Annotated in this window: 390 protein-coding genes, 5 pseudogenes and 1 riboswitch (1 of these 396 cut by a window edge); of the genes and pseudogenes, 220 read left to right on the plus strand and 175 right to left on the minus strand. The window is 67.6% G+C overall.

Translation table 11 applies throughout. The annotated features are described in order from the left end of the window. Window positions 1-107 precede the first annotated feature (107 nt). Complete coding sequence (locus WI26_RS20190; protein ID WP_069226956.1) at window positions 108-1487, plus strand: MFS transporter; 1380 nt, start codon at window positions 108-110, stop codon at window positions 1485-1487. 222 nt (window positions 1488-1709) lie between these two features. On the opposite strand, the gene WI26_RS20195 is transcribed toward WI26_RS20190, so the two are convergent. After that, a complete protein-coding gene (locus WI26_RS20195) occupies window positions 1710-2510 on the minus strand; it encodes an SDR family NAD(P)-dependent oxidoreductase (protein WP_069226957.1) in 801 nt (266 codons plus the stop codon). A gap of 139 nt (window positions 2511-2649) precedes the next feature. On the opposite strand from WI26_RS20195, the gene WI26_RS20200 reads away from it, so the two are divergent. Then, entirely contained in the window at window positions 2650-3609 is a 960-nt protein-coding gene (locus WI26_RS20200; protein WP_069226958.1) for a GlxA family transcriptional regulator, read from the plus strand. Window positions 3610-3685: 76 nt separating this feature from the next. After that, window positions 3686-4834 carry an epoxide hydrolase family protein gene (locus WI26_RS20205; protein WP_069226959.1) on the plus strand — a complete coding sequence of 383 codons (1149 nt, stop codon included), beginning with the start codon at window positions 3686-3688 and terminating at the stop codon, window positions 4832-4834. Between the two features lie 123 nt (window positions 4835-4957). Here WI26_RS20205 and WI26_RS20210 read toward each other — a convergent pair whose 3' ends face one another. Next, entirely contained in the window at window positions 4958-5449 is a 492-nt protein-coding gene (locus WI26_RS20210; RefSeq protein WP_059539400.1) for a 2,4'-dihydroxyacetophenone dioxygenase family protein, read from the minus strand. 102 nt (window positions 5450-5551) lie between these two features. Continuing rightward, complete coding sequence (locus WI26_RS20215; RefSeq protein ID WP_069226960.1) at window positions 5552-6526, minus strand: LysR family transcriptional regulator; 975 nt, start codon at window positions 6524-6526, stop codon at window positions 5552-5554. 105 nt (window positions 6527-6631) lie between these two features. Between WI26_RS20215 and WI26_RS20220 the strand changes: the two genes are divergently transcribed. Together WI26_RS20220 and WI26_RS20225 are read left to right on the plus strand one after the other, a co-directional pair. Next, window positions 6632-7990 carry an aspartate aminotransferase family protein gene (locus WI26_RS20220; RefSeq protein WP_059467903.1) on the plus strand — a complete coding sequence of 453 codons (1359 nt, stop codon included), beginning with the start codon at window positions 6632-6634 and terminating at the stop codon, window positions 7988-7990. Between the two features lie 49 nt (window positions 7991-8039). Next, entirely contained in the window at window positions 8040-9557 is a 1518-nt protein-coding gene (locus tag WI26_RS20225) for a CoA-acylating methylmalonate-semialdehyde dehydrogenase (protein WP_059467904.1), read from the plus strand. A 153-nt stretch (window positions 9558-9710) separates the two neighbouring features. Here WI26_RS20225 and WI26_RS20230 read toward each other — a convergent pair whose 3' ends face one another. The 3 genes from WI26_RS20230 to WI26_RS20240 all read right to left on the minus strand — a co-directional run bounded on the left by WI26_RS20230 (window position 9711) and on the right by WI26_RS20240 (window position 12410). Next, window positions 9711-10085, minus strand: a complete 375-nt coding sequence (locus WI26_RS20230) for a hypothetical protein (protein WP_059468071.1) — start codon at window positions 10083-10085, stop codon at window positions 9711-9713. A gap of 343 nt (window positions 10086-10428) precedes the next feature. Next, window positions 10429-11361, minus strand: a complete 933-nt coding sequence (locus WI26_RS20235; RefSeq protein WP_069227805.1) for an AEC family transporter — start codon at window positions 11359-11361, stop codon at window positions 10429-10431. A 164-nt stretch (window positions 11362-11525) separates the two neighbouring features. Beyond that, on the minus strand, window positions 11526-12410 hold the full coding sequence (locus WI26_RS20240) for a LysR family transcriptional regulator (protein WP_069227806.1): 885 nt from the start codon (window positions 12408-12410) through the stop codon (window positions 11526-11528). Window positions 12411-12807: 397 nt separating this feature from the next. Between WI26_RS20240 and WI26_RS20245 the strand changes: the two genes are divergently transcribed. Further along, window positions 12808-13185, plus strand: a complete 378-nt coding sequence (locus WI26_RS20245) for a nuclear transport factor 2 family protein (protein WP_059539620.1) — start codon at window positions 12808-12810, stop codon at window positions 13183-13185. A gap of 21 nt (window positions 13186-13206) precedes the next feature. Here the strand turns inward: WI26_RS20245 and WI26_RS20250 are convergent, their stop codons facing one another. Continuing rightward, window positions 13207-14145, minus strand: a complete 939-nt coding sequence (locus tag WI26_RS20250; RefSeq protein ID WP_069226961.1) for an AraC family transcriptional regulator — start codon at window positions 14143-14145, stop codon at window positions 13207-13209. Window positions 14146-14232: 87 nt separating this feature from the next. Here WI26_RS20250 and WI26_RS20255 point away from each other — a divergent pair, with 87 nt between their 5' ends. Continuing rightward, entirely contained in the window at window positions 14233-15672 is a 1440-nt protein-coding gene (locus tag WI26_RS20255; protein ID WP_069227807.1) for a cytochrome P450, read from the plus strand. Between the two features lie 16 nt (window positions 15673-15688). Here WI26_RS20255 and WI26_RS20260 read toward each other — a convergent pair whose 3' ends face one another. Further along, the gene (locus WI26_RS20260; RefSeq protein WP_059467907.1) at window positions 15689-16489 is read right to left on the minus strand and encodes a helix-turn-helix transcriptional regulator; all 801 of its coding nucleotides are present in this window, start codon (window positions 16487-16489) and stop codon (window positions 15689-15691) included. A 132-nt stretch (window positions 16490-16621) separates the two neighbouring features. On the opposite strand from WI26_RS20260, the gene WI26_RS20265 reads away from it, so the two are divergent. Together WI26_RS20265 and WI26_RS20270 are read left to right on the plus strand one after the other, a co-directional pair. Further along, window positions 16622-18028, plus strand: coding sequence for an APC family permease (locus WI26_RS20265; protein WP_059467908.1), 1407 nt, complete (start codon window positions 16622-16624; stop codon window positions 18026-18028). Window positions 18029-18073: 45 nt separating this feature from the next. Then, entirely contained in the window at window positions 18074-19183 is a 1110-nt protein-coding gene (locus WI26_RS20270; RefSeq protein WP_069226962.1) for a P1 family peptidase, read from the plus strand. 138 nt (window positions 19184-19321) lie between these two features. Here WI26_RS20270 and WI26_RS20275 read toward each other — a convergent pair whose 3' ends face one another. After that, window positions 19322-19534 (minus strand): hypothetical protein, encoded by a 213-nt coding sequence (locus tag WI26_RS20275; protein ID WP_059467910.1) that lies wholly within the window; start codon window positions 19532-19534, stop codon window positions 19322-19324. Window positions 19535-19690: 156 nt separating this feature from the next. Beyond that, window positions 19691-21874: an FUSC family protein gene (locus tag WI26_RS20280; RefSeq protein ID WP_059595485.1), complete on the minus strand. Its 2184-nt coding sequence runs from the start codon at window positions 21872-21874 to the stop codon at window positions 19691-19693. A 191-nt stretch (window positions 21875-22065) separates the two neighbouring features. Here WI26_RS20280 and WI26_RS20285 point away from each other — a divergent pair, with 191 nt between their 5' ends. Next, the gene (locus WI26_RS20285) at window positions 22066-23013 is read left to right on the plus strand and encodes a LysR family transcriptional regulator (RefSeq protein ID WP_059510329.1); all 948 of its coding nucleotides are present in this window, start codon (window positions 22066-22068) and stop codon (window positions 23011-23013) included. 163 nt (window positions 23014-23176) lie between these two features. On the opposite strand, the gene WI26_RS20290 is transcribed toward WI26_RS20285, so the two are convergent. From WI26_RS20290 to WI26_RS32330, 3 genes are all read right to left on the minus strand, one after another. Beyond that, window positions 23177-23479 carry a DUF4148 domain-containing protein gene (locus WI26_RS20290; RefSeq protein WP_069227808.1) on the minus strand — a complete coding sequence of 101 codons (303 nt, stop codon included), beginning with the start codon at window positions 23477-23479 and terminating at the stop codon, window positions 23177-23179. A gap of 226 nt (window positions 23480-23705) precedes the next feature. Next, the gene (locus WI26_RS20295) at window positions 23706-24848 is read right to left on the minus strand and encodes a porin (protein ID WP_069226963.1); all 1143 of its coding nucleotides are present in this window, start codon (window positions 24846-24848) and stop codon (window positions 23706-23708) included. A gap of 117 nt (window positions 24849-24965) precedes the next feature. Next, window positions 24966-25136 carry a hypothetical protein gene (locus WI26_RS32330; RefSeq protein ID WP_155768798.1) on the minus strand — a complete coding sequence of 57 codons (171 nt, stop codon included), beginning with the start codon at window positions 25134-25136 and terminating at the stop codon, window positions 24966-24968. Between the two features lie 21 nt (window positions 25137-25157). Here WI26_RS32330 and WI26_RS20300 point away from each other — a divergent pair, with 21 nt between their 5' ends. The 3 genes from WI26_RS20300 (at window position 25158) to WI26_RS20310 (ending at window position 28448) form a co-directional block, all read left to right on the plus strand. Next, window positions 25158-25622: a VOC family protein gene (locus WI26_RS20300; RefSeq protein WP_069226964.1), complete on the plus strand. Its 465-nt coding sequence runs from the start codon at window positions 25158-25160 to the stop codon at window positions 25620-25622. A 72-nt stretch (window positions 25623-25694) separates the two neighbouring features. Beyond that, window positions 25695-26936: a cytosine deaminase gene (gene codA / locus WI26_RS20305; RefSeq protein ID WP_059510331.1), complete on the plus strand. Its 1242-nt coding sequence runs from the start codon at window positions 25695-25697 to the stop codon at window positions 26934-26936. 177 nt (window positions 26937-27113) lie between these two features. Then, on the plus strand, window positions 27114-28448 hold the full coding sequence (locus tag WI26_RS20310) for a chloride channel protein (RefSeq protein ID WP_069226965.1): 1335 nt from the start codon (window positions 27114-27116) through the stop codon (window positions 28446-28448). Window positions 28449-28616: 168 nt separating this feature from the next. On the opposite strand, the gene WI26_RS20315 is transcribed toward WI26_RS20310, so the two are convergent. After that, complete coding sequence (locus WI26_RS20315; RefSeq protein ID WP_069226966.1) at window positions 28617-30035, minus strand: cytochrome-c peroxidase; 1419 nt, start codon at window positions 30033-30035, stop codon at window positions 28617-28619. Between the two features lie 101 nt (window positions 30036-30136). Next, a complete protein-coding gene (locus WI26_RS20320; RefSeq protein WP_059595488.1) occupies window positions 30137-31810 on the minus strand; it encodes a phospholipase C in 1674 nt (557 codons plus the stop codon). A gap of 347 nt (window positions 31811-32157) precedes the next feature. Between WI26_RS20320 and WI26_RS20325 the strand changes: the two genes are divergently transcribed. Beyond that, window positions 32158-33069, plus strand: a complete 912-nt coding sequence (locus tag WI26_RS20325) for an EamA family transporter (protein WP_069226967.1) — start codon at window positions 32158-32160, stop codon at window positions 33067-33069. 48 nt (window positions 33070-33117) lie between these two features. Here the strand turns inward: WI26_RS20325 and WI26_RS20330 are convergent, their stop codons facing one another. Beyond that, window positions 33118-33591 carry an Lrp/AsnC family transcriptional regulator gene (locus WI26_RS20330; protein WP_006479071.1) on the minus strand — a complete coding sequence of 158 codons (474 nt, stop codon included), beginning with the start codon at window positions 33589-33591 and terminating at the stop codon, window positions 33118-33120. Window positions 33592-33911: 320 nt separating this feature from the next. On the opposite strand from WI26_RS20330, the gene WI26_RS20335 reads away from it, so the two are divergent. From WI26_RS20335 to WI26_RS20360, 6 genes are all read left to right on the plus strand, one after another. Beyond that, window positions 33912-35297 (plus strand): amino acid permease, encoded by a 1386-nt coding sequence (locus WI26_RS20335; protein ID WP_059467920.1) that lies wholly within the window; start codon window positions 33912-33914, stop codon window positions 35295-35297. 43 nt (window positions 35298-35340) lie between these two features. Next, window positions 35341-36543, plus strand: a complete 1203-nt coding sequence (locus tag WI26_RS20340; RefSeq protein ID WP_059467921.1) for an amino acid aminotransferase — start codon at window positions 35341-35343, stop codon at window positions 36541-36543. A gap of 131 nt (window positions 36544-36674) precedes the next feature. Continuing rightward, on the plus strand, window positions 36675-37067 hold the full coding sequence (locus WI26_RS20345) for a DUF488 domain-containing protein (RefSeq protein WP_069226968.1): 393 nt from the start codon (window positions 36675-36677) through the stop codon (window positions 37065-37067). 132 nt (window positions 37068-37199) lie between these two features. Next, complete coding sequence (locus WI26_RS20350) at window positions 37200-37475, plus strand: DUF1488 domain-containing protein (protein ID WP_059467923.1); 276 nt, start codon at window positions 37200-37202, stop codon at window positions 37473-37475. A 16-nt stretch (window positions 37476-37491) separates the two neighbouring features. Beyond that, window positions 37492-37731, plus strand: coding sequence for a hypothetical protein (locus WI26_RS20355; protein WP_059467924.1), 240 nt, complete (start codon window positions 37492-37494; stop codon window positions 37729-37731). Window positions 37732-37899: 168 nt separating this feature from the next. Beyond that, window positions 37900-38253: a metal ABC transporter ATPase gene (locus tag WI26_RS20360; RefSeq protein ID WP_069226969.1), complete on the plus strand. Its 354-nt coding sequence runs from the start codon at window positions 37900-37902 to the stop codon at window positions 38251-38253. Window positions 38254-38271: 18 nt separating this feature from the next. On the opposite strand, the gene WI26_RS20365 is transcribed toward WI26_RS20360, so the two are convergent. The 3 genes from WI26_RS20365 to lhpI all read right to left on the minus strand — a co-directional run bounded on the left by WI26_RS20365 (window position 38272) and on the right by lhpI (window position 40595). Further along, window positions 38272-39051, minus strand: coding sequence for a helix-turn-helix domain-containing protein (locus tag WI26_RS20365; protein WP_069226970.1), 780 nt, complete (start codon window positions 39049-39051; stop codon window positions 38272-38274). A 17-nt stretch (window positions 39052-39068) separates the two neighbouring features. Next, the gene (locus tag WI26_RS20370) at window positions 39069-39476 is read right to left on the minus strand and encodes a response regulator transcription factor (RefSeq protein ID WP_069226971.1); all 408 of its coding nucleotides are present in this window, start codon (window positions 39474-39476) and stop codon (window positions 39069-39071) included. A 183-nt stretch (window positions 39477-39659) separates the two neighbouring features. Further along, on the minus strand, window positions 39660-40595 hold the full coding sequence (gene lhpI / locus WI26_RS20375) for a bifunctional Delta(1)-pyrroline-2-carboxylate/Delta(1)-piperideine-2-carboxylate reductase (RefSeq protein WP_069227809.1): 936 nt from the start codon (window positions 40593-40595) through the stop codon (window positions 39660-39662). Window positions 40596-40839: 244 nt separating this feature from the next. On the opposite strand from lhpI, the gene WI26_RS20380 reads away from it, so the two are divergent. From WI26_RS20380 to WI26_RS20410, 7 genes are all read left to right on the plus strand, one after another. Beyond that, complete coding sequence (locus tag WI26_RS20380; RefSeq protein WP_059467928.1) at window positions 40840-41577, plus strand: FadR/GntR family transcriptional regulator; 738 nt, start codon at window positions 40840-40842, stop codon at window positions 41575-41577. 122 nt (window positions 41578-41699) lie between these two features. Continuing rightward, complete coding sequence (locus tag WI26_RS20385) at window positions 41700-42821, plus strand: branched-chain amino acid ABC transporter substrate-binding protein (RefSeq protein WP_059450263.1); 1122 nt, start codon at window positions 41700-41702, stop codon at window positions 42819-42821. A 55-nt stretch (window positions 42822-42876) separates the two neighbouring features. Beyond that, window positions 42877-43884 carry a trans-3-hydroxy-L-proline dehydratase gene (gene lhpH / locus WI26_RS20390; RefSeq protein WP_059510339.1) on the plus strand — a complete coding sequence of 336 codons (1008 nt, stop codon included), beginning with the start codon at window positions 42877-42879 and terminating at the stop codon, window positions 43882-43884. 186 nt (window positions 43885-44070) lie between these two features. After that, on the plus strand, window positions 44071-46629 hold the full coding sequence (locus WI26_RS20395; protein WP_167359254.1) for a penicillin-binding protein 1A: 2559 nt from the start codon (window positions 44071-44073) through the stop codon (window positions 46627-46629). 78 nt (window positions 46630-46707) lie between these two features. Next, the gene (locus WI26_RS20400; RefSeq protein WP_069226973.1) at window positions 46708-47583 is read left to right on the plus strand and encodes a PilZ domain-containing protein; all 876 of its coding nucleotides are present in this window, start codon (window positions 46708-46710) and stop codon (window positions 47581-47583) included. A gap of 276 nt (window positions 47584-47859) precedes the next feature. Then, a complete protein-coding gene (locus WI26_RS20405; protein WP_059539387.1) occupies window positions 47860-48189 on the plus strand; it encodes a DUF4148 domain-containing protein in 330 nt (109 codons plus the stop codon). Window positions 48190-48455: 266 nt separating this feature from the next. After that, window positions 48456-48860 carry a lysozyme inhibitor LprI family protein gene (locus WI26_RS20410; RefSeq protein WP_059467934.1) on the plus strand — a complete coding sequence of 135 codons (405 nt, stop codon included), beginning with the start codon at window positions 48456-48458 and terminating at the stop codon, window positions 48858-48860. A 51-nt stretch (window positions 48861-48911) separates the two neighbouring features. Here WI26_RS20410 and WI26_RS20415 read toward each other — a convergent pair whose 3' ends face one another. Both WI26_RS20415 and WI26_RS20420 read right to left on the minus strand, forming a co-directional pair. Beyond that, on the minus strand, window positions 48912-49559 hold the full coding sequence (locus WI26_RS20415) for a response regulator transcription factor (RefSeq protein WP_059539386.1): 648 nt from the start codon (window positions 49557-49559) through the stop codon (window positions 48912-48914). After that, window positions 49556-51667, minus strand: coding sequence for a PAS domain S-box protein (locus WI26_RS20420; protein ID WP_069226974.1), 2112 nt, complete (start codon window positions 51665-51667; stop codon window positions 49556-49558). Before WI26_RS20420 ends, WI26_RS20415 begins: the two co-directional genes overlap by 4 nt. Before the next feature lie 320 nt (window positions 51668-51987). Between WI26_RS20420 and WI26_RS20425 the strand changes: the two genes are divergently transcribed. From WI26_RS20425 to WI26_RS20450, 5 genes are all read left to right on the plus strand, one after another. Beyond that, complete coding sequence (locus WI26_RS20425; RefSeq protein WP_059595496.1) at window positions 51988-52458, plus strand: universal stress protein; 471 nt, start codon at window positions 51988-51990, stop codon at window positions 52456-52458. A 351-nt stretch (window positions 52459-52809) separates the two neighbouring features. Further along, window positions 52810-53316, plus strand: a complete 507-nt coding sequence (locus WI26_RS20435) for a cupin domain-containing protein (RefSeq protein WP_060321513.1) — start codon at window positions 52810-52812, stop codon at window positions 53314-53316. 167 nt (window positions 53317-53483) lie between these two features. Next, entirely contained in the window at window positions 53484-54509 is a 1026-nt protein-coding gene (locus WI26_RS20440) for a DedA family protein/thiosulfate sulfurtransferase GlpE (protein ID WP_059467939.1), read from the plus strand. Between the two features lie 442 nt (window positions 54510-54951). Beyond that, complete coding sequence (locus tag WI26_RS20445) at window positions 54952-56334, plus strand: amino acid permease (protein WP_069226976.1); 1383 nt, start codon at window positions 54952-54954, stop codon at window positions 56332-56334. Window positions 56335-56586: 252 nt separating this feature from the next. Then, a complete protein-coding gene (locus WI26_RS20450) occupies window positions 56587-57522 on the plus strand; it encodes a universal stress protein (RefSeq protein ID WP_069226977.1) in 936 nt (311 codons plus the stop codon). 434 nt (window positions 57523-57956) lie between these two features. On the opposite strand, the gene WI26_RS20455 is transcribed toward WI26_RS20450, so the two are convergent. Then, window positions 57957-58367 (minus strand): hypothetical protein, encoded by a 411-nt coding sequence (locus WI26_RS20455; RefSeq protein ID WP_069226978.1) that lies wholly within the window; start codon window positions 58365-58367, stop codon window positions 57957-57959. A gap of 584 nt (window positions 58368-58951) precedes the next feature. Here WI26_RS20455 and WI26_RS20465 point away from each other — a divergent pair. Next, a complete protein-coding gene (locus WI26_RS20465) occupies window positions 58952-59206 on the plus strand; it encodes a DUF3562 domain-containing protein (RefSeq protein ID WP_059467943.1) in 255 nt (84 codons plus the stop codon). 250 nt (window positions 59207-59456) lie between these two features. Further along, a complete protein-coding gene (locus WI26_RS20470) occupies window positions 59457-61256 on the plus strand; it encodes a methyl-accepting chemotaxis protein (protein ID WP_059510345.1) in 1800 nt (599 codons plus the stop codon). 53 nt (window positions 61257-61309) lie between these two features. On the opposite strand, the gene WI26_RS20475 is transcribed toward WI26_RS20470, so the two are convergent. After that, window positions 61310-62347, minus strand: a complete 1038-nt coding sequence (locus WI26_RS20475) for a sigma-54 interaction domain-containing protein (protein ID WP_059539378.1) — start codon at window positions 62345-62347, stop codon at window positions 61310-61312. 353 nt (window positions 62348-62700) lie between these two features. Here WI26_RS20475 and WI26_RS20480 point away from each other — a divergent pair, with 353 nt between their 5' ends. Then, window positions 62701-64668: a hybrid sensor histidine kinase/response regulator gene (locus WI26_RS20480; protein WP_069226980.1), complete on the plus strand. Its 1968-nt coding sequence runs from the start codon at window positions 62701-62703 to the stop codon at window positions 64666-64668. A 100-nt stretch (window positions 64669-64768) separates the two neighbouring features. Then, on the plus strand, window positions 64769-65395 hold the full coding sequence (locus WI26_RS20485; protein ID WP_069227810.1) for a DUF4142 domain-containing protein: 627 nt from the start codon (window positions 64769-64771) through the stop codon (window positions 65393-65395). Window positions 65396-65429: 34 nt separating this feature from the next. On the opposite strand, the gene WI26_RS20490 is transcribed toward WI26_RS20485, so the two are convergent. The 3 genes from WI26_RS20490 to WI26_RS20500 form a co-directional block, all read right to left on the minus strand. Next, window positions 65430-65930, minus strand: a complete 501-nt coding sequence (locus WI26_RS20490) for a PRC-barrel domain-containing protein (protein WP_069226981.1) — start codon at window positions 65928-65930, stop codon at window positions 65430-65432. 66 nt (window positions 65931-65996) lie between these two features. Next, on the minus strand, window positions 65997-66428 hold the full coding sequence (locus WI26_RS20495; protein ID WP_059467947.1) for a CBS domain-containing protein: 432 nt from the start codon (window positions 66426-66428) through the stop codon (window positions 65997-65999). 339 nt (window positions 66429-66767) lie between these two features. Further along, on the minus strand, window positions 66768-67016 hold the full coding sequence (locus WI26_RS20500) for a hypothetical protein (RefSeq protein ID WP_059510348.1): 249 nt from the start codon (window positions 67014-67016) through the stop codon (window positions 66768-66770). Window positions 67017-67157: 141 nt separating this feature from the next. On the opposite strand from WI26_RS20500, the gene WI26_RS20505 reads away from it, so the two are divergent. The 5 genes from WI26_RS20505 (at window position 67158) to WI26_RS20525 (ending at window position 73242) form a co-directional block, all read left to right on the plus strand. Next, complete coding sequence (locus WI26_RS20505) at window positions 67158-67466, plus strand: hypothetical protein (RefSeq protein ID WP_059595502.1); 309 nt, start codon at window positions 67158-67160, stop codon at window positions 67464-67466. 299 nt (window positions 67467-67765) lie between these two features. Continuing rightward, on the plus strand, window positions 67766-68077 hold the full coding sequence (locus tag WI26_RS20510) for a hypothetical protein (protein WP_059467949.1): 312 nt from the start codon (window positions 67766-67768) through the stop codon (window positions 68075-68077). Window positions 68078-68283: 206 nt separating this feature from the next. Further along, complete coding sequence (locus tag WI26_RS20515; protein WP_059539374.1) at window positions 68284-69162, plus strand: MipA/OmpV family protein; 879 nt, start codon at window positions 68284-68286, stop codon at window positions 69160-69162. An 88-nt stretch (window positions 69163-69250) separates the two neighbouring features. Continuing rightward, entirely contained in the window at window positions 69251-70945 is a 1695-nt protein-coding gene (locus WI26_RS20520) for a VRR-NUC domain-containing protein (RefSeq protein WP_069226982.1), read from the plus strand. Then, window positions 70942-73242 (plus strand): ATP-dependent DNA helicase, encoded by a 2301-nt coding sequence (locus WI26_RS20525; RefSeq protein ID WP_069226983.1) that lies wholly within the window; start codon window positions 70942-70944, stop codon window positions 73240-73242. The genes WI26_RS20520 and WI26_RS20525 overlap by 4 nt, the downstream gene beginning before the upstream one ends. A gap of 39 nt (window positions 73243-73281) precedes the next feature. Here the strand turns inward: WI26_RS20525 and WI26_RS20530 are convergent, their stop codons facing one another. The 3 genes from WI26_RS20530 to shiA all read right to left on the minus strand — a co-directional run bounded on the left by WI26_RS20530 (window position 73282) and on the right by shiA (window position 77137). After that, window positions 73282-74052: an IclR family transcriptional regulator domain-containing protein gene (locus tag WI26_RS20530; protein WP_059467953.1), complete on the minus strand. Its 771-nt coding sequence runs from the start codon at window positions 74050-74052 to the stop codon at window positions 73282-73284. A gap of 266 nt (window positions 74053-74318) precedes the next feature. Next, window positions 74319-75620 (minus strand): UDP-N-acetylglucosamine 1-carboxyvinyltransferase, encoded by a 1302-nt coding sequence (locus WI26_RS20535; RefSeq protein WP_059467954.1) that lies wholly within the window; start codon window positions 75618-75620, stop codon window positions 74319-74321. 209 nt (window positions 75621-75829) lie between these two features. Beyond that, window positions 75830-77137 (minus strand): shikimate transporter, encoded by a 1308-nt coding sequence (gene shiA, locus WI26_RS20540; protein ID WP_069226984.1) that lies wholly within the window; start codon window positions 77135-77137, stop codon window positions 75830-75832. 357 nt (window positions 77138-77494) lie between these two features. Between shiA and WI26_RS20545 the strand changes: the two genes are divergently transcribed. Then, complete coding sequence (locus WI26_RS20545; RefSeq protein WP_059525434.1) at window positions 77495-78622, plus strand: 4-hydroxyphenylpyruvate dioxygenase family protein; 1128 nt, start codon at window positions 77495-77497, stop codon at window positions 78620-78622. A gap of 45 nt (window positions 78623-78667) precedes the next feature. On the opposite strand, the gene WI26_RS20550 is transcribed toward WI26_RS20545, so the two are convergent. The 5 genes from WI26_RS20550 to WI26_RS20570 form a co-directional block, all read right to left on the minus strand. Beyond that, the gene (locus tag WI26_RS20550) at window positions 78668-79903 is read right to left on the minus strand and encodes an NADH:flavin oxidoreductase (RefSeq protein WP_069226985.1); all 1236 of its coding nucleotides are present in this window, start codon (window positions 79901-79903) and stop codon (window positions 78668-78670) included. Window positions 79904-80007: 104 nt separating this feature from the next. Continuing rightward, window positions 80008-81342, minus strand: a complete 1335-nt coding sequence (locus WI26_RS20555; protein WP_069226986.1) for a type II toxin-antitoxin system HipA family toxin — start codon at window positions 81340-81342, stop codon at window positions 80008-80010. A 2-nt stretch (window positions 81343-81344) separates the two neighbouring features. Continuing rightward, window positions 81345-81770: a helix-turn-helix domain-containing protein gene (locus tag WI26_RS20560; RefSeq protein ID WP_069226987.1), complete on the minus strand. Its 426-nt coding sequence runs from the start codon at window positions 81768-81770 to the stop codon at window positions 81345-81347. Window positions 81771-81942: 172 nt separating this feature from the next. Next, a complete protein-coding gene (ribBA, locus tag WI26_RS20565) occupies window positions 81943-83067 on the minus strand; it encodes a bifunctional 3,4-dihydroxy-2-butanone-4-phosphate synthase/GTP cyclohydrolase II (RefSeq protein ID WP_069226988.1) in 1125 nt (374 codons plus the stop codon). After that, window positions 83064-84002, minus strand: coding sequence for an alpha/beta hydrolase (locus tag WI26_RS20570; RefSeq protein WP_069226989.1), 939 nt, complete (start codon window positions 84000-84002; stop codon window positions 83064-83066). Before WI26_RS20570 ends, ribBA begins: the two co-directional genes overlap by 4 nt. A 281-nt stretch (window positions 84003-84283) precedes the next feature. Between WI26_RS20570 and WI26_RS20575 the strand changes: the two genes are divergently transcribed. From WI26_RS20575 to WI26_RS20615, 9 genes are all read left to right on the plus strand, one after another. Then, on the plus strand, window positions 84284-85474 hold the full coding sequence (locus tag WI26_RS20575) for a helix-turn-helix transcriptional regulator (RefSeq protein ID WP_059468078.1): 1191 nt from the start codon (window positions 84284-84286) through the stop codon (window positions 85472-85474). Window positions 85475-85830: 356 nt separating this feature from the next. Beyond that, window positions 85831-86841, plus strand: coding sequence for a DNA-binding protein (locus WI26_RS20580; RefSeq protein WP_069226990.1), 1011 nt, complete (start codon window positions 85831-85833; stop codon window positions 86839-86841). A gap of 123 nt (window positions 86842-86964) precedes the next feature. Next, the gene (locus WI26_RS20585) at window positions 86965-87585 is read left to right on the plus strand and encodes a TetR/AcrR family transcriptional regulator (RefSeq protein ID WP_069226991.1); all 621 of its coding nucleotides are present in this window, start codon (window positions 86965-86967) and stop codon (window positions 87583-87585) included. 204 nt (window positions 87586-87789) lie between these two features. Continuing rightward, window positions 87790-88848, plus strand: coding sequence for an NADP-dependent oxidoreductase (locus WI26_RS20590; RefSeq protein ID WP_069226992.1), 1059 nt, complete (start codon window positions 87790-87792; stop codon window positions 88846-88848). A 93-nt stretch (window positions 88849-88941) separates the two neighbouring features. Then, window positions 88942-89241 carry a putative quinol monooxygenase gene (locus tag WI26_RS20595; protein ID WP_059467965.1) on the plus strand — a complete coding sequence of 100 codons (300 nt, stop codon included), beginning with the start codon at window positions 88942-88944 and terminating at the stop codon, window positions 89239-89241. A gap of 142 nt (window positions 89242-89383) precedes the next feature. After that, a complete protein-coding gene (locus WI26_RS20600) occupies window positions 89384-89839 on the plus strand; it encodes a (2Fe-2S)-binding protein (RefSeq protein WP_059467966.1) in 456 nt (151 codons plus the stop codon). A gap of 1 nt (window position 89840) precedes the next feature. Beyond that, window positions 89841-92075: a xanthine dehydrogenase family protein molybdopterin-binding subunit gene (locus WI26_RS20605; RefSeq protein WP_069226993.1), complete on the plus strand. Its 2235-nt coding sequence runs from the start codon at window positions 89841-89843 to the stop codon at window positions 92073-92075. Window positions 92076-92090: 15 nt separating this feature from the next. Next, window positions 92091-93422 carry a c-type cytochrome gene (locus WI26_RS20610; protein WP_069226994.1) on the plus strand — a complete coding sequence of 444 codons (1332 nt, stop codon included), beginning with the start codon at window positions 92091-92093 and terminating at the stop codon, window positions 93420-93422. 162 nt (window positions 93423-93584) lie between these two features. Continuing rightward, window positions 93585-95030: an NAD-dependent succinate-semialdehyde dehydrogenase gene (locus tag WI26_RS20615; RefSeq protein WP_059467969.1), complete on the plus strand. Its 1446-nt coding sequence runs from the start codon at window positions 93585-93587 to the stop codon at window positions 95028-95030. Window positions 95031-95168: 138 nt separating this feature from the next. On the opposite strand, the gene tagH is transcribed toward WI26_RS20615, so the two are convergent. Next, window positions 95169-96578: a type VI secretion system-associated FHA domain protein TagH gene (tagH, locus tag WI26_RS20620; RefSeq protein WP_069226995.1), complete on the minus strand. Its 1410-nt coding sequence runs from the start codon at window positions 96576-96578 to the stop codon at window positions 95169-95171. Between the two features lie 47 nt (window positions 96579-96625). Beyond that, window positions 96626-97012 carry a TssQ family T6SS-associated lipoprotein gene (locus WI26_RS20625; RefSeq protein ID WP_069226996.1) on the minus strand — a complete coding sequence of 129 codons (387 nt, stop codon included), beginning with the start codon at window positions 97010-97012 and terminating at the stop codon, window positions 96626-96628. Between the two features lie 630 nt (window positions 97013-97642). Between WI26_RS20625 and tssJ the strand changes: the two genes are divergently transcribed. From tssJ to WI26_RS20790, 34 genes and pseudogenes are all read left to right on the plus strand, one after another. Further along, a complete protein-coding gene (gene tssJ, locus WI26_RS20630) occupies window positions 97643-98158 on the plus strand; it encodes a type VI secretion system lipoprotein TssJ (protein WP_069226997.1) in 516 nt (171 codons plus the stop codon). Further along, window positions 98155-99537, plus strand: coding sequence for a type VI secretion system baseplate subunit TssK (tssK, locus tag WI26_RS20635; protein ID WP_059595515.1), 1383 nt, complete (start codon window positions 98155-98157; stop codon window positions 99535-99537). The genes tssJ and tssK overlap by 4 nt, the downstream gene beginning before the upstream one ends. A 15-nt stretch (window positions 99538-99552) precedes the next feature. After that, window positions 99553-100872, plus strand: coding sequence for a DotU family type VI secretion system protein (locus tag WI26_RS20640; protein ID WP_069226998.1), 1320 nt, complete (start codon window positions 99553-99555; stop codon window positions 100870-100872). Window position 100873: 1 nt separating this feature from the next. After that, complete coding sequence (tssM, locus tag WI26_RS20645; protein ID WP_069226999.1) at window positions 100874-104503, plus strand: type VI secretion system membrane subunit TssM; 3630 nt, start codon at window positions 100874-100876, stop codon at window positions 104501-104503. Continuing rightward, entirely contained in the window at window positions 104485-105180 is a 696-nt protein-coding gene (gene tagF / locus WI26_RS20650) for a type VI secretion system-associated protein TagF (RefSeq protein WP_081334305.1), read from the plus strand. Before tssM ends, tagF begins: the two co-directional genes overlap by 19 nt. Before the next feature lie 65 nt (window positions 105181-105245). Then, window positions 105246-107660, plus strand: coding sequence for a serine/threonine-protein kinase (locus WI26_RS20655; RefSeq protein ID WP_069227001.1), 2415 nt, complete (start codon window positions 105246-105248; stop codon window positions 107658-107660). Then, on the plus strand, window positions 107647-108756 hold the full coding sequence (gene tssA / locus WI26_RS20660) for a type VI secretion system protein TssA (protein ID WP_081334306.1): 1110 nt from the start codon (window positions 107647-107649) through the stop codon (window positions 108754-108756). The genes WI26_RS20655 and tssA overlap by 14 nt, the downstream gene beginning before the upstream one ends. A gap of 59 nt (window positions 108757-108815) precedes the next feature. Continuing rightward, window positions 108816-109370, plus strand: coding sequence for a type VI secretion system contractile sheath small subunit (tssB, locus tag WI26_RS20665; protein WP_059468079.1), 555 nt, complete (start codon window positions 108816-108818; stop codon window positions 109368-109370). Beyond that, window positions 109363-110880 carry a type VI secretion system contractile sheath large subunit gene (gene tssC / locus WI26_RS20670; RefSeq protein WP_069227002.1) on the plus strand — a complete coding sequence of 506 codons (1518 nt, stop codon included), beginning with the start codon at window positions 109363-109365 and terminating at the stop codon, window positions 110878-110880. The genes tssB and tssC overlap by 8 nt, the downstream gene beginning before the upstream one ends. Window positions 110881-110939: 59 nt before the next feature. Then, window positions 110940-111431: an Hcp family type VI secretion system effector gene (locus WI26_RS20675; protein ID WP_059467979.1), complete on the plus strand. Its 492-nt coding sequence runs from the start codon at window positions 110940-110942 to the stop codon at window positions 111429-111431. A 16-nt stretch (window positions 111432-111447) separates the two neighbouring features. Continuing rightward, complete coding sequence (tssE, locus tag WI26_RS20680) at window positions 111448-111996, plus strand: type VI secretion system baseplate subunit TssE (protein ID WP_069227812.1); 549 nt, start codon at window positions 111448-111450, stop codon at window positions 111994-111996. A 4-nt stretch (window positions 111997-112000) separates the two neighbouring features. Then, a complete protein-coding gene (gene tssF, locus WI26_RS20685) occupies window positions 112001-113872 on the plus strand; it encodes a type VI secretion system baseplate subunit TssF (protein WP_069227003.1) in 1872 nt (623 codons plus the stop codon). Beyond that, window positions 113869-114993 carry a type VI secretion system baseplate subunit TssG gene (gene tssG / locus WI26_RS20690; RefSeq protein WP_069227004.1) on the plus strand — a complete coding sequence of 375 codons (1125 nt, stop codon included), beginning with the start codon at window positions 113869-113871 and terminating at the stop codon, window positions 114991-114993. The genes tssF and tssG overlap by 4 nt, the downstream gene beginning before the upstream one ends. A gap of 12 nt (window positions 114994-115005) precedes the next feature. Continuing rightward, a complete protein-coding gene (tssH, locus tag WI26_RS20695) occupies window positions 115006-117678 on the plus strand; it encodes a type VI secretion system ATPase TssH (RefSeq protein ID WP_069227005.1) in 2673 nt (890 codons plus the stop codon). Then, window positions 117675-119879 carry a type VI secretion system tip protein VgrG gene (gene tssI, locus WI26_RS20700; RefSeq protein ID WP_069227006.1) on the plus strand — a complete coding sequence of 735 codons (2205 nt, stop codon included), beginning with the start codon at window positions 117675-117677 and terminating at the stop codon, window positions 119877-119879. Before tssH ends, tssI begins: the two co-directional genes overlap by 4 nt. A 15-nt stretch (window positions 119880-119894) precedes the next feature. After that, a complete protein-coding gene (locus tag WI26_RS20705) occupies window positions 119895-121160 on the plus strand; it encodes a hypothetical protein (protein WP_069227007.1) in 1266 nt (421 codons plus the stop codon). Window positions 121161-121178: 18 nt separating this feature from the next. Next, a complete protein-coding gene (locus WI26_RS20710; protein WP_081334307.1) occupies window positions 121179-125909 on the plus strand; it encodes an RHS repeat-associated core domain-containing protein in 4731 nt (1576 codons plus the stop codon). 217 nt (window positions 125910-126126) lie between these two features. After that, window positions 126127-126567 (plus strand): annotated as a pseudogene (locus WI26_RS20715) (helix-turn-helix domain-containing protein); the annotation flags it as partial. Between the two features lie 185 nt (window positions 126568-126752). Further along, window positions 126753-127364 carry a sigma-70 family RNA polymerase sigma factor gene (locus WI26_RS20720; RefSeq protein ID WP_069227009.1) on the plus strand — a complete coding sequence of 204 codons (612 nt, stop codon included), beginning with the start codon at window positions 126753-126755 and terminating at the stop codon, window positions 127362-127364. Further along, window positions 127361-128095 carry an anti-sigma factor gene (locus WI26_RS20725; protein WP_069227010.1) on the plus strand — a complete coding sequence of 245 codons (735 nt, stop codon included), beginning with the start codon at window positions 127361-127363 and terminating at the stop codon, window positions 128093-128095. The genes WI26_RS20720 and WI26_RS20725 overlap by 4 nt, the downstream gene beginning before the upstream one ends. A 148-nt stretch (window positions 128096-128243) precedes the next feature. Continuing rightward, a complete protein-coding gene (locus tag WI26_RS20730; protein ID WP_069227011.1) occupies window positions 128244-129077 on the plus strand; it encodes a DUF1295 domain-containing protein in 834 nt (277 codons plus the stop codon). Continuing rightward, entirely contained in the window at window positions 129074-130174 is a 1101-nt protein-coding gene (locus WI26_RS20735; RefSeq protein ID WP_069227012.1) for an SAM-dependent methyltransferase, read from the plus strand. The genes WI26_RS20730 and WI26_RS20735 overlap by 4 nt, the downstream gene beginning before the upstream one ends. Continuing rightward, window positions 130171-130791, plus strand: coding sequence for a lipocalin family protein (locus WI26_RS20740; protein WP_069227013.1), 621 nt, complete (start codon window positions 130171-130173; stop codon window positions 130789-130791). The genes WI26_RS20735 and WI26_RS20740 overlap by 4 nt, the downstream gene beginning before the upstream one ends. Before the next feature lie 91 nt (window positions 130792-130882). Continuing rightward, a complete protein-coding gene (locus WI26_RS20745) occupies window positions 130883-132187 on the plus strand; it encodes an NAD(P)/FAD-dependent oxidoreductase (RefSeq protein WP_069227014.1) in 1305 nt (434 codons plus the stop codon). Beyond that, a complete protein-coding gene (locus WI26_RS20750; RefSeq protein WP_069227015.1) occupies window positions 132184-133038 on the plus strand; it encodes a DUF1365 domain-containing protein in 855 nt (284 codons plus the stop codon). The genes WI26_RS20745 and WI26_RS20750 overlap by 4 nt, the downstream gene beginning before the upstream one ends. Beyond that, window positions 133035-134252: an SAM-dependent methyltransferase gene (locus WI26_RS20755; RefSeq protein ID WP_069227016.1), complete on the plus strand. Its 1218-nt coding sequence runs from the start codon at window positions 133035-133037 to the stop codon at window positions 134250-134252. Before WI26_RS20750 ends, WI26_RS20755 begins: the two co-directional genes overlap by 4 nt. 1 nt (window position 134253) lies before the next feature. Beyond that, window positions 134254-134781, plus strand: coding sequence for a chalcone isomerase family protein (locus WI26_RS20760; protein WP_069227017.1), 528 nt, complete (start codon window positions 134254-134256; stop codon window positions 134779-134781). 88 nt (window positions 134782-134869) lie between these two features. Further along, entirely contained in the window at window positions 134870-135040 is a 171-nt protein-coding gene (locus WI26_RS31525) for a DUF2256 domain-containing protein (protein WP_081334369.1), read from the plus strand. Between the two features lie 504 nt (window positions 135041-135544). Beyond that, on the plus strand, window positions 135545-136441 hold the full coding sequence (locus WI26_RS20765; protein WP_208604148.1) for a hypothetical protein: 897 nt from the start codon (window positions 135545-135547) through the stop codon (window positions 136439-136441). A 19-nt stretch (window positions 136442-136460) separates the two neighbouring features. After that, on the plus strand, window positions 136461-137192 hold the full coding sequence (folE, locus tag WI26_RS20770) for a GTP cyclohydrolase I (RefSeq protein WP_069227019.1): 732 nt from the start codon (window positions 136461-136463) through the stop codon (window positions 137190-137192). Window positions 137193-137307: 115 nt separating this feature from the next. After that, entirely contained in the window at window positions 137308-138012 is a 705-nt protein-coding gene (locus tag WI26_RS20775; protein ID WP_069227020.1) for a sigma-70 family RNA polymerase sigma factor, read from the plus strand. Window positions 138013-138334: 322 nt separating this feature from the next. After that, entirely contained in the window at window positions 138335-138904 is a 570-nt protein-coding gene (locus tag WI26_RS20780) for a group I truncated hemoglobin (RefSeq protein WP_069227021.1), read from the plus strand. Then, a complete protein-coding gene (locus WI26_RS20785) occupies window positions 138901-139587 on the plus strand; it encodes a hypothetical protein (protein WP_236849359.1) in 687 nt (228 codons plus the stop codon). Before WI26_RS20780 ends, WI26_RS20785 begins: the two co-directional genes overlap by 4 nt. A 407-nt stretch (window positions 139588-139994) precedes the next feature. Continuing rightward, window positions 139995-140966 carry a MerR family transcriptional regulator gene (locus tag WI26_RS20790; protein ID WP_069227022.1) on the plus strand — a complete coding sequence of 324 codons (972 nt, stop codon included), beginning with the start codon at window positions 139995-139997 and terminating at the stop codon, window positions 140964-140966. Window positions 140967-141177: 211 nt separating this feature from the next. Here the strand turns inward: WI26_RS20790 and WI26_RS20795 are convergent, their stop codons facing one another. Continuing rightward, complete coding sequence (locus WI26_RS20795; protein WP_069227023.1) at window positions 141178-142137, minus strand: alpha/beta hydrolase; 960 nt, start codon at window positions 142135-142137, stop codon at window positions 141178-141180. Between the two features lie 604 nt (window positions 142138-142741). Here WI26_RS20795 and WI26_RS20800 point away from each other — a divergent pair. The 3 genes from WI26_RS20800 to WI26_RS20810 all read left to right on the plus strand — a co-directional run bounded on the left by WI26_RS20800 (window position 142742) and on the right by WI26_RS20810 (window position 146325). Next, window positions 142742-143302: a DUF2878 domain-containing protein gene (locus tag WI26_RS20800; RefSeq protein ID WP_069227024.1), complete on the plus strand. Its 561-nt coding sequence runs from the start codon at window positions 142742-142744 to the stop codon at window positions 143300-143302. A 90-nt stretch (window positions 143303-143392) separates the two neighbouring features. Beyond that, window positions 143393-144910, plus strand: coding sequence for a cryptochrome/photolyase family protein (locus tag WI26_RS20805; RefSeq protein ID WP_069227025.1), 1518 nt, complete (start codon window positions 143393-143395; stop codon window positions 144908-144910). Between the two features lie 572 nt (window positions 144911-145482). Continuing rightward, on the plus strand, window positions 145483-146325 hold the full coding sequence (locus tag WI26_RS20810; protein ID WP_069227026.1) for a formate/nitrite transporter family protein: 843 nt from the start codon (window positions 145483-145485) through the stop codon (window positions 146323-146325). A 75-nt stretch (window positions 146326-146400) separates the two neighbouring features. Here WI26_RS20810 and WI26_RS20815 read toward each other — a convergent pair whose 3' ends face one another. Continuing rightward, entirely contained in the window at window positions 146401-158751 is a 12351-nt protein-coding gene (locus WI26_RS20815) for an LWXIA domain-containing protein (RefSeq protein WP_069227027.1), read from the minus strand. Window positions 158752-159326: 575 nt separating this feature from the next. Here WI26_RS20815 and WI26_RS20820 point away from each other — a divergent pair. The 3 genes from WI26_RS20820 to WI26_RS32765 all read left to right on the plus strand — a co-directional run bounded on the left by WI26_RS20820 (window position 159327) and on the right by WI26_RS32765 (window position 161815). After that, window positions 159327-160580, plus strand: coding sequence for a porin (locus WI26_RS20820; RefSeq protein WP_069227028.1), 1254 nt, complete (start codon window positions 159327-159329; stop codon window positions 160578-160580). A 328-nt stretch (window positions 160581-160908) separates the two neighbouring features. After that, window positions 160909-161400 (plus strand): peptidoglycan-associated lipoprotein Pal, encoded by a 492-nt coding sequence (gene pal / locus WI26_RS20825; protein WP_059468012.1) that lies wholly within the window; start codon window positions 160909-160911, stop codon window positions 161398-161400. Window positions 161401-161644: 244 nt separating this feature from the next. After that, the gene (locus WI26_RS32765; RefSeq protein ID WP_167359255.1) at window positions 161645-161815 is read left to right on the plus strand and encodes a hypothetical protein; all 171 of its coding nucleotides are present in this window, start codon (window positions 161645-161647) and stop codon (window positions 161813-161815) included. A gap of 92 nt (window positions 161816-161907) precedes the next feature. Here the strand turns inward: WI26_RS32765 and WI26_RS20830 are convergent, their stop codons facing one another. Genes WI26_RS20830 through WI26_RS20840 form a run of 3 tightly spaced genes read right to left on the minus strand, consistent with a single transcriptional unit; the run spans window position 161908 to window position 166735 of the window. Continuing rightward, window positions 161908-163170 (minus strand): cytochrome c, encoded by a 1263-nt coding sequence (locus tag WI26_RS20830; protein WP_069227029.1) that lies wholly within the window; start codon window positions 163168-163170, stop codon window positions 161908-161910. Next, window positions 163167-163862, minus strand: a complete 696-nt coding sequence (locus tag WI26_RS20835) for a (2Fe-2S)-binding protein (RefSeq protein ID WP_059596080.1) — start codon at window positions 163860-163862, stop codon at window positions 163167-163169. The genes WI26_RS20830 and WI26_RS20835 overlap by 4 nt, the downstream gene beginning before the upstream one ends. Next, on the minus strand, window positions 163859-166735 hold the full coding sequence (locus WI26_RS20840) for a xanthine dehydrogenase family protein molybdopterin-binding subunit (protein ID WP_069227030.1): 2877 nt from the start codon (window positions 166733-166735) through the stop codon (window positions 163859-163861). The genes WI26_RS20835 and WI26_RS20840 overlap by 4 nt, the downstream gene beginning before the upstream one ends. Before the next feature lie 486 nt (window positions 166736-167221). Here WI26_RS20840 and WI26_RS20845 point away from each other — a divergent pair, with 486 nt between their 5' ends. The 11 genes and pseudogenes from WI26_RS20845 (at window position 167222) to WI26_RS20900 (ending at window position 178568) form a co-directional block, all read left to right on the plus strand. Continuing rightward, the gene (locus WI26_RS20845; protein ID WP_069227031.1) at window positions 167222-168772 is read left to right on the plus strand and encodes a sensor domain-containing diguanylate cyclase; all 1551 of its coding nucleotides are present in this window, start codon (window positions 167222-167224) and stop codon (window positions 168770-168772) included. Between the two features lie 299 nt (window positions 168773-169071). Next, complete coding sequence (locus WI26_RS20850) at window positions 169072-169347, plus strand: hypothetical protein (protein ID WP_059468017.1); 276 nt, start codon at window positions 169072-169074, stop codon at window positions 169345-169347. 240 nt (window positions 169348-169587) lie between these two features. Continuing rightward, a complete protein-coding gene (locus tag WI26_RS20855; RefSeq protein ID WP_059540494.1) occupies window positions 169588-170622 on the plus strand; it encodes a succinylglutamate desuccinylase/aspartoacylase family protein in 1035 nt (344 codons plus the stop codon). 109 nt (window positions 170623-170731) lie between these two features. Then, window positions 170732-171028: pseudogene (locus WI26_RS20860) on the plus strand (type II toxin-antitoxin system MqsR family toxin). Window positions 171029-171030: 2 nt separating this feature from the next. After that, a complete protein-coding gene (locus WI26_RS20865) occupies window positions 171031-171432 on the plus strand; it encodes a type II toxin-antitoxin system MqsA family antitoxin (protein WP_059468082.1) in 402 nt (133 codons plus the stop codon). A gap of 303 nt (window positions 171433-171735) precedes the next feature. Then, entirely contained in the window at window positions 171736-172296 is a 561-nt protein-coding gene (locus WI26_RS20870; protein WP_059468019.1) for a GNAT family N-acetyltransferase, read from the plus strand. Window positions 172297-172360: 64 nt separating this feature from the next. Next, on the plus strand, window positions 172361-173302 hold the full coding sequence (locus WI26_RS20875) for an ABC transporter substrate-binding protein (protein WP_069227032.1): 942 nt from the start codon (window positions 172361-172363) through the stop codon (window positions 173300-173302). 38 nt (window positions 173303-173340) lie between these two features. After that, window positions 173341-174390: an LLM class flavin-dependent oxidoreductase gene (locus WI26_RS20880; protein WP_069227033.1), complete on the plus strand. Its 1050-nt coding sequence runs from the start codon at window positions 173341-173343 to the stop codon at window positions 174388-174390. A 7-nt stretch (window positions 174391-174397) separates the two neighbouring features. Then, window positions 174398-175756, plus strand: coding sequence for an LLM class flavin-dependent oxidoreductase (locus WI26_RS20885; RefSeq protein WP_069227034.1), 1359 nt, complete (start codon window positions 174398-174400; stop codon window positions 175754-175756). 60 nt (window positions 175757-175816) lie between these two features. Beyond that, entirely contained in the window at window positions 175817-177601 is a 1785-nt protein-coding gene (locus WI26_RS33295; protein ID WP_081334308.1) for an amino acid ABC transporter permease/ATP-binding protein, read from the plus strand. Window positions 177602-177635: 34 nt separating this feature from the next. After that, a complete protein-coding gene (locus WI26_RS20900; protein WP_069227035.1) occupies window positions 177636-178568 on the plus strand; it encodes an ABC transporter substrate-binding protein in 933 nt (310 codons plus the stop codon). On the opposite strand, the pseudogene WI26_RS20905 reads toward WI26_RS20900, so the two are convergent. Both WI26_RS20905 and WI26_RS20910 read right to left on the minus strand, forming a co-directional pair. Continuing rightward, window positions 178550-178933: pseudogene (locus WI26_RS20905) on the minus strand (LLM class flavin-dependent oxidoreductase); the annotation flags it as partial. The gene WI26_RS20900 and the pseudogene WI26_RS20905 sit on opposite strands and share 19 nt — an antisense overlap. A 3-nt stretch (window positions 178934-178936) precedes the next feature. Continuing rightward, window positions 178937-179902, minus strand: a complete 966-nt coding sequence (locus WI26_RS20910; protein ID WP_069227037.1) for an ABC transporter substrate-binding protein — start codon at window positions 179900-179902, stop codon at window positions 178937-178939. Between the two features lie 296 nt (window positions 179903-180198). Between WI26_RS20910 and WI26_RS20915 the strand changes: the two genes are divergently transcribed. The 3 genes from WI26_RS20915 (at window position 180199) to WI26_RS20925 (ending at window position 183473) form a co-directional block, all read left to right on the plus strand. Further along, window positions 180199-181116 carry a serine aminopeptidase domain-containing protein gene (locus tag WI26_RS20915; RefSeq protein WP_069227814.1) on the plus strand — a complete coding sequence of 306 codons (918 nt, stop codon included), beginning with the start codon at window positions 180199-180201 and terminating at the stop codon, window positions 181114-181116. Then, window positions 181113-181544 carry a MarR family winged helix-turn-helix transcriptional regulator gene (locus WI26_RS20920; RefSeq protein ID WP_069227038.1) on the plus strand — a complete coding sequence of 144 codons (432 nt, stop codon included), beginning with the start codon at window positions 181113-181115 and terminating at the stop codon, window positions 181542-181544. Before WI26_RS20915 ends, WI26_RS20920 begins: the two co-directional genes overlap by 4 nt. A 468-nt stretch (window positions 181545-182012) precedes the next feature. Then, a complete protein-coding gene (locus WI26_RS20925; protein WP_069227815.1) occupies window positions 182013-183473 on the plus strand; it encodes a sialidase family protein in 1461 nt (486 codons plus the stop codon). Between the two features lie 64 nt (window positions 183474-183537). Here WI26_RS20925 and adhP read toward each other — a convergent pair whose 3' ends face one another. Next, on the minus strand, window positions 183538-184566 hold the full coding sequence (gene adhP, locus WI26_RS20930) for an alcohol dehydrogenase AdhP (protein ID WP_069227039.1): 1029 nt from the start codon (window positions 184564-184566) through the stop codon (window positions 183538-183540). Between the two features lie 403 nt (window positions 184567-184969). On the opposite strand from adhP, the gene WI26_RS20935 reads away from it, so the two are divergent. The 3 genes from WI26_RS20935 (at window position 184970) to otsA (ending at window position 191014) form a co-directional block, all read left to right on the plus strand. Then, a complete protein-coding gene (locus tag WI26_RS20935) occupies window positions 184970-187048 on the plus strand; it encodes a TonB-dependent receptor (protein ID WP_420480794.1) in 2079 nt (692 codons plus the stop codon). Window positions 187049-187461: 413 nt separating this feature from the next. After that, window positions 187462-189099 (plus strand): methyl-accepting chemotaxis protein, encoded by a 1638-nt coding sequence (locus WI26_RS20940; protein WP_069227041.1) that lies wholly within the window; start codon window positions 187462-187464, stop codon window positions 189097-189099. Between the two features lie 508 nt (window positions 189100-189607). Beyond that, a complete protein-coding gene (gene otsA / locus WI26_RS20945; protein WP_069227042.1) occupies window positions 189608-191014 on the plus strand; it encodes an alpha,alpha-trehalose-phosphate synthase (UDP-forming) in 1407 nt (468 codons plus the stop codon). 22 nt (window positions 191015-191036) lie between these two features. Here the strand turns inward: otsA and WI26_RS20950 are convergent, their stop codons facing one another. Both WI26_RS20950 and ftsH read right to left on the minus strand, forming a co-directional pair. Further along, a complete protein-coding gene (locus WI26_RS20950) occupies window positions 191037-191504 on the minus strand; it encodes an OsmC family protein (RefSeq protein ID WP_069227043.1) in 468 nt (155 codons plus the stop codon). Window positions 191505-191628: 124 nt separating this feature from the next. Next, window positions 191629-193596 (minus strand): ATP-dependent zinc metalloprotease FtsH, encoded by a 1968-nt coding sequence (gene ftsH / locus WI26_RS20955; protein WP_069227044.1) that lies wholly within the window; start codon window positions 193594-193596, stop codon window positions 191629-191631. Window positions 193597-194008: 412 nt separating this feature from the next. On the opposite strand from ftsH, the gene WI26_RS20965 reads away from it, so the two are divergent. Next, complete coding sequence (locus WI26_RS20965) at window positions 194009-195673, plus strand: acid phosphatase (RefSeq protein WP_069227046.1); 1665 nt, start codon at window positions 194009-194011, stop codon at window positions 195671-195673. Window positions 195674-195758: 85 nt separating this feature from the next. On the opposite strand, the gene WI26_RS20970 is transcribed toward WI26_RS20965, so the two are convergent. After that, a complete protein-coding gene (locus tag WI26_RS20970) occupies window positions 195759-197255 on the minus strand; it encodes an FAD-dependent oxidoreductase (protein WP_069227047.1) in 1497 nt (498 codons plus the stop codon). Window positions 197256-197548: 293 nt separating this feature from the next. Further along, window positions 197549-197758 (minus strand): hypothetical protein, encoded by a 210-nt coding sequence (locus tag WI26_RS20975; RefSeq protein ID WP_069227816.1) that lies wholly within the window; start codon window positions 197756-197758, stop codon window positions 197549-197551. A gap of 452 nt (window positions 197759-198210) precedes the next feature. Here WI26_RS20975 and WI26_RS20980 point away from each other — a divergent pair, with 452 nt between their 5' ends. The 5 genes from WI26_RS20980 (at window position 198211) to WI26_RS21000 (ending at window position 202148) form a co-directional block, all read left to right on the plus strand. After that, window positions 198211-198627 (plus strand): nuclear transport factor 2 family protein, encoded by a 417-nt coding sequence (locus WI26_RS20980; RefSeq protein ID WP_069227048.1) that lies wholly within the window; start codon window positions 198211-198213, stop codon window positions 198625-198627. A 3-nt stretch (window positions 198628-198630) separates the two neighbouring features. After that, window positions 198631-199488, plus strand: coding sequence for an SDR family NAD(P)-dependent oxidoreductase (locus tag WI26_RS20985; RefSeq protein WP_069227049.1), 858 nt, complete (start codon window positions 198631-198633; stop codon window positions 199486-199488). A gap of 43 nt (window positions 199489-199531) precedes the next feature. Beyond that, a complete protein-coding gene (locus WI26_RS20990) occupies window positions 199532-200290 on the plus strand; it encodes an SDR family oxidoreductase (RefSeq protein WP_069227050.1) in 759 nt (252 codons plus the stop codon). Window positions 200291-200327: 37 nt separating this feature from the next. Then, the gene (locus tag WI26_RS20995) at window positions 200328-201164 is read left to right on the plus strand and encodes an SDR family NAD(P)-dependent oxidoreductase (protein ID WP_069227051.1); all 837 of its coding nucleotides are present in this window, start codon (window positions 200328-200330) and stop codon (window positions 201162-201164) included. Window positions 201165-201242: 78 nt separating this feature from the next. Beyond that, window positions 201243-202148, plus strand: a complete 906-nt coding sequence (locus WI26_RS21000; RefSeq protein WP_069227052.1) for an NAD-dependent epimerase/dehydratase family protein — start codon at window positions 201243-201245, stop codon at window positions 202146-202148. A 155-nt stretch (window positions 202149-202303) separates the two neighbouring features. Here WI26_RS21000 and WI26_RS21005 read toward each other — a convergent pair whose 3' ends face one another. From WI26_RS21005 to WI26_RS21025, 5 genes are all read right to left on the minus strand, one after another. After that, window positions 202304-204169 (minus strand): phosphoenolpyruvate carboxykinase (GTP), encoded by a 1866-nt coding sequence (locus tag WI26_RS21005; RefSeq protein ID WP_069227053.1) that lies wholly within the window; start codon window positions 204167-204169, stop codon window positions 202304-202306. A gap of 524 nt (window positions 204170-204693) precedes the next feature. Then, entirely contained in the window at window positions 204694-205470 is a 777-nt protein-coding gene (locus WI26_RS21010) for a glucose 1-dehydrogenase (protein ID WP_069227054.1), read from the minus strand. A gap of 97 nt (window positions 205471-205567) precedes the next feature. After that, window positions 205568-206323: an SDR family NAD(P)-dependent oxidoreductase gene (locus WI26_RS21015; protein WP_069227055.1), complete on the minus strand. Its 756-nt coding sequence runs from the start codon at window positions 206321-206323 to the stop codon at window positions 205568-205570. 9 nt (window positions 206324-206332) lie between these two features. Then, on the minus strand, window positions 206333-207199 hold the full coding sequence (locus WI26_RS21020; RefSeq protein WP_069227056.1) for an SDR family NAD(P)-dependent oxidoreductase: 867 nt from the start codon (window positions 207197-207199) through the stop codon (window positions 206333-206335). Between the two features lie 52 nt (window positions 207200-207251). Then, window positions 207252-207752 (minus strand): nuclear transport factor 2 family protein, encoded by a 501-nt coding sequence (locus WI26_RS21025; RefSeq protein ID WP_069227057.1) that lies wholly within the window; start codon window positions 207750-207752, stop codon window positions 207252-207254. A 209-nt stretch (window positions 207753-207961) separates the two neighbouring features. On the opposite strand from WI26_RS21025, the gene WI26_RS21030 reads away from it, so the two are divergent. Next, window positions 207962-208483, plus strand: coding sequence for a nuclear transport factor 2 family protein (locus tag WI26_RS21030; RefSeq protein ID WP_069227058.1), 522 nt, complete (start codon window positions 207962-207964; stop codon window positions 208481-208483). Between the two features lie 50 nt (window positions 208484-208533). Then, on the plus strand, window positions 208534-209250 hold the full coding sequence (locus tag WI26_RS21035; RefSeq protein WP_069227059.1) for an EthD domain-containing protein: 717 nt from the start codon (window positions 208534-208536) through the stop codon (window positions 209248-209250). Window positions 209251-209303: 53 nt separating this feature from the next. On the opposite strand, the gene WI26_RS21040 is transcribed toward WI26_RS21035, so the two are convergent. Further along, a complete protein-coding gene (locus WI26_RS21040) occupies window positions 209304-210890 on the minus strand; it encodes an isocitrate lyase (protein WP_059468048.1) in 1587 nt (528 codons plus the stop codon). Between the two features lie 412 nt (window positions 210891-211302). On the opposite strand from WI26_RS21040, the gene WI26_RS21045 reads away from it, so the two are divergent. From WI26_RS21045 to WI26_RS21060, 4 genes are all read left to right on the plus strand, one after another. Beyond that, window positions 211303-211824, plus strand: a complete 522-nt coding sequence (locus WI26_RS21045; protein ID WP_069227060.1) for a YbaK/prolyl-tRNA synthetase associated domain-containing protein — start codon at window positions 211303-211305, stop codon at window positions 211822-211824. Continuing rightward, window positions 211821-212459, plus strand: a complete 639-nt coding sequence (locus WI26_RS21050; RefSeq protein ID WP_069227061.1) for a helix-turn-helix transcriptional regulator — start codon at window positions 211821-211823, stop codon at window positions 212457-212459. Before WI26_RS21045 ends, WI26_RS21050 begins: the two co-directional genes overlap by 4 nt. Before the next feature lie 68 nt (window positions 212460-212527). After that, complete coding sequence (locus tag WI26_RS21055; protein ID WP_059468051.1) at window positions 212528-213502, plus strand: threo-3-hydroxy-L-aspartate ammonia-lyase; 975 nt, start codon at window positions 212528-212530, stop codon at window positions 213500-213502. Window positions 213503-213633: 131 nt separating this feature from the next. Beyond that, window positions 213634-213882, plus strand: coding sequence for a hypothetical protein (locus WI26_RS21060; RefSeq protein WP_069227062.1), 249 nt, complete (start codon window positions 213634-213636; stop codon window positions 213880-213882). A 46-nt stretch (window positions 213883-213928) separates the two neighbouring features. Here WI26_RS21060 and WI26_RS21065 read toward each other — a convergent pair whose 3' ends face one another. Beyond that, window positions 213929-214753, minus strand: coding sequence for an SDR family NAD(P)-dependent oxidoreductase (locus WI26_RS21065; protein ID WP_069227063.1), 825 nt, complete (start codon window positions 214751-214753; stop codon window positions 213929-213931). A 149-nt stretch (window positions 214754-214902) separates the two neighbouring features. Here WI26_RS21065 and WI26_RS32335 point away from each other — a divergent pair, with 149 nt between their 5' ends. Together WI26_RS32335 and WI26_RS21075 are read left to right on the plus strand one after the other, a co-directional pair. After that, window positions 214903-215058: a hypothetical protein gene (locus WI26_RS32335; protein WP_155626434.1), complete on the plus strand. Its 156-nt coding sequence runs from the start codon at window positions 214903-214905 to the stop codon at window positions 215056-215058. A gap of 108 nt (window positions 215059-215166) precedes the next feature. Then, window positions 215167-215360, plus strand: a riboswitch (cobalamin riboswitch). A 318-nt stretch (window positions 215361-215678) separates the two neighbouring features. After that, window positions 215679-217607 (plus strand): TonB-dependent receptor domain-containing protein, encoded by a 1929-nt coding sequence (locus WI26_RS21075; RefSeq protein WP_069227065.1) that lies wholly within the window; start codon window positions 215679-215681, stop codon window positions 217605-217607. 37 nt (window positions 217608-217644) lie between these two features. Here the strand turns inward: WI26_RS21075 and WI26_RS21080 are convergent, their stop codons facing one another. Then, the gene (locus WI26_RS21080; RefSeq protein WP_069227066.1) at window positions 217645-218283 is read right to left on the minus strand and encodes a LysE family translocator; all 639 of its coding nucleotides are present in this window, start codon (window positions 218281-218283) and stop codon (window positions 217645-217647) included. A gap of 114 nt (window positions 218284-218397) precedes the next feature. Here WI26_RS21080 and WI26_RS21085 point away from each other — a divergent pair, with 114 nt between their 5' ends. Next, window positions 218398-218859: an Lrp/AsnC family transcriptional regulator gene (locus tag WI26_RS21085; protein ID WP_069227067.1), complete on the plus strand. Its 462-nt coding sequence runs from the start codon at window positions 218398-218400 to the stop codon at window positions 218857-218859. 63 nt (window positions 218860-218922) lie between these two features. After that, window positions 218923-219333, plus strand: coding sequence for a VOC family protein (locus WI26_RS21090; protein WP_069227068.1), 411 nt, complete (start codon window positions 218923-218925; stop codon window positions 219331-219333). A 53-nt stretch (window positions 219334-219386) separates the two neighbouring features. On the opposite strand, the gene WI26_RS21095 is transcribed toward WI26_RS21090, so the two are convergent. The 9 genes from WI26_RS21095 to WI26_RS21135 form a co-directional block, all read right to left on the minus strand. Beyond that, window positions 219387-219734 (minus strand): copper-binding protein, encoded by a 348-nt coding sequence (locus tag WI26_RS21095; RefSeq protein WP_069227069.1) that lies wholly within the window; start codon window positions 219732-219734, stop codon window positions 219387-219389. A 39-nt stretch (window positions 219735-219773) separates the two neighbouring features. Continuing rightward, window positions 219774-220565 carry a DUF2182 domain-containing protein gene (locus tag WI26_RS21100; RefSeq protein WP_069227070.1) on the minus strand — a complete coding sequence of 264 codons (792 nt, stop codon included), beginning with the start codon at window positions 220563-220565 and terminating at the stop codon, window positions 219774-219776. After that, window positions 220562-221206 carry a DUF1326 domain-containing protein gene (locus tag WI26_RS21105; RefSeq protein ID WP_059540551.1) on the minus strand — a complete coding sequence of 215 codons (645 nt, stop codon included), beginning with the start codon at window positions 221204-221206 and terminating at the stop codon, window positions 220562-220564. The genes WI26_RS21100 and WI26_RS21105 overlap by 4 nt, the downstream gene beginning before the upstream one ends. 482 nt (window positions 221207-221688) lie before the next feature. Then, window positions 221689-221937 (minus strand): hypothetical protein, encoded by a 249-nt coding sequence (locus WI26_RS21110; RefSeq protein ID WP_059540553.1) that lies wholly within the window; start codon window positions 221935-221937, stop codon window positions 221689-221691. Window positions 221938-222202: 265 nt separating this feature from the next. Beyond that, window positions 222203-222733 (minus strand): transferase hexapeptide repeat family protein, encoded by a 531-nt coding sequence (locus WI26_RS21115; protein WP_059468067.1) that lies wholly within the window; start codon window positions 222731-222733, stop codon window positions 222203-222205. 3 nt (window positions 222734-222736) lie between these two features. Beyond that, on the minus strand, window positions 222737-223687 hold the full coding sequence (locus WI26_RS21120) for an electron transfer flavoprotein subunit alpha/FixB family protein (RefSeq protein WP_059915693.1): 951 nt from the start codon (window positions 223685-223687) through the stop codon (window positions 222737-222739). Window positions 223688-223703: 16 nt separating this feature from the next. Continuing rightward, entirely contained in the window at window positions 223704-224453 is a 750-nt protein-coding gene (locus WI26_RS21125; protein WP_069227071.1) for an electron transfer flavoprotein subunit beta/FixA family protein, read from the minus strand. Window positions 224454-224491: 38 nt separating this feature from the next. Then, the gene (locus tag WI26_RS21130) at window positions 224492-225280 is read right to left on the minus strand and encodes an SDR family NAD(P)-dependent oxidoreductase (protein WP_069227072.1); all 789 of its coding nucleotides are present in this window, start codon (window positions 225278-225280) and stop codon (window positions 224492-224494) included. 62 nt (window positions 225281-225342) lie between these two features. Further along, window positions 225343-226188, minus strand: a complete 846-nt coding sequence (locus tag WI26_RS21135) for an alpha/beta fold hydrolase (RefSeq protein WP_069227073.1) — start codon at window positions 226186-226188, stop codon at window positions 225343-225345. A gap of 137 nt (window positions 226189-226325) precedes the next feature. Here WI26_RS21135 and WI26_RS21140 point away from each other — a divergent pair, with 137 nt between their 5' ends. The 6 genes from WI26_RS21140 to dmpG all read left to right on the plus strand — a co-directional run bounded on the left by WI26_RS21140 (window position 226326) and on the right by dmpG (window position 233088). After that, the gene (locus tag WI26_RS21140; RefSeq protein WP_069227074.1) at window positions 226326-227105 is read left to right on the plus strand and encodes an SDR family oxidoreductase; all 780 of its coding nucleotides are present in this window, start codon (window positions 226326-226328) and stop codon (window positions 227103-227105) included. A 151-nt stretch (window positions 227106-227256) separates the two neighbouring features. Beyond that, a complete protein-coding gene (locus WI26_RS21145) occupies window positions 227257-228822 on the plus strand; it encodes a DUF1302 domain-containing protein (protein ID WP_059464795.1) in 1566 nt (521 codons plus the stop codon). A gap of 41 nt (window positions 228823-228863) precedes the next feature. Next, window positions 228864-230246: a DUF1329 domain-containing protein gene (locus tag WI26_RS21150; RefSeq protein WP_059464794.1), complete on the plus strand. Its 1383-nt coding sequence runs from the start codon at window positions 228864-228866 to the stop codon at window positions 230244-230246. Window positions 230247-230344: 98 nt separating this feature from the next. After that, on the plus strand, window positions 230345-231127 hold the full coding sequence (gene dmpE, locus WI26_RS21155) for a 2-oxopent-4-enoate hydratase (protein WP_069227075.1): 783 nt from the start codon (window positions 230345-230347) through the stop codon (window positions 231125-231127). Between the two features lie 13 nt (window positions 231128-231140). Further along, a complete protein-coding gene (locus tag WI26_RS21160; protein WP_069227076.1) occupies window positions 231141-232040 on the plus strand; it encodes an acetaldehyde dehydrogenase (acetylating) in 900 nt (299 codons plus the stop codon). Between the two features lie 16 nt (window positions 232041-232056). Beyond that, window positions 232057-233088: a 4-hydroxy-2-oxovalerate aldolase gene (gene dmpG, locus WI26_RS21165; RefSeq protein ID WP_069227077.1), complete on the plus strand. Its 1032-nt coding sequence runs from the start codon at window positions 232057-232059 to the stop codon at window positions 233086-233088. Window positions 233089-233190: 102 nt separating this feature from the next. Here dmpG and WI26_RS21170 read toward each other — a convergent pair whose 3' ends face one another. From WI26_RS21170 to WI26_RS21200, 7 genes are read right to left on the minus strand one after another with little or no spacing between them, the layout of a single operon-like run. Then, the gene (locus WI26_RS21170) at window positions 233191-233997 is read right to left on the minus strand and encodes an SDR family NAD(P)-dependent oxidoreductase (protein WP_069227078.1); all 807 of its coding nucleotides are present in this window, start codon (window positions 233995-233997) and stop codon (window positions 233191-233193) included. Between the two features lie 43 nt (window positions 233998-234040). Next, window positions 234041-235615, minus strand: a complete 1575-nt coding sequence (locus tag WI26_RS21175; protein WP_167359268.1) for a FadD3 family acyl-CoA ligase — start codon at window positions 235613-235615, stop codon at window positions 234041-234043. 5 nt (window positions 235616-235620) lie between these two features. Beyond that, entirely contained in the window at window positions 235621-236727 is a 1107-nt protein-coding gene (locus WI26_RS21180) for an alkene reductase (protein WP_069227080.1), read from the minus strand. Window positions 236728-236749: 22 nt separating this feature from the next. Next, complete coding sequence (locus WI26_RS21185; RefSeq protein WP_069227081.1) at window positions 236750-237373, minus strand: nuclear transport factor 2 family protein; 624 nt, start codon at window positions 237371-237373, stop codon at window positions 236750-236752. After that, complete coding sequence (locus WI26_RS21190) at window positions 237370-238221, minus strand: SDR family NAD(P)-dependent oxidoreductase (protein ID WP_069227082.1); 852 nt, start codon at window positions 238219-238221, stop codon at window positions 237370-237372. The genes WI26_RS21185 and WI26_RS21190 overlap by 4 nt, the downstream gene beginning before the upstream one ends. Window positions 238222-238230: 9 nt before the next feature. After that, window positions 238231-239058 carry an SDR family NAD(P)-dependent oxidoreductase gene (locus WI26_RS21195; protein ID WP_069227083.1) on the minus strand — a complete coding sequence of 276 codons (828 nt, stop codon included), beginning with the start codon at window positions 239056-239058 and terminating at the stop codon, window positions 238231-238233. A 12-nt stretch (window positions 239059-239070) separates the two neighbouring features. Beyond that, on the minus strand, window positions 239071-240153 hold the full coding sequence (locus WI26_RS21200; protein WP_069227084.1) for a Rieske 2Fe-2S domain-containing protein: 1083 nt from the start codon (window positions 240151-240153) through the stop codon (window positions 239071-239073). A gap of 341 nt (window positions 240154-240494) precedes the next feature. On the opposite strand from WI26_RS21200, the gene WI26_RS21205 reads away from it, so the two are divergent. After that, a complete protein-coding gene (locus WI26_RS21205) occupies window positions 240495-241655 on the plus strand; it encodes a helix-turn-helix transcriptional regulator (RefSeq protein ID WP_059539668.1) in 1161 nt (386 codons plus the stop codon). 257 nt (window positions 241656-241912) lie between these two features. Then, window positions 241913-243301, plus strand: coding sequence for an MFS transporter (locus tag WI26_RS21215; RefSeq protein ID WP_069227086.1), 1389 nt, complete (start codon window positions 241913-241915; stop codon window positions 243299-243301). A 214-nt stretch (window positions 243302-243515) separates the two neighbouring features. Here the strand turns inward: WI26_RS21215 and WI26_RS21225 are convergent, their stop codons facing one another. From WI26_RS21225 to WI26_RS21330, 22 genes are all read right to left on the minus strand, one after another. Next, window positions 243516-243764, minus strand: coding sequence for a hypothetical protein (locus tag WI26_RS21225; protein ID WP_059464789.1), 249 nt, complete (start codon window positions 243762-243764; stop codon window positions 243516-243518). Then, window positions 243761-245026 carry an alkaline phosphatase family protein gene (locus tag WI26_RS21230; RefSeq protein WP_069227087.1) on the minus strand — a complete coding sequence of 422 codons (1266 nt, stop codon included), beginning with the start codon at window positions 245024-245026 and terminating at the stop codon, window positions 243761-243763. Before WI26_RS21230 ends, WI26_RS21225 begins: the two co-directional genes overlap by 4 nt. Window positions 245027-245438: 412 nt before the next feature. Beyond that, the gene (gene infA, locus WI26_RS21235; RefSeq protein ID WP_059451274.1) at window positions 245439-245702 is read right to left on the minus strand and encodes a translation initiation factor IF-1; all 264 of its coding nucleotides are present in this window, start codon (window positions 245700-245702) and stop codon (window positions 245439-245441) included. A 458-nt stretch (window positions 245703-246160) separates the two neighbouring features. Next, entirely contained in the window at window positions 246161-246364 is a 204-nt protein-coding gene (locus WI26_RS21240) for a cold-shock protein (RefSeq protein WP_006751843.1), read from the minus strand. Window positions 246365-246661: 297 nt separating this feature from the next. Further along, window positions 246662-247741 (minus strand): Rieske 2Fe-2S domain-containing protein, encoded by a 1080-nt coding sequence (locus WI26_RS21245; RefSeq protein ID WP_059464787.1) that lies wholly within the window; start codon window positions 247739-247741, stop codon window positions 246662-246664. A gap of 69 nt (window positions 247742-247810) precedes the next feature. Continuing rightward, window positions 247811-250282 carry an efflux RND transporter permease subunit gene (locus WI26_RS21250; protein ID WP_069227088.1) on the minus strand — a complete coding sequence of 824 codons (2472 nt, stop codon included), beginning with the start codon at window positions 250280-250282 and terminating at the stop codon, window positions 247811-247813. 102 nt (window positions 250283-250384) lie between these two features. Continuing rightward, on the minus strand, window positions 250385-251344 hold the full coding sequence (locus WI26_RS21255) for a WD40/YVTN/BNR-like repeat-containing protein (protein WP_059464785.1): 960 nt from the start codon (window positions 251342-251344) through the stop codon (window positions 250385-250387). Window positions 251345-251512: 168 nt separating this feature from the next. Then, complete coding sequence (locus tag WI26_RS21260; RefSeq protein ID WP_059464784.1) at window positions 251513-252718, minus strand: acetyl-CoA C-acyltransferase; 1206 nt, start codon at window positions 252716-252718, stop codon at window positions 251513-251515. Between the two features lie 23 nt (window positions 252719-252741). Further along, entirely contained in the window at window positions 252742-253227 is a 486-nt protein-coding gene (locus tag WI26_RS21265; RefSeq protein ID WP_059508910.1) for a MaoC family dehydratase, read from the minus strand. Continuing rightward, a complete protein-coding gene (locus tag WI26_RS21270; RefSeq protein WP_069227089.1) occupies window positions 253227-254027 on the minus strand; it encodes an SDR family oxidoreductase in 801 nt (266 codons plus the stop codon). Before WI26_RS21270 ends, WI26_RS21265 begins: the two co-directional genes overlap by 1 nt. After that, window positions 254024-255226, minus strand: coding sequence for an acyl-CoA dehydrogenase family protein (locus WI26_RS21275; RefSeq protein ID WP_069227090.1), 1203 nt, complete (start codon window positions 255224-255226; stop codon window positions 254024-254026). Before WI26_RS21275 ends, WI26_RS21270 begins: the two co-directional genes overlap by 4 nt. Beyond that, window positions 255223-256464 (minus strand): acyl-CoA dehydrogenase family protein, encoded by a 1242-nt coding sequence (locus tag WI26_RS21280; protein WP_069227091.1) that lies wholly within the window; start codon window positions 256462-256464, stop codon window positions 255223-255225. The genes WI26_RS21275 and WI26_RS21280 overlap by 4 nt, the downstream gene beginning before the upstream one ends. A gap of 3 nt (window positions 256465-256467) precedes the next feature. Beyond that, on the minus strand, window positions 256468-257346 hold the full coding sequence (locus tag WI26_RS21285) for an SDR family oxidoreductase (RefSeq protein WP_069227092.1): 879 nt from the start codon (window positions 257344-257346) through the stop codon (window positions 256468-256470). 41 nt (window positions 257347-257387) lie between these two features. Beyond that, window positions 257388-258539 (minus strand): acetyl-CoA C-acetyltransferase, encoded by a 1152-nt coding sequence (locus WI26_RS21290; RefSeq protein WP_059464779.1) that lies wholly within the window; start codon window positions 258537-258539, stop codon window positions 257388-257390. Next, window positions 258539-259606, minus strand: coding sequence for an acyl-CoA dehydrogenase family protein (locus WI26_RS21295; RefSeq protein WP_069227093.1), 1068 nt, complete (start codon window positions 259604-259606; stop codon window positions 258539-258541). Before WI26_RS21295 ends, WI26_RS21290 begins: the two co-directional genes overlap by 1 nt. Window positions 259607-259641: 35 nt before the next feature. Next, window positions 259642-260811, minus strand: coding sequence for an acyl-CoA dehydrogenase family protein (locus WI26_RS21300; RefSeq protein ID WP_069227094.1), 1170 nt, complete (start codon window positions 260809-260811; stop codon window positions 259642-259644). After that, on the minus strand, window positions 260808-261611 hold the full coding sequence (locus WI26_RS21305) for an enoyl-CoA hydratase family protein (protein ID WP_059539680.1): 804 nt from the start codon (window positions 261609-261611) through the stop codon (window positions 260808-260810). The genes WI26_RS21300 and WI26_RS21305 overlap by 4 nt, the downstream gene beginning before the upstream one ends. A 25-nt stretch (window positions 261612-261636) precedes the next feature. Then, window positions 261637-262725, minus strand: a complete 1089-nt coding sequence (locus tag WI26_RS21310) for an NAD(P)H-dependent flavin oxidoreductase (protein WP_069227095.1) — start codon at window positions 262723-262725, stop codon at window positions 261637-261639. Beyond that, window positions 262722-263648: an enoyl-CoA hydratase gene (locus tag WI26_RS21315; RefSeq protein ID WP_069227096.1), complete on the minus strand. Its 927-nt coding sequence runs from the start codon at window positions 263646-263648 to the stop codon at window positions 262722-262724. Before WI26_RS21315 ends, WI26_RS21310 begins: the two co-directional genes overlap by 4 nt. Window positions 263649-263656: 8 nt before the next feature. After that, window positions 263657-264454, minus strand: coding sequence for a CoA-transferase subunit beta (locus tag WI26_RS21320; RefSeq protein ID WP_069227097.1), 798 nt, complete (start codon window positions 264452-264454; stop codon window positions 263657-263659). Between the two features lie 10 nt (window positions 264455-264464). After that, window positions 264465-265358 (minus strand): CoA transferase subunit A, encoded by an 894-nt coding sequence (locus tag WI26_RS21325; protein WP_069227098.1) that lies wholly within the window; start codon window positions 265356-265358, stop codon window positions 264465-264467. Window positions 265359-265367: 9 nt separating this feature from the next. Further along, a complete protein-coding gene (locus WI26_RS21330; protein ID WP_069227099.1) occupies window positions 265368-266264 on the minus strand; it encodes a VOC family protein in 897 nt (298 codons plus the stop codon). A 562-nt stretch (window positions 266265-266826) separates the two neighbouring features. Here WI26_RS21330 and WI26_RS21335 point away from each other — a divergent pair. Then, on the plus strand, window positions 266827-268413 hold the full coding sequence (locus WI26_RS21335) for a hypothetical protein (protein WP_069227100.1): 1587 nt from the start codon (window positions 266827-266829) through the stop codon (window positions 268411-268413). 92 nt (window positions 268414-268505) lie between these two features. On the opposite strand, the gene WI26_RS21340 is transcribed toward WI26_RS21335, so the two are convergent. Together WI26_RS21340 and WI26_RS21345 are read right to left on the minus strand one after the other, a co-directional pair. After that, window positions 268506-269702, minus strand: a complete 1197-nt coding sequence (locus WI26_RS21340; RefSeq protein WP_069227101.1) for a glycosyltransferase family 87 protein — start codon at window positions 269700-269702, stop codon at window positions 268506-268508. 107 nt (window positions 269703-269809) lie between these two features. Then, window positions 269810-270463, minus strand: a complete 654-nt coding sequence (locus WI26_RS21345; protein WP_081054991.1) for a hypothetical protein — start codon at window positions 270461-270463, stop codon at window positions 269810-269812. 1132 nt (window positions 270464-271595) lie between these two features. Here WI26_RS21345 and WI26_RS21350 point away from each other — a divergent pair. Next, window positions 271596-272321: a lysozyme inhibitor LprI family protein gene (locus tag WI26_RS21350; protein WP_069227102.1), complete on the plus strand. Its 726-nt coding sequence runs from the start codon at window positions 271596-271598 to the stop codon at window positions 272319-272321. A gap of 48 nt (window positions 272322-272369) precedes the next feature. Here WI26_RS21350 and WI26_RS21355 read toward each other — a convergent pair whose 3' ends face one another. The 8 genes from WI26_RS21355 to WI26_RS21385 form a co-directional block, all read right to left on the minus strand. Beyond that, window positions 272370-273143, minus strand: coding sequence for an SDR family NAD(P)-dependent oxidoreductase (locus WI26_RS21355; protein ID WP_069227103.1), 774 nt, complete (start codon window positions 273141-273143; stop codon window positions 272370-272372). A gap of 37 nt (window positions 273144-273180) precedes the next feature. Further along, complete coding sequence (locus WI26_RS21360) at window positions 273181-274767, minus strand: FadD3 family acyl-CoA ligase (protein WP_069227104.1); 1587 nt, start codon at window positions 274765-274767, stop codon at window positions 273181-273183. 46 nt (window positions 274768-274813) lie between these two features. Then, entirely contained in the window at window positions 274814-275863 is a 1050-nt protein-coding gene (locus tag WI26_RS21365) for a ferredoxin--NADP reductase (RefSeq protein WP_069227105.1), read from the minus strand. 10 nt (window positions 275864-275873) lie between these two features. Then, a complete protein-coding gene (locus WI26_RS32340) occupies window positions 275874-276044 on the minus strand; it encodes a hypothetical protein (protein WP_155768799.1) in 171 nt (56 codons plus the stop codon). Window positions 276045-276083: 39 nt separating this feature from the next. Then, window positions 276084-276602, minus strand: coding sequence for a flavin reductase family protein (locus WI26_RS21370; protein WP_081334371.1), 519 nt, complete (start codon window positions 276600-276602; stop codon window positions 276084-276086). Continuing rightward, entirely contained in the window at window positions 276602-278359 is a 1758-nt protein-coding gene (locus tag WI26_RS21375) for an FAD-dependent oxidoreductase (protein ID WP_069227107.1), read from the minus strand. The genes WI26_RS21370 and WI26_RS21375 overlap by 1 nt, the downstream gene beginning before the upstream one ends. Window positions 278360-278369: 10 nt before the next feature. After that, complete coding sequence (locus WI26_RS21380; protein WP_069227108.1) at window positions 278370-279563, minus strand: acyl-CoA dehydrogenase family protein; 1194 nt, start codon at window positions 279561-279563, stop codon at window positions 278370-278372. Between the two features lie 170 nt (window positions 279564-279733). Beyond that, window positions 279734-280873 carry an LLM class flavin-dependent oxidoreductase gene (locus WI26_RS21385; protein WP_059509088.1) on the minus strand — a complete coding sequence of 380 codons (1140 nt, stop codon included), beginning with the start codon at window positions 280871-280873 and terminating at the stop codon, window positions 279734-279736. 259 nt (window positions 280874-281132) lie between these two features. Between WI26_RS21385 and WI26_RS21390 the strand changes: the two genes are divergently transcribed. Next, window positions 281133-281483: a VOC family protein gene (locus WI26_RS21390; RefSeq protein ID WP_069227109.1), complete on the plus strand. Its 351-nt coding sequence runs from the start codon at window positions 281133-281135 to the stop codon at window positions 281481-281483. A 280-nt stretch (window positions 281484-281763) separates the two neighbouring features. Beyond that, window positions 281764-283152 (plus strand): DHA2 family efflux MFS transporter permease subunit, encoded by a 1389-nt coding sequence (locus WI26_RS21395; protein WP_059594925.1) that lies wholly within the window; start codon window positions 281764-281766, stop codon window positions 283150-283152. A 24-nt stretch (window positions 283153-283176) separates the two neighbouring features. On the opposite strand, the gene WI26_RS21400 is transcribed toward WI26_RS21395, so the two are convergent. Further along, complete coding sequence (locus WI26_RS21400; RefSeq protein WP_069227817.1) at window positions 283177-283575, minus strand: DUF4377 domain-containing protein; 399 nt, start codon at window positions 283573-283575, stop codon at window positions 283177-283179. A 234-nt stretch (window positions 283576-283809) separates the two neighbouring features. Here WI26_RS21400 and WI26_RS21405 point away from each other — a divergent pair, with 234 nt between their 5' ends. Both WI26_RS21405 and WI26_RS21410 read left to right on the plus strand, forming a co-directional pair. Next, on the plus strand, window positions 283810-284985 hold the full coding sequence (locus tag WI26_RS21405) for a helix-turn-helix transcriptional regulator (RefSeq protein ID WP_069227110.1): 1176 nt from the start codon (window positions 283810-283812) through the stop codon (window positions 284983-284985). Window positions 284986-285114: 129 nt separating this feature from the next. Next, window positions 285115-286308, plus strand: a complete 1194-nt coding sequence (locus WI26_RS21410; protein WP_069227111.1) for a tyrosine-type recombinase/integrase — start codon at window positions 285115-285117, stop codon at window positions 286306-286308. 27 nt (window positions 286309-286335) lie between these two features. On the opposite strand, the gene WI26_RS21415 is transcribed toward WI26_RS21410, so the two are convergent. From WI26_RS21415 to WI26_RS21425, 3 genes are read right to left on the minus strand one after another with little or no spacing between them, the layout of a single operon-like run. Continuing rightward, on the minus strand, window positions 286336-286554 hold the full coding sequence (locus WI26_RS21415) for a YXWGXW repeat-containing protein (RefSeq protein WP_059464756.1): 219 nt from the start codon (window positions 286552-286554) through the stop codon (window positions 286336-286338). 20 nt (window positions 286555-286574) lie between these two features. After that, window positions 286575-287783, minus strand: coding sequence for a DUF1501 domain-containing protein (locus tag WI26_RS21420; protein ID WP_069227112.1), 1209 nt, complete (start codon window positions 287781-287783; stop codon window positions 286575-286577). 2 nt (window positions 287784-287785) lie between these two features. Then, window positions 287786-289180, minus strand: coding sequence for a DUF1800 domain-containing protein (locus tag WI26_RS21425; RefSeq protein ID WP_069227113.1), 1395 nt, complete (start codon window positions 289178-289180; stop codon window positions 287786-287788). Window positions 289181-289510: 330 nt separating this feature from the next. Here WI26_RS21425 and WI26_RS21430 point away from each other — a divergent pair, with 330 nt between their 5' ends. Then, entirely contained in the window at window positions 289511-290107 is a 597-nt protein-coding gene (locus WI26_RS21430; RefSeq protein WP_167359257.1) for a dirigent protein, read from the plus strand. A gap of 81 nt (window positions 290108-290188) precedes the next feature. Here WI26_RS21430 and WI26_RS21435 read toward each other — a convergent pair whose 3' ends face one another. The 5 genes from WI26_RS21435 to WI26_RS21455 form a co-directional block, all read right to left on the minus strand. Continuing rightward, complete coding sequence (locus tag WI26_RS21435; protein WP_069227115.1) at window positions 290189-291034, minus strand: GNAT family N-acetyltransferase; 846 nt, start codon at window positions 291032-291034, stop codon at window positions 290189-290191. Between the two features lie 119 nt (window positions 291035-291153). Continuing rightward, the gene (locus WI26_RS21440) at window positions 291154-291657 is read right to left on the minus strand and encodes a periplasmic heavy metal sensor (RefSeq protein WP_069227116.1); all 504 of its coding nucleotides are present in this window, start codon (window positions 291655-291657) and stop codon (window positions 291154-291156) included. Beyond that, a complete protein-coding gene (locus tag WI26_RS21445; RefSeq protein WP_069227117.1) occupies window positions 291654-292073 on the minus strand; it encodes a hypothetical protein in 420 nt (139 codons plus the stop codon). Before WI26_RS21445 ends, WI26_RS21440 begins: the two co-directional genes overlap by 4 nt. After that, the gene (locus WI26_RS21450; protein WP_081065896.1) at window positions 292070-292813 is read right to left on the minus strand and encodes an RNA polymerase sigma factor; all 744 of its coding nucleotides are present in this window, start codon (window positions 292811-292813) and stop codon (window positions 292070-292072) included. The genes WI26_RS21445 and WI26_RS21450 overlap by 4 nt, the downstream gene beginning before the upstream one ends. 217 nt (window positions 292814-293030) lie before the next feature. Then, window positions 293031-293330, minus strand: a complete 300-nt coding sequence (locus WI26_RS21455) for a YXWGXW repeat-containing protein (RefSeq protein WP_059464750.1) — start codon at window positions 293328-293330, stop codon at window positions 293031-293033. A 293-nt stretch (window positions 293331-293623) separates the two neighbouring features. On the opposite strand from WI26_RS21455, the gene WI26_RS21460 reads away from it, so the two are divergent. Then, window positions 293624-295309, plus strand: a complete 1686-nt coding sequence (locus tag WI26_RS21460) for a purple acid phosphatase family protein (RefSeq protein ID WP_059508934.1) — start codon at window positions 293624-293626, stop codon at window positions 295307-295309. Between the two features lie 204 nt (window positions 295310-295513). On the opposite strand, the gene WI26_RS21465 is transcribed toward WI26_RS21460, so the two are convergent. Beyond that, the gene (locus WI26_RS21465) at window positions 295514-296146 is read right to left on the minus strand and encodes a LysE family translocator (RefSeq protein WP_069227118.1); all 633 of its coding nucleotides are present in this window, start codon (window positions 296144-296146) and stop codon (window positions 295514-295516) included. A 131-nt stretch (window positions 296147-296277) separates the two neighbouring features. Then, window positions 296278-297174, minus strand: a complete 897-nt coding sequence (locus tag WI26_RS21470; RefSeq protein ID WP_069227119.1) for a LysR family transcriptional regulator — start codon at window positions 297172-297174, stop codon at window positions 296278-296280. Window positions 297175-297513: 339 nt separating this feature from the next. On the opposite strand from WI26_RS21470, the gene WI26_RS21475 reads away from it, so the two are divergent. The 3 genes from WI26_RS21475 to WI26_RS21485 all read left to right on the plus strand — a co-directional run bounded on the left by WI26_RS21475 (window position 297514) and on the right by WI26_RS21485 (window position 299665). Then, on the plus strand, window positions 297514-298362 hold the full coding sequence (locus WI26_RS21475; protein WP_069227120.1) for a sulfite exporter TauE/SafE family protein: 849 nt from the start codon (window positions 297514-297516) through the stop codon (window positions 298360-298362). 486 nt (window positions 298363-298848) lie between these two features. Then, window positions 298849-299109, plus strand: coding sequence for a hypothetical protein (locus WI26_RS21480; RefSeq protein ID WP_069227121.1), 261 nt, complete (start codon window positions 298849-298851; stop codon window positions 299107-299109). A gap of 256 nt (window positions 299110-299365) precedes the next feature. Then, window positions 299366-299665: a DUF4148 domain-containing protein gene (locus WI26_RS21485; RefSeq protein ID WP_059464745.1), complete on the plus strand. Its 300-nt coding sequence runs from the start codon at window positions 299366-299368 to the stop codon at window positions 299663-299665. Between the two features lie 100 nt (window positions 299666-299765). Here WI26_RS21485 and WI26_RS21490 read toward each other — a convergent pair whose 3' ends face one another. After that, on the minus strand, window positions 299766-301541 hold the full coding sequence (locus tag WI26_RS21490; RefSeq protein ID WP_069227122.1) for a GGDEF domain-containing protein: 1776 nt from the start codon (window positions 301539-301541) through the stop codon (window positions 299766-299768). After that, window positions 301538-302662 carry an extracellular solute-binding protein gene (locus WI26_RS21495; protein WP_069227123.1) on the minus strand — a complete coding sequence of 375 codons (1125 nt, stop codon included), beginning with the start codon at window positions 302660-302662 and terminating at the stop codon, window positions 301538-301540. The genes WI26_RS21490 and WI26_RS21495 overlap by 4 nt, the downstream gene beginning before the upstream one ends. Before the next feature lie 471 nt (window positions 302663-303133). Between WI26_RS21495 and WI26_RS21505 the strand changes: the two genes are divergently transcribed. From WI26_RS21505 to WI26_RS21520, 4 genes are all read left to right on the plus strand, one after another. Then, complete coding sequence (locus WI26_RS21505) at window positions 303134-304567, plus strand: PLP-dependent aminotransferase family protein (RefSeq protein ID WP_069227125.1); 1434 nt, start codon at window positions 303134-303136, stop codon at window positions 304565-304567. Between the two features lie 90 nt (window positions 304568-304657). Continuing rightward, window positions 304658-305053, plus strand: coding sequence for a hypothetical protein (locus tag WI26_RS21510; RefSeq protein WP_069227126.1), 396 nt, complete (start codon window positions 304658-304660; stop codon window positions 305051-305053). Between the two features lie 199 nt (window positions 305054-305252). Next, on the plus strand, window positions 305253-307037 hold the full coding sequence (locus tag WI26_RS21515) for a nitrite/sulfite reductase (protein ID WP_069227127.1): 1785 nt from the start codon (window positions 305253-305255) through the stop codon (window positions 307035-307037). Beyond that, on the plus strand, window positions 307034-307492 hold the full coding sequence (locus WI26_RS21520; protein ID WP_069227128.1) for a DUF934 domain-containing protein: 459 nt from the start codon (window positions 307034-307036) through the stop codon (window positions 307490-307492). The genes WI26_RS21515 and WI26_RS21520 overlap by 4 nt, the downstream gene beginning before the upstream one ends. 65 nt (window positions 307493-307557) lie before the next feature. Here WI26_RS21520 and WI26_RS21525 read toward each other — a convergent pair whose 3' ends face one another. The 9 genes and pseudogenes from WI26_RS21525 to WI26_RS33080 form a co-directional block, all read right to left on the minus strand. Next, window positions 307558-308835, minus strand: coding sequence for a virulence factor family protein (locus tag WI26_RS21525; protein WP_069227129.1), 1278 nt, complete (start codon window positions 308833-308835; stop codon window positions 307558-307560). Then, window positions 308832-311426, minus strand: a complete 2595-nt coding sequence (gene mprF / locus WI26_RS21530) for a bifunctional lysylphosphatidylglycerol flippase/synthetase MprF (protein WP_069227130.1) — start codon at window positions 311424-311426, stop codon at window positions 308832-308834. Before mprF ends, WI26_RS21525 begins: the two co-directional genes overlap by 4 nt. Before the next feature lie 393 nt (window positions 311427-311819). After that, a complete protein-coding gene (locus WI26_RS21535; protein ID WP_069227131.1) occupies window positions 311820-312254 on the minus strand; it encodes a hypothetical protein in 435 nt (144 codons plus the stop codon). Window positions 312255-312289: 35 nt separating this feature from the next. Then, window positions 312290-312509, minus strand: a pseudogene (locus WI26_RS31550) (hypothetical protein); the annotation flags it as partial. Between the two features lie 42 nt (window positions 312510-312551). After that, a complete protein-coding gene (locus tag WI26_RS21540) occupies window positions 312552-316736 on the minus strand; it encodes a bifunctional nitrate reductase/sulfite reductase flavoprotein subunit alpha (protein ID WP_069227132.1) in 4185 nt (1394 codons plus the stop codon). Between the two features lie 16 nt (window positions 316737-316752). Beyond that, window positions 316753-317100, minus strand: a complete 348-nt coding sequence (gene nirD, locus WI26_RS21545) for a nitrite reductase small subunit NirD (protein WP_069227133.1) — start codon at window positions 317098-317100, stop codon at window positions 316753-316755. 38 nt (window positions 317101-317138) lie between these two features. Then, on the minus strand, window positions 317139-319724 hold the full coding sequence (gene nirB / locus WI26_RS21550) for a nitrite reductase large subunit NirB (RefSeq protein WP_069227134.1): 2586 nt from the start codon (window positions 319722-319724) through the stop codon (window positions 317139-317141). Window positions 319725-319745: 21 nt separating this feature from the next. After that, on the minus strand, window positions 319746-321071 hold the full coding sequence (locus WI26_RS21555) for an MFS transporter (protein ID WP_069227135.1): 1326 nt from the start codon (window positions 321069-321071) through the stop codon (window positions 319746-319748). A 97-nt stretch (window positions 321072-321168) separates the two neighbouring features. Then, entirely contained in the window at window positions 321169-321648 is a 480-nt protein-coding gene (locus WI26_RS33080) for a hypothetical protein (RefSeq protein ID WP_236849310.1), read from the minus strand. A 115-nt stretch (window positions 321649-321763) separates the two neighbouring features. Between WI26_RS33080 and cobA the strand changes: the two genes are divergently transcribed. The 7 genes from cobA to WI26_RS21595 all read left to right on the plus strand — a co-directional run bounded on the left by cobA (window position 321764) and on the right by WI26_RS21595 (window position 327797). After that, entirely contained in the window at window positions 321764-322525 is a 762-nt protein-coding gene (gene cobA / locus WI26_RS21565; RefSeq protein WP_059539795.1) for a uroporphyrinogen-III C-methyltransferase, read from the plus strand. Between the two features lie 156 nt (window positions 322526-322681). Continuing rightward, a complete protein-coding gene (locus WI26_RS21570; protein WP_069227136.1) occupies window positions 322682-323278 on the plus strand; it encodes an ANTAR domain-containing response regulator in 597 nt (198 codons plus the stop codon). A gap of 5 nt (window positions 323279-323283) precedes the next feature. After that, window positions 323284-324327, plus strand: coding sequence for a CmpA/NrtA family ABC transporter substrate-binding protein (locus WI26_RS21575; protein WP_069227819.1), 1044 nt, complete (start codon window positions 323284-323286; stop codon window positions 324325-324327). Window positions 324328-324483: 156 nt separating this feature from the next. Continuing rightward, on the plus strand, window positions 324484-325083 hold the full coding sequence (locus WI26_RS21580) for a uracil-DNA glycosylase family protein (RefSeq protein ID WP_069227137.1): 600 nt from the start codon (window positions 324484-324486) through the stop codon (window positions 325081-325083). A gap of 33 nt (window positions 325084-325116) precedes the next feature. Beyond that, window positions 325117-325902, plus strand: a complete 786-nt coding sequence (locus WI26_RS21585) for a YkgJ family cysteine cluster protein (protein WP_069227138.1) — start codon at window positions 325117-325119, stop codon at window positions 325900-325902. Window positions 325903-326027: 125 nt separating this feature from the next. Further along, a complete protein-coding gene (locus WI26_RS21590) occupies window positions 326028-326969 on the plus strand; it encodes a helix-turn-helix transcriptional regulator (RefSeq protein WP_069227139.1) in 942 nt (313 codons plus the stop codon). A gap of 129 nt (window positions 326970-327098) precedes the next feature. After that, complete coding sequence (locus WI26_RS21595; RefSeq protein ID WP_069227820.1) at window positions 327099-327797, plus strand: fumarylacetoacetate hydrolase family protein; 699 nt, start codon at window positions 327099-327101, stop codon at window positions 327795-327797. Between the two features lie 117 nt (window positions 327798-327914). Here WI26_RS21595 and WI26_RS21600 read toward each other — a convergent pair whose 3' ends face one another. Next, a complete protein-coding gene (locus tag WI26_RS21600) occupies window positions 327915-329144 on the minus strand; it encodes an MFS transporter (protein WP_069227140.1) in 1230 nt (409 codons plus the stop codon). Here WI26_RS21600 and WI26_RS21605 point away from each other — a divergent pair. Beyond that, a complete protein-coding gene (locus WI26_RS21605) occupies window positions 329089-330015 on the plus strand; it encodes an AbiV family abortive infection protein (protein WP_236849311.1) in 927 nt (308 codons plus the stop codon). The genes WI26_RS21600 and WI26_RS21605 overlap by 56 nt on opposite strands. Before the next feature lie 69 nt (window positions 330016-330084). Here WI26_RS21605 and WI26_RS32345 read toward each other — a convergent pair whose 3' ends face one another. From WI26_RS32345 to WI26_RS21620, 5 genes are all read right to left on the minus strand, one after another. Beyond that, the gene (locus WI26_RS32345; RefSeq protein WP_155639339.1) at window positions 330085-330900 is read right to left on the minus strand and encodes a hypothetical protein; all 816 of its coding nucleotides are present in this window, start codon (window positions 330898-330900) and stop codon (window positions 330085-330087) included. Between the two features lie 190 nt (window positions 330901-331090). Next, on the minus strand, window positions 331091-331357 hold the full coding sequence (locus tag WI26_RS21610; RefSeq protein ID WP_047904346.1) for a hypothetical protein: 267 nt from the start codon (window positions 331355-331357) through the stop codon (window positions 331091-331093). A gap of 163 nt (window positions 331358-331520) precedes the next feature. Then, entirely contained in the window at window positions 331521-332051 is a 531-nt protein-coding gene (locus tag WI26_RS31555) for an adenylate kinase (RefSeq protein WP_236849312.1), read from the minus strand. A 285-nt stretch (window positions 332052-332336) separates the two neighbouring features. Beyond that, on the minus strand, window positions 332337-333893 hold the full coding sequence (locus WI26_RS21615) for a trypsin-like peptidase domain-containing protein (RefSeq protein WP_069227141.1): 1557 nt from the start codon (window positions 333891-333893) through the stop codon (window positions 332337-332339). Window positions 333894-334139: 246 nt separating this feature from the next. Continuing rightward, entirely contained in the window at window positions 334140-335012 is an 873-nt protein-coding gene (locus tag WI26_RS21620; RefSeq protein WP_059508957.1) for a LysR family transcriptional regulator, read from the minus strand. 131 nt (window positions 335013-335143) lie between these two features. On the opposite strand from WI26_RS21620, the gene WI26_RS21625 reads away from it, so the two are divergent. Next, window positions 335144-336397, plus strand: coding sequence for an MFS transporter (locus WI26_RS21625; protein ID WP_069227142.1), 1254 nt, complete (start codon window positions 335144-335146; stop codon window positions 336395-336397). Window positions 336398-336460: 63 nt separating this feature from the next. Here the strand turns inward: WI26_RS21625 and WI26_RS21630 are convergent, their stop codons facing one another. After that, window positions 336461-337933, minus strand: coding sequence for a PLP-dependent aminotransferase family protein (locus tag WI26_RS21630; protein WP_069227143.1), 1473 nt, complete (start codon window positions 337931-337933; stop codon window positions 336461-336463). 161 nt (window positions 337934-338094) lie between these two features. On the opposite strand from WI26_RS21630, the gene WI26_RS21635 reads away from it, so the two are divergent. Continuing rightward, the gene (locus tag WI26_RS21635) at window positions 338095-339294 is read left to right on the plus strand and encodes a GNAT family N-acetyltransferase (protein ID WP_069227144.1); all 1200 of its coding nucleotides are present in this window, start codon (window positions 338095-338097) and stop codon (window positions 339292-339294) included. Between the two features lie 31 nt (window positions 339295-339325). Here the strand turns inward: WI26_RS21635 and WI26_RS21640 are convergent, their stop codons facing one another. Next, window positions 339326-339808, minus strand: coding sequence for a DUF3331 domain-containing protein (locus tag WI26_RS21640; RefSeq protein WP_069227145.1), 483 nt, complete (start codon window positions 339806-339808; stop codon window positions 339326-339328). Between the two features lie 15 nt (window positions 339809-339823). On the opposite strand from WI26_RS21640, the gene WI26_RS32350 reads away from it, so the two are divergent. From WI26_RS32350 to WI26_RS21655, 4 genes are all read left to right on the plus strand, one after another. Next, a complete protein-coding gene (locus WI26_RS32350; RefSeq protein ID WP_155768800.1) occupies window positions 339824-339973 on the plus strand; it encodes a hypothetical protein in 150 nt (49 codons plus the stop codon). Window positions 339974-340372: 399 nt separating this feature from the next. Beyond that, entirely contained in the window at window positions 340373-341437 is a 1065-nt protein-coding gene (locus WI26_RS21645; protein WP_069227146.1) for a 2,3-butanediol dehydrogenase, read from the plus strand. A 215-nt stretch (window positions 341438-341652) separates the two neighbouring features. Continuing rightward, on the plus strand, window positions 341653-342309 hold the full coding sequence (locus WI26_RS21650) for a VC0807 family protein (protein ID WP_069227147.1): 657 nt from the start codon (window positions 341653-341655) through the stop codon (window positions 342307-342309). A 71-nt stretch (window positions 342310-342380) separates the two neighbouring features. Then, window positions 342381-343247 (plus strand): CPBP family intramembrane glutamic endopeptidase, encoded by an 867-nt coding sequence (locus tag WI26_RS21655; protein ID WP_069227148.1) that lies wholly within the window; start codon window positions 342381-342383, stop codon window positions 343245-343247. Window positions 343248-343332: 85 nt separating this feature from the next. On the opposite strand, the gene WI26_RS21660 is transcribed toward WI26_RS21655, so the two are convergent. From WI26_RS21660 to WI26_RS21675, 4 genes are all read right to left on the minus strand, one after another. After that, a complete protein-coding gene (locus WI26_RS21660; protein ID WP_059451194.1) occupies window positions 343333-344007 on the minus strand; it encodes a MarC family protein in 675 nt (224 codons plus the stop codon). Window positions 344008-344127: 120 nt separating this feature from the next. Further along, the gene (locus WI26_RS21665; RefSeq protein WP_069227149.1) at window positions 344128-344928 is read right to left on the minus strand and encodes an enoyl-CoA hydratase-related protein; all 801 of its coding nucleotides are present in this window, start codon (window positions 344926-344928) and stop codon (window positions 344128-344130) included. 40 nt (window positions 344929-344968) lie between these two features. After that, on the minus strand, window positions 344969-346291 hold the full coding sequence (gene paaK, locus WI26_RS21670) for a phenylacetate--CoA ligase PaaK (RefSeq protein WP_059464719.1): 1323 nt from the start codon (window positions 346289-346291) through the stop codon (window positions 344969-344971). Between the two features lie 59 nt (window positions 346292-346350). Continuing rightward, window positions 346351-347904, minus strand: a complete 1554-nt coding sequence (locus WI26_RS21675) for a 3-hydroxyacyl-CoA dehydrogenase (protein ID WP_069227150.1) — start codon at window positions 347902-347904, stop codon at window positions 346351-346353. A 545-nt stretch (window positions 347905-348449) separates the two neighbouring features. Here WI26_RS21675 and WI26_RS21680 point away from each other — a divergent pair. Further along, complete coding sequence (locus tag WI26_RS21680) at window positions 348450-349538, plus strand: calcium:proton antiporter (RefSeq protein ID WP_059464717.1); 1089 nt, start codon at window positions 348450-348452, stop codon at window positions 349536-349538. A gap of 107 nt (window positions 349539-349645) precedes the next feature. Here WI26_RS21680 and WI26_RS21685 read toward each other — a convergent pair whose 3' ends face one another. The 8 genes from WI26_RS21685 to WI26_RS21720 all read right to left on the minus strand — a co-directional run bounded on the left by WI26_RS21685 (window position 349646) and on the right by WI26_RS21720 (window position 359210). Beyond that, window positions 349646-350779, minus strand: coding sequence for a LysM peptidoglycan-binding domain-containing protein (locus WI26_RS21685; RefSeq protein ID WP_069227151.1), 1134 nt, complete (start codon window positions 350777-350779; stop codon window positions 349646-349648). A 20-nt stretch (window positions 350780-350799) separates the two neighbouring features. Continuing rightward, window positions 350800-351570 carry a hypothetical protein gene (locus tag WI26_RS21690; RefSeq protein WP_069227152.1) on the minus strand — a complete coding sequence of 257 codons (771 nt, stop codon included), beginning with the start codon at window positions 351568-351570 and terminating at the stop codon, window positions 350800-350802. Window positions 351571-352207: 637 nt separating this feature from the next. Next, on the minus strand, window positions 352208-353044 hold the full coding sequence (locus WI26_RS21695; RefSeq protein WP_069227153.1) for an amidohydrolase family protein: 837 nt from the start codon (window positions 353042-353044) through the stop codon (window positions 352208-352210). Continuing rightward, the gene (locus tag WI26_RS21700) at window positions 353041-354063 is read right to left on the minus strand and encodes an NAD(P)-dependent oxidoreductase (RefSeq protein WP_069227154.1); all 1023 of its coding nucleotides are present in this window, start codon (window positions 354061-354063) and stop codon (window positions 353041-353043) included. Before WI26_RS21700 ends, WI26_RS21695 begins: the two co-directional genes overlap by 4 nt. Continuing rightward, window positions 354060-355136, minus strand: coding sequence for a LacI family DNA-binding transcriptional regulator (locus WI26_RS21705; RefSeq protein WP_059464711.1), 1077 nt, complete (start codon window positions 355134-355136; stop codon window positions 354060-354062). The genes WI26_RS21700 and WI26_RS21705 overlap by 4 nt, the downstream gene beginning before the upstream one ends. An 8-nt stretch (window positions 355137-355144) precedes the next feature. After that, entirely contained in the window at window positions 355145-357031 is a 1887-nt protein-coding gene (locus tag WI26_RS21710) for a TRAP transporter large permease subunit (RefSeq protein WP_069227155.1), read from the minus strand. Between the two features lie 3 nt (window positions 357032-357034). Continuing rightward, complete coding sequence (locus tag WI26_RS21715) at window positions 357035-358063, minus strand: TRAP transporter substrate-binding protein (protein WP_069227156.1); 1029 nt, start codon at window positions 358061-358063, stop codon at window positions 357035-357037. A gap of 235 nt (window positions 358064-358298) precedes the next feature. Next, on the minus strand, window positions 358299-359210 hold the full coding sequence (locus tag WI26_RS21720; RefSeq protein WP_069227157.1) for a LysR substrate-binding domain-containing protein: 912 nt from the start codon (window positions 359208-359210) through the stop codon (window positions 358299-358301). A gap of 114 nt (window positions 359211-359324) precedes the next feature. On the opposite strand from WI26_RS21720, the gene WI26_RS21725 reads away from it, so the two are divergent. Together WI26_RS21725 and WI26_RS21730 are read left to right on the plus strand one after the other, a co-directional pair. Further along, complete coding sequence (locus tag WI26_RS21725; RefSeq protein WP_069227158.1) at window positions 359325-360263, plus strand: 2-hydroxyacid dehydrogenase; 939 nt, start codon at window positions 359325-359327, stop codon at window positions 360261-360263. Window positions 360264-360328: 65 nt separating this feature from the next. Further along, entirely contained in the window at window positions 360329-361714 is a 1386-nt protein-coding gene (locus tag WI26_RS21730; RefSeq protein ID WP_069227159.1) for an MFS transporter, read from the plus strand. A 33-nt stretch (window positions 361715-361747) separates the two neighbouring features. Here the strand turns inward: WI26_RS21730 and WI26_RS21735 are convergent, their stop codons facing one another. Continuing rightward, on the minus strand, window positions 361748-362716 hold the full coding sequence (locus WI26_RS21735; RefSeq protein WP_069227160.1) for a LysR family transcriptional regulator: 969 nt from the start codon (window positions 362714-362716) through the stop codon (window positions 361748-361750). Between the two features lie 365 nt (window positions 362717-363081). On the opposite strand from WI26_RS21735, the gene WI26_RS21740 reads away from it, so the two are divergent. From WI26_RS21740 to WI26_RS21755, 4 genes are all read left to right on the plus strand, one after another. Further along, window positions 363082-364257: an HPP family protein gene (locus WI26_RS21740; RefSeq protein WP_059464705.1), complete on the plus strand. Its 1176-nt coding sequence runs from the start codon at window positions 363082-363084 to the stop codon at window positions 364255-364257. Between the two features lie 103 nt (window positions 364258-364360). Beyond that, on the plus strand, window positions 364361-364774 hold the full coding sequence (locus WI26_RS21745; RefSeq protein WP_059464704.1) for a MarR family winged helix-turn-helix transcriptional regulator: 414 nt from the start codon (window positions 364361-364363) through the stop codon (window positions 364772-364774). A gap of 30 nt (window positions 364775-364804) precedes the next feature. After that, window positions 364805-366592 carry a chloride channel protein gene (locus WI26_RS21750; protein ID WP_069227161.1) on the plus strand — a complete coding sequence of 596 codons (1788 nt, stop codon included), beginning with the start codon at window positions 364805-364807 and terminating at the stop codon, window positions 366590-366592. A 508-nt stretch (window positions 366593-367100) separates the two neighbouring features. After that, a complete protein-coding gene (locus WI26_RS21755; RefSeq protein WP_196480753.1) occupies window positions 367101-367433 on the plus strand; it encodes a hypothetical protein in 333 nt (110 codons plus the stop codon). 111 nt (window positions 367434-367544) lie between these two features. On the opposite strand, the gene WI26_RS21760 is transcribed toward WI26_RS21755, so the two are convergent. Further along, window positions 367545-367865: a pyrimidine/purine nucleoside phosphorylase gene (locus tag WI26_RS21760; RefSeq protein ID WP_006478890.1), complete on the minus strand. Its 321-nt coding sequence runs from the start codon at window positions 367863-367865 to the stop codon at window positions 367545-367547. Window positions 367866-368042: 177 nt separating this feature from the next. After that, on the minus strand, window positions 368043-368945 hold the full coding sequence (locus WI26_RS21765) for a LysR substrate-binding domain-containing protein (protein ID WP_059464702.1): 903 nt from the start codon (window positions 368943-368945) through the stop codon (window positions 368043-368045). A gap of 180 nt (window positions 368946-369125) precedes the next feature. Here WI26_RS21765 and WI26_RS21770 point away from each other — a divergent pair, with 180 nt between their 5' ends. Next, window positions 369126-370310 (plus strand): M20 aminoacylase family protein, encoded by a 1185-nt coding sequence (locus tag WI26_RS21770; protein ID WP_059539734.1) that lies wholly within the window; start codon window positions 369126-369128, stop codon window positions 370308-370310. Window positions 370311-370353: 43 nt separating this feature from the next. Next, window positions 370354-371673 (plus strand): MFS transporter, encoded by a 1320-nt coding sequence (locus WI26_RS21775; protein WP_069227162.1) that lies wholly within the window; start codon window positions 370354-370356, stop codon window positions 371671-371673. A gap of 194 nt (window positions 371674-371867) precedes the next feature. Here WI26_RS21775 and WI26_RS21780 read toward each other — a convergent pair whose 3' ends face one another. The 5 genes from WI26_RS21780 to WI26_RS21800 all read right to left on the minus strand — a co-directional run bounded on the left by WI26_RS21780 (window position 371868) and on the right by WI26_RS21800 (window position 377034). Beyond that, on the minus strand, window positions 371868-372971 hold the full coding sequence (locus WI26_RS21780; RefSeq protein WP_059507570.1) for a porin: 1104 nt from the start codon (window positions 372969-372971) through the stop codon (window positions 371868-371870). Window positions 372972-373034: 63 nt separating this feature from the next. Further along, complete coding sequence (locus WI26_RS21785; RefSeq protein ID WP_069227163.1) at window positions 373035-373454, minus strand: DoxX family protein; 420 nt, start codon at window positions 373452-373454, stop codon at window positions 373035-373037. Window positions 373455-373628: 174 nt separating this feature from the next. Continuing rightward, window positions 373629-374906 carry a cytochrome c gene (locus tag WI26_RS21790; RefSeq protein WP_069227164.1) on the minus strand — a complete coding sequence of 426 codons (1278 nt, stop codon included), beginning with the start codon at window positions 374904-374906 and terminating at the stop codon, window positions 373629-373631. 2 nt (window positions 374907-374908) lie between these two features. Then, window positions 374909-376528, minus strand: coding sequence for a GMC family oxidoreductase (locus WI26_RS21795; protein WP_069227165.1), 1620 nt, complete (start codon window positions 376526-376528; stop codon window positions 374909-374911). After that, window positions 376528-377034 (minus strand): sugar dehydrogenase complex small subunit, encoded by a 507-nt coding sequence (locus WI26_RS21800; protein ID WP_059464695.1) that lies wholly within the window; start codon window positions 377032-377034, stop codon window positions 376528-376530. The genes WI26_RS21795 and WI26_RS21800 overlap by 1 nt, the downstream gene beginning before the upstream one ends. 294 nt (window positions 377035-377328) lie before the next feature. Here WI26_RS21800 and WI26_RS21805 point away from each other — a divergent pair, with 294 nt between their 5' ends. The 3 genes from WI26_RS21805 (at window position 377329) to WI26_RS21815 (ending at window position 386445) form a co-directional block, all read left to right on the plus strand. After that, window positions 377329-383358, plus strand: a complete 6030-nt coding sequence (locus WI26_RS21805) for an alpha-2-macroglobulin family protein (RefSeq protein WP_069227166.1) — start codon at window positions 377329-377331, stop codon at window positions 383356-383358. A 10-nt stretch (window positions 383359-383368) separates the two neighbouring features. Continuing rightward, window positions 383369-385606, plus strand: coding sequence for a penicillin-binding protein 1C (gene pbpC, locus WI26_RS21810; RefSeq protein WP_069227167.1), 2238 nt, complete (start codon window positions 383369-383371; stop codon window positions 385604-385606). Window positions 385607-385752: 146 nt separating this feature from the next. Further along, a complete protein-coding gene (locus tag WI26_RS21815) occupies window positions 385753-386445 on the plus strand; it encodes a hypothetical protein (protein ID WP_069227168.1) in 693 nt (230 codons plus the stop codon). A gap of 45 nt (window positions 386446-386490) precedes the next feature. Here the strand turns inward: WI26_RS21815 and WI26_RS21820 are convergent, their stop codons facing one another. Next, complete coding sequence (locus WI26_RS21820) at window positions 386491-387738, minus strand: multidrug effflux MFS transporter (protein ID WP_059539742.1); 1248 nt, start codon at window positions 387736-387738, stop codon at window positions 386491-386493. Window positions 387739-388090: 352 nt separating this feature from the next. Between WI26_RS21820 and WI26_RS21825 the strand changes: the two genes are divergently transcribed. After that, window positions 388091-388630, plus strand: a complete 540-nt coding sequence (locus tag WI26_RS21825) for a hypothetical protein (RefSeq protein WP_069227169.1) — start codon at window positions 388091-388093, stop codon at window positions 388628-388630. 100 nt (window positions 388631-388730) lie between these two features. Here the strand turns inward: WI26_RS21825 and WI26_RS21830 are convergent, their stop codons facing one another. Beyond that, window positions 388731-389627: a glutamate/aspartate ABC transporter substrate-binding protein gene (locus tag WI26_RS21830; protein WP_069227170.1), complete on the minus strand. Its 897-nt coding sequence runs from the start codon at window positions 389625-389627 to the stop codon at window positions 388731-388733. A gap of 424 nt (window positions 389628-390051) precedes the next feature. Here WI26_RS21830 and WI26_RS21835 point away from each other — a divergent pair, with 424 nt between their 5' ends. From WI26_RS21835 to WI26_RS21850, 4 genes and pseudogenes are all read left to right on the plus strand, one after another. Then, window positions 390052-391698, plus strand: coding sequence for a S8 family peptidase (locus tag WI26_RS21835; protein ID WP_069227171.1), 1647 nt, complete (start codon window positions 390052-390054; stop codon window positions 391696-391698). Window positions 391699-392210: 512 nt separating this feature from the next. Then, complete coding sequence (locus WI26_RS32860; RefSeq protein WP_196491496.1) at window positions 392211-392369, plus strand: hypothetical protein; 159 nt, start codon at window positions 392211-392213, stop codon at window positions 392367-392369. Window positions 392370-392416: 47 nt separating this feature from the next. After that, complete coding sequence (mgtA, locus tag WI26_RS21845) at window positions 392417-395188, plus strand: magnesium-translocating P-type ATPase (RefSeq protein ID WP_081334373.1); 2772 nt, start codon at window positions 392417-392419, stop codon at window positions 395186-395188. Between the two features lie 88 nt (window positions 395189-395276). Continuing rightward, window positions 395277-395594, plus strand: a pseudogene (locus tag WI26_RS21850) (transporter); the annotation flags it as partial. A 72-nt stretch (window positions 395595-395666) separates the two neighbouring features. On the opposite strand, the gene WI26_RS21855 reads toward WI26_RS21850, so the two are convergent. Next, complete coding sequence (locus WI26_RS21855; protein WP_059464817.1) at window positions 395667-395951, minus strand: hypothetical protein; 285 nt, start codon at window positions 395949-395951, stop codon at window positions 395667-395669. A 71-nt stretch (window positions 395952-396022) separates the two neighbouring features. Next, the gene (locus WI26_RS21860; protein WP_069227172.1) at window positions 396023-396898 is read right to left on the minus strand and encodes a LysR family transcriptional regulator; all 876 of its coding nucleotides are present in this window, start codon (window positions 396896-396898) and stop codon (window positions 396023-396025) included. 93 nt (window positions 396899-396991) lie between these two features. On the opposite strand from WI26_RS21860, the gene WI26_RS31570 reads away from it, so the two are divergent. From WI26_RS31570 to WI26_RS21895, 7 genes are all read left to right on the plus strand, one after another. Next, window positions 396992-397225: a hypothetical protein gene (locus tag WI26_RS31570; RefSeq protein WP_081065911.1), complete on the plus strand. Its 234-nt coding sequence runs from the start codon at window positions 396992-396994 to the stop codon at window positions 397223-397225. Window positions 397226-397421: 196 nt separating this feature from the next. Further along, window positions 397422-398489 (plus strand): serine hydrolase, encoded by a 1068-nt coding sequence (locus tag WI26_RS21870; protein ID WP_069227174.1) that lies wholly within the window; start codon window positions 397422-397424, stop codon window positions 398487-398489. Window positions 398490-398535: 46 nt separating this feature from the next. Continuing rightward, window positions 398536-398772 (plus strand): DUF7661 family protein, encoded by a 237-nt coding sequence (locus tag WI26_RS21875; RefSeq protein ID WP_069227175.1) that lies wholly within the window; start codon window positions 398536-398538, stop codon window positions 398770-398772. A gap of 135 nt (window positions 398773-398907) precedes the next feature. Then, window positions 398908-399363, plus strand: a complete 456-nt coding sequence (locus WI26_RS21880; RefSeq protein WP_069227176.1) for a MarR family winged helix-turn-helix transcriptional regulator — start codon at window positions 398908-398910, stop codon at window positions 399361-399363. A 69-nt stretch (window positions 399364-399432) separates the two neighbouring features. Further along, complete coding sequence (locus tag WI26_RS21885) at window positions 399433-399996, plus strand: isochorismatase family protein (RefSeq protein ID WP_059464680.1); 564 nt, start codon at window positions 399433-399435, stop codon at window positions 399994-399996. After that, window positions 399993-401450, plus strand: coding sequence for a DHA2 family efflux MFS transporter permease subunit (locus tag WI26_RS21890; protein ID WP_069227177.1), 1458 nt, complete (start codon window positions 399993-399995; stop codon window positions 401448-401450). Before WI26_RS21885 ends, WI26_RS21890 begins: the two co-directional genes overlap by 4 nt. A 421-nt stretch (window positions 401451-401871) precedes the next feature. Next, the gene (locus WI26_RS21895) at window positions 401872-403113 is read left to right on the plus strand and encodes a mechanosensitive ion channel family protein (RefSeq protein WP_059464678.1); all 1242 of its coding nucleotides are present in this window, start codon (window positions 401872-401874) and stop codon (window positions 403111-403113) included. A gap of 67 nt (window positions 403114-403180) precedes the next feature. On the opposite strand, the gene WI26_RS21900 is transcribed toward WI26_RS21895, so the two are convergent. Beyond that, window positions 403181-404602: a PLP-dependent aminotransferase family protein gene (locus WI26_RS21900; protein ID WP_069227178.1), complete on the minus strand. Its 1422-nt coding sequence runs from the start codon at window positions 404600-404602 to the stop codon at window positions 403181-403183. A 152-nt stretch (window positions 404603-404754) separates the two neighbouring features. Here WI26_RS21900 and WI26_RS21905 point away from each other — a divergent pair, with 152 nt between their 5' ends. From WI26_RS21905 to WI26_RS21925, 5 genes are all read left to right on the plus strand, one after another. Beyond that, on the plus strand, window positions 404755-407079 hold the full coding sequence (locus WI26_RS21905) for an FdhF/YdeP family oxidoreductase (protein WP_069227179.1): 2325 nt from the start codon (window positions 404755-404757) through the stop codon (window positions 407077-407079). Between the two features lie 12 nt (window positions 407080-407091). Beyond that, a complete protein-coding gene (locus tag WI26_RS21910; protein WP_069227180.1) occupies window positions 407092-408012 on the plus strand; it encodes a bestrophin family protein in 921 nt (306 codons plus the stop codon). A gap of 160 nt (window positions 408013-408172) precedes the next feature. After that, on the plus strand, window positions 408173-408502 hold the full coding sequence (locus WI26_RS21915; RefSeq protein ID WP_069227181.1) for a hypothetical protein: 330 nt from the start codon (window positions 408173-408175) through the stop codon (window positions 408500-408502). Between the two features lie 247 nt (window positions 408503-408749). Then, window positions 408750-409082 carry a hypothetical protein gene (locus WI26_RS21920; RefSeq protein WP_059464673.1) on the plus strand — a complete coding sequence of 111 codons (333 nt, stop codon included), beginning with the start codon at window positions 408750-408752 and terminating at the stop codon, window positions 409080-409082. Between the two features lie 138 nt (window positions 409083-409220). Next, window positions 409221-410810: an ABC transporter substrate-binding protein gene (locus tag WI26_RS21925; RefSeq protein WP_069227182.1), complete on the plus strand. Its 1590-nt coding sequence runs from the start codon at window positions 409221-409223 to the stop codon at window positions 410808-410810. A gap of 74 nt (window positions 410811-410884) precedes the next feature. Here the strand turns inward: WI26_RS21925 and WI26_RS21930 are convergent, their stop codons facing one another. Next, entirely contained in the window at window positions 410885-412192 is a 1308-nt protein-coding gene (locus WI26_RS21930; protein ID WP_069227183.1) for an Nramp family divalent metal transporter, read from the minus strand. 75 nt (window positions 412193-412267) lie between these two features. After that, complete coding sequence (locus WI26_RS21935) at window positions 412268-413524, minus strand: oxalate decarboxylase family bicupin (RefSeq protein WP_069227184.1); 1257 nt, start codon at window positions 413522-413524, stop codon at window positions 412268-412270. Window positions 413525-413910: 386 nt separating this feature from the next. Between WI26_RS21935 and sapR the strand changes: the two genes are divergently transcribed. From sapR to WI26_RS21980, 9 genes are all read left to right on the plus strand, one after another. After that, complete coding sequence (gene sapR, locus WI26_RS21940; protein ID WP_069227185.1) at window positions 413911-414798, plus strand: sap1 transcriptional regulator SapR; 888 nt, start codon at window positions 413911-413913, stop codon at window positions 414796-414798. A gap of 16 nt (window positions 414799-414814) precedes the next feature. Next, window positions 414815-415378, plus strand: coding sequence for a D-alanyl-D-alanine dipeptidase (ddpX, locus tag WI26_RS21945; protein ID WP_069227186.1), 564 nt, complete (start codon window positions 414815-414817; stop codon window positions 415376-415378). A 68-nt stretch (window positions 415379-415446) separates the two neighbouring features. Continuing rightward, window positions 415447-417048 carry an ABC transporter substrate-binding protein gene (locus WI26_RS21950; protein WP_059539757.1) on the plus strand — a complete coding sequence of 534 codons (1602 nt, stop codon included), beginning with the start codon at window positions 415447-415449 and terminating at the stop codon, window positions 417046-417048. 10 nt (window positions 417049-417058) lie between these two features. Continuing rightward, window positions 417059-418129 carry an ABC transporter permease gene (locus tag WI26_RS21955; protein WP_069227187.1) on the plus strand — a complete coding sequence of 357 codons (1071 nt, stop codon included), beginning with the start codon at window positions 417059-417061 and terminating at the stop codon, window positions 418127-418129. A gap of 66 nt (window positions 418130-418195) precedes the next feature. Beyond that, window positions 418196-419110, plus strand: coding sequence for a nickel transporter permease (nikC, locus tag WI26_RS21960; RefSeq protein WP_059464663.1), 915 nt, complete (start codon window positions 418196-418198; stop codon window positions 419108-419110). Continuing rightward, on the plus strand, window positions 419100-420026 hold the full coding sequence (locus WI26_RS21965; RefSeq protein ID WP_420480785.1) for an ABC transporter ATP-binding protein: 927 nt from the start codon (window positions 419100-419102) through the stop codon (window positions 420024-420026). The genes nikC and WI26_RS21965 overlap by 11 nt, the downstream gene beginning before the upstream one ends. Next, on the plus strand, window positions 420023-420784 hold the full coding sequence (locus WI26_RS21970; RefSeq protein ID WP_059464661.1) for an ABC transporter ATP-binding protein: 762 nt from the start codon (window positions 420023-420025) through the stop codon (window positions 420782-420784). Before WI26_RS21965 ends, WI26_RS21970 begins: the two co-directional genes overlap by 4 nt. 145 nt (window positions 420785-420929) lie before the next feature. After that, on the plus strand, window positions 420930-421184 hold the full coding sequence (locus tag WI26_RS21975; RefSeq protein ID WP_057924918.1) for a GlsB/YeaQ/YmgE family stress response membrane protein: 255 nt from the start codon (window positions 420930-420932) through the stop codon (window positions 421182-421184). A gap of 362 nt (window positions 421185-421546) precedes the next feature. Beyond that, entirely contained in the window at window positions 421547-421882 is a 336-nt protein-coding gene (locus WI26_RS21980) for a hypothetical protein (protein WP_059464659.1), read from the plus strand. A 25-nt stretch (window positions 421883-421907) separates the two neighbouring features. Here WI26_RS21980 and WI26_RS21985 read toward each other — a convergent pair whose 3' ends face one another. From WI26_RS21985 to WI26_RS21995, 3 genes are all read right to left on the minus strand, one after another. Then, on the minus strand, window positions 421908-422780 hold the full coding sequence (locus tag WI26_RS21985; protein WP_059464658.1) for a LysR substrate-binding domain-containing protein: 873 nt from the start codon (window positions 422778-422780) through the stop codon (window positions 421908-421910). A gap of 123 nt (window positions 422781-422903) precedes the next feature. Then, window positions 422904-423803, minus strand: a complete 900-nt coding sequence (gene bla / locus WI26_RS21990; protein ID WP_069227189.1) for a class A beta-lactamase — start codon at window positions 423801-423803, stop codon at window positions 422904-422906. A gap of 187 nt (window positions 423804-423990) precedes the next feature. Beyond that, the gene (locus tag WI26_RS21995; RefSeq protein ID WP_069227190.1) at window positions 423991-424839 is read right to left on the minus strand and encodes a peptidoglycan DD-metalloendopeptidase family protein; all 849 of its coding nucleotides are present in this window, start codon (window positions 424837-424839) and stop codon (window positions 423991-423993) included. A gap of 534 nt (window positions 424840-425373) precedes the next feature. Here WI26_RS21995 and WI26_RS22000 point away from each other — a divergent pair. From WI26_RS22000 to WI26_RS22010, 3 genes are all read left to right on the plus strand, one after another. After that, entirely contained in the window at window positions 425374-426270 is an 897-nt protein-coding gene (locus WI26_RS22000) for a LysR family transcriptional regulator (RefSeq protein ID WP_069227191.1), read from the plus strand. Between the two features lie 53 nt (window positions 426271-426323). Next, window positions 426324-426710: an ester cyclase gene (locus tag WI26_RS22005; protein ID WP_059464816.1), complete on the plus strand. Its 387-nt coding sequence runs from the start codon at window positions 426324-426326 to the stop codon at window positions 426708-426710. 482 nt (window positions 426711-427192) lie between these two features. After that, the gene (locus tag WI26_RS22010; RefSeq protein ID WP_069227192.1) at window positions 427193-429355 is read left to right on the plus strand and encodes a hypothetical protein; all 2163 of its coding nucleotides are present in this window, start codon (window positions 427193-427195) and stop codon (window positions 429353-429355) included. A gap of 99 nt (window positions 429356-429454) precedes the next feature. Here the strand turns inward: WI26_RS22010 and WI26_RS22015 are convergent, their stop codons facing one another. Next, on the minus strand, window positions 429455-430195 hold the full coding sequence (locus WI26_RS22015; protein WP_069227193.1) for a sulfite exporter TauE/SafE family protein: 741 nt from the start codon (window positions 430193-430195) through the stop codon (window positions 429455-429457). A 135-nt stretch (window positions 430196-430330) separates the two neighbouring features. Next, a complete protein-coding gene (locus WI26_RS22020) occupies window positions 430331-431347 on the minus strand; it encodes an aldo/keto reductase (RefSeq protein ID WP_069227194.1) in 1017 nt (338 codons plus the stop codon). A 140-nt stretch (window positions 431348-431487) separates the two neighbouring features. Between WI26_RS22020 and WI26_RS22025 the strand changes: the two genes are divergently transcribed. Then, on the plus strand, window positions 431488-432399 hold the full coding sequence (locus WI26_RS22025; RefSeq protein WP_069227195.1) for a LysR family transcriptional regulator: 912 nt from the start codon (window positions 431488-431490) through the stop codon (window positions 432397-432399). A gap of 48 nt (window positions 432400-432447) precedes the next feature. On the opposite strand, the gene WI26_RS22030 is transcribed toward WI26_RS22025, so the two are convergent. Further along, window positions 432448-433602 carry a porin gene (locus tag WI26_RS22030; RefSeq protein WP_059509004.1) on the minus strand — a complete coding sequence of 385 codons (1155 nt, stop codon included), beginning with the start codon at window positions 433600-433602 and terminating at the stop codon, window positions 432448-432450. A 381-nt stretch (window positions 433603-433983) separates the two neighbouring features. On the opposite strand from WI26_RS22030, the gene WI26_RS22035 reads away from it, so the two are divergent. From WI26_RS22035 to WI26_RS22045, 3 genes are all read left to right on the plus strand, one after another. Beyond that, a complete protein-coding gene (locus tag WI26_RS22035; RefSeq protein ID WP_059509005.1) occupies window positions 433984-435084 on the plus strand; it encodes an OpgC domain-containing protein in 1101 nt (366 codons plus the stop codon). A gap of 63 nt (window positions 435085-435147) precedes the next feature. Beyond that, window positions 435148-436092, plus strand: coding sequence for an alpha/beta hydrolase (locus WI26_RS22040; protein ID WP_069227196.1), 945 nt, complete (start codon window positions 435148-435150; stop codon window positions 436090-436092). A gap of 81 nt (window positions 436093-436173) precedes the next feature. Then, window positions 436174-436932, plus strand: a complete 759-nt coding sequence (locus tag WI26_RS22045) for an SDR family oxidoreductase (RefSeq protein WP_059464647.1) — start codon at window positions 436174-436176, stop codon at window positions 436930-436932. A gap of 21 nt (window positions 436933-436953) precedes the next feature. Here WI26_RS22045 and WI26_RS22050 read toward each other — a convergent pair whose 3' ends face one another. From WI26_RS22050 to WI26_RS22065, 4 genes are all read right to left on the minus strand, one after another. Then, window positions 436954-437286, minus strand: coding sequence for a cupin domain-containing protein (locus WI26_RS22050; protein ID WP_059464646.1), 333 nt, complete (start codon window positions 437284-437286; stop codon window positions 436954-436956). A 124-nt stretch (window positions 437287-437410) separates the two neighbouring features. Continuing rightward, window positions 437411-438889: a sensor domain-containing diguanylate cyclase gene (locus tag WI26_RS22055; RefSeq protein ID WP_069227197.1), complete on the minus strand. Its 1479-nt coding sequence runs from the start codon at window positions 438887-438889 to the stop codon at window positions 437411-437413. A gap of 142 nt (window positions 438890-439031) precedes the next feature. Further along, window positions 439032-440126, minus strand: a complete 1095-nt coding sequence (locus WI26_RS22060) for a potassium channel family protein (protein ID WP_059464644.1) — start codon at window positions 440124-440126, stop codon at window positions 439032-439034. A gap of 57 nt (window positions 440127-440183) precedes the next feature. Further along, window positions 440184-441518, minus strand: coding sequence for an NAD(P)/FAD-dependent oxidoreductase (locus WI26_RS22065; protein WP_069227198.1), 1335 nt, complete (start codon window positions 441516-441518; stop codon window positions 440184-440186). Between the two features lie 239 nt (window positions 441519-441757). Here WI26_RS22065 and WI26_RS22070 point away from each other — a divergent pair, with 239 nt between their 5' ends. After that, window positions 441758-442405, plus strand: a complete 648-nt coding sequence (locus WI26_RS22070) for a hypothetical protein (protein WP_069227199.1) — start codon at window positions 441758-441760, stop codon at window positions 442403-442405. Between the two features lie 289 nt (window positions 442406-442694). Here the strand turns inward: WI26_RS22070 and WI26_RS22075 are convergent, their stop codons facing one another. Next, window positions 442695-442904 (minus strand): hypothetical protein, encoded by a 210-nt coding sequence (locus tag WI26_RS22075; protein ID WP_059464641.1) that lies wholly within the window; start codon window positions 442902-442904, stop codon window positions 442695-442697. Window positions 442905-443437: 533 nt separating this feature from the next. On the opposite strand from WI26_RS22075, the gene WI26_RS22080 reads away from it, so the two are divergent. Further along, on the plus strand, window positions 443438-444292 hold the full coding sequence (locus WI26_RS22080; RefSeq protein WP_059464640.1) for a helix-turn-helix domain-containing protein: 855 nt from the start codon (window positions 443438-443440) through the stop codon (window positions 444290-444292). A gap of 119 nt (window positions 444293-444411) precedes the next feature. Further along, window positions 444412-446079, plus strand: coding sequence for an ATP-binding domain-containing protein (locus tag WI26_RS22085; RefSeq protein ID WP_059509010.1), 1668 nt, complete (start codon window positions 444412-444414; stop codon window positions 446077-446079). Between the two features lie 49 nt (window positions 446080-446128). Here the strand turns inward: WI26_RS22085 and WI26_RS22090 are convergent, their stop codons facing one another. Further along, window positions 446129-447688, minus strand: coding sequence for a methyl-accepting chemotaxis protein (locus WI26_RS22090; protein ID WP_059509011.1), 1560 nt, complete (start codon window positions 447686-447688; stop codon window positions 446129-446131). Window positions 447689-447916: 228 nt separating this feature from the next. Here WI26_RS22090 and WI26_RS22095 point away from each other — a divergent pair, with 228 nt between their 5' ends. Beyond that, window positions 447917-449431: an MDR family MFS transporter gene (locus tag WI26_RS22095; protein WP_069227823.1), complete on the plus strand. Its 1515-nt coding sequence runs from the start codon at window positions 447917-447919 to the stop codon at window positions 449429-449431. A gap of 83 nt (window positions 449432-449514) precedes the next feature. Here WI26_RS22095 and WI26_RS22100 read toward each other — a convergent pair whose 3' ends face one another. Further along, a complete protein-coding gene (locus WI26_RS22100; RefSeq protein WP_069227824.1) occupies window positions 449515-450513 on the minus strand; it encodes a quinone oxidoreductase family protein in 999 nt (332 codons plus the stop codon). A gap of 125 nt (window positions 450514-450638) precedes the next feature. Between WI26_RS22100 and WI26_RS22105 the strand changes: the two genes are divergently transcribed. The 9 genes from WI26_RS22105 (at window position 450639) to WI26_RS22145 (ending at window position 459754) form a co-directional block, all read left to right on the plus strand. Continuing rightward, complete coding sequence (locus WI26_RS22105) at window positions 450639-451565, plus strand: LysR family transcriptional regulator (protein ID WP_069227200.1); 927 nt, start codon at window positions 450639-450641, stop codon at window positions 451563-451565. A gap of 95 nt (window positions 451566-451660) precedes the next feature. Continuing rightward, window positions 451661-452224: a GNAT family N-acetyltransferase gene (locus tag WI26_RS22110; protein WP_059464636.1), complete on the plus strand. Its 564-nt coding sequence runs from the start codon at window positions 451661-451663 to the stop codon at window positions 452222-452224. A gap of 9 nt (window positions 452225-452233) precedes the next feature. Then, on the plus strand, window positions 452234-453073 hold the full coding sequence (locus WI26_RS22115) for a MerR family transcriptional regulator (protein ID WP_059464635.1): 840 nt from the start codon (window positions 452234-452236) through the stop codon (window positions 453071-453073). A 123-nt stretch (window positions 453074-453196) separates the two neighbouring features. After that, the gene (locus tag WI26_RS22120) at window positions 453197-454177 is read left to right on the plus strand and encodes a sulfonate ABC transporter substrate-binding protein (protein ID WP_059594864.1); all 981 of its coding nucleotides are present in this window, start codon (window positions 453197-453199) and stop codon (window positions 454175-454177) included. Between the two features lie 278 nt (window positions 454178-454455). Beyond that, window positions 454456-455130 carry a lysoplasmalogenase gene (locus WI26_RS22125; protein WP_069227825.1) on the plus strand — a complete coding sequence of 225 codons (675 nt, stop codon included), beginning with the start codon at window positions 454456-454458 and terminating at the stop codon, window positions 455128-455130. Window positions 455131-455374: 244 nt separating this feature from the next. Further along, complete coding sequence (locus WI26_RS22130; protein ID WP_059539768.1) at window positions 455375-456958, plus strand: flavin-containing monooxygenase; 1584 nt, start codon at window positions 455375-455377, stop codon at window positions 456956-456958. Between the two features lie 21 nt (window positions 456959-456979). Next, window positions 456980-457918: an SDR family NAD(P)-dependent oxidoreductase gene (locus tag WI26_RS22135; RefSeq protein WP_059464632.1), complete on the plus strand. Its 939-nt coding sequence runs from the start codon at window positions 456980-456982 to the stop codon at window positions 457916-457918. Continuing rightward, window positions 457915-458820 carry a metal-dependent hydrolase gene (locus WI26_RS22140; RefSeq protein ID WP_069227201.1) on the plus strand — a complete coding sequence of 302 codons (906 nt, stop codon included), beginning with the start codon at window positions 457915-457917 and terminating at the stop codon, window positions 458818-458820. The genes WI26_RS22135 and WI26_RS22140 overlap by 4 nt, the downstream gene beginning before the upstream one ends. 4 nt (window positions 458821-458824) lie before the next feature. Then, window positions 458825-459754, plus strand: a complete 930-nt coding sequence (locus WI26_RS22145) for an alpha/beta fold hydrolase (protein WP_069227202.1) — start codon at window positions 458825-458827, stop codon at window positions 459752-459754. Here the strand turns inward: WI26_RS22145 and WI26_RS22150 are convergent. Beyond that, a complete protein-coding gene (locus WI26_RS22150) occupies window positions 459715-460269 on the minus strand; it encodes a putative glycolipid-binding domain-containing protein (RefSeq protein WP_059594962.1) in 555 nt (184 codons plus the stop codon). The genes WI26_RS22145 and WI26_RS22150 overlap by 40 nt on opposite strands. Window positions 460270-460547: 278 nt before the next feature. Here WI26_RS22150 and WI26_RS22155 point away from each other — a divergent pair, with 278 nt between their 5' ends. Then, window positions 460548-461373, plus strand: the 5' portion of a protein-coding gene (locus WI26_RS22155; protein WP_069227203.1) for an urea transporter. It continues 68 nt past the right edge of the window; 826 of the gene's 894 nt are visible here — the first part of the coding sequence; the start codon lies at window positions 460548-460550; its stop codon lies beyond the right edge, outside the window.

The raw sequence follows: 461373 nt of genomic DNA on the forward strand, positions 1-461373 counted from the left end.
GGCCGCGGTTCAGGACGCCGGTTTCCGGTCTCACAAGAAAGCAGGGCGCACGTACGCCCTCGGAGACTGCTGCGCGCTCGAATCGCGCGGCCCGTTTGGAGAGAGACATGCCCCAATCGCTTCCCGCCGAAGCGACGATCGCGCACGCGAGTGTCGCGGCGTCGGCTTCCGTCCATGATTCCGCCCTGGCGTCGGACGCCGGCGACGCGCTGCTGTTCCGCAAGATCGCGTGGCGGATCGTGCCGTTCCTGTTCCTCTGCTACGTCGTGTCGTTCCTCGACCGCATCAACATCGGCTTCGCGCAGTTGCAGATGAAGCACGACCTCGGTTTCAGCGATGCGATGTACGGCCTCGGCGCCGCGGTGTTCTACATCGGCTACGTGTTCTGCGAGGTGCCGAGCAACATGCTGCTCGCGCGTTTCGGCGCGCGCCGCACGTTCACACGGATCATGCTGCTGTGGGGCGTCGCGTCGACCGCGATGATGTTCGTGTCGCAGCCGTCGCATTTCTACGTGCTGCGCTTTCTGCTCGGCGTGTTCGAGGCCGGCTTCTTTCCCGGCATCGTGCTGTACCTGACCTACTGGTTCCCCGCGAACCGCCGCGCGGCGGCGATCTCGGTGTTCTTCGCGGGCGTCGCGGTGGCCGGCGTGCTCGGCGGCCTGATGTCGGGCTGGATCATGCGCGACATGAGCGGCGTGCTCGGGCTGCACGGCTGGCAGTGGATGTTCGCGATCGAAGGCGCGCCGGCGATCGTGCTCGCGTGCTTCGCGTTCACGTATCTGGTCGACCGGCCGCACGACGCCGCGTGGCTCACGTCCGACGAAAAGGCGCGCGTCGCCGCGCTGTGCGGCGACGGCCGGGCGCACGGGGCCGCGCATGGCGCGCACGACGCACGCAGCCTGGTGGCCGCGCTCGCGAACCCGCGCGTCTACCTGTTCGCGTTCATCTACTTCTCGCTGACCTGCGCGTCGCTGACGCTCAATTTCTGGATGCCGCTGATGATCCGCGACTTCGGCGTGACGGACGTCGTGGCCGTGAGCCTCTACACGGTGGTGCCGAACGCGGTCGGCGCGGTGGGGCTGATCCTCATCGCGCGCCGCTCGGACCGCACCGGCGAGCGCCGCAAGCACTTCGCGTGCTGCACGATCGGCGGCGGCCTCGCCCTCGCGGCGCTGACGCTGCACCTGCACAGCTTCGCGGCGATGCTCGCGTGTCTGTCGATCGCGGCGACGCTGATCTTCGCCGCGCTGCCGATCTTCTGGGCCGTGCCGACCCGCTATCTGTCGGGCAATGCGGCCGCCGCCGGGATCGCGCTGATCAGCAGCATCGGGATCACGAGCGGCATCGTCAGCCCGTGGGTGATCGGGCTGATCCGCACGCGCACCGGCAGCATGGATCTAGCCGTCTACCTGCTGGCCGCGCTGCTCGCGTTGAGCGGCGTCGCGCTGATGCTCGGCGTGAAGGGCGAACCCGCGCGGCGGCCCTGAACCCCGGCCGGGCATTGCCGGCGGGCGGCGGCGACCGGCGTTGCGTGTCCTGTCGGCCCCGTATTCGCATCCATCGACGAGACGATCGATGCCAGCCCATCTTCAAGCGGACGCCGCGCGTCCGGGCGCGTCCGCGTCGCGCTGATCGGCCGGCGATCCGGCGCGTCCAGTGCGATCCGCCAGCGCGCGGCCGATCCCGGACGTGCCGCCGGTCGACGCTCGTCAGCGAGCGGCCGCGTAGCGCGGCGCGGGTGAATCCGTCGACAGATGCGGCGCCATCGTGCGGCGCGCGGTTTCGTATGCATCCCATTCTTCCGCTGCATGCAGCGACGGAATCGTCACGAGTTCGCCGCGATCGAAGCCGACCAGCGCCGCGTCGACCAGGTCGGTGGCCGACATCACGATCTCCTTCGGCAGGTGTTCGAGCGGCAGGCCGCCCGTCTGCCAGAAGTCGGTGGCCGTCGCGCCGGGCAGCACGGCCTGCACCTGCACGCCATGGTCCGCGAGCTCATGGTGCAGCGACTGGCTGAACGCGAGCACGAATGCCTTGCTGCCGCCATAGACGCCGTTGAGCGTTTCCGGCGACAGCGCGACGATCGACGAAATGTTGATCACGGCGCCTCGGCCGCGCGCGACGAAGCCGGGCACGGCGGCATAGGCGAGGCGCGTGAGCGCGGTCACGTTCAGGTCGATCATCCGCGTCATCGCGTCGACGTCGCTGTCGAGCAGCGGCGCGTGTGTGCCGATGCCCGCGTTGTTGACGAGCAACGTGATGCTGGCGTCCTGCTTCAGCTTCGCCTCGACCACGGCGAGCGCCGCACGGTCGTTGAGGTCCGCGCCGAGGATCTCGACGCTGCGCTGCGTGTCGTTCGTGATGCGCTCGGCGAGCGTGGCCAGCCGGTCGCGGTTGCGCGCGACCAGGATCAGGTCGTAGCCGCGGCGCGCGAGCCGGTCCGCGTAGATCGCGCCGATGCCGGACGATGCGCCGGTGATGACGGCGGTACCGCGATGTGCTTCAGTCATGATGTCGCTCCATGTCGAGGAAGAGGTGAGTGCGTGAAGCCATTCTGGCCGCGAATCGCCGCGACACAAATGACGTAGATAGGTATGATTTCGGACATCGGGCGGGTCGCGACGATCATGCCCCGGCACGGAGACGCGCATGCACCGAATCGGCTTTCTGATCAGCGATGGCTTCCAGATCATGGCGCTGGCCGCGCAGTCGGTGTTCGAGTACGCGAACATGGGCGCGGACGAGCCGTTTTACGTGATGGGCAACTACTCCGTCGAAGGCGGCGACGTGCGTTCGTCGCTCGGGTTACCGGTCGCGACGCGCGCGTTGCGTGGGCGAATCGACGTCGATACGTGGATCGTCGCGGGCGTCAACGATCCGCTCGCGTCGCCGCCGCCGGCCGGCGTCGTCGCGTTCCTGCGGCGCGCCAATGCGCGCGCGCGGCGGATCGCCGGCATCTGCACGGGCGCATTCGTGCTCGCCGAGGCCGGGCTGCTCGCGCAGCGCCGCGCGACGACGCACTGGGCGTACGGCCGCCACATGCAGACGCATTTTCCGGACATTCGTGTCGAGGACGACCGTATCTACATCGTCGACGGCCCGATCTGGACGTCCGCCGGGATGACGGCCGGCCTCGATCTCGCCCTCGCGATGGTGGAGAAGGATCTCGGCGCGGACGCCGCCCGCTCGGTCGCGCACAAGCTCGTGATGCACCAGCGCCGCTCGGGCGGGCAGTCGCAGCATTCGGAAATGCTGGACCTCGCGCCGAAATCGGACCGGATCCAGAACGCGCTGAACTATGCGCGGCGAAATCTCTCCCGCGCGCTGACCGTCGAGGAACTGGCCGATGCGGTCCATCTGAGTCCGCGCCAGTTCAGCCGGGTGTTCACGCTCGAAACCGGGCAGTCGCCGGCGAAGGCGATCGAGCGGCTGCGGCTCGAAGCGGCTCGGTTGATGATCGAGCAGAGCCGGCATTCGCTCGACGTGATCGCGAAAGAGAACGGCTTCCGCGACCGGCGCCACCTGCGCGACGCGTTCGTGCGCGGCTTCGGCGTGCCGCCGCAGGCCGTGCGGCGCGACGCGCGCGCGGACGAGCGCGAAACGGGCTGACGCTCGCGGGCGCGCGCCGCCAGCGCGGGCGTGAAAAATCGCGCAGAATCTCCGGCATTCCTCGCGAGGAGACACCATGCACGCCGCCCCGTTCAACATTGCGATTCCCGATCACGCGCTTGATGTCCTGCATCGGCGCCTGCGCGACATGCGCGCGCCGGCGCTGACGCCTGCCGCGCCGTGGCAGCAGGGCGTGGATGGGGCGTGGCTGCGCGACCTGGTTGTGTACTGGGCCGAGCGCTACGACTGGCGAGCGGCGGAGCGCGCGCTGAACCGGCAGCCGCAGTTCGTCGCGGACGCAGGCGGGCAACGCGTGCATTTCATTCATCGTCGTGGGGCGGGGCCGAGGCCGTATCCGCTCGTCATCACGCACGGCTGGCCGGGCTCGATATTCGAATTCGACGCGCTGATCGATCGCCTGTGCGATCCGGCCGCGTTCGGCGGCAATCCGCACGACGCGTTCGACGTTGTCGCGCCGTCGCTTCCCGGCTTCGCGTTTTCGCCCGCGCCTGCGGCACCCGGCATGTCGGCATTTCAGGTCGCCGACTGCTGGGCGGCGTTGATGTCCGGGCTCGGATATCGCCGCTTCGGCGCGCAAGGCGGCGATCTCGGTGCAGGCGTGTCGATTGCGCTCGGCGCGCGGCATCCCGGCGTGGTGGACGGCATCCATCTGAACTACCTGCCCGGCAGCTACGAGCCGCCGACCGACGCGGCTTCGCCGTTGACTGACGACGAACGGGCTTTCGTGGCGCAGCGTGGAGAGTGGGTTGCGCTGGAGGGCGGATACGCGCATGTGCACATGACGAAGCCGCAGACGCTGGCCGTCGCGCTCAACGATTCGCCGGCCGGGCTGGCCGCGTGGATCGCCGAGAAATTTCGCGCGTGGAGCGATTGCGATGGCGACGTCGCGCGGCGGTTTTCGCACGACACGCTGCTGACCGGAATCGCGCTCTACTGGTTTACCGGCTGCATCGGCTCTTCAATGCAGATGTATTGGGAAAACCGGCTGCAGCCGATGCGATTCGCGGCCGGGCAGCGCGTCGCGGCGCCCGTCGCGTTTGCGCGCTTTCCGAAGGAAATCAGTCGTCCGCCGCGCAGCTGGCTCGAACGGGTGTTCGACGTCGTGCAATGGACCGACATGCCGAGCGGCGGCCATTTTGCCGCGATGGAAGAGCCGGACCTGCTGGCCGACGATATTCGCCGATTTTTCCGGCGTTTTCGGTAATGCCCCGAGGGGCGGCCTGGCGGGCGAAGTGTGCGGGCGCCCATGCGTGCGCCGGCGAGTGCCGGCGCCGTGCGGATCGCGACGCGACGATGGCGCCTGTCTTGCCGCGTGATGACCGGGTAATCAGCGGGTGACGAACGGCGCCGCATCGTGCGGCGCGGTGCGCGCGTGCTTGCGCTGGCGCAGCAGCGCGACGCGGCAATTCTCGCGCGCGGTCTCGCGGCCGTCGTCGTCGAGCAGCACCAGATCGCCGCGCATCACGTTGAGGGTGATCACGTCGTCGCCGGGCGCGCCGAGCGTTTCCGGCGTATGCACCGACCCGGCCGGTTCGAGCACCGTCGAGCCGGCCTGCGCGATCCATTCGTACTCGCGGTAGCGCCACGCACCCTGCAGCGTATGCACGAACACCTCGCCGTCGTGGCGATGGCGCGGCAGCGTGCCGCCGGCCGGCATCTTCAGCAGTGCGGTCAGCGTGTCTTCCGCCGCATTGATATGCAGATACTTGATCGCGAGCCCCGGCAGGTCGGCGCTCATCGGCAGCCACGGCAGCGCATCGCCGGGCAGGCACGAAATCGGCGGCAGGTCGGTGGAAAGCGGGGCGGTCGGCTGCGTCATGGCGGGAGGCGGAGCGGAAACGGGAAGTGCGCATTATCGCAGAGGCGGATCGGGCCGCAGCCTCCCTCGTCGGACAGCCGCGCCAGCGAAGCCTGAGCCCGGCTACACGTCGCGGCCGTCTTCGTCACGTCCGCCCGTCCGCGCCGCCGCATGCGCGGCTTCGAGGCACGACTGGAACAGCAGCGCCGCCCGCGTTGGCCGCGGCGAGCGCCGCAGCAGGCTCACGAACCGGCATCGGTAGTTGAAGCGGTGCGGCGCGATCGGTTGCATCAGCCCCTTGTTTTCGAAGCTTTCCGCGTAATGGTCGGGCAGAAAGCCGAGGTAGCGGCCGGACAGGATCAGCGTCGCGATCGATTCCTGGTCCGATGCCGTCGCGCTGCGCGTGAGTTTCGCGCGATGGCTCAGCTCCATGTTCGGCGAATGGAAGCCGAGCCCGGCGAACGCGTGCGCGCGGATCGTCGTCCACGTGAGCTTGCCGTGCGGCGCGTCGAAGAGCGGGTGCTGGCGGCCGCAGTACAGCAGCATCCGCTCGTCGAACAGTTCCGAATACACGAGGCTGCCCGAGCTGCGGTGCGCGGGGATGATCCCGACCTGATAGCTGCCGTCGATGATCCCGCGCTCGACCTCGTTGATCGACGCGACATGCAGGTTAAGTGCGACATCGGGCGCTTCGTCCGTGAATTGACGGATGGCGTCGCCGAGCCTCGCGTGCGGATTGGTGGCCGTCTTGTCGAATACGGCGACGTGCAGTTCTCCGCCCATCTTGTCGTGAATGCCGTCGATTCTGCTGCGAAATGCCTCCATCGATGCGAGCAGTCGCAGGGTTTCCTCGTACACCGTCTGCCCCTCGGCGGTCAGCGTGAAACCCGCGCGGCCGCGCCGGCACAGCACGAGACCGAGGCGCGTTTCCAGATCCTTCACGTGTCGACTGATCGTCGAGATGCCGATATTCAGCTCGAGCTCGGCCGCCGCCATCCCGCCGCACTGCACGACGCCCTTGAAGACCCGCAGCAATCGCAGATCCATGTCGCTGAGCTGCCCGAGCAGCGCGCGGCTCTTCGGTTTCTTTGCTTGCATAGTTGCGCAAGTGAACATTGATATTGCGATATTGAAGAGACTAATTGGCCTGCCGACAATGCGCAACATCATCACAAGAAGGAGGGGCGCGCCGCGCCGACCGACATGACCGACACGATCACCGCCAGCCAGCACGACGAAACCGGCATCCGCACCGACGCCGCGTGGCTCGACGCCCACTGGATGCCGTTCACGGCGAACCGTCAGTTCAAGTCCGATCCGCGCATGATCGTGTCGGCGAAGGACGCGTATTTCACGGATGGCGAAGGCCGCAAGATCTTCGACGGTCTGTCGGGCCTGTGGTGCACGGGCCTCGGCCACGGCCGCGCGGAAATCACGGAAGCCGTGAGCCGCCAGGTCGCGCAGCTCGACTACGCGCCGGCGTTCCAGTTCGGCCATCCGAAATCGTTCGAGCTCGCGAACAAGATCAAGGACCTGACGCCGGCCGGCCTCGACTACGTATTCTTCACGGGCTCGGGCTCGGAAGCGGCCGACACGTCGCTGAAGATGGCCCGTGCATACTGGCGCGCCAAGGGCAAGGGCACGAAGACGCGCCTGATCGGCCGCGAGAAGGGGTATCACGGCGTGAACTTCGGCGGCATCTCGGTCGGCGGGATCGGGCCGAACCGCAAGCTGTTCGGCCAGGGAATCGACGCCGACTTCCTGCCGCACACGCAACTTGCGGAAAACCGATTCTCGCGCGGGATGCCGGAGCACGGCGCCGACCTGGCCGACCGCCTGCTCGATCTGATCGCGCTGCACGACGCATCGAACATCGCGGCCGTGATCGTCGAGCCGTTCTCCGGTTCGGCGGGTGTGGTCGTGCCGCCGAAGGGCTATCTGAAGCGCCTGCGCGACATCTGTACCGCGCACGACATCCTGCTGATCTTCGACGAAGTCATCACGGGCTTCGGCCGTGCCGGCGCGATGACCGGCGCCGACGCGTTCGGCGTGGTGCCGGACATCATGAACTTCGCGAAGCAGGTGACGAACGGCGTGCAACCGCTCGGCGGCGTGATCGCAACAAAGGAAATCTACGACACGTTCATGGCCGCGGGCGGCCCCGAGTACATGCTCGAGTTCCCGCACGGCTACACGTACTCGGCGCACCCGGTCGCGTGCGCGGCCGGCGTCGCTGCGCTCGACCTGCTGGTGAAGGAAGACGCGGTGGCCCGCGTGCGCGATCTCGCACCGCATTTCGAGGCGGCCGTGCACGGGCTGAAGGGGCAGCGCCATATCGCGGACATCCGCAACTACGGGCTGGCGGCCGGCCTGACGATCGCGGCGCTGCCGGGCGAGCCGGCACGGCGCCCGTACGAGATCGCGATGCGCTGCTGGGCGAAGGGCTTCTACGTACGCTACGGCGGCGACACGATCCAGCTCGCGCCGCCGTTCATTTCGGAGAAGCGCGAAATCGACAACCTCGTGAACGCGCTGTCCGACGCGCTGAACGAAGTGGACTGAGCCGCGGCCCGTTCTCCGCGACAACCGAATTCACGACAGAGCCAGGAACATGAAACACGACAGCAATGTGACCTCCACCGTCGGCCACCTGATCGACGGCAAGCGCGTCGACGGCGGCAGCCGCGTCCAGCCGGTGTTCGACCCGGCCACCGGCGAATCGCACAAGAGCGTCGCGCTCGCCGACAAGCTGACCGTCGAAGCCGCGATCGCATCCGCGCAGGCCGCGTTTCCCGCGTGGCGCAACACGCCGCCGCTGAAGCGCGCGCGCGTGATGAGCCGCTTCAAGACGCTGCTCGAGGAGCATGCGGACGAGCTGTGCGCGCTGATCACCGCCGAACACGGCAAGGTGCTCGCCGACGCGATGGGCGAGCTGCAGCGCGGGATCGAGAACGTCGAATACGCGACCTACGTGCCCGAGCTGCTGAAAGGCGAGCACAGCAAGAACGTCGGCCCCGCGATCGATTCGTGGAGCGAATTCCAGGCGCTCGGCGTCGCGGCCGGCATCACGCCGTTCAACTTCCCGGTGATGGTGCCGCTGTGGATGTGGCCGATGGCCGTCGCATGCGGCAACACGTTCGTGCTGAAGCCGTCGGAGCGCACGCCGTCGTCGACGCTGCGCATGGCCGAGCTGGCGCTCGAGGCCGGCCTGCCGCCGGGCGTGCTGAACGTCGTGAACGGCGACAAGGAAGCGGTCGACACGCTGTTGACCGACCCGCGCGTGAAGGCGGTGAGCTTCGTCGGCTCGACACCGATCGCCGAGTACATCTATTCGACCGGCTGCGCGCACGGCAAGCGCGTGCAGGCGCTCGGCGGCGCGAAGAACTTCGCGGTCGTGATGCCCGATGCCGACATCGGCAATGCGGTGAACGCGCTGATGGGCGCCGCGTACGGCTCGTGCGGCGAGCGCTGCATGGCGATTCCGCTGGTCGTCGCGATCGGCGATGAAACGGGCGACAAGGTGGTCGAAGGCCTGAAGGCCGAGATCGCGAAGATGAAGGTCGGCCCGGGCAACGGTGCCGGCGTCGACATGGGACCGCTCGTCACGAAGCAGCATTTCGAGAAGGTGACCGGCTTCGTCGATGCGGGCGTGGAAGCGGGCGCGACGCTCGTCGTCGACGGGCGCGGCGTGAAGGTCGACGGCCACGACGGCGGCTACTACCTCGGCCCGTGCCTGTTCGACAACGTGAAGCCCGGCATGCCGGTCTACCAGCACGAGATCTTCGGGCCGGTGCTCGGCGTGATCCGCCTGAAGTCGCTCGACGAGGCGATGGCGCTGATCGACGCGCACGAATACGGCAACGGCACGTGCCTGTTCACGCGCGACGGCGAAGCGGCGCGCTACTTCAGCGACAACATCCAGATCGGCATGGTCGGCATCAACGTGCCGCTGCCGGTGCCCGTCGCGTATCACTCGTTCGGCGGCTGGAAGCGCTCGCTGTTCGGCGACCTGCACGCGTACGGCCCGGATGCGGTGCGCTTCTACACGAAGCGCAAGACGATCACGCAGCGCTGGCCGTCGGCCGGCGTGCGCGAAGGGACGGTGTTCAGCTTCCCGTCGAACCGCTGACGCGCGATCCGGCGGCAACGTGACGCGCGTCGGCCGGCGGCGTGACGCCACGCGGCCGGCGTAAAAAGCACAGGCCCGCCCCGGTCGATGACCGGCGCGGGCCTTTTCATACGTGCGGCGGCCGTGCCGGCACGGAAGACCGGGAAGGAACGCTTACGGCGCGACCACGTGCCACATGTTCTTGAAGTTGTCGCCGTTGCGGTCGCCCTGTTTCATGTCCTTCGCGAAGAAGTACAGCGGCTTGCCCTTGTAGGCCCATTGCGGGCTGCCGTCGTCGCGCTTGACGATCGTGTAGGGGCCGACCGGGACATCGGTTGCGCTGGCCTTGTACGGCGGCCAGATCGATTCGCATTGGCCCGTGCATGCGCTTGTGCCGGCGTTGGGCTTGTCCTTGTCGAATGCGTAGACGGTCATTCCGTTCGCGGCGACGAGCGCGCCGTTTTCGACCTTGGTGATCGAGCCTTGAGCCGAGGCCGAAACGGACGCCATGGCGAGCACGGCGGAGCTGACGAGCAGCACGGCTTTCATGATTACCTCCTTGTAGTCCGGTGGGCGGCGCAGCCGCACGCATGGCCGGGCGTGCGCGTGACTGCGGGGAATGGTGCCGGAACGCGGCGCCGTGGCCGCCGGTGCGAGCGACGTGAAGTCGAATGGCGGAGGCACGGACCCGCTTCATTCACCATAGGCGCTTTTTGGCGGGGCTGCGAGAAGAACCGGGGGCGTATCGGCGATGCGTGCGTCCCGCGCAACGGGCGGGGCGGTTGCGCGCGTGCGGCGGGATTCGGTATCCGTCCCCGAACCTGCGTGAGTCCGGCTGGCTCGTGCGATTGCGCTTCCGCGACGGACGGCGGCACGTCGCGGCGCCGGGCCGTCAGCGAAATGCCGGCGCCGACGCGAGCGCCGTCAGCACGGCCGGCATCGCGAGCGCGGCGGCGATCGTCTGGAACGCGGTGATGCCGGCCATCAGCGGTGCGTCGCCGCCGAGCTGGCGCGCCATGATGTACGACGAGGACGAGGTCGGCAGTGCCTGGAACAGCAGCGCGATGGTCAGCGCGGCATCGCCGAGCCCGAACAGGCGGCCGGCCGCGAGCGTGGCGAGCGGCATCGCCATGAACTTGAACGCCGACGCGATGCACATCGGCTGCACCCATTGCCGCGCGGCGTCGAACTTCAGCGCCGCGCCCACGCACAGCAGGCCGAGCGGCATCGAGGCAGCGCCGAGCGCGCGCACGGCCGGTTCGACGGCGGCCGGAAACGCGATGCCGGCGGCCTGCATCGCGATCCCCAGCGCGCACCCGACGACGAGCGGATTCGACAGGATCTGGCGCACGAGCGCCCACGCGCCGAGCCGCGTGTCGCCGTAGCGCGCGAACACCAGCACGCACATCAGGTTCACGGTCGGCACGATCGCCGCGACGCACACGGCCGCGAGCGCGATTCCGTGCGCGCCGAAGAGTCCTGCGGCGAGCGCGGTGCCGACATAATTGTTGAAGCGCACCGCACCCTGGAACACCGACGTGAACCCGGCGCCGTCGACCGCAACGAAGCGGCGGACCAGCAGCAGAAGCGCCGCGACGAGCACGGTCGAACCGACCAGCGCCGCCGCGAGCGGCAAGACGGGCAGCGCCTGCAGCCGCGCATTCGCGAGGCCGTTCGCGAACAGCGCGGGCAGCAGCACGAAGTAACACAGCCGCTCGGCATGCGGCCAGAACGCATCGGCGATGAAGCCCGTGCGCCGCAGGCCGTGGCCGAGCGCCACCAGCAGCGCGACTGGCGCGAGCGCGAGCACAATGGGGCCGATCATCGACGCGCCTTCAGGCGAGACGGGCGGGACAACAGGCAGGCGCAGCAGCGGAACGAAGCGGGAATCCATCCGGCGGGCAACATGGCGGCATGCAATCGAAAGGGTGACGATGCCGCCAAGCTAACACGCGGATGCAGCAGGAATAATGGTTAATTATCGGGTGTTCAATGAGAAATTCTCATCGATGACGCAGTGACTTCTGCGGCCAGCGCACGCGCGAAACGCTCCGCCGGCCGCGACCGGTGTTCGAGCAGCACGACCGCGCGGCCCATCTGCGGCTCGCCGAACGGCAAGCGCGTGACGGGCGGCAGCCGCGCAAGCGTCGAGTCGGGGAGCGCGACGATCGCCGCGCCGAGCCCGCGGGCGACCATTCGCGCGATAGTCTCCGCGCTGTCGAGCACCATCTCCTCGCGTACACGCACGCCGATGCGGCGTAACTCGGCGGCGATCATCCGGCCGGCCCATGCCTGCGCGTCGAAGCGGATGAACGGCAACGCCTCGAGCAGCGTGCCCGCGTCGCGCTCCGCATACTGCGGCGGCGCGATCAGCCAGAAGCGGTCTTCGTACAGCGTGGTCCACGTCAGTTCTGCCGGATGCGGGCGCACCGGGCGCGTCGTGATCGCGGCGTCGAGTTCGCCGGCCGCGACGCGGTTCGCCAGTTCGGCCGACATGCCGGCCGATACGTGCACGCGCAACGACGGATGCGTGGCACGCAGCGCGAGCAGCGCATCGGGCAGCGGGCCGGACAGCGCGGTCTGGATCGCGCCGATCCGCAGGCGGCCGACGAGCTTCTTTTCGTCGCTGAGCGCATCGGGAATCCGGTCGACCATCGCGAGCACCTGCTCGGCTTGCGCGACAAGGATGTTGCCGGCTTCGGTGAGCACCGGATGGCGGCGCGAACGGTCGAACAGCCGGACGTTGTATTCGCTTTCGAGCGTCTTGATCTGCAGGCTCACGGCCGATTGCGTGAGTCCGATCGCTTCGCCGGCGCGTGCGAAGGTCCGGTATCGGGCGATCGCGACCAGCGTTCTGAATGCGCGTAGTGACATGGAGTCGGTGAGGTAGGCGGCCGGTGCCGGCACGCGGATTGCTCGATGATGCCGAAGGCGGCGCACGGACGGCGTGCCGATCTCGGCGCCGACGCCCGCCGAAGCGGGCGGCCCGGCCGGCACGCTGGCGGACATCATGCCCGCGCGTGTGGAAACGGGCAACCGCGCCGTCGGTGCCCGCTGCGGAACGCGCGGCGCGCAGCGCGTCGCGTGCAGGTGGTCAAGTCGATCGTCCGGTGCGGGCTTTCGTGAATGGCATCGAGCCGGGCGTGCACGCTTGGCTGCTTGCGGTGGGCGGTCGTGGCCGTTCGGGCTGCCCGCATGCGTTCGATCGATGCGTCGGGCCGACGCGACGCGCGTTGTCGTGTCGGCCCCGTGCTTCGCGGAGGTAACGACCATGACAGACGATCCCGGTGACGTCGCGCGCGCCAGCTATCGTGCGTATGTCGACAAGGACCGCGACGCGATCGAAGCGCTGATCGCGCCGGACTTCCATTTCACGAGCCCACTCGACAACCGGCTCGACCGCGACGCTTATCTGGCGCGCTGCTGGCCGAACAGCGCGTTGCTCGCCGGTTTCGCGTTCGTCGACGTCGCCGTGCACGGCGAATACGTGTTCGTCGTGTACGAAGCCGACACGAGCGCCGGCAGGCGGTTCCGGAATGCGGAGCGGTTGCGCGTGCGCGATGGCCGGATCGTCGAGGCCGAGGTGTATTTCGGCTGGTATGTGCCGCACCAGGCGCCCGAGGGCGGGTTCATCGAATCGGCCGGCTGATGGGTGACGGCCAGCGGCCCGTCACACCCAGAGCCGGTACATCCAGAACGATTCGTCCTCGGCGAAGCGTCGCACGAACTCGGTCGGCGAGAAGCCCGTGATGCGCCGCGTCGCGCGGCTCAGGTGTGCCTGGTCGGCGAATCCCTCGTCCAGCGCGAGCGCGGCCCAGTCGACCGGCTGCCCGGCCTCCTGCCGGTCGCGCGCGGCGAAGAACACGCCTTCGGTGCGCACCAGCGTTTGCCAGTCGCGCAACGAGCGACCGCTGTACGACTTGATGCGCCGTTCGACCTGGCGCGGGCTGTGGGTGTAGCGCCATTCGCGCGCTTTCGACGCGAGACGCCCGAGCCAGCTGCGTCCGGCATCGCGCAGCGACGACAGCGGCGACACGCTGCCGCGCAGCGCGTGCCAGCGCGGTGCGAGGTAACGGTCGAGCGCGGCCAGTGCAGCGTCGTCGTGTTCGGCATCGGCGAGCGCTTCGAGCAGCGGCCGCCAGCTGCCGTCGAGGCATGCATGCGCGTCGACGACGCTATCGTGGATCGCCGGCAGCGCGACGCCGAACAGCGCGCGTGCGGCGTCGGCATGCAGGCAGACGATGCCGCCTTGTCCGCTCGTCGGCGCCCAGCTCGCGACCGGCATCGACTGGCTGCCCGACAGCGTCGCCGATGCGCCGAACGGCCGCCATACGGGGCCGTCGCCCGTGCGCCGGACGAGCCCGACGTCGAACCCGCGATACCACGACAGGCAGACGATCGGCGACGCCGGGAAATGCGTGAGCCGCTGTGCGTCGCTCAGCGCGAAGCCGCGCGTGTCGCGGCTGACGATCGCGACGACCGCGCCGTGCAGCGCGGCCGGCGGCGGATACAGCCGGGTGGGCGGCGAGCGGCCGTCGCACAGCACGCGCGGCGCACGCGCGAGCGGATCGGGGCACGGCGGCAAAGTGGGCGACGGACCGGAGGGCATGACGCCGGAGTATAGGGACCGGCGCCGCGCGTGTCGATGTCGTTTGCGTTCAAGACCGGCCGCGCGTCGATCCGGACAATCCGGCGCATGAACACACGATCCTCTTCCCGATGCCCGTTTCATGCGGACGCCGCCGGTGCGGCGCCCGCGCTTCACCCGCCCGGCGTATGGCCGCCGGGGCCGCGTGCCGGCCTGACGGGGTGGCGGCTGCTGCGCGCGATGTCGCGCGACCTGACCGGCACGCTCGCGGGCTGGCAGCGTGCGCATGGCGACGTGGTGCACCTGCGCATGTGGCCCGAACATGCGGTGGTCGTGACCGATCCGGCGCTCGTGCGCGAGCTCCTGGTCACACATCACGATGCGCTCGTGCGCTGGGAGCGCGGCATCCGCGTGTTCTCGCAGGTTCACGGGCGCAGTGTGCTGGTTGCCGAGGGCGACGCATGGCGCGACAAGCGCCACGCGCTGCAGCCGAACTTCATGCCGAAACCGGTGCAGGCATTCGTGCCGTCGATCGCCGCGACGGCCGGTCATGCGCTCGCGCAGTGGCCCGCGCACGACGCGCACTGGCCGATCGAAAGCGCGCTGACGTCGCTTGCGATGGACGTGATCATGCGCACGATGTTCTCGGACGCGATCGGCGCGAATGCACGCGTGGCCGAGGAGGCCGTGCGCACGATCAGCGCGGCCGCGAACGCCGAGTTCTACCAGCCCGTCAGCGCGCCGGACTGGATGCCGTGGAAGCGTGGCAAGGCGAGGGCGCTGGCGGTGCTGAACGGATTGATCGACCGGCAACTGCACGCGCGTCTGGACACGCCGGAGCACCGCTGGCCGGACGACCTGCTGTCGCGCCTGTTGCGGCTGCATCGCGCCGACGCGCGCACATGGCCGCTGCAAGCCGTGCACGACGAGTGCATGACGGCATTCCTCGCCGGTCACGAGACGGTTGCAGCCACGCTGACCTGGTGGGCGTGGAACATGGCCGCGAATCCGGCCGCGCAGGCCGCCGCGCGCGACGAAGTCGTGCGCGTGCTCGGCGGCCGTGCGCCGACCGCCGACACGCGCGCGGCATTGCGCTACCTGACGCAGACCCTCGAGGAAACGATGCGCGTCTATCCGGCCGCGCCGATCCTGATCAGCCGTCGCGCATTGCGGCCGGTCGCGTTGGGCGCATGGCAATTTCCGGCGCGAACGTTGTTCATGCTGCCGATTCAGCTGATGCATCGCGACGCGCGCTGGTTTCCGGCGCCGACGGCATTCCGGCCCGAGCGCTTTGCCGACGACGCGCCGGCGATTCCGCGCGGCGCCTACATGCCGTTCGGCACGGGGCCGCGCGTCTGCCTCGGCCAGCATCTGGCGATGACGGAGATGGCGGTGGTGGCGGCAATGATCCTGCAGCGCCATGAACTGTCGGTGCCGCCCGGCATGGCGCCGCCGCGCGCGACGCTGAACGTGACGCTGCGGCCCGAACGCCCGCTGCACCTGGCGATCGCGCCTACGCGGCCGGCGGCGGAGGCCGGACCGTCGTGACGTGACGGAGCCGCGTTCAGCCCGCCGCATCCTCCCCCAACGCCTGAATGAACCGCGAAAACAGCTCCGGCTGAGACGAGATCCCGAGCTTCGCGTAAAGGTGCCGCCGATGCACCTTCACCGTCTCCGGCGAAATCGCCAGCCGTTCCGCGATCGCCTTCGACGAATTGCCGCGCAGCACCATTCTCGCGATCGACATCTCGCGATCGGTCAGCACGCCCGCGCCGAATCGCGCGAGCGCCTGCTCGACGCGCGCGCCGAGATCGTCGTCGGGCGTCGCGCGCGCGGCATCGCCCACCAGCCGCCAGTGCTGCCGGATCGTCGCGAGCACCCACGGCATCGCCGCCGTCAGCTTGCCGAGCGGTTCGACGTCGAAGCGCGCCGACGCGCCGAGCGACAACGACAGCAGCAGATCGGGGTTCGGCCGCAGCAGAATCTGGATTTCATCGTCGCCGACCGCGTCACGAAAGTAGCTCAGGAAATATTCGCTCTGCCGGAACAGGTCGGGCGCGACTTCCTCGAGCCGGTAGCAGCCGTCGGCGAGCCCGTCGTGCGCGGCCTGCAGGAACGGATCGAGCAGATATAACCCATTGAGGTAAAGCGGCACCGGCGACGCGCTGTCCGAGCCGCCCGTGTCGTATTCGTCGAGCACGAGCGGCACGCCGTCACGGCCGATCGCGGTCGCGAGCGCGTTGTCGAACGGCACCATTTCGTTGAGCAGCAGCACCAGGAAGCGCCAGAAGCGCGGCTGGCCCAGATGATCGATCGCGCGGCCCAGCGCCTGGTGCATCGCGATTTCGGAGAAGAGTCGATCCATACCACCACCGAAGGGTGTAACACGAAGGGGGAATAGCGGTCCTGAATTTGGCTTCCTAGACTGCCACGCAATCAATCGGGCCCGAGTATGGGTGTTCAAAAAAGAGCAGGGTAGGAGCAACAGGAGAACGAAATGGCGATGATGTCGGAATCGACGGGCACGCTGCAAGCGACGCCTGCCACGGAAGACGCACCGCGCGCGCTGTCGCAGACGCTCAGCGTGCGTGACGCGGTGATGATCACCGTGTCGGGCGTGACGCCCGCAAGTTCGATCTTCGTGATCGCGCCGTTTGCGATCCAGCAGGCCGGCAGCGGCGCGGTGCTGTCGTTCGTGCTCGGCGGCGTGCTCGCGCTCGCGTTCGCGCTCTGCTACGCGGAGCTCAGCGCCGCGCACCGCAGCGCAGGCGGCGAATACGTGATGGCCAAGCGCGTGTTCGGTACGCTGCCCGGCTACCTGACGTTCATCACGGTGCTGTCCGTCAGCGTGTTCATCCCGGCCGTGCTCGCGAGCGGCGCCGCGCCGTATCTGAACAACGCGCTGGGCACGCACTTCGGCAACCAGTCGGTCGCGCTCGCGATCGTGCTGCTCAGCTATCTGCTCGGAATGCTGAACATCAAGACGAACGCGTGGATCACGGGCGCGTTTCTCGTCGTCGAGATCGGCGTGCTGATGCTGATCGCGGCGCTGGGCTTCGGCTCGCCGCATCGCGGCGCGGACGCGCTGGTCGCACCGGTCGTCGCGAGCGGCAATGCGCTGGTGCCGGCCACGCTCGCGGCGATCGTGCCCGCGATCGGCACTGCGATCTTCTGCTACAACGGCTTCGGCTCCGCCGCCTATCTCGCGGAAGACCTGCGCGGCGGCAACCGCAACGTCGCGAAGGCGGTGATCTATTCGCTGCTGGTGATTCTCGTCGTCGAACTGGTTCCGCTCGCCGCGATCGTGCTCGGTGCGCCGTCGCTGACGGAACTGACGAAGAGCGCGGACCCGATCGGCTATGTCGTACGTTCGCTGAGCAGCCCGACGGTGTCGCGCGTGGTCAGCGGCGGGATCTTCCTGTCGGTGTTCAACGCGATCATCGCGATCGTCATCACGATGGGGCGCCTGCTGTACAGCAGCGGCCGGCATGCGCTCTGGTCGCGCAGTTGCAACCGCGCGTTCTCGACGATCCATCCGCGTTTCCAATCGCCGTGGCTCGCGACGCTCGCGCTGGCGGTGCCGTCATCCGGGCTCGTGTTCGTGTCGAGTCTCGACGAGCTGACCGCGTTCACGGTCGACCTGCTGCTGCTGATCTACCTCGTCGTCGGGCTGGCCGCGCTGGCGAGCCGTCTCGTGCGTCGCGACGTCGAGCACCATTACCGAATGCCGCTGTGGCCCGTGACGCCGCTCGTCGCGGTCGCGGGCGCCACGTACACGCTCTACACGACACTGGCGACGGCGACCAAGCCGACCGACCTGATCATCATCGGCGGGCTGCTGATGGCCGCGCTCGTGACGTATGCGGTCTGGGCGCGCCACAGCGAAGCGTTCCGCTCGCTCTGACCATATCGACACACCGAATCACTGAAACACGGGAGGAATTGCATCATGCGCACGAGGGATCTCGGCATCCGCATCGGACTCGGCACGCCGGGCCGCTTCAACGCGATCACGGACGTGCCGGGCGTGCGGGTCGGACATTGCACGCTGAACGTGGAGAACGGCGACGCGTCGATCCGCACCGGCGTCACCGTCATCGAGCCGCGCGCGGGCGCCGCGCACGATTCGCCGTGCTTCGCGGGCGTTCACGTGCTGAACGGCAACGGCGACGCGACCGGGCTCGAATGGATCCGCGAAGCCGGCCTGTTGACGACACCCGTCGCCTACACGAACACGCACAGCGTCGGCGCGGTGCGCGATGCGCTGGTCGCGAACGAACGCGAAGCGGCGGCGGGCCGCGTGTACTGGTGCATGCCGGTCGTGATGGAAACCTACGACGGCCTGCTCAACGACATCTGGGGGCAGCACGTGAGCGCCGCGCACGTGCTGCGCGCGCTGGCCGCCGCGGAGTCGGGGCCCGTGGCCGAAGGCGGCGTGGGCGGCGGCACCGGGATGATCTGCCACGAGTTCAAGGGCGGGATCGGCACCGCGTCGCGCGTGGTCGCGGCCGACGCGGGCGGCTGGACCGTCGGCGCGCTCGTACAGGCGAACTACGGTGTGCGCGAGATGCTGCGCGTGGCCGGCTATCCGGTCGGCGAGGTGTTGCGGCACGTGCATTCGCCGTTTCGCACGCCCGATGTACAAGGCGAGGCCGGGATGGGTTCGATCGTCGTCACGATCGCGACCGACGCGCCGCTGCTGCCGCATCAGTGCACGCGCCTCGCGCAGCGGGCGAGCGTCGGGCTGGCCCGCGTCGGCGGCGGGACCGAGGATTCGAGCGGCGACATCTTCCTCGCGTTCGCGACGGGAAACGACGGGCTGCCGGCCGCGAACTACGGCAACAAGGGCGCGCCGACGACGGCCGTGAAGATGGTGAACAACGACCACATCTCCGCGCTGTTCGTCGCGGCGGCGGAGGCGGTGGAGGAGGCGATCGTGAATGCGCTGGTCGCGGGGAGCGACGTCGAATCGCGCGGCGCGCGGGTCGAAGGGCTGGGGCACGCGCGTTTGCTGGATGCGTTGCGCGAAGTGGGATGGCGGCCGGGGCGCGGCGCCTGAAACGACAAGCGCCGCTTCAATCGAAGCGGCGTGGCGGACAGTATCGTTGCGGCGATCGGCCGGCGCGTCGTGCGCGCACGCATGTGATGCGTGCGATGCGTGCGCGACGCGCGTGGCCGTTGCGACGCGGCGTCATGCTCAGCTGCCGAAGTAGACGTTGCAGAAGCTGACGGGGCCGACGCATGCGTTCGGGTCTTCCTGTTTCGATTGCGCACGATCGACGCGGCCGGCGGCCTGGACGGCTTCGGCGCGGTTCGCCGGTTGCTGCGCGACGTCGGCCGGCGCGGTCTGGGCGTGCGCGACAGCGGCGGTGAACGACAGGGCAACGAGGGCGAGGTGCAGCGGCTTCATTTGGGTTTCTCCTGGGTCAGTGCCAGTCTTGCTGGCAGTGAGGAAACTATAGGCTCGCACTGCTTATAAATTAATCACCGTGGGTGCAGAGCTTATTTCCATTCGGAACAAGGATCACGTTGCGCGCGCATCGATCGCCGCCGACGCCGTCGACGGTCAATGACGATGGCGATTGAACGGTGCATCCTTGTCCAGCAGCGCGCTGCGGATGAAGTGCAGGCAGCCGACGATGCGCTGCATGCGACGGCGTTCGTCCGGCACCGCGTACCACGCGTGCAGCGTGTGCTGGGCGGCGCGTATCGCCAGATTCACCGATTTCAGCGTGCGCGCATGGTGGCCCGGTGACGGATCGTCGAAGAAGCGCGGCAGCGCGTGCAGCACCGCGTCGATCGATGCAGTCCAGCGCTGCGTCTGCGGCGGTTTCGATTCGCAGAACCCGTGCAGCTCGTCGCGCAGGTCGATCACGGCATGACCGACTTCGAGCGTCGACAGCATCCAGCGCAGCGCGTCGCGATGCTGCCGCGTGCGCTTGACGAGCAGCGTGCGCAACTGCGCCATCAGGTCGTGCGTGCTCGACTGGAAGCGTGCCGCGAGGCCGTCGCGCGCGCCTTCGCACGCGAGCGTGACCTGGCGGCGCAGGTCGTGCGCGATACGCGACGTGAGCCACGGCATGTGGGTCGGAAACACCACGGCGAACACGATCGAGCAGGCGAGCATCGCGACGACGATGGCGAAGCCGTTGTTGATCAGCACCTCGGGCGTATACGCGATCGCGTTGTCGGGGCCGGCGAGCAGGCAGAAGAACACCGCGAAGCCGATCCCGTAGCCCGACAGGCCCGGGCGCATCGCGAGAAAGGCGCCGAGGCCGAGCACCGGCGCGAGCGCCGCGCACAGCAGCGGAAAGCCGTCGATGTTCGGGTAGACGTAGCACAGGAACACATAGCCGACGGCCGTCGCGAACGCCGCGCCGACGCCCATCTGCGCGACGAACTTCGGTGCGCGCGGCGATGTCGAGCTCAGCGCGCACGCGATCGCGGTGGCGATGACGGCGAGCGGGCCGCTCGGCCATTCGGACGCGATCCAGAACGCGCTCATTGCGCCGACCGCCACGAGCGTGCGCAGGAACGTGAAGCCGACGAAGAACGAATTGGTCTTCACCGCGTAGTGCGTGACCGAGCGTTCGAACGCGTGATCGTCGCGGTCGAGCGACGCGTTGGTGTCGGCATAGCCGAGATACTCGCCGATGAAGCGATACATCAGCTCGATCGCGGTGTCGAAGTCGAGCAGGCCGCCGGCCGCGTGATCCTCGATCTCGCGGCGCGATGCGCGCGCGGCCTTCGGCAGCGCGCCGTGAAAGCGGCGCAGTTCGAGCAGCGCGCCCGTGGTCGACGTGATCCCGCGCTGCCGCTCGTCGCGCAACGCGGTCACCCGCTGCGCGAGCGCGTCGATGTGCGGCGCGAGCGCGTCGAGCACCGCGTCGGACCGGTTCGTGCGCAAGCGTTTGACGAGCTGGTGCAGCGCATGCAGGCGCGTGCATGCATTCATGAATTCGCTGTTCAGGCGCGCGAGCCGGCGGCTGCGCGCGCGAATGTGCGGATCCTCGAACGACGCGAACGCGCGGTTGGCCTCGAAGCCGACGATCTCGTCGACGAAATCGGCGAAGCGCCGCTCGAAATCGCCGCGTGCGAGGTCGCCCGACAGCGCGCCGGCCGCGAAGGCCGCGAACTTCACGTGACGGGCGGTCAGCGAGCGCATCAGCGCCTTTGCGGAACTGAGCGGAAGAATCAGCGCGCTGACCGCGCCGGAGCATGCGATACCGAGCGCGACTTCCGCGGCGCGCGTGAGTGCGGACTGGAACAGCGTCTGCGGCGTCATCACCGCGGGCAGGCCGATCAGCGCGGCCGTATAACCGGCGAGCACGAACCCGTACCAGCGGAAATGGCGGTTGCGGACCGCGAGCGCGATGCAGCCGCCGACCCACAGCGTCATGCCGGCCATGTACAGCTCCGGCTGCTGCGCGAACAGCCCGCCGAGCGCGAGCGCGGCGACGAGGCCGGCCGCGGTGCCGAGCACGCGGTAGAAACTCTTCGCGAACACCATCCCCGAGAGCGGCTGCATCAGCACGAACACGGTCGTCATCGCCGTGCGCGGCTGCGACATCTCCAGCCGCATCGCGATGCCCATCGCGAGCAGCGCGGCGAGCACGGTTTTGGCGAGGTGCAGCCAGATCAGCCCGTCGCTCGCGGCCCAGTCGCGCGCGGCGCCGCCGAGCGGACCGAGCCAGCTTCTCCATCGTGCCGGTTCGATGGAAGGTCGCTCGATCGCAGGTTGTGGCTTCATGAAGAAAGAGGGGGCGCGTGCGGTGTCGCGGCGCGTCCGGACGGGTCCGTTCGACTGATGAGGCGCCGATTGTAGGAGTGCGGCGCGCGAGCATTAACGCAGCTGCGGGGAAACGATAGTTGCAGCGCGCGCAACAATTTGTCGCATCCGCTGGAGGAAAATAGCGGCTCCGCTACAGGTGGCTCACAGGAATGGATACCCTACAAAACATGCGGGTGTTTACGCGCGTCGTCGAGACGGGCAGTTTCACCGCGGCCGCGCAATCGCTGAACTCGACGACGGGCGCGATGTCGCGCGCGGTGTCGGAGCTCGAGGCGCGCCTGCGCACCCGTCTGATGAATCGCTCGACGCGCCGTCTCGCGCTGACGTCGGCCGGCGAAAATTATCTGCGGCGCTGTCGCCAGATCCTCGCCGACGTCGATCGCGCCGAGGAAGAGGCGAGCTGCGCGCACGAGCGGCCGGCCGGCGTCTTGCGCATGCACAGTTTCGCGAGCGTCGGCCATCACTACGTGATGCCCGCGCTCACGCGCTACCACACGCAATATCCGGACGTATCGATCGAGCTGTCGCTGTCGCAGCGCATGCCCGACCTGTTCGACGGCACGAGCGACATGGCCGTCGTGACCGCGTCGTCGCTGCCCGATTCGGAGCTCGTGTCGCACCTGCTCGGCTCGACGTTCAGCATCCTGTGTGCGTCGCCGGAGTATGTGAAGCGCCACGGCGCACCGGCGCGCCCGCAGGATCTCGGCGCACATGCGTGCCTGACGCTCTGCACGCCGGCGTTTCCGACTCACGAATGGGTGCTCGAAGGTGCCGAGGGCGTCGAGCAGATCCATGTCGCGGGGCCGGTGCAGACCAACACGGCCGAGTCGCTCGCGCTCGCGATTCGCGATGGCATCGGGATCGGCATGCTGCCGCTGTACGCGGCGATCGATGCGCTCCAGGACGGCACGCTCGTGCGTGTGCTGCCCGATCACATCCTGCAGAAGATGAATGTGTATGCGCTGTATCCGTCGCGCCGCTTCGTCGACGCGAAGGTGCGCACCTGGGTCGAGATGCTGCGTGCGCAGGTGCCGGGGATGATCGCGCACGACGTCGAGATGCTGAACGCGATCGAGCGGGAACCGCAGGCCGCCTGACGGCGAATACGTCGAATATGGCAAATACTGCAAATAGCGAAAAGGATGGCCGCGTCCCGGATGGCACGCGGCCCGGTCGCATCGATCGTCACGAACCGATGCGCGCGAGGTTCGCCGCGCCCGCACCGCACGTGTCATGCGGGCGCGGCATGGCGCGCCGCATTCACAGCGCGGGTTTGGCGGCCACGCCCGATTCGGTTGCGCCCGCACCGGCCGGGCCATACGCGGCATGCGCGGCCTTGTGCTCGGCGAGCCGTTTTGTCGCCAGGCGTTCCTGCGCGGCCATGATGTCGTCCGGATAGTTGCCGGCGTCGCCGAGCGACGGGTTGTAGCCGACCGATTCGAGATCGTAGAGCTCCTGCAGCACCTGCGCGCGCGTGACGGGCGACTTGGCGGACTGAGCGAACGACAGCGCCGGTGCGGCAAGCAGGACGGCAGCAGCGGCGGTAACGACGAGCGATTTCACGATGTTCTCCTGTAGACGGGGTGTGAGGCCGGTCCGGCGATCGATCTGCGATCCGAACCATCGATGCCAGTCTATGCAGCGCACGCGGGCACAAAAACCCCGATTCCGGGCAGGCAGCTTTCCAGATGGAACAACACTGACGCACGTCGCCCGCGTTGCGTGAACCCGCCCGTCAAGACAGGTTCACGCCCGGCGGGCGACGTGCGGTCCTGCGACGACGCCGAACTCAGAAGCGCGTGCGCATGCCGATCGTGCCGACGATCTGGTTCGCGGTGCTCGATGCGCCGCCCGACGTGTTGATGAACGCCTGGTAGCCGCGGCCCGACGCGTGCTGATACATCGCTTCCGCGTACAGGTCGGTGCGGCGCGACAGCTTGTACACCGCCTGCAGGTCGACCTGGTGCCACTTCGGATCGGTGCCGTGCTTGCTGTCCGGGTTCGACACGCTGGCGTCGGTGTAGACGTACGCCGCGCCAAGGCTGACGGCCGGCGTCACCGCATAGCGCACGTTCACGTCGTAGTTGTTGAACGCGACCTGGCCGGTGGAGCCGAACGAGCCCGAGTTGTCGTACTGCGAACGCGTGTAGACGAAGCCGACCGTCGCCGGACCGAACACGTAGCTGACGCCGCCGCCGTAGCTGCGCATGCGGTCCGCGCCCACCGACCAGCCGCCCTGGCTCACGCTCTTGGCTTCGGCCACGTCGGTCGCACCCGGGCTCGCGCTCGTCGAGCCCTTCGTGCCGTTCATCTGCAGGTAAGCGCCAGCCAGCTTCAGCGGGCCGTTCGTGTAGCTCGCCGCGACGCTGTATGCACGGTTGCCGGCGAAGTTCGTCGAGTTCGAGAAGCCGTACAACGCACCGACCTTGAAACCGGCGATCGTGTCGCTCGTGTACTTCACCGCATTGTTGATGCGCACCGAGTGGTTCAGGTTGTCGTTGTCGAACGGGTGCGCGAAGCCCGTATCGCCGAAGTCGCCGGCCGTCGCGGACAGCGGCGCGACGAAGTCGACCATCGTGTCGTACTGGCGCCCGAGCGTCAGCGTGCCGTAGCCGCTGCTGGTCAGGCCAACGTACGCGTGGCGGCCGAACAGCTTGCCGTCCTGGCCGAGCGCGCCGTTGTTCGCGTTGAAGCCGTTCTCGAGGACGAACAGCGCCTTCAGGCCGCCGCCGAGATCTTCCGTGCCGCGCAAGCCGAAGCGGCTGCCGTTGATGGTGCCGCTGGTCATGCGCCACAGAGACGCGCCGCCCGCGTTGTTGGTGTACGCGATGCCGGCGTCGATCAGGCCATACAGCGTGACCGAGCTCTGTGCTTGCGCGAGCGGGGCGAACAGTGCGGTGGCGGCTGCGGCGGCAATCAGGGTTTTGTTCATGTAACTGCTCCTGCGTGTGGGACGAGTGACTGAAGTTCGGCGCAAGTGTAGGGGCGGGGTCGCGCGAATCCGGTCGCCGGCGCGCGAGCGCACCGTTGCGCGTTATGCAAGAGTGCGTCACATGGTTTTCACAAATCGATGCGGAGGCCGAATGGCGTGCGTTTTCGCCGACGGCGCGACATGAGATGCAGGGTCGCCGCGCGCACCGTGTCGCGCATTGGCAACACGCGTGCCGCCGGCGCGGGAGTTGATTGCCGTGCCGCGCGCGTGGAGAATGAGCAGAACCATGTCGAGATCGGGAGACATCCGATGACCACGCGTCGCCGTCCGTCGTTCAGTTCCGCGCTGTGCTACCGCAACCCGAAAGCCGCGCTGGCATGGCTCGAACGCGCATTCGGCTTCGAGCGCGCGATCGTCGTCACCACGCCGGAAGGCGACATCGCGCATGCCGAAATGAAGTTCGGCGACGGCCTCGTCATGATCGGCGGCGCGTGGGCCGAGTTCATCGCGTCACCGGAAGACACCGGCGATCGCAACACGCAGCACGTCCACGTGCAGCTTCCCGACGATGCGGACATCGACGCGCACTGCGAGCGCGCGCGTGCGGCCGGCGCGGAGATCCTGCAGGCGCCGGCCGACCAGTTCTACGGCGATCGCGTGTATCGCGCGCGCGATCCCGGCCGGCATGTGTGGACCTTCGGCAAGCACGTGCGCGGCGTGACGAACGACGAGATGAGCGCGGCCACCGGTCTGACGATCGAGGATTTCGAATAAGCACGGCACGCATCGCCGGAGCCGGTTTTTCCACCACGCGGCGCGCTGTCGCCGCATGACGCCTGGATCCCCATGAATCTCTTCAATGCACGCCTGCGCGGTCGCGACGGGTTGTTCACGATCGGCATCGACGGCGACAGGATCGCGCGGATCGACGCGCAAGCCGCGCCGGTCGCCTCGGTCGGCGGCGGCGATATCGATGCCGGCGGCCGTCTGGCGATTGCGCCGCTTGTCGAACCGCACATCCATCTTGACGCGGTGCTCACGGCCGGCGAGCCGGCCTGGAACATGAGCGGCACGCTGTTCGAGGGAATCGAGCGCTGGTCCGAGCGCAAGGCGACGATCACGCACGCGGATACGAAGACGCGCGCGCATGCGGCGATCGGCATGCTGCGCGATCACGGCATCCAGCACGTGCGCACCCATGTCGACGTCACCGATCCGACGCTGGCCGCACTGAAGGCGATGCTCGAAGTGAAGGACGAAGCACGCGGGCTGATCGACCTGCAGATCGTCGCGTTTCCGCAGGAAGGCATCGAGTCGTTCGACGGCGGCCGCGTGCTGATGGAGCAGGCGATCGAACTCGGCGCGGACGTCGTAGGCGGGATTCCGCATTTCGAGAACACGCGCGAGCAGGGCGTCAGCTCGATCCGCTTCCTGATGGAACTGGCCGAGCGCACCGGCTGCCTCGTCGACGTGCACTGCGACGAGACCGACGATCCGCATTCGCGCTTCCTGGAAGTGCTCGCGGAAGAAGCGCGCGTGCGCGGAATGGGCGCGCGCGTGACGGCGAGCCATACGACCGCGATGGGTTCATACGACAACGCGTACTGCTCGAAGCTGTTCCGGCTGCTCAAGCGCGCGGGCCTGAACTTCGTATCGTGCCCGACCGAGAGCATCCACTTGCAGGGGCGCTTCGACACGTTTCCGAAGCGGCGAGGCGTCACGCGCGTCGCGGAACTCGATCGCGCGGGGCTGAACGTGTGCTTCGGACAGGATTCGATCAAGGATCCGTGGTATCCGCTCGGCAACGGCAACATCCTGCGCGTGCTCGATGCCGGCCTGCACATCTGCCACATGATGGGCTACCAGGACCTGCAGCGCTGCCTCGACTTCGTGACCGACCACGCGGCGACGACGATGCATCTCGGCGATGGCTACGGGATCGTGGTCGGCCGGCCGGCGAACCTGGTCGTGCTCGACGCGGACAGCGACTACGAAGCCGTGCGCCGGCAGGCGAAGGCCACGCTGTCGGTTCGCCACGGGAAGGTCATCATGCGGCGGGAGCCGGAGCGCGTTACGTATCCGGCGTAGTGCGGTCGCGCGGGGCGCGGCACACGTCACCATGGAGCGGCGCAACTCGTCTATTCAGATAATGCATGAGTTGATCAGAAAAATACGTTTGTCTCATGCAAGGGCGAAGCCTACGATGCGGTCCTGACGGCGGCGTGCATGGTGCGCGCCGTCGTATGATCCACGTTCGCCGATCTCATGCGCCCTGATCTCCCGTCCGCCCCCGCTTCTTCTTCGCCATTGGCCAGCCCGTTCGCGCGGATCGCTGCCGTCACGGTCCTGACTGGCGTCGGCGCGGGCGTCGGCGGGATGCTGCTCGCGCTGCTGCTTCACGCGATTCAGCATGTGGCCTACGGTTACAGCCTCGCGCACGTGGTCGGAACCGAGAGCTTTCTCGCGGGCGTGACCGGCGCCGAGCCGCTGCGCCGGTTCGCGGTGCTCGTCGTCTGCGGCCTCGTCGCGGGCGGCGGCTGGTGGGCGCTTTACCGCTTCGGCGCACCGCTCGTCAGCATCCGCCGGGCCGTTCGCGCAGCCGATCCGCGGATGCCGTTCGTCAGCACGACGGTGCACGCGCTGCTCCAGATCGTCACCGTCGCGCTCGGTTCGCCGCTCGGCCGCGAAGTCGCGCCGCGCGAGATCGGTGCGCTGCTGGCCGGCCGGCTCGCGCATCGCGCGGGGCTCACGCCCGCCGATTGCCGGCTGATGGTCGCGTGCGGCGCGGGCGCCGGCCTCGCGGCGGTCTACAACGTGCCGCTCGGCGGCGCCGTATTCGTGCTCGAAGTGCTGCTCGGCACGTTCGAGCTGCGCGCGCTGGTGGTGGCCGTCGTCACGTCGGCGATCGCGGCGGCCGTCGCATGGATCGGGCTTGGCAACGAACATCAGTACACGGTGCCGTCGTTTGCGCTGAGTGCGCCGCTGGTTGCGTGGTCGATCGTCTGCGGGCCGCTGTTCGGTCTTGCCGCCTACGCGTTCGTGCGGCTCACGACCCGCGCGGGGGCGGAGGCGCCGAAGGGCCGCCCGCTCTCGGTGCTCGCGCTGGTCAATTTCGCGATCATCGGCGTGCTCGCGATGTGGTTTCCGCAACTGCTCGGCAATGGCAAGGGGCCGGCTTCGCTGGGTTTCGACGGCGCGCTGACAATCGGTCTCGCGGCGACGCTGCTCGTGCTGAAGGTGCTGATCGAGGCGGGCAGCCTGCGCGCGGGGGCGGAGGGCGGGCTCCTGACGCCGGGTCTTGCGAACGGCGCGCTGCTGGGCGTCGTGCTCGGCGGGCTGTGGGGCCTCGTGTGGCCGGGCGCGTCGATCGGCGGGTGCGCGCTGGTTGGCGCGACCGCGTTCCTTGCCGCGTCGATGCAGATGCCGATCACGGCCGTCGTGCTGTTGCTCGAGTTCACGCGCGTGGATCACGACAGCCTGGTGCCGATGCTGCTGGCCGTGGCCGGCTCGCTGGTTGCGTACCGGTTGGCGCAGCAACTGGCGGCGCGGCGGATGGATGCAGCCGCAACCGTCGGCACGCCGGCTGCGGCGGCGCGGTAGCGAGCCCGTCGTCGCAATCCTTCCTGTCTTCCTGCGTCCGCGCCGGCGCTCGGCACCGATCCGGGCCGATGCCGCGCCGGTCGCGTGCCGATATCCTGAACGCGCTCGCCCCGGTCTTCATCTGCATCCGCGTGCGCCGCTGACGACGCGCGGCGGACCGCACGATACTCAGCGTGCCGGCTCGTCGGTGAGCGTGCCGAGGAACGCTTCGATATCCTTGATGTCCTGCGCGGTCATCGCGGGCTTGTCGCCGGGTTTGCGGTCAAACGGCGCATCGGTCACGTCGACGTTTGCACGGTACTTCGGCGGAATGTCGTCATATTCGTCGACCTTGCCATCCGCGCCGCGCGAATAGAACTTCTGCGGCGCGATGCTGCGCTCGTTGTAGAACGCCATCACCTCGTCGAGCGTGTGGAACACGCCGTTGTGGAAGAACACGTGGCGCGTCGCCGCGTTGCGCAGCGTCGGCGTGAGGAACATCGCGCAGTACTGCGTCTGGTCCTTCAGATCCTCGCGAAACGGCCCGCACACGCCGAGATCGTAGAACGCCGGGTTGCGGTTCTGCGCGAGCGCCGTGTTGCGCGGTGCGCCGAGCGCCTCGTACTGGTAGTCGGTAAACATCGGCGGCAAGCCGTCCTTGCCGAGCTTTGACAGGTGGCAGCCCGCGCAATTCGCCCTGGCCGGATCGTTGAAGAGCCGCAGCCCGCGCAATTCGGCCTGCGACAAACGCGCGCGGCCTTCGAGCCAGCGGTCGTACTTGCTGTTGTACGGATGGAACGACGGATCCTCGACCTGATAGCGCGCGATCGCGAACATCGCCTCCGACACCAGAAGCTGCGGGCTGGAGAACACGCGTGGGCCGAACAGCTGCTCGAACTGCGTGCGATGCGACGAGCCCGCGAGTTTCCGCGCGACGTCGTCGATGCTCGCATTCGCCATCTCGACCGGATTCAGCAGCGGCCCGAACGCCTGCTGCTGCAGCGTATCGGCGCGGCCGTCCCAGAACATCCCGCCCTGCGGCACGAGTTGCGGCGCGGCCGACGTGCCGGCCACCTTCTGCGCCTTGACGACGCCGGCCGCCGATGCAGCCTGCTGCGCGACGCTCGGCGCGGCGTCGTTCTCGCCCGCATCGGGGCCGATGCTGAAGGCGGGCTGACGATACAGGTACATCAGCGACGGCGGCGGGCGGTAGCCCTGCTGCGTCATCGCGAGGCCGCCCGGCTGCACGTCGAGTCCGTTCGGCGGCCCGTACGCATGATCGGGGCTGTGGCACGACGCGCACGACTGCTTGCCGGATGCCGACAGCGACGGATCGGCGAACAGGGCGCGCCCGAGCTGCGCGACCGCCGACAGCGGCTGCACGGCCGGGCGCTGCAGCACGACCGGATGCGGATTCGCGCCCGTCCAGTCGGCGACGACATCGCCGATCGCCGCCGGCGTGCGGGCCGGAAACGCGATCGCGAACGCGCCATAGCCGAGCGCGGCCGCGCCGAGCACGAACGCCGCGCGGCGCACCACGCGGGCAGGGGAACGCGGCGCGGCGGCGCCGGATGCGTCGGGAGACGGGAACGCGGGACGAGCGGTCATGCTGTCGGTCGAAAGTCGGGCGCCGCGTGAAAGCGGCGCATCAAATGGAAACGGCCGGCGCACGACGCGCCGGCCTGCTGCTGCCGGTTACGCGATGCCGGTCAGATCGACGGCGCCGCGCTCAGCACGGTGCCTTGCGTCGGATCGAGATACAGCGGCGCCGTATTCGGCTTCGACGAGAAGTCGAACAGCCCGCGCAGGTCGCCTGCCGCCGCATCGAAGGAACCGCCGCCGATGCGCTGGCCGCCGAGCCAGTTGTCCTCGATGAAGCGCACGACGGACGCCTGGTCGATCATCGTGTGGTCGACGTAGTTCTGCTTCGCATACGGCGAGATCACGACCAGCGGAATGCGCACACCCGGACCGCAGCGGCCGTTCACGGTGCCGCCGTTCACGCCGGTGGTGCCGCCCGAGCCGCACTGGCCGTTGCCGTTCACCTGGTCGACCGCGTCGGACGACGAATGCGTCGGCGCCGTGTACGCGTGGTCGTACCAGCCGTCCGAGTCGTCATAGGTGACGATCACGGCCGTGTTCTGCCAGTCCGGCTGCTGTTGCAGGAAGTTGACGACCTTCGTGACGAACGCCTGCTCGTCGAGCGGATCCGAATAGCCCGCGTGCGCGTCCTGCGCGGCCGGTGCCTTCAGGAAGCTGACCGACGGGAAGTTGCCCGCCTTCACGGCCGCGAAGAAATCGTCGCTGTCGTACTGGTGGTTCGCCGGTTCAGCCGTCTTGCCGTCGGCCTGGAAGCTCGAGCCGATTGCCGCGACCGAGCTCGGGCGCGTGTGCTGCGGGTTCGCGGTCGACGCGTAGTACTGGAACCAGTTGTGGTGCGGAATGTAATCGGCTGTCGCGGCGTTCACGGCGGTGGCGACCGTGCTGCGCGCACAACCCGTCGTGCCGTTGCTGTTGGTCGTCGACAGGTTGAAGCCGCCCATGAAGCCGCCCCACGTGATCTTTGCGGCGTTCAGCAGGTCGCCGATGTTCTTGCCGCTCATCATCGCCTGGTCGGTCGTGCTCGAGCACACGTCATAACCCGGGTCGACGTCGTTGATCATCGTGAAGCCGCCCTGGCCGTCGTTGATGTAGTACGACGTGGCGGCGAGCGTCGACGGCTGCTTCGACGTCTTGACGATCTGCATCCCGTTGGTCTGGCCCGACACGACGTTCAGCGCGCCCGGCGTCGACGGGCCGTAGACCGTCGTATAGGCGTTGTCGCTCATCGCGAAGCGCTGCGCGTAGTTCCACAGCGCGGTCACGGTGTTGCCGTCGAAGTAGCCCATCACCTGGCCCTTGGTGCCGAACGCGCCGGCGCCGCCGGACGAGCCCTTGCCGGTGTATTTCGGGAACAGGTCGGCGAGGCCGTTGTCCTCGGCCTGTTGCTCGGCCGTGTACGCGTGGTTCTGGTCGGCGGTCGCGGCTTGCGTGCGGTCGAGGCGGAACGGATTCGCGGCGTCGGTGCCGTTGGCCGTGTTCGTGAAGTTCGGGTTCGCGGTGAGCAGCGTGCCCGTCAGCCCGTTGATCGTCGGCGTGCCGGGCTTCGCGGTGAACGCCGGTTCGCCGGCCGGGTTCGACGCATTCGGGTAGGTGCCGAAGTAGTGGTCGAACGATACGTTCTCGCCGTAGATCACGACGACGTGCTTGATCGGCGTGGCGGTCTGCAGCGCATCCTGCGACGACACGGCGGGCGTCGACGTGGGATCGTCGCTGCCGCCGCAGGCGAACAGCGCAAGCGCCGCGCCGGCGCACGCGGTGACGAGCAAGGCTTGACGGAACATCGGGAAACTCCAGGTAGGTTTTCGATGGTGGAGAGCGGCCCCGTTGCCGTGTCGGTTCGGCGCGGAGCTCGCGATGGGGCATCGGCATTGAAACAGTCCGGTATGAACATATGGGGGCGGAGCGGTTTCGCGGCGGTTGCGCGTCGGTATCGATTTCATTACGGCGCGAAGCGGCACGAAAGAAAGCGGAAAGGAACGGAGTGGATGCCATCCCGTCGACACATTCGGCGGTGCGCACGGTCACGGCCACGCACGCCGCGCGGGGCGGACGACAGCGCACGTCGGGCCGATTCGTTGGGGGTGCCGGGGCGCGGTCTTTTTTGACAATTGGATGACGCATTCATACGATGGTTGGCCCGTGGCGACGATTTCGCGTTGCCAGCCGTCAGCGAGTATTCAACGTGCCGATCCCCGTTCTGTTTGCCGTCCTGTGCGCCGCCTTCCTGCATGCGTCATGGAATGCGCTCGTGCGCAGCAGCGGCGACCGGCTGCGCTCGGCCACGGTGCTGCAGATCGCGATCGGGCTGTTCGCGCTGCTGTTCCTGCCGTCCGCCGCGCCGATCACGCTCGCGAGCTGGACCTGCGTCGTTGCGTCGGCGGTGATCCACGTCGTCTACACGCTGCTGCTGGTGCGGGCGTACGAGCACGGCGATCTGAGCGTCGCATACCCGGTCGCGCGCGGCACCGCGCCGCTGCTCGTCACGCTGGGGGCGGCGGCGTTCGCGGGCGAGCGCCTGAACGCGGGCGCGCAATGCGGGCTCGTGCTGATCTGCGCGGGCATCATGACGATCGGGCTGGAACGAGGCCGCGGCGCGCGGCACCGGATGACGCAGGTGTTGCCGACCGCGTTCGCCACCGGCGTATCGATCGCCGCGTACAGCGTGATCGACGGAATCGGCGTGCGGGACAGCGGCAGCACGGTCGGCTATACGGTGTGGATGTTCGTGCTGACCGGGTTGCTGATGGCCGCGTACTACCGGCTGCGAGCGGGGCCGTTGCGGCTCGCGCAGGATGTCGGCGAAACGGCGAAGGCCGCCTGCGGCGGCGTGTTCGCGGCGCTTGCGTACGCGATCGTGATCTGGGCGATGGATCGCGCGCCGATGGGTCCGGTGTCGGCGCTGCGCGAAACGAGCGTGGTGTTCGCGGCGTTGATTGCCCGCGTGTATCTCGGCGAGCGGCTGACGCCGCGTCGCGCGGCGGGATGCGGCGTGATTGCGGGCGGCGCGCTGCTGATCAGCGCGTTCGAGGCGCTGCGCTGAGCGCGGCAATCGGGCGTTGCGTCGCCCGTGCGATCGCGCGGTGCGGTGTCAGCTTTCCACCGGCATCGCACTCGTGCACTTGATCTCGTCGAGGCACACGCTGGAATGCACGCCGCTCACGCCGGGAATCCGCATCAGCGTTTCGAGCAGGAACGTGGACAGCCCCTTCAGGTCGTGCGCGACGACTTTCAGCACGTAGTCGATATCGCCCGTCACCGAGAAACACTCCTGGATCTGCGCGAGATCCGACACGAGCTTCTGGAACTTCGACAGGTCGCGGATATGCCCGCGCTCCATCGTCACGTGCACGAACGCGGTGACGCCGAACCCGAGCGTGTCGGGGCACAGACGGGTTTCGTAACGGCGGATCGCGCCGATTTCCTCCAGCCGCCGGTGGCGCCGCAGCGTCTGCGCGGGCGACAGCCCCACGGCCTTCGCCAGGTCGAGGTTCGACGCGCGGCCGTTCTCCTGCAGCACCGACAACAAGTGGCGATCGATGCGATCGAGAACCGGTTCAGGCATTTTTGTTTCCTCATCTGTCTCCGGGGTGCAATCTTATCTCATAATGTAGGGTTTGCATGAGCGGGTTACGCAACCCGATTTCGCTGCCGCGACGCTAAACTGACGCCGGATTTTCGTGTGCGCCCGCAGCAATGCGGGTGAGGGCGATGGTCGGCGGCCGGTCTGGCGGGGTCTGCTGACAGGAATCGGGCGTCGTCGCGCGAAGATTGCAGTCCCCAACCCGGCGGCTCCACGAACGGTCGCCGGCACAGCAAAACAGCGCCCGGCACACCGAGGCGCGCCGCACCGCTTCCGGCGGAGGCGGGCAGAATGGAGAAGACATGGTTTCTGGAAACGAGAAGGACGGCCTCAAGCGGGGGCTGAAGAACCGGCACATCCAGCTGATCGCGCTCGGCGGCGCGCTCGGCACGGGGCTGTTCCTCGGCATCGCGCAGACGATCAAGATGGCCGGCCCGTCCGTGCTGCTCGGCTATGCGGTGGCCGGCGTCGTCGCGTTCTTCATCATGCGCCAGCTCGGCGAGATGGTCGTCGACGAGCCCGTCGCCGGCTCGTTCAGCTACTTCGCCGACAAGTACGTCGGTCACTTCACCGGTTTCCTGTCCGGCTGGAACTACTGGGTGCTGTACATCCTCGTCAGCATGGCCGAGCTGTCGGCCGTCGGGATCTACGTGCAATACTGGTGGCCCGGCGTGCCGACCTGGGTGTCGGCGCTGGTGTTCTTCGTCGCGATCAACCTGCTGAACCTGGCGAGCGTGAAATCGTACGGCGAGACGGAGTTCTGGTTCTCGATCATCAAGGTCGCCGCGATCGTCGGGATGATCGGCTTCGGCGGCTGGTTGCTCGCGAGCGGCCATGCGGGGCCGGAAGCGAGCATCGCGAACCTGTGGCAGCACGGCGGTTTCTTTCCGAACGGCGTGTCGGGGCTTGTGATGTCGATGGCGGCGATCATGTTCTCGTTCGGCGGGCTGGAGCTGATCGGCATCACCGCGGCCGAGGCCGACGATCCGAAGCACAGCATTCCGCGCGCGACCAACCAGGTCATCTACCGGATCCTGATTTTCTACATCGGCGCGCTCGCCGTGCTGCTGTCGCTGTATCCGTGGGAAAAGGTCGTCACCGGCGGCAGCCCGTTCGTGCTGATCTTCCACGCGCTGAGCAGCAACGTGGTCGCCAACGTGCTGAACGTGGTCGTGCTGACGGCCGCGCTGTCGGTCTACAACAGCGGCGTGTACAGCAACAGCCGGATGCTGTTCGGCCTCGCGAAGCAGGGCAATGCGCCGAAGGTGCTGTGCTCGGTGAACAAGCGCGGCATTCCGCTCGCCGCGCTCGGCGCGTCGGCGCTCGCGACCGGCGTGTGCGTGCTGGTCAACTACTTCATGCCCGGCAAGGCGTTCGAGGTGCTGATGGGGCTCGTCGTGTCGGCGCTGATCATCAACTGGGCGATGATCACGCTGATCCACCTGAAGTTCCGCCAGGCCAAGCGCATCGCCGGAGAGCAGACTTTCTTCCGCAGTCTGGGCTATCCTTTCACGAATTACCTGTGCCTGGCGTTCATGGCCGGCATTCTCGTCGTGATGTACCTGACGCCGGATCTCCGCCTGTCGGTGTACCTGATCCCCGTATGGCTCGCGGTGCTCGCGGTCGGGTATCGCTTCCGTCAGAAGAATGCGGGCTACGCGATCCGCGACGGCGCGTCCGCCGGCTGACACAGGCACCACGATCATTCTTCCAAACGAGACCGACATAGCCATGTTCGAACACATCGACGCGTACCCGGGCGATCCGATCCTGACGCTCAACGAGAACTTCCAGAAAGATCCGCGCGAGCAGAAGGTCAACCTGAGCATCGGCATCTATTTCGATGCCGAAGGCCGGATTCCCGTGATGGGTGCCGTGCGCGAAGCCGAAACCGCGCTGCAGCGCGACCTCGGCCCGAAACCCTACCTGCCGATGGTCGGCCTCGCCGCGTATCGCGATGCCGTGCAGGCGCTCGTGTTCGGCGCCGATCACCCGGCGCGCGCGGCCGGCCGCATCGCGACCGTGCAGACGCTCGGCGGCTCGGGCGCGCTGAAGGTGGGCGCCGATTTCCTGAAGCGCTACTTCCCGGACGCGCAGGTGTGGCTGAGCGACCCGAGCTGGGAAAACCACCGCTTCATCTTCGAGCGTGCGGGCTTCACGGTGAACACGTATCCGTACTACGACGAAGCGACCGGCGGCTTGAAGTTCGACGCGATGCTCGCGGCGATCGACGCGCTGCCCGCGCGCAGCATCGTGCTGCTGCACGCGTGCTGCCATAACCCGACCGGTGTCGATCTCGACGAAGGCCAGTGGGAGAAGCTGATCGACGTGATCGAGGCGCGCGGGCTGCTGCCGTTCGTCGACATGGCGTACCAGGGCTTCGGCGCGGGCCTCGACGCGGACGCGTTCGCGGTGCGCGAACTGGCCCGCCGCGGCGTGCCGGCGCTCGTCGCGAACTCGTTCTCGAAGAATTTCTCGCTGTACGGCGAGCGTGTCGGCGGCCTGAGCGTCGTCTGCGAGGATGCGGCCGCGGCCGAGCGCGTGCTGGGCCAGCTGGCCGGCGCGGTGCGCTCGAACTACAGCAACCCGCAGACCTACGGCGCGAAGGTCGTGGCGACCGTGCTGAACACGCCCGCGCTGCGCAAGCAGTGGGAAGAAGAGCTCGCCGCGATGTGCCGCCGCATCGCGCGGATGCGCCAGGCGATCCACGACGGCCTGCGCGACCACGTCAGCGGCGAAGCGCTGACGCGCTACGTGAAGCAGCGCGGCATGTTCACGTACACGGGCCTGACCGAATCGCAGGTCGAGGCGCTGCGCGAAGTGCACGGCGTGTACATCCTGCGTTCGGGGCGCATGTGCGTCGCGGGGCTGAACGATTCGAACGTCGGCATCGTTGCGGATGCGATCGGCAAGGTGCTGAAGAGCGGCGTCTGACGGCGCGCCCGCGGGCGCGCGATCGCATCGCCGAAACCGGCTGTCTCCCGTCGTGGAGGCAGCCGGTTTTTTCTTGCGCGACGGCGGCGCGGCGGTACGATGTCGGATCGAACGCATGATGAAGGAGCGGCATGGCTATTCGAATCGTACGGCTCGGCACGCCGCGCACGGCCGGCGAGGGCCTGAGGATCGGCACGGTGCGGCGACCGCCGCGCGGCGTACCCAAGGCGGAATTCGCATCGCGCGACTACTATGATGTATGGCTGCCGACGCTGTCGCCGAGCCCTGAGCTGGTCGCGCAGGCACAGGCCGCCGAAACCGACGCCGAATGGCGCGCGTTCACGCGCCACTTCCGCGCGGAAATGGCGCACGGCGACGCGCCGAAGGTGCTGGACCTGCTTGCCGCGCTATCGGCGACGAGCGCGTTTTCGATCGGCTGCTATTGCCAGGACGAACGCCGCTGCCATCGCAGCGTGCTGCGCGAACTGCTCGCGGAGCGCGGTGCGGCGCTCGACGCGGACTGAACACCTGTCGGGCGGCGCGACGGTGCGCCGCTTGGTGCGGTGCGGCGGAACCGGTTGACGTGAGTCAAGCGTGCGGCGGCGCGGGCCGTTATGCTCACGTCATGAATCGTCCCGACCATGACAGGCGAATAGATGCAGATAGCCTTTCCACCGGAACCGCCCGAATATTGCGCACGCGATCTGGTCGTCGCGTTTTCGGCGCTGGTCGACGGCCACTGCGTGCAGTGCGCGATCACGGCCGAAGCGCTGGAAGATCATTTCGGCGCGCCGTCGCTGCTCGAACGGGATTTGCTGGATGCGTTCGAAGCGCACCGGTCGGCGATCGAGGCGATGGCGCGACGGATGCTCGACGAAATCGGCGGCCGGCCGGTGTTGCTGCACAGCGGTCACTTCCGGATGGATGACTGATACCGCAGGAGGACGCATGACACTGCAAGGCACGATTCATGAACGCGACTGGTCGGTCGAGATCGAGACGAGGCAGTGCGAATCCGGCGAGTTCCGCTGCCGCGTGATGGTCGAGCACGGCACCGGGCCAGCGCGCTTTCACCACACGTTCGAGCACAGCCATGCGTACCCGACCGAGCACGAGGCGGCGATCGAAGGGTTGCGGGCCGGGATGACGTGGATCGAAATGAAGGCGTCGCAGACATTCAGCGTATGAACCGCATCGCGCAGATGGTTGCGCGGATGCAAGGCTGCCAAGGCAGTAATCGCCGCGACGGTCATCGCGCAGCGTCGAGCAGGATCGCGCCGCGCGGGACACCGGGGCACGGAGACACAGAAACAGGCAACGCCGCCGACGAGCGGCGACCCTGTCGGGAGGAGCGCCATGGGCGTGGGCATGCAGATCGTCTGCGTCGGATTCGCGGGTTCCGCCGCGCTGGAAGCCGAAGCGGGGGTGCAGCTGGTGCGGCTGGAACGATTCCGCGCACGGCTGGAGGATTGCCGTCTGGTGATCGAATCGCGCCCGCGTGCGGACGGCGGCCGGACCTACGACGTGTGGCTCGAACTGGCCAAGCGCGGCTGCTCACCGGTATCGCTGCCGTGCAGCACCGGCGACGACGTGATCGAGGTGCTCGGACGCGTGTTCGCGCTGGCCGACCAGGCGCTGTCCGCATGGCACGCGGGCGAACCCGAAGCGGTCGCGCCGCCTGCGGTCCCGCCGGGCGCCACCACGCAATGACGCGCGCCGCGCCGCGCGTCACACCTGCGCGAGCGCCTCTGCATCGATGATGCGCACGCGCTTGCCGCGCGTTTCGACGAGCGCATCCCGATGGAACCGCGAGAACATCCGGCTGACTGTCTCGAGCTTCATCCCGAGATAGCAGCCGATCTCCTCGCGCGTCATCCGCAGGTTGAATTCCGATGCCGAATAGCCGCGCGCCTCGAAGCGCGACGACAGGTTCAGCAGGAAATGCGCGACGCGCTGCTCGGCCGACATCGTGCCGAGCAGCAGCATCTGGCTCGACTCGCGGACGATCTCGCTGCTCAGCATCTGGTAGATGAAATGCTGCATCGACTTCATTTCGCGGCACGCCGCCTCGAGTGCGCCGAACGGGATCACGCATACGACGCTGTCCTCGAGCGCGATCGCTTCGCAGCAGTGCTGGCCGCTGCCGATGCCGTCCATGCCGAGCGTTTCGCCGGCGATCTGAAAGCCGGTCACGTGCTCACGGCCGTCCCGATGCATCATCACCGTCTTGAACGAGCCCGCGCGCACGGCGTAGATGCTGTGGAACGGATCGTCGTTGCGGAACAGCGTGTCGCCCTGGCGAACCTGGCGCGTCGAACAGATGATCGCGTCCAGTCGGCCGTATTCGGCGGCGGTCAGGTGTGGCGGCAGGCACAGCGAGCGCATCAGGCAAGCCGAGCAGCGCGCGGCGGGATGTTTCGCGCCGTCGTTGCGCGCGATCGAAGGAAGCGGAATCGATGGCCGAGGCGCGACGGATGGGTCGGCGGCGCAGGCGGTGGCTGTGGACATGAGTCACTCCGGCTCGGTCAGGGGCGATGCGCACGAGCGCGCACCAGGGATTCGATGACGTGGCATGCGGCGTCGAATTCCGCCGTCTTGTCGAAGAAGTAGTCGGCTCCCGCCGTCGCGCATGCCTCCCTGAATGCCGGCGCCGAATGGTTCGTCAGCACGATCGTGACGATCCGCGGCGCGGCTTTCGACAACATCGCGATCAGGTCGAGACCGCTGCCGTCGGCGAGCCGCAGGTCGACGATCACGACGTCCGCGTGGCTGCCGCGGATATGCGCCAATGCGTCCTGGCCGTCTTCCGCCTCGCCGACGACCAGGACGCCGCGGATCGCGCCGACGAGCAGCGCGATCCGTTGCCGGACGGCAATGGCGTGATCGACGAGAAACACCCGGAGTGCGGCGGCGGGTAACAGGCTGGCATTCATGCCGGCAGTATCGTGTTGCGCCGCCGAAAATGAAATCGGCCGAATTGGAAGTTTGTGTAGGCCGCGGCGACGCGTTGTAGGGCGTTTCCTACAACGCGTACGGGAAATAGGCGAGGCCGCGTGCGCGGCGATACGGGGTGGGGTCCGCGCAGGGGGGCGGCGAAACGGGTTCGCGCCGTGGAATCAGCCGGCCGCGCGCGCGTCCAGCGCGTCGCGCGCCGTGCGGCACGCGGCCAGATCCCACGCGGCGCAGCCGACCGTCTTGAACAGCAGCGGCCCGCGGCGCTCGAAGGCGCCGCCCAGCACGTCGGCGAGCGACGCGACCTGCTGCCAGTCGACCTGTGCGACGATCAGGTCGCCGGCCTCGTGGCGCGCGCCGGCCGGGTCGTCGACGACGAGCCGGCTGTGGCGCACGGTGTCGGCGTCGATCTCGGCGGCGTCCGCGGTGAATGCGCCGACGCCGACCACGAGGCGGCCTTCACGCGCGGCTTCGCGATAGACGGGCGTGCGGCTCGTCGTCAGCGTGACGACGACGTCGATCGCATCGGGAATCGCGTCGCCGTCGAGCGGCACGAGCTGCGGCGCCTGCGCGCGGTGCGCGGCGCAGAATGCGGCCGCGCTGCCGGCGCGCGAGCCTCGCACGTGCAGGCGCGCGTCCGGAAAGATTGCCGCGAGCGCTTCCGCGTGATTGGCCGCCTGCTTGCCGGTGCCGATCAGCAGGATGTCGCGCGGCGCGACGCCGTGCAGCGCCTGAATGCCGAGCGCGGTAATGGCTGCCGTGCGGCGCCCGGTGACCGTCGGGCCGTCGAGCACGAAGCGCAGCGCGCCCGTCGTCGCGTCGTACGCGCTCACCTGGCCGAGGATCGTCGGCAATCCGCGCGCGCCGTTGCCGGGGCACACGTTCACGAGCTTGTGGCTCGCGAGGTCGCGTGCGCTCGATGGCATCGACAGCATCACGCCGCCGGCCTGCAGCGGCACGACCAGGCGTTCGGGGCTGACGATCTCGCCCGCAGCGTATTCGGCGACGGTGTGCGCGAGCGTGGCGAGCAGTGCGGGGTAGTCGAGCAGCGCTGCCGTTTCGGCGGCATCGAAAGCGGGGATTCGGGAGAGGGCGGTCATCGTATCGGTCGGTTCTGTGTCGTTGGGCGTGGACGACGGGCGCGGCACGCGCTCGCACGGAGGCTGCCGAATATCGAGGCTGCAGTCGTTCTGGATCAAATCTATACCAGTCACGTGTCGGCAGGCAAGCCGGAAAAGCAAGCAGACGGTCGATTTTGGTTCTAATATGCGTCCAGATGGGCGTCGCTCCGGTACAGTGCGAACCCGTTTCCCCGTCCACCACCCGACCGGGCAGGAGCCCCAGATGATGTCCGCACGTCCTGAATCGCTCGAAGCCGGCTTCCGGCCGTTGCAGATCTACGAACAGGTCGCCGAGAAGATCCGCGACGAGATCCGCTCGGGGCGCTATGCGGCCGATTCGAGGCTGCCGTCGGAGCGCGAACTCGCGGCACTGTTCCAGGTCGGCCGGCCGGCCGTGCGCGAGGCGCTCGGCGCGTTGCAGAACGAAGGGCTGGTGTTCACGAAGCGCAATTCGGGCACTTACGTCGTGCCGGCGCCGCTCGACGTGCTCGCGCAGCGCGGCGACACGCGCGGCGTGCCCGACGCCGACTTCAGTCCGACGTCGACGCTCGACGTGCGGCTCATCCTCGAGCCGGCGATCGCGCGCCTCGCCGCCGCGCACGGGCGCGCCGATCCCGTCGCCGAAGGCTATCTCGCGCAGATGGAAACCATCGCCGACATCGACGATCCGCAGCAGCGCGCGTTGTGGAACGAGAGCGACCGACTGTTCCACCGGCAGCTCGCGTTGATGACCGGCGACGCGCTGATCGTGAAGATCGCGGAGGAAGTCGCGAAGACGATGGACCAGCCACTGTGGAAGCGGCTGAAGGACGACGGCATCTACGACGCGGGCCGCATCCGGCTCTACGTGTCCGAGCACCGGCTGATCTATGAGGCAATCGTGTCGGGCGACGCCGATGCGGCCGCCTTTTACGTCGAGCAGCATATTCTTCGCGTGCGGCGCGACATCACGCCGAAATGAAAGTGCGCCACGCTAGTCTGGTCTTCAAATCGACCAGAAGCACGAGAGCCATTTTGAAATTGCTTGCTTCCTGACCACGTGTGTCCTACATTGGTTTCACACAAAACCAATCAGGAGACACCATGCGACACTTCGTTACCGCGCTCTCGGTGGCCGTTGCCGCCGGCGCGCTGACTTCCGCGCACGCGCAGGAAGTCGTGATGATCGGCCATTCGGCGCCGCTGACCGGCCCGCAGGCCGCGAACGGCAAGGACAACGAAAACGGCGCGCGTCTCGCCGTCGAAGAGCTCAACAAGGCCGGCGTGAAGGTGGCGGGCAAGACGGTCACGTTCAAGCTGGTGTCCGAGGACGACCAGGCCGACCCGAAGGCGGGCGTGCAGGTCGCGCAGAACCTGGTCGACAAGGGTGTCGTCGCGGTGCTCGGGCCGTACAACTCGGGTGTCGCGATTCCGGCGTCGCGCGTGTACAGCAACGCGGGCGTGCCGATCCTGCCGGTCGCTTCGAACCCGGCGCTCACGCGCCAGGGCTTCAAGAACATCTTCCGGATCGGCGCGAGCGACGAACAGCTCGGTGGCACGATGGCGACCTTCGCCGCGAAGACGCTGAACGCGAAAACCGCCGCGGTCATCGACGATCGCACCGCGTACGGGCAGGGCGTCGCGGAGCAGTTCATGAACGTCGCGAAAGCGAACGGGATCAAGATCGTCGACCAGGAGTACACGAACTCGTCGGCGACCGATTTCCTCGGCATTCTCACCAAGATCAAGGCCAGCAATCCCGACGTGATCTTCCTCGGCGGTTATGCGGCGCAAGGCGCGCCGATGGCGAAGCAGATGAAGCAGCGCGGGTTGCGCGCGAAGCTGCTCGGCGGCGACGGCATCTGCTCTGCCGACATGGGCAAGGTCGCGGGCGAGGCCGCGTCGATCGTCTACTGCGCGCAGGGCGGCGTCGCGCTCGAGAAGACGCCGGCCGGCCGCGAATTCCTGAAGAAGTACCACGATACCTATCACACGGACACGCAGGTCTACGGCGTCAATTACTACGACGGCATGAAGCTGCTGGCCGATGCGATGGTCAAGGCCGGCACGACCACGGACAAGGCGAAGCTGATCGCGCAACTGGCGAAGTCGAACTATGCGGGCGTGGCCGGCACCTATTCGTTCGACGAACGCGGCGACCTGAAGGGCGCGCCGACCACCGTCTACGTGATCCGCAACGGCCTGCCCGAGCCGTACGCCAAGTAACCATCACCGGACGGCGCCGCCGCGCCGTCCTTCGTCTTCAAGCCTTCGATCCTCCATGAAAATTTCCCGATCCCTTTCCACCGTCGAAGTCCATACCGGCGGCGAAGCGTTCCGCATCGTCACGAGCGGGCTGCCGCGCCTGCCCGGCGATACGATCGTCCAGCGTCGCGCGTGGCTCAAGGAGAACGCCGACGAGATCCGCACGGCGCTGATGTTCGAACCGCGCGGCCACGCCGACATGTACGGCGGCTACCTTACCGAGCCGGTGTCGGCGAACGCGGATTTCGGCGTGATATTCGTGCACAACGAAGGCTACAGTGACCATTGCGGGCATGGCGTCATCGCGCTGTCGACCGCCGCGGTCGAGCTCGGCTGGGTGCAGCGCACGGTGCCGGAGACGCGCGTGGGCATCGATGCGCCGTGCGGCTTCATCGAGGCGTTCGTGAAATGGGACGGCGAGCATGCCGGGCCGGTGCGCTTCGTCAACGTGCCATCGTTCATCTGGCAGCGCGACGTGTCGGTCGACACGCCGTCGTTCGGCACCGTGACCGGCGACATCGCGTACGGCGGCGCGTTCTATTTCTACGTCGACGGCGCGCCGTTCGACTTGCCGGTGCGCGAAGCGGCGGTGGAAAGACTGATCCGCTTCGGCGCCGAAGTGAAGGCCGCTGCGAACGCGAAATATCCGGTCGTGCATCCGGAGATCCCCGAAATCAACCATATCTACGGCACGATCATCGCGAACGCGCCGCGTCATCCAGGTTCGACGCAGGCGAACTGCTGCGTGTTCGCGGATCGCGAGGTCGACCGCTCGCCGACCGGCTCCGGCACCGGCGGGCGCGTCGCGCAGTTATACCAGCGCGGCCTGCTCGCGGCCGGCGACACGCTCGTCAACGAGTCGATCGTCGGCACGGTGTTCAAGGGGCGCGTGCTGCGCGAGACGACGGTCGGCGATATCCCGGCCGTGATTCCGGAAGTGGAGGGCAGCGCGCACATCTGCGGGTTCTCGAACTGGATCGTCGACGAGCGCGATCCGCTGACCTACGGTTTTCTCGTGCGCTGAGTGTTGGCGCACGGCCCTCGGCCAGGCGCGCGTTCCCGCTGCGGGGCGCGCGCCTTTTTGTTGTAAAAATGCGCGAACCGGCGCCGTTCGCACGGGCCCCGGACGGCCGCCGGCCGGTGGGCCGCGGGAGTTTTGGTACGATGCAGCCTTTCCAGCAGATCCCCCACCCGCGTGAATCGCCGAAACGTGTCGTCAGTGCGTGACCTCTGTGCCAAATGGGTCGCGCGCGCCCAACCCGTCGCGGCCGCTGCCGCCGTGTTCGTCAAGCGTGTCCTGGCCAGCGCCTGGCACCACCTCCGTCATCCGACGCGCCGCGGCGCGCTGCGCGCGGCCGCCGCCGTGCCGGTGCTGTTCCTGCTGTACGTGCTGGTGCTGATTCCGTTCACGCCCGGCATCGGCGACATCCGCAAGGCGCGCGTCGACCAGCCCGCGCAGGTGCTGTCCGCCGACGGCAAGCTGCTCGCCGAATTCAAGCCGTCGAACCGCGAATGGGTGTCGCTCAAGCAGATCTCGCCGCACATGGTCGACGCGCTGATCGCGACCGAGGACCATCGCTTCTACGAGCACCACGGCCTCGACTGGAAACGCACGGCGTCGGCCGCGCTCCATACGTTCTCGGGCAGCCGCCAGGGCGGCTCGACGATCACGCAGCAGCTCGCACGCAACCTGTATCCGGACGAGATCGGCCGCGCGCCGACGCTCACGCGCAAGGTGAAGGAGGCGATCACCGCGCTGAAGATCGAGGCCGTCTACAGCAAGGACCAGATCCTCGAGACCTACCTGAACACGGTGCCGTTCCTGTACAACGCGTACGGCGTCGAGATGGCCGCGCGCACCTATTTCGACAAGTCGGCCGACGAGCTCGACGTGCTGGACAGCGCGACGCTCGTCGGGATGCTGAAGGGCAACAGCTACTACAACCCGGTGCTGAACCCTGAGCGCGCGCTGCAGCGGCGCAATACCGTCCTCGGCCAGATGGTGAAGTACGGCAAGCTGTCGCCGGCGCAGTTCGCGCAATTGCAGCGCCGGCCGCTGCGCATCGATTTCGAGCGCCAGAAGGAGCCGCCCGGGCCCGCGCCGCACTTCGCGCAGCAACTGCGCAAATGGCTGATCGGCTGGGCCGACCGCAACGACTACAACATTTATTCGGACGGGCTGATCGTGCGCACCACGATCGATTCGCGGCTGCAGCAGATGGCGACGCAGGCGCTGACGCTGCAGGCGAACCAGTTGCAGGGCATCGCGAACAACGCATGGAGCGGCCGCGACGGCTGCGGCACCGACAACGAGGTGTTCCGCACCTTCATGCGCGAGTCGCCCGAGTACAAGGCCGCGCAGGATGCCGGCAAGAACGACGCCGCCGCGATGAAGCAGCTCGCCGCCGACCGCGGTTTCATGCGCGCGCTCTGCAAGGCGAAGACCGACGTGCAGGCCGGCTTCGTCGCGATCGATCCGCGTGACGGGCAGATCCGCGCGTGGGTCGGCAGCCGCGACTTCACGAGCGAGCCGTTCGATCACGTCGCGCAGGCGCGGCGCCAGCCGGGCTCCACGTTCAAGCCGTTCGTCTATGGCGTCGCGTTCGCGAACGGGATGAAGCCGGACGACACCTTCATCGACCAGGCGGTCGAGATTCCGCTGAAGGGCGGCGAGATCTGGCGGCCGAACGACGACGTGCCGCCGTCGGGCAAGCCGATGACGCTGCGCGACGCGGTCGCGCTGTCGCGCAACCGGATCACCGCGCAGGTGATGGAGAAGGTCGGGCCGGCGGCGGTGGCGCGGCTTGCGCGCGACATGGGCGTGCGCGAAAGCCCGCTCGAGCGCGTGCCGTCGCTCGCGCTCGGCACGAGCCCGGTGACGCTGAAGGAGATGGTCGCGTCGTACGCGACGATCGCGAACGGAGGGTTGTACGTCGAGCCGCAGATGGTGACGCGCATCGAGAACCGCCAGGGCGACGTGCTCGCAGAATACGCGCCGGCGCCGCCCGAGCGCGCGCTCGACGCGGAGACCGACAAGACGCTGCTCGGCGTGATGCGCGACGTGGTGACACGCGGCACCGGCAGCAGCATCCGCGCGCGCTTCGGCATTCGCGGCGACGTGGCCGGCAAGACCGGGACCACGCAGGACAACGCGGACGGCTGGTTCATCCTGATGCAGCCCGGGCTGGTGGCCGGCGCGTGGGTCGGCTTCGACGACGGGCGCGTGACGCTGCGCAGCGACTATTGGGGGCAAGGCGCGCACAGCGCGCTGCCGATCGTCGGCGACTTCTTCCAGCGCGCGCAGCGCGCCCGAATCGTCGATACGAAGCTGAAATTCGATACCGAGCCGTCGCCCGGCTGGTTCGCGTCGGTGCGCGAACGCGTGACGGATCTGTTCGACGGGTGGTTCGGGCCCGAGCCGAAGCAGGCGCCTGCGCCCGTCAGGACGCAGCGTATCGAGCGGCAGCCGGAGACGGACGCTGCCGCGGCATCGGCTGCGTCGGCTGCGTCGGCACCCGAGGCGGCGTCCGGCGGCATCGTCGAGGAGTGGGTTCCGGCGTCCGAGGTTGCGGCATCGGCCGCCGCGCTGTCGGCCGGTGCGTCGCAACCGCAGGCCGCGCAACCACCGGCGGCCGGAGGCAGCGCGACGCCTTCGGGCAACACGGGCGGCGGGGGCCTCGGCTCCGCCCCGGCCGCGCCTTCGGCCGTACCGGCTCCGTCGACGGCTCCGGCTTCGGTTTCACCCGGCGCGACCAGCGGTTCGGAGTAACGAGATGTTCAGATTTCGCGCGATGCTGCCGTAATAACGTTGTCACGACAGCTCGCGCGGTCGCTCCGCGCTTTTCCGATGCGGCTCATCACCGATCACGTCGCGCTCGCGCGCGATGACGTCTCCGCCGGCGTTCCGCTCGGCTTCGATCTCTACGATGCGGGCGGCGCCGCGCTGCTGCCCGCCGGCACGACGCTGCACGATCCCGCGCAGCATGCTTTCCTGTTCGATCACTTCCGGCCCGTCCGCCGGCGCGATGACGTCGAGCCTGCCGCGCCGGCGCCCGACACCGTGCCGGCGGCCACGCGTATGGGGCTGTCGGCCGGCGCCGCGATCGGTATTCGCCGGCGGGTTGGCGCGACCCGCGTGCTGCAGCGCTGCCGGTTGATCGGGATCGGCGCATCGGGGGCGCTGTTCGTCGAGCCGCAACCGACGGTCGTGCTCGACTTTGCCCGCGGCGACGACGTCGAGGCGATCGCGATCGGCCGGTCGGCGGTGTCGCGTTTCGGTGCGACGGTCGAAGCGGTGCAGGCAGCGGGCGCCGCGCCGTTCATGGTGCTTTCGCCGCCGGGCTTCGTCGACCGGCTGCGCACGCGCGCGGAGCCGCGCGTCCAGGTGCGGATCGCGGCCCGCTGCACGGGCGGCCCGGTGCAGGCGGAGGGTATCGGGATCGTTCGCGATCTCAGCCTGAACGGGCTGTCGATCGCAGTCGATCGGCCGCTCGCGGCGGCCGGCGAGCCGTTGCGCGTGCAGTTGCCGTATACAGATGGCGACCGTGTCGCGCTGCTCATACTCGACGGCACGGTGCGCGCGGCGCATGCCGACCCGGCAGTGCCGGGCTGGACGCTTCACCACGCGGCCTTCGACGAAACGGCTGCCGACGACCGGATTCGCCTCAAGGCGTTGCTGTTCGACCTGTCGGTGGGCGCCGCGGATGCGGATCCGGCTCGCTGATGCGTTGAACGGGTGAAACGGGGCAGCCGCGGTGCGGTTGTCCACCTCCCGGCGAGTCGATCCTCCGGGCGAAAGCGCACTGCCGCCTATTGGGTTCGGCTATGCCCATAATCCTCTGAAGATTCGATGGAATCAGCGGCAATTGTACGGATTCCGTCAACAGTGAATTTGCGATTTAAGTATTTACCCTGATAGCCGAGCCTCCTAGACTTCCATTCATGCGCAACGACTACCGAGTCCGAAGCGCCTGACAAAACAATCTGGAGGTAACGCATCATGAAATCGCTGATCAAGGCAGTTGCACTGGCCGCCCTGGTGGTCGCACCGGTCGTGTCGTTCGCCCAATCGAACCAGCAGCCGCTGACGCGCGCGCAAGTGCGTGCCGAGCTGGTCCAGCTCGAGAAGGCCGGCTACAACCCGAACGACTGGATGAACTATCCGGAAAACATCCAGGCCGCACAGGCAAAGATCGCCGCGGCACAGAACACCGGTGCGCAGGCTGACACAACGGGCTACGGCTCGAACCCGGTCGCGACGTCGCAGTCGGGCCAGCGCGTGACCGTGCCGGCGGCAGCCGATCGTTCGTCGGTGTACTTCGGTCACTAAGCAAGCTGTTTGCCGCGCAGCCGCTAGGCCGCGCGCAAAGCCGCATCGAAAAGCCCGCACTCGAGTGCGGGCTTTTTTGCGTGCGCGGCAAGCGGGGCGCCGGCTGACAATCGATCGCGCGTGCGCTAGCATCGCGGTCGGCATTGCCACGCTGCGGCGGTCGCGATGGAAGTCGCGCCCGTCGGCCGGCGAGGTCGCGCGCCGAGGCGCGGCGGCAAGCCCGGCATCACGTTCCACGACTTCAACGAAAACAAACAGGAGCATCCATGCGTGTCTTGACCGGTCTGCTGTGCGCGCTGGCGCTGGCGGCAAACGTTGCCCATGCGCAGGCGAATTGCGCGGACGCGACGGATCAGGCGGCGCTGACGGCGTGTGCCGATCGCGCGTACAAGAAATCCGACGCGGACCTGAACCGTACTTACCAGGCCGTCACCGCACGGCTGCGCGATGCGAAGCCGCTCGCGGAGAAACTCGTGAACGCGCAGCGCGCATGGATCGCCTACCGCGACGCGGAATGCAACTTCTCCAGCGCGAACGCCGAAGGCGGCAGCGTGTATCCGATGGTCGTGTCGACCTGCCTCGACGATCTGACCAAGACGCGCAACGAGACGCTGAAGGGTTATCTGTCCTGCGAGGAAGGTGACCTCGCCTGTCCAGTGCCGGGGAAGTAAGGTTGCGCAACGTCCAGCCGGCGCGCACGTCGCGCGGCCGGCACGGTGCGTCTAGACGTCGTCCGTTTCGTCGAGCAGCTTGTGCCGCATCGCGTAGCGGACCAGCGCCGCTTCGTGCGGCATCTGCATCTTTTCCAGAATCCGGGTCTTGTAGGTGCTGACCGTCTTCGCGCTCACGCACAGCGCCTGCGCGATCTCGGTCAGGGTCTGTCCGGCGGCAATCCGGCGGAACACGTCGAACTCGCGATCGGACAGCCGCTGGTGCGGCAGCGTCTCGGCCGGTTCGTTCAGGCTCTGCGCGAATTGCTCGGCCATCGCGAGACTCACGTAGACGCCGCCCGATGCAACCTTGGTGACCGCGCCGACCAGTTCCGCGCTCGCGCTTTCCTTGGTCAGGTAGCCCGACGCGCCGGCGCGGAATGCACGCACCGCGTACTGCTGTTCCGCATGCATGGTCAGCACGAGCACGCGCAGCGCGGGCTTCTCGTCCTTGATCTGCTTGATCAGCTCGACACCGTTGCGGCCCGGCATCGACAGGTCGAGCACCAGCACCTGCGCGGGCGTCGAGCGCACCAGCGCGATCGTCGACGGCCCGTCGCACGCTTCGCCGGCCACTTCGAATGCGGTAGCGTTCTGGAGAATGTGCCGCAGACCATCGCGCACGAGCGTATGGTCGTCGGCGATGAGCACCTTGATCATGTGAGGGTGGTTTCCTGTTGAACGGTGCCGAGCGGGAACGCAACGGTGATCGAGAAGCCGCGCGCGAGCGCCGTATCGATCGTCACGCTGCCGCCCAGCATGTGTGCGCGTTCGCGAATGCCGATCAGGCCGAACGACTTGTCCTCGTGGGCGGTGCCGCCTGGCGCCGCGCCGCGGCCGTTGTCCGCGACGCGCAGCACGCAGAAGCCTTCCTCGATGTCGAGCCGCAATGCAACGCGCGTCGCATCCGCATGGCGCGCGACGTTCGTGAGCGCTTCCTGGACGATCCGGAACAGCGTGGTCGCCCCGGTGCTGGTGAACGTGAGCCCGCCCGTTTCGATCTGGCGTTCGACGTCGATGCCGTAGCGGTTCGTGAAGTCGTTCGCCAGCCACTCGATCGCGGGCACGAGGCCGAGATCGTCGAGCATCACGGGGCGCAGGTCGGCTGCGATGCGCCGCACCGACGCGACCGTCGCGTCGATCAGCCGGCGCATGCCCTGCAGTTGCGACAACACGTCGTCGTCGGGCTGCGCACGGTTGGGCGCGCGCAGTTGCTGCTCGATGACCGACAGGTCCATCTTCAGCGCGGTGAGTTGCTGGCCGAGGTCGTCGTGCAGTTCGCGCGCGATGCGGGTCTTTTCCTCCTCGCGCACGTTCTGCAGGTTCGCCGACAGTTCGCGCAGCTCCTCGCGCGACTGCTTCAGCGCATTCTCGGCGCGCTGCCGCTCGGTGATGTCGCGCAGCATGACCGTATAGAGCTTGCCCGACGCGTCGCGGATCTGCGAGATCGACGCCTCGATCGGGAATTCCTCGCCGTTGCCGCGCAGCCCGAACAGCACGCGCTGGCGGCCCATCTGCCGCTCGGACACGCCCGTCACGCCGAACTGGTCGACGTGCTTCGCATGCGCGGCACGAAACCGCTCGGGGATGAAGCGTGACAGCGGCGCGCCGATCGCCTCCATCGCCGACACGCCGAATACCTGTTCGGCCATCGGGTTGAAGATCACGACCGTCTGCTTCTCGTCGATCGTGATGATCGCTTCCATCGACGAACGGATGATGCCCATCATCCGCGCCTCGTTCAGGATGCCGCGGCTGCTGGCGCCCGCATCGGCGGTGCCGGCGCGGCCGCGCAGCAGCGCATGGACGAGCGCCGCGAACGCGAACGATGCAATCAGCCCCGCGGCGAGCACCGTGCCCGCCGCGCGCTGCGCGCCGGTCGCGCTCGGGCGGCCGTCCGCGGAATAGGCGAGCGTCAGCACGGTCCCGCCGAAATTCAGCTGGTCGGTGCGCCGCATCAGGTCCGGCGACGCGGAGGCTTCGTCGGTCGTCGTCTCGGCGCTCGCGATCGGCCGAGGATCGTCGCCGGCGCTCATCCGCAGGTCCAGCCCGCGTTCCGCGTCGAGCGCGCGCTCGATCAGCCGACTCGGGCTCACTTGCGCGAACAGCACGCCATCGGCGTCCGTTTCATGGACGCCGGCCGGTGTGGCGGTCGTGCGCGATGAAGCCGTCGCGGGCAGGAACAGCGTGAGGGTGCGCGCATCGCGGGACGTGTCGTCGTCGGCCGAATGGATGCCGAGTGCGACATCGCCCGTCCGCAGCGCGCGCGCGAGGGGGGCCTGATCCGGCGCACCGAAGCGCACGCCGGCCGAGCTCGACGCGGGCGCGCCGAGCGTCGCCACCGCGAGCGGGCCGGCCGGCATCGGCGCGCGGCCGGTGAGGGCGTTGCGCGCCGCGGGCGACAGCGGCGCATAGCCGAACTGCCGGATCGTCGAACGCCCGCTGTCGAGTTCGAGCGTGTCGGCATACCGGCGCCATTGCTCGGGCGTCATCTGCGGCGCGAGCGCGAACGCGCCGCGCGTGCTTTCGAGCACGGCTACGCCGGCTTGCAGTTCGTGGCGCAGCATCGCCGTCACGTGCGTCGTGCGTCGCTCGAAGCGCGTATGAACGGCGCCTTGCCACTGCTCGCGAACGAGCAGCGCGACGCAGAGCGACAGCGCCGCGCCGGCGAACAGCGTAACGACGCCAGCCGCGAGCGGCTGGCGTAACATGGTCTGGAAGCGCGTGGGCCCTCGGGCGTCACGCGGCGGGGTTCCACTGGCAGTCATTCGATGGCCATTCTGGTGTCGGGGCCGCCCGTGGCACTCGGGCGGCGCGGCGTAACCGGGAAAAAATCGCACCGGTCGCGTACGGCGTCTATTTTGAAGATGAAATTGTGCGCGTTTTACATGTTTTTTGTAATAGGGTCAGCTAAAAATGAGATAGCCGGGCGGTGCAGCCGGCGTCCCGGCCGCGATTGACGCGCGTCAACCGGCGTGTCGGCACGTGGGGCAGACTGTTCGGCAAGCGAGCCGGCATCGGGCCGGCTTGCGGTGACGAGGGCATCGTTCGTGCGGTGCGCGGCGGGTGCCCGGTCGGAGGGCGGACCATGTACAAGCGGATTTTCGTCGGGCTCGATGGCAGCCCGAGTGCGCGTCTCGCGCTGAACGAGGCGATCCGGATCGCGGCGGCATCCGGCGGCGAGGTCACGTGTGCGTATGTCGTCGAGCACCGGCCGCAGCTCGTCGACGTCGATGCGGGCTTCGCGGCCGCACATGACGGCGACGTGGCGGCGGTCGATGCGGTGACGCCCGTGCTCGACGATGCGAAGGCGGCGCTCGCGCAGCGGCACGTGCCGGGCACCGTGCGCGCGCTCGACGCGTATGGCGAGGACATCGCCGCGGTGCTGATGCGCACGGCGGCCGAGGCCGGCGCCGATCTGATCGTGATGGGCACGAGCGGGCGGCATGGCCTGCGCCGGCTGCTGCTCGGCAGTGTCGCGGAATCGCTGCTGCGCGCGGCCGACCGGCCCGTACTGCTGGTGCGCCACGACGAGCCGGCCGCGGCGGCAACCGCGTGACGGGGCGGTGCGGCGTCAAGCCGTGAGCGACGGGCGGGCGGCTGCCGCGCGGATGCCGGTGCGATGGATGGCGCGACGCTGCGTCCGCTGCATCGATCGGCGCGCCGACGCCGTGCGCCGCTGCGTCGCGACGGCGCGACCGCATAGCGTCAGTTGCATCGCGGCCCGCAGTTCTGGCAGCATCGACCGGTGTTCGCTTCATCGTCGCGCGCCCCGTTGCGCGCGATCCAGTCGCCGCGTGCATGGCCGCGGCGATCGACGCAGCGGCACGCGACGTCGGCCGACGGGATTCCCGCACGGCCGGACCGTGCGTCGCGTGCCCGGTTCAATCCTTCACCGACGTCATCCGCCATGCCGATCTCCGCCGCCGACCTGATTCACCAGTTCGATCTGCAACCGCACCCCGAGGGCGGCTATTTCCGGGAAACCTACCGCGCGGCCGATACGGTCGTACGTCCTTCCGACGGCGCACCGCGCGCTGCGTCGACCGCGATCTACTACCTGTTGTGCGACGGCGCGTATTCGTCGTGGCACCGCATCCGTTCCGACGAAGTCTGGCATTTCTACGCAGGCGATCCGCTTGAAGTTTGGGTGCTCGACGAGCACGACGGCCTGACGATCCACCGGCTCGGCAACCCGCTCACGCATCCCGGCACCGTATTCCAGGCGGTCGTACCTGCCGGGCGCTGGTTCGGCGCGCGCTGCGCGTCGCCCGAGCATGTTGCGCTCGTCGGCTGCACGGTCGCGCCCGGGTTCGAGTTCGCGGAATTCGAACTCGCGGACGCGACCGCGCTGGCCGCCACGTTCCCCGAGTACGCGGAGTACGTCGCGAGGCTCGCGCCGCGCCCCGACGCGTGAGCGCGGCGGGCCGCCTTCAACGGCAGCCGTTCCGCGCGATCCCGGCCAAACCCGTTTAGAATGCACGATGGTGCAGGATCGGTCGCGGACGTGCCGCGGCGATCGCTGCCAGCCGTATCGACGGCCGCCCCCGTCGCACGGTCAGCCTGTCTTCCAGGAGCGCCGCCGTGTGGCACTTTCCCATTGCGATTCCCTCGTCGCTCGGTCCGTGGGCCGTGTTCGCGAGCGTACTGATCACGCAGCTCGGCGTGCCGGTGCCGGCCGTGCCGATGCTGATTCTCGGCGGTACGATGGCGGCGATGGGGCAGGCGTCCTGGGCGAGCATGTTCGCGGCGGCGATCGGTGCGACGATGCTTGCCGATTCGCTGTGGTTCTTCATGGGCCGCACGCGCGGCCGGCGGTTGCTGAACGGCCTCGTGCGGTTCTCGCTGTCGCTCGACACGACGCTGCGCTTCGCACGTAACGTATTCGAAAGATACGGCGCGCCGCTGCTCGTCCTCTCCAAATTCCTGCCGGGCCTCGGCCTCGTGTCGGCGCCGCTGCTCGGCACGACGGCGATCGGCATCGGCGTGTTCCTGTTCTGGGATCTGGCCGGCGCGTCGCTGTGGGCTGCGTTCTGGCTCGTCGGCGGCGCGGCCGTGCACGACCAGATCGTCCAGTTCGTGCTGTGGGTGCGCGCGAGCGGCGGCACGATCCTCGACGCGTTCCTCGCGATCTTCATCACGTTCCTGCTGTACCGCTGGGTGCGCCGCGTGCAATTCCGCCGCTACCTCGCGCAGGTGCGCATCTCGCCGCCGCAGCTCGTCGAGATGATGACGTCGAACGAGCCGCCGCTGATCTTCGATGCGCGGCCGCGCGCGATTCGCGAACGCGAGCCGTACCGTATCGCCGGTGCGGTGCCGGTCGATCTCGATTCGCCGGACCTGCTGGATCCGGAGCTGCTGAAGCGGCCGATCGTCGTGTATTGCGTGTGCCCGAACGAGGCGACCGCGAAGCGGCTGATCGCGAAGATGCAGCGCAAGAAGATGCTCCACAACATCAAGGCGCTGAAGGGCGGGCTCGACGCGTGGGAGAAGCACGGTTATCCGGTCGAGCCGCTGCCGGCCGATCTCGACGCGTCGCGATATTTCGTGCGGCCTGACCATGCGGCGCTCGCAGGCGAATATACGGTGCGCGCGACGTTGTCGAAATAAATCGTGAGCGGGATTCCGCCCGCGTCGCTATTTCACGTCCGATTCCACACTTCTCGCCGTCACCGAAAATCGGCCGACACGAAACATCCGATTATTTCTATAATCCCGCCTGCATATTGCGTGCGCTTGATTGCGCACATTCGACGCGCGTTCGTTTGCGCCGAAAGCGATTGATCCCGTTGCTGCCCGTCACGCGCACAGCCGTGTCGCGCGGGCCGCACGGGCGTATTCCGTGAAAGACCCGATCCATTTTCCGGATTGTTCCGGAAAATGCCGATAATCAACGGCGATTCCAATCGGAGTGACGCTGTATCCGCACCGTTTTTCATCCGAAAAACGGTGGCGGGGATTTCTCGTTTTCGGTTTGCCGGTATCGGCATGAACGGCCGCGCATTGACATCGACAATGACGGCGGCCCGTTCACGGCTGCCAGGAGACGGACTTGAAACAACCGGAAGACCAACTGCACCGCGGGCTGGAAGAGCGGCACATCAACCTGATGGCGCTCGGCGCGACGATCGGCGTCGGCCTGTTCCTGGGCTCGGCAACCGCGATCCGCACGGCCGGCCCGGCCATCCTGCTGACCTACCTGCTGGGCGGCATCGCGATTTTCCTGATCATGCGCGCGCTCGGCGAAATGGCGATCACCAATCCGGTCGCCGGCGCGTTCAGCCGCTATGCGCGCGACTACCTCGGCCCGCTCGCGGGCTACCTGACCGGCTGGACCTACTGGTTCGTGTGGATCGTCACCTGCATGGCGGAAATCACTGCGGTCGGCGTCTACATGCACATGTGGTTTCCAGGCGTGCCGAACTGGATCTGGGCGCTCGCGGCACTCTCGGCGATGGGGGCGGTGAACTTCATCGCGGTCAAGCTGTACGGCGAATTCGAGTTCTGGTTCGCGCTGATCAAGATCGTCACGATCGTGCTGATGATCGTGGGCGGCGGTCTCATGATCGCGTTCGGCATCGGTAACGGCGGCGTCGCGACGGGCATCTCGAACCTGTGGTCCCATGGCGGTTTCATGCCGAACGGCATCGACGGCGTCATCGGCGTGCTGCCGATCGTGATGTTCGCGTATCTCGGCGTCGAGATGCTCGGCCTCACGGCCGGCGAGGCGCGCAATCCGGAGAAGTCGCTGACGAAGGCGGTGAACTCGGTATTCTGGCGCGTGCTGATCTTCTACATCGGCGCGCTGTTCGTGATCATGTCGCTCTATCCGTGGAACCAGATCGGCACGCAGGGCAGCCCGTTCGTGATGACGTTCTCGCGGCTCGGCATCCCGGCCGCGGCCGGCATCATCAACTTCGTCGTGTTGACCGCGGCGCTGTCGTCGTGCAACAGCGGCCTGTTCAGCACCGCGCGGATGCTCTACAACCTCGCGCAGCAGGGCCAGGCGCCGGCCCGTCTCGGCCGCGTGAACCGCAACGGCGTGCCCGTGTACGGCGTCGCCGTGTCGGTCGCGCTGCTGTTGATCGGCGTGCTGCTCAACTATCTGGCGCCGCAGCAGGTGTTCACGTGGCTGACGTCGGTGTCGACGTTCGGCGCGATCTGGACGTGGTGCGTGATCCTGATCGCGCAGATGCGCTTTCGCCGCACGCTGTCGGCCGACAGGATCGCGCGCCTGCCGATCCGCGTGCCGTTCTATCCGCTCGGCTCGTTCGTCGCGCTCGCGTTTCTCGCGCTGGTCGTCGTGCTGATGGCATTCACGCCGGACACGCGTGTCGCACTCGTAATCGGCCCGGCGTGGATCGTGCTGCTCGGCATCGCATACGCGCTGTTCCACGCGGAACGCGCAGGCGCGCCCGCGTCCACGAAGTCGTAGGCAAATCGCGCAAAAGTCGCCGCGCCGCGCACCGCACACGTGCGCGCGGCGCATCGCGGCCCGCACGGCCATTGATCGCGATCATGCACGGGCGGGCGGGACGACATATGCTGTTTGAATCGCTTGTCCGCGCTTCGCGTGGCCGTTCGCCGATCCCAGCGACCGCGTCGGCCCTCCGTCCGCCGCGCGCCGCCGTCCGCGCGAAGCTCCGGTCGTCGTCCGCGACGACGCGTCCGCCAGGAGACCTTCGCCATGCAATCCAGCCCGACCATCCCGCCGCTCGCCCGAATTTCGCTGGCCGTCGACCTGACGCCGGAGTCGCTGGCCGCCGCACGGTACATGCGCACGCTGCTGCGTCCCGGCATGCAGGTGCGCATCGTCTGCGCGATCGACAATCCGCGTCTCGTGTTGCCCGACATTCCGCGCGTCGATGCACTGCTGAGCTCGGCGCGCGAGGAGATGACGCGAGAAGCGCAGGCGACGCTCGAGCGCATCGCGGCACTGTTCGCCGGCAGCGGCGCGGAGATCGAACAGGTGATCATCGATACGTCGGTCACGGGCGGCACGGTGGCCGATGCACTCGCGAACGACACGTCGGCATCGCGCGCCGACGTGCTCGTGGTCGGCGCCAATCCGCACCATGGGCTGCTGCGCCTGGTCGAGGGTGCGGTATCCGACACGCTCGCGTCGCGCGCACGCTGCGCGCTGCTGATCGTGCCCGCCGACTATGCGCGGCCGTCGGACGGTCCGCTGCAGCGTCTGATGTTCGCTGTCGACGGCAGCGAGCCGTCGCTGCATGCGGTGCGCGTCGGGCTCGGCTTCGCGGCGCCGACGACGCTGCTGTACGCGGCCTATGTCGTCGATCGCGCGATTCGTCTGACGGATCTCGTGCCCGTGCGCGCGCTCGAGGACGCGTATCGCGCGGAGGGCGAGGATGCGCTGGCGCGGATCGGCCCGCTGTTTCATGCGACGGGCAACCCGACCAAGCGCGGCATCATCGAAACCCGTCCGACCAGCGACGACGTCGCCCATGCATTGATGCGCGACGCGGTGCACTGGCATGCGGAACTGCTGGTGGTCGGCACGCACGGCCGGCGAGGCATCGCGGCCTGGCTGATCGGCAGCGTGGCGCGCCGGATCGCGCATCTTGCGCAGGTGCCGGTGCTGCTCGTGCGCGGCGTGGAGTGAAGGTCGCGCCGCGATGGCGGCGAAGCGGACTTTCGTTGACCTGCATCAGAAACGTCGTGCGCGTCGCATGAGAGAGTGACAGAACGTCGGTGATGGGTTGTCCGTCGTCCGTGCGCGACGCGTCGATTCGATACGCCATATCCAGTACCTCGCGAACGGGCGCATATCCGATGCTGTTGCCCGCGCTTGCGCCGATTTCCGGCGCCGTGCCACAAGCACGCGGCGCGTGGCGCATCAGCCAGTCACGAACTCTCTGGCACGAGGGTAGGCAGCCTGCGGCTGCCTTGGAACGACGGACGGGGTGATTTTTGCCCCGTCCGCTTCCTGGCCCCGTGCACATTACTTTCCTCGCAGATAGGGTCTTGGTCGAAGTCGCCGTGCGGGCCTTCGCAACCATCGCGCGGCCCCGTGCCGCGTCGGCGGCGTTCAGGCTGTTACGCGGCGCGGGGCATTCGCAGGTCGTGCCGACGGCGGGTGGCGCGGCATACGCGTGCGCGCCGACGCACGCCATGCAGCCGTCCTCGTCCGCCCGGCATGCGATTGCGCAGCCGCGGCCAGCCGGGGCGCGGCTTGCGGCGCGGCCTCACGACGACCGGTGTGTCGGCGCCGGTCCGCGCGCAGAGCGCGGCGGCGAAGCGCTGCAGCGCGAGCACGGATCCCGCGACGCTCTGGTATTTCTCACGGCCGATCTGCCCGTCGAGCGTGACGAGCAAGCCCGATTCGCGCGCGAGCGCGAGCAGCGCGTCGAGATCGTCGGGCGGGCGGATTGCGACCGGCATGGCGGGCGCGGACAGCATGCGCGTGCGCCGCTGTCCGTCCCGCGCCGGGAAGTTGCGATGGGCCATGATGGTCTCCTGCGCCCGACCCCGCGTGCCGGCTCGATGGCCGGCTGAGCGATGACCGGGTATGAACGCATCGTTCATGGCGTCAGTATCCGCCGGGTCGACCGCGTTGCCAATCGGCGCGCGCTGAAGTCGCTGTCAGACATTGCGGGCGAGGTATCGGAATCCACTGACACGCACGGCTGATGACCGGTCGCGGCGGCGCGAGGCGGGCGCGCGCGCGATGTGCGGCGCGCCGATCCGGTGCATTCGAACAGACAAATCGAGGCGGGCGCGCATCGCTTGACGCGGGATTTCTGCCGGTCTAAGTTCCCATTGCATCGGCGTCGCGCGAGGGTTTGTCGTCCGCGATCGACGGTGCCGCGCCTCGGGGGGCGTGGGTCATCTTCCAGTTGTTCGCGGACCACGCGCGCCGCGAATCCTGCGCGCGGGCCGATCCAGCGACGGATCGGCGCGGCGGCACGCAATGTGCCGTTGATCGCGCGCAAACACGCTTCGGCGCATCGTACGCCGGGCGGCTGTCCAGTCTCTAATCTTCCAGTAACGTCATCATTTCCTTTCGTTCCTCGACCGTCAGGAGCCCGTCGATGTCACAGGACAATTTGCTTGATGCCTTGAAGGCCGTCGCCGAACAGCGCTCGATCGGCGACGACCAGTTGCGCGCGATGCTGGACGACGAAATGCGTGCGTTGTCGTCCGATGCCCGCGTGCACGACTACATCCATGTGTTCGCGATTCGCCATCTGCGCGAACGGATGCGCAGACAGGACGAACTCGAGCGCGACACGCCGGCCGGTACGCCGCACCGGGAGCCGGATACGAGTACCAGTCGCCGTCTGTGAAGGACGCCCCGCCGCGGCCAGCGCCACCGGCGCCCCGACCGCGGCCGGTTGCCGGCCGACGCCGACGCGCGTGCATGCCGCACCGGCAATCGTTGTGCGCAAGCGGGGCGATCACGCACCTGCGGCCGCCCGCAGCTTTCGTCATACGTTTCATCGAATCGACACAACGGCCTCAAGTAAGCGGCGCGAATGCCGTTTACCCGGTGAATTCGTCCACCGGGCGTTCGCGCTCCCTTACCGAGTCGTTGCCATGTTCTCGTCCATCCGCACCCGCATTCTCGCCGCGTGCGTCGCCATTGTCGTATTCGCGCTCGTCGCCACCACGCTGATCAATTACTTCATCGCGCGCTCGTACAACGACGATGCGATCGATCGCAACCTGAGATCCGTCGCCAGCGGCCATGTGGTCGGTATCGGCGACTGGGTCGCGACCCGGAGCCGGATGATCGCGTCGCTGCAGGACGCCGCGCTGTCGCCCGATCCGCTGCCGGTGTTCAAGCAGATGGCCGCGGCCGGCGGCTTCACGAACGTCTACGCGGGCTACGCGGACAAGATGTTCCGTTTCTCCGACCCCACCGGCATTCCGCCCGACTACGATCCGACCGGCCGCCCGTGGTACAAGCAGGCCGCACAGGCCGGCAAGCCGGTCGTCACGCCGCCGTACGTCGATGCAGGCACCGGCAACCTGGTCGTCACGTTCGCGGTGCCGATCTTGCGCGACGGCGCGCTGAAGGGAGTCGTCGCGGCCGACGTTGCGATGGACAGCGTGATCGCGAACGTGAAGTCGATCCACCCGACGCCCGCGAGCTTCGGGATGTTGATCGACAGCAGCGGCCACGTCGTCGCGCATCCGGACGCGAAGCTCACGCTGAAGCCGGTCGCCGACGTGTCGACCGACCTCGGCGGCATGAGCGCCGCGTCGCTGGCCGCGGCCGTCGCGCCGGTCGAAGTGCACGTGGGCGGCGACGCGAAGCTGGTGCGCGCGCAGGCCGTGCCGGGCACCGACTGGTACGCGCTGGTCCTGCTCGACAAATCGGAAGCGACGGCCGGGATGCGCTCGCTGCTGACCGCATCGCTCATCACGCTGGTGGTGATCGTCGGCGTCGCGTCGCTGATCGTCGGCGCGATCACTGCAACGGCGTTCCGCCGGCTGTCGCAGGTGCGCCAGGCGATGGCGTCGATCGGCTCGGGCACCGGCGACCTGACGCAGCGCCTGCCGGCCGAAGGCCGCGACGAGGTGGCCGACATCGCGCGCTCGTTCAACAGCTTCGTCGACAAGCTGAACGACGTGATGCGGCAGATCCGCGACGCGAGCGAGTCGGTTCGCACGGCCGCGAACGAGATCGCCGCGGGCAACCAGGACCTGTCGTCGCGGACCGAATCGGCGGCGGCGAGCCTCGAGGAAACGGCCGCATCGATGGAAGAGATCACCGCGACGGTCGGCCAGTCGGCGGCCGCTGCGGGCCAGGCCGACGAACGCGCGGCCGCGGCGTCGCGGATCGCGTCGCACGGCGGCGTGGTCGTATCGGAGGTCGTGTCGACGATGGGGAAGATCGAGGAAGCGTCGGGCAGGATCGGCGACATCATCGGCGTGATCGACGGGATCGCGTTCCAGACCAACATCCTCGCGCTGAACGCCGCCGTGGAAGCCGCGCGTGCCGGCGAGCAAGGGCGCGGTTTCGCGGTCGTCGCGCAGGAAGTGCGCAGTCTCGCGCAACGCAGCGCGCAGGCCGCGCGCGAGGTGAAGGTGCTGGTCGAGTCGACGGTGGCGAGCGTGTCGGCCGGGTCGGGGCAGGTGCGCCAGGCCGGCGACACGATGCGCGAGATCGTGTCGAACGTCGCCAACGTGACGACGATCATCTCCGAGATCACGCACGCGGCGAACGAGCAGACGCGCGGCATTCAGGAAGTGAACCGCGCGGTCACGCAGCTCGACGAAATGGTGCAGCAGAACGCGGCGCTCGTCGAACAGTCGACCGCCGCGGCGACCGCGCTGCAGACGCAGGCGAACGCGCTTGCGACGACGGTCGGGCAGTTCAAGGTCGCGTGACCCGCAACGGGTGACGCGGGCCGGATCGCCGCGCGCCACGCGCGCGGCGACGCTCAACCCTGGCCGCCGTCGCGCATCAGCGCCAGCCGGTTGTAGAGCGTCTTCAGACTGATACCGAGCGCCTTCGCCGCTTGCGGCTTGTTGCCGTCGAAGTGCTCCAGGGTCGCCGCGATGAAGCGCTGCTGCGCGTGGTGCAGCGTCGCGCCGAGCGGCAGCGCCATCGCGTCGTCCGACGTGTGGTCGGGCAGCATCGTCGGCTTCGGCAGCGCGACGTCGATGCCGTCGTCCGCGAGGATGTACGCGCGCTCGATCGTGTTGTGCAGCTCGCGTACGTTGCCGGGCCATGAATACGCGCGCAGCGCGGCGATCGCCGCGTCGGTCAGACGCTTGTGCGAGCGGTGCCGTACGTTGAGCGCATCGACGAACTCGTGCGCGATCGCCTCGACGTCGCCGTTGCGCTGGCGCAGCGGCGGCACGTACAGCGCGAACGCGGCGAGACGGTAGAACAGATCCTCGCGCAGCCGGCCGTCGCGCACGGCCTCGGCGGGATTGTGGCGGGTCGCCGACAGGATACGTACGTCGAGTGGAATCGCCTCGGTGCCGCCGACCCGCACGATCGTGTTCGATTCGAGCGCGCGCAGCAGCTTCACCTGCAGCGCCGCGGGCATCTCCGCGATCTCGTCGAGCAGCAGCGTGCCGCCGAACGCGGCTTCGAAGAACCCTTCGCGTTGCGCGATCGCGCCGGTGAAGCTGCCTTTCTCGTGACCGAACAATTGCGCTTCGGCGATGTCCGCCGGAATCGCGCCGCAGTTGACGGGGACGAACGGCCCGTCGCGTCGCGCGCTCAGGTCGTGCAGGCGCCGCGCGACGATATCCTTGCCGACCCCGCTTTCGCCGGCAATCAATACGCTGGCGCGGGTCGGAGCGATTTTCTCGATACGGCCGAGCAACGTGCGCATCGCCGCGGAGCGGCCGGACAGCCGGCGCGCGTCGGCGCGTTGCTTCGGACGGTTTGCGGATTCGGCCATGGCGTCAGCGCGGCCGTTTTGAAAATCGGCACCGCGCATTCCCTTCCTTGCAATATCTATCATCGACAGCGAAAACGCGCGGAAGGTGCCGCGATTTAGAAATTTCCAATGCCCGGTGCGATGACCGAAGAAATATGCGATCGACAGGGCAAGTGCCGATACGCGGCAGCCGATATCGTCCGCCGGTGCTTTTTTACAGTCGGTTAATGAAAAATCGCAACGGACCTGTCATCGCATTCCCAGCAAATGCGGCAGACGGTCGAGCGTTGCGACACGGCGGCACGCGCGACGCGCACTGCGCCGCGCAGTCGCGGGCCGCGATACGGCGGGTACGCGTGTTGCTGAGCGCGTAGGCTCGCCCGGTCCGCTCGATGGCATGCCGCCGAGCGGCGGTCGCAGGGCGATGCAGGGAAACGATGAGAACTTTTACCCGTGAGCTGTTTCGGCAGGGCGCATGGGTCGTGCTGGCCGTCGGCCTGGCGTCCGCGCTGCAGGTGTGGGCGATTCACGTCGTCGGCATGCGTGAGCCGTTTGCGCCGCTGCCTCTCTACGCCGGTGTCGCGGCGGCGGCCTGGCTGACGTCGTTCGGCGGCGGCCTCGCCGCGACCGCCGCGAGCGCGGCCGTGATCGGCGCGTGGTGGTGGCGTGATGTGCCGCTGCCCGTGCTGCTCTCGCGGGTCGGCGTGTTCGTTGCGATCGGTTTCGTCGAATGCATGCTCGTGCTGGCCGTCAAGCCGCTGCTCGCGAGCGACAGGCTGCGCGGGGCCGACGATGCCGAAGAAGATGACGCGCGCACGCCGGGCCGCGAACCGGCGCGTGCGGCGCCCGCGCTGGACGACGTTCTGCTGCGCCGCGTGGTCGACGCATCGCCCGACGCGATCGTCGGTGTCGACGCCGCACGTCGGATCACGAGCTGGAATCCGGCGGCGCGACGCCTCTTCGGCATCGACGTCGCGGCGGTGATCGGACACGACGTCACGACGCTGATCGCGCCTCGGTGGCTGCGACTGCATCCCGTTCCCGCGTCATTCGCCAATGCGCGCGCGCCCACCGGCCCGCTCGACATCCTGTGCGTGCGCCGCGACGGTGGCCACTTTCGCGCGACCTTCGTGGCAGCGCCGATCGTCGACGCGCAAGGCAACTGCACCGGCCTGTCGATGACGCTGCGCGAGGCGAACCAACGCCGCCGCGACGAGCGGCGCGACTTGCGCTCGCTGCGCGGCGCGCGCGACGCGCGCGTGCAGGCCGACGAATCGAACCGGCTGAAGGACGAACTGCTGGCGACCGTGTCGCATGAGTTGCGCACGCCGCTGAACGTGATCTACGGCTGGGTCGAGGTGCTGCGCAGCGCCGACGGACAAGGCTTCGCGCAGCAGGCGATCGACGCGATCGATCGCAGCGCGCGGTCGCTGTCGCGGATGGTTGGCGACCTGCTCGACGCCTCGTCGCTCGCGACGGGCCGGATGCGGCTCGAACGCACGCCGGTCGACCTCGTGCGCATCGTGCACGAGGCCGTGCGCGCGCTCGGCGCGACCGCCGACGCGAACGGGCTCGAACTGTCGACGGCGTGCGCGATGTCCAGCTGCGTGATCAACGCGGACGGCGAGCGCATTCGTCAGGTGCTGTCGAACCTGCTGTCGAACGCGATCAAGTTCACGCCGCCCGGCGGCCACATCAAGGTGTCGCTGACCCGGGCGGGCGCGCGCGTGCGGCTGTCGGTCGCCGATACGGGGCAGGGCATTTCCGCGGATCGCCTGCCGCATCTGTTCGATACGTTCAACCGGTCGGAGGGCGCGTCGGCGTCGCCGAAACGCGGCCTCGGGCTCGGTCTGTCGATCGTGCGCAACATCGCGCGGCTGCACGGCGGCGAGGTGGCGGCCGCGAGCGACGGCGCCGGGCGCGGCACGACCGTGACCGTCATGCTGCCGGTGGACTGGAGCGCCGACGATCTGACCGGCCAGCCGTTGCGGCCGAGCGGCGCGTCGGCGGCGGTGGCGCTCGACGGCCAGCACGTGCTGGTGGTCGACGACGATGCGACGTCGCGCGCGAGTCTCGCGGCGGCGCTCGAAACGCTGGGCGCCCAGGTGTCGACCGCCCGATCGGGGCGCGACGCGCTCGACATGGTCGCGCGGCAGGACCCGAGCGTCGTGCTGTCGGATCTCGCGATGCCGGACGGCGACGGCTACTGGCTGCTCGACCACATCCGCCATTTGCCGGACGGCGGCGGGCGCCTGCCCGTCGTCGCGGTGACGGCACACGCTGGCGCGGCAGACCGGAACCGCGTGATGGCAGCCGGCTTCGATGCGTATCTGTGCAAGCCGGTCGACATGCCGACGCTGGCCAGCGTGATCGTCGACGTGGCGGGCGCCGGATCGCGCCGCTGACGCGCGGCTGCCTCCGCAATGCCCACCAGGAGGCGCGATGAAGGGATCGAACAATACGCCATGCGACGACGTTCGCGGCAAGCCGGTGCGCTCCGGACGCATGCCGCTGATCGTGCGGATCTCGTTCGCCGGTAATGCCTGCTTGCTGGGATCAGGCATGCTCACGTTCTGCGCGTCGGCATTCACGGCGGCGCATGCGCAGGCGCCGCCTGCATCGTCCGTACATGTCGCGCCCGGCGTCGTCCGCCCCGGCGAGACGGCCGACGAGGCGGGCATCACGCGGCGGCCGCACGGCACCGACGCGGAGTTCGTCGACAAGGCAGGCATCGTCGGCAAGACGGAGCTCCAGGCGAGCCAGCTCGCGCTCGATCGGTCGTCGAATCCGGACGTGAAGGCCTTCGCGCGACGGATGGTCGACGATCATGCTCGCATGGCCGCGGAATTGCGCCGGCTCGGCGCTCAAAAGGGCCTGCCCGTGCAGACGCGCATGCAGGTCGATCCGGCGCTCACGGCCCTGCGATCGATGAGTGGCGATGCATTCGACAAGGGTTACGTCGCGCTGGCGGGGCCGAACGCGCATGAGGCGGCGATCAGGCTCTACGAAGCTGAAGCGCGCAATGGCCGCGACCCGCAGCTTCGCGCGTTCGCGGCCGACATGCTGTCGACGCTGAAGGCCCACCTGAGCGCCGCGCGTGCGCTCGAGCGTTCGATCGCGGCCGCGCATTGATCCGCACGGCGGCCGCGCGCGTCCGTCGCGTTGGTCAGTGGCGTCGCGTGTCGCTCTCCGGGCCGCCGGGCGATGCCTCGTACGGCGGCGAGTCGAGCGCCGTTTCGCCTTCCTCGATCAGCCAGTACGGCGACGCGCCGTAGTGCGCGTGCAGCGCCTCGGCCCACGCGGGGTCGGCCATCGTCGGCCAGCGGTCCTTCTCGAAACCCGGCGCGTCGCGCACCTGTTCGGTCGGAACGGGCAGCACGAAGCAGCGACGCTCCACGTCAAGCGTCAATACGTTCCATGGCACCGCGAGCAGTTTGTCGCCGATCCCGGCAAATCCGCCCGACGACACCACCGCGTACGCGATCCGGCCCGAGCGGACATCGAGCATGATGTTCGTGACCTTGCCGATGTCGTCGCCGTCCATCGTCAGCACGCGATCGTTTTCCAGCGTGCCGGCGGCCATCACGTCCGGCCCGGGCCCGCCGGCCGAACGGGCGTGCTTGCCGACGATGCGCGCCTGCGTGCGCGATGGTCTATCCGTTGTCATCGCTTTTCTCCTGGTCGAAGCGGCGCGGCGCATACGGCGCACGAGCAGCACGGGTGGGGCGGCCGCTCAGCGGCGGCGCGGCAGGGACACGTCCTCGAGCGTATTCGCGAGCTCGTCGCGCGCCGGGCCGCCCGCGCGCGTCGCGATGTCGCCGAGCGACACCATGCCGACGATCCGGTGGTTCGCGTCGAGCACCGGCATCCTGTGCAGCTGTATGTCGGCCATCCGCTGCTGCACGTCGCCGACGCCGTCGTCTTCGACGCACCACTGCACCGGCGCCGATGCGACCACTTTCACGGGGGTATCGGGCGGATGCCCGTGCGACAGCGCGCGCACCGCGAGATCGCGGTCCGTCACGATCGCGACGAGCCCGGTGTCGTCGCACACCGGCAGCACGCCGATGTCGAAGCGCTGCATCAATTCGGCCGCATGGCGAATCGTGTCGGTGGGCGCGACGCACACCACGTCGCGCGACATAATTTCGTTGACGCGATACATGAACGCCTCCTTCGTGAGCGAGACGATGCGGGAGCAGAACGCGTGCCACGTTCGATCGGTACGCGCCGGACCTGCGCGGCGGTGCCACGGAGAAATTTGCCAGCCGGCTTGTACATCTTCCACGGCGGCAGCCGTGGCCGGGCCGTGAGCGATGCTCAGTGGCCGACGCCCGTCATCACGACGATGGCGAGTACCAGCGCGCTTTCGATCGCGGCCAGCGCCGCGACGCCCGCGGCGCCGCTGACTTCGTGCCATGCACGTTCGATGCGTTTCATCAGATCACTCCGGTTGTGCCGGCCCGTTGCCACGCTGCCGCGCGTCGCGGGCCGGGTGCCGCCGTCAGCCGTGATCGCGGGGCGGTGGTGGGGTGTCGGGCGCGCGACGGTCGCGTTCGCCGGACGGTCTGGCGGGGTCGATGCGGGTCGCGCCGCCGACAGCGGGCGGATCGCTGGCCGGGAACGTCTCCTCGAGCCCTTCGTCGATGCGCTTCTCCGTCTTGTCTTCGGACGGCTTGCGCGACGTGGCCAGAGGGCGTGGGCCGGCAGCCGGTGACACGGCGTTGCGGCTGCCGGGGGCGGATGCGGTCATGATCGAACCTCCTTACGGGTACGAGGGCCGCAAGCGCCGTGCCCGCACGATGCGGGCGGCATGGCGCTTGCAGTTGCCGGGACGGCCGGGCAGGCGGACATGCGGGCCGCCTGCCGCCGGTGCGGACGAGAGGACATCGTGATGATTGAACCCAGTGAACCCAGGAAAAGGATACGTTACGACGCGAACGTGTGCGGCGGCGATTTCCGTGATGTGCGCGAACGGTTCGACACATGGAAGCGCGAATCGCGGGTCCATCGGCCCGAGCGGCGCGTGTTCGACGGCAAGGATGAAGTCCGCGAGCTGAACCATACCGTCTATGCGGGGCCGGAAAGCGCGCAGCGGGCGCTGGTCGCGCGATGCGCGCCGGCCGATCCGTTCGCGCTCGCGGTGCGGCTCGCTGCCGAAGGGCGCACCTTGTGGCTGGTGATGGCGGCATACGACGCGTGAGCGCGAGCGCGCTGCCCCCGTCGAGCAGGCACATCGGTTGCGCGCGCTCGCCGCGCCAATCGACACGCGCGGCCGCCGCGCAGGAGTGACATGAGCACACGATCCATGCTGCACCGTCCCGAGCCGACGCCCGACGTCGATCCCGATCCGGCACTGCCCGAGCACGACGATCCGTTCGATCCGCCCGTGCCCCCGGGGCTGCCGCAAGGCGATCCGCCGTCGCAGCCGCCGCCAATGCGAATGCCGGGCGGGCGCAGCCAACCACGGCCGGCCGCGCGACCACTGAAAGGAGGACCATCATGGACATTCACGTGCAATCGCCCGACAAGCGCGCGATCGCCCAGGTGCTGGGCCGCTATTTCGAGTCGCGTTCGTTGCGCTATCACATCGAGGAATTGCCGGGCGGCGTGCTGCATATCGGCTTTCGCGCGGGCGGGCGCCCGGTGGCCGTCACCGTGTCGTTCGACGACACCGCCTACGACACCTATACACACTGGGATGCGAGCCAGAAGCAGCTCGCGCTCGGGCGTCTCGCCGACGGCTTCTCGCGCATGATGGCGAAGCGCAGTCCGGCCGCGCTGGCCGGCGACTATCACGTCGAGCGTTTCTGATTCCGCAATTCTGCGCCAATTCGTGCCAAAAACCGGCAAAGTGCCCATGCTCAACGGGCGCTTTGCGGCTTCGCGCGCGTCGCGTAGGATGTTCACAATTCAGCGCACGCTACGTTCGCGCCGTCGGCTGCATGCCGTTGCAGCCGATCCGGTTGCGGCGCGCTTTCCCTCAGGTTCGTTTCAAGCAACCGACGGAGACCACCTTGATGATCGTTGCCCGCCCGTTGTTGTCGCCCCGCAGCCGCCGGTTCGTGTCCGGCCTGTCGGCCTTCGCCGCGCTGGCAGCCGCCGGCGCTCGCGACGCGTCGGCGCAGACGCCTTCGCCGCTCGGCGAATGGCAATACTCGGCGGGCGTCCCGCTGCAGAAGCTGTTCAGTCCGACGATCCCGACGTGGCAGGTCAGCGTCGGCGCGGCGATGACGCTCCAGCCGCGCTACGCGGGTTCCGATCGCTACCGCCTGATGGGCGGCCCGAATCTCGACGTGCGCTATCGCGACCTGTTCTTCCTGTCGACGGGCGAAGGGCTCGGCGCTAACGTGCTGCGCGGGCCCAACTGGCGCGTGAGCGTGTCGGTCGGCTATGACCTGGGGCGCCGCTCGGCCGACGATCTCGACCACCTGAACGGGCTCGACAACATCAACGCGGCGCCGGTGATGAAGCTCGCGGCCGATTATGTGATCTCGAAGGACTTTCCGCTCGTGCTGCGCGCGGATGTCCGACGCAGCATCGGCGGCTCGAACGGCTGGGTCGGCGATTTCTCCGCGTACATGCCGATGCCGGGCAGTAACGAACACTTCTTCTGGTTCGCTGGGCCGACCGTGTCATTCGCCGATTCGCGCTACATGAACAGCTGGTTCGGCGTGAGCCAGGGTGCGTCCGCCCGTTCCGGGCTGCCGACCTACTCGTCGGGCGCGGGGATGAAGTCGTTCGGCGCCGGCGTGACGATGGTCTGGTTCATCAACAAGAACTGGTTCGTGACGATGGACGGCGCGATCGAACAGCTCGTCGGCCGCGCAAGGCGCAGCCCGATCACGCAGCAGTCGACGAACGGCGTGTTCGACATGTCGGTGAACTACCAGTTCTGACGGGCAGCCGTGCGGTGCGCGGCATGCGGTATTTTTCGTCACATTTGATATGATTCCGACCTGTACAAACGTACAGTGATCGATCCCCGTGACGCCTGCATCGCCGACGCCCCCGGCGTTTTACTACCTGACCAATTTCGAACGCGCGCTGGCCTGGCTGCGCGAGCGTTACGACGACCTGCTCGACGCGCGCGAACACGCGTTTCTGCGGGATTTCGCGCAGTTGCCGAAAGTGTCGCGCGCGTTGCTCGTGCGGATGCTGATGCGCAGCGGGTCCGACTTCCGCGCGAGCAAGCTCGTGTACGACGAGATCGGCGGCACGCTCGACGCGGCCGCGCCGCTCGTCGAACTCGGCTGGGTCGATCCGGCGCCCGCGCTCACGCTCGACGAGCTGTTCGCACTGTCGACCAAGGCCGATCTCCTGAAGGTGTTCCCGTCGCTCGCCGCGCACGCGGGCGAGCGCAAATCCGACTGGCTCGAACGCCTGCGGCCCGCGCACGACGCGGCGCAGCCGCTCGACGCGTGGTGTGCGCAGGCCGGTGATCGCGTGCTGCGCGTGACGGTCGGCGCGCTGTGCGACCGGCTGCGGTTGATGTTCTTCGGCAATCTTCACCAGGACTGGAGCGAATTCGTGCTCGCCGATCTCGGCGTGTTCCAGTACGAAAGCGTGCCGTTCGCGCCGTCGTCGCGCGCGTTCCAGCAGCGCGACGACGTCGACGCGTATCTCGCGCTGCAGGCCTGCCGCGAAGCACTCGATGCGTGGCCCGACGACCTGCCGTTTGACGATCTGCTGCGCGCGATCGACGCGGTCGGCTGCGCGCAGCCGTGGCTCGCGACGCGCCGCGCGAAGCTGCTGTTCACGCTCGGGCAGACCTGCGAGCGGCGTGCCGACTGGACCGCCGCGCTCGACGCGTATGCGCGCAGCGCGTGGCCGGGCAGCCGTCACCGCCGCATTCGCGTGCTCGAACGCTGCGGGCGCGACGACGATGCGCTCGCGCTGGCGCTCGAGGCGCGCGACGGCTTCGAAAGCGACGAGGAGCGCCAGCGCGTCGAGCGGATGCTGCCGCGCCTGCAGCGCCGCCTCGGGCAGCCGGTCCAACGCGCGGGCAGCGCGGCCGACGTGCCGCGCGAGACGCTCGTGCTCGCGCGTCCGGACGCGTTCGTCAGCGTCGAATATACGGTGCGTGACCACCTTGCACGGCCCGACGCGCCGGTTCACTACGTCGAGAACACGCTGATCAATTCGCTGTTCGGGTTGCTGTGCTGGGAGGCCGTGTTCGCGGCCGTGCCCGGCGCGTTCTTTCACCCGTTCCAGCGCGGCCCGGCCGACCTGCACGCACCCGATTTCGCGCTGCGCCGCACCGAGGCCTTCGCCGCCTGTTTCGCGCAACTCGACTCGGGCGTGTATCGCGACACGATCCGCCGGCATTACGCGGCGAAGATGGGGCTGCAGTCGCCGTTCGTGTTTTGGGGCGTGTTGAGCGACGCACTGCTCGACGAGGCGCTGGCTTGCCTGCCGCCCGCGCATCTGCGGCTCTGGTTCACGCGCCTGCTCGCGGATATCCGCGGCAACCGCTCCGGGCTGCCCGATCTCGTCCGCTTCTGGCCCGGTGAGCGGCGCTATGAACTGATCGAGGTGAAGGGCCCCGGCGACCGGCTGCAGGACAATCAGACGCGCTGGCTCGCGTACTGCATCGCGCACGGCATGCCGGTGCGCGTCGTCGATGTCGAATGGGCGGGCGCGGGCGTGTCGCAGCACGAAGCGGCGGGGTTGTCCGCATGAGCTATGTCGTCGCGGTGCGGGCGATGTGCGAGTTCACCGCGCGGCGCGGCGATCTCGACTTGCGCTTCACGCCCGCGCCGACCGCGCTCGAGGGGATCGCCGGCCACGGCGCGGTGACGTCGAAGCGGGGCGCGCGTTACGAAACCGAGGTCGCGCTGACCGGCACGTGGGGCACGCTCACCGTGCGCGGGCGCGCGGACGGCTACGATCCCGTCGCGAACCGGCTCGAGGAGATCAAGACCTATCGCGGCAGCCTCGACGCAATGCCGGCCAACCATCGCGCGCTGCACTGGGCACAGGCGAAGGTCTATGCGCACTTGATGTGCGATGCGCGCGGCCTCGCGGAAATCGACGTCGCGCTCGTGTATTTCGACATCGTGTCGGAACGCGAGACCGTGCTGACGGAGACGCTCGGCGCAAGCGCGCTCGCCGAGTTCTTCGCCGAGCAGTGCGCGTGCTTCGTCGGCTGGGCAGAGCGCGAGACCGCGCATCGCGCGGCCCGCGATGCGGCGCTGCGTGCGCTGACGTTTCCGCACGGGCAATTCCGCAGCGGTCAGCGCGAGCTCGCCGTGTCCGTCTATCGCGCGGCGCGCGACGAACGGTGCCTGATGGCTCAGGCGCCGACCGGCATCGGCAAGACGCTCGGCACTGTGTTTCCGCTGCTGAAGGCATGTGGTGAGGGCGAGCTCGATCACGTATTCTTCCTGACCGCGAAGACGCCCGGCCGGGCGCTCGCGCTCGAAGCGGCGACCACGCTCGGCGCCGGCACGCCGGCGTTGCCGCTGCGCGTGCTGGAGCTCGTCGCGCGCGACAAGGCATGCGAGCATCCGGACCGCGCGTGTCACGGCGAATCGTGCCCGCTCGCGCAAGGCTTCTACGATCGGCTGCCGACGGCGCGCGACGCGGCGATCGGCGCTGGGCTGCTCGATCGCGACACCGTGCGCGAGGCGGCGCTCGCGCATGACGTTTGTCCGTACTACCTCGCGCAGGAGCTTGCGCGCTGGTCGGACATGGTGATCGGCGATTACAACTACTACTACGACGGCAGCGCGATGCTGCATACGCTCGCGCAGCAGAACCAATGGCGCGTCGGCGTGCTCGTCGACGAGGCGCACAACCTGCTCGATCGCGCCCGCAAGATGTACAGCGCATCGCTCGATCCGTTCGCGTTCGCGGCCGCGCGTGAGGCGGCGCCCAACGCACTGCGCAAGGCGTTCGACCGGCTCGCGCGCGCGTGGGGCGCGCTCAATCGCGCACAGACCGAACGCTATGCGGCGTACCCGGAGATTCCCGGTCCGATCGTGACGGCCGTGCAGAACCTCGTCGCGGCGACCGGCGAATACCTGACCGATGCGCCGCGTGCGAACGGCGACGCGCTGCTGCGCTTTCATTTCGAAGCGATACAGTTCGGGGTGCTCGCCGACGCATTCGACGGCGCATCGATCTTCGATGCGACGCTGTACGGCGAGCCGCTGCCGCGCCAGTCCGGGCTCGACGGCGTCGCGCCGGCCGCGCGCCGGCGCCGCATCCAGTCGACGCTGTGCGTGCGCAACGTGATTCCGGCCGGCTTTCTCGCGTCGCGTTACGAAGCCGCGCGCGCGACCGTGCTGTTTTCCGGCACGCTGAGCCCGTTTCACTTCTATCGCGACACGCTCGGGCTGCCGGCCGATACGGGCTGGCTCGACGTCGACGGGCCGTTCCGCGCCGAGCAACTGACCGTGCGCGTCGCGAGCCACGTGTCGACCCGCTGGCGCGACCGCGACCGTTCGCTCGAACCGATCGTCGACCTGATCGCCGCGCAATATGCGACACGGCCCGGCAACTACCTCGGTTTTCTCAGCAGCTTCGACTATCTCGGCCGCGTCGTCGCGCTGATGCAGACGCGCCACCCGGATGTGCCCGTATGGGCCCAGGCGCCCGGCATGGCCGAAAGCGAGCGCGACGCGTTTCTCGCGCGCTTCGACGCGGGCGGGCGCGGGGTCGGCTTCGCGGTGCTGGGCGGGGCGTTTTCGGAGGGCGTGGATCTGGTCGGCGAGCGGCTGATCGGCGCATTCATCGCGACGCTCGGGCTGCCGCAGGTCAACGACGTCAACGAACAGATGCGGCGTGCGATGGATGCGCGTTTCGGCAACGGGTACGACTACATGTATCTGTACCCGGGCTTGCAGAAGGTCGTGCAGGCGGCCGGGCGCGTGATCCGTACCGAACGCGACGAGGGCGTCGTGCATCTGATCGACGATCGTTACCGGCGGCGCGAGGTGCGCGATCTGTTGCCGCGGTGGTGGCGGATCGGGTGACCCACCGGACGGGCGTCGTGCACCGGCTCACGTGCATCCCTAAAGCACGTTCAGCATCGCGAGCGCGGCTTCCTGCAAGTGCGGCAGCACGCGTCGCACGGCCGCGTCGGTCGACTCCGCGCCGATCGGCATGTTCGTGCTCAGCGCGGCGACGACTTCGCCGTGACGGTTCTTCAATGGCACCGCGATGCCGCGCACGCCGACCTGCAATTGCTGTTCGATCACCGCGAAGCCTGCGTCGCGCGCATGATCGACCTGTTCGAGCAGACGCGCCTTGTTGGTGATCGTGTGCGGCGTGAACGGCGCGAGTTCGGTATCGTCGAGCCATGTGCGGACGGCCTCGCGATCCGGATGATGCGCGAGCAGCACGACGCCCGGCGACGTCAGCGGGGCGGGCACCCGCGCGCCGAGCACGAAGCCGGTCGTCATCACGCGCGACACGCCATTGCGGGCGATGAACACGAGTTCCCAGCCATCGAGCACGCTCACGTATGCCGATTCATTCAGCGATGCGCTCAGTTGCTGCAGATAGGGCTGTACCGTGCGCGGCAAGCGCGCGGAATCGAAGTAGGACCAGCCGACCCGCAGCACGCGCGGCGTGAGGCCGTACAGCTTGCCGTCGGTGTACACGTAGCCGAGCGATTCGAGCGTCAGCAGGTAGCGTCGCGCGGCCGTGCGCGTGAGACCGGTGCGGGCGGCGGCCTGGGTGGGCGTCATCCGCGCGTGCTGGCTGTCGAACGCTTCGAGGATCATTAGGCCTTTTTCGAGGCCGGCAATCCAGTCGCGTCGGTCGAGGTCGGGCTTTTTCATCGTCGGTGCGCACGGGTCGGCGCGCGGTGTTCGCGCGGGAATGGGCGATTATCGCGCAGATCCGGAATCGTGCGAAAGCGATGGACGGACGTGCGATGGGTGACGAGGAGGGGGCGCGTGCCGGGCGGCGACGGTACGGTGGTTCGAACCGGAGGCCGCTGCCCTTGTTCGGCGGGAGGGCCGGCGGCTTGGCTGGCCATCCGGTGAATGCTGGGGGAGGCAGGATACGCGGCGCGGACATCGTCCACGCCGCGCCCGGATCGACGTTACTCGCTGCTCGTCCACTCGACGTTCGCACCGACCGAACGCAGGTTTTCGACGAAATGCGGGTGCGCGCGGCGGATCGGCAGCGCGTTCATGATTTCGGAGCGTCCTTCGATGCTGGCGGCCACCATCAGCAGCGCGATCGCGACGCGGATGATGTACGGGCTCTCGACGCGCGCCGGCGTCAATTGCAGCCCGCCGAACGTAATCAGCCGGTGCGGGTCGGACAGCAGCACATGCGCGCCGAACTTTGACAGTTCGCCGGACCAGCCGAGCGCACCGTCGTAGACCTTGTTCCAGAACATCGCGCTGCCTTCCGCGCGCACGCCGAGCGCGATGAAGATCGGCAGCAGGTCGACCGGCAGGTACGGCCAGGGCGCGGCTTCGACCTTGGTCAGGATGTTCTGCGTGAAAGGCCGCCGCACGCGCAGCGGGCCGTCGCGTTCCGCGCGCGACCAGCCATCGCGGTGCGTAACGTTTACGCCGAACTTCGCGAACGTGCGGTCGATCAGCGGAAAATGCTCCGGCGACGAGTTTCGCACCGTGATGTCGCCGCCCGTGATCGCGCCGAGCGCGAGAAACGTCGCGATTTCGTGGAAATCCTCGGCGAAGCGGAATTCGCCGCCGCCGAGCTTGGCGCCGCCCGTCACGCACAGGCGCGATGTGCCGATGCCTTCGATCGCGACGCCGATCATCGCGAGGAACTGGCAGAACTCCTGCACGTGCGGCTCGGACGCCGCATTCATCAGCGTGGACGTGCCGCTCGCCGCCGTCGCGCACAGCGCGAAGTTCTCGGTGGTCGTCACCGATGCGTAGTCGAGCCAGTGATCATTGGCCGTCAGCGGGCCGTCGGCACGGACGATCAGCGAATCGGGCGTGCGCTGGATGTGCGCGCCGAAGCGCTCGAACACTTCGACGTGCGGATCGATTTCGCGCACGCCGAGCGTGCAGCCCTTCACGTCGTTCTCGAGGCGCGCGACGCCGAAGCGCGCGAGCAGCGGCGGAATCAGCATGATCGACGAGCGCATCGCCTCGGGCAGGCGGTGGACGGCCGGGTCGAACGTCGTGTTGCGATGGTGGAGATCGAGAATGCCGGTCGTGAAGTCGACCGACACGTCGCTGCCGAGCGTGCGGAAGATGTCGAGGATCTTGCGCACGTCGGTGATGTCAGGCACGCCGACGAGGCGCAGCGGCTGATCGGTCAACAGGGTGGCGCACAGAATCGGCAGGACGGCGTTCTTGTTCGCGGACGGCTTGATGTCCCCGCGCAGCGGAGTGCCGCCGTGGACGATGAGATTCGACATGATATGGGGGCGTATCGGTGACTGACGTAGGCCCATATGATGCCATTGGTCGGCGCGCGGCGTGGAATGTTCAGAAGGGAAAAAGGGCTTCTGCCCGCGGGATTGACCGTGTTTGACGTTGGGCGGGCGGGGGCCGCCTGCCCGGCCGCGGATGGCCGACAGTGCGGAAATGGCCGGCGCATGTCGCGGCCGGCCATCCGCTCATGGCCTCACTGCGCCGCCCGCATCCGCGCGGCGACCACCAGCGAGATCAGGCAGCCCACCGCGAGATAGCCGGCGACGAGGTGCCAGGAACCGCCTGCCACGCTGACCAGCGCCACCGCGATGAACGGCGTGAACCCGCCGCCGACCACGCTCGCGAACTGATAGCCGACGCCCGCGCCGCTGTAGCGGTATTCGGCCCCGAACAGCTCGGTGAACAGCGGCTGCTGGACGCTCACGACCATGTCGTGTGCGGCATTCGCCAGCAGGATCGAGAAGACCACGATCCATGCGATCGAGCGCGACTCCAGCGCGACGAAGAACGGCACCGCTGACGCGAGACCGATCAGTGCGCCGATCAGGTAGATGCGACGCAGGCCGAAGCGGTCGACGAGCCATGCGAAGCACGGGATCGTCACGCAGCTCACCGCGCCGACCAGCAGGCCGATGTTCAGGAACAGGTCGCGCGACATGCCGAGATTCGACGTCGAATAGCTGAGCGCGAACGCGGTGACGATATACATCGTGAACAGCTCGGCGAGCCGCAGCGCGACGATCAGCAGGAACGCCTTCGGATGGCGCGTCAGCGCCTCCAGCACCGGCAGGCGCAGCTTTCGGTTGCCGTGCTCGACCTTCTCGACGAACTCCTGCGACTCGTCCATGCTCTTGCGGACCCACAACCCGATCAGCACCAGCACGATGCTGAACACGAACGGCAGGCGCCAGCCCCACGACTTGAACGCGGCTTCGCCCAGCGTATGGCTCAGGATCGACACGATGCCCGTCGCCAGCACGAGGCCGACGCCGTAGCCGACCTGCACGCCGCTGCTGTAGAACGCCTTCTTCTGCTTCGGCGCGCTCTCGACGGCCATCAGCGCCGCGCCGCCCCATTCGCCGCCCACCGCGAAGCCCTGGATCGCACGCATCAGCACCAGCAGCACGGGCGCCCACCAGCCGATCGTCGCGAAGCTCGGCAGCAGGCCGATCGCGACGGTCGACAGCCCCATCAGCATGACGGTCAGCACGAGCATCCGCTTGCGGCCGAGCCGGTCGCCGTAATGGCCGAACACGACGCCGCCGAGCGGGCGGAACAGGAAGCCGACGCCGAAGGTCGCGAACGCCGCAAGGGTGCCCATCGTCGGGCTGACTTTCGGAAAGAATTCGGAATTGAAGACGAGTGCGGCAACGATCCCGTACAGCAGGAAGTCGTACCAGTCGACGACGGCGCCGACAAAGCTGCCGATCGCGGCCTTGCGGGCCTGGCTGCGCGCGCGGGCGCCGGCGGCGGCGTCGAGGGTGTCGAAGGTTGGGGTCATGGCGATGTCTCCTGGCACGGCGCATCGTGGAATCGTGGCGGCGCCGCGTCCGATGCTGCATTGAAGTCGATGGGTGAACGGAGAATAGGGCGCACGCGGCACGGCGGCAATTGGCCGATTGGTCAAAGCGCGCGATTATCGTTCAATTGCGTGCGATTATCGAACGATTCACGGGTTTGCACTAGGCGCGCCCCTCATATCCCGTTCGGCCAGGGTGTGCCGCCGTGAACGATCTGGTTAAAATCGGGACCATCAAAACCTCGCCCGAATCGGGCGGATGTCCGGCGGTCGCATCGGCCGGGCGTGCCGCACGCGCCGGGCGTCATCCCCATCGACCGCATGCCCCCGGAGACTGGAATGCCCGGCAATTCCCACCCCTTGTCCAGCGATACGCCGCCCGTTGCCGATCCGGCCGCCAATCCGCTCGGGATGGCCGGGCTCGAATTCGTCGAGTTCGCGGCGCCGGTGCCGGACGCGCTCGCGCAACGCTTCGAGCAACTCGGGTTCAAGGCGATCGCGCGCCATGTCAGCAAGAACGTCACGCTGTATCGGCAAGGACAGATGCAGTTCCTGATCAATGCCGAGCCCGATTCGTTCGCCGCGCGTTATGCGGAGGAATACGGGATGGGCGTCTGCGCGATCGGATTGCGCGTGGCCAGCGCGCGCCGTGCGTTCGAGCGTGCGATCGAGCTCGGCGCGTGGGCGTTCGAGGGCGAGCGAATCGGGGTCGGCGAGCTGAAGATTCCGGCGATTCAGGGGATCGGCGATTCGCACCTCTATTTCGTCGACCGCTGGCGCGGACGGGACGGCCAGCGCGGCGGCGTCGGCGACATTTCGATCTTCGACATCGATTTCCGGCCGATCGATATCGCGACCGCGCATACCGATGTCGAGTGCGTCGGCACGGGCCTGCAGCAGGTCGACCACTTCACGCAGACGGTGGGCGCGGGGCGCATGCGGGAATGGCTCGACTTCTATCACGACCTGCTGCACTTCCGCGAAATCCACGAAATCGACGCGCACTGGCATGTGTCGGAAGAATCGCGCGTGATGGTGTCGCCGTGCGGCGCGGTGCGGATTCCGGTCTACGAGGAAGGCACGCGGCGCACCGAACTGATGCACGCGTATCTGCCAGACCACCCGGGCGAAGGCGTCCAGCACGTTGCGCTGGCGACCGACGACATCCTGGCGAGCGTCGATGCGCTGCGCGCGAACGGCGTCGAATTCATCGAGCCGCCGGCGCGCTATTACGACGAAGTCGATGCGCGGCTGCCGGGGCACGGCGTCGATCTCGATGCGCTGCGCCGCCGCGCGGTGTTGGTCGACGGCGAGATCGGCAGCGACGGCGTGCCGCGCCTGTTCTTTCAGACCTTCGTCAAGCGCCGGCCCGGCGAGATCTTCTTCGAGATCGTGCAGCGGCAGGGGCACCACGGATTCGGGGAAGGGAACCTCGCGGCGCTCGCCCGCGCCCGCGACGCCGGTTGAGCGGCAGATGCACGAGCGCGACAGCGGAGTTCGCCCCGCGTAACCTCACGCGCCCGCAGCCGGCACGCGGTTTGGCGCCGGGTCGTTTGGCGTTTTGAGCACGCAGGCGGTACCGCCCGGCGTATACATCGACACGACGCAGCGATTGCATGACGTGCAGCCCGACTGCGCAAGCCGGCCGTCGCGCAGCCCGTTCACGAAATCCGGCTCGAACACGAGCGCGCGGGCGAGCGCCACCGCGTCGAATCCTTCGCGCATCGCCAACGCGACGTTTTCACGGGAGCGCACGCCGCCGAGATACGCGAGCGGTATCCGGACGGCCGCTCGCACCTGCTTCGAATGCTCGAGGAAATACATTTCCCGAAACGCACCCATCTTCGGCTCGGTGAGCTTCTGCAGCGCCATCGCGGCGCGCACGATCGCGTTGTCGGCGTTCGCGCGCGCATCGCCGGGCAGCGGGCTGCCAAACAGCTGCCACACCGACTCGACGTTCATCCCGCCACTCAGCACCAGCAGGTGCGCGCCCTCGGCTTCGAGCCGCCGCGCGATTTCGCACGCGTCGTCGGCGGTTCCGCCGCCGCGCACGCCTTCGGTCACGCCGATCTTGCAGATCACGGCGAGATCGCGGCCGACCGCGTCGAGCACGCGGCCCAGCACCTCGGCGGGAAATGTCGCGCGGCGCGCCGCATCGCCGCCGTACGCGTCGCGACGGCGGTTGTACAGCGGCGACAGGAACTGGCTCAGCAGATAACCGTGCCCCATGTGGATCTCGACCGCGTCGAAGCCCGCGTCGCGCGCATGCCGCGCCGCCCGTGCGAATTCGTCGGCGATCACGGTCATCTGGTTGCGCGTCATCGCCTGCTTCAGGAAACGGCCGCTCATCACGCCGACCTTGTTGAAGCCGCCCGACGCGCTCAACGGCCGTTTCGTCGACAGCGACGGCAGGAACGTGAAGCAGCCGCCATGCGTGATCTGCGCGGACGCCGCCGCACCGTGGCGATGGACCGCGTCGGTCAGCGCGCGGAATTGACGGACCGTCTGCGCATCGAGACGCGCCTGGTCGACGAACGTGCGGCCGTCGTCGCTGACCGCGCAGTACGCGACGGTCGTCAGCGCGGCGCCGCCCGCGGCGATGCGCTCATGAAACCCGACGAGCGCGCGCGACGGCACGCCGTTCGGCGTCATCCCTTCGTTGGTCGCGGATTTGATCAGGCGGTTGCGCAGCGTCAGCGGACCGATCTGCAGCGGGCTGAATGCGGTATCGAGCGTAGCGGGTTCCATGTCGGGCGGGCGTCGGGAATGGGCACGGCGACCATTGTGCTGAGTCGGTGCGGGGCTGCATCGTCCACGTGGATGACCCGCCGCCGGGGCCGCGCCCGCACCGCCTACTCGGCCGTACCGAGCTTGCGCGCCTGACGACGCATTCCGCCGAAGATCGCATCGGCCACGTCCGCCGGGAAATCCGCCGGAATCCGCGACGCGACGGCGGCAATCACCGGTTCGGTGCGCGCGGCCACATCGGCCATGGCCGCGCGCACGTCGTGTTCGGTCAGACCGACGCGCGCGCCTTGCGCGATCCAGTGACGCGGCTGGATGTCGCCGATCACGTAATGGCGATTCTTTCCGCACACGGCCATCGCGAGTCGTGCGCGTCGCGGCGGCAGTTGGTTGCGCCGCGTGCCGATGATCGGATGCGCGGACAGCACGTCGTACAGCGGCGTGCTGCGATACGTATTGCGCGGCAGGTGCGCGATGCTGAAATTCTTCGCGTGGCCGTCGATGGCCGCGAGCACCCAGAACACGAGCTGCGTGACGAAGAAATTTCTCCTGTCCTGCGCGGCATCGGCGGAATTCGCGAGGATGCCCATGATGGTCGCGATGCCCGGGCCGCCGTCGGATTCGTATTTGGCGCCCGATGGCGTGCCGGTCGCCTGGCACATGTCCTCCTGCGGCAGCCGCAGGATCCACGTGCCGTCGCGGGATGGGCGGCGGTCGAAGCGCTCGACGATCAGCGCCTTCTGGTCGTCGAACCGGCCGATGTCGCACGCGGCGACGGGCAGGCCGTACGCGGCGACGATCTTCGAGCACAGCCATTCGTTTTCGACCGACGTGCGCATGTCGGCCTGCATGTTTCCGACACGCCCCAGCGGCAGCTTGAAGATATGCGTGGTCGGCGTGCTGCCCGCCGGCAGCAGCCAGCGCTTGCCGTCGCGCAGCAGCGCGGTCTTTTCCTGCGCGCCGGCGATCGACAGGCGCAGCTCGCCGTCCGGCTCCGGGTGACCGGGCAGCGGCGCGGCGGTCGCGTTGCGCAGCACGTCGGCCACGGCCGCTTCGTCGAGCACGGTGCCGTCGATCGATTCGAGGCCGACCGGGGTTTCGTCCGGCGGCAGCAACTGCAGCGCCCCGACGCAATCGCGGCCGATCGACGCGAGCAGTTCGAATGGCGCCGTCGATCCGAGCCGGTAGCGCTGCGCGATGCGGCGGCGGATCGGCTGGCTGTCCGGCAGCAGGTTGTCGAAGTAATCGGCGACGATCGCGCCCTGGTGCGGCTGGTTGCCCGGCGTGAACGGCAACGACAGCGACAGCGGACGCCCTTGCGGATCGTCGACCCACGCCGGCAGATAGACGAGGCGCTCGACGCCGCGCCGGACTTCCCAGTATCCGACCGGGATGCCGTTCATCCACAGGTCGAGGCGGTCGTGGCGGGGACGGCGGCCCATCGTCACCAGTCCTCCCGCGTGCGGTTTCGAGACTTGGCAGCAGGCGCCGCCGCAGGCCGTTTCCGCGCGGTGGTGGATGGGGGAGCCTTCGCGGCGGCTGGCGGGCGGGCCGGCGCATCCGGTGAGCCGGACGGGGCGGGCAACCGACCGCGCGCGGCCGACGTGCGCTCGGGTGGTGGCGCGGTGTCGACGGGTGCCGCTATGTCGTCCGGGGTGCCTGGCACGAGCGTCAGGCGAACGCCGAGCACGTTCAGGACCTTGAAAAGCCGTTCGATGCTGACCGCGGACGGATTGGCTTCGAGCTGCGCGTACGACTGTTGCGTCACGCCGAGGCGGGCGGCGAGCTGCGCCTGTGTGAACCCCGCCGACTTCCGGAAGCCGACGAGGATCGGGCGCAACTGGCTCAAGGTCTGGACAGGGAATGCCATGGGCTCTCCGCGAAATGACAGTCGATCGTTTGTAATCGAAAAATACAGTCTATGGTATGTATCGTCAAAATACAAACCTGAGGCTGTAATTTATAAAAACAAACGATAACCTGTCGGACGGAAATCCGTGGGCCGGTGAAAGGGCGGGCGGCGCGTGCTCGTCACCCTGGCATCATGCGGCCCGCAGCGAGTTCGCGTGGGCAGCGCGGGCGCTTTCCGGATCGTCGTCGCCGAGCGGGATGAACGCCATGATTTCCAGGTCGTGCCCCGACAGCGCCGGCAGCCGGAATGGGCTCGACAGCACGTTCAGCCGCCGCACGCCAAGGTCGCGCAGCATTTGCGACCCGATCCCCGTCACGCGGCCGTCGCGGCGTGCGTGGCTCGTGGGCGTTCGCATCGCGTCGCCGCGCATATCGCAGTCGAGCAGCACCGCGACGCCGCAGCCGGCCGCATCGATCCGCTGTAGCGCCGCGTGCAGCGGCCACGAATGCGCGGACGGTTCCGCGTCGAGCAGGTCAAGCAGCGAATGGCATTCGTGCACGCGCGTCAGCACGGGCGTCGACGAATCGGGCTCGCCTCTCACGAGCGCGAGATGCGGCGCGCCGTGCACGGTGTCGCGATACTCGATCGCGCGGAATCGGCCCCACGGCGTATGCAGCGGCCGTTCGCCGACGCGTTCGACGAGCGATTCGTGCTCGCGGCGGTAATGGATCAGATCCGCGATCGTGCCGATCTTCAGCCCGTGATGCGCGGCGAACGCCTTCAGCTCGGGCAGCCGCGCCATCGTGCCGTCGTCGTTCATCACCTCGCAGATCACCGATGCGGGCGTGAGCCCGGCAAGCGACGCGAGATCGCAGCCGGCCTCGGTGTGCCCCGCGCGCACCAGCACGCCGCCCGGGCGTGCGGCGATCGGAAACACGTGGCCCGGCTGCACGAGATCATCGGGGCGCGCGCCCGCACGGACCGCCGCGTGGATCGTCCGCGCCCGATCAGCTGCGGAAATGCCGGTCGTCACGCCTTCGGCAGCCTCGATGCTGACGGTGAACGCGGTGCCGAACGGCGTGCCGTTGCGATCGGCCATCGGCGGCAGACGCAGCTGCTCGCAGCGCTCGGCGGTCAGCGTCAGGCAGATCAGCCCGCGCCCGAAACGCGCCATGAAGTTGATCGCGTCGGGCGTCACGTGATCGGCGGCGATTACGAGATCGCCTTCGTTTTCGCGATCCTCTTCGTCGACGAGCAGGACCATCCGTCCCGCGCGCAGCTCGTCGACGATGTCGAGCGTCGTGGCGAGCGTCATTGCGCCTCCGTCGCATCGAACGCGCGGCGCAGCGCATCGGCGCCAAAGGTCAGCACGCGATCGGCCGCATCGACCGCGCCGAGCATGCTCGCGAAGCCGTGCAATTGCCCCGGCCAGCGCACGAGCGAGACCGGCGTGCCGGCCTGCGCGAGACGCAGTGCGTACGCTTCGGCCTCGTCGCGCAACGGATCGAATTCCGCGCTCACGATTGTGGCCGGCGCCGCGCCCGACAGGTCCGCCACTGCCAGCGGGCTCGCGAGTGGCGAGGCGCGGTCGGCGCCGTCGTCGAAATACTGGCGCTTGAACCAGCGCATCGCGTCCGCCGTCAGGAAATAACCGTCGCCGAGGGATTCATACGACGGATGCTCGGTCGCGCAATCGACGACCGGATACAGCAGCAACTGGTGCGCGATGGCGATGCGCGACCCGCGCAATTGCAGTGCGGCAACCGTCGCCAGGTTGCCGCCGGCGCTGTCGCCGGCCACGGCGATCGCGCCGGCGCGCGCGCCGAGATCGCCTGCACTGGCCGCGGCCCAGCGCACGGCATCGCATGCGTCCTGAGCAGCCGCCGGGAAGCGTGCTTCCGGCGCGAGCCGGTAATCGACCGACAGCACGAGCGTACGTGCCCGCGCGGCAAGGCTGCGGCACAGGTTCGCGTGGGAATCGATACCGCACGCGACGAAGCCGCCGCCGTGGAAAAACACGGTCAGCGGCAATGGCCCGCCGGCATCGGGTCGATACAGTCGTGCGGACAACTGACGACCTGGTGCGGGGATCTGCCAGTCCTCTTCGGCGGCAATCGCGTCGCCGGGCGCGAACGCGCTGCCTGCGGCGAGGCTCGCGCGGTACGCAGGCACGGTCAGTTGATCGAAATCGATCGCGGGCGCTTGGGCGAGCGCGGCGAGCAGCGCGTGCGCCTGAGGGTCGAGCGGCATTGGAACTCCTGTCTGAATCGGATGCGGTCTGAATCAGGTAAACCCGCATCGCGGTTTTCCCTGAGCCCGCGCCGGACGCTTGCCGGCACGGCCTGACGGGCATTCCAGCGCAGCGGGCAGGGCGCCACATCATCCGATCGGACGATGGTTCGCGCGTCCGATTGGCCAAAGCTCACCATTCAGTGAATGTCCCGATGACGCCGGAATTAAGACCGGTCCTAATCATGGCGGCGCGGATGAAGCGCACCGGATACAAGTTGCATGGAGGATGGAGCGTGCTGATGGAGACGAGATGGGCTCCGCAAGAGAGCCAGTCAACAAGCGAGGAGGCCGGCATCGGCGTCGCGGATTTCAGCGAACTGATGGCGCGCATCTACCAGGGACCGTTGGAAACGCCGCCATGGGCGGGGGCGCTCGAGCTGGTTCGCCGGTTGCTACAGGCCAACTACGTGACGTTGATCCTGCGCGCGGCCGCGAGCGACCGTCGCGCGCCGCTGTCCGTGCATGCTTCGGAGTACGGCCCGGTCGTGCCGGGTGACGGCGAGGCGTCGTACAACAACTACTACTATTCGCTCGACCCGTTCGTCGGCCTGCCGGCCGATCGCGTGGTCACGGTCGACGACGTGTTCGGCGACACGGGCTGGCTGTCGAGCGAGCTGTACAAGCAGTTCCTGAAGCCGCAGGACGTGCGCTACATCCTCGGCGCGGACCTGCGCACGCCGTCGGGCGTCGAGTGCCGGTTCCGCGTGTGCCGCAATCATGCGTCGAAGCAGTTCTCCGCGCGCGACAAGGCGATCTGCGCGCTGCTGCTGCCGCATCTGAAGCGTGCGGTCGAGTTGCATTCGCGGCTCGACACGGCCGAGGTCGAGCGGTCGATCTACGCGAACGCGATCAACCGGATGCAGATCGGCACGATCACGCTCGACGAGAACGGCACGATCATCGACATGAACAGCGTCGCCGACGAGATCCTGAAGCAGAACAACGGTCTGACGATTGCGCGCGGCACGATCGAGGCGACCGATGCGCAGGAGAACCGCACGCTCAAGCGGCTGATCCGCCACGCGGTGATGGGCCATCACGGCACGGCGGCGGCGACCGTCGAGGCGATGCCGATCACGCGCAGTTTCGACAAGCCACGCCTTGGGCTGCTGGTGCGCACCGTGTTGCTGTCCGACTGGTCTGAGGACAACAAGCGCCGGCCGGCCGTCACGCTGTTCCTGCGCGACCCGGATCGCAAGCCGCAGGGCGCGCAGGAAATCATCCGCAAGCTGTTCGACCTGACGCCGGCCGAGACGTCGCTCGCGCTGCTGCTGACGAATGGGCTGACGCTCGAGGAGGCGGCGGAGGAGTCGGGGATCAGCAAGAACACAGCACGCACGCACCTGCGCGCGATCTTCTCGAAGACGGGCGTGACGCGCCAGGCGACGCTCGTGCGGATCCTGCTCGGGAGCGTGGTGCCGCTCGGCTGAGCGGGTGGCACGTCGTGTGCCGGCGCGTCGATATCGTGCGGATTCGTCTGCCGATACCTCGGCGCGCTGCGGCGATCACGGCATCATGAACAAGAGGCTCGCGCGGTGCGGGCCTCTTTCGTTTCATGCGCAATCACTGACGGGCATCGAGCGTTGCAAGTCATCACGCATCGCGATGACTCGCGCAGCAACTTGATATTCCAGAAGAGGTGACGCTGCGAGCGTCGTTCGGAAATTACGAAGTGCAACCTCAAAATCTCAACATTATAGAAATAATGTCAAATCAATGGCCGTCGATGATTGGATACTTAACGGTTTACGTTATATTATTTACCAAATTATCGCCGCTATTCCCCATGTCCGATCTCACCGCCGACGAATCCCGCCTGACCGCCGAAATCGAACGCCTGAAGGCCGATTTCCCGAAAACCCGCGAGCTATATCGCGAGGTCTGCGCATTGATGTTCTTCCGTTTCGGCATCACACCCACCGCGAACCGCCTGTACCAGCTCGTGCGCAAGGGCAGCATGAGCACGCCGACGGCGGTTCTCGGCGAGTTCTGGGCCGAGTTGCGGGAAAAGAGCCGGGTGCGCATCGAGCATCCCGACTTGCCGGCCGACCTGCAGGCGGCGGCGGGGGACCTCGTCGCCGCGCTGTGGCGCCGCTCGACCACCGATGCCGCCGCGGCGCTCGATGCACTGCGCGCCGAAGTCGAAGCCGAGCGGGCGGCAGCGAAGGCGGAAGTCGCGGCATTGCAGGCCGACCTGTCCCGCACCGAAACCGCGCTGGAGCACCGCACGAGCGCGCTGCTGGCCGCCCAGGTGCGCATTCAGGAACTCGAGCAGGCAAGGGCGGCCGACGAAGCATCGCGCCGCGCGTTGCAGGCGGACGTCGACCGGTTGAAGTCCGACAACGCGGACGCCGATCGTGCGTTGGCGCAAGCACGCGCCGATTTCACGTCGCAGCTCGACCGGTTGCGCGACGATGCGGGCCGGGCCGAGGAACGCTTGCGCGCATCGGAGAAACGGGCGCTTCAGGAGATCGACCGCGAACGGCTCGCGGCCGCGCGCCTTCAAAAGGAACTGGATGCAGCCGCGACGCGCGCCGAACAGCGCGAGACGCAGCACCGCAAGGATCTCGCGGCGCTGCAAGGGCAATTGGCCGACACACAGCGCCGCTGCGGGGTGCTCGAAGGCCAGCTCGATGGTGCGCGCGCGGCCAATGTCGCGTATGTCGGCGAGCTCGATGCATTGCGTGCCGAACGCGCATCACGCTCCCCGGTGCGCAGGGCGCCCGGTCGGCCGGCAGGCGGTAGCCTGCGCGCGGCGAAACCGGTCGCCAGGAAGCGCGTTCCCAGACCCGCGTGACATGGGCGCCACGGTGTGGCGACAACGCATCCGCGACGTGGCGCGATTCGGGTAAAGTGCCGCTCAACTTGCCGGTTTGACCTTACTAGACGACCGGTCTAATCGTTGCTAAGATACGCCATCATGAATGCATCTTCAGGCGCGGAAGTCCGCCAGCACATCCTGAATATCGCGAAGCCGATCATGCTCCACAAGGGGTTCTCGGCGGTCGGTCTGAACGAGATTCTCGCCGCGGCGGGTATCCCGAAGGGCTCGTTCTACCATTATTTCGGCTCGAAAGAGGCGTTCGGCGAGGCGCTGCTCGAATCGTATTTCGAAGGCTACCTCGAGCATCTCGACAACCTGCTCCGCGATCAGGCCGGCACGGGCGCGCAGCGCCTGATGACGTACTGGGGCAACTGGCTGCACACGCAGTGCGCGGACGATCCGGAAGGCAAGTGCCTCGCGGTGAAGCTCGGCGCGGAAGTATCCGATCTGTCGGAGGCGATGCGCGCGGTCTTGCGGCGCGGCACCGGGCAGATCATCGAGCGGCTCGCGGGCGGGATCGAGGCCGGGCTGGCAGACGGCTCGCTGAGCGGCGTCGACGATCCGGCGCACACGGCCGCGATTCTCTACCAGCTGTGGCTCGGTGCCACGCTGCTGGAGAAGATTCACCGGAACCGCAAACCGCTCGAACGCGCGATGCTCGAAACGCGGCGGATGCTGAATCTGCCGTCCTTCGAGCCAGGCGGAGCGCAGTCGTAACGTGGGCGCGCGCAGGCGCGCCTTGTTTTTTGGATGAGCGCTAGACGACTGGTCTACTTACGCTCAAATCCTGTTGCCTGACCCGCGAATGCGCGGCTCCGTCGGCCGATTTTGCCGATACGGCCAGCAGCCGCGCGCATCACGGTTGTCCAAGTTGATCCGATCGTGCCCGGTGCACGTCCCTTCCTGTTGACGGAGGTTCCCATGCCGCAAAGCAAGGCAGCAAACCGCAGAATCATCCTGAACGCGCGCCCGGTTGGCGCGCCCACCCCGAACGACTTTCGTACCGAGACCGCCGACGTGCCGGTGCCCGATGCCGGCCAGGTGCTGTTGCGCACGGTCTGGCTGTCGCTCGACCCGTACATGCGCGGCCGGATGAGCGACGCACCGTCGTATGCACCACCGGTCGCGCTCGGCGACGTGATGGTCGGCGGTACGGTCAGCCGTGTCGTGGCATCGAACCTGCCCGCGTATCGCGAAGGCGACTTGGTCGTCGCGGGCGGCGGCTGGCAGGACTATTCGCTGTCGGACGGCAGCGACCTCATCGCGCTCGGCCGCGACTTCGCGCATCCGTCGCATGCGCTCGGCGTGCTCGGCATGCCGGGGTTCACGGCTTATACCGGGCTGCTGAAGATCGGCGAGCCGAAGGCCGGCGAAACCGTCGTCGTGGCCGCTGCGAGCGGGGCCGTCGGCGCGGTGGTCGGCCAGATCGCGAAGCTGAAGGGCTGCCGCGTGGTCGGCGTCGCGGGCGGCGCCGAGAAGGTCGCGTACGTGAAGGACACGCTCGGCTTCCACGAGTGCGTCGATCACCGCGATCCGCAATTTGCCGCCAGGCTGAAGGATGCCTGCCCGAACGGTATCGACGTCTATTTCGAGAACGTCGGCGGTGCCGTGTTCGACGCGGTATGGCCGCTGCTCAACGATCATGCGCGCGTGCCGGTGTGCGGAATCATCGCGCATTACAACGACGCGGCGTACGACGACACCGCGGTATCGGACGGCCACGACCGCGTGCCGGCGCTGATGGGCACGATCCTGCGCAAGCGCATCCGGATGCAGGGATTCATCATTCTGGATCACTATGCGACCGGCTACGCGTCTTTCCTGAAGGAGATGAGCGAGTGGGTCGCTCAGGGCAAGGTGAAGACGCTCGAAGACGTGGTCCCCGACCTGGCTGACGCACCGCAAGCACTGATCGGCTTGCTCGCCGGCAAGAACTTCGGCAAGGTCGTCGTGCGCGTGGGCCCGGACGAACTGGCCTGACACCGGCGCAAGACGACACACGACGATTGCACGCTGGCGTCGCGAGACGCCGGCTTGTGGCATGCTCGATTCCGTTTCGAAAGGAGTGACAAGATGGCGCTTCACGTGATTGCTTCCCTGTTCGTGAAACCCGAACACGCGCAGGCCGCCGAGGCCGAATTGCGCAGCATGGTCGCCAAGACGCGCGTCGAACCGGGCAACCGGCGCTACGACCTGTTCCGCGAGCAGGACGGTTCGCCGAACCTGCATCTGTACGAGATCTACGACGACCAGGCCGCGTTCGACGCGCACCTCGCCAGCCCGCATTTCACGGAATTTCGCGTGAAGTCGGCCGACTGGTTCTCGGCACCGCCCGTCATCAAGGTGCTGTCGGGCATCGACGTGGCCGAGTGACGCTGCGGCAGCGCCGCCGCGGCTCGATCCCGCCCGCGCCGCGCGGCAGCCGTCCAGGCATGATGCGACGGCAACGAAAACGACAACGCGGCGCAGCGTATCGTTCGCGCCGCTTCCCCAATACACAGGCTCCGGAGTCTGAATGGTCACCCTCAATATCAATGGCGAGAACCGCACGGTCGACGCCCCCGACGACATGCCCCTGCTGTGGGTCCTGCGCGACGTCGTGGGCCTGACCGGCACGAAATTCGGCTGCGGGATCGCGCAATGCGGCGCGTGCACCGTGCATCTCGACGGCGTCGCCGCGCGCTCGTGCGTGCTGCCGGTCGCGGCCGTCGCGGGCCGCCGGATCACGACGATCGAAGCCGTCGGCGCGACGCCGGCCGGGCAGAAGGTTCAGCAAGCGTGGCGCGAGATCGACGTCGTCCAGTGCGGCTACTGCCAGTCCGGGCAGGTGATGGCGGCCACGGCGCTGATCGCGTCGAACCCGAACCCGAGCGACGCCGACATCGACGCGGCAATGGCCGGCAATATCTGCCGCTGCGGCACGTACAACCGGATTCGCGCGGCCGTCAAGCAAGCGGCGAAGGGAGCGTGACATGTCGCGAGGACTCATCGAAGCAGGGAAGGCCGCCGGGAAAGCGGCTGGCGCGGGCGTGTCGCGCCGTTCGTTCCTGAAGGCGGGCATGTCGCTCGGCGCGGCGGCGGGCGGCGGCTTGCTGCTGGGTTTCAGCATGCCGGCAGCGGGCGATGACGCACGGCGCTCGGTGATCGGCGGCGATGCGGACGAAAGTGCGCGCGCCGGCGTTTTCGCGCCGAATGCGTTCGTGCAGATCGACCGCAGCGGCAAGGTCACGCTGGTCATGCCGAAGGTCGAGATGGGGCAAGGCGTCTACACGGCGCTGCCGATGCTGATCGCCGAGGAACTCGAAGTGCCGCTGTCGAACGTCACGCTCGACCATGCGCCGCCCAACGAGAAGCTGTTCCTCGATCCGCTGCTCGGCGGACAGTTGACGGGCGGCTCGACGTCGGTGCGCTACGCGTGGGAACCGCTGCGCCGCGCGGGCGCGACCGCGCGCACGCTGCTGGTTTCCGCGGCGGCGAAGCAATGGAGCGTCGATCCGGCGACCTGCAGGGCGGAAAACGGCGAAGTGCAGCATCCTGCGAGCGGTCGGCGCGCATCGTACGGCCAGCTCGCGGACGCCGCGTCGAAGCTGCCGGTGCCGAAGGACGTCGCGCTGAAGCAGCCGGCCGACTTCAAGCTGATCGGCAAGCCGGTGAAGCGGCTCGATTCGCCGGAGAAGGTCGACGGCACCGCGCAGTTCGGGCTCGACGTGCGTCTGCCCGGCATGTTGTACGCGGTGATCGTGAACAGCCCGGTGTTTGGCGGCACGGTCGCGAGCGTCGACGAGACGGCCGCGAGGAAGATTCCGGGCGTGCGCCAGGTCGTGCGTGCGGACAACGCGGTCGCGGTGGTCGGCGATCACACGTGGGCCGCGAAGCGCGGCGCGTCGGCGCTCGTCGTGAAGTGGAACGAAGGCGCGGGCGCGAAGGTATCGACGAAGGACATCGTCGCCGATCTCGCGCAGGCCGCCGCGAACGGAAAGGGCGCCGTCGCGCGCAAGGACGGCGACGTCGGCCGCGCGTTCGCGAATGCGAAGACGCGCATCGACGCCGTCTACGAACAGCCGCTCCTTGCACATGCAACGATGGAACCGGTGAACTGCACGGTGCACGTGCGCGGCGACGGCTGCGAGATCTGGGTCGGCACGCAGGTGCCGACGCGGGCGCGCGACACGGTGCAGCAGCTCACGGGCCTCGCGCCCGACAGGATCGTCGTGCACAACCACCTGCTCGGCGGCGGCTTTGGCCGGCGGCTCGAAACGGACATGATCGGCCAGGCGGTGAAGATCGCCAAGCAGGTCAACGGGCCGGTCAAGGTGATCTGGACGCGCGAGGAAGACATCCAGCACGACATGTATCGGCCGTATTACTACGACCGGATTTCCGCCGGCCTCGATGCGAACGGCAAGCCGATCGCATGGCAGCACCGGATCGTCGGCTCGTCGATTCTCGCGCGCTTCGCACCGCCCGCGTTCAAGGACGGTGTCGATCCCGACGCGGTCGAAGTCGCGACCGACCTGCCGTACGACCTGCCGAACCAGTTGATCGATTACGTGCGGCAGGAGCCGCGTCACGTGCCGACCGCATTCTGGCGCGGCGTCGGACCGACGCGCAGCACCTTCGTCGTCGAGAGCTTCATCGACGAGCTGGCCGCGCAGACCAAGACCGATCCCGTGCAGTATCGCCGCGCGCTGCTCGGCAAGACGCCGCGCGCGCTGAACGTGCTCGACGTCGCGACGAAGGCGGCCGGCTGGGGCACGCCGCTGCCGAAGGGGCAAGGGCGCGGCGTATCGGTGATGCACGCGTTCGGCAGCTTCTTCTCGATCGTCATCGACGTCGCCGTGGAGGGCGGCGAAGTGCAGGTCAAGCGTGCCGTGTGCGCGGTCGACTGCGGAATGGCCGTGAATCCGGGCACGATCGAGGCGCAGGTGCAGGGCGGCATCATCTTCGGGATCACGGGCGCGCTGTATGGCGAGATCACGATCGAGGACGGCCGCGTCGTGCAGAGCAACTTCACCGACTACCGGATGATGCGCATCAACGAGACGCCGCCGATCGACGTGCATCTCGTGAAGAGCGCCGAGGCGCCCGGCGGAATTGGCGAACCGGGCACGGCGGCGACCGCGGCGGCGCTGTCGAACGCGATCTTCGCGGCGACCGGCACGCGGCTGCGCAAGCTCCCGGTCGGCAACCAGCTGAAGACGGCCTGAGGGAAGACGCACATTATGAGAAACCTCACCTCGAACAGCCTGAATCGCGCCGTTCGCACGTTCGGCACTTCGTTGCTCGCGCTGTCCGCGCTGACGGCCGGTACGGCGGCGCATGCCGCGCAAACGGCGCCCGCCGACAGCGCGCTGGTCGCACGCGGCGCATATCTCGCGAAAGCCGGCGACTGCGTGGCGTGCCACACCGCGCCGCGCGGCGCGCCGTTCGCCGGCGGCCTGAAGATGGTCACGCCGATGGGCGCGATCTACACGACCAACATCACGCCCGACCCGGACACGGGCATCGGCGGCTATACGGAGGCCGAGTTCGCGGGGGCGCTGCGCTCGGGCGTCGCGAAGGACGGTCATCACCTGTATCCGGCGATGCCGTATCCATCGTACGCAAAGCTGCGCGACGACGACGTGAAGGCGCTTTACGCGTACTTCATGCACGGCGTCGAACCGGTGAAGCAGGCGAACCGTGCGTCGGACATTCCGTGGCCGCTGAACATGCGCTGGCCACTGGCGCTGTGGAACGCGGTGTTCCTCGACACGACGCCTTACATCGACAAACCGGCGAAGGATGCAATGTGGAACCGCGGTGCATACCTCGTGCAGGGGCTCGGGCATTGCGGGTCGTGCCATACGCCGCGCGGCGTCGGCTTCCAGGAGAAGGCGCGGGACGAAAGCGGTTCGGCGTTCCTGTCGGGCGCGCCGATCGACAACTGGTTCGCGTCGAACCTGACCGGCGAGCATAATACCGGGCTCGGCCGCTGGACCGATGCGGATGTCGCGCAATTCCTGAAGACCGGCGCCAACCGGCATGCGACCGCGTTCGGCTCGATGGTCAGCGTGATCAATCACAGCACGCAGGAGCTGACCGACGACGATCTCGCGGCGATGTCCCGCTATTTGAAATCGCTGCCGGCGGCGGGCGGCACGGGCGCGCCGCCTTACCGTTATGATCCGAAGCCGACGCAAGTCGCGCTGGGCCGGCCGGCGAACGATCCGGGCGCAAAGGTGTATAACGCTTTCTGCGTGAATTGCCATGGCGCGGACGGCCGCGGCTACGCGCCGCTGCTCGCACCGCTCGCCGGCAATCCGAACGTGCTCGAGGCCGATGCATCGTCGCTGATCAACGTGGCGTTGAACGGCAGCGAATCGCTCGTGATCGGCGGCGTGCCGTCCGCGTATCCGATGCCGGCGTTCGCGAACCAGCTGAACGACCAGCAGATCGCCGACGTGCTGACGTTCATGCGCGCCGGCTGGAACAACGGAGCGCCGGCCGTGCAGGCGGCGGACGTCGCGAAACTCCGCAAGGCGACGGCGACGGCGACGGCGGCTGCGCGCTGAGCGCGGCCGAACGTGGCGGATGACGACGCGCATGCGTGCCGTGTGCGCGTCGCCGAACGATGCCGGGTGCGGGGCGCCCCGGCAACGCAGTGCTTTCTGTCAACCGGCGCGCGGCCGTTCGCGGCAGCGCGCGTTTTATCGACGCAAAACTGGGGTGTCTGGATGGCTAACGTGACTTATACGGATACACAACTGCTGATCGACGGCGAGTGGGTCGACGCCGCGAGCGGCAAGACGATCGACGTCGTGAACCCGGCGACGGGCAAGACGATCGGCAAGGTGGCCCACGCGGGCATCGCCGATCTCGACCGCGCGCTGGCTGCAGCGCAGCGCGGTTTCGAAGCATGGCGCAAGGTGCCCGCGCATGAGCGCGCGGCGACGATGCGCAAGGCGGCCGCGCTGGTGCGCGAGCGCGCCGACGCGATCGCGCAGCTGATGACGCAGGAGCAGGGCAAGCCGCTGACGGAAGCGCGTGTCGAAGTGCTGTCGGCAGCCGACATCATCGAATGGTTCGCGGACGAAGGCCGCCGCGTGTACGGCCGGATCGTCCCGCCGCGCAATCTGGGCGCGCAGCAGATCGTCGTGAAGGAGCCGGTCGGTCCGGTCGCGGCGTTCACGCCGTGGAATTTCCCGGTCAACCAGGTCGTGCGCAAGCTGAGCGCCGCGCTCGCGACCGGCTGCTCGTTCCTCGTGAAGGCGCCGGAAGAAACCCCGGCGTCGCCGGCCGCGCTGCTGCGCGCGTTCGTCGACGCGGGCGTGCCGGCCGGGGTCATCGGTCTCGTGTACGGCGATCCGGCGGAAATCTCGTCGTACCTGATTCCGCACCCGGTGATCCGCAAGGTGACGTTCACGGGTTCGACGCCGGTCGGCAAGCAACTCGCGGCGCTCGCGGGCCAGCACATGAAGCGCGCGACGATGGAACTGGGCGGCCACGCGCCGGTGATCGTCGCCGAGGACGCGGATGTCGCGCTGGCGGTGAAGGCCGCCGGTGGCGCGAAGTTCCGCAACGCCGGCCAGGTATGCATTTCGCCGACGCGTTTCCTCGTGCACAACAGCATTCGCGACGAATTCACGCGCGCGCTGGTCCAGCATGCGCAGGGGCTGAAGGTCGGCAACGGCCTCGAGGAAGGCACCACGCTCGGCGCACTGGCGAACCCGCGCCGGCTGACCGCGATGGCGTCGGTCGTCGAGAACGCACGCAAGGTCGGCGCGAGCATCGAGACCGGCGGTGAGCGGATCGGCTCGGAAGGCAACTTCTTCGCGCCGACGGTGATCGCGAACGTGCCGCTCGAGGCAGACGTGTTCAACAACGAGCCGTTCGGCCCGGTCGCGGCGATCCGCGGCTTCGACAAGCTCGAGGACGCGATCGCCGAAGCGAACCGGCTGCCGTTCGGGCTGGCCGGCTACGCGTTCACGCGTTCGTTCGCGAACGTGCACCTGCTGACGCAGCGCCTCGAAGTCGGGATGCTGTGGATCAACCAGCCCGCGACGCCGTGGCCGGAAATGCCGTTCGGCGGCGTGAAGGATTCGGGCTACGGGTCGGAAGGCGGACCGGAAGCGCTGGAGCCGTACCTCGTCACGAAGTCGGTGACGGTGATGGCGGTCTGACGACCATTCGGCCACGTGCATGCCGCGGTCGCGCGGTGCGCACGCGGCGCAGCGTTTGCGAAGGCCGGGCGTTCTGCCCGGCCTTGTCGTTTCTGCGTCGTTGGCAGTCGGCTTTGCCCGGGAACGACCGTCCGCCGCTCAATGCCGGTTGCTGCCGCGATAGCTTTCCACTTCCGCGTCGTACGCCGCGAGAAACGCCTTGCCGAATACCGACGCGAAATCGTCTTCGATCGCGAACACCGTGTCGCGATGCGTCGCCGCGTAGCGGTCCCACATCCTTGCCTTGTACAGCGCGGGCACGCGCCTCTCGTACCAGCGCATCGCATCGTCGCGCTCGCGCAGCCGTTGCGGCGAAAAGCGCGTCAGCAGATCCATCAGCGCGGCGCGCATGCCGGCGACCATGCCGATCTGGTGCGCGTGCAGATCCTGGAACGCGTCGCTGACCGCGCTTTGCGGCGACATGAAGCCCGGCAGCGGCAGCCCGAACATCTGGCGCAACACGGCTCCGCCGTCCGGCAGCAGCTTCAGCGGATTGTTCTCGCGATCGAGCAGCATCGTCATGTGCGCCTTCACTTCCCGCTTCAGGATGCTGCGCGACGACAGCAGCTCGACCGTGCCGTTCGCGAACAGCGCGAGCAACTGCCCCGCGATGTACAGCTGTTCGGCCGACCACTGATGCGATTCGGCGGCGGTATCGAGGCCGGCGCCTTCGAAGAACGCGTTCAGCAATTCATCGGGCGTCGGCGGGCGGTTCGCCTGCGGTGCCGGCTCGTCGGCGGGACGTGGCTCGGCATGCGCCGTCGCCGGTTGCACACGCACGTGCTGCGTCCATTCGGGCGCATGGTCGGCTTGCGTCGCGGGCGCCGCGCCGCGATCCGCATTGCCGCGTTCGGACGGCAACGCCGAGCCCGATCCACCGATATCGGGCGACGACTGTGCAAACAAGTCGAGCGGGTCGGTCGACAACTGATTCAGGTCGCGTTGCGATGGCGCCGCCGACGTGGCGCGGCTCGCGGGCTGCGCCGCCTCGTCGCGCACCGCCGCGCCGGATCGCGTGCCGGCATCCGCTGCCTTGCCGCGCGGAGCGAGGCGATCCTGCAACAGGCCCCACAACCGGTTGCCGGTCGTCTTCGCGACGACGCGCGCGTGTGCGGCCGTTTCCGGCGCACCCTGCAAGTCGGCGCTCGCGCTGGGAGCGGCGGGCATGTCGACGACCCGTGCGTCATGGTCGTCGTCACGCTCGGCACGCAGCACGTACGGCCCGATGCGGATGATGTCGCCGGTATTGAGCGGGCGCTCCTGTGCATAGCCGACGGGCTCGCGGTTCACCTCGATCGTCGACACGCTGCTCAGGTTCTTCAGCAGGCACGCATCGTCACCGACCTGCAGCAGGGCCTGCAGTCGGGAAATCTGCCGCGTGTCGTCGCGCAGCACGAGATGGTTGTCGGTCGCCCGGCCGATCGTGCCGCCGGGCGGGTGGAACACGACGGCGTCGTAGGAGTCGCTTTCGACCGGCTCGCCGGCATGTTCGATCACGATCAGTTGCATGTCATACGTCGCTCGGTAAGGAAGCGCTCGCGGCGAATCCGGTTCGTTCAGGATGACGACGCATGTCTGCGGCGCGCGAACTCGAACGCGGGCCCCCAGACCGGATGCCCCTTCTCGGCGGGGGACAAGTCGAAGCGCGGGTTGAGGTCGAGAATCTTCGAGAATTCGGCGCGGCACTGCGCGACCCGGTTCGTCACGCAATAGCTGAACGCGAGCAGCTTGTGCGCGGCGACCTGCGTGTCGGTATCGGCCCCGTCGATCTCCTTCGCTCGGTTCAGGATCGCGATCGTGCGTCCGTAGTCGCCTGCACCGTACGCCGCGCGCGCGCTATCGACCGCTGCGCGCGCCGCCGACTGCGTGGGGGACGTGCTGCACCCGGCGATTCCCAGCAACAAGGCACCGAGGAAAATCCCGATCGATGAACGGCCTTTCATTTTGAAATGAAATATTTGCGTTATTGGAAGGTCGCGCACAAGCGCTGTTGGATTCTAGTGCCAATCATGCCGGTTGATGTTGCCGTTACGTTTTGTTTCATTTGGCAAATTGCGTTCGAGTTATCGCTCAAATCGATTGCCGGTTTTCGACTTGTTAATCCATAAAATCGATTCTATAGTTCGCTGTGCTTTTGGGATTCGTCAGTTGTTTGCCCGGCGCCGATCAATGATCGGAAAAGCCGGCGCTGCGTTCGGACAGCGCAAACAGCGCGACACGACCCCCAGGGCGTGGCCACCCACCGCCGACGGCCGTCCGGCTTGGGTTCAGCGTCCATACAGCAAGTTTCCATGCAATAGAACCGGGCCGCCGCGGCGAACCGGTCGGATTAACTCGCCTTTTCAAAATGACAGAGATCAATTCAATCCATCGCCATCCCCCCAATTTCGATCCCGTCCCGTAATTGGCGATTTGACCCGTCTTTTTACAAGAATAAATTGCCGAATCAAATTTGAGCGGAAGGATATGCAAGCCACATAATTACCGGTCAATTAATTGTCCCCTTTTTAATTCGAGCGTCGATTTCACGTGCGGAAATCGATGGGGGAATTATTGCGCTGCGAGGATGAAATATGCGCTGGCGGTCGAGCGGGTTCATCGTATTGGGATGTGCATTGCTGTTGCCCGGATGCGGCGCCACCGAGCGCGCCGCCGCGGTGCCGTATGCGATCACGGTCGACGTGGCGCCCGACGTCAATCCGGACCTCAACCGCAGGCCTTCGCCGATCGTGCTGAAGGTGTTCCAGCTGCGCGCGGCGTCCGCGTTCGACGGCGCTGATTTCTTCTCGCTCCAGGACAAGCCCGAGAACATTCTCGGCGCGGACCTGCTCGGCGCCGATCGCGTGATCCTGCGCCCGGGGGAGTCGCGCACGCTGCATTACCGCGGCAACGTCGAGGCCGGCGCGATCGGCTTGATCGCCGAATACCGGATGCTCGACAAGAACCGCTGGCGCCTGACGGTGCCGTTGCCACGCGCGAAACAGCTCAACATCTACAAGTTCTGGCAGACGTCGCCCGGCGAGCTGAAGCTGTCGATCGCGGTCAGGAACGGCGGTCTCGCGCTGAACGATACGCGGGGGCGCCCATGACTGAACCGACGATGTCCGCGACGCCCGTCGCCGCACTGCGCCAGCGCGTGGTGTGGACCGAGGGAATGTTCCTGCGCCCGCAGCATTTCCAGCAGCTCGAACGGCACTGGGAGCGCTACGTCGCGCTGCGCTGCCTGCCGCTGCAGGGGTTCTACTGGGGCTTCGACACGCTCGAGATCGACCGGGAGCAACTCGCGCTCGGCAAGGTCGCGCTGCGCGCGGCCGCGGGCGTGATGCGCGATGGCACGCCGTTCGACCTGTCGCATCCCGACGATCTGCCCGCGCCGCTCGATGTGCCGCCCGATGCGAAAGACCAGCTCGTCGTGCTCGCGCTGCCGCTGTGGCGCGGGGGCGGCGAGGAGGTGTCGTTCGGCGCGGACGCGGACAGCAACGGCAATGCGGACGTCGCGCGCTATGTCGTTCGCGAATACGAAGTGGCCGATGCGAACGCGGTCGCGCTCGGCCCCGCACTGCTGCAAACGGGGCGCCTGAACGTCCGGCTGATGCTCGACGCCGAGCTCACCGGCGACTGGCATGCGCTCGGTGTCGTGCGGATCGTCGAGCGGCGCACCGACGCACGGCTGATCGTCGACGACGGCTACATTCCGCCGCGCCTGGTCGCGCAGCGCGACGCGGCGTTGCTCGCGTACACGCGCGAACTGCACGGACTGCTGACGCAGCGCAGCGACGCGCTGGCCGAGCGCCTGTCGGAACCGGGGCGCGGCGGCGTATCGGAAGTCGCCGATTTCCTGCTGCTGCAACTCGTGAACCGCTATCTGGCGCTGACCTGGCACGCGCAGCAGGACGTCGCGACGCATCCGGAGGCGCTGTTCCGCGACTGGCTGAAGCTCGCATGCGACCTGAGCACGTTCACGGCCGCTGGCCGGCGCCCGCAATCGCTCGCCGTGTACGTGCACGACGACCTGCGCACGAGTTTCGCCGAATTGATGACGGAGTTGCGCCGGTCGCTGTCGACGGTGCTGGAGCAAAACGCGATCCAGATCGAGCTGCGCGATGCGGGCAACGGCATCCGGGTCGCGACGCTCGCCGATCCCGCGCTGCGCGACACGGCCGGCTTCGTGCTGGCGGTGCGCGCGGACGTGCCGGCCGACAGCCTGCGCGCGCGGTTTCCCGCACAGGCGAAGCTCGGCCCGGTCGAGCGGATCCGCGACCTGGTGCAGTTGCAGCTGCCGGGCATCACGATGCGCCAGCTGCCGGTCGCGCCGCGCCAGATCCCGTATCACGCGGGGCATACGTACTTCGAGATCGACAAGGGCAGCGAACTGTGGAAGCAGCTGGCGCGCTCCGGCGGTCTCGCATTTCATTTCGCCGGCGAATTCCCGGGGCTCTCGATGGAATTCTGGGCGATTCGCGGGTGAGGGCGGGGCAGCGCGATGAATTCTTCCTCCGATTCGATTTCCGCCGGCGCAGGCGGATTCGTGCCGCCGAATCCGGGCGGCATGCATCCGCCTGCCGCGTCCGGCGCGGCCGGGCCGATGGCCCAGCAGCCGCGCCCCGGCCGCTGGGCCGCGAGCGGCACGAACCCGCTCGTCGCGGCCGCGAACCCGCTGCTCAATCTCGTGCCGCAGATCCGCTCGACCGTCCATCATCCGAATCCGGCGTGGCTGCGCGAGCATCTCGTCGTCGAGATCCGCCAGTTCGAGGCGCGCGCGCAGGAAGCCGGCGTGCCGTCGGAGGCGATCATCGGCGCGCGCTACTGCCTGTGCACGGCGCTCGACGAAGCAGCCGCGCTGACGCCTTGGGGCGGCAGCGTGTGGTCGTCGCACAGCCTGCTCGTGTCGTTCCACAACGAAACCTGGGGCGGCGAGAAGTTCTTCCACCTGCTCGAACGCCTGTCCCAGCAGCCGCGCCAGCACCTCGACCTGCTGGAGCTGCTGTATTTCTGTCTCGCGCTCGGTTTCGAGGGCCGCTATCGGGTGCTGGACAACGGTCATGCGGAGCTCGACGCGTTGCGCTGGCAACTGGCTCATACGATCCGCTCGGTGCGCGGCGAATTCGAGCCCGCGCTGTCGCCGCACTGGCGCGACGTCGTCACGCGCGACGTGTCGCGTCGCTTCGTCGTGCCGCTATGGGTCTGCGTGGCGCTCGCGCTGCTGATCGGCTTCGGCGTGTTCGTCGGGCTGCGCATCGCGCTGGCCGGACATTCGGACCGGCTGTTCGCATCGATCGACGCGCTGCACGTGCCGAAGCTGCAGCCTGCTCAGGCGCCGCCGCGCCCGGCGCCGGTGCCGCGCGTCGCGAAGTTCCTGGCGCCCGAGATCGCGGCCGGCCTCGTGTCGGTGCGCGACGACGCCGATCGCAGCGTGATCGTGCTGCGCGGCGACGGGCTGTTCAAGTCCGGTTCGACGTCGGTGATCGACCGTTACGCGCCGGTGCTCGCGCGCGTCGCGGATGCGCTGAACCAGGTGCCCGGCAACGTGCGCGTGACCGGCTACACCGACGACACGCCCGTGCACACGGCACGCTTCGCGTCGAACTGGGATTTGTCGCGCGAGCGCGCCGAGGCCGTGCGCGGGATGATCGCCGCGCGCCTCGACCATCCGGAGCGGCTCACGGCCGAGGGGCGCGGCACGCTCGACCCTGTCGCGCCGAACGATACGCCAGCGAACCGCGCGCTGAACCGGCGCGTCGAGATCACGCTGCTGCCGGCGCCCGGCAGTGCCGCCGCCGGCGCGACACAGGGAGCGCACTGACATGAACCAGGCTGTCGCGCGTTTCGTCCGGCCGTTGCCGTCGCGGGAGATCTGGACCTTCGCCGGTCTTGTCGTGCTCGCATGCTTCGTGTGGCTCGCCGGGCCGCTGTTCGCATTCGCCGAGGTCCGGCCGCTGGAGAGCGGCTGGGCGCGCGCGGTGACGATCGCGGTGCTGTTCGCCGCGTGGGGCGCCCGCGTGGCGTGGCGAAGCTGGCACGCGAGCCGTCTGAACGCGCAGTTGCTGAACCAGTTGCGCGAGGCCGCACCCGGGCCGGCCAATGTCGACGATTCGGCCAAGGCGCAGCTCGACGAACTGCGCAGCCGCTTCGACGAGGCGGCGGCGCTGTTGAAGAAGGTCCGCTTCGGGCAGGCGGACGCCGCGCGCAAGGGGCTGGCGCGCTGGTTCGACCGGATGTCGCGCCAGTATCTGTATCAGCTCCCGTGGTATGTGTTCATCGGCGCGCCGGGCTCGGGCAAGACGACCGCGCTCGTCAATTCCGGGCTCAGTTTTCCGCTCGCCGAGCAATTCGGCCGTGCCGCGATTCGCGGCGTGGGCGGCACGCGGCACTGCGACTGGTGGTTCACGAACGATGCGGTGCTGATCGACACGGCCGGCCGCTACACGACCCACGAGGGCAACCGCGCACTCGACGAAGCCGAGTGGAAAGGCTTCGTCGAGCTGCTGAAGAAGTACCGCACGCGCCAGCCGCTGAACGGCGCGATGTTGACGATCAGCGTGGCCGATCTGGTCGGCGCGTCGGAAGCCGAGCGCACACAGCACGCGATGGTGCTGCGCAAGCGGCTGCTCGAGCTGCGCGCCCAGCTCGGCATCCGGTTTCCCGTCTACCTGCTCGTGACCAAAGCCGACTTGCTGGCAGGCTTCGCCGAGTATTTCGGCGGCTTCGGCCGCGCGGAATGCGCGCAGGTGTGGGGTTTCACGTTCCCGCTCGCGCAGAGCGAGGCGCCGGGCTTCGACCTGCGCGCCGCGTTCGACCGCGAGTATCGGCTGCTGCACCAGCGGCTGAACGACGGGCTGCCCGAGTTGCTCGCGACGCAGACCGATGCGCGCCAGCGCGAGATGGCGTACCTGCTGCCGCAGCAGGTTGCCGACTTGCAGGACATGCTCGGCCAGTTCGTCGCCGAAGTGTTTTCCGTGTCGAGCTTCGAGCCGATGCCGATGCTGCGCGGCGTGTATCTGACGAGCGGCACGCAGGAGGGCACCGCGTTCGACCGCGTGATGAGCGGCATCAAGCGCTTCCTGAAGATCGAAGGCGTGCCGCCGGTAGCCCAGGTCGGCTCGACCGGGCGCAGCTTCTTTCTGAAGTCGCTGTTGCAGGAGCACATCTTCCGCGAAGCCGCGCTCGCCGGCAGCGACCTGCGCTGGCACCAGCAGCGGCGCGTGCTGCAGATCGCCGGCTATGCGCTGCTCGCGGTCGTGTGCGTGGTCGTGCTGGCTGCGTGGCTGCGCAGCTATGCGAACAATCGCGCGTATCTCGACCGGATCGCGCAGCAGGTGCCCGCCGTCGATGCGCAGATCGCCGGCGCGAAGTTCTCGGATGCGGCCGACATCGCGCGGCTGCTGCCTGTGCTCGATGCGCTCGGCGGGCTCGCGAATGCGGGCGGCGTCGACCGCTCGCATCCGCCGCTCGCGTACCGCTGGGGACTCTTCCAGGGCGAGAAGATCGACGAGGCCGTCGACGCCGTGTACCGACGCGCGCTCGACGACGTGCTGCTGCCGATCGCCGCGCGCCGGATGGAGGTCGCGCTGAGCGATGCCCGGCCGGACGAAACCGACTACGCGTATGCGGCGCTGAAAGCCTACCTGATGCTGTACGACAGCGCGCACTACGACCCCGCGTTCGTGCAGGCCGTCGTCGACCTGGAAATGGAGCGCTCGCTGCCGCCCGATTTCTCGCCGGCCGAGCGCTCGGCGCTGCGCGCGCATCTTGCCGCGCTGTTCGGCAACCGGGTGGCCGTATCGCCGTATCCGATGAACGAGCGGCTCGTGGCCGACGTACGCGACCGGTTGCGGCAGGTGCCGTTCTCGCAGCGGCTGTATCGCCAGCTCACCCGCACGCTGCGACCGGCGACGTCCGCGTTCGATTTCAGCGTCGCACGCGCGGTGGGGCCCGACGCGTCGCTCGTGTTCCGCCGCCAGGGTGGAAAGCCGCTGTCGGAAGGCGTGCCGGGCCTGTATACGCGCAACGGCTATCGGAACGTGTTCGCGCCGCGCCTCGCAGGCGAGGTCGACGCATACGGACGCGAGGAGGTGTGGGTGCTGAATCTCGGGCTGTCCGAGATCCCGGGGCCGAACGACGCCGCCGCATGGGCGCGCGACATCCGCCAGCTGTACCTGAACGACTATCTGAAGATATGGGACGACTATCTCGCCGACATCAAGCTGCAGCGCACCGCGACGCTCGCGCAAAGCATCCAGGTCGCGCGCGCGCTGTCGTCCGCGGATTCGCCGCTCACCCGGCTGATGATCGCGCTCGCGCGTGACACGGCGCTTGGCGACGCGCCCGGCGGCGCGCGCAATCTGGCGTCACGCGCGCAGGACAAGGTCGACGAGGCGCGCAGTTCACTGTCGCAGATTTTCGCGGGGCAACGCGCGAGCGACGCGAATCCGTCAGTCGCGGCGCCCGCGAGCCCCGAGCAGGTGGTCGACAGCCACTTCGCCGGGCTGCGCGCGTTCGCGCCGGGCACCGGCGACCAGGCGCAGGCGTTCGACGCGGTGCTGAAGTCGATCGACGCACTCTATACGTACCTGACGGCCACCGACGATGCGCTGCGCAGCGGCGCTCAGCCGCCGCCGTCCGACGCGCCCGCGCGGCTGCGCGCGCAGGCCGGCCGGCTCCCCACGCCGTTCCGCGAAGTGCTTGACGACCTGTCGAACGTCGCGAACGGCAGCGTCGCGACCGTCGAGCAGCGCAGCGTCGCGCAGCGGGCCGGCGCGAACGTCGGCGATTTCTGCCGGCAGGCGATCGCGGGACGCTATCCGTTCGCGCAAGGATCGTCGCGCGACGTCGCACCGGCGGATTTCGCGCAGATGTTCGCGCCGGGCGGCCTGATGGACGATTTCTTCCAGAAGAACCTGCAGTCGATCGTCGATACGACGTCGCACCCGTGGCGTTTCGCGAACCGCAATGCGGACGCCGATCCGGCGGCGGCCGCGATGCTTGCGTCGTTCGAGAAGGCCGCGGTGATCCGCGACGTCTATTTCGGCGGCGGCGCACGCACCGCGCAACTGAAGGTGCAGATCCAGCCGCTCGAAATGGATCCGTCGCTCACGGAGATGGTGCTCGACGTCGACGGCCAGATCGTCCGTTATGCGCACGGCCCGCTCGTGCAGAGCGCGGTGGACTGGCCGGGCACGCGCGGCAGCAACCAGGTGCGCCTGCAGGTGTCGGGGCAGGCCGGCGCGACCGATGGCTTCACGACCGACGGGCCGTGGGCGCTGCACCGGTTGTTCGACCGCGCGGCCGTGTCGGCCGGACGCGGTTCGGACCAGATGATCGCGCGCTTCACCGTCGACGGCAAACCGCTCGTGCTGCAGGTGAATGCGGGTAGCGTCCGCAATCCGTTCAGGTTGCCCCAGATGGAGTCCTTTACATGCCCTCCGAAGCAATGAGCCGCCTCCCGCCGCTCGCGCGTGCCGATGGCGATGCCCCGGCCTGGTACGGAAAGATTCCCGGCGCCGGCGACTTCGTGAACAGCCGGCTGCCGCATGCGCTTGCGCAGTGGTGGGAACGCTGGCTTCAGCAGGGGATGGCCGCGATGCGCCAGCGCGGCCCGGACGAGATCGCGCGGCACTACACGATCGCGCCGGTCTGGAATTTCCTGGTGCCGACCGGCGCCGGTGCGTCGTGCGTGCAGGCAGGCTGTCTCGCGCCGAGCTGCGACCGCGTCGGGCGTTACTACCCGGTGATCGTCACGCTGCCGATGCCGGCGGCCGATTACTGGAACGGGCTGCCGGACGCCGCGGACGCCTTCTACTGGCAGATCGGCCATGCGCTGCTCGACGCGATCCGGCATGCGCGCGCGCCGATCGACCTCGAGGAGGCGCTCGACCGCGTGCGGCTCGCACCGCGCGAAGGGCTGACGGCGGACGTCGTCGACGGGAACCCGGCGACGCTGCCGGAGCGGCCGGCGCTCGCCGCATGGCCCGGGCTGTCCGGCTATTTCGATCCGCACGGCGGGACGAGCTTCTGGTGGACCAATCGCGCCGACGGTTCGCCGCTGCGCACGCATGCGCATACGGGCGCGCCCGACAACGCGCTGTTCCTGACGCTGTTCGGCGGCAGCTGACGGTGCGGGCGGGCGGCCGGAAGCAGGCAATGCAGGCAATACGGATGCAGTATCGCGAGGTAGACATGAAGGACCCTTCATCGAGAGACAACGAGCACGACACGGCGACCCGCGGCGACGCGCCCGAATTCACGGTGCGGCCGCTGCCGCTTGGTCATCGCCTGGGCGAGCTGCAGCTCGACGAGGTGCTGGGCATCGGCGGTTTCGGCATCGTCTATCGCGCGTTCGACCGCACGTTGCGGCGTGCGGTCGCGATCAAGGAATACATGCCGTCCATGCTCGCGACGCGCGGCGGCGACTACACGGTGTCGCTGCGATCCGAGCGGTTCGCGCAGGCGTTCGACGCGGGACGCGGCGCGTTCCTCAACGAGGCGCGCCTGCTCGCGCAATTCGATCATCCGGGGCTCGTGAAGGTGCTGCACTTCTGGGAGAGCCACGGCACCGCGTACATGGTGATGCCGTTCTACGAGGGGCGCACGCTCAAGCAACTGCTCGACAGCGGTGTGCGGATGAGCGAGACGCAGTTGCGCAACATCGTCGGCGCGCTGCTCGGCGCGCTCGATACGCTGCATCGCGCGCAGTGCTTCCATCGCGACGTCGCGCTCGACAACGTGCTGATCCGCCCGAACGGCAGCGCGATCCTGCTCGACTTCGGCGCGGCCCGCAAGCGGATCGGCGATCTCGTCGACGACGGCGCGATGATGATCAAGCCCGGCTACGCACCGATCGAGCAGTACACCGACGACCCCGCGTTCAGCCAGGGGCCGTGGACGGATCTCTACGCGCTCGGCGCGGTGATGCACGCGTTGATCACGGGTGAACTGCCGCCCGCGGCCGTCGTGCGCAGCATCAAGGACACGTACCGGCCGCTCGCGTCGCGCGAGTTGCCGGCCGGCGAGGTCTACAGCCCGGCGTTCCTCGCGGCGATCGATCATGCGTTGCAGTTGCGGATCCCGGATCGGCCGGAGTCGGTCGCGGCGTTCGCGGCGGAACTCGGGTTGCGGGATTTCGACCGGCCGGGCGGCGGGTATGGCGCGGCTGTCGTGCTGCCGGCGGCCGATGCCGGGGGCGGCGGAGCAGGGAAGGCGGCTTCCGATGTTGCGGGGGCGTCAGCGGCGACGGGAAAGACGTCGGCCGGAGTTGGCGCTGCAGCGTCGGCGGGCGAGCGCGGGACGGCATCCGACGACGCAAGCACGGATGTGCGGTCGTCGCAGCCCGAGCGGATGGCTGGCCAGCCCGGGACTTCCGATACGCTATCTACCGCGTCCTTCGGGGCTGGCCACAAGCTGGAAGACGGCGAATCCGTGGCGTTGATGGCGGCCGCGGGAGCGCCGGAGTCATCGCCGTCGTCCGCTTCTTCAACTGCTTCGTCATCCGTATCGAATACATTGTCGCCCTCCGCTGAAACGGCGCGGTCCGATGGGCATGACGTTGATGAGGAACGTGCGAAGGAAGCGTCGCACGACGACCGCGCGGCTTCGAAGACCGAAGCGCATGACGATGCCGGCATGCGATCGGCAAGCGCCGGGGTGGACAGCGGGCAGGGCCGCACCACGGATATCGGGAACCTGAACGGAACGGCAGTGCCGATTGCTGGTGCTGGTGCTGGTGCTGGTGCTGGTGCTGGTGCTGGTGCTGGTGCTGGTGCTGCTGGTGCTTCCACATCCACGCCCTCGCCGGGTGCGTCACCGCCGCCCCGCCCATCGTTCATCGCAACTGGCAACCGGCGCACGAATATCTACGTGGGTGGCGCGCTGGCAGCCCTGATCGTCGTTGGCATCGCCGCAACCTATCTGTCGCGTCCCGTGAAAGTCGCGGGCGAACCGGAAGCAGGCGCGAGCCAGCCCCTGGCCGGCGCGGCATCGTCGGTCGGCGCGTCGGACACGACGCTCGCGCAACGCGGCCCGACGCCGATCGTCGTGCCGCCATCAAGTCTACCGGCCGGATCGTCCGCGCAGGTGCCGCCACCATCGCTGGGCGCCGCACCGGCCAGCACGCCCGCCGCCGTGGCCGCCGTTCCCGCGCCGCAAGTCGCGACGACCGCCACGGACATCGCGGGCGCCACGTCGTCGCAAGCCGGCTCGAGTGCGACCATCGCACCGGCCGGCAGCCTCGACGCATCGGAGCGCGTCGTCAACGTGCCGCCGTCGGAGGCCGCTGCGGCGCCGGCGACCGCACCGGCGCCCGCGCCGGCGTCGCCATCGGAAGCGGCGACAGCCGTCGCCGCGATCAACGCGCCGGCCGCCGAGCAGCACCCGCCGAAACAGGAGACCGTCCAGGTGCGCTTCAACGTGCGTCCGTGGGGCGACGTGTACGTGAACGGCGCACGTCGCGGCGCGAGCCCGCCGCTGCGCTCGGTGTCGCTGACACCGGGCGTCTACCAGATCGAGATTCGCAACGGCTCGCTGCCGCCGTTGCACCGAACCGTGGCGATCGACTTCGGCAGCAAACCGGTCAACATCGACTATGCATTCGAATGACGTGAGCCAGGCGGCGCTGGCCGCCGCATTGTCCTCGCCGGCCTCCGCCCTGGCGGCAGCGACACCGCGCGCCGAGTTGATCGGCCGGCTGCTGGCGGACGTTTCGCGCGAAACGCCGTGCGGCCCGAACCTCGAATACGACGCCGACTTCCTGCAGCTTCAGGAGCGGGCGACACCGCGCGCCGAACAGCAGTACGGCGACACCGTGATTCCGGCCGAGACGCCCGACTGGCGCGCGGTCGAGCGCCTTGCGCTCGCGCTGAGCGAGCGGACGAAGGATTTGCGTGTCGCCGCGTATCTCGCGCGCAGCTGGACCGAGCAGCACGGCATTGCCGGCTACGCGGACGGGCTCGCGCTCGTCGCCGGCCTGATCGAGCGCTGGTGGGACGACTTGCATCCGCGACTCGATGCCGATGGCGAACCGGATCCGACACCGCGAATGAACGCGCTCGCCGATGTCGCCGGCGCGCACGAATGTGCGCGCGCGGCACGGCGCCAGCCGCTGTTCGACGGCGGCCCGAGCGTGCGCGACGCCGAACGCGTGCTCGACGGCCGCGACGACGCAGCCGGCCCGGCGGCAGGCAGCCGCGAGGGGCTGGTCGCCGCGCTGTCGACCGCGCGCGACGACGGCCGCGTGCCGATCGACGCGGTACGCGCGGTGCTGAGCGCGCTGGACGCGATCCGCGCGCACGTCACGGACCGGCTCGGCAGTGAATGGTCGCCGGATGCGAGCGACACGGAAAAGGCGTTGCAACGCATCGTGCGCGAAATGCCGGAGCCGGCGGCACGGCCGGCGGACGGTTCGATTCCGGCAACGCCGCGCGCGTCGGGCGCCGCGCACGGCGCGTCCGCGCCGGCCGCCGTGCCGAACGGGCAGGCCTGGCGCGATGCCCAGATCGCGAGCCGCGACGACGTGCGGCTCGGCCTCGACAAGATGTGCCGCTATTTCGAACTGCACGAGCCGAGCCACCCGGCGCCGCTGCTGCTGCGGCGCGCGCAGCGGCTGCTCGCGCTCGACTTCTACGAAATCATCCGGGACCTCGCTCCGGAGAGTCTGCCGAAGCTGGACCTGCTGAGCGGCGAGCGGAGCGAATGAGGCAAGCCGCCCGGCGGCGGCGACGTACACGCAATCTGATCGATGTGAAGGAGCGGACGATGACGGACAGAACCAAGGCGGCAGGCAGCGGACAGAAGTTCATCGCGCGCAATCGGGCGCCGCGCGTGCAGATCGAATACGACGTCGAGACCTACGGCGCCGAGCGCAAGGTGCAACTGCCGTTCGTGATGGGCGTCATCGCGGACCTGGCGGGCAAGCGCGCCGAGCCGCTGCCGGATTTGCCGGAGCGCAAGTTCCTCGAGATCGACGTCGACAATTTCGACGAGCGGATGAAATCGATCGCGCCGCGCGTCGCGTTCCAGGTGCCGAACACGCTGACCGGCGAGGGGATGCTCAACGTCGACATGACGTTCGAACAGATCGACGATTTCTCGCCGGCGGCGATCGCGCGCAACGTCGACGCGCTGCGCCGGTTGCTGGATGCGCGCACCGAGCTGTCGAACCTGCTGTCGTACATGGACGGCAAGCACGGCGCCGAGCAGCTGATCGAGCGCGCGATCAACGATCCCGACCTGCTGAAGACGCTCGTGCGCGAACCGCGCGTCGACGCACAGGCCGTCGACGCGACCCAACCGGAGGCCCGCGATGAATGACCCCGTCCAGTCCCGCGCAGATACGCGCGACGCCCGCGACGCCGCGCAGCCGGCCGTCGCACACGGCGAATTCGCCGCGCTGCTGCAGAAGGAGTTCAAGCCGAAGACCGCCGAGGCGCGCGAGTCGGTCGAGCGCGCGGTGCGCACGCTCGCGCAGCAGGCGCTCGAACATACGGTCGGCATGACGACCGACGCATACGGCAGCGTGAAGCAGATCATCGTGGAGATCGACCGGAAGCTGTCCGAGCAGATCAACCAGATCCTGCATCACGACGAATTCCAGACGCTCGAAGGGGCGTGGCGCGGCCTGCATTACCTCGTCACGCACACCGAGACCGACGAGCTGCTGAAGATCAAGGCGTTGCCGGCGTCGCGCAACGAGGTCGCGCGGATGCTCAAGCGCTACAAGGGCGTCGCGTGGGACCAGAGCCCGCTGTTCCGCAAGATTTACGAGGAGGAATATGGGCAGTTCGGCGGCGAGCCCTTCGGCTGCCTCGTCGGCGACTTCTATTTCAATCACAGCCCGCCGGACGTCGAGATGCTCGGCGAGCTGTCGAAGATCGCGGCGGCCGCGCATGCGCCGTTCATCGCGGGCGCTTCGCCGGAACTGATGCAGATGGATTCGTGGCAGGAGCTGTCGAACCCGCGCGATCTCACCAAGATCTTCCAGAACACCGAATACGCGGCCTGGCGCAGCCTGCGGCAGTCGGAGGATTCGCGCTACGTCGGGCTCGCGATGCCGCGCTTTCTCGCGCGGCTCCCATACGGCGCGCGCACCAATCCGGTCGACGAATTCGACTTCGAGGAAGACACCGACGCCGCGAATCACGATCGCTACACGTGGGCGAACTCGGCTTACGCGATGGCCGCGAACATCAACCGCTCGTTCAAGCTGTACGGCTGGTGCTCGTCGATCCGCGGCGTCGAGTCGGGCGGGGCGGTCGAAGGGCTGCCGAGCCACACGTTCCCGACCGACGACGGCGGCGTCGACCAGAAATGCCCGACCGAGATCGCGATCAGCGACCGCCGCGAGGCCGAGCTCGCGAAGAACGGCTTCATGCCGTTCGTACACCGGAAGAACTCGGATTTCGCGGCGTTCATCGGCGCGCAGTCGCTGTACCAGCCGGCGGAGTACCACGACCCCGACGCGACCGCGAACGCGCGGCTGTCCGGCCGCCTGCCTTACCTGTTCGCGTGTTGCCGCTTCGCGCACTACCTGAAATGCATCGTGCGCGACAAGATCGGTTCGTTCCGCGAGCGCGACGACATGGAGCGCTGGCTCAACGACTGGATCATGAACTACGTCGACGGCGACCCCGTGAACTCGTCGCAGGAAACCAAGGCGCGCAAACCGCTGGCGGCCGCACAGGTGGTCGTCGACGAGGTCGAGGACAACCCCGGCTACTACACGTCGAAATTTTTCCTGAGACCGCACTACCAGCTCGAAGGGCTCACCGTGTCGCTGCGGCTCATTTCGCGGCTGCCATCGGCGAAGGCGGCGAACGAGTGAGCGGCACGCGGCATTCAATACGGCGTTCAACGTGATTTCGCACCGAAACGGAGACGGCAATGGGCGTGGCAATGTTTATGAAGGTGGACGGCGTGACCGGCGAATCGGCCGACGCGCAGCACAAGGGCTGGACCGACATCGAATCGTTCACGTGGGGTGCGAGCCAGCCGGGCGCGATGGCGAGCGGCAGCGGCGGCAACGCGGGCAAGGCGAGCTTCAACGATCTCGTCGTGGCGGCATACATGGACAAGGGCGCGCCCGCGATCATCAAGAACTGCGCGAGCGGCAAGCATTTGCCGAAGGTCGAGATTTCCGCGTGCAAGACCGGCGGCACGCAGGTCGAGTTCATGCGCGTGACGCTGCAGGAAGTGCTCGTCACGTCCGCGCAGGTCGCGGGCATCGACCCGGGCGATGCGGCCGACCGGCTGATGATGCACTACGGCTTTCAGGCCGCGAAGGTGAGAAAGCAGTACTGGCAGCAGAACGACAACGGCGGCAAGGGCGCCGAGGTGTCGGTCGGCTGGAACATCAAGGAAAACGCCGAGATGTGACGGCGGAGCGATGACGATGGACGACCCGAACGCCCGCGCCGGCCGGCACGGCGGCATGCGCGACCGGCTGCAGCCCGAGCTGCTCGACCGGCTGACCGACGATGCGCCGCAGCGCACGGCCGATCCGCCCGGCACGCAAGGGATCGGAGCCGAGCGCCTGCGCGCGGCCGTGCTGCGCGATCTCGCATGGCTGCTCAATACGCGCAACGCCGAGGACGGTTTCGTCGACTGGACCGCGTTCGCGCATGCGCAGGCGTCGGTGCTCAACTACGGGATGCGCCCGCTCGTCGGCAAGCCGATGTCGGGCGTCGAGCGCATGTCGGTCGAGGCGTCGATCCGCGACGCGATCGTGCGCTTCGAGCCGCGCATCGCGCCCGATAGCGTCGAGGTCCGCAGTCTCGCCGATGCATCGGACCGGCGCGCCGGCGAACGGCGCCACAACGTGCTGATGTTCGAGATTCGCGGCACGCTATGGTCGATCCCGCATCCGGTCGAATTCGTGCTGCGCTCCGATCTGGATCTCGAGACGGGCGCGATGTCGCTGCAATCGGCGGCGGGAAACTGACACGATGGATACGCGCCTGCTCGACTACTACAACCGCGAACTCGCGTACCTGCGCGAGCTCGGCGACGAATTCGCGCAGCAGTTCCCGAAGGTCGCCGCGCGGCTGCGGCTCACCGAATCAGGGCCGCCCGATCCGTACGTCGAACGACTGCTCGAAGGCTTCAGTTTCCTCACCGCGCGCGTGCAGCTGAAGATGGACGCCGAGTTTCCGCGCTTCACGCAGGCGCTGCTGGATGCCGTGTACCCGGGCTATCTTGCCCCGTTGCCGTCCATGGCGATCGTGCGGTTCGCGCCGATGCTGAACGAAGGCAGCCTCGCGCAGGGCTGGCGATTGCCTGCCGGCACCGCACTGCGCGCGCGGCCCGCCGCGTCCGAACAGACCGCGTGCGAATTCCGTACCGCGCACGACCTGACGCTGTGGCCGCTCGAGCTGACCGATGCGGCCGTCACCGGCGCGCCGTCGTGGCTGCCGCGCGGCGCCGTGCCGGCGCGCCAGGACGTGCGCGGTGCGCTGCGCATCCGGCTCAAGGCGCGCGGCGGCGTCCGGTTGTCGCAACTGCCGCTCGAGCGGCTGACCTTTCATCTCGCGGGCCCCGAACGCCACGCGCTGCACCTGCTCGAACTGATCGCCGCGCATGCGCTCGGCGCAGTCTGTCACGACCCGGGGCAGCCGCCACGCTGGCTGCATACGCTCGATGCCGATGCGATCGTCCACGAGGGTTTCGATCCGGCGCAGGCGATTCTGCCCGACGACGGGCGCAGCTTCCACGGCTATCGGCTGATGCGAGAGTATTTCGCGTTTCCGGCGCGCTTTCTGTTCTTCAGCATCGGCGGGCTGCGCGCCGCGCTTGCGCGCGCCACCGGCGACGAATGCGAATTGACCGTGCTGTTCGATCGCCACGACGCCGCGCTCGAGGCGGCCGTCGATGCAGGACATCTGGCGCTGAACTGCACACCGGCCGTGAACCTGTTCGCCCGTCGCGGCGACCGCATCCGTTTGCAGCCGGGCGCGCGCGAGCATCATGTCGTCGTCGACCGCAGCAGGCCGCTCGATCATGAAGTCTATGCCGTGCAGCGGCTCGCGAGCGAGCAGCGAGACGATGGTCAGTCGCGCGAATTCCGGCCGTTTCATGCATCGTTCGCGAGCGACGACGGCAACTACGGCGCTTACTACACGATGCGGCGCGAGCCTCGGCTCGTATCCGCGCAGGCGCGCGCGAACGGCACGCGCACTGGCTACATCGGCAGCGAAACCTACGTGTCGCTCGTCGACAGCCAGTGCGCGCCGTATGACGAGACGATGCGCTACCTGTCCGTCGATACGCTGTGCACGAACCGCGATCTCGCACTGCTGCTGCCGCCGGGCGATGCGAACGCGTTCACGCTGCGCATCTCGGCGCCCGTCGAGCGCATCGTCGCGATTCGCGGCCCATCGCGGCCGCGCCCGCCGATCGCCGATGCGCAGACGGCGTGGCGGCTCGTCCGCCATCTCGGGCTCGCGCGCCAGACGCTGACCGATCTCGACGACGACGAGGGCGCGCATGCGCTGCGCGAGCTGCTCGGCCTGCACGCCGACCCGGCCGATGCCGCGATGCGCCGGCAGATCGACGGCGTGAGGCGTGTCGCGTTCTCGCCCGTGTTCCGGCGGCTGCCGGAGCTTGGCCCGCTGATGTTCGGGCGCGGCGTGCAGATCGACGTGACCGTCGACGATCACGCGTTCTCCGGCGACAGCCCGTTTCTCCTCGGTGCGGTGCTCGAACAGTTCTTCGCGCGGCATGTATCGATCAATGCGTTCGCCGAATGCGTGCTGACAAGCGTGCAGAGCGGCATTCTCGCGCACTGGCCCGCGCGCATCGGCAGGCGGCCTGCGATATGAAACACGACACGCCACCCGGCGCTCGACCGGCCGCCGAATCCGCCCGACGCGAAGCGTGGTGGGCGCGGCTGCGCGCCGCACCGCATGGTTACGATCTGTTCCAGGCGTTGCGCTGGCTCGATGCGCTGTCGTCCGGCCGCGCGCCGCTCGGTCATGCCGCGCGGCCGCGCGACGAACCGGTGCGGCTCGGGCAGCAGCCGTCGCTCGCGTTCGCGGCGTCGATGGTGGCCGGCGCATACGATGGGGACGGCGGCGCAACGCGGCCGCGCATCGCGATCCACGGTTTCGGGTTGTTTGGTCCGAACGGCCCACTGCCGACCCACCTCACCGAATACGCGCACGAGCGCGCGGCCCAGCACGACGATCCAACCTTCGCCGCATTCGCGGACCTGTTTCATCACCGGCTGATCCTGCTGTTCTACCGTGCATGGGCCGACGCGCAACCGACAGTGAGCCTGGATCGCCCCGGCCGCGCGCGGTTCGACGCATATGTCGCGAGCCTCATCGGGCGCGCGACGCATGGCGACAGGCCCACCGCGCAGGCAGATGCGGAACGCCTGCCCGCCGACGTACTCGCGCCGCATGCGCTTTATTTTCATGCGGGCCATCTCGTGCGGCACACGCGCAACCCGGAAGGGCTCGTGCAGATCCTGCGACGCCATTTTGGCGTCGATGCGCGCATCGTCGAACACGTGCCGCGCTGGGTCGCGATCGAGCGCTCGCAGCGCTGCGTGATCCGTGCAACGCGGCCGACCCTGCGCGTCGGCGGCGTTGCGCTCGGCATCGCGGTGCGCGACGCGCAGTCCCATTTCCGGATCGTGCTCGGGCCGCTGTCGCTCGACGCGTACCGGCGCTTCCTGCCGGGCGGCCCGCACGCGCGGCAGCTCGCGCACTGGGTGCGCGAATACGTCGGTATCGAGTTCGACTGGGACGTCCAGCTGGAACTGGCGGCCGACGCGGTGCCGCCGATCGCGCTTGGCGCGCCGCAGGGCCTCGGCCGTACCGCGTGGCTCGGTCAACGGCTCGACGCGGGGCCCGCGCGCGATCTCGTCGTCTGTTACGACGCACGCCGGGGCGACCCGCCGCGCACCGGCGCCGTCACTCATCGCGAAACCGCCTAAACGGGAACCGTCATGTCCGATATCGGCCGCGTCAACCTGTTCGGAAAGCTCGATCCGCTCCTTTACGACACGCTCGAGCAGGCGACCGGATTCTGCCGGCTGCGAGGCAATCCGTACGTGGAACTCGCGCACTGGTTCAAGCAGATCCTGCAGCGGCCCGACGGCGACCTGCAGCGCGTGCTGCGCCGGTTCGAGATCGACGAGGCTGCGATCGAGCGCGGGCTCGTCGCGTCGCTCGAGCGGCTGCCGCGTGGCGCGGGATCGGTGTCGGACCTGTCCGTGCACATCGACGACGCGGTCGAGCGCGCGTGGGTCTATGCGACCTTGAAATACGACGCGACGCGGATTCGCGGCGCCGTCCTGTTGCTCGCGATCCTGAAGACACCGCAATTGCGCAACGTGCTGTACGCGATCGCACGCGAGTTCGAGCGCATCGTGCCCGACGTGCTCGCCGACGAACTCGCATCGATCGTCGACGGTTCGCCCGAAGCGCAACCGGCGGCGCATGCCGATCCCGGCTCAGGCACCGGCTCCGGCGACGCCGCGACGCGCGGTATGTCAGCCGCGGAAGATTCGGCCCTTGCGCGTTTCGCCTTGGACCTGACCGCCCGTGCGAGGGCAGGCGAGATCGACCCCGTCGTCGGGCGCGACGCGGAAATCCGCCAGATCGTCGACATCCTGCTGCGGCGCCGGCAGAACAACCCGCTGCTGGTCGGCGAGGCCGGCGTCGGCAAGACCGCCGTCGCGGAAGGCTTCGCGCTGCGGATCGCCGCCGGCGACGTGCCGCCGTCGCTGCGAGACGTCGCGCTGTACCTGCTCGACATCGGGCTGCTGCAGGCCGGCGCGAGCGTGAAGGGCGAATTCGAGAGCCGCCTGCGCGGCGTGATCGATGAAGCGATGTCGTCCGAGCGGCCGGTGATCCTGTTCGTCGACGAAGTCCATACGCTCGTCGGCGCGGGCGGGGCCGTCGGCACCGGCGACGCCGCGAATCTGCTGAAGCCGGCGCTCGCGCGCGGCCTGCTGCGCACCATCGGCGCGACCACCTGGTCCGAGTACAAGCAGTACATCGAGAAGGATCCCGCGTTGACCCGGCGCTTCCAGCTCGTGCACGTGCTCGAACCCGAGGAGGCCGCCGCCGTGACGATGCTGCGCGGCCTCGCCGCGAAACTCGAAGCGCACCATCGCGTGCTCGTACTCGACGACGCGCTGCAGGCTGCCGTGACGTTGTCGCACCGTTATATTCCCGCTCGGCAGTTGCCGGACAAGGCGATCAGCCTGCTCGACACGGCCTGCGCACGCGTGGCCGTCAGCCAGCACGCGGTGCCCGCGCCGATCGAGGACGCGCGCCGGCGCATCGACGGCCTGCGCGTGGAGCGGGAACGGATCGCGCGCGAGTGCGCGATCGGCAGCGGCGACACCGCACGGCTCGATGCGATCGATGGCGAGCTGGCCGACGTGCAGACGGAGCTCGATCGGCTCGATACGCGTTGGCAAGCCGAGCGCGTCGCATTGACCTCGATCGTCGAATCGCGCGCCGCGCTGCTCGACGACGCGCCGTCAGACGAGCTCACCAGCGATGCACGCGCCGATGTTCTGTCGCGGCTGACTGCCGCACAGCAGGCGCTGGCCGAGATGCAGGGCGACGCGCCGCTCGTGCTGCCCGCTGTGGATACGCATGCGGTCGCCGCCGTCGTTGCCGACTGGACCGGCATTCCGCTCGGCCGCATGGTGCGCGACGAGACGCAAGCCGTGCTCAAGCTCGCCGACACGCTCGGCGAACGTGTCGTCGGCCAGCGTCATGCGGTCGAACTGATCGCCCAGCGGATCCAGACCGCACGTGCGAAGCTCGACGACCCGACCAAACCGCACGGCGTGTTCCTGCTGTGCGGGCCGTCCGGCGTCGGCAAGACCGAGACCGCGCTCGCGCTGGCCGACACGCTGTACGGCGGTGAGCGCAACGCGATCACGATCAACATGAGCGAGTTCCAGGAGGCGCACACGGTATCGACGTTGAAGGGGGCGCCGCCCGGCTACGTTGGCTACGGGCAAGGCGGGGTGCTCACCGAGGCCGTGCGGCGCCGGCCGTACAGCGTCGTTCTGCTCGACGAGATCGAGAAGGCGCATCGCGACGTGCACGAGATTTTCTTCCAGGTATTCGACAAGGGCTGGATGGAGGACGGCGAGGGGCGCGACATCGACTTCCGACATACCGTGATCCTCCTGACGTCGAACGTCGGCGCCGATCGCGTGATGCAGCTGTGCCGCGACCCCGAACGCCTGCCCGACATGCAGACGCTTGCCGATGCGCTGCGCGCGCCGCTGCTCGACGTGTTCCCCGCCGCGTTGCTCGGCCGGCTGACCGTCGTGCCGTACTACCCGCTGACCGATGCGACGCTCGCGCGCATCGTCGCGTTGCAGTTGCGGCGCTTCGAGAAGCGGATCGACCAACATCACGGGATCCGGCTGCACTGCACGGATGCGGCGACTGCGCTGATCGTCGAACGGTGCCGGACGATCGAATCCGGCGGCCGGATGGTCGACGCGATCCTCACCCATACCGTGATGCCGCGGATCGGCCGCGCGATCCTCGAGGCCACGCTCGAAGGCCGCGCACTGGCGTCGATCGAGGTGAGCGCCGCCGGCGGCGAATTCGCTTACCGGTTCGACGAGGAGGAAACGACGTGAATCGCGTATTCACACTCGACAGCCCGCATGGCGACGACCTGAAGGTCCACACGCTCGACGGCAGCGACGAACTCGGCCGCCTGTTCGAATTCCGGATCGAGGCGCTGGCGGACAGCCACAGCCTGTCGCTGAAGGATCTGCTCGGCAAGCCCGTCACCGTGCGGATCGAGCAGCAGGACCTGTCGACACGCTACCTGAACGGGATCGTCGCGCGCGCGACGCTGGCCGGCCGGCGCGCCGAGCGGCACTACGGTTACGAACTCGTCGTGCGGCCATGGCTTTGGCTCGCGACGCGGCGCTCCGATTGCCGGATCTTCCAGAACCGCACCGTGCCGGACATCGTGCAGGAGGTGCTGGCGCCGTATGGCTTTCCGATCGAGAACAAGCTGACCGAATCCTATGTGCCGCGCGAATACTGCGTGCAGTACAACGAGACCGATACCGCGTTCGTGTTGCGGCTTATGGAGTTCGAGGGCATTTATTTTTATTTCCGACACGCGGCCGACAGTCACACGCTCGTGCTGTGCGATGCGATGTCGTCGCACGTCGCGTTGCCCGGCTACGAAACGATCCCGTACATCGCGCAGGATCGCACCGCGATCGCCGACGAGGAGCACATCGAAGGCTGGCTGCCCGCGCAGGAGGTGAGCGTCGGCAAGCACCAGACCAGCGACTACGACTATACGAAGCCGCGTGCCGATCTTTCGGCGCAGAAGGTCGATCCGCGCGGCCACGATCACGACAGCTTGGCGTCGTTCGAATGGCCGGGCGGGTATCGCGACGATGCGCCTGGTGCGCACTACAGCCGCGTGCGGCTCGAGGAACAGCAAGCCGAACATGAGCGGGCGAGCGCCGATACCGATGTGCGCGGCGCCGCGCCCGGCTATCTGTTCACGCTCGCGCATTGTCCGCGCGCTGACCAGAACCGCGAATACCTGATCGTGCGGTGTCGGTACCGTTTCCAGGAGAACGCTTATGCGAGCGATCAGGGGGCCGAAGCCGTCGTGCATCGGACGATGATGCTCGTGCAGCCGTCGAGCCTGCCTTATCGATCGCCGCGTGAAACGCCGCGGCCGCGCACGAACGGACCGCAGACGGCGACCGTCGTCGGGCCGCCGGGGGAGGAAATCTGGACCGACCAGTATGGGCGCGTGAAGCTGCAGTTCCGCTGGGATCGATATGGGCAGAGCAACCAGGATTCGTCGTGCTGGGTGCGGGTGTCGAGCCCTTGGGCCGGGGGTGGCTTCGGGGGCGTACAGATTCCGCGTGTCGGCGACGAGGTGGTCGTCGATTTTCTCAACGGCGATCCGGATGAGCCGATCGTGACGGGGCGCGTTTACAACGGCGAGAAGATGCCGCCGTGGGGGCTGCCGGGCAGTGCGACGCAGAGCGGACTGCTGTCGCGGTCGTCACCGGGCGGGACGACCGAGCATGCGAATGCGTTCCGGTTCGAGGACAAGAAGGGCGCCGAGCAGCTGTGGATGCATGCGGAACGGAATTTCGACGCGGAGACGGAGGCCGATCACACGCTTTCTATCGGGAACAACCATACGCATACCGTCGGGAACGACGAGACGATGCAGGTGAAGAACAACCGGCAAAGGAGCGTGGGGCGGGACGAGACGGTGAATATCGGGCAGAACCGGGTCGCGCAGATCGGGGTGGACGAGACGCATGGAGTGGGTGGGAATCGGACGCGGACCGTCGGGAAAAACGAAACCGTGACGATTGCCGCCAATCGCGACGCGACCATCGGTGGCATTCACAACGAGACGGTTGCGAAAGCCAAGACGGAAACGATCGGCGAAGGCAAGACGTTGAATGTCGGGCAGCTTTATCAAACGACTTCGCAAGACATGAAGACGCTGGTTGCGTCGTCGCATACCGAGGAAATCGGTGCGCGTACGTCGACGATTGCGAACGCGCACACGCACACGGTCGGCGGTGAACACATCGTCAACGTCGGCGCGAACCATACGACGAACGTGCAGCATCAGGTCCTCGTCAACGCCGGAGACCAGCTTGCGCTTGTCTGCGGGATGTCGAGCATCGTGATGAAGCGCGACGGCACGATCACGATCCAGGGTGTCAACGTCGCATCGACCGGCACGAACACCCACAGCGTGAACGGCAAGACGGTGACGTCGTCGGCGACCGGCGAACACACGGTCGAAGGCGCGATCCTGAAACTGAATCCATAACGGAGGCTCGCACGAATGCAGAACTGGCAGCCGACCAATCCGATAGAACGCAGGTTCATGGATGCGCATACGGACTGGATGAGTTTCGCAAAAGAGCAGGATGCGCGATTGATGATCTGGCAGGCCGACGAGACGGATGCGGAGCTCGTGCGGCTCTATTTTCAGGTTCAGGACGAGACGTCGTGTGCGGTCAGGACGATGCGGGCATCGTTCATTAATGAAGCGAGTTATGCGAAGGCACTGACGGACGAACTCATTGCGTTCTATGAAAGCCGGCGTGAAGGATCCGATGCGCATGGGGTGCGGGCCGATTGGCAAGCGCTGTACGACGATGGCAAGAATCCCTTGCTGTATCTGTTCGCGATTGCCGACAGCCTGATGCAGCACCATCCGGACGTTTTTCCGGCGATGGTATTCGTGCTGGAACCGGCCAAAGTGCGGGATGACGCGGCATGGGTGCGATGGATGGACGATTTGCTGTCGATCATTGCGGTCGCGCCGCAGCTTGCCGAGCGCGTGCGTTTTGTCGTGCCGCGTACTGATATCGCGCCGTTTGCTGCGTTGGTGCAACGGCATCGGACTGCCGTGCGTGTCGTGCAGGGGAAATATTCGATGGCGAGCGTGCCACGCGAATTGCTGGCGGAATCGGGCGAGCGCGGACCGAGCGGTGAATTTCGACGGCATTTCGTGTTGCTGACCGAGATGATTGAAGGCGGTAATCCTGCTCGGCTGGAGGAATTGCGCGCGGCTGCGCTGAAGGTTGCTGAGCGCGAGCAGTGGTTCGATCAATGCGTTGTCGTGCATCTGATTGTGGGGGCGGCGTATCTGAAGTGGCGGGATCGGGAGCGGGCGATCGATGCGTATCGGAGCGCGGCCAGCAGCGGGACGCGCGCAGTTGAGGCTGGGCATCCAGCCGGACACAAGCTCGTCGCTAACGGGTTGTTCGGCGAGGCAAGCGTGCATTTGACGCATAAGGACTATGCGCACTCAGCTTATTGCTACGAGCGTGCGGTCGCGTCGACCACGGCGGCGAAGGATGGACTGATGACGGTCGAGGCGTGGCGAATGAGCGCCGTGTGCTGGGAGCGGGCAGGCGAGCGCGAACATGCGCTGGAGGCCGGATTCAATGCACTCGATGCGGGATTGATGATCGACGAGCCGATGCGGGCGAACAGCAATCTGCCGATGGTCGTCGAGTGGATGGTGTCGCAGTTGGGGGCTCATGACCGGCGACGTAACGCGTTGAGCGAGAAGGTCGCCGCGTTGCGCGGCGGCCGTTGAGCGGGGAGGGCAGAAATCGTGGCGCTGCTCGCCGTCAAGCATCTCGATCCGGTCGTCGGTGTCGACGTTCATTCGGTACTGGTCACGCCCGGTACGCCACCGGTGTTCCTGCCGCACCCTCATGTCGGGTTCATGCTCGATCTGCGTGAGTACGTTCAAGCGGCAAAAGCCGTGGTCGGATGCATTGCAATGATGATCGTGCAGGAGAAGGTGACCGAATACATCGAAGACCATCCCGAAGATGTGGAGAAACTGGCGCATCTGGCCGATGAGGCGAACCAGCAGGTCAATGACTTGATGGGTGGCGGCAAGCTGCCGGACTTAAAGGACGACCCCAACGTCGCTGAGGGGATGCGGCTGGCGAAGGAGGCCAACAAGATCAAGAACCGCATAAGCGATGATCTTGGCTCGAACGTGGGGTCAGGGGGAAGCAGCGGCAGGCCGATTTTTGTGAACGGGATGATGCGGGCCACGGCCGGGACGCATGCGTATCACGTACCGGGGTTGCATTTCCCGCTTGGAGAATCGTTTGCTCCGCCACCTGAGGAGGTTGAACCGTCGAACGACGGCGAATCATTCATGGGCAGCAAGACAGTGCTCGCCAACAACGATCCGATGTCGTACATGGCGCTTGAAGCGTTGAGTTGCTGGTCGGTCGGGATGGAGCCGCCACCGCATAACAGCGCGCATACCGATCGGACTTATCCGTCAATGCCCAGTTCGGTGATGTTGCCGATTCCGGCAGGGCGGCCGGTTTTTGTGGGCGGGCCGCCGATCATGAATATGGCCGCTGCGGCGAAGGGGTTGTTCAAGGCGTTTCGGGGATCGAAGTGGGCGAAGGCGCTGGCGGACAAGTTGAAATTGAAACCGGGGTTTTTGCGGTGCAATGTGTTGAAGGCGGAGCCGGTCGACGCAATCACGGGCGAAGTCGTGATTCAGCAACATGACTTCACTGTACCCGGCCGATTGCCACTCACGTGGGATCGGTACTATGCCAGCCACAATAGCTATGCGAGCTCGATCGGTATGGGCTGGCAAACGCCCGCCGATATGCGGCTGACGTTAGTGCGGCATGAGAATGGAGTGGGCGTTGCAGCGTATTTCCTGAATTATGTGACTGCGTTCGACACGATACCGGCCGAAGGCGGCTGGTCGGGCCGCGTCTATGACTGGCAGCATGGCCACGCTCTGTACCTGCGTGATGATCGATTGGTGCTGCGCACGCGCACTGGCATCGAATACGAGTTCACCCTACCGGCGCCATGGATACGCACCATCGACACCCGTTTAGACACCGCCACGCTGCCACTGCTTGTCGATCGGATGGCCGACCTGAACGGCAACGCATGGTCGTTTGAACGCCAGGCAGGTCGCAACCCAGTGCGTCTTGTCGAATGGCAAGGCGATGCGATGGCGGGGCGCGTGATCGAATGCACGTGCGGCAACGACACACGGTCAGGGCTGCTTGCTACGTTGAAGCTGATCGATAGAAGCGGTCGAGCACATCTACTTGTCGGCTATGAGCAAGACAACGAACTGAACCTGGTTGCTGCGGTCGATGCGATGGCGCAACCTCATCATTACGAATATGCCGACAATCATCGAATGGTGCGTCATACCAGTGCCCGTGGAGTGTCGTTTTACTACAGCTACCAACGGCATGACGATGGCATCTGGCGCGTCGACCATGCGTGGGGGGATAACCGTCTATTCGATTACCGCTTTATCTACAATCCGGCGCGTCAGGAAACCCGCATTACAGATTCCATGGGGTACACGACGTTTCTGCAATCCAACGATCGTGGCATGCCGGTGGCCGAGATCGATCCGTTGGGCGGTATGACAAGTTACCGATACGACGAGCAGGGACGCACTAACGCAGGAACCGATCTCGCAGGACGCACTACCTCCTGGAAGTATGATTCCTACGGCCATCTGCTCACGCAGACCTTGGCAGATGGCAGTGCACTGCACACTGAATACAACGCCGACCACAAGCTGGTGTGCGGGACGGATCCCGCAGGCGGGCAATGGCGTTATGCGTGGGACGAACGGGGTAATCTCCTGATGCAGACTACGCCATCGCACGCCTGCGTCCATTACGAATACGATCAATACGGTCAACTCATCGCGCATACCGGGCCGCAAGGCGAAGTGACGCGGTTCGATTACGACCAGGATGGCAATCTTGCAGTGCTGACGAATGCACTCGGCCATCGCACGCAGTATAAGTACAACGCTCTTGGAAACCTGGTACAGGTTATCAACGCGCTCGGTCAGGCGAGCCATTTCGAATACGACCGCAACAGCAATCTGACGCGCGCCATCGAACCGGGTGCGCGCGAGGTCCAATGCACCTACGATGCAGATGGCAATATGGTGCGCTACCGCGATGCGACGGGAAAGGTGACGCAACTGACTTATTCACAGTCGGGGCAGATCAGTAAGAAGCAGACGCCTGACGGAAATGTCGTCGAATACCGCTACGACTCTGAGGAGCGATTGGTCGGTGTGGTAAATGGGCGCGGCGAACTCTACGAACTCAAGCGCGACGGGCTGGGGCGGATTGTCGAGGAAGTCGATTATTGGGGACAAACTCGCCGCTACGAATACGGCTCGTTCGGTGAACTACGGCGTAGCGTCGACCCGATGGGGCAGAGGATTGACTACCAGACGGACAAGCTAGGGCGGATCGTGCAAAAGCGGGTGCCGGACCGAAGGCAGGGTGATGGGCATCGCATCGAATCATTCGAATATGACCGCAGCGGCAAATTGATCGTTGCGGCAAATCCGGACTGCCGCGTCGAACTCAGCTATGACAACGCGGGTCGTCTCGTTGAAGAACGACAAGGCGACACGTTCGCGATCATGTACCGCTACAACGCTGTTGGCCAGCGAGTAGAACGTCGCACGACGCTCAAGATAGTCGGCGAAATGATCTCACACACCGTGCGCTACGGCTATGACGTACTCGGCGCAGTCGTCTCGATCCAGATCGGAGACGCATTACCGATCACGTTTGAACGCGACGCGCTCGGCCGGGTTTGCGTCGAACATTTAGGTGAGGCATTGCGGCGCGAGCTAGCCTATACATCGGATAGGCAGTTGGCCCGGCAAACGCTGCTGGTCAACACAGGTCCGGCGTTTGTCACCGAATATACCTACGACGCCAACGGTGAGATGACCGAGAAGCGTGACTCCCGACTTGGCATCGAGCAATTCGACTACGATCCGGTGGGCAGGCTGATTGGTCACCTCGATCCGACCGGCAAACTGCACCGTTTCCTGTATAACCCGGCGGGCGACCTGTTGACCACGCGGGTTCATCAAGGTAATCGGACCGACGTATCCTACCCGGAACGACAAACCGACACATGGCTACGCAAAGGCGAACGCGATGGTTATTGCTACACGTTTGATCGTATTGGCAATCTATTGCGCAAGCAGGGCGCACAACAGGATCTGCTGTTGCGCTGGGATGGTGATGGGTTGCTGATCGAGACGCTAGCGATACGCCCCATGGTCGGATCGACAACCGGTACATTGCGTATCCACACTTGCTACGAGTATGACGTGTTCCACCGGCGCACCCGGAAGGTCACTCAGATTCAGCATGAGTCTGGTGCATGGAACGACATAGCCTCAGGCCGGACCAATGGATCGTGTACCTGCTGTTTTTTTTGGGAAGGCGATGTGCTGGTAGGAGAAATCGAGCACGGCGATGTGAACGTTCGCCGGTGGTTGGCAAACGCGAGCATCGACGTGCGCCCTGACCGTTCAGAGACTTCAGCAGACGGATACAGCGACGCGCGCGAGTGGGTCTATTATCCAGGAACGTTTCGGCCGCTGGCAGGAATGCGATGCATGTATCAGCTACAAACGCTACACGCAGACGGCACCGATCAACAGCAAGAGGGGGCGATGCCATTAGCCCCGGCACTGATCGCCGGGACGCAGTATGTCTTCTGCGACACAGACCCCAATGGGGCTCAAACCCGGCTTATCGATCAATCAGGTTCGGTTGTTTGGGAAGGCCGTTACGCGGCGTGGGGTAGTGTAAGCCAAGTCGGGACGCAGCCTGAGCACGACCAGAACCTGCGACTGCAGGGGCAATATTATGATGGGGAGACAGCACTTCATTACAACAGGTTCCGCTATTACGACCCCGGTTTAGGGCAGTTCATCAGCCAGGATCCGGTCGGTCTATCTGCCGGCGCTAATCTATACCAGTTTGCCACCAATGCTCTTTCATGGACTGATCCTCTCGGCTTGGACGCAAAATCTGCGTTCAGACGATTTTCCCTGAAAACGATCTTAAATAATCCTTCTCATCCACTTCGCTTTCTTCTCGCGCGGGATTCAGCAGGAAACGTGACGAAGCATTTCTCTCCAACCAAAGGATGCTCGCATCCCGAACTCATCAATTGGGGGGACGTCGAAGACAACGCTTGGGAAGCGGATATGACTAAAAACCCACAAACCTTTCGAACTGGGCAGCCCCTTGTTCAGATGGGCCATCTAACGAGCAAATTTTCACTGGATAAGGAACGAATGGCGTTGCAGGACGCGTGGGAAAATCAGAGAGACTCCAAAGATGAGGCCGCGGGGGTAATTATGGAGCGAACGGCAATCGACATCGGCGGCGTACCGGTCTTCAAGGAAACGGCACAAGAATGGGAGCGGTATGGTTTTCTCGACAAGGGAACAGTTGCCAAGGCAGCGCCTAGTCGCGGCTGGACGAGGCCGTAAATGCATTCACATCGCGAGACCTCTCAAGAATTTCCCGCGAAGCACATACAGATGACTCTAACGATCAGAGCATTGATTTAATTTTACATAACGTGAATTATCGACAGTTTTCGTTGTAGCAGCCATATCCTAATGTCGTGTTGTGGCTATTTACAGATGTCGTGTTTTTGACTGCTGGCATGCTGGACGGCTCGTTGAGTAAGCCCGGGAGCCGACCATGCAGCCAGCCGGATTGGTGACACTGACGATGCGAGAGCTTGATCGACTCAAGGTAATCCAGGCCGTGGTGGACACGGGCTTGAAGCCTGGGCGTGCGGCTGAACGGCTGGGCCTGAGCGTGCGCCAGGTGGAACGGCTGATCATCCGATATCGAGAGCAAGGAGCCAGCGGCGTAGCTTCGGGCCGTCGCGGCCGGCCGGGCAACCGCAAGCTCGACGACGGGCTGGCGTTACGTGCCCTGACCGTTATTCGCGAGCGCTACGCCGATTTCGGGCCGACGCTGGCGTGCGAGAAGCTCTGGGAGTGCCACGGCATTCGGCTGGCCAAGGAGACGGTCAGGAAGCTGATGATGGACGCTGGGCTTTGGATTCCGCGTCGACAGCGGCCGCCGAAGGTGTATCAGCCACGAGCCCGACGCGCGTGCCTGGGCGAACTGATCCCACCTGCATCCCCACGGACGCGTCGCTCGTATCTGACTGAGGATCTTGCAACGAGCGTCGCCCTACACGTCGTGCGGCCGTGCGGCCGTGCGGCGAGCATCATCGATCGTTCAATCGGATGCATCCGACAGTGCTATATTTCGCACGACACTCACACCATGGCGATCCGCGCCATCCATTTCGCATGAGCGACACGCCGAGCGGTGCCAGCGGCTTCGATCAGTCAGCCCCTTCGCGCGATGCCGATGCGGATGTCGCGCGCCGCGAACATCTGAATCGGCTGATGGCTCGGGCAGCAGGCGGCGATCAGGTGGCTTTCGCGGAGTTGTACCGGCTGAGCGCATCGCGCGTGTTCGGGACGATCGTCCGCATGCTTCACGATCACGGGGAGGCCGAGGATCTCCTCCAGGAGGTCTACACGACGGCCTGGCGACGCATCGAAACGTTCGATCCGGCACGCGGCGGCGCGATGACGTGGCTGATCACACTGGCGCGCAACAGGACGATCGACCGTTTGCGGCAGCATCGCGACGCGCAGCTCGACGACGAACAGGTGCTGGAGCTTCCCGACGAGGATCCGACGCCCGCCGCGCTGGCGGAGGCAACGCAGGAGCGCCAGCGCCTCGAGCACTGCCTGTCCCAACTCGATCCGCAGCAGGGTCGCGCGGTGCGCGAGGCTTTTTTCAGCGGTGCGACCTACAGTGAGCTGGCAGCGCGGCTGCGCGTGCCGCTCGGAACCATGAAGAGCTGGATCCGGCGCAGCCTGATGCAGCTGAAGGTATGCCTGGAGCAATGAATACGCCGGCCGATCACGATCCCGAATTGCGCTGCGCAGAATACGCCCTCGGCGTGCTCGACGCAGACGCACGCCGCGAGCTGGAGCAGTCCGCCGCTCGCGATCCGGCGTTGCAAGCCACGCTCGAGCGCTGGCAGCGCCGCTTCGCCCCGCTCGCGGACGACATCACGCCCGTCGCCCCGCCCGCGCGAATCTGGACGCGGATCCAGCACGACCTCGGCTTCGTCACGCCGCCGCGCGCTCGCGGCGCCGCGCCGGCCGGCGGATGGTGGAACAGCCTGCGACTGTGGCGCTGGGTCGGCATCGGCGCGAGCGCGGCTGCGCTGGGGCTGCTTGCGGTCAACGTGATCCGGGTGGACGAAGCGCCGCCGCGCCCGGCCGCTGACGGTGGCCACTACATGGCGGCGACGCTGGCACGTTCGGATGGCATTGCACAGTGGACCGCCACGGTCGACCTGAAGCGTGCCCGAATGGTCGTGGTGCCGGCGAACACGCCGCCGATCGCCGCGGATCGCTCGACGGAGCTGTGGCTGATTCCGCCGAATGCGAAGCCGATCTCGCTCGGCGTATTCGCGTCTAATGCGCCCGCGTCAATGACGCTGCCGCCAGCGATCCTCTCGCAACTCGGCGCACGCACGGTGCTCGCCGTGTCGCTAGAGCCTCACGGCGGCTCCCCGAGCGGCCAACCCACCGGGCCAGTCCTCGCCACCGGCGCGATGCACATCGCTTGACGCCTGCGACGCGCGCCGCGCGTCAAGCGCGGCGGCGTGCGTCCGTTGCCTTGTCGGTCGACGGGGGCGCGCCTCGTCTCGTCGCATCCGGTTGCATCCGTTCGGTCGCCGGCTCCGTATAAGGGAATATCGCGTTCCCGGAGCCCGTATGCCCGCCGTTGCCGTCGCCCTCCTCGCCCTGGTAGAACTGGTTGCGTCCTTCACGGCGGTGTGGATCACCCAATTGCATTCCCGGAACGCCGGGATGATCGATCCGGTCTGGGCCGCGACGCTCGGTGGCGTAGCGATGTTCATCGCGGTGCTGGCTACCGGCGCGGAACTGAATCGTGCGCTGGTGGCCGCGGGCGGCGGCATCTGGGGGCTGCGACTCGCGTGGCACCTGTGGCGGCGCAATCGCGGCCAGCCGGAGGATCCGCGCTATCGGCAATTCCGTCTCCAGTGGGGCGACGCCGCGTCGCGCAACATGTTCTGGCTGTTCCAGTTGCAAGCGCTGATCTCGATGTTCCTGTCGGTCGCATTCTTCATCCCCGCATATAGCGCGCAACCCCCTTCCCGGTTCGCGATTGCGGCGGCGATCGCGATCTGGATCGTCGCCGTCGCCGGAGAGGCTGCCGCCGACCGCCAACTCAAGCGATTTCTTGCGGATCCCGCGCATCGCGGCCAGGTCTGCCGCGCTGGCTGGTGGCGCTATTCGCGGCACCCCAACTATTTCTTCGAGTGCGTGCACTGGCTCGCGTACGCGGCACTGGCGATCGGAATGCCGTGGGGATGGCTGACGCTGATGCCGCCCTTCCTGATGGCATGGCTGCTGATCAAGGTTTCCGGCCTGCCGTTGCTCGAAGCGCGTCTGCTGCAGACCCGTCCGGGCTACCGCGAATACATGCGCACGACCAGCGCCCTCGTTCCGTGGCCACCGAGGCCGGCGGACAACACTTCCCCCACTCGACCCGATCACCCTCAGGACCGGAGTACGCGCTCATGACCGCCACCGCCTCGCAACCTTCCCCGGCCTCGACGTCCGCCCCCAACGACGCCTGGCTGATTCGCTGCTGCGAGCGCGGCTGGCTGCCCGATACGCTGATTCGGGCCGGGATGCGTGCACTGATGCGGCAACGTCTGCGCGCCGAGCACGCATACGACGGAGAACGGCGCAGCGCGGCGCACGATGCGCTGGTGCACGAGCTGCACGCAAGCCCGATCGCAATCGAGACGCAGGCGGCCAATACGCAGCATTACGAGGTGCCTGGCAGCTTCTTCGAGGCGCATCTCGGCCCGAGGCTCAAATATTCGTGCGGCTATTACCCGCGCGGCAACGAAACGCTGTCGCAGGCCGAAGAGGCAATGCTCGCGTTGTATGCGCAGCGCGCCGAGCTCGCGGACGGCCAGCGCATTCTCGACCTGGGCTGCGGCTGGGGTTCGTTGTCGCTGTGGCTCGCCGAGCGGTATCCGGCGGCGCAGATCGTCGCTCTGTCGAATTCGTATGGTCAGCGTCACTTCATCGAACGATGCGCGGCGCTGCGAAGGCTGACGAATTTGCGGATCGTGACCGGCAACGTGGCGGAGTTCGACTTCGATCCCGCGGAGGCCGGGTTCGACCGCGTGCTGTCGATCGAGATGTTCGAGCATATGAAGAACTACGGGCAACTGCTCGCAAAAATCTCGCGCTGGACGCGCGACGACGGCAAGCTTTTCGTGCACATCTTCGCGCACAAGCTGCTCGCCTATCACTTCGCGGTGCGCGACGACACCGACTGGATGTCGCGCCATTTCTTCACGGGCGGGACGATGCCGTCCGCCGATCTGCTGCTGCGGTTCCAGGACGACGTGCGCATCGCTCGCCAATGGTGGCTCGACGGCACTCACTACGCCCGCACGGCCAATCATTGGCTCGCGTCGCTCGACGCGGCGCGCCACCGGATCATGCCGATTCTCGAAACGGTGTACGGCGCCGACGCCCGCATCTGGTTCCAGCGCTGGCGGATGTTCTACATGGCTGTCGCCGAGCTGTTCGGCTATGCCGGCGGGCAGGAATGGGGCGTCGCGCACTATCTGTTCGACAAGCGCCGGGGACGCGCGTGAGCCCCGCCAGGTCGTGCCGGACGTTCCACCTCGTCGCCATCACGGTCGTGACGGCGCTCGCGCTCGGCGCTGCGGGCTGCTCGGAAAGCTCGCCGAACCCGAATCCGCGCGCCGGTATTCCGCTATCGACCGTGCCCGTCGATTTGCCGCGCTACATGGGCCGCTGGTACGTGATCGCGAATATCCCGTATTTCGCCGAGCGCGATTTCGTCGGCAGCCGGGCCGAGTGGAGCCTGCGCGAAGACGGCAGGATCGACGACGCATTCGTCGGCCGCAAAGGCGGCTTCGCCCAGCCCGAAAAGCGCTATCGGTTCGTGGACGCCGTCAAGCCCGGCAGCGGCGGCGGCGAATGGCGCGTGCGGCTGTTCTGGCCGGTGTATGTCACGCAACTGACGCTTTACGTGGATCCCGGCTATCGGTACACGATCCTCGGCTACCCGGGCAAAACGCTCGGCTGGATCTTCTCGCGCGAGCCGGCGATGGACGACGCCACCTATCGCGCGCTGCTCGCCCGGCTCGATGCGATGGGCTACGACACGTCGCGCTTCAGGCGGGTGCCGCAAACCCCGGATCAGATCGGCAAGCCGGGCTTCGCGTCGCCCGGCGATCGCGAATGACGGCAGTACGTGCATCCGCGGCGTGCCCTGCTCCGTATATCCGCACATGTCGTTCCCAACCTGCTCTCGTGATTGACGGAGACCATTCGCGATGTACCCGGATCTTTCAGTGTCGCTGCCCGGCCGACGGATCGCCGTCGTCGGCGCCGGCATCGCCGGTCTTGCCAGCGCGTATCTGCTGGCCCGCCGTCACCGCGTGACGCTGTTCGAGGCCGCCGACTATCTGGGCGGTCACACGCATACGGTCGACGTCGAGCTCGACGGCGCACGCCATCCCGTCGACACGGGATTTCTCGTGTTCAACGAACGGACCTATCCGAACCTGATCGCACTGTTCGACGAACTGGGCGTGCCCACGCATTCGACCGACATGTCGTTTTCGGTTTCGGTCGACGGCGGCCGGCTCGAATGGGCCGGCAGCAATCTGAACACGGTATTCGCGCAACGCCGGAACCTTTTCTCGCCGACCTTTCTCGGGATGTTGCGCGACATCCTGCGCTTCAACGCTTGCGCACACGATCACCTCGAATCGGCGAGCCGCGATCGCCTGTCCGTCGGAGAGCTGTTGACCGCAGGCGGCTACGGCGCGCCGTTTCAGCATCACTACCTGTTGCCGATGGCGGCGGCGATCTGGTCGAGTGCGTCCAACGACATCCTGCGGTTCCCGGCGGCGACGTTCCTGCGCTTCTGCCTGAATCATGCGCTGTTGCAGGTCAACAACCGGCCGCCGTGGCGAACGGTCCTGGGCGGCGCGCGGCAGTATGTCGAGCGCATCGCCGCGACGCTCGACGACGTGCGCGTGAATACGCCGGTCCACACGATACGGCGTGACGACGCGGGCGTGACGGTGACCACCGACGCGTCCGGTCGCGAGCATTTCGACGCAGTCGTGCTCGCCTGCCATGCGCCGACGAGCCTCCGGCTGCTCGCGGATGCGAGCAACGCCGAGCGCGACGTACTCGGCGCCGTGCGCTACCAGCACAACGTCGCCGTGCTTCATACCGATACGGCATTGCTGCCGCGTCGGCGACGCGTTTGGTCGGCATGGAACTATCTGAGCGGGCGGGCGGCGCACGGCGGCGGCGAATCGCCGGTCTGTGTGAGCTACCTGCTCAACCAGTTGCAGCCGATGCCGTTCAGCTCGCCGGTCGTCGTCACGTTGAATCCGGTCGACGAGCCTGCGCCCGGCATGCAGCTCGGCCGCTACGATTACGAGCACCCGCTGCTCGACCTTGCGGCCGTGGATGCGCAGCATCGTCTTCCGATGCTGCAAGGGCGGCGCAATACGTGGTTCGCTGGTGCGTGGACGGGCTACGGGTTCCACGAGGATGGACTGAAGTCGGCGTTGCGCGTCGCCCACGACTTCGGCATCGCGCCGGCCTGGGCCCGCCCATGAACGCGCCCTTTGTCCGCGACGGCGTGGCCGCCTTGCTGCTCGTCGGCACCGTGATGCATGAACGGCTGCGGCCGGTACGCCATGCGTTCACGTACCCGATCTTCCAGGTCTGCTGCGACATCGAACGGCTGGGCGAGATCGATTCCAGCTGGTTCGGCATCGATCGCTGGGCGCCGCTCGCGCTCGCTTCCCGCGACTACGGCCCGCGCGACGGCCGGGCGCTGGGCCCGTGGATGCGCGATGTCCTCGCACAGGCCGGCATTCCTGCCGACGGCCCGATCTGGCTGCAGACGATCCCGCGGATCTTCGGTTACGCATTCAACCCGGTGAGCTTCTGGTATTGCTACGACCACGCGGGCCGGCTGCGCGCGCTGTACGCCGACGTACGCAACACGTTCGGTGCGCGCCACGGCTACCTGCTGAGTGCGATGCGCCACGCGCCGATCGAAGCGGACACCGTGCTCGTGTGCCGCAAGACGTTTCATGTCTCGCCGTTTTGCGACGTCGTCGGGGATTACACGTTTCGCGTGCATCAGCGCGGCGATCGTCTGAGCGTGGCGATCGACTATCGCGACGACGACGGCCCGATGCTGCGCACGGCGATCGGCATGCGGTCCGCGCCGCTGACCGCGGCACGCGCATGGCGTGCGTTGGCCCGGCAGCCGCTGAACGCGATCAACGTGATCGTCCGCATCCACTGGCAGGCATTGCGGTTGTGGCTCGCGCGCGTGCCGTTTTACGGCAAGACGCCCCCCGGCCGTTCCGCCGCTGCCGATTCGTTCTTGTCCCGTTCGCCGGCCCCGCCGTCTCCCGGCCGCTCGGCGACGCCCGATCACGAGGCTCGTCCATGACCTTGCTGCGCCTTCTGTCTTCCGCATCGCAACCGGCGATGCCGCTCTCGGCTCGTTTGTTCATTGCCCTGCTACGGCGGATCCATGACGGTCACCTGACGCTCGTGACGCCTGAAGGCGCGCAGCATGTGTTCGGCGATCCGCACTGCCAGCCGGCCGCGACGCTGCAGATCCGCGATTGGCGGGCGTGCCGTGCGATCCTGCGCGCGGGGGACATCGGCTTCGCGGAAGCCTATCGCGCCGGCTGGATCGACACGCCCGACGTCGTCGCCCTGCTGCGCCTGGCGATCCGCAACCAGCCGGTGATCGCGAAGACAGTGACCGGCGGCCGACTGGCGCGCGTCTGGTACGCGCTGCGCCATCGGCTGAGGATGAATACGCGGGCCGGCAGCCGCCGCAACATCCACGCGCACTACGACCTCGGCAACGAATTCTACGGGTTGTGGCTCGACGACACCTGGACGTATTCGAGCGCCTGCTTCGACGGCGATGCGCAACGTTCGCTTGCCGACGCGCAAACGGCAAAGTATCAGCGCATCGTCGATTCGCTCGGCCTGCGCGCCGGCATGCGCGTGCTCGAGATTGGCTGCGGCTGGGGCGGGTTTGCCGTGCACGCCGCACGGCAGGGCATCCGCGTGCATGGCGTCACCATCTCGCAGGCGCAGTACGCGCTGGCCCGCGAGCGCATTGCGCGCGACGGGCTGTCCGATCTGGTGACGCTCGAATTGCGCGACTATCGCGACCTCGACGGCCGATACGACGCGATCGTATCGATCGAGATGTTCGAGGCCGTGGGTGAAGCGTTCTGGTCGGCGTACTTCGACACGCTCAGGCAGCGCCTGAAGCCCGGTGCTCGCGCACTGATTCAATCGATCACGATCGTCGAGTCGCTGTTCGAGGCGTACCGCACGTCGAGCGACTTCATTCGCGAGTTCATCTTTCCCGGCGGGATGCTGCCGAGCCCGGAACGCTTCGTCGCCGCAGCGCGACGGGCCGGCCTCGCCGCCGAACCGGTGCTCGCGTTCGGTGACGACTACGCGCGCACGCTGCGCGCCTGGCGGGCCACGTTCGAGGCTCACGTCGATTCGGTGCGCGCGCAACGGTTCGACGAGACGTTCATCCGCACCTGGCGCCTGTATCTCGCCTATTGCGAAGCGGGATTCGTCGAGCGTCGAACCGACGTGATGCATTTCATCGTGTCGTCGGGCAGCTGACATGTGGCGGCGGCTAACGATGCTCGCCGCGGCCGTGGCGCTGGCTGCACCGCGGTATGCCGGCGCGAACTGCGTCGACGATATCGCATCGGCGCGACTGATCGGATCGGGCCGGTTCTGCCTGCTGGGCATCTGTCTGTACGACGCTCAGCTCTGGGCGCCCCGCCCTCCCGGCGCGTTCGACACGCCGTTTGCGTTGTCGCTGGCCTACCGCCACGACGTGAAAGGCGAACGGCTCGTGTCGACCGGCATGGACGAAATCGAGCGCCTCGCACCCGCGCCGCTGCCGGCTGCGACGCTCGACGCATGGCGCCATGACATCGAACGTGCGTTTTCCGACGTGTCACGTGGCGACGTGCTTTGCGGCGTGTATTTTCCCGAGCGCGGTGCACGCTTCTACACCAACGACCGCCTCACGGCCGACGTGACCGACGCGGCATTCGCGCGCGCGTTCTTCGCGATCTGGCTCGACCCGCGCACGCGGGCAAAATCGTTGCGCCGTCAGTTGCTGGGCGACGATGGACGGTGAGGGATGGCGGCCGGCCCGTCGTATCGATGCGGGCAGCGTCGATCGACGGGACAGCTCGACACGGATCCTTCTCGACACGAGATTTGCCATGGTCAACAACACGCACTTGCCTGAAAAGATATGCGAGACCTGTGGCTTGCCTTTCAGCTGGAGAAAGAAGTGGAAGACGGTTTGGGAGGAAGTCCGATATTGCTCGGAACGTTGCCGCCGGAATCGGCGGTCGCCGTCGAATGCGAAGACGATCGCGTCACGTCGCTGAATTCGCGTTGACGAGTGGATCGCGCAGACGCGCTCGCCAGCCGTCACTCCCCTTCCCCGCAGCAGCCTGGATTCATGCATGCGGCCGCTTCCAGGCGATTCGATCCGCTCCGTTCCAGTTCGCATGACGCCCCGGGAAACCGCCGTGATGTCCACTTGCGCGGACTGCGATGCATCGAGTCTCGGCGAAATGACTCGTAAAGTCGTGACAATGATTATTCATGCATCGATTCGGCTACTCGCCAGGCCCAGTTCATGGTGTCATGGGCTCGCCCGACCTGCTCATTCGTTGACGTCGCAAACCGTTTCGCATCCGCGATCGGCACACGATTTCCTCGAAAAATCGGATATGCACCCGCTTTTCTCGCTGTTTTTCGCCTCTCCGCACAAGATGTGACGCAAATGTTTCCGATGCAATTCTGACTATGAATCATGTTTCCGCTTCACTTTCCAAAAAAATTGCATACAATCCACCTGTGACGAACAAATCGACGGAGAGATCCCCGTGCCAACACGCAACCACGACATCAAGCCGCGCCCGCTTCCGGCCTGTCGCGCTTCGTCGATGGCGCGCGCGACCGTCGTCGTGGCACGCGGCCCGTCGCACCGAGCCGGGGTGGGGCGCGGTCGGCGAATTGCGTCGCGCTTGCGCGTCGCCGCGCAGCAGCGCGACCAACGCGGTGAGCGGTGCTCGACGCAGGTGATCGGCCGGTGTGCAAGCGCCCCGACGAACGCCGCGCTGGCCGCACCGCGATCGAATACCGCGGCTCGCACGGTCCCCACGCTGCTCGTCACGGGCGGCCTGACTGTGCCCGACGAAACGTTCGAGCGAGCCGGCCTGCAAGTGAGCCAGCGCGTCGAATCCGTGTCGCGGGCACTGCGGCAGCGAGGCCTTGCCGTCGACGCCCTGATCGCCGAGGTCACGTCGTTGCACATGGATCTGGCGACCCGGTTCGCGTCGCTGGCATGGGCGCGCCGGGTGCGCGCGGCCGCGATCGTCTATGAGTACGGCACCGTGCAAGCCCTCGCGCTGATCCGACTTGCAGGCTTCCACGCGTTTCGCTCGGTCGGTGGCCAGATCGACCGGGCGTTCGTTCTGACGAAGTTGCAAGAGTCCGTCGCCGACACACGCGCGGCGAAGCCGACGGCAACCGAGCCGGTACTGCCGTTGCACCGGCAGGCCGACGGTTGGGCCACGGCATCGCCGAACGACCCGTCGTGCGCGATCAGCGCCGGATCCCCGGTGACGCCGGCGGCGCGCCATGCATGCACGCGCGCGCGTGAACGCCACCTGGTGGACGCATCGCCGAAATGGCGGCGGCGCCGTTCGCCCGGCTTTTATCCATGGAATGCGACCCGATCGCGCATCGCCTCGGTCGTGATCCATTGCATCACCACCTAACCTCGAGAAACGAACCGAAATGGGAAATCTGATCGACGCTCCCGAGCACACCTTGACTGCTATCGACGAGGGCATTCCTCTGTCGCACATCATTCGTCGTCGACTCGAGAACGCGGGCGCGCGCTTCCACGCCAACGACAACATTGCCGCGCACCTGCGCGACGGCGAGCTGGATGCGTTGCAAAACGAAGTCGCTCAGGGAATGGAAGCCGTGCTGCGCTCACTCGTGATCGACGTCGACAATGACCACAACACGCGCGAAACCGCGCGGCGCGTCGCGAAGATGTTCATCCGCGAAGTGTTCGCAGGCCGCTACGACGCAGCGCCGCCGGTCACCGAATTCCCGAACGTGGAGCGGCTGGACGAGTTGCTGATCGTCGGGCCGCTGCGCGTGCGCAGCGCCTGCTCGCATCATCTTTGTCCGATCATGGGCCGCATCTGGATCGGGGTGCTGCCCAGCGCCGAGTCGAATCTGATCGGCCTGTCGAAGTATGGAAGGCTGGTGAACTGGGTCATGACGCGCCCGCAAATCCAGGAGGAAGCAGTCAAGCAGATCGCCGACCTCCTCGAATCGCGCATCTCGCCAGACGGGCTTGCCGTCGTCCTCGAGGCCGAACACTTCTGCATGCATTGGCGCGGCACCAAGGACGACCAGGCAAAAATGACCAACAGCGTGATGCGCGGAAAATTTCTCGCGGACGCGTCGCTGCGCCGAGAGTTTCTCGCTTTGCTGTCCGCAAAGAATTCGTAAGGCGCCCGGCACGCATTCGCGACGATTGCACAGGAGCAATGCCCGGTCATGACCCGCGTCCGCTCGTCACTGCGGCGCGCAACAGCAGGAAGCTCAAAGCCATGCGGAGTTCTCGATGAACTGTTCGCACGATTCACTCCGCGAGCCCTCGGACGAAGGGCGATCGACAATGCTGCATTCGGGCAGGCAGCAGCACCGGGGCGCGTGCCGTGGCGGATCACGCCAGGGCGGCCGAACCGAATCCACCGCCGATGCGGTCATGCAGCCCGACGCGGTACTCGAGCCGCATGCAGAAATCGACCAATTGCTGTCGCGCGTCGCCACGGGGGACGAGCATGCGTTCGCCCAGTTATATCAATTGACGGCGTCGCGACTGTACGGCGCGATCCTCCGGATGATTCGCGATCGCCACGAAGCGGAAGATCTGCTTCAGGACGTCTTCACGACTGCGTGGCGCCGCGCCGATTCATTCGACGCAAGACGCGGCACGGCGACGACGTGGCTGATGACGCTCGCACGCAATCGAACCATCGACCGGATCAGGCAGCATCGCGAGATCCCGCTCGACGACGAGCTGGCACTGTCGATCCCGGACGAGAGCCCGACGCCCGATGTCGGCGCGCAGGCGAGCGAGGAGCGCCTTCGTCTGGAGCGCGGGCTCGCGCATCTCGGCGAGCGCCAGGCGTATGTGCTGCGAGAGGCGTTTCACGGCGGTGCTTCGTATGCGGAGCTGGCCGAACGCATGCAGGTGCCGCTCGGCACGATGAAGAGCTGGATTCGTCGCAGCCTGATGCGACTCAAGATCTATCTCGAGCAATGAGCGCGCGCTGCGCGGCATCTTTCCGCGCAGCGTGCGGCTACCGCCGGCACGGCAACCGCCCATTGTCGGCGCCCTGCCGAGTCGGCCCCGTTTGTTTGTCGCGGCACCTGCAACTGACTGATCGATTTGCCGTTGTGGACGCGCCATCGCGCGTGGTTCGCGTTGGCACGAACGCCCGTCCTGGCTCGGATTTCGATTCAGGAATTTCCTTGCGCCGATGCATCCGGTAACGCCCCGCCAGCGTATTTGCGAGTGAAAGCAACATGCACGCGTCGGCGCTTTTCGACGCGTGACACCACCGCAGTTCCATGGAGGCGACAAAATGAAGCGCAGCTTTTTCATTGCATGCATCGCGGGAGTGACCTTGCTGTCGGGTTGCGGTGGCGGCGATTCGTCCATTTCCTCCGTCACGTCGGCGCAATATCCGCAGAACGCCGACATGTGGGCCGGCCTTGGTGGCGACGCAGGCGCCCCGGCCGCCATTTCCAAGGTTGTCGACGACGCCGTTGCAGGCTTGCTGGCCGACCCGAAGGAGGCGCCGTATTTCGCCAATATCGGCAAGCCCGGCCACGACTCGGTGAACCGACTCAAGGCATGCTTGAATCTGCAATTCAAGGCGTTCTTCGGAGGTCCGTTCAGTTATCCAGGCGCGGTTTCCGCCGACGGTCAGATGCCAACCTGCGAGGACATGGCAACGGCACATGCCGACATCGGCATCCCGAGTTGCGTCTTCGATCAGTTCATCGCCGATGCTGCCGCCGTCATGAAGGCCGATGGCGTTCCGGATGCGTACATTTCGCGCGTCGCGCCCGTGCTGATTTCGACCAAATCGCAGATCGTATCGGCTGCACCGCAGTATCTCGGCCCCAACACCGCGGAGAACTGTCGATGAATCTCGCGATAGCGCGCCCGATCGCGACCCCGATCGCGATCGCAGCAGCGTTTGGCGTTGCAGCGATCGGAGCCATGCATCTACGTGCGGCACGCCCATTACTCGAGGCACTGGGCGTTCCGTGTCCCGTTGCCAATGCAACTGCCGATCAAGTGACGTCGTTGCGCGAGCAAGGTTGGTCGACCTTCCGCGGAAGTCTGCAGGCGCCCCGCAAGCCGGCTCCGGATGGCCTCGTGCTCGACGCGACAGATGAAAGCGACGCGATGCGATGGGCTTCCAGCCGGCAGATCGAATGCGCGGAGTTGGTTCGAGGATATCGCTACCTCAGATGCCGAGGATTCGATGCCGCAAGAATTGCTCTCGCCGGCCCACCAGTGAGCGAGATGTGGCTCAGCTTCGGCAAGAGCGGCAAGCTTGTGGGCGTGGACGTCTACCGGCGAGGCATGAACGCCGAGCAGACCCGGCTGGCGTGGTACGGGGCGATCTCGACACTGCATCGCGCTCTCGGTTCGCCGGCGACGATTATCGGCGATGCCAATCCTGCGGTCCTGCTTGCGTCACCGGTCCAAAGCGCCCGGGTTCTGTATCGCTACGCGGACTATGCCGCGATCGTCACGGCAAGTCACTTGCCCGGATTGGGGCTTGCCGTACGAGAACAATACATGGTGGCCAACGCCCCGTAGCATGCAGACACGAGCCGGCGGCCTCATGGTGCCGTCGGCTCGACTTCCTTCGCTACGCTAACGATGAGCGAAAAAACGACGTCGCGATTCAAAGCGAGTCGAATCGGAGAACCAATGATGGCTCGGGTCCGGCTGGTCACCGGGCACGAGCCTTAAAGTCTTCATGGGACGCTGCGTCATTGATGATCGTTACCGGTAGGGCGCGCGATGCCCTGCCCTGCACCGCGCGGCATCAAGCACCTTACGGCACCGGCGCGGCCGCGTTCGGAACATTCTAGTCGCACCCCGCTTCGCGAACCATATTTCCGGACCCAAATTCCGCAAATTGAATCACTTTCCTGCTTCATATTTCGTGCAGACTGCGTACAATTCCGAGACAAACACTCGTCGACTTTAGGAGAGCCACGATGCCCCCTCGCAAGGATCGCGACACACCTCACCGCTATCGCAGCGGCGAGGCCGCGCGCCTGGCGCGCATGCCGGCAGCAACGCTGAGGATCTGGGAGAGACGTTATGGCGTGGTTGCTCCGCCGAAGACGCCGTCCGGACAACGGATGTATTCGGACGACGACGTACAGCGCATCCGCTTGCTGAAGGCACTCGTCAATCAAGGACACGCGATCGGTACGATCGCCAGCCTGAGCCGCGAGGAACTCGAAGCGTTGTCGCTGACGGATACGCGTGGCCCGGCACTGTCCGAGACGGGGGTGAGCCTCGCGGTCGTCGGCGCGCTTCCGATTTCGGAATCCGCTCTGGAGCGAATGGGAATCCGGATCGCCGCGCATATCGACTCGATCGACGACGCGACCGAACCTGCGAATACATCGGCGGATGCACTCATCGCGACCACCACGTCGCTCCATGAGGATGTCGTTTCGCAGCTCGCCGCCGTCGCGCAAAAGCTCAAATCGCAGGCGGTGGCCGTCGTATATGCGTTCGGCACCGCGGAGGCAATCGAACTGGCGCGGCTGTCCGGGTTCGAGCTGTTCCGGTCGACGGAAGGTCAGACTAATCCCGCATCCATCATTTCGAAACTGGCGCAAGCGGTCGTCAAGGCACGCCGGTCGGACGAGACCGATCGCGGGCTCTGGCTGCGCACGCGGCGACGCTTCGATGAAGCAACGCTCGCGTCGCTCACCGGGCTGTCCACCACCGTCAAGTGCGAGTGCCCGCGTCACCTTTCCGAATTGATCATGCAGCTCAGTGCATTCGAGCGATACAGTGACGAATGCGTGTCGCGCTCGCCGGCCGACGCACTGCTGCACCGCCACCTCGGAGACGCGGCGAACCGGGCGGCCGAATTGCTCGAGACGGCGCTCGCCGTCATCCTTCGCGAAGAGGGCCTGGGCGGAACGACACCGGATCTGAAGGCGCTGTAGCGCCGCAAGTGCCGCCGACCGTGCCGATCGGTTCGCGACGAAAGTTGGTATGACCGCGCCGGGCGCCCCAGGCATTTCGCCGCGCGACAGGCGAGCGAGTGTCGCCCTGTCACGACTCGTTTGCCGATGCTTGCTTGCCTGACAGGACGGTGCGCCGACACGCCGACTCCCGACGCGAACGTATGCGCGTGCAATGCAGCGTCGTACTCGATCACTGCGCAGACACGGCCGAGTGCGCCGCCGTGCCCGATGCCGTCGCCTTTCCGCTGGTGGGCCCGGCGGGCGTCGTCTGCGCAGTGCGAGTGACGAACGCCGAGAGATCGTCGAGCACCGGCGCCCTTCCCCTCAGCGGCGCGCCCAGCACACCTGCGATCGTCGCGTGGCTGACGTTGTCGTAACGCACGACCGCGACCTTGCCGCCCGCATTCTGCAACGCCCGTGCGAAGCGGCGTGTATTGCCGGCGTCGACTACCGTGTCGTTTTCCGCAATGGCCAGCCACATCGGCGGCTCGGTGCCCTGGATGAATCGAATCGGCTGGCTCGCGGCGCGCGCGTCCTGCGGAAATATCCGGTCGAGTGTTGCATCACGCAGCGGCAGGAAGTCATAAGCGCCGGCTAGCCCGATCACGCCGGCAATATCGCTCTTGTGCATCTGCCGCGCCGCCAGATAGCGGCCGTCGGTTGCGAGCAATGCGGCAATCTGTGCGCCCGCGGAGTGCCCCATCAGAAACAGGCGACGGGGATCGCCGCCGAACGCAACCGCGTGCTCGCGCGCCCACGCCACCGCCTGCGCGGCATCGTCCACGAAGCCGGGAAAGGTGGTCGCCGGATACGTCCTGTAGTCGGGCAACACGGCAACAAAGCCCCTCGACGCCAATGCCTCGCCCACGAACAGGTAATCCTCGCGCTCGCCGGACTGCCAGCTTCCGCCGTAGAAGAACACGACGACGGGTACGCCGGCTGCCGCATCGGCCGGCCAGTCGTCCACGACGCGTGCGGGCACGTACACGTCGAGCACATGACGCTCGCCGGGGCCGTACGGAATATCCGAAAACAGACTGAATGTATATCGCGGCGTCAGCGCGTTCAGGAGCCGCACCGGATTGCACGCGGCGAGCAGGCCCACCGCGAGCAGCATCGTCAGCACGGCCAGTCCCACCTTGATGTTCATCCAAATCTCCGTATCCGACGCTTCCAGGTAAATACGCCACCTGATACGAAGCTCTACGAAACGTGCGTGAAAGCGGATGCATGCGTCGCACGGCAGCGGACCGCTGCCCGCTCTGGGGCCGCGATCCGATGTTCGTCGTGCAGTTGCCGATGCCAGCGGCAATGGCGCAGCGTCGTTCGAACGCGGTGCGCGAACGCTGTACGGCTGGCTGCGGCCCGTCGCTCCCGTCCGGATTGCTCCTTTGCAAGCTGCATCCGCCCGCAACGCAGCGCCGTATAGAGAACTGGAAACGAGGACGAACCTGAATGCCGACCATCACGCACCGCAAAGTCATCGTCCGCGAATGGACGCACTCTTTCGACGATACAGGGCCGCCTGCGACGGATGTATTGCATGCCGCTTTTCCCGTGCCGCGACGCGGGCCACGCGGCAGGACCAACTTCGCGCGCCATCGCGCGGGCCGCAGCGTTTCGCCTGTGCAGGCTCGTGTGCCCCCGACACACGCATGCATGGCGAGCACGCCGATACCGGTGTCGCGCGAACCATCATGGCCCGTGTGACGAATCGAGGACCGTCGAGCGTGCCCCGCCCGGAGGCAGCACGCATGTGCGCCTATCTCGCCACGACACAGATCGGATGGCTGGTTTGCGTGACGACGGCCGCATCGCACCGCGCAGCGTGGGGCGTCGGCTATGCGGTGATCGCGACGGCGGGCCATCTGCTGTACGCGCATCGACCGTCATGCGAGGCGCGACTCGTGAGCGCGATCGTGGTGTGTGGATGGTTATGGGACAGCGCCGTTGCCCATTCCGGCCTGGTCGAATACCCGAACGGCGTGCTGCTCTCCGGTACGGCGCCGTACTGGCTCGCCGGGCTATGGGCGCTGTTCGCGATCCAGCTCAATACGCTGCTGTGCTGGCTCAGGCGCCGACCACTCGTGTCGGTTCTCGTCGGCGCACTCGCCGGCCCGGCGTCGTTCCGCGCGGGTGGGGCGCTGGGCGCCGTTCATTTCAACGAGCCAGCTGCAGCGCTCGTCGTCATCGCAACCGGTTGGGCGTTGATCTTGCCCGCCTCGCTCGCGCTGGCAACGCGTTGGGACGGAATGACCCGGGACGCTGCGCCGGCGAGCAGTCGAGACCGCATGTACGACACCCGCACGGGCTAGAGACGGAGAACGTTCGAACCGAACCCGCGACACGTCCGCTTCGTCTCCGAGCCCGCTCCCATCACCCATGCAACTTCTCACGCAACGCACATGACATCCACCGAATTGCCGTATCAGCGCCGCCCCGTCGTCGTATGGTTTCGCGACGACCAACGGCTCGGCGACAATCCCGCCTTGTCTCACGCGGTCGACAGCGGCCACCCCGTCGTCTGCGTTTACCTGCACGACCCTGCCCCGAAATCCGGGCGCTCCATGGGCGGAGCGCAACGATGGTGGCTGCATGAATCCCTCACCAGGCTCGACGATGCGCTTTCCGCGCTTGGCGGCTCGCTGATCGTGCTGCGCGGCAACGCGCAGGACGCCATCACGAACTTCGCCATCGCGATCCAGGCCGCGATGGTGGTCTGGAATCGTCGTTACGCGAAAGCGCATACCGAAATCGACGCGTCGATCAAGAAAGACTTGAACGGCCGCGGAATCGACGTGTCGACATTCAATGGCCATCTGTTGCGCGAACCCTGGACGGTGACGACTCGCGAAGGCTTGCCGTTCCAGGTCTTCGGTGCGTACTGGCGAGCCGCCTGTCGCGACGATTTTTGTCCGTTGCCTCCGCTGGCGGCACCGTCGCGCATCCCGTTTTTCCGGGTTCCCGAACGCGTCACGCCACATGTCAGCACACTTCGGGCACTCGCACTCCAGCCGGCGGTACCCGACTGGGCAGGCGGACTGCGATTGAGCTGGCGTTGCGGCGAGGAAGCCGCTAGACAACGCCTCGACGCCTTCCTGGACGATTCGCTTCGCGACTATGCCGGCATGCGCGATTTCCCGGCCGCTCACGCGACGAGCCGGCTCTCGCCCTATCTGCGCTTCGGCAACATATCGGTTCGGCAGGTGTGGTATGCGGCGTTGTCGGCAGCAAACGCGATGCGCAGCACGGGCGCGGCGCGTATCGATGCTTCGAAAGGCGGGGCGTTGAACAAATTCCTCGGCGAAATCGGATGGAGAGAATTCTCGTATCACCTGCTCTATCACTTTCCGCCACTGCACCAGGTCAATTTCCGGCGTCAGTTCGATTCGATGCCGTGGCGCGACGACGCGGAGGCACTCCGCAAATGGCAGACCGGGCACACCGGCTACCCGCTCGTCGATGCCGGCATGCGCGAGCTTTGGCATACCGGCTGGATGCACAACCGCGTGCGCATGGTCGTCGCGTCGTTCCTGTCGAAGCATCTGCTGATCGACTGGCGCGCGGGCGAAACATGGTTCTGGGATACGCTGGTCGACGCGGATGAAGCCAGTAACCCGGCAGGCTGGCAGTGGGTCTCTGGTAGCGGCGCCGACGCAGCGCCGTATTTCCGCATCTTCAACCCGGTTTTGCAGGGACAGAAATTCGATCCGCAAGGCGAATACACACGACACTGGGTGCCCGAACTGTCGAAGATGTCCGCCGAAAAAATCCATGCGCCTTGGACGGCGTCACCAGAACAACTGCACGACGCGGCCGTGAGTCTCGGCAGGAGCTATCCGTTTCCGATCGTGGATCACCAGCTCGCGCGCGTGCGGGCCCTGGACTCCTTCCAGCAGCTCGCTTCGGACAACGATGCGTAGCAGTATGGTCGCCGCCGGCAGGTCGACGTGTGGACGTCGCCAGCGCGAGCCGGGGCCATGCGCGGAACGCGATGCTGACCGCAACGGCTTTCGGCATCCATCCGGCGTTGCGTAGCAGGCGGTTTGTCGCCGAACACGCCGCATCGCGCGACGAATCCGCGCCGTTCGCCACTCTGCCCAGGTCAAGCTCCGACGTCCGCGAATCGCCGGATGTCAGCCGGGAAGACGCGTGGGCGCACGGCGCCGGCACGACCTGTACGCGCCGTGCGCACTGCGGCAGCGCGCGCGGCGCGTACAGGAGGTGCCGATTGCACCGCGCGAGTGCGATTCGCCGCAATCGGCCGTGCCTGGCGCCCGCGGCATTTCGCGTGCGGGAGGCCTGCAACGCGGTTCCGCCTCACTGGTATGAAAATTGCAATCATCGCGCTCATCAGGCTAATCGCGGCCTGACGGTCGCGCCGTGTCGAGCACGCGCCCGATCATGTGGATAACAGTGTCCGCGCCAGCCATTCGCGTGTCTTGCGAGTGCCGGGTGCGTTCCTTTCGCACATCCAACTTTACGAGCGCACACCATGGCCTATCTTATGCCCAACGAATTCGTCACCAGAATGGTCGACGCCGGTGAGTCGAAACTGTCGATGTCGACCCGCGATACGCTGATTCGCGCGTACATGGCGGGCGCGATCCTCGCGCTCGCGGCCGCATTCGCTGTCAGCATCACGATCAACACCGGCAACGCCCTCGCCGGCTCGCTGCTGTTTCCGGTCGGGTTCTGCATGCTGTATCTGCTTGGCTTCGACTTGCTCACCGGCGTCTTCACGCTCGCGCCGCTCGCGGTGATCGACCACCGGCCCGGCGCGACCTGGGGCGGCGTGTTCCGCAACTGGACGCTGGTGTTTTTCGGCAATTTCGCGGGCGCGCTGACTGTCGCACTGTTCATGGCGATCATCTTCACGTTCGGCTTTTCGGAAGCGCCGAATGCGATCGGACAGAAGATCGGCGGCATCGGCGAAGCACGCACGCTGGGCTATGCCGCGCACGGCGCCGCCGGCATGCTCACGCTGTTCGTGCGCGGGGTGATGTGCAACTGGATGGTGTCGACCGGCGTGGTCGCCGCGATGATGTCGACGTCCGTGCCCGGCAAGGTGATCGCGATGTGGATGCCGATCCTCGTGTTCTTCTACATGGGCTTCGAGCATTCGGTCGTGAACATGTTCCTGTTCCCGTCCGGGCTGATGCTCGGCGCGCACTTCACCATCGTGGACTACCTGCTGTGGAACGAGATCCCGACGGTAGCCGGCAACCTGGTCGGCGGATTGCTGTTCGTCGGCGCGGCGCTGTACAGCACGCACTACAAGACCGCGCCGAAACGCGTGCCGGTCTCGCCGACGCGCGTGGTCGCGCGCAAGGCCTGATCGTGCCGCGGCATGCTGCAACTGCCGCCCCGGTACCGTCGTTGGGTACCGGGGCCGCTCACACGCCGACACCCGTCATCCGACGATGACCTGCTGCCCCGGATCGATCTCGCCCGGGTGGCTCGCGAGGTTCCGGTTGAGTTGCAGGATCTCGTTGAGCGCGACGTTGATCCGCTGACCGTCCGACATCCGCTGCTGTTCGGCGACCGGCACGTGTGCCGCCGCAAGCAACGTTCCCTCGTGACGTTCGGCGATCGTCCACAACGAATCGCCGGCCGCCACGTTCACCGTTAGCGGTGTCGGGCTTGGCGAATTCGGCGGAGGAGCCGGTTGAGACGGCGTGCCCGACGGCTGCGCCCCCGGCGTCGCCGATGCAGACGGGGCCGCGGACGCATTCGTCTGGGTCGGCGCCGGAGTCGTGCCCGGCGACGGCGCGAACGATGCGCCCGGCGCCGGCGTGCCGGCATTCGAACCCGACGGTTTCGGCGACGAACCAGGCGGCTTGTGTTGATCGTCCGACGCGGTCGCCGACGTGTACAGGCTGATCCCCTGCATGATCCCGAAGATTGCCACCGGCGCCAGCGCGACGCCGGTCGGCAAGCGCTCCATCCACGGCGTCGCATTCGGAAAATGAGAATGCAGCCGCCCGGCGCCGAGCAGCGCGCCGGACATCGCGGTCAGCGTGCCGGTCACCGGATCCACCGTGAGCGCGGTATGAACGCCGGTTGCGATGCCGACCGCCGATGTCAGGTAATCGCCGGTCGCGCTCGCGATGCGTGCCAGTTGACTGCGATTCTCGGCGTTCACGCCGCGCAGGCTGCCCTTGTAGACGATGCCGGTGTAGACGGCGCTGAGCGCGCCGCCGATCGCCTGTCCGCCGGCCAGCAAGTCGCCGTGCATGACCGCCCTGAACGCATTCATCGTAATCGAACCGCCGTAGCCGCCCAGCGCCAGCACGCGACCGACGCGGCCGATCGAATGGCGCGGGCTGCCGTGGTGCAGCAGCTTCAGCGAGGTCCCGCCGACCACGCCCTGCATCTGCGCGAGCATGTCGGCGGCGATTGCCTTCGTGTGCGCGACGGTATCGTCGAACGACAGCATCCCGTCGTCATTCAGCGCGCGAAGCTGTGCGGCCATCGCCTTGCCTTCGTGCGCGATCTGCTCCAGCTGCGTGCCGCGTGCGGTCACGTCGAAACCATTGGCCTTCAGTTGGGCCTGCAGCCCGCGCACGAGCCGGTCGACGACACGGTCGAACACGCGCGGGTCGCCGTTCTTCAGGCTCGCGACCGCGCCGTGATGCAGCGCCTGGAACACGCGCCCGACCCGCAGTCCCGCATACAGCGAGTTCGTCGCGGTGCGCACCGACTCCCGGCCGACCGCGACGAGCACGCCCGCCCCTGCACCGCCGGTCACGGTGGCCGCCGCGATGTCGCCGGCGATCCGCCTGGACGACGGCGGCGGCGTGTTGTCGCCGATCGGTTCGTCGTGCACCCGCAGCGCATGCAGTTCCGCCTGCGCGCGCTTCGCGGCGGGAATGTCGACCTGCGCGAGCTGCGCGGCTTCCCGGCGGCTCGCGCCGATCGGCTTGGTGCCGTCGTTGATCAGCGCCGGGTCGCGCACGACCGCGCGCCAGTGATCGAGCGGATCGGCGGCGGACGGCCGTTTGCCGGTTGTCACCCGGGCCGGCACGCTGCCGCCGTGGTCGGCCAGCCAGCGTGCGCCGAACGTGCGGGCGCCCTTGTCCGTCGTGGTGCGCGGCTTGTTGCCGTCGGCCTCCCACAGCGTGGTCGCATGCTCGATCGTCGCCTTGCGCGCCTGATTCAGCCAGACGGTCGTGTTGCCTTCGTGGATCTTCTGGCGCAGCGCCGCCAGTTCGGCAGGCGTCATTCCTTCCGCGGCGCCGATCCGCTCGACTTCCGCGAACAGCAGCTGATGCTGGTTCGCGAGCGTCTGCCGGTCGACGCGCTCGAACACGCGCGTCAGCGCATCGGCTCCATGCAGACGATCGATGATCTCCGGCCGGTTGCGATTCTCGACGATCAGCTTCGCGAGCGCGCCGGTCAGGTCCTGGTTGCCGATGAAGTCGGCACCGTGCGTGCCGTACGACAGCCCCATGTGGACCCATTCGAGCCCCTTGCGCTCGAGCACCGCGCGCAGCAGCTTCTCGTGTCCGCCGCCCGGCACCGATTCCGGCACCGCATCCCAGCCGTGGAACGTGACCATCACGTTCGGCGCCACCGTGTCGGGATGCGCGTTCGACCAGCGTTCGAGCGCGGTCATCACGCGCACGTAGTCGTGATACGTGTCGTTGGTGCCCGACTGGAACCGGTAGTCGTTGCCGGACACGAGCGCGCGCGACGGCGCGGTCTCGAGCCGGATCGCGAAACCCGTTCGCGCGGCCTCGTCGAGCCAGCCATGCAGATGCGCGAGGTCGTCGAGGGCGAGCGCCGTCCCGTCCGAATCCGGCGCCGGATGGATCACCCCGTTCTCGCCGTCGAACACGGCTTTCTTCTGGTCGCCGAGCGCACGCACCGCGCGCAGGAAGTCCGGATCGTGCGCCTTGCCGAGCACCGCCGCGAGCGAATGCGGATCGATCACGAGCGTGACGACCGGCATCACGCCGCCGTACCGCTCGACGAGCGCCCCCATCAACGCAGGATCGTCTCTCAGCGAGAACGAGCGCGCCATCGGCACCATTCGGTCCTGCAACGCATCGCTCGAACGCGTGAAGATCTGCCGGATCCGTTTGTCGGCGACGGTGGCCGCGCCCAGGTTGCGCGTTCGCGCGCGCAGTTTGCCCGGCACCGGCAGGAACCGCGACGCCGACGTCGACACGTCGCGCGCGACGTACAGCTTGTTGCGCAGCGTGCGCCACATGCCCACGTCGACCATCACGGCTTGCGGCTCGCCCTTCAGCACCAGGTTCACGTCGCCGGGGCGCTGCGCCTGCTTGTTGTATGCCTCGATCTGTTCGTGCGTCGCGAAATACTGCTCGGGCTTCGCCGCGCCGTTGCGCAAACTGAACTCGACGACGGTGGCCGACGACAGGCCCGGCTGATACGGCTCGATCGACAGCGGCGCGGGCGCCGCGCTGTTGCTCCCCAGGCGCCGCAAGTCGCCGAGCACCTCGTTGTAGGCGTGTCGCGTGCGTGCCGCGAGTGCGCGAAACGGCGCCGAATGCAGGCCGCGCGCCTCCGCATCCTTCCACTGATCGCGCAGCGCCTTCGCGCGCGCCTCGAGCGCGGCGACGCGCGTCGGCCGCGCGCTGTTCAGGAAATCGCGCGGCGCCAGTTGAGTGAGCAGGAAATGCACATCCGCACCGAAGCGATCGCTGCCGATCGGCATTTCGTCGAGCGGCAGGCCAGGATGATTCTGGTTGCCGGCCTGCGGGAGCTTGTCGAACCAGCGCATCTCGCCGTTGCGCTGCGCAATCACGCCGAGCGGGTTGCCGAGCGCCTCGGCCACCGCCCCGTCGGTCCTGAACACGTAGATCACGTGACGGCCGCCGTCCAGCGCGCCGTTCCGGATCGCGGTCATCAGGTGCGGCACGCTGTTGCCGCTGAAGTCGACTGCGTTGAGCAATGACTTGTCGGACGGCAACAGATGCGGATCGACCGGCGGCAGCGGCGCGGCATTCGCGTCGTCGCCCTGCTCCGCGCGCGACAGGGGCCGGCGCACCGGCACGATCGACTGGAACAGGTCGCCGGCGGAGCGGAACGGTTTCTTCTCGATGGCCGGGGCCTCCTTCGCCGGTCGGAACCCGCCGATGCGGTCGACGGTCGCGGGCGTCACGTCGCTGACGACGAAGCGAATCCCGCGGCGCGGCGACCGGCCGACCGGAATGCCGCCGCGGCGACGACGCCGGAATACCGTGCGCAGATCCTGCTCGGGAATCTCGGTATCGCCGAGCGGCGCCTTCTCGAAGTACTTCCACACGTGGTTCGTGTCGCGCTCCGCATGGCCGAGCACCTTGCCTGTCTCGTCGTCGACCACATGAATCCAGCGGTGCTCGCCGGAAACCGCGCGCACGGCCTGGCGCGGCCGCTTGAAGACCGGCGCGTCCTGCAGCTTCGACACGTCCGCGGCGAGCGCCTTCTCGATCGTCTGGCCCGACGTCGTGACCGACCACGACGTCTTGCCGTCCGGCGTCTCGATCTTCGACGGGCCGCCGAAGTGCACCAGTTCGTCGTGCGCGACCGGCGACACGTAGAAGTCGAGCTTGCCGCGCGCGCGTCGGCCGCTGTTGTCGCCTCGCTCCAGCGCCTTGTTCAGCGCGTGCGGCACGCGCTTGCCGTTCAGCATCCGCACCGGGCCGAACGCGCCGTTGGCGTCCGTCTCGAGCACCGCGACGAACGTCGGCGCCCCGTGTGGGCCGTCGCCGGCCGGCGGCTTCGCATGCGCGGCGACCAGCACGTGTGCATTGGGACCGATCTGGCGCGCCAGACCGTCGAGCGTCGGCGCATGCCGGCCGTCGAGTCGCGTGAGCGTGCGACGGCCGAGGGTATCGAGCCAGGTGGCGGCGCGCGTCTGCTGTTCGGCCTCGACCACGGCGGCACGCGGCGGCGCGGCGGGCGTGCCCGAATGACCGGAAACGGTGGCCGGTGTCGTCGCACCGGACGGATCGCCGCCCGCGCTCGCGAGGCGGCCTGTCGGCCCTGCCGGCCCGATCATCGGCCAGATCGGGGTGCCGTCGACCGCGCCGGCCGCGCGCGTGCCGCCGGCATGCACGGCCGCGTAGCCCTCGGGCAGGCCGGAATGATCGACGCCGGCAAGCCGGTACGATGCGTCGCCGGTCGTCGCGTCGCGGGTTCGCACGACGTACATGTCGACGCCTGCCGGCTTGAACAACGTGCCGCCGTCGGGCGTGACGATGCGCAGCGCGCTCGCCGGATCGTGACCGAGCGCCGACAGCAGCACGACGTCGGTCGGTGCGGCGGCCTCGACTGCGGCCAGGTTCGCGGTGGCACTGGCCGCGACGCGTTCCGCCGCCGTCAGGTCGCCCTGCGCGAACGCGGTATCGTCCGGCAACGCATCGGCCGGCACATATGCATGATTGCGCGGGCCGGTATTGGCCGCATCGAGCGCCTGCCCGAGCGCATCGTGCGCGATCGTCGGCACGCCTTCGGGCAACGCGCGCGGTGCATCGGCCGCAGCGCGGCCAGCCGCGTGCGCTGCCGCTGCCGTCGCGTCGGGCACCGCGCCGCTGAACCGGAACCAGCCTTCCTCCGGGTCGAGCGCGCCAAAATCGGTGCCGCTGCCGAGCACGATGCCGCCATCGCGCGTCACGAATTCGACGCGCAGGTTCGTCAGGCCGGCGGCGTCGAACGCCTGCATCACATCGTCGATCACGCGGGTCGGTTCGGGACCGTCGAGAAAGCCGCTCGGCCAGTGCAGGGACACGGTTCCGCCGGCTTGCGTCACGCGCGCGGCGTCGCCGATCACGCCCGGCCGCTCGGCGAGCGCACCGCGGAACGCATGGTCGAGCGTGATCGATTCGAACGTATCGTCCGGAATTCCGCTGAAATCGTAGTCGGGATCGGCGAAGGTCGGATCGGACACGCGTGGCACCGTTGGGCGCGGCGGCCGATCGTCGAACGGCCGCGCCGCCGTTTGCGCCGGCATCGGCGCGGGTTCCGCGCCCGCCGCCGCGGGCAGTGCCGGGCGGCCCGCTCGCGCGGGGTCGCCGATGAAGCGCTGCATCGGCAGCCGATCCTTGTCGACCTGTCCGGTCAGGCGCGTCCCGCGCACGGTGGTCGACCCGTCGGGTTCGACGAGCAGGATGTCGGGCGGCGCCCAGACCGACGTCGGCCGCCCGGTGAGCTCGGACAAGCGCTGCGCAAGCGCTGCCGCGAAGGTGGTGCTCGCGGCCCGCACCTGGCCCGGCGCGACGCGCAACGGATCGTGCTTGCTGGACCCGCCGAAACACGAATACAGCGTCACGTCCTGCCCCGGCTCGAGAACCGGCGCGACGCGCTCGGCCACCTCGCCCGGTGTCAGCGGCCGGCCGTCCGGGCCCAGCATCGCATCGGCCGACATTCCGTGCCCGAACACCACATGATGGCCGGGCGGCGACATCAGCCCGCGTGCGCCGATCGGATGCAGCGGGTCGTCGGCCGGCATCAGCAGCGTGTCGGCCGGGCGCAGGAACTCCGGATGCTGCGTCGCGTCGATACCGGTCACGTCGTCGAATCCCGGCTGCATCACCGAATGGCCGTGGATCGTCGTCGTGATCACGCCGCCGTTGGCGATCGTGCGGTCCGTATAGACGCGGCTGGTCTTCGGATAGATTTTTTGCGTCTTCCCCGACAGGCCGTCGTCGGCCTCCGCCTCGGCGGCCTGCTCTGCGCGGGCGGCCCATTCGTCGGCCGTGAAGATCTGCCCCGGCTCGACCTCGACGAGCGGAACCGGCACGTAGACCGGCGGCTCGTTCGCGTCCGGCTCGCCCGAGAGACGAGGATGCGGATGCGTCGGCCCGCCTGGCGTCGCGCCCGGGCGCGCGGCGTTGCCGCTCTCGCCCGCGTTGCCGCGCCGTCCGCTGTCCGCGTCCGGATCGATCCGCGCTTCGACGGGACGCACCGGTTCGACCGGCGCGTCGTTGCGCGCCGTCGCCCCCGGCACCGGCTCGCCCCGCCGGGCGAAGACCAGCGGCGGCTGGCTTGCGTCGGGCGTCTCGGGAATATGCAGGTAGAGCCGCGTCGACACGTCGGGATCGTGTGCCGGCACGACGATGTCGTCTGTGTTCGGGTGCAGTTCCAGCGCACCGGTGCCGCGCACCGAGTTGGACGCGATCGACGCGATTACCGGCACCTGCAGCTCGTATGCCAGCTCCTGCGCGAACGGATAGTCGCCGGAGCCGAGATAGCAGCCCGTCAGCAGCACGCCGTTGCCTTCCGTATAGGCAGGATCGTCGAGCATCCTGCGCGCGAATTCGCGCGGTGAAATCGTGGTGCCGTCCTGCGTGACGGCGATCGAACTGTCCCACCTCACGTTGCTCGGCTTCGTGCCGTGCGATTCGACGATGTCGAAGCCCGACACCTTGAGGAACTGCCGCGCGGTCGCATGGCCGAGCAGGTTCACAACGTTCGAGCCCGGCACCGGCCGCAGTTCCAGCGGATTGACGCGGACCGGCTGCGCGCGCCCGGGCGAGAACTTGCCGTTCACGTCCGGTTCGATCTGGAAGCGCGCGAGCCGACGGCCCGGATTGGGGATTGCGCGCTGCCATCCGGCCGCATCGGAGTCGCCCAGCCGGCCGAACACCGGCGCCTGGATCAGGTCCGCGAACTCCTGCAGCAGCTCGGGATCGGCGCCGCTGTGCGGCCCCTCGAGCGCGATCGGCGTGCCGGGCGTATAGCCTTTCCACGCCAGTTCCTCCAGCGCGTACGTCATTTCGAGCGCGCTCGCCGAGCGGCCGCTGCGCGGATTGATGATCGACCCGCGATTCGTCAGCACGCGCCACACATAGACGCCGAGCGGCACGCGCGCGTCGCCCGACGCACTGCTGCCGCCCCAGCGATTCGATACCGGGCGCGGCGCCACCGTGCTCCAGTCGACCGCGTGCGCGCCCTGGTCGATGATCGCCAGCGCCGGCGAGAAACGGTAGGTGCGCGGCCCATACTGCACCGAACGGTCGGGCTTCCCCGCGAAACTCGGGGCATCGGGCTCGATCACGATGCCGGCCGCATAGCCCGAGTCGGGGCTGCCGTCGACGCGGCTGCGCGGCGAACGCCATGCGACGAAGCCGCTCGCGCCGTAGACGTCCACGCCCAGCACGTTCGCGAGCAGTTGCGCGAGCGGGCTCACCCGCGTGCCCGCGCCGCATGCATAGAGAATCACCGGCGATTTGCCGTCCCAGCCGCTCTGGCGCACCGTCTCGGCCAGATCTTCCGCGCTCATCGGCTTGCCGGTCGCGCTCGCGAACGCATCGGTCCACGCGTGCGCGTACACGGCGAAGTAGCCGGGCGGCACCGGCATCAACGGCCGCTCGCCCGGCGGCAACTGGTTCTCCGGCTGCGCCGGATGGTTCGAATAGATCGCGAGATCGGCCTCGCGGCGCGGATAGGCGCCCCATTGCGTCTCGTTCATGCCCGGCATCGCGTTGATCACGTCGACGCGCCGCCCGTCCTCGCTGCGGATCAGCGGTTTCGCCGGATCGAACCCGCGCGGGTACACCACGCGCAGCGTGCGATCGTACATGTCGTTCATCGACAGCGTCAGCCGCTTGCCGGCTTCGTCGAGCCCGACGTGTCCCACCACCGCTCCGGGCAGCACCGTGCCGTCGGCGGCAAGCGCCGTTTGATCGACCAGCGCGACCTGATAGCGGCCGGCCGCCACGCCGTTGCGGGCGACCATCATCGCGTCGTGGTAAGACGCATAGCGCGTGATGCCGATCGTGCCGTCTTCGGCGGTTGCCGCTGCGGCGAGTTTCTCCGGATCGTTACCCGCCGCCGCGCGCCGCTCGTCAGCGTTCGCCGCGCGGATGTCGTCCGACAGGTTGCCCCTTTCGGTCGCGGGCAGGCCGTCTTCGTCGAGATTGCGCACGTTGCCTTCGCCGTCCTCCAGCGCGTACACGTAGTATTCGACGTCCTCGAGACGGTTGCCGCTCTCCAGAATCGATCCGACCACGCTGCTCAGGATCTCGCGATCGGCTGCCACCTGCGCGGGAATGTCCCACGACGCGGGGTGCCCCGCCGCCGCAGCCGCAGCCGCTGTCGGCGTGCCGGCCCTGGCCGCCGTCGCGCCTTCGCCGGCCACCGCATCCGCCACGGCCGGAGTCGCTTCGCCGTCGATCCCCTCGGCGTCCGGCGCGAGCCGCAGCAGGATCGCGTCGCCTTCATCCGGCGAGCCCTGCGTACGGCGCGCACGCAGCCACGCGGCGAATCGCGACCGCAGCCCGCCGTCGGTCGCCGGCACCGGTTCACCGTCGTCGGCCGGTTCGCCGAAACTGGCCGCCTGCTCCTGCGCGTGCTGCCATGGGTTGCCGATCTCGCCGACCGCGAGACGCTGGTTCGCCAGTCCGTTGCCATACAGCGCATCGACGACGTTGATCGCGACCGGCCGAGGCATCGTCGACGGTGCGGGCGTCTTCGTGATCGCTCGAATCGGCCGCTCCATCAGCGTGTGCGAGCCGAGCCCCATCTGCGCGACGCCGATGCCGAGGTTGAGCAATTGCTGCGCGCGATCGGAATCGGACATCGCGTCCCAGTTCTTGACCAGCGACACGCCCTGGTCGGCCATCTGGTAGCCGCCGATCAATCCGCCCGTGGTATTGAATACGCCGGCCGTGCGCCCCGTCGTCTGCGCGAGCGACTGGAACGCATCGGCTTCCTGCGTGAAGCGGCCGAGGCCGGTCACGTCGGCCGCGACGCCGTCGCCGCGCGATGCGACCGTCAGCAGGTCGGAGACCTGCCCCGTCGTGCGCAGCAGCGACGATGCCTCCGCGAGCGACTTCGCCGCCACGCCGAGCCCGCCGCCGGCGATGCCCGCGCCGCTGCCGATCAGGCTGATCCAGTCGCCGCGCGCCTGTGCGTTGCCGAAGCCGATCGACTGGCCGTGATCGCTCAGGTTCTTCAGATCGCCGATCGCGGCAGGCACGCCGACGGCCATGCCCGCGCCGACGGCAGTCCACGCCGCGAGCATCAGGCCTCCGGCCGGCGCCGCGATGCCGCTCGCAATCAGCACGACGCCACCGGCCGCGGCAAGAATCCCTGCACCCATTTCGAGGATGTGTTCGGCGTGCTGGTACCACTCCGTCTTGTGCGCGTCGATCGTCTCGTATTGCGAGAACCCGCCGGACGCCGAACCGTTCGTCAGGCTTTTCGGCACGTACAGCTTGCCGTCGTCGGACAGCGCATTGTTGTGCTGGTAATCGTCGACGGTGTCGTACTTCCAGCCGCGATCGTCGATCAGCTTGTACTGGTCCGGATGCCCCGCCACCTGCACCTTGAAAAGCGCGCTCGGCGCGGTACCGGTCTCCTTCGACACGTAGTAGATCGGCACCAGGGACACGACCGCGTGGTCGCCGCCCACCTTGCGGATCTGATCGACGACGTTCTGGATCATCTGCGTCGCGGCCGAATTCCTCGCGTACAGCGACTGACTGTTGACGTTCGTTCCGTTCTGCAACTGCCCGTTGCTGACGATCAGTTGTTCGAGCAGCGCCATCGACGGCACGTCGTTCCGGTCGGTCGGCGTCGCACCCGGGTCGTCCGGCTGGATCCCGAGCCCCGCGCCGACGAAGTTCGTCATCTGATCGGAGCCGGTGGTGAACGTATAGGACTTGTCGTCGAAGTGCTTCTGGAAGTCGTTGAAATACGCATTGAGCTGCTTGTCCGGATCGGACTGGAACAGCTTGTAGCTGGCGTTGGCGGCATCCTTGTTCTGCTTGTCCTGGGCATGCTTGGTGCCCTGGTCGTAACGCAGCTGGAAGTCGTTCGCGAAGCCCGAGCGGAACCGGTCATCGTTCTGCATCCTCGACAGCAGCGCCTTCGACAATGCCGGATCGACACCCGACGACAGCGCCTGCCGCACGCTGTCGAACCCGTAGCCGGTGTCGCTGCCGCGCAGCGTGTAGATCATCGTCTTCGCGTTGCCGTTGGCGTCGAGCAACCAGCTCGCGACGTCGTCCTCGCGATGCACGGGCTCGCCGCTCGCGGTCGGCTGCTGATCGGCGAGCCCGACCGCCGTGCTGAGGCCCTTGTAGAACTCGATGCCGTCGCCGTAGGGCTGCGGCGTGCCGGTGTTCGACTGCGTCCACTTGTTGCCGAAATCCTTCTGGACGGTATCGAGCACGACGCCCGCGAATTCGGGCGGCGCATTGGCGAGGATGTCCTGCATCCACTTGCCGGCCTTGTCGGCATTCATCCGGCCGTCGTAACGCGCCTGCATGCTGGCCTGGTCCGTCGCCTGCGAATCGGGCTTCTGCATCAGCGGATCGATCTGCGAATGGATGAAATTCGCGTTGAAATGCGGCTGACCGGCCTGCGTCCACAGCGTCTGGCGTTCGTCCAGCGAGAACGACGCGTTCATGTTGGTCTTCAGCACCTGAAGCGCCGCGCCCGGATTGCTGCCCGGATTCGCCATCAGCTGCGCGACCTGCTGCTTCGTGTACTGCAGCCGCACGTCGGGCGCGGCGGCGAGCAGCGTCTGGATCTTCTGATAACCGGGATTGTTCTTGTCCGCCTGCGCCTTCGCCATTGCGTACGCGAACACGCCGCCTGCCTGGTCGATCTGCGCGTTCAGGGCTTTCGCATCCGATTCGCTCATGCCGTCCGTACTGACCGGAACGCCCGTCATCTTGACGAACGCCTCGGCGAGCGGATTCTGCAGGGCAAGCGTCTTCTCCTGCGTCGACAGCTTCGGGTCGGTCGGATCGACGGTCACACCGGTGTCCTGCAGCAGCGCGAACGTGACCGGGTCGGACTGCGCGAGCTGTTTCATCTGCGGCGACAGCGACGGATCGTCGGGATTGATCGTCGCGATCGTGCGCTTGAGCTGGCTTTCCTCGCCCAGCGCGTCGACGAGGCCTGTGTACCACATGCCGTCGTGATTCTGCTTCACGGACGCGACGACCTGCTTCTGCTCGTCGGCCGTCACGTAGGTCAGCGCGGTGTCGTCGCCGCCCGTCACGACCTTGTCGTACTGGCTCTGCGCCTGCGACAACGCCTGCGTGATGTCGGCCTCGTCGGCGCGGCGCAATCCGCCAGGCTCCTTCTGCCATGCCGCGTAGTCGGCCTTCGCGTCGTTCAGGCGCAGCGTCGCGGCCGATGTACTGTATTCGTGGCGCAATGCGCTGGCGAGCGCCGTGTATGCGTCGTTGGCATTCGTGTCGGCCGTCGTGGCCGCCTGGCGCAGTTGCGCGCCGGTATCGGGATCGGCACGCCGGATGCCGCCCGGCAACGCGTTGTACTGCTGCACGTCGGCGTTCGCGGCCTGGTCCTTCTGCATCGCCATCGCGAACTGGAACGCCTTCACGTTGGTCGCCCGCTCGGGCGCGGATTCGGCCGACACCGCCTTTTGCGCATCGTCGAGCACCGAGCCGAGCACCGGGTCGTTCGGCGACGCATTGCGCAGGTCCGATGCCACGCCCGCGATCGCCTTGTTCGTGTCGCCGCCGCCGTCCGCCGCGACGCGCATCTGGTTCTCGACGGCCGCCTGCACCGAGCCCCATGCGGCTTCGGCCTTCTTCACCTGGTTGTCGAGATCGGCCTGCGATGCACCCTGGTCGTGCAGACGCTTGAGCGTCGCCATTTCGGCCTGCGCGAGCTGCAGCAGGCGCTGCGTCTCGGCTTGCGCGGCCGCGAGGGCCTGCTGTTCCGGCGTCTGCGCCGGCGGGGTGCCGCCGGCGCCGTTCTTCGGTGCCGGATCGTCGTCATTCTGCGGCTGCGGCACGTTCACCGGTCCGCCCCCGCCCACCGCCATCAACACCATGTCCGTTCTCCCGCGGCATGCGTGACGTGCCGGCACAGCGGCAGGCGGGCCACGCGCAATGGTCCATTGTGCCGAACGGGTGTGGGTGAAAAAGTCGCGCATTACGTAGTCGCCGGCCGGCCGGCGACGGCCCGGGACGACGCCTGCTACGAACGCAACGAATCCGATGCTGCGATTCGGCCGTGGTTGCCACGGGCGGAAAATCTTGCTGGTTGCCGCGAGCGAGATCGGCAATAGGTGCCGCCGTCAGCCGGCAACACACGGCCTGGTGCGATGCATCACCGCGAGGATGACATCCGGCGCCGGCGCCTGAAACCACCGACGTGCATGCCGAACCGCCCCGCCTTGCCGAATCCCGAATCGTTCGTCACACGCGATGGTTCCATCCGCGCCGATTCGGCGGAAACACCGTGCATCGAAGCACAGCGATTCCACGCGATTTCGCAGAGGACCTTTTCTGTGCAGCGCCTTAATCGACGGTCGCGCGATCTCCAATAATTGCCGCTCGATCCGTCGGCCCGCGCGCCGACGCGACCCACCGGCGATCGGGCCGGAGACCAACGATAAAAAATCCTATGCATTCCTATAAAACCATCCAGCCCGCCAACGCGCGCGTTGCCACGCCGCATGCCATTCGCCGCCGCCGTATCGGCTCGCGTCCGGCGACCGTGATCGCCGCCTGCGCGGCCGGCCTGATTCCGTGCGTCTCGCACGCGCAGAGCAGTGTGACGCTGTACGGCCTGATCGATACGTCGATCACCTACGCGACCAACCAGCGCACGCAAGGCGCCGGTTCGCCGGGCAGCGGCAGCGTCGCGCTGACGAGCGGCGCGCTCAACGCGTCACGCTGGGGGCTGCGCGGCCGCGAGGATCTCGGCGGCGGGATGGCGGCGGTCTTCACGCTCGAGAACGGCTTCTCGGGCACGAACGGCAAGCTGTCGCAGAAAGGCGTCGACATGTTCGGCCGTCAGGCGTGGCTCGGCGTGAGCTCGCGCACGGCCGGCACGCTCACGTTCGGCCGCCAGTACGACCTGATCCTCGATTTCGTGACGCCGCTCGGCGCGTCGGGCCCCGGCTGGGGCGGCAACCTCGCGGTGCATCCGTACGACAACGACGACTCGAATCGCAACCTGCGCATCAACCACGCGGTGAAGTACACGAGCCCGACGTATCGCGGGCTGACGTTCGGCGCGATGTACGGATTCTCGAACACGGCCGGCGCGTTCTCGAACAACGCCGTGTGGAGTGCGGGGCTCCGCTATGCGAACGGGCCGCTGAAGCTCGGCGCCGGTTACCTGAAGATCAGCCGCGATCGCAATGCGCCGAATCCGGACGGCGCACTGAGCACGCTCGACGGCTCTGCGACGATCACCGGCGGCAACCAGCAGATCTGGGCCATGGCCGGTCGCTATTCGTTCGGCCCGCATTCGGTCGGCGCCGCGTGGTCGCACTCGGCCACCGACGGCGTGAGCGGCGTGCTCCAGGGTAGCGGCATCACTCCGCTGAAGGGCGAATCGCTGGTGTTCGACAACTTCACGGTCGACGGCCGCTACTTCGTCACGCCGGCGTTCAGCGTGGGCGCCGCATACACGTACACGATGGGTCGTTTCGACACGCGCACGGGCCAGACGCGCCCGAAGTGGAACCACGTGGTCGCGCAGGCCGACTACGCGTTCTCGAAACGCACGGACGCCTATCTCGAAGCCGTCTATCAAAGCGTGAGCGGCGGCAACGGCAATCCCGCGTTCAACGCGACCGTCTGGACGATGACGCCGTCAGCCAACAGCAACCAGCTGGTGGTCGCGCTCGGGTTGCGGCACAAGTTCTGACGCGCCCGCGATGCGCGACAGCCCGCGCCGGCATCGCGCATCACGTATCGCCGCGCATGCCGGTTCCCGCGCAAGCAAGAATGCGTCCTGCGTCGTTCCCGTGTGAAAAATGCGGAGAAACTGGTCACGCTGTGACATCTTTCCTAATCTAGTTGCAGCGGCGCCGTGCTTCGGCGTTCCGGTCGAGACAATCTTTCATATGGCACCTCGCCGGCTTACGAAAGCGCATCGCGCACGGAAGCCGGCACTTTCGTGCCGTCTTGCCGGATGTGTGACGCGGCAGTTCGCGCACCACGCTTTCCTCGCAGTCAACCGCAGGAGACGCACGATGAGCAAAACGAACCGATTTGCGGTCATGGCAGCCTTTGCGCTGCTGGCGGGTTGTCACCACGCGGCGAAAACGCCCGAGAATGCCGAGATGGCGCCAGCGCCATCGAGCGAAGCGGTCGCGACGGTGGCGGCCGACGATCTCAACAATCCGAACAGCCCGCTCGCGAAGCGCAGCGTCTACTTCGATTTCGACCAGTACTCCGTGAAGCCGGAATACCAGACGCTGCTGCAGGCGCACGCCGATTACCTGCGCAGCCATCCGTCGCGTCGCGTGCTGATCCAGGGCAACACCGACGAACGCGGGACGTCCGAATACAACCTCGCGCTCGGCCAACGCCGGTCGCAAGCCGTGATGAGCGCGCTGGAAACGCTGGGCGTGCAGGCCTCCCAACTCGAAGCGGTCAGCCTCGGCAAGGAAAAGCCGGTCGCGCTCGGCCACGACGAGGATTCGTGGGCGCAGAACCGCCGCGCCGATCTCGTCTATCGTTGATCGTATACCGCCGCAGCGGCGGCGGCATCCCGGCTACGCGTCATGGGTTATCCGTGATGCAGCGAATCTCCGGCGCGCGCCGCGCCCCGGCGGCATGCGCGCGCGTATCGCGCTCCGTTCCGCCATGTGCCGATACGCAAAAAGCATGGAATAAACCGGCCTCCGGAAACGTTTCGTCATCGCGCGGTCGCCGGTTCGAGCGAACCGCCCTGCCGCGCGGCCTTCTCGGCGAAAGGAGAGTGAAATGAATTCGGCAAGATTGGCCGCGGCGCTGCTCGCGGCGCTGATGGTCGTGCTGTCGGGCGGATGTGCGTCGTCGGGTGGCGGCGTATCGCAAGGCCCCGGCACGAGCCGGTATGGCGGCGCGGGCGGCAGCGGAAGTGGCGGTGGCGGTGGCGGAGGGAGCGGCTACTGAAGCGTCGCCGCAACGGTTCGAACGGGGCGTCACGCACGAGCGCAGCCGGAAACCGGCTGCCTCGCGCGTGACGCCCCGCTTCGTCCGACAACTTACTGACGCATGGCCTTGACGTCGGCCGGCGTGACGCTCGCCGGCTGGCCGCCCCACGTCGCGCGCAGGTAGTTCGCGAGCTGCGCGAGTTCGTCGTCGCTCAGCGTGTGCGCGAAGCCCGGCATCGGTTGCAGGTTCTCGAAGCCGGCGAACTTCTGCTCGTCGACGCCGTCGAGCATCGCGACCAGCAGGTTGCGCGCATCGCCCTGACGCAGCGTCGAATTGCCGTTCATCGGCACCGCCACGTGCGGCTTGCCGTCGCCGTTGAAACCGTGACAGCCCGCACACACCGCGAGATACACCGAGCGGCCGGCCGCGAGCTGCGCGGCATCGGCCGACACCGGCTTCACCGGCTGCGGAGCCGGCGGCGTATCGCCGAGCAGGTATACGGACAGCGCGCGCAGATCGTCCCTCGTCATGTATTGCGTGCTCAGGTGCACGACCGGATACATTTCGCCGAACGCCGAGCCTTGCGGCGCGATGCCGACGCCGAAGAACGTCTGCAGGTCGGTTCCGGTCCAGCCGCGCGCGGCGAGGCCGGCCGGCGTGATGTCCGGCGCGGCCACGCGGCCGAGCGCGGCGCCCGCGAACGGCCGCGCGCCGTCGAGCTGCCCCGTGAACGCACGCGGCGTGTGGCATTCCGCGCAGTGGCCGAGCGCGCCCGCCAGATAGCGGCCGCGCTGCCAGTCGGCGGACTGGCCGGCCGATGCATCGGGCAGGCTGTCCTTCAGGAACACCATGTCCCAGAACACCATGCCGAAGCGCAGGTTGTACGGGAACTTGAGTTCGTGCGTGCGGTTTTCCTGCGCGACCGGCTTCACCGTCTTCAGGTACGCATACATCGCGTCGGCATCGGCGCGCGTGAGCTGCCGGTACGACGTGTACGGCATCGACGGATACAGGCGCTTGCCTGGTGCCTTGCCGTCGTGCAGCGCGGCGTAGAAGTCGTCCGCGCTCCAACTGCCGATCCCGTGATCCTTGTCGGGCGTGATGTTCGAGCCGTAGAACGTGCCGAACGGCGATTCGAGCGGCGCGCCGCCTGCGAACGGCGCGCCGTCCTTCGCGGTGTGGCATGCCGCGCAGTCCGCGGCCTTCACGAGATAGCGGCCGCGCGCGACCTGGTCGGCGCCGGGCGCGCCGGAAGCCGCGCTCGATACCGGCGCGTCATGGCCGCCGCAGGCGGCGAGCAGCAGCGCGCAGGCGGCCGCGAGCGCGGGCACGCGCGCAACCCGCGCGGCACGATGGGCGAATGTGCGTGTCATACGGTGTCCTTCACGAGTCCCGGCGTCGTCAGGATTACGTCCTTCACGGCCTCGTAGTAGCGGACATAACCGGTGCAGCGGCAGATGTGCGCGTTCAGCGCGTCGGTGATCGTGCGCTCGACGTCGGCCTTCGCGACGGGCTCGCGCTTCAGGCGCTCGATCAGCACCGTCGCCGCATTGACGAAACCCGGCGTGCAGTAGCCGCACTGGAAGCTGAAATGCTCGAGGAACTTCTGCTGGATCGGCGACAGCTCGACCACTTCGCCGGCTTCGTTGCGCTTCGCGTGGCCTTCGATCGTGCGGATCGAACGGCCGTGGAAGAAGTGCGCACCGGTGATGCAGGTGCGCATTTCCTCGCTCGTGCCGTCCGGCTTGTCGACGATCACGACGCACGCGTGGCAGATGCCCTGCCCGCAGCCGAGCCGCGAACCGGTGAGGCCTGCGTACTCGTGCAGGAACTCGATCATCATCAGCCCTTCGGGCACCTGCATCGGGCCGACCGACTTGCCGTTGATGTTCACCGACAGCGGTTTCTGCTGAAAGCGGACGAGCGGACGCTCGATGGCGGCCGGCGCGGCGGCGGATGCCGCGGATGCAGATGCCGGGGCGGCCGAAGCCGCGTTCGGCGCGGATGCGCCGGTCGCAGCCGCGCTGGCGCTCGCGGCCGACGCGGCGGTTTGGGCGGTCGTCATGCGAGCACCTCCTGGATCTTTTGCGGGGTCACCGGCAAGTCGGTGAAACGATGGCCGATCGCGTGCGCGATGCCGTTCACGATCGCGCCGACGACGGGGATCATCACCACCTCGGCGACGCCCTTCGGCGGATCGGTCTCGGACAGCGGCGGCAGGATGTCGCCCGTCTGCGACCACACGGCGACGTCGGTCGCGCGCGGCAGCTGGTAGCGATTGAAGTTCCACGTGCCGTTGCCGGGGCCGTCTTCGTAAAGCGGCAGATACTCGTGCAGCGCATGGCCGATGCCCATCGCGAGGCCGCCTTGCACCTGCCCCGACACGAGCTGCGGCGAGATCTGGTTGCCGCACTCCATGATCGAGTGATGCGTGATCAGCTCGACCTTGCCGGTCGCTTCGTGCACGGCCAGCTCGACGAGCGTGCCGACCGCCGTGTAGTACGTGACGGCCGCGTTGTTGCGGCTCGTCGGCGGGATGAACACGCGCTTGCGGTCCAGCACGCGATAGCCGTTCGCGGTCGGCGCCAGCGTGCCGTGCATCGCGGTCGCGCCGGCCGGCGCGGCGGTGCCCGGCATCGGGCCGGCTTCGCCGGTCTTCGGCGTGCCGACCCGCAGCGACAACCCGTCGATCGGCAGACGCTCGACCGCGCCGCCCACCTCGAACTCGGCGTCGGTCCATTGCCAGCGGTTGAACACGTGCACGACGGCGCCGGTCGGCAAGCCGAGCGCGTGCGCCTGCTTCGCGATCTGCTCGAAGGTCAGCGGCTCGAGGCCGTCGGCGGTCAGCTTGCCATCGACCCAGCGCGCGTCCTCGATGCGGATCGTGTACGGCGCGGCCTGACCGCCGCCGAGGCCGCGCGTCCAGATCGACATCGCGGCCGGCCACAGTCCGTAGCGGAACACCGCGCGCGCGGCTTCGCGCGTGCTGTGCGTGAAGTAGTACGCGGAATTCGTCGCGCTCGACGGCGACGCATAGCCCGGCGACCAGCGCGGATTCGCGCTCAGCCGGTCCTGGTCCGCTTGCGACATCAGGTAGGGATCGCCGCTCGTCTCGACTGGCAGGTCGGGCCATTCGGTCACGGCGACGCGCACCTCGGTCGCCGGGCGGCCGAGCCACTTCGCGACCGCGACGGCCTGCGACGTCGACATCCCGGTGCCGATCTCGGCAGCCGTGTGATGCAGCGACACCTTGCCGTTCTCGTCGAATTCGACCTTCGCGAACGATGCCTCGGCACCCGTGCCGAAATCCTTCTGCACGCACGCGAAACCCACGCCGTAGCGCTTGCCCGGGTTCGCCGCCTCGAATTCGGCCTTGCGCGCCGCACGGTGCGTCCACAGCGGATGCTGCCTCGCGCGTTCCAGCACTTCGTCGACGCGCAGCGCGCCGGCGGGAATCGCGCCCTGCGTGTTCTTCATCCCCGAACGCAGCGCGTTGCGCAGGCGGAACTCGATCGGATCGAGGTTCAGTTGCGCGGCGATCTCGTCGACCGCCATCTCGGTCGCGGCCATGCTCTGCAGCGTGCCGTAGCCGCGCGCGGAGCCGGCGTCGATCGCGCGCGACGCGATCGCGACCGCCGCGAGGTCGCTTTTCGGGAAGTAGTAGATCGATTGCGCGGCCGTCGCGCCGACCATCGCCACCGACGGCGAAAAGTTCGAGCGTCCGCCGCCGTTCGCCTCGAAGTCGCCCTTGAACGACTGCATGAGGCCCGTGTTGCGATCGACCGCGATCCGGTAATGCATCTTGAACGCGTGACGCTTCAGCGACGTCTGGAACTGCTCGTAGCGGTCGTTCGCGAACCGCACCGGACGGCCGTCCGCGTATAGCGCGCAGACGAGGCCGTAGAACGGCACGTTGCAGTGATCCTTCGAGCCGTAACCCACCGTGTAGCACGGATGCACGAACAGCTTCTTCACCGGAAAGCGGCATTTCGCGACCATCGCGGCCGCATTCTCCGCCACCTCGAGCGGCGACTGGGTCGGCACCACGAGGTGCATCGACTGCGTCGCGGCGTCGTACCAGCAGTTCGCGTTGTCGGGTTCGAGCGCGGCGGTATCGACCGACTGCGTGCTGTACTCGCGGTCGAACACGAGCCAGTCGGCCGACGGCCGATCGAGTTCGGCGGCGATCTGGCCGGCCAGGAACATCCCCTGCTCGTCGAGCTTGCCGTGCTCCTTGCCGTCGGGCCAGACCGGCAGGTGCTTGCGCATCATGCTCGGGAAGATCGGCGCGTCCTTCAGGCTCGAATAGACATCGTCGTCGTAGGCCGTCTTGCCGCCCACCCGCACGTAGCGGAACGTGCCCCACGGATCGCGCTCGAGCGGGCCCGTGACCGCGCCGTAGCGGATCACGTCGTCGCGGAACTTGAGCGCATTCTTCGCGAAGCGGAAGCGTGCGAAGTCGTGATAGATGAGAATCGCGACCGCATGGCCGAGATACGCGGGGGTCTTGCCCGCGGGCAACAGCATGTCGTCGCCGTAGAACGCCGGGAACGCGACGCCGTCACGTGCGAGATCGTCGGCCGTGACCACACGGTCCGGCTTCAGTTCGTCGCCGAGCAACGACAGGTCGAAGCCTTCGTAGATGCGGTCGGCCTGCGTGACGCGCAGGATCAGCGCATGCGACTGCTGCTGCGGCCAGTGCGGCATGTCGGCCGCGCGCACGTCACGGGCGAACACTTTCGAGCCTGTGACCTTCGCGATGCCGTCGATGCGGAATTGGGGGATGCCGGTGACGCTATCCCATTTGACGGGGGTGAGGAGTTTTTCTTCGAAGAGCGCCGCGAACGCGCGACTGCCGATGGGCGCGACATAGACCGCGACGCCCGCCAGCACGCTGGCTTTCAGAAAACCCCGCCGTGACAGGCCGTGGTTTTTCATGTGGGGGGAACCTCCTGATGCGGCTCGGACGGCGATCGGGTGTCGCGACGTTCGGAGCGGCGGGCATTCTGGCATTGTTTTCGATATATCGCCTATAGTATTTCCCGCATGAAATACTTATTGAATTTCTTATAACGCGATTCAGGCGGCCTGCGGCGCGCGGTCGCAGGTGATGCACGTGCGCGATCGGCGGATGTCGCGGCGGGTGGATCGCGCGCCATGGGCGGGACATTTGCGGCGCGCGTCGAAACCGGTTTGCGGGCGGCTGGCCGACATCGCCCCGTGGGCAACGATGTTTGCAACCGCGTCGTCGAATGCGCAACGCGCGCGCCGGCGCGGTTTCCAACGACTCGCCGACGTCCCCGCACGACCCTCGCGGCCGGCGTTTCATGGTAATGTCGTGCGCATCCGGCTCGCCGGTCACCCCGCCACGTGCCGCGCGGGGCGGTCGGCAAAGCGTCGCATCGTGTCGAGGTCAGAATAGCCATGGCAGTCAAGGCAAGCCTCCTGAACGCCGTTCTCTCCACTCCTCCCTGCGGCAATCACCGCGTGACGGCCGCGCTGCGCCCGTCGATGCTCGTCACGCTGTTCGAAGACGTGCGCCCGATGGCGTTGTCCGGCCTCGCCAGCGCATTCGTCGCGGCGATGGCGCTGATCCGGCTGCAGCAACTCTGGTGTTTCGTGTGGCTCGTCGTCGACGTCGGCCTGCTCGCCGCGCGACTCGCGATTGCACGCACGTATGCAGTACACCGTGCCGCAGGCGACGATCGCGCCGAATACTGGGCGCTGCGCTATGCCCCCGTGTCGCTCGCCGCATGCTTCGTGCTCGGCCTCGGTGTGATGGGCTGCGTGGAGGCGCCCGACGCCGAGCTCGGCACGTTGTCGGTGATGGTCGCGGGCGGCGTGTTCGGCGGAATTGCGTCGCGCAATTCGGCGCTGCCGCGGCTCGCGATGACGCAGATCACGCTCGGCGTCCTGCCGATCGGCCTCGGCGCGCTGCTGGTCGACCGACCCGGCGCATGGCTGCTGCTGCCGCCGCTCGCGATCTATCTCGCGGCCATGCGCACGGTCGTCCAGCGTCATTACCGCGTGCTGGTCGCGCTGATCGCCGCGCGTCAGCGCAACGCCGAACTCGTCGCGCGCTTCGACGCCGCGCTCACCTACATGCCGCATGGCCTGTGCATGATCGATGGCGAGAGCCGCGTGATCGTCGCGAACCGGCGCACCGCGCAATTGTTCGGCTCGCCGCGCGAGATCATGCTCGACACGCCGCTGCCCGACGTCGTCGCCGCGCTCGGCGCGAACGCGGTAACCGATGCCGACGGCGCAAGTCTCGCCGCGCAATGCGACGTCTGGCTGAACCATGACGAACCGGTGCCGCTCGACATCACGCTCGCCGACGGCCGACAGCTGGAACTGACGCGCCATCGCGTGCCGGACGGCAACGCGGTGATCATCGTCGAGGACGTCACCACGCGCCGCCGCGCCGAACAGCATATCCGGCACCTCGCGCGACACGACGCGCTCACGGGATTGCCGAACCGCCACGAACTGCACGCGCAACTCAAGCGGATGCTCGCGCACCGGCCTCGCGTGCCGAGCGCCACGCTCGCCGTCATGTATCTCGACCTCGACGGCTTCAAGGCAATCAACGACCGGTTCGGCCATCAGGCCGGCGATGAAGTGCTCACGCAGGTCGCCGAGCGGCTTGGCAAGACGCTGCCGTCCGGCGAGCTGGCGGCTCGGATCGGCGGCGACGAATTCGTCGTCGCGCTCGACGGGACCACGATGCACGCCTGCTCGATCCTCGCCGCGCGCATCATCCGGCAGATCTCGGCGCCATACACGCTGTCGATCGGCGAGACCGTCAGCTTCGGAATCAGCATCGGCATCGCGCTCGACGACGGGCATGGCTCCCCCGACGAACTGATCCGCCAGGCCGATAGCGCGCTGTACGACGCGAAGTCGGCCGGCAAGGGGATCTACCGCTTCTACTCGGCCGGAAGCAGCCGCGTGGCGCCCGCGACCGCGAGCTGAGCAAACACGTTCGTTGACGCCGGCGGCCTCCGCGCTTTTCCGCTTTTCCGCTTTTCCGTATCCCCGCGTGTTCGTTCGCTTCCCGCGATTCATTCCCGAAACGCTTCGCGTGGCTGCGCGCATGCGCGCACGTGTTCCGCCGCGCGCGCGCGTGTCACGTGACGTGTTCCGTAACATCGGCCCGCGCCGCGCGTCACGTTCGCCGCAGAAGCCTGCACGATCGGTGCGGCACGCGGCATTTCGCGGCTGGCACCCTTATTGCTCCTTGACTGGGAAACAGGATGTCAGGGAGCCCACACATGAATACCGTCGAAGTCCTCAGCCGTGCGGAAGCGAGCGATCAACTGGATGTGATCGACGGCGCGTCGTTGATCCGGCGGCTCGTTTCCGGGCACCGCGCGCCTGCCGCGCGTGAAGCCGCGTGCGTCGACAATCCGCCGCTGACGTTGTACGGCGCGTATCGCCAGGGCGTCGCCGATCACGCGGCGCGACGCGCAAATCCGTATCGCGCCGGCAGCCGTTTCTGGGCGCTGTGGGAAGAAGGCCGTATCGAAGCTGAAACCTCCGGTCGCTGAAGCGATCACCCGCGCCGGCCCCGTGCGACAAGGGGCCGCCGCGCAACACGGCATGCGCGGGCCACCGCGCGCCCGCATGCGTTTCAGTGCTGCAACATCGCGCGCGGCTGCTCGGGTTGCGCATGTTGGCGGTTCGCGCGCGGGCTGGTCGACGGCGTCCGGCACCGCACGCAGCGCGCACGCCGCGCGGCGGTCGTTTCCCGATAAGATGGCAGATTCCGTTCATCGAACGATGCCGCCATGACCGCCTCCTCTTCCCACCGAAATCCCATCCACTGCGAAATCGATCTCGATGCGCAAGGCAAGCATGCGGGCTATCTGCGCTTGCCGCATTCCGTGCATCGCTCCGCATACGGCTGGCTGCCGATCCCGATCGCGTCGATCCGCAACGGCGACGGCCCGGTCGCGCTCGTGATGGCCGGCAACCACGGCGACGAATACGAAGGCCAGATCATCGTGTCGCAGCTGATGCGCGAGATCGATCCCGAGATGGTCAGCGGGCAGTTGATCCTGCTGCCGATGGCGAATTTTCCCGCGGCCGACGCAGGCTTGCGCGTGTCGCCGCTCGACCAGGGCAACCTGAACCGCAGCTTCCCCGGCGACCCGGCCGGCACGCCGACGCAGATGATCGCGCATTTCATCGAGCATGTGCTGCTGTCGCGCGCGCAGTATCTGGTCGACCTGCATTCGGGCGGCAGCTCGCTGCTGTACCAGGGCGGCAACATGCTCGCGATCGACCCGCTCGACGACGACGAGGCCGCGAAGCTCCACGGGCTGCTGGTCGCGTTCGGGCTGCCGAACGCGCTGCTGCACGCGCCGAACCCGGTGCACTCGGCATCGGCCGCGCGCCGGCAGGGGGCGATCTCGATCGTGACCGAACTCGGCGGTGCGGGCATGGCCAATCCGTCGCTGATCCGGCTCGGCCGCCACGGGCTGCTGCACTACCTCGGCCATATCGGCCTGCTGCGCGGCGCGCTCGTGCCCGACGCGCCGCCGACCGTCACGCGTTTCCTGCGCGTCGACGGCGATCGCCACTTCGTCTATGCGTACGACCGCGGGCTGTACGAACCGCTCGTCGAACTCGGCGACCAGGTGAAGGCCGGCCAGCCGGCCGCGTGGGTGCACTTCCCCGATACGCCGCTGCGCGAACCCGTGCTGCACCGCTTCAAGGGCGACGGCGAAGTGGTGTGCAAGCGCGTGCCCGCGCAGGTGCGGCGCGGCGATTGCCTGTTTCAGCTGGCGGAGGCGTCGACGCCGCCGCGCGTTCGCCGATAGGCCAGGTTACTCCCCGTATCTTTTCCATGCAGTCTGCCGAGGGATGGCGGACTGCATGCACGCGCCATTAACCAACTTGACAAATTAACTCTTTTGGTTGCGATCGCCGATGGAAAAGAATGCGCCTCATTGCAAGCTGTCGCGGGTCAAGGCGCTCATCGAGACCGGCAACGTCCGGTTGACGACGAGTGCGGTGTTCTGAGCCTGGCAACTGGGTTTCACGGAAGCGGAGGCGATCGGTGTCGTGATGTCCCTGGATACCGTCGATTTCCACAAGAGCATGACGACCTACGCCGATCACACGATCTGGCAGGACGTCTATCGTCGCCACACCGTGAACGGCGACGTCTATCTGAAACTGACCGTGATCGACGATGTGCTGATCGTGTCGTTCAAGGAGCGATGAACATGAAGTGTCCTGCGTGCGGTGGCGCGAAGCTGGTCCGCGATACACGAGACATCCCTTACACGTACAAGGGCCGCTCGACCGTCGTTCGCGACATAACGGGCGACTTCTGTCCGGCCTGCGGCGAGTCGGTGCTGGATATCGACGAGGCAACCCGGCTGGGTGAAGCGATCGGCGAGTTCAACAAGCAGGTGAATTCGACCCTTGTCGATCCGAAGTTCATCGCGAAGGTGCGCAAGAAGCTGATGCTGGATCAACGCGAGGCGGCCGAGCTCTTCGGCGGTGGCGTCAACGCCTTCTCGCGCTACGAAACCGGCAAGACGAACCCGCCGCTTGCCCTCGTGAAGTTGCTCAAGATTCTGGATCGTCATCCGGATCTGCTCGCCGAAGTGCGCGCAGCGTAGACGTACACCCTCCGGCATTGCGCATGCATGGAACATTCGACGCGTGCGCTCCGCGCGCTCACCCCACTCCCGCTGCAAGCCTTCTGACGCTCCGCGCGAAATCCTTATCGAAATTGCTTCGTTCGTCTTTGCCGGCCGCGCCGCTAACGTGTTCGAAACGGCGGCGGCACGCCGGATGCAATGCAGCAAGCACCGCGGCCGCCGTCATCACGACAACCGCGTCGCGATAACGGAACAGACCGGACGGGCCGTGTGGCCCGCCCCCGCCATGAACGTCCGCATCGCGCGCCCTTCGCGATGCCCATGGCCACGACCGACCGCCTCATCGACACAACGCCGCTCGACGTCCGCGCCCAGCCGCTGATCGACGCGCTGATCGACGAATATGCGACGCGCTACGACGCGTATCGCCCCGACAGCCGCGCGTCCGCACGCGATGAACTCGCGCGCTACCCGGCCGAGCTGTTCGCGCCGCCCGACGGCGCGTTCGTGCTGTTGCTGCGCGACGGCGAAACGATCGGCGGCGGCGCGTTCAAGCGCTACGACGCGCAGACCGCCGAACTCAAACGCATCTGGACCCGCGCGGACCTGCGCCGCCAGGGGCTCGCGCGCCTGATCGTCGACGCACTCGAACTGCGCGCCGCGCAGCAGGGCTATCGACGCGTGTACCTGACCACCGGCTTTCGCCAGCCCGAGGCGTGGGCGCTGTACGACCGCACCGGCTATACGCGGCTGTTCGATGCGTCGATCGACCCGGAAGCGTATTTCCACCTGCGCTTCGGCAAGGATCTCGCCGATCCGTCGCGCACGTCGACGCTCGCCGACCTGTGGGCGCCGCTGCCCGAAGCGGTGTTGCCGCGCTGAACGCCCCGCGCCGTCCGATTCCGCTCCTCCGTTTCCCGACACACGACAACAACAGGACACATCGATGCAACGAGCCGCTCCCTTCACGCCGCGCGCAATCCGCACGCTGGCCGCCGCGCTGATCGGCGTGACCGCGATCGCCGCGACCGCCGCGACCTTCGACCTCAGCCCCGAGCAGCGCGGCCGGCCGCGCGGCGCGGCCGATGCGGCCGTCGAGCGGGCGGTGCCCGCGTCGTTCAGGTTCGCCGAAGCCGGCACGCTGACGATCGGCGTCGCGCCGAGCCTGCCGCCGATCAGCTCGTATGCAACCGACGCGCGCACGGTGATCGGCTTCGACGCGGACGTTGGCCAGCTCGTGTCCGACAGCCTCGGCCGCAAGCTGAAGATCGTCCCGCTTGCTTGGGCCGACTGGCCGCTCGCGCTCGAATCGGGGAAAGTCGACGCGGTGATCTCGAACGTCACCGTCACCGAGGAGCGCAAGCAGAAGTTCGATTTCTCGACCTATCGCAAGGATCAGGTCGGCTTCTACGTGCGCAACGACAGCAAGATCCAGTCGATCCGCGAGCCGAAGGATGTCGCAGGGCTGCGCATCGTCACCGATGCCGGCACCAACCAGGAAAAGATCCTGCTCGCATGGGACCGCGAGAACGTCGCGCATGGCCTGAAGCCCGTGCAAGTCCAGTACTACGACGACCAGGCGATGCGGATCGTCGCCGTGCAGTCGGGCCGCGCCGATGCCGTGTTCAGCGTGAACTCGGTGCTCGCCTACCAGAGCGCGCAGCAGGGCAAGACGCGCCTCGTCGGCGCGATCAGCGGCGGGTGGCCGCGCACCGCCGACATCGCGATCGCGACGCGTCGCGGCAGCGGGCTCGCCGAGCCGCTGACGATCGCGCTGAACGGCCTGATCAGGAACGGCCGCTATCAGCAGATCCTCGATCGCTGGAACCTCGCCTCCGAAGCGATCGATCAGTCGCGCACGAATCCGCCGGGCTTGCCGAAGAGCTGAGCGCCGCCCGTCCACGCCCCCGCAGGAACGCCGACACCATGTCTTATTCGCTTTCATTGCTGGACAAGAGTCCGATCGCCGACGGCGCGACCGCAGCCGATGCGTTGCGCTTCACGACAACCCTCGCGCGGCGCGCCGAACAGCTCGGCTACGCGCGCTTCTGGGTTGCCGAGCATCACGGCGCGCCGGGCTTCGCGAGTTCCGCGCCCGAGATCGTCGTCGCGCACCTGCTCGCGCATACGTCGCGCATTCGCGTCGGTTCGGGCGGCGTGATGCTGCAGCACTACAGCCCGTTCAAGGTCGCCGAGTCGTTCAAGCTGCTCGCCGCGCTCGGTCCCGGCCGCGTCGATCTCGGCATCGGCAAGGCGCCTGGCGGCTTGCCTATGACCACGCGCGCGCTGCAGTGGTTTCACGACAAGGGGAGGAAGCCCGACTTCGCGGGCCAGCTCGCGGAGCTCGACGCGTTCCTCGGCTGGGGCGTCGCCGAGGATCATCCGCTCGCCGGCGCGGTCGCGATGCCGGTGCCACCGCACGCACCCGAGCGCATCCTGCTCGGCGGCTCGCCCGACAGCGGCGCGCTCGCCGCCCGCCACGGCTGGCGCTTCTGCTACGCGGGGCACTTCAACGGCGACGACGCGAACCTCGAACGCTCGCTGGCCGCGTACCGCGACGCGGGCGGCACGCGCCCGCTCGTCGCGCTGTACGCGGTCGCCGCGCCGACCCGCGACGCGGCCGAGCAACTGATCGGGCCGCTGAAGATCTTCAAGCTGCAATTCGCCGGCGGCCAGAGCTTCAACCTGGCGAGCGCGCAGGCCGCCGCCGAATTCGCGCGGCAAAGCGGCGCGTCCGACTACCGGATCGACGAGTTGCGCCCGACCGTGCTCGCCGATACGCCCGAGCGCGTGCACCGCGCGCTCGACGCGCTGAGCCGGCGGCTCGATGTCGATGCGTTCGTGATCGACTCGCCGGTGACCGATTACGGGGCCCGGCTCGCGTCGGCCGAATGGCTCGGCGGCGCGCAGTCGATCACGCCCTTGCAGACGGCCCTTGCCGCCGAACGATTCCCTTCCCTCGACCAGAACGCGTGACGCCCCCATGACGACCCGACGATCGATTCCCTTCGGCCTGATGCTGCAAGGCGCAGGCAGCCACATGAACGCGTGGCGGCATCCGAGCAACCCGCCGGACGCGAGCATCAACCTCGACTTCGCGATCGGCATCGCGCGCAAGGCGGAAGCCGCCGGCATCGCGTTCGCATTCGTCGCGGACGGCCTCTACATCAACGAGAAGTCGATCCCGCACTTCCTGAACCGCTTCGAGCCGCTCACCGTGCTGTCGGCACTCGCGGTCGCGACGAAGAAGATCGGCCTCGCGGGCACGATCTCGACGTCGTACAGCGAACCGTTCACGGTCGCGCGCCAGCTCGCATCGCTCGACGCGATCAGCGGCGGGCGCGCGGGCTGGAACGTCGTGACGACGCCGCTCGAAGGCACCGCGAAGAATTTCGGCAAGGCGCATCCCGATCACGAACTGCGCTACGAAATCGCCGACGAATACCTCGACGTCGTGCAGGGGCTGTGGGACAGCTGGGACGACGACGCATTCGTGCGCGATCGCGCGACCGGGCGCTTCTTCGATCGCGACAAGCTGCATACGCTCGACCACCACGGGCGCTTCTTCCAGGTTGCGGGTCCGCTGAACATCCAGCGCTCGCCGCAGGGGCAGCCGGTGATCTTCCAGGCCGGCTCGTCCGATACCGGCATCGGGCTCGCGGGCAAGTATGCGGACGCCGTGTTCACGCATTCGCCGTCGCTCGACGAAACGGCCGCGTTCACGCGGCGCGTGAAGCAAAGCGCGGTCGAGCACGGGCGGCAGCCCGGCGACGTGAAGATCTTCCCCGGCGTCGGGCCGATCGTCGGCCGCACGGCCGCGGAGGCGGAAGACAAATACCAGGCGATCCGCGACCTGCTGACCATCGACGAGGCGCTCGCCTATCTCGGCCGTTATTTCGATCACCACGATTTCACGCAGTACGCGCTCGACGCGCCGTTTCCCGAACTCGGCGACATCGGCCGCAACAGCTTCCGCTCGACCACCGACCGGATCAAGGCCGACGCGAAGCGCAAGCAGCTCACGTTGCGCGAGACGGCACTCGCCGTCGCGACGCCCCGCCCGAACTTCATCGGCACCGCCGAGCACGTGGCCGACGAGTTGATCCGCTGGTACGACGCCGGGGCCGGCGACGGTTTCATCCTCGGTTTCCCGGTGCAGGCCCAGGGCGTCGACGACTTCGTCGAACTGGTGATTCCGGCGCTCGAGGCGCGCGGCCGCTACAGCCGCGACCTGCCCGGCGACACGCTGCGCGACCACCTCGGCCTGCCTCGCAAGGCGAGCCGTTACGCGGCGCCCGGCGCGGTGCAGCAACAGGACGACGCGGCCGAAGCGCACGTGTGACGCCGACGCGCCGCCAGTTCGCGGCGCGTCCCACCGACCCGATCGAGGACCCTCACCGACATGAGCGACACGACCCATCTCGGCGGCGCGCTGCCGCCGCTCTCTTCCCCTCACGCCCGCGACGCCGGCACGCGCCTGCGGATCGTGCCGGCCCGGCGCCGGTCGCGCACGGCCGGCACCGTGCTCGCGCTCGTGTTGATCGCGCTCGCGCTGCATTCGATTCTCGGCAACCCGCAATGGGGCTGGCCGGTGTTCGCCGAATGGTTCCTGTCGCCCCCGGTGCTGTCGGGTCTCGCGCGCACGCTGGTGCTGACGCTGCTCGGCGCGGTGTTCGGCTTCGCGCTCGGCGCGTTCGTCGCGCTGGCCCGGCTGTCGCGCTCGCGCCTGCTCGCCGCGAGCGCATGGACGTTTGTGTGGCTGTTCAGGTCGATTCCGCTGATCGTGCTGCTGCTGATCCTCAACAACCTTGGCTACCTGTACGAGCACGTGCGGCTCGGCGTGCCGTTCACCGACATCGTATGGTTCGACACGCCAACCACCGACCTGATCAGCCCGTTCCTCGCGGCCGTGCTCGGCCTCACGCTGAACCATGCCGCGTTTTCCGCGGAAGTGATTCGCGGCGGCATTCTGGCGGTCGACCAGGGGCAGCTCGAAGCGGCCGCCGCGCTTGGCCTGCCGCGCGGTCGCCAGGCCACGCACATCGTGCTGCCGCAGGCGATGCGCGCGATCCTGCCGACCGCGTTCAACGATCTGATTACGCTCGCGAAAGGCACGTCGATGGTTTACGTGCTCGCGATGCCCGAACTGTTCTACACGGTGCAGGTGATCTATCGCCGCAATCTCGAGGTGATTCCGCTGCTGATGGTCGCGACCGTGTGGTACCTGATCATCCTGACCGTGCTGTCCGCGATCCAGGTGCAGGTGGAGCGCCACTACGCGCGCGGCGCGCTGCGCAATCCGCCGCCGTCGGCGCTGACGTTCGTGCTGGCGCGCATCGGTGCGCTGCGGCGGCGGGCGGCGACACGCGGCGCGACGGCCGATGCGGCGGTTCAGGGCAACACCGCTGACGCGCCCGTGTCGCGCTCCGGCGGCGAAGTCGTCGTGCACAACGTGTCGAAGCAATTCGGCATGCAGCGCGTGCTCGACAACGTGTCGTTCGTCGCGCCGCGCGGCAGCGTGACGGTGATCGTCGGGCCGTCCGGCTCGGGCAAGTCGACGTTGCTGCGCACGATCAACCATCTCGAGCGCGTCGATGACGGCTTCATCGACATCGACGGCGAGCTGATCGGCTATCGGCGCGACGGCGACGTGCTGCACGAGTTGAAGGAGCGCGACGTGCTGAAGCGGCGCACGGCGGTCGGAATGGTGTTTCAGAACTTCAACCTGTTTGCGCACCTGACGGTGCTCGAGAACCTGATCGAGGCGCCGGTCGCCGTCGGCGGCGTCACGCGCGAGGCCGCCGAGCGCACCGCGCGCGCGCTGCTCGCACGCGTCGGCCTCGCTGACAAGGCCGACGCCTACCCGCGCCAGCTGTCCGGCGGCCAGCAGCAGCGCGTCGCGATCGCGCGGGCGCTCGCGTTGCGCCCGAAGGTGCTGTTGTTCGACGAGCCGACGTCGGCGCTCGATCCGGAACTGGTCAACGAAGTGTTGGACGTGATCAAGGAGCTGGCGCGCTCGGGCACCACACTCGTGATCGTCACGCACGAGATCGGCTTCGCGCGCGAAGTCGCGGACAACGTGCTGTTCATGGAGCGCGGCCGCATCGTCGAGTCGGGCCCGCCCGCCGTCGTGCTCGACGCGCCGGCCCATCCGCGCACGCGCGCGTTCCTGTCGCGGGTGCTCTGATGTGCGCCGCCCACCGTCCTCGAGGCAGCCGACGATGATCGACCGACGCCAGTTCATGACCGTCGCGCTGGCGGCCGCCACCGGCCTCCGGTGGCACGCAGCCGGGGCCGCCGCCGCGACGGCCGACCTCGATCCTCGCCAGGCCGGCCGGATCCGCGCGTCGCGCGACGATGCGGCGATTCGCGCGGCGAGCCATTATCGCTGGGTACGCGACGGGGCCTTCACCGTCGCGATTTCGCCGCACGCGCCGCCGGTGTCGACCTACGCGACCGACGCACGCACCGTCGTCGGGGCCGATCCAGACTATGCGCAGCTCGTCGCCGACGCGCTCGGCCGCACGCTGATGCTGGTGCCGATCGCGTGGGCCGACTGGCCCCTCGGGCTCACGTCGGGCAAGTACGATGCCGTGATCTCGAACGTCGGCGTGACCGAGAAGCGCAAGGAGAAATACGATTTCACGACCTACCGGCTCGGGCTGCACGGCTTCTACGTGCGCACCGCGAGCCCGATCGCGACGATTGCCGGGCCGAAGGACGTCGCGGGCCTGCGCATCATCACGGGTGCGGGCACGAGCCAGGAGCGCATCCTGCTCGAATGGAGCCGGCGTAATGTCGCGCAAGGGCTGAAGGCCACCGAGCTGCTCTATTTCGACGACGATGCGGCAGCCCGCGTCGCGCTGCTGTCCGGTCGCGCCGACGCCGAGCTGAACCCGAATGCGTCGCTGGCTTACGAGGCCGCGCGCGACGGCCGGATCCGCCGGGTCGGCGTCGTCAACGCGGGCTGGCCGGCGAATGCGGATGTCGCGATCGCGACGCGTCGCGGCAGCGGGCTCGCGCCGGCGCTGACGCTCGCGACGAACGCGCTCATCGGCAACGGCCGCTACGGGCAGGCGCTGGCGCGCTGGGGATTGCAGAGCGAGGCTATCGCGCACGCGGAGACGAATCCGCCGGGGTTGCCGTCGTTCTGAACCGAGCCGCGCCGCGCGCATGCGCGGACCCGCCCGGCGCTTTCCTGCGCGGCGGCTTCGGTGTCTGCGACGATCGGCCGGAACGACAAGCCGATGCGCGACGCGTGTCCGAACGGCACAGCGGCGGCCCAAACCCGCGCGACCCAATCGTGCATCGCGGCGAGCGGCTCGCCCCATGTCATGCAGACGTCCGCGTGCTGCCCGGCCACCGCCAGCGCGGCCGCGGCCTGCGACGAACCGCCGACATGAATCGGCACGTGCGGCCGCTGCGCCCTCTTCACGAACGGCGACGCAACGCGCAACCGAGAGAACGCGCCGTCGTGATCGACCGGCGCGTCGGCGAACCCGATGCGTTTGAACACATCAGGTCACTGCGCCGCGACCGTCTTTTGCGCGGGCGCCGAAAACGCGCCCGCATAAGAGCGGTCGAGCAGCTTCGCCGTGTCGTACGCGGCCGGAATCACGCCAGCCTTGTGCAGGAAATCGGCGGTGTTCTGCGCATCCTTCGCGGCCTTGTCGTCGACGGGGCCCACGCGCTGGTGCGCGTTGTCGAGCCAGCGATACGCGACGTCCGGCTCGAGCTTCGCGCGCTTCGCCCACAGGTCGGCATACTCGCGCGGGTGAGCGTCGACCCATTGGCGGGCGGCCACCACGCGCTTCAGGAAATCGGTGATCTCCGCGCGCCTGGCGGTCGCCGCCTGCTCGTTCGCCGCGACGAAGCTCAACGCGGGCATCAGCCCCTGCGCGGTCGTCACCGGCCGCGCGCCCTGCCGCAGCGTGAGCGTGCTGACGAAGGGCTCCCACAGCGACACGGCGTCGACCGAGCCGTTCGCAAGCGCGTTGGTCGCATCGATCGGCATCAGGTACGCGTACTTCACGGAATCCGCGCGCAGGCCGGCATGTTCGAGCGCGCGCAGCACGAGCTGCTGGCTCCATGCGCCGCGCCAGACAGCGACGGTCTTGCCCTGCAGGTCGGCGACGGTGCGCACCGGCGAGTTCTTCGGCACGAGGATCGCGACGCCGTCGAGGCTCTGCCGCGATACCGCGACCACCTTAACCGGCGCGCCGCGCGCGGCCAGCGTGAGCAACGCGGAATCGCCGAGGAAACCGATGTCGATCGCATTGCCGTTCAGGCTTTCGGCGACGGGCGCGGCGGCCTGGAAGTGCTTCCACTCGATCGTGTAAGGCAAGTCCTTCAGCACGCCGGACGCCTCCATCGACGCCTGGATGTTGAAGTAGTTCTGTTCACCGACGCGCAGCGTGACGGTGTCTTTCGCGATGCCTGGCTGCGCGGCGAGCGCGAGCAGCAGCGCCGTGACGATTCGGCTCAACAACGTGATCTCCCCGGAGGTTGGCGGGCGCTCGCGGCGCGGCGCCCTTGGATCCGCTTGCCGCGACAGCCGGCGCACGGATGGAACCGATGAAGATACGGTGATCCGCGTCGTCAGACAAACGCGATATTCCGCTATGCAAAGATGCAAATGTTTGTTGGAAAACCCGCCACGCAGCCTCGCCATCCACCGCGCGTCACGGGAAGCCGTTCGAATGATTCCTCGATAGATATTTCGCGCACGAAATAATTCGCGGACTATATTTCGCATACGAAATAACTTCCCGAATGAGGATGATCATGACATCGGAACCCGTCGAGTTCTCCGCCGCCGACGGCTACACGCTGCGCGGCACGTTGTGGTCGCCGGACGCGTCGCCGCGTGCGCTGGTGTTGATCCATCCGGCCACCGCCGTGCCGGAGCGGCTGTACGCGGGCTTCGCACGCTTCCTGACCGAACGCGGCTTCGCGGCGCTGACGTACAACTATCGCGGTATCGGCGCGTCGCGGCCCGCGCGGCTGAGCGCGCTGCAAACCCGCATGCGCGACTGGGTCGAACTCGACGTCGGCGCCGCGATCGCTTGGGCGAGGAATGCATACGCGCCGTTGCCGCTGCTGGCGGTCGGGCACAGCGTCGGCGGCCACGCGATCGGGCTGTCCGCCGGCACCGCGCATCTGTGCGCGGCGGTGATGGTCGCCGCGCACGCGGGCAGCACGCGCCTGATTTCACGCGCGGGCGAGCGGCTGAAGGTGCGGCTGATCCTGCGCGTGCTCGGCCCGCTCGCGTCAGCGCTGCTCGGCTACGTGCCGGGCAAGCGGCTCGGGCTCGGCGAGGATCTCCCCGCCGGCGTGTTTCGCGAGTGGAGCCACTGGACCACGCTGCCGCGCTACTTCTTCGACGATCCGACACTCGGGGCAGCCGAGCGCTTCTCGAAGCAGCAGTTGCCGATTCTCGCGCTCGGCTTCGATGACGATCCATGGGCGAACCCGCCCGCGATCGACCTGCTGGTAAGCTACCTGACCCGGGCGGCCGTCGAACGCCGTCAGATCGATCCGAGCACCGCAGGCAGCGGGCCGGTCGGACACATGGGCTTTTTCCGCAGCCGGCCCGGCACCGTGCTGTGGCCCGCGGTCGCCGACTGGCTCGCGCAGGCGCTCGACGCGCCGCGCGCCGCGGGTCGCCCGTCCCTTTCCATTGCAGCCGGGAACCGAGCTTGAGCGAAGACCGACGACTGTTTTTCCTGTTGAACATCGGCCAGCGGCGCGTGCAGCGCTGGGTCGACCGCAAGGCCGAGACCGATGCGCGCGCCAGCGCCGCGCAGGCCGGCGTGCTGTTCTGCCTTGCGAGGCAGGACGGCGCGCTGATCGGCGAAGTCGGTGCGGCGCTGCAGCTGGCGCCGTCCGCGATGACGGGGCTGGCCGACCGGATGGCGAAGGCCGGCCTGCTCGCGCGGCACGCCGATTCGGACGACGGGCGAGCAACGCGCCTGTTCCTGACCGACGAGGGTCACGCGGCGCTCAAGCGCGCGCGCGTGCTCCTGCGCGAACTGAACGGCAAGCTGTGCGACGGCTTTTCCGACGACGAACTCGACGTCGTCGCGCGCTGGCTGCACGCGTTGCAGGACCGCTTTCCTGTCGAACGCTGAGCGGCCGGCGGTGCGTCGCATCGGCACGATGCGGTGCAATCCACGCGTAATCGAAAGCGATTCCGATTCGCACTTTCGATTCGGCTTCCGAACTTTCCGGCGGCAAATTTTGCGTTCGTGCGGCACTGCCTCGGCAACGCTTTCCGGCTACGTCCTGTTACAAAAAATTGCCTGCCGCGCGTCATGCGGATCGCCTACATTGCAATCCACTTCGACGCATTCGTCGTATGCACGGACCTGGCCTTCCCGTTGCGTCCGCATCCCGGGAAGCACCCGACAAGCATTGAAAATGAAAAGGTGTCTTGACCGACGTGCTGGCGGCATCCAGCACACGCGGATTGCGATGACTCAAGCGGCCTCCTGAACGACACCATCCGACACGTGGTGCGGCATCCATTGCCGCCGCGTTCCGGTGCGCGACGTGCCGCCGCCGCGCCATCGCCGCCGCCCGTGAACGAGGAGCAGTCCATGCGACGCACGATGGTGTCCCACTCACATATCATCCGCCTCACCCGCCTGTCCGCCGCGATCGCCATGTCGATGGCCGCCGCGGCGGCCGCGCACGCCGACCCCGTGGCCGTGTCCGGCCCGAGCCCGTTCGCCGCCTGCACCATCGGCGGCCCCGGCACGAACTACGTGAACGCCGAGGTCGAACCGTGGCTGTCGGTCAATCCGGCGAACCCGACCAACATGATCGGCGTATGGCAGCAGGATCGCTGGTCGAACGGCGGCGCCCACGGGCTCGTCGCCGGCTACACGTTCGACGGCGGCGCGACCTGGGCGCGCACGCCGCAACCGTTCAGCGCCTGCGCGCCGGGCGGGCTCAAGTACGAGCGCGCGTCCGATCCGTGGGTGTCGTTCGGCCCCGACGGCACCGCGTATTCGGTATCGATCTCGTTCAACCAGTCGAACAACAGCAATGCGGTCGCGGCGTCGGTGTCGACCGACGGCGGGCAGACGTGGAGCAGCCCCGCCGTGCTGATCGCGAACGACGAACCAACGACGCAGTTCTTCAACGACAAGGAATCGGTGACGGCGAATCCGGTGAAGGCCGGCACGGCCTACGCGGTGTGGGATCGCCTCGAACTGCCGAACGGCAACCCGTACGCGAACCTGCACACGCAGGCATACCGAGGGCCGACGTTCTTCTCGAAGACGGTCGACGGCGGCAAGACGTGGAGCGCCCCGAAGGTGATCGTCAACGTGCCGTCGCGTCAGCAGACGATCGGCAACCAGATCGTCGTCGACCCGAAGACCGGCACGCTCTACGACTTCTTCGACCTGATCCAGCCGCCGTTCAGCAAGGCAGCCGGCAAGGTCGCGTTCATCAAGTCGACCGACGATGGCGCAACCTGGACGACGCCGCAGGTAATCGCCGGGCTGCAGACGGTCGGCGTGACCGATCCGAACACCGGCGAGCCGGTACGCACCGGCGACATCATTCCGGAGCCCGCGATCGATCCGGCATCGGGACAACTGTACGTCGTCTGGCAGGACAGCCGCTTCAACGGCGGCAACTACGACGAGATCGCGCTGTCGACGTCGAAGGATGGCGGCGCGAGCTGGAGCGCGCCGCTGCAGGTGAACACGCCGACCGGGCGTGCCGCGTTCAATCCGTCGGTGCGCGTCGACAATGCCGGCTCGGTGATGGTCACCCACTATGACTTCCGCGACCTGCAGGCCGGCAACACGACGACGCTGCCGACCGGATTCTGGCGCAAGGTCTCGCATGACGGCGGCGCCACGTTCGCGGACGAGCGCCGCGTCGGCGGCCCGTTCGACATGAAGATCGCGCCATACGCGGAAGGCTTCTTCATCGGCGATTACCAGGGACTCGACGTGCTGCCCTCGTCGTCGTTCCATCCGTTCTTCGTCCAGACCAACGCGGGCAACCTGACGAACCGCACCGACGTGTTCTTCGCGCCGTGATGCGCGCTTGAGCGCAGCGCTGCCGCGACGCACCGCGCGTCGCGGCAGCGCGCCCGAGTGCGCGTCAATGCATGTCGGTCAGCACGATGCGGCCGTCGACCTTCCCTTCGCGCAGCCGCGCGAATATGTCGTTGATGTTGCCGAGCCGGTCGCGATGGATATGCGCGCGCACCAGCCCGTCCGCCGCGAAATCGAGTGATTCCTGCAGATCGCGACGCGTGCCGACGATCGAACCGCGCACCGTGATGCCGTTCAGCACGGTCGAGAAGATCGGCAACGGGAAATCGCCGGGCGGCAAGCCGTTGAGCGCCACCGTGCCGCCACGGCGCACCATCCCCAACGCCTGCGCGAATGCGCTGCGCGACACGGCCGTGACCAGCACGCCATGCGCGCCGCCGATCTCCTTCTGGATGACCTTCGCCGGATCGTCCGCCGACGCATCGATCGTCAGTTGCGCGCCAAGCTGGCGAGCGAGTTCGAGCTTGGGCGCTGATACGTCGATCGCCGCGACGTGCAGGCCCATCGCGCGCGCGTATTGCACGGCTACGTGGCCCAGCCCGCCGATGCCCGAAATCGCAATCCACTGGCCCGGACGCGTGTCGGTGACGCGGATGCCCTTGTAGACGGTCACACCCGCGCACAGGATCGGCGCGATCTCGTCGAACGCAACCTGCGCGGGCAGGTGACCAACGTAGTCGGGATCGGCCAGCACGTATTCCGCATAGCTGCCGTTGACCGAATAGCCGGTGTTCTGCTGCCCGTGGCAAAGGGTTTCCCAGCCGGTGTGGCAATACTCGCAGTAACCGCATGCCGTGTAGAGCCAGGGCACGCCGACGCGATCGCCCTCGCGCACGTGCGTGACGCCCGCGCCAACCGCCGCGACGACGCCCACGCCCTCGTGCCCGGGAATGAACGGCAGCGTCGGCTTCACGGGCCAGTCGCCGTCGGCTGCATGCAGGTCGGTATGGCAGACGCCCGACGCCTTGATGTTGACGAGGATCTGGCCGGGGCCCGGCGTCGGGACCGGCACTTCCTCGATGCGCAACGGTTCGCCGAACGCGTGCACCACGGCCGCTTTCATGGTTTGTGTCATGCGTCGCTCCTGTCTGTTCGATGACCGGGCCAGTATCCGGACTCGACACCGGAACGCATTGATACGCATCAACGGGGCAGGAAACGCGTGCGACAGTCGCGGCTTCGTCGCGAGACGTGCCGTGCATGCCGCTGGTGTCCGGTTGGCGGCCGCCGCTGCTTTCGCGGCCATTTCAGCCGTGTGTCGGGCACCTTGGGACACCCCGCCGTTTCGCTTGGAATTTGAAATGATATAACATATCATTTTGCGACCTCGCCCACCCGAAGTCGTTCCATCGGGTGGCCGGGGTTCGCCGAGTCATATCCAAACGGGTCACTGCGCGCCATAGACGCAACAATATATCGTATCCAGCCATGACCCGCATGACTCGCTTTCCGATCCGACTCCAACCGATGCACCGACCATGCGCGACCTCCCTCGACTACCGCTTCGCCCGTTCCCGCCCGTTTCGCTGATGCTGTTCGCCGCCGTCGCGCACGCGCAGGCCGATACGCCCGCCTCGCCGACACCCATGCAAACCACGCCGCTCGCGCCGATCTTCGTGACCGCGAATCCGCTCGGCGACACCGAGCTGAGCGCACCGACCGCGCAACTGTCCGGCGACGCGCTGACGCGCCGCCAGGCCGATTCGCTCGGCGAGACACTCGACGGCCTGCCCGGCGTGTCGACCACCACCTATGGGCCGATGGTCGGCCGCCCGATCATCCGCGGGATGGACGGCGACCGGATCCGGCTGCTGCAGAACGGCGTCGCCGCCTACGACGCCTCGTCGCTGTCGTACGACCATGCGGTACCGCAGGATCCGCTGTCGATCGAGCGCATCGAGATCGTGCGCGGACCGGCCGCGTTGCTGTACGGCGGCAACGCGGTCGGCGGCGTCGTCAACACGATCGACAACCGGATTCCCCGCGAAGCGATCGAAGGCGTGACGGGCGCGCTCGACGCGCGCTACGGCGGCGCGAATTCGGTGCGCGCGGGCGCCGCGCAGGTCGAAGGCGGCAACGGCCGCTTCGCGTTCCATGTCGACGCATTCGACCGGGAAACGAGCAAGCTGCGGATTCCCGGCTACGCGCGCAGCAGCCGGCAACGGGCGATCGACGATCCCGACACGCCGCAACCGGTCGGCAACGTGCCGAACAGCGACGGCCGCGTGCATGGCGGCGCGCTCGGCGCGTCGTACACGTGGGCCGACGGTTTCGCGGGTCTGTCGTACAGCGGCTACGAGTCGAACTACGGCTCCGTCGCCGAGGACGACGTGCGCCTGCGGATGCGCCAGGAACGCCTTGCGTTCGCGTCCGAGGTGCGCAACCTGAGCGGCCCGTTCACGAAGCTGAAGTTCGATTTCGCATACACCGACTATCGTCACAAGGAAGTCAACAACGGCAAGACGGCCACCACCTTCCGCAACCGCGGCTACGAGGCGCGCATCGAGGCGCGGCGTCGCAGGATCGGCCCGTTCGAAGGCGCGATCGGCGTGCAGTTCGGCCAGAACACGTTCTCCGCGCTCGGCGACGAATTGCTCGTGCCGTCCACGCGCACGAACAGCGTCGCGCTGTTCGGTCTGGAGGAATGGCAGGTCGTCCCCGCGCTGAAGCTGAGTCTCGGCGGGCGCCTGGAGCACGTGAAGGTCGATCCCGATCCGGCCGGCGTCGAGAAATTCGCGCTCGCGCAGCCGCGCGACTTCAATGCCGGCAGCGTATCGGCCGGCGCGCTGTTCTCCCTGACACCCGTGTGGTCGGTCGCGGCGAACGTCGCATACACGGAACGCGCACCGACCTTCTACGAGTTGTACTCGAACGGCCCGCACGACGCGACCGGCCAGTTCCTGATCGGCAACCCGAACGCGTCGAAGGAAAAGGCCGTGTCGACCGACCTGTCGCTACGCTATGCGAGCGGCCCGAACCGCGGCAGCGTCGGCGTGTTCTACAACCGCTTCTCGAACTACCTGACCGAGTACAACACGGGCCGCGTCGTGAACGCCGACGGCGAACCGGTCGCGCCCGGCGCCGACGATACGCTCAACGAAGCGATCTATCGCGGCGTGCGCGCCGAGTTCTACGGCGTCGAACTCGACGGCAAGTGGCGCGCGTTCTCGCGGCGCGGTCACACGGTCGATCTGGAACTGACCGCCGACTACACGCATGCACGCAACGTCGACACCGGCCAGCCGCTGCCGCGCATCGCGCCGCTGCGCGCGACGCTCGCGGCCGACTACGGCTACGGCCCATTCGGTGCGCGCGCACAGGTCACGCACGCGTGGTCGCAGCACCGCGTACCCGACAACGACTTCCCGACCGACGGCTACACATCGCTCGGCGTGATGCTCACGTACAAGTTCCGCGTCGGTGCGACGCACTGGCTCGCCTACCTGCGCGGCGACAACCTGACGAACCAGGAGATCCGCTACGCGACCTCGGTCGTGCGCGGTTTCGCGCCTGAAGGCGGCCGCAGCGTGATGGCCGGACTGCGCACGACGTTCTGATCGAAGGCCCGCGCCGGCGGTCGCGTGCCGGGTCGAACGGGCGCGTATTCGTACGCGCCCATTTTTTTCAGGGTCGCATCGCGCGTTCCCGGTCGTCCGAACATAAATACGCGGTTTACCCGCAAATCAACGAACATGCCCATCGGGCGATTTGAACGATCGCCCCGAACTTATTAACTTTCATCAAAAAATCGATTTTCATATCCGCGTATGAACGCGACGATCATCGGTAATTCGCGAGCCTCGTTCCGGATCGAGAATGACCAATCGGCGGGGGTTCCAGCGAGAAAAAGATAAATATCAGGGTTTTCGATGGGTCAAGAACTATCCGGCATTCCCGTTAATGACGGCACGGGCCTGCACGCGGACGAACAATAAATTCCCATCGCCAACCACTCGCACAGAGGCACATCGTGAAAATCGCCAGAATAACCATCAAGGCAAAACTGCTTGGCGGATTTGGTTTGCTCGCCGCGGTCGTCGTGGTCGTGTCGGGCATGGCGCTGAAAGCGCTGTCCGATACGAACGACGAGTTTTCCCGGTACATGAACGGCGTCAACGCGCGCGCAAACCTGTCCGCGCAAATCCGGACGGCGGTCGACCGGCGCGCCATCGCCGCGCGCAACCTCGTGCTCGTGACCACACCGTCCGACATCCAGATCGAACTCGCCGACGTGCAGCAGGCGCACAAGGATGTGCAGGAGCGTCTCGCAAAACTGAAGGACTTGATGGCCAATGCGACTGACACGACCGATCGCGCACGCGAGCTGGTCGCCGAGATCGTGCGCGTCGAAGCGAGCTACGGGCCCGTCGCGCTGAACATCGTCGGGCTCGCACAGGCAGGCAAGAAGGACGAGGCGACCGCCGACATCGACAATCGTTGCCGTCCGTTGCTCGCGCAACTTGTTCGCGCAACCGATGCGTACGCAACCTACACGCGCGAGCGCGAAGCCCAGATCGCGCAGGCATTCGCGGATCGCTACATGCTCGAGCGCAACTTGTTGCTGGCGATCTGTGCAATCGCAATCGTGGTCGCGGTCGGCGGCGGCCTGTGGCTGACGCGCAAGATCACGGTACCGATCGTTGCGGCGGTGCACGTGGCGCGCACGGTAGCCAATGGCGATCTCGGCAGCCGCATCAGCGTGAGCGGCAACGACGAGACCCGCGACCTGCTCGACGCGCTGCACACGATGAATGCGCGGCTGATCGACATCGTCGGCCGCGTGCGCGATTCGTCGAACAGCATCGCGCACGCGGTGGGCGAGATCGCATCGGGCAACCTCGACCTCAGCCAGCGCACCGAGGAACAGGCCGCATCGCTGCAGGAAACGGCGGCGACGATGGAAGAATTCACGTCGACGGTGCGACTGAACGCGGAGAACGCGCAGCAGGCGAGCACGCTTGCCGCGAACGCGTCGGACGTCGCGCAGCGCGGCAGCTCGGTGGTCGGCCGCGTGGTCGACACGATGACGGAGATCGGCAACAGCTCGTCGAAAATTGCGGACATCACCGGGATCATCGAAGGCATCGCGTTCCAGACCAACATCCTCGCGCTGAACGCAGCCGTCGAGGCGGCACGCGCGGGCGAACAGGGCCGCGGCTTCGCGGTGGTCGCGAGCGAGGTGCGCAGCCTCGCACAGCGTTCGTCCACGGCCGCGAAGGAAATCAAGGAACTGATCTCGGCATCGGTGCAGACGATCCAGGACGGTTCGGCGCTCGCGGGTGAAGCCGGCGAGACGATGTCGGACGTGACGCGGGCCGTCGCGCGCGTCACCGACATCATGGGTGAAATCGCGGCGGCATCGGCCGAACAGAGCCGCGGCATCGACCAGGTGAACCTGACGATCACGCAGATGGACCAGACGACGCAGCAGAACGCCGCGCTCGTCGAACAGGCCGCGGCCGCGTCGAAATCGCTCGAGGCGCAGGGCCGCGATCTGTCGGAGACGGTGTCCGCGTTCCGGATGCCGGCCGAAGGACATGCGATGTCGGCACACGCGCGCAAGCACGCGGCCGACAGCGCGTCTCACTGGCGTGCGGCCACCACGTAACGCGTCACACGGAGCACGATGCGCGGCCGCGCGGACACGGTCCGGCTGCGCATCGCCACCACCTGCGTTCGGACCTGAAACGCCAGGCATCGTGCGGCACACATCCTCTCGCGCTTCGACACGCGCATCGCGATCGCTCGAAGCAGTCCGGATCGATACGAAACTTGACCGCGCGCGCATGCTCATCGTGTGGGTGGTCCCCGCTTCTGCGCAGCTGCACTTCTCGTTGGCGATAGTGCTGCGCAATTTCCGGTCCCGCCCGCTTACGTGGAAGCGGCAACGAAGCGGCAAATATTGCAGGCAGACGCGAATTTTCCGATCGCGGTCATGCACTTTTAAATCATCCGAATGACGAGTATCCTAAAAAAGCACTCCACGTTCGAACGGCGAATCGCGTGCCCTGATTCCCGTCCATACGTATTGCGGCCCCATCGCGCCATGCGCCGGTGGCGGCGTCCGCCTCACGCCCTGGCCGCACGAACCTTCCCAACCATTCGCAGGAGAGCTGGTGAGCCGACTCGTCGTCGTATCCAATCGCATTGCAGATCCCCGTAAAGCCGCGGCAGGCGGGCTTGCCGTGGCCGTGAAAGACAGCCTGCAGGAATCGGGTGGCGTCTGGTTCGGGTGGAGCGGCAGGCTGCGCGGCGACGGCGAGCGCCCCGCGCACAGCGACGACGTGCAGATCCAGAATGTCGGCGGCATCCAGCTCGCAACGATCGATCTCGATCCACAGGATTACGACGCGTATTACCTCGGCTACTCGAACAACGTGCTGTGGCCGGTGTTCCACTACCGCCTCGACCTCGCGCAGTTCGACCGGCGCTTCGCGGACGGTTATCGGCGCGTGAACCAGCTGTTCGCGCGCAAGCTGAGCACCCTTCTACGCCCCGACGATGTCGTCTGGGTCCACGACTACCAGTTGATTCCGCTTGCGGCCGAGCTGCGTGCGATGGGCTGCACGAATCCGATCGGCTTCTTCCTGCACATTCCGATGCCGCCGCCGCCGATCATGGCCGCGATCCCGGAGCACGAATGGCTGATGCGCTCGCTGTTCGCCTACGATCTCGTCGGTTTCCAGACCGAGTCGGATCTGCTTCACTTCGAGCACTACGTCGAGGCGGAAGCCGGCGCCGCGCGGCTGCCGGACGGCCGCCTGCAAGCGTTCGGCCGCACGCTGTCGGCCGGTGCATTCCCGATCGGCATCAACGTCGACGAATTCGCGGCGCTCGCGGAAAACCGCGACGGCATCGACATGTTCGAGCGGATGCGCGACGAGTATTCGCGCCGCCAGCTGCTCGTCGGCGTCGACCGGCTCGACTACACGAAGGGGCTGCCGCAGCGCGTGCACGCGTTCCGTCAGTTGCTCGAACAATATCCGGAGAACCGCGACCGCGCGACGCTGATCCAGATCGCCGCGCCGAGCCGCGAGGATCTCGGCGCGTACGACGATCTGCGGCGCGAGATGGACAGCCTGTGCGGCGCGATCAACGGCGATTACGGCGAACTCGAGTGGATGCCGATGCGCTACATCCACCGCACGGTCGCGCGCAAGCGCTTGCCGGGCCTCTACCGCGCGAGCCGCGTCGCGCTCGTCACGCCGCTGCGTGACGGGATGAACCTGGTCGCGAAGGAGTTTCTCGCCGCGCAGGACGAGGCCGATCCGGGCGTGCTGGTGCTGTCGCGTTTCGCGGGCGCCGCCGAGCAACTGAAGCCCGCACTGCTCGTCAATCCATACGACACGCAAGGCACCGCGCAGGCGATCCAGCGCGCGCTCACGATGCCGCTCGACGAGCGTCGCCAGCGTCACGACGCGCTGATGGCGATCGTGCGCAAGACCGACGTGCACTGGTGGCGCACACGCTTTCTCGACGCGCTCGCCGAAGCGGCGGAAGTCGCCTCCGCGACCGCGTCCTGACGCACCGACGCCAGCCGCACGCTCACACGCCGGTCGTCTCGCGGTCGAGCACCGTGCCATTCACGTCCCGCACCGCTACCGAGATCGGAATGCCTTCACGCATGCTCTCGGTCACCACGCAATACGCATCGAATCCGTCGAGCATGCGCGTCGCCGCCGCGAGATCGGCCCATGCCTTGCCGACCGACAGCGTCACGGCCATCGCGCCCACGCGCACCCTGCCCGCTTCGTTCTGCACCATGTCGACGTCGATGTGCGCGGTGACCGGCTGCGGATCGACGCGCTGTTTCTCGAGGGCGAACAACAGGCTCGCCGCGAGGCAGCTCGCGACCGCCGCGGCCAGCAGCCGGACGGGGTTCGGGCCGCGCCCGGCGCCGAGCGGCGGCGGCTCGTCGGTGAGCACCGGCGAAAGCTCGGTGCCGGCAAACGTGACTTCGAAACTGAAACGCGCATGCTGCGCGACATCGACCGATACGTGCGCCTCGCTCATGGCGACTCCGTGACTGGAAAAGGAGAAACGAAACGCCGGCGCAACGCCGCGCCGGCAAGGTTGAATCTCGGCGACGGCACGGCGCGATCGTGGCCACCCGCCGGCTGCGCGACAGGCCCGCGCTTCAGCGTTCCGGTTCGCGCGGCGGCCCGTATGCGACGAAATCGCGCTCGATCGCCGACGCCTGCTCCGGCGCATTCGCGCCCGCGCAAGGCGCGCGATCGGTCGGGGATGGCGCGGCGTCAGGCGTCTCGCGCCCGTCGATCAGCGCCTGCAGCGCATCGCGTTCGAGCACCTCGCACGCGAGCAGCCGCCGTGCGATCCGCTCGAGCGCGTCGCGACGTTCCCCGAGCGTCGACGCGACGCGCGCATGCGCATCGGTCAGCAGCGTATGCACCTCGTCGTCGATCATCCGTGCGGTGTGTTCGCTGCAGCGCCCCTCGCCCGCATGCCACGCGCCCGGCATGCCGGTGCGCGCATCGCCGTCGTCGAAGCTCACCAGCCCGATCCGCTCGCTCATCCCGTACTGCATGACCATGTGGCGCGCCATCGCGGTCGCGCGCTCGAGATCGTTCTGCGCGCCCGTCGATACGTCGCCGAACACGAGTTCTTCCGCGACACGCCCGCCGAGCAGCGCATCGATCCGGTCGAGCAGCTCGCTCCTGCGCAGCACGTAACGATCCTCGGTCGGCACCTGCTGCGTATAGCCGAGCGCGGCCACGCCGCGCGGAATGATCGATACCTTCTTCACCGGATCGCAATACGCGCGGCTTTCCGCGACGAGCGCATGGCCGGCCTCGTGATAGGCGATGGTTAGCTTCTCCTGCGCGTTCATCACGCGGCTCTTGCGCTCGAGGCCGGTCAGCGCGCGATCGATCGCCTCGTCGAAGTCGTCCATCCCGATCGCCGGCTTGCCGCGTTCCGCCGCATGCAGCGCGGCCTCGTTGACGACGTTCGCGAGATCGGCGCCGACAAAGCCCGGCGTGCGCGACGCGAGTTCGCCGAGATCGACGTCGGCCGCGAGCTTCACGCGCTTCACGTGCACGCCGAGTATCTGGCGGCGGCCGTTCACGTCGGGCCGGTCGATCGCGATGTGACGGTCGAAGCGGCCGGGGCGCAGCAGCGCGGGATCGAGAATCTCCGGCCGGTTGGTCGCGGCCATGATGATCACGCCGGAGCCGGCCTGGAAGCCGTCCATCTCGACGAGCAGCTGGTTGAGCGTCTGCTCGCGCTCGTCATTGCCCGACATCGGCCCGACGCCGCGCACCTTGCCGAGCGCATCGAGCTCATCGACGAACACGATGCACGGCGCTCTTTGCTGCGCCTGCTCGAACAGGTCGCGCACGCGTGCCGCGCCGACGCCAACGAACATCTCGACGAACGCCGAGCCGCTGATCGAGAAGAACGGCACGGCCGCCTCGCCGGCCACCGCGCGCGCGAGCAGCGTCTTGCCGGTACCGGGAGCGCCGACGACCAGCACGCCCTTCGGAATCTTGCCGCCGAGCCGCTGGTAGCGATCGGGATCGCGCAGGAACGCAACAAGCTGCTGCAGCTCGGCCTTTGCTTCGTCGATGCCGGCGATGTCGTCGAACGTGATGCCGGTTTCCTGCTGCACGTATACGCGTGCGCGGCTCTTGCCCATTCCGGTGAAATCCTGCAGCCCGCCTCGCTTGCGCAGCATCAGGTTCCAGATGAACACGAACGCGACGAGCGGCACCAGCCACGACGCGAGCGACGTGATCCAGCCTGTGTCGGACGTGCCGTGAAAACGAATGCCGGCGGCGGTCAGCGTGTCGATCAGTTGCGGATCGGTCACGCGATTGGTGGCAAAGCGCGGCGGCGTGCCATCCGACTTCACGGCCGCGACTTCGGACGCCGGCAGCATCGCGCCGGCTTGCGGCATCGTCAGCGTGCCCGTGATCGTCGTCGATCCTATCTCGAGATCGTCGACGAGCCGCGCGGCGACGAGCCGATGGAAATCGCTGTATGCGATCAGCGTCGACGCCGGGCGCAGCATCACCAGTTGCGCGGCGAACAGCACGAAGAAGCCCGCCGCGATCAGCAATCCTGCGTAGTCGAGTTTCCTGTCCATGGCATCGGGCCGGCCGGGCGCACCGCCGTGCGCTTATGCCGGTCCGCGCGCCGGGCCGGCACGCGGCATCGGCAGCCGCGCGCATACGGAATGCGTCCGCGTCATCGTCGCCTCGTTTCGTCGCATGAATGACATCGCGAACGCGCGCCACGCGCCGTTCGCGCGGACGACGCACGGCAGCGCGCCGCCCGTGATTCAAGTCTAGTTCGCGCGCACGCGTCGCGCATCGTCCGACAAACAGCTTTCATCGAGGCCGCCCGACGCGTTATAGTCGCGTTCATGACATTTTCGTGACAGTCGGTATCGCCCCGCTCGGGCGAGCCGCCGGCCGTTGCGTCCATCCCGCGTCGCGGCAGGCCGCGCGACGCTGCCGCGCATCGAACGACAACCATCCATCCGAGGAGCTCACGACGTGAACGACACACCCGATCGCCCCGACGACCTTCCCGTTGATCCCGAGCGCCGCCGCATGCTCGGCGGCCTCGCCGCGCTCGGCGCCGGCGTCGCGCTCGGCGGCTGCGAGACCACACCGGGTGGCGCGCCGCGTTCCGCCGCCGATCTGCGGCTCGACGAAGCGCTGCGTCGGCAGGTGCGCCACATCGTCGTGATCTATGCGGAGAACCGCAGCTTCTCGAACCTGTACGGCGATTTCCCGGGCGTGCGCTACCCGCTGAGCGACGTGCGGCCCGAGCATGCGCAGCAGCTCGATCGCGACGGCAAGACGCCGTTGCCCGTGCTGCCGAAAATCTGGGGCGGGCTCGTGCCGCAGGCGCAGGAAGTGGACGGCAAGCGCTACGCGATCGCCGAGCGCGACATCGACAAGCTGCCCAACGCGCCGTTCCGAATCGCCGACGCGCAAGGCAAGCCGCTGCCGAACGGCGTGATCACCCGCGACCTGTGGCATCGCTTCTATCAGAACCAGATGCAGATCGCCGGCGGCCGCAACAACCAGTTCGCCGCATGGGCCGATTCCGGCGGCCTCGTGATGGGCCATTACCGCAATTCCGCCGATACGCTGCGACTGTGGAACCTCGCGCGGCAATACACGCTGTGCGACAACTTCTTCATGGCCGCTTTCGGCGGTTCGTGGCTGAACCACATGTTCCTGATTTCCGCGCAGCCGCCGATCTATCCGGACGCGCACAAGCATCCGCAGGCGGCGAAGCTGCTGTCGAAGGTGGACGGCGACGATCCGGCCGGCACGCGGCTGACGCTTGCCGCCGATTCGCCGGCGTCCGCGCTCGACGGCCCGCCGAAGTTCGCGGTCGACGGCCCGCTGACACCCGACGGCTACGGCGTCAACACGATGGCGCCGCCGTACCAGCCGAGCTACGTGCCGCCGGCCGATCCCGGCAACGCCGCATACGCGGATCCGGCCGACCATCGCGTGATCCCGCCGCAAGGCCATGCGACGATCGGCGACCGCCTGTCGGAGAAGAATGTCGACTGGGCGTGGTACAGCGGCGCGTGGCAATACGCGCTCGAGCACCGCGACACGGGCACGGTGCCGGATTTCCAGTACCACCACCAGCCGTTCAACTACTTCGCGAACTATGCGCCCGGCACCGAAGCCCGCCGCAAGCACCTGCGCGACGCGGGCCTCGGCGACGAGCCGTCGACCAACCGCTTCATCGCCGACATCGATGCGGGCCGCCTGCCGGCCGTCGCGTTCTACAAGCCGCAGGGCAACCTGAACATGCACGCGGGTTATGCGGACGTCGAATCGGGCGATCGCCACATCGCGAACGTAATCGAACGCATCCGGCGCGGCCCGCAGTGGGAAAACACCGTGATCGTGATGACGCACGACGAGAACGGCGGCTGGTGGGATCACGTCGCGCCGCCGGTCGGCGACCGCTGGGGCCCTGGTTCGCGGATTCCCGCGCTCGTGATCTCGCCGTTCGCGAAGAAGGGTTATGTCGACCACACGATGTACGACACGAATTCGATCCTGCGCTTCATCAGCCGCGTGCATGGGCTCACGCCGCTCGACGGCGTCGCCGCGCGCGACAAGGCGTTCGCGTCGCGCGGCGCGACGCCGCCGGGCGACCTGACAAACGCGCTCGATCTCGGCTGACAGTCGTTCGACGTCGCTCCAACGTCCGCCAGAAACGACGATGCCCCGGTGCAACACGGTTGCCCGGGGCATCGTTCTTTTCTGCTCAGGCGGCGTTGCGCAGCGTCTCGCTCGCCGAATGCGCGGCGTGACGGCCGGCCTGCCGGCCGAAGAACGTCGCGTCGGCCAGCGACAATCCCGAGCTGTACCCGGCGCCCCAGCGCGGCAGCCCGCAGCTCGTGCGGCCGGCCGCATAGAGGCCGGCCACCGGCGCGCGCGCCGCATCGAGCACCTGCCCGGTGGGCAGCGTATCGAGCCCGCCCAGCGTGAAATGCGGATAGAACGCGTAGTCGATCCTGCAATCGAGCGCGACGAACGGCGGCTCGATCAGCGGCTTCAACCACTTCTTCGCCTTGTGGAACAGCGGATCGACGCCTTGTGCCGCGTGGCGGTTGTAGACGTCGACGGTCGCCGTCAGCGTGCCGGCGGGCATCTGCAGGTCGCGTTCGACTTCCTCCCATGTCTCGCCCGCTGCCGCAATGCCGATCCGCGCGATCGCGGGCGGCTCCTGGTAGGTCGCCTGGTCGACCAGCAGGTAGATCCGGTCGTCGGCCTGGTGGAACGCGTGATGGCCGGTGCGACCGTGATAGCCGTCCTCGTTGATGAAGCGCTGGCCGCGCGCGTTCACGAAGATTCCGCGAATCAGCGATTCGGGCGCGTAGAACGGCAGGCTGACGAAGCCCTGGTCCATGTGGATCGCCGCGCCGCCCGCGCTCTGGCCGAGCAGGATGCCCGAGCCGTCGTCGCCGGGGCTGCCGATCGGCTCGTCCGAGCGCAGCAATTGCGGCGCGTGCCGGCGCACCATGTCGCGATTCATCGCGAAGCCGCCCGCGCACAGGATCACCGCGCGACTCGCACGCACGCATGCCGTCTCGCCGTACGCGCGCAGCACGACGCCGCGCACCGCGCCCGCATCGTCGACGATCAGCGCCAGCGCGCGCGTGTCGTAGCGTGTCGACACACCGAGCGCCTGCACGCGCTCGGCCAGCACGCGCATCAGCATCTGCCCGCCGCCCCAGCCCGGCCATTGCGGCGTGTGGCCGCGCGGGCACGGCTTCGCGGCCTCGCTGAACGGCCAGGCCTCCTCGCTGCCCGACCAGATCAGGCAGTCGTCCGTTTCCGGTTCGACAATCCGCTCGGCGATGAACGTGTTCTTGTACGTGAGGCCCTGCGCGACGAGCCAGTCGTGATGCGCGAGGCTCTCGTTCGCATAGAGACGCACTTTCGCCTCGTCCGCGTCGCGGCCGCCCGCGAGCATCAGGTAGCGGTACAGGTCCTCGGTATCGTCGCTGAAGCCGGCTTGCCGCTGCGCAGGCGTGCCGCCGCTGCCGCCGAGGTAGATCTCGCCGCCGGACAGCGCGCTCGTGCCGCCGTAGCTCGATGCGCGCTCGACGATCAGCGTGTCGGCGCCGGCGCTCGCGGCTTCGATCGCCGCGCATGCGCCGGCTGCGCCGAAGCCGACGATCACGACGTCGTGTTCGGCATCCCAGCGATGCACGTCGCGGATGTTCAGGGGGCGGGTCAGGGAATAGTCGGATGACATGGGGGCCATGAGTCTGCGTGAAGGGAATCGGTGAAAAACGGGGGCGTGGCGCGGCATCGCCGGTGCGGGCGACTCGACACGGGCATCGGCGCGTTGTCGATGCGCACGCGAGGCGCGCCGCGTGTCGAGTGCGGGGAGGTCCGACAGCGACGGGAACCGGACGAGCAGCACGTGTCGGACGGCGCGCGGCGCAGGTATCGACGTGCGCCATCCGGTCGGTCCGCCAGGAAGCCACCGCATCGCGATGGCTTCCTGGCGACATCGCAAAGGCGCGGCGCACGGCCGCGCCGGCGTCACATGCCGCGCAACGCGGCGAAGCCGAAGTGCGACGGATCGATCGGTACGCAACCGGACGGCAGGCCATTCGAGTCGACCGAGCGGCATTGCAGGATGCCGGCCGCATACGGCGGCGACGGGACCTGGTCGGCGCCATATCGCGCCATCGCCATGGCCGCGAACGTGCCTATCGCCAATACGCACAGCTTGCGAGTCGAAAGTCTCATGATCGTCGTCCCCTCCGGTTGGCCGTCATCGCGGTTCGTATCCGGCGACTGGCCACATGCAACGGCGCCGGATGACTGCACGGTAGCCAGCGCCGGCCCGTCGGCCATCGTCCGTTTCGACTAGGGGCAAACGCGAAGCGGGCTTCATGTGGCGCGCTGCGTTGCAGCATTACCGCGCGATCCGGTTCAGCTGAAGGACCCGCGAATTGTCTGCCCTGGCTTGTGCGACCGGGCACCTCGCCATCCGACCCACGCCGCGCATCCGCCGCCGCATCGCAGCATCCGATGTTGCGCCACCGTCGCTCCCGGTGTTTTCCCCGATCCTCACCCTGCTCCGTATGGATGATGAGGACCGGTTGGTCCGATGCGAACCTGCGCATCGACGTCGCAATGCCGCCGCGGCCGCACGCGCGGCGCGGCAGACGCTTTCCGTCCACTCACGGGAGTACCGCATGACCGATTCGAATGCCCGCCACGCGCTGTACGAACTTGCGTGCCGTTACGCGCAAGCCGTCGACCGGCGCGACTGGGCGCGCCTCGCCACCCTCTTCACCGTCGACGCGCAGCTCGACGGACCCGGATTCCGCTTCGACGACCGCGACGCGATCGTCGCCGGAATGAGCGTGATCGAACGCTACGAGACGACCCAGCATCACGTGCACAACCAGCTCGTCACGCTCGAAAGCGGCGAAGCCGATGTCGAGACCTACGGCGTCGCGTGCCACGTCTATGTGCGCGACGGCGTGAAGCGCAAGCTCGACTGGGGGCTGCGTTATCGCGACCGCTGCGTGTTCGACGGCGGCACGTGGCGCTTCGCCGCGCGCACGCTGCACGTCGACTGGTCGCAAGACCTGCCGCTGGAGGGCTGAACGATGCGCTCGCCCCTCCCTCTCGCCGGTCGCACCGCACTCGTCACGGGCGGCGCCGGCGGCATCGGCGCGGCCTGCGCGCACGCGCTCGTCGCCGACGGCGCGGCCGTCGTGCTGATGGGCCGCCGCCGCGACGCGCTCGAACGCGCACAGCGGCGCCTTGCCGACGCAGTGCCCGGCAGCCGCGTCGCGCTCCACGCCGGCGACGCCTGCGACGACGCCGACCTGCAGGCCGCGCTGGACACCGCATGGGCGCTCGATCGCCGTCTCGACATCGTGGTGCCGACCGTCGGCGGCGCCGGGTTTCGCCCGCTGCTGATGCACGACGCCGACAGCTTCCGCGCCGAAATCGACCTGAACCTGCACAGCGCGTTCGCCGCGATTCGTCACGCCGCGCCGCGACTCGCCGACAGCGGCGGCGGCGCGATCGTCTGCATCTCGTCGACGGCCGCGCAGATCAATTTCCGCTGGCTGACTGCGTACTGCACCGCGAAAGCCGCGCTCGAAGCGCTGGTGCGCGGTGCGGCCGAGGAGCTGGCCGGCGCGAAGATCCGCGTCAATGCGGTGCGGCCGGGCCTCACGCGCTCCGAAGCCACCGCACCGATGTTCGACGACCGTGCACTGGTCGACAGCTTCCTCGAACAGATTCCGCTCGGCACGCTCGGTGAACCGGAAGCGATCGCGCATGCGGTGCGCTATCTCGCGGGCCCGGAGTCGGGCTGGGTCACGGGCCAGAGCTTCGCGGTCGACGGCGGCCACGAACTGCGCGCCAACCCGCGCGTCGACGCCACGATCGCGCAGATCTATGGCGCGGCCGCGCTCGATGCGGTCAGGGCCGGCCGTGCGCCGGGCGCCGCTTGAGCGGCCTCGTTCTTTCAATACATCACAGGAAATCGACCCAAAGATGAATCGAGTCGCAAACAAGGTCGCGCTGATCACCGGCGCGGCGAGCGGCGTCGGCCGCGAGGATGCGCTGCTGCTGGCCGCCGAGGGCGCGCGCGTCGTGCTCACCGACATCGACGAGGAGGCGGGCCGCGCGCTCGCGCGTGAAATCGGCGATACGGCGCTGTTCGTCCGCCAGGACATCGCCGACGAGGACGGCTGGCGGCACGCGATCGCGTCGACGCTCGATCGCTTCGGACGCCTGGACGTACTCGTCAACAATGCGGCGATCTGCCCGGTCGGCTCGATCGAGGACACGAGCCTCGATACCTGGCGGCGCGTGCTCCGTGTCAACGCGGACGGCTACTTCCTCGGCTGCAAGTACGCGATCGGCGCGATGAAGGACAACGACACGCCCGGCTCGATCGTGATGATGTCGTCGGTCGCCGCGCTCGGCGGCCTGCCGATGATGTGCGCATACACCGGCTCGAAAGGCGCGGTGACGGCGCTCGCGCGCAGCGTCGCCGTGCACTGCAAGCGCAGCGGCTACCGGATCCGTTGCAACTCGATCCACCCGGACGGGATCTGGACGCCGATGACGCAAGCATTGATGCCGGGCCTCGACCGGGCCGAACTCGGCATCGGCAACGATCCGATGGCGCGCATGTGCGACCCGAGGGACGTCGCGAATCTCGTGCTATTCCTCGCATCCGACGAGTCGCGCTTCGTGAACGGCGCGGAGCTGCGGATCGACAACGCGCAACTCGTGTCGTCGCTGTGACGCGGCGCGTGCCTTTCCCGTTCGAAGGAGGCTTGTGATGATTTCATTTGCCGGCAAGACGGTGCTGGTCACCGGCGGCGGCGCGGGCATCGGTCGCGCGTGCGCGCAAGCGTTCGGTGCGGCGGGCGCGCGCGTCGCGGTGGCCGAGCTCGATCCCGCGCGCGCGCAGGACGTGCGCGAGGCGCTCGAAGCCGCGGGCGTCGACGCGCTCGTGGGCGTCGTGGACGTCACGCGCCGCGACGAAGTCGACGCATTCGCGCGGACGATCGACGCACGCTTCGGCGGCCTCGACGTGCTCGTCAACAACGTCGGCGATTTCCTGCAGATCGCGAAGCCGTTCGACGCCCATACCGACGACGACATCGCGCGCCTGTTCGACGTGAACCTGCGCCAGGTGTTCGTCGTCACGCGCGCGATGCTGCCGTTGCTGCGCAAGCGCGGCGCGGGCGGCAGCATCGTCGGCGTGTCGTCGATCGAGGGCTTCCGCGCGATACCGAACTGCACCGTCTATGCGTCGTTCAAGGCCGCGCTGACCGGTTTCACGAAAAGCCTCGCGCTCGAACTCGGGCCGGCCGGCATCCGCGTGAACCAGATCGCGCCGGAGACCACCGAGACGCCGCAGGTGCCCGTGAGCGCGATGGTCGCGGCCGAGCATCGCGCGCACGTCCCGCGCTGGATTCCGCTCGGGCGCTTCGGTGCGGCCGGCGACATCGCGGGCGCCGCGCTGTTCCTCGCGAGCCCGCTCGCCGCGTGGGTCACCGGCACGACGCTCCATGTGGACGGCGGCGCGCTCGCGGCGGCCGGCTGGTATCGCGACCCGAACGGCTTCTGGACCAACATGCCGGTCGTCACGGGCAACGGCTTCAACTTCTGAGCGCCGCTTCGCGCGGCTTCATCCGTTCAATCGTCGGTTCAATTCATGCGGCGCACCTGCGCCGCCCTCGGAGACACCATGAACATTCTGATCATCGGCGGCACCGGCCTCATCGGCGGCCACGCGGCGCTGCATCTGCACGCACAAGGCAACGACGTGACGCTCGCCGCGCGCAAGCCGCCCGCGCCCGGCAGCGCGCTCGCGCAGTTCGACGTGCTGCTGCGCGACTACGTCGCCGGCAACTTCACGCGCGACGATCTCGCGCCGTTCGACGCGGTCGTGTTCGCGGCAGGCAACGACATCCGCCACCTGCCGCCCGGCACCGACGAAGCCGCTCACTGGGAACGCGCGAACGTCGACGCGGTGCCGCGCTTCTTCGCGCTCGCGCGCGACGCGGGCGTGAAGCGCGCGGTGCTGGTCGGCAGTTTCTATCCGCAGGTCGCGCCGGCGCTCGTCGACACGGTGCCGTACGTGCGCTCGCGCCATCTCGCCGACGAACGCGTGCGCGCGCTCGCGTCGCCGTCGTTCGCGGTGTGCAGCGTCAATGCGCCGTTCGTCGTCGGATCGGTGCCGGGGCTGCGCAACGAGATGTTCGCCGCGTACACGGGCTATGCGCAGGGCAGGCTCGCCGGCCTGCCGGTGTACGGGCCGGCCGGCGGCAGCAACTTCATCTCGACGCAATCGCTGTCGGAAGCGATCTGGGGCGCGCTGCAACGCGGCGAATCCGGCAAGGCGTATCTCGTCGGCGACGAGAACCTGAGCTTCGCCGAGTATTTCGCGGCCTTCTTCCGCGCGGCCGGCAATCCGCAGCCGGTGCCGTCGCTCGATCAGGAGCATCCGCTGCTGCCGGATATCGCGATCTATACGGGGCGCGGCAACGTCGTGTCGTACGAACCCGATCCGGCCGATATCGCACTGCTGCGCTACCGGCGCGGCGACGTGCAGCGTGCGGTGAACGAAGTGGTCGCGCAGTGCGGCGCGTAAACGCACGCCGGACGCACCGCTTGCAACGCTGAAACGAAGCAGAAACAAGAACGTCCCGCGGCCGGCGATGCATGCCGGCCGCGGGACGTTCATGCCACCACGTTGTTACGTGGTTACTTCGACTTCAAGTTACGTGGTTACTTCGACTTCAATCGTCAGCCGCCGATGCGTTGTTCGATCCTCTTCATCGTGTCGGTCAGCTCGGTCGGCAGACGCAGCTTCAGCGTGTCGAACAGCGCCGCATGCAGCTTCAGTTCGTCGCGCCATTCGTCGGCATTCATCGACGTCACCGCATCGAACTGCTCGCGCGTGAAGTCGAGCCCGTCCCAGTGCAGGTCTTCATAAGCCGGCGACACACCGAACGCATGTTCGCCGCCACCGCCGTGGCCCTCGAGGCGATCGAGCATCCACTTGAGCACGCGCATGTTCTCGCCGAAGCCCGGCCATACGAACTTGCCGTTCGCGTCCTTGCGGAACCAGTTCACGCAGTAGATCTTCGGCAGCTTGGCGCCTGCGCCTTCGAGCTGCTTGCCGATCTTCAGCCAGTGCGCGAAATAATCGCTCATGTTGTAGCCGCAGAACGGCAGCATCGCGAACGGGTCGCGGCGCACGACGCCCTGCTGGCCGGCTGCGGCGGCGGTCGTCTCCGAGCCCATCGTCGCGGCCATGTACACGCCTTCGATCCAGTCGCGCGCCTCGGTCACGAGCGGCACGGTCGTCGAGCGGCGGCCGCCGAAGATGAACGCGTCGATCGGCACGCCGGCCGGGTTTTCCCAGTCCGCGTCGATCGACGGGCATTGCGATGCCGGCGCCGTGAAGCGCGAATTCGGATGTGCGGCCTTGCGACCGGTTTCCTTTCCGATCTCCGGCGTCCACGGGTTGCCTTGCCAGTCGGTCAGCTTCGCGGGCGGCGTGTCGGTCAGGCCTTCCCACCATACGTCACCGTCTTCCGTCAGCGCGACGTTCGTGAAGATCACGTTTTCCTTCAGCGTCGCGATCGCGTTCGGGTTGGTCTTCACACCCGTGCCCGGCGCGACGCCGAAGAAGCCGGCCTCCGGGTTGATCGCATACAGGCGCCCGTCGCGGCCCGGCTTCAGCCATGCGATGTCGTCGCCGATCGTCGTGACCTTCCAGCCATCGAAACCTTGCGGCGGGATCAGCATCGCGAAGTTGGTCTTGCCGCACGCGGACGGGAACGCCGCTGCGACGTGATACTTCCTGCCGGCCGGCGACGTCACGCCGAGGATCAGCATGTGTTCGGCGAGCCAGCCCTGGTCGCGGCCCATCGTCGACGCGATGCGCAGTGCAAAGCATTTCTTGCCGAGCAGCGCGTTGCCGCCGTAGCCCGAGCCAAAGCTCCAGATCTCGCGCGTATCGGGGAAATGCACGATGTACTTGACCGGGTTGCACGGCCACGGCACGTCCTTCTGCCCTGCTTCGAGCGGATGACCGACGCTGTGCACGCACGGCACAAATTCGCCGTCCTCGCCGAGCACGTCATAGACCTCGCGGCCCATGCGCGTCATGATCCGCATGTTCGCCACCACGTACGGGCTGTCGGACAGCTCGACGCCGACGTGCGCGATCGGCGAGCCGAGCGGGCCCATCGAGAACGGCACGACGTACAGCGTGCGGCCGCGCATCGACCCGCGAAACAGGCCGTTCAGCGTCTCACGCATTTCTTCCGGCGCGATCCAGTTGTTGGTCGGACCGACGTCGTCAGGCGATTCGGTGCAGATGAACGTGCGGTCCTCGACGCGCGCGACGTCGGACGGATCCGACTGCGCGAGATACGAGTTCGGGCGCTTCGCGGGATTCAGACGCGTGAGCGTGCCCTGGTCGACCATCGCCTGGCACAGCGCGTCGTTTTCTTCCTGCGAGCCGTCGCACCAGACGACGCGCTCGGGCTCGGTGAGCGCCGCGATACGCGACACCCAGTCGATCAGTTTTCGATGCTTGACGAATGCCGGGGGAGCGATCAGCGGGCCGTGCGTCGCTTCGGCCAGATTGTTTTGCGACATGGGAATGTCTCCAGACTATTGGGCGGGGATGGGGGATGCGGGACGAGCCCGCGAGATGGGGAATGCGGTCGGAGCGCAGGATGCAGCGACGCGCAAGGCGGAACACGCGAGCGGAGCGCGTATCGATGCCGCGATGCGGGCGAGAGAATGTGATGTCTCGTATGAGCGTGCGAACGCGAGTTTCGCCATGCAAGCAACCTGCCGTACAACTCCATGCCGGCCAGCATACCATCGCCGTTATTGGGCGGGCGTTGCGTTGCAACAAGAAACAATTGTCACGACGCACCGGCATGCCGCTTGCCGCAGGTCCTTTTTACTGCGTCGGCGCGTGAGCTTTGGGGACGAAACGGCTGGAACGTCCGTCCCGCAATGGTTTCGCGAATACGGAAAAAATCGCGCGACACGTTCGCATGCGATGCATGCGCACGGTCGCGGACCGAATTCGTGTTTTCGCTACTCAGGCAAACCCTGAATTAGGTTGCGTACACAAACATCCATCGCGCATGCGTTGTGTACGGTACCGCTCAAAACGGCGCGCCCGGCAATCCGGGGTAATACGCGCCCGCTGCCATCCCGCCGTCCACGGACAGTTCGGCGCCGTTGCAGTACGACGCTTCGTCGCTCGCGAGAAACAGCGTCGCACGCGCGATTTCGTCAGGCAAGCCGACGCGTTGCAGTGGCACGTGCGTGTAGTGCTTGTTGATCTCGTCGAGCGGTGCGCCGGTCGGGTTCGACATCGCGGTGTTGACGCCACCGGGATGGATCGAATTCACGCGCACGCCCTGGTGGCCGAGTTCGAGCGCCGCCACCTTCGTCAACCCGCGCACGCCCCATTTGCTCGATACGTAGGCGGCCAGCGCGTTCACGCCGCGCAGCCCGTCCACCGACGAGATGTTGACGATCGACCCGCGCTTCTGCTCGATCATGCGCGGCGCGATTGTTCGAATCCCGACGAACGTGCCGACGAGGTTGATCGATACCGCACGCTCGAAATCGCGTTTCGACAATTCGGTGATCGCGCCGAACATCAGCACGGCCGCATTATTCACGAGCACGTCGATGCGGCCGAACTGCTCGACGGTCGCATCCGCGACGCGCGCCCAGTTCGCTTCGTCGCCCACGTCGAGCCGCATGAAGCGTGCCGCGTCGCCAAGTTCGCGCGCAAGCGCCTCGCCTTCCGCGTCGAGCACGTCGCCGATCACCACGCACGCGCCCTCGCTGACGAACAGCCTGCATGTCGCGGCGCCCATCCCGCGCGCGCCGCCCGTGACGATCGCCACCTTCCCTTCCAGTCGACCCATGTCGCTCTCTCCTCGATGCTTTCCGATTCCGGTTTGCCGGCCGCCGCGCACTGTGACGCGCAACGGTGCCGGCCGTTGATTTGCGTCGCGTTCGCCGTCAGCCCCAGTACGCCTGCCCGCCATCGAGCGGCAGCGTCGCCCCCGTCAGGTACGCGGCGTCGCGGCTCGCGAGGAACACGATCGCGCGCCCGATGTCGTGCTCGCAGTCTCCGACGCGGCCGAGCGGGATCGTGCGGAAGAACGCGGCCGCTTCGTCCGGATTCGCGTCGACCCAGCCCTTCAGTCCCGGCGACAGCGCATGCGGCGCGACCGCGTTCACGCGAATGCCGTCGGCGCCCCATTCGCATGCCGCCGCGCGCGTGAGTGCTCGAATCGCTTCCTTGGTCGCCGCGTACGCACCGTAGCCCGACGTGTCCCAGCGCACCGCGGCCGACGACGCGAAATTGACGATCACGCCATCGCCCTTCAGATGCGGATGGCACGCACGCATCATGCGCAGCGTCGCGATCGGCCCCGACTCGAGGCCCGCGAGAAAATCCGCGTCGGTCACGTCGAGCAGGCGGCCGAGCGGCACGACCTGCGCGTTGTTGATCAGGATCTGCACGCCGCGAAACCGCTCGACGACCGCATCGACGCACCGCGCGATTTGCGCGGCGTCCATCACGTCGCACACGAACGGCTCCGCGACACCGCTGCGTGCGCGGATCGCATCGCAGGTCGCGATCAGCTTGTCGCGCGTGCGGCCGACCACGGCCACTTGCGCGCCTTCTGCCGCAAGCGCGTACGCAACGCCTTGCCCGACGCCCTGCCCCGCACCCGTGACGAGCGCGACCTTGCCTTCGAGAATGCCCATCTGCGCTCCTTAAGCGACGATCGCCGGATGAGCCTGCACGGGCCCGCCGAGCAGCTCGCGATACGATGGCGGCTGCTTGCCGTCGAGATCCGCGATGCCGTACCGCAGCGCGGCTTCCGCACCGACCAGCACCTGCCCCGACAGCGTCATGCGTTGCGGATCGGCGTGGATCGCATGAATCACGCGGCCGGTGAATTCCGGGCTTTCGGCGACGAGCGCGAAGTCCTTGTAGAGATCCGGATGCTCGTCCCACACGCGCGTCGTGCGTTCGGTGTGCAGCGGACCCATCCAGATCGACACGGCCGCGACGTCGAACGGCTTCAGGTCGACGGCCATGTCCTTCGCGAACTTGTCGACGCCGGACTTCTGCGCGCCGTACGCGGCGCCGTGCATGTAGCAGCTCGCGCCGAACGACGACGTAAACGCGATCAGCCCGCTGCGGCGCCTTGCCATCAGCGGCGCGGCGTGCCAGCTCGCGACGTACGCCGAGCGCAGCCCGACGTCGAGGATGTTCACGAGGTCCAGCGACTTCTCCCAGAACGGGCCCGGCAGGATCAGCTGGTCGTGCAAGTAGGTCGCGTTGTTGACGAGGATGTCGAGCCGCCCGCTGTCGCGCTCGACGCGTTCGAACAACGCCTTCACCTGTGCGTCGTCCGCGTGGTCGCACGCGACGGCGATCCCGCGTCCGCCGAGCGCGTCGATCTCGCGCGCGGTTTCGTGGATCGTGCCGGGCAGCGGCGCGTCGCCTTCGTTCTGTGAGCGGCCCGTCACGTAGACGGTCATGCCGGCCGCGCCGAGCGCGCGCGCGATGCCCTTGCCCGCGCCGCGCGACGCACCCGTCACGACGGCGACCGGCGCCGCGTTGTTCTGTGCCATGTTCGATGTCTCCTGGGGAACGTTTTCAACCTGCGTGGGTTACGACGTGTCGTCACGCGACAGGCGGCTGCGCGCCGGCGAACAGCACGCCCGGCGCATCGCCGTCGTAGCGGACGGACAGCGTCGACGTGGCGACGCAGCGCGTGGCCGCGATCTTCCATTCGCCGTCGACCTTCCGGTATTCGTCGTCGTAGGTCGCGCCGAGCTGCGTGAGCGTGCGCGCGTTGGTGTCGAGCATCTGGTAATGCAGACCCCACGTGCCGCGCGCATGCGTGTCGTCGAGCACGGTGATGTCGGGATTCACGCCGTGGTGCATTTCGACGATGTGCGGGTGGCAGCCGAGCCGCTCGAACACGTCTACGAGCGCATCGCGGTGGTCGAACGTGCCGATTCGGCCGTAGTCGATTTGCACCGTGCCGGGCGCGAAGCAATCGCGCATCCCTTGCGGATCCTTCCGGTCGCAGCACGTGAAGTAGCGCGCCTTCAGGCGGCGGATCGCGTCGGCGTCCTCGAGCCTGCGCACGCGCGCTTCCATTCGTTCGATCGGGGTCATGCCGTCTCCTTGGTCTCGTGTGCGCGGATCGAAACCGCGTCGACGCCACGTTACAGGCACACGGGAGGCCGGCCATCACCTGTTTGGATGAACCTCGATGCCGCGTATCGCGCGGACTTCATCGCGGCCCGCGGCGTTCGTCCGAACAGACGATGTGACACGGGTGGCTTCATTTCTACCATCGGATGACACCACCACGAGACACGGCGATGGACGAGACGACCCGCACGCTCCACGAGTACGAGCAGATCCGCCAGCTGAAATACCGGTATTTCCGCGCGGTCGACACGCACAACTGGTCGTTGCTCGCGCAATGCCTGACCGAGAACTGCGAGGCGCGCCTGTACGGCGGCCGCTATGCATACGACGGCCGCGACGCATTCGTATCGAGCCTGCGGGAACTGATCGGCAAGCCGACCTTCCTGACGATGCATCACGGCCACCACCCCGAGCTCACGCTGGTGTCCGCCGATCATGCGTGCGGCGTGTGGTTTCTCGAGGATCATGCGATCAATCTGGAGGATAACTACCTGCTGCACGGCACCGCGTTCTACGACGACCAGTACGTGAAGCGCGACGGCGTGTGGCGTATTCACGCGACGCGTCACGAGCGCCTGTTCGAAACCGTCACGTCGCCGATTCCGTCGTCGTTCACGTTGACCGCCAACCGCTTCGCGCCGGTTGCGCACGACGCGTCCGGTTCGACCGACTCGGCCGTCAACGCTTCCTGAAACCCGGCGGCAGCGCCGCCGACCTCGTCATTCCCTTTGGAGCCGGAGCAATGGAGAAAGTCATTTACGTGTTGTGGCGCGATGCGCAGGCCTCGCCCGAGCAATGGAGCCGCAGCGTGCGCGCGCAGCTCGCCGACAAGCTGCTGTCGCTGGGCGCGCACGGCGTGCAGGTCAACGTTGCCGACGCCGACGTCGCGCCGGCCGCCGGCCTGAAACAGACCAACACGCATCCGGGCATCGACGGGATCGTCGCGATGTGGATCGACAGCGCGAACCCGATGTTCCGCCAGCCGTTCGACGACGCGGTGCGCGCGGTCGTCCCGCACATGGCCGCGTATCTCGTCGCCGAGTCGCAGCCGATTCCGAACACGCGCTTTCCCGCGCGGCCCGGCGAGCGCACGACCGGCTTCTCTCAGCTCGCGTTCCTGAAGCGCCCGCCGCGCCTCACGCACGAAGCGTGGCTCGACGTATGGCACGGCCATCACACGCGCGTCGCGATCGATACGCAGGACAACTTCCTGTACGTGCAGAACGTGGTCGTGCGCGCGCTCACGCATGCGGCACCCGGCTACGACGCGATCGTCGAGGAATGCTTCCCGGCCGCCGCGATGACCGATCCGTATGCGTTCTTCGATGCGGTCGGCGACGAGGAGAAATTCCAGCGCAACGTCGCGGAGATGATGGACAGCTGTGCACGCTTCATCGATTTCGACAAGATCGACGTGGTGCCGACGAGCCAGTACGTCGTGAAGGCAATGCGCGGGTAAAAAAAACGCCAACCCGTCGTGAACGGGTTGGCGTCGTGCCGCGGGTATGACGATTACGAGAACTGGTTCATCGTGTTGTCCTTGCCCGCTGCCTTCAGCGCGGCTTCGCCGCTGAAGTATTCCTTGTGGTCGTCGCCGATATCCGAGCCGGACATGTTCTGGTGCTTGACGCACGCGATGCCCTGACGGATTTCCTTGCGCTGCACGCCGGCCACGTAACCGAGCATGCCCTGTTCGCCGAAGTATTCCTTCGCGAGGTTGTCGGTCGACAGTGCGGCCGTGTGGTACGTCGGCAGCGTGATCAGGTGGTGGAAAATGCCTGCTTCACGCGACGCATCGGCCTGGAACGTACGGATCTTCTCGTCGGCAAGCTTGGCCAGTTCCGTCTCGTCGTACTCGACGCTCATCAACTGCGCGCGATCGTATGCCGACACGTCCTTGCCCGCTGCCTTCATCGCGTCGTACGCCTGCTGACGGAAGTTCAGCGTCCAGTTGAACGACGGGCTGTTGTTGTACACCAGCTTCGCGTTCGGGATGACCTTGCGGATTTCGCTGACCATGCCGCCGATCTGCGCGATGTGCGGCTTTTCGGTTTCGATCCACAGCAGGTCGGCGCCGTTCTGCAGCGACGTGATGCAGTCGAGCACGCAACGTGCTTCGCCCGTGCCGGCGCGGAACTGGAACAGGTTGCTCGGCAGGCGCTTCGGACGCAGCAGCTTGCCGTCGCGCTTGATGACGACGTCACCGTTGCCCAGCTGGTCGGCCGACAGTTCTTCGCAGTCGAGGAACGCGTTGTACTGGTCGCCCAGGTCGCCCGGCGCGTTGGTCACGGCGATCTGCTTGGTCAGGCCCGCGCCCAGCGAATCGGTACGCGCGACGATGATGCCGTCGTCCACGCCCAGTTCCAGGAACGCGTAGCGGATCGCGCGGATCTTCGCGAGGAAGTCCTCGTGCGGCACGGTGACCTTGCCGTCCTGGTGGCCGCACTGCTTCTCGTCGGACACCTGGTTTTCGATCTGGATGCAGCACGCGCCTGCTTCGATGAATTGCTTGGCGAGCAGGTACGTCGCTTCCGCGTTGCCGAAGCCGGCGTCGATGTCGGCGATGATCGGCACGACGTGCGTGACGTGGTTGTCGATCTTTTCCTGGATCGCGGCCTTGGCAGCCGCGTCCTTCGCGGCGTCCAGTTCGCGGAACAGGCCGCCGAGCTCACGGGCATCGGCCTGGCGCAGGAACGTGTACAGCTCGCGGATCAGCGCGCTGACCGACGTCTTTTCGTGCATCGACTGGTCCGGCAGCGGGCCGAACTCCGAGCGCAGCGCGGCAACCATCCAGCCCGACAGGTACAGGTAGCGGCGCTCGGTGCTGTTGAAGTGCTTCTTGATGGAGATCATCTTCTGCTGGCCGATGAAGCCGTGCCAGCAGCCCAGCGACTGCGTGTACTTGGACGGATCCGCATCGTACGCGGCCATGTCGGCGCGCATGATCTTCGCGGTGTACTTCGCGATGTCGAGGCCCGTCTTGAACTTGTTCTGGGCACGCATGCGGGCGGCATATTCGGGATTGATGGCATTCCACGCGCTGCCGTGGTTTTCCTTCAAGCCAGCCACTGCCTTGATGTCGTCTTGATATTGGGACATGTCAATCTCCTGGGAACGAAGCGCATTTAAGTAAAGGGTTCAGCGTGCCCGCTCCGTGTGACGAAGCGAACTGCATGGACTCAATGGTAACGCTGCCCGATCCGTTTTCGGCGAAGTCTTATATAAGACATAAGATATAAATTTCGCTTGTTTTTCAATGAGATAAGCAGCTCGTTTTGCGATGCAAAACAGGTTTTCAAGCCGCGGGACGGCGACGTGGCGGGAATCTCGCAAACATTCCGTGATATGAAATTGCCTTTCGGCAGTTGGTGGATGGACAGACATGGCGGCCCAGGTTCCGGTCCTTTGCCATGCGCATGACAAAACGTCTATACTTGGACAATTCATCGATGACGAACCCGAAGCGCGCCGACCCACGTACGGCGATGCGCGGCCTCCTGCCTGGATCGACATGAGCGACTATCCCGTTTTCGACGCGCTGTGCGAGCTGCTGACCACCTCCGGCGCGCGGTTCCGCGTGCTGGAGCACCCGGCCGAGGGCAAATCCGACGTGATCGCGACGATTCGCGGCACGCGTCCCGAGCAGGGCGCGAAGGCGATGCTCTGCACGTTCAAGGACGGCGGCGACGTCACCGCGCTCGCGGTCATCCCTGGCCATCTGAAGATCGATTTTCGCAAGGTCGCCGACGCGGTCGGCCGCCGCAAGGCGACGCTCGCGCCGCCCGAACTTGCCGCCGCGGTCACGCGCTGCGTGATGGGCGCCGTGCCGCCGTTCGTGTTCGACGCGAACGTAACGCTCGTCGCGGACCCCGCACTGATCGAGCTCAATGACGAAATCGCGTTCAATGCGGGCCGCCTCGACCGCTCGGTCGTACTCGACGCATCCGACTACGTGCGGATCGCCCGCCCGCTGCTGGCCGACATCACGCGGCCGGAAGCGATCGACGCGCCCGCGCTCGAGGCCAGCACATGACCACGCCCCGCTCCACGCCGCAGTCGGAGCAGGCGTCGCTGATCGAGCAGGTGCTGCGCATCGCCGAAGGGCTCGGCGCGATGTTCGCGCCGTTCACCGAGGTCGTCGTGCACGACCTGCGCACGCCGAAGCATGCGATCCTCGCGATCCACAACAACCTGTCGGGCCGCGCGATCGGCGATCCTGCGACTGAACTCGGGCTCGCCCGCATCGAGGACGACGACTTCCCGCAAGTGCTCGCGAACTACGCGAACCGCTTCGCCGACGGCCGCACCGCGAAAAGCACGTCGATCGGCGTCAAGGATTCGAGCGGCCGCTACGTGGCCGCGCTGTGCCTGAACGCGGACGTCACGCTGTTTCGCGGTTTCCAGGGGATGCTGAACCAGTTCTGCAGCACCGAAGGCGCGCCGGTCGCCGAAACGCTCGACCCGGCCGGCGCGGACGCGATCCGGCAGCGCATCGACGCGTTCGCGACGCGCCTCGCGACCACACCGCGCGAACTGAAGACCGACCAGCGACGCGAGCTGATGCAGATGCTGAAGGCCGACGGCTTCCTCGAGGTGCGCCGCGCGATGGAAATCGTGTCGCAACATCTCGGCGTGTCGCGTGCCACCGTATACAACGATGCGAAATGATGCGTGAGGCAGACGCGCCCGTGGCGCGTCCTGCCAACCTGTTGACCGACTCTTCCGACGAGCGACTCATGAACACTCCGACCCTCCCCACCTACGACGACGTCGCGGCCGCCGCGGCAAGACTCGACGGCCGCGCGCACCGCACGCCCGTGATGACGTCGCGAACGATCGACGAAGCGCTCGGCGCGCAGGTGTTCTTCAAGTGCGAAAACCTGCAGCGCATGGGCGCGTTCAAGTTCCGCGGCGCGTTCAACGCGCTGTCGCGCTTCGACGCGACACAACGCCGTCACGGCGTCGTCGCGTTCTCGTCGGGCAACCATGCGCAGGCGATCGCGCTGTCGGCGCGCATCCTCGGCATCCCGGCGACGATCGTGATGCCGCAGGACGCGCCGGCCGCGAAGATGGCCGCGACGCGCGGCTACGGCGGCAACGTCGTGACCTACGATCGCTATACCGAGGACCGCGAGCAGATCGGCCGCGCGCTCGCGGAGCAGCACGGGCTCACGCTGGTGCCGCCGTACGACCACGCGGACGTGATCGCGGGCCAGGGCACGGCGGCGAAGGAGCTGTTCGACGAAGTCGGGCCGCTCGACGCCGTGTTCACGCCGCTGGGCGGCGGCGGCCTGCTGTCGGGCACGGCGCTCGCGACGCGCGCGCTGTCGCCGCGCGCGAAGCTGTACGGCGTCGAACCGGAAGCCGGCAACGACGGACAGCAATCGTTCCGGTCCGGGTCGATCGTCCATATCGACACGCCGCGCACGATCGCCGACGGCGCGCAGACCCAGCACCTCGGCAACCTGACGTTCCCGATCCTGCGGCGCGACGTCGATGACATCCTGACCGCGACCGATGCGGAACTGGTCGACTGCATGCGCTTCTTCGCGACCCGCATGAAGATTGTCGTCGAGCCGACCGGCTGCCTGTCGCTCGCGGCCGCGCGCCGGATGAAGGACGAACTGAAAGGCAAGCGCGTCGGCATCGTGATCAGCGGCGGCAACGTCGATCTCGAGAACTTCTGCGCGTTGGTCGCCGCATCCGCATGATGCGTCGCGGCGCGCGGATGGCCGCATGAACATCCTTTCATCCGCGCGCCGCTGTTCCTTCACGTCGCGTTAAGTTTCGCGCCCTAGACTGAATGCGTTGTCCCGCAGTCAGTCGCGAAGAAGGAGGTTCCATGAACACGCACGCGATCGTCGCCGCCGCCTTCGCGGCAGCATCCGTTACGGCGTTCGCTCAACCGGGCGCGACATCATCCGGTTTTGTCGCCACGTCGCCGCACGACCCGGTCGCGCAGGCCGCCCATCGGCCGCCCGCCGCGCTTCCGCATGCCGGCTTCGTGCTCGCGAAGATCGATCAGAACAATACGCCGCCCGATCGCGGCGGCGACCCCAGCGGCCGCACGCACGCCGGCACGCATATGTAACCCGGCGTGAGCCGGCCGCATCGGTCGGCCGGCCCGCGTCACCTCATCACATCGACGGCAGCGACGGATCGCGCGCGGCGAGGATGTCCGCGGTGCGCTGCTGCAGCGCGCCGTCGATCGTCTGCGGTTGCGGAATCAGCCAGTAACGCCCGTCGCGAATACCGTCGAACGCCCGCGCCGCGAATGCGTCGGGCGTGAGCCCGTGCGCGTTCAGCATCTCGCGCATCGCCTCGACGAAACCCTGCACCTCCGGCCGCTCGTGCGCGGCGCCGAACGGGTCGTTGAAAATGCCCGTCTGCACCGGGCCCGGCGCGAGCAGCGACACGCCGACCGGCGCGCCGAGCATCTTCAGTTCGCCGTACAGCGATTCGGTCAGCGCGACCACCGCGAATTTCGTCGCCGAGTATGGCGACATCAACGGGCTCGGCAGGAACCCGCCGACCGACGCGGTATTGACGATGCGCGCCGGCACGTTGCGCTCGAGCATGCGTGGCACGAAGCTGCGGATCCCGTTCATCACGCCGTGCACGTTGATCGCGAAACTGCGCTCGAACCGCTCCGGCGTGATTTCCCAGCTGAAACCGGTCGCCATCACGCCCGCATTGTTGAACAGCAGGTCGACGCCGCCGAAGCGTTGCCATGCGGCGTCGGCCAGCGCGTCGACGGCTTCCGGGCGGCTGACGTCCGTCGGCACGCACAGCACGTCGGTTTCGAGCGTCGCGGCGAACGCGTCGAGCTTTGCCGGGTCGAGATCGGCCAGCACCACGCGCATGCCGAGCCCGGCGGCGTGGCGCGTGAGCCCGCTGCCGATCCCGCTGGCCGCGCCGGTAATCACGGCGGTACCGCCGTCGAAGCGAATCGAAGTCGTCATGTCAGTGTCCTGTCGGGTCGATGCGCGGATGCGCGTATGCGGTAATCACGGGCGCCGGCAACCGCGTGCGGCCGTCGAGCGAGCGCACCGCCAGCCCCAAGAGAATGTCGTGCGCGGGCCGCTCTGCGTCAGCCGGCGATATCCGCAACATGCAGCACGAGCTTGGCTTTCGCGTCGCCCATTTGAACGAGATCGAACGGGCGCCGCCTGTTCGAGCACGCGCAGCACGCCCCGAGGCGAGCCGTTCTGCAATCGCTACCGGCTTGGCCGCCTTCCTCGTCGATTTTCCGTTTCGTCTGATGTAACGCGGTGCCGAGGTCTCGCAAGACAAGATCGGGAAGGAATCCCGCGAGCACTGACGTTTTTTCGCATCCCTGCGCGCATCGCCAATTGACGCGCAGGAGTGCTCGCCATTACGCTTGCGCGCTGATGGTTCCCGGAGACGGGATCAAAAGGGAACGCAGGAGAGGCAACGCCTCGGATCTGCGGCTGCCCCCGCAACTGTGAGCGGCGAATCCGCACTACCCCACGCCACTGGGAAACCGGGAAGGCCGGTGCGAATAGCGACCCGCGAGCCAGGAGACCTGCCATCGACCCGAGGTCCAAGCAGCCGCGCCGGGCGGGGTGTCCCGGAGCGCCAGGCGCCGCCTTTGGCGGCCGCCCCGTTGCATGGACGGCCCGACCTCAGGACCCTTCAGATGTCCAGTCTTTCCGCCTCCCTCCGCTTCCTCGCCGGAAGCGTCGTGCCGTCGCGCCAGCCATGGGCGCGCCGTGTCCGCACGCGTGTGCCGTATCGCGTCGTCCGGCTCGCCCGGCGACCGCCCACGCCGTCCGGTCTCGTGATAGACCCAAACGAACTCCGGCGGTACGCACCGCCACCCGCTTACGCTCGCCGTACCTGCAACACGATCACGCTCATTGCCTCATGAATCTTCGCCACCTTCTCGCCACGTCCGCCGCCACGGCGCTGTTCGCCCCGCTCGCCCATGCCGCCGACGACTCGGCGCTCGCTCAGCCGCCCCGACCCGCCGAAGCCGCCGACCTGCCGACGATCAGCGTGACCGACACGCGGCACCTGCCCGAATCGTTCGACCAGCGCTATGCGACGACGCAGGTGCTCACGCGCGCCGATCTCGACCGGCTGTCGCCGAGTGACCCGAGCATCACGCAGGCGCTCGCGACGCTGCCGGGCGTGACCGTCTCGCAGAACGGCGGCCCCGGCTCGTCCGCCTCCGTCAGCATCCGCGGTTCGTCCGCCAACCAGGTCGCGGTGTTCATCGACGGCATCCGGATCGGCTCGCCGACGACGGGCATCGCGCCGTGGGCCGACCTGCCGACCGACGCGTTCGAACGCGTCGAGGTGATCTCCGGGCCGGCCGCCGCGTCGTTCGGCGCGAATGCGATGGGCGGCGTCGTGCAATTGTTCACGCGCCGCGCGGCCGGCCAGCCGAACCAGACCACCGCGTCGTTCGGTGGCGGCTCGAACAAGACGTTCGACACGCAGGTGCGCACGTCGGGCACCGTGCCGTCGACGGGGCCGCTCGCCGCGCTCGGCGGCCTCACCTACACGCTGGGCCTGCACGACTACAACACGGCCGGCATCGACGCGACGCGGCCGTTCGCATACGGGCACGAGGCCGGCCGCAATCCGTATCACGCGCAGGACCTCGATGCGCGGCTCGGCTACGCGCGCGACAACTGGTCGATCTCGACGTTCGCGCTGTATCACCGTTCCGACCTGTCCTTCGACAACGCCGGCTTTGCGAATCGCGAGCTCGATCATCAGTTGACGACCGGCGTCGCGTTCCATCTCGACATCACGCCCGACACGCAGTTCGACCAGTCGTTCGGTTATGCCAACGATCGCCAGTTCCTGTATGCGAGCGACCCGACCATCCCGACCGACCAGATCAACTCGCAGCGCATCAGCGCGTCGACGTCGCTGACCCATCAGGAGCATGGCTTCCGGCTGTTCGGCCTGCCGTTGTCGGGCGAGACGAAGCTCGCGTACGACTTCACGCGCGAACAGGCATTCCTGCCGGTCGACGTGCCGGACGGCTTGCCCACGCGCAACGACTCCGCGTTCTCGCTGCATCAGTCGGCGACGCTCGGCAGCGTGACGATGTTCGTCGCGGGGCGGCACGAGATCATCGCAGGAAAGGCCGTGAACACCGGTAACGCCGCGCTGTCGTGGGCCATCACGCCGGTCTATACGGCGCGCGTGTCGTACGGCAACGCGTTCCGTCTGCCCTCGTTCAACGACCTGTACTACCCGGGCTACGGCAATCCGGACCTGAACCCGGAACGCAGCGATTCGGTCGAGGCCGCGCTCGACGCGAACACGGCTTACGGCACGTTCAGCGCCGCGATCTACGACACGCGCATCAGCAACCTGATCGCGTACAACCCCGCGACGCGCTCGCCGATGAACATCGGCCGCTCGCATATCCGCGGCATCGACCTGTCGTACAAGGGCACGATCGGCCGCCATACACCCGTGAGCATCGCGATCGGTTTCCTGAATCCGCAGGACGAAACCAACGACAGCTGGCTCAACCGCCGGCCGCGCCAGACGGTCAGCGTCAACGTCGACCACACGTGGGACGAATTCAACCTGCATGCACTGAGCACGGGCGCGTCGCTGAACTACGGCGGCACGACGTTCGACGACCCGGCCAACACGACGTATCTGCCGTCGTACCTGACCGTGAACCTGCGCGCGTCGTACAGGATCAATTCGCACCTGACGGTGTCGGCGACGCTGTCGAACCTGTTCGACCGTCAGTACATGACCGCGTACGGCTACAACACGCTCGGTCGCGCCGCGTTCGGCAAGCTCAGCTATACGTTCTGACCCGGGTGCGCGCGGTGCGTCGAACGCGTGGTTTGCGTCACGCCCCGACGATGCCGCGCATGCCGGCGATCAGCTGGATCGCGCCGAACATCGCGATCACGACCGCGGATCCGCGCGACAGGCCGTGCGTGAAGCTCAGCGGCATCTTCGTGCGCAACGCGGCGGTCGCGCTGCTCAGGCACAGCCACCACGTCGCGGATCCGACGAACACGCCCGCAACCATCAACGCCACGGTCGAACCCATCGCACCTTCATGCGTGCCCGACAACGGGCCGAGCGCCGCGAAGATGCCGACGAATGACAGGATCGTCATCGGGTTCGACAGCGTGAGGCCGAAGGTCGTCAGGAAATCGCGCAGCACGGTCGCACGCGGCACGTCGCGCACCGCGGCCGGCGCGGCCGGCGCCTGTCGCGCGATGGACCAGGCCAGCCACACGAGGAACGCGCCGCCGACGATTTTCAGCGCCACGGTCAGCATCGGAAACGCCGTGACGATGCCCGCGACACCCAGCGCGCCGAGCAGCCCGTAGATCGCATCGGCACACGCGGCGCCGATGCCTGTCGCGAACCCCGCGTGAAAGCCACGGCTCAGGCTGCGCTGGATGCAGAGCATGCCGATCGGGCCGACCGGCACTGCGATCGACAACCCCATCACGACGGATTTGATGAACAGCATGGCCGGCTCCTCGCGACATGCAATGGCATGAACCGCATCGTAGGGAAAATCCGGTCGCCGCTGAAGACGGTTTTTAAGGAAAAATGGCCCCTTCACCTTAAAAACTCCGCCACGATGGACGAACTCGACTGGAAGATACTCGCGCTGCTGCAGGCCAACGGCCGCATCAGCTACACGGAGCTGGCGCGCCAGGTTCATCTGTCGGTGCCGGCGGTGACGGAACGCGTGAAACGCCTCGAATCGACGGGCGTGATCGACGGCTACACGGCGCGCGTCAATTCGGCCGCGGCCGGCTACCCGGTGAGCGCGCTGATCGGCATCACGGTGCCGCAGCCGGCCAAGGCGAAATTCCTGAAGCTGCTCGAAACGATTCCCGAAGTGGTCGAGTGCCATCACGTGACCGGCGCGGATTCCTACGTGATGCGATTCGTCGCGGTCAGCATGGCGCACCTAGAGCAACTGATCGAGCGCATCAACCTGTACGGCGAAACGCGCACGTCGATCGTGATGTCGACGCCGCTGCCGGCGCGGGGCCTTGCGCGGCCGGCAGCGGCGATCAAAGGCATTCGGGGGTGACAGAACACCCCGCGTTGCGCGATGCTGTGCGGTGCGCACCTTGCACGAACCGGACAACCTGCCATGCCAGTGATCGGACTGAATCATTACAACTTGCGCGCAGATCGAGCCACGCTCGATGCGCTGCGCGATTTCTACGTGAACGTCGTAGGCCTCGAGGCGGGCTATCGTCCGCCGTTCCAGAGCAATGGCTACTGGCTCTACGCGGGGGCGCAGGCGATCCTCCACCTGTCGGAAGCACGGCCCGGCGAGGTTCGGCCGACGCACGTCGTCAATACGGTCGACCATATGGCGTTTTCCTGCGAGAACGCCGCCGACATGGAGCGGCGCCTGGCCGACGCGCAGGTCCGGTACTCGCGCGCGTACGTGCCGCTCACGTGCCAGCTCCAGCTCTTTTTCACCGACCCGGCCGGCAATGGCGTCGAATTGAATTTCGCGGAAGCCGACGGCGACCCTGGTAAAGGCCCGGGTTAGCGCGGGCGACCGGCCCGTGTCGATCGCCCGGATCGCGGTCGCTTGCGCGACCGTTACTGTCGTTGCACGAGCTTCACGATCGTGAGCGCACCGTTCACGCGCTCGACCCGGACCTTGACCTTGTCGCCCACGTGCAGCGACGCGATCATCGCCCTGTCACCGGCCCTGAACGCCATCGTCATCGGCGCCATCCCGACGTTCTCGAGCGCGCCGTGCTTCAGCGTCACCATGCCGTGCGCGGCATCGACCCGTTTCACTTCGGCATCGGTCAGCCCCGCATCCGGCGCCGACATCTTCATGTCGCCCATGCTCATGTCGGACATGGTCCCGCCCGCGCGCACCGGCATCGCAACGACGACCATCGCGCCGAGGACGGCGACGGCGAAGCATCCGATCTTCATCGAGCGACTCCCTGGCGCAGCCAATGACGAACGCGCCCGCTACACCAGCAGCGTCGCGACCGCCCACGCGATCAGCACGACGCCCAGCGCGCGGCCAATGCGTTCGCCGCCCGGCAGCACCTTTTCGACGAGCACGAACAGCGACAACGCGACGATCCACACGACGTTCATCACGCCGCCGACGAACAGCAACGCCATCAGCAGCCAGCAGCAGCCCACGCAATACGCACCGTGCCGCACGCCAAGCAGGAAGCTGCCCGTGACGCCCGGGCGCCAGTACGTCGTGAGAAACCGGACCGGCGACCGGCACTGCCGCAGGCATGCCTGTTTCAGCGGCGAGAATTGATACGCGCCGGCCAGCGCGAGGACGATCGCGGACAGCATGGCGCTCTTCGACCACAGCATCATTCCGGAAATCAGGCCGGCAGGCTGCAGCAGCGTTTGCAGCACGGCGGCTGAGACCGAGAACGCGAACCACACGGCCAGATAGCCGGCCAGCAGGAACGTCGACGCGAACGCAGACCCGGCAGCCTGCGCACCGCGATGCTGCAGCACGCGCCGGTACAACAGCACAAGCGGCGTCGCGCCGGGCGTCATCATCGCGATCATCATCACCCACCACATCAGGACCACGGTCGCCAGCGACGGATCCATCGTGCCCATGTCGTCGGCCAACCGATGCGGGAACAGCGCGACCGCCGTCATGTCCAGCGCGGACATGCCGGTGCCCGCGCCCGTCCACAGATAGACCCAGCACGCGCCGACGAGCGCGGTCATGCCGAGCAGCGTGACGACGCGCTCGCGCCCGAGAAAATCGCCGACGGGGATCATGCCGCGACGCGATGCCGGATCAGCCCGTGGTTGTTCAGGTGCAACCGCGCGAACTGCGCGTAGGTCCGTTCGAGATCGAGCTCGATGTGGCCATGCGACCGGCTCGTGCCCGAGCCGATCTCGGCTAGCTCGTATTCGAATCCGTGCGGCAGGTCGATCCGCGCGCGATGCTCGGCGCCCGTCACCGGATTGCGGATCGGCTCGCCGACGACGTCGAACACGCCTTCGACGCTGATCCGGCCGCGCCGCGCATCGACATCGACGTCGAAATCGATCTTCGCGAAGATCGGATCGTATGCATGCTCGAGCGTCGATGCGAACACGGAGAACATCGTCGCAAATGGATCGGTATCCTGACCGGTCATGATTTTCAGCACAGCCTCGCGCTGCGCCGGACTCGCGCGCTCGTCGACGATCGGCTGGCACCGTCCGTGGCCTTCGTGAATCGGCCCCGGCCACTGAAACACGACCGCGATCCGGAGGCCATCGAGCACGACGTCGCCGTAGTGGCCGCTGTCGATCGAAATCGCCCCCATCGCTTCGCAGTTGCCGTGCGTCGGCAACGCATTGAACTGGCAAGGGCAACCGTATGAGCAATTGCAGTTGATCAGTTCGGTTCCCTGAATCTCCCAAGGCGTCATGGTTTCACCTCGCGCGGTCGTGGCACGTAATGCTTCGAATCTAGTGCAGCGCACAGGGGAAAGCAAAGGCCACGCGAGACGTGCGAACGAGCGAAGAATACGCTGCCAGCAGCGGCGTGCAGCGGCGCTGATCCGACTGAATTCAACGTCGCCGTGCGCCGCGTCCGGCGGCCCCCGGATGGGCCCACTACGGGGCCATCTCGCGGACGCGCGCGGCCGAGCCGATCGCGACGATCGGCACTCGGCACTCGGCACTCGGCACTTGCGTATTCTGCGGCCTGATGACATTCGAGACGTCGCTCACGCGAGGCACACAGGCGCGTGCCAGCTCATTCTTCAGCCCTTACACGATGACAGTGCTGAGTGCGCGCCGGCTGTTCGGGAAATGGGTCAGGATGATGCGCTCCGCAATCGCGACCGACGGGTAGCCCATGAAGATGCTCGGTGTGCTCGCAATAGGCGGCTACGGGCCGCCCGCTCGGTTAGCCGGACTTCTTCGGCGCGCGTGCGACGGCGAACCACCCCATCACCGCACCCGCGACCCACGCGCAGGTCAGCAGCAGATCAAGGTCCATCATCCCTTCGAAATTCGCACTGTTCTCGAAGCTGCAATGCCGGCTGCCGAGGAACGCGATGCAGCCACTGGCGATCCACTGGATGTGCATGAATACGTGATAGACGGCGAAGGCCGAAGCGATGATGGCGACGCGCAGGCGTATGGTCGTTTTCATTCGGCGCCGGAGGCTGTGGGGTAGTCTGACGCCGATCTTAAGACAACGGCGCCGCATCAGGCAATCGGTCCCGCACGAACGTCACGACCGGCATGCACGAACTCGAATCACCATCCGCACAAACCCCGATAAAACGCTGACACAGCGCTGCCGGCCCGGCTTCGTTCGGTGCTCGCCGCACTGCGGCATTCACGCGGCCGACGACGGCTTTCGCGCCGCCACGCCTGCGCCGCCGGATCGATGACGCGTATCGCCTACGCATCGCCTACGCATCGCCGATCTGCGTCATCGTCCGCAGGCAATCCACCGCGAGTTGCTGATAGACCCGCGTGCCGTTCGCCTTCGCGTCGATCTCCGCGTCGCTCAACCGCCGCACCACGCGACCCGGCACGCCCGCGAGCAGCACGCCGCGCGGCACATCGTAGCCCGCTTTCACGAACGCGCAGGCCGCGACGATCGTCGTCGCGCCGATCGTCGCGCCATCCATCACGACCGCATTCATCCCGATCATCGTGTCCGGTTCGAGCGTCGCGCCGTGCACGATCGCGCCATGGCCGACGTGGCTGTTCACGCCGAGCCGGCACGTCTCGCCGATGCCGACGTGCAGCACGCAGCCGTCCTGCACGTTGCTGCCGTCCCCGACGACGATCGCGCCGAAGTCGCCGCGCAGGCTCGCATGCGGGCCGATGTAGCAGCCCGCGCCGATCGTCACGTCGCCGATCACGACCGCGCTCGGATGAACGTACGCGGACGGATCGACGCGCGGGCGCGTTCCGTTGAACTCGAACAGCGGCATCGCTCAGAGCACCGCGGCCGCTTCGGGAACGAGCGCGAACAGATCGCCGACCACGCCGTAGTCGGCCACGCTGAAGATCGGCGCGTCCGGATCCTTGTTGATCGCGACGATCACCTGCGAATCCTTCATGCCGGCCAAGTGCTGGATCGCACCCGAGATGCCGACCGCGATGTACAGCTGCGGCGCGACGATCTTGCCGGTCTGGCCGACCTGGTAGTCGTTCGGCACATAGCCTGCGTCGACTGCCGCGCGCGATGCGCCCAGCGCCGCCGACAGCTTGTCGGCCAGCGGCTCCAGCACCTTCGTGTAGTTCTCGCCGCTGCCCAGGCCGCGGCCACCGGACACGATGATCTTCGCGCTGGTGAGTTCCGGGCGATCGAGCTTCGTCATCTCCCGGCTGATGAACTGCGACACAGCCGTGTCCGCCGCTGCTTCGATCGTCTCGACCACTGCGCTGCCGCCTTCGGCCGCAACCGGATCGAAACCCGTCGCGCGCACCGTGATCACCTTGATCGCGTCGCTCGACTGCACCGTCGCGATCGCGTTGCCTGCGTAGATCGGACGTTCGAACGTATCGACCGAAACAACCGCCGTGATGTCCGAAATCTGCGCGACGTCGAGCTTCGCCGCGATGCGCGGCGCGACGTTCTTGCCATAGGCGGTTGCCGGCGCGAGGATGTGCGAGTAGTGCTCCGCGATGGTCAGCACCGTCGCTTCGATGTTCTCCGCGAGCCCGTCGGCAAGCTGCGGCGCGTCGGCCAGCAGCACCTTCGAAACGCCGGCGATCTTCGCCGCTGCGTCTGCCGCTGCTTGTGCATCGTGGCCTGCGACCAGCACGTGAACGTCGCCGCCAATGGCCTGCGCGGCCGCCACCGCATTCAGCGTCGCGGCCTTGATCGGCGAAGCTCCGCCTGCCGATGCCTTATCGTGCTCGGCGATTACCAGAATCGTCATTTCTTTCCGCTCCCTCTTACAGCACCTTGGCTTCGGTCTTCAGCTTCTCGACCAGCGTCTTCACGTCCGGCACCTTCACACCGGCCGCGCGCTTCGGCGGCTCGGCCACCTTCAGCGTCTTCAGACGCGGCGCGACGTCCACGCCCAGGTCTTCCGGTTTCACCGTTTCCAGCGGCTTCTTCTTCGCCTTCATGATGTTCGGCAGCGTCACGTAGCGCGGCTCGTTCAGGCGCAGATCCGTCGTGACGACCGCCGGCAGTTGAAGCGACAGCGTTTCCGCGCCGCCGTCGACTTCGCGTGCGACCGTGGCCTTACCGTCGGCGATCGTGACCTTCGATGCGAACGTCGCTTGCGGCAGGCCCGCCAGCGCGGCCAGCATCTGGCCCGTCTGGTTCGAATCGTCGTCGATTGCCTGCTTGCCGAGGATCACGAGTTGCGGCTGTTCCTTGTCGACCAGCGCCTTCAGGATCTTCGCGACGGCCAGCGGCTCGACGCCGTCGTTCGACTCGACGAGGATCGCGCGATCCGCGCCGATCGCCAGCGCCGTGCGCAGCGTTTCCTGCGCTTGTGCAACGCCGACCGACACGGCGATCACTTCGGTCGCCGCACCCGCTTCCTTCAGGCGCACGGCTTCTTCAACGGCGATTTCGTCAAACGGGTTCATCGACATCTTCACGTTCGCGATATCGACGCCGGATTGATCGGACTTCACGCCGACCTTCACGTTCGCGTCGACCACACGCTTCACTGCAACGAGCGCTTTCAACTGCCTGTCTCCTGTTTCGTTTCGACCGCCGCGGCGCATCAGCGCGCGGTGTATCCGCCGTCGATCACCAGCTCCGCTCCCGTCACGTAGCGCCCCGCCGGCGACACGAGATACAGGATGCCGGCCGCGATGTCGCGCGGGCTGCCGATCTTCGCCATCGGCACGTGCGTCTGCATGTATTCGAACGCGCGGTCCGGATCCTGGCCCATCTGCCGGAATGCGTCCTCGAGCATCGGCGTGCGGATGTAGCCCGGATGCACCGAGTTCGCGCGGATGTTCTTCGCCGCATACAGCATCGCATCGACCTTCGCCATCATCCGCACCGCGGCCTTCGACGCGTGATACGCGGGCACGTCGGGGCCGCCGACGATCCCGTACATCGACGACAGGTTCACGATCGAGCCGCCGCCCGCCGCCTCGATGTGTGGAATCGCGGCGCGCGTGCACAGGAACACGCCGTTGACGTTCACGTCCTGCACGCGCTGCCATTGCGCGAGCGTGAGTTCGTGCGTCGGCACGTTGTTCCCTTCGATGCCCGCGTTGTTTACGAGCACGTCGAGGCGGCCGAAGCGCGCGACGACCTCGCCGAACACGCGCGCCACATCGGCCTCGCGCGTCACGTCGAGCGACCAGAACGCGGCCTGGCCGCCCTGCGCGCGGATCTCCTCGACGAGCGCTTCCGCCGGTTGCGACAGCACGTCGAGGATCGCGACGCTCGCGCCGGCCGCGGCCAGCGTGCGCGCCGTTTCCGCGCCGATGCCGCGTGCGCCGCCGGTGATCGCGGCCACCTTGCCGCGCAGGTCGAACAGGTCTTCGATGAGTTTCATTGTGTCTCCGTGTAGTCAGGCGAACCGGCGTTGAACGGGCCGGTCATCAAGGGCCTCCGGCGTTATCGCGCGGCGACCGCGGCAGGCGCCGCGAGGAAATCGAGGCATTCGCGGTTGAAATACGCCGCGTGCTCCACCATGACCCAGTGGCCGCAGCGGTTCAGCAGCACGAAGCGCGCGTCGCGACAGCGTTCGAGGAACGTCAGCGCGCCGCCGACCGGATTGAAGCGATCGTCCGTGCCCCAGAAACCGAGCACCGGGCAGCGCAGGTCGCCGAGCGCACCCGTCAGGTTCGGCACGCTCATCGTCGACAGCACTTCGGTCGGCTGCTCGACGCACACCTTCATGCGCTCGGCGACGAGCGCGTCGGTGACGATCGCCGGGTCGTGCACCAGCAGCGTGAGCAACTCGCGCATGGTGTCGTCATTCATCTGGCGATTGGTGAACAGCTTCACCATCCGCTGGATCCCTTCCATGCGGAAATAGGTGTCGCGATCCTCGACGCCGCCCGGCGCCATCATGATCAGCCTGTCGACTTCGTCCGGGTAATCGAGCGCGTATTTCAGCGCGATCGCGCCGCCGAGCGAGTTGCCCAGCAGCACGGCCGGCCCGATGCCCAGCGCGGACAGCTGCGCATGCAGCGCGCCGACGAAGAAATCGAGCGTGTAGGCGACGTCGGACGGCTTCGACGACTGCCCGTACCCCGGAAGGTCGACGACGATCGCACGATGGCCGGCGGCCGCGAATGCGGGGTAGTTGTGCTTGAAGTTGCTGAAACCGCTGGCGCCCGGGCCGCTGCCGTGGATGAACACCACCGGGCGGCCTTCGCCCGCCTCGAAATGATGCAGGCGCAGGCCGCCCGGTACGTCGGTGAAGGTGCCGGCAGGCGGCGTCGTGGGGGTCGTCATCGCGGGGTGTCTCCTTCGTCGGTCGATGGATGCTGCCATGATGATTGCGTCGCGGGCGCCGGCCGGCATCATCCTTTCAGACTACGAAGCGGCGCGCGCTTGTTCCTATCATCGGGCCACCGAAACGGAGGCAGACGATGAACGGATTCGACTACAGCGGCAGGACAGTGCTCGTGACGGGCGGCACCAAGGGCATCGGGCGGCGCATCGCCGAGCGGTTTCTCGCGGCGGGCGCACGCGTGTTCGTGTGCGGGCGCAGCGCACCCGACACGCCGCCTTCGGCCGGCGGGCGTACGGCCACCTTCGTCGCGGCCGACCTGCGCGACATCGAACAGGTCGACGCGATGCTCGCGACGATCCGCGACGCCACCGGTTGCCTCGACGTGCTGGTCAACAACGCGGGCGGCTCGCCGTTCGTGCTCGCGGCCGACGCATCGCCGCGCTTCACCGAATCGATCGTGCGTCTCAACCTGATCGCACCGCTGCAGCTCGCGCAGCGCGTAAACGCCATCATGCAGCCGCAGCCGCACGGCGGCGTGATGCTGTTCATCGCGAGCGTCAGCGCCTCGCGGCCGTCGCCCGGCACCGCCGCCTACGGCGCCGCGAAGGCGGGCCTCGTGAACGCGGTCACGTCGCTCGCGGTCGAGTGGGCCCCGCGCGTGCGTGTGTGCGCGATCAGCCCGAGCCTCGTGCAGACGGAATCTGCGACCGAAGGCCACTACGGCGACGACGCCGCGCTCGATGCGATCCGCGCGACGATTCCCGCCGGACGGCTTGCGACGCCCGACGACGTCGCATCGGCGTGCCTGTTCCTCGCGTCGCCCGCTGCGTCGTACACGTCCGGTTCCAACTTGCGGCTCGACGGCGGCGGCGAACGGCCCGCGTTCCTCGCGGCGGCACAAACGGAATCGCGCTGATGCCTGCAACGCACGGCGGCGCGCTCCGATCGTTTCCAGTCCTAGGGAAGTCATCTAGTTCATTTTGACGATTCCCTGCTACCGCGATCTCCCTACTCTGCCTCTCACGACAACCACAGTCGACCGTCGTCGATACCCCAGAGGAGACACCATGCATCAACGGATTTCGCGCCGTACCGGCAAGCGGGCCACCGCCACGCTGTCGACGCTGGCCGCCGCGCTGCTGACGTGCGCCGTTCCCGACGCGCACGCAGGCAGCACGATCGAGCTAGGCGCCGACACGACGCTGGACTACACGTTCACGCTGAGTTACGGCCTCGGCATGCGCACGCGTGCGCCGAGCGGCAATCTGCTGACGCCCTCGAACATCAATGGCGACGACGGCGATCGCAACTTCGCGAAGAACAAGCTGATCGAGAACCAGGTCAGCCTGCTCGGCGAAGTGAACCTGAAGCATGACGACTGGGGCGTGTTCGTCCGCGCGAGCACGTTCTACGATCAGGCCTATCACCGGCCGAACTACAACGACGCTCCGGGCACCGTGAACCAGTCGGGCCAGTACAACAACTTCACGAGCGACGCGCGCTACTGGTCGGGCGGCCACACGACGCTGCTCGCCGCCTACGCGTACAACACCTTCAAGATCGGCGCGACGAGCCTGAACGTCAAGGTCGGCGACCAGGTGGTCGCCTGGGGCGAAAGCCTGTTCTTCCCGAACATCGCGGGCGCGCAAGGGCCGGCAGACGCGACCAAGTCCTATGTCGCGGGCGCTCAGGTGAAGGACATCCTGCTGCCGGTGCCGCAGATCTCGACGCAATGGCAGATCACGCCGAACTTCAGCCTGCTCGGCTACTACCAGTTCTCGTTCCAGCAGAACCGCCTGACCGCGCCGGGCACGTACTGGAGCTATTCGGACGTGGTCGGCCCGGGCGCGCAGTTCATCATCGGCCCGGGCGGGATGATCATTCCGCGCGGGGCCGACGACAAGCCGAGCGCCCGCAACCAGTGGGGTGTCGGCGCACGCTTGCGCGTGTTCGGCGATACCGAGCTCGGCGTGTATCACCTGCATTACAACGACATGAACCCCAGCGTCGTCACGTCGTTCTACCCCGTGCTCCAATACCGGCAGACCTATTTCAACAACATCAAGCTGACGGGCGCGAGCTTCTCGACACAGGTCGGTCCGGTCAACGTCGCGGGCGAAGCGTCATACCGCCAGGGCGCCGCCGTGCTCGTCAACACGCCGACGGGTGCGCAGGCAACGCGCGCGAACGTCACGCAACTCAACCTGTCCGGCATCTATTCGATCGGGCCGAGCTTCCTCGCGAATTCGCAGTCGCTCGTCGGTGAAATCACGTACGTGCATGCGGGCGGCATCTCGGCCGTCGACGGCTCGACCACACTCGCGAACACGCGCAACGCGCTCGGCCTCGAATTGGCCTGGACCCTCAGCTACAAGAACGTGTTCAACGGCTGGGATCTCGACGTGCCGCTCACGTATACGCACGACCTGGCGGGTACATCGCCGCTGGCCGGCGCTCTCGGCTCGCTGACGGGCCAGGGCGACCACCGCGTGACGGCCGGCGTCACGTTCACGCGCCTGAGCAACCTGTCGCTGTCGCTCGTCTACGCGAAGTTCCTCGGTTCGCCGAATCCTGTCACGCGTCCGCTCGCCGATCGCGACTACGTGCTCGCCACGGCGACCTACCACTTCTGAGCGGCCCGGCCGCTCGTCACTCAGCAAGAAGAGGATTTGCCATGAAACGAACTCGTCTCCCCCTCCTGCGCGCGTCGGTGATGGCCGCGTGCGCGCTCGTCGCGACGGCGTCGTTCCCGAAGGTCACGCCGGACGACCTGAAGGCGCTCGACGGCCCGCTCACGCCGATGGGCGCGGTGCGCGCCGCGAGCAAGGACAACGGCGTGCCGGAGTGGTCGGGCAAGTGGCTCGGCACGCCGCCCGACGTGCAGTACAAGCGCGGCGGCCGCTATCCCGATCCGTTCGCGAACGAAAAGCCGATCGCGACGATCACCGCCGAGAACATGGCGCAGTACGCGGAGCACCTGACCGACGGCCAGAAGGCGATGTTCAAGCGCTACCCGGCGACGTTCAAGATCAACGTCTACCCGAGCCATCGCGACTTCCGCTACGCGGATTCCGTCTACAAGGACATCCGCACCTACGCGCCCGACTCGACGATGACGTCCGACGCGAACGGGTTGACCAACGCGCCGCCGCAGGTGCCGTACCCGATTCCGAAGACGGCCGCCGAGCTGCTGTGGAACCAGCGCTTCTCGTCGGCGATCGGCACCGAGCAGGCGACCTACGACCAGGCGGTCGTGTACTCCGACGGCAACATCGCGTGGGGCAAGGTGCGCTACGACATCTACTCGCCGCGCAACGTCGGCAAGTACGACGTGAAGAGCGACCTGAACAACCGCACGTTCTACCGCAACGCGACGGAGCTGCCGCTGTCGGACCGCGGCTCGCTGATCGTCGGCTTCACGAACTGGGACAAGGCCGGCGCCGACAACTCGTCGCGCACGTGGATGTACAACCCCGGCACACGGCGCGTGCGCCAGGCGCCGGAATACGGCTATGACCAGCCACAGGGCCCGGGCGGCTTCCGCACCGTCGACGACGACCGCCTGTACAACGGCCCCGGCGACCGCTACGACTGGAAGATCGTCGGCAAGCGCGAAGTGTACGTGCCGTACGACAACTACAAGGCGATGGACAGCTCGGTCAAGTATGCGGACCTGCTGACCAAGGGCCACGAGAATCCGTCGTACATCCGCTACGAGCTGCATCGCGTATGGGTACTGCAGGCGACGTTGAAGAGCGGCTACCGCCACCAGTACGCGAAGCGCGTGCTGTACATCGACGAGGATTCGTGGATGACGCTGCTCGCCGACAACTACGACGCACGCGGCCAGCTGTGGCGCACCAACGTCGCGACGACGCTGTACGCATTTGACGCGAAGACGTTCTACCCGGGCGTCGTGTTCTTCCACGACCTGATCTCCGGCGCGTACATGGCCGACCGCCTGACCAACGAAGGACCGATGCCGAAACTCGACAGCAGCCCGCAGTTCAGCGAGGCGTATTTCTCGCCGGACGCGATCCGCAGTTCGGGTAACTAAGCATCCGGCGCGGCACGCCCACGCCCAACGCGCCGGAGCCGCGCTCCGGCGCATGACGCCGCCCGAGACGGCGGCCTTTTCCATTCGAGGGCCCTTTCATGTCTTCCCGCTTGCATACGACGCTCGGCGACGAGCTGTACGCCGCGTGGCACGCACGCGCACCGGTCGCGCCGCTGTCGAGCCGCCCGCGCCGGCTGTCCCTCGACGATGCGTACCGCATCCAGCAACGCTTCATCGAACGCCGCGTCGAGCGCGGCGAATCGGTGGTCGGCAAGAAGATCGGCGTGACGAGCCAGGCCGTGCAGGACATGCTGAACGTGCGCCAGCCCGATTTCGGCATCCTGCTGTCCGGCATGCACTACGCGGCCGGCGAGGCGATCGCCACCGAGTCGCTGATCGCGCCGCGCGCCGAAGGCGAGATCGCGTTCATCCTCGGGCGCGACCTGCGCGGCCCCGGCATCGACCGCACCGACGTGATCGCCGCGACGGCCGCCGTCGCGCCCTGCTTCGAGATCGTCGATTCGCGCATCCGCGACTGGGCGATCCGCATCGAGGACACCGTCGCCGACAACGCATCGTGCGGCGTATACGTGCTCGGCGATGCGCGCGTCGACCCGCGCACGCTCGACCTCGCCGCGTGCGAGATGACGATCGAGAAGAACGGCGAGCGTGTCGCGCAAGGCCGCGGCGATGCGGCGCTCGGCCACCCCGCCGACGCGGTCGCGTGGCTCGCGAACACCCTCGCCGAATACGACGTGCCGCTGATTGCCGGCGAGATCGTGCTGTCCGGCTCGCTCGCGAAACTGATTCCGGTCACGGCCGGCGACGCGCTGTCGATGCACATCTCCGGCATCGGCGGTTGCGACGTCCGCTTTATCTAAAGGAACGAACCTGATGAAGAAAATCAAATGCGCACTGATCGGGCCCGGCAACATCGGCACCGACCTGCTGATCAAGCTGCGCCGCTCGCCACTGCTCGAACCCGTGTGGATGGTCGGCATCGACCCGGCATCCGACGGCCTCGCTCGCGCGCGCGAATTCGGGCTGAAGACCACCGACCAGGGCGTCGACGGGCTGCTGCCGCACGTCGTCGCCGACGACATCCGCATCGCATTCGACGCGACCTCGGCCTACGTGCACCGCGACAACTCCGACAAGCTGACCGCGCTCGGCGTGAAGATGATCGACCTGACGCCCGCCGCGATCGGGCCGTATTGCGTGCCGCCGGTAAACCTCGACGCGCACCTCGACAGCGCGCAGATGAACGTGAACATGGTGACCTGCGGCGGCCAGGCGACGATCCCGATGGTGTACGCGGTGTCGCGCGTGCAGCCGGTCGCGTATGGCGAGATCGTCGCAACCGTTTCGTCGCGCTCGGTCGGCCCCGGCACGCGCAAGAACATCGACGAATTCACGCGCACGACGTCCGGCGCGATCGAACAGGTCGGCGGCGCGCGCAGGGGCAAGGCGATCATCGTGATCAATCCGGCCGAACCGCCGCTGATCATGCGCGACACGATCCACTGCCTGACCGACGGCCCGCCCGACGTCGACGCGATCACGGCGTCGGTGTACGCGATGGTCAAGGAAGTGCAGCGCTACGTGCCCGGCTATACGCTGAAGAACGGCCCGGTGTTCGACGGCAACCGCGTGTCGGTCTTCATGGAAGTCGAGGGACTCGGCGACTACCTGCCGAAGTACGCTGGCAACCTCGACATCATGACCGCCGCCGCGGCCGCCACGGCCGAGCGTTTCGCCGAACAGATGCTGGCCGCGACGGCCGCCACCGCTTGAGTCGAGGAGTCACACGATGTCACTTGCAGGCAAGAAGATCACCGTCCACGACATGTCGTTGCGCGACGGAATGCATCCGAAACGTCACCAGATCACGCTCGACCAGATGCGCAACATCGCGCGCGGGCTCGATGCGGCCGGCGTGCCGCTGATCGAGGTCACGCACGGCGACGGGCTCGGCGGCGCATCGGTCAACTACGGCTTTCCCGCGCATACCGACGAGGCGTACCTGAGCTCCGTCATCCCCGAACTGAAGCAAGCGAAGGTGTCGGCGCTGCTGCTGCCCGGCATCGGCACCGTCGAGCACTTGCGCATGGCGCACGAACTCGGCGTCGGCACGATCCGCGTGGCCACCCACTGCACCGAAGCGGACGTGTCGGAACAGCACATCGGCCTTGCGCGCACGCTCGGACTCGATACGGTCGGATTCCTGATGATGGCGCACATGTCGTCGCCCGAGCAGCTCGTCGTGCAGGCGAAGCTGATGGAGTCATACGGCGCGAACTGCATCTACATCACCGATTCGGCAGGCCACATGCTGCCCAACGACGTGACCGCGCGGATCGGCCAGGTGCGCGCCGCGCTGAAGCCGGAGACGGAACTCGGCTTCCACGGCCACCACAACCTCGCGATGGGCGTCGCGAACTCGATCGCGGCGGTCGCTGCCGGCGCGAACCGGATCGACGCGGCTGCGGCCGGCCTCGGCGCGGGCGCGGGCAATACGCCGATGGAAGTGTTCGTCGCGGTGTGCGACCGGATGGGGATCGAGACGGGTGTCGACGTGTTCGCGATTTCCGACGTCGCCGAGGATCTCGTCGTGCCGATCATGGACGCGCCGATCCGCCTCGACCGCGATGCGCTGACGCTCGGCTATGCGGGCGTCTATTCGTCGTTCCTGCTGTTCGCGAAGCGCGCGGAAGCGAAATACGGGATTCCGGCGCGCGACATTCTCGTCGAACTGGGCCGCCAGCGACTCGTCGGCGGGCAGGAGGACATGATCGAGGATGCGGCGCTGACGATGGCGCGGGCGCGGGCGGCGGCGGCCTGAGCGCCCGCCCCCTGCCGGCGTTGCCGGCCGTCGCAATGAAAAACGCGGAGCCTCGTGCTCCGCGTTTTTTCGTTGTTGGATCGACCGAAGGCAACGCGATCCTCAGAAGCGCTGCGACGGAATGTTGCCGCCGTCCACGATCAGTTCCGTGCCGGTCACGTAGCTCGCCTCTTCGGACATCAGGAATCGTGCCACGCGGCCGATCTCGGCCGGATCGCCGAGCCGGCCCAGCATGATGCGCCGCTCGAAGGTACCGGCGGGCAACGCGTCGACGGCCGGCTGGATCATCGGCGTCAGGATCTGGCCCGGCGAGATCGCGTTCACGCGGATGCCGTCGTTGCCGAGTCCGTCGGCGAGCGAACGGACCAGCGCGAGCACCCCGCCCTTCGATGCCGTGTAGGCCGGAATCAACCCATTGCCGAGCGTCGCGTTGATCGACGCGATCGCGACGACCGACGAGCCGCGCTGCGCGCGCAGGTCCGGCAGCATCGCCTGAACGAGCAGCGCGAGCGCACGCAGGTTCACGTCGACCACGGCGTCCCAGCGCGCTTCGGTCAGCGCGTCGATGCCGCTCTGATCGACCACGCCCGCCGCGTGCACGAGGCCCCCGAGCGTCGGCAACGCGGCGCGCGTCGCGTCCAGCGCATCGTCGATCTGGCGGGCTTCGCGCAGGTCGACGCCGATACCGAAGGTCGGCACGCCGTAGCGCTCGGCGAGTTGCCCCGCCACGTCGCCGGCCTTGTCTGCCTGGATATCCCAGATCGCGATCGGGCGGCCGACCGCCGCGAGCGCTTCCGCGCATGCGTGGCCGATGCCCGATGCGCCGCCCGTCACGACGACACCGGTGGCGGGTGCGTCCAGTGCAATGCGCGATACGTCGCCATGCGCGGAAGAAGTTTGAATCGTCATCTGCTGTCTCCTGTGTCGAGTATGTTATGTCGATGGTCGCGCGTCATGCCGCATCCCGGCCGGCCATTTCACGCAGCGCCTGCTTCAATATCTTGCCCGATGCGTTAAGCGGTAGCGCGTCGACGAACGCAATGCCGCGCGGCACCTTGTAGTTCGCCATCCGTGTGCGGCACCACGCGGCGAGCGTCGGCTCGTCGAGCACCGCGCCCGCGCGCGGCACGACGAACGCGTGGCCGGCTTCGCCGAGCCGCTCGTGCGGCACGCCGATCACCGCGACCTGCGCGACATCCGGATGCGCAGCGATCATGTTCTCGATTTCCGCCGGATAGCAGTTGAATCCGCCGACGATGAACATGTCCTTCAACCGGTCGGTAATGCGCAGGTAACCGCGTTCGTCGAGCACGCCCACGTCACCCGTATGCAGCCAGCCGTTCTCGTCGATCGCATCGCGGGTCGCGCCATCGTCGTCGAGGTAGCCCTGCATCACGTTGAAGCCGCGAATCAGGATCTCGCCCGGTGTCCCGACCGGCACATCGGCCCCTGCCTCGTCGACGCATCGCAGTTCGATCCCCGGCAACGGATGGCCGCAGGTCGCCGCGGCGACCTGCTCGTCGTCGCCGGCGCGGCAGACTGTCGCGAGCCCGCAGCACTCGGTCAGCCCGTATGCGGTCAGCACCGACGCGAAGCCGAGCCGGTCGCGCATCCGCGCGATCAGGTCGGGCGCGACATTCGCCGCGCCGGTGACCGCTACGCGCAACGACGACCGGTCGAAGCGGTCGAGACCCGGATGCGCGAGCAGGCTCAAGTAGAGCGTCGGCGAACCGGGCAGGAAGGTCACGCGTTCGTCCGCAATGCGGCGCAGCACCGTTTCGGCATCGAACGTCGCCTGTGGCAGGATCGTCGCGCCGCGAATCAGCGCGGCGAGCCAGCCGGCCTTGTAACCGAACGCATGAAAGAACGGATTGACGATCAGGTAGCGATCGCCAGCCTGCAGCCCGACGAGCGTCGACCATTGGTCGAATGCGGCCAGGTTCTGCCCGTGCGCGGTCACGACGCCCTTCGGTCGGCCGGTCGTGCCGGAAGTGAAGAGCACGTCCGATGGCGCATGCGGTCCGATGGCGGCGATCCGTGCGTCGAGCACGGCTTCGGGAACGGCCTCGGCGCGAGCGACGAACGCGTCCCAGCCTGCCGCGCCGCCCTGCGGATCGCGCAGCACGACCATGTGCCGCAGGGACGGCAGCGCATGCCCGGTGAGCATGTCCGGGTAGCGCACGTCGAGAAATTCGCCGATCGAGAACAGCACGCGCGCGCAGCTGCGATTCAGGATGTCCGCGGCTTCGTCGCCCTTGAGCCGCGTGTTCAACGGCACCAGCGCGGCGCCCGCGAAATGGATGCCCAGCGCGGCGACGATCCACTCGTGCACGTTCGGCGCCCAGATGGCGACGCGCTCGCCCGGCTGCACGCCGAGTGCGATCAGCGCACGGGCCGCACGGCGGGCCGCGTCGTAAAGTGCCGCGTAATCGATGGAGGAACCATCATCGACGATCGCCACTTGCGTCGCGTAACGGCGCGCGGATGCGGCCAGCATCGCGGGAATCGTCGACGGCGCTGGAAGCATTGAGGTCACGGGGCACTCCGTTGGATGTGAGCAACGCCCGCGGCAGATGCGGCGAACGGCGGATAATCGGTGAAGCCGCGCGCGCCGGGCGTATACAACGTGGCGCGATCAAACGCGGCGAGCGGCGCGCCGTCGCGCAAGCGGGCGACGAGGTCGGGGTTCGCGATGAAATGCCGCGCGAACGACACGGCGTTGGCGTGGCCGGCTGCCAGCACGTTGGTCGCGCTGCGCGCGTCGAATCCGTCGTTCGCGATCAGCGCGCCACGAAAATGCCGGCGAGCGAGCGCGAACGCATCGAGTCGACGGTCCGGCGAACGGCTCACGTGCAGATACGCGAGCCCGAGCGGTGCCACCGCATCGAGCAAGGTGCCGTACGTCAGCGCGGGATCGTCGTCTTGCATGTCGTTGTACGGATTGCCGGGGCAGATCCGCAGCCCGACCCGCTGCGCGCCGATCGCGCCGGCCATCGCCTCGAGCGCTTCGATCGTGAAACGGGCGCGGCGCGCCGGCGAGCCACCGTAGTCGTCGGTGCGGCGGTTCGAGCAGGCGAGCAGGAACTGCATCGGCAAATAGCCGCTGCTCGCGTGCAGCTCGACGCCGTCGAAGCCGGCGGCACGCGCGTTGACGGCCGCCTGCCGGAAACTGTCGATCACGCCGGGAATCTCCGCACGGGCGAGCGCGCGCGGCAGGTCCGTCGGCACCTGGCCGTGCCCGTCCGCGTGAATCGTGCCGCTCGCACGCAGCGCGGACGGGGCGACGGTCTCGGCTTGCGCCCCCTTGTTCAAGTACGACGCGACACGCCCCACGTGCATCAGCTGGAGCACGATGCGGCCGTTCGCGCGGTGCACGGCGTCGGTCACGCGCCGCCACGCGTCGATCTGGACTTGCGTCGCAATACCGGGCGTGCGGCAGTAGCCCTTGCCGTCGGCATGCGGGTACGTTCCTTCCGCGACGATCAACCCGGCGCCCGCGCGCTGCGCGTAGTACGCCACGTGGAGGTCGCCGGGCGCGTCGTGCTCGTCCGCGCGGCTGCGCGTCATCGGCGCCATCACGATGCGGTTTGGCATCGTGATGGCGCCGATGCGCACGGGTTCGAAAAGTGGCTTGGTCATCAGTCAGGCCTCCGTGCGGGCGTCAGCGCGTGCGAATCTTCGGGAACGCCGAGCCGCGTCGCATCGTCGCGAGGAATGCATTGAGCGGCGCCGGCGGCGCGACGTCGGGCAGCCCGTCCGGCTTGCCGTTCCAGAACGCCTTCCACGATGGCCACAGCGCATGCCATGACCCGTCATACGGCTCCCGCCCCGGCCAGCGCATCTTGCGCTCGCCGATCGGTGGGCGGTTCAGGTCGGATGCATACAGGTAGCACGGGTAACGCCGGCGGAAATACCAGCGCCCGTCGATCCGTTCGTAATCGTCCCAGTACAGCATCTGCATCACGACCCACTCGGGGCCAGTCTCGTGCTCGTTCTTCGAATAGACCACGCCGCTCGCGTGGTCGGCATCCGAGAACTCGATGACGTGGCCGCCGATGTGATGCGACGTGACGGTGAACTGGTGCCGCAAGGTGTCGTCGATCCAGCGTTTCAGATACGCGCGCCCGACCTCGTCCTTGCTGACCGCGACGTCCTCGGGGAAGAGGTTCGTCCATGCGTCGAGATCGCGCATGTCGAGCGCGAGCGCGTATTGCGCGGGCAACATCCGGATTGCCTCGATGGATTCGAGCCGGTCGATCCGCGCGAGCAGGGTCGTGTCGTTCATCGTGCGGGTGCTCCGGCCGGATCGGGTTGCGGTTCGCTTTGCGCGCGCCGTTCGGCGGACGTATCCGACACGTAGTCGGTCGCGCCGACGTCGAGCCGGCAGGTCTTGCCGCCGTCGACGACGAGGCTCTGGCCGGTGATGTACGACGCTTCGTCGGATGCCAGAAACAGGATCGCGTCCGCGACCTCGCGCGGCTCGCCGATGCGCCGCATCGGCGCCGCGCGCGCGGTGCCGTCGCGCATTGCGTCGTCCTGCAGCGCCTCGCGCGTGCCCTCGCTCCATACCACGCCCGGAATCACGACGTTCACGCGGATCCCGTCGGCAGCGCCTTCGAGCGCAACCGCGCGGCTGAAATTGAGCACGCCGGCTTTCGCCGCGCCGTATGCTGACAAGCCGGGGCTGCCGAGCAGTCCCACGACCGAGCCGAGATTGACGATTGCGCCGCCGCCCTGCCGCTTCATCACACGCATCGCTGCGCGCGTGCCGAAGAACGCGACGTCGAGCGAGCCGCGCAGGCAGCGGTGCCAGTCTTCCGTGCTCACCTGGTCGACGAGTCCCCACGTGTAGTTCACCGCGTTGTTCACCATCACGTCGAGGCGGCCGAAACGCCCGAGCGTCGCATCGACCGCGCGGCCGACCGATGCCTCGTCGGTCACGTCGGCCTGGATCCATCCGGCTTCGCCGCCCGCCGCGACGATTTCGCGCGCCACCTGCTCGAGCGGCTCGCGACGCCGGCCGCACAGCATCACGCGCGCGCCCTCCGCCGCGAAACGCCGCGCCGTCGCCGCGCCGATCCCCGTACCCGCGCCGCTGATCAGCGCGGTCTTGTCTTGCAAACGTCCTGCCATCGTTGTCTCCTAGATCATGTACATGCCGCCGCTGACCGACAGCGTCTGCCCGGTCATCTGCCGGGCATCGTCGGACGCGAGGTAAAGGATCGAGCGCGCGATGTCGTCCGGTTCGGCCATACGGCCGAGCGGAATCGCGCGTTCGAGTTCGCGCGCCCACTCGTCGGGAATCGACTGCATCATTGGCGTGCGGGTCGGGCCCGGGCAGATCGCATTCACGCGAATGCCGCGCGGGCCGAGATCGCGCGCGAGACAGCGCGTCAGCCCGAGGATCGCGGCCTTCGACGCGCAATAGGCCGGCGGCCCTTCGCCGGACAGCGCCGACACGCTCGCGATGTTGACGATCGCGCCGCGCACGCCCGAGCCGATCATCAGCCGCACCGCCGCGCGCGAGCAGAAGAACGTGCCGTTCAGGTTGATGTCGACGATGCGGCGCCAGCCCGCGTCGGTGAGGTCGACGATCGTGTCGGAAAACACCGTCGGCATTTCGCCGCTCGCCAGTTGCTGCGCACGCTGCGCAATGCGCTGCTGCGCGAGCTCGAAGCCGTCGCCCGGTACCTGCCCCGCGCCCGCGTTGTTGACCAGCACGTCGAGCCGCCCGTAGCGCCGGCCGATCGCGTCGAACAGCTTGCCGACCGCGCCGCTGTCGGCCACGTCGCACGCATGCGCCAGCCCCGTCCCGGCCGCCCGTGCAAGGGCAATCGTCTCTTCCGCGCGCTTGCCGTCGAGATCGGCCGCAACCACCGTCGCGCCGCGCGCAGCGAACAGGAGCGCGGTCGCGCGTCCCATCCCCGAACCGGCGCCCGTGACGAGCACCACCTTGTGCTTGAATGGCATGGTCGACCTCCTTCAGATCGTGTGAAGCCGGCTGGCCGCAAGCGGCGGCACGTCGTCCAGCGTGCGCCACGCGCCGTGTTGCCATTCGAATACCTTCTTGCGGTCAAGGTCGCTGGGCAGCTTCGCGACGTCGGTGTAGAACTGCCGGTACCAGTCGCGCAACTGGTAGATCGGGCCGTCGCCTTCGCACAGCACCGGGAAATCGATTCGCGTCTTGTTGTGCCAGATCTCGACGTCCTGGAAGAACGAGCGGTGCGCCTGCTCGATGTACGCGTTCGCGATCGCGCGGTTTGCGTCGTCGGACAGCGCCGGATCCTTGCGGATCATCACGCCGTAGCGCAGATCGAAGCTGTGCTGGTCGATCGGCACGTGGCAGTTGAGCAGGATGCTGTCGACCGCGCGGCCGTCGACGTCGGCCGTCATCCGCGTGATGTGATACGCGGGCCCGAAATACGCGCTGTCCGCGACGAGCCCGTTGCCGAGCAGCTCGCTCCGGCCGCCGCGAAACATCTGGTAGCCGGTATGGCCGACGAAGGTGTTGCAGAAGTAGTTCGCCGGCGAGCCGTGGACCGGGCCGAAATGGGCGACGTCCGCGAGGTTGTCGACGAGTTCGCGACAGTTCGTGTGGATCGTCATCTTGCGAACCGCCCACGGCGTCCATTCGCCGGAGGAGCACGCGCCGATGCGTGGAATCGCGACGTGCGCAGGCGGCTCGCCGCGTTCGTGGTCGTGCCAGACGAACAGCAACGCGTTCTGCTCGCAGGTGTGCCACGAGAGGATTCGCGCCTTGGGCGGCACGCGGGTTGCATACGGCACGTGCTCGCAGGTGCCGTCGCCGCCCCAGCGCCAGTGATGGAACGGGCAGACGAGCGTGTTGCCGCGCACCTCGCCCTTCGACAGGTCGGCGCCCATGTGCGGACACCATGCGTCGACGATCCGGATCGCGCCGTCGTCGCCCGCGAACGCGACGAGCTGCGTGCCGAAGATGTCGAGCCGGTGCGGCTTGCCGTCCCGATAGCCGGCGGCGATCCCGAGGCAATGCCAGCCGCGCGCATACCGGTCGCCCGCCGTCCCGGCGGCGTGGTGCAGTTCCATGTGTTCCCTCCGTGATCGAATCGTATGCGGGCCCATTGTGGGAACCGGGTCCCGGCCGAACATACTCCGGACGGACGAGATCGCCGCCCGCGCGTGAATCCGGCGCGAGTTCGTGCGCGGAACGGAGCTCAACAACCCCGGTTTGGACTAGAAAACGCATCCCGCCGCATCGGTCGCACGGCGGGTGCCGCGCATCTCGACCGCCGGACCGACGAGCCGCCACCGTCGCTCGACGAAGCTAGTGGCACGCACGCATTCACGTCACCGCTTGCGTACGGCAACATCGCGATATCGCCCGCCGCCCTCGAAGGCGACTCAACGACAGGACAGGAGACACCGCAGTGCCCACGACCGCCCCGCCGCCCGCGCACGCCGGCACCGACCTTGCCGAGGCGACGCCCGCCGAACTGAGCGACCTGATCGGCCTCGTCTACGAGGGCGTGACGTCCACCGTACCGTGGCGCGGGCTGCTCGACGCGCTCCGGGTCCGGCTCGCGGCCAACTATGCGACGCTCGTGCTGCGGCCGCCCGCCGACGCGATGAAAGGGCTGATCGTCACGTCGAGCCTCGTCGATACGTCGGTCGGCACCGGCGCGTATCTGCAGCGTTTCCATACGCTCGACGCGTTCGTCAACCTGCCGCGCGACACGGTCACGACCGTCCACGAAATGCTCGGCGAACGCGGTTGGCTCGACAGCGAGAAATACCGGAACTTCGATCGCATGTATGACGTGCTTCACGTGATGGGCGCCGACATTCACGTCGACGCCGACAACGAGTGCCGGCTGCGCATCTGCCGGCCGCACGGCGCCCCGCCGTTCGACGCGAACGACAAGCGGCTGTGCCGGTTCCTGCTGCCACATCTGAAGCGCGCGGCCGCTCTGCGCGCGAGCCTCGAAGTCACGGCCAACGAGCGTCGCCTGTACGCGGAGACGGTCAGCCAGCTGCGGATCGGCGCGATCCTCCTCGACGAGCAGGCCCGCGTGATGAAGACCAACGACGACGCGGCGCAGGCGCTGGCTGAACGCGACGGGCTGTTCATCGTCGACGGCAGGCTCGCCTGCGACGGCGCCGCGAACCAGCGCATGCTTCAGGCGCTGATCCGCGACGCGCTGGCACGCAAGGCCGGCGCCGCGCGCGGGATGACGCTCGCGCGCCGCGCCGGGCGTGCACGGCTGGGCGTGCTCGTGCGGCCGCTGCCGGTCGATGAGCAATCGGGCCGCAAGCGTCGCGCAGCGGCGGTCGTCCTGTTGCGCGATCCCGACTGCCGGCCGCAGATGTCGGGCGAGACACTGCAGGCGATGTTCAACCTGACGCGCAGCGAAGCATCGCTTGTACTGCACCTGACGCAAGGGTTGTCGCTGCAGGACGCCGCCGAAACGATGGCGATCCGCCACAACACCGCGCGTTCGCATTTGCGTGCGGTATTTTCGAAAATGGGCGTGACGCGGCAGACCGAACTGATCCAGGCGATCGAGCATTGCGTGATCCCGCTCCAGTAAGGCCGTCGCTTGCGCTGCGATGGCGCCCCGTATTCGACGCGGCTCGGGCCGCTGCCGTCGGTGTGCCGCTGGCGGCTGCCGCGCATGCTGGCCGAATCCCGCGCGGAGCATCGCGCGAGCCCCGCCCGTCTTGTGCGGCGCATCGAATTGGCGAGCACGGGCATGTCGCTTGCGAGCCTGCTGGCTGCACCTGCTGACACTACGCTGGCAGCAGGCGCCGCCTAAGCTCGGATGATCGCCCCGTCGAGGAACCGCCCATGGCCCATACCGGAGAACTCGCCGCACGCGCCGGACGTATCGCCAGGCAGCGCAGCGTGACGCTGCTGACACTGTGTCTCGCGGTGCTCGTCGCGCAAGTCGACACGGCCGTCGTCAATCTCGCGACACGCGCGATCGGCGCGTATTTCCATGCGGATGTCGGCGCGTTGCAATGGGTCGTCGACAGCTACAACCTCACGTATGCGGTGCTGCTGCTGACCGGCGGGCTGCTTGCCGACCTGTACGGCCGGCGCCGTATCTTCATGGCCGGCACGGCCGTGTTTACCGTCGCGTCGCTGCTGTGCGCGCTCGCGCCATCGGTGTCGGTGCTGATCGGCGCACGCGCGCTGGCCGGCGTCGGCGCGGCACTGCTGCTGCCCGCATCGCTCGCGATCGTGCGCGTCGTGTGGCGCGACCCGGTCGAGCGCGGCCGCGCGCTCGGCATCTGGGCCGCATGCAACGGCGTCGCGATGGCGATCGGCCCGACCCTCGGTGGCGTGCTGATCCGCCACTTCGGCTGGCGCAGCATTTTCCTGGTGGTCGTGCCGCTGAGCATCGCGGCGATGCTGCTCGCGATTCCGGCCGTGCCCGAATCGTCCGATCCGCACGGCCGGCATTTCGACGCCGGCGCCCAGGTTGCCGGCGCGCTTGCCCTCGGCACGCTCGCGTATGCGGCCATCGTGTTCCGCGACGCGCCCGTCGCCAGTGCGGTCGCAAGCGGTATCGCGATCGCATCGTTCATCGCATTCGTCGCGATCGAACGGCGCCACGGCGAAGCCGCGCTCGTGCCGCTCGACATCTTCGGGATCGGCCCGTTTCGCGGCGCGATCGCCGCGACCACCGGCATGACGTTCGGGATGTACGGCGTGCTGTTCCTGCTGCCGCTCACGTGGCAGAGCATCGGCCGTCTCGATTCGACCGGCGCGGGGCTCGCATTGCTGCCGATGGCACTCGTGTTCGTCGCCGTGTCACCGTGCTCGGGGCCGTTGTCCGAACGCGTCGGCACGCGCGCGACGACGGCGGGCGGCGTCGCCGTGATCGCAAGCGGGCTGGCGGCGATCGGCGCGTCGGCCGCATCGCCGGGCCTGCTCGGCGCCGAGATCGGGCTCGCGTTGACGGGGCTCGGGATGGGAATCGCGACAGGACCGCTGATGACCGTCGCCGTCGGCGCGGTCGATGCCGCGCGCTCGGGCACCGCGAGCGCGCTCGTCAACGTCGCGCGGATGGCCGGCGCGACGCTCGGAATCGCGGTGCTCGGCACGTTGTTCGCGGCCGAGCATGGCGGCACGGCAGGCTTGCGCGCCGCGATGTTCGCCGGCGCGGCGGTGCAACTCGCGGGAGCAGCCGCGGCGGCGGTCAGCGTGCGGCGCGCGCGGCAGTCGGCGTGATGCAGCGTTGCTCGCCACGCATGCATGGCATATCGCGTTCGCCGTTCGCCGTTCGCCGCTCGCCGTTCGCCGTTCGCCGTTCGCCGTTCGCCGTTCGCCGTTCGCCGTTCGCCGTTCGCCGTTCGCCGTTCGCCGTTCGCCGTTCGCCGTTCGCCGTTCGCCGTTCGCCGGCAGCCTGACGTCATGAGCCGTCAGGCGTCAAGCACGCACCGCGTCAGCGGTGCTTTCCACCATGCCTGCGCCGCCGGTGCGCCGCGCGCGCCTGCAGCAGCGTCGGCATCAGCTCCTCGATGTACTGCCGGGCTTGTCCGCGCGTGACGATCTCGCTGAACCGCCGATGCGCCTGGTCGTGCCCGACCAGCGCCGCATGCGCCTTCTTCAGGATGTGCAGATACGCGATCAGGCTGGTGCCGTCGCGCACGGGCAGCGCATCGCGCGGGTCCGTCGCCGAAGTCGTGTTCATGAGCCGATCCTCGCCGGGCAGTCGGTGCGGCAGGTCGCGGTCACGAGCGAGAGCAGGTCGTTCGCGGCGCGATCGCGATCGGTCAGCGGCGCGAAACCGAACAGGCGCCCGAGCGTCGCGACCACCGAGCTGTGATCGTACGGCGTGTGATCGACCTGCCCTGCCGCAACCCACGGCGACACGACGATCGCGGGCACGCGCACGCCATAGACGTCGAACCCGAAGCCGCTCGCGTTCAGCGTCGCGGCCGCGCCGTCGTTCGGCGGCGGCGCCGCGCCCGGCCTGACCGAATCGTAGAAGCCGCCGTGCTCGTCGTAGACGATCACGAGCAGGCTGCTCTCCCACACCGGCGAATTTCGGATCGCGTCGTACACACGCGCGGCGAGCTGGTCGCCGCCGGCCAGGCCGTCCATCGGATGATGCGAACTGCCGTTCTGGTAAGTGCCGTGCACGATGTCGCCGTAACCGGGTTCGATGAACGTGTAGCGCGCGGTATAACCGGCCGCGAGATCGGCTTCGAAGTGCGACAAGTCGTCGACGTCGAAGAAGCTCACGCCCTTCAGCGAGGCCACCTGCGGCACGTGGCCGAGCGGATCGCCCGACTGGTCCTGGTAGATGCGCCAGTTGTCGTCGCCGAGCGCGGCGAAGATCGAGCCGTTCGGATAATGGAAGCCGTCGAACGTATCCCATCCGGCCATTTCCTCCTTGGTGGGCGAATGGTCGAGGCCGGCCGACGACGCGCCATGCAGGAAAAACCGGTTCGGCCAGGTCGGTCCCGGCATCGACGCGTGCCAGCGATCGCACAGCACGAATGCGTTCGCGAGCGCGTACAGCGACGGCGCCTGCGTGCGCACATCCACCCCCTGCATGACCGCGCCAACGCTGCCCGGTTGCGGCTGCGTGCCTTCGGAATGCGACGTCGCGTAGTTCGACACGAATCCCGAATTGTCGATGCTCGGATAGGGTCGCCCTTTGATGAACGGCACGCCCGCACCGCACAACTGTTCGAGCACGTCGGTGAATTCGTGGCACGGATCGGTCGGCATCCGGTCGGGCGCGCCGCCGCCGAACGGATGGACGGCGCCGTTGTACGCGTTGCTGTCGCCCGGCGACGCGGCCGTGATGCCGGCGATGCCCGAGAGCGCGAACAGATGGTCGAACGAGCGGTTCTCGAGCATCAGCACGAACACGTGCCGGATGCGGTCCTGAACCGACGGAACGGGGGGAACGGAAGGAGCTGCGGGGGCTGCGTCTGCACTCATGGCGCCTCCTGGCGTCGCGCGACGAATGTCCGGCTGGCACGATGGCGGCGGGCGCGGAAAGAAACTGAAAGCAAAGACGCTGCAGCGTGCGCGGGCCGCGAATTGCCGACGAGTGTACGGCTACGCCGGCCTGCACGTAAAGCCGGGTACGGCGCGCGGCGAGACGCGGGCATTCAACCGACAACCGGCATGGATGCCGAAAGCGATACGCGGCGAATCGATGAGTGCGGGGAAAACGGGCCGAATCGGGCGATTCGACGGGAGGGAATGCGGGCCGGCCGCCGCGGCATTGCCCCGCCGCCGGCGACCGACAACGGCGCGAACCGCGCCGTTCATCCGGTGTGCCCGGCCGCACGAGCGGGCCGGACGGGCTGCGATCGGCGCGGCATTGCGCTGCCCGATCGCTGGTGCTTTAGCGACGCGGTTGCCCGGCGCGCGGCGGACGCGGCGAATTCGCGTCCTTGTGACGGAAGTTGATACGCCCCTTCGTCAGGTCGTACACCGACAGTTCCAGCGTCACGCGATCACCCGCGAGAATGCGGATGTGGTTCTTGCGCATGCGGCCCGACGCATACGCGCCGACCACCACGCCGTTTTCCAGCGTGACACGGTATTTGCTGTCCGGCAGCACTTCGTCGACGATTCCGTCCAGTTCCAGCAGTTCTTCTTTTGCCAAACCAATTCCTCCAGACAAGGTAATGACCGCGGCCGCGGCGAACTCACCGGCGCCGTGCCCCGCAACGGGACGGCGGCCGGCGGGATGCCGGGGATCAATTCGTTCAGACGGGCAACGCGCCCGTCTTGCAATCGGAGCCCGGCGCAATGCGGCGGTCGGTCGGTGGCGGCGGTGCGATCGGCACCGCGCAAAGTCGGGACCGCGCCGCGTGCGGCGTGGCGACGGTCTACTCGCGTTGCAGCACGAGCCGCTGGCGACGCGGCGAGCGCTTCGCGAGGGCGTTGAATCGCACGTCGTACGGACCCGCGATGGATGAGGGAAGCACACGACCGATGCATCGTGAATGCCGCGATGCATCGGTCGTGTGCGTCGAAACGCGCAGGACGCCGGCTCGGGCCGGCATCCGCGCGAAATCCGTCCGGCAGCGGCCGCCATGTGACGGCCGGCACCGGCGCGGCTTACTGCGGCGTGATGTTCGACGCTTGCAGACCCTTCGGGCCACGCTTCACTTCGTAGCTGACCTTCTGGCCTTCGGCCAGGGTCTTGAAGCCCGTGCCGCGAATTTCCGAGAAATGGGCGAACAGATCGTCGCCGCCGTTGTCCGGGGAGATGAAACCAAAGCCCTTGGTTTCGTTGAACCACTTGACGGTACCGGTATCCACAAATACTTCCTTAATACGATTGATACGAATGATTGAACATGCGCCCGTGTCGGGCACAGAAAGAATCAAAAGAGGGAGAGACCAACGACTGCCGCACGGCAGTGCGGCCAATGATGAGCAATCGAACTTCTTGAAGACTTCGGTCTCGGACACTACGCGGTGTGGGCCGATCCGTCAAGCTCTTTCGGTGCGACGCAGGCGCGCGGCAGCGCGTGCGCCTTGCGGGGCGGGCGTGGGCGGCGATCGGGAGGCGAAACGATACGCCCCCTTTTTGCCGCGCTTCGCCGCCCATACTCGTTACCGCGATTCGAATACGTGATGCAGTGCCGGCGGCGATTCGCCGTCGCGGATCTTCATCTCGAACGTCTTGCGCGCGACGCTCGACGGCCGCACATCGGCCGCGTCCAGGTAGAACTGCGAATACCAGTCGCGCATCTGGTACAGCGGCCCATCGCCTTCGCACAGCAGCGGGTTGTCGATCCGCGTCTTGCTGTGCCAGATGTCGACATCCTCGTAGAACGCGCGTTGCGCTTCCTTCACGTACGCGTTCGCGATCTCCATGTTCTGTTCGTCGCTCAGGCCGGCCACCTTCTTCACGATCACGCCGTAGCGCAGCTCGAAGCTGTTCATGTCGATCGGCACGTGGCAATTCAGCAGCACCGAATGAATCGGCTGCCCGCCGCTCTGCCCCGTCATCTGCGTAATGTGCACGGCCGGCCCGAAATACGTCGACAGCGCGGTCAGACTGTCGCCGCCGAGCTTCTCGCTGCGGCCGACCATCAGTTGCGTCGCCTTGTGGTCCTCGAACAGGTTCGCGAAATAGTCGATGGGCGCGTGGTGGACGGTCGCGAAGTGCGCGACATCCGAAATGTTGTCGACCAGCTCGCGGCAATTCGCGTGGATCACCATCTTGTCGACCACCCAGTCCGACCATTCGTCGGAGAAGCACACGTCGAGGCGCGGAATCGCGACTTCCGGCGGCGGCGCATTGCCTTCCGGGTCGTTCCACACGAACAGCAGGTTGTTTTCCTCGCAGGTCGGCCACGCGCCGATGCGCGCCTTCGGCGGAATCCGTTTGCAGTAGGGGATCGACGCGCACTGCCCTTCGCCGTTCCATGCCCAGCCGTGGAACGGGCAGACGAGATTGTCGCCGTCGACCGTGCCGAGGCTCAGATCGGCGCCCATGTGCGGGCAATACGCATCGACGATGTTGATCCTGCCGGTCGAATCGGCGAACGCGGCCAGCTTGCGGCCGAAGATGTTCAGCGTATGCGGCTTGCCGTCCTTGTAGTCGCGGGCGAGCCCGAGGCAGTGCCAGCCGCGCGCATAGCGCTGCGCGAGCGGCTGGGCTTCGATCTTGTAAGGGCGTGCGGACATGTGGGTTGTCTCCTCTTGGGGGAACGCGCGGCGGCCCGCCGCGCACCGGGGTAAGGGTTGATGGGTCGCTCAGCGCACCGGATTGCCTGGTTCGAGCGTGCGCGTCGGCTTGAGCGCCGGGGCCGGCGCGGCCTGCGGCGATGCCGGCTGCGGCTCGCGCGACACGCGGCGCTCGGCGCGCTCGACGCCGAGCCATGCGGCCAGCGCGGGCAGCAGGAACACCGCACCGAACAGGTTCACGAGGAACATGAACGCGAGCAGCACGCCCATGTCGACCTGGAACTTCAGCGCGGAGAACGCCCAGGTGCCGACGCCGATGAACATCGTGACGGCCGTGAACAGCGCCGCGGTGCCGCGCTGGCGCATCGCGTCGGCAAATGCGTCCGGCAGCGCCGCGCCGTGGCGGATGTCGTGCTGCAGGCGTTCGTACAGGTAGATCCCGTAGTCGACGCCGACGCCCACGCCGAGCGTGATCACCGGCAGCGTCGCGACCTTCAGCCCGATGCCGAGCCGCGCCATCACCGCATTGCACAGGATCGACACCAGCGTGAGCGGCACGATGATGCACAGCACCGCGCGCCACGACCGGAACGTGACCGCGCAAAGCAGCGCGATCGCGCCGAAGATCGACAGCAGCATCGCGATCTCCGCGTCGCCGACCGCCTCGTTGGTCGCGGCCATCACGCCGACGTTGCCGCCCGCGAGCCGGAACGCGACGTTCGGCGTCGGGTTCTCGGCCGCGAAGCGCTTGATCTCGTCGATGATGTGCGCGATGGTCGTGCCTTCGTGGTTCTGCGTGTAGATCAGCACCTGGATCGCGTTGCAGTTCGCGGTGTTCATCCCGTTGTCGGGATCGAATGCGTTGGAGCCCTGCGTGAGGCCCTCGCTGGATCGCGGCAGCGCGGCCCAGCGCGGGTTGCCTTCGTTGAACGCGGCGATGAACACCTTGCCCTGCGACGCGACGCTCGTCACCGACTGCACGCCGGCCACACCGCGCATGTTCATCTCGAACTTCTCGATCGCGCTCATCACCGGGTAATGCAGGCACGCGTCGTCGAAGCCGGTCGTCTCGACGATCACCGACAGCACGTCGACCCCGATGTTGTACTGATGCGTGATGGCCGCGTTGTCGATGTTGTAGCGCGAGTTCGCGCGCAGCTCCGGCGCGCCGGTGCCGATGTCGCCGATCTCCAGCTTGCGCGACTCGAGCGTGCCGTATGCGAGCAGCGCGAGCGCCACGGCGAACACGCCGAGCGCCGGCGCCGGCCGCGCGAACACCGCGAAGCGCGACCACTTCCCGCTGCCGCCCGCGGCGGCCGTGCGCTGCGCGCGCGCCAGCGTGCCGCGCTCGAGGCGCGTGTACGACAGCAGGATCGGCAGGAACACCTTGTTGGTGACGATCATCAGCAGCACGCCGAGGCACGCGGTAATGCCGAGCTCGCGCACGATGTCGATCCGGATCCGCATGATCACCATGAAACCGAGCGCGTTGGTCAGCAGCGCGACCGTGCCCGGCACGAACAGCTTGCGGAAAGCATCGCGCGCGGCTTCCACCGACGACGCGCCGCGCACCAGCGCCTGCTTCCACGCATTGGTCATCTGCACGGCGTGCGACACGCCGATCGAGAAGATCAGGAACGGCACGAGGATCGACATCGGATCGATGCCAAGCCCGAGCAGCGGCAGCGCGCCGAGCAGCCACACGACCGGCAGCAGCGCGACGACGAGCGCGAGCACGGTGGTCTTCAGCGAGCGCGTATAGGCGAACAGCAGCGCGGCCGTCACGAGGAACGCCAGCGCGAAGAACGCCATCACGCCGGCGATACCGGCCTCGACGTCGCCCACCAGCTTCGCGAAGCCGATGATGTTCACGTCGATGCCCTGCTTCGCATAGCGCGCGCGGATTTCCTCGAGCTGGCGCGCGACGGCGCTGTAGTCGAGCCGCTTGCCGGTGGCCGGATCGGTCTCGCGCAGCTCCGCGCGGATCAGCGCCGACTTCAGGTCGTTGCCGACCAGCCGGCCGATCTGCCCGGAGCGCGCGACGTTGCGGCGCACCTTCGCGAGATCGTCCGGGTTCGCGCTCGAGAACTGGCCCGGCACGACCACGTCGCCGCGAAAGCCGGCTTCGGTCACTTCCGTGTAGTGGACGTTCGGCGTGAACAGCGAGAACACGCGCGAGCGGTTCACGCCGGGGATGAAGAACACGTCGTCGGTCGCGTGGCGCAGCGCGTCCATGAAGGTCTGGTTGTAGATGTCGCCGTCGCCCTTCCAGCGCAAGCTGACGAGGATCGTGTTAGCGCCGGGGAACGCGCCCGCGTAGCGCTCGAACACCTGCATGTACGGGTGCTGCATCGGAATCATCTTGTTGAAGCCCGGATCGAGCTTCAGGCGCGTCGCGGACAAGCCGAGCGCGAGCGTCACCGCGACGCACAGCAGCATCAGCAGCCTGCGCCGCCGGATGATCGTGTCGGCGCAGCGCTCGACGAACGCGGCGAGGCGCGACGCGGGAACGGCTTCGGTGGGGCGTGACAGGTCGTTCATGGATTTCTCGGGTCGGAACGGACGGGACGGACGATGCGAACGATGCGGATCGGCGCAGCGAGGCGAACGGATGCGGGCGGCGGCAAGCGTCGCCGCCACGCATCAGGACGGCGACGCGGCGAGCGGCGCGACGCCGGCCTCGCCGCCGAGCAGCAGCGCGCCGCGGCCCATGTCGAGCACGGCCGCGAGGCTCTGCACGCCGCCGAGCTTGCGCACGTCGAAGGTCAGGCCGCCGTCGCGCGACGCGACGATCGCGCCGCCCTGCCCTACCAGCACGAGTTCGCCGTCGGCGAGCTGGGTCGCGCCGAAGTACGACACCGGCACATGGCTGTCGACATGCGTCCAGGTTGCGCCGCGATCGATGCTGCGCAGCACGTTGCCGCGCATGCCGTACGCGACCCAGTCGCCGTTCGCGAGCATCAGCGCACCGAACAGCGAGCCTGCATACGGCGACGGGAGCTTGTCCCAGGTGGCGCCGCCGTCGGTCGAGCGCAGCAGCGTGCCACTCTCGCCCGCGATCAGCAGGTTGCCGTGGCCGTCGCCGACGATCGCGTTCAGGTGGCGGTCGCCAGCCGGCGTCTTCAGCGGCTGCCACGTGAGCCCGGCATCGTCCGAGCGCAGCAGCTGGCCGAAACTGCCGGCCGCGAACAGCGGGCCGTTCGCGCTGCCCCAGACGGACAGCAGCGGATCGGAATGCGCGTTGTCGACGTGGACCTCGCGCCAGTGCACGCCCGCGTCGTCGCTGCGCACGATCCGGCCGTCGTGGCCGACGGCGATGCCGAGCGTCGGTGTGACGAAGCTCACCTGCGTGAGCGTCGAGCCCTGGTCGGGCGTGACCGACGCCGGCCGCCAACGGCGGCCCGCATCGTCGCTCAGCAGGATCACGCCGCGCTCGCCCACCGCGACGACGCGCGCGCCGGCGCGGGCGAGCCCGTTGATCTGCAGGCGGTCCGCATGGATCGCGGTGACGGGGAATGCCGGCAACGGGCGCGGCGAGAACGCGAACAGCGCGGCGCCGAGCACGAGCGCCGACATCGCGAGTCCTGGCAAGGTACGTTTCATCGGTTGTCTCCTGTCCTGGCAATCGGCCCGGGCCCGCGCCGACGCGCTCGCCCTGCCGCTGCAAGTCTCCGGGCCGCCGGTCGTTGCCGCGGCCTCGCATGGTTCCGAATGGATGGCCGCCGAACCGGGCTGTCGGTCCGGCAGCCGGTACGGCTGCGTCGAATGCCGTTACGCGCCGACCTCGAACAGCGCGGCCGCACCCATCCCGCCGCCGATGCACATCGTCACGACCGCATGCCGCACGCCGCGGCGCGCGCCTTCGAGCAGCGCGTGCATCGTCATCCGCGTGCCCGACATCCCGAACGGGTGGCCGAGCGCGATCGCGCCGCCGTCGACGTTCAGCCGCTCGTCGGGGATGCCGAGCATGTCCCGGCAATAGAGCGCCTGGCACGCGAACGCCTCGTTCAGCTCCCACAGCCCGACATCGCGCACGGTCATCCCGAAGCGCGCCAGCAGCTTCGGAATCGCGAACACCGGGCCGATGCCCATCTCGTCGGGCTCGCAGCCGGCCACGGCCAGCCCGCGGAACGTGCCGAGCGGCGCGAGCCCGCGACGCGCGGCCTCGGCGCGCGACATCACGACGACCGCCGCCGCGCCGTCCGACAGCTGCGACGCGTTGCCGGCCGTCACGAACTCGCCCTGCTCGACGACCTTGCCGCCGCTCCACGACGGCTTCAGCCCCGCAAGCCGCTCGGCTGTCGTATCGGCGCGCACGCCTTCGTCGCGCGCCGCGCGCACGGCCTCGTGGCCGGCCGGGTTGCCTTCCTTGTCGAACAGCGCGCGTGTCACGTCCAGCGGTGCGATTTCCGCGTCGAAGCGGCCGGCCGACTGCGCGTCGGCCGTGCGCTGGTGGCTCTGCAGTGCGAATTCGTCCTGTGCGGCGCGCGAGATTCCGTAGCGGCGCGACACGATCTCGGCGGTTTCCATCATCGCCATGTACGCGGCCGGCTGGTGATCGAGCACGGCCTGCGAACGCGCGCGGTAGCCGTTCTTGTGCTTGTTCTGCGTGAGCGAGATCGATTCGACGCCGCCCGCGACGACGATCCGCGCGTCGCCCGCGCCAATGCTGCGCGCCGCGCTCGCGATCGACATCAGGCCCGACGAACACATGCGGTCGATCGACATGCCGGGCACCGATGCCGGCAGTCCGGCCGCCGCGGCCGACAGACGGCCGATGTTGTAGCCCTGCGTGCCCTGCTGCGCCGCGCAGCCGATCAGCACGTCGTCGACGTCAGCCGGCGCGACGCCCGCGCGTTCGAGCGCGGTGCGCACGACGTGGCCGCCCAGCGCGGGCGCCTCGGTGTCGTTGAACATGCCGCGAAACGCCTTGCCGATCGGCGTGCGGGCGACGGAAACGATGACTGCGTCTTCCATGAGGTGGCTCTCCGAATCCGAATCTAGAAGGTGTAACGGCTGATGGTGTCGGCAACGCAGCCGGGCTTGCCTTCGCCTTCGATCTCGACGGTCACGCGGATCCACGCCTGCACGCCGCCGTCGAGCGGCTCGACACGGAGCAGCTCGCCGACGCCGCGCACGCGTGCACCGACCTTCACCGGCGCCGGGAAGCGGATCCTGTCGCAGCCGTAGTTGACGCCGAGCCGCGCGCCGTCGATGCGCACGATCTGCGGCAGGAAATGGTTGACGAGCGACAGCGTCAGGTAGCCGTGCGCGATGCACGCGCCGAAGGGGCCGTCCTTCGCGCGGATCGGGTCGACGTGCACCCATTGGTGGTCGCCCGTCGCGTCGGCGAAACCGTCGATGCGGATCTGGTCGATCGCGAGCCACGCGCTTGCGCCGAGCGTGTCGCCGACGGCCGCCGCGAGTTCGCCGGGATGCGCGAACACGCGGGGCGTCGCGCGCACGGGGTCGAGGGTCGTCTCCATCATGCGTGCTGGCTGCTGACCGACAGCACTTCGCCCGTCATGTACGACGCGTAATCGCTTGCAAGGAACACCATCACGTTCGCGACCTCCCAGACTTCGGCGGCGCGCCCGAAGGCTTCGCGCGACGCCAGTTGATTCAACAGGTCGGCCGGGGCCGACTTCTTCAGAAAATCGTGCATCGCGATGCTCGGCGCGACCGCGTTGATGCGCACCCCGTAAGGCGACGCCTCGAGCGCCGCACAGCGCGTGAGCGCCATCACGCCCGCCTTCGCCGCCGCGTAGTGCGCCTGCTCCGCCTGCGCACGCCAGCCGAGCACCGATGCGTTGTTGACGATCGCGCCGCGGCCGCGGGCCTGCATGTGCGGCAGCATCGCGCGCGTCATCCGGAACGTCCCGGTCAGGCTAATGTCGATCACCCGCGACCATTCGGCATCGTCCATTTCGACGATGCGTCTCGCGCCGCCGAGCCCGGCGTTGTTGATCAGTACGTCGACGCCGTCGAGCTTGTCCTGGGCGTCGGCCACGAGCGCCTGCACGTCGTCCTCGACCGCAACGTTGCACAGGCGGCCGAAGACCTGCTGCAGGCCCGTTTCGGCGCGCAGCGTCTGGACGGCCTGTTCGAGGCGTTTCTCGTGGATGTCGGAGATGAACAGCGCGCGGCAGCCTTCCTCCGCGCAGCGGCGCGCGGCCGCGAAGCCGATGCCGGCGCCGGCCGCGGCCGTGATCAGCACCGATTTGCCGGCGAGCAGCTGATGGCCCGGCACGTAGGCGGGCGCTTTCTGGATCTGGGGTTCGGTCATGCTGTGCCTCGTGGTTCCCTTGGCATGCCGAGCCCGCGCTCGGCCATGATGTTGAGCTGGATTTCGTTGGTGCCGGCGTAGATCGTGTCCGCACGGGAGAACAGGAACACGCGCTGCAGATGGGTGAGTTTTTCGTCGCCCGGATCGATCACGTTCGCGCGGGGCCCGAGCGCGTCCATCGCGAGCTGGCCGAGGTCGCGGTGCCAGTTCGACCAGAAGTACTTGTAGATCAGCGCCTCGCGGCGCAGCGGTGCGGTGGCGCCGCCGTTCGCGTCGTCCGCGCCGGACAGCATCCGCAGCGCGTTGTAGCGCATCACGCGCAGCCCTGCCCACGCGCGGCCGATCCGCTGGCGCAGCACCGGGTCGCGATCGGCACCCGTTTCGCGCGCGGCATCGATCACCCATTCGAGTTCGCGGACAAACTGCATCTGCTGGCCGAGCGTCGACATCCCGCGCTCGAAACCGAGCAGCGTCATCGCGATCCGCCAGCCGTCGCCCGGCGCGCCGACCAGATCGCATGCTTGCGCGCGTGCGCCGTCGAAGAACACTTCGTTGAATTCGGCGCCGCCGTTGAGCTGCCTGATCGGGCGGATCTCGATGCCCGGCTGGTCGAGCGGCATCAGCAGGAACGACAGTCCCTTGTTGCCCTGCGACGCCGGATCGGTACGCGCGAGCACGAAGATCCAGTCGGAATCGCGCGCGAGCGACGTCCACACCTTCTGGCCATGCACGCGCCAGGTGCCGTCGGCGTTCTGCTCCGCACGCGTGCGCACGTTCGCGAGATCGGAGCCCGCGCCCGGCTCCGAGTAGCCCTGGCACCAGAACTGCGTGCCGGCGAGAATCCCGGGCAGGAAGCGCGCGCGCTGGTCGTCGGTGCCGCACGCGACGAGCGTCGGCCCGAGCAGCCCTTCACCGATATGGCCCATCCGGCCCGGCCCGCCGGCGCGCGCATATTCTTCGTGGAAGATCACTTGCTCGGCGACCGTGAAGCCGCGGCCGCCCGCATCGGTCGGCCAGCCGAGGCCGGTCCAGCCGCCCTGCGCAAGCTCCCGTTCCCACGCCTTGCGCAGTTCCGGAAACGCCTCCTCGTCGCCAGGGCCGCCGCGATATTTCAGGCAGGCGAAGTCGCCGGTCAGGTGGGACCGCACCCAGTCGGCAACTTCGTGCCGCAATTGCTGTTCGCGTGTTTCGCTGTTCATTGGAGCGCTCCCGTGCGCGCGGCGGACGGACGCACGGCCGTCGACGCCGGTGGTAGTGCCAATGCCGCGTCGCGCCCCGACGCGCCGCCGTCGATTGCATGGCGTGCGATCCATTCGAGCAGTTGCGGCGTGCTGCCGAACTGCGCGAGCGACGCCTGCGCGCGCTTGAAATAGAGATGCGGGTCGTATTCCCACGTGAAGCCGACACCGCCGTGCAGCTGAATCGCTTCCTGCGCGCAGAACGCATACGCGTCGTTCGCGGCGGCCTTCGCGGCCGCGATGTCGGCGCGCAACGCCGCGCCCGGCGCGGCCCCGCGCGCTTCCGCATCCCATGCGTGCGCGGCGCCGAGCACCGCCGAGCGCGCGGATTCGATCAGCACCATCATCTGTGCGCAGCGATGCTTGACGGCCTGGAACGATGCGATCGCGCGGCCGAACTGCACGCGCTGGCCCGTGTAGTCGAGCGTCAGGTCGAGGCATTGCTGTGCGCCGCCGAGCTGTTCGGCGGCCAGCGTGAGCGCGGCAAACCACGCGGCGCGCTCGAGCACCTGCGCGGCAACGGCGCCGCCGGCCAACCGCGCGTCGCGGCTCACGCGGATTTCGTCGAGGACGATGCGCGCGATCGGCCGCGTCGCGTCGAGCGTGTCGAGCGGCGTGATGGTCAGGCCGGACGCCGTCGCAACGTCGATCGCGAACAGGCCGGTCGACTGCCCTTCGTTCGCGATCCGGGCGGGAATCACCAGCAGGTCGGCGCGCGCGCCGTCGATCACTTGTTCGATCGTGCCCGACAGCGCGTAGCCGCCCGCCGCTTCTTCCGCGACGACCGGCAACTGCCCCGCGCCGGCCGGAAGCTCGAACGGCAATGCCAGCGTCGCGCTGCACGTCCCTTCGGCGATCTTCGCGAGCCAGCCGGTCGCGAGCGGCGCGTCGGAGCAGTCTGCCAGCGCGGTCGCGGCCAGGCATGCGGTCGAGAAATACGGCACGCACGCAACGCGCCGGCCGAGTTGCTCCATCAACAGCGTCTGTTCGACCGCGCCGAGCGCCATTCCGCCTGCCGCCTCCGGCAGCGACAGCGCGTTCCAGCCGAGCTCACCCGCGAGCGAGGCCCACAGGGCGTCATCGCGGCCGGCCGATTGCTCGAGCGCGCGGCGCACGTCGGCGGACGCGCTGCGTTCGGCGAGCACGTCGGCAGCCGCGTCGCGGATCATCGCCTGTTCGTCGGTGAGCGCGAGATCCATGCTTCAGCTCCCGTACACGCGCTGCGCGGGACGCGCGTCGGCGAGCAGCCGCGCGACCGCCGGGCCGACCTCGGCCGGCACCCAGCGCGCGCCGCGATCGACGCTCGGGCCGGTGCGCCAGCCTTCGGCAACCGCGATCATCCCGCCCGCGACCTCGAACACCTGGCCCGTCACGTCGGCCGACAGCGTGCTGCCGAGCCACACGACGAGCGGCGCGACGTTGGCCGGATCGAAGTAGTCGAAGCCGCCGTGCTCGGGCTTCTTCATCATGTCGGCGAACACGCCTTCGGTCATCGACGTGCGCGCGGCCGGCGCGAGCGCGTTCACACGCACGCCGTAGCGCTGCAGCTCGACCGCCTGCATCAGCGTGAGTGCCGCGATGCCGGCCTTCGCCGCACCGTAGTTCGACTGACCGATCGACCCTTGCAGCCCCGCGCCGGAGCTCGTGTTGACGATGCGTGCGTCGATCGGGGCGCCGGCCTTCGCGGCGTCGCGCCACGTGCGCGCCAGCACGCTCGACAGGCAGAAGTGGCCGCGCAGATGCACGCGCATCACGTCGTCCCAGTCGGATTCGGTCATGCTGGTGAACATCTTGTCGCGGCAGATGCCCGCGTTGTTGACCAGCACGTGCACGTCGCCGAACGCGTCGCGCGCGGCATCGACGATCCGCTGCGCGGTGTCGATCCGGGTGATGTCGTCGGCATTCGCGAGCGCGCGGCCGCCGCGTCGTGCGATCTCGTCGCACACCGCCTGTGCGGCCTCGTGACGGATGTCGTTGACGACGACCGCCGCGCCTTCATCCGCGAACGCGAGCGCGTATTCGCGCCCGAGCCCGCCGCCCGCGCCGGTGATGATCACGGTGCGTCCGTGACAGATTCCCATGCTTGTGTCTCCTGGATCGAGAGATCGTGAAAGTGCCGCGCTCACAGGCGCTCGATGATCGTGACGTTCGCGAGGCCGCCGCCTTCGCACATCGTCTGCAATCCGTAACGGCCGCCGGTGCGCTCGAGTTCGTGCAGCAGTGTCGTCATCAGCCGCGCACCCGTCGCGCCGAGTGGATGGCCGAGCGCGATGCCGCCGCCGTTCGGGTTGGTCTTTTCGTGCGGGAAGCGCGTGTCCGCGAGCCACGCTTGCGCGACCGACGCGAACGCCTCGTTCATCTCGACGACATCGATGCGCGACCAGTCGAGCCCGCTCTTCTTCAACGCGGCCTTGGTTGCCGGGATCGGCGCGGTGAGCATCCACAGCGGATCGTCGCCGAGCACGCTCAGGTGGTGAATGCGCGCGCGCGGCGTGAGCCCGTAGCGCTTCAGCGCGTCCTCCGACACGATCAGCAACGCGGCGGCCGCGTCGCAGGTCTGGCTCGCGACGGCGGCCGTCAACGAGCCGCCCGGCATCAGCGGCTCGAGCGTCGCCATCTTTTCGAGCGATGTGTCCGGGCGCGGCGTCTCGTCGTGGAGCACGCCTTCGAGCGGCACGATTTCCCGCTTGAAATGGCCGGCCTCGATCGCCGCCACCGCGCGCCGGTGGCTTTCCAGCGCGTAGCGCTCCATCGCATCGCGCGACAGGTTCCAGTGATCGGCGATCCGCTGTGCCGCGACGAACTGCGACACGGGCGCGTCGCCAAAGCGCGCGCGCCAGCCGGCGCTGCCCGAGAACGGGTCGTTGAAGCCGAGCGGCGCGGCGCTCGTCATCGCGGATGAGATCGGGATCTGCGTCATCGTCTGCACGCCGCCCGCGACCACGACGTCCTGCACGCCGCTCATCACGGCCTGCGCGGCAAAATGCACGGCCTGCTGCGACGAGCCGCACTGGCGATCGACCGTCACGCCCGGCACCTGCAACGGCAGCCCGGCCGCGAGCCAGCAGGTGCGCGCGATATTGCCGGCGAGCGGGCCGATCGTGTCGACGCAGCCGAACACGACGTCGTCGTATTCGTCGGCCGGAATCGCATTGCGTTCGACGAGCGTCTTCAGCACGAAGCCGCCGAGGTCCGCCGCATGCACGTGGGCGAGCCCGCCCTTGCGGCGGCCGGTCGGCGTGCGCAGCGCGTCGACGATATAGGCTTGTTTCATCAATGGATTTCCTCGAAGTCGAAGGTCTGCGCGGGGCCGATCGGCAATGCGTCGCCGAGGATCGCGTCGGCCACGCGGGCCTTGTGGAATGCGTTGTCGCCCCAGCTGCCGGAGAGCGCCCAGATCCGCTTCATGAAGATCTGCAGATCGAGCTCCCACGTGTAGCCGATGGCGCCGTGCACCTGCATCGTGTGACGCGCGGCCAGTTGTGCGGCGGCGGTCGCCGCGAGCTTCGCGTGCGACACCAGCACCGCGCGCCGCGGGTGATCGTCGGCGATCGCCTGAGCGGCGCGCGCGACCACCGGCCGTGCGAACTCGTAGCGGATCGCGACGTCGGCGAGCAGGTGCTTGAGCGCCTGGTACGAGCCGATCGCCTTGCCGAACTGCTTGCGTTGCGCGCTGTAGTCGATCGCGACGTCGAGCACGCGCTGCGTGAGACCGAGCAGCTGCGCCGCGACCGCGAACGCGCCGTGGTCGAGCGCGCGATCGAGCAGCGGCGCGGCTTCGTCGGCGCGCGCGATGCGCGTGGCCGCCGACGGCTCCCAGTCGAGCGTGAACAAGCGTCGCGATGGATCGACGCTGTCGACCGCGCGCCACGCGCACTGCGCGGGATCGACGCGGTGCAGCTCGCCGCGGTGCTCGCACATCAGCGTCTGCGCGACGTGCACGTCGGCCGCGTACGGGTTCACCGGATGCACGAGCGCGACACGCGCGCGCCCTTCGGCGATGTCGCGCAGCAGCGCGTCGCGCCAGTCGCTGGCCGGCAGCCGCGCGAGCACGCCGGCCGATACGAGCGCCGTGTCGAGCAATGGCTCGGGGCTGCCGAAGTAGCCGTAGGTCTGCGCGAGCAGCGCCCATTCCACTTCGGTCAGGCCGAGGCCGCCGTGCGCCTCGGGCACCGACACGGCGGTCAGCCCCTGCGACGCGAACAGCGACCACAACGCGTCGGAGCGGCCGGTCGGCGTGACCCACAGCTCGCGGATCAGCTCCGGGGTCATCTCGGTCATCAGCAGGCGCTTCACGCTGTCCGCGAGCGCTTCCTGGTCTTCATCGAATACGAAATCCATACGATGTCCGTTCAGTGAGGGTGGCGCCGGCGCGCTTATGCGCGCGGCATGCCGAGCATCCGTTCGGCGACGATGTTGCGCTGGATCTCGTTGGTGCCCGCGTAGATCGGGCCGGCCTGCGCGAACAGGAAGCCGTCGAGCCAATGGCCGAGCGTCGCTTGCTGAGCGGCCGTCTGCGGAACGATCTCGCCATGCGCGCCGAGAATGTCGAGCGCGGTCTGGTGCATCCTCAGGTCGAGCTCCGACCAGAACACCTTGTTGGTGCTCGACTCCGCGCCGATATGGCCGCCCTTGAGCAGCCGGCTCGCGGTCGCGTAGGTCGACAGCGCGTATGCCTGCGCGTCCATCCACGCGGACACCACGCGTTCGCGCAGCGTCGGGTCGCGATCCGCGCTGTCGCGGTGCGCGAGATACAGGTCGCGCAGCGCCTGCGCGGTGCGCTGGAAACGGGCGGGCGAACGCAGCATCAACCCGCGCTCGAAGCCGGCGGTCGCCATCGCGACCTGCCAGCCCGCGCCCTCGGCCGCGAGGCGGTTCTCGACCGGCACGCGCACGTCGTCGAAGAAGATTTCCGCGAAGCCCGTCTGCCCGTTCAGCTGGCGGATCGGCCGCACGGTGATGCCCGGCGCGGACAGCGGCACCATCAGGAACGTGAGCCCATGATGGCGCGACGATTCGGGATCGCTGCGGAACAGCCCGAACAGCCAATCGGCCCATACCGCGCGGGTCGACCAGATCTTCTGGCCGTTGAGCACGTATTCGTCGCCGATGCGGATCGCGGTCGTGCGGATCGCGGCCATGTCCGAGCCCGCGTTCGGCTCCGACCAGCCCTGCGCCCACACGTGCTCGCCCGCCGCCATCGCCGGCAGGAAGCGCGCCTTCTGCTGCGCGGTACCAAAATCCATCAGCGTCGGACCGAGCAGGAAGATGCCGTTCTGGTTCACGCGCATCGGTGCGTCGGCGCGCCAGTACTCTTCCTCGAAGATCAGCCACTCGATCAGGTCGCAACCTCGCCCGCCCAGCTCGCGCGGCCACGTGACCATGCTCCAGCGGCCCGAATGCAGCGTGCGCTCCCATTCGCGGTGCGCGGCAAAGCCTTCCTCGGTGTCGAAGCTCGGCAGCCGCTCGCGCGGCACGTGCGCGGCGAGCCATTCACGGATTTCCGCGCGGAACGCCTGCTGTTGTGGCGTATAGGTCAGGTTCATGCGCGCGCCTCCTCGGCCTGCGCGTCGAATCGCGCATCGCGCTTCTCGACGAACGCGGCACGCGCCTCCGTCGAATCGTTGGTCATGTACGCCTGCAGCGTAAAGCCCTGCTCCCAGCGGTACTTGTCCTCGAGATCGCCGTCTTCGACGCCGTTCAGCGCCTCCTTCGCGAGCCGCACCATCGCGGGGCTCTTTTCCGCGATCTTGCGGCCGATCGCAAGCGCCGCGTCGCGCAGCGCGTCGCGCGCGACGACCTGCTCGACCGCACCGAGCCGGTATGCCTCGGCCGCGTCGATCATGTCGCCGGTGAAGTACATCGCGCGGACCTTCTGCACCCCGAACAGTCGTTGCAGATGCGCGCCGCCGCCCATCGCGCCGCGGTCGATCTCCGGCACGCCGAAGCGCGCGCAATCGGCCGCGACGACGATATCCGCCGCGCCGCAAATACCGATTCCGCCGCCAAGCACGAAGCCGTGCACGGCCGCGATCACCGGCTTCGGGTTGCGGTGCACCGCGCGGAACGTCTCGTAGTTGCCCGCGTTGACCGACACGATCCGCTCCGGATGCGCGGCCAGCTCCTTGATGTCGACGCCCGCGCAGAAGCCTCGGCCTTCGCCGCGCACGACGATCACGCGCACGTCGTCGTCCTCGCCAAGCGCATCGAGCGCCCGCGCGAGCGCGTGCCAGCCCTGCGCATCGAGCGCATTCACGGGCGGATGGGCGATCACCAGTTCGGCGATGCCGTCGGCGCGCTCGATCCGGAACGGCGTCGCGCCGCCCGGTTGTTTGGATGTAGTCATCTCCACTGCCTCCCTGTGATGTCTTTCAGGCCGCGTCGGTCGCCGCCACGCCGCGCAACGCGGCCAGCGCGTCGAGCCGCTCGCACGCTTGCGCGACGATTCGCGCAATCAGCGCGTCGCACGATTCAATCGCGCCGATCATCGCTGCCGCCTGGCCGCTCGGCAGCACGCCGTCGTCCGGCCGCCCCTCGACGATCGCGCGCTGGATCAGGAACGGCGCGTTCGCGGCCATCAGCGTCTGGCTCGCCGTGTAGTCGTGCGAGCGCAGCGCCTTGATCGCGAGGCGCAGCATGTCGGTCGTACGCAGCCCGTTCTGGCGGCGCCAGGCTTCAGCCGTCTTCAGCGCGAAGGCCGTGCGGCGCAGCGGGCCGAAGCGCTCGAGCTTCAGCAGATACGGGTTGTCGATCATCCGTTGCGGCAGCCCGTCGAGCGCGTCCGACACGCGGATTCGCGCCGGGTCGCCGACCGCGACGTACCGCTCGAGCGTCGCGCGCGGCACCGGCGATTCGGCGCTCATCAGGAAGCGCGTGCCCATCGCGATGCCGGCCGCGCCGTACGCGAGCGCGGCCGCCAGCCCGCGACCGTCGAAGAAACCGCCGGCCGCGACGACGGGCACCCGCACCGCATCGAGCACACTCGGCAGCAGCAGCGTGGTCGGCACCGAGCCCGTATGGCCGCCGCCTTCCGCGCCCTGCACGGTCACGATGTCCGCGCCGAGCTCGACCGCCTTCGCCGCATGCTTCGGCGCGCCGACGGTCGGCATGCAGACGATGCCGGCATCCTTGAAGCGGCGGATCGTCTTCGCGTCCGGCCCGCGGCCGTAGCTGACCGCGCGCAGCCGGTGCTCGATCGCGAGATCGACCACTTGCGCGGCGTTCTTCTGGAACATGTGGAAGTTGATGCCGAACGGCTTGTCGGTCAGCGACTTCACCTTCAGGATCTCGGCCTCGACCTGCTCCGGTTCGAGTGTCGCGCCGGCCAGGAAGCCGAAGCCGCCGGCGTTGGCGGTCGCCGCGACGAGCCGCGCGTCGGCCACCCAGCCCATCGCGGTCTGCACGATCGGGTAGCGACAGCCGAGCAGGTCGCACAACGGCGTATGCAGCGTCTCGCTCATGCGGCGGCTCCGTTGACGGCCGTCGTTGCCGCGTCGGCCCGCCCTTCGCTGTCCGCCTGCTCCGGCCGGCGCTGCGAGCTGGCCATCTTGCGCGCGTCGTAGCCGCCGAGGCGGTCGCCGCTGACGAGCTCGTTGTGCGCATGCGCGAAGTGATGCCATGCGAATGCCGCGTCCATCGCCGCGCGCTTGCCCTGCAGTTCCTCGACGTGGTTCAGCGCCTGCTTGGTCAGCGCGAGGCCGAGCCTCGGCATCGTCGCGATCTTCGCGGCGATCGCGTAGGTCGCGTCGCGCAGCCGCTCGCGCGGCACCACGCGGTTGACCATGCCCATCTGGTACGCGCGCTCGGCCGTCATCCGCTCGCCGAGGAACAGGAACTCCTTCGCGATGCGCGGGTTCAGCTCGTACGCATGCGCGAAATACTCGACACCCGGAATCCCCATCCGCACGACCGGATCCGCGAAGAACGCGTCTTCCGACGCGACGATCAGGTCGCACACCCACGCGAGCATCAGCCCGCCTGCGATGCATGCACCGTGCACCATCGCGATGGTCGGCTTCGGCAGGTCGCGCCAGCGCCGGCACATCCCGAGATACACCTCCTGTTCGCGCGCATAGAGGAATTCGCCGCCCTCCTTGTCGACGTGGTCGTACCACAGCGACGCGCGCTCGAACGACTCGTGAATGTCGCGGCCCGGCGTGCCGATGTCGTGGCCCGCCGAGAAATGTTTGCCGGCGCCCGCGAGCACGATCGCCTTCACTTCGTCGTCGTGCGACGCGCGCCGGAAAGCCGCGTCGAGCGCATACGTCATCTTCGAGTTCTGCGCGTTGTGATACTCGGGACGGTTCATCGTGATCGTCGCGATGCCGTCCTCGACCGCGTAGTCGACGACACCATCGCCGAACGCCATTTGGGTCGCTTCCATGTCGGACCTCATCCGCGGCGCGGCGCCGGATTGTTGCGCACGATCGTCGCGCGCAGGTTGTGAGGGTCGAGCGCACGCACGATGCGCAGGTCTTCCGCGCTCGGCGGGGCCGTCGTGCCGAGCTCCGGTGCAGCAATCAGCGGGAAGCCGGTCGCGTCCTGCACCTCGTCGAAGCTCACGCCCGGATGCAGCGAGCGCACGCGGATCGCATGGTCGGGGCCGCCGAAATCCATCACGCAGAGATCGGTGACGATGCTGCGCAGGTCGACGAAGGTCTTCATGCCGGGCAGCCGGCGCGCCGGGTTGTAGCCGACCGTGCAGACCATGTCGACTTCGTCTGCGACGAACGTGCGCTTGCCGTGGCCGCTGATGAAGAACGAATTCGCGTGGTTCGTCGAGTTGCCGGGGAAGCCGCGCGCGCCGAGCAGTTGCGTCTTCGGACGCGCGTAGTCGTCGCCGAGCCACGAGATGTTCGCCTGGCCGAAGCGGTCGATCTGCGTCGGCATCACGAGCGCGTGGCGGCGGCCGTGCCACAGGCAGTCGAACACGCGTTCGTATGTCATCCAGCCGCTCGCCTTCACGCGATAGCCGTCGGGGCGCGGCCCGAGCGGGACCGGCTCCTCGACGAGATACGCCTCGCCGTCGGTCAGCATCAGCCCGTTGTTGTACGCGAGCCGCGCGAGGCCGGCCGCGAGCCGCGGGCCCGTGCCGATGCCGGTCGCCAGCACTTCGCCGTCGTCGCGCCAGAGTCGCGCGGACGCGACGATCATCAGTTCCGCGAGGGAATGGTCGAGAGATTCGCTCACAGGCGCTCCTTTACAGAATCGGCAATGGCAGCGTCGCCACATGCGACAGGCCGCCGACGCCTTCGAGATACTGGCGTTCGTCCTGGCCCACCACATCGCGCAGGTACGCCGCCGTCTTCGCGTCGTCTTCCGCGCTCGCGCAGTACGCGCGCAGGTGCGGCAGGTCCCAGCCGTAGGCCGGCCCGCACGACGTCGGGTGTGCGCCGCCCGGCGCATGCACGATGCCGGTGACGAGCGAGCGCTCGAACGGATTGCGTTTTGCGGCATCGAGGTCTTCGGTCGCGAGCGACGCGTCGACCGTTTCCGCCGACACGTAGCAGCGCTGCGCGGCGCGCGCCATCCACGCGTCGAAGAACGGATCGGGGCCGTCGATGCGCGTGTTGCCCATCCGGTCTGCCGCGTTCACGTGCAGCAGCGCGACGTCGAGTTCGAGCGCCGGCATCGCGAGCAGCGTCTCGCTGTCGTCGTACGGCGACTTGACCGTGCGCAGGTGCGGCGCGTGATCGAGCAGCGCGGTGCCGAGCCCGGCGCGTGTCGGCAGGAACGGCAGGCGCGCGGCGGCCGCGCGCAAGCCGAGCTGCAACATGCCTTCGTCGAGTTCCAGCACGTCGACACGGCCTTGTTCGCGGGCGCGGCGGAAATGCGGTTCGAGCGGGATCACGTCCAGCGACACGAAGCCGAACACCACCTTGCGCACCTTGCCCGCCGCGCACAGCAGGCCGACGTCGGCACCGCCGTAGGCGACGACCGTCAGGTCCTTCAGGTTCGAGCGCGCGATCTCGCGCACCAGTGCCATCGGCTTGCGCCGAGGCCCCCATCCGCCGATGCCGATCGTCATGCCGTCGGCGAGTTGCGCGACCACGTCGCGCGCGGACATCGTCTTGTCGAGAGGTTTCATCGTCATCGTGCTGGCCTACCGGTATCCGATGCTGAAATCGTGGCCCCACTGGCTCACCTTGGTGGCCTCGAATACGGCGTGCTTCGACCAGTCGACCGTGAGGCCGCCGAAGCCGTATTCGAGATCGAAGCCGCCGGGGGTCTTCATGTAGAACGAGATCATCTGGTCGTTGCAGTGCCGGCCGAGCGTCGCCGACATCTTCACGTCGTGCGCGGCGACCCGATCGAGCGCGCGGCCGACTTCGTCCATCGAGTCGACTTCGGCCATCACGTGCACGCAACCCGTCGGCACAGCCATCTCGAACAGCGCGAGGCTGTGATGGCGCGCGTTGCGGCAGTGCATGAAGTGGATGCGCTTCTCGGGTTCCGCGGGGTCCGGCGTGAACTTCACACGGTAGATGTCGGACAGCTCGAAGCCGAGCACGCCGCGCGCGAATGCGTCGGTCGCGTCGAACTGCGGCGCGGGCAGCACCGCGTGGCCGAGCCCCATGTCGCCAGTGACGAAGCGCGCGACGCCGAGCGGCGACACAAAGCGGCGGAAGTCGCAGCGCGCGCCCCAGTACAACTCGTGGCGGTTGCCGGACGGGTCGGTGCACCACGCCATCGCCTGCACGCGGCGCAGCGCGGCTTCGTCGCGCGTCGCGCGCACGGCTTCGACGCCCGCATGTTGCAACGCCGCGAGCGCGGCATCGAACGCGGCGGCGTCGGGCAGCTCCCAGCCGGACGCGAAATAGCGATCGGCCGTGCCGGGGACGATCACGTAGCGGAAATCGCGCTCGTCCATCTTCAGGTACAGCGCGCCGTCGGGCGCGTCGAGCGCCTGCATGCCCAGCACGTGTTCCGCATAGCGGCGCCACGCATCGACGCGGGTCGCCTCGACGACGACGTAGCCGAGCGCACGGACATCGATCATGTCGGCCTCCTCCAGGTTCAGATTCCGTTGTTCGTGAAAGGATTCTGGCCGGTCGGGGATGGCGTCACATCGTCTGTTGGGACGAGAGCCGGCAGGGAGGCGGGAGCGTTGCGCGGCGAGTCCGCGCAGCGAAACGGCGCTGCGTTGCTGCGGCGCGGCAGGCGACGTCGGTAGAGGGAGGCCGCGACGGCGTGCGGACAGTGGCGACAACGCCAGCAGCGTGCGTGCGGCTCAGCTGGAATAGCCGGTTCGACGGATTATCTTTCTTACGGCCGAAACGTGAGGAATTCACGAAACAATCGGCCGGATTGCTTATTTCCTCTGCGTCGAAATCAACCATTTACCCATCACCGGCAATCGTCGTCGATAACGTGGCGTCATGGCATCGGCCCAGTCAGGACGGGCGTTCCAGCCTTCCGACGGCCTCTGGAAATGGACTGCGAAGCGCCGCGACAAACTTCGACACATGCAGCATGGACTTCAACCCTTGTAACGCGTATGTTACGCAAGCGGCGTTTAATATCTTTCATAAATATCAATAACGGCCTACGAGGATCACCGCTTGAAAACCACAAAAAACCCGCTTTCGCTGTCCGACCTGTACGAGGCGTCGACGGCGATGAACCGGCGCGGCTTCATTCGTCTCGGCGCATATGCAGCCGTATCGATGCTGGCCGCCTGCGGCGGCGGCGGATCCGACGCACCGCCGCCGAGCCCGCCCCCTGACGGCGTCTCGCTGGCGCTCGCCGTGCAGCAGGCCGCGCCCGGCACCGCCGCGCTGGACGCCCGCTTCGCGAGCCTCGGCTTCGAGAAAGGCGACATCAACGACAATTGCTTCCGGGCCGACAACACGAACCTGATCGGCCTGCTCAACGCGCTCGGCGGCGGCGTGCTGCGCATCGGCGGGAACAGCGTCGACCGCATGACGTGGGCGCCCAACGGGCAGGGCCAGATCCGGCGGCAGGTCTCGCGTATCGACGTGGCGCGATTCGCCGCGTGCCTCAAGCAATGTCCCGAATGGAAAGTGATTTACGGGATCAATTTCGCCGGTGCGCGCGGCTCGGTGACGTCGCCATCGCAAGCGGCCGACGAAGCGCTGTATGTGTCGCAGCAGCTCGGCAGTCAGTTGCTCGCGTTCGAAATCGGCAACGAACCCGATCAATACGGCGGCAGCAGGACACCGAACCTCGCCGGGATCACCTACGACATCTTCCTGAACGGCGGTACGGTCGCCCAAGGCGCGATCGCGGGATGGAACCAGTTTGCGCAGGCGATCGCGGGAGCCGTCAGCGGCGCCGTGTTCAGCGGGCCGGCCGCCGCCAGCGACACGCCAGGCTGGGCGGAGTCGTTCGCGGCGAGCCAGGGCAGGAACATCGCACTGCTGACCGAGCACTACTACATCAGCAACTACAACGACAGCGCGCCGTCAATCGCCGGGATGCTCGCCTACCCCGATGCGAACCTGGTGACGGCGCTGCAAAACATGCAGTCCGCCGCACAGAAGGCCGGCGTGCCGTTCCGAATGGACGAGACGAATTCGTATTTCAACAGCACGAAGCCGGCCGGTGTCAGCAACGTGTTCGCGAGTGCGCTGTGGGCGATCGACTTCATCTTCACGCATGCGCAGTACGGCGCGAGCGGCCTGAATTTCCACAACAACGGGTCGATGACGAGCTATGCGGCGATCGCCGATTCGCAAGGTGAAGTCACCGCCGTGCAGCCGCTCTATTACGCACTGCTGTTCTTTTCGCAAATCTTCGCGCGCGGCGGCACCGGTCAACTCCTGAAGACATCGCTGAGCACAAGCGCTGCGGCCGTCAGCGCATTCGCAGTCGCAACAACTCAGGGCGAGACCTGCGTGATCATCAACAACAAGGATACGGCCAGCGCCGCAAACGTTACCGTCACGCTCGACTCGCAGGCGTCGCGCGCGACAGTGATGACGCTCGCTTCGTCAGGTGACGCGACGGGTGCCCAACTCGCCAATCCGGGTATTTACAACGGCGGGACGCCGATCACCTTCGGCGGACACGCAGTCGCGCTGAATGGCGCATGGAACGGCTCGCCGCAGCAGACGCTTGCCGTGTCGAAGCAGCAGGTGTTCGTGAAGGTAGCGCCCGTCAGTGCCGCACTGATTCGCATCGTCTAGCGTCGTCAACCCGCGACGGGAACGTCGCTCGACGTCTTGCGTCGCGATTCAGCCGATTCACCCGCCCCGGCCGCCGCGCACACGATGATCCGTCACGATGCCGCGGCCGACATCATGCTTCGCCGCACGACCACCGCCAGCACCGCGACGAGGATCGCCGACGCGACCGGCCACATCGTGCCCGTAATGACCGCGACGAACGCCTGCGCCGGCGCGATCCATGCGAGTGCCACGACGGCCGTCTCAAGCCGGTCCGGCCGAACGTTGCGGCGGTCGAGCAGCAGGAAGATGACCGGAAGCACCAGCCACAGCAGGTCGTAATACATGAAGTACGGCTGAACGAGGAGCGTCGCAGAAGCCAGTGCCGCCGCACGCAATTCGAAGCGCTTCGCGCGAATCCATACGTACGCGACGGCCGCGGCGGCGGCCACCGAGACGCACGTTTGCAGGCCGTATGCGACCTGAATCGACAGGCCCGCAATCCGAGCGAGCCCGAACATCGACGGCATGCCGCGCCAGAGCGTCTCGCCGTACTCCATCACGCCGCGATCGAAGGACGGCAGGAACGCGAAAAACGCGATCCACGCCCGCCACCCGAATATGGCCGTCGACGTCGCGACGATTCCGGCACTGAACATGCCCGCCGAGACCAGCGCTGTCCAGTGCCGCCCGCAGATCAGGGCCAGCGGAAACAGCACGCCGAATTGCGGCTTCAGCATCAGGATCGCGATGCAGGCCCCGGCGACGACCGGGCGCGACCGGAGCAGCAGCAGCGCCGCGCCGGCCGCCGCAACGGTCAGAAATGCGTTCTGCATGGTCAGGGCGGCACCGATCAGACCCGGAAACGCGGCGATCGCCAGCCGCCACTGACCGTCGAGCGAACGCGTCAATCGCGCGACGACTGCCGCATAGAAGGCGATCGTCAGTAAGCCGAACAGAACGACGGCGTTCGCGAACGGCATCAAGCCAAACGGGACGACGACGAGCAGGAAGGTCGGCGGATACGGCCACGGCGCAAAATCGTCGAATGGCCGCAGCGCGGCCTCGATCGGCTGGATCCATTGCGGCGAGAAGATCGCCGTCGGACCATGCTCGAGCGCGACCCGCGCCGTCGCCCAGAATATCGCGAAGTCCGACCCGACCATCGGCGCGGACCGGTCGTGCCACAGGTAATAGCGGATCGCCCAGACGACGAGGAAGAGGATCTGCAGCCCGAGCACCGCGACGGCATACGTGCCGACGCGCCGTCCATCGCCTGCACGATCGTCCGCTGCGCGTATCCGCTCCATCGATCACCCCGCGTTTTTGTTCCGGTGAAGCATGGATGGCACCCGGCCTGCCCTGCGGCCGACACTGCGCGTGCATCGCATGGCCGTGCTCGTGGTGCGCGTACCGCTCAGAACCGGTACGAGATCCCGATCTGCAGGACCGGATACCACCGATACCGCGACATCATCCGGTTCAGTTCGTCGAGGCCGCTGGACGCCAGGACCTGGCTCTTCTGCGGTCCGGCCGCAGCGGCGAGCGCCGGCGACAGCGTGTACGAGCAGCGCGGGATCCCGTATGCGACGCCCAGATCGGCGACGAAGCCGAGCCCTTTCGACGCCGGCCGGTGTCCGTAGCCGATCCCGACGTACGGCATCACGGTCGGATAGCGTGCCTCCGCGACCGCGTACATTCCTGGCAGCGCCGGATATCGCTTGCCGCCAAACACGTAGGTGCCGTTAGTTGGCACTGACACGCCGCGGATTTCGTCGTCGTTGAAGCGCAATCCGATCGTCGCGCGAAAACCGCTGCCGCGCCACGGAAAAATGTCGGCATACAGGCCACCCTGGCGCAGCTTGATGTCGTCCTGATAGCGATTGCCGGCCACGGTGAAGTCATGCGTCAGATTGATCGCATTGAAATCCGCGTGTGCACCCAGCACGGAATTGAAGCTCACGGCCGCGCCGATGCCGACGCCTTGCGTGCCGCCCTGCAGGTAGATTTCCTGCGCGTGCGCGCCGGCCGCGAACACCATCGCCAGCGCTGCCCATTGGTTCACTGTCATTTTCACGGGCGTCCCCCCGACATGTGCCGGGCGCGCCGACCCGCCGCGTGCAACGCATGCCGCTACGCGCAGCGGGTCCCCCGGCACGACATCTCGCAAGCAAGCTTGCTGTTTGACGGATCGCACGTGTAGTGTCCGTTCGTGTCTCCGATACGACGCGTTGCGCGTTCGACACAACCGGCCACCATCCCGCAGCTCGATCCGATCCCCGATATTTCGATGTCGTTGCGTGCCGCTCCCGCGATTCGTCGTTACCATCGGTCGCGGTTGTGTCGAGCGGCACCGGCCTAATCGCAAGGCATGTGCCATGCGGCGCGGACCCGCGCGGGACAAGCGTCTCGGCCTGACACCGGGGGTTACGCGGGAGGAAATCGACGGAAATGTTTCAGGAACGCATCTGTTTTCGGGGCTTCGGCGTTATGCCCATGACCGGGGCGGCTGGCAGCGAGCGCTGCAATGCCCACGAGGCAAGTACGAGCAAGTCGTCTGCACGCCTTGATTGACACGGTCAGCAAATGCGTCACACAGCACCCAGCTCGAAAAGCGTTTCATTCGTGTGACCTTGAGGCGGTGGCGGGGCTGCCCCGGATGCCGGAGCGTGATGTGCAAGTCAACGGGAATACCGAATCAGGCATCTGCGAATGTCATCGCGCATCCATACAGTTCGACGCATCACATTGGACTCCCGGGCTAACACGCTGCACTCTGAACGCACATGCTGGCGGACAAGGATTCATCGGGGACGCTCTCCGCTGAATGAGAATTAATTGCGGCGGACCGATTTTCTGCTTTATAGAGTTATAAAAGGGCGGATCCACGTTGATACAATGCTCAACCAAGATAAAGCTGATCCGGAATACCAGCACGTCCGCGACTCAATCGCAATCGAAGCGAAACGTCTGGACCGACCGTCAGCAATTTATAAGATCAATCAACTCTCGGGGATATCGTGAAGCGCATCGCACTTCTTTTACTGGCCGCAGCCACAGTTACCGCTTGCGACTCGAAACATTCCGACAGCAGCGCGCAAGCGTTGCCGACTGGCTCGAATACGGCCAGCGATACCACTGCCTCGCTCCCGGCCTCTTCGACGCCCGTTCCTGCCCCGCCTCCTCCGTCGCACAATTACGCAATGAGCCAGGACGGTACGTATGGGTACGAGCCGGCGCTCAGCGAAGATGATGTCCGAGCAGGAAAGGCCACAAAAGCGCTTGTGATGATGCGCTACGTCGGTCTTCGGGACGGAAGTTATATTTTGCTTTTGGTCGACGAGGACAATCCGAACATATCGACTCGCATTACGTGCCAAGCTCCGTGCAATTTCGCCAAGTCCCAAACGATGGCCGGCGACTCGATCCTCAAGACCGAAACTGTCAGGGTTGTACCCAACTCCTTGATTGGCGCAATGGTCGAAGACGCGATGTCAGGGCAACTGACGCCCTATGGTCAACGCATGGCAACCTTGAATCAGGCCCAGCAACCGGCGATCGTCGCGCCTCCGACACCATCAACCTTGGCGCCTGCCGAGCCGGGAGCAAACCAGGCTGCGAGCGACGTAGCCGCTTCGCCGCTGCAACAAACGAGCTTCGACTGTGCCAAGGCGAAGTCAATTCCGGAGTTTCTGATCTGTCATGACCCGGATCTTGCGGCTGACGACCGCGACCTCGCCACCACGTATCAGCAAGCAAAGGACGCCGTCATCGATAAAGCGGCATTTGCTGAACGAACGCGGAAACAATGGAATTTTCGTGAGAAGAATTGCCGGGACAAAGCATGCCTGACTTCTTGGTACGCATATCAGAAACGCGTGCTGGCGAAGATTGCGCAAACCGGCGACGTGAACGTCCAAGATAACTGAAGCATCCCGCTGCCGGGCCCGCTCCCCCGAGCGAGCCCGCTCCGTTCATCACAACCCATACCCGCCCGAAACATTCAACTGCTGCCCCGTGATGTAATTCGCGCGGTCCGACGCGAGAAACACCGCCGCGCGTCCAATATCGTGCGCCTTCCCCCAGCGCTTGAGCGCGAGCATGTTCTGCGTCTCGTCGATCCACGCCTGGTCGAACTGACCTTGCTCGAGCAGCACCGGAAACATCCCGGCCTCGATCACGCCGACCAGAATCGAATTCGCGCGAATCTCGTGACGGCCCTCCTCGCGCGCGAGCCCTTTCACGAGCGCCTCGTTCGCCGCCTTCGGCGCGACCGACAATCCATCTCGATCCGGCCAGCGCAGATGCCCGGCCGAGCCGAGCGTCACGAACGACCCGCCGCCCGACGCGCGGAAATGCGGTAACGCAGCCTTCGCCGCATTGAAGAAGCCAACCGTCTCGACCTCGATCGCGCGCCGCCAGTCGTCATGCGTCATGTCGCCGATATGGCGTTGGTTCACGAACGGGCCGGCCGCCCACACGATCGTGTGCACGCGGCCGTGCGCATCGATCGCCGTCGCGAGCGCCGCATTGACCTGCGCGGGATCGGTCACGTCCGCGCAATGCGTGGTGGCCGTGACACCAGTGCCGCGCAGGTCGCGCGCGACACGCGCGGCCACATCGGCCTTGCTGCGATAACCGAGCGCGACCGGCACGCCGGTGCGCGCGAATTCCAGCGCGACACCCTGCCCGATCCCGCCGCTGCCGCCGAACACGAGTACCGCGCCGGGCGGAAATCCGTTGTCGTTCATGCATTCATCCCGTTGGTGACGGATCGCGCGCCGGCGATCAGGCCGCCGCCTCGGTGCCGGCGCGCAGCCGGTACTTCAGCACCTTGCCGGCCGCGCTCGTTGGCAGTTGATCGACGAACGTGAAATGCCGCGGCACCTTGTAGTTCGCCATGTTGGCGCGCGCCCAGTCGTTCAGCGCGTCGGCGTCGGTGTGCGCGCCGGGACGCAGCACGACGTACGCATGCCCGACTTCACCGAGCCGCTTGTCGGGCACGCCGACCAGCGCGACCTGCGCGATCGCCGGATGCGCGGCCAGCAGCCGCTCGATCTCCGCCGGATAGCAGTTGAAGCCGCCGACGATGAACATGTCCTTGATCCGGTCGGTGATCTTCAGGTTGCCGTTCGCGTCGACGCAGCCGAGGTCGCCGGTATGCAACCAGCCGTCCGCATCGACGGCCTCGCGCGTCGCGTCCGGCTGGTTGAAATAGCCGCGCATCACGTTGTAGCCGCGCACCCAGATCTCGCCGGTCTCGTCCGGGCCGAGCGCGACGCCGTCCTGTCCCGCGATGCGCAGCTCGACGTCCGGCATCGGCCGGCCCGACGTGCAGGCGACCGTCTCCGCGTCGTCGCCATGACGGCACAGCGTCGCGAACCCGCACGATTCGGTCAGCCCGTAGCCGGTCAGCACGGTCTCGAAGCCGAGCTCCGCGCGCATCCGCTCGATCAGGCTCGGCGCGATCGCGGCCGCGCCCGTCACCGCGATCCGCAGCGACGACAAGTCGCGCGTCGCGCGTTCGGGCGCATCGAGCAGCGCGTAGTACAGCGTCGGCGGGCCCGGCAGCACCGACACACGTTCGTCGGCAATGCGGCGCAAGACGTCGGCGGGCTGGAACACGAGATGCGGCAGCACGGTCGCACCACTCGACAATGCGGCGAGCCAGCCCGCCTTGTAACCGAACGTATGGAAAAAAGGATTGACGATCAGATAACGGTCGTCCCGGCACACGCCGGCGATCGTGGCCCATGCCTGTGCGGCCCGCAGGTTCTGTCCATGCGCGGTCATCACGCCCTTCGGGCGGCCCGTCGTGCCGGACGTGAACATCAGGTCCATCACGGTATCCGGTGTCACCTGCGCCTCCCGCTCGCGCACGGCGGCGAGCGGCACCGCCGCGCCGCGCGCGAGGAATGCGTTCCAGGTTTCGTCGCACGCGCCGGACGGCGGTTCGCCGTCGAACACGACGACACGTTCGAGCGTCGCGGGACGGTGCGGCGCGAGCATCGCCGGATAGGATTCGCCGAGAAAGGTGCCGCAGCAGAACAGCAGCCGCGCGCCGCCGTCGTGCAGGATGCCGCCCACCTCCATGCCCTTCATCCGTGTGTTGACCGGCACGAGAATCGCGCCGACGGTGTGGATCGCCAGCGCCGCGACAATCCATTGCGGCAGGTTCGGCGCCCATACGGCGATCCGGTCGCCGGCGTCGATGCCGCTCGCGAGCAGCGCGCGCGCCGCCTCGAGACGCGCCGCGTCGAGTTCCGCATAGGTCAGCCGGCCGTGCTCCGACTCGATCGCCGGATGCGCGCCGTGGCGCGCGGCAGCCCGCGCGATCAACGCAGGTGTGGTGAGGATTTCGTTATCCATCGTCATAGGCATCGCAACAAGGTTGCCGCGCGCGCCGCAGGCGCGCCGCGGCTCAATCGGGGAACACCACGCGCAGCGTGTCGCTCGCGGGCCGCGCGCAGCAGGCAAGCGTCCAGCCGGCCGCGATCTCGTCGTCGTCGAGCACGTGGTTGCCGTCGAGGGCTACCGCCCCGCGTTCGACACGGCACATGCACGCACCGCACTGCCCCATCCGGCAGGAATTCGGCGCCGGCAGACCGGCGCGCAGCATCGCGTCGAGCAGCGTTTCGCAGGGTGCGCTGTCGAACGCGAACGTCTCGCCGTCGAGCACCGTCTCGATTGCCGCGCCGTCGCCGGAGCCGGCCGCAGAGGCCGCAGGGGCCGATACAGCCGCATCGGCCCGCGCCGGTGCATCGGGCAGCGACGCGAAGCGCTCGACGTGCACGCGCGCACGCGGCAGCCCGAGGCCGAGCATCGCGGCGAGCGCGTTCTCCATGAACATCGCCGGCCCGCAAATGAACGTTTCCTGCTGGCTGAACGGCCGCGCGAGTTCCTCGAGATGCCGCTGGTGCGGCACGCCCTGCACGCTGTCGAGCCAGTGGATCACGCGCAGGCGGCCCGGATGGCGCTGCGCGAGCTGCTGCAGTTCGTCGCGGAAGATCACCGAGCGCTCGTCGCGGTTCGCATAGATCAGCGTCAGCATCCCGCGGCCGTGCACGAGCGCCGACTTCAGGATCGACAGCACCGGCGTGATGCCGCTGCCGCCCGCCAACAGCAGCAGGTCGCCGTCGAGCGTGCGCGGCGTGAAGACGCCGGCCGGCGGCAGCACGTCGAGCCCATCGCCCGCGCGGATGCGGTCGCACAGCCAGTTCGACGCGCGACCGTCGCGCACGCGCTTGACGGTGATCTTCGGCGCCGCGTCGATGCCCGGCGCGCTCGACAGCGAGTAGCAGCGCGCGACGGTCGCGTCGGCGCACGGCACGTTCAGCGTCAGGAACTGGCCGGGCCGATACGCGAACGCATCGCGCAACGCGGCGGGCACGTCGAACACGAACGAGCATGCGTCGTCGCTTTCGGCGATGACGTCGGCAACGGTCAGCCGGTGAAAACGGGAATCGCTCATCGCCCGCTCCTCATGGCGTATCGGCCGCACAGCCCCGCGCCGGGTTCGACGCGAGCGCCGGCGCGATGCATGCGAACGCGTTGAGCATCTGCGTCGCCGCAGCACCGATCAACGGCACGAGCGCTCGCATGATCGTTGTGTCCGCACCGTTCGCGATATTGCGGTTCAGTCTGCGTGTCATGAGTGGTTCCTTTCCGACGCGATGAAACACGCACCGCAATCACGCGGCCGCGCGGCTCGCGGGCGCGCCAGGCGTCGTATACGCACCGTCGAGATAGACGAGCGGATCGACGTCGCCGCTCATCAGCACTTCGCGGATTCGCCCGATGAACACCGTATGCGTGCCGTATTCGAAACGGCCGTCCTGCTCGCACACGAGGCTCGCCTGCGAATCGTTCAGATACGGGACGCCCAGCGGCGACGTGCGCCACTCGCCGGTCGTGAAGCGCGCTTCGCCCTTCAGGCGGCCGCTGCAGTCGATCGCGATGCCTTCGTGGCGCGCCGACAGCACGTTCACGCAGAACGGCGCGCCCGCATCGAGCGGCGGATACAGCGACGCATTGCGGTTGATGCAGATCAGCAGCGAAGGCGGATCGGTCGACAGCGAATCGACCGCCGTCGCGGACATCGAGTAGCGCCGGCCGTCGTGCGCGCTGCTGATGACCGTGACGGAGCGCGCGAGACGGCGCATCGCGAGCAACATGTCGGTGCGCAGCGGATGGGTAGTGAGATCGCTCATCATTGGACTCCGTCAAGTTCAGTCGTGGACGGCCGGTCCGACCGGCCGCCGGCGTCGGCCGCCTGCGCGGCCAGGTGGTCGGCGGCGATGAACCCGAAGGTCATCGCCGGACCAAGCGTCGAGCCCGCGCCGGGGTAGCTCGCGCCCATCACCGATGCACTGGTGTTGCCGATCGCATACAGGCCGTCGATCGGCGCGCCGTCGGCGCGCAGCACGCGCGCGTGCGCGTCGGTGACGAGGCCGCCCTTCGTGCCGATGTCGCCCGCATCGATTCGCACTGCGTAGAATGGGGCCTCGTCGAGCGGCCCGAGGCACGGGTTCGGCTGGTTCGTCGGATCGCCGTAGTACGTGTCGAACAGGTTGTCGCCCTTGCCGAACGCTTCGTCGATACCGGTTGCCGCGTAACGCGCCATGTCGCGCAGCGTGTCGTGCAGCCCCGCCGCATCGACACCGATGCGTGCGGCGAGCGCATCGATCGTGTCGGCCTTCACGAGCACGTCGCGAAATGCATCGGGAATGCGCGAGTCGGGCATCATCGACGCCGGCATGATCGGCCCGCACGGATACTTGCGGCGAAAGCGCGCGTCGAACACCATCCACGCCGGCACGCACGCGCCGGTGCGTGCATGGTCGCGGTACATCGCCGGCACAAATTCGGAATACGGCGCGGCTTCGTTGACGAAGCGCCGGCCGAGTCCGTTGACGATCACGCAGCCCGGCAGGTTGCGCTCGACGAACAGCGCGCGCTGCTTCTCCTCGCCCGCGACGCCGACCGTCGGCGCGCCCCATACGTGTTCCATCAGCGCGAGCGCACCGCCGAGCCGATGGCCTTCGGCGATCGCGTCGCCGGTGTTGGCCGGCGGCGTCGCGCTCCATCGCATCTGCGTCGGGTGCGGCAGATAGCGTTCGCGCATCGGCTGGTTGCGCTCGAAACCGCCCGCGCCGAGGATCACGCCGCGCCGCGCGACGATCGTCACCGGCTGCCCGAAGCGCTGCGCGCGCACGCCCGTCACGCGGCCGTCCATGTCGAGCAGGTCGCGCATCGGCGTGTCGAGCCAGACGGGCACGTTGCGCTCGAGCAGCGCGCGGCGCAGCCCGCCGATCAACGCGTTGCCGAGCGTCAGGCGCCGGTCGCGCCGCGTGCGGCGGCGCACGCCGAAATCGAGCCAGTAGCGGCCGAACTGCGCGATCGCGAGCTTCATGAAGCCCGGCCCGCGCGAGAACAGCGTGTGCGCCTCCTTCGACGTCACGGCCACGCGACCGCCGATCAGCGTGCCGGGCGACGGCGGACGCAGCCGGTCGAGCTCGTCGCCGAGCAGCGCACCGTCGAACGGCAGCGGATCGAGCGCGCGATAGCCCGGCATCGCGCCCGGCAGCTTCTGGAAATAGTCCGCGTACTTCGGCAGCGCCTGGTAGCGCACCGGCGTCTTCGTTTCGAGGTAACGCAACATCTCGGGCGCCTGGTCGAGATACGCGTCGAGCCGCTCGCGTGACGATGCGCCGGCCGTGCAGGCGTCGAGATAGCGGCGCGCGGCCTCGCGCGTATCGGTCGCGCCGAGTTCCGCGATATGGTGATTGCACGGTATCCAGATGCCGCCGCCGGAGACCGCCGACGTGCCGCCGTACAGCGCCGTCTTCTCGATCACGACGACGGACAGCCCGCGGTCGGCCGCGCGGCATGCCGCGAGCAGCGCGCCCGCGCCCGAGCCGACGACCACGACGTCGAACACGTATTGCTGCGCTTGCGTGTCGTTCATCGCGGCCTCGTCAGATGAAGTAGTCGGTGTTCTCGCGGCCGAGCATCACGGCGCCGAGGTTCTGGCCGAAACGGTCCACGTTGTTCGCGTAGTGCGCGCGGGCCGCGTGCAGATCGAGGAAGCGTCGCACCAGCGGATTGCGGTGATAGATGCCGTTGCCGCCCGCGTAGCGCAGCAGCGCGTTCGCAGCCTGCGCGCAGCGCTCGGCGACCTGCGCGGACTGATAGCGGAAATGCACGCGGCGCTCGATCGACACGGCCGGGCCGCCCGTCACCGACGCCATCAGTTCCGCGAAATTGCGCTTGAGCAGCACCTTCATCTCGTCGATCGCGACGGCCGCGTTCGCACACGCGTTCTGCGCCCCCGGATCGTCGGTCGTCTTCGCGCCGCTGTTGGCCGACACGCGCGTGGCGGCATAGCCGGTGAAATCGTCGAGCGCGCCCTGCAGCGCGCCGATGCACGACGTGCACACCGCGCGCACGAAGATCTGGGCGAACGGCAGCTTGAACAGCGGCGCGTCGTTGACGGCCAGGCCCGGGCTCGTGCCCATCATCCCGTCGAGCGCCTTGTGCGTGCGGTACGCGGGCACGAATACGTCGTCGACGACGATGTCGTGGCTACCGGTCGCGCGCAGGCCGAGCACGTCCCAGTCCTGCTGGATCCGGTAATCGGATTTCGGCAGCAGGAACGTGCGGTATTCCGGCGGCTGGCCGGCAACGGCTGCCGGCACCAGCGCGCCGAGGAACACCCAGTCGCACAGTTCGCTGCCGCTCGAGAACTTCCAGTGGCCTGCCAGCCGGAAGCCGCCTTCGACCGGCGTCACGCGACCGACCGGCATGTAGGTCGACGCGATCAGCGTCGCGGGGTCCTTGCCCCATACGTCCTGCTGCGCGCGTTCGTCGAACAGCGCGAGCTGCCAGTTGTGCACGCCGACGACGCCGTACACCCATGCCGTCGACATGCAGCCGCGCGCGAGCGCCATCTGGATGTCGAAGAAGGCCTGCGGATCGAGCTCGTAGCCGCCGTAGCGCTTCGGCTGCAGCACCTTGAAGAAGCCGGCGGCCTGCATGTCGGCGATTGTCTCGGCCGGGATGCGGCCCTGCGCGTCCGCCTGCGCGGCGCGGCCGGCAAGCGTCGGCGCCAGCGCCTCGGCCCGGGCGATCAGGGTGGCGGCCAGTGCGTTCGAATCGTTGTCGCGGTGCACGAATGTCTCCTGTGATACGGGGCGCGCGCGGCTGCGCTCACCCCGGTCTCTCTCCAAGTGGTTCGTCGCGGCCGGCGCCGCGAGCGAGGGCTCCTGCCGACGATGGTCGGGCTCGCGCGGCCGCGCCGCATCGTCCGAAGGGACGACGGGCGCGGCGCGCCCGGCCCGCCTTATGCGCAGGCGCGCTCCTTCTCCTTGTTGAAGAACGGGATCACGTGCTCGCCGATGTTGCGGATCGTCTCCATCTGCGCGTCGTGCGGCACCGTGCCCATCTGGCAGAGGAACAGCACTTCGTCGACGCCCGCTTCCTGCAGGCGGCCCACGTAGCCGATGCAGTCGTCCACCGTGCCGTACGCATGGTTCGGGTTCATCATCGCGAGCGCCGGATCGGCGAAGTTCACGACAACTTCCTCCGACGCGAAGCGCGAACGGATCACCATTTCGCCGGTGTCCGCCTGCACGAGGTCGTCGCCCCACTTCGCCGGGTCCGGACGCTCGCCGCCCGTGTACCAGTACGCGAGCGATTCCATGAAGTAGCGCTGGCCGCGGATGCCGATCTTGCGGGCCTTCTGGCCGTCGGCCATCACGACCGTCGGGCACAGCGCCGCGAGGTGCTGGGTCGGGCGGTAGCCGACCTGGTCCTCCGGCTTGCGGTTCGCCCATGCGTCGCGGTAGATCGCGTTCTTCTTCGCGACTTCGTCGGGGCCACCGAAGCCGAGCACCAGCGCGCCCATCCCGCGCTGGCCGGCACGCAGCAGCGCATCGGTGTTCGTGCAGGCGAGGTACATCGGCGGATGCGGATCCTGGAACGGCTTCGGGTGGATCGGACGCTTCGGAATCTTGATGTACTTGCCGTCGTGCTCGATCTCGTCCTGCACGAACATCTTCGGCACCAGGTACATCGACTCGTCGATCATCGGCTGCAGTTCGTTGAGGTCGTAGCCGAACGCGCCCGCTTCCTGCTGGCTGCCGCCCTTGCCGACGCCGAAATGCACGCGGCCGCCCGACAGGATGTCGAGCAGCGCGACGCGCTCGGCGACCTTGATCGGATGGTTCATTGCCGGCGGCAGGCACACGACGCCGTGACCGAGGCCGATGCGCGTCGTGCGGCCGGCCAGGTACGCAAGGAAGGTTTCCGGCGCGCTCATGTGCGCATAGTTGGTCAGCGACGTGTGCTCCACGCACCAGATCGTGTCGAAACCGACCTGCTCGGCCAGCAGCGCCTGCTCGACCGTCTCCTTGAACACCCGATGGTCGCCCTCGCGCGATGCGTCGGTGGTCTGGGCTTCGTAGATGAGGGAAAACTTCATTGCGTGCGTCTCCATGTATGTTGGACGAGTCGGGGTCGTGCAGCCGCCCGCACGATACGGACGAATAGCGACGGTCCACGGATGGGAGTGTCGGCGCGCGGGCGTGCCCGGGCATCGTCTGTTTGGAGTAACGGCGTGCACGCGGGGACAGAGGGGTTTCACCGTCATCCGAACAGACTGCGTCGCGGCCGGCACCGCGCGCTAGCATCGAACGACGGCGCGGTGCGGGCCGTACACATCACGACGAGGGAGAGAGGGAATGAAGGTATCGATGCTGCTGTACCCGGTCGAGGACATCGACACGGCCTTGCCGCTGTTCGTCGACGGGCTGGGCCTGAACGTGAAGTTCCGCGACGGCGACCGCTATTGCGCACTCGACGGCGGCCCGCTGACGATCGCGCTGGTGGCCGGCGACGAGCAGATCGTCGAACGCGCGGCGCTCACGCTGCGCGTGGACGAGGACGACGACCTTTACGCGGCGATGGCGCGGGTCGTGAAGGCTGGTGCGTCGGTGCGCGTGCCGGTGCAGGCCGGGCCGCACGAATACCGCGCGGTGCTGGAGGACCGGAACGGCGCGCTGCTGGTGATTTCGCAGAAACGCGCGGCGTGACGCGGCCACGCGCGGCGCGCATGCCGCGCGATCAGACCAGCGGGAACCGGGCCGGATGCCGCTGGAACGGGCGGTGTCGGTAACGCGCCGGACGGGATCGAGCCCCCGCACCGTCATCGGCAGTTTCGATGACGGCAAATGCCCACAGGCAGCTTCCCGATGGCCGCCGGAATCGGTACCATCGAACGCTTGTAGACCGGCCGTGCGCCGGCGCGAGCCTGCCGGGCCATGTCGCCCGTCACGTCGCCACCGCGCCGGTCGCCGCACTTCCCGTTTCGTCATGTCCCGCGAACCCTCACACTCCGCGCTGCTGTGGATCGTCGCCGCCGCGTTCTTCATGCAGTCGCTCGACACGACGATCGTCAATACCGCGCTGCCGTCGATCGCGCAAAGCCTGCATGCGTCGCCGCTCGCGATGCAGCCGGTCGTGGTCGTCTACACGCTGACGATGGCGATGCTCACGCCGGCGTCCGGCTGGCTCGCCGACCGGTTCGGCACGCGCCGCGTGTTCTCGCTCGCGATCCTGGTGTTCTCGCTCGCGTCGATCGGCTGCGCGGCGTCGCACACGCTCGGCCAGCTCGTCGTCGCGCGCGCCGTGCAGGGTATCGGCGGCTCGATGCTGCTGCCGATCGGGCGCCTCGCGGTGTTGCGCCGCGTGCCGGGCGAACGGTACGTCGCGGCGATCGCTTTCGTGTCGATCGCCGGGCAGCTCGGCCCGATCGTCGGGCCAACGCTCGGTGGCTGGCTCACGCAGGCGATTTCCTGGCACTGGGTGTTCATCGTCAATGTGCCGGTCGGCGTGGTGGGTTTCATCGCGGTGCAGCGCTTCCTGCCGCACGATCAGGCGATGCAGCCGCCGCCGTTCGACTTCGTCGGCTGCGCGCTGCTGTCGGTGGCGATGATCGCGCTGTCGCTCGCGATCGATCCGCCTATGCCCGCGCACCGCACCGGCTGGGCGATCGGGCTCGCCGTGCTGGGCATCGCAAGCGCGCTCGCGTACCTGCCCCATGCACGGCGCCGCGCGCAGCCGCTGTTCCGGCTCGGGTTGTTCCGCGAGCCGAACTTCGGTTCGGGGCTGCTCGGCAACCTGCTGTGCCGCATCGGCACGAGCGCGGTGCCGTTCATGCTGCCGCTGCTGATGCAGGTGCAGCTCGGTTATACGCCGCTGCAGTCGGGGATGATGATGCTGCCGGCCGCGATCGCCGGCGTGATCGCGAAGCGCTGGATCGCGCCGCTCGCGAAACGCTTCGGCTATGCGACGTTCCTGGTCGTGAACACGGGGATAGTCGGCTGCGCGATCGCGGGGTTCGCGCTGGTTTCGGCACGGCCCGCGCCGGCGTTGGAGATTGCGTTGCTGATCGTATTCGGCGCCGCGAACTCGATGCAGTTCGCCGCGATGAACGCCGTGACGCTGAAGGGGCTCTCGCACGCCGACGCCGGCAGCGGCAACAGCCTGTTTACGATGATGCAGATGCTGGCGATGGGGCTCGGCGTGTCGATCGGCGGCGGGCTGGTGAACCTGTTCGCCGCGTATTGGGGCTCGATGGCGAAAGGCTTCGTGCTGTCGTTCGTCTGCATGGGCTCGGTCACGCTGCTGTCGTCCATCGTGTTCCGGCGGATCGACACCGCCGTCCGGCCGAGGCCGGTCGCGCCGCGGCCGTCCGCGTAAGCGACGCCGCGGGCGCGCGCGCCGTCAGTTCACCTGGCGGCGCTCGACGACACGCTTGAGCACCCAGCGGATCGACGACCCGTCGGCCGGCGGCTGCGCGACACGATATTCGTCGACTTCCAGCACGTATTGATAGCCCGGCTGGTACGCAAAGCCTTCGATGCCCGCGTACCACAGGCGCCACGGCTCGGCCGGGCTGCCGCGCACCTGCAGGCACTCCATCGACGCGACGCCCGTGCAGCGCGCCGCCTGCGGCGCGACATAAACCGTCCTGGCCACCGGCCGGCCATCGGCCGGACGAGCGGCGCGCTCGCTCGTGGCGTTCGTGTCGTTCGTTGCGGCCGCGTCGGTCTGGCATCCGGCGAGCAACGTGCTGCCGACGATCACGGCCGTGCCGAGCAGCGTTCTGGTCTTGCGAATCATCTGGTGTTCCTCGGGAAGCATTGACGGGCCGATTAGACGAACAGCGTTTCGGGGAAGTTCACAAATTGCTTACATCGGGCGTGCCGCCACCCTCATTCGTGGGATGTCGCGCATGCGTCGGCACGCTACCGTATTCCGGTGCAGGCCGCTGCGCGCCGCCGCCGGCGGTCCGCGCGCACGCACCAGCATGCCCGGCGCACCGCGACCCGGCGGCTGCAACAGGAGACAACCCCGATGACCACGGCGCCCACGGCCCTTTCCCCGTGCCTTGCCCGATCGAGCGTGACGCTCGAGCAGTTCGATGCGCTCGTCGCGGCCATCTACGAAGGCCCGCTGGAAGACGTGCCATGGGGCGGTGCCCTCGAACGGATCCGCGTGCACCTGGACGCGAACTACGTGACGATGATCCTGCGCTGGCCCGCCAGCGGTCACGCGGGCCTGATGATCAATGCGTCCGCACACGGCGCGCCGCTGCCGGGCGTCGCGTCGTACAACAACTACTATTACGCGCTCGATCCGTTCGTGAACCTGCCCAGCGATCGCGTCGTCACCGTCGACGAGCTGCTCGGCGTCGGCGTGTGGCGCAGCAGCGCGATGTATCGCGAGTTTCTCGAGCCGTTCGACGTCGGCCACCTGATGGGCGCCGATTTGCGCACGCCCGACGGGATCGAATGTCGGTTCCGCGTGTGCCGCTCGCATCACGGCCGCGCGTTCTCCGTCACCGACAAGGCCATCTGCAACGCATTGCTGCCGCACCTGAAGCGCGCGGTGCGCCTGCATGCGAAGTTCGGGATGGTCGAATCGGAGCGCATGCTGTACGCGAGCACGATCGACCGCATGCTGGTCGCGACCGCGATCCTCGACGAGCGGGGCACGATCATGAAGACCAACTCCGTCGCGGACGAGATCTTCGCCGAATGCGACGGCCTGCGCGTGCGCGGCGGCGCGCTGGAAGCGTCGTATCCGCTCGAAGACCGCAAACTGCAGAAACTGATCCGGCAGGTGCTCGCGGAACGCGCGGGCGGCGCGCCGACGGTCGCGCAGGCGATCGCGGTGCCGCGCCCATCCGGCAAACCGCCGCTCGGCGTGCTGATCCGCACGGTCCCGCTCAGCGAATGGTCGGAGGACAATCCGCGCCGGCCCGCGTGCGCGATCTTCATCCGCGACGGCGAGCGCAAGTCGCAGGCGTCGCACGACATCGTGCGCAAGCTGTTCGACCTCACGCCGGCCGAGACCGCGCTGGCGCTCGCGCTCGTCAACGGGGCGACGCTCGAGGAAGCCGCCGACGAACTCGACATCAGCAAGAACACCGCGCGCTCGCATCTGCGCGCGATCTTTTCGAAGACGGGCGTCACGCGGCAGGCGACGCTCGTTCGGACGTTGCTGAACAGCGTGTTGTCGCTGGGGTGACGTGGTCGCGCTCGTTCGCGTCGCGCTTCGTCACCGGCCAGACGATCGCAATGGATGGCGGCTTCACCGCATGGCGATCGTGTATTACCATCGGCGCTTCCTCGTACGCTTCGGGCGCGCTCCCATCGCATGACCTCACCCGTTCCGTCCGGCGCCGCGCTGCGGCCGCAGCCGATCGATACGCTGACCGTGCCGGCCGCGCTCGACGGACGCGCGGGCACCAACCGCTCGACCAGCGCGCATCCCCAGATCGCCGCGACGCATGATCTCGACGCCGTGCGCGCGTGGCTTGCGCGCTTCATCGATACGCCCACCACGTTCCAGAACTACCGCAAGGAGGCCGAACGTCTGTTGCTGTGGGCCGTGATCGCGTGCGGCAAGCCGCTGTCGTCGCTCACGCACGAGGATCTCGTCGTCTACCGGCAATTCCTGCTCGCGCCCACACCGGCCGACCTGTGGTGCGCGAACGGCGGCCGCAAGCATGCGCGCGGCGACCCGCGCTGGCGGCCGTTCTACGGGCCGCTGTCCGCGGCCAGCCAGCGGCAGGCGATGGTGATCCTGAACGTGATGTTCTCGTGGCTCGTGCAGGCCGGCTACCTGGCCGGCAATCCGCTCGCGCTGTCGCGGCAGCGGCAACGGCGGCCCGCGCCGCGCGTCACACGCCATCTCGGGCCGCCGCTGTGGCAGGCGGTCAAGGATGCGATCGCCGCAATGCCGCGCGACGACGCGCGCGCCGCCTTCCATGCGGATCGCGCGCGCTGGGTGTTCACGCTGCTGTATCTCGGCGGCCTGCGCATCACCGAAGCAGCCGAGACGACGATGGGGCAGTTCTTTTCACGGCGCGATGCGAACGGGCGCGATCGCTGGTGGCTCGACGTGACCGGCAAAGGCGGGCGACAGCGGCTCGTGCCGGCCACCGCCGAGATGATGGCCGAGCTTGCACGCTACCGGCGCGCGCATGGCCTGCCCGCGCAGCCCGCCGACGGCGAAACGACGCCGCTCGTGCTGCCGGTCGGTCGCACGCGCAAGCCGCTCACGCGCGCCGCGCTGCACCGGATCGTGAAGCAGGTATTCCGGTTCGCGGCGGAGCGGTTGCGCGCGCAAGGGCATGCGGGTGAAGAACAGGCGCGCGTGCTCGAACAGGCATCCGCGCACTGGCTGCGTCACAGTGCGGGCTCGCACATGGCCGACGGCCGCGTCGACCTGCGGCTCGTGCGCGACAACCTCGGGCACGTGTCGCTGACAACGACGAGCCAGTATCTGCATGCGGACGACGACTGGCGACACAGCGAAACCGAGGAGAAGCATCGGATCGGGTGGTGAGCGGCACGCCGTTTGCGCGATTCAACTTCAATACACGGCCACCCAATGCCCGGGTACCCACGCCCAGTGATTGCCGGCCCAGCGGTAATGGCCTTTCGCCCAGCGATAGCCCGGCGCGGGCGGCGGCGGCGCCACTTCGGCGACCGGCGCGGGCTGCGGCGGCCGCGCCGGCTCCACCACGCACGCGGACATCAGCGCGGCACTCGCCGTCGCCAACACGGCAAGCGATACGGATCGGATCTTCATCGTCGATTCTCCCTGTTGTGTCATGTGCAATCGGCTGGCGGCGGCACGCGCGCGCATGCCACGCGTCTCGCGGTTCCGTGAACGAGGCCTGTCATCGGACGCGTCGCGCCGCTGTCCGCGAACAGCGTGGCCGCGGCATGGCCGGGATCGAGCCGCAGGCTTTCGGCGGCCGCGCCCGCGATCAGCGCATCGAGCGACGCGGTCGGCTTCAGGTCGCGCCCTTCGTACAGGTCGCCCGGCCGCAAGCCGGGCCAGTCGGCAATCACGCGCCCGCCCGCGACCGCCCCGCCCGCCAGCATCGCGACCGACGCCTGCCCGTGATCGGTGCCATCCGTGCCGTTCGCGGCGGCCGTGCGGCCGAACTCGGTCGCGACCAGCACCGTGGTCTGCTGCCACACCGGCCCGAGTCCGTCGCGCAATGCGGCGAGCATCGTGTCGAGTGCCTTCAGCTGATTCGCGAGCCGCGCGTTCTGCGCGCTGTGCGTGTCCCAGCCGCCCGTCTCGATCATCGCGATCCGCGGGCCGTCGTCGCGCGCGAGAAACGTCGCCGCGAGCTTGCCGACGCCCGCCGGATCCTGGCGCGCATGCGCATCACCGGCGAGGCCGCGCGCGGCCATCGCCGACTGCCACAGCGGCCCGAGCTGCGCGTCGGCCTCGTAAAGCGCCGATACGCGCGCGAGCAGGTCGTCCGGCGCGGCCGGCAGACCGGACGCCGCATACGACGCGGCCTGCACGCTGCCGCGCAACGCGAGCGGCACCGTCGGCGCGAACGCAATTGCACGATCGCGCGTCGCCGGCAACATCGCGGCGAGCCGGTTCAGCCAGCCGTCCTTTACCTGGTACGGCGCGCGCCCGCCCGTCTCCAGCACGTTCTGGCCGTCGAAATGCGAGCGGTCGCGATACGGCGACGCGATCGCGTGGACGAACAGCGCCTGCCTGTCTCGAAACATCCGCGCGATCTGCACGAGCGACGGATGAAGCGCAAACGTGCCGTCGATGCGCGTTGCCGCCGCGGCGTCGATCGCCAGCGGGCCGCGCAGCGACGCATACGCCGGTTCCGCATACGGGACGACGATGTTCAGCCCGTCGGCCGCGCCGCGCTGGATCACGAACACGAAGCGCCGGTCGGTTTCGACGTTCGCGAACACGATGCGCGGCGCGACGAGGATCGCACCCGCACCGGCGGCGGCGACGCTCAGGAAATGCCGGCGAGTCAAGGATTGGACCATGTTCATCTCCGTTGGAAATCGGGCGACACCAGCAGCAGCGCGAGCGACGTGGTCGCGCTCTCGGCACGCGACAGCGCGGTCGCCGTCGGTGCACTCAGCGAGCCCGCCAGCAGCGTATTGCCGAGCGTGCGCGGATCGAGCCGGTCGCCCGTGCGCGCGGCGAGGCGCTGCGCGATCTCGACGCGGCGCACCAGCGCGTCGGGCGCGGCCCAGCTCGCGGCGACGTCGTCGTAACCGGCCGGCGACCCGGGCCGCCATACCGGCTGGCCGAGCTGTGCGAGCAGCGGCGCGGCCTTCAGGTCGCCCACGTCGCGCCAACCCAGCCCGCGCAGCGACGACACGGCCCACTCCCACGGTGTCTTGAACTTGCGATTGACCGGCGACCATGCGTCGGGCGCGTCGAGCAGCGCGCGATAGACGGTCGGCAAGTCGCCGTCGCTCATCTCGAATGCACGGGCGAGCCGGTCGGTGAGCGCGGGCGGCGGATTGTCGGCGATGAAATGGCGGGCGAGCTGGAATGCGACATGCCGGGCCGTCGCCGGCGAACGCGCCAGGTCGCGCAGGACCGCGCGCGCCTGCGCTTCGCCCGGCTGGTCGTACGTGCGGCCCATCACCGTGCGCTCGCCCGGCTCATGCAGATTCGGACGGAACACGAACGCGCCGGGCGCCGCATCGCCTGGCTGCGGCCCGCGTCCGCCGGCGATGCTCCATCCGGTCAGCGCGCGCGCGAATTCCGTCACGTCGGCTTGCGTATAGCCTGTCCGCACACCGAGCGTATGCAGCTCCATGATTTCGCGCGCGAGGTTTTCGTTGAGGCCGCGTCGCGCCGCCGGATTGCGGGCGTCGGCGCGCAGCGCGGCCGGGCTGTCGGGACCGACCGAGCGCGCCTGGTCGAGGAACAGCTGCATCGCGGGATGCTGCTCGACGGCGACGAGCATGTCCTCGAAGCGGCCGAGCACGTGCGGGCGGATCGCATCGCGCTCGAATGCGCCCGCATACGCGGCGACCTGCCCCTTGTCGACCGACACCGCAAAATGATTCGCCCAGAAATGCACGAGACGCTCGACGAACGGCGCAGGCGCGGTGAGCGCGCTGTTCAGCCGTGCGGCGACCGCGCTGCGATACGCGTCGTAGCCGTCGCGGCGAATCGACTGCGCGGTCGCGCGCCGCGCCTGCGCGTCGTCGCTCGGCATCGCGTTGCGGGCCGTCGCGAAGCGCGTGGCAAGCGTGACCGCGTCAGGTTCGCCGGCCCATGCGGCCGGCCGTGCGTCGTAACGATCGAACTGGGCGACGAGCGCGGCTTTCGGATCGACAGGCGGCGCTTCGTCGGCCCGCGCGCCGAGACCGAAACGGTTCAGCGCGATGGCAGCCGGTGTGATGTCGTTCGGATGGTCCATGACGGGGCTCTCGCGATGCGTACCCGTGTTTAACGGGGGCCGGCGGGAAATCCGTCGCGAGGCGGCGAAATATTTTGCGTTCGGCTCGCAGGCGTCGAATCCGTCGCCTCTTGCACGCAGCTTTCAGCTGGCGTCGAGCGTTCGCTTGCATCGCTCGATCGTCGGATCATTGCCCACCGCCGGCCGATAGGCAAAAGGAGCATTGATGGCGGCCCGCGCCCTTGCCACAATTCCAGGGGCACGCGGGATGCGCTGCGTGCGTGACGTGATGACGCGTGAGGATGTACGCGCGATGCCGCGCTGCGGCAGGAAATCCGAGCGCTGGTCCGCATGCAAGACGTTGGGCCGTGCGTACTTGCTGCCGGCCCGACGACTTTCGCACGTGATGAACAGGTCTACCGCTGGGAGGGTGCCATGAAACCCCGAACGTCCGCGGCGCTGTGCTGCATGCTGTTCGTGTCGACGATCGCCGTTGCTCAGGAGAAGCACGCAGTCGGATTCGATGCGCCAGCGAGTGGAAACCAGTACACGCAGCAACACGTCCTCGACGTTGGCGACGTCCCCGGTCACCAGTTACGGCTATACGAACTGGTCCGCAGCTACGGTGGCAAGGATCAGACCATCGAAGGCGTCGTCCTGAAGGAAGCCGTCATCCGCGCTACCAGCGATTTGACCGACCTGAACGGGCTCGGTCGCAGCTACGTGGAATACCGAATGGAGAACGGCGACAGGATTTTCGCGCGCGGCTATTTCCTCAACCACAAGCTGCCGAACGGCAACCGGCTGAAGAACCTCACGGAACTGGATATCACCGGCGGGACCGGCAAGTTCCGTGGCATCCGCGGCATCGTGCGCGCGGAAACGGTGTCCGACGCCAAAGCATTCAACCAGAACCGTACCGAATTCGAATACTGGTTCGACAAGTAGCCCGGAGATGATGCTACGTCGGTGTCGGTGCACGCACAGGCGAATCCGGCGTCCGTTCCCGGCCGGCCATGCTCGCGACCGTCACCCCAGTTCGAACGACGTCACCCCGAACACGCGGTCGATAGCAATCGCCGGCGCTTCCTTCGTATACATCCGCGCGGTCTCGAACACGCTCGACATGCCGTGACGTTCCGCCAGCGCGACGGCCGCGAGGTTGGTTTCCGGCACGTCGAGCACGATCGCCTCGCCTGGCATGCGCGACGCCAGCGCGCGGAACAGCCCCGTGGCGACGTCGGCATCGTCGGCAAAGAGCGGGCCGATCTTGCAGCCCGCTCGGCAGCGGCGCACGACACCGTATCCGGCAACACGGCTCGCGTCGATCGTCGCGAGCGCAACGGCGTCCGGCTGCGCGATCCAGACGGAGACGAAACGCTCGCGCGCCACCGGGAAACACTGGCGGTCGTAGGCGAGCAACTGCTCGAACGGCACATCGGCCGCTTCCGCCACGTGCGCGCACCCGATGCCGCTCACGCGCCCCTCATAGCGGATGTTGCGATACGCGAGCCGGAACCCCGACTTCCCGTAATTCGCCTGCTGCGCGACGACACCGTCCAGGCCGATGTTTCGTTCTCCAAGGTAACGCATGCCGTGCTGCCAGATGCGCATGCCGAGGCCCTTGCCGCGAAACTCCGGTTTCACGATGTAGAGACCGATGAAGCCGAAGTGTTCGTCGTAAGCGACCGCCGCGAGACAAGCGACCGGCTCGCCGCGCCAGAGGCCGACGAAAAAGCCGGCCGGGTCTGCTTTCCTGAAACAGTGCGCGTCGTGCCAGCCGGGATTCCATCCTTCCGCGGCGGCCCATTCGACCGACATGGCCACTTCACTGGCCGACATGGTGCGCACGATAAAGTCTTCGCTTCGATCCATGATTCGTCCTCGTCGCGGTTCTCGATGTTACGGCCTCGCGTTACGGTGAGTTCCTCTCGGTCGCCGAACAGGTATCGGCGTGAACGGTCATTGTGCGCCGTCACTGGACGACCGATGGCTTACTGGTCTGCCGCCGGCCCCTGCTGCTTCTGCAATCTCGCCGGCAACCGCCAGTTCCCGCTGCGCCGCAACCCGTCGACGAACTTCGCGCGTTCGTCCGGCGTCAGCGTCGCCGCGAAATCGACGACACTGCGCTCGACTTGCGCTCGCAACGCACTATCGGCCGCGCGCGTCCGGTCGAGCGCCGCATCGATCGCCGCGCGATCGAGCTGCGGCGCGGCCAGCAGATCGAGCACCGTGATCCGCCCGTCACGCCCTTCGCGCGCGAAATCCCGACCGTCCTTGCGTGCCGCCTTCAGCGCCGCCGCGAACGCCCGCTGACGCGCATCGGACAATCCGTCCGCCGCGAACCGCAGCGCCGTGCGCTGTCCGGGCATCCCCGCGCCATGCAGATCACGGTGCGTCGCGAACCACTGATACGCGCCGCCGCCAATCGCACCGAGCATGAACACATTCAGCACGACCGACACGATGAGCACGATTTTCCAGCCGCGTTCGCTCATTCGTCGCCTCCGTCGATGCTCGGGCCGCCGAACGTCGTCGTCAGGTAGCCAGGTTCGTGTTGCGCGATCGGCGCGCTGCCGAACATCAGCATCGACACGGCCACCGCGCCCGCCAGCGCGCCGGCCAGGCCGACACCCGCGAACGCCGCGCCCGACCACCACACCTTGCCCCGGCGCCGCGCACGTTGCGCCGCCGGCGCCGACGCGACGATGCGCTCGACGAGCGCCGGCGCCGGCGGCGCGACCCTGTCCTGCATGAGCCAGGCATCAAGCTCGGCGGCGGCGTCGAGCGCCTCCAGCGCGTCGCGCGGATGCGCTTGCGCCCATGCTTCGGCCGCCGCGCGTTCGTCTTGCGGCCAGCGCCGCGCGTCCGAGCCGTACGCGGCGACGATGGTACGGAATCGTTCGGGTGTCATCGCTTGTCCTCGCTAGGTGGGTCGCCGGCCAGTTGCGCGCGCAGGTTGCGCCTTGCGCGCGCGAGCAGGCTTTCCAGCGCATCGACGGTGATGCCCATCAGGTTGGCCGCTTCAACGTTCGACATGTCCTGATAGTACTGGAGCACGAGCGCTTCCCGCTGCCTCGGCGGCAACGCGGCGAGCGCCTCGCGCACGCGCGCGTCGCGTGAGCGCAACTCTGCGTGCACGGCCGGCTCGGGTTGCGGGTCCGGCACGTCGGGCAACGCGTCGACCGGCTCCTCGCGCCGCCCGCGCAAGCGGTCGTAGCACAGGTTCAGCACGACGCGATGCAGCCACGTGTCGAAGCGCGCTTCGCCATCGCGCCAGCGCGGCGCATGACTCCAGATCCGCAGGAAGGTTTCCTGCGCAACGTCCTCGGCTTCAGTCCGGTCGCCGAGCATGCGCGTCGCGAGCGCGAGCAAGCGCGGCAGCTTGCGTGCGACCAGCACACGCACGGCCGACGCGTCGCGCGCGCCAACCCGCGCGACGAGTTCCGCGTCCGGATCGGCGCCGCTCAACGCGGGCCGCTCCGCAATGCGCGGTGCGAACGCCGCATGCTGCCTGCGGTTGCTCCCGTTGTCCGACTGAAGCTCATCGTCGTGCTCCCGTTGCATGCATCGGCGCGGCGCATCGGCGACGCGTGGTGCGCCGCGCCGGGAATCGGTCCGATCGATTTCGTCGACATCGGGTTCGAACGGCATATCGATCCTGTCGATCGCCCACCGGCCGGCGCGATCAATATACGACGACCGGCGCGGGCCGGTAATACACCGGACGCGCCGGCACCACGACGCAGCCGGCGAGCACCACGGCTGCGGCTGTCAGGATCACGATGGTTCGAAAACGCATGGCTCGACTGATGAGGTTGTGTGGAAGTCTTGCCGCACGGACACTGCGCGCCGCGCGACACCCTGCGCGTCACGCCCAGTGGCCCGGCACCCAGCGCCAGTTCGGGCCGCGCGCGGCCCAGTGTCCGGGCACCCAGCGGTAACCGGCACGCATCACTTGCCAATGGCCTGGAATCCACACGTAGCGGCCGTGCCGCCAGTGCCAGTGGCCCTGATCCCATACGTAGCCCGCGCGCGGCGCCGGCATCACTTCGACGCGCGGCGGCGGTGGTGCGACCGGTGCGACGATGACGGCCTGCGCGAATGCGGCGGACGCCGCCAGTGCAGCCACGCAACCGGCGGCGAACCGTAATGAAATGGAAAGTTTCATGCAAGACTCCGAAGCATCGTTCCCCGGCCGGAAGTGGCCGTTCGTTCGTTAAACGACGCATGCGGAGAAATCCGTCGCGATACACGCAAATAAATGTCTGCCGCGCCGGCAACGCGCGCACATTCATCGACGCGCGGGGCCGGCCGTTGATTACCGTCTGTCACAACCCGGCAAAACTGCGCGACGACAATGCGTATCACCGGGATCCCGCTCGTTTCCGGCCCACGCCCCCGACGCGCTCGCGCACGGCGGGCGGTTCCGCATCTCGCGTGCCATCCAACGAAAATACGATCATGTCGAACCAGGAAAACCTCCCCGCCGAGTCGAACGAGCCGGCCGCTTCCGTATCGCGTCGCGGCTTCCTGAAACTGGCCGGCGTCTCCGGCCTCGCCACCGCCGCGGGCGGGCTCGCGGCCGCCCGCGCCGCCGCGTCGAATCCGGACGGCACGCCCGAGCAGGTGCACCTGACGTGGGGCAGCGACCCGACGTCGGAAGTCGCGATCTCGTGGGCGTCGCTCGCGCCCGCCGTCAATCCGCGCGCACGGATCGTCGCCGACGGCGAACCGGCACGCACCGTGCACGGCGTGCAGCGCCTCTACACCGACGGCCTGAACGGCGAAACCGTGTTCACGTACCACGCGCGCGTGCACGGCCTGAAGCCGAACACGCGCTACCGCTACGAACTGACGGCCGACAACGACAGCAACGCCGCGCAGCCGTTTGCCGCGACCTTCACGACCGCGCCGCGCGGGCGCGCGCCGTTCCGCTTCACGAGCTACGGCGACCTCGCGACGCCGAACGGCGCATGGGTGCTGTCGTCGCCGCAAAGCCGCTTCGCGGTGCAGGCCGTCGAGCAGTTCCAGCCGCTGTTCCACCTGCTGAACGGCGACCTCTGCTACGCGAACCTGAACCCCGGCCATCAACCGGAGGTCTGGCGCGACTTCGGCAACAACAACCAGACGTCGGCCGCGAACCGCCCGTGGATGCCATGCCCCGGCAATCACGAGATCGAATTCAACAACGGCCCGCAGGGGCTCGACTCGTATCTCGCGCGTTACACGCTCCCGGAGAACGGCACGCGCTTTCCGGGCCGCTGGTACAGCTTCCGTGTGAGCTCGGTGCTGTTCATCTCGCTCGACGCCGACGACGTCGTGTACCAGGATGCGGCCGCATTCGTCGGCGGCCCGAATCCGCTCGTGCCGGCCGCGAGCACCGGCCATGCGCCGATCGAACCGGGCACCTCGTTCTACGTGCGCGGCTACAGCAACGGCGAGCAGACGCGCTGGCTCGAGCACACGCTGCGCCACGCGTCGCACGATGACGACATCGACTGGATCGTCGTGCAGATGCACCAGGACGCGCTTAGCTCGTCGAAGACTGGCAACGGCTCGGACAAGGGTATCCGCGAGGCATGGCTGCCGCTGTTCGACCGCTACGGCGTCGACCTCGTGCTGTGCGGTCACGATCACGATTACGAGCGCAGCTATCCGGTGCGCGGCTGCAATCACCGCGCGGGCGTCGATGCGTCGACCGGCGAAGTCGTCGAGACACTGCAGCCGCGTCCGGTCGGGTCGACCGACCCGAACAGCACGACGTTCGACACGAGCCACGGCACGATCCACCTGATTCTCGGCGGTGGCGGCACCAGTGCGCCGCTCGACGTATACGGCGAGAACCCGGCGACCGGCTTTGCGCAGGCCAAGGTCTTCACGAAGCCGAATCGGCCGGTGCCCGGCACCGCGCCGAACACGTTCGTGCGCAAGCCGGCCGATGCGCTCGAGGATGCGATCTGGTCCGCCCGTCGCGATACGGGCACGGGCTACGGGATCGCCGTGTTCGACCACGATCCGGGCGAGCCGGGCGGCCACACGACGATCACGATGCGCTATTACCACGCGCCGGGCGCGGATCACCAGCCGACCGCGCAGTACGAGCTGTTCGAGACGATCGAGCTGAGCAAGAAGCGCGGCAAGCGCTGATGCGGCGGCCGCCCGCGGCGCGCGATCGCGGCGCGCGATCGCGCGGCGGGCGGCCGGGGTCGGCTCGTGCGGGACATCGCGCGCAACGCGCGCCGTCCGCTTTCCGGCAAGACGAATTGATTCACGCGGATCGCGCCGAGCCCGTTCGACCGAACGTTGCATGCGCATCGATACGTGGCTCGCCTTCGCAAGCCGTTTGATCGACTAGCCGCGCGATTCCAGCGCGATGCGCACGGCCAGTCCGGCCAGCACGGTCCCCATCAACCAGCGCTGCACGCGCGCCCAGACTGGCCGACCGGCAAGAAACGCCGCGATCGAACCGGCCATGCTCGCGATCAGCGCGTTGACGCAGACGCTCACCGCAATCTGCACGCAGCCGAGTGCCAGCGATTGCGCGAGCACGCTGCCGTGCCCCGGCGAAATGAACTGCGGCAGCAGCGACAGATACATCACCGCGATCTTCGGGTTCGCGAGATTGGTGACGAAGCCCATCGTGAAGAGCCGCGCGCCGCTGTCGTGCGGCAACTGCCGGACCTGAAACGCCGAGCGCCCGCCCGGTTTGAGCGCCTGCCATGCGAGATACGCCAGGTACAGCGCCCCGGAGAAACGCAGTGCGTCATACGCGTACGGCACGGTCAGCACCAGTGCGGTAATGCCGAATGCCGCGCAGAACATGTAGAACACAAACCCCAGCGCGACGCCGCCGAGCGACACCAGCCCCGCGCGGCGGCCCTGGCAAATCGAGCGCGAGATCAGGTAGATCATGTTCGGGCCGGGCGTCAGGACCATCCCGAGCGACACGAGTCCGAAGGCAATCAGGGTGGGCAAGGCCGGCACGGCAGTCTCCTTCGAGGCAGTGGAGTCAAGGCGAATGCCCCACAATGTATTGCATGTCGGCGGCGCCCGGCATGAATAAACTGCAAGTCGCTCATGAGCGCGGTTCATCGCCTCGTCGCGCTGCCGATGCGCTACTTTGCCTTTTTCGTTCGCGCGTGAATCGCCCTTCCCGCCTTCGCGCGCTGAGCGTCGACCAGCTTCACGAATGCGTCGGCGACCGCATTGCCGGTCGCGTTCCACGACAGCCGCACGGAACGGTGCAACCCGGGCGACAGTTCCAGCACCTGGCCGCCGAAGCGGGTATAGGTGAGCGTGATGCGCGGGACGATCGACACGCCCATTCCCGCCTCCGCCATCGACAGGATGGTCCGCATCTCGACCACGTTGAATGCGGCGCGAAGCGACGCCCCGTTGCGCGCGAAGTAATCCTCGATGACCGGCCCGCACCCCGCCTTCGAGAAAATGAACGACATCGCGGACAACCGTTTCGCGGACACGCTCTTGCGGCCGTCGAACGTGCCGTCCGCCGCCACGGCGACGAAATCCTCGTCGAGCAGCGGCAGATTGTTCGCGAAGGTCTTCGTGCCGGCGACCACGCCGACGTCGGCAGTGCCGTCGTCGAGCCATTCTTCGACCTCCGCGTCCGTGCCTTCGAGCAGTACCGCCGTCACGCCCTCATGCGCTGCCTTCAACGCCTCGAGCGCGGGGACGACGAACGCGAGGGACACGCTCGGCAGCGACGCGACCACCAGCCGGCCTTCGAGCTTGCCGCGCGAGAGGCCGAACTGCTGGCGCAGCGTCCGTGCTTCTCGAACCACGTTCTGCACATACGGCCACAGGCGTTCGCCGGCAGCGGTCAGGACGACCGGCTGGCGATCGCGCAACAGCAGCTTGACCTCGGTGATGTCCTCCAGTTCGGTCAACGCATGACTGATCGCGGATTGACTGCGACTGAGCCGCTCGGCCGCGGCCGTCAGCGAGCCGAGTTCGACCACGGCCGCCAAGGCCTGCAACTGCGCAAGCGTCATCTCGCCTCCTTGTTTCGATCCATGTATTTTTCACATGATAGAGCCACGCATCATGAATTGCATTGAAGTGCGCCGACGATACTCGACGGGCGCGGTCCCGCGCCCGATGCCCCGCGCCGCGCTCCGGTAAGATTCAGCCTCGAACCGTGTCGAACGAGTCGCCGTGGCACGCGCAGGCTTGCGCCCGCGCGCCGAAACCTGCCTGTCGAATGCCGACGGCGGACGAAGCAACGGGCGGCCGGTTCGGCACAAATTCCAGCAACGGCGTGCGCGATCGCACGCACCGGCAACGGGAGCCGTCGACCGCCCCGCCGCCACTCATGTCTCGACCTGCTCCCGATGATTCATCTCGATCTGACTGAAGGTGTGTTGGTTTCCAGCCTGCACGGGCTTGCGCTGCTCGACCTGATCGGCATCGCCGTCGCACTGCTGCTCGGCGGGATGGTCAAGGGGATCACGGGCATCGGCGTTCCGCTGGTGGCAATGCCGATCCTGAGCCAGTTCCTGACGATCCGGCATGCGGTGCTGCTGCTGTCGATGCCGATCATCCTCGGCAACATCCCGCAGGCGCTGGAAGGCGGCGAGCTACTGGCGACCGCGCGCAAGATCGCCGCGCCGATCGCGGGCACCGTGCTCGGCAACGTCGTCGGCGTCGCGATTCTCCTGTCGCTGAACGCGGGCCACGCCCAGGCCGCGTCGGGCGCGCTGCTGATCGTCGCCGCGGCGCTGATGCTGAGCGCGCCGAAACTGAGCCTGCCGGAGGCATGGCAAAAACCGGTCGGATTCGCGCTCGGGTTCGGCGCGGCACTGATGGAGAGCATTGCGTCGGTGCCGGGGCCGCTGCTCGCCACCTACCTGATTTCCTCCGGCGCGACCGGCCGCGCGTTCACGAAACAGATCGCGATCATCCTCGTGGTGTCGATCGTCACGCTGATCACGACGTTCAGCGGCGCCGCGCACGCAAGCGCCGCCGACCTCGCGATTTCGGCGGCGGCCAGCCTGCCCGCCATCGCCGGCATGTGGCTCGTTCGCCCGCTGCGGGACAGGATGTCACCGCGCGTATTTCGGGTGGTCGTCCTGCTGTTCGTGCTGGTGGCCGCGTCCCAGATGATCTGGAAGTCGGGCGTCTTCCGGCACGCGGCATCGCCCGTCGGGCAGGTTGGCGGCCCGCACGCAACCGCGAAATGATGCCGGCCGTCCGCCATCGCGCCGAGGATACCGCCCCGCCGCCACGGCATCGCGCATGCGTTCTGAAAGCTGACCAGCGTAGTATTCGCAGCCTCGACGTGCCGCGCCCGACTCCCTGAAAGCGGCCACGCGCGGTTCGGACCGACGTTGCCGTCTGCCACCCGAACGCGACGTCGGCGACGGTGCGATTTGAGAGGCGAGAAATGGATACATACGTGTTGCTGGGCTGCGGATTCGGCCTCGGTTTGCTGATTGCCATCTGGGGGATCTGGTCGCTCAGGTGAGCCCGCCTGCTCCGGCGCAAGCAATTCGTCAACGGAAGCACGGCGAATCGTGTTTCCCGGCCAGCCCACCGATCGATTCGCAGTCCGACATGACTGGCCCGCGATGCACGAACGCTCAAATCCGCCGTATCTCGTCCGCCGGTCCAGTCCGGTACGTTGTCCCGCTTCAGCCCGGATCCGCAAGACGCGTTAGACTGTCCGGATGGAACAATGCCGTTATTGCCAGAGAATCCGCGATGAATGGGATTGCCACGGGGACGAATGCCGCCGGGCAATCGCGAAGGCACTGCGCCGGCAGCGCGCCGGCCTGCCGATGGTGCCCGATCGCATCCGCAACGAGCTGCCGACCGGCGCGCCGACCCAGCAGGTGATCGCGGTCCTGTCGCGCCAGCGCCTGCGCGCCCGCCGCGGCAACGAGGAACGCCGCGAACGCAAGAAGATCGACGACGCCGACGGCGTCTGATCCGGCAACGCCCCCATTCCGCCCTGCCCGCCGCCGCCACGCCGTCGGCCGTTCGCCCGTGGGCCGCGCCTCGCCGCCACCGCCCCATATCGACATGGAACGGGGACGGATCGAATTTCTGGCGGGATTATTACTCCGTCGGCAACGATCTTTCGTCGGAATCCACGTTTACCCTGAGTCGGCCGACGCCTACGATGTAATCAATCGCTTACGACACGGTGTCGCCGGCGAACTCATTAAAACATCGGAGGTCATCATGAAATCGCTCGTTTCCGCAGTCGTTGCCGCTGTTGCCCTGTCCGCTTCGTTCGGTGCATTCGCCCAAAGCACCGTGACCCGCGCACAAGTGCGCAACGAACTCGTCCAACTCGAAAGCGCCGGCTACAAGCCGAGCCAGTCGAGCCCGTACTACCCGGCCGACATCCAGGCCGCGCAAGCGCGTGTGCACGCCGCCGACGCCAGCGGCTACGGCGCACAACCGGCCCCGGTCGTCCAGGGCGGCGCACCGGCAGCGAAGGTGCAGAACGCGCGCGACTCGGTCTACTTCGGCCACTAAGCCCGCCGCTGCGTGCATCGCGCGCCGTTCGCGCGGATCCGGCGAGCCCGTCTCGTGATGGGCTCGCTGCATTTCGGCGGCACACACGGCCGATCCGCCGTCAGCGGCTGCCGCCCGCCGCCACGCGGCTGCCCGCATCCGCGCCGATCCCGCCGCCCAGCAGTTCCTGGTAGCGCACGCATGCGCACTGCGCGGACGTCTTCGCCGCATACATCGCCGCGTCGGCCTTGACCAGCAGTTCCTCGGCCGACGCGCCATCGGCCGGATATTCGCTGACGCCGATGCTAGCGCCCACGGCCAGCTGACGTTCGCCGAACTCCAGTTCCTCGGCCATCACGATCTGGATACGCGACGCGATATCGCCGATCACCTCGGGCGATTGCACGTCCGAGATCAGCACGATGAATTCGTCGCCGCCGAGCCGCGCGGCCATGTCGCCGCTGCGCAGCACGAGGCTAAGCCGTTTCGCGACGGCGACGAGCGTGCGATCGCCTGCCGCGTGTCCGTGCTGATCGTTGATCTGCTTGAAGCGGTCGAGATCGACGAACATCACCGCCAGCCCCTCGCGCACCGCGGCCGCATGCCGGATCGCGGCCTCGAGACGCTCCATGAACAACATGCGGTTCGGCAGCCCGGTCAACGGATCGTGACCGGCGAGGTGCGCGAGCTCCAGTTGCTTCGCGCGCAGCATCGCGACCTGCGTGCGGATCTCGACACGCATGCTGTCGAAACAGCGCGCCAGCACGCCGATCTCGTCGGCCCGCGCGACGGGCAATCGTTCGGCCGCCGGATCGTCGAACACATGGGTCGCCGCGCGCGCGAGCATCTGCAACGGACTCGTGATCGCACGCGCGAACAGGATCGCGAGAATCACAGCCGCCAGGCTCATCAAGAACACCATCCGGATGATTCGCCCGCCGAGAATCCCGGCCGGCGCCAGCACGTCCGTGAGCGGACGCGCCATGCCGAGCACGACGAAGCGGTTGCCCTCGTTGTTGCCGAACGGCGTGCGCACGAACGCGAGCATCTCGCCCGGCACATCGTCGGGCTGCGCGAGGCCATTGAGCGTCACGTTCGTGCGCGTCCCGACGAACAGCAGCCGCGTGCCGGGAAAGCGATCCTGCATCAGCACGCGCCGGCCGCGATCGAAACCGAAGGTCTGCGACGGATCGGGATGCACGAGGAAATCGCCCCACTCGTTCGCGAGGAACACCGTGTAGTCCTGCGGCAGGTCGCGTTCGAGCCGATCGAACATGCGCGACAGCTCGACGTCGACGACCAGCGCGCCGACGACCACGCCGGCCTGGTCGACGACCGGCGTGCCCACGCGCACGATCGGCAGCCCTTCGGCCGCATGCGCGCCGGTCTCGTGATTGATCACGATCGGCGACAGGTAGATATGACCGGGTGCCGTCGCAAGCGTCTCGAATACGTAGGGGAACTGCCCTTTCTCCTGGAATTCACTCTCCGGCAGCACGACGATGCCGCGCGCATCGCGAACGACGCGAATCCGCTCGAGCCCGAAATCGCCACGCGCGATCAGCCGGATCTGAAGGTACTCGACGTGATTCTTCATGAAGCTCAAATACACGCGCTCGAGCCGCGAGCGTGGCGCGCGATCGGTGCCGTCGCTGCTCGCGACGAACGCCGCCGACGGCAATTGCGCGAGCACGAGCGCATCGTCGGCCACGTCGGCCAGCGCGGTCGTGAAGCGCTGTCCGAGCAATTGCGTCGACATCAGCAGGCTGTGCTGCGCTTCCTGCACGAGCATCGTCCGATTCGCGCGGTAGGTGTAGTAGCCGGTCGTGCCGGATGCAATCACGCCGATGCACGCGAACAGCATCGACAGCTTCGACGTGAGCCCGAGCCTGATCATTTGTCGAACCGCTCCGGCCGGTCGCCCGATACGATGCGGCTCCACAGCGACTCGCGCCGCGCGATGTCCTCGACCGGCTGGATCCACACGAGGTGCTGGTGGCCGGACTCGAGACCGGGTGGCGGCTCGAGCGTATTCGCGAGCCCCTGGCGTTCGGTCAGCAGCGCACCGATTGCCGGTTCGAGCATGTAGTTGATCCATGCGAACGCGAGTTCGCGATGCTCCGCGCCGCGCGTGACGCCCCAGCAGTCGAGCCACGCGAGCGCGCCTTCGTTCGGAATCACGTAGCCGACGTCCGCACCGGCGCGACGCAGTTGTTCGACCTGCTGCGTGCCGTAATTGCCGAACATCAGCGCCGCGCGATGCTGGACGAACAGCCCGGTCGCCTCTTCCGGAAGGGTGTAATACGTGAGCAGGTTGCGTCGCAAGTCCACCAACTTGTGCGCGACGGCAAGCGTCTGCGCGGGCGACAGGTGAAACGGATCGGGATAGCCGAGCGCGAGTGCGGTGAACGAGAAATTATGCTGCGCGCTGTTGAAGTCGAGCACCTTGCCGCGGTAATGCGGATTCCATAGTTCCAGCATCGAGCGCGGCGCAGCCGGCACCTGCTTGCGGTCGTAGATCAGTCCCATCGACGAATACGTAAACGGAATCGCATACGTCGAGCCGTTGTGCACGAGTCCGCCGATCGTCGCGAGCTGCTGGAAATTCGGAAGTTGCCGCCGGCGATTGGGGATCTGCGACAGGTCGATCGGCGTAAGCAGGCCGTCGCGCGCATAGCGCTGGATCTCCGCCGTGTTGGCCGCGAGCACATCGTACGGTGGCGGCGACGCGCTGTGCATGCGCGTCCACAATGCTTCGTCGGAGTCGACGAACGTCACCTCGACGCGCACATGAAATTGCGTCTCAAATGCATTGACGACATCGTTGTCGGCGTAGCCGGGCCACGCAAGAACACGCAGCACGTTGTCGCTGACGGTTTCGGGAGAAGCGGCACACGCAGGCAGGCCCAGCAAGCCCAACGTCAGGATGACAAGCCACCGGCACACGGCCCGGCACGCACGCCGGCGCACGCCGATTCCCCTGATCAATCGGTCCTCGCCCGAGTTCCCCGAGTGCATTCGACTGTCCTTTTTCGAGTCGATGCTTGAGTGTGCAACAAGACCACAAAAAATATCGCCGCGCAATTGGAACAAGCCGCACGCACGCGCGCCCGGGCCACATGAATGCACAATCGTCAGGCGAAAGGCATGATGCGACGTGTGCCGGCCGCCCGTTGCAGCGCACGGAAGTGCGCATGCATTCGATGCGTTCATCGCGATCGACGATGCAATTCATGGGTTGCGTCGTGTCGCCCCATCCGCGCGCATGCATGTCGCGCCATCACATGCGCAACAGTGCCATGCTCGTGTGAACGAACGTCGTGACCACGCCCGACAGATGCGCACGCGTGTCGGCATCGCCACGAACGCTCGGCCGGCTCCGGCCGTCGCACTTTTCTTTTCGGGCAGCTCGTCGGACAATGACGCGCGCCCGCCGGCGCGGTGCCGCACCGGCTCCGCGGGCGGCACAAGCCTGCCCCGCCCGCGCCGATGAAACGCTACGAAACCCTCGCCCATACGATCGCCGACGAAATCCGCAACGGCAACCTCGCGGTCGGCACGCGCCTGCCGTCGCTGCGCCAGATCATCGCGCAGCATGGCGTGAGCCAGTCGACGGTGTTTCGCGCGTACTACCTGCTCGAACAGTGGGGGCTGATCCGTGCACGCGAACGCTCCGGCTATTACGTCGCGCCCGGTGCGGGCCCGGCGGCGAACCCGCCCGCGCAACGCCGCGCGAGCCGCGCCGACGCCACGCACAAGGTCGACATCAGCGATCTCGTGTTCTCGGTGCTCGATGCCGCGACGCAGCCCGGCATCGTGCCGCTCGGCTCCGCGTTCCCTGCGCCGCAGCTGTTTCCGCTGCCGCGCCTCGCGAAATCGCTCGCGCAGGCGACGCGACTCGTCAGCCCGTGGAGCACGGTCGTCGACCTGCCGCCGGGCAACGAGGCGCTGCGCCAGCAGATCGCGCGGCGCTATCTGGCCACCGGCGTCGCGCAACCCATCGACGAGATCGTCGTCACGAACGGCGCGCTGGAAGCGCTGAACCTGTGCCTGATGGCCGTCACGCGGCCCGGCGACGTCGTCGCGGTCGAATCGCCCGGGTTCTATGCGGCACTGCAGGCGATCGAACGGCTCGACCTGCGTGCGGTCGAGATTCCCGTCGATCCGCGCACGGGCCTCGATCTCGATGCGCTCGCGAATGCGCTCGACCGGCACGATATCCGCGCGTGCTGGTTCATGACCAATTTCCAGAATCCGACCGGCGTCACGCTGTCGCTCGACAAGAAGCGCGCGCTCGTGGAGATGCTGGCCGCGCGCGAGGTGCCGCTGATCGAGGACGACGTGTACGGCGAGCTGCATTTCGGCCCCGACTACCCGCTGCCCGCGCGCGCCTTCGACCCGCGCGGTCTCGTAATGCACTGCAGTTCGTTCTCGAAGACGCTCGCGCCCGGCTACCGGATCGGCTGGGCCGCAGCCGGACGGTTCGCGGAGAAGGTGCAGCGGCTCAAGCTGATGACCACGCTGTCCGCGAGCATTCCCGCGCAAGCCGGCATCGCGAACTATCTGGAGCACGGCGGTTACGATCGTCATCTGCGCAAGCTGCGCGGCGCACTGCAGACGCAGCTCGCCCGCATGGACGACGCGCTGCGGCGCTGGCTGCCGGACGGTGTCGAGTGGGTGCGGCCGGATGGCGGATATTTCCTGTGGCTGTCGTTTCCCGATGCGATCGACGCGATGGAACTGCACCGCCAGGCGATCGCGCGCGGCATCAGCTTCGCGCCGGGGCCGCTGTTCTCGGCCGCGCACGGCTTCGAGCGCTGCGTGCGCGTGAACTTCGGCCATCCGTGGAGCCGCGACATCGAACGCGCGATCCGCGTGCTCGGCGAGCTGGTCGCCGAACCAGCGGTGCGCAAGACCGGTTGAACCGCAACAGCACGCACAGAAGCCGCCGCCGTGCAGCCGACGCAACACACGGGTTACATTGCACCTTCCTTCGCCCCGTCGCCCCCTCCCATGAGCGCATTGCCCTACCTCGATCACGCCGCGCTGCTGACGCTCGCCGCCGAAGCCGCCGGTGTCACGCAGCCGTGCATCTGCATGAAGACCCCGCTCGCCGGCTGGACGAGCCTGCCGCTGTCGCTGCGGGACACGCAACTCGTCGAAGTGGCGACGCTCGCGCCGCCCGGCGACCCCGAGCCGAGCTACGATGAATTCCATCCGGCCGGCACGCGCTACTGGTCCGACGACGCGCCGATCGCGCCGCGCCACTTTCCGTACAACCGCTGCAACGTCAGCCGCTGCATGTCGTGCGGCCGGCTGTTCCTGCGCTACCAGGAAGGCGGCGGCTACTTCATCGACCAGCGCATCCGCGCGCTCGATCCGGCGTTGATCGTCGACGCGCAAGCCTGAAACCGACGCGGGCATGCGCAATGCATGCCCGACGGCCGCTGGCGCATCGCTGATCTGCTGCGCCGTTTTCGTGCCGATCTGCTGCTTGTCGCGGCGCCACGCGTTCCCTACGCTGTCTCCGGTTGCCCGACACCCGTCGCAACGCTCCCTCCCGAGCGGCACGCGCCCCTGCGCCGTCGCTCTTCTCGCGTATCACGTCATGTACCGATATACCGATTTCGACCAGGCGCTCGTGCACAGCCGCGCCGCCCAGTTCCGCGACCAGCTCGAACGCTGGCAGCACGGCACGCTGAGCGAGGACGCGTTCCGGCCGTTGCGCCTGCAGAACGGCTGGTACGTGCAACGCCATGCGCCGATGCTGCGCGTGGCCGTGCCGTACGGCGAACTGTCGAGCGCGCAGCTTCGCGTGCTCGCCCGGATCGCACGCGACTACGACGTGCCCGACGACGCCACCTATCGCGCTGCCTGCGACGCGCAGGCGCTGCTCGGCACGCTGCGCCTGCCGACCCGCAACGCGCACTTCACGACCCGCACCAACGTGCAGTTCAACTGGATTCCGCTCGCGAAGGCGGCCGACGTGATGGACCTGCTCGCGACCGTCGACATGCACGGAATCCAGACGAGCGGCAATTGCATCCGCAACATTTCGTGCGACGAGCGCGCGGGCGTCGCGCCGGACGAGATCGCCGATCCGCGTCCGTTCGCCGAGGTGATGCGCCAGTGGACGACGCTGCATCCGGAATTCGCGTTCCTGCCGCGCAAGTTCAAGATCGCGATCACCGGCGCGGCCGAGGACCGCGCGGCGACCGACTGGCACGACGTCGGGCTGAAGCTCGTGCGCAACGACGCGGGCGAACTCGGCTTTCGCGTAAGCGTCGGCGGCGGCATGGGTCGCACGCCGATGATCGCGACGCAGCTGCGCGCGTTTCTCCCGTGGCAGCACGTGATGAACTACATCGAGGCGATCGTCCGCGTCTACAACCGCTACGGACGGCGCGACAACAAGTACAAGGCACGCATCAAGATCCTCGTGAAGAGCGAGGGCGAGCGCTACGTCGACGACGTCGAGGAAGAGTTCCGCCAGATCGTCGAACATGACGGCGGCCCGCATACGATCCCGCAGGCCGAGTTCGACCGCATCGCGGCATCGTTCGTGCCGCCGCGCGTCGCGCCGCGCGCGCTCGACCTGCACGAGACCGAAGCGCGCGTGGCCGCGCACGCCAGTCGTCATCCGGCCTTCGCCCGCTGGCTCGCGCGCAACGTCGCCGCGCACCGCGACCCGGCACTGAGGATCGTCACGCTGTCGTTCAAGCGCCGCCTGCAGGCGCCCGGCGATGCATCGCCCGAGCAGCTCGATGCGCTCGCCGAACTTGCCGAGCGCTTTTCTGCCGGCGAGGCGCGCGTCACGCATTCGCAGAACGTGGTACTGCCGTGGGTGCACGTCGACGACCTGTTCCTGCTATGGGAGCACGCGCGCACGATCGGTCTCGCCAGCGCGAACGTCGGACTCCTGACCGACATGATCGCGTGCCCGGGCGGCGATTTCTGTGCGCTTGCAAACGCGCGCTCGATCCCGATCACCGACGCGATCGCCGAACGGTTCCAGGATCTCGACATGCTGCACGACATCGGCGACATCGACCTGCATATCAGCGGCTGCATCAACTCGTGCGGCCACCATCACAGCGGGCACATCGGCATCCTCGGCGTCGACAAGGACGGCGCCGAGTGGTACCAGGTGACGCTCGGCGGCTCGGACGGCTCCCACGCGAGCGGCCCCGCCCGGCCGGGCAAGGTGATCGGCCCGTCGTTCTCGGCGGACGAGATCGTCGATGTCGTGGACGCGCTCGTCAACGTATATCTCGACGCGCGGCTCGACGCCGGCGGCCGCGGCGAACGATTCATCGACACGGTGCGCCGCATCGGCACCGAGCCCTTCAAGGCCGCGGCGAACGACGCACGTCATCAAGCGGAGCACGCATGAACCCGACCGATGAAAAAGCGAACGCGAGCGCGAACGCACGCATCCGGCTGCTGACACCGGCCGAACACGCCGACGACACGAATTCGCCCGATACAGCGACGCTCGCGACCCTGACGATCGGCAACGACGAGGAACTGGCGCCGCTCGCCGCACGGATCGCGCAGGCCGCGCGCATCGACCTGCACTTCCCGTCCTTCACCGACGGCCGCGCGTACAGCCAGGCGTATCTGCTGCGCAAGCGCTTCGGCTTTGCCGGCGACCTGCGCGCGACGGGCGACGTGCTGATCGACCAGCTGCTGCTGATGGCGCGCACCGGGTTTTCGAGCGCGGTGCTCGGCGCCGACACCGATCTCGCGGCCGCGCGCCGGCAGCTCGACCGGTTTCCCGGCTTCTACCAGCGCGACGCGGGCACGCCGTCTCCGCGACAGGATGCGGCGATGCAGACGGAGCAATGAAAAACGGGCGGCCAACAGGCCGCCCGTCCGATGAAGCACGAACGCCGCGAAGCGGGCGCCGGCGTTCAGCGCCCCGCCATCGGCTTGCCGAACGCGCCGAGGATCTTCTTCTCGAGCGCGATGTAGTCGTGGCCGAAGTGGTGGTCGCCCCCAGTCTTGATCACGTCGGCACCGGTATTCGCAAGCGCCGGACACATCGTGTCCTTCTCTTCGGCGCCGTAGAAGCACTGCACGAGCTGCGGCGGCACCTTCGCGATTTCCGGCCCGACCTTCATCGCCTTGTCGCTCGCCGGCATGCCGAGCCAGCCCGTCACGCGGATCTGGAAGTCCGCCGCCGGCGCGAAGCCGAGCAGCGACATCACCGCGACCTTGTCGCGCAGGTCGGCCGGCAGCCGGTTGTATGCGAACGGCATCACGTCCGCGCCGAACGAGTAGCCGACCAGCGCCACGCGGCTCGCATGCCAGCGTGCCATGTACGTGCGCATCACGCGCGCCAGATCGCGGCTCACCTGCGCGGGCGGCTTCTCGCTCCAGAAGTAGCGCAGGCTGTCGATGCCGACCACGGATACACCGTCGCGCTGCAGCGCCTCGGCGATCGTCTTGTCGAGATCGCGCCAGCCGCCGTCGCCCGAGATCACGATCGCGAGGCGGTCGCTGCCGCCCTTGGCCGGCAGCTCGACGAGCGGCAGGTCCGACACGTCGAGCTCGTCGCTGCTGCTGGTGTCGTGCAGATGCGAGGTGACGAGCGACACGAGCTTCGCGGTGTCGCCGGCCGCGGCCGTTTCGACGAAGCCCGGCATCGCGCGACGCACGATCGTCGGATCGGGCGGGCACGGCTTGAAGCGCGCATCGAGCTTCGCCGCCGGCGCGACCGACACGACGCCGGCGATGGTGTTCTCCGGCGCCATCGACAGGATCTGCTTCGCGATCGCGCCGCCCTGACCCACGCCTGCGACGATCGGCGTGTAATAGCGCGCCGATTGCGCGAGACGTTCAAGCTGGTGGCTGACCGCCTCGGCGTCGCCGTCGAGGTGGTGACAGGTTTCCTGCTTCGCGGCGAGGTTCGCCGCGTAGCGTTCGGAATCCACGCCGACCGTCATCGCGCCCGCTTTCGCGAGTGCGTCTGCCGCCTGCTGGTCGGCGGCGCCCCAGCCCCGCTCACGCGAGAACAGCACGACGAAACCGCGCAGCGGTCCGCCCGGCTTCGTCACGGTCACGGGGCCGTAGCGGCCGCCCGACACGGTTTCCGGTTGCGCCGCCGGCTGCGCGGCGAACGCGGCGCCGGCCAGCATTATTCCCGCGCAGGCGAGCGCCGCCTGCGCGATACCCTTCTTCAACATCATGAACGCCGACCTCCAGCCAGCAGGGACAGATCCGCGAGCGTGACGAACACGCCGACCGAGCCCGAGGCCGCGAGATAACGCGGCTCCCAGTGGGGCTCGAACTTGCTCTTGAATGCACGCAAGCCACGGAAGTTGTAGAAGCGGCCGCCGAAGCGCCAGACCATCAGCCCGAACCGGTGCCACGGCGACGGCATCTTCGCCGCCCCCATCCCCGAGAACGGTGCGATGCCCAGGCTCAGCTTGCGGAACCCCGCTTCCTTCAGATGCAGCGCGAGCTGCGTAAACAGATACTCCATCGCATACGGCGATGCGTCCGGCAGATGGCGCATCACGCCGACGGTCGCCTCGGTGTTGAGGTCGGTCGTCATGAACGTGACGAACGCGATCGGCTTGTCGGCCTGGCGCACGAGCATCACCGACTGCGTCGCGAGATAGCCGTCGTGGAACGCGGCCACCGAGAAGCTCTTCTCGCGCGCGTCGCGGCTGTCGAGCCAGCCGTCGGAGATGTCGCGCAGCGACGGCAGCGCGGCCGGCACGTCGCTCGGCGCGATCACCTCGATCGACAGCGCGTCCTTGTCGCCGCGACGCAGCGCATAGCGCAGGTGCGAGCGGTTCGAGCCCTTCAGGTCGAACTGGTCGAGCGCGATGTGGGCTTCCTCGCCAAGCTTCATCAGCGTCAACCCGGCGTCGAGATACAACGGCAGCGCGTTCGCGCGCACCTGGTAGAACGCCGCGCGCCCGCTGTGCGCGTGCGCCAGCGCGATGAACTTGCTGATCAGCGCCGGCCATTCCTCGCGCGGCCCGACGGGGTCGTGCAGCGCGGCCCACGTGCGGCCGTTCTTCGCGTACATCAGGAACGCGCGGCGCGATTCGGAGAACAGGAACGACTTGTCGCCCATCAGCGCGAGGCCCGCATCGCTGCATTCCTGCGCGCGGATGATCTGCTCCGCGTCGACCAGGTCCTGCTCGGCGGGCTTCACGAAACGCCCGGGCGCCGGCCGCAGCAGTTGCCACAGCGCGAACATCGCGACGAACACGCCGGCCGCGAGCGTCGCGCGCAGCGCGCGCGGCGCGCGTGCGTCGAACGAGAAATGCGACCACAGATCGCGCGTATAAGGCACGTCGCGGAACGCGAAGCAGAGCACCCACACCGCGAGGATCAGCACCATCGTCACCGACACGAACCAGCTCACCGTGAAGCGCTCGGCGAGCAGCGACGAATGACGGTTGAAGCGGCGGCGGCTGACGAGCAGCAGCACCAGCAGCGTGCCGAGCACGCCGGCCTCGACGAACGCGAGCCCCTTCGCCAGCGACAGCGCGAGGCTCGCGAGCGTCAGCGCGAAGGTCATCCACCATGCGCCGTCGAGCCGGCGCAGCAGCCCGCGCGCGACGAACAGCAACGCGACGCCCAGCACGCTGCAGATCACCTGCGAGCCCTCGAGCACCCACAGCGGCACGATGTTGCGCAGGATCGCGATCCGGTGCCAGAACGCGGGCGTCGCGCTCGAGATCACCAGCATCCCGCCGACCGCGAACGTCACGAGGCTCAGGAACAGCGGCGCCAGGTGCGACACCCGCGCGGCCTGCCGCGACACGAGCCGGCGGCGCAGCGCACGGCCCTCGAACCCGGCCAGCAGGCCGGCCGACAGCACGAGCGGCACACCGAAGTAGATCGCGCGATAGGCGATCAGCGCGGCGACCATCGCGTGCGCGGGCACTTCACGGCCCAGCGTGAAGACCATCGCCGCCTCGAACACACCGATCCCGCCCGGCGTATGACCGATCATCCCGAGCAGCAGCGCGGCCGCATACACGGTGATGAAGGTCGGGAACCCGACCGGCGCGACCGGCAGCAGCACCCACAGCGTCAGGCCGGCGGCCACGACGTCGAGCACCGCGTAGACGACCTGCGCGACCAGGTCGCGCCGTGCCGGCACGTCGAACGCGAGCCATTTGAAGCGTGTGACGACCGGGCGCGCGGTGTTGCCGCACATCATCGTCATCACGGCCAGCACGACGAGCAGCGCGGCGCCGCTCCACGTGAGCACGCCGGGCGCGACATGCAGCATCGCGGCGAGCGTCTGCGGCACGCAGACCATCCCGACCGCCGTCATCAGCACCAGCACGAGCGCGAGCGTGCCGCTCGTGAATACCGTCATGCGGCCGATCTGCGCGGGCGTGACGCCCGACACGCCGTACACGCGCGCGCGCACCGCGCCGCCCGTCAGCGCGCCGAAGCCGGTCGCGTTACCGAGCGCGGACCCGGCGATCGCGCCGATCCACAACGCGACGCGCGGCACCTTCGCGGCGACATAGCGCAGGCCGACCGCGTCGCGGGCGACGAGCGCGAGATAGCTGAGGGCCGTCGCGGCCAGCGACGCGCCCCACTCGCCGGCGGACATCTGACGCAACTGGCGGATCACCGACCGGTAGTCGACGGATTCCGACAGGTGCTGGAAAACCACGATCAGCAGCAGGCCGATGCCAAGCGCAAGCAGCGGCGACAACACGCGCTCGTTGCGGATCAGCGCCCGGACACGGGTGATCACCGCCGCGGCGCGGCCGGGCGAACCAGAGTGGCGGGAAGACATAGGTTGTTCAGTGGTGGTGCATAGCGAGTCGCGGCGCGGGCTGGCCCGGCGGCGACATATCTGGTTGTTCTGCGTGGGCGGTCGGCCGAAGACGGAGGCAGGCGGCGCCTGGATCAGAACTTACGAGTATACGGAATTTATATTACAGAATCTTTCAACTTCGGATTGTGCGGTTTTGTGGCACGCGGGGCGCGTCGACATCGCATCAAAATCGTGCGTCCGACGAACGCAAGGTGCGCATCATACCGGTAACCGGCCGGGATTTTTCATCAGATGAATGACTTGTGATGCATTTGGGAGAAATTCTCCGGCCCGGCCGGGCGAGCGAGGGCAAAACCGCGACCGGGCGAGGGTTTCACGGAACAGGGACGGATCGTCGCGCCGCCCCCTTCGTCACTTCGCGCGCTCGTGAGAGGCGAGCCCGATCGCCTTGTAGTCGTATGTCGGGTAGAACTCCGTCCGGTATGCGCCCCACGCCGTGTCCTCGAGCACGCGATTGACCTCCCGCACCCGCGATGCCGGCAAGCGCAGCACGACGATCTGCCCGATTCCCATCGCCACGGTCCAGCTCACCACTTCGACGCCCGGCGGCGGAAACGCCTTGTAGAACCCCTGTTTCGCGAGCTGCGCGTTCAGTTCGGCGAGCGGGCGCGACTGGTCGTGCTTCAGGAAGACCGTCAGCAGCACCGCGTTGTCGGGCGTCGCGACGGCCGTGCCGGCCGGCACCGTCGAGGTCTGCGCGAGCGCCGGCGTGCCGCAGAGTGCGGCAGCGGCCATCGATGCAACGATCGCAAGGGTTCGAAGCGGGTAATTCCGGCGTGCCGTCATGACGCGACTCCGTGGCTGCGTGGATGAAGCCCCCATCATGCGCCGTCCCCCGCATCGCTGCAGCGTGCGCGCGAGTCGGTGCAGGCCCGCTCGCGCAGCACGTCGATGAAAGCGCGCAGCTTCGCCGGCACGTGCTTGCGATTCGAGATCGACATCGCGGCGCCCGTCGTGCAGCAGCCACTTGTGCAGGCGCCCGCTCTCCGACAACCGGAAACGGATGCACGCATGCCGCTCCAGCCTGGCGATCGACGCGGGCCGGCAAGCCTGCACGGCCGCGTCGACTTGGGCGGCCTGCGCTCAGTACACGTCCCGCATGTAGCGCCGCGCCTTCGCGAGCCGCGCGACGTAGTCGGTCGCGGCTTCGTCCGACATCCCGCCATGCTCGGCGACGACCGCCTTCAGCGCGGTATCGACATCCTTGGCCATGCGCGCGGCGTCGCCGCACACGTAGAAGTGCGCGCCCTCCTCCAGCCACTTGTACAGCTCGGCGCCCTGCTCGCGCATCCGGTCCTGCACGTAGATCTTGTCGGCCTGGTCGCGCGAGAACGCGAGATCGAGCCGCGTCAGGAAACCGCTGTCGCGCATCGCGCTCAGTTCGTCGCCGTAGTAGAAGTCGGTTTGCGCATGCTGCTCGCCGAAGAACAGCCAGTTGCGTCCCCTCGCGCCGCGCGCCTGCCGTTCGTGCAGGAAGCCGCGGAACGGCGCGACGCCGGTGCCGGGCCCCACCATCACGACCGGCACGTCGCCGTTTACCGGCGGCCGGAAATGGGCGGACTTCTGCACGAACACCGGCACGCGGCCGTCGTCCGCGCGATCGGCGAGGAACGTCGACGCGACGCCTTTGCGCGCGCGTCGGCCGTTGTGATAGCGCACGGCCGACACGGTCAGGTGAATCTCGCCGGGATGCGCGCTCGGGCTCGATGCGATCGAATACAGGCGCGGCTGCAGCCGCTTCAGCATCCCGACCAGCTCCGTGCCCGACAGATCGACCGGGAACTCGTGCAGCACGTCCGCAAGTTGTTGCCCCCACAACCATTGCTTCAGATCGGCCTTGCGATCGTCGCCGAGCAGCGCCTTAAGCGCGCCGTTCGCACTGCGCGACGCGATGAATGCCAGCGTGTCGGGATGCGGACGCGTGATGTCGAAGTGACGCGCGAGCGCATCGCCGAGACGCATGTCGCCGATTCCCGCGACCGACACGGGTGCATCGGCCTTCAGCGCGGTGACCGACAACAGCTCGTCGACCAGCTCCGGGCAGTTGGTCGGCCACACGCCGAGCGCGTCGCCGGTTTCGTATTCGAGATTCGCGCCTTCGGTCGACAGCGACACGTAGCGCGTGTCCTTCGCGGCGCCCGGCCGGTTCAGCCGCAGGTTCGCGACGAGCTTCGACGGAGCCGGATGCGCCTTGGTCGGCAGCAACCCCGACGCGCTGATTCCGGCGGTCGGCACCGCATGCAGCGCGGCATCCGCTTCCTTGATCCGGGCGACCACGCGTTCGAGCCACTGGTCGGCATCGCGCTGGAATTCGACGTCGCAGTCGACGCGCGCGCACAGGCGCGCCGCGCCGAGTTCCGCGAGACGTGCATCGAGCCGGCGGCCGTGCCCGCAGAACTGGTCGTAGTTGCGATCGCCGAACGCAAGCACCGCGAAGTGCACGCCGTCGAGGCGCGCGGCGCTGCCGGCCTGCAGCGCGTCCCAGAACTCGCTGCCGTTGTCGGGCGCGTCGCCATCGCCGAACGTGCTCGTCATCAGCAGCACGTATTGCGCGCCGGCCAGCGACGCGACCGGATAGTCGGACATGCACGAGGTTCGGATCTCGAAGCCGGCGTTCATCAGTTGCGTCGCGTAGTCCTCGGTCAGCGATTCGATGTTGCCCGTCTGCGACGCCCACAGCAGCACGACCTTCGGGCGCGTGCGCACGATCCGCACGCCGCCGGGGGCGGCGGCTTCCGCCGGCAGCGCAGGCACGGCGCCTTCCGATGCGCGGGCGGGCGCCGAGCGGCTGAACAGCCCCGCGAGCATCCCGTCGAGCCAGAAGCGCACCGGCTGCGCGAGCGGCGCACCGGCCGGCAGCACCGGCACGCCACCTTCGCGCCGGCCGGCGCTCGCCTTCAGCCCGCTGACGAGGCCGGCCACGTACAGGCGCTCCGCATCGGAGAGCGGCGGCGGCGCGAGGTCGGCCACGCCGAGCGCGGCCGCAAAAGTGTCGAGGTCTGCCATGTCGGATTCCTGTGAAGCCGTGATCTGCGCCGGCGCGGGCCGCGCGTCGGCAGCGCAGGCATCGGGCCGCGCCGCGTCGTCGTCGTCGGTGGACGCGAACGCGTCCGTGTCGACGCGCGTCAGCGCGACCGCGCAATATTTCAGTTCGGGCTGCTGAGATTCCGGATCGATCGCGTCGTTCGTCACCGCATTGATGCACAGGTCGTCGCCGTACACGTCGTTCCAGTGCATCGGCGCGAAGCAGTTGCCGCGCCGCACGCGCTCGGTGACAACGGCCGGCAGCACCGCGCGACCGCGGGCCGAGCGAACCTCGACGCTGTCCTTCGTCGCGATGCCGAGCGCGTTCGCGTCGTCCGGATGCAGCTCGACGAACGGGCGCGGATTGAGCTTGTTCAGCATCGCGACCTTGCCCGTCTTCGTCATCGTGTGCCATTGATGCTGCAGCCGGCCGGTGTTCAGCACGATCGGGAACGTGTCGTCGGGCAGTTCGGCCGGCGCGACGTGCGCTCGCGCAAAGAAGCGCGCCTTGCCCGACACCGTCGGGAACGCAATGCGCGGCGCGTCGTGCCCGTCGGCCGCCGGTCGCGGCGTCTGGCTCACGCCGTCGTTCAGGTAGCGGATCGGGTGTCGCTCGCGCGCGGTGCCCGGCGCGACCGGCCATTGCACGGGGCCGTCGCGCAGCGCCGCATGGCTCGCTCCACGCAGGTCGTAGCCGGTCGCCGGATTCGAAAAGCGCACGATCTCGTCGAACACGTCGGCCGCCGACGCGTAGTCGAACGCATCGCCGAAGCCCATCGCGCGCGCGACTTCCGCGACGATGCGCCAGTCCGGCAGCGCATCGCCTGGCGGCGCGATCGCGGCGCGCATCAGCGTCATGTTGCGCTCCGAGTTGACCATCACGCCGTCGCCTTCGGCCCACAGCGCACCGGGCAACAGGATGTCCGCGTAGCGGTTGGTCTCGGTGTCGAGGAACGCGTCCTGCGCGATCACGAGCTCGGCGGCCTGCAGCCCCGCGATCACGTTCTGCCGGTTCGGCACGGTCGCGACCGGATTCGTGCAGACGATCCAGCACGCCTTGATGTCGCCGGCCGCCATCCGTTCGAACAGATCGACCGTGCCGCCGCCGGCGTCCTTGCGCAGCGTGCCGGCCGGCACGCGCCACAGGTTCTCGACGAAGCGCCGGTCGTCGTCGGACAGCACCGAGCGCTGGCCCGGCAGGCCGGGGCCCATGTAGCCCATCTCGCGCCCGCCCATCGCGTTCGGCTGGCCGGTCAGCGAGAACGGCCCGCTGCCCGGGCGGCAGATCGCGCCCGTCGCCAGATGCAGGTTGCAGATCGCGTTGGTATTCCACACGCCGTGCGTGCTCTGGTTGAGCCCCATCGTCCAGCAGCTCATCCATTCCCGTGCTTCGCCGATCCATTGCGCGGCCGTGCGGATGTCGGCTTCCGCGAGGCCGGTGATTGCCGCGACGCGATCGGGCGTGTAATCGGCGAGGAACGCGGGCATCGCGTCCCATCCTTCGGTATACGCATCGATGAACGCGGCATCGGTGCGGCCGTTCACGTGCAGCAGATGCAGCAATCCGTTGGTCAGCGCCAGATCGGTGCCCGGCCGGATCTGCAGGAACAGGTCGGCCTTGTCGGCGGTCCCGGTGCGGCGCGGATCGACGACGATCAGCTTCGCGCCAGCCTTCACGCGATCCATCATGCGCAGGAACAGGATCGGATGGCAGTCGGCCATGTTTGCGCCGATCACGAAGAACAGGTTCGCGCGATCGAAGTCCTGGTACGACCCGGGCGGGCCGTCCGCGCCGAGTGACTGCTTGTAGCCGGTGCTCGCGCTCGCCATGCACAGGCGCGAGTTCGACTCGATGTTGTTGGTGCCGACGAAGCCCTTCGCGAGCTTGTTCACGAGGTATTGCGCCTCGATCGACATCTGCCCCGACACGTAAAACGACAACGCATCGGGCCCGTGCGCGTCGAGCACGGCGCGCAGCCGCCGTGCGGTCTCGGCTATCGCGTCGCGGACCGGCAGCGGCACGAGGTCGTCCTCGCGCGCACGCCGCACGAACGCGCGGTCGAGCCGCCCGGAGCGGCGCAACGCGACGTGCGCCGACGAGCCCTTCGTGCACAGCCGCCCGAAGTTGGTCGGATGATCGGAGTCGCCGGACACCTTGACGACTTCGCCATCCTCGACGTGCAGCACCATCCCGCAGCCGACGCCGCAATACGGGCACACGCTCTTGACGGGGGTGGCGCTCATGCGTGCTCCCGGGCGCTCAGGCGGCGATCCACACGTATCCGTCCTCGACCCGCGACGGATACGCGCTCACCGATTTCTCGGGCGATTCGAGGCATTCGCCGGTTCGCAGGTCGAAATGCTGCTTGTACAGCGGCGACGCGACGACCACGCGCTCGCCGAGGCTGCCGATCAGCCCGCGCGACATCACGGCCGCCTGCGACACCGGATCGACGTTGTCGATCGCGAACACGCCGCCTTCTTCGGCATGCGCGACATGGAACACCGCGACCTGCTCGCCGTTGACCAGCGCGCACACGCCGGTGTTCGGCACGATGTCGTCGAGCGGGCACACACGGATCCAGGACAGGGGAAGACGATCGTTCATGATGGGCTCCTTGGAAAAGACGCTGGTGTCGGTCGGTGTCAAACGGTTGCGGGTTCGGCTGCGGGCTCGGCGACGACCGGAATCGAAACGGGCTTGCCGCCCGCGCGCTCGCCGGGCGTGGCAGGCCGAATCTGCCCGCGCGTCTCGACGAACGCAATGGTCGCGTCCGGCGCGTCGCTGTTCACGAAGTGACGGAAGCGCTTGCGCGTTTCCGGATCGGTGACAGCCTTCTTCCACTCGCATTCGTAGGTGTCGACCACGTGCTGCATGTCGGCCTCGAGTTCGGCCGCGATCCCGAGCTTGTCGTGCACGACGACGTCGGTCAGGTAGTCGAGCCCGCCTTCGAGGTTGTCGCGCCAGACGCTGGTGCGCTGCAGCCGGTCGGCGGTGCGCACGTAGAACATCAGGAAGCGGTCGATGTAGCGGATCAGCGTGTCGCGGTCGAGATCGGACGCGAGCAGCTCCGCATGGCGCGGTTTCATCCCGCCGTTGCCGCACACGTACAGGTTCCAGCCCTTCTCGGTCGCGATGATCCCGATGTCCTTGCCCTGCGCTTCCGCGCACTCGCGCGTGCAGCCCGACACGCCGAACTTGATCTTGTGCGGCGCGCGCAAGCCCTTGTAGCGGTTCTCGATATCGATCGCGAGGCCGACCGAATCGTCGACGCCGTAGCGGCACCACGTCGAACCGACGCACGACTTCACGGTGCGCACCGACTTGCCGTATGCGTGGCCGGATTCGAAGCCGGCCGCGATCAGCTCTTCCCAGATCGACGGCAACTGCTCGACACGCGCGCCGAACAGGTCGACGCGCTGGCCGCCGGTGATCTTCGTGTAGAGCCCGTACTTCTTCGCGACCTGGCCGACCGCGATCAGCCCTTCAGGCGTCACCTCGCCGCCCGGCATGCGCGGCACGACCGAGTACGTGCCGTCGCGCTGGATGTTCGCGAGGTAGTAGTCGTTCGAATCCTGCAGCCCCGCATGCTCCTTCTTCAGCACGAACTCGTTGAAGCACGATGCGAGGATGCCCGCCACGGCCGGCTTGCACACGTCGCAGCCCAGCCCGTGGCCGTGCTTCGCGAGCAGTTCGTCGAACGTCGTGATGCGCTCGACGCGGATCAGATGGAACAGCTCCTGGCGCGAATGCGGGAAGTGCTCGCACAGATGGTTGTTGACCGCGAGGCCCTGCTTCTTCATCTCGGCCTTCATGATCTGCGTGACGAGCGGCACGCAGCCGCCGCACGACGTGCCTGCGCCCGTGCACGACTTCAGTGCGCCGAGGCTCGTCGCGCCATCCGCCACCGCCGCGCAGATCTGCGACTTCGACACGTTGTTGCACGAGCAGATCTGCGCGCCCTCGGGCAGCGCGTCGACGCCGATCGCCGGCTTCGCCGCGCCGTCCGACGACGGCAGGATCAGGAATTCCGGCGACTCCGGCAGCTCGATGCGGTTCAACATCATCTGCAGCAGCGTGCCATATTCGGCCGCGTCGCCGACCATCACCGCGCCGTGCAGGAACTTGCCGCAGTCCGACACCACCAGCTTCTTGTAGACCTGGCGGCGCTCGTCCGCGTACTGGTAGGTGCGGCTGCCGGCCGTCGCGCCGTGCGCGTCGCCGATGCTCGCGACGTCGACGCCCATCAGCTTCAGCTTGGTGCTCATGTCGGCACCGGCGAACGCGACTTCGGCCGCTTCTTCCCGGTCGCCGGCGAGCTGCTTCGCCACCACGCGCGCCATGTCGTAGCCCGGTGCGACGAGGCCGTACACAGTGCCGTTCCATGCCGCGCATTCGCCGATCGCGTAGATGTCGGCGTCGCTCGTGCGGCACGCGTCGTCGATCGCGACGCCGCCGCGCGGGCCGATTTCCAGGCCGCACGCACGCGCCAGTTCGTCGCGCGCGCGGATACCGGCCGAGAACACGATCATGTCGGCGTCGAGATGCGAGCCGTCGGCGAACGCCATCCGGTGCGTGCCTTCTTCGCCGTCGACGATCTCGAGCGTGTTCTTCCCCGTATGCACGGTCACGCCGAGCGCCTCGATCTTCGCGCGCAGCATCCGGCCGCCACCGTCGTCGACCTGCACCGCCATCAGCCGCGGCGCGAATTCGACGACGTGCGTGTCGAGCCCCATGTCGCGCAACGCCTTCGCGCATTCGAGGCCGAGCAGCCCGCCGCCGACCACCACGCCGCGCTTCGCGTGCGTGCCGCATGCCTGCATCGCCTCGAGATCCTCGATCGTCCGGTACACGAAGCAGCCCGCGCGATCGCGGCCCGGCACCGGCGGCACGAACGGGCGCGAGCCCGTCGCGAGCACCAGCTTGTCGTACGCGAGCGTTTCGCCGGACGCGAGCGTGACCGTGTGCGCGACGCGGTCGATCGACGCGACCTGCGCGTTCAGGCGCAGGTCGAACTGCGGATGACGCTCGAAGAAACCGGGCTCGACGAGCGACAGATCGTCCGCCGACTTGCCGGCGAAGAATTCCGACAGATGCACGCGGTCGTACGCCGGGCGCGGTTCCTCGCCGAGCACCGTGACGTGCAGCGTGTCCGCCGCGCCGGCTTGCGCGGCGACGCACTCGAGGAGCTTGTGGCCGACCATCCCGTGGCCGATGACGATGAGTTTCATGATGACGTTTCCTTCGGTCGATCAGTTCGCGGCGCTGGCGGCGGCCAGTGCGCGATCGCGCAGTTCGGCCTCGCGTGCCTTGTGTTCTTCGCTGAAGCGCACGGCCATCGCGCACAGCGCGGTCGCGGTGACGGCGAGCCCGAGGAGGCTCAGCGTGTGCTGCACGTCGCCGACGCCCTTCAGCAGGAACGCAGCGGCCACCGCGCCGACGTTGCCGCCCGCGCCGACGATTCCCGCGACGCCGCCGAGCGCCTTGCGGTCGATGAACGGCACGAGCGCATAGGTCGCGCCGCAGGCCATGTGCGTGAAGAGGCCGAAGGTCAGCATCGCGACGAGCGCCATGCCGACGCCTTGCGCATGCGAGAACCAGACCAGCCCGAGCCCTTCACCGACGATCAGCGCGCACAGCAGCGTCGCGCGCACGTCGAGGCTGCGGCGCGCGGCGATCTTGTCCGACAGCCAGCCGCCGAGCGCACGGGCGAACAGCGCGAGCAGCCCGAACATCCCGACCGCGAAGCCGGCGTCCTTCAGCGACAGCTTGAAATGATCGACGTAGTACAGCGCGGCGATGTTGTGGATGAACACCTCGACACCGAAGCACGCGCCGTAAGTGACGAACAGCATCCACACGCGATAGTTGCCGCATGCGGTGAAGAAGCTCGCCCAGCCGCCTTTCTTGCCGCTGTCGACCGTCACGCCCTGTTTGCGCAGCGCGACGAAGTCGCCTTGCGGGCAGTCCTGCGTGAAGCGCCAGTACGCCCACGCCATCGCGAGCATCGCGATGCCCGGCACGACGAGCGCGATGCGCCACGATGCGTCGTCGCCGAAGCCGAGCATCATGCCGGCGGCGACGAGCAGCGGCATCATCGCCTGCGTCGCGCCCGCGCCCGCGTTGCCCCAGCCGGCCGTCGTCGCGTTGGCCGTGCCGACCACGTTCGGCGCGAACATCACCGACGTGTGGTACTGCGTGATCACGAAGCCCGCGCCGATCGCGCCGATGCCGAGCCGGCAGATCAGGAACGTCAGATAGTCGTGCGAGAACGACACCGCGAACACCGGAATCGCGCCGAGCACGAGCAGCCCGACATAGACGCGACGCGGGCCGAAGCGGTCGCACAGCGGGCCGACCAGCAGCCGCACGGCAATCGTCGCGGCTACCGCGGCGATGTTGATGTTCGCGACCTGTGCCGCGGTGAGGTGGAATTCGCGCGCGATCAGCGGCATCAGCGGCGCGCACGCGAACCACGCGAAGAAACAGACGAAGAACGCCATCCACGTCATGTGGAACGCGCGCATCGGCGCGGTGCGGAAGCTGAAGAGATCGATACGGGTAGCTTTGTCGGTCATGTCATCCGCCAAACGAAAAACGGCGTCCTGCACACCCGGTCTCGTCGAGACCCGATGCGTAGGACGCCGTTGCCCATGAAGCCCGTTTCCGGGCGCGTCAGTAATCGGTACTGCGGACGAATCGCCGTTGATCCGCCCGAACGAGCTTACGCAAACGCCGTGCCATGTCGGCCCGAATCGCACGTGCAGCCGCGCCACGCAAGGCTCGCCGGCCGATGCGCGCATGGCCGACGTGCACGGCGCGCGATGCGTCGCGATGCAGCGAGGCACAGATGTGGTGCGCTGCAGCACTGTCGACGTGCGACATCGCGGTGCGCGATGACGGGGCGCGATGCACGCCGATGCGGCATCGCGTGCGCCGCGGCCCCGCCGCTGCGTGCATGCCGGCCTCCGTCGCGGCCGTGGCGCCACGCATGTCTCCACGCATGTCTCCACGCATGTCGCCGCGCTTGCCGCCGCGTTCACGCAGGTTGGCCCGGATATTGCTGAATCCTGGCCATACACCGGCAACGGCGCCGGTGGGCAGTCCCCGCAAGTCAGGCCCGCCATCACAGGCGGGCGCAGCAGACCAGGACAACGACGTCCCTCCGTGCTCGGCACGGCCGGACGCCGTGGTCGCTTCGACCGCCCGCCGCCGCCGCGAGCAACAACGCACTATCGACCGCCGCACGCACGCGGCAATGGAACACGACATGACGACTGGAAAAGTCACGCTGCTGGGTGCCGGCCCCGGCGATCCCGATCTCCTCACGCTGAAGGCCGTGAAGGCGCTGGCGGCCGCCGACGTGCTGCTGCTCGACGATCTCGTCGCACCCGGCATCGTCGAACTCGCGCCGCACGCGCGCGTGATCCGCGTCGGCAAGCGCGGCGGCTGCCGCTCCACGCCGCAGGCATTCATCGAGAAACTGATGCGCCGCTACGCGTTGCGCGGCGCGCACGTCGTGCGCGTCAAGGGCGGCGACGCGCTGCTGTTCGGCCGCGCCGGCGAAGAACTCGCGACGCTGCGCGCCGCAGGAATTCCGGTGGACATCGTCAACGGCATCTCGTCGGGCTTCGCGGCCGCCGCGAGCCTCGGCATCTCGCTCACGCACCGCGAGCACTGCCAGGGCGTCACGTTCGTCACCGCGCACCGCCAGGACCACGGCGAACCCGATTGGGCGACGCTCGCGGCGACCGGCACCACGCTCGCGATCTATATGGGCATGAGCCGCGTGGACAGCATCGCGGCGGGCCTGCTCGCCGCATTGCCCGCGTCGACGCCGGCCGCCGCCGTGCAGTGGGCCGGCACGCCGCACGAGCGCCGCTGGACCGGCACGCTCGGCGGCCTCGCACGCGGCGTGGCGGCAGCCGGGCTCGGCAGCCCGGCCGTGATGCTTGTCGGCGCGGCGATCGGCGAAGCCGCCGTGCAATGCACCGATGCCGCCGGCGAAGCGATGCGGTTCCGGGCGGCATAGCATGCGCGGTCCGCATAACCATTCCGGTCACCGCAGCGGCGTTCGCGCCGGCTGTCCGGGATGCGGCCGCGAGATCCGCAATTCGTCGTCATGCGCCCGCACCCCGCATCTGAAATTCAACCCTTGCACCGAAGTTCGTCCGTCCCCGCTCGCGTCATGAGTTCGTCCGTCCCGCCCGCACGCCTGCGCGTGCTGCTCGTCACCGACACCGACAAGCCGATCGGCGAACTCGGCGACGCGCTCGCGCGCCTCGGCTACGAGATGCTCAACGACGTCGCGACGCCCGCGCGCCTGCCCGCCGCCGTCGAGGAGCAGCGCCCCGACGTCGTGATCATCGATACCGATTCGCCGTCACGCGACACGCTCGAACAACTGGCCGTGATGCACGCGACCGCGCCGCGCCCCGTGCTGATGTTCAGCCACGATGCCGACCAGGCGCTGATTCATGCGGCGGTCGGCGCCGGCGTCAGCGCGTATCTCGTCGAGGGCCTGTCGGCCGAGCGCCTCGCACCGATACTCGAAGTCGCGCTCGCGCGCTTCTCGCACGACGATGCATTGCGCCGCCGGCTCGCCGACGTCGAGCGCGAGCTCGCCGAACGCAAGCTGATCGACCGCGCGAAGCGCCTGCTGATGGATCAGCGCAGGCTGTCCGAGCACGATGCGTACGCGTTGCTGCGCAAGCGCGCGATGGATCAGGGCCAGCGCATCGTCGACATCGCGCGGCAATTGCTCGATGCGGCCCACTCGTCATGAATGCCATGAAACCTTCGTCTCCCGCCGCGCCGGAACGCGCGCATCTTCGTCTCGGGTTCGTCGCGCTGAGCGACGCGGCCCCGCTGATCGTCGCGCAGCACCTGAATCTCGGCGCGCGCCACGGCCTGACGCTCGAGCTGTGCCGTCAGCCATCGTGGGCCGCCGTGCGCGACAAGCTGCTCAGCGGCGAACTCGACGCCGCGCACACGCTGTACGGGCTCGTGTGCGGGCTGCAGGTCGGCATCGGCGGCCCGCAGGCCGACATGGCCGCGCTGATGGTGCTGAACCGCAACGGCCAGGCGATCACGTTCGCCCGCGGCCTCGCCGACGCGTACCGCGCAAGCGGCGACGTCCGCGCGGCGCTCGCCACGCTCGGCCGCAAGCCGCTGCTCGCGCAGACCTTCCCGACCGGCACGCATGCGATGTGGCTGAACCACTGGCTCGCGTCGCACGGCGTCGATCCGCTGCGCGACGTGCGCAGCGTCGTGATTCCACCGCCCGAGATGGTCGCGGCGCTCGCGAGCGGCGAGCTCGACGGCTTCTGCGCGGGCGAGCCATGGCACGCGGTGGCCGAAGCCTGCGGCGCGGGCCGAACCGTCGCCGTCACCAGCGAGATCTGGCCCGATCATCCGGAGAAAGTGCTCGCGACCCGGCGCGATTTCGTCGCGCTGTATCCGGCGACCGCGCGCGCGCTGATCCGCACGCTCGTCGATGCGTGCGCATGGCTCGACAACGCAGCGCACCGTCGCGACGCGGCCGACTGGCTCGCGTCGCCCGCCGCGCTCGGCGTGCCGGCCCGATTGATCGCCCCGCGCCTGCTCGGCGACTACGGCGCGGGGCCGTTCGCGCAGCCGCCGCTGCCGATCCGCTTCCACGACGGCGGTGCCGTGAACCGCCCGGATCCGCAGGAAGGCCGGTGGTTCCTGCTCCAATACCGGCGCTGGGGCATGCTCGACGGCACGCACGACGACGCGGAGATCGCCGCGGCGATCGCGCAGACGGCGTTGTATGATGCTGCGGTCGCCGAAGGCGGTGCGGCAGGCCAGTAATCCCGTCCCGGGATGCCACGGCCGCCGCGCGGTGCCGTGCGACACTGGCGGAACGCCTGACGCGATGCGCCGGTTTCCGCGCCGGTCCGTGCCGGGCCTCCGCGCCGCACGGACACGTTGGCATCCGTGCCGCCACTCCGTCCCCGTTCAGAATCGATGTCGAAACAAACGCGCACGCCGCTCGACGTGCTGCTCACCGAAATCCGCGCGTGCCGCGTCTGCGAAGCCGAGCTGCCGCTCGGCCCGCGCCCCGTCGTGCGCGCCCATCGTGACGCCCGCATCCTGATCGTCGGGCAGGCGCCCGGCGCCCGCGTCCACGCGAGCGGCATCCCGTGGGACGATGCGAGCGGCAAGCGGCTGCGTGACTGGCTCGGCGTCGACACCGACACGTTCTACGACGAGACCCGCTTCGCCATCGTGCCGATGGGCTTCTGCTACCCGGGCCGAGGTGCGAGCGGCGACAACCCGCCGCGCCCCGAATGCGCGCGACTGTGGCTCGACCGGCTGCTCGCAGGATTGCCGTCGATCCGGCTGACGCTGCTGATCGGCCAGTATGCGCAGCGGCATTTCCTGCGCGACACGCGCAAGGCGACGCTGACCGACACCGTGCACGCGTGGCGCGACTATGGCCCCGGCGTGCTGCCGCTGCCGCATCCGTCGCCGCGCAACCAGGCGTGGTTCAAGCACCATCCGTGGTTCAACGCCGAGATCGTGCCCGAACTGCGCCGGCGCGTCGCGCCGCTGATCGCCCGCTGACCCAAGCCGCGCCGCGCCACGCTCCCTACCGAAATGAATCAGAACGACATCGACTTTTCGTGCACCGGCTGCGGCCGTTGCTGCCACGACCTGCGCATTCCGCTGACCGTCGCCGAGGCCGCTGCCTGGCTGCGGCGCGGCGGCCATGTGGAGCTGTTGTGCGACGCCATGCCATGGCCCGTCGAACCGGCCCCCGACGACGCGTTCGCCGCGTACAAGCGCGCCCGTTCGTCGCCCGCGCTCAGCGGCACGCTGCCGGTACGCGTGACCACCTTGCTCACCGCGTCCCATGCCGGCCCATGCCCGAACCTGCTCGATGATTTGCGCTGCGGCATCTACGACGAACGGCCGCTCGTGTGCCGGATCTACCCGGCCGAGGTCAATCCGTTCGTGCCGCTGATGCCGGACGGCAAGCAGTGCCCGCCCGACGCATGGCAGCACGCGCCGCTCACTCGCGGCGGCACGATCGTCGACGCGCTCACGCGCGAGAACATCGTGCGCGCACGGGAAGCCAGCGCGGCCGAGACGCCGTTGCGCGCGCGGCTGTGCGCGGCGCTCGGCATCGATACGGCAGCCGTTGCGAACGAAGGCTTCGCGATTCATGCACCGCCCGCCGACACGCTGCTGGCCGCGCTCAGCATGCTCGCCAATGCGCGCGCGGCGGTGCCCGCCGAGCCCGTGCCGACCGCATGGACGCTGCTCACGAATCGCAGCGCGACCGCCGCCACACTCCGTTCGGTCGGCGCCTTCAGCGAGCTTGCGGCAACCGGCGAGGCCGGCGCGCGCTGCCGCTACCTGGCCTTTCATCCGGCCGACTGATTACCTTGTCGCCGGGCGACTGCGCGCCGCCCGGCCGGCTGCCCGGATCCCGCCCGCGGATTCCGGCCGCGCCCGGTTCGCTGTACCATCGCGGCTCAACCGCGTCACGAACAGCAGAATCCTTCATGCCCTCCACCGCCCCGCCGCGCCTGTACGGGATGCCCGAACGCAGCGACCGGCTCGATTTCTACATCCGCGACCAGGCGTCGCGCCAGGCGATCACCGAGCCGCACCGGCACGCGTATTTCCAGATCCAGTTCAACCTCGGCGGCGACACCGAGCAGCGGATTGGCGGCGTCACACGGCCGTTTCCGCGCGGCGCGCTCGCGTTCGTGCTGCCGCACCGCGAGCACCTGATTCCGCATCCGGAAGGCGCGCACTTCATCGTGATCAACTTCAGCCAGGCGTTCCTGCGCGCCGATCTCGACGTCGATCCGCTCGATCTCGAGGATGTCCCCGCGCACCGCTTTCCCGAGTTGACGCCGTTCCGTTTCCAGGAACACCTCGACTTCATCCTGACCGGTGACGCGTTCGACGAGGCGCGCCGCCTCGCGCTCTGCATGCTCGATGCCGACCGCGTGCGCAGTTTCGGTTCCACCACGTTGCTGCGCGGCTACCTGCTCCAGCTGATCGGGCTCGTCTGCACGCAGTACGCCGGTGCGCTCGACAAACTTGCGCAGCGCGGCGCCCAGCGCGCGGGCCGGCGCGACGCGCTTGCGCGCGTGCTGCGCCACGTGCGCGCGAACCTGACCCGCGAGGACCTGACGCTCGCGGCCACCGCCGAGGCCGCGTTCCTGTCGCCGAATTACCTCGCGCACCTGGTGCGCAAGGAAACCGGCAGCACCTTCACCGATCTCGTGACCGAGCGCCGGATCGCGCTCGCGCAATCGCTGCTCGCGCATACGAGCCGGCGCATCGCCGACATCGCGCGCTCCGTCGGCTTCCGCGATGAAGGTTATTTCGCGCGGCGCTTTCGTGCGCGAGTCGGCGTGTCGCCGAAGGCGTATCGCGACGCGAATGCCGCGCTGCCGGACGGCGATGAAGCGGCGGCGGCCGGCGACGCGTAGTTTTGTCCGGTTAAAGCGCAGTTTCGTCGCATCCGGGCGTGGACGCGTCGGGTATCGTTCCATGCATGCCGGCCCGCGCCGCGTTGCGCGGGCGACGGCATGCGTCTTTTCATCGAACGAGGCCATCCGATGTCCGAATACGTCATCGACGCTTCCGAGCGTCCTTCCGTCGAAGTCGAACAGTCTTCCGCGCGCTTTCCGGTGCGCCGTGTGTTCTGCGTCGGCCGCAACTACGCCGACCACGCGCGCGAAATGGGCGCCGATCCCGATCGCGAACCGCCGTTCTTCTTCACGAAGCCGGCCGACGCGATCGTCCCGGCCAGCGGCACCGTCCCCTATCCGCCGCTGACAAGCGACCTCCATCATGAAATCGAGCTGGTCGTCGCGATCGGCAAGGACGGCCGGTCGATCGACCCGGCCGATGCGCTGTCGCACGTGTGGGGCTACGGCGTCGGCGTCGATCTCACGCGCCGCGACCTGCAGGCCGAGGCGAAGAAGCTGAGCCGGCCGTGGGACTGGGCGAAGGGCTTCGATGCGTCCGGCCCCGTGACCGCGCTGCGCGCGGCAACCGCGACCGGCCATCCGGCAAGCGGCCGGATCTGGCTCGCGGTCAACGGCGAAACGCGCCAGCAAGGCGATCTCGCCGACATGATCTGGGCCGTGCCGGACGTGATCGCGTACGTGTCGCGCTCGGTCGAGCTGAAGGCCGGCGACCTGATCTTCACCGGCACGCCGGCCGGCGTCGGCGCGCTGGAGCCGGGCGACCGCGTGACAGGCGGGGTCGACGGCGTCGCGACGTTCGAGTTCGTGATGGGGGCGAAGCCGTAAGGCATCGTGCGGGTGTAGGCGACGTGCCGGCCGTTCGACGGCCGGGGCGTCGCATCGTGCCGCTCGTTGCCGGTTCGGGCAGCGACCGCATCGCGCCGGATCGGCATGCCAATCCTTTTACGTCGAGCACGCATCCCGTTCGCGTGCGTCGAAGATTCGGATGCATACGGCGGCCGCCAGCGCGATCGCCGCGGACAGCAGCATCATGACCAGCGGCGCACGACCGGCGTTACCAACAGTCAGCACCATCCCCGTCAGCGACGACAGCGCGGCCCCGCCCGCGATTGTCATCGCCCCGACCAGCCCCGATGCGCTGCCAGCCAGTTCCGGCCGCACCGACATCGCGCCTGCATGCGCGCCCGGATTCGACAGCCCGTTGCCGATGCCGATCAGCACGCACGGCCCGAACCATGCGATCGCGTGCGTCGCCCCGCCGAAAAACAGCACGAGACCGATCGCAGGCCCCGCGCATGCGACCACGCGTCCGCAGAGAATCGTCGTGGCCAGCGGATAGCGATGCGCATGACGCGCAGCCAGAAAGCTGCCGCAGACGAAGCCGGCCGTGATCGTTCCCATGTAGAAGCCGATTTCCGTGGGCGGGATGCGAAACACCGCTTGCGCGGCGAGCGGCGCGCCGGCCAGGAACGCGTAGAAGGCACCGGTCGAAAACGCCATGCAAAGCGCATAAGCCCAGAAGCGGCACGCGCGCAGCAGCGCGGGATACGCGCGAAGCTGCTGTGCAAGTGTCGTGGCGCGGGTCGGATGGGTTTCCGCGAGATCGAACATACACCAGCCGAGCAGCGCGATGCCTGTCGCACCGAGCAACCAGAAGCTCGCGCGCCACCCGAGCGTCTGATCGAGCACGCCGCCGAGCGTCGGTCCGATCATCGGCGCGAACGCGGCCGCCATCGCCGCATAGCCGATCCGGGTCGCCGCGCGTGCACCGCCGCCAGCCGTGTCGCGCAACGTCGCCATGGACACCGGATAGACGGACGTGATCGCCGCCTGCATCAGCCTGCATGCGAGGAATACGCGGATATCGGTCGCCATCGCGCAGCCCAGCGACCCGAGCGTGAAGACGCCGAGGCTCGTCAACATGATCGGCCGCCGTCCGAAGCGGTCAGATAGCGGCCCCATTACGAATTCGAACGATGAGGCGACTGCTGCGTAGCCGCCTAGTGACAGTGCGACTAGCGCGTAGTCGGCGCGCAGGTCGCGCGCGATTGCGGGTAGAGATGGCAGGAAGCGGCTCAACGGCAGCACGGAGAACGCGCATAGCAGGATTAGCGTCGTGTTTCGTCGCGGGGTGCGTTTGGAAATGATTCGCAGGTTCGGTTGCAAGGACATGCCCTCCGGACACGCCGTCGCGTGGTTGTGCTCAATGGGAAATGAGCGTTCTTCGTGGATTTTCGTGGGTGTCGCTTGTCGACCCGTTCCGGCCGCTCAACGCTCTCGAAAACGGCCAGTCGTTGTGTATGCCAAAATTACGCTCGATAGCGCCCTCTCTTACTTTATGTTCGCAAACGGGGGAACCAATGAGCACGAACAGCATAACCGATACTCACAACCTGTCGGTGTACAAGTGGAATTGGGAAAGGAGTCGCTTCTAAATGCGCTTAGGCTTCACCGAGATGCGATTCTTCTCTTTGAAGCCAACTCCTTTCCGTCTGCGTTCCAGTTGTCGGTTCTGTCATTGGAAGAATTTGCGAAAGCCAAGTGGATCGAGCACTATTATTACAGTTCGATTACGAATTGCGGGTTCGAAGAGGCGGGGTTTGAGCAGCAGTGGTTGAAGCTTCTTTACATACATTTAGAGAAGCAATATGCCTTTGTTGCGCGCGACATGTTTGAATATCCCCCATCCCTTGTCGAATTTATAAAAAATGGCGGCTTGGAGCGGCGAAAGCAGCAAGCTGCCTACGTCGGACTGGATCGCGATCGAAAAACTGTATTCGTAAAAGATCGCATTTCACTTCCCTCGTCGATCAAGAAAAAAGAAGCAAAGCGAATGATTTCGTGGATAAACGCAGAGTTTGTTCTCATACACAAGAAACTGACGTTTTACGAGCAATACTTTGGAATTAAAGAAATGGATGAGGTTATGCTATCACCATCGGCCAGTGTGATATTTGAGTGGCCTTACAAATCTAGAACGAGATCAGCCAAACACCGCCACGCGCATCTGCGTCAGCCGTCAACCTCCGTAGCCGGCTCATAACGATCAAATGAATCCGATGATAGCAGTCAGTCGCCCACCTGTTCGGCCCGGGCAGGCGACGCTATCTTATTAACTCGTCACCGATTCTTTTTCGCGAAACTTTCCGTGGATCTTCCAAGTGGTAGCGCAATGATCCTCAAACGACCCGCCGAGGTCCAAACCCGACTTGCCGGCAGTCAGCTTCAGTCCTGCATTGATCCCGAAGTCGTCTTCGTAGTTCACAGTTAGTGAAAATTCAGTCAATCCGAATTTGATTCTGCCTTTCGCAATTGATTGCCACGTGGGCTCGTGTGGGTACCATACGAGCGGTTCTGGTAGAGAGGGTTGAGTGGTTCCACAGAGGTGAGCTTCATACAAAAGTGCGGACACGCCCGACTGCTTGCTGGAAATTTCGGTGCCAGCATTAGCGTCCGGCATTGGAACAGAGAGGGTGGCTGCGAATTCTCGCGACCAGCCTCTTACATGCTCCACCTTAATTTCACTCGCTCCCAAAGACATCAGTAGATCAATCGCTTCCGAGAATTTGTGCTCAAAAGCAAGGCGATGAAACGAGGCAACGGTGAAATAAACCCCATTTACCGCCGGGTGGGCCACATACAGTACGCCGTCGCGTGGGTGGCCTGGTGGGAAGGTCAGTGAGTTAGCTTGCGTCCGGCTTATCTGGGTGATGTCGAGCCCGCTTTGGCGCGCTTTGCTCCATGCGATCAAAGCTTCCGCACCAGCAACCAAGACGCCTGCTAGATTTGCGCCGTAGAGCGCCCTCAGCGCGTTTTCGCCAATCTTTGCAAAGTCAATTCCCTTTTTGGGTTGGAGCGCAGCGGCTTCTGCTTCCTCAGCTGCCTTTACCACCTCGTCCGGTGCAACAACGATCAATTGATTATTCATTAGTGGAGACCGAATTAGATCAAAATTTCGATTTGCTTTCGGAAGCACGCTTCAGCGTATTCCTCAAATCCGAGAAAGATCAAAGAAGTCGACGTCGCGCGCATCCTCGAGATCGATTGTGGACGATCTGAGATGCCATGTCGAACGGCTGCAAGTGGCCGAAGCCCGGCGCATCTCGCTGTGGCCGCGTTCAGAATACCTCGAACGAGCACCAGTCTGGCACAAACCCCTCGAAGATAAAAAAGTCTTCGATATACGTGAGGCCAAGCTTTTCCAGAGATCTCATGCATTCGTCGGCTGCATCACCTCCAAAAAAAGGACCAAGCGATACCAGATTGTCAGATTCGTCAAAGTATCTACCAAGATTGAATTCGGTCATGACCGTTGACAGGTCGACGTTCTTGGCCGAAAGCGCGGCCCGCCGGACAACAATTCCGAAATCCCGGGATACTTTCATCGATGTGGAGCTTGAGTGAACGAGTCGCCACGATTGTCGGCGATCTATGTGCCGAGGTCGAGTGTCCGAAACTGGCCGTCAGCGGACCTCGCTGGGAGATGGCTCTGAGCCGTCCACTCCGTGAAAGGTGGAGCTGTCCACACCGAAACAGGCCGCAATAACATCACGGATTCGACATTCGTAAGGGCGGCACCCGCCCCACAAACTCCCCTATCGCATCACGCGACCCGAGAGTTTCCTTATCTCCGTGGAACTGCTCGAAAATAGTCCGGTGAGCACCATACGAGCTTGATCCAGTCCGGGATCGATAAGTCGCGGCCCATTCCTGCAGCGCGTCGAAAGCCTCTGGAGACCCATCGCGGCGAATGCCTCGCCGACGAATATTCGCTACGCATTCGCCTTCGTCGATGCACAACCAGACCAGCGCACTCGCGTTTGCCAGGACCTCGTTGGCGAGCCACCCGTAGATACCTTCGATGACCCAGCGTTCGGCCTCCGCAGCAAGTTGAGCGAGTCGAATCGCGTCGGCACGCTCTCGAGGTACGCCGTATCCGCCAGGAAGCCAATGAATCAGGTCGAGATCGACATAAGCGGCACCCGAACGGTCGGCGACGCGTTCTGCCAGCCAGCTTTTCCCCGAACCGGAGTTTCCGATAATGAGTGTTCTAGTCAGGTCCATGCGGAGCAAGCTCATGAAACTCTTCGAGACGGAATTCAAAAATGCGCGCGCCCGCGAATCTCTGCGACCAAGCGGAATCGCGTCTTTCCCCCGCCCCAAGCTGGGCCGATTCTTGAGCGAGCATGATGCCGCAAGACTCACGATTTTGCCCAAGCCAAACACCGGTTGTGGAAGTTCGCGAATAGTCGGAGCAGATAGCCTTGCTCCCCAAAAGGGTGTAACAAAAACTCCACCAGCATGCATCGAACGGGGGCTTTGCCCGCACGCCAAGGCTCTTCCGCCGCCCGACCATCAACACCCCTACCGCGCCCGCACCGACACAAACTTCCGCGCATTCTCGCGCTGAATCAACACCGCAATCACCCCGCCTTTCGCCTCGAGCGACTGCACGTCATCCGGCGTTTCGAGCAGCGTGTCGTTCAGTTCGAGCACGACATCTCCAGGCCGAATGCCCGCATTCGCGGCCGGCCCGTGCACTGCATCCACCATCATTCCGACCGCGAGCCCGGTCGAACGCCGCTCGGCGTCGCTCAGCGGATGCATCGTCAGCCCGAGCCGATCGCCGCCGTCAGCCGGCCGCGCGGCCGCCATCGCCACGCCGGCGGCGCCGCCCGCGCCAAGCGTGCCCGCGCTGCCCGTCGCTGCCGCGTTGTCGATCGCGTCGCCCGCCCCGGCTCCCGTGACAGTCAGCATCATCGGCGCCCGGTTGCGGATCAGCCGCAGCGGCGCCTTTGCACCCGTCGGCAACGCGGCGGCGAGGTCGTTCAGTTCGGCGGACCGGCCAATCGGCTTGTCGCCAAACTTCACGATCACGTCGCCGGGCCGCACGCCTGCCGCCGCAGCCGGCGAGCCGGGATCCACGCCGTTGACGAGCGCGCCCGCCGGACGCGGCAGGCCGAACGCAGCGGCCAGCCCGACACCGACGTCCTGCACGTCGACGCCCAGCGCGTTGCCGGACGATGCCGGCTGCGCCTGCGCGCTGGCCCGCATCTGCGCCTGCACCTGCGCACGCACCTTCAGGGCAAGCGCGATCGGAATCGCGAACGTCGTGCTCGCGTAGCGATCGCCGCCGGTATAGACCTGCACCGCGATGCCGATCACGTCGCCCGCGCGGTTGAACACGGGGCCGCCCGAGTTGTCGGGATTCACCGCGATGTCGGTCTGGAAGAACGGAAACGCGCTGCCGTCGGGCAGCGCATGCGACGTCGCGCTGACGATGCCGGCCGTGACCGTGTTGCCGGAGCCTTCAGGTGCCCCCATCGTCATCACCGGTTCGCCCGCACGCACGCGCGACGAATCGCCGATGCGCACGATCGGCAGCTTCGCCGCGTCGACATGCAGCACGGCGACGTCGCTCTGCGGATCGACGGCCAGCACCGTCGCCTTCAATTCTCGACGATCGGCCAGTCGCACCGTCACGTCGGTCGCATCGCCGACGACATGCGCGGAAGTCAGGATCACCCCGTCGGCGCTGACGATGAAGCCCGAGCCGACACCCGCGATCGCGCGCGGCGACATCTCGGGCGCAGGCGCCTGTGCGCCCTGCGCGGGCGGCAGCGGCGCGCCCCGGCGGAAGTACGCGGACAACGGATCGTCGGGATCGAGGTACACGAAGGACGGACCACCGGCCTGCTGGTCGGGCGCGGTGGTCATGATGGTCACGACCGCCGGGCCATAACGGTCGACGATCGCCGGAAAATCGACCGGCATCGAGCGAGGCGATGCGGCGAGCCGGTTCTTCATGACAGGCGGTGCGGCGGTTCCGGCACCGGCTGGCGGTGGCGACAGCAACGAGGCGAATACGCCCCCGATCAACGCAGTGCGAAGCACGGCGCGAGCAAGCGTCTGGCGAACCACGGTGCACCTCCCCCGGCGGTCGCGGCTCCGCCCTGCGCGCGACGCGCGGGCGCCCGACAAGCACCGGTACACCCCTCCATTTATAGTCCACGCAGCATCCGGAACATACGAATCGAAACCCGCACCCCGGGCCGTCGCGCGGCGTCGGAGCCGCCACAGCGTTCGTTCCGGACAAAGTTCACGATTCGTCAATCGGAACATTCACCCGACACGGCAGCGCTGCGCGTCGAAGTGCGCGCAGCGCCATCATGCGAGCAGCAGAAAATTGCGCACGACCGCCGACGGATCGTCGCGTCGCGACGCAATCGCGAGCCTCGCGCGCAGCCCGTTGCCCGCGACCTGCCGATAGACGACACCGGCGACCTGCACCTGCGTGATCGCCTTCGGCACGATCGACACGCCGAGCCCGGCCGCGACGAGCGTTACCGCCGACGCGATTTGCGGCGCGGGCTGCGCCATGCGCGGCTGGAAGCCCGCTGCATTGCATGCCGCGACGATGTCGTCGAACAGCGCACTGCCCGCTTCGCGCGGCACCTGGACGAACGCCTCGTCGGCCAGTTCCGCCAGATCGATCCGACGCCGCTGCGCAAGCCGATGCGCGACCGGCATCGCGACGAACATCGGCTCCTCGTCCCAATTCGCGGCCAGCAGCGTGTCCGCGATGCGACGCTCCGGACGCACGATCGCGACATCGAGCCGCCCGGCTTCCAGCGCCTCGAGCAGCACGCCGGAGGTCGCCTCCTGCAACGTCAGGTCCGTATCCGGAAACGCTTCGCGAAAGCGGCGAATCAGGTCGGCCACTTTCGAATTGAAGGCCGCCGTCCCGGTGAAACCGACCCGCAGTTGCCCGATTTCCCCGCGCGCGGCCCGTTTTGCCGCCCGCGCCGCGCGCTCCGCGTCGTCGAGCACGCGCCGAGCCTCTTCGGCGAATACCTCTCCCGCAACAGTCAGCTCCGCACCGCGCGCGGTCCGCTTGAACAGTTCCACGCCGAGTTCGTTCTCGAGCGCCTTGATCTGCTGGCTCAGCGGCGGCTGCCCCATGCCGAGCGCTTCCGCGGCCTTCGTGAAGTTCGACGTGGCCGCCACGGCCAGGAAGTATCGGAGATGGCGAAGTTCCATGTGATCTCGGGTAGACGAACTGGCTATCAAGCCAGTCGCAAAAGGTATCGCTACGGTTCTTTTCATATATTGGACATATATATGATCGTGCGCAAGAATTCTGGTATTCCCCAGCCCATCGGGTACATACCATGTCGAATTCCGCGATCTCGCGCGCCAAGGCTCGCACCGCGAGCACCGCGCCGGATACGCTACCCGCCGGCGTGTCGCCGCGCTCGGCGGCCTACAAGCGCATCGCACTGGCACTCTTTCTGGCCGGCTTTTCCACCTTCTCGCTGTTGTACTGCGTGCAGCCGTTGCTGCCTGCGTTCGCGCGTGAATTCAAGCTGGGCGCGGCGTCGAGCTCGCTATCCCTGTCGCTGTCGACGGGGATGCTGGCGGGCTCCATCCTGTGCGCCGGCGCGCTGTCCGAACGCTTCGGCCGACGCGGGCTGATGTTCGCGTCGATGACGCTCGCGGCGCTGTTCAACGTGCTCGCCGCGATCGCGCCGAACTGGAACCTGCTGCTGATCTGGCGCGCGCTCGAAGGTTTCGCGCTCGGCGGCGTCCCGGCAGTGGCGATGGCCTATCTCGCCGAGGAAATCGCCGCCGACGGGCTGGGCCTGTCGATGGGGCTCTATGTCGGCGGCACCGCGTTCGGCGGCATGATCGGGCGGATCGGGATGAGCGCGCTCGAAGAGTATTTCTCGTGGCGCACCGCGATGCTGACGATCGGCATCGTCGACCTGGTCGCGGCGATCGCGTTCGTGATGCTGCTGCCGCAGTCGCGGCGCTTCGTGAAGCGAACCGACCTGACGCTGCGTCACCACCTCCGGCTGTGGAGCGCGCAGCTGCATCATGCGCGCCTGCCGTTCGTATTCGCGATCGGCTTCCTCGTGATGGGCGCGTTCGTGACCGTATACAACTACGTCGGGTTCCGGCTGACGGCCGCGCCGTTCAACCTGAGCGCGACCGCATGCGGGCTGATCTTCGGCGCCTACCTGTTCGGGATGGTGTCTTCGTCGAGCGCCGGCGCACTCGCCGATCGTCTCGGGCGCGCGCCCGTCCTCGTCAGCGGCATTCTCGTGTTCGCGGCCGGCCTCGCGCTGACGCTGTCGCATTCGCTCGTCGCGATCATCGTCGGGATCGTGCTGATCACCATCGGCTTCTTCGTCGCGCATGCGGTTGCGAGCGGCTGGGTCGGGCATCTCGCCGGTTCCGCCAAGGGGCACGCCGCGTCGCTCTACCTGCTGGCCTATTACCTCGGATCGAGCGTGCTGGGTTCGGTCGGCGGCACGTTCTGGCAACACGGTGCGTGGGGCGCGGTTGCCGCTTACGTCGCGGCGCTGCTCGTGCTCGGCCTGATGGCTGCCCGCCAGATCATGCGCACCGAACGCGTGCGGTAAGCACCGGCCGGCGCGCTTCCCGTCGCGGCGATTCGCGGTGGTTCGCGGCGCAGCGACTGCAATTCACTCGCGCGCGATCCGATGCGCGATCGTCGACAACGTCCGCAGCATCGGCGCAAACGCGTCGGCCGACGTATTGCCGAACCCGAGCACGAGCCCGTTGGCCGCCGACGTCGCGTGGATCGAGAACCCCGACAGTGGAAACGGCCCGATCCCGTGCGTGCGCGCCGCCTCGACGATCGCGCGGTCGCGGTAACGGGCCGGCAGCCGCAGCGCCAGATGGAGCCCGCACGGCCCACCCTCCACCTGATGCGGCAAGGTGAACGCATCGTCCAGCGCGGCGAGCAGCAAGCGCCGCCGGTCGCGATACAGCCGGCGCATCCGCCCAAGATGCCGCCCGTATTCCCCTGACTCGATGAAATCGGCGAGCGCGAGCTGCACGTGGCGCGTCCCGCCGCGGAGCATCTCCGGCAGCGCCGGTCGCACCGCGGCCAGCAGCGCGTCGGGCAGCACGAGAAAGCCGATCCGCAACGCCGGGAACATCGTCTTGCTGAACGAGCCGAGATAGACGACCGGTGAATCGGGCGCGAGCCCGTGCAACGCGCCGATCGGCTCGCCGGTGTGACGGAACTCGCTGTCGTAATCGTCCTCGATGATCCACGCGCGATGCCGGCGTGCAGCGTCGATCAGCGCGAGCCGGCGCGAGATCGACAGCACCGCGCCGGTCGGGAACTGGTTCGACGGCGTGGAGTACACGAGCCGGGGCGGCCGCTCGCGCCAGTTCGCGTCGTCCGCGCGCAGCCCTTCCGCGTCCACCGGCATCGGCACGACGTCGAGATCGGCCGCCTGCATCGCGGTGCGCGCGCCGCGATAGCCGGGCTCCTCGACCCAGACGGTGTCACCCGGGTTCGTCAGCAGTTGCGCGCACAACGCGATCGCGCCCTGCGCGCCCTCGGTGATCACGATTTGCTCGGGATCGCAGCGCACGCCGCGCGTCACGGCCAGATGGCGCGCGATCGACTCGCGCAGCGCGCGCTCGCCGAGCGGGTCGCCGTAAGCGAGCAGGTCGCGGCCGTCGCGGCGCAGCGCGCGATCGATCGCATGCCGCCACGCATCGACCGGGAAATGCGACAGCGCGGGCACGCCCGGTCGAAAACCTTCCGACTCGCCGGTGCCGATCAGGCTCGGACGTATCCGGCCGAGCCGTTGCGCGACAGCCGGCGGTGCGGCCCGCCGGCGCGGCGCGGCCGGCCGCGACAGGCCAACCACGCGCGTGCCGCGACGATCGGATTGCAGGAAGCCTTCGGCGACGAGTTGCTCGTAGACGGCCGCCGTGGTGTTGCGCGACACGCCGAGCGTCTCGGCCAGCGCGCGCGTTCCGGGCAGCCGCGTGCCGGCCGGCATCGCGCCGCCGAGAATTGCATCGCGCACGCGCCGCAGCAACTGCCGCTGCAAGGAAGGCGCGCCGGCCGTGCGCGCAAGCGGCGCGTCGAGCGGCAGCAGCGGCGCGGCGCCGAAAGGAATGGCAGTCGTCATCGGGATATCGCGGCGTGGAAGTTTCGGTGCATGGCGTCATCGTCGCGCGTTCGTGGCACCATAAATTTGCCATCGTCTGGCGCTTCTCATGGTACCTCGCCGGGACTACGATTGTCTGCGTGCCGGCATGTCGCCGGCCGCCAACCGAAGCGAGATCGACCTTGTCCACGCTCACCAACGACTTCCAGCAGCCCATCGGCCACCCTGTTCCCGACTGGTCCGCACGCCAGCGCCCGGAGCGCATCGTGCTCGACGGGCGCTACTGCCGCCTCGAACCGCTCGACGCCGACCGCCATGCCGCCGACCTGTACGCCGCATATGCGCAAGCGCCCGACGGCAGCGACTGGACCTATCTCGCACACGGGCCGTACGCCGACGAGTCGAGCTACCGCGACTACGCGCGCGGCGCGGCGGCGAGCACCGATCCTCTGCACTACACGGTGATCGACCGCGCGACGAACCGCGCGGTCGGCACGCTCGCGCTGATGCGCATCGACCCGGCCAACGGCGTGATCGAGGTCGGCTCCGTCACGTTCTCGCCGCTGCTCAAGCGCACGCCGATTTCGACGGAAGCGCAGTACCTGCTGATGAAATACGCGTTCGACACGCTCGGCTACCGGCGCTACGAATGGAAGTGCGACGATCTCAACGAGCCGTCGCGCAAGGCCGCCGCACGGCTTGGCTTCCGTTATGAGGGCACGTTCCGGCAGGCGATCGTCTACAAGGGCCGAAATCGGGACACGGCGTGGTTCTCGATCATCGACGGCGAATGGCCGGACGTGCGCGCCGCATTCGAAGCCTGGCTCGCGCCGGAAAACTTCGACGCCAGCGGCATGCAGCGCGAGTCGCTTGTCGCGATCCGCCACGCGCGGGCTCGTGCACGCGATGCAGCCGGCCGCGCGAACGACGCGACGCGCGTCACGGTCCGACCGCTCGTCGCCGCCGACGAAGCCGCGTGGCGTCCACTGTGGCAGGGTTATCAGAAGTTCTACGAGACCGCGCTGAGCGACGCCGTGATCGCGACGACGTGGGCGCGCCTGATGGATCCCGCCGAACCGATGTTCGCGCTCGGCGCGTTCGACAAGTCGGGCACGCTGGTCGGCATCGTGCACGCGATCTATCACCGCTCATGCTGGACCGAAGGGCCGTATTGCTATCTGCAGGACCTGTTCACGGCGGCCGACACACGCGGACAAGGCGCGGGCGGTGCGCTGATCGAGGCCGTGTACGCGCGGGCCCGCGAAGCCGGCGCGAGCCGCGTGTACTGGCTCACGCACGAAACCAATACGACCGCGCGCGCGCTGTACGACAAACTCGCGACCAACGCGGGATTCATTCAGTACCGGAAAGATCTCAAGTAACGCGCGAACGCGCGCGGACAACCGGTCGCGCTCAACCCAGGGCGCCGACCGGCTCCGTCGCGTCGCCGCAGAATGGTGCAACGTGGCGCGCGGCGCCGGCCGCCGGCGGCACCGACGCGGGGTGGATCATCTCGTCGCCGTTGACGGGCACCGGCCGCCGCACCGGCCGGTACACCGGTTCGCCGGGTTCGATCGCCTGTCCGGAGATCGCGCAGCGGCCCGCCTGCAACGCGACGCGCAAGCGCCAGCGCTGCTCGCCGTAATGGCAACGCCCGCTTTCGCTCCAGCGCACCAGCAAGCCGTCGTCGCCCGCTTCCAGAACCGAAACGAACAGTTGCGGCCGCAACGGTGAAACACCCGGTGCGACAGGCTCCGAAGCCGGCACGAGATTCGCGCGTTCCGACGGCCGGGCCATCCTGACGTCTGCCGGCAACGGCTTCGCGTCGTGCTCGTCGGCTACCAGCATGTGGTACTTGACGTACTCGCATATCAGGCTTTCGATGAAGTTCGGCATGCTTGACGACATTCCATGAAGATTGAAACGGGCACCGCCGCGCTCGGCCGTTCGTGCATCAACGCAGGACGATTCGGTCAGGCGCTATCTCCGGCGCCATCGCCGCGCACCGCACGCGACCGGACATTGCCGCAGATGATACAAATTGAAGTTAACTTCAAGTAAAGATGTAGCGCACGCAACAATGCGTTTCACTCGTCGGCACAATGAGCTGGCAAGACGTCGGCGGCGGCAACACCCGCCCAGCCACGCATCTCGCGTTTCGTCTCAAACGGCTGAGACGAATGTCGCGCCGTCTCACCCGCCCAGACCCGTCGCAAACGCAGCAAATTTCACGCGCGATTCGCTCGACACGCCCTGATACCGGCGCAAGTGCCCGCTTCCGCACCGCACACCGCCTCCTCCCGCTCCGTCGCCATCTCACCGCCCATTCAGGCTGGCCCCGTTCCTGCATATCGGTCGCTCGCGCAATCGCGCGACGGACGCATCGGCCCTCGCCGCGTCCGACGACAACCTGACGGAGACAGCAACGTGAGTACACCGGCACCGAACACCGCTCCCAGCATGAAGGCCGCCGTCTGGCACGGCCGCAACGACATCCGCGTCGAGGAGGTACCCGTTCCGGCGCATCCGCCGGCCGGTTGGGTCCAGATCCGCGTGCACTGGTGCGGGATCTGTGGGTCCGACCTGCACGAGTACGTCGCCGGCCCGGTGTTCATCCCGGTCGACGCGCCGCACCCGCTGACGGGCCTGAAGGGCCAGTGCATCCTCGGCCACGAGTTCAGCGGCGAAATCGCAGCGCTCGGCGCCGGCGTGACGGGCTTCGCGGTCGGCGAGCGCGTGACGGCCGACGCGTGCCAGCATTGCGGCGCCTGCTGGTATTGCCGGCATGGGCTATACAACATCTGCGAGAACCTCGCGTTCACCGGACTGATGAACAACGGCGCGTTCGCCGAATTCGTCAACGTGCCGGCCGAGCTGCTGTACAAGCTGCCCGACGACTTCCCGACCGAGGCCGGCGCGCTGATCGAGCCGCTCGCGGTCGGGCTGCATGCGGTGAAGAAGGCCGGCAACATCGTCGGCCAGACGGTCGTCGTGGTCGGCGCCGGCACGATCGGCCTGTGCACGATCATGTGCGCGAAGGCCGCGGGCGCCGGACGCGTGATCGCGCTGGAAATGTCGGCCGCGCGCAAGCAGAAGGCGCTGGAAGTCGGCGCGACGGTCGTGATCGACCCGAAGGCGTCCGACGCGATCGCGGAAGTCAAGGCGCTGACGGACGGCTACGGCGCCGACGTGTCGTTCGAGTGCATCGGGCACACGGCCACCGCGCAACTCGCGATCGACGTGATCCGCAAGGCCGGCAAGTCGGTGATGGTCGGCATCTTCGAGGAGCCGACGTCGTTCAACTTCTTCGACATCGTGTCGACCGAAAAGGAAGTGATCGGCTCGCTCGCGTACAACGGCGAATTCGCGGACGTGATCCGCTTCATCGCGGACGGCCGCATCGACGTGCGTCCGCTGATCACCGGACGCATCAGCCTGGACGACATCGTCACGCACGGCTTCGAAGAATTGGTCAACCACAAGGACCGGAACGTGAAGATCATCGTCCAGCCCGCGACCGCCTGACGAGCCGAGGACCAGCCAACGACCGCCGCGCTCCTGACGGACGCGCCGCCGAACGGCGCCGGGGCAGCCCGGTCGCGGCCGCGACGCCCGGCCGGTACATGTTCCCGCTCGTTTTCGGTGCGCGCACAACCGCACCGGGCGCGGCGCGCAGGGTCGGACTTCGATATACTCGAAGCGACATCACCGCCCCGCGCGCCGCCCGCGCGTCCGCTACCGTGAAACCACGAGCCGGCCTGATCCTCGAACTCGTCGTGAACCTGTTGCTGCCCTGGTTCGCATATCGGGTCGCACATCCGTATTTCGGCGAAACCGGCGCGCTGTATGCGTCGGCGATTCCACCCATCGTCTGGTCTGTCGTCGAATTCATCCGCTCTCGCCGCATCGACGCGTTGGCCGCGATCGTGCTGCTCGGCATCGCGCTGTCGATCGCCGGCATGGCGCTCGGCGGCAGCCCGCGCACGCTGCTGATGCGCGAATCGCTCGCGTCCGGCACGATCGGCGTCGTGTTCCTGCTGTCGTTGTTCCGCGACCGTCCGCTGATCTTCTATCTCGCACGCGCGACGGTGGCTCGCGAGACAGCCGGCGGCGCCGCGCGTTTCGAGACGGTCTGGGCCGAGCAGCCGGGGCTGCGCCAGATGCTGCGGCTGATGACATTCGTGTGGGGCGCGTGCATGACGCTCGAGATGCTGCTGCGCCTGTGGATGGTCGTCACGTGGCCCGTCGAGCGCGTGCTCGTCGTGTCACCGATCATGGGCTACACGGTGTTCGGCACGCTGCTGCTGTGGACCTTCTGGTACCGGCGGCGCATGCGCGAGCGCAACAGCGTCGACATCCCTGGCCGCGACGGCGTCACCGAAATCGCCGGCCGCTGACCGCCGCACCGCAGCATGTCACGGCCGCTGGGGTATGATGCGCGGCGTTTCGTCCGACCCTGCATCGCCCCATGTCTCTTTCGCTTCTCCCGTGTGCCACGATCTGGCTCGCACTGTTCGCGGCCGCCGCATTCGCGTGGCAGCGCCCGCTGCACGGCTTGAGCATCGCCGTTGCCGCGCTCGGCTATGCCGCTGCGCTGGCGTTCGGCAAGCTCGAACCGAGCGTGCTCGCACCGCTCGCGCTGCTCGTGGCCGCCGCCTGGGGCGTCGCGCCGGGCCGTCCGTTCGCGGTGCGGATCGTCGCGCACGTCGTATTTGCCGCGCTCGCGATCGCGCTAAGCCTGCACCTGATCCCCGGCTTCCACAATCCGCGCGTGATCGAGCCGACGCGTTTCACGCCGGATGCCGTGCCGTTCACGATGTACCTGAATTTCGACAAGCCGTTGGTCGGCCTGTGGCTGGTGTGGGCGCTGCCGTGGGTCGCGCCGGACGTCCCGCCAATGCGCGCGCTGCGCACCGGCGCGGTGGCGGCCGTCGCGACGGCGGCGGCCTGCCTGGCCGGCGCGCTCGCGTTCGGGATGGTCGGCTGGGCGCCGAAATGGCCGGCATCGGGCTGGATGTGGCTCGTCAACAACGTGCTGCTCGTCACGCTCGCCGAGGAAGCGCTGTTCCGCGGTTACGTGCAGGGTGGGCTCACGCGCGTGCTCGGCCGGTTCGGCTGGGGGCCATGGGCCGCGCTTGCGGTCGGCGCGGTGCTGTTCGGCGCCGCGCACGCGGCCGCCGGCTGGCCCTGGATCGTGCTCGGCACGGTGGCCGGCATCGGCTACGGACTCGCCTGGCGGCGCGGCGGGCTGCTCGCGTCCGCGCTCGCGCATGCGGGGTTGAACGCGATCCATTTCGGGCTGTTCACGTACCCGATGCTCGCCGCCGCGCGCTGAATGCCGTGCGCGGCGCCAGCATCCGGCCGGTCCCGCTTGTTCGAACTCGATTGAAGCCGGTCAACGCATGCGGCGCCCGAGCCGCTTACTTGATCTGGTCGGCGAGCGGCTGCAGGAATTCGGAGAAGCCCGTCAGCATGATCTGCACGCCGATGCACAGCAGCAGGAACGCGGACACGCGCTTCGCGACCTTGGTGCCTTCGGTGCCGAGATAGCGGGAGAGCAGCGCGGCACGGCTGTAGGTCAGCCAGATTACGACCGCGACGAGCGCGGAAACCGCGATCGACACGATGCTCGACAGCATGAACTCCGACAGCTTGTGCGTGCGGTTCGCATTCAGCGCGATCGCGGTGGCGATCGAGCCGGGGCCGACCGTCAGCGGCACGGTCAGCGGAAAGAACGCGCGCGTCATGATCGCGTTCGCATTGATCGGCTGGATCGGCGTATCGCCGCCGCCCGCGGGCCCGTCGGGCTCGTTCAGCATCTGCCAGCCCGCGACGGCGACCGCGAAGCCGCCGCCGATCCGCAGCGCTTCCATCGAAATCCCGAAGAAATGCAGCACCGGCGTGCCGGCGAAGAACGCGACCAGCAACACGACGAACGCGTTGAACGCCACCTTCTTCGCGAGCAGGTTCCGCTCGTGCTCGGTCAGTGCCTCGGTGCGCTCGAGAAACAGGAACGCGATGCCGATCGGATTGATGATGCCGATCAGGCCGGTGAAGCCGAACAGGATCTCGGAGATAAGGCGGTTGACGATCATCGGAAGCGAAGAAACGGTCAGGGCTGGGCCGGCGGCGCACCGGGGGTCACGCATTGTAGAGCAAGCGTCCGCGCCCGCGACGCAAATCGCGCCCCGGGCCCGGCGGGCCATGCCACACCCTTATTCGGCGGCCGGTTCCCAAGCCGGCGGCCGCTTCGCGAAGAACGCGGCGAAGCCCTCCTTCGCTTCCGGCGTCGCGCGCACGCGGGAGATCGTCTGCGCGGTGAATGCCGCGCGTTCGTCCGACGGCGGATACTCGCCGATCGCGTCGAAAAAGCGCTTGATCTCCATCAGTGCATTCGGGCCATTGCGGCTCAGCTCGGCGAGCGTCTTGTCGAGCGCCGCGTCGAGTCCGTCGGCCGGCACGGCCTGGTGGATCAGCCCGATCGCGACGGCTTCGCTGGCGGCGAGCTGCGTCGCGGTCAGCGCGAGCCGGCGCGCCTGGCGCTGTCCGACCACCTCGACCAGATACGGGCCAATCACCGACGGCAGGATCCCGAAGCGGGCCTCGCTGACCGAGAAGCGCGCGTGATCGCTCGCGATCACGATGTCGCAGGCCGCGCACAGGCCGACGCCGCCGCCGAACGCGTGGCCCTGCACGCGCGCGACCGTCGGCTTCGGGCACTGCCGGATTGCCCGCATCATCGCGGCGAACCGCTCGGCGTCGCGCAGGTTCGCGGCCGCGTCGTTCGCGCTCGCGCGCTGCATCCACTGCAGGTCGGCGCCCGCGCAGAACGCGCGGCCGTCCGAGCGCAGCACGATCGCGCGCACGTCGTCGCGCCCGCCGAGCGTCGTGAACGCGTCGGTCAGCTCGGCGATCATCGTCTCGTCGAATGCGTTGAGCACGTCGCCGCGCTGCAGCGCGACGGTCGCGATGCCGCGCGCATCGACGGCGACGGCCAGGGTCTTCAATCCATCCATCGAACAGGTTTCCTCGGAGTAGAACAGGGAACGGTGAAACTCAGGCGGCCTGCCGGCGGTCGATGACCCGCCGGGCCTTGCCGGTCGCACTCGCGGGAATGCCGCCCGCGGCGAGCACCGTCACGCCGGCCGACACGCCGATCATCGTCTTGATCCGGTGCTGCAGCTCGCGCGCGATCGCCGCGCGATCGCCGTCGGTCACGCTCGCGGCGGCCTCGGAGCGCAGCTCGACCGCGAGGTCGAGCCGGTCCATATGGCCGTCGCGCGAGATCGTGATCTGGAACTGCCCCGACAGCTTCGGCTGCGCGACGACGATTTCCTCGACCTGGCTCGGAAACACGTTCACGCCGCGCACGATCAGCATGTCGTCGGAGCGGCCCGTGATCTTCGCGAGCCGGCGCATCGCGCGCGCGGTCGGCGGCAGCAGCGCGGTGAGGTCGCGCGTGCGATAGCGGATCACCGGCATCGCTTCCTTCGTCAGCGACGTGAACACGAGCTCGCCCTCGCTGCCGTCCGGCAGCACCTCGCCGGTCGCGGGATCGATGATCTCCGGATAGAAATGGTCTTCCCAGATCACCGGGCCGTCCTTCGTCTCCACGCATTCGCACGCGACGCCCGGCCCCATCACTTCCGACAGCCCGTAGATGTCGAGCGCATCGATGCCCACGCGCGTTTCCACTTCCTCGCGCAACGCCTGCGTCCACGGCTCCGCGCCGAAGATGCCGATCTTCAGCGACGACTCCGCCGGATCCATGCCCTGCCGCACCATCTCGTCGATCAGGTTCAGCATGTACGACGGCGTGACGAGGATGATCTTCGGCTCGAAATCGCGAATCAGTTGCACCTGCTTCTCGGTCTGGCCGCCCGACATCGGCACGACCATGCAGCCGAGGCGCTCCGCGCCGTAGTGAATCCCGAGGCCGCCCGTGAAGAGCCCGTAGCCGAACGCGTTGTGCAGCGTGTCGCCCGGGCGGCCGCCGGCCGCGCGGATCGAGCGCGCGGTCACGTTCGCCCAGGTATCGATGTCGCGCGCGGTGTAGCCGACCACCGTCGGCTTGCCGGTCGTGCCGCTCGACGCATGCACGCGCACAACCTGCTCGCGCGGTACCGCGAACAACCCGAACGGATAGTTGTCGCGCAGGTCGTTCTTGGTCGAGAACGGGAATTTCGCGAGGTCGGCGAGCGTCTTCAGGTCGTCGGGATGCACGCCCGCCGCGTCGAACGTGCGGCGATAGTGCGGGACGTTGTCGTACGCGTGGCGCAGCGACCACTTCAGGCGCTCGAGCTGCAGCGCCTGCAGTTCGTCGCGGCTGGCGGTCTCGATCGGCTCGAGAGCGGCCGCGGGATGCGTCGGGTGAGTCATCGGGGTGCTCCTCCAATGGAGTGATGTCGTTATCGTGATCGGGGTAAGGGCGCCGGCGGCTAGCGGAACGTGCGGCCGGCCGCGTGCAGCGCGGCGATGCGCGGCGACACGCGATAGCGGTCCTCGCCGTAGCTCGCCGCAAGATTCGTCAGCACGCGATGCACGCGACCGATGCCGATCGCATCGGCCCACGCGAGCGGGCCGCATGGGTAGTTCACGCCCTTCTCCATCGCGAGATCGAGATCGGCGGGCGAGCAGACGCCCTGGTTCACCGTGTCGGCCGCTTCGTTCGCGAGCATCGCGACGGTGCGCATCGCGATCATGCCCGGCACGTCGGCCAGGCCGACGACGCGGAAACCCGCCTGCTGGAACAGGCCGACCGCGTCCGCATAGGCGGCATCGCTGCACTGCAACGCGCGCGTGAGCGCGACGAGCCCGGCCTGCGCGTAGTCGCGCGCGAGGTCGACGAGCACGAGGTCGGCCACGCCCGTTTGCGCCGCGCGCGCGGTCGCGGTGCGGCCGTCGGTCAGCGCGATCGACGCGCGGCCGGCCACGGCCAGCAGTTCGTCGACATGCGCACCCTTCTGCCGCGCGCCCGCGACGCGTTCCGCGACACGCGCATGCAGCGCGGCGGCCGGGCCGTCCTGCGTGAACAGCGCCACGTCGGCCGGCGTCTCTCGTGGCGCTTCAAGCTCGGGCGCGGGCGGCGCCGCGCCGTCGGCATAGGAATAGAAGCCGCGCCCCGACTTGCGTCCGAGGAAGCCTGCGTTCACGAGTTCCTGCTGGATCAGCGACGGCGTGTAGCGCGGATCATTGAAGTACGCGCGAAACACCGACTCGGTCACCGCGAAGTTCACGTCGTGGCCGATCAGGTCCATCAGCTCGAACGGCCCCATCCGGAAGCCGCCGGCTTCGCGCATCACCGCATCGATCGAGGCCGGCGTGCCGCCCTGCTCGTTGAGCACGCGCAGCGCCTCCGCGTAATACGGCCGCGCGACGCGGTTCACGATGAAGCCGGGCGTCGATTTCGCCAGCACCGGCAGCTTGCCCCACGCGACGGCCGTGTCGTACAGCGCTTGCGCGACTTCCGGCGCGGTCGCGAGCCCGCTGACCACTTCGACGAGCGCCATCAGCGGCGCCGGATTGAAGAAATGCAGGCCGGCCACGCGCTGCGGCGCGCGCAGCCCGGCCGCGATGGACGTGATCGAGATCGACGACGTGTTGGTCGCCAGCATGCAGCGATCGTCGACATGGCGCTCGAGCGTCGCGAAAATCTCGCGCTTCACGTCGAGCCGCTCGGCCGCCGCCTCGACGATCAGCGCCGCACCGGCGAACTCGGCCAGCGCGCGCACCGCACGAATCCGGCTGCCGGCCGCGTCGGCCTGCGCCGGCTCAAGACGGCCCTTCTCGGCGAGCCGCGCGAACTGCGCGCGGATGCCGGCAAGCGCCTTGTCGCACGCGGCTTCGTTCAGGTCGTACAGCAGCACCGCATGGCCGGCCGCCGCCGCTACCTGCGCGATGCCCGCGCCCATCGCGCCGGCACCAATCACGCCGACGACCGCCGACGGCGCCAGCGCGCCCGAATTCACCGAATGTGCAGAAGAAACAGCCATCGCTTGCGATCCGTCATGAAATGGAAGTGCGAGCGATTATAAACCGACCGGTCGGTAGATTTATGTCAGGGCGAGCCCGAATTTATCGTGCAAGAGACCGTTGCAGAAACTGTAAAAGCAAAAAATCCAAGAATTGGGGCACTTTTTGTAAACCGAAAGGTCAATGAAAGCGTTCGAATATGAGATAGTGTCCCCCGAACGCCTGATAAAATTCGACAATTCGCCGGATTTCAGGGGAAACCGCGTGTCACGCCGTCGCCGTCCATCGTCCGCGCCCTTTCGGGGTCGGTTCAGCACTGCCGGCACGCCTGTCATCACGTGCAAGCGCCTCGCCTTCGGCATTCGGTCGCATCGAACCGTTTCATCCAGCGACGGGCCCCCGGCCCGCCCGCGCCCCTCGCCGCCTCACGGCGGCGAACCCGGGGCAGCACAGTTCCGTGCTGCCGTGCATCAGCTTTATCGTCCACGTTCGGCGGATCATCCGGCCGGGCTTCGTCAACCCGTGACGGCGCGTCGCGCGCCGCCACTCGCATAGGAAACCGTCCATGCCGCTCTCGTCCAACCAGCTCCCGCGCTGGACCCTCTGGGCCCCGCTTGCCGCATGGCTGGTACTCGCGCTGTCGCGCGTCGTGCCGGCCGAAGGCCTCGTCATCGCCCTGTTCGCCGCCGCGCTCGCCGGCGCCGTGTTCGCCGCCGTCCACCATGCCGAAGTCGTCGCGCATCGCGTCGGCGAGCCGTTCGGCACGCTCGTGCTCGCGGTCGCCGTGACCGTCATCGAAGTCGCGCTGATCGTGTCGGTGATGCTCGGCGCAGGCCCCGAGAAATCGGGCCTCGCGCGCGACACCGTGTTCGCCGCCGTCATGATCATCTGCAACGGCATCGTCGGCCTCTGCCTGCTGGTCGGTGCGTGGAGGCACGGCGAGCAGGATTTCCAGGGGCGCGGCGCGAGCAAGGCGCTTGCGGTGCTCGCGTCGCTGTCGGTGCTGTCGCTCGTGATGCCGAATTACCTGAACGCAGCGCCGGGCCCGTTCTTTTCGAAATCGCAGCTTGCGTTCGCCGGCGTATCGTCGCTCGTGCTGTACGGCGCATTCGTATTCGTGCAGACCGTGCGCCACCGCGACTACTTCCTCACCGAACATGACAGCGCGAACGAATCGGTGCACGCGGCGCCGCCGAGCGGCCGCACCGCGCTGATCAGCCTGGTGCTGCTCTTCGCGAGCCTCGTCGCGGTCGTGCTGCTCGCGAAGCTGCTGTCGCCGGCCGTCGAGCATGCGGTAATGAAACTCGGCGCGCCCGAAGCCGCGGTCGGCATCGTGATCGCCGCGCTCGTGCTGCTGCCCGAAGGGCTCGCGGCCGTCACCGCCGCGCGCGCGAATCGCCTGCAGACCAGCATGAACCTCGCGCTCGGTTCGGCGCTCGCGAGCATCGGGCTCACGATTCCGACCGTCGCGGCCGTGTTCATCTGGGTCGGCCAGCCGCTCACGCTCGGCATCGGCGCGATGGAAACCGTGCTGCTGTCGCTGACGCTGCTGGTCAGCACGCTGACGCTCAGCCAGGGACGCACGACGGTGCTGCACGGTGTCGTGCACCTGTCGCTGTTCGCGGCTTACCTGTTCCTGTCGATCACCCACTGATGCAAAGCGGCGCGCGGCACGGCGAAAACGATCCGCCGTGCCGCGCGCCATGCTTCACCTTCCCCGCGTCAACTTCTTCGCTTCACCTTCTTCACTTCACGCCGCGCCTACCGGACCGGAATCACGAGATGCTGGCCGGCCAGGATCAGATTCGGATTCGCGAGATTGTTGCGGCGCTGGATCTCGCGATAGCGCTGCCCGCTGCCGAGCTTGCTCGCCGCGATCATGTTCAGTGTGTCGCCCGCCTTCACCACATACGTCTTTTCGCCCGACGCGGCCGCGGTCGTCATCGTCTGGTCGCTGACGAAGTACTTGCGCAGCAGGTCCAGATACTGCGGCGACTGCTTGAGCTTCGCGATCGCGGCGTTCAGGTAGATCAGCAGGTCCTGGTCGTCGGCACGCACGCCGATCTTGTACGCGATGTTCGAGCCTTCGAGCTTGGTCACCGCGAACTTCAGGTCGGTGCCCTTGATCGAGCTGACCGCGAACGGATAGTCGTAGACGAACGCGTCGACCGCATGGCCGTCGAGGCTCTTCGCGATGAACGCCGGGTCGGAATCGTCGATCTCGACGAACCGCACGTTCGGATACTGGCGCGTGACGAACGCGCGCACGTCCGGGTCGCCTTTCAGGATGCCGATCGTCTTGCCTGCCAGATCGTCGGCCGAGCGAATCGCGGAGCCTTGCCGCACGATCAGCGAGTAACCGAAATCATCGACGTACGGCACCGAGTAGACGACGCCCGCCGGCGTGTTGTCCGGGAACGTCAGCCCGTCCATCGCGACGTCGACGACATGGTTTCCCTTCGCATCGGTGTCGAGCAGCTGCTTCGGCACGCCCGGATACGTATCGACTTCGTGGCGCGTATCGACCACGACCGGCTTGCCGCCGTGCGAGAACGACGGATCCGAGAACAGCAGCCGCGCGAATTCGACGTTGAAGCCGTGCGGCGCGCCCTTGTCCTCGCCGAAGAACGGCTCGCTCGGGTTCTGCACCGAGACGCGCACGACGCCGTTTTCGGCGATCGACTTCAGCGTGCTCGCTTGCGGCGTGAAGCCGGCCGGCAGCACATTGCCCGACGTCGACGGCTGCGGGGGCTGGCCCGCGTCGCCCGCCTGCGCGGACGTCGCGCCGGGCGACGCATCGTGCGCGGGAATCAGTGTCGACAGGCCACCCTGGTGGACGATCCATACACCGACGAGCACCGCAAGAAACACGACTGCACCGAGAAGTTTTTTCATGGTTGCGTGCCTGCAGGAAGTTATTGTTGTTTCGACGGCAATGCAGCGGCCTGTGCCGCATCGGGGCCGGGAACGGGGGTGCCATTCATGACCGCCTGCTGTTGCGCCTGCTTGACCTCGGGGTTGTCCAGCAGCGACGTTTCCATTTCGGAGAATGCCTTGTTCACCGAGCGCATCACCGAATCGACGGCCACGTCGGTCTTGATCTGCTCGAACGTATCGGCCGTCTGCCGGCCGGCGAGCTTATTCATGTGCTGCGCCGCCTGCGACATGTCCCACATCGCCTTCGCGCGGTCGATCGCGGACGCGAAATTCTTCAGTTCCGCCTGGACCTGCTTGTAGCGGCTTTCGCGAAACGCGAGCAGCTGCTTCATCGTATCGAGCTGCGCGCGAAAGCGTGGCGCATCATCCGGATACTGCTTCTCGAACAGTTCGGTCTTGTCCCCGAAGTTCTTCACTTCGGTGCGAAACGCGGTGATGCTGTCCGCGAATTTCTGCGCCGCCTGGCGCTTTTCCGCGAGCTGGTTGATGAGCGTCTCGACCGGATTCGACTGCGCTTCCTCGACGATCATCTTCACCTTCTGGTTCGCGAACTTCATCGCGACGACCGGCGCGAAATAGATCGCCCCGACGCCGATCACGGCCGCCGTGATCAGCGCGATCATCCCCTTCAGGATGAACAGCGCGGCCGGTGCCGCGACCGCGACGCCGGCGATGATGATCGCCCATTTGATCAGCTTTGCCTTGCCACTCCCCGAACTGCCGTTTGCTTCATTCGAAAGCTGCGACATGAGTTTTTCTCCTTGAACCTCGAACTGAACTGCGTGCGTAAGCTGCGTCATGCTCAATCGAAATGCTTCGGACTCCGGTGCCGTCGCGCGCGCGGGACGGGCGACGGCGCGATGCTCGATCGCGTGGCGGCGGCGTCACGAGGCGCCGGTGTAAGCGTCATGCACGATACGGTATTCTGGCGCGGCAGGCTGGCCCGCGACGCGGCGGCGCCGATCGGCACAGCTCGTCGTCGCGGACGGCGCGCGGACGGGAAAGTGTACCGATGCACGGTACGAAACGGGATGACGGATACGTGACGCGACGAGCGTCGGGAAGATCGTGATTCCGGCGGGCCGGTGGCTGCGGCGCCGGGATTCCGGTACGAGTGCGTGAAGGCTCATCGTTGTTCTTGTGCGCGTCGCCGATGCGGGAACGCGCGGCCAGCGCGTCCCGCTCCAAATGCACGCACGTATCGTGCGCCGACCGGCATGCAGCGTCAAGCGGTCGAAGCGATGCGTTGCCGTTGCGCGATCGAAAGCGTGCGCGGTGCGTCAGCTTTCCGAACAGTAAGGATGTTGCCGACGCAGCGACTCGTCGCGCTCGGTCAGGATTGCTTGTCGTCGAAACGCGGCGCGCGGCCGGCCGGCGGACAGGGCGTTACGTCTCCGCATCGAACCCGTACAGCACGGCCGGATTGTCGACCAGCATCGTGCGGCTTACCGCCTCGTCACCCGCGCAGGCGTGCAACCAGCCAAGCAGGTGCGCATCGTCAGGCACCGGCGACGCGTTCGGATGCGGCCAGTTGCTGCCCCACACGCAGCGTGTCGAATGCTCGCGCGCGAGCACGGTGGCAAGGCGTGCGACGTCGTCGTAACCGGGCGCACCGGATCGCGAAGTCTCGTAAGGCGCGGACAGCTTCACCCAGACGTGGCCGCGATCGAGCAGGCGCCGCAATGCGACGAACGCCGGCGCGTCCGGCGCAACCGGCGTCAGGAACTTGCCCGTGTGGTCGATGACGACACGCGCCGGCAACGACGTCAGCATCGATTCGACATCGGACAACGTCCGGCCATCGAGCTGCAGGTCGATGTGCCAGCCGAGCGGCGCGATGCGCGCGGCCATCCGCTCGAGCTCGTCCCATCGAGCGACGCCGCCCGACAACGTCATGAAGCGCACACCGCGGATGCCCGCTGCGTGCAGTCGCTCGAGTTCGGCGTCCGCCACGTCGACCGGCAGCGTCGCGACGCCACGCGCCTGCGGGCCGAGCGCGGCCAGCGCATCGAGCGTGCAGCGGTTGTCGAACCCGTAACCGGTCGGCTGCACGACGATCACGCGCGCGAGGTGGAGCGCCCGTTGCACGCGGCGATACGCGTCCACCGGCGCATGCGGCGGACGGAACGTCGCCGTCGGCGCGAGCGGATACGCATCGTCGTAAACATGAATATGGCAATCGCACGCGGGCGACGCGCGTCTACCGGCCCGATCGTGCGTCATCGTGCGTCCGGTGCGGCCGATGCATCGGCCGACCGCCAGCGTGCAAGCCGCGTCGCGTGCGCGGCGTTGACCGCACCGTTCGGCACGCATGCATCGAGCAGCGCGGCGAGTTGTTCGACCGTCTCCAGCGCCTGGTGCTCGACCGCCGGCCGCGTCAGTCCGCCGATGTGCGGCGTGGCGATCACGCACGGATGCGCGGCGAGTTCGGGCGTCGGCATCTGGTCCGTCGCGCGTCCGACATCGAGCGCGCAACCGGCCAGCCGGCCGCCGTCGAGCGCGTCGGCCAGCGCCTGCTCGTCGACGAGTTCGCCGCGCGACGCATTGATGAAGCACGCACCCGGCTTCATCGCGGCAAACGCGCCAGCATCGAACAGGTTCGCGGTGGCAGGCGTCGCCGGCGCGAGGCATACGACGAAGTCCGCATCGCGCAACAAGGTCGCGCGGTCGACCTGCTCGATCAACGGCGTGTTGATCCGCACATAAGGATCGCACGCGAGCACGCGCATCCCGAACGTCGTCGCGATCGGCGCGAGATGGCGCGCGATCTGTCCGTAGCCGACCACGCCCAGCGTGCTGCCGCGCAATTCGCGCCCCATTCGCGGCAGCGGCGGCGTGCCACGGTGGTACGCACCGGCATAGGCGCCGATACCGCGCGCGAGTTCGATCATCGCGCCGATCACCCACTCCGCGACGGCCGGCCCGAAACCGGGGCTGGCCTGCGTGACCAGCACGCCGAATTCGCTCGCCGCGTCGACGTCGACGGTGCGAATGTCGACCGCGCAGCGCAGGAACGCGGCGAGCGCGGGCAGCCCCGCGAACAGCGCGCGCGGCGCCGGCGTCTGCCGGTACGCGATCATCGCGTCGCATCCTTGAGCGGCGGCGATCAGCTCGTCCGTGCCGAGTTCACGGTCGAGCGGATTGCACGTGACGTCCGCGATCGCCCGCAGCGCATGCAGCGCCTTCGCACCGAAGTAGTAATCGAGCATCCCGGACGGATGGGTCACGTAGACGCGCGTCATGCCGGGGCTCCATTCGATTCGACCGCACGTGGCGGCGGCGGCGCGACCGACGCGCGCTCGACGAGCGTGACGCCCGGGAATACGCACTGCCCGGGCTCCGACGGTTCGCCGTCGTGCCGCATCACACGCCGCACCATCTCCGCGGCCATGTCGGTGACGGGCAGCTGCACCGTGGTCAGCGCCGGCCACGAAATCGCCGACAGGAAGTGACCATCCATCCCGACGACCGACACATCGTCCGGCACGCGCAGTCCGCCGTCGCGCAGCCCGGCCATCAGGCCCAGCGCGAACAGGTCGTTGACCGCGACGATACCGGTCGGCCGCGCGGGATCGGTCGCGAGCGCAGCGCCCAGCGCGCGCCCGACCTCGACGATGACCGCATCGCCATATTCGTTCGCCGGACCGCCGTCCAGCACTTGCGCATCGGCGCCCGCATCGCGCGCTGCCGCGAGAAAGCCGCGAATCTTGTCGCTGCGGCTTACGGTGACGCCGGCCACCGTCGCGAACGCGAGTCGCGTATGACCCGCGGCGACAAGGCAGCCCGTGGCGAGCCGCGCGGCCGCCTCGTTGTCGGCCGTCACGTGATCGACCTTCGATTGCGCGCCGGGCGTCGCGCGGCGGTCGTAGCTGACGACCGTCATCCCGCGTTCGGCCGCGCGTTCGAGGTGGCTTTCGTCGGCAAGCGACGAGATCACGATCACACGCCGTACACCGTGCGCGAACAGGTCGTCGAAGAACGACGCCTCCTTGCCCGCGTCGCGGTACGTATTGCCGATCAGCACGCGATGGCCGTACTGCTCCTGCGCGCAAGCCTCGATCTCGCGCGCGATGTAGCCGTACATCGGATTCGCCATCGACGGCACCAGCAGCCCGACGAGCGGCGTCTGCCCCGTCTTGAGCTGGCGCGCGAGCGTGCTCGGCCGGTACTGAAGCGCATCCATCGACGCCTTCACGCGTTCGAGCGTCTCCGGCTTCATCTGATCGGTGCGGCCGTTGAGCACGTTCGAAACCGTGCTGACCGAAACGGCCGCATGACGGGCCACGTCCTGAATCGTACTCATGTCGTCTTGCATTGAACGGGCTACAGGCCGAAATGGGCCGGCAGCCACAACGAAAACGCAGGTGCGAAGATCAGCGCCACGAGGGCGACCGACAGCACCAGCAGGTATTTCACCATCGGCCGGGCCACGCGCGTGACCTCGGTCCCCGTGATCGCGCAAGTCGTGAACAGCCCCAGCCCGACGGGCGGCGCGAACAATCCGAGCCCCATCGCCACGACCACGACCGTGCCGAAATGCAGCGGGTTGATGCCGAGCTGCAGCGCGATCGGCGCGAGCAGCGGCCCGAAGATGATCAGCGCGGGCGCGCCTTCGAGCACGGCGCCGAACACGATCATCAGGAGCGCCGCCAGCAACAGGAACGCCGTCGAGCCGTACTGATGGGCAAACGCGGTCATTGTGCCCGAGACGAGCGCGGGAATCTGTTCGATCGACAGCGCGAACGACACGCTCGATGCCGCCGCGACGATGAACAGGATGCCGCTCGCCATCGACGCCGCACGGACGAATACGCGGCCGACCGAGCGCCAGGTCAGCTCGCGGAACACCATCCAGCCGACCACGAGCGCATAGATCACCGCGAATGCCGACACTTCCGTCGACGTCGCGATGCCCGAGGTCACGCCCTTGCCGATCATCGCGACCATGATCAGCGCGACGAGCGCCCCGCCCGCGAGCGGCAGCCACGCGCGGCGCTCGACGAACACCGCGTCGACGTCGATCCGGCGCCCGCAGATCACGGTCACGACCGCCAGCGACGCGGCGAGCACGGCCGCCGGCACGATCCCCGCGACGAACAGCCCCGCGATCGAAATGTTCGCGACGAAGCCCATGATGATCATGTTCACGCACGGCGGGATCGTCTCGGCCATCACCGCGCTGCACGCGAGCAGCGCCGCGGTTTCGTCGGGATCCTGCCGCGCGCGGCGCACGGCAGGCATCACGACGCCGCCCACCGCCGCGATGTCGGCCAGCTTCGAACCCGACACGCCGGAAAAACACGCCGTCGCGAAGATCACGATCAGTCCGAGCCCGCCGCGCACGCGCCCGAAGATCCGCAGCAACAATTCGACGAGCCGCGCGGACATCCCGTTCGACTCCATCAGCAAGCCGGCCAGCACGAAGAACGGCACGGCGAGCAGCACGAAGTGATCGGCGCCGGCCATCACCTGCTGCGAGTAGACGAGCAACGGCAGCGTCGGATCGGCGAGGAAATACAGCAGCGCCGAGAACGCGAGCACGAAGCCGATCGGCACGCCCAGCACGAGTCCGCCGACGAAGCCGGCGATCAGCAGCGCCCCCGGTGCGATCGCGTGCTCGGGCCGCAGCGCGTTCCAGCCATACACGGCGCCCGCGAGCACCGCGCAGCAGGCGAGCGTGCCGAGCACGCGGCGGCGCGGCGCGTTCAGCGCGTTCGCGAGCGCGAACACGCTCATGAACAGCGCGCCGAACATCATCGGATACACGTTGATCCAGCCCGGCAGGCCGTCCGTCGTCAACTGATCGTACGAGTCGCCGAGCAACTGCCACGACGATGCCAGCAGGTTCAGCGACACCGCCGCGACGATCCAGTGCCCGGTCTGCACCAGCGCGCCCTGCCAGCGTGCCGGCAGCCAGCCGCGGAACAGATCGATGCCGACGTGCTGGCTGCGGCCGAGCACCGTCGCCGCGCCGAAGAACACGAGCACGATCATCAGCGCGCTCGCGACCTCCTCGGCCCAGTCGACCGGATCGTGCAGGAAATAGCGGAAGACGACCGACACGAATACGACCAGCACGTCGACGGCCAGCACGGCGGCCGACACGTATTCGATCCAGCGCATCGTCGCATCCAGCGCGCGGGCGATGGCGCGCACGGGACGGCCTGCGGCGACGGCGGGCACGGCGCTCGAAACGGAACCGGTTTCCATCGCTCAGCCCCGCGCGGCGGCGATCGCCGGAAACAGCGGCGCGGTAGCCGGATACTGCTTCGCGAACGCCGTGTACAGGCGGTCGTGCATCGCTTGCCGCAGCGCCGCGCGCTCGGCATCCGCCATCGGATGAAACGCCATCCCGCGCTGCTTCAGCGCCGCCTCCGCCTGCGCGGCCTTCTCTGTCGCGATCGCGCGCTGCTGCGCGGTCGCGTCGGCCACCGCGCGGTCGAACGCCGGGCGCAGGTTCGCCGGAATCCGCTCGAGCGCGCGCCGCCCCATCACGACGGTCATCGCCGCGAATACGTGATGCGATTGCCAGCACGACTTGACGATCTCGTCGAAGCGGCTGGCGAGCACAGTGGCCGGATCGTGCTCGAGTCCGTCGACCACGCCCGTCTGCACGGCCATGTAGAGCTCGCCGAACGGAATCGGCGTCGGCACCGCGCCCATCACCTTGAAGGTGTCCATGAATGCCGGCGTCGGCAACACGCGCAGCTTCGTGCCCTTCACGCCCTGCAGCGCCGTCACCGGCTGCTTCGTGAACACGCAGCGCCCGCCGAAGTGCGAGCCCCACGTCAGCACGGAGCAGCCCGCGCGCTTTTGCAGCAGTGCGTTCAGGCTGGTGCCGACCTGGCCGTCGAGCACCTTCGCGACGTGCGCGTAGCTGTCGAACAGGTAGCCGAGATCGAGCATGCCGAGTTCCGGCGCGACCGTGGCCCAGATCGACGAGCCCGCGATCATCATGTCGATCGCGCCGATCTTCACCTGCTGCGCGACGTCGCTCTCCTTGCCGAGCTGGCTGTTCGGAAAGTAGTCGACCCGAATCGCGTCGCCGACGCTCGCCTTCAGGTTCGCCGCGAGGCGCTCGTACCACACGTAGTGCGCGGCGTTCTGGTCGGCCGGCATCGACGACGAGCAGCGCAGCGTCACGGTCTGCGCCGCGCGCCCGATCTCCGGCAAGCCGCCCGCGACCGCGAGCGTGGCGGCGGACGCCGTTTGAAGAAAGCGCCGCCGGGTGAAGGTAGTCATGGCCGTCTCCTTTCCAATCGTGCGCTCCGGCACGACTGTATCGATTTAGTGTATCGATACAGTAATACGACGACCGATGAGTGAAAAATGAGGGTTTTCCCGCGACGGGAGCAAAAACAGGGAATAACGGGCGTGATTTCGCGTTGAAAAGGGGTGCTTCGACGATCAGCTTTGATCGTTCGCGCCCGCGGTGTGCGCCGAAGCACGCCGGCGCATATCATCAGACAACTGACTTTTACTGGGCGACGCAGCCGTCCGCCCCTTCCGTCAGAAACTGCCCGACCATCGCGTTGAAAACCGGCAATGCCGGATTGTCGTTGTCCGCGCGCCACGCGAGATACAGCTCTGCCGCGACGTCCACGCCCGCGAGCGGACGGAACACCACGCCGTCGACATGCAGCTCGCGCGCCGAAGCCGGCACCAGCGCGGCACCGAGCCCGGCGCGCACCAGGCCGAGGATCGTATGCGTCTGCCCGACGTAATGCAGGTAGTTCGGCAAGCGACCCGCGCTGGCGAACATCCCGGAGATCATGTCGTGGAAGTACTTGCCCTCGTTCGGCGAATACGCGATGAACGGCTGCCGGTCCAGCTCGTCCGGGCCGATCCGCTCGTACGCGGCCAGCGGCGTGCCCTGCGCGACCGCGACGAGCATCGGCTCGCGCTGCACGAGCCGATATTCGAGCGGATGGCGCGCCGCGCGCTGACGCACGAAGCCCGCATCGAGCATGCGCGACGCCAGCGCGTCGATCTGCACGGTCGATACCATTTCGCGCAGTTCGACGTCGACGTCCGGCAGCGCGTGCGCCGCATGCGCGAGCAGTTCCGGAATCATCCGGTACGCGCTGACGGCCGTGAAGCCGAGCGTAATGCGGCCGGCCCCGCCGTGCGCGACGCGCTGCGCGGCCTGCTCGGCGCGCGCGGAAAATTCGAGGATGTGCCGTGCATCGCGCAAGAAGCGCTCGCCGGCCGCAGTCAGCCTGACCTGCCGGCTGCTGCGTTCGAGCAGCGCGATGCCAAGCGCATGTTCGAGCAGCTGGATCTGTCGGCTGAGCGGCGGTTGCGTCATGAAGAGCCGCTTGGCCGCACGGCCGAAATGCAGTTCCTCGGCGACGGCGACGAAGCAGCGAAGCTGGTTCAGTTCAATCATTCAAATCTTGAATCAATCGATAGCCTCTTGATGTTAGACCGATATCGATACGATTCCTATACTCGGTTGCACCCTGATGCGCGGCCCGCGCCGCGCACGCCCACCGAGACTTTCATGACCATCGACATCCTGCTCACCCAACCGCTGCCCGAAGCCATCGACGCCGAACTGTCCGCCCGCTACGCGGTGCATCGACTGTATGCAACCGGCCAGCCCGACGCGCTGCTCGATCGCGTCGCCTCGCGCGTTCGCGGCGTCGTCACGGGCGGTGCGAACGGGTTGTCGGCCGCGTTGATGGACCGGCTGCGCGCGCTCGAAATCGTCGCGATCAACGGCATCGGCACCGACGCCGTCGATCTCGACCGCGCGCGCGCACGCGGCATCCACGTGACGACGACGCCCGACGTGCTGACCGACGACGTCGCCGACATGGCGATGGGACTGATCCTGATGACGTTGCGCGATCTCGGCGCCGGCGAGCGGATCGTGCGCGCCGGCCGCTGGGGCAAGACTGCGCAGCCGCTCGCGACGCAGGTGACGGGCAAGCGGCTCGGCATCGTCGGCCTCGGCCGCGTCGGGCGCGCGATTGCGCAGCGCGCGCAGGCGTTCCGGATGCCGGTCAGCTACTTCGGGCCGCGCGAACATCGCGACAGCGGCTATCGCTACGTGCCCGACCTGGTCACGCTCGCGCGCGACAGCGACGTGCTCGTGCTAGCTGCATCGGCCGACCACGGCAACGTGCTCGTGACGGCCGACGTGCTGGCGGCGCTCGGCAGAAGAGGATTCCTGATCAACGTCGCGCGCGGCAAGCTCGTGGACGAAGCCGCGCTCGTGCGCGCGCTCGCGGATGGCACGATCGCCGGCGCGGGCCTCGACGTGTTCGCGGACGAACCGCACGTGCCGGCCGCGCTGCTTGAACTCGAGCGCGTCGTCGTGCAGCCGCACCGCGCAAGCGCCACGCACGAGACGCGCGACGCCATGGGCCGGATCGTGCTCACCAACCTTGCCGCATGCTTCGCAGGCCAGCGCCCGCCGACCACGATTACCGGCTGAGCGCCGCGCCCCTCACCACGACATCAAACGACACGCCTCCGCACGACGGAGGCCAGGAGACTCGCATGCCCCATCGGTCAAGCGGCAGCGCCACCGTCGCCACGGCGTCCACCTCGCCCGGTTCATCCACCACATCGCGCGCGCTCGGCCGCGTCCGTTTTTCGGTCCTCGCGCTGATCTTCGCCGTGACCGTCGTCAACTATGCGGATCGCGCGACGATGTCGATCGCCGGCACCGGCGTCGCGCACGACCTCGGGCTCACGCCCGTGCACCTCGGCATCGTCTTTTCCGCGTTCGCGTGGGCCTATGCGATCGGCCAGATTCCGGGCGGCTGGCTGCTCGACCGCTTCGGCGCGCGCCGCGTGTACGGCCTGAGCCTGCTGCTGTGGTCGGTCTTCACGATGCTGCAGGGCACCGTCGGCTGGTTTGCCGTGCAGGGGGCGGCCGCAACGCTCGCGCTGTTCGCGATGCGCTTCATGCTCGGCCTGGTCGAATCGCCGGCGTTCCCGGCCAATTCGCGGATCGTCGCGTGCTGGTTCCCGACGGCCGAGCGCGGCACCGCATCGGCGCTGTTCAATTCCGCGCAGTACATGGCCGTCGTGCTGTTCGCGCCCGCGATGGCGTGGCTGACGCACGCGCTCGGCTGGGAACACGTCTTCCTTTGGATGGGACTGCTCGGCATCGCGCTGTCGGCGTTCTGGTTCGCGTGGTATCGCGAGCCGCATCACCATCCGCGCATGAGCGACGCCGAGCGCGATCACCTGCGCGCGCACGGTGCGCTCGTCGATCTGGAGGCGAATCGCGTGCGGCACCGGCAGCGCGTATCGTGGCGCGACGCATCGCAGCTGCTCCGCCACCGGAACCTGTGGGCCATCTATATCGGCCAGTACTGCATCACGGCGCTCACCTATTTCTTCATCACGTGGTTCCCGATCTACCTGATCAAGGGACGCGGCATGACGATCATGGAGGCCGGCTGGGTCGCCGCGCTGCCGGCGCTCTGCGGCTTCACCGGCGGCGTGCTCGGCGGGGTGCTGTCGGACTGGCTGATCCGGCGCGGCGTGCATCCGTCGCGCGCGCGCAAGACGCCGTTCGTCGTCGGGATGGCGATGGCGACGCTGCTCGTGTTCGCGAATGGCGCATCGTCGAACGCGGTCGTGATCGCGCTGATGACGATCGCGTTCTTCGGCAAGGGGCTCGCGGCGGTCGGCTGGGCCGTGCTCGCCGACACCGCACCGGAACGCATGGTCGGCCTGAGCGGCGGCATGTTCAACGGCCTCGGCAACATCGCGGGAATCGTCACGCCGCTCGTGATCGGCTACTTCGTCGCGCATACGGGCTCGTTCGCGGGCGCGCTGTGGTTCGTCGCCGCACACGGGCTGATCGGCATCGCTGCCTACGCGTTACTTGCCGGCCGCTTCGAACGGATTCGGATCACGCCGCACGCATGACGTCCGGCGCCGCCGGCCGAGCGAATCGCGACGTCACGCGCGCTGGCGGCTGCCCGGCGTCGCCTCGACCGCCAGCCGGTCGAGTTCGCGCAGGTCGTTCTCCAGCGCGGGCGTGAGCGTCGTGCGCAGATGGTCGAGAAAGGTGCGGATCTTCGCGTCGAGATAGCGGCGCGTCGCATAGACGGCATACACGCTGACCGTCTGCAGCCGGTATTCGGGCAGCACGCGAATCAGCCGCCCTGCGCGAAGGTCGTCGAGCACGGTGTACAGCGCGACGCACGCGATGCCGCGCCCTGCCCGCACCGCGACGCACAACGCATCCGGCACGTTGACCTGGAACGGCGCCGGCTGCAGCTCGTACACCGTCTCCTCGTCGTCGCCGCGCTCGAGCCGCCACTCGCTGGCCGGCGATGCGGGCGTATCGAGGCGCAGGCACACGTGGTTCGGCAGGTCGTCGGGCGTCGTCGGCGTGCCGTGCCGCGCCAGGTATTCACGCGACGCGACGAGCACGCTGCAACTCGTTCCGCAAGTCTGAGCGACGTAGCCGGAATCGGGCAGCTGCGACGCGGTCACGATCGACACGTCGTAGCCTTCCTCGACGAGGTTCGGCATCCGCTGCGCGAGCGTCAGCTCGACCGACACGTCCGGGTTGTCTTCCTGGTAGCGCACGATCGACGATACGACATGGCTCTGCCCGAGCCCCGTCATCGCATGGATGCGCATCTTGCCGCTCGGTCGCAGCAGCGCGTTGCGCGCCTCGGCATTCGCGTAGTCGAATTCGGCGAGGATCGACTTCGCACGCTCGAAGTAGCGCTCGCCGCTTTCGGTTAGGCCGAGATGACGCGTCGTGCGATGCAGCAGCCGCGTCTGTACGTGCGCTTCGAGATTCGACACCGCGCGCGACACCTGCGCGGTGGTCGCATCGATTTCTTTGGCGACCGCGGTGAAACTGCCGGCTTCGACAACGCGCACGAACAGGCGCATGTTTTCGAGCATGTCCATTGAATTGGCTTGGGGAGTGTCGGTGGGGAAACGTCGGCGGCGCTCGCGTCAGACGAAAATTGGGGCGTGCGCCCGAACCACGCGCGAGCGATCACCATGCCGGGGAACGGGCGGGAGAGCGGGCATCGCGTGCGTGGTTGTGGCATATCGGGGGATTGAGTGGCCCGAATTGTACGCCGCCGCAGACAAATTTGCGCGATCGTGACGCCACCAACCTTTCATCTGATGAAAGGTTTTCGCAAGACGGACGCGTCGCGCGCGTGCAACGTATTGATGCAGCGCGACAATTTGTATCACAACGCGATATAATCTGCGCCTTCCTTGCGCTGCGTCATCCGCGTCGTCATTTTCATCGCTTATCGTCCATGTCGTCAGGCTCCTCCCCGTCGCGCCGAACGTTCCGCCAATGGCTGCACAGCTTCATTCCCCATCCGATGACGCTCGGCTGGCGCGAGCGCATGCGCTCGTGCATGGGCGCGCTCGTCGGCATCGCGACGGTCGGCGTCACGATGCGGCTGCTGCCCGGCGTGCCGGGCCTCGTGCCGCTGCTCGTCGCGCCGATGGGGGCATCGGCGGTGCTGCTGTTCGCGGTGCCCGCGAGTCCGCTCGCGCAGCCGTGGTCGATCATCGGCGGCAACCTGGTGGCGGCGACCGTTGGCGTCGCCTGCGCGCAGTCGATCGCCGATCCGATCACGGCCGCCGCGGTTGCGGTTGCCCTCGCGATCGGCGGCATGTTCGTACTGCGCTGCGTGCACCCGCCGTCGGGCGCGGTCGCGCTGACGGCCGTGCTCGGCGGCCCCGCGATCCACTCGCTCGGCTTCGGCTTCGTCGTCGAGCCGATCGCGCTGCAATCGGCGATCCTGCTGTCGGCCGCGCTCGCGTACCACGCGCTGACGGGCCACCGCTATCCGCACGGCGGCGTGCGTCCCGACGCGAAGCCGCAAGGCGGCAGCGCCGCGCCGGCACGTGGCGGCTTCACGCGCGCCGATCTCGACGCGGTGCTGAAGCGCCGCGGCGAATGGCTCGACGTCGATCCGGACGACCTCGAAATGCTCCTGCGCGAAACCGAGATGCAGGCGTATGCACGCACGTTCGGCCAGCTCACGTGCGCCGACCTGATGACGAAGAACGCGATCGAAGTCGCGCCGTCGACGTCGGTGACGGCGGCGCTGACGCTGCTCGACCGTCATCGCGTGAAGGCGCTGCCGGTCGTGGACGGCGACGATCGCCTGATCGGCATCGTCACGCGCGCCGACCTCACGCGCCAGCTGCACCGCCCGACCCCGCTGTGGCAGCGGCTGGCTGCGCGGCTGCCGCAGTCGTTCGGCGGCCAGCCGCCCAGCGTCGCCACCGTCATGACCCGCGACGTCGCGTCCGTGCCGCAGACCATGCCGATTACCGCGCTGGTGCCGCTGTTTACGCATTCGGGCCACCACCACATCCCGGTCGTCGACGCATCGCGCCGGCTCGTCGGCATCATCACGCAGACGGATCTCGTCACGGGCCTGTACCAGCAGACGCGGATGCTCGAGGCCGCTTAACGCCGACAAACCGAAAAATTCAGGCTTTTCCGCTGAAAATCGAGCAAATATATCACATTATGATATATTTGCCGTTACCGAAACTGCTGCCCGACCGACCGCAATGACCGATACACGACGCGCGCTGACCAAAAGTGATTTCCAGCAACTATCCGAGTTCCGCTACCAGATGCGCCGCTTCGAGCGCTTCTCGGAGCGCGCCGCGCAAAGCGAAGGCGTGACGCCGCTGCAATATCTGCTGCTGCTGCATATCAAAGGCTACCCGCATCGCGAATGGGCCACCGTCGGGGAACTCGCCGAACGCCTGCAGGCGCAGCATCACGGCGTCGTCGCGCTGGTGACGCGCTGCGAGGCGCTCGGGCTCGTGAAGCGCAAGACGAGCGAGGCGGACCGACGGCAGGTCGAGGTCCACCTCGAGGAAGCCGGCGAGACGCTGCTCGCCCGCCTCGCGGCCATGCACCGCGCGGAACTGAAATCGCTCAAGGGCACGTTCCAGGTTCCGCAGATCGATTACTGACCCAGGCATTACCGACCTTTCCCTACTCCGATGAACGCACCACACAAACGCGATTTCTCGACCAACGAACGCTTGCCCAGGATCGCATTGCTGGCTGCCGGAATCGGCGTGCTCAGCACGCTGGCGGCGTTCGTGCTGTTGAGCCTGATCCACCTGTTCACGAATCTGTTCTTCTTCCAGCAGTTCTCGTTCGCCGACCATTCGCCCGCCCTCAACACGCTCGGCGCGGGGGTGATCGTCGTGCCGGTGATCGGCGGGCTGATCGTCGGGCTGATGGCCCGCTTCGGTTCGGAAAAGATCCGCGGGCACGGCATTCCGGAAGCGATCGAGGCGATCCTGTTCGGCAAGAGCCGCATGTCGCCGAAGGTTGCGATCCTCAAGCCGCTGTCGTCCGGCGTCGTGATCGGCAGCGGCGGCCCGTTCGGCGCCGAAGGCCCGATCATCATGACGGGCGGCGCGCTCGGGTCGCTGATCGCGCAATGCGTGCACGTAACCGCGGCCGAGCGCAAGACGCTGCTCGTCGCGGGCGCGGCCGCCGGCATGACCGCCGTGTTCGGCACGCCGGTCGCCGCCGTGCTGCTCGCGGTCGAGCTGCTGCTGTTCGAATGGCGTCCGCGCAGTTTCCTGCCGGTCGCGCTCGCATGCGCGGTGGCCGGTTTCGCCCGCGCCGTGTTCTTTGGTGCCGGCCCGCTGTTTCCGCTGACCACCGCGTCGCCGACGCCCGTCGCGCTGCTGTCGTGCATCGTCGCGGGCCTGCTGTCGGGCGTGCTCGCGTGCGGCCTGTCGGCCGCGCTGTACCGCGTCGAGGACGCCTTCGCAAAGCTGCCGGTGCACTGGATGTGGTGGCCGGCGCTCGGCGCGATCGTGATCGGCATCGGCGGCTGGCTCGAGCCGCGCGCGCTCGGCGTCGGCTACGACGTGATCGGCGACCTGCTGCACCAGCACATCGCGCTGAAGATCGCGCTCGCACTGCTGATCGTGAAGGCCGTGATGTGGGTGATCGCGCTCGGCTCCGGCACGTCGGGAGGCGTGCTGGCCCCGCTGCTCATGCTCGGCGCCGGCCTCGGCACCGTGCTGTCGCCGGTGCTGCCCGGCGGCGATCCGGCGCTGTGGCCGCTCGTGTGCATGGCCGCGACGCTCGGCGCCACGCTCGGCGCGCCGCTGACCGCGATCGTGTTCGCGTTCGGCCTCACGCACGACGCGAACGCGCTGCTGCCGCTGCTCGCGGCGACGCTCGTCGCGCACGGCCTCGCAACCGTCGTGATGAAGCGTTCGATCATGACGGAAAAGATCGCACGCCGCGGGTATCACATCTACCGCGAATACGGCGTCGATCCGCTCGAACGGCATGACGTGGCCGAAGTGATGACCTCGGCCGACGCGCTTGTCGCGATCGACGGCGCCACAACGCTCGACGCCGTCGAGTCGCAGTACTTCGGCGTGAAGCAGACGCACCGTGCATACCCGGTCGTGCAGAACGGGCGCCTGCTCGGTGTCGTCGATCGGGCAATGCTCGACACGCAGCGCGCACAGGCCGGCCCCGGCGCCGTGCTCGCGAGCGCGTTCGCCGATCGTGCGCCGGCCGTCGCGCAGGCGCACGAAACGTGCCGCGTGGTTGCATCGCGCCTTGCGATGCTGGGCCTTGAACGCCTGCCCGTCGTCGACAATCCGCAATCGCTGCGCCTCGTCGGCATCGTGTCGCGCAGCGACTTGATCAAGCCCGCGCTTCAGCACTTCGACGACGAACAGAAGCGCGAACGCTTCCGCCCGGTCGTACCCGTCAACCTGCGCGACGCGAGTGTGCGCAAGGCCGGCTGACCCATACCGCGTGTACGGCGCGGCGGCCGCGCACCACGTTCTCCCTCGCATCGCTCGAGATCGCGAAACGGCGCGCACCACGCGCGCCGCCGCTCGCTTTGCTTCGCGTCCGGCGTTTTAACTTCGTTGACAATTGATCGGACGAAAGTTTGTCATCATGGTGCTCATGCGACGGGGCCACCGTTCAGCCATTCCACTCGTCATCCAATAAAGAAGCGTCGCGGCGCGACCTGCCGACACATGCAGGCCGTCGCGGCCATCAATCCGCCACACCTCGGGGCAGCGAGCCGACCTCACGACGCATGACGTCGCCACCGCGTCTCCATACGGACGTGCACGACGCATGCCGCCGCGCGACAGAACGCACAGCATCCGGATTGCCGTTTGGCAAGCGCGTTAACAACTTGTTTCGGAATCGCCGGAACCGCATTTGTCCGATGCAATCTCACAGGCACGCAGTTCTGCTGCGCATCCCACTCAATCAATCACGACTCGAGGGAGATAAAACGTGAACGTGAAATACTTACCGCTCATCGCATTGACCGTGGCAATTTCTGCTCACGCGGCCGATCCGGCCGTGCAGAATGTGGGACAAAGCCAGAAGGCCGCCCCGGACGTCTCGGCGTGCATCGCCAAGACCTGGGCCGACAAGTCGCAGCAACAGGTGATCTCGCAGAACGTTCTCGCCAACGGCCTCGCGACCGATGTGTACGCGCCGGGCCAGCAACCGCCGAACGGCGCGGCCGCGATGGTTCGTCCGTCGTGGAAGCCGGGCGCAAAGACGTGGGTCGGCGTGCGTGGCGACGCGGCTGCCGCCGGCGACATCAGCGCCTGCCTGTAAGCACCGCGCGGGACGGCATCGCGCCGTTCGCATGCGACAAGCCCCGCTTCGGCGGGGCTTGTCGTTTCAGCGCACTGCCGCGCGCATGCGCCGCAGCCGGTGCTTGCGCGCTTACAGGTAGCTGCAGACGTAGTCGAGCGTCTCGAGCACTTCGATGTCGAAGCGGCTCTTGCCCGGGACCGAGAACGATTCGCCTGCGCCGTAGGTTTGCCATTCGCTGCTGCCGTCGAGCTTCACGCGGCACTTGCCGGCCTGCACTTCCATCAATTCGGGCGCGTCCGTGCCGAAGTTGAGCGCGCACGGCAGGATCACGCCGAGCGTCTTGCGCGTGCCGTCCGGGAAGAGCACGGTATGCGACACGCACTTGCCGTCGAAATAGACGTTCGCGCGCTTGACGACCGATACGTTGTCGAATTGGGTTGCACTGGTCATGTGATGCCTCTGATTGCTGGATGCCGGATGGCGTGTTGTCGGAAGCCGGCCGGGGCGGCAGGCCGGCCGCTATGATACCGGCTCGCGGCGGGCGTGCCGCGAGCGAGGCTGGCCGAAGGCGTGCGATCGATAGTCAGGAGCACTACCCGATGCGTTGCATGGCCCGCACGGAACAGCTCACCCGAGCCCCTTGCGTCGCGCGGAATCGCGCAGACAGTCGAGCAGCATTGCCGCGGCCGGCGTGAGCGGGCTATCGCGACGCGTGACGACCTGCACGGACACGCCCGGCAGCCGCTCGCGGATCGGCAGCACCGCGAGCTGGTCGCGCGCCCACTCGCCCTGCAGCAGTTGTTCGGGCATCGACGCGATCAGGTCACAGCCCGTCATCAGGCTGTGCGCGAGGCCGAAGCTCGGGCATTCGACGACCCGCTGCGGCACCGGCAGCCCGTATGCGATGAACAAATTGAACAGCACCTGCGTCGAGCTTTCCGGCGACGGATTCATCAGCCAGTCGGCCTCGACGAGATCGGCGAGCGACGTCGCCGACGCGAGCGGATGCCCCTTGCGCGCGACGATCAACGAGCGGCTCGCATAGAGTTCCGCGTGATCGAACTCGGCCGCCAGCAGTTCGGGCACGACGACGGCCACCGCGAAATCGAGCGAGCCGTCGTGCAGCCGCGGCAGCGCGACGCCTGGAAACCCTTCGATCAGATTGACGCGCGCCATCGGAAAGCGCCGCCGGAACGCGCGAAACGCGTCGGGCAGGATCGTCACCGCGGCGGCCGGCGTGATCGCCGCCGCGACCGAGCCCGTCATCGCGCCCTGCGCCTGCTCGATGTCGTCACGCGCACGCTGCATCTCGGCGACGATCAATCGCGCGCGCACCTGCAGCTGCTGGCCGAACGCGGTGAGCTGCACGCCGCGTGCGGTGCGCACGACGAGCGATACCCCGAGCGCGATCTCCAGTTCCTTGACCGCCTTCGTCAACGCCGCCGGCGACACGTTCAAGCGCCGGGCGGCCGCGCGGATGCTCCCTTCGTCCGCGACGGTGACGAACGCTTTCAGCTGATGGTATTTCATGGCGGCATGCGTGATTCGTGGAAAACCCGTGCTCCGCCACGCGCATTGACTCAGGGTATTCCCGAGCGGCAACCAATGGTGTGCACCAAAGCAATTTAGCAGCTTCTGGTACGCAAAAGAAATTTATATGCTTGCTCGTCATATGCGCGTCAAACGCCCCACTGCCCCACAGGAGACACCATGCTGCAAGCCGTGAACCCCGTCATCCCAGGTATCGCCGAGATCGCTCCCGACCTGATCGAGGTGCGCCGCCGCATTCATGCGCACCCGGAGCTCGCATTCGAGGAAACGCTGACCAGCGACCTCGTCGCCGAGTTGCTGACCGGCTGGGGCTACGACGTGCATCGCGGGATCGGCAAGACGGGCCTCGTCGGCGTGATGCGCGAAGGGCAAGGCACGCGAACGATCGGGTTGCGCGCCGACATGGACGCGCTGCCGCTCGCGGAAGAAACGGGCTTGCCGTATGCGAGCCGCCACGCCAACAAGATGCATGCGTGCGGCCACGACGGCCACACCGCGATGCTGCTCTGCGCGGCGCGGCATCTCGCCGCGACGCGCCGGTTCTCCGGCACGCTGAACCTGATCTTCCAGCCCGCCGAGGAAAATTTCGGCGGTGCGAAGGCGATGATGGACGACGGCCTGTTCGACCGCTTCCCGTGCGATGCGATCTTCGCGATCCACAACATGCCGGGTCGCGCCGCCGGCGACATGGCGTTCCGCACCGGCGCCGCGATGGCGTCGGCCGACCGCGTGACGATCACGCTGCGCGGCGTCGGCGGGCACGGCGCGCTGCCGCACTTCGCGCGCGATCCGATGTCGGCCGCGGGCAGCATCATGGTCGCGTTGCAGACGATCGTCGCGCGCGAGGTCGATGCGCAGCATGCGGCCGTGATCACGGTCGGCAGCGTGCAGGCCGGCGAGACCTTCAACATCATCCCGGAAACCGTCGTGATGAAGCTGTCGGTGCGCGCGCTGAACGCCGACGTGCGTGCGTTGCTCGCGCGCCGCATCGAAGCACTCGCGAAGGGCCAGGCGGAAAGCTTCGGCGTCACCGCGGAAGTGGATTACGCCTACGGTTATCCGGTGCTCGTCAACCATCCCGAACCCACCGCGTTCGCGGCCGATATCGCCCGCCAGATGCTCGGCGCCGATCGTGTCGAAACGGAGTCCGCGCCGCTGATGGGCAGCGAGGACTTCGCGTTCATGCTCGAAGCGCGCCCCGGCTGCTATGCGTTCATCGGCAACGGGATCGGCAGCAAGGGCGGCTGCATGGTGCACAACCCCGGCTACGACTTCAACGACGACATCCTCGCGATCGGCGCGAGCTACTGGGTTCGCATCGCCGAAGCCTGGCTCGCCGCCTGACGGCCTTTCATCACGCAGTTCCGCGCTCAAGCAAGGGAACCCCATGGAAACGTCTGCCCTTTCGTTCGCCGGCTCACCGGCCGATGCCCGCGCCGCCGCGAAAAAACGCCGCCTGATCGCGGCCGCCGCGGTCGGCAACGCGCTCGAGTTCTACGACTTCACGGTCTACAGTTTCTTCGCGATCCTGATCGGCAAGCTGTTCTTCCCGGTGCACTCGTCGTTCGGCCAGCTGATGCTCGCGGTTGCAAGCTTCGGCGTCGGCTTCGTCACACGCCCGCTCGGCGGGCTCGTGATCGGCATGTATGCCGACCGCGCCGGCCGCAAGAAGGCGATGATCCTGACGCTCTTGCTGATGGCGCTCGGCACAGCGATGATCGCGGTCGCGCCGACCTTCGCACAGATCGGCATCGCCGCGCCGCTGCTGCTCGTGCTCGCGCGCCTGCTGCAGGGGTTCGCATCGGGCGGCGAAGTCGGCGCGTCGACGACGCTGCTGCTCGAACAGGCGCCGCAGCACCGCCGCGGCTTCTACGCATCGTTCCAGTTCTCGAGCCAGGGGCTCGCCGCGCTTGCCGGGGCGCTCACCGGCGTCGCGCTGACGTCGACGCTCAATGCCGCGCAGCTCGAAAGCTGGGGTTGGCGCGTGCCGTTCATCATCGGCACGCTGTTCGTGCCGCTCGGTTACTGGCTGCGCCGCACCGTCGAGGAAGTGCCGAGCGCCACGCCGGCCGCCGAGCACGCCGAGCCGGTCGCGTCGCTGCCGCTCGCCGACGTGCTGCGCCACCACGGCAAGGCCGTGTTCGCGGGCCTCGGCGTAACGATCGGCGGCACTTCGATCCACTACATCATCGTGTTCTACATGGCGATCTACGGCGTGCAGGTGCTGCACCTGCCGACCTGGCTGTCGATGACGGCCGGCTGCGTCGCGGGCGCGATCCTGATGCTCGTGACGCCGATCGGCGGTCACCTGTCCGACGTCTACGGGCGCAACCGGATCGTCTGGTGGACGCGCATCGTGCTGATGGCCGCGATCTATCCCGCGTTCATCGCGCTGAACCGATGGCCCGGCGCCGCGTCGCTGCTGTCGATCATCGCCGTGCTGTCGGTCGTGCATGCGATCAACATCGGCGCGACCGGTGCGATGCTCGGCGAGCTGTTCCCGCGTGCGGTGCGGGCGACCGGCGGCGCGCTCGTCTACAGCGTCGGCGTCGCGATCTTCGGCGGCTTCGCGCAGTTCTTCGTGACCTGGCTGATCGCGGCGACCGGCAATCCGAATGCGCCCGCGTGGTACGCGATCGGCTGCGGCGTGTTGACACTGCTTGCCATTCGTTGCATGGACGAGAAAGCCGGCAAGGCACTCGATTGACTGACGGGTGACGCGCGGCACGTAGGCGGCCGCAACATCGTCGATCCACTGACCCCGCCGGTTTCGGCGGGGTCTTTCCTTTTGCGTGATCGATACCGCTTACATGGCCTACAGCGCCGGAGGTCCGTCCGTCGCCGTAAACGCGACAAGGCACGGGCCATCCTCACCCGTGCCTTGCGTTCGCGACGCCCCGCTCAGAACGTATGCATCATCCCCACATATGCACCCGTCTGCGACTCGCCGGTCATCGGGCTCGTACCCGACGTCGCGTCGCGCGGCGACGCGAGCAGCGAGAAGTTCGAGTTGCCGCCGTTGCGCACATACGCGACCGTCCCGTACAGGAATGTGCGCTTCGACAGGTTGTACGTGGTTCCAAGCACGTACATGATCGCGTGCCCCGACGGATCGTGCGATGCATCGCCGCCGCCGTCGCCGACCTTCACGTAGTACCCGCCGCCCGTCACGGCCCACTGCGGCGTGGCCGTGTAGGTCGCGCCGAGCCAGTAGTGATCGGCGCGATCGGCGACGCCCGCCGGGCTGTCCGGCGCCTGGTAGTGCGTATAGGCGCCCTGGATCTTGAACTTCGACACCTTCACGTTCGCGCCGACGAAATACTCACGCGACGCGGTGAAGATGTTGCTGAACTTGCCGTTGTTGTCGCGCAGCTCGTCGTAGATGCCGCGCACGTCGAGCACCGGCGAGTGGTACGAGATCATGATCCCGTCCGAGCGGCCGAAGTCGTCGGCGGCGCCGTAGTTGAAGCCGCGCGACTGATTGCCGAACGCATATTGCGCCTGCACGTCGAAACCGCCGATCACCGGGCTGTGATATTCGATGTTGTTGCTGCTTTGCTGCCAGTTGCGGCCGCGCACGAGCGATGCGGACGAAAACGCCTGCTGCACGAACGGATCGAATTCCCACACGCCATCGCTGTCGATGAACAGGTTGCGACCAGCCTGCAATTGGCCCCACGTGTCGCTCTTCAACCCGACATACGCGCGGCGCGACCACATGCGTCCGCCGCCCGTCGTGCCATTCATCACCTGGAACGCGGTTTCCAGGTTGAAGACCGTCGACATCCCGCCGCCGAGATCCTCGACACCCTTCAGGCCGAACATGCTGGTGCCCCAGTCGCCGCCTTCCGCGCTCCAGCGCGTCGAGCTGCCGTTGGGTGTCGCGATGTGGTTCAGGTATTCGACGCCGCCGTCGATACGGCCGTACAGCGTCACGCTTGTCTGTGCGAACGCGGCCGCCGGCGTGGCGGCCGCGATCAGCCATGCGAAATGTTTGAGTCGCAAAATGATGCCCCCTCGGAGTCTCGACCGTCCGACACGCGCCCCATGCGCGAGCCGGCGGTCCGTTCACCCGCGATCGATCGAAAAACGCCCTGGACCCGCCGCGCAAAGCGCGAACAGGCCGCCCGAGATCGCGATGTTCTTGTAGAAATGAATCATGTTGTCGATCTGCTCGCCGCCCGACATCGTCCAGTAGTGGTGGCCGATGAAGCCGGTGCCGATCGTATACAGCGCAAGCAGCAGCGCGAGCGGCCGCGTCTGGAAACCGACGAGGATCGCGATGCCGGCGAACAGCTCCATCACGACGGAGATCGCCGCCGAAACGATCGGCGCGGGCGCGCCCTCGCTTCCCATGAACGCGATCGTACCGGAGAAGTCGGTGATCTTCTTCCAGCCGAACATCACGAACAGGATCACGAGCAGGATTCGGGACAGCAGCAGCAGCACATCGCGCTGGGACGCGAGAAACGGTTGATTCGGTGTCATGGTGTGATCAACGAAAGCGGTGCGCGAACCAAGCGCACCGGATTGCCTGTGAACCGGGACGGGTGACTGCCGGCCGCCCGCCCCGCTCTGCAACAACCGGCATCGGGGCCCGCCCGATGTGCTGTGCTCCTCCTCTTGTCAGTGTTGCCCTGCTTCGTGCCGCGTCGCGCGGCGTCAACGCGCCTTCGCGACGTCCTGCTCGGTCACTTTCGCGGCCGGATTGCCGAACTGGCCGGTCAGGTAGTTCGCCAGCGCGGCGATCTGCGCATCCGACAGCTCGTTGCGGAACGCGGGCATGCCGACGTCCTCGCTGCCGGCCTTGCGCTGCACGCCATTCAGGATTACCTGCACCAGGTTCGCCGGATTCGACGCACCCACCGTCGAGTTGTGGAACAGCGACGGGTAATAGCCGTCCGGCGTGCCCTTGCCCTGCATCTGGTGACACGTCGCGCAGTTGCCGAGATACAGCCGCGCCGGATCGATGCCCGACGATGCGAGCGCCACGCCGCGCAGCCTCAGGCCGTCTTCCGCCGGCTTGCCCCACGACGAGCGCGACTGCTTCGCGTCGCCGCTGGCGACGGCCGGCACCGTGCGGATATACGTCGCGATCGCGCCGATGTCGGCGTCGGTCATCTTCGAGAAGCTGTGCTCGACCGCCTCGGCCATCGGGCCGGCCGCCTGCGCGACACCCGGCACGCTGCCGGTACGCAGATACTGGACGAGTTGCTGCTGCGTCCAGCCGCCGATCCCCGCGTTCGGGTCGGACGTGATGTTGTAGCCGTCCCAGCCTGCGAGGACCGAACCCGACAGGAAGCTGCCGCCCGTCTCGTCGAGCGACTTCTCCTGCATCGCGATGCCGCGCGGCGTGTGGCACGTGCTGCAGTGCGCGAGGCCCTGCACCAGATACGCGCCGCGGTTCCACTCGGCGCTCTGCGCCGGTTTCGGCTGGTACACGCCGTCCTTCAGGAACAGCCAGTTCCAGATCTTCAGCGGCCAGCGCATGCTCAGCAGCGCGGGAATCTCGTTCTTCGGCGGCGTCTGCCTGACCGGCTCGACACCGTGCATGAAGTACGCGTACAACGCCTGAACGTCGTCGTCGTTGATCTTCGCGTACGACACGTACGGCATTGCCGGATACAGGTTGTCGCCGTTCTTCGAGACGCCATGACGCACCGCGCGCTCGAAGTCGTCGAAGGTCCAGTTGCCGATGCCGGTGTCTGGATCGGGCGTGATGTTGCTCGTATAGATCTTGCCGAGCATCGGCACCGGCATCCCGAGGCCGCCGGCGAACGGCTTGCCGCCTTTCGCGGTGTGGCAGGCCATGCAGTCGCCGGCGACCGCGAGATATTCGCCGCGCTTGATCTGCGCGGGATCGGCCGAGTCGGCCGCGCGCACGAGGCCCGGCAACGCGAGGCAGCCGGCGAGGAGGAAGGTGAGAGTAGATTTCCGCACGGTCAGACTTCCTTCTTCAGCGTGTCCGACATCCGCAGCGCCAGCGCCGCGATCGTCAGCGTCACGTTCACCGTACCGACGGTCGGCATCGTCGAGCTGCTCGAGATGAACAGGTTCGGATGGTCGAACGTGCGGCAGTCCTTGTCGACGACCGAGTCGCGCGCATCCGCGCCCATGATCGTCGAGCCCGTGATGTGGTTGTTCGGCGCGAACTCGTCGTTGAATACCACGTCCGTGCCGCCGAGCACCTGCGCGGCGGTCGCATAGACCTCGCGCGTATGCACGGCGCCGCGCTTCACGTAGTCGTCGATCGCGTACGTGATTTCCGGGCGCGGAATGCCGATCGCGTCGGTCGCCGTCTTGCTCGGCACGATGCGGTTCTCCGGCTGCGGCAGGATTTCGTGGAAGCAGTCGAACTGCACGTAGCGGGCCGAACGATCGCGGATCTGTGCGTCGAGCTCTTCCGGCTTCATCAGCTTGCCGGCCTTGAAGATCTTCTGCGTCTCCTGGTTGATGCGCGACATGTTCGACAGGTGGATCTTCTTCGCGGCTTCGGTCGCGCGGAACGGGCCGTCGCGGAAACCGATCAGCGACGTCATTTCCTGCGGGCCGCGGCCCGGCCACAGCTTCTCGCTCGCGTAGAACGACACGCCCGTGCCCGGGTGGTCCATCAGGTTGCGCCCGACCATGTCGGAGCTGTTCGCGACGCCGTTCGGGAAATCGCGGTTCGCCGACATCAGCAGGATCTTCGGCGTCTCGATGCCGTTCGCGGCCACCACGAAGCACTTGCCCTCGACGCGATGATCGGCGCCCGTCTTGTCCTTGTAGATCGCGGCGACGATGCGCTTGTCCGGGCCCGTCTCGAGCTTGTAGACGACTGCGCTGTCGATCAGCTTCGCGCCGGCCTGCTCGGCCTTCTCGACGTGCACGATGCCGTTGTACATCGCGCCGATCGGGCAGATCGGCATGCAATTGTTGTTCCCGCAACAGGTTGGCCGGCCGTCGTACGGACGGCTGTTGCGCGCGACCGGCTCGGTCACCACGTGGAACTTCGGGTCATGGCCGTTGAGCGCGCTCTTGATGGTCTGCTCGTTGAACGACAACGGCAGCGGCGGCATCGGATACGCCTGTTTGCGCGGCGAGTAAAGGTCTTCCTCGGGGCCGGGGCCCCACACGCCGAGCTCTTCCTCCGCGCGCTGATAGTAATGCTCGAGGTCGTCGTACTGGATCGGCCAGTCGCGGCCGACGCCGTACACGGTCTTCATCTTGAAGTCGTTCGGGATGAAGCGCCACGCCGACGCGGCCCAGTGCCACGTCGTGCCGCCCACCGCGCGGATGTATTGCGAGTTGAACTTGTGCTCGCCCTTCAGGATCAGGTAGTCGTTCGGCGGGCCGTATTCCGGATGCGGCGCCCACGGGCTCGACGGGTACGGCGCCATGAAGTCCGTCTTGTCGGGCTGGTTGCGGAAGCGCTCGACGATTTCCCAGCGCGGCATGCGCGGGCCTGCCTCGAGCAGGATCACCGACTTGCCGGCCATCGCGAGCTGGTGCGCGACGATCGCGCCTGCGACACCGGACCCGACGACCACGACATCGGCTTTTTGCGTATCGGTATCGGCCATCAGGCTTGCCTCTCGATCGGTTTTTCGGCCCAGAAGCCGGGTTTGTTGGGGCAATACGAAGGAATCACGAGCGTATCGGACACGACGCTGAACATTAATGCTTCCTCGTACGTAATCACGACGTTGTCGACGATACCGAGATACCACGCTTCGAGAATCGACAGCGCGGAGGCCTGCTGATCGGGATTCAATGAGCCCGACGCGAGCGCGCCGGCGAGTTGCGACAGGCCGTCGGCAGTCTTGAACGAGCCTTTCTGCAACGCCTGCAAGAAGCGGTCGCCGAGCACGCGGCTCAGCCCTTTCTTGCCTGTCAGTGCTTCGGAGAGCGTCATGAACGTATCGAGCGGCGCGGAGCCGGGGTTATCGGCCAGGGCCCGCAACGCCAGCGAGCCCGTGAGGCTTGCCGCCGTCAGCGCCAGTGCGCCCTGCAGCCATTGACGCCGCGTGATGCCGGATGCGGCTGCGTCGCGATCGCGACGCGAGTGGGGGGTGTTGTCGTTGTGCATGTTTCCTTCTCTCGAACACCGGATTCGGGAAAACCACGCTTGATATTTCTCAAACTTTCGCGCGGCCCTGAAATGTACGCGCACAATTCGGATTGGACAATGCTTTTATAGTCCATTAAATGTTCCGCAATCCGAGACAATCGACATTTCGCTGCATTTTTGTGTCGTCGACGCGACAATTCTGCGTCGGGATGCCCTCGTGTCGCAAAACCGTCTCCCGTCATCCGCTCATATGCGCGTCGGTTAGAATCGCGTGCAATCAAACAGAAAGCTTCCCTCCGAGGGCATCGAGCGATGAAGCAGCACGACAAACACAACAACACGAATTCAACCCGTCACACCACACGGCTACCCTGGCGCATCGGCGCGGTCGCGGTGCTCGCCGCCGCCGCACTGTCGCTGCATGCGGGCGCCGCACGCACGGTGAGCGTGTCGCCGCAAGGCACGGTCACCGAAGTCCGGCAGAGCGTCGTCAAGTTCGACGAACCGATGGTCGCGTTCGGTTCGGCATCCGCGCCGAATCCCGCACGCATGACCTGCAACGATTCCACCGCCGCACGCGGCCAGGGACACTGGCTCGACGACAAGACGTGGGTCTACGATTTCGAGAACGACCTGCCGCCCGGCGTGCGCTGCTCCGTCGCGCTCAACGACACGCTGCGCTCGGTCGCCGGCAATGCGGTCAGCGGCCCGCGCCGCTTCACGTTTCAGACCGGCGGCCCGTTCCCCGTGACGGTGCGCCCCGGCTCGCGCGAGATCGAGGAACGCCAGGTGTTCGTGCTGAAGCTGAACGGCCCGGCCGAGCCGCGCTCCGCACTCGCGAACATCTGGTGCGAAGCGGTCGGCATCGGCAACCGCATCCCCGTCACGGCCGCCGACGACGATACCCGCAACGCGCTGCTCGATCACTTCGGGCTGAAGAAGGACGCCGCGCGCGTGCTGACGCTGTCGTGCGCGCAGGCGCTGCCCGCGAGCGCAAAGATGCAGCTCGTCTACGGCAAGGGCGTCGCGAGCCCGAGCGGCATCGCGAACGATACCGAGCGCCGCTTCGACTTCACCGTGCGCGCGCCGTTCGCCGCGAGCTTCTCGTGCGAGCGGGAGAACGCGAAGGCGCCCTGCACGCCGCTGCGTCCGCTCACGCTGTCGTTCAATGCGCCGATCTCGCGCAAGAATGCCGAGGCGATCAGGCTGCGCGGTCCTGACGGTTCGCTTTCACCGACCTTCGCGGCCGACGATCACAGCGACGAAGTGACGACCGTCACGTTCAATCCGCCGCTGCCCGCGCAGGCGAACCTGACCGTCGAGCTGCCGTCCGGGCTGCGCGACGTGACCGACCGCTCGCTCGCGAACGCCGACCTGTTCCCGCTCGCGACGCGCACCGCGCCGATGCCGCCGCTCGCGAAATTCTCGTCGGGCACCTTCGGGATCGTCGAGCGTTTCGCCGAACCGGATACGCCCGCGCTCGTGCCCGTCACGCTGCGCAATGTCGAGGCCGACCTGCATATCGCGGGCCTCAACACGAGTGGCGCGCAATTCTCGAACCTGAAGGTCGACGACGACACCGCGATTCGTCAATGGATGCGCACCGTCGAGCGCTTCGACAACTGGTCGATGACGGCCGACATGATCGACGAGCGCATCCCGGGCCTGCTCCGGCGCAAGGGCCAGCACCCTGTCTACGTGCCGCTCGCGGCCGGCGAGAAGATGCCCGCGCCGCAGAACCGCCGCATCGACGTGCGCTCGCTGTCGCTGCTCACCGGCGAACCGGGTGCGCAGGCACTGACGCTGCCGAAGGCCGATCCGAAGGCGCTGCGTCCGTTCGAGGTCGTCGGCGTGCCGATCGAAAAACCCGGCTTCTACGTGCTCGAACTCGCGTCGCCCGCGCTCGGCCGCTCGCTGCTCGCGAAGCCGTCGAGCATGTACGTGCGCACCACCGTGCTCGTCACGAACCTCGGCGTGCATCTGAAACAGGGCCGCGAGAACAACCTCGTATGGGTCACGACGCTCGACAAGGGCAAGCCCGTGCCGAACGCGCGAATCCGCGTGTCGGATTGCAACGGTGACGAAATCGCGTCCGGCAAGACCGATGCGCAAGGCCTGCTGAAGATCGACGGTGCATTCGAGCCGAAGCACGAATGCAGCCAGTCGGAACGCTTCGACGACTACTTCGTGTCGGCGCGCGTCGACGATCCGAAGACGGGCCCGGACATGGCGTTCGTCAGCTCGAACTGGAACCGCGGGATCGAATCGTGGCGCTTCAACGTGCCGACCGACACCGACAGCGCGCCGACCGTGCGCGCGCATACCGTGTTCGACCGCACGCTGCTGCGGGCCGGCGAAACCGTATCGATGAAGCACTTCCTGCGCACCGAGACGCTGCAGAGTCTCGCGTTCCCCGCGCAATACCCGTCGCGCGTGACGATCCGCCATCTCGGCTCCGACCAGACCTACAAGCTGCCGCTGACGTGGTCGGCCGACCACAGCGCCGACACGCAGTTCACGTTGCCACCCGCGGCAAAGCTCGGCGAGTACAGCGTGTCGCTCGAAGGCGGCCCCGACGACGCGCCGACCGCCAGCTACTACAGCGGCAGCTTCCGCGTCGAGGCGTTCCGCCTGCCGGTGCTCAAGGGGACGATCGGCGCGCGCGACGCGCAGAAGAGCCCGCTCGTCGCCGTCAAGGAAGCGCCGCTCGCCGTGCAGATCGACTACGTGTCGGGCGGCGGCGCATCGAACCTGCCCGTGCAGGTGTCCGCGCTGATGAAATGGGCGTCGCCGCCGTTCGCGGATCGTTTCGAGGACTTCAGCTTCGCGCCGTACCGCGCGGAACGCAGCGACGGCAATGCCGACGACGATGCGCAGGACGGCGACAGCGCATCGGCCGCGAACAACGATCCCGACGCGACCCGGCTGATCGCAGACAAGCTGCCGGTCACGCTCGACCGCAACGGTGCGGGTTCCGTCACGCTCAAGGGCTTGCCCGACGTCGACGCGCCGAAGCGCATCGCGCTCGAGGCGACGTTCGCGGACCCGAACGGCGAAGTGCAGACGATTCGCGGCGACACGATCCTGTGGCCCGCCGCGGTAGTGGCCGGCATCAAGGCCGGCCGCTGGGTGTCGGTCGGCCAGCGCGTGCCGGTGCAGGCGCTCGCGCTCGACCTGCAGGGCAAGCCGCGCGCCTCGGTGCCGATCGAGATCAAGGGCGTCGCGCACATCACGACGTCGTCGCGCAAGCGGATGGTCGGCGGCTTCTATGCGTACGACAACAAGAGCGACACGCGCGAGCTCGGCGTGCTGTGCTCGGGCAAGACCGACGACAAGGGCCGCATGGCCTGCGACGCGACGCTCGAACAGGCCGGCAACATCCAGTTGATCGCGGTCGCGAAGGACGGCGACGGCCGCACGTCGAATGCGTCGACGTCCGTGTGGGTCACGCGCGAGGACGAACTCTGGTTCGGCGGCGACAACACCGACCGGATCGACGTGATCCCGGAGAAAACGTCCTACGAGCCGGGCGAAACGGCCCGCTTCCAGGTTCGCATGCCGTTCCGCTACGCAACCGCCCTCGTCGCGGTCGAGCGCGGCGGCGTGATGGAAACGCATGTCGTCCAGTTGAACGGCAAGAACCCGACCGTCGACCTGAAGGTCGACGAATCGTGGGGGCCGAACATATACGTGTCGGTGCTCGCGCTGCGCGGCCGCATTCGCGAAGTACCGTGGTATTCGTTCTTCACGTGGGGCTGGAAGGCGCCGGTCGAATGGGCGCGCGCGTTCTGGCGCGAGGGCCGTCACTATGAAGCGCCGACCGCATTCGTCGACCTGTCGAAGCCCGCGTTCCGCTACGGGCTCGGCGAGATCAAGGTCGGCACGGGCGCGCATCGCCTCGGCGTGAGCGTGACGACCGACGCAACACGCTACACGGTGCGCAGCAAGGCGCAAGTACACGTGAAAGTCACGCTGCCCAACGGGCAGCCGGCACCTGCCGGCACGCAGATCGCGGTCGCGGCCGTCGACGAGGCGCTGCTCGAACTGATGCCGAACAACAGCTGGGACCTGCTCGACGCGATGCTGCAGCGACGCGCGTATGGCGTCGAGACGGCCACCGCGCAGATGGAAATCGTCGGCCGCCGCCACTTCGGCCGCAAGGCCGTGCCGGCCGGCGGCGGCGGCGGCAGCGCGCCGACGCGCGAGCTGTTCGACACGCTGCTGCTGTGGAATCCGCGCGTGGCGCTCGACGCGAACGGCAGCGCAACCGTCGACGTGCCGCTGAACGACGCGCTCACGCGCTTCCGGATCGTCGCGATCGCGGCGGTCGGCCCCGATCGCTTCGGCACCGGCAGCACGTCGATTCGCAGCACGCAGGATCTGCAGCTGATCTCCGGGCTGCCGCCGCTCGTGCGCGAAGGCGATGCGTTCCGTGCGCAGGTCACGCTGCGCAACACAACCGATCGCGCGATGCAGGTCGTCGTGACGCCGCGCGTGACCGGCCTCGACGTCGCGCCGCAAACCGTGTCGCTCGCGGCCAATGCGGCGACGGAGGTCGCATGGACGATCACCGTGCCCGAGCAGGCGCTCGACGCGGCCGGCGCGCTGAACTGGCGCATCGAGGCGGCCGAGCAAGGCGGCAAGCGCGCGTCCGACGCGCTGGCCGTCGCGCAGAAGGTCGTGCCCGCGCTGCCGGTGACCGTGCAGCAAGCCACGCTCGCGCAGGTCGACGGCACGCTGACGCTGCCCGTGTCGGCGCCGGCCGGCGCCGTCAACAACGCACAGGGCGCGCCGCGCGGCGGCATTGCCGTGTCGCTGCAATCGAAACTCGCCGACGGCCTGCCCGGCGTGCGACGCTGGTTCGAGCGCTACCCGTATCGCTGCCTCGAGCAACAGACGTCGCGCGCGATCGGCCTGCACGACGCCGCGCAATGGCAGGCGCTGGTCGCGCGCATGCCGGTCTACCTCGACAGCGACGGCCTCGCGAGCTACTTCCCTCCGTCGTCCGACGACGCGCACTACGGGAGCCCGACGCTGTCGTCGTACCTGCTCGTGGTCGCCGACGAGGCCAGCCGCCTCGACCCGCGCTTCGCGCTGCCGGAAGACTTGCGCACGCAGCTCGAGGCCGGGCTCGCGCGCTTCGTCGACGGCCGCATCGAGCGCAACGCGTGGGCGCCGCGCCAGGATCGCGATCTGCGCAAGCTTGCCGCGATCGAGGCATTGTCGCGCTATGGCGCCGCGCAAGGCCGCATGCTCGGTTCGATCGAGATCGCGCCGAACCAGTGGCCGACGTCGGCGGTGATCGACTATCACGCGATCCTCACGCGCGTGAAGGACATCCCGCAGCGCGACGAGAAACGTGCGCAGGTCGAGCAGATCCTGCGCGCGCGCCTCACGTACCAGGGCACGCAGCTCGTATTCTCGACCGCGCGCGACGACGACCTGTGGTGGCTGATGACGAGCAACGAGACCAACGCCGCGCGTCTCGCGCTGGAATTCGCGGGCGATCCGGCGTGGAAGGACGAGATGCCGCGCGTCGCGACCGGCCTGCTCGCGCTGCAACGCCAGGGCGCATGGCAGACGACAACGTCGAATGCGCTTGGTCAGCTCGCGATCGAGCGCTTCTCGCGCACCTACGAGAGCACGCCCGTGGCAGGCACGACGAAGGTCGCGCTCGGCGGCAACGAGCGCGCGATTTCCTGGTCGCAGGCGCCGGCGCCCGCGGATGCCCCCGCGTCGGCCACCGCCGCGACGCGCGCCGCCGCCGCGCGCAGCGTGCTGATGCCGTGGCCGCGTGCGGCCCAGGCACCGGCCACGCTGTCCGTCACGCAGGACGGCACGGGCCGCCCGTGGGCGACCGTCGAAAGCCTCGCGGCCGTGCCGCTGCGCGCGCCGTTCGCGGCCGGCTACCGGATCACGAAGACCGTCACGCCCGTGTCGCCCGCGGTCAAGGGCGTGCTGACGCGCGGCGACGTCGTGCGCGTGCATCTCGACATCGATGCGCAGAGCGACATGACGTGGGTCGTCGTCAACGATCCGATCCCCTCCGGCGCGACGATCCTCGGCTCCGGCCTCGGCCGCGATTCCGAAGCCGCGACGCAAGGCGAGAAATCGCCGGACGGCGCATGGCCGGCGTTCATCGAACGCGACTTCGACGGCTACCGCGCGTATTACGACTATCTGCCGAAGGGCAAACTCTCGGTCGAATACACGGTGCGGCTGAACAACGTCGGTACCTTCGGGCTGCCGCCGACACGCGTCGAAGCGCTGTACGCGCCGTCCGTGTACGGCCTGTGGCCGAACCCGCCGATGACGGTGAAGCCGGCCGACGCGGGCAAGTGACGAGTACGTGATGATCGATCCTGTATTGCCGCGGCCGGTGCGTTTCGCCGGCCGCGTATTCGTCGCCGTCATGCTCGCAGCGCCGCTGGTCGCGCACGCGCTGCCCGGCTACGACGACGTGCGCCGCAACTGGCGCAGCTCCGACTGGGTGCTGCTCGCGCGCGACGGCACGCCGCTGCAGCGCACGCGCGTCGACCTCACCGAACGCCGCGGCGACTGGGTATCGCTCGCCGACGTGTCGCCCGCGTTTCGCGAGGCGATCGTCGTGTCGGAGGACAAGCGTTTCTACGAACACAGCGGCGTCGACTGGCGCGGGATCGCCGGCGCGGCGTGGGGCAATCTGTGGAACGAGCGCACGCGCGGCGCGTCGACGGTGACGATGCAGCTCGCCGGGCTGCTCAGCGATTCGCCGCGCCGCTCGGGCCAGCGCTCGCTGCCGCAGAAGGCCACGCAGGCAATGAACGCGCTGCTGCTCGAGCGGGGCTGGCGCAAGGACCAGATCCTCGAGGCCTACCTGAATCTCGTGCCGTTGCGCGGCGAGACGGTAGGCCTCGCCGCGCTGTCGCAGGTGCTGTTCGGCAAGGCGCCGTCCGGCCTCGATGCACGCGAGGCCGCGATCACCGCGGCGCTGGTGCGCGCCCCCAACGCGGCGCCGGCGAAAATCGCCGAGCGTGCGTGCCGGATCCTGCGCGACATGCGTGCGGAACAGGGCTGCGCGTCGCTGGACAGCTACGTGCAGCTCGTGATCGCCCGCCCGGCCAGCGCCGTGCGCGACGACGGCGCCGCCCTCGCCCCGCACTTCGCGCGCCGCATCGCGGCCGAGGTCAGGCCGATGGCCGGCGCGCAGGTGCGCACGACACTCGATGCGCCGCTGCAGCGCTTCGCGCGCGACGCGCTCACGCGCGCGCTGACCGAGCTCAACGCGCCCGCGCACCGGCGCAACGTGCAGGACGGCGCGGTCGTCGTAATCGACAACGCGACCGGCGAGATTCGCGCGTGGGTCGGTTCGTCGGGGGCGTTGTCGAGCGCGCGCGACGTAGATGCCGTGCTCGCGCCGCGCCAGGCCGGCTCGACGCTCAAGCCGTTCCTCTATGCGCAGGCGATCGACGAGAAGCGGCTCACCGCCGCGTCGCTGCTCGACGACGCGCCGATCAACCTTGCGGCCGGCGGCGGGCTCTACATTCCGCAGAACTACGACAAGGATTTCAAGGGCTGGGTGAGCGTGCGCAGCGCGCTCGGGGGCTCGCTGAACGTGCCGGCCGTGCGCACGCTCGTGCTCGTCACGCCGCACCGCTTCGCGCGCACGCTGACCGCGCTCGGCCTGCCGCTCGCGCAGGAAGGCGATTACTACGGCTTCAGCCTTGCGCTCGGCAGCGCGGACGTCACGCTGCTGTCGCTGACCAATGCGTATCGCGCGCTCGCGAACGGCGGCGTCGCGCGCAAGGTCGTCGACCTGCCCGCGCCGTCGCCCGCTTCCGGCGCATCGGCATCGGGCCGCGCGGACAACGGCACGCGCGTGTTCAGCGAAGCGGCCAGCTTCGTCGTCACCGACATCCTCTCCGACAACAACGCGCGCGTGCGCACGTTCGGCTTCGATAACCCGCTCGCGACGCGCTTTTTCTCGGCGGTGAAGACCGGCACGAGCAAGGACATGCGCGACAACTGGACGGTCGGCTTCACGTCGCGCTATACGGTCGGTGTGTGGGTCGGCAATGCGGACGGCTCGCCGATGTGGGACGTGTCGGGGGTGACGGGCGCGTCGCCGGTGTGGTCGGCCGTCGTCGGCTACCTGCACCGCGACCTGCCGAGCCGCGCGCCACGTCCGCCGGCCGGTGTCGAAACGCGCCGCATCACGTTCGAGCGTGACGTCGAACCGTCGCGCGACGAGTGGTTCGTCGCGGGCACCGCGCTTGACACGATCCGGCTCGCGGCGCCCGTCACGCCAGGCAAGGACGGCGCGCGCGCGCCGCTGACGATCGGCGCGCCGACCGACGGCACGATCTTCGCGATCGATCCGGACATTCCGCCGAAGAACCAGCGGATCTGGTTCGAGCGGTCGGCCGGGCATGCCGCGCGATTCGCGTGGCGGCTCGACGACAAGGTGATCGGCCACGCCGACCGCATCGCGTGGATGCCGTGGCCGGGAAGGCACCGGCTGGAACTCGTCGACGCGCGCGGCAACGTGGCGGATACGATCGGCTTCGAGGTGCGCGGCGCGTTCGCGAAGCCGGCCGCGCGCAAGCCCTAGGGCGCCGCAACCGCACCGCAGCCACAAACGAGCGAACGGGCACGCGTTACCCGGATCGGAGACATAGAATATGAGCCATGCGCTGTTGCTTTGGCGCATTCCGGTTGCCTTGCCGCGTGTTCCCCCTCTCCCGATCGTCCGCGACCATGAACCATCGCCATCCGCGCTTTCTCCGCCCCGCGCTGGGCATCGCCTGCGTCGCAGCCGTTGCGGCCCTGGCAGGCTGCAACGGCGATGCCTGCTTCGGCGTCGATGTCTGCTTCAACAGCGACAACACGCAGACCGTCGCGCTGTCCGGCACGGCCGCCACCGGCGCCGCGCTCGCGAGCGCGTCGGTGACGGTGAGTTGCACGCAAGGATCGGCGACGACGCTGACCGACGGCGGCGGCAACTACCGCGTGACGGTCAACGCCGTGCTGCCATGCGTGATCACCGTCGCATCGGGCGGCGCGAGCCTGCATTCGCTCGCGTACGCGGGCGGCACCTTCAACACGACGCCCGAGACCGAGCTGATGCTCGTCTATCTCGCCGCGCAACTCGGTACGAACACGGCCGGGCTGATCGGCAATTTTCAGGGGAATGCGCACTTCCAGCAGGTGATGGGCAACCCGAATACGGTGCAGGCCGCGCAATCGGCGGTCGTGACGAATCTGCAGCAGCGCTATTCGGTCACGCTGTCGACGCCGGCTTTCCTGACGACGCCGTTCGTGGTCGGCCAACCGGGCGTCGACAGCGATCTCGACGCGCTGGCCAAGGCCGGCGCGATCGATTCGAACGGAATGCCGGATCCGGCCGCGATTTCGCTGCTGGCACAGGCGGGCGCGGGACACCCGCTGTGAATGGCCGGCGTGCCGTTGCGGCACGCGCTCACGCCGCCGACACGCTTACGCGGCCTCCCTGCTCCCGCAAGCAACGCTCGCGGCCTGCTGCTGCGTCAGGTAGCGCAGCAGCTTCGTCACCATCCACACGACGATGAACGACAGCGCGACGAAGAACACCGCGAGCGGCGTCAGCACCTGCACCGACACGAAGCCGGCGAGGCCCATCATCGCGGACGAAACCAGCAGCAGCGCGCACCCGAGGATCGCGCTCGTCAGCCCCGCGATATGCGGAAACAGCGAATTGCCCTTGGCCATCAGCGTCGGATACATCGCGCCCGCGCAGAAGCCCATCACGAGCACCGGCGTCGCGAGCGTCCACACGCGCAGGCCGATGGTCAGCGCCAGCACCAGCATCGCAATCGCCGCACCCGCCATCACGCGCGCGCCGATGCGCAGCCGCTGCTCGGCACTCGGCAGCCCGCGCCCGTGAATCCGGTTCGACAGCCCGCCGAGGAAATACATCAGCCCGATCCCGAGCGCAAGATAACCGAAGTAGGTCGGCGGCTTGTGCAACGTGGTCTGCACCATGAACGGCCCGACGATGTTGAACACCAGCAGGATGCTGTAGCACAGTCCCTGCGCGAGGAAGCAGCTCTGGAACACCGGGCTCGCGAGCACCTTGCCCGCGTTCGCCATCAGCGTGCGCGGCTCGAGATGGACCGGCTTCGGCAAGGTTTCGCGATAACGCCACAGCAGCGCCCACATCACCAGCGAATACACCAGCAGAAACACAAGGCACGCGCGCCAGCCGAACCATTCCTGCAGGTGCGCGCCGATCACCGGCGCGATGATCGGTGCGAGCCCCCACGCGATCGACATGTACGTGAACGCATGCATCAGCGCCTGACCCGAGAACGAGTCGGTGATGATCGCCTTCGCGAGCAGGTTCGTGGTCGCGATCCCGAAACCCTGCAGGCAGCGCGCGAGCACGAACGTCTCCAGGTTCGGCGCGCCGAGCGACAACAGGCAGCCGATCGTATAGATGACGAGCCCGAACGCAAGTACGCGCTTGCGCCCGTACGCATCGGCGATCGGACCGAAGATCAGCTGGCCGAGCGCATAGGCGGCCATGTAGCCGGACACGCTCGACTGGATCGCCTGCGGCGTGGTCGCGAACGAGCGCGCCATGTCGGGCAGCGCGGGCACGTAGATGTCGATCGCGAGCTGGCCAGCGGACGCGAACAGGCAGATCAGAAACAACAGGAAGCGCGGCGAGTTCGATTCGCGCGCGGGTGTGAGCGAGGCGTTCATGACGACCGGGAAGGAATCAGACGGCGGCAGTACGCGCCAGCGTGTTCGAATAGCGAACAGCTGTGCGCAGCGAAGCCGTATTGTGCCTCTTGTTGCGACATCCCACAGGAATTCCCTGGCGCGGACGAGGTTGAATGCCTATCGCCCGACCTTCGGAAACACGCCAGGAGAGGAGGACCGCCCTCCACCGGCCGGTTTCGACATGTCGCCGCAGTCCCACTCCTGTAGAGCCGGCCGCGGTTTTAATCGTGCTTTAAGCCAGCGCCCGCATAGTCGCTGGTGGCTCCATCCGTGAGCCGCACGCTTTATTCATTGTCGATTCGATCAGTCTTCGTTTGATGGAGATACGAATATGCGATTCCGTTCATCCATGGCGGCGGGCGCGCTGGCACTGTTGCCCGTGCTCGCGATGGCCGGGCAGGCCGACGCGGCCCTCGCCGCCCAACCGATGTTCGTCAACGTCAACGGTCACGCCGTGCCTGTCAAAGCCGAAACGCGTGTCGTCCAGACGGCTCTCGGCCCGATGAAGGTCAGCACGTGGAGCTGGCACAGCCCGCAAGGCGGTGCGAGCTTCGAGATGCAGACGTCGTCGTCGGACGGCGCCCCGCCTGCAGACGCGCTGCGGCAGCTGCAGGCCGCGCAGTATCGGATGCAGGCGGCCCAGGCGCAGATGGTCGCGATGCTGCAGCAGATGATGGCGCTGCAGCGCGTCGCGCTCGCCAACGCGTTCGCGATGCCGATGCCGCAACCCGTCGCACTCACGATGCCCCTGTGGGCGATGCCGGAACCGGTCGTCGTGCTCGTGCCGGCCCAGCCGCCGATGCGGGCGGTGGCGCCGGCACCGTCGGCACCGGCCCGGCCGGCCGCGCGCGGCCCCGAAATCAAGGCCTGACGCGCGATTCCGGCGCGCGAGCGACCGGGTGGCAAAGCAAAACCGCCGGCACATGCCGGCGGTTTTTTATTTGCGACGCGATAAAACGGCGCCGCCGCGATCAGTACTGCGCCTGATCCGTCGGATTCCTGAACAGCTGCTTCATCTCCGGCGACAGCGGATAGTTGAGGCTCACGCCCTTCGGCGGAATCGGCTGCATGAACCACTGATCGTAGAGCTTCTCGGCGGCCCCCGAGGTCTGCATCTTCGCGATCACGCCGTCGACCACGTGCTTGAACGCCGGGTCGTCCTTGCGCATCATGCACGCGTAGTTTTCGTGGACGAGCGGCGTGCCCGTCACCGTGTACGCACCCGGATTGCGGTCCTTCGCGATCTCGCCGTACAGGAGCGGCTCGTCCATCACGAACGCGACCGCGCGCCCCGTCGTGACGTTCATGAACGCTTCAGCGTGGTCCTTCGCGCTGATGATCGTCATGTTCATCCCCTTCTCCTCGTTGAGCTTGCGCAGCAGGCGCTCGTCCGACGTACCGGCCGTCGTCGCGACGGTCTTGCCGGCCAGGTCCGGAAAGTCCTTCACGCCCGAATCCTTGCGCGTGCTGAAGCGAATTCCATACAAGAAAATGCTGTTCGAGAACGCGGCCTGCTTCTGCCGCTCCAGCGTGTTGGTCGTCGATCCGCACTCGAAGTCGATGGTGCCGTTCTGCAGCAGCGGAATCCGGTTCTGCGACGTGATCGGGATTTCCTTCACCGTCAGGTTCGGCGCCTTCAGTTCGATCTTGAGCGCGTCGATGATGCGCGCCGCGATTTCGCGCGAGTAACCGATGTTCTTTTGCTGGTTGTCCGAATAGGAGAACGGCACCGACGATTCGCGGATACCCAGCGACACGATGCCTGTGTCCTTGATCTTCTTCAGCGTGCCGGTGAGCGCCTGCGCGTGCGCGGCGCCCGCCAGCGCGCAGGTCAGCGCGACGGCCAGCCAACGGAAGCGGCGATCCATGCTTTTCTCCTGATGAATCGTTGATCGAATCGCGATCGTACGCCCGACAAAATTCGCGTCGCATCGGGGAAAGCGCAAGCAACCGTCGATCTCGGCCGCACGCGGACAGCCGTTTTTCCGTGGCGCGCAAACGGGGGGGCGACACGCGTCGCGCCCGGCCGGCCACACTCAGTTGCGCGTCACCCGCCACGACGCCTGCTCCCTACCGGTAATCGTTCCGCGTTGCAGCAACGTAATCGTTTGCGACTACTCGATTTTTTCTCGTGAAACGCGCTCAAGAAGCCCCTGCAACAGCCGTTACCCAGTGCATGGCGCGTCGCAGCAACCATGCCGCGATCGTCAGACAAAAACGACAAGGTCCGGTGTTCCTCCGGCCCAGGCACGACCGCCGGCACGACGGTTATCTACGAGGATCGAGTCTCACATGAGAGCCAAACGTTTCAATTTCGCGCTGGCCCGCTCGGCTCATGCGCGCATGCTCGCCGGCATGCTGTCTGCCGCCGCCCTGCTTCCCCTTGCCGGCTGCGGCGGCGGTGGCGGCGACGGCAGCAACCCGTCGTCTTCCAATGCAGCGCCGGCCCCTTCGCCCTCGCCGGCCCCGACGACCCCGCCCGCCACCAACGGCAGCAATGCATGCGCGACGCAACAGGCCGCCGTGCAGATGGCCGCCCAGACGACCGCACCGGCCGAACCGCCGGTCGATCACCTGATCGTCAAGCTGAAGACGCTGACGGCCACGCGCGCGATGGCGGCCCTCGACACCGGCACACGGCTCGACGCGGTGATCCAGCGCTCGATGACGCGCTGGACGGCACCGACGACGACCGGCGCCGCCCGGACGTATGCCGCCGCGACAACGTCGCAGGCACCGCTGAACGTGCAGGTCGAGCGAACGCTGTCGGACGGCGCGGCCGTGCTGTCGATCGGCCAGCGCATCGCGTCCGGCGACGCCGCAGCGCTCGCGCAGGCATTCGCGGCCGACGGCGACGTCGACTACGCGGAACCGGATCACCCGATGCGGATCCGCGACACACCGAGCGATCCCGCATACGGCCAGCAGTGGTATCTGTCCGACGCGAGCGTCGGCATCAACGCGCCGCCCGCGTGGACGCGAACCAAGGGCTCGCCGACCGTCGTTACCGCGGTGCTCGACACGGGCTACCGGCCGCACCCCGACCTCGTCGGCAACCTGCTGCCCGGCTACAGCTTCATCTCGAACGTCAACACCAGCAACAACGGCCAAACGCGCGGCACCGATGCAACCGATCCGGGCGACTGGGTCACGCAGCAGGAACTCGACGACGCCAGCGGCCCGTACTATCACTGCGCGAGCGAACCGAGCACCAGCAGCTGGCACGGCACGCGCGTGATGGGCGTGATCGGCGCCGGCGCCAACAACGGCATCGGCGTCGCCGGCGTGTCGTGGCTCGGCCGCATCCTGCCCGTACGCGTACTCGGCAAGTGCGGCGGCACGACGAGCGATATCGCCGACGCGATGCGCTGGGCGGCCGGCATTCCGGTCGCCGGCGTGCCGACGAACCCGACGCCGGCGAAGGTCATCAACCTGAGCCTGGGTGGCGTCGGCGCATGCAGCGCGACGTTCCAGCAGGCGATCGACGACGTGAACGCGAAAGGCGTGACGGTCGTCGTCGCCGCCGGCAACGACGGCCTGTCAACCGGGCTTGACCAGCCGGCAAACTGCCGCGGCGTGATCAGCGTCGGCGCGACCGACGCGACGGGGCGCCGCGCATCGTTCAGCAACTTCGGCTCCGACGTCGCGCTGAGCGCACCGGGCGTCGACATCCTGTCGACGGCCAACAGCGGCACGACGACGCCGGGCACGGACACATACGGAACCGCGAGCGGCACGAGCCTCGCGACACCGCAGGTGACGGGCATCGTCGGGCTGATGCTGTCGGTGAACGGCAACCTCACTCCCGCGCAGATCCAGCAGAAGCTGCAAGGCGGCGCGCGTGCAGAAATGCTGCCGGCCAGCACGTCGTGCACTGCGCTGCCGGCAGGTTCCGGTATCGCCGATGCAGGCGCTGCCGTCACGGCGGCCACGCAGTAACCGGCACGTCGCCTCGACCCAACCGCGCGCACGCCTGTCGGGCGTGCGCGCGGTTTTTTTGACCGAGGAGCCGAAGGCGTCGAACCAACGTATTGCAAAAAAACCGCCTGAAAAAAGGGCGGAAAAGGGTTGACGCTTCGCACGGCGCCCCATTACCATCGCCCCCGTCTGATTACATGGAGTGTTCTGTGAACACCGATGCGAGTTGTAGTTGGTCCTCGACCAACTTGACTGCTGCCTGAGGAAACCGCGCAGAGCCTCGTCTTCTGCCGCATCCCGGGAAGCAGGATGCGGCGCCCTTCCGGCCTGACCGGCCAGAATCCCCCGCCGATTTTTTCGATATCGCCGAATGTCCGCGCTGCGCAACCTTGCGTTGCCGCGCGCATACGTTCGTGCCGCGCGCAGCGCACGCTGCGCGCGTGTTCCGTTCGCGTGCCGTCCGGCCGCGCGCCGTTGTGCATGCGCGGCTGCCGATCGCTCGCGCCATCTACCCGCAACCGACAGGAGTGCAGATGAACTCAGACGACAGTAGTCGATTACCGCTCGCCGGTGCGACGCTGCGCATCGCCCATCCGGCCGCACTCCGCGCGCCGGCGAGCGTTCCCCCCTTCACCGATCCACAGCCGATCGCGCCGGACGCGACGCGGCGGGGGCCGTTCGTGCATCGATAACGTCACGGTCGCTCCCCGCCCGCCGCCTCATGCGCAAGGAGCGATTCATGACTCAACGAAACAACTCTCAGAAGAAACAGCGCGGCTTCATCAACTCCGGACCCGGTCAGCAGAGCGAACCTCGCGTGATGCGCGCCGCGCAGGAAGCGGCCCGGCCGCTCGACGAAACCTTCAAGTCGCTGCATACCAGCCTGCGCGGCCTCACCTGCGCGCAGGCTGCCGACCGCCTGCAGCACCACGGCCCGAACGAAATCGCGCACGACAAGCCGCCGCACTGGACGCGCCAGCTGCTGCATGCGTTCCACAATCCGTTCGTCTACGTGCTCCTGGTGTTGGCCGCGATCAGCTTCTTCACCGACGTCTATTTCTCGGCCCCCGACGATCGCGATTACGTCGGCATGACGATCCTGCTGACGATGGTCACGATCAGCGCGCTGCTGCGCTTCGTGCAGGAATTCCGGTCGCTGCGCGCGGCCGAAAAGCTCAAGGCGATGGTCCGCACGACGGCGACCGTGCAGCGCGCGGTGACCGACACGTCCGAGCCTGCGCGCCGCGAGGTGCCGATGCGCGAAGTGGTGGTCGGCGACATCGTGCACCTGTCTGCCGGCGACATGATTCCCGCCGACGTGCGTCTGCTCGCATCGCGCGACCTGTTCATCAGCCAGGCCGTGCTGACCGGCGAAGCGCTGCCGGTCGAGAAGTACGACACGCTCGGCGCGGTCGCGGGCAAGTCGGCCCATGCGGGCATGGCGAGCACACCGGGCGGGGCGAACGACGCGTCGACGTCGCTGCTCGATCTCGAGAATGTGTGCTTCATGGGCACCAACGTGGTGAGCGGCACCGCGACGGCAGTGGTCGTCGCGACCGGTGAGGACACCTATTTCGGATCGCTCGCGCGCAACGTGGTGAGCCACAAGCGCATCGAGACGAGTTTCGACCGCGGCGTGGCGAGCGTGAGCTGGCTGCTGATCCGGTTCATGTTCGTGATGGTGCCGATCGTATTCTTGATCAACGGCCTGACCAAGGGCGACTGGCTGAGCGCGCTCACCTTCGCGCTCGCGGTGGCCGTCGGCCTCACGCCCGAGATGCTGCCGATGATCGTCAGTGCGAACCTCGCACGCGGCGCGATCGCGATGGCACGCCGCAAGGTCGTCGTGAAGCGGTTGAACTCCGTGCAGAACTTCGGCGCGATGGACGTGCTGTGCACCGACAAGACCGGCACGCTCACGCAGGACAAGATCATCCTCGAACACCATCTCGACCTGTCCGGCCACAGGAACGAGGACATCCTGCGGCTTGGCTGGCTGAACAGCTTTCATCAGAGCGGCCAGAAGAACCTGATCGATATCGCGGTGGTCGCGCGCGCCAACGAGATCGGCGAGCGCGTGAAACCGCAGGGCTACAGGAAGATCGAGGAGCTGCCGTTCGACTTCGTGCGCCGCCGCCTGTCGGTTGTCGTCGAGGACACGCGCGGTGCGCACCTGCTGATCTGCAAGGGCGCGGTCGAGGAAATGCTCGCGGTATCGACCCACGTGCAGGACGAGCACGGCGTGCGTCCGCTCGACTTCGTCGCGCGCAAACGGCTGCTCGAACAGGCAAACGCTTACAACGAGGACGGCTTCCGCGTGCTGGTGCTCGCCACACGTGCGATCCCGCGCGGCGACGAACGCGAACAATACCGCACCGCCGACGAGCGCGACCTCGTCGTGCGCGGCTTCCTGACCTTCCTCGATCCGCCGAAGGAATCGGCCGCACCGGCGCTCGCCGCGCTGCGCGAGAACGGCGTGTCGGTGAAGGTGCTGACGGGCGACAATCCGACCGTGACGATGAAAGTGTGCCGCCAGGTCGGCCTCGAACCGGGCAAGCCGATGCTCGGCTCCGAAATCGAAGCGCTCGACGATGCGACGCTCGCGAAGGTCGTCGAACGCACGACGGTGTTCGCGAAGCTCACACCGCTGCAGAAGGCGCGCATCGTGAAGGCGCTACAGGCGAACGGCCACACCGTCGGCTTTCTCGGAGACGGAATCAACGACGCGCCCGCGCTGCGCGACGCCGACGTCGGCATTTCGGTCGACAGCGGGGCCGACATCGCGAAGGAAACCGCCGACATCATCCTGCTCGAAAAGAGCCTGATGGTGCTCGAGGAAGGCGTGATCAAGGGCCGCGAGACGTTCGGCAACATCCTCAAGTACCTGAACATGACTGCCAGCTCGAACTTCGGCAACGTGTTCTCGGTGCTCGTCGCCAGCGCGTTCCTGCCATGGGAGCCGATGCTCGCGACCCAACTGCTCGTGCTGAACCTGATCTACGACACGTCGCAGATGCTGCTGCCGTGGGACAAGATGGATCCGGAGTTCCTGAAGAAGCCGCGCAAGTGGGAAGCCGGCAACATCGGCCGCTTCATGCTGTGGGTCGGGCCGACGTCGTCGGTGTTCGACATCACGACCTACGTGCTGATGTGGACCGTGTTCGGCGCGGGAGCGATGTACCACCTGCACGGCGGATCGGGCGGCCAGATCGTGATGAACTCGGGCTGGTTCATCGAGAGCCTCGTGTCGCAGACGCTCGTCGTGCACCTGCTGCGCACGCAGAAGATTCCGTTCCTGCGGAGCACGGCCGCGCTGCCGGTGCTGCTGTCGACGTTCACCGCGATCGCGATCGGCTGCTGGCTGCCGTTCTCGCCGTTCGCGGATTCGCTCGGCTTCATGCACCTGCCGGGCACCTACTGGCTGTGGCTCGCCGCAACGATGGTCGGCTACATCCTGCTCGCGCAGATGGTCAAGACGATCTATGTGCGTCGCTACAAGCAGTGGTTCTGATTTCCTCCGAACGACGGCGCGCCGGCCCGCATGGGCCGGCCGCCCACGACGCACGACAGGTGACGTGATGAAAAGAGAAATGCTTCCGCTTGCGACCGCGAGCGCCCTCCTCGCGCCGCTGGATGCGGGCCTCGCCTACCAGCCGAATCGCCGGGGCGATCCGCGCTCGGTCTGGGCCGTGTCGGCCGCGGCGCTCTACAAGGCGATCGACACGCTGCAGTTCGTAGCGGACATCGGCCTGTCGCGCAACACCGAAAGCTCGGCCGGCGCGAATCCGGCATTCGTGATCGCGGGCGCGATCTACTCGCCGAAACGCTGGCTCGACCTCGACATCGGCTACCGGCACGGGCTGAACGTCCAGACCTACCGTCATTCCGTCATGGGCGGGGTAACGGCGCGATGGTGATGCCGTGGTGATGCGGCCGACGCCGCATGTCCATTCGCACGGCGACGGGCCGCCTTCGGGCGGCCCGTTTTCTCATTTGCCGTCGTTCGCGCCGAACAGTTGCGCGCACACGGCGCGCCCCTCTTCGGTCAACGCGGCGCTGCCGGTGCCGTCGTCGTTCGACGTCGTCGCGCTCAGGCCGGCGGCATCGAGCTGCGTCAGTGCGCGGCGCAGCGTGCTCATCGGCAAGTGCGTGCGCTTCGCGATCTTCGGCAGCGACCACGTTTTGCCGGACGGATCGGTTGCGGCTTCGTGCAGCGTCGCGAGCGTCGCAACGAGTGCGGGATCGAGCGGGGCGTCGTCGGATTCTGAAGTCATCGGTTCGGGCTCACGAGCCGGCGCAGGACCGGCCTTCAGGAAGGAGGCAATCGCGGACACTATACGCCCGGTCACGCACCCTTGATCGCGGCGCGCATGAACGACACGAAACGCGTGGTCACGGGATCGTCGCGATCGGACAGCCACGCCAGCCCGACGCGCCATTTCGCGTTCCTGCCGGCGAGCGGCAATACCGTCGCGTCGCGCAACAGGTACTGCGCACGCGACGGAATGAATGCGACGCCGACGCCGGCCGCGACCGACGTGAGCACCGATTGCACGTCCTCCGCCTGCTGCATCACCTGCGGCACGAAGCGCCGCTCGACGCACCACCGGTCGATCTGCGCGGCGAGGCCGGGGCCGCGTGCGCGCTGCAGTGCGATGAAGCCGATCTCGTTGAGCACATCGAGATCCGCCGGCACGCGCTTGAAGCCGAGGTGCGGCGGCACCGCGAGCGCGAGCCCCTCGTCGATCACCTTGAACGACGACAATCCTTCATCCGACGGCAATCGCAGGAACCCCGCGTCGAGCTTGCCCGCGCGCAGCCGCCGCGTTTGCTCGGACGAAGACAGGTCGCTCAGCGTGACCGCGATGCCCGGATTGCGGCGCCGGAATTCGGCGACGAGTTTCGGCACGAGCGTCAGCACGGACAGGCAGATGCCGAGCCGCAAATGCCCGCGTTGCCCGCTGGTCGCCTCCCGCGCACGCGCGAGAATCTCGTCGGCATCGCGCACGAGCGCCTGCGCGTCAGGCAGGAAGCGTTCACCGAACGGCGTCAGTTCCGCGCCGTGCCGCCCGCGCTCGAACAGCTTGCCGCCGAGGCTGGCCTCGAGCGCGCCGATCTGCTTGCTCAGCGCCGGCTGGCTCATGTGCAGCGTGTCGGCCGCACGGCTGAAATGGCTGAGCTCGGTGACCGTCAGGAAAGTGCGCAGCAGTTTCAATTCCATTCTTGAAAGGAATCGTATCGATCGAAACATTCATTTTACTGATCGAATGGCGTGGCGTTCAATACGGGCACATCCCTTTCGGAATTCATCACCATGCCTCTCGATCATGCGGCCGAGTGCCTGACCGACGTGTCGTGCGACACGGTCGTCGCCGACGCAAGCGATGCCGAGCCCGATGCGCCAGCGTCCGAGCGGCGCACCGCACGCACCGACAGCCGCCGCCGCTTCCGCTTCGGCGATTCGCTGGATGACGCGCCGCCGCGCGCCGCCACAGGTTCGATCGCGATCAGCTTCGCGGTCGTGTCGCGACGGAACTGGCCGCGTTGAATCGACACGCCAGGCCCCGCCGACGAACGCACGCGTTCGACCGTCAGCAAAAAAACAGCAAGAAACCGCGCGCATCGCGCATCATTGCGCGCGCATCCATCGTCATCGCCACGCGATCGACCTTATAATTTCCCGCACCCGCTGACCGCCCACGCATTTCGCGCCGCCGCAACGCGCGTGAAAAGGAGACTTTCGTTTGACCGGCCTCATTGCGCGCCTGCCTCGCGCCCGGACTACCCTGATCATCGCCCTCTCGTTCCTGACACTCGCGTTCGCGACGAACGCGTCCGCGCAGCCGCATCGCACCGCGTCGCCGCACCCGCATGCGAAAGTCGTCAAGAAGAAGCCCGCGCCCCGCAAGCACAAGGCCGTCAAGCACCGTCGCCCGCGCGTGAAGCATCATGCGGTCAAGCGTCACGCGGCGCCCGCGCCGCACCGGCGCGCGAAACGCACGAATGCGGTTCGTCCACGCGCCGCCGCGAAACCGCGCCTGCTCGCGAGCTGCGGCTACAGCCCGCGCGCGGTACGCTCGCTGCACTCGCGCGCGGCCTACGTGCTCGACGTCGATTCCGGCACGCCGCTGCTGGCCCGCAACGCACGCACGGTGCGGCCGATCGCGTCGATCTCGAAGCTGATGACGGCCGTCGTCGCGCGCGATGCGGACCGGCCGCTGAACGGCGTGCTGCGCGTCACCGCGCGCGATCGCGACACGATCAAGTTCACCGGTTCGCGGCTGCCGATCGGCGCCGAACTGTCGCGCCGCCAGATGTTCCATATCGCGCTGATGTCGTCGGAAAATCGCGCGGCCGCCGCGCTGAGCCGCGACTATCCGGGCGGCCGCGCCGCGTTCGTGAAGGCGATGAACCGCGAGGCGCGCCGGCTCGGAATGCGACATACGCATTTCCGCGAACCGACCGGCCTGTCGCCGCACAACGTGTCGACCGCCGAGGATCTGGCGCGGCTTGTCGGCGCCGCCGCGCAGGATCCGCTGATCCGCTATTTCTCGACGGACACGTCGACCACCGTGCAGGCCGGCGACGGCGAGCTGCTGTACGTGAACTCCGATCCGCTCGTCCGCTACGGCCGCCTGCCGATCCGGCTGCAGAAAACCGGCTTCATCAACGAATCGGGGCACGGTGTCGTGATGCGCATGCACGTGAAGGGCCGCCGCGAAACGGTCGTGCTGCTCGGTGCGCCGACGCGCGCCGGCGTGTCGAGCGATGCAATGAAGATCCATCGCTGGCTAGCCTGCTCGATCCAGTAAGCACGACGCGCGCGGCCGCCGCATTCATCCACGAAGGAGCGATGCCATGCAGCACGAATACCGTTTCAACGCGTTCGGACGCCTGCTCGCCGTCGTGCGTTCGAACGGCCGCTGGCAAGTGTTCGATCTCGGTACCGAAGGCAAGCGACGGCCGGCCAACCTGCATATCCCGCCCGCGCTCGCCGCCGACGAACTCGCGCAATATCTCGGCGACCTGCTGCACGAGCATGCGTCGCCGAAGTACAACGACGTCGTGCCGGTCCCGTCGCCGCGCCGCGCATAACGCGCCGCCGCCTATCGCCGACGTGCTGCCCACCGGTGGTTTGCCGCGCAACGACCCGCCACGCCCGCTGCATCGCGCATCGTGCGCGTCCGCCAAATTCGACAGCCAAACTTGCAAGCTAAACTGTCGTGTTCTATGATCCGCCGCATGACACCACCACGCACACCTGGCGTTCGCACCGATGCCGTTGCCGCCGATCTGACCCTCGCGGTGGGCCAGTTGATCCGCCGGCTGCGTTCCGAGATCGAGTCCGAAGGGCTCGGCATGTCGCAGACGAGCGCGCTCGCGCGGCTCGAACGACAGGGGCCGATGACGACCGCCGATCTCGCTCGCGCCGAGGCGATGAAGCCGCAGTCGATGAAGGCAATTCTCGCGAGCCTTGAGGAAGACGGGCTCGTCGAACGCGAGCCTCACCCGACCGACGGCCGCCAGATCCTGTTCCAACTGACCGCGGCCGGCCTCGCGGCACGTCGCAAGCGCGACACCGCGAAGCACAAGTGGCTCGGCGCCGCGATCGGGAAGCTCGCCCCCGAAGACATCCGCACGCTCGCCGCCGCGATTCCGCTGATCCGGCGCATCGGCGAGCAATGACCCCGCGCGCGTGCGGCGCGGCATTCGCGCGCACGTTTTCCCTCGCCCAATTCACGGAGCCTTCACGTCATGAGCACAACCCGTCTCGACACGCAAACGGCGCTCGTCGTCATCGACCTGCAGAAGGGCATCGTCGCGCTGCCCACCGCCCACCCGGTTGCACCGGTGATCGAGCGTACGCGCGAACTGCTCAACGCGTTCCGTAGCCGCGGCCTGCCGGTCGTGCTCGTGAACGTCGCCGGCGGCGCGCCGGGCCGCACGCAACAGCAGGTGCGTCTGGATGCCCTTCCCGCCGACTGGACCGATCTTCTGCCCGAACTGAACCGCCAGCCAAGCGACCATGTCGTGACGAAGAAGACCTGGGGCGCATTTACGGGCACCGGTCTCGACGCGCACCTGAAAGCGGCCGGCGTCACGCAGATCGTGCTGGCCGGCATCGCGACCAGCATCGGCGTCGAATCGACTGCCCGCCAGGCGCACGAGCTCGGCTACAACGTGACGCTCGCGGTCGACGCGATGACCGACCTCAACGCCGACGCACATGCGAACAGCGTCGAGCGGCTGTTCCCGCGCCTGGGCGAGACGGGCTCGACGCAGGAAATCCTCGCGCTGATCGACCGGCGCGGCGCGTGAACGACAAACGCGCTCGGCCGGCCCCGGGCCATGCGGCCGACCGGCTCGATCCGTCGATCTGGAAAGTCAGCGCGGTGGCGACCCTCGGCTCGCTGCTGTCGCAACTCGACGCGACGATCGTCAACGTATCGCTGGCGAGCCTCGCGACCGACCTGCACGCGAGCCTGTCGACGATCCAGTGGGTGACGAGCGGCTACCTGCTCGCGCTCACGCTGGTGTTGCCGCTGAACGGCTGGCTGGTCGACCGCATCGGCGCGAAAGCGCTGTACCTGTGGTGTTTCTCCGCATTCACGCTGACGTCGGCGCTGTGCGGGCTCGCGTGGTCCGCACCGTCGCTGATCGCATTTCGCGTGTTGCAGGGCGTGAGCGGCGGGCTGCTCGCGCCGATGGCGCAGATGATGATCGCGCGCGTGGCCGGCCAGCAGATGGCGCGCGTGATCGGTTATGCCGCGGTGCCCGTACTGATCGCGCCGATCCTCGGGCCGGTCGTCGCCGGCGCGATCCTGCAGCACGCATCGTGGCGCTGGCTGTTTCTCGTGAATCTGCCGGTCGGTGCACTGGCGCTTGCATTGGCCGTATGGTTCCTGCCCGGCGACCGCGAGGAAACGCAGCGGCGCGAGCTCGACTGGATCGGCCTCGCGCTGCTGTCGCCAGCGCTCGTGCTGTTCCTGTATGGCGCCGAGCGCATCGACGCGGTGCCCGGCGTCACCGCGATCGCGGCTTCCGTGCTGCTGCTCGCCGCGTTCCTGCGCGTCGAGCGACGCAAGGGCGCGCATGCGCTGATCGACCTCGCGCTGTTTCGCTCGCGCGTGTTCGGCGCGGCCGCCGCCACGCAATTCCTGTCGAACGGCGCGATCTACGCGGGCCAGATGCTGATTCCGGTATTCCTGATCCGGGCGTGCGGCCGCTCGCCCGGCGAGATGGGCTGGCTGCTGGCGCCGCTCGGGCTCGGCATGCTCGTCACCTTTCCGTCGATGGGCGCGCTGACCAGCCGGTTCGGCGTGCGCCGGCTGGCCTCCGCCGGCGCGCTCCTCGCGCTGGCCGCGACGCTGCCGTTCGTGTATCTCGCGCTCGCCGGCTACGATCCGTACGTGCTGGTGCCCGCGCTGTTTCTGCGCGGAATGGGCCAGAGCGCGATCGGCGCCCCGTCGATTTCCGCCGCGTATGCGTCGGTCGAACGGCGCAACCTGCCGATGGCGACGACGTCGCTCAATATCGTCCAGCGCCTCGGCGGCCCGACGTTCACGACGATGTGCACGCTGTTTCTCGCATGGCGGCTGCAGGCGGAATCCGTGTCGACGACGGGCGGCACGCACGGTGTCGCCTATGCGTGCGCGTTCGGCCTGCTTTGCGCGCTGCATGCGGCGAGTTTCGCGACGACGTTGCGACTGCCTCGATGGTCGAGCGGCGCGGGAGGACGGCCGGCGACGGACGCGCGTTCCGGTTCGCGCTGAATGCCGGCGCCGCGCCGAGCGTCATCGCCCGACCGTTCGGGTTGTGCCACAGCGTCCAGACGCCGCTGACGGACCCAGACGGCCGATGCCCGGCCTCGTCGATGCCGGGCTTGCCGCCGCGCGCGATGCGCGTGGCAAGCCACGACAGATACAGCGAGCCGAGCACCTTCTTCCCCCCGCTTGCCGCTATGCGACACGTACTCCGAGCGGGCATTGCCGCAATGCGCGCAGCGTGTTGCGAAGCACGAAAATCGGGCGGTGCCACGCAACCGCGGAATTGTTCCGGAGCCCTGCGTCATGCATCCGCGACATACGGCCGGAACCCGATGGCACAATCACGGTCCCTTTCATGTGCCCTTCACCGGGCGCGCGCCGCATCGCGACGCTGATTCAACGCACAAGAAGGACCCTGCCTGCCCCTATGACCCTGAACGAATCCTGGTTTGCGCCGCTCGTCGGTATCCTCATCCTGCTCGCCGCCGCCGGCGCGATCACGGCCACCGTCCATTTCCTGCTGTTCCGCGTCGTCGCGCGTCTTGCGCGGCTGTCGGCCACCCGCATCGACGACGCGCTGTTCGAGTTCGGCGCGTTCAAATGGCTGAATCGCATCGTGCCGTTCGTCGTGATCAAGCTCGGACTCGGCGCGGTGCCCGGCATCCCCGCCATGGCCGCGCAGGCCGCCGACAAGGTGTTGTTCGCGCTGATCGTGTTCCTGGTGTCGATGACGATCAGCACGACGCTGTCCGCGCTCGAGCACACGCATCGCACGAGCCGGCGGGACCAGCCGCGCCTGTCGCTGAAGGGCGCGATGCAGCTCGTCAAGCTCGTGATGTTCATCACGGCCGCGCTCGTCGTGATCGGCGACGCGACCGGCAAGCAGATCGGCCTGCTGCTGTCGGGCATCGGCGCGATGTCGGCAGTGCTGATGCTGATCTTCAAGGACACGCTGCTCGGCCTGGTTGCCGGCGTGCAGCTGTCGTCGAACGACATGCTGCGGATCGGCGACTGGATCACGATGCCATCGGCCGGCGCGGACGGCACCGTGATCGACATCACGCTGAACACGGTCAAGGTCGCGAACTTCGATCACACGATCATCACGGTGCCGACATGGAAGCTGATCACCGAGAGCTACCAGAACTGGCGCGGGATGACCGAGGCCGGCGGGCGCCGCATCAAGCGCGCATTGTTCATCGACGCGACGAGCGTGCGCTTTCTCGACAACGACGAGATCGAACGGCTCGAACGCCTGACGCTTCTTAAGGACTACCTCGAAGACAAGGTCGACGCGATCGCGCAATGGAACGGCACGCTCGGCGCGGCCGGCGAATGCCCGGCGAACCGCCGCCAGCTGACGAACCTCGGCACGTTCCGCGCGTACGTCGCGAACTACCTGAAGGGCCATCCGCGGATCCGCCGCGACATGACGTGCATGGCGCGCCAGTTGCCGCTGACGGCCGAGGGCATTCCGCTCGAACTGTACTGCTTCACCGACACGACGACCTGGGTCGACTACGAGGCGATCCAGTCCGACCTGTTCGATCACCTGATCGCGGTGCTGCCGGAGTTCGGGCTGCGCGTGTACCAGCATCCGTCAGGCTTCGACATGCGCCGGATGGCCGGCGCGGTGCAAGCCGACATGACGGCGCCGCACGCGCTGTAATGCTCGCCGCGGCGGCCTGCAACGGGTCGCCGCCGGTAACGCGGCATCGCGGCGCGCGTGGCGCCGCTCACCGCCCCGCGCACTCGGACGCGAGCCGTCCCACCACCTTCAGCGCGTCCTCGATCTGCCGCGACCACGGATAGCTGTAGTTGAGCCGGATGAAGTGCCGGTAATCGGCGGTCGCCGAGAACATGTGGCCGGGCCCGATGGTGATTCCCTGCGCAAGCGCGAGTGCATACAGCTTCATCGCGTCGACCTGCGGCGGCAGCTCGACCCACAGCACATACCCGCCCTGCGGCTGCGACAATCGCGTCCCTTCCGGGAAGAAGCGTCGCACCATCGCGCTCATCAGGCTCGCCTGCTGCGCATACTGCTTGCGCATCCGCCGCAAATGGAAATCGTAGCCGTCGTACTTCAGGTATTCGGCGATCGCAAGCTGCTCGATCGCGGGCGTCGCGAGCGTGTTCAGGAATTTAAGCTTCTCGACCTGGTCGCGGTACCGGCCGGGCATCGCCCAGCCGATCCGGTAGCGTGGCGACAGGCTCTTCGTGAACGACGCGCAATGCAGCACGAGCCCGTCGCGGTCGTACGACTTCAGCGCGCTCGGCGTCGTGTCGCCGTAGTGCAGCTCGTGATAGACGTCGCTCTCGATCGCGGGCACGTCGTGCTTCGCGAGCAGCTCGACGAGCGCGCGCTTGCGCGCATCGGGCATCTGGAAGCCGAGCGGATTGTGGAAATTCGGCATCACCATGCATGCGGCGATGCGCTCGCGCGCGAGGATCCGTTCGAGCGCGTCGAGATCGATGCCGTCGCCAGGATGGGTCGCCACTTCGAGCGCACGCATGCCCATCCGCTCGATCGCGTGCAGCATCGCGTAGAACGTCGGCGACTCCACGGCGATCGTGTCGCCGGGTTTTGCGACGGCCTGCAGACACAGGTTGATCGCCTCCGTCGCGCCGATCGTCATCACGATCTCGCCCGGCTCGACCGGGATCCCGCGCTCCGCGTAGCGCCGCGCGATCTGGCGGATCAGTTCCTGGTTGCCGGGCGGCAGGTCGTCGATCACGCCCCAGCGCGTGCGGCGCCGGCCGATCGCTTGCGCGTAGCGCGCAAGACGCTGCACCGGGAACTGCGACGCATCGGGATACGGCGAACCGAGCGGCACCGCGTCGTCGCGCGCAATCGAGCGCAGCGTCGACAGCACGAGCTGGCTCACGTCCACCGCCGACGGCTCGGCGGCCGGCGCCGACACGTGCAGCTCGGCCTCCGCCGGCGCCGTGGCCCGCGCCCGCACGAAGTAACCCGACTGCGGCCGGCTCTCGATCAGCCCGCGGCTCTCCAGCACGAGATACGCGCGCAGCACGGTCGTGACGCTGAGCTGCTGCTGCCGGCTCGCCTGGCGCACCGACGGAATCCGCTCGCCGGGCCGGTACACGCCGCGCTCGATCTGCGCCTGCAGATCGTCGGCCAGTTGTTCGTAACGCTTCACGCGCCTCCCTTTCAGCTTTCCTTCAACAACACAGTTGGGCTCCGCACTGCCTGACTGGGCGCAACTGTACTCTTTTTTGAAGATGAAAGGTGTACACACAGCGGCCGGTGCCCCGCGCGTACTCTCCGTGCATCGACCCCGACACACGCATCATGAAAAAGAAATCCGCCGCCGCGCGCATCGAACCGTACACCCACCCCGCCGCCGGCTGGGGCGCGCTGAAAGCCGTCACGATCAATCTGATCAAGGAAAAGGTCGCCGGCGGCAACTACCGCACGCTGCTGCGCCAGAACCAGCCCGACGGCTTCGACTGCCCGGGCTGCGCGTGGCCCGACCGCCAGCATGCATCGACGTTCGAATTCTGCGAGAACGGCGTGAAGGCCGTGGCCGCCGAGGCGACGAGCAAGCGCGTGACGCCCGAATTCTTCGCCGCGCACACCGTCACCGAGCTGCTCGAACAGACGGATTTCGAACTCGAACAGCACGGCCGCCTGACCGACCCGATGGTGTACGACGCGCGGACCGATCGCTACGTGCCGATCGCGTGGGACGACGCGTTCAAGCTGATCGCACGCCACCTGCGCGCGTTGCCGGATCCGAATCAGGCGGCGTTCTACACGTCCGGCCGCGCGAGCAACGAGGCGGCGTTCCTGTATCAGTTGCTGGTGCGGATGTACGGCACGAACAACTTCCCAGACTGCTCGAACATGTGCCACGAAGCGACGAGCCGCGGGCTGCCGGCGTCGGTCGGCGTCGGCAAGGGCACCGTCACGCTCGACGATTTCGAGCACGCGGACACGCTGCTGATCTTCGGCCAGAACCCGGCAACCAACCATCCGCGGATGATGGGCGAGCTGCGCGAATGCGCGAAGCGCGGCGCGACGATCGTGTCGATCAACCCGTTGAAGGAACGCGGGCTCGAGCGTTTCGCCGATCCGCAAAGCCCGCTCGAGATGCTGACGATGTCAGGCACCAACATCGCGTCGACCTTCATCCAGCCGACGATCGGCGGCGATTTCGCGCTCATCAAGGGAATGGCGAAGCGCGTGCTCGAACTCGACGATGCCGCGCGCGCCGCCGGCGCGCCACGCGTCGTCGACACCGCGTTCATCGACGAGCACACGGCCGGCTTCGATGCGTTCGCCGACGATCTGCGCAACGAAAGCTGGTCCGCGCTGACGGCCGAGAGCGGCGTGCCGTACGAGCAGATCGACGGCCTCGCGCAGCTCTATGCACGCAGCGAGCGCGTGATCGCGACCTGGGGGATGGGCATCACGCAGCACAAGCATTCGGTCGCGACCGTGCAGATGCTGACGAACCTGATGCTGATGCGCGGCAACATCGGCCGCCCCGGTGCGGGCCTGTGCCCGGTGCGCGGCCACTCGAACGTGCAGGGCAACCGCACGGTCGGCATCGAGGAAAAACCGTCGCAGGCGTTTCTCGACCGGCTCGGCCAGGTGTTCGACTTCGCGCCGCCGCGCCACCACGGCTACGACGTCGTCGAAACCATCGAAGGCATGCTCGAAGGCCGCGTGAAGGTACTGATCGGTCTCGGCGGAAACTTCGCGATGGCGACGCCCGACACGCCGCGCACGTGGGAAGGCATGCGCCGCTGCGATCTCTCCGTGCACATCACGACGAAGCTGAACCGCAGCCACCTGATCCACGGCCGCGATGCGCTGATCCTGCCGACGCTCGGCCGCACCGAGATCGACCTGCAGGACAACGTCGCGCAGGGCGTGACGGTCGAGGATTCGATGAGCATGGTCCACGTGTCGTACGGGATGAACAAGCCGGCGTCGCCGAACCTGATGTCGGAGCCCGCGATCGTCGCGCACATCGGCCATGCGCTGTTCGGCAGCGGCAAGATCGACTGGCTCGCCTACAAGGACGACTATACGAAGATCCGCGACGCGATCGAGGCGACCGTCGACGGCTTCCACGAATACAACACGCGCATCGCGCGGCCGGGCGGCTTCCACCTGCGCGTCGCGTCGCGCGACCGCGAATGGCTGACGCCGACGGGCAAGGCGAACTTCATCGCGCATGCGCTGCCGACCGACACGCCGATCCAGCGCGCTCGCGCACTGCACGGCGAGCGCCTGATGACGCTGATGACGACGCGTTCGCACGACCAGTACAACACGACCGTCTACGGGCTCGACGACCGCTATCGCGGCGTATTCGGCCAGCGCCGCGTGGTGTTCGTCAATCGCGACGACCTCGCGATGCTCGGCCTGAACGCCGGCGAATGGGTCGACATGGAAACGGTCTGGCACGACGGCATCGAGCGGCGCGCGGACGGCTTCCTGCTCGTCGAATACGACATTCCGCGCGGATGCATCGGCGCGTACTACCCGGAAACGAACCCGCTGGTGCCGCTCGACAGCGTCGGGGACGTATGCAACACGCCGACGTCGAAGTCGGTGCCCGTGCTGCTGCATCGCGCGGCCGCGCCGGCATCGGCCGCCGCCTGACGGAGCGCCGCGATGATCGTTCGGCCGCGCGAGCACTGGCTGCGGATGCTGCTCGTCTGGAACGGATCGGTGCTGCCGACCATCCTGCCGCAGCTCGTGCTGACGCTTGCGATCAGTCTGGTCGCGGTATGGGGCGGCGGCCGCGTGCTCGGCGAGAAAGTGCCGCTGAACCCGACGCCGTTCACGCTGATCGGCCTCACGCTCGCGATCTTCGCGGGGTTTCGCAACAACGCAAGCTACGAACGCTATCGCGAGGGTCGGCAGCTGTGGGGCGGCGTGCTGACCGCCACGCGCACGCTGGTATCGCAGGCGCTCTGCTACGGCGCGATCGACGGCGACGCCGACGCAAGGCAGGCGTTCGTACGCAAGGTCGTCGCATTCGTCCATGCGTTGAAGCATCAGCTGCGCGGCACCGATCCCTCAGTGGACCTGCGCACGCTGCTCGACGACGCTACCTGTACACGCATCGCCGCCGCCCGGTTTGCACCGATCGCGATCGTCCATGAGCTGCGACAAAGATTCACCGCACGTGCCGACGCGGGCCATCTCGCCGATACCCGGCTGTGGATGCTCGACGCGCGCCTCGACGATCTCGTGTCGATGGTGAGCGGCTGCGAGCGCATCGCGTCGACACCGATCCCGTTCTCGTACGACGTGCTGCTGCACCGGACCATCTACGCATACTGCGTGCTGCTGCCGTTCGGCCTCGTCGATTCGATCGGCGCGGCGACGCCGTTCGTCACCGTGTTCGTGGCCTATACGCTGATCGCGCTCGATGCGATCGCGCATGCGATCGCCGAGCCGTTCGGCGACGGACCAAACCACCTCGCACTCGATGCGATGACGCGGACGATCGAGCGCACGCTGCTCGAACTGAACCGCGAACCGTTGCCGGCGGAACTGACACCGGGCCCCGCGTATCGGCTCACCTGACGGGCTCGACTGCCGACGCGCGACGCACGCTCGGCCGGCCTGGCCGCTGTAATGAAGACTTGCAATCGATACAGCCGGAAACGTCAACAGCCGCGGCCCGCACAACGTTTTTTCGACAAGCGCACACGTTTCGTGACGCGCAACGACAGGAGAAAACGTCATGCGAGCCCTTACCCGCCATCTCGCGATCGCCGCCACCCTGATGTCGGTGCTGACCGGCACCGCATTCGCCGAAACGCCGTGGCAGCAAGCGCACCCGCGCCGCGAAGAGGTCAACCAGCGCCTCGCCAACCAGAATCGCCGGATCCGTCACGAAGTGAAGGAAGGCGAGATGTCGCACGCCCAGGCCGCGCGCCTGCATCGTGACGACCGCAAGATCCGCCAGGAAGAGCGGGACATGGCCGCGCAGGATCGCGGCCACATTACGCAGAGCGAAAAGCACGTGCTGAACCAGCAGGAAAACGCGGTCAGCCACAAGATCGGCCAGTAACGCCGGCAAGCGTCGATTCGCCATCGCTTGAAACGCCTGCTGCCGCCATGCGGCAGCGGGCGCTTGTTGTTGTATCGAATCGTTTCAGCAAGCCGTTCGCGTCAAGTGTGGCGGGTATACTCCGACGTCAGCCGCCACCCGCATCGACCGTCAGGAACGGCACGATTCCGGCGGTTTCGTCGCGAAGCTCCGCGTTTCGCGTACCCCGCGCCCCAGCCTCGACACGAGACACACGACGATCCCGATCATGAAACGATTCCTGCTGCTCCTTCCCGCCGCCCTGCTCGCCGCCTGCGGCTCGGCGCCCTCGTCCGATTCGGCCGCGTCAGGCTCGGCACCGATGATCTACGTGTCGTCCGCGCGCCCGGCCCACGCGATCGCCAACTGCCTCGACAGCCGCCTGTCCGGCACCGAGCAGTCGCAGCACAACGGCGTGACCGACATCACCGTCGGATCGCGCTCGTATTTCGTCACGCTCACGCCGTCGGGCAGCGGTTCGGTCGTCAAGGTCGTGCGCGGCTCGGGCAACGAGCCGGCCGAGGAAGCGATGCGCTTCGCGATCGCTCGCTGCGTGATCTGACCGTCGCCGGCGCCGGGCGCCCCGCCCGTCCTGCCAGCCGCGTCACCCGGGCGCCGACATGCGCGCCCGTCGAATTTTTTCATCCGGGCCGCCGTCGATGAGAGAATCGCACCACGATTCCCTTTCCACGGAGCCCGCATGAAGCATCTGCTGTCCCGGCTGTTCGTCAGCGCCGCGCTCGTCGCACTTGTTCCGGCGCTGCCGGCGCAGGCCGCGACGCCGTCCGGCATCTTCGTCGTCGCCACCCAGCTCGGCGAATTCACGACCCTCGACCCGAGCGAAATCTACGAGCTCGTGCCGTCCGAGTACGTCGCGAACACTTACGAACGGCTCGTGCGGGTCGACCTGAAGGACCCGACGCGCTTCGACGGACAGATCGCGCAATCCTGGTCGGTCGGCGCCGACGGCGTCACCTACACGTTCAAGCTGCGCCCCGGCGTCACGTTCCACTCCGGCAACCCGGTCACCGCCGACGACGTCGCGTGGTCACTGCAACGCACCATCCTACTCGACAAGGGCCCGGCCGGCGTGCTCGCCGATCTCGGCCTCACGAAGGCGAACGTGATGCAGAAGGTGCGCGCGGTCGACTCGCAGACCTTCGTGCTCGAAACGGACCACAAGTACGCGCCGAGCTTCGTGCTCAACGTGCTGAGTGCGTGTCCGGCGTCGGTGCTCGACAAGAAGCTGCTGATGTCGCACCAGCAGGGCAGCGATTTCGGCAGCGCGTGGCTGAGGACCAACGACGCGGGCTCGGGCCCGTACCAGCTCGTCAAGTGGACGCCGAACGAAAGCATCGTGCTGCAGCGTTTCGACAAGTACCGCGCACCGTACCCGATGAAGCGCGTCGTGCTGCGCCACGTGCCGGAAGCATCCGCGCAGCGGTTGCTGCTGGAAAACGGCGACGTCGACGCCGCGCGCAACCTGAGCCCCGACAGCCTCGCCGCGCTGACCAAAGCGGGCAAGATCAAGGTTGCGTCCTGGCCGGTCTCCGCGCTGCTGTACCTGAGCCTGAACACGAAGAACCCGAATCTCGCGAAGCCCGAGGTGCAACAGGCGATGAAGTGGCTGGTCGACTATGACGGCATCCAGCGCAACATCGTCAGCACCACATACAAAGTGCACGAGACCTTCCTGCCCGAAGGCTTCCTCGGCACGCTGAATTCGAATCCGTACAAGCTGAACGTCGCGAAGGCGAAGGCGCTGCTTGCGAAGGCCGGCTTGCCGAACGGCTTCGACGTGACGATGGACATGCCGAACGATTATCCGTACCTCGAGATCGCACAGGCACTACAGGCGAACTTCGCGCAGGGCGGCATCCGCGTAAAGCTGATTCCGGGCGATGCCAAGCAGGCGATCGGCAAATACCGCGCGCGCCAGCACGACATCTTCATCGGCGAATGGTCGCCCGACTACATGGACCCGAACAGCAACGCGCGCGGCTTCGCATGGAATCCTGACAATTCAGACCAGTCGAAGACGAAGATGCTCGCATGGCGCAACAGCTGGGACATCCCGCAACTGACGAAAGACACCGAAGCCGCGCTCGTCGAGCCGTCGCCCGCGAAACGCGCGCAGCGTTACGAGGCACTGCAGAAGGCCGTGCTCGCGAACTCGCCGTTCGTCATCATGTTCGAGAAGGTCGTGCAGGTCGCGACGCGCCCCGGCACGACCGGGCCGGAGATCGGGCCGATCAACGATCTCGTGTCGTACCGGACGCTGAAAAAGTAAGCTCACGACACTGCCCGCGCGGCCACTCCGGCTTGCCGCGGGCAGTGTCGTCCCACCTACGCCGCACCTGCCGTTCAGTTGAACGCAGCCCATACCAGATACGCGTTCAGCCCGACGATCACGACGGTGGCCGCGCCGGCGACGATCCGCAGCGGCACCCGCATCGCGTAGCGTCCCATCACGTCCGCCCGCGCCGACAGAACGAGCAGCGCGATCATCGGCATCGGCAGAACGAAGCTCAGCACCACCTGGCTCGCGACCATCGCGCGCGTGATGTCGCACCCGCACGCGACCACCACGAACGCGGGCGCGATCGTCACTGCCCGCCGTACCCAGACCGACAGACGGCGTCGGATGAATCCTTGCATCACGACCTGCCCTGCCATCGTGCCGACGACGGAGCTCGACACGCCCGACGTCAGCAACGCGACGAGAAACAGCACGCCGGCCGCCGGTCCGAGTACGGGAAGCAGCGTGTGATAGGCATCGCCGATATCGGTCGTTCCCGGCGCGCTCGCATGGAACGCCGACGACGCCATCATTACCATCGCGATGTTCACGAACCCGGCGAGACCCAGCGCAACGACGACCTCGCGGTTCGAGAACTGCATGAGCCGGCGCCGCTCGAGTTCATCGCGCGTTGCGTTGCGATCCTGCGTGAGGCCCGAGTGCAGATATAGCGTGTGCGGCATGATCGTCGCGCCGATGATCCCGACCGCGATCGTCAGCGCCGCATGATCGGGAATCTGCGGGACCACCAGATGGAATGCAGCCGCGTGCCAGTCCTGCGGCGCGATCATCAGTTCACCGAGATAGCATGCGCCGATCACGCCGACCAGCGCTGCGATCGCGGCTTCCAGCGGCCGGAAGCCACGCTTCTCGAGTGCGAGGATCGCGCAGGTCGCAAGCGCCGTCGCAATCATCCCCGCGAACAGCGGCAGGTGGCACAGCAGTCCGAACGCGAGCGCGCCGCCGAGAAATTCGGCAAGATCGGTCGCCATCGCGGCGATCTCGGATGCGATCCACATGCCCCATACCAGCGGCACGGGGAAATGGTCGCGGCAAAGCTGCGCCAGGTTGCGGCCGGTCACGATCCCGAGCTTCGCCGACATCGCCTGGAACAACATCGCGATCGCATTCGCGGCAAGGACCACCCACAGAAGCCGGTAGCCGTACGCGGCGCCAGCCTGGATGTTGGTCGCGAAGTTGCCTGGATCCATGTAGCCGATCGATGCGATCACGGCCGGGCCGACGAACGGCAGCAGCGCGGCGATGCCGGTGCGGCGCCCTTCCAGCGCGGCGCGTGCCGCGCCGTCGGTATGCTCGGTGGACAGGCGGGGCAGCGCGAGACCGCCAGCAGATTTGCTCGGGACGGGAATCATGATCGGGTTACGTTCGAATGATGAAGGATTCCTGAAGATTGATCGCCGCGGCCGACCCGGGCCGCGGCGGCGGCGTTACAGCGGCACGACGTCGGGACGGTTGCGCGGAAACTGCGCAAGCAGGTCGGGCGCGATGTTCAGGTGCGCCTCGACGAGCTTCGGCGGCGTATGCGCGAGCCAGTCTGACAGCGACACCTCCGCGTAGCGGTCCGTCTTGAAGATCTCAAGAAACACGAGATCGGTGTGGCCGGTGTTCTGCACGTAGTGCCCGAGGCTCTTCTTCACGTAACCGACGTCGCCCGCGCGAAAATCTGCCGTCTGCGCCTTCGGCCCCGTGTCGAACACGGTCATCCGCGCCTCGCCCTGCAGGTAGTACTGCCATTCGTCCGCATTCGGATGCCAGTGCAGTTCGCGCATGCCGCCCGGATGCACGGTGACGAGCGCCGCCGCGACCGTCTTCGACACGTCGAAGTTCGTGCTGTCGGCAATCCGCACTTCGCCGCCGCGCGTCTTCTTGAACGGCTTCATGTCGCCCAGCGAAAAGATGAACGGCTGCGGCGGCGTACCGGCCGACGAAGCGGACGCCCGCTGCGCGTCCGCGAGCGGCCCCGGCTCGTCGCCCTGGAAGATCCACAGGTTGTCGAGCGGAATGTTCCTGAATGTGTCGGCCGGCATGCCGAAGTTGAGCGCGAGCACGTCGGGCGGCGTATGCGCGACCCAGTCGGTCAGCAGCAGCGTGTTGAATTCCGAGGCGCGACCGTTGTCGAATGCGAGCAGGAATTCGGCGCCGTTGGTGCCGATGCCCTGCAGCGAATGCGGCAGGCCGGGCGGGAAATACCAGAGATCGCCCGTTTTCACGTCCTGCACCGACGGCCGCCCCAGCTCGTCAAGCACGGTGATGCGGCAGCGGCCGTCGAGCATGATCGCCCACTCGGCCTGCTGGTGCCAGTGCATCTCGCGAATGCCGCCGCGCGTGAGCCGCATGTTCACGCCGGAAATGGTTTCCGAAATCGCGAAATCGTCCTGCGTGACTTCTCGCGCCCACCCACCGTTTTGAATGCGTTTATGCGCGTTATTGAACGACGCCCAGAATAACGGCATGCCGTTTATATCGGTGGCCGGCGGATTCTGAAAAGACGGAAACTGATTCGACAATGCGGGATTTTGCGGGCCCGGGTCGGTCAATCCCTGCTTGTTGCGCGCGTTTATCGCGCCTTCCGGCGGGCTGTCCGGATTACCGAACGAAGCAGCCTTTGCCGTTACCGCAATGCCCGCGGCAGCAAGCGCGCCGGCCGTACTCGTCAACATCCTGCGTCGAGAAAGATTCGTCATGATTCCCTCTTCATCATTTTGGAAAATCGAATATTCATTCCGGACATTCACCACCTTCTCGTTTATCGGAAAGCAGCGCGCCGTGACGCAAGTTAAATACAAGTCGGCTTAAAAATTAAATGAATTATTAACCTGAATTAATGAGTTGATCTGATTCGGTCGGCATTCTGTAATTATTGCAACGCAGCAGCGCACGCTTCGCCGGCGGCAAGAGCACACCATATGAGTGCGGCGGTTCGGTGTGTGTTGATCGAATCACCTCCGCCAGACGCCCCATCCCCTATCGTCGCGCACAATCCCATAGTTTTTATTCGCTGGCGCCCGTGATTTTGGCTTTGTTAGATAGATGACAACAAATCATCGAATGACAACGATCTAACACTCCGATGACCTGCGCATTCGCCCACACCGTCGAATCCCGCTTTGCCGAGCTCACGCCGACTGCAAAGCGCATCGCGAGCTACATGCTCGCGAACCTCGATCGGCTCGGCCTCGAAACCGCCGACCAGATCGCGCAGCAGACCGGCACCAGCGGCATTTCGGTCGGGCGGTTCCTGCGCAGCGTCGGTTACCGCAATCTCGACGACCTGAAACGCGAACTGCGCGGAGGCGGCGATCGCCCGTGGATGATCACCGACCGCCTCGACGAATACCGCCGCGCAGCCGCCACGCAAACGACCGCCGGCGAGCGCGACAGCGATCGCGGCAGCAGCACGCTTGCGTCTTCGCTCGACCGCGAACTCGACGCGATCCGCCACGTGTACCGGCTCGCCGAAGAACCCGTGTTCGCGCAAGTCGCGGACCGGATCGCGCATGCCGACGCCGTATTCATCCTCGGCATCCAGTCGACCCGAGGCATCAGCAATGCATTCAGCAGTTATCTCGAATACCTGCGTCCGCGCGTGTTCTATTCCGACGGCCAGTCGGGCTCGTACGTCGATTCGCTGAATTCCGAGTTTGAACGGCCGTACTGCATCGTCACCGACACGCGCGCCTACTCGCGCAGCGCACGCCGCTATTGCCAGGCCGCTGCTGAACGCGGCCAGCCCTTCGCGCTCGTCACCGATCTGTATTGCCCGTGGGCGCGCGAATGGCCGGCCGACCTGCTGCAGGTGAAGACCGATGTAGGCCAGTTCTGGGATTCGCTCGCGCCGCTCACCTGCCTGTTCAACCTGCTGATCACCGCCGTGGTCGACCGCCTCGGTCCCGCGATCGACCGGCGCGTCGCGCGCAACCGCGAACTGCAGCGCACTTTCGATCAATTCGAATCCTGAGAGAACCGGACCGCCGATGAACCGTCACCGCCTCGTCGAAATCACGCCCGCCACGCATCGCGTCGAGATCGATCTCGTCTACGCGACCGAGCGCAACCTGACCGGCAAGCCGATCTACCGCAACGCGCACTGTCTGCTGCTCGAGCCAGCCGAAGCCGCGCTGCGCCGCGCGGTCGACGTCGCCGCGCAGGCTGGCTTCACGCTGCGCATCTACGACGCGTACCGGCCGCCGCAGGCGCAACAGGTGCTGTGGGATTTCCTGCCCGATCCGAACTTCGTCGCCGATCTCGGCCGCGGCTCGAACCACAGCCGCGGCACCGCGCTCGATCTGACGCTCGTCGGCGCGAACGGCGAGCCGCTCGACATGGGCACCGGCTTCGACGAGATGGTGGCCGCGTCTGGCCACTTCCACGCGGGGCTGCCCGAAGCCGTGCAGCGCAACCGGCTGTTGCTGCTCGGCGTGATGCATGCGGCCGGCTTCGCGCACATCGACAGCGAATGGTGGCACTACGAACTGCCCGGTTCGCATGCGTTACCGCAGATCGACAACACGGCAAGCGGCCCGTGGCGCCTGATGTAACGACGCCGCCCACCCTTTTTCATGCACGTTCACGTTCAACGACTCAAACGACAGATGGAGAAGCGCCCATGAAATTCCCGACCTCCCGGCTCATCGCGGCGCTGGCCGCCGCATCCGTGCTCGCCGCCGTTCCGCTTTCCGCCGCCCGCGCGGAAACGCCGAAGGACATGTTCGTGATGGCCACGCTGCTCGACGAATTCACGACGCTCGATCCGGGCGAGATCTATGAGCTGGTGCCGGAGGAATACGTCGCGAACACGTACGACCGGCTCGTGCGAGTCGACCTGCGCGACCCGTCGAAATTCAACGGCGACGTCGCGCAGTCGTGGACGGTGAGCGCCGATGGGCTGACCTATACGTTCAAGCTGCGCTCGGGCCTCAAGTTCCACTCGGGCAACCCGCTGACGGCCGACGACGTCGCGTGGTCGATCCAGCGCGCGGTGCTGCTCGACAAGGGCCCGGCCGCGGTGCTGACCGGCATCGGCCTCACGAAGGCGAATGTCGCCGCGAACGTGAAGAAGCTCGACGATCAGACGGTCTCGATCACGACCGACCACAAGTACGCGCCGACCTTCGTGTTGAACGTGCTCGGCTCGTGGCCCGCGTCGGTGGTCGACAAGAAATTGCTGCTGTCGCACCAGCAAGGCAACGACTTCGGCAACGCATGGCTGAAGACCAACGAAGCAGGCTCCGGCGCGTACAAGCTCGTCAAGTGGTCGCCCAGCGACAGCATCGTGCTGCAGCGCTTCGACGGCTACCGGCTGCCGCTCGCGATGAAGCGCATCGTGCTGCGGCATGTGCCCGAAGCGGCGAGCCAGCGGCTGCTGCTGGAAAACGGCGACGTCGACGCGGCGCGCGACCTGAGCCCCGACGATCTCGCGTCGGTCATGAAATCGGGCAAGGCCAAAGTCACGTCCTCGCCGCAGGCGACGCTGCTGTATCTCGGCCTGAACACGAAGAACCCGACGCTCGCGAAGCCCGACGTGCAGGAAGCGCTGAAGTGGCTGGTCGACTATTCCGGGATCCAGGCCAACGTCGTGAAGACGACCTACAAGGTGCACCAGACCTTCCTGCCCGAAGGCTTCCTCGGCACGCTGAATTCGAACCCGTACAAGCTCGACGTCGCGAAGGCGAAGGCGCTGCTCGCGAAGGCCGGCGTGCCGAACGGTTTCGCGGTGACGATGGACGTGCGCAACGACTACCCGTACACGGAAATCGCGCAGGCCGTGCAGGCGAACTTCGCGCAAGCCGGCGTCAAGGTGCAGTTGATCCCCGGCGACAACAAGCAGACGCTCGCGAAATACCGCGCACGCCAGCACGACATCTACATCGGCGAATGGTCGGCCGACTACATCGACCCGCACAGCAACGCGCAGGGCTTTGCATGGAACCCCGACAACTCCGACAAGTCGAGCTATAAAATGCTGGCCTGGCGCAACAGCTGGGACATTCCGCAACTGACGAAGGAGACCGACGCCGCGCTCGCCGAGCCGACCGCCGCGCAACGCGCGAAACGGTATCAGGCGATGCAGAAAGACATGCTCGCGCGTTCGCCGTTCGTGATCATGTTCGAGAAAGTTGCGCAGGTCGCGACGCGGCCCGGCGTGAGCGGGCTCGAAGTCGGACCGATCAACGATCTCGTGTCGTACCGTAACCTGAAGAAGCAATAAGATCCGCCGCATGTCGACTCCCGCCTCCTCCCTCGAAGCGCTGCGCACGCTGCCCGCGCGGCGCCCGGCCATACGCTGGGCGCTTCGCGTGCTGCGCTGGGCGCTCACGCTCGCCATCACGTTCGCGGGGCTGCTCGCGCTGACGTTCGTGATCGGCCGCAAGGTGCCGATCGATCCCGTGCTCGCGATCCTCGGCGATCGCGCGTCGGCCGAGGCGTACGCGGCCGAACGCATCGCGCTCGGCCTCGACAAGCCGCTCGTCGCGCAATTCATGATCTACGCGCGCGACGTGCTGCACGGCAATCTCGGCATGTCGCTGCTGACGTCGAACCCGGTGCTCGACGACATCAGGCGCGTGTTCCCCGCCACGCTCGAACTCGCGACGATCGCGACATTGATCGGCATCGCGATCGGCGTGCCGCTCGGCGTCGCGGCCGCGGTGAAGCACAACCGGCCGATCGACCACATCGCGCGCTTCATCGGCCTGATCGGCAATTCGGTGCCGGTGTTCTGGCTCGGGCTGATGGGGCTGCTGCTGTTCTACGCGCGGCTGCACTGGGTCGCCGGCCCCGGCCGGCTCGATCCCGTGTACGACGGGATGGTCGACCCGCGCACGGGTAGCCTGCTGATCGACTCGGCGCTCGCGGGCGAGTGGGACGTGTTCCGCAACGCGGTGTCGCACATCGCGCTGCCGGCCGCGATCCTCGGCTACTACTCGGTCGCGTACCTGAGCCGGATGACGCGCTCCTTCATGCTCGACCAGCTGAGCCAGGAATACATCGTCACCGCGCGCGCGAAGGGTCTGTCGGAGCGGCGCGTGATCTGGCGGCATGCGTTCGGCAACATCGCGGTGCCGCTCCTGACCGTGATCGCGCTTACGTACAGCAACCTGCTCGAGGGCTCGGTGCTGACCGAGATCGTGTTCGCGTGGCCGGGGCTCGGCTCGTACCTGACCGGCGCGCTGCTGAACGCCGACATGAATGCGGTGCTCGGCGCGACGCTCGTGATCGGCGCGATGTTCATCACCGTCAACCTGATGACCGACGCGCTGTACCGCGTGTTCGATCCGCGTGCGCGCTGAGGGCGGCTTCGACATGACCGTTTCCATTCTGCTTCTCGTCCCATCCATGCCGAAGGCCACCCGACCATGAATGCCGAACGTCTCACACTGCGCGCGTGGCTGCTTTCCGATGCGCCTGCGTCGCGCTCGCAGGCCGCATTCGGCCTCGCATATCGCCGCTGGCGCCGCTTCGCCACCAATCCGCTCAACCTGTTCGGGCTCGCGATCCTGGTCGCGCTGATCGTCGTCGCCATCGTCGGCCCGCTGATCATGCCGCACGATCCGCTGCGCCAGGTGCTGTCCGACCGACTGCTGCCGCCCGGCTCGCCGTCGCACTGGCTCGGCACCGACCAGCTCGGCCGCGACATCCTCTCGCGGCTGATCGACGGCTCGCGACTCACGCTCGGCATCGCGCTGCTCGTCGTCGTGATCGTCGTGCCGATCGGACTCCTGATCGGTACGACGGCCGGCTATTGCGGCGGTTTCGTCGACAGCGTGCTGATGCGCATCACCGACATCGCGCTCGCGTTCCCGAAGATCGTGCTCGCGCTCGCATTCGCGGCCGCGCTCGGGCCGGGCGTGATCAACGCGGTCGTCGCGATCTCGATCACCGCGTGGCCCGCGTATGCGCGGCTCGCACGCGCGGAGACGATCCGCATCGCGCAGGCCGATTACATCCACGCGGCGCGCCTGCAAGGTGCATCGGGCCCGCGGATCCTGCTGCGCTACATCGTGCCGCTGTGCATGTCGTCGGTAATCGTGCGCGCGACGCTCGACATGGCCGGCATCATCCTGACCGTCGCCGGCCTCGGCTTCCTCGGCCTCGGCGCGCAGCCGCCGAGCCCCGAATGGGGCTTCATGGTCGCATCGGGCCGCAACGTGCTGCTCGACGCGTGGTGGGTCGCGACGCTGCCCGGCGCGGCGATCCTCCTCGTCAGCCTCGCGTTCAACCTGCTCGGCGACGGGTTGCGCGACGTCTTCGATCCGCGTCATGGAGCGTGACATGCCACAGACTTCCATCAACGCATCCCCGCCGCTCTGCGAGATCGACGGCCTGAAGATCGGTTTCCGCGGACACGACGGCGTCGTGTCCGACGCCGTGCGCGACCTGTCGCTCACGCTCGCGCCCGGCGAACGGCTCGGCATCGTCGGCGAATCGGGCTCCGGCAAGTCGCTGACGGGCCGCGCACTGCTCGGCCTGCTGCCGGAAGCCGCGCGCTGGTCGGCCCGCACGATGCGCATCGGCGGTCGCGACCTGCTCGCGATGTCCGCGAGCGAGCGCCGGCGCCTGTGCGGCAGCCAGATGGGGATGATCCTGCAGGATCCGAAATATTCGCTGAACCCGGTAATGACCGTCGCGAAGCAGATGGGCGAAGCATTCCGGCTGCACGAGCCGGGCTTGCGCGGCCGCGCGCTGCGCGAGCGGATCGTCGATGCGCTCGCGGCCGTGCAGATCCGCGATCCGGCGCGCGTCGCCGATGCGTATCCGCACGAGCTGTCGGGCGGCATGGGTCAGCGCGTGATGATCGCGATGATGGTGTCGACGGGCCCGCGCCTGCTGATCGCCGACGAGCCGACCTCCGCGCTCGACGTTGCGGTATCGATGCAGGTGCTCGCGGTGCTCGACGCGATGATCGCGCGGCACAACACGGGCCTGATGTTGATCAGCCACGACTTGCCGCTCGTGATGTCGTTCTGCGATCGCGTCGCGGTGATGTATGCGGGGCGCGTGGTCGAAACCTGCGCCGCGCGCGACCTGCGCAACGCGACGCATCCCTACACGCGCGGGTTGCTCGCGGCGAATCCGCCGCTCGCGAACCCGCCCGACGAACTGCCCGTGCTGCGGCGCGATCCGGCGTGGCTCGACGCCGCTTCGCCCGCGCCGTCGTCGCTCGAACCTCAGGAGACCGCACGATGATCGACGTCGATCACGCCTCGATCCGCTTTCCGACCCGCACGGGTCACGTCGATGCCGTGCGCGATGCGAGTTTCGCGGTGCGCGACGGCGAAGTCTTCGGGCTCGTCGGCGAATCGGGCTCCGGCAAGTCGACACTGCTGCGTGCGCTGACCGGCCTCGTGCCGCTCGCAGGCGGCAGCCTGTCGATCGATGGCCGGCCCGTGGGCGACACACCCGATCGCGCATTCCGCCGCCACGTGCAGATGGTGTTCCAGGATCCGTACGCATCGCTGCATCCGCGCTTCACGGTCGACCAGACACTGCGCGAGCCGCTGTCGATCCATCGGATCGACGACGCCGACGCGCGCATCGCCCGCGCGCTGTCCGAAGTCGGCCTCGGCCCGGCGTTCCGCTTCCGCTATCCGCACCAGTTGTCGGGCGGCCAGCGCCAGCGTGTCGCGATTGCACGCGCGCTGATCGTCGAGCCGCGCGTGCTGCTGCTCGACGAGCCGACCTCCGCGCTCGACGTGTCGGTGCAGGCCGAAATTCTGAACCTGCTGCGCCGCCTGCATCGCGAACGCAACCTGACGATGATCCTCGTGAGTCACAACCTGGCGGTGATCGGCTTCCTGTGCCAGCGCGTCGCGGTGATGCAGCATGGCGAGATCGTCGAGCAGTTGCGGATCGAGGACGTACGCGCCGGACAGGTCGCACGCGACTACACGCGCACGCTGCTGCGCGCGACCGAAGGTTACCGTCGCCTCGATCCGGTCGCCTGACACGTGCGCGACGCGCGGGCGTGCGATACTCGGCACCCCGCGCGTCGGTGCGCCAGTGCACCGGCGCACCGTCGAATGGAACCCTCGCGCGCCGCGCGGGTCCATTTCCTTTCGTCAACAACTCAACAGCTATAGGGAGGCGTTCATGCTGCAATTCATCGAAACCCTGGTGGTCGGGCTCATCGTCGGCCTCCTCGCCCGTGCGCTCAAGCCCGGCGACGACAAGATGGGCATCCTGATGACCGTCGTGCTCGGTGTCGTCGGCTCGCTCGTCGCGGGCTACGTCGGCCGCGCTGCCGGCTGGTATGCGCCGGGCCAGGGCGCCGGCTGGATCGCGTCGATCATCGGCGCGATCGTGCTGCTCGTGATCGTCGGCGCGGTGCGCAAGCGCGCGGGCTGACCGCCACATCTCCGCGTCGATACGGAACGGCCGCTCGTCACACGAGCGGCCGTTTTCTTTTCCGCACACTGCAATTCGCACGCTCCTCGAATCGTTGAGTCCTCAACGATTCACCTGCAAAGCCCGTGTCCATTGGCGAGATTGCCGCGAGCCTACGCCATCGGCAATACCCTGACTTGCGGGCGCACAAATTTGGGATAAATTGATTGGAGGAATACGGCGTCATTTGCTTATTACCGTTATTTCGCGTTTTTCATTCAAGAGGTCCGATGGAATTGCCGTTTACGCATACAGCATCGCAGCGTTGACGGACTGCCATTCGAGCGGCCCCGCTGCGACGCGCTTCCTCTCTGGAGCCTGTCATGAAGCATCGCCTGTTTGCCGCCTCGTTTGCCCTGGCTGCCTCGCTTCTGGCGTCGTCCTCGTCTTTTGCCGCCGGCGCGTCCGGCGTCATCCACTTCACCGGCATGATCGTCGAGCCGCCGTGCTCGTTCGCGCTCGACACGGCCGACGCAGCTCACGCGCACGTGCGCCCCGACTGCCCGCGTCCGGCAAACGGGCAAGTCGCGTTCGTCGACGCGGCCAGCCTGCGCACGATCAAGACCACCACCTTTACGCAGGCCTCGCGCGCAATCGTTTTACCTGACCGTGCGGGCGACGCGCATGCGCCGATGATCGCCATCGTGACGTATCAGTAGCACCCGCTGCCGCAGACGTCGCGCGTCAGTCGCGATGGCAGGCGATCCAGTCGCTGAACGCGCGGATCTTCTGCTGGCTGCCGATGCTTTCCGGATAGACGAAGAAATAGCGGGCGCCGGTCTCGAGCACGATGTCGAATGGCCGTTCGAGCCGGCGCGCACTGACGTCGTCGTCGACGAGCGTCACGTCGCCGATCGCGACGCCGAAACCCTGCATCGCCGCGTTCGTTGCCAGATCGAGCGTGTCGAAGGTCGGCCCGCGTTCTGCGTCGACGGCACGCTCGCCCGCATGATCGAGCCACGCGCGCCAGTCGCGATGGTCGCGCGTCGGATGCAGCAGCGTATGCTGCGCGAGATCGCCGACCGCGTCGAGCGGCGCGGCCCGCCGCAGCTCGGGCGCGCACACCGGCGTCAACCGCTCGTCGAACAGCGGCAGCGCGAACACGCCGGCGCCCGGCGACGTACCGTAAACGATCGCCGCATCGAACGGCTCGGTCGAGAAGTCGACGACGTGCTGCCACGCGGTCGTGATCTGCACGTGGAGCTCGGGATGCTCGCCCTGGAAGCGCATGATGCGCGGCAGCATCCAGCGCATCACGCAGGTCGGCACCTTCAGCGCGAGATCGGTGCGTTGCCGCGTGAGCTTCATCGAGATGTCCTCGATCCGCGCGAAGCTCTCGTTGACCACCGGCAGCAATTGCTCGCCCTCCGCCGTCAGCGTGAGGCCCTTCGCGTGCCGCTTGAACAACGGAAAGCCGTAGTGCGTCTCGAGCGTCTGGATCTGCCGGCTCACCGCGCCTTGCGTGAGGCACAGCTGCTCGGCCGCGCGCGTGAAGCTGCGGTGGCGGGCCACCGTCGAGAAGATCTGCAACGCGTGCAGGGGCGGAAGTCGGCGCATGACGAAGGGGTAGACGGATCGACCGCACCGGTCGACGGCGCGGCAAGACCGCGCGCCCACACCGGCGCGCGCTGATCGACACGATAAGCCAAACGCCGGCTTTACGCGAGGTGCGTCGGGCGCTCAGGCCGTGGCGGCGAACGCGCTCGTCGCGATGCGCGCCGCCGATGCGACGACGTCCGCACGTGCCGCCGCGTCGGCACGCGGCTGCGTGAACGACACGGCCAGCACGATCGGCGCGCGCGACGGCGGCCACAGCACCGCGACGTCGGTCGTCGTGCCGTAACCGCCGGTGCCGATTTTGTCCGCGATGCGCCAGCCGGGCGGCACGCCGGCCGCGATCCCGGTCGCACTCCGCGCGCCGCCGGTCATCCATTCCGTGAGCTGCGCACGCTCCGGTTCGCGCAGCGTATCGCCGAGCAGCAACCGCTGCAGCGTGTCGACCATCGCGACCGGTGTCGACGTATCGCGCTCGTCGCGGGGCGCCGCCTGGTTCAGTTCGGGTTCCCAGCGGTCGAGCCGGAACACGGTGTCGCCGCTTTCGTGCGCGAACGCCGTGACCGCCTGCGGGCCGCCGAGCACGCCCATCAGCAGGTTACCGGCGCCCTTGTCGCCCGACTGCAGCATCGCCGTGCAGAGCTGTGCGATCGTCATCCCCGTGTCGACGTGGCTTTCCGTCACCGGCGAGCCAGCCACGACTTCATAGCGGCGATACAGGATGCGACGCGGCAGCAGCGACGCGTCGAGCGAGCCGCGCGCGAGTATCGCTGCGGCGGCGACGACCGCATAGGTGCCGCACAGCGGGAAGCGCTCGCGCGCGTGATGCGCGATGCGCGTGCCGTTCGACGTATCGAGTGCGGCAACGCCGAGCCGGCCGTTCGACGCTTTTTCGAGCGCGGCGAGTTCAGCCTGGGCGGCATGTGCGCGCCCCTGGTCGGCGACGGGCGCGGACGAGCACGCGGCGACGAACGGCGCGGCGACGGCGGCGAGCAACAGCGAGCGGCGGGTCGGTGAGTGTTCCATGGATGAAGGGTGTTCGGTCGGAAACGGTGGCACGGAGCAACGCGCGTGCGCATCGACGATGCACACGCATTCACGCCGACGGCCGGCTCGCGACGGCTTGCGCCGCGCATCCCCGAAGACGCCCGTCGGCCCGCATGCGGCGGGACGCAGTGAACAGGCCCTAGCGTAGCAGCGAGCGCGGCCCGCGTCAGCCTTGCGACGAAGGCAGGTATGGCATCGGATTGACCGGCTTGCCGTCGCGCCGCACTTCGAACAGCAGCGCGACACGCGAGTTGTCGAGGTCGCCCATCTCGGCGATCTCGTCGCCCCGGCGCACGATGTCGCCGGTCTTCACGAGCAGCTTGCGGTTGTGCGCATAGGCCGTGAGGAAATCCGCGTTGTGCTGGACGATGATCAGGGTGCCGTAATCGTTCAGGCCGCTACCCGCGTACATCACGCGGCCGTCGGCCGCCGCGCGCACCGGATCGCCCGGCCGGCCGGCGATCTGGATGCCGCGGTTCTGCCCGGGCCGGAACGCGTCGACGATCTTGCCGCGCGCAGGCCACGTGAGCGCCACCGCACCCGCATGCCGCCTGATTTCCTTCACGACCTGCCGATCACTCGCCGCCGACGCGCTCGCCTGCGCGTCGCCCGCCGCAGTGCTCGCGGCGGCCGGCGCGGCAGCCGGTGCGCCGCCAGTCGCGCCCGATGCCTGCAACGGCTGCTGGCGGACGATGCGCAGCACCTGGCCCATGCGCAGCCGGCCTCGCCCATCGAGTTTGTTCCAGGTGCGCAGATCGGCGACGCTGCAGTCGTTCGCGGACGCGATGCCCGACAGCGTGTCGCCGCGTTTCACCACGTACTTCTGCGCGACGAGAATGGGCGCAGGCGGCGTCGCAGGCGCGGCCGCCTGCGTGGCGACAGGCTGGCCCGATGCCGAGCCCGCCAGCGTGTCGCTCGGCGGGACGGACTGCGAGCTGGCACAACCGGCCATGACGAGCACCGCGGCCAGGCCGGGCAGCCACGCCGACTTGCGGCAAATCTCGCGCTGTTTCATGGACGATCGACTCCGGTTTGACAATCTTTCAAGCATCTCAAAAACGGAACGGCCGACGTGTAACCGGATGCAAACAATGATGACAAACGATCACGAACGGGGCGCCGGCGGACACTCGTTACCGGTAATACGGTCGATTTCGGAAAAACTTGACGGGGTTTGGTGTGCGATGCGGAAGAAATTTCGCAATGCGCCGATATTTCGAATGGCTTTCAATGCGCGCAAGGTCGCGTCGGACAGCCGCTGCGGCCTCTGACGGCCGCTCGTTCATCGCAGCCAGTCGACCAGTTCCGCGCAGGCCCACGCGACGCCGATGCACAGGAACAGCACGTGCAACGCAATCTTGAACGACACGCCCCACGACGAATCGACCCGCATGACAGTCTCCCCCGGTTGATATGCGGCCATGATCCGGCATCGATCCCGCCCCGAAAATGCGGAACCGGCGAACGGCGTCTCAGGCGCAGCCTGAGACCGGCGCGACGGTTCCTGCTAACTTATCGGCCATACCAATCCTCACACGCCCACCCCGCCATGCGCTTCGACCTGACCGACCTGCGGCTCTTCCTGAACATCTGCGAGGCCGGCACGATCACGGGCGGCGCCGAGCGCACCCACATCACGCTGCAGGCAGCAAGCGAACGCATTCGCGGGATGGAGAACGAACTCGGCGTGCCGCTGCTGCACCGGACCAAGTCCGGCGCGCAGGTGACCGACGCCGGCCGCGCGCTCGAGCACCACGCACGCACGGTGCTGCAGCAGATCGACCACATGCGCGGAGAACTGCAGCAATACGGCCAGGGGTTGCGCGGGCATATCCGGCTGCTGTGCAACACGGCGTCACTGAGCGAATACCTGCCCGACGCGCTCGCCGCATATCTGCCGCATCATCCGAAACTGTCGATCAGCGTCGAGGAGCGCTCGAGCCAGGAAATCGTGCACGCGATCCGCAACAAGACGGCCGAGGTCGGCATCGTCGCCGATTCGGTCGGACTCACCGGACTCGAGCAGAAGCCGTTCCGCGAGGACTGGCTGATCGCGGTCGTGCCGGCCGGGCATCCGCTCGCCGCGCGCGGCAAGGTCGCGTTCGACGAGATCGCCGACGCGGATTTCATCGGGCTGACCGACGGCAGCGCGCTGCAAGTCCATCTCGGCGACCAGGCGCGTGCGCTCGGCAAGCGGATCCGCTACCGTGTGCAGCTGAAGAGTTTCGATGCGATCTGCCGCGTGATCGAAAGCGGCGTGGGAATCGGCATCGTGTCGCGCCATGCAGCCGAGCGCGCGATGCAGACGATGGACGTGCGGCTCGTCGAGCTGTCCGACACATGGAGCCACCGCAAGCTCACGCTCTGCGCGAGATCGTTCGATGCGCTGCCCAAATATACGCAGGCGTTCGTGTCGTATCTGTCGGGCGAAACGTCATCGCACTGAACGCCGCGCGCCATTCGCAACAGCCGGTCGAGACACGAGGAGGCACCGCCGACATGACGAAATCCGATCTCGCCCTGCACTATCGCGCCTACATCGACTGCCTGAACCGCCAGGACTGGCCGGCGCTCGGCCAGTACGTCGCCGACAACGTGATCCACAACGACCGGCCGCTCGGCCTGGCCGGCTACCGCGCGATGCTGGAGCAGGATTTCCGCGACATTCCCGATCTCCATTTCGAGATCCGGCTGCTGGTGTGCGAACCGCCGCGCATCGCATGCCGGCTTCGCTTCGCCTGCGCGCCGAGCGGCAGGTTCATGGGGCTCGCCGTCGACGGCACGCGCATCACGTTCGCCGAGAACGTGTTCTACGAATTTCACGACGGCAAGATCCGGCAGGTCTGGTCGGTGATCGACAAGGCCGCGATCGAAGCGCAGCTTTAGCATCGCTGCGGGACGGCCGCCGGACGGCATCGACGGCCGATATGCGGCTGAATTCGAGCCTTATGGGTAACGTTTTCCACGACATTCCAACGGAAACGCGTCGCTCGAATTCCTTTCCGATGCGTCCGCCATTGCCGATACGTCACGCTGCACCGCAGCGAAAATAACAATAAATCGCGGAAATTCCCCCTTAACACGCAATCTCCATCACACCTCCCGCTTCGATCATTCGGGTTTTCACTGGCGCATCCGGCGTGAAAGCACATTGACACAGAAGCAATCGATGCCTACATTTGGAAAACGTTTTCCAATGGGCCGGCGCACGGTGGCCATCGCCCGCTCAGGGGGGAACGCGCGCCTGCTCGAGTTGTGACCGAAGCCGTCCGCCTGCAGGGATCAGGGTTCAAGGTGGACGCCCAGGGTCGAGCGCGGCAACGGCTGCACCCGCTTGTCTTTCATCACTATTCGAACCTGGAGACACAATGCATACGCGCAGCAGATTCGCGCTCGGCGCCGCGCTCAGCGCCCTTTCCGTCCTGTTCGTCAGCGCATGCGGCGGCAACGACGTGTCGGCCCCGCCGCCGTCGTCACCTCCGCCATCGACCCCGGCGCTCGCGCCGAACTCGCTGCAGGCGCTCGTCTACGGCGCCCCCGACACCAGCGTGCCGGCGGGCACGAACATTCCGGTCACGATGATGGGCCAGATGCGCGCGCTGTTCGACCTGATCCGGAAGTCGCCCGACTTCACGCAGGTCGTCATGGATCTCGGCGACGGTTCGCCGGTTCACGTGCTCGACACGAACACCGGCGACAAATTCCTGCCCGGCAAGCTCGCGCTCGGCCTGTCGTACATCCTGATCGACATGAAGTCCAAGGGCGACCCGCAATACGCGAGCTACCTCGCGACGTACCAGACAATCACGACCGCGATGATGGCGCAGTCGGGGACCAACTACACGTATGCAAACACCTCCTGGGGCGAGTACTACTATCTCGTCGCGCTGAACAACCTGAAGGCGCACGGCATGCTCAACGAAGTCTTCAGCGACGCGATGCTCGCGACGCTGCAGCAACGGCTCACCTTCTGCGACATGTTCGGCCCCGATGCAAGCGGCAAGACCAGCACCTGCCCGACCGCCGGCACACCGATCGACATCGCGTCGCTCAACACCGCGCAGAATTACTATGCGGTGTCCTACGGAATCGCCGGCCTGCGGCAGAAACTCGGCTGGAGCAATCCGTCGTTCTCGTCTGCGACCGATCCGGCCGTCGCGACGATGGGCGCGCGCGATGCGCTGCTCTATACGGTGACGAACCACATTCGCAAGGATTCGTCGGGCGGGTTCTCCGACGAAGCGTCGAACACGCACACCACCTATTACGACCAGGCGCGCTACGATCGCTACAGCACGCTGCTGATCGGCGAAGTGGTCGAGCGCACGTTCGAGATGGGCAACGAGGCCAATCTCACGCCGGAACTGAAGGGCTACCTGCGCAAATCGGTCGATCTGATCCTGCCGCAACTGAATGCCGACGGCCAGGGCTTCAACTACGGCCGTTCGATCGGCCCGTACGGCGATTCCGCGTTCATGGAAGTCCTGACGGCGGCGGCCAATGCGGGCGTGCTGACCGACCAGGAAAAGCAGGTTGCGTATGCGTTCATCTACCGGGCAGCGCGTCGCTTCGACACGTACTGGTACGACCCGTCGCTGCCGACACCGTCGGTGAACATGTGGGTCAAGGGTCGCGGCACGGACGCCTATCGCGGCAAGCCGCGCGTGATGGGCGAGAACTTCAGCCTGCTGCACCAGTATCTGTACGTGAACGCGTGGTGGAACAAGCTCGGCTTCGGCGGCAAGGCGCCGATGGACGATGCGAGCTACGACCAGTGGCTCGACGCGTTGCCGCGCTACACGCTCACCTGGTACAACCAGCCCGGCGATACCGCGCATCCATACAACGCGGCGCTGCTCACCGTGCGCGACGGGCGCCGCGTGATCAACCTGAATCTCAGCCAGGCGCCCGACTACAACTCGTTCACGCCGTACTACCCGGTGCCGTTCTCCGACAAGCTGATCTACGGCACGACCGATCTGGGTTATGCACTGCTGGTGCCGCAGGTGTCGTACAACGGGAAGATCTACGTTCCCGTCACGTACTACAAGAACCTCAACGTGCAGCAGGCCAATGGGCAGGTGATCGTGTCGTTCGACACGACGAAGTTCCGTCTCGCGTCGAAGAACGCAGCGTACACGACGGACCTCGACCTGCAGGTGCATACCGTGCTGACGTTCGCGCACGGCACGATCTCGCGCAGCGACACGCTTGGCACGGGCACGCTCGCCGGCAACCTGTCGGTCGAGACGGACTTCGCGTCGTTCGCGGACTTCGCATCCACGCAAGCCAACGGCGACAGCGCGTCGGTGACGTACGCGAACAGCACCGCGACCGGCTATGTGGCGTCCGGGTTCGACACCTGCGCGCTGTCCGCCTTCGACACGGTCAACGGTGCGACGAACCCGCTGTCGACGACGCCGATCGGCCAGCTGCATTCGAACTTCGCGTGCAAGACCGGTCCGTTCGCACTCGGTGCGGGCGCCACCCGCACGTTCGGATGGACGCTGATGTACGCCGACCCGGCCTGAGCGGCATGACTGCCGCTCAGTGAGCATCCCCGAAGCCGGCCCTCGAAGCCGGCTTCGGGGCATGGATGAACGCGCAGTGCGCGTGTCGGCGATACGCGCTCACAGCCGCGCCGCAACCGCCATGTAGGCGCCGAGCGCGATCATCCCGACGAAGAAGCAGCGCTTGAACGCGTTCTCGCTCATCACGCGCCGCGCATATTGCCCGCCGATCATCCCCGCGAGTGCCGGCACGAGCGCCAGCACCGATACGCCGAGATCGACCGTCTGCAGCGCGCCCGTCACGCGCAACTGCAGCCCGAGCGCGACCGTTGACGCGGTAAACGACAACCCGAGCGCCTGGATCAGGTCGTCCTTCGGCAGGCACAGCGCTTGCAGGTACGGCACCGCGGGCACGACGAACACACCGGTCGCGGCCGTCACGACGCCCGTCAGATAGCCGACCGCGGCCGACAGCCACTTTTCGTATCGACCCGGCGCGGGCAGTCGCGCGGCGGCGAGCCCCCAGCAGCCGTATGCGACCAGCACGACGCCGAGTGCCGCGTGGGTCCACGCGCTGCCGGCCGCGAGCGCGGGCAGCCCGCCCGTCAGCGTGCCGATCGTCAGCCCGGCGAGCAGCGGCCACAGACGCCGCAGCAATGAGCCGAACGACGGGCCGAGCCACAGCTGCCACACATTGGTGATGAACGACGGCACGAGCAACAGGCTCGCGGCGGCCGACGGCGGCATCGCAAGCGTCAACAGCCCCATCGCGATCGTCGGCAGCCCGAGGCCGATCATGCCCTTGACCGCGCCGGCCAGCAGAAAGACCAGCACGACGATCGTCAGCGTATGGGTTTGCATGGAGGCGTTCCGTCCGGGTGAACACGGCGCCGATGATGAATCACCGTCACGCCGCCGGCCATCTGGCTTTGCCTGACGCTGGCTCGGGCCCGCCCGGTGGGCCTCGTCGCCTCGTCATCCCGCCATGCCCGCCGTTCATCCCTCGTGCGCCGGCCCCTGGCCCTGCTCGCTGTCCAGGTGCGCCATCTGGGGCGCCGGATAACGCTCGCCGGCAGCCGCCCCGGCGGGAATCGCCGTTTCGATGTGACTGAGATCATCGACCGTTAGTTGCAACTTAACCGCCTGCCACGCGTCCTGGAGTTGCGTGCGCTTGCGCGCGCCGATCAGCGGCACGATGTCGTCGCCGCGCGACAGCGCCCATGCGATCGCGATTTGCGCCGGGTTGCTGCCCTTCTCGTCGGCGATCGCGCGCAGCGCATCCACGAGCGCGAGATTGTGCGCGAGGTTCTCGCCCTGGAAGCGCGGGCTGGCCGCGCGGAAGTCGCGCTCGCCCTGCCGCGCCGCGCTCCAGCCGCCGCCGAGCAGCCCGCGCGACAGCACGCCGTAGGCCGTCACGCCGATCCCGAGCTCGCGGCACACCGGCAGGATGTCAGCCTCGATCCCGCGCGACAGCAGCGAGTATTCGATCTGCAGGTCGGCGATCGGCGCGACGGACGCCGCGCGGCGGATCGTGTCGGCACCCACCTCCGACAGGCCGATATGGCGCACATGACCGGCCTTCACGAGATCGGCGATCGCGCCGACCGTCTCCTCGATCGGCACCGCCGGATCGACGCGCGCCGGCCGGTAGATGTCGATGTGGTCGGTGCCGAGCCGCTTCAGCGAATACGCGACGAAATTGCGGATCGCTTGCGGCCGCGCGTCGTAGCCCACGAACGCGCCGGCCGGATCGCGCAGCGCGCCGAATTTCACGCTGATCAGCACCTGGTCGCGCGTGCGGCCGCGCAGCGCGTCGCGAATCAGCATCTCGTTGTCGCCCATCCCGTAGAAGTCGCCCGTGTCGAGCAGCGTGATCCCGCTGTCGAGCGCCGCGTGCAGCGTCGCGATGCTTTCGTCTCTATCGGCCGGCCCATAGAGATCCGACATCCCCATGCAGCCGAGCCCGACCGCCGATACCTGCGGGCCCGTGCGGCCCAGTTGGCGCTTGTCCATGTCCGTTTCCTTGCGGTGGTGAGTGAATGAACCGGATTCTGGCCGCATTGCGGCGCGCGATAAACGCGAAACGTCCAACCAAATCATTCGACGCTGATTAACAATGGAGCCTGTTCCAATCCGCCACGCTTCCGCTCCGCATGGACCATCTGCAAGCAATGCGCATCTTTGCGCGCGTCGCCCACCTCGGCAGCTTCACGAAAGCGGCCGAGCAGCTGCAATTGCCGCGCCCGACGGTCAGCAATGCCGTCCAGTATCTGGAAAAACACCTGAGCGTGCGCCTGCTGCAACGAACCACCCGGCGCGTCGCGCTCACCGCCGAGGGCGCCACCTACTACGAGCGCTGCACGCGGCTGCTGGCCGATCTGGACGACGCCGAGACGCTGTTCGACGACGCCGGCGCCGCGCCGCGCGGCGTGATCCGCGTCGACCTGCCCGAGCGTTTCGCGCTGAACAAGGTGATTCCGGCGCTGCCGGATTTCCACGCGCGCTATCCCGACTTGCGCGTCGTGCTCAGCACGACCGACCGATTCGTCGATCTCGTCGCCGACGGCATCGACTGCGCGGTGCGGGTCGGCGTACTGTCCGACACATCGCTGGTCGCGCGCCGCGTCGGCGAGATGGCGCAGATCAACTGCGCGTCGCCCGCGTATCTCGCGCGATACGGCACGCCGCGCTCGCCGGACGATTTGCCCGACCACGTCGCGGTCGGCTACTTCTCGAGCCGCACGGGCCGCGAGCTGGACTGGGAATATGCGGACATGGATTCGGGCACGCTGCAGACCGTGAAGATGCGCAGCGTGGTGGCGGTGAACAGCTCGCAGGCGTATCTCGCGTGCTGCCTGGCAGGCCTCGGGCTGATCCAGGCGCCGCGCGACGGGCTCGCGTCGCTGCTCGAGGACGGCTCGCTGGTCGAGGTGCTGCCGGAGTGGCATGCCGCGCCGCTACCGGTGTCGGTCGTGTTTCCGAACGGCCGGCATCTGGCGCCGCGCGTGCGGATCTTCGTCGACTGGCTCGCGCAAACGCTCGACGACGCGCACCGCGCAGCATGACGAAAGCCGGCACCGGAGCAACCCGCCCCGGGCGCCGGCAGGTCAACCTCAGAACTTGTGGCGGATCGCGGCGCGCACCGCGAACTGGTTCGCAGACGACGACGGGCCGTCCGTCCCGACCACGTAGCCGCCGTCGGCCGCGGTGCCGGTCTTGTCGCCGGCGACCTTCTGCCATGCGCCCTGCAGGTACACGTCGGTGCGCTTGGACAGGCTGTAGTCGGCCATCAGCCCGACCGTGTGGTATTTCGGCTTGAACGAACCGGCCGCCGCGTCGAACTTGCCGTCCGTGTACACGTACTGCGCGCCGAGATAGAAATCGGGCGTGAGCTGGTACTTGCCGTTGATCTCGAAGTTCTGGAACTTGGTCGCGGTCAGTCCGAGACCGGAGAACGTCGACGCTGGCAAGTAGACGGTCGACACCGGATTCTTCACGTCGGTCTTCGTATAGACGAAGCCGACCGTCGCCGGACCGAACGAGTAGTTGACGCCACCGCCGAAGATGCGCAGGCGATCGGCGACGAAGTTCGCATCGTCGGCCGCGATTGCGCCCGCGCTGCCGACACCCGGGCTGTTCGCCTGCAGGTATGCAGCCGCGACCTGCAGCCCGGCCAGCGAATACTGCGCGCCGATGCTGTACTGGCGGTTGGTCGAGAAGCCCGTGCTGTTGCTGAAGCTGTAGGTGCCGCCGAACGACAGCCCGTTCCAGTCGGGGCTCGCGTACTTGACCGTGTTGTTGACGCGGAACGAGTTGTCCGTGTTGTCGTTGTCGAACGGGTGCGAGAACAGCGTGCCGCCCCAGTTGCCGTTCGCGGTCAGCGGCGCGAGATAGTCGACGACGGAATCGTACTGACGGCCGAACGTCAGCGTGCCGAAGCGCGACGCGCTCAGCCCGACGAACGCCTGGCGACCGAACATCCGGCCGCCCTGGTTGAGCCGGCCGTTGTTCACGTCAAAGCCGTTTTCCAGCGTGAAGACCGCCTTCAGCCCGCCGCCCAGATCCTCACTGCCCTTCAGGCCCCAGCGGCTGCCCTGCGCATAGCCGCTCGCGAGCTGGTAATTCGTTTTTCCGACCCCGTTTACGTTGACGTTGTTCGTGTAGTTGAAGCCCTCGTCGATCAGGCCGTACAGCGTCACGCTGTCCTGCGCGAAGGCCGGCGCGGCGAAGGCGGCCAGCGCGGCGGCAAAAATGACGTGCTTCTTCATGACGGATCTCCGGAGCCGGGTGCCGGGCAGGCCATGCGCCCGGCGGTTGTTTGGTCTGTTTTATAGAGGTGGCCCGCAGGGCGGACTGCGCGGTGTGCGGCCGCGAGGACAAAATGGTGTCACGTCGCAAACCGCCCGTCCATCGGGGCGTGGGCCGGGCACGCAAAGCGTTGCGCTCGTCCAACTCCCCTGTTCCCGCCACGCCCCGATCAGGCTTGTCGGCACCGGCTGGCAGGCCCTCCATCCGCGTAAACCCGGACAGCGTCACATCGGTGGCACAATGCGCATCCGTTCGTCATTTCTTCACGAAGTCATGCTTCACCCCGATTCATGCGCGGCGGGTGCCGGTCGTGCACGCGGCGCGCGCCGGGAGGCGGCCCGATGACCGCCGCCGCCCGGGCCGGCCGCTACGCCGAGCTCGATTTCTTCCGCGGCCTCGTGCTGCTGGTGATCGTCGTGGACCACATCGGCGGCAGCATCCTGTCGCGCGTGACGCTGCATGCGTACGCGCTGTGCGATGCGGCCGAGGTGTTCGTGTTCCTCGGCGGTTTCGCGACCGCCATCGCGTACAACTCGCTCGCCGAGCGGCACGACGAGGCAGCCGCGCGCCAGCGTTTCATCCGCCGCGCCTTCGAGATCTACCGTGCCTTCCTCGTGACGGCCGGGTTGATGCTGCTCATCACCGCCGTGCTGAACGCATTCTCGATCGATGGCCCGAACATGCCGACCAACGATCTCGACGGCCTGCTCCACAAGCCGCTCGCCGCGCTGCGCGACATCCTGCTGTTTCGCCGCCAGCCGTATCTCGCGTCGGTGCTGCCGATGTATGCGTTCTTCGCGCTGCTCGTCCCGCTCGCGCTGCCGCTCGCGCGCACGCAGCCGTGGCTGATGCTCGCGTTCAGCGGCTCTCTGTGGTACGCGGCGCCGCACATCGCGCGCTTCTTGCCGACCGTCGAAGGCGCGCCGTGGGACTTCAATCCGTTCGCGTGGCAGTTCCTGTTCGTGCTCGGCGTGATCGCACGCTGCCAGCCCGTCTACCAGACGCTCGCGCCGAAACCGCAGGGCTGGCTGCTGACGGCCGTGTCGCTCGCGATCGTCGCGGCCGGCGCGTACTATCGGCTGCGCGTCGAGCCGTTCCCGACCGATCCGTCGATCAAGCAGAATCTCGGCGCGCTGCGGCTCGCGAACTTCCTCGCGATCGCGTGGCTCGCGGCCAAGCTCGTGCACCTCGGTTGGATGAAGAAGGTCGCGCACGCGATGCCGTGGATCGGCACGATCGGCCGCCAGGGGCTGTTGTGTTTCGTCGCCGGCACCGGCATCTCGCTCGCGGTCGACTCGCTGCTTTACCAGGCGACCGAAGGCTATCTGAACGTGCCGCTCGGCCTGACCGCCGACGTCGTCGCGATGGGCCTGCTGTATCTCGTCGCGAAGCTCTACGCCCCGCTGGTGTCGCGGCTGCCGTTCCCGTTCCGTTCGCGGTGATGATGCGCCGCGCCGTCATGCGCCGCTGCTACGATAGCGGGCGCCTCTCCTGAAACGATCGCCATGCGCCGACTCGCCCTTCCGTTCTCCGCCGCCCTGATCGCCGGCGCCATCGCCACCGCCCACGCCACGCCGGTCGGGCCTGCGGTTTCGCCGGCGTCATCCGCACCCGCGGTCGCAACCGTCCCGCCCGCAACGATCGCGCCGGCCGCCCAGGAACCGTCGGTCAATCCGGGCAGCAGCATCGTGATGCGCGCGTTCCGGTCGGCGTCGCTGAAGCGCGACTGGTCTTACACGGTCTATCTGCCGCCCGGCTACAACCCGGAAGGCGCGCGCTATCCGGTGCTGTATCTGCTGCACGGCAACGCCGGCAACGCGAACGACTGGATCACCCAGGGCCGGCTGCAGGCCACCGCCGACACGCTGATCGAGCGCCGCGAGATTCCGCCCGTCGTGATCGTGATGCCGCAAGGCGGCACCGACTGGTACGTCGATCGCAAGGAGAAGATGCAAAGCGCGTTCCTCAACGACCTGCTGCCTGAGGTCGAAGCGCACTTCGCGGTGTCGAACCAGCGCGCGGGCCGCGCGATCGGGGGCGTGTCCATGGGCGGCTTCGGCGCGCTGCGTTTCTCGCTGCTCGAGCCGGGCCTGTTCTGCGGCGCGATGCTGCTGAGCCCCGCGATCTACGCGAACGAGCCGCCGCTCAATTCCGCCGCGCGTTATGTCGGCGTGTTCGGCGACCGGCAGTTCGACTCGCGCGTGTGGCACGAGCTGAACTACCCGGCGCTGATGCGCGGCTATTTCGCGCGCACCTGGCGCGTGCCGATGTTCATCGCGGCGGGCGACGACGACCTGACGATCCAGGCCGAATCGAGCGTGCTGTACACGCAGCTGCGCCGCGCGCAGAATCCGGCGGAACTGCGTATCGTCGACGGTGGACACACGTGGGAAGTATGGCGCGGGCTGCTCGGACTCGGGCTGAAGTATGCGCTGGAGTGCGTGAAGTAACGACGCCGATGACGCGTCGACCGGCGCATGCATCGCGCGCCCGCCGCCGCTTTCCTCACCCAACCCGCAGGGGATCAAGCCATGTCTGTCTCGAAGAAGTTCGCCGCCGTCACGGGCGCCGGATCCGGTATCGGCCGTGCCGCGGCAATCGCACTCGCGAACGCCGGATATGCCGTCGCGCTCATCGGACGCAAGGAAGCATCGCTGCGTGACACGAAGGAAGCGATCGTCGCCGCCCAGGGCGACGCACACGCATTTCCGGCCGACGTCGCCGACGAAGCGTCGGTCGAACACGCGTTCGCGCAGATCGCGCGGCAGTTCGGGCGGCTGGACGTCCTCTTCAACAATGCCGGCCGCAACGCACCGGCCGTTCCGCTCGACGAATACGAGTTGAGCGTATGGAACGACGTCGTCGCGACCAACCTGACGGGCGTCTTTCTGTGCGCGCGGGCCGCGTGGCGCGTGATGAAGGCGCAAACGCCGCAGGGAGGCCGGATCATCAACAACGGCTCGATCTCGGCCTACACGCCGCGCCCGAACACGATCGCGTACACGGCCACCAAGCACGCGGTGGCCGGCATCACCAAGTCGCTCGCGCTCGACGGCCGCGCGTACAACATCGCGTGCAGTCAGATCGACATCGGCAACGCGGCGACGTCGCTGACGGATCGCATGACGGAAGGCGTGCTGCAGGCCGATGGGCGCATGGCGCCCGAGGCGCGGATGGACGTCATGCACGTCGCGAACGCGGTCGTTCAGATGGCGAACCTTCCGCTGGATACGAACATCCTGAACATGACGATCATGGCGACCACGATGCCGTTCGTCGGGCGTGGATAACGCCGCGGCGCCCCGCGCGATTCAGCGTTCGTGATAGATCGCGAGCCAGACGCTCGCCTCGTCGGGATGCGTCCACGCGACGCGATGCCGGCAATGCGGTTCGATCAGCACGTAGTCGCCGGGACGCATGTCGTGCAGCGTCGCGTCCGCTTCGAACTCGAGCACCGCGGCGCCCGACAGCAGCACCACCCATTCGGCGCGCGAATCGTCATACCAGAACCCGTCGGGGCTCGTGTGCCCCATCGACACGATCCGCTCGACGTTCAGGCGCGCGCCGGCGACGAGCACATCGACCCGTTCGTCGTCGCCGCGCGTTCCTTCGACATTGAACAGGTTGCCGGTTTGAAGCTGCATGGTTCGACCTCGGATCGGCCTTCGGCTGAAGGCGGATGACGACCACTGTAGCGCGAAGGCCGGCATCGCGGCGAACTATTCGGTATCCGTCATAAAGTCTCGCGGCCGCATGTCGTGACCCGCGTCATGCCAGCTGCTGAAAGGCGGCGACCTTGTTCCGCCCGGTCGCCTTCGCGTAGTACAACGCCTCGTCGGCTGCCTTGATCACGGCGTCGGCCTCGGCATCGTGCTCGGGCGTCCAGCTCGCCAGGCCGATGCTGGCCGTGACATGCCCGTATTCGCTGCCCGCGTGCTCGAGCAGCAACTCGTCGATCGCCGCGCGAATCCGCTCGGCAATCTGGGCAGCGCCCGTCTCGGGTGTATCGGGGAGCAACACGACGAACTCCTCCCCGCCATAGCGGGCAGCGGTATCGACCGGCCGGCGGATGTTCTCGCCGATGCAGCGCGCAACCGCGGCCAGCGCGTCGTCGCCCGCCTGATGGCCGTAGGTATCGTTATAGGCCTTGAAACGATCGACATCGACGAACAGCAACGAGAATACCGATCGTGCCCGCCGCGCGCGACGCCACTCGCGATCCAGCACTTCCGCGAAGCTGCGGCGATTGTTCAGGCCGGTGAGACCGTCGGTGCGGGCGAGCAGCACGAGTTCCGACTCGGCGCGCATCCGGCGCCGGAGCTGCGTGCCGAGCATGAACGACACCGCGATGAACGCGGCGCCGAACGTCGCCACCAGCGCGCCGATCGTCACGGCCCGGTGCCGCCATGCCGCGTAGATGTCCTGCTCCGCTTCCGCGACCATGATGATCAGCGGCAGCTTCGGCAGATGCCTGAAGTAATAGAGGCGACGCACGCCGTCGAGCGACGCGGTTTCCGAGAACACGCCCTCCCGCGCGGCGTGGAACCGCTTGAAGGTCGCAGCCTGGCTGATGTCCCGACCGATGGTGCGGACGTCGTACGGCTGACGCATCACCATCACGCCGTCGTTGCCGATCAGCGAGATCGAACCATGCTGTCCGAGCGACAGGCCGGCGAACAGATGATGGAAATACTCGAGGTTGACCGCGATGAGCACGACGCCGGCAAACGAACCGTCCGGATTCGAGATCCGCCGCGTGAGCCCGATGCTCGGCGAGCCGCCGCGCAAGCGCGACGAGAATGGGTCGCTGACATAAAGGCCGACATTCGGATTGTCGCGGTGAACGGCGAAATACTTGCGATCGGCGAAATTGCCGCGGCGTGGCACGTCGTTGGCTGAATCGAGGATGATGTTGCCGTCGGCATCGAGTACCAGCACCGAGCCGAGAAATTGCGCCGTCATCGCATTGTCAAACAGCACGGCGCGCCGCAAGCTTGCCGGTGCGGTCATCATGTCGTGACGCCGCAGGCCTTCGATGACCGCCTGCAGCGACAGGTCGTAGAGTTCGAAATTGCGTTCGATGTCGCGCTCGGCGATCAGTCCCAGATTGCGGGAAGTTTCGCTCGCCCGCTCGAGCGCGTCGTTGCGGCTCTGGAACAGCTGCAGCACGCACAGACCCATGAGCGCGCAGGCAATCACGATACCGATCGCGACAATGGTCTGGGGAGCCGCCGACCTGAATTGCATGTGTCTCCTCGATGATCACGCTCGTGCGCGGCGCACGACGCGATTACTTCATACTAAATAACGCGCAGTGGCATATCAAGCCGTGATGCTCCAGTCACGGCGCGGCAACGGGACGCGATGCCGGTTGTCGTCCGACCGGCCCTCATACGTCCGGGTCCGGAATCCTCGCCGACTGGATCACGACCAGCGTATCGCCCGCCTCGATCCGGCACGGCGGATCCTCGTAGAACGAATGAATCTTCCCGCAGCGATCCAGGCCGACGACAATCGCGCCCGGCACAACGTTCGTCATGCAGCCGATCTCGTGCGGCAACGCCTCGCGCTCCAGCAGCGTCGCCCGCCCGCGCGTCGACAGCATGTCGTTCACGAACGGCACGATGTAACGGCTATGTACCGCGTCCGCGAGCAACAGCGCGCCGATCTTCGTCGACGACACGATCACGTCCGCGCCCGCCTGCCGCAGTTGCCGCTGATACAGGTTCTCCTGGATCCGCACGACGATCTTCGTCTCCGGCGCGATGCTGCGCACCGACAGCGTCAACAGGATCGCGGTCGGGTCGTCGGTCACCGAGATGATCACGGCCTTCGCCGCGCGCACCTGCGCCTGTTGCAGCAGATCCTCGTGCGCGGGATCGCCGAGCAGCCCGGTCACGCCGAGCGACGTCGCGGCCTCGAGCGCCTGCTGCTGCGCATCGATCACGATGATCGTCGACGGGTCGACGCCGCTTTCGAGCAGCTCGCGCACGGCGATCGACCCCGACAGGCCATAGCCGCATACGACGATGTGATCGGACAGTTGCTTCTGCAGGCGTTTCATGCGGAATTCCTCGATGACGCGCTGGATCACGAACTGATATGCCGTGCCCAGGAAGATGAACCAGATGCCGATGCGGATCGGCACGATGAAGAACGCATCGATCAGACGCGCGCGCGCGGTGACCGGCACGATGTCGCCGTACCCGACCGTCGCGACCGTGACCATCGTGAAGTACACGAGGTCCGCGACGTTCATCGGCGTGCTCTTGGTCGAATCGCGCAGTCCGTCGCGATCGAGATACAGCACGAGAAACGCGAGCATGCACAGCACCACGACCGCGCCGAGACGGAACAGCAACGTGCGACGCGGCGACGTGGCCGGACGCGTGAACAGCGTGCGCGCACGCGGCGCGCGCCACGGATCGCGGGCGCGGCGCAGGCGTGAGCGCAACGAGCGGCGCTTGTCGGAGGGCGTTGCCAACGGGGAATCTCCTGAAGATTGCGGCCTCGATTCTACGACGGGAAGCGGGCGCGGCCGCTACAGCATGCTGCGCGGCCGGACCATCGTTCCGTCGGCGAAACGCCGTGCGCGGAACGCCGACAGGTCGAGCGACGGCTCGCCCGTATCGCCCCATTCGGCCAGCAGCCGCCCGACGATTGGGCCCATCGCGAAGCCGTGCCCGCAGAAGCCAGTCGCGATCGCAAGGCCGGACGGCGTTCCAGGCGCGTCGATCACCGGAATCCCGTCGGGCAGCACGTCGATCAGGCCGGCCCAGGCTTCGACGATCTGCGCGTCCTTCAGCGCGGGGAAGATCGCCTTCAGCTTCGCGAGCGCGCGCGGTGCATGCGCGCGATTCGGCTGCGGCTGCGGATCGCGCGGCTCGATCGCGCCGCCTCCACCGCCGATGCGCACGCAGGCATCGCGCCACGCCGCCGCATTCAGATGCAGCCGGAACTTCTCGCGCTGCGACCAGAACTCCGGCCAGAACAGGCTCAAGCCGCGCAGGTGGCCGAGCGTCAGATCGACGTCGACCTGCATGTCGTCGGCGAGATTGATCGCGCCGTTCCTGCGTTGCCGGATGCCGAGGCCGTGCCCCCAGATCGTCGACGCGGACACGTCGGGCAGCACGTTGGTGCGCATGCAGGTGCCGCGCACGGCCTGCTGCGGCAGCCTGATGCCGACGCCGTCGAGCAGCCGGAAGCTGGTCGCGCCGGCCGCGCAGATCACGCGCCGCGTGCGGATCGTGCCGCGCTCGGTCACGACGCCGACGACCGCGCCGCCGGCCGTCTCGATCGCCGTCACGCCGCAGCCCTCGAAGAAACGCGCGCCGGCTTCGGCCGCGCGCGCCGCGAACGCGGCGGCCACGCGGCGCGGCTCGGCCTGCCCGTCGGTCGCCGTATACAGCCCGCCGAGCGTGCGCGCCTGCGCTGACAGGCCGGTCACGCGTGCGTCGATTTCCGCGCGGGTCAGCGTGCGCGTGTCGAGCCCGTGTTCGCGTGCGACGGCGAGCCATGCCTGGAACGACGCCCAGTCTTCTTCGTTGTCCGCCATATACAGGCAACCGCCCTGCCGCCATTCGAGATCGAAGCCGAGCGCCTGCTCGAGCCCTTCCCAGATCCGCATGCCGGCCATCATCAGCGGCACTTCGGCGGACTCGCGGCCCTGCTGCCGCACGAAGCCCCAGGCGCGCGTCGATTGCTGGCCGGCGATGCGCGACTTGTCGAGCACGACGGCCTTCAGGCCGCGCAGGCCGAGGTAATAGGCGGCCGCGCAGCCCATGATGCCGGCGCCGGCGATCACGATGTCGGCTTCGGCCGGAAACGCCGTGTCGGCGCGCGTCAATGCGTCATGCAGCGGATAGGTTGTCGTCATTGTTCTCTGGTGACGTCGATACGTCGGGCGCATCCATCGACGTTCGCGATGGCATGCACGGGATCATGCGGTCGGGCTCCGGACGGAGCTGGCAAACAGGCGGGACGGTCGATGAACCGTCCGGCAGCGGCCCCGCCGCCGGTCATTCTTGCTCATCGGCCGTCCCCATTTTTTCGCCTTGACGGCGCTATGTTACCGCGCGATAAACTGTACATCCATACAGTATCCCGGCAGTAAAAATGATCCTCCCCCCATTCGATCCTCCGAAGCTGAACGACCTCACCGAATGGTGGACGAAGTGCACTTACGCAGACGTACAGCGCCTGATACTCGAAGTGCAGCACCTTCGCCTGACGCTGTGGGAACTGAAGGCGCACGTCGCGGATGCATCGCGCCGGATCCGCATGCTCGATCCGGCCATGCTCGCGCATGGCTCCGCGCTGCGGCGGCTCGGCTACCTGCTCGACAAGGAGATCGAACGCGCGAATCCGATCGGCCGCACGCGCGACGTGTATGCGCCGTTTTCGGACCAGTGGCGCGCCCGCGAAGCGCTGCGTTGTGCATTGCGTGCGCAGCCGGAGCCCACGGAAGCCGGCACGCTCCCGCGCGCGATTCCGGAATTTCAGCGCGTCACGTGGGCGGAGCTTCGCGATCGCTGGCGCCATCTGAGCGACAAGCAATCGACCCGCCAGAACATCGAGCAGCGAATGGTGCTCGAGATCGTGCGCCAGCGAACCGTGATCCTCGCGCGCACGAGGAAACTCGTCGATGCCGCGATCGCCGAAGCGGCGGCGGAAGGAAAGCAGTTGTTCGCACTCGATCAACTCAAGCGGCTGCTGTCGGTCGAGCGGGAGGATGGCGAACCGTTCACGTACATGCCGGCGTAGGTCGATTGCATTCGCCCGCCATCGATTGCTGACCGGCTGACCGCGCTGGCGCGCGCGTCGACCTGTCGGTTCGCACTTCTCAAGAAATGGAAAACGGCGGATCGCCGTCAATCGTCATCCCGCTCTGCTCCTCCAACCGATGAGCATGCGGTCACCGCCGTTCGGCTCGCCAACCGAATGTCGGGCGCGACGACTCGACAACACGCGCCATCCACGCCGCGCATCCGGAACGTCCTTCGTGTCGTTCGACTTGAACGAGCATGCCCGTCCTGCGCGGGCGGGCGGCGCGCTACGCGTAGCGGCTCAGCCACTCTTCGGAGAACTTCTTCGCATAGGCGACGGCATCCGCTTCGGTATCGAATTCGCCCAGCTTGCGAAATGCCGCCTCGCGGCTGAAACCCAGCTTCGTGACCTCGACCTGAGCGGCGTACTTGCCATCCTCCGTCACGCGCGGTTCGCAGTTCATCTCGTACCCGCGCATCACAAATTTCTTCTGCATCGCTTCAATACTATTTTGAGACGGGGGAATCGTAGCATGTGGTCACGCCGCATTCACACCCGCTCCCGAAATGGGGCAGCATCGGTTTTATTAGAGTAAACCGTCAAAACGATCCACTACAAGATGCGGCTCCGTCGGCCCGGCCCATGATGTCCTGTAAAAATTTGTCGCCCCCAAGGCGACACGATGCCGCGGCCGCGGCGCACGAATGCGCCCTGCCGTGGTGCATTTCGTCGGCGCCGCGGCGCAATTACGTGCCGCCCGACGAGCAATCGTGTCCCCGCCCCACGCAATCCGCGCCTGAAGGTTGCGAACGGGCCAGCGGCGCGCCGCGCACGGCACCGGCGCGCGCGTAACGCCATGACACACCTTTCACAGAAACGCACCTTTCGCGACATGGAATGACCGTCGTTTTGCGGTAAAGTTATCTTTTCCGCGCGTGGCCGGTCGGCTCGCCCCCTGGACGTCGTCGAGACTGTCCGCCGAGACTGCCGCAAGGCGTCGTTCTGAACGTCACGATCCGTTCCCGTAGCATGACCACTGAAGCAATCACCACGGATTCCCTCGCGGTTGCCGAGCGCGTGCGCGAGCTGATGACCCGAAACGGCATCGGCAAGCGCCAGCAAACCACCGAGCTGTGCCGCATCCTCGACCTGAGCTTTTCGCAGGGTCACCGCAAACTGCGCGGCAGCAGCCCCTGGACGCTCGCGCAAATCAAGAAAGTCGCCGAAGCGTACGGCGAGCCCGCCGCTCAATTGTTCGGCGCGCAGACGCTCGACCCCGGCATGGTCGGCGCCTATTCGCAGGAGGCCGTCCTGTACGCCGGCGTCGCCGAAATTCCGTGCACCGCATGGATCGGCGCGCCGCTCGAAGCCGGCGCGCGCCCCGAGTTCGTCGCGTACGAACAGAACGGCCGCTGGCGCGTGCTGCGCCATACCGGCGTGCTGTACCAGAACGCGTACGACGTGCACAAGATCGAGATCTATCCGCGCCGCGCGGAGAGCGACAAGCTGGTCGTCGCGGTGATCGATCCCGATCGCGTCAGCGCGACCGAGCTGTGCCGCTATCTCGAGCGGCAGGGTTTCGCGACGGCCGCATTCGACGGCCTCGCGCCGTTCGTCGACGCGCTGCAGGGCCAGGCATTCGACGCAGTCGTCACCGAATGGCTGTTCGACGACAGCACGGCCGCCACCGCGATCAAGGCGGTGCGCACGTCCGACAATCCGGGCGCGCCGATCTTCGTGCTGACGGGCGACCTGCTCACGGGCCGCGCGAGCGAAGCGGACATCAGCGAAGTGATCCGCGCGTTCGACGTCGTCTGCTACGAAAAACCCGCACGCATGGCGATCCTCAGCGCCGATCTCGCGAAGCGGCTTGCACGCGGGTAATTCCGCACGCACGCGCCGTCTTTCGCATGGCCGGCGCCCGCGCGGCGCGGCGGCCGTGAACAGGTTCCTCAGTACAATAGCCGGACCTCGTTCACGACCGGCCTGCGCCGCCCGACTTCATGGCCCGCCTCATTCCCGACGACTGGAAAAGCCTCGCCGCCACCGGTGCGGCCGAACGCGAGCGCGAGACGCTTGCCGCCCTCGAACACGCGCTGCCGGACGGCTACACCGTCTATCACGGCGTGCACTGGACGCGCGCCGACCAGGGCTTCTCCGTGTTCGGCGAAGCGGCATTCGTCGTCGTGAGCCCGGCCGGCCGCGTGCTGCTGATCGAGCAGAAGGCCGGCTTCCTGCGCGAAACGCCGAAGGGGCTCGTGAAGGTCTACCTGCAGAAGGAGCGCAACGTCCCGATCCAGCTCGCGCGCACGCAGGAGACGCTGCACCGGCGCCTGACCGCCGCGCTCGGCGCGGGCGTCTACGGCGTCGAGGCGCTGCTGTACTGCCCCGACTACTCGATCCGCGAGACGGCGATCGCCGGCGTCGCGGCCGACCGCATCGTCGATGCGTCGCGCAAGGCGCAGCTCGCGCAGGTGATCCTGCAGATCCTGCCCGAACACGACGAACCGTTGCCGAACGCAGCGAAGCTGCATCATTTCCTCGCGGACGAGCTCGCGCTCACGCCCGACACGAGCGCACTCGTCGGGCAGGCCGGCACGCTCGTCACGCGGCTGTCGGGCGGGCTCGCCGCGTGGGCGCGCCAGCTCGAGTTCGCGCCGTTCCGCTTGCGCGTGACGGGCACCGCGGGTTCGGGCAAGACCCAGCTTGCCGTGCAGGCGATGCGCGACGCGGTCGCGGCCGGCAAGCGCGTGCTTTACGTATGCTTCAACCGGCCGCTCGCCGACTACATCGCGCGCATCGCGCCGCCCGGCGCGAAGATCGCGAACTACCATCAGCTGTGCGACTGGGTGGCCCGCGACGGCGGCTATACGCCCGACTTCGACGCGCCCGGCGCGTTCGAGCGGCTCGAGGCGCGTTTCGCGGAAACGGCGGTTCCGGAACGCTGGCGCTTCGATGTGCTGATCGTCGACGAGGGACAGGATTTCCACGCGCCGTGGGCGGCCGCACTGGAACGCCTGCTGGCGCCGGACGGCGCATGGTGGTGGCTGGAAGATCCGCTGCAGAACCTTTATCTGCGCGAGTCCGTCGCGCTGCCCGGCTGGGTCACGCTGAAGGCGCTGACGAACTACCGCAGCCCGCGCGACCTGCTCGAATTCGTGCGCGACGTCGTCGGCCGCGTCGAGCCGCTCGCGGCCGAACTGCGTTCGGGCAGCCCGTTCGACGGCTCCGATCCGTCTGTGTCGTCATACGGGGACGACGGCGCAACGGGCGACGCGCTCGCCGACGCGTGCATCGACGCAACCAAGCGCGCGATCACGCACGCGCTGTCGCTCGGCTTCCGCAAGCAGGACATCGCGGTGCTGTCGTATCGCGGACGCGAGAGCTCGGTGCTCGCACGGCTCGATCAGCTCGGCCCGCATCGGGTCAAGCGCTTCACGGGCAAATACGATCTGTTCGGCAACCCTGAATATCGCGAAGGCGACGTGCTGCTCGATTCGATCTATCGCTTCAAGGGGCAGTCCGCACCGTGCGTGATCCTCACCGAGATCGACTTCGACGCGCTCGATGCGCGCGCGGCCCGCAAGCTGTTCGTCGGCGCGACGCGCGCGACGATGAAGCTGCTGCTCGTCGCGTCGGCGCGCTCGGCCGCGCACCTCACGGGCGGCTGACGCAACGGCCGGCGGGGGGCGCGGAATCGGGCGCCCCGCCCGCCGCACGTCACGCGACGCGAAACGCCCCCACGGCCCGGCGCAAGCCGTCGGCCTGCTCCTCGAGCGAAGCGGCGGCGGCCGCCGCCTGCTCGACCAGCGCCGCGTTCTGCTGCGACACCTGGTCCATCTGCGACACCGCGCGGTTCACCTGCTCGATCCCGTCGCGCTGCTCGTTCGACGCGGCCGCGATCTCGGTCATGATGCCCGTCACGCGGCCGATCGCCTGCTGGATGTCCTGCATCGTCGCGCCGGCCACGCCGACCAGCCGCGAACCCGTCGCGACGCGCTCGACCGATTCGCCGATCAACGTGCGAATCTCCTTCGCGGCCGACGCCGAGCGCTGCGCGAGCGTGCGCACTTCGCCCGCGACCACGGCGAAGCCGCGGCCCTGCTCGCCCGCGCGCGCGGCTTCGACCGCCGCATTCAGCGCAAGGATGTTGGTCTGGAACGCGATGCCTTCGATCGTGCCGATGATGTCGGCCACCTTCTGCGAACTCTGGTCGATCTCGTTCATCGTGCCGATCACTTCGCCGACGACGGTTGCGCCGCGCGTCGCGATCTCGCTCGCGTTATCCGCGCACGCCTGCGCTTCGACCGCGTGATCGGCGTTCTGCTTCACCGTCGCCGTCAGCTGTTCCATGCTCGCGGCCGTCTCCTGCAGCGCGGACGCCTGCTCCTCGGTACGCTGCGACAAGTCGGTGTTGCCGGCCGCGATCTGGTGCGTGGCGGTCGAGATCGCTTCAGAGCCCTGGGTGACCTGGCGCACCGTGTCGGCAAGGCTGCGCTGCATGCCCGTCACGCCCTTGACCAGTTCGGCCATCTCGTCACGCGACGACCAGCGCACTTCCGACGTCAGGTCGCCGTCCGACAGGCGGCGGAAATGCGACAGCAGACGGTTAACCGGTTGCGTGATCGCGAAATGCAGGCCGATCGCGCAGCCGAGGCAAGCGGCGAGACCGAACGCAATGCCGGCGATCGCGCCCGCGCGCATCCAGCCGTAATAGGTCTGCGCGGTGTCGTAGACGTCCTTGCCGCGCGCGGCCTGGTACGCGTCGAGCGCATCGGTCGCCTGCGTGAGCGCGACCGACAGCGGCGGCGCAACCGTCATCAGCAGCCGGTCGGCATCGTCGCGATGTCCCGCGCGGATCGCGTCGATCAACGGCTTCAACGCCTGTCCGATCAGCGCCTGGCGCGCGGCGTCGAGCCGCGTCGCGAGCGGGCCCTCGTCGCCGTCGTGCGGCATCGTCGCGTAGGTGCGCCACGCGGCGTCGGCCTTCGCGAGATAGTTTTCGGCCTTGCCGACGAGATCGGGCACTTCCGGCGCCTCGGGATGCAGCAGCGCGCGGTCGAGTGTCGTGCGCACGATCGTCAGGTTCAGGCTGGCGGCGGACAGCGCGGTCTTCGCGGCCAGCTGGCGCGTATAGGCTTCGTCGAGCGCACGGTTCGAGCGCTGCATGCCGGTCAGGCCAATCAGGCCCGATACGACGAGCAGCGCGGCAACGAGGCCCAGCGTGGAAAAAATCCGCGTACGGATCGAGAAGCGGGAAAACAGGGCGTTCAGGTTCATGACGGGACGTGAGCGGTAAAAAGTGCCGCGGCAATCGGTCCGCGGCACTCTGGATTACGGTTTGCCTGCAAAAAACTTGAGCCCTGCCGTTTGGCAGGCTGATCGCGATCAATTTTCCGGTCGGCAATCTTCTGTTACCGATGCAACAAATCCAGATGCGGCAGAAATTGACCAGGCAATAAATCGACTCTATATTTCGGTCAGTTTCCTGCCATGGCAGACATCTCGATGAGAACCGACACCCTCGTTACCCCACCGGCCGCCGAGGCGGCCCGCCGCGACGCGCCGACCGGGCTGATCGTCGCCGCGCTGCTGCTCGTCATGCTGTTGTCCGCGCTTGACCAGACCATCGTGTCGACCGCGCTGCCGACCATCGTCGGCGAGCTCGGCGGCCTCGACCAGCTGTCGTGGGTCGTCACCGCGTACCTGCTGTCCTCGACGGTCGTGCTGCCGCTGTATGGCAAGCTCGGCGACCTGTACGGCCGCAAGATCGTGCTGCAGGTCGCGATCGTGCTGTTTCTCGCCGGCTCCGCGCTGTGCGGCGTCGCGCAGGACATGACGCAACTGATCGTGCTGCGCGCGCTGCAAGGACTCGGCGGCGGCGGGCTGATGGTCGTCACGATGGCCGCGATCGGCGATCTCGTGCCGCCCGATCGCCGGGCGCGCTATCAGGGGATGTTCGGCGGCGTGTACGGCCTCGCGACGATCATCGGGCCGCTGCTCGGCGGCTTCCTGGTCGAACATCTGTCGTGGCGCTGGATCTTCACGATCAACCTGCCGCTCGGTGTTGTCGCGCTCGCGGTGATCGGCATCGCATTCCGGCCGCACACCGCGCACGTAAAGCACCGGATCGACTACATGGGCGCCGCGTTCCTCGCAACGGCCCTCACGTGCGTGATCCTGTTCACGAGCGAAGGCGGTTCGCTGCTGCCGTGGTCGTCGCCGCAGCTGTGGATGACGCTGGTGCTCGGCGTGGTCGCGGTCGGCGGCTTCATCTACGAGGAACGGCTCGCGGCCGAGCCGATCATGCCGCTCGAGCTGTTCCGCCAGCGCACCTTCATGCTGATGAGCCTGATCGGCTTCGTCGTCGGCATTGCGCTGTTCGGTTCGGTCACGTTCATTCCGCTCTATCTGCAGGTCGTGAAAGGCTCGACGCCGTCGCAGGCCGGCATGCAGCTGCTGCCGATGATGGGCGGGATGCTCGCGATGTCGGTCGCGAGCGGCCGGCTGATCTCGCGGCTCGGCACGTATCGGCCGTTTCCGATCGCGGGGACGCTGATCGGCGGCGTCGCGATGGCGCTGCTGTCGACGCTGTCGCTCGACACGCCGCTGCGAACGATGTACGCGTACATGGCGCTGCTCGGGATCGGGCTCGGCATGGTGATGCCGGTGCTCACGCTCGCGGTGCAGAACACGGTCGAATTCCGGCACATGGGCGTCGCGACGTCGGGCGTGACGTTGTTCCGCTCGATCGGCGGCTCGCTCGGCGTCGCCGCGTTCGGCGCGCTGTTCTCGCACGGGCTGCAGTCGCGGCTCACGCAGGCGCTGCCGGCCGACACGGAGCTGCCGCCCGCGCTCGGTCCGGCGGCCGTCCACCAGTTGCCGGATGCGGTGCGCGATGCGTACCTGCATGCGTTCGCCGGGTCTCTACATGTCGTATATCTCGCGGCCGCGGGCGTGATCGCGATCGCCTTCGTGCTTGCGTGGTTCGTCGAGAGCACGCCGCTGCGCAAGCATCACTGATCGGCGGGCGGCGGCACCGTGGCCGCCGCGCCTGCCCGCGGATCGACGCCGCGACACGGCCGTTCACGACGCGCGGTCCGCCGTTACGGCACCAGCACCACCCCGCCCGTCGTCTGTCGCGATTCCAGCAACCGATGCGCGTCCGCCGCCTGCTCGAGCGGCAGCCGCGCGCCGATCTCCACGTGCATCCCGCCTGCGAGCCGTTCGAGCGTCGCGCGCGCCGCCTCCCGGTACCCCGCCACGTCGCGCGCGATGAAACCCAACACGCTCGGCCGCGCCAGCGCGATCGAGCGGGCCGGGCCCAGTTCGTCGAGGTCGATCGTCTGCCGGGCGCCGATCGCGGCGACCTGCCCGATGCTCGCGGCCATCCCGAACGGCCGGACCGCGCCGAGCGTACGCGTGAGCACGTCGCCGCCGATCCCGTCGATCGCATAGTCGACGCCCGCGCCCCCGCCGAACGCGCGGGCCGCCGCGACGAAGTCCTCCTCGCGATAGTCGACCACCGCCTCCGCCCCGCGCGCGCGCGCCAGTTCCGCCTTCGCGGCCGACCCGACCGTGCCGATCACCCGCGCGCCGAGCGCGCACGCCCACTGCGTCGCCAGCAAGCCGACGCCGCCGGCCGCCGCGTGCACGAGCACGGCGTCGCCGGCGCTCACCTGCCGCACGCGATGCATCAGCATGTAGACGGTAATGCCTTTCAGCAGCCCGGCCGCGACTGCGTCGTCGCTCACGCCATCGGGCACGGGCACCACGCGCTCGGCGGGCAGCGTGCGCAGGCTCGCGTAGCTGCCGGTCGGCAGCCCCGCATATGCGACGCGCTGGCCCGGGTCCAGCCCCGTCACGCCGGCCCCCACCGCATCGACCACGCCGGCCGCCTCGACACCGAGCGCGTCCGGCAGTGCCGGCAACGGATGTGCGCCGGTCCTGAAATAGATGTCGACGAAATTCACGCCGACGGCGGTCTGGCGAATCCGCACCTCGCCGGCGCCGGGCGGTGCGACGGGCGCATCGACGCGGCGCAGCACGCCGGCGTCGCCGTAGCGGTCGATGCCGATTCGGGTGGCGGTTGCAGTTTGGGTCATGACGTTCCTCGCAATCGAATGATGTGACACGATCATCTCATCGTGCATAATCGATCGGAATCCCCGATTCTCACCCATCTACTGTGCAAAATTCGACCGAGCTGACACAGACCCCCGCGCCGCCGATGAGCTGGGACGACCTCCGCTATTTCCTGGCGGTGATGCGCGGCGGCAGCCTGTCGGCCGCCGCGCGGGCACTGCAGGTCCAGCATTCGACGGTCGCCCGGCGCATCGATGCGCTGGAGTCCGCGCTCGGCATCCGGCTGTTCGACCGGCTGCCGCGCGGCTGGCCGCCGACCGACGAAGGCCTGCACCTTGCCGAGCATGCAGCCCGCGTCGAAGCCGATGTGCATGCATTCGCGCGCGCCGCGCAGGGAGCGGCGGCGCTCGACGGCGTCGTGCGCGTGTCGGCGTCGCCGGTGTTCGCGAGCCATTTCCTCGCGCCGCGACTTGCCCGCGCGCAGCGCGCGTGGCCGGCGCTGCGCATCGATCTGATGGGCGAGATGCACGCGTCCAATTTGTACGCGCGCGAAGCCGACCTCGCGGTACGGCTGTCGCGGCCAAACGAGCCGGGGCTGGCCGCGCGCCGGCTCGGCACGATGCGCTTCGCGCTGTGCGCGTCGCCCGACTGGGCCGCCGCGCCGCCCGACACCTGGGCGTTCCTCGGCTACGACGACGCACTCGCACAAATGCCGCAGCAGCAATGGCTCGAACGCTTCGCGGCCGGACGCCGCTTCGCGTTCATCGCCAACGACCTGGCCGCGCTGCATCGTGCGTGCGTGGCCGGCGCAGGGGTCGCGTTGCTGCCGCGGTTTCTCGTCGACACGTCGGCGACGGATGCGGACGCGGACGAAAGCGCGAGCGCGCCGGCTTTGGCCGATCCGTCGCTGCCGAGCACCGCCGCGCTCGTCGAGTTGACGTCCATGCCCCGTTGCGATGTCGAGCGCGAGATCTGGCTCGTCGTCCACCCGGACGTGCGGCGCTCGCCGCGCGTGCAGCGCGTCGCCGATGCCATCGCCGACGCGGTTCGCGACGCTCACGGGCATTTGTAGGCTCGGCTCGTCCCCACCGGGCGACGCGATCCATGCCTTTACGGTGCCGCCTCGCGGCGGGCATAGTAGCGGTTTCGTCCGCCCGCTCCGCCACCATGTCCGCCGCCCCCGCCTGCGTTGTCGTCCGCGACGCGACCGATCCCGATCTCGCCGCCATTCACGCGATCTACGCACACCACGTGCGCCACAGCGTCGCGTCGTTCGAGGAGACGCCGCCCGACGTCGACGAGCTGCGCGCTCGCCGCGACGCGGTGCTGCGCCACGGGCTGCCCTATCTCGTTGCGGAATGCGACGGCCGCATCGCCGGCTACGCGTACGCAACGCCGTATCGCACGCGCAGCGCGTACCGCCATACGATCGAGGATTCGATCTACATCGACGACGCACAGCGCGGCCGCGGCATCGGCCGCGCACTCCTCGCGGCGCTGATCGCGCGTTGCGAGGCCGGCCCGTGGCGGCAGATGATCGCGGTGATCGCCGACGGCGGCACCGGCGGCTCGACGTCGCTGCACCGCGCATTCGGTTTCGAGCCGGCGGGCGTGCTGAAGGCGGTCGGTTTCAAGCACGGCCGCTGGATCGATACCGCGCTGATGCAGCGCGCGCTCGGCGACGGCGCACGCACGCTCCCCGCCTCGCCCGAGCCAGTCGCGTCGCGCTAGAATGACCGCATGCCAAAACAGACTCCAACCATGCCCGACGAGGCCGCGGCGGATTCCCGCAACGAGTACACGGTCGACGAACTCGCGCGCGTGTCCGACACGACCGTGCGCAACGTCCGTGCATACCAGGATCGCGGCCTGCTCGCGCCACCCGAGAAGCGCGGGCGCGTCGGCATCTACGACGACACGCACGTCGCACGCCTGAAGCTGATCAACCACCTGCTCGCGCGCGGCTACACGCTGTCGAATATCCAGGACCTGATCATGGCGATCGACGAAGGTCACGACCTGCGTTCGATCCTCGGCCTGGAAAACGCGATCGGCGGCCGCTGGTCGCACGAACTGCCGAAAACCTATTCGCTCGCCACGCTCGCGCAGATGTTCGGTCCGCAGACGGCGTCGCAATTGTCGCGCGTGACCGAACTCGGTCTGCTCGAACGGCGCGGCCTGTCGTTCGTCGCAAAGAGCCCCGCGCTGCTCGAGGCGGCGGCCGCGATGACGAAGGAAGGCATCCCGCCGCGCGAGCTGCTCGACGTGATCAGCCTCGCGCGGCCGCACTTCGACGCGATCGCGCGGCTGCTCGTCGATCTCGTCGTGAAGCGGCTGGACCGCTACGACGCCGGCACGCTGCCGCCGGTCAACGACGTGCCCGCGCTCGTCGACGCCATCTGGCGGCTGCGCCCGCTCGCGGCCGTGTTCGTCGAAGGCGAGACGAACCGCGCGCTCGAGGCGGCGGCGAGCGCCTATCTCGGCGGCCGTGTCGCGACGATCCTCGACAAGAAGCTGAGCGACGAAGCGGCGCGGCAGGCCGGCACACCCGATCCGCAAGGCGACGGCGACAAAGCATAGGCGCACCGGCGTCATATTCATATCGGCAATGCTTCGTTTGCGGGCCCGATCGCCCGTGCGACGATTCTTCCAACCGAGCGGCACGCGCCGCTCCCCGAAGACGTTTCGCATGGAGTCCGTTCGATGATTCGTTTCACCCGCTGGATCACCCGCGCCGCCGCCACGGCGCTCGTCGCCCTCACCGCCACCGCCGCGTTCGCGCAGGGCAGCGCCGACAAGGTCGTGCGCATCGGCTACCAGAAGGCCGGCCTGCTGTCCGTCGTCAAGACGCAGGGCGCGCTCGAGGCGCGGCTCAAGACGCTCGGCTACAACGTCCAGTGGTTCGAATTCCCGGCCGGCCCGCAGTTGCTCGAGGCGCTGAACGCGAACAGCATCGACTTCGGCTACACGGGCGCGCCGCCGCCGGTGTTCGCGCAAGCCGCCGGCGTGCGCTTCGTGTACGTCGGCGCGGAACCGCCGTCGCCGCACAATGAAGCCGTGTTCGTCAAAGCCGATTCGCCGGTCCGCTCGCTCGCCGACCTGCGCGGCAAGAAGGTCGCGCTGCAGAAAGGTTCGAGCGCGAACTACCTGCTGCTCGAAGCGCTGAAGAAGGCGGGCGTGCGCTATGACGAGATCCGCCCTGTTTACCTGCCGCCCGCCGATGCGCGCGCCGCGTTCGAGAGCGGCAACGTCGACGCATGGGCCGTCTGGGATCCGTACTACGCGGCCGCTCAGAATTCGCTGAAGATCCGCACGCTGTCCGACTACACGGGCCTCACGCCCGCGAACAACTTCTACGAGGCAACGCGCGACTTCGCGGAGCAGCATGCCGACGTGGTCGGCACGATCCTGAAGCAATTGCGCGAGACGGGCCTGTGGGTCAACGGGCATCCGGCAGAAACGGCCGCGCTGATCGCGCCGAAGGTCGGCCTGCCGCTGCCGCTCGTGGAAACGTGGATCAAGCGCGTGCCGTTCGGCGCGGTGCCGGTCGACGAGAAGATCGTCGCGGTTCAGCAGGGGGTGGCCGATGCGTTTTATGCGGCGAAGCTGATTCCGCAGAAGCTCAGCGTCGCGGATAACGCGTGGAGCGACAAGCGCGTGGCGAGCGCGCTCGCGGCGAAGTAACGCGCAGCGCGGCGCGCACTCATGCGAGAAAGGCCGGCGGACATCGTGCCCGTCGGCCTTTCTCGTCCCGCAGCCGTACGCACCCGCCAGCTTCAGCGCACCACCCACCCTTCCGCCGCCACGAACATGACGACCCGCACGCGACATGTGCGGCCGAAACCGCTTCCTAGAAGGATTCTCCGGTTTCCCCCCAACCGTTCTTCCGGATAATGGCCTGCAGCCGCGCCCACGACGGCGCGCCGTCCACCGCAGACAACAACAATCCGGAGACACCCGCCTTGATCGCCACGCTTCCCGCCACCTATCGCCGGCTCTGGCCGCTCGCCGTCGCCGCCGCGCTGCTGTACGGACTGTCGCTCGCGGCCGCCCCCTATCCCGGCCAGGCCGCCGCGAAAGCCGCGATGGGCATCCTGCTGCTGGCGGCCGGCAGCACCTGCGCGGCACCGCTCGAGCGTGCATGGCTGTGCGCCGCGCTCGCCACGGCCGTGCTCGGCGACGTGCTGCTCGCGCTGCCCGACTGGCCGCTGTCGTTCGTCCTCGGACTCGGCGCGTTCCTGCTCACGCACCTGTGCTATTGCGCGATCTTCGTGCGCTGGCGCGCACGGCCGCACGGCTGGCGCACCGCTGCGCTGATCGGGCTGTGGATTGCCGCACCGGCGTTCTATGCGGCATTCCTTCCGCACCTCGGCGACCTGCTCGCGCCGGTCGCCGTCTACATGCTCGTGCTGTGCGCGATGGCGAGCTTCGCGCTCGCGGCCCGCACTCGCGGCCCGCTGGTCGCCGTCGGCAGCCTGGTCTTCGTCGGCTCGGATACGCTGATCGGCGTCGGGCGCTTCCTCGGCGGCTTTCCCGGCATCGACTACCTGATCTGGGGCCTCTATGCGCTCGCGCAGGTCACGATCGTCGCCGGGGTTTTCCATGAGACGGCCGCCCGCTCGATCCGTCCCCGATAGTGTTTCAAACAGGCCGCCGCATGCCGGCGGCCTCGCCTCGCGCTTCTCCCGCCCCTGCCGACGGCCGTTTCCGCGCATTCCGCAATGCGGAAACCAGGCCGTTCCAAACCTCGCTCAGCCTTTTCCCGCGCGGCTTCCGGCCCTTAGAGCGCCGCTTCTAGCCTCTTGCGGTTTCCGGGTTCACCCACTATCGTTACATCAAACAATGTAACATTCGAAAATGAGCCAAATCGGAGACACCCGGATGAATGCTCGCACGTTGCCTTTCGGCCCGCCCGGCCACGACGGCCTGGACGAAACCATCGACATCGCCATCATCGGCACCGGCTTCGCCGGTCTCGGGATGGCCATTCGCCTGCGGCAGACCGGCGTGACCGACTTCGTCGTTCTCGAGAAGGCCGCGTCGGTCGGCGGCACGTGGCGCGACAATCATTACCCCGGGTGTGCGTGCGACGTGCAATCGCACGTCTATTCGTTCTCGTTCGCGCCGAACCCGCGCTGGACGCGCATGTTCGCGCCGCAGCCGGAGATCCGCGCGTATCTGGAAGATTGCGTGCAGCGCTTCGGCGTCGGCCCGCATCTGCGCCTGAACCACGAATTGCAGCGCGCCGAATACGACGAAGCCGCGCAACGCTGGCGCCTCACGTTCGCGAATGGCAAACGGCTGTCTGCGCGCGTGCTGGTGTCGGGGATGGGCGGGCTGTCGCGCGCTGCGCTGCCGGCGATTCCCGGCGTCGAGGACTTCAAGGGGCGCGCGTTCCATTCGCAGCAGTGGGATCACGATTACGCGCTCGAAGGCAAGCGCGTCGCGGTGATCGGCACCGGCGCGAGCGCGATCCAGTTCGTGCCGCAGATCGCGCCGCGCGTGAAGGAACTCGCGCTGTTCCAGCGCACGCCGCCGTGGATCATGCCGAAGCCCGACCGCAACCTGACCGGCCTCGAGAAATGGCTGTTCCGCACGCTGCCGTTCACGCAGAAAGTGGTGCGCAGCGGCATCTACTGGATGCTCGAATCGCGCGTGCTCGGCTTCGCGATCCATCCGTCGCTGATGAAGAACGTGCAGAAGCTCGCACTGCGCCATATCCGCAAGCAGATTCCCGATCCGGAACTGCGCAAGGCCGTCACGCCGAACTACACGCTCGGCTGCAAGCGCGTGCTGATCTCCAACGACTACTATCCGGCGCTGTCGCGCAAGAACGTCGACGTGATCACGACCGGCATCGACCATATCGAAGCCGACGCGGTCGTGACGACCGACGGCAAGCGTCATGAAGTCGATTGCCTGATCTACGGCACGGGCTTCCAGGTGGCCGATCCGTATCCGCGCGGCGCGATCATCGGCCGCGGCGGCCTCGACATCGTCGACGCGTGGCGCGACGGCGCGCATGCGTATCTCGGCACGACGCTGCCGGGCTACCCGAACTTCTTCATGATCGTCGGCCCGAACACCGGCCTCGGTCACAACTCGATGGTGTTCATGATCGAGTCGCAGATCGAATACATCCTCGGCGCGCTGAATGCGATGCGCCGCGAACGCGCGGATGCGATCGAGGTGCGCCCGCTCGTCGAGGCGCAATTCAACAGCGACTTGCAGGGCAGGCTGAAGAAGGCGATCTGGTCGACGGGCGGCTGCAAGAGCTGGTACCTCGATCCGCGCACCGGCAAGAACACGACCCTGTGGCCGGGCTTCACCTGGCGCTTCCGCCAGGCGACCGCGCACTTCTCGATCGCCGATTACCACGCGTATCGCGCGCCGAGCCACGACACGACCGCGCGGCCCGTCGCCGCGCCCGCCGCTTCCGCTTCCACTTCCGCCGAAGCGGCCTGAGTCAGACAAGGAGCCACCGACATGAGAGATTTCGCCAACAAGGTCGCCGCGATCACGGGCGCAGGCTCGGGCATGGGCCGCTCGCTCGCCGTGCAGCTCGCACAGGCCGGCTGCCATGTGTCGCTCGCCGACAAGAACGGCGTCGGCCTCGCCGAAACCGAGCGGATCGTCCGCGCGATCGCGCCGAACGTGCGCGTGTCGACGCGCGTGCTCGACGTCGGCGACCGCGACGCGATGTTCGCGTGGGCCGACGACACCGCGAAGGAACACGGCAAGGTCAACCTGATCTTCAACAACGCGGGCGTCGCGCTGTCGAGCACGATCGAAGGCATGGAATACGGCGATCTCGAGTGGATCGTGAACATCAACTTCTGGGGCGTCGTGCATGGCACGAAGGCGTTCCTGCCGCACCTGAAGGCATCGGGCGACGGTCACGTAATCAACACGTCGAGCATCTTCGGGATCTTCTCGCAGCCGGGGATGAGCGGCTACAACGCGACCAAGTTCGCGGTGCGCGGCTTCACCGAATCGCTGCGGCAGGAACTCGACATGATGAAGTGCGGCGTGTCGGCCACCTGCGTGCATCCGGGCGGCATCCGCACCAACATCGCGCAATCGAGCCGCGTCGCGAAGAACATGGTCGGTTTCATCGTCGAGAGCGAGCAGCAAGGCAAGGACAGCTTCGAGAAGTTCTTCATCACGACCGCCGATGATGCCGCGCGCACGATCCTCGCCGGCGTGCGCAAGAACAAGCGCCGCGTGCTGATCGGCCGCGACGCGAAAGCGGCGGACTGGATGGCGCGTACGCTGCCGGCCGCATACCAGGCGCTCGTCGTGCTCGCGACGCGCCGCGAGGCCGCGAAGGCCCGCCGCGCGGCCTCGCGCTACGGCGCGCCGGCAGCCGCGCCGCTTCACGCCACCTACAACAACGCAGGCAATCAGGGAGGAGAACAATCATGACGACCCCGCACATGATGCCGGTACGGCGCGACATCCGCTTCGCGCTGCCGCCCGAACGCGCGAAGGACTGGCACGTCCAGGGCGTGCCCGTCACGCACTTCATGAACGCACTGTCGCTGCTGTTCCCGGCCGGCGAGCGCTTCTTCATGGATTCGGTGCGCAACTACCGCGACCGCATCGAGGATCCCGAACTGAAGAAGCAGGTGCTCGGCTTCATCGGCCAGGAAGCGATGCACACGCGCGAGCACATCGAGTACAACGACCTGCTGCAGTCGTCCGGCCTGCCCGCGCACAAGCTCGACAAGCGGCTGTGGGCGATCCTCGGCTTCTTCAAGAAAGTGCTGCCGCATTCGATGCAGCTCGCGATCACGATCGCGCTCGAACACTACACGGCGATCCTTGCGAACCAGCTGCTGTCGGGCCACGAACACCGGATCGACGGGTCGGTCGAAGGCTATCAGCAGATGTGGATGTGGCACGCGATGGAGGAAACCGAGCACAAGGCCGTGTCGTACGACGTATGGAACGCCGTGATGAAGCCGGGCCTCGGCAGCTACCTGCTGCGCACGGGCACGATGCTGACGACGACGGTGTTGTTCTGGGCGATCGTGTTCGACTTCCACGTTCGCCTGATGCGCGCGCACCGTCGCGAGCACGGCACGTTCGGCGGCATGTGGCGCCTCGTGAAGTACCTGTACAGCCCGAGGCACGGCGTGTTCCCGAGCATCGCGCGCGAATGGCTCGACTACTTCCGCCCGGGCTTCCATCCGTGGGACCACGACAATCATCAGTACCTGCAGGGGCTCGACACGCTGCTCGCGAACATCGACGCGACCAACGCGCGCCATGCCGCGCAGGCCGCCCCGCGCCGCGTGCCGCTGCATCCGGTTGCACAGGCATGACGTCATGGCGCGCACGCACGAGATGCTGACCGTCCGCTCCGGCGACGTGAAACTCGCCGTCTACGTCAGCGGCCCGCGGCGCGCGCCGCCGCTGATCCTCGTGCACGGTTATCCCGATTCGGCGGCCGTGTGGGCGCCGGTCCGTGCGCGGCTCGCGAAGCGCTATCGCGTGATCGCGTACGACGTGCGGGGCGCCGGCGCGTCCGATGCGCCGCGCCACCGCGCCGACTACGCGCTCGCGCGGCTCGCGGAGGACCTGAAGGCAGTGGCCGATGCGACGTGCGGCGACCGGCCGTTCCATCTGGTCGGTCACGACTGGGGGTCGATCCAGTGCTGGGAGGCCGTGACCGATCCCGCGTTCCGCGGCCGGATCGCGTCGTACACGTCGATCTCCGGCCCGTGCCTCGACCACGTGTTCCGCGCGAAGATGCGGCTCAGGCAGAGCCTGAAGTCGTGGTACATCGCGTTCTTCCACCTGCCGGTCGTGCCGTCGCTGGTCTGGCGTCTCGGCGGCGCCGCGCTGTGGCCGCGCTGGCTGCAACTGACCGAGCGCGTGCGGCCGGAGCGCGATCCCGCGCAGTTGAAGAACGCGCTGAACGGGTTGCAGCTTTACCGCGCGAATTTCCTCGCGCGGGCGAGAAAGCCGCGCGAGCGGTATGCGCAGGCGCCGGTGCAGATCCTCGTGCCGATGCGCGACCGCTACGTGACGCCCGAGATGTCGGTCGATCTCGATCGCTGGCTCGGCGAGCACGTGCGCGAGGAAATCGACGGCGCGCACTGGATCGTCATGCGCAATCCGGACCTGATCGCGGCGCGGATCGACCGGTTCGCGGCCGCGCATGAAAGGCCGGCGGCAGCGGCAGCACCGGCGGCAGCCGCGCGAGCGGCGGCGGTTCAGCGCAATGCCGGCAGGCGCTTGAACAGCGTTTCGTAGTCGATCACGAGCCCGTCGGCGTCGATGTCCATTTCCGCCGTGAAATTCCGGAAAATGCCTTCGTAGCGGTAGCGCCGACCCGGCTCGATGCACGTGTACGCCTGCTTGACCGGCGTCACCTTCAAGTCAGGCGTCGAAATGTATGCGACGTCGATCGGCCGCCGCTCGCCGCGCACAAGACCGAGGCGGCCGATCGGCAGCGAATTCGTGAACGGCGTCGCCGCGATGTCGATGTCGACGCAGCCGTCCAGTTCCGGCAGTGCACGGCCAGAACCGTCGTGCCAGTGTCCGGCGCCGTCGCCGTGCAACGCCAGCGTGCCGCCGCCCATTACCTTGAGCACCGCGTACGTCACGCGCCAGTTGGGATCGCACTCGACCCGATACGCGAGCCCGTATGCGCGGCCGTACCGCTGGCCGACCACCGCGCTTTCGACGACGATGCCACCGCCGCTCCGGTCGAATGTCAGATGTTCGACTCCGTCGCCCTCGAGCGACGCCCAACGCACTTCGCGCATTCTTTCGCCTTCCCGGTTGGTCCGATGCCGGGCATCGTCGCACGAATCCCGATCGAAGAGGCGAACCACGACGCATACTTCGGTCAAGAGAACTGGCCATTGCCCGAATTCGGCACCGAAGCCGGCGATTCGCCCCGACAATGCCGATGCAGCGTCCTCCGGCCATCGCCATTCCCCAATTCGGGGCGCCCGTCACAAATCCTGACTATCCAGAATTCCCTATTCCGGTGCACGGAATTGTGTCCTATGCTCGCGGCTCGTCCTGCTCCACCGCCGCCATGCCTACCGCCCGCCCTGCCTCGCCGTCGATCGACCTGCGCACCCTGCTGCGCGGCGTCGGGCAGATCGTCCTGCAGGCGAATGCAGTCACCGGCGCGCTGCTGCTCGCCGCGCTGGCGATCACCGACATGCGGCTCGCGTCCGCGGCGCTGGTCGGTTCGGCCGCCGCCAGCATGACCGCCGTGCTCACGGGCAGCGAGCCCCACGACGTCGAACAAGGGCTGCACGGCTTCAACGGCGCGCTCGCCGCACTGATCGCCGTGCTGTTCGCGCCGTCTTCGCTCGCCGCCATCGCGCTGGTGCCGGGGGGCTCGATCGGCGCGGCGCTCGCGCAGCGCGCGATGCGCGTGCCGCTCGCCCGCTGGCGCCAGTGCCCGTATTCGAGCCCGTGCCTCGTCATCACCGCGCTGTGGCTGCCGTTTGTCGCATCGCAGCATGCGAGCGATGCGACGGCGAGCGCGCCTCTTACACTGCCTTCCGTCGCCGATGCGCTGCTGTCGGGCCTCGCACAGACCACCTTCGCGCAGGGCCCGTGGGCTGGCATGCTGATCGTCGCCGGCCTCGTCGTGGCGTCGCGCCGCGCGGCCGCATTCGCGCTCGGCGGCACGCTCGTGTCGACCGTGCTGCTGGTCGCGTCCGGCGCGAGCGGCGCGTCGTTCGCGGATGGCCTGCTCGGCTTCAACGGTGCGCTCGCCGCGCTCGCACTGATGCCGCGCGGCCCGCGCGCGGCGTTCGCGGCCGCCGCACTCGCCGCGCTGATCCAGTGGCTCGCGACGCGCGCGGGCCTTTCCGCGTTCACGGCGCCGTTCGCACTCGCGTCGTGGA

The organism is Burkholderia diffusa (assembly GCF_001718315.1).
Lineage (GTDB): Bacteria > Pseudomonadota > Gammaproteobacteria > Burkholderiales > Burkholderiaceae > Burkholderia > Burkholderia diffusa_B.

Bases quoted from the DNA above. Each gene is read 5' to 3' on its own strand.
- WI26_RS20420 (WP_069226974.1), bottom strand. From the start codon at position 51,667: ATGACTGCCAGTGGAACCCCGCCGCGTGACGCCCGAGGGCCCACGCGC.
- WI26_RS21730 (WP_069227159.1), top strand. From the start codon at position 360,329: ATGCCCCATCGGTCAAGCGGCAGCGCCACCGTCGCCACGGCGTCCACC.
- WI26_RS21720 (WP_069227157.1), bottom strand. From the start codon at position 359,210: ATGATTGAACTGAACCAGCTTCGCTGCTTCGTCGCCGTCGCCGAGGAA.
- WI26_RS22145 (WP_069227202.1), top strand. From the start codon at position 458,825: ATGGCGCGCACGCACGAGATGCTGACCGTCCGCTCCGGCGACGTGAAA.
- WI26_RS20490 (WP_069226981.1), bottom strand. From the start codon at position 65,930: ATGACAACGGATAGACCATCGCGCACGCAGGCGCGCATCGTCGGCAAG.
- WI26_RS21355 (WP_069227103.1), bottom strand. From the start codon at position 273,143: ATGAACGACAACGGATTTCCGCCCGGCGCGGTACTCGTGTTCGGCGGC.
- WI26_RS20570 (WP_069226989.1), bottom strand. From the start codon at position 84,002: ATGCCGCTCGACCCTCAGGCGCACGCGCTGCTCGCCGCGCTCGCCCAA.
- WI26_RS20400 (WP_069226973.1), top strand. From the start codon at position 46,708: ATGCGGCTCATCACCGATCACGTCGCGCTCGCGCGCGATGACGTCTCC.
- WI26_RS20225 (WP_059467904.1), top strand. From the start codon at position 8,040: ATGAAACACGACAGCAATGTGACCTCCACCGTCGGCCACCTGATCGAC.
- WI26_RS21395 (WP_059594925.1), top strand. From the start codon at position 281,764: ATGTCCCGCGAACCCTCACACTCCGCGCTGCTGTGGATCGTCGCCGCC.
- tssA (WP_081334306.1), top strand. From the start codon at position 107,647: ATGCATTCGAATGACGTGAGCCAGGCGGCGCTGGCCGCCGCATTGTCC.
- WI26_RS21805 (WP_069227166.1), top strand. From the start codon at position 377,329: ATGAAGCAGCACGACAAACACAACAACACGAATTCAACCCGTCACACC.
- WI26_RS21770 (WP_059539734.1), top strand. From the start codon at position 369,126: ATGCTGCAAGCCGTGAACCCCGTCATCCCAGGTATCGCCGAGATCGCT.
- WI26_RS21645 (WP_069227146.1), top strand. From the start codon at position 340,373: ATGAAGGCCGCCGTCTGGCACGGCCGCAACGACATCCGCGTCGAGGAG.
- WI26_RS22065 (WP_069227198.1), bottom strand. From the start codon at position 441,518: ATGACGACAACCTATCCGCTGCATGACGCATTGACGCGCGCCGACACG.
- WI26_RS21885 (WP_059464680.1), top strand. From the start codon at position 399,433: ATGAGCACAACCCGTCTCGACACGCAAACGGCGCTCGTCGTCATCGAC.
- WI26_RS21405 (WP_069227110.1), top strand. From the start codon at position 283,810: ATGACCACGGCGCCCACGGCCCTTTCCCCGTGCCTTGCCCGATCGAGC.
- tssH (WP_069227005.1), top strand. From the start codon at position 115,006: ATGTCCGATATCGGCCGCGTCAACCTGTTCGGAAAGCTCGATCCGCTC.
- WI26_RS20330 (WP_006479071.1), bottom strand. From the start codon at position 33,591: ATGCCTGAACCGGTTCTCGATCGCATCGATCGCCACTTGTTGTCGGTG.
- WI26_RS21075 (WP_069227065.1), top strand. From the start codon at position 215,679: ATGAATCTTCGCCACCTTCTCGCCACGTCCGCCGCCACGGCGCTGTTC.
- WI26_RS20485 (WP_069227810.1), top strand. From the start codon at position 64,769: ATGCCGCTGATCGTGCGGATCTCGTTCGCCGGTAATGCCTGCTTGCTG.
- WI26_RS21290 (WP_059464779.1), bottom strand. From the start codon at position 258,539: ATGAAACAAGCCTATATCGTCGACGCGCTGCGCACGCCGACCGGCCGC.
- WI26_RS20785 (WP_236849359.1), top strand. From the start codon at position 138,901: ATGAATCTCGCGATAGCGCGCCCGATCGCGACCCCGATCGCGATCGCA.
- WI26_RS21435 (WP_069227115.1), bottom strand. From the start codon at position 291,034: ATGGATCGAAGCGAAGACTTTATCGTGCGCACCATGTCGGCCAGTGAA.
- WI26_RS20600 (WP_059467966.1), top strand. From the start codon at position 89,384: ATGGTCACCCTCAATATCAATGGCGAGAACCGCACGGTCGACGCCCCC.
- WI26_RS20840 (WP_069227030.1), bottom strand. From the start codon at position 166,735: ATGAAAAACCACGGCCTGTCACGGCGGGGTTTTCTGAAAGCCAGCGTG.
- WI26_RS20820 (WP_069227028.1), top strand. From the start codon at position 159,327: ATGCATTCCTATAAAACCATCCAGCCCGCCAACGCGCGCGTTGCCACG.
- WI26_RS21275 (WP_069227090.1), bottom strand. From the start codon at position 255,226: ATGAACAGCGAAACACGCGAACAGCAATTGCGGCACGAAGTTGCCGAC.
- WI26_RS20505 (WP_059595502.1), top strand. From the start codon at position 67,158: ATGATTGAACCCAGTGAACCCAGGAAAAGGATACGTTACGACGCGAAC.
- WI26_RS20230 (WP_059468071.1), bottom strand. From the start codon at position 10,085: ATGAAAGCCGTGCTGCTCGTCAGCTCCGCCGTGCTCGCCATGGCGTCC.
- WI26_RS21540 (WP_069227132.1), bottom strand. From the start codon at position 316,736: ATGAGCGCCACCCCCGTCAAGAGCGTGTGCCCGTATTGCGGCGTCGGC.
- WI26_RS21745 (WP_059464704.1), top strand. From the start codon at position 364,361: ATGACCGATACACGACGCGCGCTGACCAAAAGTGATTTCCAGCAACTA.
- WI26_RS22095 (WP_069227823.1), top strand. From the start codon at position 447,917: ATGAGAACCGACACCCTCGTTACCCCACCGGCCGCCGAGGCGGCCCGC.
- WI26_RS21955 (WP_069227187.1), top strand. From the start codon at position 417,059: ATGTCGACTCCCGCCTCCTCCCTCGAAGCGCTGCGCACGCTGCCCGCG.
- WI26_RS21425 (WP_069227113.1), bottom strand. From the start codon at position 289,180: ATGGACCATCCGAACGACATCACACCGGCTGCCATCGCGCTGAACCGT.
- WI26_RS21795 (WP_069227165.1), bottom strand. From the start codon at position 376,528: ATGGCCGATACCGATACGCAAAAAGCCGATGTCGTGGTCGTCGGGTCC.
- WI26_RS21455 (WP_059464750.1), bottom strand. From the start codon at position 293,330: ATGAAACTTTCCATTTCATTACGGTTCGCCGCCGGTTGCGTGGCTGCA.
- WI26_RS21055 (WP_059468051.1), top strand. From the start codon at position 212,528: ATGAACACTCCGACCCTCCCCACCTACGACGACGTCGCGGCCGCCGCG.
- WI26_RS20450 (WP_069226977.1), top strand. From the start codon at position 56,587: ATGCAATCCAGCCCGACCATCCCGCCGCTCGCCCGAATTTCGCTGGCC.
- WI26_RS21005 (WP_069227053.1), bottom strand. From the start codon at position 204,169: ATGTCGCAAAACAATCTGGCCGAAGCGACGCACGGCCCGCTGATCGCT.
- WI26_RS22105 (WP_069227200.1), top strand. From the start codon at position 450,639: ATGAGCTGGGACGACCTCCGCTATTTCCTGGCGGTGATGCGCGGCGGC.
- WI26_RS21685 (WP_069227151.1), bottom strand. From the start codon at position 350,779: ATGAAAAAACTTCTCGGTGCAGTCGTGTTTCTTGCGGTGCTCGTCGGT.
- WI26_RS22005 (WP_059464816.1), top strand. From the start codon at position 426,324: ATGACGAAATCCGATCTCGCCCTGCACTATCGCGCCTACATCGACTGC.
- WI26_RS21045 (WP_069227060.1), top strand. From the start codon at position 211,303: ATGAGCGACTATCCCGTTTTCGACGCGCTGTGCGAGCTGCTGACCACC.
- WI26_RS20435 (WP_060321513.1), top strand. From the start codon at position 52,810: ATGCCGATCTCCGCCGCCGACCTGATTCACCAGTTCGATCTGCAACCG.
- WI26_RS21760 (WP_006478890.1), bottom strand. From the start codon at position 367,865: ATGACCAGTGCAACCCAATTCGACAACGTATCGGTCGTCAAGCGCGCG.
- WI26_RS20735 (WP_069227012.1), top strand. From the start codon at position 129,074: ATGACCGCCACCGCCTCGCAACCTTCCCCGGCCTCGACGTCCGCCCCC.
- WI26_RS20200 (WP_069226958.1), top strand. From the start codon at position 2,650: ATGCACCGAATCGGCTTTCTGATCAGCGATGGCTTCCAGATCATGGCG.
- WI26_RS21420 (WP_069227112.1), bottom strand. From the start codon at position 287,783: ATGGTCCAATCCTTGACTCGCCGGCATTTCCTGAGCGTCGCCGCCGCC.
- WI26_RS21620 (WP_059508957.1), bottom strand. From the start codon at position 335,012: ATGGAACTTCGCCATCTCCGATACTTCCTGGCCGTGGCGGCCACGTCG.
- WI26_RS21200 (WP_069227084.1), bottom strand. From the start codon at position 240,153: ATGGAACTGCACCACGCCGCCGGGACGGCGGGCGACCGGTATGCGCGC.
- WI26_RS21985 (WP_059464658.1), bottom strand. From the start codon at position 422,780: ATGCGCCGACTTCCGCCCCTGCACGCGTTGCAGATCTTCTCGACGGTG.
- WI26_RS20335 (WP_059467920.1), top strand. From the start codon at position 33,912: ATGGTTTCTGGAAACGAGAAGGACGGCCTCAAGCGGGGGCTGAAGAAC.
- WI26_RS20790 (WP_069227022.1), top strand. From the start codon at position 139,995: ATGCCCCCTCGCAAGGATCGCGACACACCTCACCGCTATCGCAGCGGC.
- WI26_RS20760 (WP_069227017.1), top strand. From the start codon at position 134,254: ATGTGGCGGCGGCTAACGATGCTCGCCGCGGCCGTGGCGCTGGCTGCA.
- WI26_RS32340 (WP_155768799.1), bottom strand. From the start codon at position 276,044: ATGACACGCAGACTGAACCGCAATATCGCGAACGGTGCGGACACAACG.
- WI26_RS21835 (WP_069227171.1), top strand. From the start codon at position 390,052: ATGAGAGCCAAACGTTTCAATTTCGCGCTGGCCCGCTCGGCTCATGCG.
- WI26_RS21105 (WP_059540551.1), bottom strand. From the start codon at position 221,206: ATGACGCCTTGGGAGATTCAGGGAACCGAACTGATCAACTGCAATTGC.
- WI26_RS20800 (WP_069227024.1), top strand. From the start codon at position 142,742: ATGTGCGCCTATCTCGCCACGACACAGATCGGATGGCTGGTTTGCGTG.
- WI26_RS20580 (WP_069226990.1), top strand. From the start codon at position 85,831: ATGTCCGATCTCACCGCCGACGAATCCCGCCTGACCGCCGAAATCGAA.
- WI26_RS21020 (WP_069227056.1), bottom strand. From the start codon at position 207,199: ATGGCACAGAACAACGCGGCGCCGGTCGCCGTCGTGACGGGTGCGTCG.
- WI26_RS21340 (WP_069227101.1), bottom strand. From the start codon at position 269,702: ATGGAGCGGATACGCGCAGCGGACGATCGTGCAGGCGATGGACGGCGC.
- WI26_RS22140 (WP_069227201.1), top strand. From the start codon at position 457,915: ATGACGACCCCGCACATGATGCCGGTACGGCGCGACATCCGCTTCGCG.
- WI26_RS20755 (WP_069227016.1), top strand. From the start codon at position 133,035: ATGACCTTGCTGCGCCTTCTGTCTTCCGCATCGCAACCGGCGATGCCG.
- WI26_RS20215 (WP_069226960.1), bottom strand. From the start codon at position 6,526: ATGCAAGCAAAGAAACCGAAGAGCCGCGCGCTGCTCGGGCAGCTCAGC.
- WI26_RS20500 (WP_059510348.1), bottom strand. From the start codon at position 67,016: ATGACCGCATCCGCCCCCGGCAGCCGCAACGCCGTGTCACCGGCTGCC.
- WI26_RS20980 (WP_069227048.1), top strand. From the start codon at position 198,211: ATGACCGATTCGAATGCCCGCCACGCGCTGTACGAACTTGCGTGCCGT.
- WI26_RS20615 (WP_059467969.1), top strand. From the start codon at position 93,585: ATGGCTAACGTGACTTATACGGATACACAACTGCTGATCGACGGCGAG.
- WI26_RS22055 (WP_069227197.1), bottom strand. From the start codon at position 438,889: ATGCAATTCAGGTCGGCGGCTCCCCAGACCATTGTCGCGATCGGTATC.
- WI26_RS20870 (WP_059468019.1), top strand. From the start codon at position 171,736: ATGGCCACGACCGACCGCCTCATCGACACAACGCCGCTCGACGTCCGC.
- WI26_RS20915 (WP_069227814.1), top strand. From the start codon at position 180,199: ATGACATCGGAACCCGTCGAGTTCTCCGCCGCCGACGGCTACACGCTG.
- WI26_RS21815 (WP_069227168.1), top strand. From the start codon at position 385,753: ATGAACCATCGCCATCCGCGCTTTCTCCGCCCCGCGCTGGGCATCGCC.
- WI26_RS20985 (WP_069227049.1), top strand. From the start codon at position 198,631: ATGCGCTCGCCCCTCCCTCTCGCCGGTCGCACCGCACTCGTCACGGGC.
- WI26_RS21140 (WP_069227074.1), top strand. From the start codon at position 226,326: ATGAACGGATTCGACTACAGCGGCAGGACAGTGCTCGTGACGGGCGGC.
- WI26_RS21445 (WP_069227117.1), bottom strand. From the start codon at position 292,073: ATGACACCCGAACGATTCCGTACCATCGTCGCCGCGTACGGCTCGGAC.
- WI26_RS21705 (WP_059464711.1), bottom strand. From the start codon at position 355,136: ATGCAAGACGACATGAGTACGATTCAGGACGTGGCCCGTCATGCGGCC.
- WI26_RS21510 (WP_069227126.1), top strand. From the start codon at position 304,658: ATGAGCGCATTGCCCTACCTCGATCACGCCGCGCTGCTGACGCTCGCC.
- WI26_RS21860 (WP_069227172.1), bottom strand. From the start codon at position 396,898: ATGGAATTGAAACTGCTGCGCACTTTCCTGACGGTCACCGAGCTCAGC.
- WI26_RS22080 (WP_059464640.1), top strand. From the start codon at position 443,438: ATGACCACTGAAGCAATCACCACGGATTCCCTCGCGGTTGCCGAGCGC.
- WI26_RS20210 (WP_059539400.1), bottom strand. From the start codon at position 5,449: ATGACGCAGCCGACCGCCCCGCTTTCCACCGACCTGCCGCCGATTTCG.
- WI26_RS20745 (WP_069227014.1), top strand. From the start codon at position 130,883: ATGTACCCGGATCTTTCAGTGTCGCTGCCCGGCCGACGGATCGCCGTC.
- WI26_RS20235 (WP_069227805.1), bottom strand. From the start codon at position 11,361: ATGATCGGCCCCATTGTGCTCGCGCTCGCGCCAGTCGCGCTGCTGGTG.
- WI26_RS21100 (WP_069227070.1), bottom strand. From the start codon at position 220,565: ATGATCCCCGTCGGCGATTTTCTCGGGCGCGAGCGCGTCGTCACGCTG.
- WI26_RS21245 (WP_059464787.1), bottom strand. From the start codon at position 247,741: ATGTCCGCACGCCCTTACAAGATCGAAGCCCAGCCGCTCGCGCAGCGC.
- WI26_RS21270 (WP_069227089.1), bottom strand. From the start codon at position 254,027: ATGACCGAACCCCAGATCCAGAAAGCGCCCGCCTACGTGCCGGGCCAT.
- WI26_RS21145 (WP_059464795.1), top strand. From the start codon at position 227,257: ATGCATCAACGGATTTCGCGCCGTACCGGCAAGCGGGCCACCGCCACG.
- WI26_RS20545 (WP_059525434.1), top strand. From the start codon at position 77,495: ATGCCCGGCAATTCCCACCCCTTGTCCAGCGATACGCCGCCCGTTGCC.
- WI26_RS22000 (WP_069227191.1), top strand. From the start codon at position 425,374: ATGCGCTTCGACCTGACCGACCTGCGGCTCTTCCTGAACATCTGCGAG.
- WI26_RS20195 (WP_069226957.1), bottom strand. From the start codon at position 2,510: ATGACTGAAGCACATCGCGGTACCGCCGTCATCACCGGCGCATCGTCC.
- WI26_RS20415 (WP_059539386.1), bottom strand. From the start codon at position 49,559: ATGATCAAGGTGCTCATCGCCGACGACCATACGCTCGTGCGCGATGGT.
- WI26_RS20730 (WP_069227011.1), top strand. From the start codon at position 128,244: ATGCCCGCCGTTGCCGTCGCCCTCCTCGCCCTGGTAGAACTGGTTGCG.
- WI26_RS21135 (WP_069227073.1), bottom strand. From the start codon at position 226,188: ATGACGACCCCCACGACGCCGCCTGCCGGCACCTTCACCGACGTACCG.
- WI26_RS22070 (WP_069227199.1), top strand. From the start codon at position 441,758: ATGATCCTCCCCCCATTCGATCCTCCGAAGCTGAACGACCTCACCGAA.
- WI26_RS21265 (WP_059508910.1), bottom strand. From the start codon at position 253,227: ATGGAGACGACCCTCGACCCCGTGCGCGCGACGCCCCGCGTGTTCGCG.
- WI26_RS21715 (WP_069227156.1), bottom strand. From the start codon at position 358,063: ATGACTACCTTCACCCGGCGGCGCTTTCTTCAAACGGCGTCCGCCGCC.
- WI26_RS20525 (WP_069226983.1), top strand. From the start codon at position 70,942: ATGAGCTATGTCGTCGCGGTGCGGGCGATGTGCGAGTTCACCGCGCGG.
- WI26_RS21725 (WP_069227158.1), top strand. From the start codon at position 359,325: ATGACCATCGACATCCTGCTCACCCAACCGCTGCCCGAAGCCATCGAC.
- WI26_RS20610 (WP_069226994.1), top strand. From the start codon at position 92,091: ATGAGAAACCTCACCTCGAACAGCCTGAATCGCGCCGTTCGCACGTTC.
- WI26_RS20425 (WP_059595496.1), top strand. From the start codon at position 51,988: ATGTACAAGCGGATTTTCGTCGGGCTCGATGGCAGCCCGAGTGCGCGT.
- WI26_RS21330 (WP_069227099.1), bottom strand. From the start codon at position 266,264: ATGATCGATGTCCGTGCGCTCGGCTACGTCGTCGTCGAGGCGACCCGC.
- WI26_RS20455 (WP_069226978.1), bottom strand. From the start codon at position 58,367: ATGGCCCATCGCAACTTCCCGGCGCGGGACGGACAGCGGCGCACGCGC.
- WI26_RS20310 (WP_069226965.1), top strand. From the start codon at position 27,114: ATGCGCCCTGATCTCCCGTCCGCCCCCGCTTCTTCTTCGCCATTGGCC.
- WI26_RS21325 (WP_069227098.1), bottom strand. From the start codon at position 265,358: ATGACGATGAAACCTCTCGACAAGACGATGTCCGCGCGCGACGTGGTC.
- WI26_RS20555 (WP_069226986.1), bottom strand. From the start codon at position 81,342: ATGGGCCGCCGTCCCCGCCACGACCGCCTCGACCTGTGGATGAACGGC.
- WI26_RS20925 (WP_069227815.1), top strand. From the start codon at position 182,013: ATGCGACGCACGATGGTGTCCCACTCACATATCATCCGCCTCACCCGC.
- WI26_RS21880 (WP_069227176.1), top strand. From the start codon at position 398,908: ATGATCCGCCGCATGACACCACCACGCACACCTGGCGTTCGCACCGAT.
- WI26_RS20855 (WP_059540494.1), top strand. From the start codon at position 169,588: ATGACCGCCTCCTCTTCCCACCGAAATCCCATCCACTGCGAAATCGAT.
- WI26_RS21090 (WP_069227068.1), top strand. From the start codon at position 218,923: ATGCCAGTGATCGGACTGAATCATTACAACTTGCGCGCAGATCGAGCC.
- nirD (WP_069227133.1), bottom strand. From the start codon at position 317,100: ATGAACGATCGTCTTCCCCTGTCCTGGATCCGTGTGTGCCCGCTCGAC.
- WI26_RS21765 (WP_059464702.1), bottom strand. From the start codon at position 368,945: ATGAAATACCATCAGCTGAAAGCGTTCGTCACCGTCGCGGACGAAGGG.
- WI26_RS21250 (WP_069227088.1), bottom strand. From the start codon at position 250,282: ATGAACGACCTGTCACGCCCCACCGAAGCCGTTCCCGCGTCGCGCCTC.
- WI26_RS21285 (WP_069227092.1), bottom strand. From the start codon at position 257,346: ATGGGAATCTGTCACGGACGCACCGTGATCATCACCGGCGCGGGCGGC.
- WI26_RS21170 (WP_069227078.1), bottom strand. From the start codon at position 233,997: ATGACGATTCAAACTTCTTCCGCGCATGGCGACGTATCGCGCATTGCA.
- WI26_RS20640 (WP_069226998.1), top strand. From the start codon at position 99,553: ATGAATTCTTCCTCCGATTCGATTTCCGCCGGCGCAGGCGGATTCGTG.
- WI26_RS21930 (WP_069227183.1), bottom strand. From the start codon at position 412,192: ATGATTCCCGTCCCGAGCAAATCTGCTGGCGGTCTCGCGCTGCCCCGC.
- WI26_RS21480 (WP_069227121.1), top strand. From the start codon at position 298,849: ATGGAACAATGCCGTTATTGCCAGAGAATCCGCGATGAATGGGATTGC.
- WI26_RS31570 (WP_081065911.1), top strand. From the start codon at position 396,992: ATGCCTCTCGATCATGCGGCCGAGTGCCTGACCGACGTGTCGTGCGAC.
- WI26_RS21610 (WP_047904346.1), bottom strand. From the start codon at position 331,357: ATGAAAGTATCCCGGGATTTCGGAATTGTTGTCCGGCGGGCCGCGCTT.
- WI26_RS20475 (WP_059539378.1), bottom strand. From the start codon at position 62,347: ATGATAGATATTGCAAGGAAGGGAATGCGCGGTGCCGATTTTCAAAAC.
- WI26_RS21065 (WP_069227063.1), bottom strand. From the start codon at position 214,753: ATGACGACTTCGATTCGCTTCGACGGCGGTACCGCCGTGATTACCGGC.
- WI26_RS21925 (WP_069227182.1), top strand. From the start codon at position 409,221: ATGAAGCATCTGCTGTCCCGGCTGTTCGTCAGCGCCGCGCTCGTCGCA.
- WI26_RS21830 (WP_069227170.1), bottom strand. From the start codon at position 389,627: ATGGATCGCCGCTTCCGTTGGCTGGCCGTCGCGCTGACCTGCGCGCTG.
- WI26_RS20270 (WP_069226962.1), top strand. From the start codon at position 18,074: ATGCGCACGAGGGATCTCGGCATCCGCATCGGACTCGGCACGCCGGGC.
- WI26_RS20340 (WP_059467921.1), top strand. From the start codon at position 35,341: ATGTTCGAACACATCGACGCGTACCCGGGCGATCCGATCCTGACGCTC.
- WI26_RS20900 (WP_069227035.1), top strand. From the start codon at position 177,636: ATGATCGACCGACGCCAGTTCATGACCGTCGCGCTGGCGGCCGCCACC.
- tssF (WP_069227003.1), top strand. From the start codon at position 112,001: ATGGATACGCGCCTGCTCGACTACTACAACCGCGAACTCGCGTACCTG.
- tssG (WP_069227004.1), top strand. From the start codon at position 113,869: ATGAAACACGACACGCCACCCGGCGCTCGACCGGCCGCCGAATCCGCC.
- WI26_RS20285 (WP_059510329.1), top strand. From the start codon at position 22,066: ATGGATACCCTACAAAACATGCGGGTGTTTACGCGCGTCGTCGAGACG.
- WI26_RS21975 (WP_057924918.1), top strand. From the start codon at position 420,930: ATGCTGCAATTCATCGAAACCCTGGTGGTCGGGCTCATCGTCGGCCTC.
- WI26_RS21000 (WP_069227052.1), top strand. From the start codon at position 201,243: ATGAACATTCTGATCATCGGCGGCACCGGCCTCATCGGCGGCCACGCG.
- WI26_RS21895 (WP_059464678.1), top strand. From the start codon at position 401,872: ATGACCCTGAACGAATCCTGGTTTGCGCCGCTCGTCGGTATCCTCATC.
- WI26_RS21190 (WP_069227082.1), bottom strand. From the start codon at position 238,221: ATGGCAGGACGTTTGCAAGACAAGACCGCGCTGATCAGCGGCGCGGGT.
- sapR (WP_069227185.1), top strand. From the start codon at position 413,911: ATGACCTGCGCATTCGCCCACACCGTCGAATCCCGCTTTGCCGAGCTC.
- WI26_RS21225 (WP_059464789.1), bottom strand. From the start codon at position 243,764: ATGAACACGACTTCGGCGACGGACCCGCGCGATGCGCTGCCCGTGCGC.
- WI26_RS21110 (WP_059540553.1), bottom strand. From the start codon at position 221,937: ATGAAAACGACCATACGCCTGCGCGTCGCCATCATCGCTTCGGCCTTC.
- shiA (WP_069226984.1), bottom strand. From the start codon at position 77,137: ATGACCCCAACCTTCGACACCCTCGACGCCGCCGCCGGCGCCCGCGCG.
- WI26_RS20625 (WP_069226996.1), bottom strand. From the start codon at position 97,012: ATGAAAGGCCGTTCATCGATCGGGATTTTCCTCGGTGCCTTGTTGCTG.
- WI26_RS20575 (WP_059468078.1), top strand. From the start codon at position 84,284: ATGGAGACGAGATGGGCTCCGCAAGAGAGCCAGTCAACAAGCGAGGAG.
- WI26_RS20370 (WP_069226971.1), bottom strand. From the start codon at position 39,476: ATGAATGCCAGCCTGTTACCCGCCGCCGCACTCCGGGTGTTTCTCGTC.
- WI26_RS32330 (WP_155768798.1), bottom strand. From the start codon at position 25,136: ATGGTTCTGCTCATTCTCCACGCGCGCGGCACGGCAATCAACTCCCGC.
- WI26_RS21520 (WP_069227128.1), top strand. From the start codon at position 307,034: ATGAACCCGACCGATGAAAAAGCGAACGCGAGCGCGAACGCACGCATC.
- WI26_RS20355 (WP_059467924.1), top strand. From the start codon at position 37,492: ATGACACTGCAAGGCACGATTCATGAACGCGACTGGTCGGTCGAGATC.
- WI26_RS21700 (WP_069227154.1), bottom strand. From the start codon at position 354,063: ATGACGCGCGTCTACGTGACCCATCCGTCCGGGATGCTCGATTACTAC.
- nirB (WP_069227134.1), bottom strand. From the start codon at position 319,724: ATGAAACTCATCGTCATCGGCCACGGGATGGTCGGCCACAAGCTCCTC.
- WI26_RS20935 (WP_420480794.1), top strand. From the start codon at position 184,970: ATGCGCGACCTCCCTCGACTACCGCTTCGCCCGTTCCCGCCCGTTTCG.
- WI26_RS21640 (WP_069227145.1), bottom strand. From the start codon at position 339,808: ATGCCGAACTTCATCGAAAGCCTGATATGCGAGTACGTCAAGTACCAC.
- WI26_RS21060 (WP_069227062.1), top strand. From the start codon at position 213,634: ATGAACACGCACGCGATCGTCGCCGCCGCCTTCGCGGCAGCATCCGTT.
- WI26_RS21680 (WP_059464717.1), top strand. From the start codon at position 348,450: ATGCCGCTCTCGTCCAACCAGCTCCCGCGCTGGACCCTCTGGGCCCCG.
- WI26_RS20990 (WP_069227050.1), top strand. From the start codon at position 199,532: ATGAATCGAGTCGCAAACAAGGTCGCGCTGATCACCGGCGCGGCGAGC.
- WI26_RS21495 (WP_069227123.1), bottom strand. From the start codon at position 302,662: ATGCACTCGGGGAACTCGGGCGAGGACCGATTGATCAGGGGAATCGGC.
- WI26_RS20815 (WP_069227027.1), bottom strand. From the start codon at position 158,751: ATGGTGTTGATGGCGGTGGGCGGGGGCGGACCGGTGAACGTGCCGCAG.
- cobA (WP_059539795.1), top strand. From the start codon at position 321,764: ATGACGACTGGAAAAGTCACGCTGCTGGGTGCCGGCCCCGGCGATCCC.
- WI26_RS21470 (WP_069227119.1), bottom strand. From the start codon at position 297,174: ATGACGCTTGCGCAGTTGCAGGCCTTGGCGGCCGTGGTCGAACTCGGC.
- WI26_RS20315 (WP_069226966.1), bottom strand. From the start codon at position 30,035: ATGACCGCTCGTCCCGCGTTCCCGTCTCCCGACGCATCCGGCGCCGCC.
- WI26_RS21915 (WP_069227181.1), top strand. From the start codon at position 408,173: ATGCGAGCCCTTACCCGCCATCTCGCGATCGCCGCCACCCTGATGTCG.
- WI26_RS21735 (WP_069227160.1), bottom strand. From the start codon at position 362,716: ATGGACATGCTCGAAAACATGCGCCTGTTCGTGCGCGTTGTCGAAGCC.
- mgtA (WP_081334373.1), top strand. From the start codon at position 392,417: ATGACTCAACGAAACAACTCTCAGAAGAAACAGCGCGGCTTCATCAAC.
- WI26_RS20705 (WP_069227007.1), top strand. From the start codon at position 119,895: ATGCAGAACTGGCAGCCGACCAATCCGATAGAACGCAGGTTCATGGAT.
- WI26_RS20465 (WP_059467943.1), top strand. From the start codon at position 58,952: ATGTCACAGGACAATTTGCTTGATGCCTTGAAGGCCGTCGCCGAACAG.
- WI26_RS20995 (WP_069227051.1), top strand. From the start codon at position 200,328: ATGATTTCATTTGCCGGCAAGACGGTGCTGGTCACCGGCGGCGGCGCG.
- WI26_RS21575 (WP_069227819.1), top strand. From the start codon at position 323,284: ATGAAACCTTCGTCTCCCGCCGCGCCGGAACGCGCGCATCTTCGTCTC.
- WI26_RS21875 (WP_069227175.1), top strand. From the start codon at position 398,536: ATGCAGCACGAATACCGTTTCAACGCGTTCGGACGCCTGCTCGCCGTC.
- tagH (WP_069226995.1), bottom strand. From the start codon at position 96,578: ATGCAACTGATCGTGATCGAACATGCCGGCGAGCCGGTCGAAAGCGAC.
- WI26_RS21750 (WP_069227161.1), top strand. From the start codon at position 364,805: ATGAACGCACCACACAAACGCGATTTCTCGACCAACGAACGCTTGCCC.
- WI26_RS22120 (WP_059594864.1), top strand. From the start codon at position 453,197: ATGATTCGTTTCACCCGCTGGATCACCCGCGCCGCCGCCACGGCGCTC.
- WI26_RS21585 (WP_069227138.1), top strand. From the start codon at position 325,117: ATGAATCAGAACGACATCGACTTTTCGTGCACCGGCTGCGGCCGTTGC.
- WI26_RS20245 (WP_059539620.1), top strand. From the start codon at position 12,808: ATGACAGACGATCCCGGTGACGTCGCGCGCGCCAGCTATCGTGCGTAT.
- WI26_RS21300 (WP_069227094.1), bottom strand. From the start codon at position 260,811: ATGAACCTGACCTATACGCCACAACAGCAGGCGTTCCGCGCGGAAATC.
- WI26_RS21855 (WP_059464817.1), bottom strand. From the start codon at position 395,951: ATGACTTCAGAATCCGACGACGCCCCGCTCGATCCCGCACTCGTTGCG.
- WI26_RS21625 (WP_069227142.1), top strand. From the start codon at position 335,144: ATGTCGAATTCCGCGATCTCGCGCGCCAAGGCTCGCACCGCGAGCACC.
- WI26_RS32345 (WP_155639339.1), bottom strand. From the start codon at position 330,900: ATGAATAATCAATTGATCGTTGTTGCACCGGACGAGGTGGTAAAGGCA.
- WI26_RS20880 (WP_069227033.1), top strand. From the start codon at position 173,341: ATGTCTTATTCGCTTTCATTGCTGGACAAGAGTCCGATCGCCGACGGC.
- tssC (WP_069227002.1), top strand. From the start codon at position 109,363: ATGAATGACCCCGTCCAGTCCCGCGCAGATACGCGCGACGCCCGCGAC.
- WI26_RS22150 (WP_059594962.1), bottom strand. From the start codon at position 460,269: ATGCGCGAAGTGCGTTGGGCGTCGCTCGAGGGCGACGGAGTCGAACAT.
- WI26_RS21775 (WP_069227162.1), top strand. From the start codon at position 370,354: ATGGAAACGTCTGCCCTTTCGTTCGCCGGCTCACCGGCCGATGCCCGC.
- WI26_RS20550 (WP_069226985.1), bottom strand. From the start codon at position 79,903: ATGGAACCCGCTACGCTCGATACCGCATTCAGCCCGCTGCAGATCGGT.
- WI26_RS21415 (WP_059464756.1), bottom strand. From the start codon at position 286,554: ATGAAGATCCGATCCGTATCGCTTGCCGTGTTGGCGACGGCGAGTGCC.
- WI26_RS21710 (WP_069227155.1), bottom strand. From the start codon at position 357,031: ATGGAAACCGGTTCCGTTTCGAGCGCCGTGCCCGCCGTCGCCGCAGGC.
- WI26_RS20845 (WP_069227031.1), top strand. From the start codon at position 167,222: ATGGCAGTCAAGGCAAGCCTCCTGAACGCCGTTCTCTCCACTCCTCCC.
- WI26_RS22090 (WP_059509011.1), bottom strand. From the start codon at position 447,688: ATGAACCTGAACGCCCTGTTTTCCCGCTTCTCGATCCGTACGCGGATT.
- WI26_RS22130 (WP_059539768.1), top strand. From the start codon at position 455,375: ATGAATGCTCGCACGTTGCCTTTCGGCCCGCCCGGCCACGACGGCCTG.
- WI26_RS21160 (WP_069227076.1), top strand. From the start codon at position 231,141: ATGAAGAAAATCAAATGCGCACTGATCGGGCCCGGCAACATCGGCACC.
- WI26_RS20300 (WP_069226964.1), top strand. From the start codon at position 25,158: ATGACCACGCGTCGCCGTCCGTCGTTCAGTTCCGCGCTGTGCTACCGC.
- dmpE (WP_069227075.1), top strand. From the start codon at position 230,345: ATGTCTTCCCGCTTGCATACGACGCTCGGCGACGAGCTGTACGCCGCG.
- WI26_RS21310 (WP_069227095.1), bottom strand. From the start codon at position 262,725: ATGAGCGAGACGCTGCATACGCCGTTGTGCGACCTGCTCGGCTGTCGC.
- WI26_RS21525 (WP_069227129.1), bottom strand. From the start codon at position 308,835: ATGATGTTGAAGAAGGGTATCGCGCAGGCGGCGCTCGCCTGCGCGGGA.
- WI26_RS20750 (WP_069227015.1), top strand. From the start codon at position 132,184: ATGAACGCGCCCTTTGTCCGCGACGGCGTGGCCGCCTTGCTGCTCGTC.
- ftsH (WP_069227044.1), bottom strand. From the start codon at position 193,596: ATGGACAGGAAACTCGACTACGCAGGATTGCTGATCGCGGCGGGCTTC.
- WI26_RS21305 (WP_059539680.1), bottom strand. From the start codon at position 261,611: ATGACTACATCCAAACAACCGGGCGGCGCGACGCCGTTCCGGATCGAG.
- WI26_RS20780 (WP_069227021.1), top strand. From the start codon at position 138,335: ATGAAGCGCAGCTTTTTCATTGCATGCATCGCGGGAGTGACCTTGCTG.
- WI26_RS20675 (WP_059467979.1), top strand. From the start codon at position 110,940: ATGGGCGTGGCAATGTTTATGAAGGTGGACGGCGTGACCGGCGAATCG.
- WI26_RS20275 (WP_059467910.1), bottom strand. From the start codon at position 19,534: ATGAAGCCGCTGCACCTCGCCCTCGTTGCCCTGTCGTTCACCGCCGCT.
- WI26_RS21180 (WP_069227080.1), bottom strand. From the start codon at position 236,727: ATGACCAAGCCACTTTTCGAACCCGTGCGCATCGGCGCCATCACGATG.
- mprF (WP_069227130.1), bottom strand. From the start codon at position 311,426: ATGTCTTCCCGCCACTCTGGTTCGCCCGGCCGCGCCGCGGCGGTGATC.
- WI26_RS20560 (WP_069226987.1), bottom strand. From the start codon at position 81,770: ATGGCATTCCCTGTCCAGACCTTGAGCCAGTTGCGCCCGATCCTCGTC.
- WI26_RS20950 (WP_069227043.1), bottom strand. From the start codon at position 191,504: ATGAGCGAGGCGCACGTATCGGTCGATGTCGCGCAGCATGCGCGTTTC.
- WI26_RS22075 (WP_059464641.1), bottom strand. From the start codon at position 442,904: ATGCAGAAGAAATTTGTGATGCGCGGGTACGAGATGAACTGCGAACCG.
- WI26_RS22100 (WP_069227824.1), bottom strand. From the start codon at position 450,513: ATGACCCAAACTGCAACCGCCACCCGAATCGGCATCGACCGCTACGGC.
- WI26_RS21630 (WP_069227143.1), bottom strand. From the start codon at position 337,933: ATGACGACTGCCATTCCTTTCGGCGCCGCGCCGCTGCTGCCGCTCGAC.
- WI26_RS21490 (WP_069227122.1), bottom strand. From the start codon at position 301,541: ATGATCAGGCTCGGGCTCACGTCGAAGCTGTCGATGCTGTTCGCGTGC.
- WI26_RS21695 (WP_069227153.1), bottom strand. From the start codon at position 353,044: ATGACGCACGATCGGGCCGGTAGACGCGCGTCGCCCGCGTGCGATTGC.
- WI26_RS20295 (WP_069226963.1), bottom strand. From the start codon at position 24,848: ATGAACAAAACCCTGATTGCCGCCGCAGCCGCCACCGCACTGTTCGCC.
- WI26_RS22010 (WP_069227192.1), top strand. From the start codon at position 427,193: ATGCATACGCGCAGCAGATTCGCGCTCGGCGCCGCGCTCAGCGCCCTT.
- WI26_RS21120 (WP_059915693.1), bottom strand. From the start codon at position 223,687: ATGACGATTCTGGTAATCGCCGAGCACGATAAGGCATCGGCAGGCGGA.
- WI26_RS20595 (WP_059467965.1), top strand. From the start codon at position 88,942: ATGGCGCTTCACGTGATTGCTTCCCTGTTCGTGAAACCCGAACACGCG.
- WI26_RS21590 (WP_069227139.1), top strand. From the start codon at position 326,028: ATGCCCTCCACCGCCCCGCCGCGCCTGTACGGGATGCCCGAACGCAGC.
- WI26_RS20470 (WP_059510345.1), top strand. From the start codon at position 59,457: ATGTTCTCGTCCATCCGCACCCGCATTCTCGCCGCGTGCGTCGCCATT.
- tagF (WP_081334305.1), top strand. From the start codon at position 104,485: ATGCCCTCCGAAGCAATGAGCCGCCTCCCGCCGCTCGCGCGTGCCGAT.
- WI26_RS21185 (WP_069227081.1), bottom strand. From the start codon at position 237,373: ATGAACGACACGACCCTGCTCGCGCGGATCGACCGGCTCGAATCCATC.
- WI26_RS21345 (WP_081054991.1), bottom strand. From the start codon at position 270,463: ATGACAGTGAACCAATGGGCAGCGCTGGCGATGGTGTTCGCGGCCGGC.
- WI26_RS21820 (WP_059539742.1), bottom strand. From the start codon at position 387,738: ATGAACGCCTCGCTCACACCCGCGCGCGAATCGAACTCGCCGCGCTTC.
- WI26_RS21665 (WP_069227149.1), bottom strand. From the start codon at position 344,928: ATGGATGGATTGAAGACCCTGGCCGTCGCCGTCGATGCGCGCGGCATC.
- WI26_RS20205 (WP_069226959.1), top strand. From the start codon at position 3,686: ATGCACGCCGCCCCGTTCAACATTGCGATTCCCGATCACGCGCTTGAT.
- WI26_RS20975 (WP_069227816.1), bottom strand. From the start codon at position 197,758: ATGAGACTTTCGACTCGCAAGCTGTGCGTATTGGCGATAGGCACGTTC.
- WI26_RS21280 (WP_069227091.1), bottom strand. From the start codon at position 256,464: ATGGATCTCGCGCTCACCGACGAACAGGCGATGATCCGCGACGCGGCT.
- WI26_RS21050 (WP_069227061.1), top strand. From the start codon at position 211,821: ATGACCACGCCCCGCTCCACGCCGCAGTCGGAGCAGGCGTCGCTGATC.
- WI26_RS21935 (WP_069227184.1), bottom strand. From the start codon at position 413,524: ATGACGAATCTTTCTCGACGCAGGATGTTGACGAGTACGGCCGGCGCG.
- WI26_RS20835 (WP_059596080.1), bottom strand. From the start codon at position 163,862: ATGACGACCGCCCAAACCGCCGCGTCGGCCGCGAGCGCCAGCGCGGCT.
- WI26_RS21175 (WP_167359268.1), bottom strand. From the start codon at position 235,615: ATGCTTCCAGCGCCGTCGACGATTCCCGCGATGCTGGCCGCATCCGCG.
- WI26_RS20875 (WP_069227032.1), top strand. From the start codon at position 172,361: ATGCAACGAGCCGCTCCCTTCACGCCGCGCGCAATCCGCACGCTGGCC.
- WI26_RS20850 (WP_059468017.1), top strand. From the start codon at position 169,072: ATGAATACCGTCGAAGTCCTCAGCCGTGCGGAAGCGAGCGATCAACTG.
- WI26_RS32765 (WP_167359255.1), top strand. From the start codon at position 161,645: ATGAATTCGGCAAGATTGGCCGCGGCGCTGCTCGCGGCGCTGATGGTC.
- WI26_RS21385 (WP_059509088.1), bottom strand. From the start codon at position 280,873: ATGAAGTTTTCCCTCATCTACGAAGCCCAGACCACCGACGCATCGCGC.
- WI26_RS21460 (WP_059508934.1), top strand. From the start codon at position 293,624: ATGTCGAACCAGGAAAACCTCCCCGCCGAGTCGAACGAGCCGGCCGCT.
- WI26_RS21910 (WP_069227180.1), top strand. From the start codon at position 407,092: ATGATCGTTCGGCCGCGCGAGCACTGGCTGCGGATGCTGCTCGTCTGG.
- ribBA (WP_069226988.1), bottom strand. From the start codon at position 83,067: ATGACGCTCGCCACGACGCTCGACATCGTCGACGAGCTGCGCGCGGGA.
- WI26_RS21595 (WP_069227820.1), top strand. From the start codon at position 327,099: ATGTCCGAATACGTCATCGACGCTTCCGAGCGTCCTTCCGTCGAAGTC.
- WI26_RS20385 (WP_059450263.1), top strand. From the start codon at position 41,700: ATGCGACACTTCGTTACCGCGCTCTCGGTGGCCGTTGCCGCCGGCGCG.
- WI26_RS21230 (WP_069227087.1), bottom strand. From the start codon at position 245,026: ATGAGTGCAGACGCAGCCCCCGCAGCTCCTTCCGTTCCCCCCGTTCCG.
- WI26_RS20325 (WP_069226967.1), top strand. From the start codon at position 32,158: ATGGTTGGCCCGTGGCGACGATTTCGCGTTGCCAGCCGTCAGCGAGTA.
- WI26_RS21410 (WP_069227111.1), top strand. From the start codon at position 285,115: ATGACCTCACCCGTTCCGTCCGGCGCCGCGCTGCGGCCGCAGCCGATC.
- WI26_RS21980 (WP_059464659.1), top strand. From the start codon at position 421,547: ATGAAGCATCGCCTGTTTGCCGCCTCGTTTGCCCTGGCTGCCTCGCTT.
- WI26_RS21115 (WP_059468067.1), bottom strand. From the start codon at position 222,733: ATGCCGCTGTTCGAGTTCAACGGAACGCGCCCGCGCGTCGATCCGTCC.
- WI26_RS21030 (WP_069227058.1), top strand. From the start codon at position 207,962: ATGGACGAGACGACCCGCACGCTCCACGAGTACGAGCAGATCCGCCAG.
- WI26_RS21010 (WP_069227054.1), bottom strand. From the start codon at position 205,470: ATGGGTCGACTGGAAGGGAAGGTGGCGATCGTCACGGGCGGCGCGCGC.
- WI26_RS21150 (WP_059464794.1), top strand. From the start codon at position 228,864: ATGAAACGAACTCGTCTCCCCCTCCTGCGCGCGTCGGTGATGGCCGCG.
- WI26_RS21255 (WP_059464785.1), bottom strand. From the start codon at position 251,344: ATGAAACGTACCTTGCCAGGACTCGCGATGTCGGCGCTCGTGCTCGGC.
- WI26_RS21370 (WP_081334371.1), bottom strand. From the start codon at position 276,602: ATGAGCGATCTCACTACCCATCCGCTGCGCACCGACATGTTGCTCGCG.
- dmpG (WP_069227077.1), top strand. From the start codon at position 232,057: ATGTCACTTGCAGGCAAGAAGATCACCGTCCACGACATGTCGTTGCGC.
- WI26_RS31555 (WP_236849312.1), bottom strand. From the start codon at position 332,051: ATGAGCTTGCTCCGCATGGACCTGACTAGAACACTCATTATCGGAAAC.
- WI26_RS21025 (WP_069227057.1), bottom strand. From the start codon at position 207,752: ATGACCCCGATCGAACGAATGGAAGCGCGCGTGCGCAGGCTCGAGGAC.
- WI26_RS20260 (WP_059467907.1), bottom strand. From the start codon at position 16,489: ATGGATCGACTCTTCTCCGAAATCGCGATGCACCAGGCGCTGGGCCGC.
- WI26_RS21040 (WP_059468048.1), bottom strand. From the start codon at position 210,890: ATGTCCCAATATCAAGACGACATCAAGGCAGTGGCTGGCTTGAAGGAA.
- WI26_RS31525 (WP_081334369.1), top strand. From the start codon at position 134,870: ATGGTCAACAACACGCACTTGCCTGAAAAGATATGCGAGACCTGTGGC.
- WI26_RS21430 (WP_167359257.1), top strand. From the start codon at position 289,511: ATGCAAGACGTTGGGCCGTGCGTACTTGCTGCCGGCCCGACGACTTTC.
- WI26_RS20480 (WP_069226980.1), top strand. From the start codon at position 62,701: ATGAGAACTTTTACCCGTGAGCTGTTTCGGCAGGGCGCATGGGTCGTG.
- WI26_RS33295 (WP_081334308.1), top strand. From the start codon at position 175,817: ATGAGCGACACGACCCATCTCGGCGGCGCGCTGCCGCCGCTCTCTTCC.
- WI26_RS21950 (WP_059539757.1), top strand. From the start codon at position 415,447: ATGAAATTCCCGACCTCCCGGCTCATCGCGGCGCTGGCCGCCGCATCC.
- WI26_RS21675 (WP_069227150.1), bottom strand. From the start codon at position 347,904: ATGGCTGTTTCTTCTGCACATTCGGTGAATTCGGGCGCGCTGGCGCCG.
- WI26_RS20510 (WP_059467949.1), top strand. From the start codon at position 67,766: ATGGACATTCACGTGCAATCGCCCGACAAGCGCGCGATCGCCCAGGTG.
- WI26_RS21600 (WP_069227140.1), bottom strand. From the start codon at position 329,144: ATGTCCTTGCAACCGAACCTGCGAATCATTTCCAAACGCACCCCGCGA.
- WI26_RS22045 (WP_059464647.1), top strand. From the start codon at position 436,174: ATGTCTGTCTCGAAGAAGTTCGCCGCCGTCACGGGCGCCGGATCCGGT.
- WI26_RS20530 (WP_059467953.1), bottom strand. From the start codon at position 74,052: ATGAAAAAGCCCGACCTCGACCGACGCGACTGGATTGCCGGCCTCGAA.
- WI26_RS22110 (WP_059464636.1), top strand. From the start codon at position 451,661: ATGTCCGCCGCCCCCGCCTGCGTTGTCGTCCGCGACGCGACCGATCCC.
- WI26_RS20810 (WP_069227026.1), top strand. From the start codon at position 145,483: ATGGCCTATCTTATGCCCAACGAATTCGTCACCAGAATGGTCGACGCC.
- WI26_RS21660 (WP_059451194.1), bottom strand. From the start codon at position 344,007: ATGATCGTCAACCGCCTTATCTCCGAGATCCTGTTCGGCTTCACCGGC.
- WI26_RS21440 (WP_069227116.1), bottom strand. From the start codon at position 291,657: ATGAGCGAACGCGGCTGGAAAATCGTGCTCATCGTGTCGGTCGTGCTG.
- WI26_RS21825 (WP_069227169.1), top strand. From the start codon at position 388,091: ATGCGATTCCGTTCATCCATGGCGGCGGGCGCGCTGGCACTGTTGCCC.
- WI26_RS21995 (WP_069227190.1), bottom strand. From the start codon at position 424,839: ATGAAACAGCGCGAGATTTGCCGCAAGTCGGCGTGGCTGCCCGGCCTG.
- WI26_RS32350 (WP_155768800.1), top strand. From the start codon at position 339,824: ATGAAGATTGAAACGGGCACCGCCGCGCTCGGCCGTTCGTGCATCAAC.
- tssM (WP_069226999.1), top strand. From the start codon at position 100,874: ATGAACCAGGCTGTCGCGCGTTTCGTCCGGCCGTTGCCGTCGCGGGAG.
- WI26_RS21580 (WP_069227137.1), top strand. From the start codon at position 324,484: ATGTCGAAACAAACGCGCACGCCGCTCGACGTGCTGCTCACCGAAATC.
- WI26_RS20605 (WP_069226993.1), top strand. From the start codon at position 89,841: ATGTCGCGAGGACTCATCGAAGCAGGGAAGGCCGCCGGGAAAGCGGCT.
- WI26_RS22015 (WP_069227193.1), bottom strand. From the start codon at position 430,195: ATGCAAACCCATACGCTGACGATCGTCGTGCTGGTCTTTCTGCTGGCC.
- WI26_RS21390 (WP_069227109.1), top strand. From the start codon at position 281,133: ATGAAGGTATCGATGCTGCTGTACCCGGTCGAGGACATCGACACGGCC.
- WI26_RS21085 (WP_069227067.1), top strand. From the start codon at position 218,398: ATGGACGAACTCGACTGGAAGATACTCGCGCTGCTGCAGGCCAACGGC.
- WI26_RS21740 (WP_059464705.1), top strand. From the start codon at position 363,082: ATGTCGTCAGGCTCCTCCCCGTCGCGCCGAACGTTCCGCCAATGGCTG.
- WI26_RS20865 (WP_059468082.1), top strand. From the start codon at position 171,031: ATGAAGTGTCCTGCGTGCGGTGGCGCGAAGCTGGTCCGCGATACACGA.
- WI26_RS22135 (WP_059464632.1), top strand. From the start codon at position 456,980: ATGAGAGATTTCGCCAACAAGGTCGCCGCGATCACGGGCGCAGGCTCG.
- WI26_RS21080 (WP_069227066.1), bottom strand. From the start codon at position 218,283: ATGCTGTTCATCAAATCCGTCGTGATGGGGTTGTCGATCGCAGTGCCG.
- WI26_RS20380 (WP_059467928.1), top strand. From the start codon at position 40,840: ATGATGTCCGCACGTCCTGAATCGCTCGAAGCCGGCTTCCGGCCGTTG.
- pbpC (WP_069227167.1), top strand. From the start codon at position 383,369: ATGATCGATCCTGTATTGCCGCGGCCGGTGCGTTTCGCCGGCCGCGTA.
- WI26_RS20775 (WP_069227020.1), top strand. From the start codon at position 137,308: ATGAACTGTTCGCACGATTCACTCCGCGAGCCCTCGGACGAAGGGCGA.
- WI26_RS21905 (WP_069227179.1), top strand. From the start codon at position 404,755: ATGAAAAAGAAATCCGCCGCCGCGCGCATCGAACCGTACACCCACCCC.
- WI26_RS32335 (WP_155626434.1), top strand. From the start codon at position 214,903: ATGCAGCACGAGCTTGGCTTTCGCGTCGCCCATTTGAACGAGATCGAA.
- lhpH (WP_059510339.1), top strand. From the start codon at position 42,877: ATGAAAATTTCCCGATCCCTTTCCACCGTCGAAGTCCATACCGGCGGC.
- WI26_RS22115 (WP_059464635.1), top strand. From the start codon at position 452,234: ATGCCAAAACAGACTCCAACCATGCCCGACGAGGCCGCGGCGGATTCC.
- lhpI (WP_069227809.1), bottom strand. From the start codon at position 40,595: ATGACCGCCCTCTCCCGAATCCCCGCTTTCGATGCCGCCGAAACGGCA.
- WI26_RS21555 (WP_069227135.1), bottom strand. From the start codon at position 321,071: ATGACCGACAAAGCTACCCGTATCGATCTCTTCAGCTTCCGCACCGCG.
- pal (WP_059468012.1), top strand. From the start codon at position 160,909: ATGAGCAAAACGAACCGATTTGCGGTCATGGCAGCCTTTGCGCTGCTG.
- WI26_RS20255 (WP_069227807.1), top strand. From the start codon at position 14,233: ATGAACACACGATCCTCTTCCCGATGCCCGTTTCATGCGGACGCCGCC.
- WI26_RS21365 (WP_069227105.1), bottom strand. From the start codon at position 275,863: ATGAGCGATTCCCGTTTTCACCGGCTGACCGTTGCCGACGTCATCGCC.
- WI26_RS22050 (WP_059464646.1), bottom strand. From the start codon at position 437,286: ATGCAGCTTCAAACCGGCAACCTGTTCAATGTCGAAGGAACGCGCGGC.
- WI26_RS20585 (WP_069226991.1), top strand. From the start codon at position 86,965: ATGAATGCATCTTCAGGCGCGGAAGTCCGCCAGCACATCCTGAATATC.
- WI26_RS21485 (WP_059464745.1), top strand. From the start codon at position 299,366: ATGAAATCGCTCGTTTCCGCAGTCGTTGCCGCTGTTGCCCTGTCCGCT.
- WI26_RS20795 (WP_069227023.1), bottom strand. From the start codon at position 142,137: ATGAACATCAAGGTGGGACTGGCCGTGCTGACGATGCTGCTCGCGGTG.
- WI26_RS20345 (WP_069226968.1), top strand. From the start codon at position 36,675: ATGGCTATTCGAATCGTACGGCTCGGCACGCCGCGCACGGCCGGCGAG.
- WI26_RS21475 (WP_069227120.1), top strand. From the start codon at position 297,514: ATGATTCATCTCGATCTGACTGAAGGTGTGTTGGTTTCCAGCCTGCAC.
- WI26_RS20190 (WP_069226956.1), top strand. From the start codon at position 108: ATGCCCCAATCGCTTCCCGCCGAAGCGACGATCGCGCACGCGAGTGTC.
- WI26_RS20405 (WP_059539387.1), top strand. From the start codon at position 47,860: ATGAAATCGCTGATCAAGGCAGTTGCACTGGCCGCCCTGGTGGTCGCA.
- WI26_RS20360 (WP_069226969.1), top strand. From the start codon at position 37,900: ATGGGCGTGGGCATGCAGATCGTCTGCGTCGGATTCGCGGGTTCCGCC.
- WI26_RS21970 (WP_059464661.1), top strand. From the start codon at position 420,023: ATGATCGACGTCGATCACGCCTCGATCCGCTTTCCGACCCGCACGGGT.
- WI26_RS21215 (WP_069227086.1), top strand. From the start codon at position 241,913: ATGGCCCATACCGGAGAACTCGCCGCACGCGCCGGACGTATCGCCAGG.
- WI26_RS20320 (WP_059595488.1), bottom strand. From the start codon at position 31,810: ATGTTCCGTCAAGCCTTGCTCGTCACCGCGTGCGCCGGCGCGGCGCTT.
- WI26_RS20250 (WP_069226961.1), bottom strand. From the start codon at position 14,145: ATGCCCTCCGGTCCGTCGCCCACTTTGCCGCCGTGCCCCGATCCGCTC.
- WI26_RS21350 (WP_069227102.1), top strand. From the start codon at position 271,596: ATGAGCCAGGACGGTACGTATGGGTACGAGCCGGCGCTCAGCGAAGAT.
- WI26_RS21690 (WP_069227152.1), bottom strand. From the start codon at position 351,570: ATGTCGCAGCTTTCGAATGAAGCAAACGGCAGTTCGGGGAGTGGCAAG.
- WI26_RS20655 (WP_069227001.1), top strand. From the start codon at position 105,246: ATGAAGGACCCTTCATCGAGAGACAACGAGCACGACACGGCGACCCGC.
- WI26_RS21965 (WP_420480785.1), top strand. From the start codon at position 419,100: ATGGAGCGTGACATGCCACAGACTTCCATCAACGCATCCCCGCCGCTC.
- tssE (WP_069227812.1), top strand. From the start codon at position 111,448: ATGGACGACCCGAACGCCCGCGCCGGCCGGCACGGCGGCATGCGCGAC.
- WI26_RS21400 (WP_069227817.1), bottom strand. From the start codon at position 283,575: ATGATTCGCAAGACCAGAACGCTGCTCGGCACGGCCGTGATCGTCGGC.
- WI26_RS20350 (WP_059467923.1), top strand. From the start codon at position 37,200: ATGCAGATAGCCTTTCCACCGGAACCGCCCGAATATTGCGCACGCGAT.
- WI26_RS21655 (WP_069227148.1), top strand. From the start codon at position 342,381: ATGTCTCTTTCGCTTCTCCCGTGTGCCACGATCTGGCTCGCACTGTTC.
- WI26_RS21515 (WP_069227127.1), top strand. From the start codon at position 305,253: ATGTACCGATATACCGATTTCGACCAGGCGCTCGTGCACAGCCGCGCC.
- WI26_RS22020 (WP_069227194.1), bottom strand. From the start codon at position 431,347: ATGGACAAGCGCCAACTGGGCCGCACGGGCCCGCAGGTATCGGCGGTC.
- WI26_RS21570 (WP_069227136.1), top strand. From the start codon at position 322,682: ATGAGTTCGTCCGTCCCGCCCGCACGCCTGCGCGTGCTGCTCGTCACC.
- tssK (WP_059595515.1), top strand. From the start codon at position 98,155: ATGACTGAACCGACGATGTCCGCGACGCCCGTCGCCGCACTGCGCCAG.
- tssB (WP_059468079.1), top strand. From the start codon at position 108,816: ATGACGGACAGAACCAAGGCGGCAGGCAGCGGACAGAAGTTCATCGCG.
- WI26_RS20830 (WP_069227029.1), bottom strand. From the start codon at position 163,170: ATGACACGCACATTCGCCCATCGTGCCGCGCGGGTTGCGCGCGTGCCC.
- WI26_RS20495 (WP_059467947.1), bottom strand. From the start codon at position 66,428: ATGTATCGCGTCAACGAAATTATGTCGCGCGACGTGGTGTGCGTCGCG.
- codA (WP_059510331.1), top strand. From the start codon at position 25,695: ATGAATCTCTTCAATGCACGCCTGCGCGGTCGCGACGGGTTGTTCACG.
- adhP (WP_069227039.1), bottom strand. From the start codon at position 184,566: ATGACACAAACCATGAAAGCGGCCGTGGTGCACGCGTTCGGCGAACCG.
- WI26_RS20410 (WP_059467934.1), top strand. From the start codon at position 48,456: ATGCGTGTCTTGACCGGTCTGCTGTGCGCGCTGGCGCTGGCGGCAAAC.
- WI26_RS20805 (WP_069227025.1), top strand. From the start codon at position 143,393: ATGACATCCACCGAATTGCCGTATCAGCGCCGCCCCGTCGTCGTATGG.
- WI26_RS21535 (WP_069227131.1), bottom strand. From the start codon at position 312,254: ATGACGGCACGCCGGAATTACCCGCTTCGAACCCTTGCGATCGTTGCA.
- WI26_RS22025 (WP_069227195.1), top strand. From the start codon at position 431,488: ATGGACCATCTGCAAGCAATGCGCATCTTTGCGCGCGTCGCCCACCTC.
- WI26_RS20535 (WP_059467954.1), bottom strand. From the start codon at position 75,620: ATGTCGAATCTCATCGTCCACGGCGGCACTCCGCTGCGCGGGGACATC.
- tssJ (WP_069226997.1), top strand. From the start codon at position 97,643: ATGCGCTGGCGGTCGAGCGGGTTCATCGTATTGGGATGTGCATTGCTG.
- WI26_RS22085 (WP_059509010.1), top strand. From the start codon at position 444,412: ATGGCCCGCCTCATTCCCGACGACTGGAAAAGCCTCGCCGCCACCGGT.
- WI26_RS22030 (WP_059509004.1), bottom strand. From the start codon at position 433,602: ATGAAGAAGCACGTCATTTTTGCCGCCGCGCTGGCCGCCTTCGCCGCG.
- WI26_RS21260 (WP_059464784.1), bottom strand. From the start codon at position 252,718: ATGGAAGACGCAGTCATCGTTTCCGTCGCCCGCACGCCGATCGGCAAG.
- WI26_RS21295 (WP_069227093.1), bottom strand. From the start codon at position 259,606: ATGGATTTCGTATTCGATGAAGACCAGGAAGCGCTCGCGGACAGCGTG.
- WI26_RS20265 (WP_059467908.1), top strand. From the start codon at position 16,622: ATGGCGATGATGTCGGAATCGACGGGCACGCTGCAAGCGACGCCTGCC.
- WI26_RS22040 (WP_069227196.1), top strand. From the start codon at position 435,148: ATGCGCCGACTCGCCCTTCCGTTCTCCGCCGCCCTGATCGCCGGCGCC.
- WI26_RS21920 (WP_059464673.1), top strand. From the start codon at position 408,750: ATGAAACGATTCCTGCTGCTCCTTCCCGCCGCCCTGCTCGCCGCCTGC.
- WI26_RS20885 (WP_069227034.1), top strand. From the start codon at position 174,398: ATGACGACCCGACGATCGATTCCCTTCGGCCTGATGCTGCAAGGCGCA.
- folE (WP_069227019.1), top strand. From the start codon at position 136,461: ATGGGAAATCTGATCGACGCTCCCGAGCACACCTTGACTGCTATCGAC.
- WI26_RS21450 (WP_081065896.1), bottom strand. From the start codon at position 292,813: ATGCCGTTCGAACCCGATGTCGACGAAATCGATCGGACCGATTCCCGG.
- WI26_RS21360 (WP_069227104.1), bottom strand. From the start codon at position 274,767: ATGACGATGGATAACGAAATCCTCACCACACCTGCGTTGATCGCGCGG.
- WI26_RS20970 (WP_069227047.1), bottom strand. From the start codon at position 197,255: ATGTCATCCGACTATTCCCTGACCCGCCCCCTGAACATCCGCGACGTG.
- WI26_RS20590 (WP_069226992.1), top strand. From the start codon at position 87,790: ATGCCGCAAAGCAAGGCAGCAAACCGCAGAATCATCCTGAACGCGCGC.
- WI26_RS21315 (WP_069227096.1), bottom strand. From the start codon at position 263,648: ATGGAAGCGACCCAAATGGCGTTCGGCGATGGTGTCGTCGACTACGCG.
- WI26_RS20720 (WP_069227009.1), top strand. From the start codon at position 126,753: ATGAGCGACACGCCGAGCGGTGCCAGCGGCTTCGATCAGTCAGCCCCT.
- WI26_RS21195 (WP_069227083.1), bottom strand. From the start codon at position 239,058: ATGCCATTCAAGCACAAGGTGGTGCTCGTCACGGGCGCCGGTTCGGGG.
- WI26_RS20515 (WP_059539374.1), top strand. From the start codon at position 68,284: ATGATCGTTGCCCGCCCGTTGTTGTCGCCCCGCAGCCGCCGGTTCGTG.
- WI26_RS20365 (WP_069226970.1), bottom strand. From the start codon at position 39,051: ATGTCCACAGCCACCGCCTGCGCCGCCGACCCATCCGTCGCGCCTCGG.
- WI26_RS21505 (WP_069227125.1), top strand. From the start codon at position 303,134: ATGAAACGCTACGAAACCCTCGCCCATACGATCGCCGACGAAATCCGC.
- WI26_RS20240 (WP_069227806.1), bottom strand. From the start codon at position 12,410: ATGTCACTACGCGCATTCAGAACGCTGGTCGCGATCGCCCGATACCGG.
- WI26_RS21800 (WP_059464695.1), bottom strand. From the start codon at position 377,034: ATGCACAACGACAACACCCCCCACTCGCGTCGCGATCGCGACGCAGCC.
- bla (WP_069227189.1), bottom strand. From the start codon at position 423,803: ATGGAACACTCACCGACCCGCCGCTCGCTGTTGCTCGCCGCCGTCGCC.
- WI26_RS21375 (WP_069227107.1), bottom strand. From the start codon at position 278,359: ATGAACGACACGCAAGCGCAGCAATACGTGTTCGACGTCGTGGTCGTC.
- WI26_RS21130 (WP_069227072.1), bottom strand. From the start codon at position 225,280: ATGAAACTCATCGAAGACCTGTTCGACCTGCGCGGCAAGGTGGCCGCG.
- nikC (WP_059464663.1), top strand. From the start codon at position 418,196: ATGAATGCCGAACGTCTCACACTGCGCGCGTGGCTGCTTTCCGATGCG.
- WI26_RS21015 (WP_069227055.1), bottom strand. From the start codon at position 206,323: ATGGGCATTCTCGAAGGCAAGGTCGCGCTCGTCACGGGTGCGGGGCAG.
- WI26_RS22035 (WP_059509005.1), top strand. From the start codon at position 433,984: ATGACCGCCGCCGCCCGGGCCGGCCGCTACGCCGAGCTCGATTTCTTC.
- WI26_RS21095 (WP_069227069.1), bottom strand. From the start codon at position 219,734: ATGAAGATCGGATGCTTCGCCGTCGCCGTCCTCGGCGCGATGGTCGTC.
- WI26_RS21785 (WP_069227163.1), bottom strand. From the start codon at position 373,454: ATGACACCGAATCAACCGTTTCTCGCGTCCCAGCGCGATGTGCTGCTG.
- WI26_RS20725 (WP_069227010.1), top strand. From the start codon at position 127,361: ATGAATACGCCGGCCGATCACGATCCCGAATTGCGCTGCGCAGAATAC.
- paaK (WP_059464719.1), bottom strand. From the start codon at position 346,291: ATGACTCACCCGACGCATCCCGCGGCCGCTCTCGAGCCGATCGAGACC.
- WI26_RS32860 (WP_196491496.1), top strand. From the start codon at position 392,211: ATGAACTCAGACGACAGTAGTCGATTACCGCTCGCCGGTGCGACGCTG.
- ddpX (WP_069227186.1), top strand. From the start codon at position 414,815: ATGAACCGTCACCGCCTCGTCGAAATCACGCCCGCCACGCATCGCGTC.
- WI26_RS20220 (WP_059467903.1), top strand. From the start codon at position 6,632: ATGACCGACACGATCACCGCCAGCCAGCACGACGAAACCGGCATCCGC.
- WI26_RS21035 (WP_069227059.1), top strand. From the start codon at position 208,534: ATGGAGAAAGTCATTTACGTGTTGTGGCGCGATGCGCAGGCCTCGCCC.
- WI26_RS20280 (WP_059595485.1), bottom strand. From the start codon at position 21,874: ATGAAGCCACAACCTGCGATCGAGCGACCTTCCATCGAACCGGCACGA.